This window comes from Shewanella sp. YLB-07 (assembly GCF_009377275.1).
Genome location: NZ_VOQB01000005.1, coordinates 1 through 461,373 on the forward strand (window position 1 = coordinate 1; position 461,373 = coordinate 461,373).

401 protein-coding genes, 1 other RNA gene, 5 pseudogenes and 4 riboswitches (1 of these 411 only partly in view) are annotated in these 461,373 nt (G+C 44.4%); of the genes and pseudogenes, 154 read left to right on the top strand and 253 right to left on the bottom strand.

Going from position 1 to position 461,373, the window contains the following annotated elements; translation table 11 throughout:
* The 14 genes from FS373_RS32570 to rpoE all read right to left on the bottom strand — a co-directional run.
* Positions 1 to 2,719: calcium-binding protein (locus tag FS373_RS32570; protein ID WP_322619492.1), on the bottom strand; the 2,719-nt coding region annotated here is incomplete at its 3' end.
* Positions 2,720 to 2,758: 39 nt separating this feature from the next.
* On the bottom strand, positions 2,759 to 4,168 hold the full coding sequence (locus FS373_RS11940; protein WP_152829530.1) for an HlyD family type I secretion periplasmic adaptor subunit: 1,410 nt from the start codon (positions 4,166 to 4,168) through the stop codon (positions 2,759 to 2,761).
* Positions 4,165 to 6,474, bottom strand: coding sequence for a type I secretion system permease/ATPase (locus FS373_RS11945; RefSeq protein ID WP_152829531.1), 2,310 nt, complete (start codon positions 6,472 to 6,474; stop codon positions 4,165 to 4,167). The genes FS373_RS11940 and FS373_RS11945 overlap by 4 nt, the downstream gene beginning before the upstream one ends.
* A gap of 710 nt (positions 6,475 to 7,184) precedes the next feature.
* On the bottom strand, positions 7,185 to 7,583 hold the full coding sequence (acpS, locus tag FS373_RS11950) for a holo-ACP synthase (protein WP_152829532.1): 399 nt from the start codon (positions 7,581 to 7,583) through the stop codon (positions 7,185 to 7,187).
* 89 nt (positions 7,584 to 7,672) lie between these two features.
* Entirely contained in the window at positions 7,673 to 8,410 is a 738-nt protein-coding gene (pdxJ, locus tag FS373_RS11955; RefSeq protein WP_152829533.1) for a pyridoxine 5'-phosphate synthase, read from the bottom strand.
* A gap of 499 nt (positions 8,411 to 8,909) precedes the next feature.
* Positions 8,910 to 9,602, bottom strand: coding sequence for a DNA repair protein RecO (gene recO, locus FS373_RS11960; RefSeq protein WP_152829534.1), 693 nt, complete (start codon positions 9,600 to 9,602; stop codon positions 8,910 to 8,912).
* Positions 9,603 to 9,764: 162 nt separating this feature from the next.
* The gene (gene era, locus FS373_RS11965) at positions 9,765 to 10,772 is read right to left on the bottom strand and encodes a GTPase Era (protein ID WP_144047721.1); all 1,008 of its coding nucleotides are present in this window, start codon (positions 10,770 to 10,772) and stop codon (positions 9,765 to 9,767) included.
* A complete protein-coding gene (gene rnc / locus FS373_RS11970) occupies positions 10,769 to 11,446 on the bottom strand; it encodes a ribonuclease III (protein WP_144047722.1) in 678 nt (225 codons plus the stop codon). Before rnc ends, era begins: the two co-directional genes overlap by 4 nt.
* Position 11,447: 1 nt before the next feature.
* Complete coding sequence (lepB, locus tag FS373_RS11975; protein WP_144047723.1) at positions 11,448 to 12,365, bottom strand: signal peptidase I; 918 nt, start codon at positions 12,363 to 12,365, stop codon at positions 11,448 to 11,450.
* 156 nt (positions 12,366 to 12,521) lie between these two features.
* A complete protein-coding gene (gene lepA / locus FS373_RS11980; RefSeq protein ID WP_144047724.1) occupies positions 12,522 to 14,312 on the bottom strand; it encodes a translation elongation factor 4 in 1,791 nt (596 codons plus the stop codon).
* 167 nt (positions 14,313 to 14,479) lie between these two features.
* Complete coding sequence (locus FS373_RS11985; RefSeq protein WP_144047725.1) at positions 14,480 to 14,935, bottom strand: SoxR reducing system RseC family protein; 456 nt, start codon at positions 14,933 to 14,935, stop codon at positions 14,480 to 14,482.
* Between the two features lie 52 nt (positions 14,936 to 14,987).
* On the bottom strand, positions 14,988 to 15,920 hold the full coding sequence (locus FS373_RS11990; RefSeq protein ID WP_152829535.1) for a MucB/RseB C-terminal domain-containing protein: 933 nt from the start codon (positions 15,918 to 15,920) through the stop codon (positions 14,988 to 14,990).
* A gap of 31 nt (positions 15,921 to 15,951) precedes the next feature.
* Entirely contained in the window at positions 15,952 to 16,563 is a 612-nt protein-coding gene (locus tag FS373_RS11995) for a sigma-E factor negative regulatory protein (RefSeq protein ID WP_144047726.1), read from the bottom strand.
* Between the two features lie 50 nt (positions 16,564 to 16,613).
* Entirely contained in the window at positions 16,614 to 17,192 is a 579-nt protein-coding gene (gene rpoE, locus FS373_RS12000; RefSeq protein ID WP_144047727.1) for an RNA polymerase sigma factor RpoE, read from the bottom strand.
* Positions 17,193 to 17,392: 200 nt separating this feature from the next.
* Here rpoE and nadB point away from each other — a divergent pair, with 200 nt between their 5' ends.
* The gene (nadB, locus tag FS373_RS12005; protein WP_144047728.1) at positions 17,393 to 19,006 is read left to right on the top strand and encodes an L-aspartate oxidase; all 1,614 of its coding nucleotides are present in this window, start codon (positions 17,393 to 17,395) and stop codon (positions 19,004 to 19,006) included.
* Here the strand turns inward: nadB and FS373_RS12010 are convergent.
* From FS373_RS12010 to rppH, 9 genes are all read right to left on the bottom strand, one after another.
* On the bottom strand, positions 19,003 to 19,470 hold the full coding sequence (locus tag FS373_RS12010) for a protein YgfX (RefSeq protein ID WP_229380975.1): 468 nt from the start codon (positions 19,468 to 19,470) through the stop codon (positions 19,003 to 19,005). The genes nadB and FS373_RS12010 overlap by 4 nt on opposite strands.
* Entirely contained in the window at positions 19,451 to 19,690 is a 240-nt protein-coding gene (locus FS373_RS12015) for a succinate dehydrogenase assembly factor 2 (protein WP_144049078.1), read from the bottom strand. The genes FS373_RS12010 and FS373_RS12015 overlap by 20 nt, the downstream gene beginning before the upstream one ends.
* Positions 19,691 to 19,863: 173 nt before the next feature.
* Complete coding sequence (gene nhaR / locus FS373_RS12020; RefSeq protein WP_144047729.1) at positions 19,864 to 20,775, bottom strand: transcriptional activator NhaR; 912 nt, start codon at positions 20,773 to 20,775, stop codon at positions 19,864 to 19,866.
* 52 nt (positions 20,776 to 20,827) lie between these two features.
* Positions 20,828 to 21,211: a hypothetical protein gene (locus FS373_RS12025; protein ID WP_144047730.1), complete on the bottom strand. Its 384-nt coding sequence runs from the start codon at positions 21,209 to 21,211 to the stop codon at positions 20,828 to 20,830.
* A gap of 28 nt (positions 21,212 to 21,239) precedes the next feature.
* Positions 21,240 to 22,421, bottom strand: coding sequence for a Na+/H+ antiporter NhaA (gene nhaA, locus FS373_RS12030; protein WP_144047731.1), 1,182 nt, complete (start codon positions 22,419 to 22,421; stop codon positions 21,240 to 21,242).
* A gap of 324 nt (positions 22,422 to 22,745) precedes the next feature.
* Entirely contained in the window at positions 22,746 to 23,597 is an 852-nt protein-coding gene (locus tag FS373_RS12035; protein ID WP_144047732.1) for a thymidylate synthase, read from the bottom strand.
* A gap of 108 nt (positions 23,598 to 23,705) precedes the next feature.
* Positions 23,706 to 24,509: a sulfite exporter TauE/SafE family protein gene (locus FS373_RS12040; RefSeq protein ID WP_144047733.1), complete on the bottom strand. Its 804-nt coding sequence runs from the start codon at positions 24,507 to 24,509 to the stop codon at positions 23,706 to 23,708.
* Complete coding sequence (gene ptsP, locus FS373_RS12045) at positions 24,509 to 26,734, bottom strand: phosphoenolpyruvate--protein phosphotransferase (protein WP_144047734.1); 2,226 nt, start codon at positions 26,732 to 26,734, stop codon at positions 24,509 to 24,511. The genes FS373_RS12040 and ptsP overlap by 1 nt, the downstream gene beginning before the upstream one ends.
* A gap of 76 nt (positions 26,735 to 26,810) precedes the next feature.
* A complete protein-coding gene (rppH, locus tag FS373_RS12050; RefSeq protein WP_144047735.1) occupies positions 26,811 to 27,347 on the bottom strand; it encodes an RNA pyrophosphohydrolase in 537 nt (178 codons plus the stop codon).
* 702 nt (positions 27,348 to 28,049) lie between these two features.
* Between rppH and mutH the strand changes: the two genes are divergently transcribed.
* Entirely contained in the window at positions 28,050 to 28,724 is a 675-nt protein-coding gene (gene mutH, locus FS373_RS12055; protein ID WP_152829536.1) for a DNA mismatch repair endonuclease MutH, read from the top strand.
* A 122-nt stretch (positions 28,725 to 28,846) separates the two neighbouring features.
* Positions 28,847 to 29,926, top strand: a complete 1,080-nt coding sequence (locus tag FS373_RS12060) for an adenylate/guanylate cyclase domain-containing protein (RefSeq protein WP_144047737.1) — start codon at positions 28,847 to 28,849, stop codon at positions 29,924 to 29,926.
* Positions 29,927 to 29,977: 51 nt separating this feature from the next.
* Here FS373_RS12060 and oxyR read toward each other — a convergent pair whose 3' ends face one another.
* The gene (gene oxyR, locus FS373_RS12065) at positions 29,978 to 30,889 is read right to left on the bottom strand and encodes a hydrogen peroxide-inducible genes transcriptional activator OxyR (RefSeq protein WP_144047738.1); all 912 of its coding nucleotides are present in this window, start codon (positions 30,887 to 30,889) and stop codon (positions 29,978 to 29,980) included.
* A gap of 141 nt (positions 30,890 to 31,030) precedes the next feature.
* Here oxyR and FS373_RS12070 point away from each other — a divergent pair, with 141 nt between their 5' ends.
* Positions 31,031 to 31,330, top strand: a complete 300-nt coding sequence (locus FS373_RS12070; protein ID WP_322619503.1) for a GGDEF domain-containing protein — start codon at positions 31,031 to 31,033, stop codon at positions 31,328 to 31,330.
* A gap of 141 nt (positions 31,331 to 31,471) precedes the next feature.
* Here FS373_RS12070 and FS373_RS12075 read toward each other — a convergent pair whose 3' ends face one another.
* Positions 31,472 to 31,837, bottom strand: a complete 366-nt coding sequence (locus FS373_RS12075) for an Hpt domain-containing protein (RefSeq protein WP_005502146.1) — start codon at positions 31,835 to 31,837, stop codon at positions 31,472 to 31,474.
* Positions 31,838 to 32,010: 173 nt separating this feature from the next.
* Positions 32,011 to 32,937 (bottom strand): TIGR01212 family radical SAM protein, encoded by a 927-nt coding sequence (locus FS373_RS12080; RefSeq protein WP_144047740.1) that lies wholly within the window; start codon positions 32,935 to 32,937, stop codon positions 32,011 to 32,013.
* 528 nt (positions 32,938 to 33,465) lie between these two features.
* Here FS373_RS12080 and gltB point away from each other — a divergent pair.
* The 8 genes and pseudogenes from gltB to FS373_RS31965 all read left to right on the top strand — a co-directional run.
* On the top strand, positions 33,466 to 37,914 hold the full coding sequence (gene gltB / locus FS373_RS12085; protein ID WP_152829538.1) for a glutamate synthase large subunit: 4,449 nt from the start codon (positions 33,466 to 33,468) through the stop codon (positions 37,912 to 37,914).
* Positions 37,915 to 38,005: 91 nt separating this feature from the next.
* Positions 38,006 to 39,412: an FAD-dependent oxidoreductase gene (locus FS373_RS12090; RefSeq protein WP_152829539.1), complete on the top strand. Its 1,407-nt coding sequence runs from the start codon at positions 38,006 to 38,008 to the stop codon at positions 39,410 to 39,412.
* Positions 39,413 to 39,661: 249 nt separating this feature from the next.
* Positions 39,662 to 40,354 (top strand): 5'-methylthioadenosine/S-adenosylhomocysteine nucleosidase, encoded by a 693-nt coding sequence (gene mtnN, locus FS373_RS12095; protein WP_144047742.1) that lies wholly within the window; start codon positions 39,662 to 39,664, stop codon positions 40,352 to 40,354.
* 67 nt (positions 40,355 to 40,421) lie between these two features.
* Positions 40,422 to 41,405 (top strand): cobalamin biosynthesis protein CobD/CbiB, encoded by a 984-nt coding sequence (locus FS373_RS12100; RefSeq protein WP_144047743.1) that lies wholly within the window; start codon positions 40,422 to 40,424, stop codon positions 41,403 to 41,405.
* A gap of 96 nt (positions 41,406 to 41,501) precedes the next feature.
* Complete coding sequence (locus tag FS373_RS12105; protein ID WP_144049080.1) at positions 41,502 to 41,879, top strand: DUF2721 domain-containing protein; 378 nt, start codon at positions 41,502 to 41,504, stop codon at positions 41,877 to 41,879.
* On the top strand, positions 41,876 to 42,505 hold the full coding sequence (locus tag FS373_RS12110; RefSeq protein WP_144047744.1) for a trimeric intracellular cation channel family protein: 630 nt from the start codon (positions 41,876 to 41,878) through the stop codon (positions 42,503 to 42,505). The genes FS373_RS12105 and FS373_RS12110 overlap by 4 nt, the downstream gene beginning before the upstream one ends.
* Positions 42,506 to 42,507: 2 nt before the next feature.
* Positions 42,508 to 42,990 (top strand): nuclear transport factor 2 family protein, encoded by a 483-nt coding sequence (locus FS373_RS12115; protein WP_144047745.1) that lies wholly within the window; start codon positions 42,508 to 42,510, stop codon positions 42,988 to 42,990.
* Positions 42,991 to 43,346: 356 nt separating this feature from the next.
* A pseudogene (locus tag FS373_RS31965) lies at positions 43,347 to 43,538 on the top strand (IS5/IS1182 family transposase); the annotation flags it as partial.
* A 361-nt stretch (positions 43,539 to 43,899) separates the two neighbouring features.
* Here FS373_RS31965 and FS373_RS12125 read toward each other — a convergent pair.
* Positions 43,900 to 44,313 (bottom strand): hypothetical protein, encoded by a 414-nt coding sequence (locus FS373_RS12125; protein WP_077752769.1) that lies wholly within the window; start codon positions 44,311 to 44,313, stop codon positions 43,900 to 43,902.
* 1,742 nt (positions 44,314 to 46,055) lie between these two features.
* Here FS373_RS12125 and FS373_RS12130 point away from each other — a divergent pair.
* Positions 46,056 to 47,558: a hypothetical protein gene (locus FS373_RS12130; RefSeq protein WP_144047746.1), complete on the top strand. Its 1,503-nt coding sequence runs from the start codon at positions 46,056 to 46,058 to the stop codon at positions 47,556 to 47,558.
* 363 nt (positions 47,559 to 47,921) lie between these two features.
* Here FS373_RS12130 and FS373_RS12135 read toward each other — a convergent pair whose 3' ends face one another.
* The 3 genes from FS373_RS12135 to FS373_RS32445 all read right to left on the bottom strand — a co-directional run bounded on the left by FS373_RS12135 (position 47,922) and on the right by FS373_RS32445 (position 48,927).
* Entirely contained in the window at positions 47,922 to 48,212 is a 291-nt protein-coding gene (locus FS373_RS12135) for a putative quinol monooxygenase (protein WP_227992732.1), read from the bottom strand.
* A 164-nt stretch (positions 48,213 to 48,376) separates the two neighbouring features.
* Positions 48,377 to 48,658, bottom strand: coding sequence for an isochorismatase family protein (locus tag FS373_RS32440; RefSeq protein WP_322619493.1), 282 nt, complete (start codon positions 48,656 to 48,658; stop codon positions 48,377 to 48,379).
* A 2-nt stretch (positions 48,659 to 48,660) separates the two neighbouring features.
* Complete coding sequence (locus FS373_RS32445; RefSeq protein ID WP_265575328.1) at positions 48,661 to 48,927, bottom strand: isochorismatase family protein; 267 nt, start codon at positions 48,925 to 48,927, stop codon at positions 48,661 to 48,663.
* A 422-nt stretch (positions 48,928 to 49,349) separates the two neighbouring features.
* Here FS373_RS32445 and FS373_RS31970 point away from each other — a divergent pair, with 422 nt between their 5' ends.
* Positions 49,350 to 49,508 (top strand): helix-turn-helix domain-containing protein, encoded by a 159-nt coding sequence (locus tag FS373_RS31970; protein WP_237158108.1) that lies wholly within the window; start codon positions 49,350 to 49,352, stop codon positions 49,506 to 49,508.
* Positions 49,509 to 50,374: 866 nt separating this feature from the next.
* Here the strand turns inward: FS373_RS31970 and FS373_RS12150 are convergent.
* The 3 genes from FS373_RS12150 to FS373_RS12160 form a co-directional block, all read right to left on the bottom strand.
* The gene (locus FS373_RS12150; protein ID WP_152829541.1) at positions 50,375 to 51,559 is read right to left on the bottom strand and encodes a hypothetical protein; all 1,185 of its coding nucleotides are present in this window, start codon (positions 51,557 to 51,559) and stop codon (positions 50,375 to 50,377) included.
* A gap of 21 nt (positions 51,560 to 51,580) precedes the next feature.
* Positions 51,581 to 52,735 carry a hypothetical protein gene (locus FS373_RS12155; protein WP_152829542.1) on the bottom strand — a complete coding sequence of 385 codons (1,155 nt, stop codon included), beginning with the start codon at positions 52,733 to 52,735 and terminating at the stop codon, positions 51,581 to 51,583.
* Positions 52,736 to 52,806: 71 nt separating this feature from the next.
* Complete coding sequence (locus FS373_RS12160; protein WP_152829543.1) at positions 52,807 to 53,730, bottom strand: hypothetical protein; 924 nt, start codon at positions 53,728 to 53,730, stop codon at positions 52,807 to 52,809.
* A gap of 1,525 nt (positions 53,731 to 55,255) precedes the next feature.
* Between FS373_RS12160 and FS373_RS12165 the strand changes: the two genes are divergently transcribed.
* The 3 genes from FS373_RS12165 to FS373_RS12175 all read left to right on the top strand — a co-directional run bounded on the left by FS373_RS12165 (position 55,256) and on the right by FS373_RS12175 (position 59,407).
* On the top strand, positions 55,256 to 55,990 hold the full coding sequence (locus FS373_RS12165) for a winged helix-turn-helix domain-containing protein (protein ID WP_185976881.1): 735 nt from the start codon (positions 55,256 to 55,258) through the stop codon (positions 55,988 to 55,990).
* Complete coding sequence (locus tag FS373_RS12170) at positions 55,987 to 56,475, top strand: hypothetical protein (protein WP_144047751.1); 489 nt, start codon at positions 55,987 to 55,989, stop codon at positions 56,473 to 56,475. Before FS373_RS12165 ends, FS373_RS12170 begins: the two co-directional genes overlap by 4 nt.
* Positions 56,476 to 57,964: 1,489 nt before the next feature.
* Positions 57,965 to 59,407, top strand: coding sequence for a hypothetical protein (locus tag FS373_RS12175; RefSeq protein ID WP_152829544.1), 1,443 nt, complete (start codon positions 57,965 to 57,967; stop codon positions 59,405 to 59,407).
* 574 nt (positions 59,408 to 59,981) lie between these two features.
* Here FS373_RS12175 and FS373_RS12180 read toward each other — a convergent pair.
* The 32 genes from FS373_RS12180 to sctI all read right to left on the bottom strand — a co-directional run bounded on the left by FS373_RS12180 (position 59,982) and on the right by sctI (position 85,906).
* A complete protein-coding gene (locus tag FS373_RS12180; protein ID WP_077752777.1) occupies positions 59,982 to 60,356 on the bottom strand; it encodes a hypothetical protein in 375 nt (124 codons plus the stop codon).
* 49 nt (positions 60,357 to 60,405) lie between these two features.
* Positions 60,406 to 60,639 carry a flagellar biosynthetic protein FliQ gene (locus tag FS373_RS12185; RefSeq protein WP_077752778.1) on the bottom strand — a complete coding sequence of 78 codons (234 nt, stop codon included), beginning with the start codon at positions 60,637 to 60,639 and terminating at the stop codon, positions 60,406 to 60,408.
* A complete protein-coding gene (locus FS373_RS12190) occupies positions 60,626 to 62,329 on the bottom strand; it encodes a hypothetical protein (protein ID WP_152829545.1) in 1,704 nt (567 codons plus the stop codon). The genes FS373_RS12185 and FS373_RS12190 overlap by 14 nt, the downstream gene beginning before the upstream one ends.
* Positions 62,319 to 62,717, bottom strand: a complete 399-nt coding sequence (locus FS373_RS12195; RefSeq protein WP_194165848.1) for a hypothetical protein — start codon at positions 62,715 to 62,717, stop codon at positions 62,319 to 62,321. Before FS373_RS12195 ends, FS373_RS12190 begins: the two co-directional genes overlap by 11 nt.
* Positions 62,671 to 63,933: a type III secretion system ATPase VscN2 gene (vscN2, locus tag FS373_RS12200; RefSeq protein WP_152829547.1), complete on the bottom strand. Its 1,263-nt coding sequence runs from the start codon at positions 63,931 to 63,933 to the stop codon at positions 62,671 to 62,673. Before vscN2 ends, FS373_RS12195 begins: the two co-directional genes overlap by 47 nt.
* 2 nt (positions 63,934 to 63,935) lie before the next feature.
* A complete protein-coding gene (locus tag FS373_RS12205; RefSeq protein WP_152829548.1) occupies positions 63,936 to 65,402 on the bottom strand; it encodes a secretin N-terminal domain-containing protein in 1,467 nt (488 codons plus the stop codon).
* The gene (locus tag FS373_RS12210) at positions 65,392 to 65,682 is read right to left on the bottom strand and encodes a hypothetical protein (RefSeq protein WP_152829549.1); all 291 of its coding nucleotides are present in this window, start codon (positions 65,680 to 65,682) and stop codon (positions 65,392 to 65,394) included. The genes FS373_RS12205 and FS373_RS12210 overlap by 11 nt, the downstream gene beginning before the upstream one ends.
* Positions 65,675 to 66,358: a type III secretion system apparatus protein VscT2 gene (locus FS373_RS12215; RefSeq protein ID WP_152829550.1), complete on the bottom strand. Its 684-nt coding sequence runs from the start codon at positions 66,356 to 66,358 to the stop codon at positions 65,675 to 65,677. The genes FS373_RS12210 and FS373_RS12215 overlap by 8 nt, the downstream gene beginning before the upstream one ends.
* Before the next feature lies 1 nt (position 66,359).
* Positions 66,360 to 67,055, bottom strand: coding sequence for an EscR/YscR/HrcR family type III secretion system export apparatus protein (locus tag FS373_RS12220; RefSeq protein ID WP_077752786.1), 696 nt, complete (start codon positions 67,053 to 67,055; stop codon positions 66,360 to 66,362).
* 60 nt (positions 67,056 to 67,115) lie between these two features.
* Positions 67,116 to 67,391 (bottom strand): hypothetical protein, encoded by a 276-nt coding sequence (locus FS373_RS12225; RefSeq protein WP_077752787.1) that lies wholly within the window; start codon positions 67,389 to 67,391, stop codon positions 67,116 to 67,118.
* Between the two features lie 668 nt (positions 67,392 to 68,059).
* A complete protein-coding gene (locus tag FS373_RS12230; protein WP_077752788.1) occupies positions 68,060 to 68,590 on the bottom strand; it encodes a winged helix-turn-helix domain-containing protein in 531 nt (176 codons plus the stop codon).
* 294 nt (positions 68,591 to 68,884) lie between these two features.
* The gene (locus FS373_RS12235; protein ID WP_077752789.1) at positions 68,885 to 69,097 is read right to left on the bottom strand and encodes a FliM/FliN family flagellar motor switch protein; all 213 of its coding nucleotides are present in this window, start codon (positions 69,095 to 69,097) and stop codon (positions 68,885 to 68,887) included.
* 3 nt (positions 69,098 to 69,100) lie between these two features.
* Entirely contained in the window at positions 69,101 to 69,748 is a 648-nt protein-coding gene (locus FS373_RS12240) for a hypothetical protein (RefSeq protein ID WP_144047757.1), read from the bottom strand.
* A 14-nt stretch (positions 69,749 to 69,762) separates the two neighbouring features.
* Positions 69,763 to 70,767, bottom strand: a complete 1,005-nt coding sequence (locus FS373_RS12245) for a hypothetical protein (RefSeq protein ID WP_144047758.1) — start codon at positions 70,765 to 70,767, stop codon at positions 69,763 to 69,765.
* Positions 70,754 to 71,149: a hypothetical protein gene (locus FS373_RS12250; protein ID WP_227992735.1), complete on the bottom strand. Its 396-nt coding sequence runs from the start codon at positions 71,147 to 71,149 to the stop codon at positions 70,754 to 70,756. The genes FS373_RS12245 and FS373_RS12250 overlap by 14 nt, the downstream gene beginning before the upstream one ends.
* A complete protein-coding gene (locus FS373_RS12255) occupies positions 71,139 to 71,897 on the bottom strand; it encodes an OmpA family protein (protein WP_227992737.1) in 759 nt (252 codons plus the stop codon). The genes FS373_RS12250 and FS373_RS12255 overlap by 11 nt, the downstream gene beginning before the upstream one ends.
* On the bottom strand, positions 71,881 to 72,927 hold the full coding sequence (locus FS373_RS12260; protein ID WP_077752792.1) for an EscU/YscU/HrcU family type III secretion system export apparatus switch protein: 1,047 nt from the start codon (positions 72,925 to 72,927) through the stop codon (positions 71,881 to 71,883). Before FS373_RS12260 ends, FS373_RS12255 begins: the two co-directional genes overlap by 17 nt.
* Before the next feature lie 4 nt (positions 72,928 to 72,931).
* Positions 72,932 to 74,815: an FHIPEP family type III secretion protein gene (locus tag FS373_RS12265; protein WP_152829551.1), complete on the bottom strand. Its 1,884-nt coding sequence runs from the start codon at positions 74,813 to 74,815 to the stop codon at positions 72,932 to 72,934.
* On the bottom strand, positions 74,812 to 75,336 hold the full coding sequence (locus FS373_RS12270) for a hypothetical protein (protein ID WP_322619494.1): 525 nt from the start codon (positions 75,334 to 75,336) through the stop codon (positions 74,812 to 74,814). The genes FS373_RS12265 and FS373_RS12270 overlap by 4 nt, the downstream gene beginning before the upstream one ends.
* A 206-nt stretch (positions 75,337 to 75,542) precedes the next feature.
* Positions 75,543 to 77,750, bottom strand: coding sequence for a hypothetical protein (locus FS373_RS12275; protein ID WP_152829552.1), 2,208 nt, complete (start codon positions 77,748 to 77,750; stop codon positions 75,543 to 75,545).
* Position 77,751: 1 nt separating this feature from the next.
* Complete coding sequence (locus FS373_RS12280; RefSeq protein ID WP_144047759.1) at positions 77,752 to 78,051, bottom strand: hypothetical protein; 300 nt, start codon at positions 78,049 to 78,051, stop codon at positions 77,752 to 77,754.
* A complete protein-coding gene (locus FS373_RS12285) occupies positions 78,052 to 78,621 on the bottom strand; it encodes a hypothetical protein (protein ID WP_144047760.1) in 570 nt (189 codons plus the stop codon). It abuts the gene before it with no gap.
* Positions 78,622 to 78,628: 7 nt separating this feature from the next.
* Positions 78,629 to 79,048, bottom strand: a complete 420-nt coding sequence (locus FS373_RS12290) for a hypothetical protein (protein WP_144047761.1) — start codon at positions 79,046 to 79,048, stop codon at positions 78,629 to 78,631.
* A complete protein-coding gene (locus FS373_RS12295) occupies positions 79,035 to 79,535 on the bottom strand; it encodes a hypothetical protein (RefSeq protein ID WP_229380981.1) in 501 nt (166 codons plus the stop codon). Before FS373_RS12295 ends, FS373_RS12290 begins: the two co-directional genes overlap by 14 nt.
* Positions 79,536 to 79,628: 93 nt before the next feature.
* Positions 79,629 to 80,435: a type III secretion system protein gene (locus tag FS373_RS12300; protein WP_152829553.1), complete on the bottom strand. Its 807-nt coding sequence runs from the start codon at positions 80,433 to 80,435 to the stop codon at positions 79,629 to 79,631.
* A 14-nt stretch (positions 80,436 to 80,449) separates the two neighbouring features.
* The gene (locus FS373_RS12305) at positions 80,450 to 81,487 is read right to left on the bottom strand and encodes a VspD (RefSeq protein WP_322619495.1); all 1,038 of its coding nucleotides are present in this window, start codon (positions 81,485 to 81,487) and stop codon (positions 80,450 to 80,452) included.
* Positions 81,488 to 81,641: 154 nt separating this feature from the next.
* Positions 81,642 to 82,814 carry a hypothetical protein gene (locus FS373_RS12310; protein WP_185976882.1) on the bottom strand — a complete coding sequence of 391 codons (1,173 nt, stop codon included), beginning with the start codon at positions 82,812 to 82,814 and terminating at the stop codon, positions 81,642 to 81,644.
* A 20-nt stretch (positions 82,815 to 82,834) separates the two neighbouring features.
* Entirely contained in the window at positions 82,835 to 84,028 is a 1,194-nt protein-coding gene (locus tag FS373_RS12315) for a hypothetical protein (RefSeq protein WP_077752801.1), read from the bottom strand.
* Positions 84,029 to 84,118: 90 nt separating this feature from the next.
* Positions 84,119 to 84,604 carry a tetratricopeptide repeat protein gene (locus FS373_RS12320; RefSeq protein ID WP_077752802.1) on the bottom strand — a complete coding sequence of 162 codons (486 nt, stop codon included), beginning with the start codon at positions 84,602 to 84,604 and terminating at the stop codon, positions 84,119 to 84,121.
* Positions 84,605 to 84,634: 30 nt separating this feature from the next.
* Positions 84,635 to 85,126: a regulator gene (locus FS373_RS12325; RefSeq protein WP_077752803.1), complete on the bottom strand. Its 492-nt coding sequence runs from the start codon at positions 85,124 to 85,126 to the stop codon at positions 84,635 to 84,637.
* Positions 85,113 to 85,658, bottom strand: a complete 546-nt coding sequence (locus FS373_RS12330; protein WP_077752804.1) for a type III secretion protein — start codon at positions 85,656 to 85,658, stop codon at positions 85,113 to 85,115. The genes FS373_RS12325 and FS373_RS12330 overlap by 14 nt, the downstream gene beginning before the upstream one ends.
* Positions 85,658 to 85,906, bottom strand: coding sequence for a type III secretion system inner rod subunit SctI (sctI, locus tag FS373_RS12335; RefSeq protein WP_077752805.1), 249 nt, complete (start codon positions 85,904 to 85,906; stop codon positions 85,658 to 85,660). Before sctI ends, FS373_RS12330 begins: the two co-directional genes overlap by 1 nt.
* A gap of 595 nt (positions 85,907 to 86,501) precedes the next feature.
* Between sctI and FS373_RS12340 the strand changes: the two genes are divergently transcribed.
* Positions 86,502 to 88,136: a peptide MFS transporter gene (locus tag FS373_RS12340; protein WP_152829554.1), complete on the top strand. Its 1,635-nt coding sequence runs from the start codon at positions 86,502 to 86,504 to the stop codon at positions 88,134 to 88,136.
* Between the two features lie 308 nt (positions 88,137 to 88,444).
* Complete coding sequence (locus FS373_RS12345; protein WP_152829555.1) at positions 88,445 to 90,550, top strand: pre-peptidase C-terminal domain-containing protein; 2,106 nt, start codon at positions 88,445 to 88,447, stop codon at positions 90,548 to 90,550.
* Positions 90,551 to 90,656: 106 nt separating this feature from the next.
* Here FS373_RS12345 and tyrS read toward each other — a convergent pair whose 3' ends face one another.
* On the bottom strand, positions 90,657 to 91,853 hold the full coding sequence (gene tyrS / locus FS373_RS12350; protein ID WP_144047766.1) for a tyrosine--tRNA ligase: 1,197 nt from the start codon (positions 91,851 to 91,853) through the stop codon (positions 90,657 to 90,659).
* A gap of 136 nt (positions 91,854 to 91,989) precedes the next feature.
* Between tyrS and FS373_RS12355 the strand changes: the two genes are divergently transcribed.
* The 6 genes and pseudogenes from FS373_RS12355 (at position 91,990) to FS373_RS12380 (ending at position 97,298) form a co-directional block, all read left to right on the top strand.
* Entirely contained in the window at positions 91,990 to 93,420 is a 1,431-nt protein-coding gene (locus FS373_RS12355; RefSeq protein WP_152829556.1) for a peptidoglycan DD-metalloendopeptidase family protein, read from the top strand.
* Positions 93,421 to 93,507: 87 nt separating this feature from the next.
* Positions 93,508 to 94,629, top strand: a complete 1,122-nt coding sequence (locus FS373_RS12360) for an anhydro-N-acetylmuramic acid kinase (RefSeq protein ID WP_144047768.1) — start codon at positions 93,508 to 93,510, stop codon at positions 94,627 to 94,629.
* Positions 94,616 to 95,138: pseudogene (locus tag FS373_RS12365) on the top strand (alpha/beta hydrolase family protein); the annotation flags it as partial. The gene FS373_RS12360 and the pseudogene FS373_RS12365, both read left to right, overlap by 14 nt.
* 361 nt (positions 95,139 to 95,499) lie before the next feature.
* Positions 95,500 to 96,198, top strand: a complete 699-nt coding sequence (gene aqpZ / locus FS373_RS12370) for an aquaporin Z (RefSeq protein ID WP_144047769.1) — start codon at positions 95,500 to 95,502, stop codon at positions 96,196 to 96,198.
* 172 nt (positions 96,199 to 96,370) lie between these two features.
* On the top strand, positions 96,371 to 96,742 hold the full coding sequence (locus FS373_RS12375) for a DUF2750 domain-containing protein (protein ID WP_144047770.1): 372 nt from the start codon (positions 96,371 to 96,373) through the stop codon (positions 96,740 to 96,742).
* Positions 96,743 to 96,839: 97 nt separating this feature from the next.
* Entirely contained in the window at positions 96,840 to 97,298 is a 459-nt protein-coding gene (locus FS373_RS12380) for a hypothetical protein (RefSeq protein ID WP_407695673.1), read from the top strand.
* A 106-nt stretch (positions 97,299 to 97,404) separates the two neighbouring features.
* On the opposite strand, the gene erpA is transcribed toward FS373_RS12380, so the two are convergent.
* Both erpA and FS373_RS12390 read right to left on the bottom strand, forming a co-directional pair.
* On the bottom strand, positions 97,405 to 97,776 hold the full coding sequence (erpA, locus tag FS373_RS12385; RefSeq protein ID WP_144047771.1) for an iron-sulfur cluster insertion protein ErpA: 372 nt from the start codon (positions 97,774 to 97,776) through the stop codon (positions 97,405 to 97,407).
* 116 nt (positions 97,777 to 97,892) lie between these two features.
* Complete coding sequence (locus tag FS373_RS12390; protein WP_152829558.1) at positions 97,893 to 98,654, bottom strand: DUF6776 family protein; 762 nt, start codon at positions 98,652 to 98,654, stop codon at positions 97,893 to 97,895.
* A gap of 99 nt (positions 98,655 to 98,753) precedes the next feature.
* On the opposite strand from FS373_RS12390, the gene FS373_RS12395 reads away from it, so the two are divergent.
* Both FS373_RS12395 and FS373_RS12400 read left to right on the top strand, forming a co-directional pair.
* Positions 98,754 to 100,463: a chloride channel protein gene (locus tag FS373_RS12395; RefSeq protein ID WP_322619504.1), complete on the top strand. Its 1,710-nt coding sequence runs from the start codon at positions 98,754 to 98,756 to the stop codon at positions 100,461 to 100,463.
* A 221-nt stretch (positions 100,464 to 100,684) separates the two neighbouring features.
* On the top strand, positions 100,685 to 101,506 hold the full coding sequence (locus FS373_RS12400) for a substrate-binding periplasmic protein (RefSeq protein WP_227992741.1): 822 nt from the start codon (positions 100,685 to 100,687) through the stop codon (positions 101,504 to 101,506).
* Between the two features lie 119 nt (positions 101,507 to 101,625).
* On the opposite strand, the gene FS373_RS12405 is transcribed toward FS373_RS12400, so the two are convergent.
* Positions 101,626 to 102,363 carry a TerC family protein gene (locus FS373_RS12405; protein ID WP_152829559.1) on the bottom strand — a complete coding sequence of 246 codons (738 nt, stop codon included), beginning with the start codon at positions 102,361 to 102,363 and terminating at the stop codon, positions 101,626 to 101,628.
* A gap of 188 nt (positions 102,364 to 102,551) precedes the next feature.
* On the opposite strand from FS373_RS12405, the gene FS373_RS12410 reads away from it, so the two are divergent.
* The 7 genes and pseudogenes from FS373_RS12410 (at position 102,552) to hemL (ending at position 107,829) form a co-directional block, all read left to right on the top strand.
* Positions 102,552 to 103,208, top strand: coding sequence for a DedA family protein (locus FS373_RS12410; RefSeq protein ID WP_144047775.1), 657 nt, complete (start codon positions 102,552 to 102,554; stop codon positions 103,206 to 103,208).
* A gap of 299 nt (positions 103,209 to 103,507) precedes the next feature.
* Complete coding sequence (locus tag FS373_RS31975; protein ID WP_221937437.1) at positions 103,508 to 103,846, top strand: c-type cytochrome; 339 nt, start codon at positions 103,508 to 103,510, stop codon at positions 103,844 to 103,846.
* Positions 103,847 to 103,848: 2 nt separating this feature from the next.
* Positions 103,849 to 105,075: a sulfite oxidase gene (locus FS373_RS12420; protein WP_152829560.1), complete on the top strand. Its 1,227-nt coding sequence runs from the start codon at positions 103,849 to 103,851 to the stop codon at positions 105,073 to 105,075.
* Complete coding sequence (locus FS373_RS12425) at positions 105,075 to 105,452, top strand: cytochrome C (protein WP_144047777.1); 378 nt, start codon at positions 105,075 to 105,077, stop codon at positions 105,450 to 105,452. The genes FS373_RS12420 and FS373_RS12425 overlap by 1 nt, the downstream gene beginning before the upstream one ends.
* Positions 105,453 to 105,456: 4 nt before the next feature.
* Complete coding sequence (locus tag FS373_RS12430; protein ID WP_144047778.1) at positions 105,457 to 105,864, top strand: c-type cytochrome; 408 nt, start codon at positions 105,457 to 105,459, stop codon at positions 105,862 to 105,864.
* A gap of 411 nt (positions 105,865 to 106,275) precedes the next feature.
* A pseudogene (locus FS373_RS32735) lies at positions 106,276 to 106,444 on the top strand (aspartate carbamoyltransferase); the annotation flags it as partial.
* A 98-nt stretch (positions 106,445 to 106,542) separates the two neighbouring features.
* The gene (gene hemL / locus FS373_RS12440; protein ID WP_144047779.1) at positions 106,543 to 107,829 is read left to right on the top strand and encodes a glutamate-1-semialdehyde 2,1-aminomutase; all 1,287 of its coding nucleotides are present in this window, start codon (positions 106,543 to 106,545) and stop codon (positions 107,827 to 107,829) included.
* 223 nt (positions 107,830 to 108,052) lie between these two features.
* On the opposite strand, the gene FS373_RS12445 is transcribed toward hemL, so the two are convergent.
* Positions 108,053 to 108,253 (bottom strand): hypothetical protein, encoded by a 201-nt coding sequence (locus FS373_RS12445; RefSeq protein WP_144047780.1) that lies wholly within the window; start codon positions 108,251 to 108,253, stop codon positions 108,053 to 108,055.
* Between the two features lie 555 nt (positions 108,254 to 108,808).
* Between FS373_RS12445 and nhaD the strand changes: the two genes are divergently transcribed.
* The gene (gene nhaD / locus FS373_RS12450) at positions 108,809 to 110,056 is read left to right on the top strand and encodes a sodium:proton antiporter NhaD (protein ID WP_144047781.1); all 1,248 of its coding nucleotides are present in this window, start codon (positions 108,809 to 108,811) and stop codon (positions 110,054 to 110,056) included.
* A 99-nt stretch (positions 110,057 to 110,155) separates the two neighbouring features.
* Here the strand turns inward: nhaD and FS373_RS12455 are convergent, their stop codons facing one another.
* Together FS373_RS12455 and FS373_RS12460 are read right to left on the bottom strand one after the other, a co-directional pair.
* Positions 110,156 to 111,148 carry a general secretion pathway protein GspB gene (locus tag FS373_RS12455; protein WP_152829561.1) on the bottom strand — a complete coding sequence of 331 codons (993 nt, stop codon included), beginning with the start codon at positions 111,146 to 111,148 and terminating at the stop codon, positions 110,156 to 110,158.
* Positions 111,148 to 112,776: an ExeA family protein gene (locus FS373_RS12460; protein ID WP_144047783.1), complete on the bottom strand. Its 1,629-nt coding sequence runs from the start codon at positions 112,774 to 112,776 to the stop codon at positions 111,148 to 111,150. Before FS373_RS12460 ends, FS373_RS12455 begins: the two co-directional genes overlap by 1 nt.
* Before the next feature lie 210 nt (positions 112,777 to 112,986).
* On the opposite strand from FS373_RS12460, the gene FS373_RS12465 reads away from it, so the two are divergent.
* Together FS373_RS12465 and FS373_RS12470 are read left to right on the top strand one after the other, a co-directional pair.
* Entirely contained in the window at positions 112,987 to 114,228 is a 1,242-nt protein-coding gene (locus tag FS373_RS12465) for a multifunctional CCA addition/repair protein (RefSeq protein ID WP_144047784.1), read from the top strand.
* Positions 114,229 to 114,448: 220 nt separating this feature from the next.
* Positions 114,449 to 114,715: an Lpp/OprI family alanine-zipper lipoprotein gene (locus tag FS373_RS12470; protein ID WP_112352032.1), complete on the top strand. Its 267-nt coding sequence runs from the start codon at positions 114,449 to 114,451 to the stop codon at positions 114,713 to 114,715.
* Between the two features lie 280 nt (positions 114,716 to 114,995).
* Here the strand turns inward: FS373_RS12470 and FS373_RS12475 are convergent, their stop codons facing one another.
* The 5 genes from FS373_RS12475 to folB all read right to left on the bottom strand — a co-directional run bounded on the left by FS373_RS12475 (position 114,996) and on the right by folB (position 118,860).
* A complete protein-coding gene (locus tag FS373_RS12475) occupies positions 114,996 to 115,898 on the bottom strand; it encodes a L,D-transpeptidase family protein (protein WP_144047785.1) in 903 nt (300 codons plus the stop codon).
* Positions 115,899 to 116,102: 204 nt separating this feature from the next.
* Entirely contained in the window at positions 116,103 to 117,041 is a 939-nt protein-coding gene (locus tag FS373_RS12480; protein ID WP_144047786.1) for a putative RNA methyltransferase, read from the bottom strand.
* A 62-nt stretch (positions 117,042 to 117,103) separates the two neighbouring features.
* Positions 117,104 to 117,904, bottom strand: a complete 801-nt coding sequence (locus FS373_RS12485) for an undecaprenyl-diphosphate phosphatase (protein ID WP_144047787.1) — start codon at positions 117,902 to 117,904, stop codon at positions 117,104 to 117,106.
* A gap of 71 nt (positions 117,905 to 117,975) precedes the next feature.
* A complete protein-coding gene (gene folK, locus FS373_RS12490; protein ID WP_144047788.1) occupies positions 117,976 to 118,506 on the bottom strand; it encodes a 2-amino-4-hydroxy-6-hydroxymethyldihydropteridine diphosphokinase in 531 nt (176 codons plus the stop codon).
* Positions 118,507 to 118,860 carry a dihydroneopterin aldolase gene (gene folB, locus FS373_RS12495; protein ID WP_144047789.1) on the bottom strand — a complete coding sequence of 118 codons (354 nt, stop codon included), beginning with the start codon at positions 118,858 to 118,860 and terminating at the stop codon, positions 118,507 to 118,509.
* Between the two features lie 283 nt (positions 118,861 to 119,143).
* On the opposite strand from folB, the gene plsY reads away from it, so the two are divergent.
* Positions 119,144 to 119,758 carry a glycerol-3-phosphate 1-O-acyltransferase PlsY gene (plsY, locus tag FS373_RS12500; RefSeq protein WP_144047790.1) on the top strand — a complete coding sequence of 205 codons (615 nt, stop codon included), beginning with the start codon at positions 119,144 to 119,146 and terminating at the stop codon, positions 119,756 to 119,758.
* Positions 119,759 to 119,962: 204 nt separating this feature from the next.
* On the opposite strand, the gene FS373_RS12505 is transcribed toward plsY, so the two are convergent.
* On the bottom strand, positions 119,963 to 121,975 hold the full coding sequence (locus FS373_RS12505; protein ID WP_152829562.1) for a TonB-dependent receptor: 2,013 nt from the start codon (positions 121,973 to 121,975) through the stop codon (positions 119,963 to 119,965).
* A gap of 111 nt (positions 121,976 to 122,086) precedes the next feature.
* Positions 122,087 to 122,305: riboswitch (cobalamin riboswitch) on the bottom strand.
* A gap of 458 nt (positions 122,306 to 122,763) precedes the next feature.
* Here FS373_RS12505 and FS373_RS12510 point away from each other — a divergent pair.
* Together FS373_RS12510 and FS373_RS12515 are read left to right on the top strand one after the other, a co-directional pair.
* On the top strand, positions 122,764 to 123,219 hold the full coding sequence (locus FS373_RS12510) for a BlaI/MecI/CopY family transcriptional regulator (protein WP_144047792.1): 456 nt from the start codon (positions 122,764 to 122,766) through the stop codon (positions 123,217 to 123,219).
* Positions 123,212 to 124,480 (top strand): M56 family metallopeptidase, encoded by a 1,269-nt coding sequence (locus tag FS373_RS12515; protein WP_152829563.1) that lies wholly within the window; start codon positions 123,212 to 123,214, stop codon positions 124,478 to 124,480. Before FS373_RS12510 ends, FS373_RS12515 begins: the two co-directional genes overlap by 8 nt.
* A gap of 223 nt (positions 124,481 to 124,703) precedes the next feature.
* Here FS373_RS12515 and FS373_RS12520 read toward each other — a convergent pair whose 3' ends face one another.
* On the bottom strand, positions 124,704 to 125,051 hold the full coding sequence (locus tag FS373_RS12520) for a DUF805 domain-containing protein (RefSeq protein ID WP_144047794.1): 348 nt from the start codon (positions 125,049 to 125,051) through the stop codon (positions 124,704 to 124,706).
* 613 nt (positions 125,052 to 125,664) lie between these two features.
* On the opposite strand from FS373_RS12520, the gene azu reads away from it, so the two are divergent.
* Positions 125,665 to 126,081, top strand: a complete 417-nt coding sequence (gene azu / locus FS373_RS12525; protein ID WP_416221763.1) for an azurin — start codon at positions 125,665 to 125,667, stop codon at positions 126,079 to 126,081.
* Positions 126,082 to 126,220: 139 nt separating this feature from the next.
* Here the strand turns inward: azu and FS373_RS12530 are convergent, their stop codons facing one another.
* Positions 126,221 to 127,594 (bottom strand): metal-dependent hydrolase family protein, encoded by a 1,374-nt coding sequence (locus FS373_RS12530; RefSeq protein ID WP_152829565.1) that lies wholly within the window; start codon positions 127,592 to 127,594, stop codon positions 126,221 to 126,223.
* Between the two features lie 279 nt (positions 127,595 to 127,873).
* Between FS373_RS12530 and FS373_RS12535 the strand changes: the two genes are divergently transcribed.
* The 9 genes from FS373_RS12535 to FS373_RS12575 all read left to right on the top strand — a co-directional run bounded on the left by FS373_RS12535 (position 127,874) and on the right by FS373_RS12575 (position 138,099).
* Positions 127,874 to 129,790, top strand: coding sequence for a hypothetical protein (locus tag FS373_RS12535; RefSeq protein WP_152829566.1), 1,917 nt, complete (start codon positions 127,874 to 127,876; stop codon positions 129,788 to 129,790).
* 75 nt (positions 129,791 to 129,865) lie between these two features.
* A complete protein-coding gene (locus tag FS373_RS12540; RefSeq protein ID WP_152829567.1) occupies positions 129,866 to 130,384 on the top strand; it encodes a GNAT family N-acetyltransferase in 519 nt (172 codons plus the stop codon).
* Between the two features lie 177 nt (positions 130,385 to 130,561).
* Entirely contained in the window at positions 130,562 to 131,368 is an 807-nt protein-coding gene (locus tag FS373_RS12545; RefSeq protein ID WP_152829568.1) for an SAM-dependent methyltransferase, read from the top strand.
* A gap of 141 nt (positions 131,369 to 131,509) precedes the next feature.
* Positions 131,510 to 131,779, top strand: coding sequence for a hypothetical protein (locus tag FS373_RS12550; RefSeq protein WP_152829569.1), 270 nt, complete (start codon positions 131,510 to 131,512; stop codon positions 131,777 to 131,779).
* A gap of 166 nt (positions 131,780 to 131,945) precedes the next feature.
* Positions 131,946 to 132,206, top strand: coding sequence for a hypothetical protein (locus FS373_RS12555; protein WP_152829570.1), 261 nt, complete (start codon positions 131,946 to 131,948; stop codon positions 132,204 to 132,206).
* A 26-nt stretch (positions 132,207 to 132,232) separates the two neighbouring features.
* Positions 132,233 to 134,038 carry a GGDEF domain-containing protein gene (locus FS373_RS12560; protein WP_152829571.1) on the top strand — a complete coding sequence of 602 codons (1,806 nt, stop codon included), beginning with the start codon at positions 132,233 to 132,235 and terminating at the stop codon, positions 134,036 to 134,038.
* A 110-nt stretch (positions 134,039 to 134,148) separates the two neighbouring features.
* A complete protein-coding gene (locus FS373_RS12565; RefSeq protein ID WP_152829572.1) occupies positions 134,149 to 135,900 on the top strand; it encodes a bifunctional aldolase/short-chain dehydrogenase in 1,752 nt (583 codons plus the stop codon).
* Positions 135,901 to 136,002: 102 nt separating this feature from the next.
* The gene (lsrK, locus tag FS373_RS12570; protein WP_152829573.1) at positions 136,003 to 137,613 is read left to right on the top strand and encodes an autoinducer-2 kinase; all 1,611 of its coding nucleotides are present in this window, start codon (positions 136,003 to 136,005) and stop codon (positions 137,611 to 137,613) included.
* A gap of 111 nt (positions 137,614 to 137,724) precedes the next feature.
* Positions 137,725 to 138,099: a cupin domain-containing protein gene (locus FS373_RS12575; protein ID WP_152829574.1), complete on the top strand. Its 375-nt coding sequence runs from the start codon at positions 137,725 to 137,727 to the stop codon at positions 138,097 to 138,099.
* A 54-nt stretch (positions 138,100 to 138,153) separates the two neighbouring features.
* Here FS373_RS12575 and FS373_RS12580 read toward each other — a convergent pair whose 3' ends face one another.
* Both FS373_RS12580 and FS373_RS12585 read right to left on the bottom strand, forming a co-directional pair.
* Positions 138,154 to 138,690: an NADPH-dependent FMN reductase gene (locus tag FS373_RS12580; RefSeq protein ID WP_152829575.1), complete on the bottom strand. Its 537-nt coding sequence runs from the start codon at positions 138,688 to 138,690 to the stop codon at positions 138,154 to 138,156.
* Between the two features lie 144 nt (positions 138,691 to 138,834).
* Positions 138,835 to 140,115, bottom strand: a complete 1,281-nt coding sequence (locus tag FS373_RS12585; RefSeq protein WP_152829576.1) for a multidrug effflux MFS transporter — start codon at positions 140,113 to 140,115, stop codon at positions 138,835 to 138,837.
* A 180-nt stretch (positions 140,116 to 140,295) separates the two neighbouring features.
* On the opposite strand from FS373_RS12585, the gene FS373_RS12590 reads away from it, so the two are divergent.
* The gene (locus FS373_RS12590; RefSeq protein ID WP_144047808.1) at positions 140,296 to 141,198 is read left to right on the top strand and encodes a LysR family transcriptional regulator; all 903 of its coding nucleotides are present in this window, start codon (positions 140,296 to 140,298) and stop codon (positions 141,196 to 141,198) included.
* A 143-nt stretch (positions 141,199 to 141,341) separates the two neighbouring features.
* The gene (locus FS373_RS12595; RefSeq protein WP_152829577.1) at positions 141,342 to 143,519 is read left to right on the top strand and encodes a cation:dicarboxylate symporter family transporter; all 2,178 of its coding nucleotides are present in this window, start codon (positions 141,342 to 141,344) and stop codon (positions 143,517 to 143,519) included.
* Here FS373_RS12595 and FS373_RS12600 read toward each other — a convergent pair.
* The 21 genes from FS373_RS12600 to FS373_RS12695 form a co-directional block, all read right to left on the bottom strand.
* Positions 143,491 to 143,733 carry a hypothetical protein gene (locus FS373_RS12600; protein WP_152829578.1) on the bottom strand — a complete coding sequence of 81 codons (243 nt, stop codon included), beginning with the start codon at positions 143,731 to 143,733 and terminating at the stop codon, positions 143,491 to 143,493. The two genes, FS373_RS12595 and FS373_RS12600, sit on opposite strands and share 29 nt — an antisense overlap.
* A 276-nt stretch (positions 143,734 to 144,009) precedes the next feature.
* Positions 144,010 to 144,876, bottom strand: a complete 867-nt coding sequence (locus FS373_RS12605; RefSeq protein WP_152829579.1) for a hypothetical protein — start codon at positions 144,874 to 144,876, stop codon at positions 144,010 to 144,012.
* 294 nt (positions 144,877 to 145,170) lie between these two features.
* Positions 145,171 to 146,103, bottom strand: a complete 933-nt coding sequence (locus tag FS373_RS12610) for a hypothetical protein (RefSeq protein ID WP_152829580.1) — start codon at positions 146,101 to 146,103, stop codon at positions 145,171 to 145,173.
* A 37-nt stretch (positions 146,104 to 146,140) separates the two neighbouring features.
* Complete coding sequence (locus FS373_RS12615) at positions 146,141 to 146,728, bottom strand: DUF4157 domain-containing protein (protein WP_227992743.1); 588 nt, start codon at positions 146,726 to 146,728, stop codon at positions 146,141 to 146,143.
* 94 nt (positions 146,729 to 146,822) lie between these two features.
* Positions 146,823 to 149,471 carry a hypothetical protein gene (locus FS373_RS12620; RefSeq protein ID WP_152829581.1) on the bottom strand — a complete coding sequence of 883 codons (2,649 nt, stop codon included), beginning with the start codon at positions 149,469 to 149,471 and terminating at the stop codon, positions 146,823 to 146,825.
* Positions 149,471 to 150,874 (bottom strand): ATP-binding protein, encoded by a 1,404-nt coding sequence (locus FS373_RS12625; protein ID WP_152829582.1) that lies wholly within the window; start codon positions 150,872 to 150,874, stop codon positions 149,471 to 149,473. The genes FS373_RS12620 and FS373_RS12625 overlap by 1 nt, the downstream gene beginning before the upstream one ends.
* Positions 150,875 to 150,915: 41 nt before the next feature.
* A complete protein-coding gene (locus FS373_RS12630; RefSeq protein ID WP_152829583.1) occupies positions 150,916 to 155,838 on the bottom strand; it encodes a contractile injection system tape measure protein in 4,923 nt (1,640 codons plus the stop codon).
* Between the two features lie 4 nt (positions 155,839 to 155,842).
* Positions 155,843 to 158,350, bottom strand: a complete 2,508-nt coding sequence (locus FS373_RS12635; RefSeq protein WP_152829584.1) for a hypothetical protein — start codon at positions 158,348 to 158,350, stop codon at positions 155,843 to 155,845.
* Entirely contained in the window at positions 158,340 to 159,215 is an 876-nt protein-coding gene (locus FS373_RS12640) for a hypothetical protein (protein WP_144047818.1), read from the bottom strand. The genes FS373_RS12635 and FS373_RS12640 overlap by 11 nt, the downstream gene beginning before the upstream one ends.
* On the bottom strand, positions 159,208 to 163,317 hold the full coding sequence (locus FS373_RS32575) for a baseplate J/gp47 family protein (RefSeq protein WP_152829585.1): 4,110 nt from the start codon (positions 163,315 to 163,317) through the stop codon (positions 159,208 to 159,210). Before FS373_RS32575 ends, FS373_RS12640 begins: the two co-directional genes overlap by 8 nt.
* A gap of 17 nt (positions 163,318 to 163,334) precedes the next feature.
* Positions 163,335 to 163,754 carry a GPW/gp25 family protein gene (locus FS373_RS12650; protein ID WP_221937440.1) on the bottom strand — a complete coding sequence of 140 codons (420 nt, stop codon included), beginning with the start codon at positions 163,752 to 163,754 and terminating at the stop codon, positions 163,335 to 163,337.
* 16 nt (positions 163,755 to 163,770) lie between these two features.
* On the bottom strand, positions 163,771 to 164,070 hold the full coding sequence (locus tag FS373_RS12655; RefSeq protein WP_077754478.1) for a PAAR domain-containing protein: 300 nt from the start codon (positions 164,068 to 164,070) through the stop codon (positions 163,771 to 163,773).
* Between the two features lie 10 nt (positions 164,071 to 164,080).
* Complete coding sequence (gene vgrG / locus FS373_RS12660) at positions 164,081 to 165,871, bottom strand: type VI secretion system tip protein VgrG (protein ID WP_144047820.1); 1,791 nt, start codon at positions 165,869 to 165,871, stop codon at positions 164,081 to 164,083.
* A gap of 24 nt (positions 165,872 to 165,895) precedes the next feature.
* Entirely contained in the window at positions 165,896 to 166,537 is a 642-nt protein-coding gene (locus tag FS373_RS12665; protein ID WP_152829586.1) for a peptidoglycan-binding protein, read from the bottom strand.
* 8 nt (positions 166,538 to 166,545) lie between these two features.
* Positions 166,546 to 166,716 (bottom strand): DUF5908 family protein, encoded by a 171-nt coding sequence (locus FS373_RS31485; RefSeq protein ID WP_185976884.1) that lies wholly within the window; start codon positions 166,714 to 166,716, stop codon positions 166,546 to 166,548.
* A gap of 3 nt (positions 166,717 to 166,719) precedes the next feature.
* A complete protein-coding gene (locus FS373_RS12670; RefSeq protein ID WP_144047822.1) occupies positions 166,720 to 167,193 on the bottom strand; it encodes a phage tail protein in 474 nt (157 codons plus the stop codon).
* A gap of 79 nt (positions 167,194 to 167,272) precedes the next feature.
* The gene (locus FS373_RS12675; protein ID WP_144047823.1) at positions 167,273 to 167,746 is read right to left on the bottom strand and encodes a phage tail protein; all 474 of its coding nucleotides are present in this window, start codon (positions 167,744 to 167,746) and stop codon (positions 167,273 to 167,275) included.
* Between the two features lie 48 nt (positions 167,747 to 167,794).
* Positions 167,795 to 169,348, bottom strand: a complete 1,554-nt coding sequence (locus FS373_RS12680) for a phage tail sheath family protein (protein ID WP_152829587.1) — start codon at positions 169,346 to 169,348, stop codon at positions 167,795 to 167,797.
* Positions 169,349 to 169,365: 17 nt separating this feature from the next.
* Positions 169,366 to 170,250 carry a hypothetical protein gene (locus tag FS373_RS12685; protein ID WP_152829588.1) on the bottom strand — a complete coding sequence of 295 codons (885 nt, stop codon included), beginning with the start codon at positions 170,248 to 170,250 and terminating at the stop codon, positions 169,366 to 169,368.
* The gene (locus tag FS373_RS12690) at positions 170,247 to 170,816 is read right to left on the bottom strand and encodes a DUF4255 domain-containing protein (RefSeq protein WP_227992744.1); all 570 of its coding nucleotides are present in this window, start codon (positions 170,814 to 170,816) and stop codon (positions 170,247 to 170,249) included. Before FS373_RS12690 ends, FS373_RS12685 begins: the two co-directional genes overlap by 4 nt.
* A gap of 543 nt (positions 170,817 to 171,359) precedes the next feature.
* Positions 171,360 to 172,154: a CLCA_X family protein gene (locus FS373_RS12695; RefSeq protein ID WP_322619496.1), complete on the bottom strand. Its 795-nt coding sequence runs from the start codon at positions 172,152 to 172,154 to the stop codon at positions 171,360 to 171,362.
* Between the two features lie 208 nt (positions 172,155 to 172,362).
* Between FS373_RS12695 and FS373_RS31490 the strand changes: the two genes are divergently transcribed.
* Positions 172,363 to 172,536: a hypothetical protein gene (locus FS373_RS31490; protein ID WP_185976885.1), complete on the top strand. Its 174-nt coding sequence runs from the start codon at positions 172,363 to 172,365 to the stop codon at positions 172,534 to 172,536.
* Between the two features lie 17 nt (positions 172,537 to 172,553).
* Here the strand turns inward: FS373_RS31490 and FS373_RS12700 are convergent, their stop codons facing one another.
* Positions 172,554 to 173,567, bottom strand: coding sequence for an AraC family transcriptional regulator (locus FS373_RS12700; RefSeq protein WP_152829589.1), 1,014 nt, complete (start codon positions 173,565 to 173,567; stop codon positions 172,554 to 172,556).
* Between the two features lie 163 nt (positions 173,568 to 173,730).
* Between FS373_RS12700 and FS373_RS12705 the strand changes: the two genes are divergently transcribed.
* The 3 genes from FS373_RS12705 to pyrC all read left to right on the top strand — a co-directional run bounded on the left by FS373_RS12705 (position 173,731) and on the right by pyrC (position 178,285).
* Positions 173,731 to 175,470, top strand: coding sequence for an N-acyl-D-amino-acid deacylase family protein (locus FS373_RS12705; protein ID WP_144047828.1), 1,740 nt, complete (start codon positions 173,731 to 173,733; stop codon positions 175,468 to 175,470).
* Positions 175,471 to 175,495: 25 nt separating this feature from the next.
* Positions 175,496 to 177,076, top strand: a complete 1,581-nt coding sequence (locus tag FS373_RS12710; protein ID WP_144047829.1) for an arylsulfatase — start codon at positions 175,496 to 175,498, stop codon at positions 177,074 to 177,076.
* A 174-nt stretch (positions 177,077 to 177,250) separates the two neighbouring features.
* On the top strand, positions 177,251 to 178,285 hold the full coding sequence (gene pyrC / locus FS373_RS12715) for a dihydroorotase (protein WP_144047830.1): 1,035 nt from the start codon (positions 177,251 to 177,253) through the stop codon (positions 178,283 to 178,285).
* A gap of 212 nt (positions 178,286 to 178,497) precedes the next feature.
* On the opposite strand, the gene FS373_RS12720 is transcribed toward pyrC, so the two are convergent.
* From FS373_RS12720 to FS373_RS12750, 7 genes are all read right to left on the bottom strand, one after another.
* Positions 178,498 to 179,739 carry a sensor domain-containing diguanylate cyclase gene (locus tag FS373_RS12720; protein WP_144047831.1) on the bottom strand — a complete coding sequence of 414 codons (1,242 nt, stop codon included), beginning with the start codon at positions 179,737 to 179,739 and terminating at the stop codon, positions 178,498 to 178,500.
* Positions 179,740 to 180,141: 402 nt separating this feature from the next.
* Positions 180,142 to 181,119, bottom strand: a complete 978-nt coding sequence (locus FS373_RS12725) for a transposase (protein ID WP_152829590.1) — start codon at positions 181,117 to 181,119, stop codon at positions 180,142 to 180,144.
* 601 nt (positions 181,120 to 181,720) lie between these two features.
* Positions 181,721 to 182,086, bottom strand: coding sequence for a DP-EP family protein (locus FS373_RS12730; RefSeq protein WP_144047832.1), 366 nt, complete (start codon positions 182,084 to 182,086; stop codon positions 181,721 to 181,723).
* Positions 182,083 to 185,367: a winged helix-turn-helix domain-containing protein gene (locus FS373_RS12735; protein WP_152829591.1), complete on the bottom strand. Its 3,285-nt coding sequence runs from the start codon at positions 185,365 to 185,367 to the stop codon at positions 182,083 to 182,085. Before FS373_RS12735 ends, FS373_RS12730 begins: the two co-directional genes overlap by 4 nt.
* A 420-nt stretch (positions 185,368 to 185,787) precedes the next feature.
* Positions 185,788 to 186,921, bottom strand: a complete 1,134-nt coding sequence (locus FS373_RS12740) for a permease (RefSeq protein ID WP_152829592.1) — start codon at positions 186,919 to 186,921, stop codon at positions 185,788 to 185,790.
* 305 nt (positions 186,922 to 187,226) lie between these two features.
* On the bottom strand, positions 187,227 to 187,553 hold the full coding sequence (locus FS373_RS12745) for an ArsR/SmtB family transcription factor (protein WP_144049088.1): 327 nt from the start codon (positions 187,551 to 187,553) through the stop codon (positions 187,227 to 187,229).
* A 632-nt stretch (positions 187,554 to 188,185) separates the two neighbouring features.
* A complete protein-coding gene (locus FS373_RS12750; RefSeq protein WP_144047835.1) occupies positions 188,186 to 188,722 on the bottom strand; it encodes a sigma-70 family RNA polymerase sigma factor in 537 nt (178 codons plus the stop codon).
* A 329-nt stretch (positions 188,723 to 189,051) separates the two neighbouring features.
* On the opposite strand from FS373_RS12750, the gene FS373_RS12755 reads away from it, so the two are divergent.
* A complete protein-coding gene (locus FS373_RS12755; RefSeq protein ID WP_144047836.1) occupies positions 189,052 to 189,330 on the top strand; it encodes a peptidylprolyl isomerase in 279 nt (92 codons plus the stop codon).
* A gap of 645 nt (positions 189,331 to 189,975) precedes the next feature.
* Here FS373_RS12755 and FS373_RS12775 read toward each other — a convergent pair.
* The 8 genes from FS373_RS12775 to FS373_RS12810 all read right to left on the bottom strand — a co-directional run bounded on the left by FS373_RS12775 (position 189,976) and on the right by FS373_RS12810 (position 199,637).
* Entirely contained in the window at positions 189,976 to 190,797 is an 822-nt protein-coding gene (locus FS373_RS12775) for an alpha/beta fold hydrolase (protein WP_152829593.1), read from the bottom strand.
* 48 nt (positions 190,798 to 190,845) lie between these two features.
* Positions 190,846 to 191,859 (bottom strand): DUF2817 domain-containing protein, encoded by a 1,014-nt coding sequence (locus FS373_RS12780; RefSeq protein ID WP_144047840.1) that lies wholly within the window; start codon positions 191,857 to 191,859, stop codon positions 190,846 to 190,848.
* 166 nt (positions 191,860 to 192,025) lie between these two features.
* The gene (locus tag FS373_RS12785) at positions 192,026 to 193,510 is read right to left on the bottom strand and encodes a carbon starvation protein A (RefSeq protein WP_144047841.1); all 1,485 of its coding nucleotides are present in this window, start codon (positions 193,508 to 193,510) and stop codon (positions 192,026 to 192,028) included.
* 250 nt (positions 193,511 to 193,760) lie between these two features.
* A complete protein-coding gene (locus FS373_RS12790; RefSeq protein ID WP_144047842.1) occupies positions 193,761 to 194,630 on the bottom strand; it encodes a M48 family metalloprotease in 870 nt (289 codons plus the stop codon).
* The gene (locus FS373_RS12795) at positions 194,627 to 195,250 is read right to left on the bottom strand and encodes a hypothetical protein (protein WP_152829594.1); all 624 of its coding nucleotides are present in this window, start codon (positions 195,248 to 195,250) and stop codon (positions 194,627 to 194,629) included. The genes FS373_RS12790 and FS373_RS12795 overlap by 4 nt, the downstream gene beginning before the upstream one ends.
* A complete protein-coding gene (locus tag FS373_RS12800) occupies positions 195,250 to 197,118 on the bottom strand; it encodes an adenylate/guanylate cyclase domain-containing protein (RefSeq protein ID WP_152829595.1) in 1,869 nt (622 codons plus the stop codon). Before FS373_RS12800 ends, FS373_RS12795 begins: the two co-directional genes overlap by 1 nt.
* Before the next feature lie 16 nt (positions 197,119 to 197,134).
* Positions 197,135 to 198,751: an HD domain-containing phosphohydrolase gene (locus FS373_RS12805; RefSeq protein WP_144047845.1), complete on the bottom strand. Its 1,617-nt coding sequence runs from the start codon at positions 198,749 to 198,751 to the stop codon at positions 197,135 to 197,137.
* A 328-nt stretch (positions 198,752 to 199,079) separates the two neighbouring features.
* On the bottom strand, positions 199,080 to 199,637 hold the full coding sequence (locus tag FS373_RS12810; protein WP_144047846.1) for a hypothetical protein: 558 nt from the start codon (positions 199,635 to 199,637) through the stop codon (positions 199,080 to 199,082).
* Positions 199,638 to 199,814: 177 nt separating this feature from the next.
* On the opposite strand from FS373_RS12810, the gene FS373_RS12815 reads away from it, so the two are divergent.
* Together FS373_RS12815 and FS373_RS12820 are read left to right on the top strand one after the other, a co-directional pair.
* On the top strand, positions 199,815 to 200,474 hold the full coding sequence (locus FS373_RS12815) for a glutathione S-transferase family protein (protein ID WP_144047847.1): 660 nt from the start codon (positions 199,815 to 199,817) through the stop codon (positions 200,472 to 200,474).
* A gap of 225 nt (positions 200,475 to 200,699) precedes the next feature.
* Positions 200,700 to 201,248, top strand: coding sequence for an acyloxyacyl hydrolase (locus FS373_RS12820; RefSeq protein ID WP_144047848.1), 549 nt, complete (start codon positions 200,700 to 200,702; stop codon positions 201,246 to 201,248).
* A gap of 48 nt (positions 201,249 to 201,296) precedes the next feature.
* Here FS373_RS12820 and FS373_RS12825 read toward each other — a convergent pair whose 3' ends face one another.
* The 6 genes from FS373_RS12825 to FS373_RS12845 all read right to left on the bottom strand — a co-directional run bounded on the left by FS373_RS12825 (position 201,297) and on the right by FS373_RS12845 (position 206,244).
* Positions 201,297 to 201,983, bottom strand: a complete 687-nt coding sequence (locus FS373_RS12825) for an energy-coupling factor ABC transporter permease (protein ID WP_185976886.1) — start codon at positions 201,981 to 201,983, stop codon at positions 201,297 to 201,299.
* 419 nt (positions 201,984 to 202,402) lie between these two features.
* Entirely contained in the window at positions 202,403 to 202,906 is a 504-nt protein-coding gene (locus FS373_RS12830) for a VF530 family DNA-binding protein (RefSeq protein ID WP_144047849.1), read from the bottom strand.
* Positions 202,907 to 203,402: 496 nt separating this feature from the next.
* The gene (locus FS373_RS12835; RefSeq protein ID WP_144047850.1) at positions 203,403 to 204,032 is read right to left on the bottom strand and encodes a LysE family translocator; all 630 of its coding nucleotides are present in this window, start codon (positions 204,030 to 204,032) and stop codon (positions 203,403 to 203,405) included.
* 111 nt (positions 204,033 to 204,143) lie between these two features.
* On the bottom strand, positions 204,144 to 204,314 hold the full coding sequence (locus tag FS373_RS31495) for a hypothetical protein (RefSeq protein WP_194165849.1): 171 nt from the start codon (positions 204,312 to 204,314) through the stop codon (positions 204,144 to 204,146).
* 904 nt (positions 204,315 to 205,218) lie between these two features.
* Entirely contained in the window at positions 205,219 to 205,875 is a 657-nt protein-coding gene (locus FS373_RS12840) for an NAD(P)H-dependent oxidoreductase (RefSeq protein WP_144047851.1), read from the bottom strand.
* 78 nt (positions 205,876 to 205,953) lie between these two features.
* Positions 205,954 to 206,244 carry a putative quinol monooxygenase gene (locus FS373_RS12845; RefSeq protein ID WP_144047852.1) on the bottom strand — a complete coding sequence of 97 codons (291 nt, stop codon included), beginning with the start codon at positions 206,242 to 206,244 and terminating at the stop codon, positions 205,954 to 205,956.
* Between the two features lie 321 nt (positions 206,245 to 206,565).
* On the opposite strand from FS373_RS12845, the gene FS373_RS12850 reads away from it, so the two are divergent.
* Together FS373_RS12850 and yghU are read left to right on the top strand one after the other, a co-directional pair.
* The gene (locus FS373_RS12850; protein WP_144047853.1) at positions 206,566 to 208,638 is read left to right on the top strand and encodes a M13 family metallopeptidase; all 2,073 of its coding nucleotides are present in this window, start codon (positions 206,566 to 206,568) and stop codon (positions 208,636 to 208,638) included.
* 208 nt (positions 208,639 to 208,846) lie between these two features.
* Positions 208,847 to 209,704 (top strand): glutathione-dependent disulfide-bond oxidoreductase, encoded by an 858-nt coding sequence (gene yghU, locus FS373_RS12855; RefSeq protein WP_144047854.1) that lies wholly within the window; start codon positions 208,847 to 208,849, stop codon positions 209,702 to 209,704.
* Between the two features lie 102 nt (positions 209,705 to 209,806).
* Here yghU and FS373_RS12860 read toward each other — a convergent pair whose 3' ends face one another.
* A complete protein-coding gene (locus FS373_RS12860) occupies positions 209,807 to 210,055 on the bottom strand; it encodes a hypothetical protein (protein ID WP_144047855.1) in 249 nt (82 codons plus the stop codon).
* Positions 210,056 to 210,207: 152 nt separating this feature from the next.
* Positions 210,208 to 211,233 carry a phospholipase A gene (locus FS373_RS12865; protein WP_407695611.1) on the bottom strand — a complete coding sequence of 342 codons (1,026 nt, stop codon included), beginning with the start codon at positions 211,231 to 211,233 and terminating at the stop codon, positions 210,208 to 210,210.
* Between the two features lie 285 nt (positions 211,234 to 211,518).
* Here FS373_RS12865 and FS373_RS12870 point away from each other — a divergent pair, with 285 nt between their 5' ends.
* On the top strand, positions 211,519 to 212,847 hold the full coding sequence (locus tag FS373_RS12870) for an aspartate aminotransferase family protein (protein ID WP_144047857.1): 1,329 nt from the start codon (positions 211,519 to 211,521) through the stop codon (positions 212,845 to 212,847).
* Positions 212,848 to 212,941: 94 nt separating this feature from the next.
* Here FS373_RS12870 and FS373_RS12875 read toward each other — a convergent pair whose 3' ends face one another.
* The 9 genes from FS373_RS12875 to FS373_RS12915 all read right to left on the bottom strand — a co-directional run bounded on the left by FS373_RS12875 (position 212,942) and on the right by FS373_RS12915 (position 222,276).
* Positions 212,942 to 213,601: a glutathione S-transferase family protein gene (locus FS373_RS12875; RefSeq protein WP_144047858.1), complete on the bottom strand. Its 660-nt coding sequence runs from the start codon at positions 213,599 to 213,601 to the stop codon at positions 212,942 to 212,944.
* A gap of 107 nt (positions 213,602 to 213,708) precedes the next feature.
* A complete protein-coding gene (locus FS373_RS12880) occupies positions 213,709 to 214,407 on the bottom strand; it encodes a glutathione S-transferase (RefSeq protein ID WP_144047859.1) in 699 nt (232 codons plus the stop codon).
* 205 nt (positions 214,408 to 214,612) lie between these two features.
* Entirely contained in the window at positions 214,613 to 215,551 is a 939-nt protein-coding gene (locus FS373_RS12885; protein WP_144047860.1) for a Dyp-type peroxidase, read from the bottom strand.
* A 134-nt stretch (positions 215,552 to 215,685) separates the two neighbouring features.
* Positions 215,686 to 216,714, bottom strand: a complete 1,029-nt coding sequence (locus FS373_RS12890) for an ABC transporter ATP-binding protein (RefSeq protein WP_144047861.1) — start codon at positions 216,712 to 216,714, stop codon at positions 215,686 to 215,688.
* A gap of 42 nt (positions 216,715 to 216,756) precedes the next feature.
* Positions 216,757 to 218,388, bottom strand: a complete 1,632-nt coding sequence (locus FS373_RS12895; RefSeq protein WP_144047862.1) for an ABC transporter permease — start codon at positions 218,386 to 218,388, stop codon at positions 216,757 to 216,759.
* Between the two features lie 497 nt (positions 218,389 to 218,885).
* On the bottom strand, positions 218,886 to 219,893 hold the full coding sequence (locus tag FS373_RS12900) for an extracellular solute-binding protein (RefSeq protein WP_152829596.1): 1,008 nt from the start codon (positions 219,891 to 219,893) through the stop codon (positions 218,886 to 218,888).
* 270 nt (positions 219,894 to 220,163) lie between these two features.
* Positions 220,164 to 220,760: a glutathione S-transferase gene (locus FS373_RS12905; RefSeq protein ID WP_152829597.1), complete on the bottom strand. Its 597-nt coding sequence runs from the start codon at positions 220,758 to 220,760 to the stop codon at positions 220,164 to 220,166.
* 49 nt (positions 220,761 to 220,809) lie between these two features.
* Positions 220,810 to 221,559 carry a ferredoxin--NADP reductase gene (locus FS373_RS12910; RefSeq protein ID WP_144047865.1) on the bottom strand — a complete coding sequence of 250 codons (750 nt, stop codon included), beginning with the start codon at positions 221,557 to 221,559 and terminating at the stop codon, positions 220,810 to 220,812.
* A gap of 129 nt (positions 221,560 to 221,688) precedes the next feature.
* Positions 221,689 to 222,276 (bottom strand): DUF5610 domain-containing protein, encoded by a 588-nt coding sequence (locus FS373_RS12915; RefSeq protein ID WP_144047866.1) that lies wholly within the window; start codon positions 222,274 to 222,276, stop codon positions 221,689 to 221,691.
* Positions 222,277 to 222,413: 137 nt separating this feature from the next.
* Between FS373_RS12915 and FS373_RS12920 the strand changes: the two genes are divergently transcribed.
* Both FS373_RS12920 and FS373_RS12925 read left to right on the top strand, forming a co-directional pair.
* Positions 222,414 to 222,944, top strand: coding sequence for a SixA phosphatase family protein (locus FS373_RS12920; protein ID WP_144047867.1), 531 nt, complete (start codon positions 222,414 to 222,416; stop codon positions 222,942 to 222,944).
* A gap of 162 nt (positions 222,945 to 223,106) precedes the next feature.
* The gene (locus tag FS373_RS12925; protein ID WP_144047868.1) at positions 223,107 to 223,310 is read left to right on the top strand and encodes a hypothetical protein; all 204 of its coding nucleotides are present in this window, start codon (positions 223,107 to 223,109) and stop codon (positions 223,308 to 223,310) included.
* Between the two features lie 51 nt (positions 223,311 to 223,361).
* Here the strand turns inward: FS373_RS12925 and FS373_RS12930 are convergent, their stop codons facing one another.
* Together FS373_RS12930 and FS373_RS12935 are read right to left on the bottom strand one after the other, a co-directional pair.
* On the bottom strand, positions 223,362 to 223,625 hold the full coding sequence (locus tag FS373_RS12930; RefSeq protein ID WP_144047869.1) for a hypothetical protein: 264 nt from the start codon (positions 223,623 to 223,625) through the stop codon (positions 223,362 to 223,364).
* Positions 223,626 to 223,791: 166 nt separating this feature from the next.
* A complete protein-coding gene (locus FS373_RS12935; RefSeq protein ID WP_144047870.1) occupies positions 223,792 to 225,561 on the bottom strand; it encodes an ABCB family ABC transporter ATP-binding protein/permease in 1,770 nt (589 codons plus the stop codon).
* Positions 225,562 to 225,977: 416 nt separating this feature from the next.
* On the opposite strand from FS373_RS12935, the gene FS373_RS12940 reads away from it, so the two are divergent.
* Positions 225,978 to 226,154 carry a hypothetical protein gene (locus FS373_RS12940; RefSeq protein WP_144047871.1) on the top strand — a complete coding sequence of 59 codons (177 nt, stop codon included), beginning with the start codon at positions 225,978 to 225,980 and terminating at the stop codon, positions 226,152 to 226,154.
* Positions 226,155 to 226,316: 162 nt separating this feature from the next.
* Here the strand turns inward: FS373_RS12940 and aroG are convergent, their stop codons facing one another.
* The gene (gene aroG / locus FS373_RS12945) at positions 226,317 to 227,372 is read right to left on the bottom strand and encodes a 3-deoxy-7-phosphoheptulonate synthase AroG (RefSeq protein WP_152829598.1); all 1,056 of its coding nucleotides are present in this window, start codon (positions 227,370 to 227,372) and stop codon (positions 226,317 to 226,319) included.
* Positions 227,373 to 227,999: 627 nt separating this feature from the next.
* Here aroG and FS373_RS12950 point away from each other — a divergent pair.
* On the top strand, positions 228,000 to 228,872 hold the full coding sequence (locus tag FS373_RS12950; protein ID WP_144047872.1) for a hypothetical protein: 873 nt from the start codon (positions 228,000 to 228,002) through the stop codon (positions 228,870 to 228,872).
* Positions 228,873 to 228,881: 9 nt separating this feature from the next.
* Positions 228,882 to 230,174 (top strand): DUF4785 domain-containing protein, encoded by a 1,293-nt coding sequence (locus tag FS373_RS12955; protein WP_152829599.1) that lies wholly within the window; start codon positions 228,882 to 228,884, stop codon positions 230,172 to 230,174.
* Positions 230,175 to 230,252: 78 nt separating this feature from the next.
* Here FS373_RS12955 and FS373_RS12960 read toward each other — a convergent pair whose 3' ends face one another.
* The 6 genes from FS373_RS12960 to lptF form a co-directional block, all read right to left on the bottom strand.
* Positions 230,253 to 231,413 (bottom strand): tetratricopeptide repeat protein, encoded by a 1,161-nt coding sequence (locus FS373_RS12960; protein ID WP_152829600.1) that lies wholly within the window; start codon positions 231,411 to 231,413, stop codon positions 230,253 to 230,255.
* A gap of 113 nt (positions 231,414 to 231,526) precedes the next feature.
* Positions 231,527 to 231,883 (bottom strand): hypothetical protein, encoded by a 357-nt coding sequence (locus tag FS373_RS12965; protein ID WP_144047874.1) that lies wholly within the window; start codon positions 231,881 to 231,883, stop codon positions 231,527 to 231,529.
* A 124-nt stretch (positions 231,884 to 232,007) separates the two neighbouring features.
* Positions 232,008 to 233,258, bottom strand: a complete 1,251-nt coding sequence (locus FS373_RS12970; protein WP_152829601.1) for an ammonium transporter — start codon at positions 233,256 to 233,258, stop codon at positions 232,008 to 232,010.
* Positions 233,259 to 233,270: 12 nt separating this feature from the next.
* Positions 233,271 to 233,609, bottom strand: coding sequence for a P-II family nitrogen regulator (locus FS373_RS12975; RefSeq protein WP_041419646.1), 339 nt, complete (start codon positions 233,607 to 233,609; stop codon positions 233,271 to 233,273).
* 444 nt (positions 233,610 to 234,053) lie between these two features.
* A complete protein-coding gene (lptG, locus tag FS373_RS12980) occupies positions 234,054 to 235,112 on the bottom strand; it encodes an LPS export ABC transporter permease LptG (protein ID WP_144047875.1) in 1,059 nt (352 codons plus the stop codon).
* Positions 235,109 to 236,221 (bottom strand): LPS export ABC transporter permease LptF, encoded by a 1,113-nt coding sequence (lptF, locus tag FS373_RS12985; RefSeq protein WP_144047876.1) that lies wholly within the window; start codon positions 236,219 to 236,221, stop codon positions 235,109 to 235,111. Before lptF ends, lptG begins: the two co-directional genes overlap by 4 nt.
* Before the next feature lie 222 nt (positions 236,222 to 236,443).
* Between lptF and pepA the strand changes: the two genes are divergently transcribed.
* The gene (gene pepA, locus FS373_RS12990) at positions 236,444 to 237,952 is read left to right on the top strand and encodes a leucyl aminopeptidase (RefSeq protein ID WP_144047877.1); all 1,509 of its coding nucleotides are present in this window, start codon (positions 236,444 to 236,446) and stop codon (positions 237,950 to 237,952) included.
* Between the two features lie 212 nt (positions 237,953 to 238,164).
* Here pepA and FS373_RS12995 read toward each other — a convergent pair whose 3' ends face one another.
* Entirely contained in the window at positions 238,165 to 239,157 is a 993-nt protein-coding gene (locus FS373_RS12995; RefSeq protein ID WP_144047878.1) for a zinc-binding dehydrogenase, read from the bottom strand.
* Positions 239,158 to 239,326: 169 nt separating this feature from the next.
* Here FS373_RS12995 and FS373_RS13000 point away from each other — a divergent pair, with 169 nt between their 5' ends.
* Entirely contained in the window at positions 239,327 to 240,223 is an 897-nt protein-coding gene (locus FS373_RS13000) for a LysR family transcriptional regulator (protein ID WP_144047879.1), read from the top strand.
* Positions 240,224 to 240,350: 127 nt separating this feature from the next.
* The gene (locus tag FS373_RS13005) at positions 240,351 to 240,992 is read left to right on the top strand and encodes a LysE family translocator (protein ID WP_152829602.1); all 642 of its coding nucleotides are present in this window, start codon (positions 240,351 to 240,353) and stop codon (positions 240,990 to 240,992) included.
* 41 nt (positions 240,993 to 241,033) lie between these two features.
* Here the strand turns inward: FS373_RS13005 and FS373_RS13010 are convergent, their stop codons facing one another.
* A complete protein-coding gene (locus tag FS373_RS13010) occupies positions 241,034 to 241,477 on the bottom strand; it encodes a VOC family protein (RefSeq protein WP_144047881.1) in 444 nt (147 codons plus the stop codon).
* 105 nt (positions 241,478 to 241,582) lie between these two features.
* Entirely contained in the window at positions 241,583 to 241,972 is a 390-nt protein-coding gene (locus FS373_RS13015) for a DCC1-like thiol-disulfide oxidoreductase family protein (protein WP_144047882.1), read from the bottom strand.
* Positions 241,973 to 242,256: 284 nt separating this feature from the next.
* On the opposite strand from FS373_RS13015, the gene FS373_RS13020 reads away from it, so the two are divergent.
* Complete coding sequence (locus FS373_RS13020; protein WP_077754540.1) at positions 242,257 to 242,460, top strand: hypothetical protein; 204 nt, start codon at positions 242,257 to 242,259, stop codon at positions 242,458 to 242,460.
* A 129-nt stretch (positions 242,461 to 242,589) separates the two neighbouring features.
* Here FS373_RS13020 and FS373_RS13025 read toward each other — a convergent pair whose 3' ends face one another.
* On the bottom strand, positions 242,590 to 243,195 hold the full coding sequence (locus FS373_RS13025; protein WP_152829603.1) for a short chain dehydrogenase: 606 nt from the start codon (positions 243,193 to 243,195) through the stop codon (positions 242,590 to 242,592).
* Positions 243,196 to 243,342: 147 nt separating this feature from the next.
* Between FS373_RS13025 and FS373_RS13030 the strand changes: the two genes are divergently transcribed.
* The 4 genes from FS373_RS13030 (at position 243,343) to FS373_RS13045 (ending at position 249,283) form a co-directional block, all read left to right on the top strand.
* Positions 243,343 to 244,239, top strand: a complete 897-nt coding sequence (locus FS373_RS13030) for a LysR family transcriptional regulator (protein ID WP_322619497.1) — start codon at positions 243,343 to 243,345, stop codon at positions 244,237 to 244,239.
* Positions 244,240 to 244,910: 671 nt separating this feature from the next.
* Positions 244,911 to 245,630 carry a substrate-binding periplasmic protein gene (locus FS373_RS13035; RefSeq protein ID WP_144047885.1) on the top strand — a complete coding sequence of 240 codons (720 nt, stop codon included), beginning with the start codon at positions 244,911 to 244,913 and terminating at the stop codon, positions 245,628 to 245,630.
* A 251-nt stretch (positions 245,631 to 245,881) separates the two neighbouring features.
* A complete protein-coding gene (locus FS373_RS13040; RefSeq protein WP_144047886.1) occupies positions 245,882 to 246,352 on the top strand; it encodes a DNA polymerase III subunit chi in 471 nt (156 codons plus the stop codon).
* Between the two features lie 15 nt (positions 246,353 to 246,367).
* Positions 246,368 to 249,283 carry a valine--tRNA ligase gene (locus FS373_RS13045; protein WP_152829605.1) on the top strand — a complete coding sequence of 972 codons (2,916 nt, stop codon included), beginning with the start codon at positions 246,368 to 246,370 and terminating at the stop codon, positions 249,281 to 249,283.
* A 172-nt stretch (positions 249,284 to 249,455) separates the two neighbouring features.
* Here the strand turns inward: FS373_RS13045 and amrS are convergent, their stop codons facing one another.
* Complete coding sequence (amrS, locus tag FS373_RS13050; protein WP_152829678.1) at positions 249,456 to 250,568, bottom strand: AmmeMemoRadiSam system radical SAM enzyme; 1,113 nt, start codon at positions 250,566 to 250,568, stop codon at positions 249,456 to 249,458.
* Positions 250,569 to 250,633: 65 nt separating this feature from the next.
* Here amrS and amrB point away from each other — a divergent pair, with 65 nt between their 5' ends.
* Positions 250,634 to 251,452: an AmmeMemoRadiSam system protein B gene (gene amrB, locus FS373_RS13055; protein ID WP_144047888.1), complete on the top strand. Its 819-nt coding sequence runs from the start codon at positions 250,634 to 250,636 to the stop codon at positions 251,450 to 251,452.
* Entirely contained in the window at positions 251,430 to 252,050 is a 621-nt protein-coding gene (gene amrA / locus FS373_RS13060; protein WP_144047889.1) for an AmmeMemoRadiSam system protein A, read from the top strand. Before amrB ends, amrA begins: the two co-directional genes overlap by 23 nt.
* 80 nt (positions 252,051 to 252,130) lie before the next feature.
* On the opposite strand, the gene FS373_RS13065 is transcribed toward amrA, so the two are convergent.
* Together FS373_RS13065 and FS373_RS13070 are read right to left on the bottom strand one after the other, a co-directional pair.
* On the bottom strand, positions 252,131 to 255,922 hold the full coding sequence (locus FS373_RS13065) for a methyl-accepting chemotaxis protein (protein ID WP_144047890.1): 3,792 nt from the start codon (positions 255,920 to 255,922) through the stop codon (positions 252,131 to 252,133).
* Between the two features lie 312 nt (positions 255,923 to 256,234).
* Positions 256,235 to 256,798 (bottom strand): GNAT family N-acetyltransferase, encoded by a 564-nt coding sequence (locus tag FS373_RS13070; protein ID WP_229380988.1) that lies wholly within the window; start codon positions 256,796 to 256,798, stop codon positions 256,235 to 256,237.
* Positions 256,799 to 257,097: 299 nt separating this feature from the next.
* Here FS373_RS13070 and FS373_RS13075 point away from each other — a divergent pair, with 299 nt between their 5' ends.
* Positions 257,098 to 258,630, top strand: coding sequence for an MFS transporter (locus tag FS373_RS13075; RefSeq protein ID WP_144047891.1), 1,533 nt, complete (start codon positions 257,098 to 257,100; stop codon positions 258,628 to 258,630).
* Positions 258,631 to 258,712: 82 nt separating this feature from the next.
* Here FS373_RS13075 and FS373_RS13080 read toward each other — a convergent pair whose 3' ends face one another.
* The 3 genes from FS373_RS13080 to FS373_RS13090 form a co-directional block, all read right to left on the bottom strand.
* Positions 258,713 to 259,285, bottom strand: a complete 573-nt coding sequence (locus FS373_RS13080; RefSeq protein ID WP_152829606.1) for an acetate uptake transporter — start codon at positions 259,283 to 259,285, stop codon at positions 258,713 to 258,715.
* A gap of 597 nt (positions 259,286 to 259,882) precedes the next feature.
* Positions 259,883 to 260,593: a pseudouridine synthase gene (locus tag FS373_RS13085; protein ID WP_144047893.1), complete on the bottom strand. Its 711-nt coding sequence runs from the start codon at positions 260,591 to 260,593 to the stop codon at positions 259,883 to 259,885.
* A 10-nt stretch (positions 260,594 to 260,603) separates the two neighbouring features.
* Positions 260,604 to 261,245 (bottom strand): helix-turn-helix transcriptional regulator, encoded by a 642-nt coding sequence (locus FS373_RS13090; protein WP_144047894.1) that lies wholly within the window; start codon positions 261,243 to 261,245, stop codon positions 260,604 to 260,606.
* A gap of 141 nt (positions 261,246 to 261,386) precedes the next feature.
* Here FS373_RS13090 and FS373_RS13095 point away from each other — a divergent pair, with 141 nt between their 5' ends.
* Together FS373_RS13095 and FS373_RS13100 are read left to right on the top strand one after the other, a co-directional pair.
* On the top strand, positions 261,387 to 262,007 hold the full coding sequence (locus FS373_RS13095) for an NAD(P)H-dependent oxidoreductase (protein WP_152829607.1): 621 nt from the start codon (positions 261,387 to 261,389) through the stop codon (positions 262,005 to 262,007).
* A gap of 61 nt (positions 262,008 to 262,068) precedes the next feature.
* Entirely contained in the window at positions 262,069 to 262,494 is a 426-nt protein-coding gene (locus FS373_RS13100; protein WP_144047895.1) for a VOC family protein, read from the top strand.
* A 105-nt stretch (positions 262,495 to 262,599) separates the two neighbouring features.
* On the opposite strand, the gene FS373_RS13105 is transcribed toward FS373_RS13100, so the two are convergent.
* The 3 genes from FS373_RS13105 to FS373_RS13115 all read right to left on the bottom strand — a co-directional run bounded on the left by FS373_RS13105 (position 262,600) and on the right by FS373_RS13115 (position 263,833).
* Positions 262,600 to 262,848, bottom strand: a complete 249-nt coding sequence (locus FS373_RS13105; protein WP_144047896.1) for a hypothetical protein — start codon at positions 262,846 to 262,848, stop codon at positions 262,600 to 262,602.
* A 152-nt stretch (positions 262,849 to 263,000) separates the two neighbouring features.
* Complete coding sequence (locus FS373_RS13110; RefSeq protein WP_144047897.1) at positions 263,001 to 263,336, bottom strand: DUF1971 domain-containing protein; 336 nt, start codon at positions 263,334 to 263,336, stop codon at positions 263,001 to 263,003.
* Between the two features lie 194 nt (positions 263,337 to 263,530).
* Positions 263,531 to 263,833 carry a DUF1971 domain-containing protein gene (locus tag FS373_RS13115; RefSeq protein ID WP_144047898.1) on the bottom strand — a complete coding sequence of 101 codons (303 nt, stop codon included), beginning with the start codon at positions 263,831 to 263,833 and terminating at the stop codon, positions 263,531 to 263,533.
* A 140-nt stretch (positions 263,834 to 263,973) separates the two neighbouring features.
* Between FS373_RS13115 and FS373_RS13120 the strand changes: the two genes are divergently transcribed.
* Entirely contained in the window at positions 263,974 to 264,444 is a 471-nt protein-coding gene (locus FS373_RS13120) for a YcxB family protein (RefSeq protein WP_144047899.1), read from the top strand.
* Positions 264,445 to 264,474: 30 nt separating this feature from the next.
* Here the strand turns inward: FS373_RS13120 and FS373_RS13125 are convergent, their stop codons facing one another.
* Entirely contained in the window at positions 264,475 to 264,774 is a 300-nt protein-coding gene (locus FS373_RS13125) for a hypothetical protein (RefSeq protein WP_144047900.1), read from the bottom strand.
* Positions 264,775 to 265,431: 657 nt separating this feature from the next.
* Here FS373_RS13125 and FS373_RS13130 point away from each other — a divergent pair.
* The 3 genes from FS373_RS13130 to FS373_RS13140 all read left to right on the top strand — a co-directional run bounded on the left by FS373_RS13130 (position 265,432) and on the right by FS373_RS13140 (position 269,368).
* A complete protein-coding gene (locus tag FS373_RS13130) occupies positions 265,432 to 267,747 on the top strand; it encodes a PAS domain-containing hybrid sensor histidine kinase/response regulator (RefSeq protein ID WP_227992746.1) in 2,316 nt (771 codons plus the stop codon).
* A gap of 69 nt (positions 267,748 to 267,816) precedes the next feature.
* Entirely contained in the window at positions 267,817 to 268,164 is a 348-nt protein-coding gene (locus FS373_RS13135) for an Hpt domain-containing protein (RefSeq protein ID WP_144047901.1), read from the top strand.
* Positions 268,154 to 269,368, top strand: coding sequence for a response regulator (locus FS373_RS13140; protein WP_144047902.1), 1,215 nt, complete (start codon positions 268,154 to 268,156; stop codon positions 269,366 to 269,368). Before FS373_RS13135 ends, FS373_RS13140 begins: the two co-directional genes overlap by 11 nt.
* 104 nt (positions 269,369 to 269,472) lie before the next feature.
* On the opposite strand, the gene FS373_RS13145 is transcribed toward FS373_RS13140, so the two are convergent.
* The 3 genes from FS373_RS13145 to FS373_RS13155 form a co-directional block, all read right to left on the bottom strand.
* Positions 269,473 to 270,576 (bottom strand): ACP S-malonyltransferase, encoded by a 1,104-nt coding sequence (locus FS373_RS13145; RefSeq protein ID WP_152829609.1) that lies wholly within the window; start codon positions 270,574 to 270,576, stop codon positions 269,473 to 269,475.
* 1 nt (position 270,577) lies between these two features.
* Positions 270,578 to 272,821 carry a dehydrogenase E1 component subunit alpha/beta gene (locus FS373_RS13150; RefSeq protein ID WP_144047904.1) on the bottom strand — a complete coding sequence of 748 codons (2,244 nt, stop codon included), beginning with the start codon at positions 272,819 to 272,821 and terminating at the stop codon, positions 270,578 to 270,580.
* Positions 272,822 to 272,893: 72 nt separating this feature from the next.
* Positions 272,894 to 274,069, bottom strand: coding sequence for an acyl-CoA dehydrogenase (locus FS373_RS13155; RefSeq protein WP_152829610.1), 1,176 nt, complete (start codon positions 274,067 to 274,069; stop codon positions 272,894 to 272,896).
* Positions 274,070 to 274,234: 165 nt separating this feature from the next.
* Here FS373_RS13155 and FS373_RS13160 point away from each other — a divergent pair, with 165 nt between their 5' ends.
* From FS373_RS13160 to FS373_RS13180, 5 genes are all read left to right on the top strand, one after another.
* Positions 274,235 to 275,074 carry a LysR family transcriptional regulator gene (locus FS373_RS13160; protein ID WP_144047906.1) on the top strand — a complete coding sequence of 280 codons (840 nt, stop codon included), beginning with the start codon at positions 274,235 to 274,237 and terminating at the stop codon, positions 275,072 to 275,074.
* A gap of 221 nt (positions 275,075 to 275,295) precedes the next feature.
* The gene (locus FS373_RS13165) at positions 275,296 to 276,177 is read left to right on the top strand and encodes a MipA/OmpV family protein (RefSeq protein WP_144047907.1); all 882 of its coding nucleotides are present in this window, start codon (positions 275,296 to 275,298) and stop codon (positions 276,175 to 276,177) included.
* 5 nt (positions 276,178 to 276,182) lie between these two features.
* Positions 276,183 to 276,614 (top strand): DUF3019 domain-containing protein, encoded by a 432-nt coding sequence (locus FS373_RS13170; RefSeq protein ID WP_144047908.1) that lies wholly within the window; start codon positions 276,183 to 276,185, stop codon positions 276,612 to 276,614.
* The gene (locus tag FS373_RS13175; protein ID WP_077754570.1) at positions 276,614 to 277,327 is read left to right on the top strand and encodes a response regulator; all 714 of its coding nucleotides are present in this window, start codon (positions 276,614 to 276,616) and stop codon (positions 277,325 to 277,327) included. The genes FS373_RS13170 and FS373_RS13175 overlap by 1 nt, the downstream gene beginning before the upstream one ends.
* Before the next feature lie 39 nt (positions 277,328 to 277,366).
* Entirely contained in the window at positions 277,367 to 278,647 is a 1,281-nt protein-coding gene (locus FS373_RS13180; RefSeq protein ID WP_152829611.1) for an ATP-binding protein, read from the top strand.
* Between the two features lie 10 nt (positions 278,648 to 278,657).
* Here the strand turns inward: FS373_RS13180 and FS373_RS13185 are convergent, their stop codons facing one another.
* Complete coding sequence (locus FS373_RS13185; protein ID WP_144049092.1) at positions 278,658 to 278,969, bottom strand: DUF1289 domain-containing protein; 312 nt, start codon at positions 278,967 to 278,969, stop codon at positions 278,658 to 278,660.
* A gap of 170 nt (positions 278,970 to 279,139) precedes the next feature.
* Between FS373_RS13185 and FS373_RS13190 the strand changes: the two genes are divergently transcribed.
* A complete protein-coding gene (locus tag FS373_RS13190) occupies positions 279,140 to 279,679 on the top strand; it encodes a DUF4136 domain-containing protein (protein ID WP_152829612.1) in 540 nt (179 codons plus the stop codon).
* A 240-nt stretch (positions 279,680 to 279,919) separates the two neighbouring features.
* On the opposite strand, the gene FS373_RS13195 is transcribed toward FS373_RS13190, so the two are convergent.
* The 8 genes from FS373_RS13195 to FS373_RS13230 form a co-directional block, all read right to left on the bottom strand.
* Positions 279,920 to 281,389, bottom strand: coding sequence for an AAA family ATPase (locus tag FS373_RS13195; protein WP_144047911.1), 1,470 nt, complete (start codon positions 281,387 to 281,389; stop codon positions 279,920 to 279,922).
* Between the two features lie 108 nt (positions 281,390 to 281,497).
* Positions 281,498 to 282,634 (bottom strand): HlyD family secretion protein, encoded by a 1,137-nt coding sequence (locus FS373_RS13200; RefSeq protein ID WP_144047912.1) that lies wholly within the window; start codon positions 282,632 to 282,634, stop codon positions 281,498 to 281,500.
* A gap of 1 nt (position 282,635) precedes the next feature.
* A complete protein-coding gene (locus FS373_RS13205) occupies positions 282,636 to 283,028 on the bottom strand; it encodes a DUF3302 domain-containing protein (RefSeq protein WP_144047913.1) in 393 nt (130 codons plus the stop codon).
* Positions 283,029 to 283,338: 310 nt separating this feature from the next.
* The gene (locus FS373_RS13210; protein ID WP_144049093.1) at positions 283,339 to 284,310 is read right to left on the bottom strand and encodes a D-2-hydroxyacid dehydrogenase; all 972 of its coding nucleotides are present in this window, start codon (positions 284,308 to 284,310) and stop codon (positions 283,339 to 283,341) included.
* 38 nt (positions 284,311 to 284,348) lie between these two features.
* A complete protein-coding gene (locus FS373_RS13215; protein ID WP_144047914.1) occupies positions 284,349 to 284,978 on the bottom strand; it encodes an outer membrane beta-barrel protein in 630 nt (209 codons plus the stop codon).
* 61 nt (positions 284,979 to 285,039) lie between these two features.
* A complete protein-coding gene (djlA, locus tag FS373_RS13220) occupies positions 285,040 to 285,819 on the bottom strand; it encodes a co-chaperone DjlA (protein ID WP_144047915.1) in 780 nt (259 codons plus the stop codon).
* Between the two features lie 65 nt (positions 285,820 to 285,884).
* Positions 285,885 to 286,571 carry an N-acetylmuramate alpha-1-phosphate uridylyltransferase MurU gene (murU, locus tag FS373_RS13225; RefSeq protein ID WP_152829613.1) on the bottom strand — a complete coding sequence of 229 codons (687 nt, stop codon included), beginning with the start codon at positions 286,569 to 286,571 and terminating at the stop codon, positions 285,885 to 285,887.
* Complete coding sequence (locus FS373_RS13230; RefSeq protein WP_322619498.1) at positions 286,568 to 287,587, bottom strand: aminoglycoside phosphotransferase family protein; 1,020 nt, start codon at positions 287,585 to 287,587, stop codon at positions 286,568 to 286,570. Before FS373_RS13230 ends, murU begins: the two co-directional genes overlap by 4 nt.
* A 153-nt stretch (positions 287,588 to 287,740) precedes the next feature.
* Here FS373_RS13230 and lptD point away from each other — a divergent pair, with 153 nt between their 5' ends.
* The 7 genes from lptD to FS373_RS13265 all read left to right on the top strand — a co-directional run bounded on the left by lptD (position 287,741) and on the right by FS373_RS13265 (position 296,802).
* Complete coding sequence (lptD, locus tag FS373_RS13235) at positions 287,741 to 290,065, top strand: LPS assembly protein LptD (RefSeq protein ID WP_144047917.1); 2,325 nt, start codon at positions 287,741 to 287,743, stop codon at positions 290,063 to 290,065.
* A gap of 124 nt (positions 290,066 to 290,189) precedes the next feature.
* Positions 290,190 to 291,494 carry a peptidylprolyl isomerase SurA gene (gene surA, locus FS373_RS13240; RefSeq protein WP_152829615.1) on the top strand — a complete coding sequence of 435 codons (1,305 nt, stop codon included), beginning with the start codon at positions 290,190 to 290,192 and terminating at the stop codon, positions 291,492 to 291,494.
* Positions 291,495 to 291,499: 5 nt separating this feature from the next.
* On the top strand, positions 291,500 to 292,486 hold the full coding sequence (gene pdxA / locus FS373_RS13245; protein WP_144047918.1) for a 4-hydroxythreonine-4-phosphate dehydrogenase PdxA: 987 nt from the start codon (positions 291,500 to 291,502) through the stop codon (positions 292,484 to 292,486).
* 11 nt (positions 292,487 to 292,497) lie between these two features.
* Positions 292,498 to 293,316 carry a 16S rRNA (adenine(1518)-N(6)/adenine(1519)-N(6))-dimethyltransferase RsmA gene (gene rsmA, locus FS373_RS13250; RefSeq protein ID WP_144047919.1) on the top strand — a complete coding sequence of 273 codons (819 nt, stop codon included), beginning with the start codon at positions 292,498 to 292,500 and terminating at the stop codon, positions 293,314 to 293,316.
* Between the two features lie 97 nt (positions 293,317 to 293,413).
* A complete protein-coding gene (gene apaG / locus FS373_RS13255; RefSeq protein ID WP_144047920.1) occupies positions 293,414 to 293,794 on the top strand; it encodes a Co2+/Mg2+ efflux protein ApaG in 381 nt (126 codons plus the stop codon).
* A 19-nt stretch (positions 293,795 to 293,813) separates the two neighbouring features.
* The gene (locus tag FS373_RS13260) at positions 293,814 to 294,638 is read left to right on the top strand and encodes a symmetrical bis(5'-nucleosyl)-tetraphosphatase (protein ID WP_144047921.1); all 825 of its coding nucleotides are present in this window, start codon (positions 293,814 to 293,816) and stop codon (positions 294,636 to 294,638) included.
* 136 nt (positions 294,639 to 294,774) lie between these two features.
* Positions 294,775 to 296,802 (top strand): methyl-accepting chemotaxis protein, encoded by a 2,028-nt coding sequence (locus FS373_RS13265; protein WP_144047922.1) that lies wholly within the window; start codon positions 294,775 to 294,777, stop codon positions 296,800 to 296,802.
* Positions 296,803 to 297,233: 431 nt separating this feature from the next.
* Here FS373_RS13265 and FS373_RS13270 read toward each other — a convergent pair whose 3' ends face one another.
* The 7 genes from FS373_RS13270 to rplU form a co-directional block, all read right to left on the bottom strand.
* Positions 297,234 to 297,623 carry a DUF3718 domain-containing protein gene (locus tag FS373_RS13270; RefSeq protein ID WP_144047923.1) on the bottom strand — a complete coding sequence of 130 codons (390 nt, stop codon included), beginning with the start codon at positions 297,621 to 297,623 and terminating at the stop codon, positions 297,234 to 297,236.
* 101 nt (positions 297,624 to 297,724) lie between these two features.
* Positions 297,725 to 298,207 (bottom strand): type 3 dihydrofolate reductase, encoded by a 483-nt coding sequence (folA, locus tag FS373_RS13275; RefSeq protein ID WP_144047924.1) that lies wholly within the window; start codon positions 298,205 to 298,207, stop codon positions 297,725 to 297,727.
* A gap of 32 nt (positions 298,208 to 298,239) precedes the next feature.
* Positions 298,240 to 298,719: a threonine/serine exporter family protein gene (locus FS373_RS13280; protein ID WP_152829616.1), complete on the bottom strand. Its 480-nt coding sequence runs from the start codon at positions 298,717 to 298,719 to the stop codon at positions 298,240 to 298,242.
* Positions 298,719 to 299,480, bottom strand: a complete 762-nt coding sequence (locus FS373_RS13285; protein ID WP_144047925.1) for a threonine/serine ThrE exporter family protein — start codon at positions 299,478 to 299,480, stop codon at positions 298,719 to 298,721. Before FS373_RS13285 ends, FS373_RS13280 begins: the two co-directional genes overlap by 1 nt.
* A 62-nt stretch (positions 299,481 to 299,542) precedes the next feature.
* Positions 299,543 to 300,706: an Obg family GTPase CgtA gene (cgtA, locus tag FS373_RS13290; RefSeq protein ID WP_144047926.1), complete on the bottom strand. Its 1,164-nt coding sequence runs from the start codon at positions 300,704 to 300,706 to the stop codon at positions 299,543 to 299,545.
* A gap of 138 nt (positions 300,707 to 300,844) precedes the next feature.
* Positions 300,845 to 301,099, bottom strand: a complete 255-nt coding sequence (gene rpmA, locus FS373_RS13295) for a 50S ribosomal protein L27 (RefSeq protein ID WP_077752966.1) — start codon at positions 301,097 to 301,099, stop codon at positions 300,845 to 300,847.
* Between the two features lie 15 nt (positions 301,100 to 301,114).
* On the bottom strand, positions 301,115 to 301,426 hold the full coding sequence (rplU, locus tag FS373_RS13300) for a 50S ribosomal protein L21 (RefSeq protein ID WP_005497144.1): 312 nt from the start codon (positions 301,424 to 301,426) through the stop codon (positions 301,115 to 301,117).
* Between the two features lie 276 nt (positions 301,427 to 301,702).
* Between rplU and ispB the strand changes: the two genes are divergently transcribed.
* Positions 301,703 to 302,674 carry an octaprenyl diphosphate synthase gene (gene ispB, locus FS373_RS13305; protein WP_144047927.1) on the top strand — a complete coding sequence of 324 codons (972 nt, stop codon included), beginning with the start codon at positions 301,703 to 301,705 and terminating at the stop codon, positions 302,672 to 302,674.
* A 178-nt stretch (positions 302,675 to 302,852) separates the two neighbouring features.
* Here the strand turns inward: ispB and mdh are convergent, their stop codons facing one another.
* Complete coding sequence (gene mdh / locus FS373_RS13310; RefSeq protein ID WP_152829617.1) at positions 302,853 to 303,788, bottom strand: malate dehydrogenase; 936 nt, start codon at positions 303,786 to 303,788, stop codon at positions 302,853 to 302,855.
* Between the two features lie 359 nt (positions 303,789 to 304,147).
* Here mdh and argR point away from each other — a divergent pair, with 359 nt between their 5' ends.
* The 3 genes from argR to FS373_RS13325 all read left to right on the top strand — a co-directional run bounded on the left by argR (position 304,148) and on the right by FS373_RS13325 (position 307,543).
* Entirely contained in the window at positions 304,148 to 304,618 is a 471-nt protein-coding gene (gene argR, locus FS373_RS13315) for a transcriptional regulator ArgR (RefSeq protein WP_144047929.1), read from the top strand.
* A 295-nt stretch (positions 304,619 to 304,913) separates the two neighbouring features.
* Positions 304,914 to 305,381, top strand: coding sequence for a cupin domain-containing protein (locus FS373_RS13320; protein ID WP_227992748.1), 468 nt, complete (start codon positions 304,914 to 304,916; stop codon positions 305,379 to 305,381).
* Between the two features lie 488 nt (positions 305,382 to 305,869).
* Positions 305,870 to 307,543 carry a methyl-accepting chemotaxis protein gene (locus FS373_RS13325; protein WP_152829618.1) on the top strand — a complete coding sequence of 558 codons (1,674 nt, stop codon included), beginning with the start codon at positions 305,870 to 305,872 and terminating at the stop codon, positions 307,541 to 307,543.
* Between the two features lie 278 nt (positions 307,544 to 307,821).
* On the opposite strand, the gene FS373_RS13330 is transcribed toward FS373_RS13325, so the two are convergent.
* Positions 307,822 to 308,661 (bottom strand): DUF4382 domain-containing protein, encoded by an 840-nt coding sequence (locus tag FS373_RS13330; RefSeq protein ID WP_227992750.1) that lies wholly within the window; start codon positions 308,659 to 308,661, stop codon positions 307,822 to 307,824.
* A gap of 609 nt (positions 308,662 to 309,270) precedes the next feature.
* Here FS373_RS13330 and FS373_RS13335 point away from each other — a divergent pair.
* On the top strand, positions 309,271 to 309,483 hold the full coding sequence (locus FS373_RS13335) for a cold-shock protein (RefSeq protein WP_005497134.1): 213 nt from the start codon (positions 309,271 to 309,273) through the stop codon (positions 309,481 to 309,483).
* Between the two features lie 932 nt (positions 309,484 to 310,415).
* On the opposite strand, the gene FS373_RS13345 is transcribed toward FS373_RS13335, so the two are convergent.
* Positions 310,416 to 311,372, bottom strand: a complete 957-nt coding sequence (locus FS373_RS13345; protein ID WP_152829619.1) for a hypothetical protein — start codon at positions 311,370 to 311,372, stop codon at positions 310,416 to 310,418.
* A gap of 325 nt (positions 311,373 to 311,697) precedes the next feature.
* On the opposite strand from FS373_RS13345, the gene FS373_RS13350 reads away from it, so the two are divergent.
* Positions 311,698 to 311,961 (top strand): hypothetical protein, encoded by a 264-nt coding sequence (locus tag FS373_RS13350; RefSeq protein WP_144047931.1) that lies wholly within the window; start codon positions 311,698 to 311,700, stop codon positions 311,959 to 311,961.
* 89 nt (positions 311,962 to 312,050) lie between these two features.
* On the opposite strand, the gene FS373_RS13355 is transcribed toward FS373_RS13350, so the two are convergent.
* From FS373_RS13355 to FS373_RS13380, 6 genes are all read right to left on the bottom strand, one after another.
* Positions 312,051 to 312,932 (bottom strand): DMT family transporter, encoded by an 882-nt coding sequence (locus FS373_RS13355; RefSeq protein ID WP_227992751.1) that lies wholly within the window; start codon positions 312,930 to 312,932, stop codon positions 312,051 to 312,053.
* A gap of 212 nt (positions 312,933 to 313,144) precedes the next feature.
* The gene (locus FS373_RS13360; protein ID WP_144047932.1) at positions 313,145 to 313,375 is read right to left on the bottom strand and encodes a hypothetical protein; all 231 of its coding nucleotides are present in this window, start codon (positions 313,373 to 313,375) and stop codon (positions 313,145 to 313,147) included.
* A 160-nt stretch (positions 313,376 to 313,535) separates the two neighbouring features.
* Positions 313,536 to 313,925 (bottom strand): ribosome recycling factor family protein, encoded by a 390-nt coding sequence (locus FS373_RS13365; RefSeq protein ID WP_144047933.1) that lies wholly within the window; start codon positions 313,923 to 313,925, stop codon positions 313,536 to 313,538.
* Positions 313,926 to 314,169: 244 nt separating this feature from the next.
* Positions 314,170 to 314,961: a TerC family protein gene (locus FS373_RS13370; protein ID WP_144047934.1), complete on the bottom strand. Its 792-nt coding sequence runs from the start codon at positions 314,959 to 314,961 to the stop codon at positions 314,170 to 314,172.
* A gap of 403 nt (positions 314,962 to 315,364) precedes the next feature.
* Positions 315,365 to 316,450: a DUF3083 family protein gene (locus tag FS373_RS13375; protein WP_144047935.1), complete on the bottom strand. Its 1,086-nt coding sequence runs from the start codon at positions 316,448 to 316,450 to the stop codon at positions 315,365 to 315,367.
* 248 nt (positions 316,451 to 316,698) lie between these two features.
* A complete protein-coding gene (locus FS373_RS13380; RefSeq protein WP_144047936.1) occupies positions 316,699 to 317,547 on the bottom strand; it encodes an HDOD domain-containing protein in 849 nt (282 codons plus the stop codon).
* A 266-nt stretch (positions 317,548 to 317,813) separates the two neighbouring features.
* Between FS373_RS13380 and FS373_RS13385 the strand changes: the two genes are divergently transcribed.
* Positions 317,814 to 319,853, top strand: a complete 2,040-nt coding sequence (locus tag FS373_RS13385; protein WP_152829620.1) for an alpha/beta fold hydrolase — start codon at positions 317,814 to 317,816, stop codon at positions 319,851 to 319,853.
* A gap of 448 nt (positions 319,854 to 320,301) precedes the next feature.
* Positions 320,302 to 321,540 carry a RidA family protein gene (locus FS373_RS13390; protein WP_144047938.1) on the top strand — a complete coding sequence of 413 codons (1,239 nt, stop codon included), beginning with the start codon at positions 320,302 to 320,304 and terminating at the stop codon, positions 321,538 to 321,540.
* 374 nt (positions 321,541 to 321,914) lie between these two features.
* Here FS373_RS13390 and FS373_RS13395 read toward each other — a convergent pair whose 3' ends face one another.
* Positions 321,915 to 322,163, bottom strand: coding sequence for a DUF3297 family protein (locus FS373_RS13395; RefSeq protein ID WP_144049098.1), 249 nt, complete (start codon positions 322,161 to 322,163; stop codon positions 321,915 to 321,917).
* Positions 322,164 to 322,591: 428 nt separating this feature from the next.
* Here FS373_RS13395 and FS373_RS13400 point away from each other — a divergent pair, with 428 nt between their 5' ends.
* Complete coding sequence (locus tag FS373_RS13400; protein WP_144047939.1) at positions 322,592 to 323,029, top strand: dCMP deaminase family protein; 438 nt, start codon at positions 322,592 to 322,594, stop codon at positions 323,027 to 323,029.
* A gap of 235 nt (positions 323,030 to 323,264) precedes the next feature.
* Here the strand turns inward: FS373_RS13400 and FS373_RS13405 are convergent, their stop codons facing one another.
* Positions 323,265 to 324,548, bottom strand: a complete 1,284-nt coding sequence (locus FS373_RS13405; protein WP_144047940.1) for an anthrax toxin-like adenylyl cyclase domain-containing protein — start codon at positions 324,546 to 324,548, stop codon at positions 323,265 to 323,267.
* Between the two features lie 390 nt (positions 324,549 to 324,938).
* A pseudogene (locus FS373_RS31985) lies at positions 324,939 to 325,042 on the bottom strand (transposase); the annotation flags it as partial.
* Here FS373_RS31985 and FS373_RS31990 point away from each other — a divergent pair.
* Positions 325,033 to 325,314, top strand: a pseudogene (locus FS373_RS31990) (alpha-amylase family glycosyl hydrolase); the annotation flags it as partial. The pseudogenes FS373_RS31985 and FS373_RS31990 sit on opposite strands and share 10 nt — an antisense overlap.
* Positions 325,315 to 325,401: 87 nt before the next feature.
* Here FS373_RS31990 and FS373_RS13420 read toward each other — a convergent pair.
* Together FS373_RS13420 and FS373_RS13425 are read right to left on the bottom strand one after the other, a co-directional pair.
* Complete coding sequence (locus tag FS373_RS13420; RefSeq protein ID WP_152829621.1) at positions 325,402 to 325,827, bottom strand: hypothetical protein; 426 nt, start codon at positions 325,825 to 325,827, stop codon at positions 325,402 to 325,404.
* Positions 325,828 to 326,050: 223 nt separating this feature from the next.
* Positions 326,051 to 326,929 (bottom strand): LysR family transcriptional regulator, encoded by an 879-nt coding sequence (locus tag FS373_RS13425; protein ID WP_144047942.1) that lies wholly within the window; start codon positions 326,927 to 326,929, stop codon positions 326,051 to 326,053.
* A 94-nt stretch (positions 326,930 to 327,023) separates the two neighbouring features.
* On the opposite strand from FS373_RS13425, the gene FS373_RS13430 reads away from it, so the two are divergent.
* Complete coding sequence (locus tag FS373_RS13430; protein ID WP_144047943.1) at positions 327,024 to 327,482, top strand: PACE efflux transporter; 459 nt, start codon at positions 327,024 to 327,026, stop codon at positions 327,480 to 327,482.
* A gap of 730 nt (positions 327,483 to 328,212) precedes the next feature.
* Here FS373_RS13430 and gcvP read toward each other — a convergent pair.
* The 6 genes from gcvP to FS373_RS13460 all read right to left on the bottom strand — a co-directional run bounded on the left by gcvP (position 328,213) and on the right by FS373_RS13460 (position 336,595).
* On the bottom strand, positions 328,213 to 331,101 hold the full coding sequence (gene gcvP, locus FS373_RS13435) for an aminomethyl-transferring glycine dehydrogenase (protein WP_152829622.1): 2,889 nt from the start codon (positions 331,099 to 331,101) through the stop codon (positions 328,213 to 328,215).
* A gap of 261 nt (positions 331,102 to 331,362) precedes the next feature.
* Positions 331,363 to 331,752 carry a glycine cleavage system protein GcvH gene (gcvH, locus tag FS373_RS13440; RefSeq protein WP_144047945.1) on the bottom strand — a complete coding sequence of 130 codons (390 nt, stop codon included), beginning with the start codon at positions 331,750 to 331,752 and terminating at the stop codon, positions 331,363 to 331,365.
* A gap of 37 nt (positions 331,753 to 331,789) precedes the next feature.
* Positions 331,790 to 332,884: a glycine cleavage system aminomethyltransferase GcvT gene (gene gcvT, locus FS373_RS13445; protein WP_152829623.1), complete on the bottom strand. Its 1,095-nt coding sequence runs from the start codon at positions 332,882 to 332,884 to the stop codon at positions 331,790 to 331,792.
* A 446-nt stretch (positions 332,885 to 333,330) separates the two neighbouring features.
* Positions 333,331 to 334,536 carry an FAD-dependent oxidoreductase gene (locus FS373_RS13450; protein WP_185977089.1) on the bottom strand — a complete coding sequence of 402 codons (1,206 nt, stop codon included), beginning with the start codon at positions 334,534 to 334,536 and terminating at the stop codon, positions 333,331 to 333,333.
* 123 nt (positions 334,537 to 334,659) lie between these two features.
* Complete coding sequence (ubiH, locus tag FS373_RS13455; protein ID WP_227992753.1) at positions 334,660 to 335,946, bottom strand: 2-octaprenyl-6-methoxyphenyl hydroxylase; 1,287 nt, start codon at positions 335,944 to 335,946, stop codon at positions 334,660 to 334,662.
* A 73-nt stretch (positions 335,947 to 336,019) separates the two neighbouring features.
* On the bottom strand, positions 336,020 to 336,595 hold the full coding sequence (locus FS373_RS13460) for a UPF0149 family protein (RefSeq protein ID WP_144047948.1): 576 nt from the start codon (positions 336,593 to 336,595) through the stop codon (positions 336,020 to 336,022).
* A 271-nt stretch (positions 336,596 to 336,866) separates the two neighbouring features.
* Between FS373_RS13460 and FS373_RS13465 the strand changes: the two genes are divergently transcribed.
* Both FS373_RS13465 and ssrS read left to right on the top strand, forming a co-directional pair.
* The gene (locus tag FS373_RS13465; protein WP_144047949.1) at positions 336,867 to 337,175 is read left to right on the top strand and encodes a cell division protein ZapA; all 309 of its coding nucleotides are present in this window, start codon (positions 336,867 to 336,869) and stop codon (positions 337,173 to 337,175) included.
* A gap of 158 nt (positions 337,176 to 337,333) precedes the next feature.
* Positions 337,334 to 337,514, top strand: a non-coding RNA gene (gene ssrS / locus FS373_RS13470) — 6S RNA.
* A gap of 800 nt (positions 337,515 to 338,314) precedes the next feature.
* On the opposite strand, the gene FS373_RS13475 is transcribed toward ssrS, so the two are convergent.
* The 3 genes from FS373_RS13475 to FS373_RS13485 all read right to left on the bottom strand — a co-directional run bounded on the left by FS373_RS13475 (position 338,315) and on the right by FS373_RS13485 (position 340,215).
* Complete coding sequence (locus FS373_RS13475) at positions 338,315 to 339,025, bottom strand: hypothetical protein (RefSeq protein WP_152829624.1); 711 nt, start codon at positions 339,023 to 339,025, stop codon at positions 338,315 to 338,317.
* On the bottom strand, positions 339,010 to 339,546 hold the full coding sequence (locus FS373_RS13480) for an RNA polymerase sigma factor (RefSeq protein ID WP_152829625.1): 537 nt from the start codon (positions 339,544 to 339,546) through the stop codon (positions 339,010 to 339,012). Before FS373_RS13480 ends, FS373_RS13475 begins: the two co-directional genes overlap by 16 nt.
* 72 nt (positions 339,547 to 339,618) lie before the next feature.
* Complete coding sequence (locus FS373_RS13485) at positions 339,619 to 340,215, bottom strand: YceI family protein (protein ID WP_152829626.1); 597 nt, start codon at positions 340,213 to 340,215, stop codon at positions 339,619 to 339,621.
* A gap of 178 nt (positions 340,216 to 340,393) precedes the next feature.
* Between FS373_RS13485 and FS373_RS13490 the strand changes: the two genes are divergently transcribed.
* Entirely contained in the window at positions 340,394 to 341,035 is a 642-nt protein-coding gene (locus FS373_RS13490) for a 5-formyltetrahydrofolate cyclo-ligase (RefSeq protein WP_407695612.1), read from the top strand.
* 16 nt (positions 341,036 to 341,051) lie between these two features.
* Here the strand turns inward: FS373_RS13490 and FS373_RS13495 are convergent, their stop codons facing one another.
* Entirely contained in the window at positions 341,052 to 341,873 is an 822-nt protein-coding gene (locus tag FS373_RS13495) for a substrate-binding periplasmic protein (RefSeq protein WP_144047954.1), read from the bottom strand.
* 286 nt (positions 341,874 to 342,159) lie between these two features.
* On the opposite strand from FS373_RS13495, the gene FS373_RS13500 reads away from it, so the two are divergent.
* On the top strand, positions 342,160 to 342,651 hold the full coding sequence (locus tag FS373_RS13500; protein WP_144047955.1) for a copper resistance protein NlpE: 492 nt from the start codon (positions 342,160 to 342,162) through the stop codon (positions 342,649 to 342,651).
* A gap of 111 nt (positions 342,652 to 342,762) precedes the next feature.
* Here the strand turns inward: FS373_RS13500 and FS373_RS13505 are convergent, their stop codons facing one another.
* Complete coding sequence (locus FS373_RS13505; protein WP_144047956.1) at positions 342,763 to 345,567, bottom strand: M9 family metallopeptidase; 2,805 nt, start codon at positions 345,565 to 345,567, stop codon at positions 342,763 to 342,765.
* A 359-nt stretch (positions 345,568 to 345,926) separates the two neighbouring features.
* A complete protein-coding gene (gene ung / locus FS373_RS13510; protein WP_144047957.1) occupies positions 345,927 to 346,595 on the bottom strand; it encodes a uracil-DNA glycosylase in 669 nt (222 codons plus the stop codon).
* A gap of 135 nt (positions 346,596 to 346,730) precedes the next feature.
* On the opposite strand from ung, the gene FS373_RS13515 reads away from it, so the two are divergent.
* The 3 genes from FS373_RS13515 (at position 346,731) to FS373_RS13525 (ending at position 348,517) form a co-directional block, all read left to right on the top strand.
* On the top strand, positions 346,731 to 347,309 hold the full coding sequence (locus FS373_RS13515) for a pilus assembly FimT family protein (protein ID WP_152829627.1): 579 nt from the start codon (positions 346,731 to 346,733) through the stop codon (positions 347,307 to 347,309).
* A gap of 105 nt (positions 347,310 to 347,414) precedes the next feature.
* Positions 347,415 to 347,939: a prepilin-type N-terminal cleavage/methylation domain-containing protein gene (locus FS373_RS13520; protein ID WP_144047959.1), complete on the top strand. Its 525-nt coding sequence runs from the start codon at positions 347,415 to 347,417 to the stop codon at positions 347,937 to 347,939.
* 242 nt (positions 347,940 to 348,181) lie between these two features.
* Entirely contained in the window at positions 348,182 to 348,517 is a 336-nt protein-coding gene (locus FS373_RS13525; protein WP_144047960.1) for a DUF3144 domain-containing protein, read from the top strand.
* Between the two features lie 52 nt (positions 348,518 to 348,569).
* Here FS373_RS13525 and FS373_RS13530 read toward each other — a convergent pair whose 3' ends face one another.
* Together FS373_RS13530 and FS373_RS13535 are read right to left on the bottom strand one after the other, a co-directional pair.
* The gene (locus tag FS373_RS13530) at positions 348,570 to 349,184 is read right to left on the bottom strand and encodes a LysE family translocator (protein WP_144047961.1); all 615 of its coding nucleotides are present in this window, start codon (positions 349,182 to 349,184) and stop codon (positions 348,570 to 348,572) included.
* A 247-nt stretch (positions 349,185 to 349,431) separates the two neighbouring features.
* Positions 349,432 to 351,933: a TonB-dependent receptor plug domain-containing protein gene (locus FS373_RS13535; protein WP_416221761.1), complete on the bottom strand. Its 2,502-nt coding sequence runs from the start codon at positions 351,931 to 351,933 to the stop codon at positions 349,432 to 349,434.
* Between the two features lie 467 nt (positions 351,934 to 352,400).
* On the opposite strand from FS373_RS13535, the gene FS373_RS13540 reads away from it, so the two are divergent.
* The 3 genes from FS373_RS13540 (at position 352,401) to FS373_RS13550 (ending at position 357,505) form a co-directional block, all read left to right on the top strand.
* Positions 352,401 to 353,870, top strand: a complete 1,470-nt coding sequence (locus FS373_RS13540) for a sigma-54 interaction domain-containing protein (RefSeq protein ID WP_152829629.1) — start codon at positions 352,401 to 352,403, stop codon at positions 353,868 to 353,870.
* Positions 353,871 to 354,141: 271 nt separating this feature from the next.
* Positions 354,142 to 355,626: a cytochrome c oxidase accessory protein CcoG gene (gene ccoG / locus FS373_RS13545; RefSeq protein ID WP_407695675.1), complete on the top strand. Its 1,485-nt coding sequence runs from the start codon at positions 354,142 to 354,144 to the stop codon at positions 355,624 to 355,626.
* 280 nt (positions 355,627 to 355,906) lie between these two features.
* Positions 355,907 to 357,505: an AMP-binding protein gene (locus FS373_RS13550; protein ID WP_144047964.1), complete on the top strand. Its 1,599-nt coding sequence runs from the start codon at positions 355,907 to 355,909 to the stop codon at positions 357,503 to 357,505.
* Positions 357,506 to 357,553: 48 nt separating this feature from the next.
* Here the strand turns inward: FS373_RS13550 and FS373_RS13555 are convergent, their stop codons facing one another.
* Positions 357,554 to 358,621, bottom strand: coding sequence for an alpha/beta hydrolase (locus FS373_RS13555; RefSeq protein WP_227992755.1), 1,068 nt, complete (start codon positions 358,619 to 358,621; stop codon positions 357,554 to 357,556).
* Positions 358,622 to 358,956: 335 nt separating this feature from the next.
* On the opposite strand from FS373_RS13555, the gene FS373_RS13560 reads away from it, so the two are divergent.
* Positions 358,957 to 359,202, top strand: coding sequence for a hypothetical protein (locus FS373_RS13560; RefSeq protein WP_227992757.1), 246 nt, complete (start codon positions 358,957 to 358,959; stop codon positions 359,200 to 359,202).
* Between the two features lie 469 nt (positions 359,203 to 359,671).
* On the opposite strand, the gene FS373_RS13565 is transcribed toward FS373_RS13560, so the two are convergent.
* Positions 359,672 to 360,688 carry an IS110 family transposase gene (locus tag FS373_RS13565; protein ID WP_152829683.1) on the bottom strand — a complete coding sequence of 339 codons (1,017 nt, stop codon included), beginning with the start codon at positions 360,686 to 360,688 and terminating at the stop codon, positions 359,672 to 359,674.
* Positions 360,689 to 360,889: 201 nt separating this feature from the next.
* The gene (locus tag FS373_RS13570; protein ID WP_144047966.1) at positions 360,890 to 361,321 is read right to left on the bottom strand and encodes a DUF2000 domain-containing protein; all 432 of its coding nucleotides are present in this window, start codon (positions 361,319 to 361,321) and stop codon (positions 360,890 to 360,892) included.
* Between the two features lie 124 nt (positions 361,322 to 361,445).
* Here FS373_RS13570 and FS373_RS13575 point away from each other — a divergent pair, with 124 nt between their 5' ends.
* Positions 361,446 to 361,889 carry an Lrp/AsnC family transcriptional regulator gene (locus tag FS373_RS13575; protein WP_144047967.1) on the top strand — a complete coding sequence of 148 codons (444 nt, stop codon included), beginning with the start codon at positions 361,446 to 361,448 and terminating at the stop codon, positions 361,887 to 361,889.
* Positions 361,890 to 362,323: 434 nt separating this feature from the next.
* Here the strand turns inward: FS373_RS13575 and FS373_RS13580 are convergent, their stop codons facing one another.
* From FS373_RS13580 to FS373_RS13595, 4 genes are all read right to left on the bottom strand, one after another.
* A complete protein-coding gene (locus tag FS373_RS13580) occupies positions 362,324 to 364,222 on the bottom strand; it encodes an ABC transporter transmembrane domain-containing protein (RefSeq protein ID WP_152829630.1) in 1,899 nt (632 codons plus the stop codon).
* A gap of 183 nt (positions 364,223 to 364,405) precedes the next feature.
* On the bottom strand, positions 364,406 to 365,005 hold the full coding sequence (gene hutZ / locus FS373_RS13585; RefSeq protein ID WP_152829631.1) for a heme utilization protein HutZ: 600 nt from the start codon (positions 365,003 to 365,005) through the stop codon (positions 364,406 to 364,408).
* A gap of 90 nt (positions 365,006 to 365,095) precedes the next feature.
* A complete protein-coding gene (gene hutX, locus FS373_RS13590) occupies positions 365,096 to 365,569 on the bottom strand; it encodes a heme utilization cystosolic carrier protein HutX (RefSeq protein WP_227992776.1) in 474 nt (157 codons plus the stop codon).
* 318 nt (positions 365,570 to 365,887) lie between these two features.
* Positions 365,888 to 367,918 (bottom strand): TonB-dependent hemoglobin/transferrin/lactoferrin family receptor, encoded by a 2,031-nt coding sequence (locus FS373_RS13595; protein WP_144047970.1) that lies wholly within the window; start codon positions 367,916 to 367,918, stop codon positions 365,888 to 365,890.
* Positions 367,919 to 368,240: 322 nt separating this feature from the next.
* On the opposite strand from FS373_RS13595, the gene FS373_RS13600 reads away from it, so the two are divergent.
* The 6 genes from FS373_RS13600 (at position 368,241) to FS373_RS13625 (ending at position 373,137) form a co-directional block, all read left to right on the top strand.
* Entirely contained in the window at positions 368,241 to 369,011 is a 771-nt protein-coding gene (locus tag FS373_RS13600) for an energy transducer TonB (protein ID WP_144047971.1), read from the top strand.
* Positions 369,012 to 369,115: 104 nt separating this feature from the next.
* Positions 369,116 to 369,898 carry a MotA/TolQ/ExbB proton channel family protein gene (locus FS373_RS13605; RefSeq protein WP_144047972.1) on the top strand — a complete coding sequence of 261 codons (783 nt, stop codon included), beginning with the start codon at positions 369,116 to 369,118 and terminating at the stop codon, positions 369,896 to 369,898.
* The gene (locus FS373_RS13610) at positions 369,895 to 370,311 is read left to right on the top strand and encodes an ExbD/TolR family protein (RefSeq protein ID WP_144047973.1); all 417 of its coding nucleotides are present in this window, start codon (positions 369,895 to 369,897) and stop codon (positions 370,309 to 370,311) included. Before FS373_RS13605 ends, FS373_RS13610 begins: the two co-directional genes overlap by 4 nt.
* 52 nt (positions 370,312 to 370,363) lie before the next feature.
* A complete protein-coding gene (locus tag FS373_RS13615; RefSeq protein ID WP_152829632.1) occupies positions 370,364 to 371,317 on the top strand; it encodes a heme/hemin ABC transporter substrate-binding protein in 954 nt (317 codons plus the stop codon).
* A gap of 27 nt (positions 371,318 to 371,344) precedes the next feature.
* Positions 371,345 to 372,361: a FecCD family ABC transporter permease gene (locus FS373_RS13620; RefSeq protein ID WP_152829633.1), complete on the top strand. Its 1,017-nt coding sequence runs from the start codon at positions 371,345 to 371,347 to the stop codon at positions 372,359 to 372,361.
* Between the two features lie 11 nt (positions 372,362 to 372,372).
* Positions 372,373 to 373,137 (top strand): heme ABC transporter ATP-binding protein, encoded by a 765-nt coding sequence (locus tag FS373_RS13625; RefSeq protein ID WP_152829634.1) that lies wholly within the window; start codon positions 372,373 to 372,375, stop codon positions 373,135 to 373,137.
* A 93-nt stretch (positions 373,138 to 373,230) separates the two neighbouring features.
* Here the strand turns inward: FS373_RS13625 and FS373_RS31995 are convergent, their stop codons facing one another.
* The gene (locus tag FS373_RS31995) at positions 373,231 to 373,446 is read right to left on the bottom strand and encodes a hypothetical protein (RefSeq protein WP_227992759.1); all 216 of its coding nucleotides are present in this window, start codon (positions 373,444 to 373,446) and stop codon (positions 373,231 to 373,233) included.
* Between the two features lie 3 nt (positions 373,447 to 373,449).
* On the opposite strand from FS373_RS31995, the gene hutW reads away from it, so the two are divergent.
* Both hutW and FS373_RS13635 read left to right on the top strand, forming a co-directional pair.
* The gene (gene hutW / locus FS373_RS13630) at positions 373,450 to 374,691 is read left to right on the top strand and encodes a heme anaerobic degradation radical SAM methyltransferase ChuW/HutW (protein WP_227992778.1); all 1,242 of its coding nucleotides are present in this window, start codon (positions 373,450 to 373,452) and stop codon (positions 374,689 to 374,691) included.
* A 46-nt stretch (positions 374,692 to 374,737) separates the two neighbouring features.
* A complete protein-coding gene (locus FS373_RS13635) occupies positions 374,738 to 375,070 on the top strand; it encodes a DUF2956 domain-containing protein (protein WP_144047976.1) in 333 nt (110 codons plus the stop codon).
* 50 nt (positions 375,071 to 375,120) lie between these two features.
* Here the strand turns inward: FS373_RS13635 and FS373_RS13640 are convergent, their stop codons facing one another.
* The 4 genes from FS373_RS13640 to nagB all read right to left on the bottom strand — a co-directional run bounded on the left by FS373_RS13640 (position 375,121) and on the right by nagB (position 378,692).
* On the bottom strand, positions 375,121 to 376,014 hold the full coding sequence (locus FS373_RS13640; protein WP_322619499.1) for an ion transporter: 894 nt from the start codon (positions 376,012 to 376,014) through the stop codon (positions 375,121 to 375,123).
* A 310-nt stretch (positions 376,015 to 376,324) separates the two neighbouring features.
* Positions 376,325 to 377,005, bottom strand: coding sequence for a nitroreductase family protein (locus tag FS373_RS13645; protein ID WP_144047978.1), 681 nt, complete (start codon positions 377,003 to 377,005; stop codon positions 376,325 to 376,327).
* Positions 377,006 to 377,120: 115 nt separating this feature from the next.
* The gene (locus FS373_RS13650) at positions 377,121 to 377,708 is read right to left on the bottom strand and encodes an SRPBCC family protein (protein ID WP_144047979.1); all 588 of its coding nucleotides are present in this window, start codon (positions 377,706 to 377,708) and stop codon (positions 377,121 to 377,123) included.
* 192 nt (positions 377,709 to 377,900) lie between these two features.
* On the bottom strand, positions 377,901 to 378,692 hold the full coding sequence (gene nagB / locus FS373_RS13655) for a glucosamine-6-phosphate deaminase (protein ID WP_152829635.1): 792 nt from the start codon (positions 378,690 to 378,692) through the stop codon (positions 377,901 to 377,903).
* 300 nt (positions 378,693 to 378,992) lie between these two features.
* Between nagB and FS373_RS13660 the strand changes: the two genes are divergently transcribed.
* Positions 378,993 to 379,625 carry a pseudouridine synthase gene (locus FS373_RS13660; protein WP_152829636.1) on the top strand — a complete coding sequence of 211 codons (633 nt, stop codon included), beginning with the start codon at positions 378,993 to 378,995 and terminating at the stop codon, positions 379,623 to 379,625.
* 39 nt (positions 379,626 to 379,664) lie between these two features.
* Here the strand turns inward: FS373_RS13660 and amt are convergent, their stop codons facing one another.
* The 5 genes from amt to prfB form a co-directional block, all read right to left on the bottom strand.
* Positions 379,665 to 381,842, bottom strand: coding sequence for an ammonium transporter (gene amt, locus FS373_RS13665; RefSeq protein ID WP_144047982.1), 2,178 nt, complete (start codon positions 381,840 to 381,842; stop codon positions 379,665 to 379,667).
* Positions 381,843 to 382,029: 187 nt separating this feature from the next.
* Entirely contained in the window at positions 382,030 to 382,659 is a 630-nt protein-coding gene (locus FS373_RS13670) for an SGNH/GDSL hydrolase family protein (RefSeq protein ID WP_144047983.1), read from the bottom strand.
* Positions 382,660 to 384,861, bottom strand: a complete 2,202-nt coding sequence (locus tag FS373_RS13675) for an EAL domain-containing protein (protein WP_407695614.1) — start codon at positions 384,859 to 384,861, stop codon at positions 382,660 to 382,662. It lies immediately after the preceding gene.
* Positions 384,862 to 385,753: 892 nt separating this feature from the next.
* Positions 385,754 to 387,262 (bottom strand): lysine--tRNA ligase, encoded by a 1,509-nt coding sequence (gene lysS, locus FS373_RS13680; protein WP_144047985.1) that lies wholly within the window; start codon positions 387,260 to 387,262, stop codon positions 385,754 to 385,756.
* Between the two features lie 105 nt (positions 387,263 to 387,367).
* A protein-coding gene (gene prfB, locus FS373_RS13685) for a peptide chain release factor 2 (protein ID WP_185976889.1) occupies positions 387,368 to 388,466 on the bottom strand; the annotation gives its coding sequence in 2 pieces (ribosomal slippage) (positions 387,368 to 388,390 and positions 388,392 to 388,466; 1,098 coding nt in all).
* A gap of 276 nt (positions 388,467 to 388,742) precedes the next feature.
* On the opposite strand from prfB, the gene FS373_RS13690 reads away from it, so the two are divergent.
* The gene (locus FS373_RS13690; RefSeq protein ID WP_144047987.1) at positions 388,743 to 389,726 is read left to right on the top strand and encodes an ion channel; all 984 of its coding nucleotides are present in this window, start codon (positions 388,743 to 388,745) and stop codon (positions 389,724 to 389,726) included.
* A gap of 103 nt (positions 389,727 to 389,829) precedes the next feature.
* Here FS373_RS13690 and chrA read toward each other — a convergent pair whose 3' ends face one another.
* The 3 genes from chrA to FS373_RS13705 all read right to left on the bottom strand — a co-directional run bounded on the left by chrA (position 389,830) and on the right by FS373_RS13705 (position 392,837).
* Positions 389,830 to 390,999 (bottom strand): chromate efflux transporter, encoded by a 1,170-nt coding sequence (gene chrA / locus FS373_RS13695; protein ID WP_144047988.1) that lies wholly within the window; start codon positions 390,997 to 390,999, stop codon positions 389,830 to 389,832.
* Between the two features lie 112 nt (positions 391,000 to 391,111).
* Positions 391,112 to 392,287 (bottom strand): glycerol-3-phosphate dehydrogenase/oxidase, encoded by a 1,176-nt coding sequence (locus FS373_RS13700; RefSeq protein ID WP_144047989.1) that lies wholly within the window; start codon positions 392,285 to 392,287, stop codon positions 391,112 to 391,114.
* Between the two features lie 100 nt (positions 392,288 to 392,387).
* Positions 392,388 to 392,837 (bottom strand): MarR family winged helix-turn-helix transcriptional regulator, encoded by a 450-nt coding sequence (locus FS373_RS13705; protein ID WP_152829637.1) that lies wholly within the window; start codon positions 392,835 to 392,837, stop codon positions 392,388 to 392,390.
* Between the two features lie 391 nt (positions 392,838 to 393,228).
* On the opposite strand from FS373_RS13705, the gene FS373_RS13710 reads away from it, so the two are divergent.
* From FS373_RS13710 to FS373_RS13720, 3 genes are all read left to right on the top strand, one after another.
* Complete coding sequence (locus FS373_RS13710) at positions 393,229 to 393,735, top strand: OmpA family protein (protein ID WP_144047990.1); 507 nt, start codon at positions 393,229 to 393,231, stop codon at positions 393,733 to 393,735.
* A 628-nt stretch (positions 393,736 to 394,363) separates the two neighbouring features.
* Positions 394,364 to 395,770: a cytochrome C biosynthesis protein gene (locus FS373_RS13715; RefSeq protein ID WP_144047991.1), complete on the top strand. Its 1,407-nt coding sequence runs from the start codon at positions 394,364 to 394,366 to the stop codon at positions 395,768 to 395,770.
* Positions 395,771 to 395,901: 131 nt separating this feature from the next.
* The gene (locus FS373_RS13720; RefSeq protein WP_144047992.1) at positions 395,902 to 396,087 is read left to right on the top strand and encodes a cytoplasmic protein; all 186 of its coding nucleotides are present in this window, start codon (positions 395,902 to 395,904) and stop codon (positions 396,085 to 396,087) included.
* A 129-nt stretch (positions 396,088 to 396,216) separates the two neighbouring features.
* Here the strand turns inward: FS373_RS13720 and FS373_RS13725 are convergent, their stop codons facing one another.
* The 9 genes from FS373_RS13725 to FS373_RS13765 all read right to left on the bottom strand — a co-directional run bounded on the left by FS373_RS13725 (position 396,217) and on the right by FS373_RS13765 (position 406,155).
* Positions 396,217 to 397,836 (bottom strand): methyl-accepting chemotaxis protein, encoded by a 1,620-nt coding sequence (locus tag FS373_RS13725; RefSeq protein WP_144047993.1) that lies wholly within the window; start codon positions 397,834 to 397,836, stop codon positions 396,217 to 396,219.
* 65 nt (positions 397,837 to 397,901) lie between these two features.
* Positions 397,902 to 398,312, bottom strand: a complete 411-nt coding sequence (locus FS373_RS13730) for a phosphate ABC transporter substrate-binding protein (RefSeq protein ID WP_144047994.1) — start codon at positions 398,310 to 398,312, stop codon at positions 397,902 to 397,904.
* Between the two features lie 10 nt (positions 398,313 to 398,322).
* Positions 398,323 to 399,399 (bottom strand): porin, encoded by a 1,077-nt coding sequence (locus FS373_RS13735; protein ID WP_144047995.1) that lies wholly within the window; start codon positions 399,397 to 399,399, stop codon positions 398,323 to 398,325.
* Positions 399,400 to 399,619: 220 nt separating this feature from the next.
* Positions 399,620 to 400,747 carry a GGDEF domain-containing protein gene (locus FS373_RS13740; protein ID WP_227992760.1) on the bottom strand — a complete coding sequence of 376 codons (1,128 nt, stop codon included), beginning with the start codon at positions 400,745 to 400,747 and terminating at the stop codon, positions 399,620 to 399,622.
* A gap of 153 nt (positions 400,748 to 400,900) precedes the next feature.
* The gene (gene ahpF, locus FS373_RS13745) at positions 400,901 to 402,478 is read right to left on the bottom strand and encodes an alkyl hydroperoxide reductase subunit F (protein ID WP_144047996.1); all 1,578 of its coding nucleotides are present in this window, start codon (positions 402,476 to 402,478) and stop codon (positions 400,901 to 400,903) included.
* Between the two features lie 183 nt (positions 402,479 to 402,661).
* The gene (gene ahpC, locus FS373_RS13750; RefSeq protein WP_144047997.1) at positions 402,662 to 403,231 is read right to left on the bottom strand and encodes an alkyl hydroperoxide reductase subunit C; all 570 of its coding nucleotides are present in this window, start codon (positions 403,229 to 403,231) and stop codon (positions 402,662 to 402,664) included.
* A gap of 192 nt (positions 403,232 to 403,423) precedes the next feature.
* Positions 403,424 to 404,167 carry a spermidine synthase gene (locus FS373_RS13755; RefSeq protein ID WP_144047998.1) on the bottom strand — a complete coding sequence of 248 codons (744 nt, stop codon included), beginning with the start codon at positions 404,165 to 404,167 and terminating at the stop codon, positions 403,424 to 403,426.
* A gap of 160 nt (positions 404,168 to 404,327) precedes the next feature.
* Positions 404,328 to 405,065, bottom strand: coding sequence for a dienelactone hydrolase family protein (locus FS373_RS13760; protein WP_144047999.1), 738 nt, complete (start codon positions 405,063 to 405,065; stop codon positions 404,328 to 404,330).
* A 100-nt stretch (positions 405,066 to 405,165) separates the two neighbouring features.
* Positions 405,166 to 406,155 carry a 2-hydroxyacid dehydrogenase gene (locus tag FS373_RS13765; protein WP_152829638.1) on the bottom strand — a complete coding sequence of 330 codons (990 nt, stop codon included), beginning with the start codon at positions 406,153 to 406,155 and terminating at the stop codon, positions 405,166 to 405,168.
* 207 nt (positions 406,156 to 406,362) lie between these two features.
* Between FS373_RS13765 and FS373_RS13770 the strand changes: the two genes are divergently transcribed.
* From FS373_RS13770 to FS373_RS13780, 3 genes are all read left to right on the top strand, one after another.
* On the top strand, positions 406,363 to 406,773 hold the full coding sequence (locus FS373_RS13770) for a hypothetical protein (protein ID WP_144048001.1): 411 nt from the start codon (positions 406,363 to 406,365) through the stop codon (positions 406,771 to 406,773).
* Positions 406,748 to 407,305, top strand: a complete 558-nt coding sequence (locus FS373_RS13775) for a class I SAM-dependent methyltransferase (RefSeq protein ID WP_144048002.1) — start codon at positions 406,748 to 406,750, stop codon at positions 407,303 to 407,305. The genes FS373_RS13770 and FS373_RS13775 overlap by 26 nt, the downstream gene beginning before the upstream one ends.
* A gap of 145 nt (positions 407,306 to 407,450) precedes the next feature.
* Entirely contained in the window at positions 407,451 to 407,756 is a 306-nt protein-coding gene (locus tag FS373_RS13780) for a hypothetical protein (RefSeq protein ID WP_144048003.1), read from the top strand.
* A 288-nt stretch (positions 407,757 to 408,044) separates the two neighbouring features.
* Here FS373_RS13780 and FS373_RS13785 read toward each other — a convergent pair whose 3' ends face one another.
* Together FS373_RS13785 and FS373_RS13790 are read right to left on the bottom strand one after the other, a co-directional pair.
* Complete coding sequence (locus FS373_RS13785) at positions 408,045 to 408,320, bottom strand: hypothetical protein (RefSeq protein ID WP_144048004.1); 276 nt, start codon at positions 408,318 to 408,320, stop codon at positions 408,045 to 408,047.
* A gap of 313 nt (positions 408,321 to 408,633) precedes the next feature.
* Positions 408,634 to 410,829 (bottom strand): winged helix-turn-helix domain-containing protein, encoded by a 2,196-nt coding sequence (locus tag FS373_RS13790; protein WP_152829639.1) that lies wholly within the window; start codon positions 410,827 to 410,829, stop codon positions 408,634 to 408,636.
* Between the two features lie 208 nt (positions 410,830 to 411,037).
* Here FS373_RS13790 and rluA point away from each other — a divergent pair, with 208 nt between their 5' ends.
* Both rluA and asnC read left to right on the top strand, forming a co-directional pair.
* Positions 411,038 to 411,715 (top strand): bifunctional tRNA pseudouridine(32) synthase/23S rRNA pseudouridine(746) synthase RluA, encoded by a 678-nt coding sequence (rluA, locus tag FS373_RS13795; RefSeq protein ID WP_144048005.1) that lies wholly within the window; start codon positions 411,038 to 411,040, stop codon positions 411,713 to 411,715.
* Positions 411,716 to 411,946: 231 nt separating this feature from the next.
* Complete coding sequence (asnC, locus tag FS373_RS13800) at positions 411,947 to 412,408, top strand: transcriptional regulator AsnC (protein ID WP_077754866.1); 462 nt, start codon at positions 411,947 to 411,949, stop codon at positions 412,406 to 412,408.
* Between the two features lie 172 nt (positions 412,409 to 412,580).
* Here asnC and FS373_RS13805 read toward each other — a convergent pair whose 3' ends face one another.
* From FS373_RS13805 to FS373_RS13820, 4 genes are all read right to left on the bottom strand, one after another.
* Positions 412,581 to 416,378, bottom strand: a complete 3,798-nt coding sequence (locus FS373_RS13805; RefSeq protein ID WP_322619500.1) for a S8 family serine peptidase — start codon at positions 416,376 to 416,378, stop codon at positions 412,581 to 412,583.
* A 432-nt stretch (positions 416,379 to 416,810) separates the two neighbouring features.
* Positions 416,811 to 417,920 (bottom strand): succinylglutamate desuccinylase/aspartoacylase family protein, encoded by a 1,110-nt coding sequence (locus FS373_RS13810; RefSeq protein ID WP_152829640.1) that lies wholly within the window; start codon positions 417,918 to 417,920, stop codon positions 416,811 to 416,813.
* A gap of 57 nt (positions 417,921 to 417,977) precedes the next feature.
* Positions 417,978 to 419,327 (bottom strand): lysine-sensitive aspartokinase 3, encoded by a 1,350-nt coding sequence (gene lysC / locus FS373_RS13815; RefSeq protein WP_152829641.1) that lies wholly within the window; start codon positions 419,325 to 419,327, stop codon positions 417,978 to 417,980.
* 147 nt (positions 419,328 to 419,474) lie between these two features.
* A riboswitch (Lysine riboswitch) is annotated at positions 419,475 to 419,649 on the bottom strand.
* Between the two features lie 244 nt (positions 419,650 to 419,893).
* Complete coding sequence (locus FS373_RS13820; RefSeq protein ID WP_144048007.1) at positions 419,894 to 420,337, bottom strand: DUF3293 domain-containing protein; 444 nt, start codon at positions 420,335 to 420,337, stop codon at positions 419,894 to 419,896.
* Positions 420,338 to 420,913: 576 nt separating this feature from the next.
* On the opposite strand from FS373_RS13820, the gene arcA reads away from it, so the two are divergent.
* The gene (gene arcA, locus FS373_RS13825; protein WP_144048008.1) at positions 420,914 to 421,633 is read left to right on the top strand and encodes a two-component system response regulator ArcA; all 720 of its coding nucleotides are present in this window, start codon (positions 420,914 to 420,916) and stop codon (positions 421,631 to 421,633) included.
* A 322-nt stretch (positions 421,634 to 421,955) separates the two neighbouring features.
* On the opposite strand, the gene FS373_RS13830 is transcribed toward arcA, so the two are convergent.
* A complete protein-coding gene (locus tag FS373_RS13830; RefSeq protein ID WP_416221764.1) occupies positions 421,956 to 424,208 on the bottom strand; it encodes a DPP IV N-terminal domain-containing protein in 2,253 nt (750 codons plus the stop codon).
* Positions 424,209 to 424,475: 267 nt separating this feature from the next.
* On the opposite strand from FS373_RS13830, the gene FS373_RS13835 reads away from it, so the two are divergent.
* Positions 424,476 to 425,465, top strand: a complete 990-nt coding sequence (locus FS373_RS13835) for a class 1 fructose-bisphosphatase (RefSeq protein ID WP_144048009.1) — start codon at positions 424,476 to 424,478, stop codon at positions 425,463 to 425,465.
* Positions 425,466 to 425,668: 203 nt separating this feature from the next.
* On the opposite strand, the gene FS373_RS13840 is transcribed toward FS373_RS13835, so the two are convergent.
* Positions 425,669 to 427,459 (bottom strand): flavocytochrome c, encoded by a 1,791-nt coding sequence (locus tag FS373_RS13840; protein WP_144048010.1) that lies wholly within the window; start codon positions 427,457 to 427,459, stop codon positions 425,669 to 425,671.
* Positions 427,460 to 427,907: 448 nt separating this feature from the next.
* Here FS373_RS13840 and FS373_RS13845 point away from each other — a divergent pair, with 448 nt between their 5' ends.
* Both FS373_RS13845 and FS373_RS13850 read left to right on the top strand, forming a co-directional pair.
* On the top strand, positions 427,908 to 429,914 hold the full coding sequence (locus FS373_RS13845) for an ATP-binding protein (RefSeq protein ID WP_152829643.1): 2,007 nt from the start codon (positions 427,908 to 427,910) through the stop codon (positions 429,912 to 429,914).
* The gene (locus FS373_RS13850) at positions 429,911 to 431,293 is read left to right on the top strand and encodes a sigma-54 dependent transcriptional regulator (protein ID WP_322619501.1); all 1,383 of its coding nucleotides are present in this window, start codon (positions 429,911 to 429,913) and stop codon (positions 431,291 to 431,293) included. Before FS373_RS13845 ends, FS373_RS13850 begins: the two co-directional genes overlap by 4 nt.
* A gap of 50 nt (positions 431,294 to 431,343) precedes the next feature.
* Here the strand turns inward: FS373_RS13850 and FS373_RS13855 are convergent, their stop codons facing one another.
* On the bottom strand, positions 431,344 to 431,610 hold the full coding sequence (locus tag FS373_RS13855) for a hypothetical protein (RefSeq protein WP_144048013.1): 267 nt from the start codon (positions 431,608 to 431,610) through the stop codon (positions 431,344 to 431,346).
* Positions 431,611 to 431,831: 221 nt separating this feature from the next.
* On the opposite strand from FS373_RS13855, the gene FS373_RS13860 reads away from it, so the two are divergent.
* Positions 431,832 to 432,599 (top strand): substrate-binding periplasmic protein, encoded by a 768-nt coding sequence (locus FS373_RS13860; RefSeq protein WP_227992762.1) that lies wholly within the window; start codon positions 431,832 to 431,834, stop codon positions 432,597 to 432,599.
* Positions 432,600 to 432,688: 89 nt separating this feature from the next.
* Here the strand turns inward: FS373_RS13860 and FS373_RS13865 are convergent, their stop codons facing one another.
* The 7 genes from FS373_RS13865 to FS373_RS13895 form a co-directional block, all read right to left on the bottom strand.
* On the bottom strand, positions 432,689 to 433,972 hold the full coding sequence (locus FS373_RS13865) for a dicarboxylate/amino acid:cation symporter (RefSeq protein WP_152829644.1): 1,284 nt from the start codon (positions 433,970 to 433,972) through the stop codon (positions 432,689 to 432,691).
* Between the two features lie 466 nt (positions 433,973 to 434,438).
* Positions 434,439 to 435,314, bottom strand: a complete 876-nt coding sequence (locus FS373_RS13870) for a hypothetical protein (protein WP_152829645.1) — start codon at positions 435,312 to 435,314, stop codon at positions 434,439 to 434,441.
* Complete coding sequence (locus FS373_RS13875; protein ID WP_144048015.1) at positions 435,302 to 436,522, bottom strand: phosphoenolpyruvate carboxylase; 1,221 nt, start codon at positions 436,520 to 436,522, stop codon at positions 435,302 to 435,304. The genes FS373_RS13870 and FS373_RS13875 overlap by 13 nt, the downstream gene beginning before the upstream one ends.
* 1 nt (position 436,523) lies before the next feature.
* A complete protein-coding gene (locus FS373_RS13880) occupies positions 436,524 to 437,177 on the bottom strand; it encodes a hypothetical protein (protein WP_144048016.1) in 654 nt (217 codons plus the stop codon).
* Positions 437,177 to 440,851 carry an ATP-binding protein gene (locus tag FS373_RS13885; RefSeq protein ID WP_152829646.1) on the bottom strand — a complete coding sequence of 1,225 codons (3,675 nt, stop codon included), beginning with the start codon at positions 440,849 to 440,851 and terminating at the stop codon, positions 437,177 to 437,179. Before FS373_RS13885 ends, FS373_RS13880 begins: the two co-directional genes overlap by 1 nt.
* 676 nt (positions 440,852 to 441,527) lie before the next feature.
* Positions 441,528 to 442,877 (bottom strand): alanine/glycine:cation symporter family protein, encoded by a 1,350-nt coding sequence (locus FS373_RS13890; protein ID WP_152829647.1) that lies wholly within the window; start codon positions 442,875 to 442,877, stop codon positions 441,528 to 441,530.
* A 146-nt stretch (positions 442,878 to 443,023) separates the two neighbouring features.
* Positions 443,024 to 443,155: riboswitch (glycine riboswitch) on the bottom strand.
* A gap of 8 nt (positions 443,156 to 443,163) precedes the next feature.
* Positions 443,164 to 443,272: riboswitch (glycine riboswitch) on the bottom strand.
* 243 nt (positions 443,273 to 443,515) lie between these two features.
* Entirely contained in the window at positions 443,516 to 444,226 is a 711-nt protein-coding gene (locus FS373_RS13895) for a DUF3581 domain-containing protein (protein ID WP_144048019.1), read from the bottom strand.
* A gap of 294 nt (positions 444,227 to 444,520) precedes the next feature.
* Between FS373_RS13895 and FS373_RS13900 the strand changes: the two genes are divergently transcribed.
* The 4 genes from FS373_RS13900 (at position 444,521) to FS373_RS13915 (ending at position 449,788) form a co-directional block, all read left to right on the top strand.
* On the top strand, positions 444,521 to 446,719 hold the full coding sequence (locus FS373_RS13900; RefSeq protein ID WP_144048020.1) for a TonB-dependent receptor family protein: 2,199 nt from the start codon (positions 444,521 to 444,523) through the stop codon (positions 446,717 to 446,719).
* Between the two features lie 358 nt (positions 446,720 to 447,077).
* Complete coding sequence (locus tag FS373_RS13905) at positions 447,078 to 448,247, top strand: porin (protein WP_185977090.1); 1,170 nt, start codon at positions 447,078 to 447,080, stop codon at positions 448,245 to 448,247.
* 121 nt (positions 448,248 to 448,368) lie between these two features.
* A complete protein-coding gene (locus FS373_RS13910; protein ID WP_144048022.1) occupies positions 448,369 to 448,899 on the top strand; it encodes an FMN-binding protein in 531 nt (176 codons plus the stop codon).
* A 61-nt stretch (positions 448,900 to 448,960) separates the two neighbouring features.
* Entirely contained in the window at positions 448,961 to 449,788 is an 828-nt protein-coding gene (locus FS373_RS13915; RefSeq protein ID WP_144048023.1) for a PepSY-associated TM helix domain-containing protein, read from the top strand.
* Between the two features lie 124 nt (positions 449,789 to 449,912).
* Here FS373_RS13915 and FS373_RS13920 read toward each other — a convergent pair whose 3' ends face one another.
* Positions 449,913 to 451,121: a porin gene (locus FS373_RS13920; protein ID WP_152829648.1), complete on the bottom strand. Its 1,209-nt coding sequence runs from the start codon at positions 451,119 to 451,121 to the stop codon at positions 449,913 to 449,915.
* 319 nt (positions 451,122 to 451,440) lie between these two features.
* On the opposite strand from FS373_RS13920, the gene FS373_RS13925 reads away from it, so the two are divergent.
* From FS373_RS13925 to FS373_RS13955, 7 genes are all read left to right on the top strand, one after another.
* The gene (locus FS373_RS13925; RefSeq protein WP_144048025.1) at positions 451,441 to 451,959 is read left to right on the top strand and encodes an Hcp family type VI secretion system effector; all 519 of its coding nucleotides are present in this window, start codon (positions 451,441 to 451,443) and stop codon (positions 451,957 to 451,959) included.
* Between the two features lie 206 nt (positions 451,960 to 452,165).
* Positions 452,166 to 454,208, top strand: coding sequence for a type VI secretion system Vgr family protein (locus tag FS373_RS13930; RefSeq protein ID WP_152829649.1), 2,043 nt, complete (start codon positions 452,166 to 452,168; stop codon positions 454,206 to 454,208).
* Positions 454,208 to 455,008, top strand: a complete 801-nt coding sequence (locus FS373_RS13935) for a DUF4123 domain-containing protein (protein ID WP_152829650.1) — start codon at positions 454,208 to 454,210, stop codon at positions 455,006 to 455,008. The genes FS373_RS13930 and FS373_RS13935 overlap by 1 nt, the downstream gene beginning before the upstream one ends.
* On the top strand, positions 455,005 to 457,035 hold the full coding sequence (locus tag FS373_RS13940; RefSeq protein ID WP_194165850.1) for a T6SS phospholipase effector Tle1-like catalytic domain-containing protein: 2,031 nt from the start codon (positions 455,005 to 455,007) through the stop codon (positions 457,033 to 457,035). The genes FS373_RS13935 and FS373_RS13940 overlap by 4 nt, the downstream gene beginning before the upstream one ends.
* On the top strand, positions 457,035 to 458,225 hold the full coding sequence (locus tag FS373_RS13945; protein WP_152829652.1) for a DUF2931 family protein: 1,191 nt from the start codon (positions 457,035 to 457,037) through the stop codon (positions 458,223 to 458,225). Before FS373_RS13940 ends, FS373_RS13945 begins: the two co-directional genes overlap by 1 nt.
* A 39-nt stretch (positions 458,226 to 458,264) precedes the next feature.
* Positions 458,265 to 459,404: a DUF2931 family protein gene (locus tag FS373_RS13950; protein ID WP_152829653.1), complete on the top strand. Its 1,140-nt coding sequence runs from the start codon at positions 458,265 to 458,267 to the stop codon at positions 459,402 to 459,404.
* A 39-nt stretch (positions 459,405 to 459,443) separates the two neighbouring features.
* Positions 459,444 to 460,586 (top strand): DUF2931 family protein, encoded by a 1,143-nt coding sequence (locus FS373_RS13955; RefSeq protein ID WP_152829654.1) that lies wholly within the window; start codon positions 459,444 to 459,446, stop codon positions 460,584 to 460,586.
* Positions 460,587 to 460,706: 120 nt separating this feature from the next.
* Here the strand turns inward: FS373_RS13955 and mrcB are convergent, their stop codons facing one another.
* A protein-coding gene (gene mrcB, locus FS373_RS13960; RefSeq protein ID WP_144048031.1) for a penicillin-binding protein 1B crosses the window boundary here: on the bottom strand, positions 460,707 to 461,373 show its end. 1,676 nt of this gene lie beyond the right edge of the window; 667 of the gene's 2,343 nt are visible here — the last part of the coding sequence; its start codon lies beyond the right edge, outside the window — the gene reads right to left on this strand; the stop codon is at positions 460,707 to 460,709.

The window sequence follows — 461,373 nt, forward strand, 5'->3', positions numbered from 1 at the left end:
TCGATGAAGAGATGTCACCCACGTCGGTTATCTGGTCATGACCATCGCCTAAGTCATAATGGTAAGTGTCCTGACTGTAAGAGCCACTGATGATGTCATCACCCAGTCCACCGCGGAAGCTGTTGCTATAACTGCGAGTACTTGATGACGCTGAATTCAGCTTGAGAACATCATCGCCTTCGCCACCGTCAAGTAGGTTATTACTCATGTAGTAGCCAACTAAGGTATCTTTACCTTCATTGCCAAACAGTGAATCACTACCATGGCTAGCATAAAGATAATCATTACCTCTGCCGCCTTCTAACAGATCATTACCGTTACCACCATAAAGATTATCATCACCATCTTTACCCAAAATAATGAGATCGGTATCGGATCCTGTTACAGCTCTTATGGTATCAGAGCTATCACTACCAATTGCCACCTGAGTGTTTGCTTCGAGGGTTATCGTCTCTTGTGACTCGGTAAGCTCTTGGACAAACTCACTTGGAAAGAAATCAGCAATGTTAGTATCAGGTGCAAGCTGAGGTAAAATCTCATTGAATAACTGAGACATAAATGCCCCCTGACTCCAATCACTTTGACTTATATAAGTCTCATAAAAGTCTAATGCACTCATAGCATCTGCCACGCCAGTTACAGGATCGGCTTCTATCAACTTAATCAGCTCAGCTTCCCAAGCCGTCATATCATAAGACAGGCCATCGACATCAAATACGATTTCTATAGAGTCAGAAATATGCGCTAAACGAGTTGAGAACATCAGTGAATTAAAGATATTAGCTCGGAGGTTTTCATAAGCTGTTGCTATTGGCTCCTGAACCCTTGGACCCAATACAACAGACCAACCAGATTGTCCTACAAGACCAATATCACTAATCGCACTGATAAATTGACCTGAAAACATTTCAACAACATAAAGCATTCTGGATAACCGATCATGCGAATATGGGCTATCAATATTAGTTGACTCATATGCAACTTCATTAAAACCATTTTTTAATAGATAGTTAGCAGCTTCAGAGAAGTATGTATGGCTAAATTGATAACCATTATCCGTATACGCAAGGGCTTTTAATTGCGCGTGATACTCTTCAGGAATATAGTCTGGAATAGAGAAGGATCTAAACGTAACAGAACCATCACCATTATTATTAACTCCGCGGCTTTCAAACTCTTGAAGTAATAATCTTTCCCCTGCTGTGAAAAGATTTATATTCCCTTCAGAACCAGCCCACTCGGCTAGCAGTTTATCGATCAAAGTATCCTGTTCAGCTCTTGATGTGGCTTGAGAAAACTGATTATAAATGGCTAACAAGTCGGCATTTTGAGTGGCAGCTTCTCGGAGATCACGTACATAACCTGAGCCTTTAAAATCGACGACTCCCTGAGCCTCTTCGCTTATTGCAATGGCATCAAATTCACGGTGAAACCCATTGACGGCAAAATCTAGGGTGCCAAAGCTGTGAGCATTCCCCTCTGAGTCTGTGTATTCAGAGGTAAAGCTGATTAGATTGTCCTCTTGGATTTGATTGACATACTCAGCATCATTTAGGTTAATAGAGGCTATATCTAGTTCAGAAAGTGTTTTCATTTCTGACGCTTGGCTTATGCCATCTTGGTTAGCGTCTTGCCAAATTTTTAATTGACTGTATACGGCATCATTACTGTCGATAATGCCATCGCCATTACTGTCTAAATCTCGTAATGCAGCAAACCCATTATACGCCTTTTCACCATTGGCTAAGTCGGTATTATCCCCAAAGAGCTCTTTACCGGAATCAATCGTACCGTTGCCATTGATATCTAATACCAATAAACCATCATCGGCACCGACCCAACCTGTACCTTGCTTAATGCCGTCACCATCATGATCGAAGATGATCCCCGCATCAGATGATACCGTCTCGATTCCATCGCCATCGAGATCGAATACTAGGGGATCACGACGAACCATAGATTGTTCAATTGCATTAGCATCGAGCTGTAGATCGGAATCAATTTTGAGATCGGCCGCTGCATTTAATCGATCGAGCCATTCTTGATGGGACATACCACCGGGGATAGTGCCATTGATCATTCCATCGAGATACAGACCTCGGCTAGCCAGAAGCTGGGCTGCATTACCGAGTGAGGTATCACCAAATATTCCAGAATGTTCTAACCAAGCATTAGGGTCTAGACTGCCTAAACCAACTTCACCTTCTGCTATAGGAATATCACCTAATGGTGTTTCTAAGACTAAAGAGGTGACACCTGTTAATTTCCCGTTTTCTCCAACAGAAATACCAGCGGTTAGTTTTGCGTTAGCAATACCTATACCGGCAGTTAAGCTAGCCGAAAAATCCATCCCTGTTACACCAGTACTTGAGTTTCCTTTTAGCTTGGCATCCATACCAGCGCCAAGGAATTTACTTCCTGGTGTTTTTACTGACAAGTCGAATGAATAATCTCCAGTCTTGGAGTCATAGTTATATTGGATGCCTCCAGCAAGAGGGATTGAAACGCCATACTCACCATCGTAATAGGAAATTTGACCATTGCCATAGTCAACAGCTACTGTACCAGCCTCGTCACCAACGAATGTTACAGTTGCTGTATTGCCGTTTGAATCAGTAACTTTAATAGAACCGTCTGATGATGCTTCTATTTGCTCACCTTGCTCATTTTCCCAGTGAACAGTATTATCATTCACAACTTCAGGGTATGGATAACTCATAAAACATCCTTATTATATTGCTTGGCATAAAGCCAAAATTTAACGTTCCCTAATACTCTCTTGCCTATACCTAAGTAACGGCGCCATAAAGAACTCGATAATTCGTCGCTTGCCCGTTTGCACCTCAGCGGTCACCGCCATACCGGGCATCAGCTTTATTTCTTTGCCATCAACCATTATGGTGCTCTGCTTCATCTTGAGGCGCATACCATAGATTAAGCCGCGCTGCTCATCGACGGTGGCGTCATCTGATACCGAGATCACTTCACCATCGATAATCCCGTATTTAGTAAAGGGGAAGGTATGAATTTTTATCTCGACTAGCATCTGCTCGCGTACGAAACCAATGTCTTTATTCTCTAAGAACACTTCGACATCGAGTTGCACTTCATCTGGTACGATTAACATGAGCTGCTGCGCTTCGGTAACCACGCCACCCACAGTCCCTATGCTTAACTCCTGCACTTGGCCTGACACCGGCGCATATAAAACCTGTTTACTATTACGATCGACCGCCTTGGCCAACTCCTCTTTCAGCGAGGCTATTTGTTGTTGGATCTGCGGTATTTTGGTCAACTCGGTGACCGATGTCTGCGCCTTTAAAGTATTAAGTTGCTGTCTGACTTCCGATTCTGATGCTTGTAATTGCTTAAGTCTCTGACGCTCGGCGGCTAAGTCGTGAGTGTATTGAATGCGCTCTTGCTCGAGTGCTAAATAATCATTTTCTGAAGCATAATTTTGACTGTGCAAGCCCTTCATGGTGTTGGCACGCTTAGTGATAATAGGCAATATTTGTTCGAGCTTAGCTATCACCTCATTACTGGCAGCTTGCTCTGCTTGTTTTTGCAAAAGATTACTCTGCAGCATCTGCCATTGGGCGCGAAATTGCAGCCATTGCTGCCACAGAAGCCGCTTATGTAGATCGAGTTCGACTTGAGACGCATTAGGCACATGGGGGAAGGCCAGTGAAGCTAAAGCTATACTGGTGTCATTGACATCTTGCGTTAGCATGACTAACAAGGCTTGGCTACCCGCGAGGCTCAGACGAGCACTGTGCAGTTCACCACTTAGGCGCTTCTCATCGGCGGTTGTTAAGGTGCTGTCAAGCTCGATTAATGGCTGACCTTTGTGCACATATTGGCCTTCACGTACTAAGATGTTTTTCACTACCGATTTTTCTAAAGGCTGGATTAACTTCACTTTAGAACTTGGGATAATTTTACCTTCAGCCGAGGCGACAATATTGACCTCACCTAAACAGGCCCAAATAATTGCAATAACCAGAAGAACAAGCAAACTCCAGCCTAACTTACGCGCTAGAGGGTTTGGTGGTGTTTCTTGAATTTCAAGCGCTGCTGGCAGAAACGCGGCTAAGTCTCGACTAGTATTGCCATCGCCCAACTTGTCACGGTTTTTCCATGCATCTTTTAGTATTCCCCAGGCACTCATACCTTCTCCTCAGTGCTATGCTGAGCAGCAGAAGGGCTCGATGTGTTGACCCTGTTATTTTTAGATGCTGTTCTTACCTGCCTAGCTTGGGAATAGTTAGCTTGATTAGATTCTACGGGATGTAGGTTAGGCGTGTAACTTTGATAGCTGTGCAACTTGGCATAATAACCATTGTGAGCAATTAAGCTGTCATGATTGCCCTGTTCTACAATACGCCCCTTATCCATAACGATAATACGATTACACTGACGAACAGTAGTTAATCTGTGGGCGATAATAAACACGGTACGCCCCTTACAAATCCGCGCCATATTATCTTGCACTAAGCGTTCAGACTCATAATCCAGTGCACTGGTCGCTTCATCAAAAATTAAGATCCTGGGATTACCGATAAGTGCACGGGCAATAGCCAATCTTTGCCTCTGCCCCCCTGATAGATTACTGCCTTGCTCGCCAACAATATTGTCATACCCTTCCGGCAGTTCAACAATAAACTCATGTGCACCCGCCATTTTGGCCGCAGCAACCACACGCTCCATAGAAATTGAAGGATCAGTTAAGGCAATATTCTCCCGTATCGTACGGTTAAACAGAAAATTCTCCTGTAATACCACACCAATCTGTTTACGAAGCCAAGCTGTGTCTATCATAGAAAGGTCTACACCATCCACAAGCACTCTTCCAGATTCTGGAATATAGAGTCGCTGCACCAGCTTAGTAATGGTACTTTTCCCTGAACCTGAACGCCCGACAATACCTATCACCTCACCTGGACGAGTCTGAAGATTTATCTCATTGAGAATAACCGGACCATCTGGTCGATAGCGAAAACGAACATGTTCAAAAGTAATGGCACCTTGCAATGAAGGTAGACGCGATCGGTTAGGGTTAAATCCAGGTTCCTTTGGTGTATTCAAGATATCTCCCAAACGCTCGATAGATATTCCTGCCTGCTGAAAGTCTTGCCAAAGCTGCACAAGTTTGAGAATGGGACCACTGACACGCCCCGCAAGCATATTAAATGCAACCAGCTGACCTACGCTTATTTGGCCATCAATGACTAAATGCGCCCCCACCCAAATAATACCTAAGGTGACCAATTTATTAATAAGGCCCGCTATTTGCCCGGCGACATTACCAAGGTTCTGGCTTCGAAAAGAAGCGTGCACATAACTGGATAAGTGATCTTCTAATTTACGTCGCATCTGGGGTTCAACCGCCATCGACTTAACAGTACCAATACCGGTTATAGCCTCGGTCAAAAAAGCGGTATTGGCAGCGCCATGCTTAAATTTCTCATCGAGACGACGTCGTAAAATCGGGGTGATAAATACAGATAGCAGAATATAGAAAGGAATACTGCCCATCACTATCCAGGTCAACGTCGGGCTGTAGTACCACATCACACCTAAGAAAACGAAGACGAACAGAAGATCTATCACTAACGTAAGAGCCGTCCCCGTTATGAAGTTACGTATGGTATCCAGTTCTCTGACTCTAGCCACATTCTGACCGACTTGCCTGGACTCAAAATATGATAAAGGGAGATTCAACAGATGCTGAAAAAGGCGGGAACCTAGCTCAACATCAATCCTATTAGTCGTATGACTGAAAGTGTAATTACGTATTCCTCCTAATATGGCCTCAAATACAACCACCACAAAAAAACCTACCGCAAGCACATCTAGAGTGGTAAAACCGCGATGTACTAGTACCTTATCCATGACCACCTGAAAGAAGAGTGGAATGACTAGGGCAAATATTTGTAAAAAGAAAGATGCGATCAACACTTCGCCAAACAATTTACGGTACTTAACTAATGAGGGAATAAACCAAGATATATCAAATTTTTGCTGCAGGCTCTCACCAAAGCCTTGACGTCTGACCAATGCAATAAGTTCACCCGACCAACGCTGCTTTAACTCATCAACGGATATAGATTGAGGTGCGCCCTGAGTAAGGTCATGGATCAAGATATTATCTTGTTTCGCCTTAGACTGGTTAGCGTCTTGTTGCCCATCAATGGGGTCTGCTGACTCTAAAAGATTATCTGATGACAACCTGGCGATTATAAAGTAACCACCTTGCTTATCTTTAGCTATAGCAGGCAAGACACCGTTTTTAAGCTCTGAGATAGATAAAGTCAGCTGCTTAGCTTTTAGTGTCAGCGCTTTCGCCGCCAACAATATTTCAGTATCAGAAAATAAAGTGCCCGATATACCGAACTCATGAGATAGCTGCTCAGGCTCGGCTGGCAACTGATGAAATCGCGCGATCGCGACAAGTGAATGAAGACCAGAATCCATGTCTATACTGCTTAATCCTTTAAATCATTTTGAAAATGATACTTATAGAAAATAATGGTCACTAAAACCATTTCTCTAACAACAAGAAACAAAATAACAATACTTTTGTACTACGTCAACAAACCACGCAACACATGTTTCTTAATGGCACTATAAAGACTAAAAATAACATTACCCCAACAACTGATAGTAAAGTGATACAGATCTCAACCTCGATGTTCCTCGAAAACAAGTCACCCGAAAGAATTAAAAATAAAGAAGTAGCAATAAAGTACACCTCAATATTGCGAATAAGGACAAGTTTTTGAGGACTAGAAGAATAAACCTATGAAGTGGAGTTACCTTAATCTAGAGAATAAATCTAAGAGGTAAATAATCAGGTGCAAGTAAGTTCGAGAACTTCGGTTTCAGGGCGAAGTATCACTCAGTGAAATATGGCATAGTCATGAGCCTATGAACGAGAAGCATGGAAGCTGAACTGGCTGTTGTATATGGACATATTTGCCGAACTCGTCGTTATACATGGACGTTGTTTGAAATCGCAGAGCACCCAAGGATGACTCTTATGAAATCAAGAACCCGCGTGCTGAGAGATTACTTGCACATTGGCTCACTGCAGGTGATAGATAACAATGAAGGTACGACCTTTAATCAACTACCAAGTAACAGTAAAAAGAATTGAAATAGTCTTATTCCTAAGACTCAACTCTTTATGACTCAAGGATTACTGTTGCAGTAGCGTAGTGCTTTTCATCGGCAATAGAGATATGCCCTCTTGTGCCACCAAGCAGCGCGAGCCTTTCAGCCGCGCCGCCGCTGAAACTCACCAGTGGTGCGCCATTGGCATCATTGCTAATTTCGATATGCTGAAACGAGACGCCGCGACCTATGCCGGTGCCTAAGGCTTTGGCGGCAGCTTCTTTGGCGGCGAAACGCTTCGCCAGATAACGTCCGGGCATAGATGAGGCGATAAATATCGCCATTTCGGATTCGGTAAGCACGCGTTTGGCTAAACGGCACTGAGCCAGGCCATCAAGATCACCAACGGCAGGCACTTTTTTCTCGATACGTTCAATCTCGGCGATATCGGTACCTAGACCAACAATCATATATATCCTTAAAGCTAAGAAGTAGCGAGTTCCTAGTTACCAGGAGTTTGAACCTAGGACCTAGGAACTCGTATCTAGAACCTAATGACTTATTCGCCTCTGCGACCTTCGTTCATCAGTTGCTTCATGTCTCTTACCGCTTTATCTAACCCATCGATGACGGCGCGGGCTATGATGGCGTGACCTATGTTCAGCTCATACAGCTCAGGGATCGCGGCGATTGGCTTAACGTTGTGATAGTGAAGTCCATGGCCTGCATTGACGATTAAGCCCTTTGAGTGGGCGTAGGTTGCCATCTCCTTGATGCGTGCAAGCTCTTTAGCCTCTTCAACTTCGTTTTCGGCATCGGCGTAGCAACCTGTGTGGATCTCAATCAGAGGTGCCTTCACGGCAACGGCAGCATCGATTTGAGCCTTATCGGCATCGATAAATAGCGAGACCTTAACCCCAACATCATCCAGGCGTTGTATTGCAGCAGCAATCTTGCCCATCTGACCCGCAACATCGAGTCCGCCTTCGGTGGTGAGCTCTTCACGTTTCTCGGGAACGAGACACACGTATGTCGGTTTGACTTCACAGGCGATATCGAGCATTTCATCGGTGACCGCCATCTCGAAATTCATCCGAGTATTGAGCGTCTTCGCCAGCAGGTAGATGTCTCTGTCAATGATATGACGTCGGTCTTCTCGCAGGTGCACGGTAATGCCTTCGGCGCCGGCATGCTCAGCTACTGCTGCGGCATGAACGGGATCGGGATACGAGGTCCCACGGGCCTGACGTAGAGTAGCAATGTGATCGATATTAACGCCAAGTAAGATGCGGCTCATTGAGTATCCTCTGAAAAATAGGGTAAGTTTGCGGCGGCTTACGCGTCGTCAAACGGATTGGAGTATTGTACTCAGGTTATATGGAAAGGTGAAACGGCAAAATACTTGTAATACCATTCCATATAAGTATCTGGTCAGTTCAGAGACTCTCAGTTTTTTCAATTCAAGGCGCATTGATGAGGAAATGGTTATTCCCTTTTAAGTCAATGCAACACAGAAGTGGAAACACTGAGAGCCTCACGCAGTGCGGGTTTCAAAGCCCTTTATGCTACGTTGAATGTTTTCGATATAGAATAACTAATTAGCTTCAAACACCCGCCTTGCCTACAGTGCTTTGAACTCCCGCTGAATGTTCAGATACTTACTCGGAATGGTATAACAACAAATAGTATTAATAAATACCATCTTAAGATTCAAGATAATAAGGGATTTAACTGATTTTCGTTTTCACAATTTGAAAATTAAGCGGTTTTAGTGGCTTTGATTTAAGTCGCTCAAACTACTTAGTCAGCGGGGATGTCATTTTATATCTAAATAGTGCCCTGGACTTAAGTGGCTTATCACCCAAACAAGCTGCCAACATCAAACGCATCAGGTATTTGGCTTGTCTTAGATGTGAAGCCTCTAATCTATGTTCATCCAATGCCAGTAACATCTCGCCGCTGTAGTGTGATGTCTTGGGACCTAAGGCATTGACGAAGCCTTCGTCAGGCAATAAACGATAATAGTAATCAGGCTCTATGGGATCTTGGGAAAGGTCGGTTCTGAGCGTCGGCATAAGCCCTAACTCTTTGAGCAGACTTAATTCAAAATATCGTAACTGGCTCTCACAGAAACCTGCCGCCATGGACATTAAGGTCTTGTGGTAGGTAAAAAACAGCGACTCGGCGCCATGATCGACGGCGATGCAGCGGACCAATAATTCATTGAGATAAAAACCGGCAAAACTGACGTCGCCCGAGAGAGGAATGGCCGGACTCCCCGCCTCTACACTGTTCATATTTCTCAGCGATGTGCGGCCGGATAGTTGAAAAACCAGAGGTTGAAAAGGTTGCAGTATGCTTTTAATGGAGGTCTTGCCGCTGCCTAGGCGAGCGACGCAGTCGACTCGTCCATGACCATCGACCAGCATATTGACTAACACACTGGAGTCTTTGAAGGGACGCGTATGGAGCACGTAGCCGCGCTCCATTAATCTATACCTAAGCTGTTACTCATCACTAGCATTCCAACATAAACGACACTCGTTTAACTGTGATCATGATTCAGAGCTCAACTTATCATTTATAGATAAAATACAACGAAGCTGCTGCAATAAAGCTGGCAGCTTCGCCAAGTGAATGGGTCAAATTTATTAATCTTCGCCATAGCCTAAGCTGCGAAGTGCACGCTCATCATCGGCCCAACCTGACTTAACCTTAACCCACATCTCGAGGAAGACCTTGTTATCGAACATGACTTCCATATCCACACGCGCGGCGGAGCTGATCTTCTTGATACGATCGCCCTTGTTGCCTATGACCATGCGCTTCTGGGTCTCACGCTCAACCAGCACAAGGGCATTGATCTGATAGACACCGTTTTCCATCATCTTAAACTGCTCGATCTCAACGGTACAGTCGTATGGCAGCTCATCACCCAAGAAACGCATCAGCTTCTCGCGGACAATTTCTGACGCCATAAACTTCTGTGATCTGTCGGTGACATAGTCTTCCGGGAAAAAATGCGCCGATTCGGGTAGAGACTCGATAGACATGTCTAAGATACGCTGTACGTTGGTGCCCTTAGTCGCCGAGATAGGTAAGATCTCATCGAAAGGAAACTTCTTCGATAACGCCTCAAGATAAGGGAATAACTCCTCTTTGTTCTTGATGTTATCGACCTTGTTTACCGCAAGTACCGTTTTACGACCGTCATCACGGCTCTGTAGCTTACGCAAAACCAAGTCATCATCTTCGGTCCAGGTCATGCCATCGACAACGAAGACAACCAAACTGACTTCGGCTAATGAGCTCGCTGCGGCGCGGTTCATCAAACGGTTGATGGCGCGCTTCTCTTCCATATGCAGACCCGGCGTGTCGATAAACACGACTTGGCGCTCGTCTACAGTATGGATCCCCATGATGCGATGGCGTGTAGTCTGCGGCTTCTTCGAGGTGATACTGATCTTCTGACCCAGTAGCTTATTCAGCAGAGTCGATTTACCGACATTCGGGCGGCCAACGATGGCGACCATGCCACAATAGGTGACATCGTATTTTGCTGCAGATGAAGGGTTATTCATCTGTGCTAACAGGTCGTCTAAATTAGGCTCGTTACTTGAAGCCGCTTCATTGGCTGCAGGCGCTTTCTTCTTACTCATTTTTTAATTAACTCCAAAACCTGTGCAGCGGCAATCTGCTCAGCTTTTCTTCGGGAACTCGCAACCCCAACAAGGGATTTCTTCAACTCTTCTACATAACACTCGACCGTAAAGGTCTGTGCATGGGCCTCACCTTTGATGTCTGTCACTTTATAAACAGGCAGAGGCTTCTTAAAACCTTGTAACAACTCTTGTAACAAGGTCTTTGGATCTTTCTGATTGATAGGCTCTATGATTGCCAAACGAGACTCATACCAGCTCAGGACTCGAGCACGGCAGGTCTCCAAATCGGCATCCAGATAGATAGCGCCTATGATGGCCTCTACCCCATCGGCAATGATCGACTCGCGTCTGAAGCCACCGCTTTTCAATTCACCCGGGCCTAACTTGAGATAGTCCCCAAGTTTGAACTCGAAACCAATTTCCGCCAGCATCTTACCGCACACTAAGGTGGCCCGCATGCGACTAAGGTCACCTTCGGTCACCTTAGGAAATTGGTGATATAAGGCATCTGATATAATAATAGACAAGATCGAATCACCCAGAAATTCCAGGCGTTCATTATGCTTGCTAGAAGCACTTCTATGGGTCAGAGCCTGATCCAAATGCGCTTGCTGGTTAAATTGATAGCCTAACGTCCGACACAGACGCGGGATATTTTTAATCGGTTCCATCTTAAGTAATTCCACCTACGCGATTGAAACGGACACCTGTTGGGATCCATGCCGGTAAGAAGTCGGCCTTAGTTCTGTCAAACTCGAAGCTTATCCAGATGGCAACGGCTTTTCCGACCAGATTCTCTTCGGGAACGAAGCCCCAGAAGCGGCTGTCGGTACTGTTATCTCGGTTGTCGCCCATCATGAAGTAATGACCTTCAGGCACAATAAACTCACCCACAGGTAACTTACCTTCACGGTAATAATAGCCGATAGGATCCGGGCGCTGAGGGTTGATCAAGATGTCATGGCTCACTTCACCTAGCTTCTCGGTGTAACGACTCAGTGGTACACCATTTTGTGAAAATTCACCTTGGTTAACCCCGGCGCGAGCCACTTGCTTAAGCTCAGGGCAAGTTATCTCGCCATCAGCACACGCTGGCTGAATATAGACTTGCTTGTTACGGTAGACAATCCTGTCACCAGGCAAACCAACAACACGCTTGATGTAATCGATGCGTGGATTTTCGGGATACTTAAACACGGCAACATCACCACGCTCAGGCTTACCTGTTTCGACTAACTGACTGCGCCAAACAGGGTCTTTCAAACCATAGCTAAACTTTTCCACCAGGATGAAATCACCAACCAGCAAGGTAGGCATCATGGACCCCGATGGGATCTGAAAAGGCTCATAGATAAATGAACGTAAAATGAGTACGAATGCGATCACCGGGAAGATAGAACGAGACGTTTCGACAAACGCCGACTCACGGGTGATTTTTTCAGCATTTTCCTCACTGATATCCGCGTCAACGGCCTGGGCCATAGCGAGTCTCTCTCGACGCTTAGGCGCGAGTAACAGAGCATCAGCCATCCACACCAGACCACTACACAAGGTCACCAATACCAAAATGAGGGAAAAATAAGCTGCCATACTTTATGAACTCCTGCTTGCAAACAAAAATACTATTATCACTGCGAGTCTAATCAGAATAGTCGACTGTGATGCATAGGTCAGTTATACGTGAGTAACGAAAGCGCCGCAAACTGCGGCGCTAGATATTGCTCACTATTAACAATTCTTAACGATTTAGTCGTTGAGCTTAAGCACTGCCAGGAAGGCTTCCTGCGGTACTTCCACATTGCCCACCTGCTTCATGCGCTTCTTACCCTCTTTCTGCTTCTGCAGTAGCTTCTTCTTACGCGAGACATCGCCGCCATAACACTTGGCGGTCACATCTTTACGCATGGCCTTAATCGAAGAGCGTGCAATGACTTGAGTCCCCACTGCGGCCTGAACGGCGATATCGAACATCTGTCTGGGAATAAGCTCTTTCATCTTATTCACCAGGGCCAGACCTTTATGACGAATGAGCCCCTTATGGATGATCATTGCCAAGGCATCGACTCTGTCACCATTGATGAGGATGTCGAGACGTACCATGTCGGCAGGCTCGAAGCGAGTAAAGTTATACTCCAGAGACGCATAACCACGACTGGTGGATTTAAGGCGATCGAAGAAGTCCATCACCACTTCAGCCATCGGCATGTCATAGGTGATCGCGACCTGATTGCCGTGATAGACCATATTAGTCTGCATACCACGCTTCTCGACACACAAGGTGATGACGTTACCCAGATACTCTTTCGGTACCAAGATATTCGTCTCGACGATGGGCTCTCGCATCTCGGTAATATTATTGATTGCCGGCAGATCAGATGGATTATCAACATAAATGGTCTCACCATCTGTCTTGATGATTTCATACACAACGGTTGGCGCCGTGGTGATCAGATCCAGATTATACTCACGCTCCAGACGTTCCTGAATGATCTCCATGTGTAGCAGGCCTAGGAAACCGATACGGAAACCGAAACCCAGAGCCGATGAGGTCTCAGGCTCGAAGAACAAGGATGCATCGTTGAGGCTAAGCTTGTTTAGCGCATCACGGAAACTCTCGTAATCGTCGGTAGAGATAGGGAATACACCGGCATAAACCTGAGGTTTAACCTTCTTAAAACCGCTTAATGGCTCGGTAGCGCCATTTTTAGCATGAGTTAAAGTATCACCTACGGGCGCGCCGTGGATCTCCTTAATACCTGCGATAACGTAGCCCACTTCACCGGTTCTAATTTCTTTGGTATCGGTCTGCTTAGGAGTAAAGATACCCACTCTATCAGCAGTGTGATTCACGCCAGTAGACATGACCTTAAATTTGTCACCCTTCTTGAGCACACCATGCTTGACTCGAACCAGGGAGACGACACCCAGATAGCTATCGAACCAGGAATCTATGATCAAGGCCTGCAATGGCCCCTCTTCATTTCCTTCAGGAGGAGGAACTTGCGCTACGATGACTTCGAGTACGTCCTCGATACCTATACCTGTCTTTGCTGAACAGCGCACCGCATCGGCCGCTTCGATGCCGACTATGTCTTCGATCTCTTCAGCAACACGCTCAGGATCGGCCTGAGGCAGATCGATCTTGTTCAGAACAGGTACGACCTCCATATCCATCTCGAGCGCCGTGTAACAGTTCGCCAGAGTCTGAGCCTCTACACCTTGTCCGGCATCAACAACCAGCAAAGCACCTTCACAGGCCGCTAGAGAACGGGAGACTTCATAGGAGAAATCCACGTGACCCGGCGTATCGATGAAGTTTAACTGATAGGTCTCACCGTCTTTGGCCGTATAATTTAGCGTAACACTCTGAGCCTTGATGGTAATACCACGCTCGCGCTCAATATCCATCGAGTCCAATACTTGGGACGCCATCTCACGATCTGAAAGACCACCACAAAACTGAATTAAGCGGTCTGAGAGTGTTGATTTGCCATGATCAATATGGGCAATAATCGAAAAGTTTCTAATGTGCTTCATGATGCGAAATGACTGACTCAAAGTTGGAATTATCTAAAAGTGCGGAATTGTACCCGATCGGCTCCCCAATACCAATCTAAACCGCTCTTCATCGTCATCAAGACAGTGAAAAACAGGGGGGAGTAAACCGAATACCCATGAGTATATAATACCAATTGGTATTGGTATTATAGTGTATGGCCCAAATGGGCAAGGATGACAGGTTGACTGGTATGCTCCATCTTCTTTGCCGCTCTTCTGGCATATAGCCAAGCTAGGAAGGCGCCCATAAGTGCAACTGGAATCACTTGCAGATCACTGACTTCCACCTCAAATTGAGACAAGATAAGCGTCGCTAGGCCTGCACCCAGAAAGAGTCCAAGCAAGGGAAGCAAGTAGATGAGGGCCGCCGCCTTAAGAATCACACTCTCGGGCAAACCTAACCTGAGAAGTTGCCCCGGTTCATATTGATTGTCAGACGGGATAGAGAATACTTGCACCTTAGGGGAGAAGGCAGACGCCACGGCTGAGGTACCACAAGAGTCACTGTTATCACAATGGCTACAGGCATTTTTAACTTGAACCTCTACGGTTACCCAGCCTTTATCGTCACACTGTATGACTTTCGCCATCTCTTCCATCATAGAAGAATACCCTTAGAAAAATAAAACAAGTATCCATGCCGTTGGCGCATCATTATTGAATACTGATGCTCTTAGCGACGCGAGTTAAGGTTTCTGTCGGGACCTTACCAACCGCCACGACTTCGAAATTACCGACGACTTCCGTCGCCAATGATAGGCCGTTTCTAGTCACTAGCTCTTCGGGCATCTTAGTGTCCCCGGCGCGAGCGACATAAACAGAGATGTTAGCCATACCATCACTGAGCGCAATATACTCTACCGCCTCATGACTGCCCATGAGTCTATGGCTGTCTTTAACCAAAATTTCAAAACCCTCAGGTAACCAGTTAAATGTCCAGTTATCACCGGCATCACGTTTAGACTGGGAGGCTACTGCAGGCCACTCCTGTTTATAAGCTTCGGTTAAGATAGCAGGAGCTTCATCTAATACTAATAATTCGACCACTAAAATCTGCTCGAGTAACTGCTTATCTTGAGTCAACATGTCATAGCGCAGAGGAAGGTAAGACTCCATATCCAACCAGACTTGATAACCGTAGCGAAAATCATCGTTAGGAATGATGCGCACCAACTGGCCAGGGCGGCCCGCTAAACGACTACGCCCCCCCAAGACGAATTGGTAACCAGATTCCAGTTTAGAGATATCTGCTGCAAATGCCGGTGGTAGTATCCCCTGAATGCGACTAGCACTTACGCTATAGGCAGGTTGATCATGCTCGATAAAAGTCACTGTATTACCAACTCTTACCGCATTTTTGGGTGGGCCGTTGAGGTGTTCTAGAAAGGCGACTTCTTGATCTTCAATCTTGCCATGAATATAGACTAAAGGACGAATGTGATCCGCTTGTAGCTGGATCAGAGACATCTTGAATTCTTGTTCCCGTAAGGCTTGACTCATATTTTCGAGCCAAGCCTTAGCGGACATATCTTCCTGTGCATACACAGGGAAATTAAAAACTAACAGGGCCAACAAAATAAGACGCAAGCTAACTCCTTAACGTATATAGCTTAGAAAACTATTGATCCGCAGAGTTCGAATCAAGTTTGCCATTGTCATCTATTTTAGTGCCATTATTCAATCTTTGTTGCAACATATGATCTTGAATATAGGCATTGATGCGTTGACGTTGCTCCATCACCTGGACGTTAGAGAAGCTTTGGCTCGCTTGTACCGGTCCTGTTTGTAGGCTCACAGGAGTCACGCTACCAACCAGTGGACGAGTATTAAGCACAGGTAACGGCGATATATCTATGGCGCTCTGTTGACTGTAATTTTGTACTCCGACGACTGCCACTAAGGCGACACTGGCTGCGATGGCATATTGGCCAAACTGCTTAAACATAGGGAGCACATTCGCGAATCCGCCTATGGCAAGTTCTGGCTTTTTGCTATCGACGCGCTGCACCGGAGCTATAATTGTTGGCTCTTTATCGATAGCATCTGCAATACTGGCACTGAGATCTAAGTTAATTGACTTAGGCAGCTCACCACGCATAGCGTCGCCTATCATATGATAATCACGCCACTGCTGATGCGAACCCTCATCGGCTGACAATTCAGCCAATGCATGCTCGTCGGTTTCTCCATCGACGGCAGCGGATACCCATTCCTGACCTAATTTATCCATTTATCACCTGTATTAGTACTCACATGAATACTTGTATTAGTAAAAGGCTACTATTCTTCCAGCAAAGGCTGAAGTTTTTTATCGATCGCTTCCCGGGCTCTGAAGATGCGAGACCTTACTGTGCCTACGGGGCAATCCATAACATTCGCTATCTCCTCGTAGCTCATACCATCGAGCTCTCGTAATGAGATAGCCATTTTTAATTCTTCTGGTAATGAGTCTAGCGCATCGAAAACCACTTTTTGAATATCATCGGCCATTAATAGACGTTCAGGAGAAGCAAACTCCTTTAACGCATCACTACCATCGTAATATTCGGCTTCCTCTGCATCGACATCATTTGCAGGAGCGCGTCGCCCCTGAGCAACCAGATGGTTCTTGGCGGTATTTACCGCAATTCGGTACAACCAGGTATAAAAAGCACTTTCGCCTCGAAAGTTTGGTAATGCTCGATAAGCTTTAATAAATGCTTCCTGAGCAACATCGGCAACGTCGGCCTGATTTCGCACATAACGTGCAATCAGGTTCATTACCTTGTTCTGATACTTGAGTACCAAGAGATTAAATGCATTTTTATCACCCTGCTGAACACGCTCAACTAGTTGTTGATCACTTATTTGTCCACTCATTCGAGCCGACTACTCCTAAATCTAAAATGCTGATTTCTCAGTCGCTCGAATCATATGCACATATGTAGACTAACGAACTTCGAAAAAGTTCTAAAAAAATAACATCGAAATGAATTTATTTTCAGTTAACTAACAATCTTTCCAAAAAAGCCCGCTTGGTTTACCATAGCTAAACCTCACAGAACTTACCATGATACCTGATGAAACAAGTAGTTGAACACCAATCTGACGTTTTGGTTATCGGCAGCGGCGCTGCAGGTTTAACATTAGCACTGCATCTTGCTGAAAAATCGAAAGTTATCTTACTCTCAAAAGGTCCACTGAGTGAAGGTTCGACCTACTATGCCCAAGGTGGCATAGCGTCAGTCTTCGATAAAGATGACACCATAGAGTCCCATGTGGCCGATACTTTGGTCGCCGGCGCCGGGCTTTGCGATGAAGCCGTCGTTAAATTTACCGCCGAAAACGCCAAGGGCGCAATGGAGTGGTTAATCGAATGCGGTGTGGCTTTCGATAAGGAAGAAACCAGTGACGGTGATACGGCTAATGCCCCCTATCACTTAACTCGTGAAGGCGGACACAGTCACAGACGTATACTGCATGCGGCCGACGCCACGGGAAAAGAGGTCCAGGTCACGCTACAGGACAGGGCCAAGTCCCATCCCAATATCCAGGTATTAGAACGTTACAACGCCATCGATCTCATCACTTCTCGCAAATTAAACTTATCGGGGAACCGAGTCTTAGGGGCTTATGTTTGGAATAGAGATGTCGAGCAAGTTGAGACCATCAAGGCTAGATTTGTCGCCCTGGCAACTGGTGGAAGCTCTAAAGTTTATCAATATACCTCAAACCCTGACATAGCTTCGGGTGACGGTATTGCCATGGCCTGGCGCGCTGGTTGCAGAATTGCCAACATGGAATTCAACCAGTTTCACCCTACTTGTCTTTATCATGCCGATGCCAGAAACTTTCTACTTACAGAGGCACTACGAGGTGAGGGCGCCTATCTTAGACGCCCAGATGGCACACGTTTTATGCCAGATTTTGACGAACGTGCCGAGCTAGCACCAAGAGACATAGTCGCACGAGCCATAGACTTTGAGATGAAGAGGCTAGGATCAGATTGTGTGTATTTAGATATCACCCATAAGCCGGCAGATTTTGTCATTAAGCACTTTCCAACGATCCATAAGCGTTGCTTGGAATTTGGTATCGATATCACCACAGACCCGATCCCGGTCGTACCTGCCGCCCACTATACCTGTGGCGGCGTGATGACAGACCTTCGCGGACAAACCGACCTTAACGGCTTATATGCCATCGGCGAAGTCGCATACACGGGCCTGCATGGTGCCAACCGTCTAGCCAGTAACTCCTTGCTCGAATGCTTAGTCTTCGCCAGGGCCGCCGGTGAAGATATTGAAGGGCAACTGCATAATATACCTATGCCGGGAACATTGCCTGCATGGGATGAAAGTAAGGTATCGAACTCGGATGAGGAAGTTGTCATCGCCCATAACTGGCATGAACTGCGTCTATTCATGTGGGATTACGTCGGCATCGTTCGCTCAGACAAACGCTTAGAGAGAGCCCGCCGTCGCTGCGCCATGCTGCAGCAAGAGATCCAGGAATATTACAGCAACTTCAGAGTGAGTAATAATCTATTGGAACTGAGAAACTTAGTGCAAGTCGCTGAGCTTATCATACGCTGCGCCATGGAGAGAAAAGAGAGCGTCGGTCTTCACTACAACATAGATCATCCAGAGCAATCTGATAATCCAATTCCAACCATAATTCAGCCTGATAGCTAGCTTCTGCGATCCGTGAGAAGCAGACGACACAAGTGCCGATAACTTGTGTCGTCTAACATATCCGCCCAAATGATCACTAAACGCCTGTGCCCAACATTCATATCTTGGGTGTGGACATAAAAAAAGATCACTAATGGTGTGACGATGGGACTCATGACTAAGGTGAATTTTTCCGTCGCGATTTCATCCACAGCAGCGAGATGATTCCTGCACGAAAAAGCTATCTGACCTTCGCCGTCACGACTCAAGCTAAATCGACAGTGCCAATATGTTAATAGCCAGAACTGATAAGAAAAAAACACTAGAGTAAAGCCGGCTGCGCAGTATTTAATGATCAGGTAGATAAGATTATCTAAAGAAGGCCAGGCGAGAAATGAGCATAAGCAAACACTCGCCAGGACGACCAACGCGAGACGCTGGTCGAAGGATGAAGCTAGTCTGAAGCTAAGCCGCTGGTCTGCCACGGACAAGTACGACCATTTCGGCCAACTCAGGATCGGGACACTGTTCATGACCCATAAACCAGGCAAATAACTCAGGGTCTTCGCCTTCGAGAAGTCTGACAAAAATCCCTTTGTTTTTAACCGATAACTGCTCGTAATAGCGCTCGACAAAAGGTTGGAAAATAACGTCCAATTCAAGCATCCCCCGTCGGCATGCCCATCTCACTCTCGATATTTTCATTGGTTCAGACACGCATCTTGCTCCTAGATCTCGTTATGGGGCTAGTGTAACCTTAGTTGTGGCTTGAGTCGATGAAATCACCCGCTGCCACTCGGATATAAAATAGGTGCGTCTATCCCACATCGATATCCCATAAATCAGATAGAACCAGTTTGCTAAAGTTCAACCTCATGCTATAACAAGTGCTGAACTTGGGCGTCCCGGCCTTCAAACAGATCGGTGAAATCCGTTTCTAACAGGCGTTTCACCGCCGGATGTTGGATCATACGCTCGGCAAACATCACATGATATACCTCTTTGATGTCGGTGGTTTCACCTAACAGATGCATATCATGGGACAAGATATCTTGTTTGTAGATAGAAGGAGCCACGAAGATCCCCTGCTTGAAATATCCGAAGGCCTTCATCATGGCCGCGTCATCGAACTCGCCAAGAATATTGACGTTGAGTCCATTTTCATCGAACCAGTGGTGCAGTTGTTGGCCGAGGGAAGTTCGCTTCCCAGGAATGAGTAACTTACCTTGCTCTAAACACTCGGGAAACGGCTTGTCATACTTCTCAGCGGAGAAGAAAGCTATGCCACACTCGCCTAATTTCTTAGATAAGATCTCAGGATATTTAAGCGACTCACCTGCACAATCAGATAAGATCATATCCAGCTTATGCTCTCTTAAGCGTGTCATCAGGCTTTCGTGTGTCGCCTCGAAGCAGGCCAGATGCATGGAGCCATCACTGGGTACAACAGAGAGTAAGACTCTACTCGCCAAGGCTTTAGATAAGGCATCTGCAATGCCCACCTCAAACAGAATATTCTCATCTTTTTGGTAGTTGAGTAGATCCAGCATCTCATAGCTAAGACTAAACATCTTATCGGCATAACGAAATACCAATTCTCCAAGCTCGGTAGGCTCGAGGGAGCGACCGACTCGTTTAAATAGACTCCCCTTAAAACGTGTTTCCAGAACCCTTATCTGCCCCGTCACAGTTTGCGGCGCGAGGCACAAAGCCTCGGCAGCCTTAGCTACCGAACCCTTTTTATGTACCATCCAAAAATAGTAGAGATGGTTATAGTTCAGATGTGACATATATCATCTAACCCGAAGTCGGACCCGTTAATAGTGATTACTCCAAATATACTTACTTGAGTCTCTGACAATCCATCAGGCTATACATCACGGTCTTCAGTGACTCGACATTCTGAATCGTTCCGGCGGAGAAGGCTTCTGCTAGTCCATTGACTAACACATGTCTATCCGGAATACGGCTCTCACAATAAGTACGGTTAGCCTCTTGAAAGCGTTTACCGCTTCTATATTTGAGTGCCCTGGACTCGTAGCTATCAGTTTCAAGACGCGCCCCGGTTGCATTAGGCTTATACATCATGGCGCCATCGACGACGCCTTCGAGATAGTGCTGACATGTAACACTCGCGATATCCTGGTTACAGGCCTGTAATTGCTCGGCCTGAGCTGTAGCTGCGAAACCTAGACTAAGTACAGATGCTAGAAAGATGACTCTCATAATGTGTTCTCCATAACCAATTATCTTATTATTTAGCGTTATTCGCTGCTGTTTTGGGTAACACTTTATCTAACCAGAAATAACCTATGACAGCAGACAGCAGTGACCCGACTAAGATGCCCAACCTGGCAAAATCACCATAAGCGGCCCCCTCTCCTACAAATGCCAGAGATGAGATAAACATAGACATGGTAAAACCGATACCACACATCACGGCAACTGGGGCAATATGTCTCCAGCCCATACCTTCAGGAAGAACAGCCCATTTAAGCTTTACCGCAATATAGCTGAAAAACAGGACACCCAGAGGCTTACCTAACAGCAGGCCTAAGGCAATACCTACTGGCACCGGAGAAAATAGCGCATCTAAACTCATCCCACCTAAATTTACACCCGCATTGGCGAAGGCAAAGATTGGCAAGATGATGAAGGTACTCCAAGGGTGTAGGCTATGCTCCAGACTCTCGGATGGAGAGCTGCCATCTTTCGCCCTGAGCGGGATACAGAAAGCGATGATCACACCCGCCAGTGTCGCGTGTACACCTGACTTTAGTACGGCTATCCAGAGGATCATACCCAGGACTCCATATGGGCCTAAAGCTGTGACCCCTCGTTGATTTAAACCGATTAAACCTAATATCGCGATAGCAGCAACCACCAAACTCACCATAGACAAGTCAGTGCTATAGAAGAGTGCAATAATCACCACAACACCCAGGTCATCGATAATCGCTAACGCGAGTAGGAAAACTTTCAACGCCACAGGGACTCGGCTGCCTAATAGCGCCATGATCCCCAATGCAAAAGCGATATCTGTCGCGGCAGGAATCGCCCAACCGGCTTGAGTGATAGGGTCGCCATAGTTAAATAGCAGATAAACACCGGCTGGAAAGGCCATACCACCAATAGCGGCGAACGTTGGCAGAGATGCCTGCGCCCTGCTCGAGAGGGCCCCTTCGAGCAACTCGCGTTTGACTTCTAAGCCAATCAACATGAAGAAGATCGCCATCAAGCCATCATTAATCCAATGTATCAGCGTCTTATCAATATCCAGGCTACCGACTCTGATCTGCATCTCGGTATCTAAAAAACCTTGATATATACCAGACAGAGGCGAGTTTGCCATCAGCATGGCCAGCAAAACCGCTACCATGAGCAGGATCCCACCCGCCGATTCTTGGCTTAAAAAATTCTTTATCGCCTTTTCCATAATACGCTCCAATAAAACTTAATGACTTGAGTGTAGCCGAATACATTTACATTGAATATTCGCTTCCATCTGCTATATACATCGGAAATTCCGAGCTTTCGAGTGTAACCAGTGAATGACTAGTTATCAAGAGTGCAATTAATCGGCGTTAAAAAATACACAAGAGAAACAATGTAGTGATGCTAATGACATCTGCATCAGCGCAAGAATATGCTGAGGATTTATGCATAGAAAACGTATAACGAGTACAGAACAGAGGATGAATCTACACTCGTTAACTCTGAAAATTCAGTGAATTAAGACTAAATTAAGCCAAGCGGCCTATTACACTGAGAAAGGGTACTTGATGGCATCATGGTGTTGATAATTTGATACTTCGAAGTCATCCATGGTCACCCAGGTCTCAAGATCTTCGAGGGATTTGATGTCTGGATTGATAGACAAGGAAGCTGGCCCGAAGGGCTCTCTTTTCAACTGTACATCGCGCATCAGATCCAATTGATCTTCATAAATGTGAGCATTGACAATTTTATGGTAAGCCTGGCCCGGTTTTTTACCGGTAATTTGCGCAATTAATACCAGAAGAGTGAACACCTGAACCTGATTAAAATTCAATCCCAGAGGCACATCACAAGAACGCTGAAAACTATTGAGATATAATGTGTCCCCTAACAGGGAAAAATTATGGGTGTGCATACACGGGCGTAAACAACCCATATGAAATTCACCAGGATTATAGAAACTGAGGATCTCTCCGCGATCATCGACCCCTTTCTTGAGGTTATCGACAATTTTCTTCAGCTGATCTATGCTGCCACCATCAGGTTTACTCCACGCCCTTCCCTGAACGCCATATACACGACCCATGTCATCCTCTCCTTTACGATGAGGATTATTCAACCAGGCCAAGTTCTCATTGGCATTAGCATCCCAGGTCTTAGCACCCAGTTTACGAAAGTCGGCAGCATTATCAAAGCCACGAATATACCCCAGCATCTCGGCGATCGCCGCTTTCCAAAAACTTTTACGGGTAGTAATTAAAGGGAACTCATTCTTCTCTACGTTATAAACAAGATCGGCATTGATGACAGTGAGACACCTTTTACCGGTACGTTCATTTTCGATCCAGGTGCCTTCATCGATGATCCGATTACAAAGTTCTAAATATTGTTTCATTGCGATTGACCTTAATCTGGCACACTAAAAAATTTATTATCGGTACTAAACACCCCGATAAAACACCCCACGACTTGTGAGTATTACTCGGTGATATCTAAGCTAAACTCAAACTATTGCTAGCTTCAATCCGACCACGACTAGCAGGAGCGCAAAAATCCTCCTCAATATCTTAGTCGGCCAGATGCTCGCCGCTTTCACACCTAAGGGAGCGATCAAGACTGATATCATCACGATACCTAATAGGGCTGGCAGATACACATAACCTAAGGTCCACTCCGGCAAACCCGACACGTTCCAGCCCGAAAGTACGTAACTGACACTGCCAAAGAGCGCGATAAACACCCCGGATGCGGAGGAGAAGCCTATGGCATTTCTCATCTGTAATCCACACCAACTCAGGAAGGGGATAAGTAAAACCCCACCGCCGATCCCCATCAATGCCGCGATAATAGCAATAACGGCCGATACAGCAAATAATATCGGCATCGAAGGCATCTGTTTGTCAACAAGGCTCACTCGATAGGGAAAAATCATCTGAGCAGCCATACAGATCACAAACACGGCGAAACTTGTCTGCAATAGATTGGCGCTAAGGTAACTTGAAATAAAGCCTGCGCTTAAGGAGCCCAAAATGAGTCCAGGCAATACAGACTTAAGCAGAGGCCAGGGAATATTACCTTGCTTGTGATGAGCGAGAGCCGAAGACATGGAGGTTAAGATAATGGCGGCTAAGGAGGTCGCGATGGCAACATGGGGAAGAACGGCCCCATCGAAACCAACCGATGGCAACAGATACAGGAGTACAGGAACGGCAACTATGCCACCACCTATGCCTAACAAACCCGCCATGAAACCTATCACACCACCAAGAAGCAGACAGCTTAAGAAAAGCAACAATAGACTATCCATTAGTTAAGGATGGCGCCAAGCTCTCTGGACTCAAAGTACTCTCTCACCAACTCCCTCACCTCTTGACCACTACTCAGCGTCAAAGCCATCTCGAGTAACTCGCTCAGATCGGAATGAGACACACGGCGCAGCAGATAGTTAATCCGAGCCAGGCTGCCCTGATTCATACTCAGCTGATCATAACCCATAGCCACCAGCAGTATGACTCCGATAGGCTCACCCGCCAGTTCACCGCAAACACTCACAGGAAGATGGTACTGCCAACAATCGAATCTGGCCCGCTTCAGAGCCCTGAGGATCCCCGGGTGATAACAATCATAGAGAGTGCTCACCCTAGGGTTATTTCTATCTACAGCCAACATATATTGAGTCAGGTCGTTAGAGCCAACAGAGACAAAATCAACCCTTCTGGCCACTTCAGCCAGTTGATACAATAAGGCAGGAACTTCAATCATGATGCCGATTTTAGGTCTAAAAATATCTTTGCCCAGATCACTTTTTAACTCAAAGTACGCCTGTTCCAGATAAGTGATAGCCTGATCTATTTCATCTAAACTACTGACCATGGGCAAGAGAATATGTAACTGGTCACTATCGGCTCCCGCTTGAATCATGGCTCTGAGTTGTACTAAGAAAAGCTCGGGATGATCCAAAGATAATCTTATTCCCCGCCAGCCCAAAAATGGGTTTTCCTCATTGATAGGAAAATAGGCTAACGGCTTATCTCCGCCAACATCGAGTGTCCTCATCACGACAGGCTTACCGCATGCGATTTCAAGCACCTGACGATATACTTTCACCTGCTCGGATTCACTGGGAAACCTTTGGTGCAACATAAACGGAATTTCGGTTCTGTATAAACCGACGCCGTCAGATCCTTCTGCAATCTCAGACTCTAAGCTGCTCAGTAGACCCGCATTTAGATAGAGATGTATTCGTTTACCATCTATGGTTTCAGCTGGCAGGTTTAATTCTTGAGCATATCTGTTCTGTAAAGCTTTTTCAGCCGAGATCAGATTTCTGTATTCGGCGATAAGAGCGGGGGCTGGTGAAACCAGTAGTTGTCCTCGGTTAGCATTGATGATCAATAACTTCTTATCGATACCTGCGGTGAGTACCCCTTCTACGCCTATGATGGCAGGGACCCCTAATGCACGAGCTAAAATCGCGGCATGGGAATTAACACCGCCCTGCTCTGTCACTATGCCGACCAACTTGTGACGCGGGAACTCGGCTAACATGGTCGCATCGGCTTCTTTAGTGACTAATATCACCGGCACATCGGGCTCGAAACCCATTCTTTCAGGCTCAATAAGCAGACGTAGTACCCGTAGACCAAGATCACGAATATCTCCGGCTCGCTCCTTAAGATAGAGATCTTTCATTTGGGTAAACTCTTCTATATAACGCAAAGAGACCCGACTCACAGCGGAAACGGCGCTCCAGCCCTCTCCTACCTCCTTGATATATTCGCCACCCAGACTGGCGTTATCGAGCAGTAACTGCAAAGCCGAAAATATAGAGACAACTTCATGATCTTCTTCTTGCTCGAAGCGCTGAGACAAGGATGAAAGCGTGTCTTTACACGCTTCTATGGCAATGTTCAAACGAACCACTTCAGCCTTGCTGTCGGTCACTTTTACTTCAGGCTGGGCTAATTCTATCTGACCGCCTATGACCAAAGCATGTGCTATAGCAATGCCGTTTGCTGCAGAAGTTCCCGTAAAGTGCAATAGGTCTGGTGCTTCGGCTTTCTTTCGCAGGTTTCTTATCGCCATAGCGAGCTGAGCCGCCAATGTCATTAAGAACGCTTCTTCCCCCTCACTGAACAGACGGGTATCGGCTTGCTGAACCACCAAAACACCTAAAATTCGTTTCTGATAGATGATAGGGGCTGCGAGGAATGCCCGAAAGCTTGCCTCCTCGGCTTCTTCAAACTGCTTAAATCTAGGATGCTGCTGTGCATCGGCTAGATTAATCGGCTCTTCTCGCTCGGCAACCAGGCCAACCAAACCTTCTGAGAGTGACATTTTCACTTGGCCTACAGCACTTTGCAATAAGCCATCTGTTGCAGAGAGCACCAGTTGCTCATCCTCTAACAGATATATAGAACAGCACTGAGTTGTCATCGCGGTTTTAGTACGAGAAACGAGCATATCTAAAGCTGAGTGGAGATCTTGCGCCGCTGCCACCGCTTGTGTGATATCTCTTAGCATCTTAAGCAATTAGTCACTCCCTATTACACAACTCAATTATTTTCTATTCTATTTAAGGCTTAAGGCCAGATTGTTTATACAAGCGTTAACGCCGCCTGTTTCTTCTTTTATTACTGTGATTATTACCGTAATGAGATTCTCGCGATTGAAACGGCAGTGCCGTCGGCGCAAATTCCTTCATCGCTTTTCTATATACATCCCGCTTAAAGGACACGACTTGCCTAACGGGGTACCAGTAACTCACCCAACGCCAGTCATCGAACTCGGGGTGACCACAAGCATTGAGATTGATTGCACTCTCACCACTTTTCAACTGGAGTAAAAACCACTTTTGTTTCTGCCCAATGCAGACAGGTTTGCTATCTTGTCGAATCAAACGTTTAGGTAATCTGTAACGCAACCAGGAGCGAGTCGACGTTAAAATCTGAACATGTTCAGGTTTTAACCCCACTTCTTCATAAAGCTCTCTATACATCGCCTCTTCAGGAGTTTCACCTTCATCAACTCCCCCTTGAGGAAATTGCCAGGAATGTTGGCCAAACCTTCTGGCCCACATTACCTGCCCAAAGCGATTACAGATAATGATGCCCACATTTGCGCGAAAGCCGTCACTATCAATCACATGGACTCCGTATTTTACAATTTCAATCTCACGATTGTTTCACAAAGCCGAGGCTGCGGCAAATGACATGTAGCAGATTAACTTTGGATAAAAAAGCTAAATAACCACTTTTATCAACAGAAACCGATAACCAATAGCAATGATATCCACAAATTCTGTGGATATCTCTGTTCTTAACTTATATATAGGCCTTAAACAGTCAAAAAAAAAGCAGGTTGAAATGTGTATTACCATTTAACCAAAAGGCAATTTAAACAAAACTATCAATCACTTAAACACAAAAAAATCTAACCAACTCTATACAAGCCCCTTAACGGTCTATTTTTTAACCATAGTAGGTTTTTGAATAACTCATAGGAACATTTTATTAGTTTATTCACAGGCCATGGTAAAAGTCGGCTCATTATGGAGAAAAATAGATGAATTTATTGTTTGGCAAGCAGTATTCTCCGACTTGGTTGACTAAAAAATTGAGTTATCCAATGAATCTGTGGATAAGTATGTTGGAAAAGTAGGGGCAAGAATAATGTAATCTTCAAATTGATTGACTACGTCGGTCAACACGGGGAAATATATCATTTTTTTTAGTGACTTAAGTGAAGGTGGTGAACAATAGTTATTAACACCTCCCAATTGGTACATTTAATGACCAGATATTTAAACTAACTGGTATTATCTAATATCTTAGGTAAAATCCTTTAAATGAAAACAACGCCTCCTTCCCCCCAAACTATAGAAGAACTGATGCAACGAGCCAACAGCATGGCTGGCCTGACTCTAGGCCAAGTTGCCGATTCTCACGGATTCACGACTCCAACCGATCTTAAAAGAGATAAGGGCTGGGTGGGTCAGCTGATCGAATATGAACTCGGGGCACTTGCAGGTTCAAGACCGGAGCAGGATTTTCTGCATCTAGGTGTAGAGTTAAAAACGATCCCCATCGATGACAAGGGTAAACCGATAGAGACCACTTATGTGACTGTTGCCCCCTTGGTCGGTATACAAGGCCTGACTTGGGAAAAAAGTATTGTCTATCATAAGTTGCAGACAGTGCTCTGGGTTCCCGTACAAGGAAGCCGTAACATTCCGGTAGCCCAAAGACAGATAGGTACTCCCATTTTATGGTCTCCAACACCAGATGAACTCGCCCTGCTGAAGCAAGATTGGGAAGAGATAATGGAGTTCATTGCCATGGGACAGGTACAACAGCTCACCGCCAGACATGGCGAAGTACTACAACTTAGGCCAAAGGGAGCAAATAGTCGCTCAGTAACCCAGAGTATCGGTAAAGACGGGTCAAAGAGATTGACCAACCCTAGAGGCTTTTATCTTAAAATTCCCTTCACACAATCGATCCTTTCGCGTTTTTTTAACTGAATATCAACCGATATCATCTTCATTTGACCAAGATCACAAATACTACTGGAAATCATAGGGTCATTTTCTATAGACTAGCGCCTCCTGAACCAATAGACCTACGTTAGGAACATTCAAATACCGTGAGAGCACGTATACAAGCAAAAAAACTTATTTTTGCGATTTCCGCCTGGGGAATAGCCATGGCGGCCTTTGTGTTTTTCAGGTATGCCCAAGCTCCGGACCTTCCTCAATGGGCGATAGGAACTGCAGATCTCGCCACACTCGCTATTTATATGGGGATCATATTCGGTAGCCTACATTGGATGTCGAACCTGATTGCCGACTTCAGTGCAATCAACAGACTGCCATACATATTCTCTGTTATTTTTAAAGGCCTGTTCCTGCTGCTTGGTGCGACGACACTTGCTTATATGACCCAATTTTTGAACATGTGGGCCATAGAAAACCATATGTCGACATTGAGGCAGATGTTGACTGCACATATTCTTTACAGCCCATCGTTCCAAGCGTTAATCGTCTATCTCGTTGTCGTCAGAGTCAGTTTAGCCTTTATCGAACAGATGGCACTTCTGGTCGGCCCCAGAGTATTGCTTAATATTGGCCTGGGTAAATACCATAAACCCAGATATGAACAGAGATTATTTCTTTATTTAGACATGGTTGCCTCAACGACTCATGCCGAGTCTTTAGGTGACTATCGTTTTAGCCGCTTGATTCAAGATAGCTTTAGCTTACTTTCTGACACAGTAGTTAACAATGAAGCCGAGATTTACCGATATATGGGCGATGCAGTCCTGATCCATTGGCCCTTAGAATACGGAGTTCAGAAAGACCGTAGCTTTAATATCTACTATGAATTCAGCCAGCAGCTTAAATGGCAACGACAATATTTTGAAGAGCAATATGGATTCGTGCCTAAATTTAAGGCTGCGGCTCATTGTGGTCAGGTTGTGGCTGCTGTGGTTGGCGTACAGAAGCAAGAGATAAGTTTCTTCAGTGATGTATTAAATACTCTGGCCAGACTACAAGATCAATGTAATCCTTTAGGGCAAAGAATGTTGATATCGGGCTCTCTCGCGTCCCGAGTAGATATGGATTCCAGCCAATATGAGATTAACAGCTTAGGACCCATCAAACTCAAAGGTAAACAGCACTCTACAGAAGTATTCAGCGTCGTACCTAAATCCGATAAAGCTTAAGGATAAACAAGAGTAGCGCCATCAAGCAATCCTGCCAGATGGCGATATAGTTTAGTTATCTTTCTGTTCTAATATATTTTGAATCGCCAAGCCCAAGGTTCTAAAGGTTAATATTCGACTCGATGTCTGACGCCAAACCAGACCAATCTCTCTGTATGGGGCTTCACCCGGAGGCTGCATCACTCTCAATTCAGTATCATTTAATATCCCGGCATCGATTGCCATCTGAGGCAGAAAAGTCGTTCCAAGCTTACTGTTCACCATCTGCACTAAGGTATGCAGACTCGTTGCGGCGAACGGATTGACCTTAGCACTATTAGCAAGCTCACAGGCGCTCACGGCATGACCGGTAATACAGTGCTCAGCCTGTAGCAAAAAAATGCTTTGATCGGGCAGAGATTCATAATCCAGGGGTTCATGTATGACATCCGTCAGCTCCTCGTGAACAACAAGCTTAAACGGGTCTATCCCCACCTTCATACTATGAAAACCACTGGTATCCACAGGTAGAGCCAGCAGTAACAGGTCTAACTCGCCCTTTCCCAAGGCATCCAATAAACGCTCTGTGGTATCCTCTTTCAAGAATAACGTTAAATCAGCATAGGTACTCTGGCAATGCTTAACCACCTTACTCAACAAGAAGGGCGCTATGGTTGGAATACACCCGAGTCGGATATCTCCGGTCATAGGCTCGCCCTGGTGTTTCACAAGTTCTACCAGATCGTCCACATCGGTCAGTAATTTCCTCGAACGCTGAACGACTTCCTCTCCAATGGCTGTGAAGATAAATGACTTATGATCACGCTCAATCAACTGATGACCGAGTTGTTCTTCTAAATTTTGAATACCACTCGAAAGCGTTGATTGGCTGACATGACACACCTTCGCAGCTCTATTGAAATTCTGTTCTTGATGCAAATTAACCAAATAGAATAGGTTTTTCAAACTGGGTAAATGTTTCATAAAATCGATTACCAACAACAATATTTATCCAAAAATTCAATTTAACTTTACCACATAGGCCAAGTAAAGCGACTAAGCTTCACCTCTAATATGTGAACAAAATCTACTTAACCCATTAAAAATTGGCCAATATGTGATGCCATCTGTCGATATGGTGGTGAAGAGTTCGTTATCTTAATGCCTAATACCCATATACAGGGAGCGGCACATGTTGCCCATCAGCTCAGCATAGCCATAAGCAGCAAGCCCATTCTAACGCCCAGGGGCAATATAGGTGTCACCATAAGCCAAGGTGTAGCCAGCGTTTCGCACCAGACAGATTTTGAAGAAACGAAGCTATTGAGCTTAGCGGATAAAGCCCTGTATCGAGCTAAAAGCTTAGGTCGTGATAGATTTGAACTCGCAACATTGAAGCCTTGCATCGTTAAAGAGCAAGCCTGAATACACTCAATAACTCATCAAGAGCCTTGTGTAGTTTGAACTGAACAAATAAAAAGCCCCGATGACCCAAGCTGTATCTTGGGTCATCGGGGCTTTCTTTACCCCATGCTTTAGCAAGAGGTAGGAATTCTTATTTAATAATTAAGCTTTAGATTCTAAGTATTGCTTAAGCTCGGCCAAATCTTGGCTAGCATGATCGACGATGGCTTGTAACCAGACATCATGTTCAGTAGCCCAGGCAGCCTCTTCGCCGTGCTGGAGTAACTGAGCAAATTGCTGTATTCGCTTTAGACCGACAGAACCCGCAGCCCCTTTAAATTTATGAGCTTCAGAGCATAATGTATCTTTATCTTGCGCTTCTTTGGCATTAACCAGGTTGCCCACATACTCTGGCATTAGTTGCTCAAATAACACGACACTTTTCAATAAGGTACCTGCACCGATAGCGCTACAGTATTGTTCTAGTGTATTAAGATCCAAAATTGATTCTATTTCAGCTGTTGCCATCTTCAGGCACCTCTCAAAAATTTTGACTATATTAAAGACTATTTACCACATAATACCCGCTATAATTGCTGGTGCAACTAATTGAGTGATATGTCAGTAAAAACTGATACTTTTTAACCATTCATTAACTGTTTATTAATTGAATCTGTTATTTAACTGCAATATCTTTGGCTCTAGAACGAGTTTATCTTAAAATTCAAATAACTCCCTTGCTCTCCCTTGGCTTTCAAATCATTCACAATCGCGACCAAGCCATCCCAACGAAATGCACACCAGTCAGGGGCTAATAACATGGGTTTCTTAGCGTAAGCAGTAACACGGTGAAATATAATATTTTTGGGTGTATACCGGATCAATTCTCCGACACTATAGGCATATTTTTCCATGGTTAGCAGTGACATGCGATCATTTCGCCATGCTTTGGCCATAGTACTGCCTTCGACAATATGTAGAGGGTGTAATTTAAGGCCATCGACGCCGGCACTGAGCACTGCTTCGAGAGAAGATAAGTAGTCTTGATGACTTTCACCGGGTAGCCCAAGAATAAGGTGGGTGCAAACTTTAAGCCCTTTTGCCCTGGCTCTTAGTACGGTATCGCGGTAGTCATTATATGTGTGCCCTCTGTTGATCCGCTTAAGGGTCTTATCATTCGCCGACTGCAAACCGAGTTCGAGCCAGACCTCTATTCCTTGGTTTTGATAACCCAGGAGTAAATCTATGACTTCATCAGACACGCAATCTGGTCGAGTACCTACGCAAAGCCCCACAATATCGGGATCCCTGATGGCTTCATCATACTTAGCTTTCAGGACTCGATACTCATCATATGTACTGGTATAAGCTTGAAAGTAAGCGATATATTTCGAAGCTTTCCCCCTAGCCCTTTCACGGCCTAGCTTGAGTTGCTCCTGTATGGAGAGCTCAGTGCCATGTTCAAAGCTAAAAGAAGCCACATTACAATAGGTACATCCGCCTTTGCCTAAGGTGCCATCCCGATTAGGGCAAGTAAATTTCGCATCTATGGTTAATTTTTTAAGCTTTTCACCATATTGCTTCTTGCAAGCAACACCAAAGGTATTGACGTAATGATCCAGTCCCACTCTTTACTCTAATTATCTAGGAAAACAATCACAATATTTTAATCCATCCTCCCATCGCAAACATCGCGTTATATCAAACTCTTGACAGTCGAAAGTTTTACTCTCAGGCGTTCAATTCGGCTCAGATTAATGAGATCCAGATCAAAACCAGGCTAAACAGTGTTACTTAAATCACTAGCCATGCATAAATAATCACACGTAAGATTCAAGAATAATTCATTGCAGATGCAAAAAAAATCACTTTTAATAAAATAATATGTGAACTTCAGTTTGTTACCACTTAGTAAATTAACATTCAACACAAAGCTAAAATTCTTTTTATTCATAACGTTATACAGCAACTTTAACAGTTAACGTAAACGTAAACGCATTATTAAACCTGTATCTAACAGGCGTTAACAACCATATTTTATGCAATAATTTGGTTTGACCTTTGCACTATCAAGGGTTAATTTGAATGGTTCGGGTGCATATATATAACAAGAATTTCCCCGAGTAGTATTTTAGTTATAGTTTATGGAGTCGTGTATGAGCTTATATCACCCCAGTTTTGAGCGAGACAATTGTGGTTTTGGCCTAATAGCCCAAATGGACGGTGAACCCAGCCACCGAATAGTAAGAACAGCAATCCAGGGGTTGGATCGCATGAAACACCGTGGTGGTGTTGCATCTGACGGTCGTACTGGTGATGGCTGTGGGTTACTCATGCAAATGCCCGTTAAGTTTTTTGAAGCCGTTGCCGCAGAAAATGATTGGCATCTGAGCCGTAAATTTGCGGTAGGCATGTTCTTCCTCAATCAAGATGACAAATTAGCCCAGCAAGCCCAACAGCTTCTTGAGCGCGAGCTAGAAAAAGAAACCTTAAGTGTTGCCGGTTGGAGAAAAGTCCCCGTCAACCCTGAGGTGTTAGGGCCTATCGGTAAGACGAGTCAGCCACAAATTTACCAGGCATTGATTAACTCTCCCATTGGTTGGCGGGAGAAGGATTTAGAACGTCGTCTTTATATGGCCAGACGCCGCCTAGAGCAGCAACTGACTCACGATGATGAATTTTATGTTGCCAGCCTCTCCGGTCAAGTTATCGTCTATAAAGGCTTGATGATGCCCGCGGATCTACCCGAATTTTATCTCGACTTAGCCGATATCCGCCTCCAAAGCTCTATCTGTCTATTCCACCAGAGATTTTCCACTAATACTTCACCTAAATGGCCGTTGGCTCAGCCTTTTAGATACCTGGCCCATAACGGTGAAATCAATACCATAACCTGTAACCGTCAATGGGCACGTGCACGTGCCTACAAGTTCAATGCGCCTCTCTTACCTGATCTTCAGCAAGCGGCCCCTTTCGTCAATGAAACGGGATCAGACTCATCTTCCCTGGATAACATGCTCGAAATGTTACTCGCTGGCGGTATGGACCTATATAGAGCCATGCGCCTGTTGATCCCACCAGCATGGCAAAGTAACCCTGAAATGGATGAAGAGCTCAAAGCCTTCTACGACTTCAATTCCATGCATATGGAGCCTTGGGATGGTCCAGCAGGGATAGTGATGACAAACGGCAGACATGTGGCCTGTGCGGTCGATCGCAATGGCCTGCGTCCATCACGCTATGTGATAACCAAAGATAGAATACTCACTCTGGCCTCCGAGGTCGGAATATGGGACTACGCTCCAGACGAAGTCGTCGAAAAAGGTCGAGTCGGCCCTGGCGAGCTACTGGTGCTAGATACACTTAATGGTCAGCTGTATTCTTCATTCGAGATAGATAACGACCTTAAACGTCGCCACCCATACAAAGAATGGATGGCTAAAAACAGTCGGACCCTAACGCCTGCCGAAGATTTGCCCAATGAGGCACAGGGAGTGAGTGAGTTTAGCGATGATCAACTGCTGCAATACCACAAGCAATTTGGCTATTCTCGGGAAGAGTTGCAAGATGTCATCTGGGTACTCGCACAGAAAGGAGAAGAGGCCACGGGTTCTATGGGTGACGATACGCCAATGGCCGTGCTGTCGAAGAAATCTCGTACTATATACGACTATTTCAGACAAAAATTCGCCCAAGTTACTAACCCTCCGATCGATCCATTGAGAGAAAAGCACGTGATGTCTCTCACCACATGCGTCGGCAGGGAGCAGAACTTATTTAATGAGACCACGGGGCATGCCTATCGTGTCATGTTTAACTCACCAGTTTTACTTTACAGTGATTTCAATCAGCTCATGGCCTTGGACTCTATGTATTATCGTGCCAACACCATAGATCTAAACTATGACTTGAGTGAAGGATTAGAGAAAGCCATCACTCGAGTCTGTGACGAATCCGAGAGACTGGCCAGAACAGGGACCACTCTACTCATCTTATCCGACAGAGCCACCGACAAGTCTAAACAGGTTATTCCAGCTGCCATGGCCGTAGGAGCCATACAGTATGTACTCGTCAACAAGAGTCTACGTTGTGACACCAATATCGTGGTTGAAACAGCGACGACGAGAGACCCGCATCATTTTGCCGTGCTGCTCGGATTCGGTGCCACAGCCATCTACCCCTATCTGGCCTATGAATCTATCTGCGCACTAGCGAAGAAGAGCGATATTGCCGACACACGTAGATTGATGCTCAATTTCCGCCAGGGTATCGATAAAGGTCTGAGAAAGATCATGTCGAAAATGGGCATCAGCACAGTGGCTTCATACCGTTGTAGTCAACAATTTGAGGCCATAGGCCTGGCAAGCGATGTTGTTAACCTCTGTTTCAATGGGGTGATTAGCCGTATCGAAGGGGCCAGCTTTGACCTACTTGAGCAAGATCAGGTCAAGCTTCATAAAGTTGCTTTCCAGGCACACCAACCACTCAGCCAAGGTGGATTATTGAAGTATGTCGAAGGGGGCGAGTATCACAGCTTCAACCCGGATGTAGTCAACACGCTTCAGGCTTGCTTGAAAGACAAAGATTACCCCACTTATAAGCGCTTCACTGAGCTAGTAGACAAGCGTCCGGTAGCGACACTGAGAGATCTCATCGAAGTTAAGGGAGAGCTGCCAGCGGTGGCATTAGACAGTGTCGAGTCGGCCACTAACTTATATACAAGATTTGACAGTGCGGCCATGAGCATTGGCGCACTCAGCCCTGAGGCACACGAAGCGCTCGCCGTAGCGATGAATCGACTCGGCGGTCGTTCTAACTCGGGTGAAGGCGGAGAAGATCCACGCCGCTTCAACACCGAAGGTAACTCCAAGATCAAGCAAATAGCGTCGGGGCGCTTCGGTGTCACCGCCCATTATTTGGTTAATGCCGAAGTGTTACAGATCAAGGTAGCCCAAGGGGCAAAACCCGGTGAAGGCGGTCAGCTACCCGGTGATAAGGTGAGTGTTGAGATCGCGGGTCTGCGTAATGCCAAACCCGGAGTGACATTAATATCGCCACCACCGCATCATGATATTTACTCGATTGAAGACTTAGCCCAGCTAATTTTCGATCTTAAACAGATTAATCCTACGGCGCTGATCTCGGTTAAGTTGGTTTCAGAGCCTGGTGTTGGCACCATAGCCACTGGCGTGGCCAAGGCTTACGCCGATATGATCACCATCTCAGGTTACGATGGCGGTACCGGTGCCAGCCCAATAACCTCAGTTAAATATGCGGGCAGCCCGTGGGAACTAGGACTTGCCGAAGTGCATCAGTCTCTGGTGAAGAACGGCTTGCGTCATAAGATCCGCCTTCAGGTCGATGGGGGCTTAAAGTCGGGCAGAGACGTCATCAAGGCAGCCTTATTAGGAGCGGAAAGCTTCGGTTTCGGTACTGTGCCTATGATAGCCCTGGGATGTAAATACCTGCGTATTTGTCACCTCAACAATTGTGCAACAGGCATAGCAACCCAGAATAAGCAACTCAGAAACGAGCATTATCATGGCCTTCCCGAGCGTGTGATGACCTATTTTGAGTTCGTTGCCAGAGAAATTCGCGAAGAGATGGCGGCCTTAGGCGTCACCGAGTTTGAACAACTCGTGGGTCGTAGCGACTGGTTATATGCACTGAGCGGTGACACTCCTAAGCAAAATGGTCTCGACTTAAGCGCCATCTTGTACACACCTGAGGTCCCTGAGGGCAGCGCTGTTACCTGGAAAGAGCTCAACCCGACCTCAGATATCGGTAAGCTAAACCAAGAGATCTTAGCCAAATGCAAAGACGCCGTTGAGCAAGGCGAGTCAATATCCGCTCGCTTCGAGATTGGCAATATCGACCGCTCCGTTGGTGCTGCATTGTCGGGATTCGTGGCCACTACTGTGGGTAAAGAGGGAACAAAATCCCCCATTAACCTGCAGTTTCATGGCAGCGCGGGTCAGAGCTTCGGTGTTTGGAACAGCCCGGGCATAGAGTTAACTATCTGTGGTGATGCCAACGACTATGTCGGTAAAGGCATGTCAGGCGGTAAGATCACCATACATCCCCCTCTGGGTAGCAACTTCCAGAGCGAGCGCTCATCTATCATAGGTAACACTTGTCTCTATGGCGCTTCTGGCGGCAAGTTATTTGCGTCTGGAATTGCAGGGGAACGTTTCGCGGTCAGAAACTCAGGAGCACTTGCAGTCGTTGAAGGTCTGGGCGATAACGGTTGTGAATATATGACTGGCGGAATTGTCCTGGTATTGGGTAAAACAGGGGTTAACTTTGGCGCCGGAATGACTGGTGGTTTCGCCTATGTATTCGACCGTTTTGGCCGTTTTAACCGAAGAGTGAATACCGAGTCGGTCGATACTCAAAAACTCGACTCACCCATACATCAGCAGCATCTGAAGGGGCTAATTGAAGAACACCTGGCAGAAACGGGCAGTGAACACGCGAAAATGCTGTTGAATGATTTCGAAAATTGGCTCGACTGCTTCGTGTTAGTCAAACCTAAGAATGTCCTTGTCTCGGATCTATTGAGACTCGAGCAGCAACAACCTGAACTAAAAGTGATCGCGGGGTAAATAATAAGATGAACAATAACTTTAAATTTATCGTGATTATGCATGAGAAAACAGAATTAGACGTTGAAGGTACAGCGGGGGAAATAACGCTATGAGCAATGATTTTCAATTTATCGAAGTCGATCGTATCGATCCGGTAAAGCACCCTGTAAAGAAGCGTGCCACTCAATTTATTGAGATTTATCAGCCGTTCGCTCAGAGCCAGGTAAAAGAGCAATCGGACCGTTGTCTCGATTGTGGTAACCCTTATTGTGAATGGAAATGTCCGCTGCACAACTATATCCCAAACTGGCTGAAACTGGCTAAAGAGGGACGCATAATGGAAGCGGCAGATCTGGTGCATGAGACTAATACCTTGCCTGAGATTTGTGGTCGAGTCTGCCCACAGGACAGATTATGTGAGGGCGCCTGTACGCTCAACGAAGAGTTTGGCGCCGTGACTATCGGCAACGTAGAAAAGTACATCACAGATACCGCAATCGGACAGGGCTGGCGCCCCGACTTGAGTAAAGTCGTGGCCAGAAAAGAGCGAGTCGCCATTGTCGGAGCCGGACCGGCAGGACTTGGCTGCGCCGACATTCTCGCCCGTAACGGTGTTCAAGCTGTAGTATTCGACAAGAACCCTGAGATTGGCGGCCTGCTCACCTATGGTATCCCGGCATTTAAGCTGGATAAAGCTGTGATGGCGACTCGCCGCACAGTAATGCAAGGCATGGGGATCGAATTCAAACTGGGTGTAACCATAGGCAAGGACCTGCCATTCGACGACTTAATCAATGACTATGACGCCGTATTTATAGGTATGGGAACCTACACAGCCATGAAGGCGGGTTTGCCCGGTGAAGATGCCCAAGGCGTTCATCAGGCGCTGCCTTACCTGATCGGCAATACCCATCACATCATGGGTACCCAAGATACCGAGTCACCTTACCTGAGCCTCGAAGGCAAGAGGGTCGTGGTACTAGGCGGTGGCGACACCGCCATGGATTGTGTCCGCACCGCTATTCGTCAGGGGGCCAAAGAGGTCACTTGTGCCTATCGCCGTGATGAAGCCAACATGCCGGGTTCTCGCCGCGAGGTGCAAAATGCTAAAGAGGAAGGCGTCAACTTCCTCTTCAACAGACAGCCTGTATCTATCGAAACCCAAGATGGACAAGTGATCGGCATCACCTGCGCTGAAACCCAGATGGGTGCAGCCGATGCCAGTGGACGCCGCCGCGCCAAGGTGATGGAGGGCAGTGAAGCCTTACTCGAAGCCGATGCCATCATCATCGCCTTTGGTTTCCAACCCAGTCCTGCTAGCTGGCTCAAAGATCATAATGTTGACCTTGACCAGTGGGGACGCGTAGTGGCACCGAAAGCTGCCGATAATCCATTCCAAACGACAAACCCTAAGGTGTTCGCCGGTGGTGATATGGTGCGCGGTTCAGACTTAGTCGTGACAGCGATCGCCGAAGGGCGAGATGCGGCACTGGGTATTCTCAATACCTTTGAGTGATGACAAACAATATAGGTCAATGATCTGATCCTTATTGGTTTTATGCCGATAGGGATCAGAAACGCTTTACTTGTGATTTGCACATCGATTGATGTGCTTTTTTTTGCCCATCAAAAAGTAATTCCGGTTAACAAGTTATGTTATATTGGCGCCATCAAATTCGGCTTAATACATTTACGGTTACTCAATGAAAATCGGTATTAGTTAGCCTCCATCAAATTTTGCTTAACACATATTTAAGGTTACTCAATGAAAATCGGTATTATCGGCGCTATGGAGCCAGAAGTTGTTCATCTTATCGCTGCTATGTCGTCTACAGAATCACAGACGATCGCGGGCATCGAGTTCATCGCAGGTACACTAGATGGTACCGAGGTGATAGTCACCCGCTCCGGCATAGGAAAAGTCGCCGCCAGTATTGCCACAACCTTACTTATCGAAAAATATGCTCCCGATGCCGTGATCAATACTGGCTCAGCCGGTGGTTTCGTCGATGAACTGGCTATCGGTGATATTGTTATCTCCACAGAAGTCAGACACCATGATGTCGATGTCACCGCATTTGGCTATGAGATAGGCCAGATGGCCAGCCAACCCGCCGCTTTTGTTGCCGATGAGAAATTAATAATCGCCGCTAACAAGGCGGTTGCCAGTCTTGACGATGTAAAAGCCATCCAAGGTTTAATCTGTACTGGTGACAGCTTCATCTGCGATCCTGAGCGTACTAAGACCATGCTCAGCCATTTTCCGACCATGGCAGCTTGCGAAATGGAAGGTGCTGCTATAGCTCAAGTCTGCCACCAGTTTAAGGTGCCTTTTGTCGTCATTCGCTCACTGTCAGATAATGCCAATAATGACTCTCCGGTAGATTTTGACGCTTATTTAGTTAAAGCCGGCCACCAGTCAGCTTTAATGGTGATGGCTTTACTTAAACACTTATAAATACTACTGTTTATTACTAATGTTTTTTAGAGTTTAGTCATTACAAAAATCTAGCAAGGTCATTATCATGGTTCCAGAGTTTGCCCAGCAGCTGCTCAACGACAGTGTGTTTTATCAAGGAACCATGATCCTTCTTGTCAGCTTATTACTCTCCCGCCTAGCGTCACTGCCTAGAGAGTTTCAGCCCATAGTCTGGTTCGGCTTGCTTGCTAAAGAGTTGGCCAAAAAAGTGGCCCACAGTAACCGGTCACCCTCTCAACAAATCATAGCTGGTTCTATGGCGGCGATACTATTGATATTGCCTTTCTGGGCCATCATCTACTTCTTGTTACAACTCGCCGCTTTCCCCTGGTTTTTCGAATTTATCATTCTATATCTCTGCTTAAATGATGATAATTTTAAACAGGTCGCTGGCGAGGTGAGGCAAGCATTGAGTAGAGAAGATAAACCCCTCGCCAGACAGCTGCTCTCTCTGTGGTTATATCGGGATACAAAACAATTAAGCAGTGTTGGCATAAGCAAGGCGACCATAGAAAAATTGGTCACAACACCGGTTTACGGCACAGTTTCAACGATTTTATTTTTTAGTCTCGGTGGTGCACCTCTGGTACTCGCCACTCGAATGATAAAGAAACTTGAACTATGCTGGCCGGCGATTAACCCTAAATTTAAGCATTTTGGTCAACCGATTAACCTGCTGAGCGCCGCCTTATTTATCGTCCCTAGCTGGCTGTGGAATTTCACACTGGCGATTCAAGGTGGTCCTAAAAGCATACTTTTGCTTTTTAAGCCCTTATCTAATAAAGGCCCCCTCTATAACGGCATTAACACCTGTGCAATAGCCGCATCCGTACTCAAAGTTGAGCTGGGTGGGCCGATGAAATTTAACAATCACCGCGTCGAAGTCACCAAGCTGATTTATGGCCCTAAGCCTGATAGCCAGGCTATCTCAGCAGCGATAAAACTAGCCAGCACAGGCTATACACTTTGGCTCAGTTTTCTTATCCTGATCCCACTCATCTGGGCGGCACTACGCTATTTACAGACTTAGGGGGCTCTTCAGTCTAGACATATGCTTCTCCATAGGTATCATTCTCATTATCGGCTCAACACACTTCGACATAGGCTATAAGATTTGTTCGACAATATTCATGTATCTTTAACGACTCCCGCTTTGCTATTCCCGGCAATTTCCTTGTTGCTGCTGGCCTACACCAATCGATTCTTTGCCCTAGCGGCCCTGATCAGAAGCCTGAGCAGTGACGGCAAGCCAGTTCATAGTGAGCAGTTAAGAAACTTACGTCGGCGCATCAGTATCATCAGGCGCATGCAAGAGGCCGGAGTCATGAGTTTCGCCCTGTGTGTGCTCTGCATGATCTTCATCTATGTTGGACTCAATAAAACCGGCTCTTTTATCTTCGGCTCTAGTTTACTCTTACTACTTTATTCACTGCTGCTCTCAGTGATTGAGATCCGCATCTCTGTCGATGCCCTCAACCTTCACCTGAAAGAGATGGACGAATGATTGAGTGGATCTACTTCTTCGATCTCTGTGGCACCGCCGTTTTTGCCCTTTCGGGGGCGCTAGCCGCGGGGCGACACCGCATGGACCCTTTCGGAGTCATAGTACTCGCTTCGGTAACCGCCGTCGGTGGCGGTAGCATTCGGGATGCCCTTCTGGGAACGACTCCGGTATTTTGGATCCGTGATCCCAATTATATCGTCGTCATCTTGATCACTGTGCTATTGACCTTGATTCTAGTGCGAAGACCTAAGAAGGTCCCCCAACATACGTTGCCCATAGCCGATGCTCTGGGATTGGCTCTGTTTACCGTTATTGGCGCAGAGAAAGCACTGAGTCTCGAGCTAGGTGGCATGATAGCCGTAGTCATGGGCTTGATAACTGGCGTGGGAGGAGGCATGATTCGAGACTTATTATGCCGTCAGGTCCCCATGATATTGAGAACCGAGATCTATGCTACCGCATCTATCTTAGGTGGGATATGTTACAGCGTCAGCATCCACTTAGGTGTGGAGAATATGCATGCGATGCTAGTCTCCATGACTGTGGCGCTTTGCATCAGACTCGCTGCCATTAAATGGCACCTGTCTCTGCCCGCATTCGATTTGAAGAAAAACTTAAAGAATTAATTATGATGATCTCACGCTCTCTTTGCCTTGTTTTTGCTTTTATCTGCTTACCTTCGGTGGCCAACACCGGAGAGATGCCACTCGAACAGCAGCTAGCGGTGAAGTATATTCAGGCCGTCACAGATCACGATTACAAGGCATTAAATGCCTTCTATGACAGAGATAGCGTCTTCAAAGACAGAACCGCAAGCAAGACCTATACAGGCCGTAGGCACATCATTAGCTTTCTGAGACGTGCCCATCAGGGCGTACTCGAATACGGCTTTAATATCGAACATATGTTTAACTCAGGCTCCTTGGTTGTGATGATAGGCAGCTACCACTATAAGGGACCTGGTGCTCAGTTTGGTAAACCCGGTAAGATTATTGACTTGGCAATCCCAGGGGTCACGACAATTAAACTCGATATGGATAATCACAGGGTCGAGGAACACCAAGATCTGATGGATTATCAAACTATGGCCGATCAACTAGCGGTTCAATAGATTAAACGGCCATATGCCTTAGTCTTAGCTTTAGCCCTATTAAGTTCTGTTCTGCACAGTTTGGTTTTTCTTTCCCTTCATCCGTATTCCCCATCATTGAGATCCCCTTTCATCCCATCAGTGAACGTGTTTCAGATCGACATTTACCGGACTCCCCCGGTTCAGGTGGCCTTGTTAGGGGGATTTAATGCATTTTAAGGAAACCAGTCTGGGACGAAGTACAAAAGGTTCATAATAGAAAGCCACTCCGGGATAAAGAAGTTGTTTATAGCAATGAGATGACAATAATGGATAAGGTCATCATCACGGACACTAAATAGAAACTTAAGGATATACCACTAACCTCACTAAGCTAGAGCTGCATAAGCAAACGGAACAAGACCGTAAATATCAAATATCGCTCACCGAGTCGTGACTCAGTGGCACATGGGGAATGGAAAACTAGGAAGCATGGTAAAGAAAAGCGTCATATCTGGCGTAAGTTACACCTCGTAGTAGATGCGAATACGCATGAAGTCGTAGCAGGTGTAAAGGCAATAAACAAAGTCATAAGACTAGGAATGCCAGTTAAGAAACAGACTACCTAGTTAGCTCACATCCTTGGTGTTGCTGCATCTATAGTGAGGGGTTGAGCAACAACGTCCTTAAATAGTACTCAGTACAAAGACTGTCCCCTTGAGAAGCTCGGCAATACTCTTTAAACATGAACTTTATTACATACCAGACCATGCAGGTTGGCTCCATATGGTTGAAATTAACGACATGAGAATGATGACGAAAAAAAGAGAGAGCCAATCAGACTCTCTACTAGTTAACACTTGTGTGATCCGGAATATGGAATATGGAGATATCTTAAATCATTAATTCCAAGGTAAAACTTCGCACCACTATTAAAAAAGGGGATTATTCTTATCCTTTGTCAGTCTTAATTTTAGTGGAGTTTGCTTTGTGTGAGGCAGACCAATATCTAGCCTTAAATTTATCTTCTAGGATTAAATAGTTAGTTTGTTTTATTGGTTTCCCCAGGCATTTATCAGAATTCCTGATTTCTACTTCTTGAAATATTTCACCCATTTTTTCAGATAGTTCCTTCAACTTGATGCACTTGGATTCAGACATGTTTACATCTTTATTTTTTAGATTTTTTATCTCTCCCTGTAATTTTGTAAAATTTTTAAAAGTCTGAATAAGTTGATCGCCAGACATATATTTAGGGACTTGCCTTACAGATTTAATTGATTTATTCAACTTGTTAATTTGTTTATTTGTAACATGGCTTTCATCTTTTCTCTGATTAAGAATACTTCTTATATTAAAATTCATATAGTTAAAACCTAAGGTTAAGTTACATTATAAACAGGGGGAATTATGACTTCCCCCAATTACATACAGAACGAGCAATAAATAACGCTATCAGCCTGTTAAAAACGGCTTGTTTAAGAGAATAGTAAATAGAATGCTTGTTACCTAAAACTATTAGAAATATATTCTCGAACTCCCCTTATTTTAGGAAGGATCTCTGTATTTAAATGGCTCCGTTCTGCATTCATTCTGTTTTAAGCTTATATTATCACGCACTTAGCATTACGACGTCACGTGATTAATGCTGAAAACTCCTGTAAAGTTGGGTATGAAAGGAGTTTGAATTCTAGAAGTCTACCCTGCCCCGATTAGCTCACAGCTAGGTGAAACCACTAGTCAAAACTTGAATAATAAAAGATAAAGTTTTATTTAAGCACGCAATCAACATATATATGACCCTTTTGAATTAACATGATTTATTCTTATATTTATTTCATGTGTTTACGGGAGGAACATATCAATATACCTATCCCATGTATAAAAATATTTTTACTGTCGTATACCTAATTTCAACATTCACTTCAATGTGGCTTTCTCAGATAGATAGTTCAGACTCATAATTGGTATGATGATGCATTCAACTCATTCGACAGCCAGTAAAGGTTAACTATCCGCGACCCTATGAGTTCACTTAATAATACATACTTAGCAGTTTTTTATGTACGCCACAGTTTAACTTATACACTAAACAAGCCACCCGACCAGAACAAAGATGATGGAATATAACCCGCATTAGATTTGGAAACGGAAATTTAACGGGTCAAGGTTGAAAACCTACTACATTATAATAACTTACATATACAAAAAATAATGAGTGCTGCTGAACTATAAAACAGAGATGCTAGTTATTAAAACTAATTTTAATGTTTTGACTGAGAAACTATTAAAGGAAGGAAGTAATTAATTAATCTATATACCTTATGATATCCAAGATGACACTATTTACAACAAATCTCCTTTGAGAGGCTTGAGCGGTATGTGGTGAAATTTACTGGCCCCCCCCTTCGGAGAGCAGAGTTTGAAAACAGGCATGACTTTTCAGAGTTACTGTGAATGGGTTTAGAAACGGTTTAATCAATTGAAGCAAGATGCGACTTTTCATAGACTCAAGCACGCTAAAACTGTTCTGCACTCTGGATAAAACACTGTAATGATTGCAAATGAGTAACCTAAAAATGCATGCTTAATACCTTTCCTCCCCACTAGAATAAGAGATAGAGTCATAATGAACAACTAACCTAAAAGTCAGTTGACACAAGGGTTAAATGATTCATCAGAATACTCATGACTTGAGAAGCTCGATTGTTCATTATTCAAGCTCTGCTATATAATTGGCAGTAGACTAAAAATACTCTAGTAGAGTATCTAATTACTACATATTAACCAATGTGTTATCCATCAAACTAGCTCTCCCGCATTCCTTAACCGAATAACCAGGTTTTAGGGCTTGAGTCCAACGAAGAGAATAACGGAATGGCTAAGTTTGGCAGTTTTTTTCAGGATTAGTCTCGTGACGCTGATTGTTGGAAGTGGGATATTTCTCGATTATTGATTTCACCATCCATAATCAAGTTACTCAGATTGATTGGATCAGAATATAAATTCAAAAAAAGTACAAAGTATTCATTTAATTAAATAGTTTTCTCTTACTTATAATAACTTCCAACCAAAAACAGATATAACAGTTAAAAGGAATAATCTATATGCTTACTATTTATAAAAGTGACAATCAGTTGGATAGTATTTCTATCTCACAAGCAGATGAGTCCAAAACCATCAGCTCAGCTAAAGGCATATCCATCGATGAAGCGAAACAACAAGCTTTAACAAGTGCCCGAATGTTCGAAGCCGGCACTAGTATGAATATTTTAAATAAACCAGGTTCTGCAGGCTTAGTTATTGACAAGTATGCAAAAACACTGGAAAAAACTATTGAAAACATTGATAAAAAAGGAGACCAACATAAAGTCGTCTTTAATAATAAAGAGATGACAATTAAAGAGTTATTCCATAAGCAGTTTGGCCAGATGAGTAGTGACTCAGACCAGATTGGACGTCAGTCAAAAACTTCAGATAAACCATTGATTGAATGGCTAACTAAAGAGTTAAAAACACCAATTGGTGAGTTAAATCACTCAGGAATGCTAACAAAAATAAAATCACTGAGTGTCTTTGGCACAACAGTTTGGCAGCTAATGACCCCGCCAGAAGGTAACCGGCCAACAAAATCCAGCGATCCAATAGAAAATAAAGCGAAAAACGCTGCGGATTTTAGTGCAAATCGCGATAAAAATATCAAGGCTCTTAATTCAGTACTGAGGGGAGTGTGTTCAGATGTTGCTCCTCTGTATAAAGAATTTACTCAAAAAACACGTACAAAAGCGTTTGATGATCCTCTTACCCGTGCACGTTCAGAGCGCATGCCCATGGTAGAAGACGAAAAAGGTCAACTAAAACCAGTAGAAGGTAAATATGAAGATGCCGCAAAATATGGTTTGGGCTTTGGTCAGGTCGTTCAACGAGTTCATGATAAGAACTCATTAGAACAAAAAAAATTGTCTGCGGCTCTGAATGACAATAAAAACATCAATGGAATTCCTCGTGAAAATGCTCCTATTCAGGATCTGAATCGACCTTATATGATGTCAGAAGACGAAATAAAGTCTATTCCTCAAGGCTACAAAGATCTAGGAATTGAACAAGGCATCAAAGCCCACGAGCTCAATCACGGTACAGGTGTTAACCGCTGGCAACCTTATGGGGTATATGCACTTGAGAGTACACAACAAGGTCTCCCTTTTGCTGGCGCTCAATCTGGGGGAACATGTGATATTTTGCTTGCTGCAACGGTACTTTCCGGTAACTCTCTGTATAGTAACCCTAAAGAAGTCATGCCATTAACTTTGGGAGCAGCAGCATTCATGAATTATGGTGGATATCATACTTTCAACGAAGTATTACCGATCGGAGAAGCGATGAGCAGTGGAAAGCCATTTGTTCCATCAAACAGAACCGAACGCAATAAAACTGAACTTTATGACCGTGTTCAGTCTCATGCTAGAAAGTACCTTCCTCCTATAACAGAACAGAATATTTCATCTTACAAGCAAGTACATACTGGAACTATTAACGAATTAAAACAGCAACATAAATCTTTGTCATTCGATTTATCAGATTTCGGTAATACTACCTTTTACAATAAATAATAAAGAAAACTATTCGAGGTTCCTACTTGGACCTCTACATGATGCTCACGTTAGTTATCGGTCTCTCAATGGAGGAACCATAAGTGTATCGTTCTACTAAATCGAAGGCTTAAGTTTCTGGGTCGACTTTACCCAAATAAATTAGTTATTATCTATGCTAATAAGGATAGCCGCAGCCTACCCTTATTAGCTATACCTTCGCGTTGAACAGCCATAACGTAATTTAAGCTATGGCAGTCTGGAAGTGATTTTATTTACTGGCAATAAATACTTACTAGAATGAGAACCATCAGATTCCACTGAAAATTTGGCTGAGGAAAAGGAGTGAACTAAGATGTGTGTTCATCAATACATCAACTTAGGTTAAATATCTTCAAGTGCTTCATAGGTTACAATATTAGGAGCCTGAATAAGGAAGCTGAGCAGGAGGGAGAATTCACCTGTATTTTCCCTCCAATTAAGATAATGGCCTAAATCACTTTCATGCTGCCAGTAAGTAACAATGATGAACTTATTGTCAGATAAACGTGAAAATTCAGTGCCTTTATTACCAGGAAAATCTCTTGTTCCTGGTAGAATACTTTTAAAAAAAGAAACAAGCTTTTCAGACATTCCTTCCTTTGATTGAATTTCAAATATTGTCATTTTAGTCATTGTGTGTTTTCCACATATTAATAGGAGATAAAGATCATTAATCGTTAATAACTAGTTACTTTTAAACTATTCCCAAGTGTTCTACGAATAATGGAAGTGACTAAACTCAGAAAAATAACCTCTCTCAAGTTTAAAAAATCACGTGGTAAAATATATCTAACCAACTAAGCCGAGTGATTTTCAGTACTACCCACATTACAACAACCAAATTGTGAGGCGGTCATAAACGCATGATTAACAGGTACTGTCACCCCATTAAATTCAAGCTCTAGCGTGGAGCAAGCATCATCCTCAACATGGTAATAACCCAAATCCATAACAGCCTGAGTCACCGCATCAATGCACATATGGCTCATGACACCAACTATAACCAGTTTTTCAACATTAAGTGCCTTCAAAAAAAAGTGTAATTCAGTACTACGAAAACTGTTTATTTGCAGCTTCAACCTTACAGTTCCCCATTTATTGGGGCAACGCTATAATGAGCTTTTTCCACTTCAGATCCTAATAGGAAAAAAGGAGCATCATTTAAAACGAACTCATGACGCACATGAATAACGGGCAATCCTTGTTGACGAAATGCAGTTAGTAAAGTGGCAGCTTTCCATGCTGCGGCTTCTGTACCTGATAAAGCCCACTGAGCATCTTGGTATGTAGAATAATCATCATTTTGAAAGTCAATTAATAACAAGGCTATATTAACTATAATAATCATTCTTGTATTGTTTCAGTGTTTCGTTGAAGTAACGATACAAGATACAAATTAATGACTCCCCTAATGTGCTAAAGAGTGTAATTTTAAAATTAAAAGAACTTTTTACTATAAAATAATCATCGATAGTCAGCTTGAGAAGCGCTTTGTTGTTACAATTGTTCAGCCTGATAGTCAGTTAGCTTGTGTTAGTCAAAGTGACATTATTCTTCCCAACTTTGATGGTTGTTATTACCTTTCGCCTCAACCGGAATCATTACAGTTTCTCAATAATTCCCATCGGATGGGCTCAATATTAATCTCTACCTATACAGGTACATTTGAACTTCCTAAAGTAAGTTTACTAGAGAATCGAGCAGTGACGACACATACAAGCCAATTATAATCAGTCCCTGAATGTGTCGATGCTAGCAGCTTTAGCAGGCATGAGCGAACGAACGTTTCTCCGTCAATTTACCAATACCACAACCTTGAAACCTATACACTATATTAAAAAGATTAGGGTACAAAAAGCATGTAGATTATTAGAATCAACCACACAGCGTGTTGAGAAAGCCGCACTAACATTGGCTATGATGACGTGAGCAACCTAAAAAATCACTTGATAATATCAAATTAATTTAAAGCTAGATTTGTTTGGTCACGTTATTAGCCCTACCAGAAACGTTTAAATATGGCACGGTTAACCTTGTGTGTTATGCCAAGAAAAGTACAATATATATTGCATACTTAATGGGTATGTAACCCCTAAATTTTAGTAGTGAATGGAATTATTAGCCTTATGCCAGTAATGCAGTTTTAACTTATCTATCAAGTTTAATGGGGCTCTCCTATACTCCAAATGAGGTGATACTCGACGAACTCAGATAAACATATTACTCATTTAATATCTGCAGTATTAAACCTATGTTCAGTAGACTGCAATCTCTTGACTACAGATAGACCTTTTCACTTAAACATATTAAATCCCAACTTCGTAAACAGCCTGTTAGATGAGTTGTTTATTGTTGACCTATTGTTCATCCTAGCGGAGAAAGCTAGCTGTTTATCATTTTATAAAATATAATTGAATAAGGTGATATTGATAATTTTAGTCTATTTGTAGATAGCATTAATAGAAGATGGATAGAAAGTGACAGCGAATTCTTGAATATAGACAACATGATTTCAAACACTCCACGTTAACTCTTTAATTATTAATGCTCATACTTATCATGATAAACTCGCTACTGAACCTATCGTGAGAGTAATGAGATGCGTCTGTATTTAAAGTTGTGAAATGCCCCTTCACCCAGTGCATAATGAAAAAGCCAGCAACAGTTAGCGGCTGACCTTTATAAAAATCATCAACGTATTACAGGACATGGCAGATTAAGAGTATTTCAAACCATGATGTGATTACTTCAACCACAGGCTCGGTCTGCATCAATGCCTTCACAGCCAACTTCGTTTAGCGCCCTGTTATCGGGAGACTGAATTTTTCACGGACCTCAATAGTCGGTGCATAGCTGCCTGGCATTCCTTTAATGAGGTGCAATGCGTCTTTTTTGGGTAACGTAAACAGACCTTCATTTCTGGAAAGTATAAGACTGTTTATATTTTCGTCGTTCCTCAGGTGCTCAATAACCTCATTAAGTCCAAATGCTCTAGACTCATTCAGTGGATGGTCACCTTTATTGACCCAAATATGTAGATGCAAGGTAGCGGTTGAGGGAGCAACCGGAAAGTGAAAAAATAGATCAACATTGTCTTTTTCAGCTGAAACACCATAAGTGTCAGACAAGTGCCCAATAATATCAGACTTTAGTTTTTCCAACATCTTTAGATCTTTTGGCTCCAAATCAAGTATGGATGTCAGGGATTTCACAGTCCATTTGGACTCAGCTTTCCTTTGATTTAGCTCTTCCCCCTGGGTTACTGACGGTTTTCCTATTGGATGATCATCGGTTATTTCTTGAATTAAACTCAGTGGGAGTGCAGGATGAACAGCCCAAGCAGTCAGCTGGACGCCTTCTCGTCTATCGGCCAAATCTTTGTGGTGTCCATTGGTATAGGTCTCTGACATGTAGGGGATATTAGGGTAAATGAGGAATCCATTACCTTGGTTCAATGACCCAGAGTAGTGGAATACATCCGGTTGCTTCTTATACAGAGAGGTATACACATTATCGAGAGATTCGGCGCTATCTCCACGTAACAGATTAACCAAAAACTCAGTGGTATTTTCATCTTTATAGGTCGCTTGAAGTTGCTTTAGGTTTTCCATTGACAGAGTCACCTGAGCCAGATCGTTAGTCTGATATTTTTTCAAGCCTCTTGGGTTTAACCAGCGAAAAGCCCCATATTCATCTACGCCTACTTTAGATATATAAGCACCATGACTTAACTCAAGTGTGCCTGATTTATCTTTCTTTACAAACACATTGTATTTGTCTTGATTTAAATGACTCAGCGTATTTCGATTGTCATCAATCCCATAAGCATCTAATGTCCGACGGAGCTGAGAATGGCCGTTTTTCTCCAAGTCAGTGTGAATATTACGCACTTTACACACATCAATGCTTTGATTGAGGTTGGGGGTAGCACCGACCGTCATGGTCGAAGATGCGCGCTGTAACGTTTGAATGGTATTCATAACATATTTCCCATCAGTAGTTTAAAGTGGAAGAGTTAGCGAGTTATGAACAACCCCTTTAAAAGGAATGCCAACGATATCCTTAATGGAATCCGAGGTGGGTAAAAAGAATGATCCCTCGTTTCGATTGAGTACCAATTCATTGATATCTTTGCCCTGTTGAAGATGTTCAATTATGGTGTCTAAATCGAAAGACCTTGGCTCATTCAACGGGTGATCGCCTTTGTTAACCCAAGTATGTAGGTGGAGGGTGGCGGTTTTTTCTGCAACCGGAAAGTGAAAGAACATTCGTATATTGTCATTTTCATTTGTATGATAAACGTCCTGAAGATGTTGCAATGTCCCCTCCCTCAACTTTTCCAACTGTGGCAAATGTGCTAGTTTCAAGCTCAGAATACTGGTTAGAGAATCCATTTTTGTTTTTTCATCAATTGCTTTTTGTGGTGTTGGCAGGTTCACTTCAAGCCGCTCCAGATCCGGTTGATTGTGTTGACCACCCAAAAAGTCCGACTGTATACCAGGATGAATCGCGTAGGTACACAGGATGATCCCCTCTTTACTGTCTTTGAGCTTTTCGGGAGAATCGATATAGGTTTCCAACAAGGCATCACTGCTATACGGGGAGTTGGGGCGAATAAGATACCCATGCTGCGCTTGGTTAACTGGTGGAATAAACTTAGCTAGTTGAGGTTTCTTACTATAAAGAACTGTATCTCGGCATTCCTCTCCATTAAGGATCTGGATAAGAAAGTCCGGTAATGGCTTTTCTGAATAGGTACGGCTAAGCTGGGTTAATTCAGCTTGATTGCGAAAAGTAACGACAGCGACTTTTTCAGTTTGATATTTAGTGAGACCTTTAGGGTTCAACCATTTAAAACTGCCATAGATATCTTCTCCTTTTTTAGAGATATAGGCACCATGACTTAAATCTGCAGTGCCTGATTTATCTTTCTTAACAAACACATTGTATTTTTCTCGATTTAAATGACTCAGTGTATTTCGATTGTCATCAATCCCATAAGAATCCAATGTCCGACGGAACTGAGAATGTCTGCTTTTCTCCAAATCGGTGTGAATATTACGCACTTTACTCACATTAATGCTTTGATTTAGGTCTGGGATAGCACCGACCGTCATGGTAGAAATTGAACACTGTAATGTTTGTATGGAGTTCATATAATTTAACCTTTAAAAATTTTACTGGATTTATTTGACTTAGAACGACTTTCCCCCGATAAGTGGGATAGCTATCGAGTGTATTGACGAATTAATCCATCGATTTTGTCCCTAGCGATATGTTTAGCGTGTATCTCGAGCTGGCTAATATCCACTCCTTTCGCCACAGTTCGTTCTAGAAAATGTTCAAGTTGCGGGAGCTGAGGCATATAGTGCCCTGAATCTAGGTGAAAGGATTTAGCTTTGCCCAGCTTAATTTTAATCATGCCCGCCGATAAAACCGGCTTGCCATCTGTCGTGGAGGTGTGTTGCCATTTTCCTTTTTCGTACGGGTGAACAAAGATATTTCCGTCACGGTGGATGACAATAGCAGCGTGGCCGCTCATCCCTTCCTTTCCTTGAAACTGTGTTGTATCTAACAAGGTACCTCCTTGCTTCCATTCTCCCTGTGAAATATCAATACGGTAGTTAAGTGACTGATTGGGATCCAAATAGTTAATATAATCAAGTTTCTGACTCAGCGGGTGTTTTACTCCACCTTCAAGAATGTCTATTTCAACATCTGGATTCAACTCAATCCACTGGAATAGCCCAAACTTGGTGTTACCGTCCGCCTGCCATGCGCCTAATGCACCGGACTTCAAATCAAAGCCGTTCAACGAAACTCGATCACGATGGTCCGAATCTTTAATTTCCAGCCAATATTTCGGGTGAGCAGCCACTTCTCCATTACTCTTTTTAGGCATTAACCCAGTTACAAATTCAGCCACTTGGCGGAACTTAGCCACGCCGTGATGGGATTGCAATCTATCGTTAACACACGTAGGTGATCGTCGTGATGAGTCAAGTCCAGTAAGTTTTTTTGTATTTAGATCTACATTGATAACCGATTTGACCTGAAGCACATGGTTAGTTTGCTGTAACTCGGAAGCTAATTGTGTCACTGGTGTTGGAACCAACAATTGAAAAACTTTATTATTCGCAGCTGAAAACATATCGATTTAAACCTCTTAAATAATTTGACTCTTCATTATTAGTGCCTCAATACACCCTCATTTTCACCAGAATTTTCATGAAATGTCCTGTTGATTTCCGAGTTAATGTTTTAATCGCTTTTAAATAACTCGGTTTTAGGTTTAATAATAATTAGTTGTTGGTGAGATTATTTGGTATAAGCAGGCTATCACTGGTACCTTCGTTATTATTAAGCTACATAGATCTCAACGAAAGCTTGGTCTAGCGATTACCCGTTCCCCTTGTTCGATCAGCAGATGGAGCCGACATAAACATTAAAGGCTGTGGATTTACTATTAGCAAGCAGTTGATAATATTGTTCAATTAATGATTCTGACTTAAGTAAGACTCACCATGAAAAAGTAACTTTGGCATTTTTGATAAAGCAATGAACCGTGGCGTAATGCCGCGGCATTAATACTGTCAGCATTCGCCTTTGATTACCTGAATATATGCTGTTTATGATTATAGGACTCAATCGAAACCGAGCTTCACATCCTTATCACCATAGAAACTCTAGCGTATTCCAGTCCAGAAATGGTTAAAGGGAGCAATCTGATGAGAAGAAGCATTGTATTGCGTGTCTTTAGTAGAGTCATCGTCTCTCCGTAACAACTCGATATTATCCAAATTATCGACAAGATAAGGTGACACAGAAATGCATCAGCTAGCTCCGAACATGCCAACAACATGCTAAACGACAGTCGACTCAAGGAAAATTAGCGAGGGTTCAGACAAGATTTCAGATTATTTCACTCGCCAACATCAATTTTGCCAGGAAAACCTCATCACTATGCTTTTATTTTAAGCTTCCTCTGGACTGTAGCATATGAAGAAATAACTTAATTTATGAACACTCCTCATTATTAGTGGTCACCTGATAAGTAAATCATTCAGCACATTTAAAGCCTCCCAGCGCAACAAAAAGTTGCTCTATACTCCCTCAACTTAACTAGATCACACTTATTAGCGTTTCTCTCCGCATTCAATAAGCGTGATTTAATATTAACGACTTCCACATGGTCATATGGAAATAAGCTTAATGCTTCATTAAATTCAGCTCTTAGTGAGCTTGCCTTGGGACAGAAATCATATATGTAACTCATAACTTATTTACTTTCTTTTAAATTAACTAGAAACTGAAAAAAACACTCTAGACAGCATATCCCTGAGTATTGATGAAGGGTTCTCAACGGTTCAAATATTAACCATTCGCATTGAAAATGAATAATCAAAGCAAATTAATAATGTTTTTAGACTGAACCATAGCAGGACTAGCACAGTCCAGCCTCCTCTACGTGTCAGTTAAGTGTTTTGGCTAAATAATAAGGAAGGTTTGTATTTTGTTAAATCACCAACAAAAGCACAACAAAAGGGTGTCTGACGGCTAGCAGGCTGAATGTTGTATTGTATTGTATTGTGTTGTGTTCTATTGCCATAGATGCTTAAATTAATGCCTTAAGGCCATTGGTGATTAGCACTTGGTAAATGTTTGGAGGAATATTTTTGAAAATTAGTACGGTAAATGGCCGCACAGTACTTTTCGATGAGCAAGCAATTTTAATGGGAGAACATAAGACAAAGCTAGGCAGTGGGGACTGGCAAGTATTAGACTTACTTCTGAAAAAACATGGTGAAGTGATCTCACGAGAAGAGCTGATATCCCATGCCTGGAAAGGGAGAGTAGTAACAGAAGCAAGCCTAACGCAATCAATTTTTAATATCCGATTAGCTCTCGGAGATGACGGGAAAAAACAAACTGTTTTAAAAACCATTGCCAAAATAGGCTATATAATCCCTGCAGAAGTTATCCTATATTCAGAATCCAAACTCACTAGTCACTCTCGACAATGGAAGAATCCTATTGCAGTGGTAATTTTAATTGCTTGTTTCTTTTTTGGTATAGCCTTAGAGAGACCTGTATTCGAAAGTGAATACTTTCTAAACAATCTAAAGAAGACAAGAGTTCAGAATACTCTCACTGTCACTTCTAAAACTGGAAATATCAACATAAACTTTTTAAATGGTTTTTCAAGCGAGCAATTGGAAATACCTAAAAACCTTGAATTGATAGCAGGATCTACTCCAGATGTATACATTTCAGCAGGTAAAACTTATTACACCTTTATATTTGATGATATTGAGAAAGCACCTATAAGCATAGGCATTAATAGAACTATAGGTTTAACCCCCGCTTTTACTCAAGCTATCAATCTATATATAGAGGAGCTGAACAGTTGAGATTTTATATCCTTTTCCTAGTAGGTGCATTAATTTCTACACTTTGTGGTTTTTTCGTCAGTAAAATGTTTATCTCTGAGACAATATTATATGAAGGAGGTTACCACCTTTTTCACCTGAATAAAAAAGGGGTTAAAATACATGAACAGGGAAAGATAGTGGTTCGAGTAGACCATATACAAATTAGAGGAGTTGAACTTTATCCGAATGGTTCAAACTTTTACAGCTTCAAGTTTGGCTTAAAAGGGTTAAGAAGACATTTTTCAAATTCGATATCATTAGAAGATTTTACTTGTCAGAGAGCCCCTCAAGGAACTATTCCTCCCAGTGTATTCCTTAAAAATGAGTACTTTTTATCTGACTATGCTTTTACACAAAGTCGTAGTAGATTAGAATTATTTACCACTAATCAAGGAAATTACTACCTAGATCATGATAGAGATGGATTAGTTTGGATTATTAGTGAAGAAGGGTTCTATGAATGAGAAACTATTTAAAGATATTACTTAATATATAATACCAACATAAATTTAAAGTAATAACTCAAATAAAAATACGACACTAAAATTAAAATAATTACCTTGGTGCAATACCGAACCTAAATTGAAAATAATCACTTCAGTATAATGCTGGCCTTACTCCCGGTAATTTTTATTGATTAAATAAGGCGTATAGTCTTAGTATTGCTGTAAACATCATCATGTAAGCCCTTCTTATCTGGCTTACAAATTCAGCCACTTTGAGTTTGATGAAATATTTTTAAACATAATTATCATGACACAGACTAAACATGCCTATATACCGACCTTCAAAAATACCTCTTAAGAGGTATTTGATCGAATAGTATGGGGGACATACAATCCTAACTTTCATCTCAATATAGTTTGGACCAATAAGATTATTGCCATCAATATGTCTGACTATCCCATCATCAAACGTTAGGTTACTGGTTTAATAGCGTGTACAAAAAACCGTGTTTATGCAAAACTTTAGCTCACTTATCAAGGTATTAAATACTGAAATTCTAGCTAATTCCCCCTCTTGAATAAGAGAAGCAACTTCCTTCCCCCATTCTAGCTATTATCGTTGTCGGATTAACATTACGCCTTACAAATGGAGTCATAGTCTTTCGAAGTGCGCTCAACAAGCTCATTGTAACGTCCTTGGTTAATCTCGATATCTAATTCATGAATATACTAGTTCAACACATTCTCTATCCTTGTGTACAAGTTGTTTAAATAAGCCCTTCTCTCCTTTTAAAAGTTATCAGGAATTCGACCAAGAACTGGCCTTCTTTATTATAAATAGTAGCTTCGGCATGCCTTTGAATTTATCCACGTTTTAAAACCAATTAAATACTCGACTTGAGCATTTTTTCGTTGCTTATACGCTTTAAAGGTATCTCTGATTACCTTAGTCGCACCTTGTCTTTTCCTTGCTGCGTAAGCTCTAGTAGCTTAGTAGCTGAAGTATTCAACACCTCAACTGGTTTTGCAGCCAAAGCTCGGCTTGACTATTGTATTTACGGATAAGTTCTATGACTTTTCAATAATTACCAATGCTTAATATTGGGAAATAAATTTTAATTTAGATAGCCTCATTATCAACCCACCAAAGATTGAACATCACATGATAACTTACGAAATATCCGGGAAAACCCTCCAATCAAAAGTTTCTTAATTATATGACTTGATAAATATCAAGACATCTTTTCGAACCAAAAAAGAAAACATTAAAAACAATCATACGCATATAAACTTACGCCAAGGAAATAATATGAAACTTTGTGATTATTAGCTTTAAGATTGCTAACCCACCCTTGTTCCCTCAAAAAAAATACCCACATAGCAATTTATTTTTATAAAAAATATATATTAAACATCACATTCAGTGAAATTATTTCCAATGAATTCTCGTGACCCTTGGAAGGGTTTTATTTATAGTCGCAATAATATTTTTACAAGGAACAAAAGTATGCGTCCCATTAGCCCGTTAACCCAACAAGCCATTGCTTCATCGGCAATAATAAAGCCAAACACTAATTTCACTGTTCGTAAAATCACAAGCAAGTCTTTTGACTTTGTTAAAAAATTCGAGTTTTTCAACACTCCACCTCAAAATAAATCACAAATAACAAAGCAAACACAACAGCGGTTAAGTAAACTGACACTAAATCCACCACCGCTAAGCAAAGCACTGGTGACAGCACAGCTCCCAACAGAAAAGCAAGCGACATCAAGCAGAGAAAACCTACCGGCAGAGACTATAAAGCCCATGCCTCTTAAGAAGATTGAAATAAAACAAACACAAGAGCAGTCAAGTAAACAGACATTAACTCCACCTCCCCCACCAATGCCACCAATGCCACCAATGCCACCAATGCCAAGTAAAGCACAGGTGATTATACCGCTCCCAACAGAAAAACAGTCGACATCAAGCAGAGAGAACTTACTGCAAGAGATTATAAATCACAAGGCCCTGAAGAAAATTGAAACAAAACAAACACCGCAGCCTAAAACTTCACAGTCAGCGCCTTTCGATGGCAAGCTAAAACAAAGCAGTCAATCAAAACAGTCAGTAGCCCAAGATTCCTCTGCTAAGCTACTAACACCACAAACACACAAGATTAAGCAAGAAAATACCGCCTTATCTTTCAAGCCTGAGCTTATCTTGTCAGAAACCTTGCATCAGGAGTTTTTTTCACTCCCCCGGGAGCAACAAAGTGCCTTAGCAAACCAGCTTAGTAAGGGAGTTGTCGCGGGTATGACAATCGACTGGCCCAAAGCCGCTAAAAACACACGATCCAATATATCAGACAAAGGACAGGAACATATTCAAGCGTTTGTTAATGAGATAAAACGTTATCCTGTGTTGTTCATTCCACTAGAGGCAAACTCTAAATATATACCAACCAATGCAGCAGAAGAAATAAAATGGAGTGGCAACAGTACTCAAACATCAGCAACCACAACCCAGCCTCTATCGTTCACGGATGCAATAAAAAGATTACAACTTCAATCACCAAGAACCACATTAACTTCTGATTCTGGCGATAAAAATAGCCCTTTAGAAATAATGACGAAAGCCAGTAAAATAGCAAATAATGGTATAACTCCAGAACTAAAAGTCGAGATCATCGGCGATCAGTACCGATCATCGCTTCTTAAATCATTTAACGCTTTTCCATTTGTCGAACACATGACAAAAAGCATGGATAATAATGCTGTATTAGCCTTGGAAAAGAGCTTTAAAGCTCACATTAACTGCGCAAATGCACTGCAAACAAGCATCAATACATTCATCATCAAACACATGCACAACCAGTTTGGAGATTTTACTTACACTGGAAACCAAACGATAATCAAAGAACAACAAACCACAATCGAAAAACTTAAGGCCCAATTAGCACTAAGATAACATTTAACATAGAGCTTATTGCGGATTTAGCCATATTAAAAATTTGTACGAGCGCTACGTAGAGTAAAGAATAAGATTAGAATCTTGACTTTTCCTAATGTAAGCGCTCAAAAAAGGGTTCATAATCTCTTGTAAGCAGCAGGTTGCCAGCATGATTTAAATTTTTAACGCTTTTATGAACAGTTTAATGCTACCAGGAAATAACAACTGAGTTGATGATACCGTTGGTTGGTCGGCCCGCCACCTTGGATATTATGAGTTCAACTAATTTATGGTTGCAGCTATGAACATCATAATCACGAGATAAATGGTGAAATATCCTGATCACATTCAGGCTATGAATATCAAAATATGATTATGATATTCATAGGAACACTAGCGAACCTATTTATTTAAATTGGATTAACTTTAGTTATCGCATAATATACTTAGAATAAAAATGGGGAACAACAATAGTGAAGATGTGATTTTATAGATATTTAAAAATTCGATAATTAATTATTTATCCTCCCACATCGTGAGAATAACAAGAGCCCAATTATGTAGTCAGACTCTATTAACATTTAGTCGTTTGTTAACTTTTTATATAGGAAACCATATTATTGAACAGTATAAGTTTATCAGCAAGTTTTCGCTCCACATCGGTTACATCAGCCGAAAACTCCGTCAAAAATATCAACTTCTCCTTTTTTATACTAAAAAAAACCTCATCGTCAGACATAAGGCTTTCTATTATTTTAGGTGATTTATTTCTGAGCATACGTTGATCACACAATGGAATTTCAATAAATGTTTGCAGCGCCCCTTTTTGAAGGTATACAAAAATTTCTTCTCCTCCTTTTAATTCAATAGCAATAGGTTCATCCCCCTCTATACGCGACAGTAAGCTGGGTGATATATTAAAATTATCCACGAGTGTTTTATAAACAATTTCTCTAAGCTTTTTCATGATGGTATCCATTTTAAAAATACAACAATTGTGAGTAAACGTCTGGTCGTTAAAGTTGCCAAAATAATAAGTGGAATTGGTCATATATCCCTCCACCGACTTGTGTAAGTAATACAATAAAGACCACTAATTTAGCTGCCATAGGTAAGCCAGGATCTTGAACACTGAATACTGTTTGCAGTAGACCGACAATAACTCCCGTGACAACAAAGCTCAGAGAAAAAATAATAATAGCGTCCTTAACTATCTCTAAACACGCCGCAGTAACGTCAATGACGGTCATAATGCTCCTCGAGAAAATCAGTCACTTCATGACCGACAAATTGGAAAAAGAAGTACTTATTACGAAAATAAACACGGTAAGTATTCACCTCTGCATACTGAGTAAAAAACTCAGGAGCTAATTGGTAATGGAACATCTGAGAGGACAATACCGGCTGAACAACCGTTGACACATTAATCGTGGCAATCCGAGTGAGCTTAACTCCTTCTAACCCCAAGCGTTCCATTTTAATTCCTGATGCAGGGGTCGCTTCTCCGAAACCAACAATACTTGTCATTAATGGAGCTTCCCCTTTTGAAGTCGAAGAAGCAGGAATTAACGTTTTTCCCTCGGATAAAACATCAGTCCCTATCGAAACAGACGATGATGTCATTTCAGATACAGGTGAAGCATAAACTACCTTTTTCTGAAAATTAACCAATTGGTCGGCACTCGATTGATTCATGTTCGTCGAAACTAAATTTTCTGGTTTACTAGAAATACCACTCTTTATTTCTGCTCCTTGCGGCTGTGAAACACTGGAACTCAACATATTCTCTGAAGCCGGTGGCACTTTGGCACTCGGCTCTGGCGTCATCACAGACGAGCGCGAATTACCCGCTATTGCAACAAGATGATTCATTTTTACATTACCTGAAGCAGCAGCTTGCTGATCATAAACGTTATTCAATGAAGTCTGTGGCACTTTGGCACTCGGCTCTGGCGTCATCACAGACGAGTGCGAATTACCCGCTATTGCAGCAAGTTGATTCATTTTTTCGTTACCTGAAATAGCAGCTTGCCGATCGTGAACATTATTCACCGAAGTCGATTGCACTTTGATACCCGCCCCAGGCATCATCACTGACGAGTGCGAATTACCCGCTATTGCAGCAAGATGATTCATTTTTACATCATCTGAAACAGCAGCTTGCCGATCGCAAACATTATTCATTGAAGTCGATTGCACTTTGGTACTCGGCCCAGACATCATCACAGATGAGTGCGAATTACCCGCTATTGCAGCAAGTTGATTCATTTTTTCGTTACCTGAAATAGCAGCTTGCCGATCGTGAACATTATTCACCGAAGTCGATTGCACTTTGATATCCGACTCTGGCATCATCACAGACGAGCGCAAATTACCCGCTATTGCAGCAAGTTGATTCATTTTTACGTCACCTGAAATAGCTGCTTGCCGATCGCAAACACTATCCAATAAGATTGGTGGCACCCTAACACTTAACTCAGGCCTCCCCATCAATGAAGAGAGCGATTTACTCGCTATTGAAGCAAGGTGATTCATTTTGGCATCGACTGAAACAGGGCTGTCAGCATTCTGTTTTATCCTACCATTGTCTAACAAAGCTGATGGCTGCTTAGCATTAAGCGCAGGCCCATCAACACACAGTTCAACTAAAGCAATTGATGCAGATTTATTTTTATTACTAGATATACTGTTTAATAATTCATGCTGAAGAGGGGGAGAATAGATTGTAATCGAAACAAGATATTCACCCCCCTCCTTATGGTCTGCTTCATCATTTTCAGTAGCCTTTTTTATACCTTCGTACGTTGAAGATGCATTATGAGAAGAAGGCTTGCGTTCGGGCATGTTCAACAGCTGTTCAAACTCACTTTCATTATTGCTAGCACTATATTTCTTAGTAATGGAAGCTGGTTTTTCTAATTTTATCATCTTATTGTTCATCTCTTAGCTGCTCTTGAATCTCGCCTAATGCGTCTTTTCTCTTTTCCAGCCTTCGTTTTTCGACTACAACTTGTTCAATCTCAAGTTCCAGTTCATCTGCATTTTGCCGAGCAACAGACACATCGAAGAACAAGGATTCTATACATGATTTCACACTCTCTCTGCGTTGAAATAGTCGAGATAGGCCGTTAAATTCATCCTTAACCACTAGACTTTTTAACCTTTGCTGTTCATGGGTTATCAATTCCCACTTTTCATCAATTGAATCGATTAGTCCTTGAAACCTATGTTTTAATTTTACTAATTCACGTTGTTTCTTTCCGATTCTAATATCAATTATTTCAATAAGCTGATGAAATTCCAGCCATTTTTTGGAGGGTTTCTTCATATTCAACCCCATCGTATCCTTGTTTCAGAAATTCCATAATATGCGGATACAGCTCTATCGCTTCATCGGTTGCGAGATCATTGCCTTTCTCATACTCCCCAACTCGAATTAAAAGTTCTACGTTAAAATAACGATAAACCATATCTTTAAACTTTTCTGACATGATAACATATTGATAATCTTGAACTTTACTTTGAAGTCGGCTTTTACTTTTGAGTACATCGATAGCTGGATATCGTCCAGTAGATGCTATAGTCGTTGCATACACTAGGTGACCATCTATTAGTGATTTAACTTCATGTGCAATTGGATCCTCATCTATCTCTTTTTCAATCAAGACAGTGAAAATCCCCGTCACGGAACCATGGATAGAGTTTCCACAATTTTCAACAAGGCGTGAGAGCGCCAAAGAAACGCCGATAGGAATACCGCCATGAATAGGGGTGCCATCTAACATGGCTTGGGCACGGGCAAAACGAGTCAATGAGTCGAAATAAAGGACTACTTTTTTCCCTTGATCCATAAAATGCCTGGCAATTGATACCGCCACCAGACCTGACCTCACCTTCTCGAGCGGGTTCGCCTCGGAAGTGGAAACAATAGTGATAGACTTTTGAATAACTTCAGGGCCTATTTCCCCCTCAAGAAACTCAACCACTTCTCGAGCGCGCTCTCCAATCATGGCAAAAATCACTACATCCGCATCCATGTTATTAGCCATAATAGACACGGTAGTGGTTTTCCCTGCTCCCGCAGGAGCAAACAACCCTAGGCGTTGACCGACACCAATAGTGAATAATCCGTCAATTATTTTGAGTTTAGTAGGAAATACAGTGTCAATTGGTGCACGAATATTTAGAGGAATCGGCTTCTCAATGATGGGCAAATCAAGGTACTCACCATCCAAACTAAGGTAGTCATCACCATATAGTGACTCTCCATAGCAATTGATCACTTTTCCTACGATGGCAGTTTCATTCAGTGGAAAGCAGAATCGCTTGGATGTAATTTCGACTTTACTGCCTCGCTGAATCGCACCTGGTTGTAAGAGCTTTATTTCCACTCTTAAACCAGTTATTTTCATCACCTCACCACGAATACGCTCATTAGTGACAGAACTAATAAAACATTCCTGTCCCACAAAGGTATTCACGTTGACATGACAAATAACCGTATCTTGATAAGATTCTTTAACCTTAAAAAAATTCTTGAGCATGCCTAAATAACCTTAAAAGACACAGAGATATAGCGCTTGTATTTACGCTTGATTTCTTTCTTACTCTTAAACAATTCTCCTAACCATGGAATACTCGATAGAATAGGCACACCACTTTCTGTAATCTCAGTCACTGTATTATCAAATCCACCGAGAATAACTGTCTGGTTAGGATCAATATAAACTTCTGATGCCAAAGATTGTGAGTTAACCTTCGGGGCCTGAGTCGTACCGGCGTCATCGGTATCGTCACCATCAAGAGACTCTTCTATATAGCTAAATTTTGCTTGTACTTTACCCGATGGTAGAAGACGTCCCGTCACATATAAGCCATTTTCAGCTTCAATAGTCTGAGTTGAAACCTGTTTATCAGAAATAAGTACAATAGTCGCGGTTTCTTTTTTTCCAAAGTGGCCTTGCTGATTTTCTAACACCAGTAAGTTGGTCTCATACACTCCCCTCGCCATATTATTGGTATACAAGGCTTGGAAGTTTTTGACAAAATCTACCGTATCAGTAAATGGAGGAACGACGATATCGTAAATTCCACGACTGCCGTTAAGCCAGGAACTATTAACACCTAATGCTTCAGTACGCTCTACAGAAACATCATAAACATGAAGAGAAAAAAGTAATTGTTTACGTTTAATATCGATCAAAGTGGCGATATGTTTTGCTAACTTAACCTCTTCTGGAGTACCGCGTATAAGCAGCGCATTACTCCCTGGCAACGATTGAACTTTGGAGGTTAACTCATCCTCCTCAAGCTGCTGCTTATCACTTTGACTGAGCTTAAGCTTATAGGCACGCTTCACCATTTCACCGTCGCTAATATTTTCAAACTGACCAATTCTTTCTATTGCAGACGATATTAAAGATTGAGCCCCCGGAAAGGTCACATTGCCATCATAGGTACTAATGTCACGATCGATAACAGATAAATAATGAAACTCTATTCTCGCCAACTCCAAATTATTTCCATTTTCTAAAAATTCATTTTTGTCGATCATATTCGAATAGCTAACTGCATCATTGACGAATTGTCGGGTACCAGAAAATAAAATTGAGTTACCACGTGAAACTAATTTAATTTTCGTCGTATCGTCAGTTCTAAAAGTACTTTTTAATTCTTTAATAAGACTGGCAGATGAGATGTTGCGTGGTTGAAATGCATAATTTATGTACGCTTGCCCAGTGTGCACAGTAAGAGAACCGCCATAAACATACCAGTCAAAGTCGTAGACCTCTGACAATTGAGCTAACAAATCCAAGCCCTCGCCGGACAACGTTTGGGTGATAGCTTGTTTGGCAGGCTTTTCCTCAAGCTCATCGACCAATTTAACTTGCATATCTTTTGCAATAGCCCCCAATGCGCCTCTCAGATCGATATCAGATTGTTTAATAAATACCTTTGCCTGACATGTAAAAGTGGTACACAAAAACAATAATAACCAGATGCTAGGCTTCATCAAGAATGTCCTCCATACGTTCTTGATTTGCCTTCATCTGCCTTATGCTTTCATTGATGATGGTTTGTTCAACAATCATTTCTACTATCTCATCCTCCGTTACATCAGTAGTAGCTTTGGAACCGTTAATCTGAATTGGGTTATCGGTCATATTTCTATTCAATTGTACTTTGCTCGCAGCAGTTTTTAGTTCGGACTCAAAGTCTTTAGCCTCTTTTTCAGAAGATAAATTGACCTGCTGGCTACTAAACACTGAATTGGTAAAATTAACGTTATTCATATCCTGCCTTTTTCATTAGTTGTGTGAACACATAGAATTGATCTTGTAAAAACCATAAATTGAGAATAATGATCACAGCAATAGCTTTAATATCCGCTGTTGTGCTAACGGATAAAGAAGCCTTTTTAAAGAAAAGATCTACATATCCACAACAGATCGTAATGCACAGCATTAAAATAATGTATTTCCCCGTGACCATAGCCATCATTACTAAACTGTCCGTGATGTAAAAATACAAGGTGTCAAAACCCACATTACTGACTTGGTCTACATTCTCCAGAATCACCGATAGTAGCGGTCTAAACACAACGCCTGAATCCACGGCATACATTAAAAAAACCAAAGAGCTAATCTTAGATAAGGCTTCTGATTCATCGGTAAAACGTTTATCCTGCACAGACTGTTCGTTAAGCAACAAAAGCTGCTGTATGACACTACCAACCATACCGCTGAGCCAATAAGGCACCGATGAAAACATAGCAAAGATAATGACGCTTAATACCCATATGAGTGTGGGTACTTCACCTAAATCACTTAGTTCAAGTCCAATTGCAAGAGCAATAGCGATGGCAAGTGATGTAGAATTATCCAAATATAGACGTGTTGGATTATAAATTTTTAAGAATAAAAACAATCCTGCAAATAGCAGCCAATTAGGGAAAAGAAGCGAGTCCATATCACTGCAGTGCCTTAAATAAAATAGTCCAACTATCAGAGAAATAAAACACAGCGAGTTTTACAGGTGTAGATATTACAGTCGGCGATAACATGGTCATACCAACACCACTCAGAATCACGGCGATTAAAAAATCTATACTGACAAATATCATGTACAACTTAAGACCAAACTCAAACCCTTGATATAAATCTAAGATCAGATTACCTAGAAAAAATTTTAACGTATCATTATCAGAGTCAAAATTAATCGGTATATCCATAATGCTAGTTAATTCATCAGTTTTACGTTCCGCCCGAGCCAATAATTCAGGGAAGAATTCAAACACATTACTGATCAAATAATACATCGTAATATTTTCTGATTTTCTTTCTAGCAACATAGGCGGCATCTGCATATCGCCTAGTACACCAGATGTTTCCACCGTCTCGCTGAAATAGGGTTTTATTCGCTCTAACCCCGGTTTTATATCCGGCCAAATACTATTAAGTGCCATTAAGGCAGCCAGCAAATTAACAACTATTGTGGGTGGAATTTGCTGCGTACCTACCGCATTTTTAATTATGTTAAGTACAATATTGTACTTAACATAGCCGGAAAAACAGATGAAAAAGACCGTTGATAACAAGACCAGAGTCAAGAGCAGTATTAAATTAGCTCCTGAAAATGCGTTATCCGGGTTCAATAGTTGCAACATCAATGACACTCTCTATAAACAGCTTCATAAGGAGATTAATTAAAACCTCCTTAACAAAAATTATATATTTCGAGCTGCCGCAGAAATTGAGTCTTTAATCGATTTTAAAGTCGACGTTGACGTTTGAGCAGTAATACTTTGATCCGCCATTAACTGTTGTAATGAGAGAGAATCTGATGCACTTAAAATAAGAGTACCATCTTTATTTGGGATGAAATTACCATCAGCATCCGTTGAACCAGTGTGGTCTGTGATAAAGGTGCTGACAGCGTCATCCGCATTATTGACTAATCCACCAAAAACCCCACTAATGTAACCTGTAGATAATTCAGACATTTAAAGCTCCTTTCTTGTATTTATAGACATTTAGAACCACAAATATAATGAGATGGCTTACAGGGAACCAGTGAAAAATTATGATAAAATACGATAAGATACAAAGGGTTACAATTACCCTGATAGTGTTTACACTATGTTGCAAAGGTTGCGTAACAGCATCGAAATCTAATCAGAATGATGATAAATAAATAAAAAGAGGTTAAAAACAATACAGCTACATTTAATAATATTTATCATCAGACCAATACACTAATATCCCAACCACAAAGCCAAATAAAATCTTAAAACCACGCCATACCAGGCCTTTTAAAAGAAAATACCTAAGTAAGAGAGCTGTAACAGCATGCCAAAGGAAGTGGTAATAGATAAAAGAGAGAAATGGAATCGACACTAACAGGCGTCGAACGAAGATCCATAATTAACACTGAAGGTATTACTTCGTGGTAACCAATATATTCTTTATCTGCATAATGTCTGAGGGGGTCCATCCCCTCTATTTTTTGCGGCCAATGTTCAATAAGTAACAGAACTTATACGCCTTGATAAGTGACGCTAAATCTTGCGTGAGCGGCTAAATTCGTAAAGTGAAATAATCTAATACATCTTCTAAATTGGATGTAGGTCACAGATAGAAAAACTCAGATATGATTAACTAGATAAGATTTTTAACGTAAAATCATAGTAACTCCAGTAGTTAACATGGCTGCGAACAAAGCAGAGAAAAAGCACAATAAAATCATAACCATGAGTTCAGTACGCTGTATTCCAACGGTGTGTATAGAAGGTGGTGCTTGCATGGGAGTATTGAAATGTAACTTGTTACTCTTCATCACATTTTTTACTTCAAGCACAAGAGGCTCTTCCGCTATAGAAATACCGGTAAGCCCTTCATCAAGTATTAACATATAGCCTTCTTTAGGGATCGTTTTGATCTCACAAGCCAAACTGTCGAACTGAGCAAGTGATCGACGCAAGTTTGAAATCGCTTTAGTTAAGGAAGTTTCATTGACAAACACTTTACCCCACACCTTGTCATTGATTTCATCTTTACTGATCACTCGGTTTTCTTTGTCGCATAGCAATTTAAGTATTGCTGCCTCTCGCCCACCGATGTTAATGATTTGTTTACCCGCACTAATTTGCCTTTTAAGCACATCGAAAATCATCTGGTTTCCTAATGCGTAATTTCTTGTCATATCTTATTCCCTAAAGTTATTACTTATATTCCTCAAACCGAATAATGAAGTTTTTTTCAGTAAAAGTAATATTAAAGTCGTAAAAACAATCTAAAAAAGAATATTTTTCAGTCAAAGCAATATTAAAGTCATAAAAATAATCTAAAAAAGAATATTTTTCAGTCAAAGTAATATTAAAGTCGTAAAAATAATCTAAAATATCAAATGGTAGAAACTACAAACCACGCCAAGCGTACAAATGATTCACATGACCACCAAAAACACAAGTTAACAACAATCATATCTGCGCATTCACTATTCAAGTGTATTAACTTGATCGATGGAAACATAAAACTGCTCATCCACTTTGACTAGAATCCCGGTAGCAATCAACTCATTACCGCTTTTAAGTAAAACTTCAGATTGAACGAAATCGTTGACAGGTTTAAGTTGACTATGTTGCAGTCGATTAAGCTCATCCAAGGTCATAGTGCAGTTAGCAATAACAACATCTATCGCAATACGCATCAATTACCCTCCTTGAGAAATCGAGATAATAGAACGACGAACATCACGGATCTCTTCTTGGGCCGAGGTGATTTCAGTCATCACGTTTTTAAACTCTTGTTGTTCTGTATCCAAATCCACCTGGATCGTGTCGCAATAAGCTGTCATGGTCGCATTCATTGATTGAAGCTGATCATAAGTAACATTCTGGCTCATACCACCAGAACCAACAATCTCTTTAATGCCTTCGCTATTACCAAGCTGCTGCTTAATTATTACATCTATTTCCAATAAATAATCACTGGCCTTGCCTCCATTCAATGAAGTTATTTTGTTATCGCCAGGCTTAGTGTTTGGCAGTCTGTCACTCATTATCAACCCCCAAAGTCTGTTAATTTCTGCAATTGCCTCAGATTTTTTAGAAATAGCATCAGCCTTAGTCTCAGCAAGTTTTGTTTGATCGGTAATATATTTGGATAAGATACTATCAATCAGCGCAAGAGGGTCCCTGCTTCCTGATGAAAACAAATATAATGAAGTTGTATCTGTACCCTGTGATTTTATAGCTTTGGCTGCGATAGGACTTTGGCTTAACGCTTGATCTAGCATCTTTGTCTCTGCTCCCTGTATGGGCATAAAAGCAGGCATTGGTGTTACTTGAATTTCTGACATTAGAATTGTTCCTGTTATGGTTGAATAAAAAAAACTCGGAGTTTATCACCGTCTTTAAAAATGGCTTTATCACGTGAAATAGATTGAATCAATCCTAGACCTGGCACGCTACTTCCAACCCAATATCGATATTTATCGTCATACAAATAACGTCCAGCTCCCGACGAGTAGAAAATCGAATATGGGAAATTGGCACTGTCTATCACTTGGGAACTATCGTTTCGCGCTGCAATATGCGCGATGACGTCCTTCAGGCCGTTCTCTTTTAGTAAAAACACCGCTTTGGCCCTATTATTAACAAACCAGGTATTATCAAGCTTAATAAACGACAATCCATTCTCACCAAAAACGGCCATGACTCTGTTATCAGATTCAAATGTTTCAACTTGAATTTGATCACGTCCAGATTTTTCTATCACCTTTATCGGAACAGTTTTTTTTGAGTAACTTGACACGACTTCCACCACCAATTGGGTGAGAGCTTGAAAATTCGTCTTATCCACAACTTCAGCATTGACCTGCCAAGCCTGAGGCAAAAGATTAAGTACAGATGAGTCTAATACTTTAATTTTGCCATTTTTAATATAACTGCCATTAAGCTGGGTAAAGTATTCCGCAATCTGAGTTTGTTGATTAACTTTAAATGCTATAAACATCCCTACGCCTAAACCAATATTAAGTATTAAGGTAAATAGAATGACTGCACGATATTTTTTAGCACTATAGCTCATCAATTTAGGAGCACGATTGCCTTCGAGGTAGACAAAAAAAGCAACACCTCGTAGGCGATAGACATGCCCCTGCCTAAGTTTCTTCGATTTATCTCCCTTTTTAACCCCTTTTATTACAATGTCAGTTCCGTCATTTGAAAGCTCCCAATGCGTATTGGCAGGGACTGTCTCTGGAATACAAAGCGTGTCAGGCTTATCACTTTCACTAGCTCCGGTAATCACTAATTTGGGTTCTATAGGCAAGGTAACTCCATGTAAATGCCCATCAACAAACTCAATTAGCCACATGTAAGCTCAGCTCTTGTTTCAATGTTTTCGCAATATCCAGAGTGTTACTTAAAGTTTTTAATAACGCCTGCGGGTGTTCCGGCAGAGGTATACCACGAACAAAGAAATATTCTTCTGACTGAAACTGGGCAATATAACCATCAGAACTAAGTGAAAAATCAGCATTTATTCTTAGCGCTACTTCCGATTGAAATGGCCCCCCTCCCATCGAGATCATGATTAAAATGGAGTCATTGAGTCCCACGCGAACACCATCCTCAATACGACAACTCATCTCATCGAAATCACAAAGGAGCGCATGGTTTTCATCTAACAATAGCGACGAACCTTGTACTAACTGAGTAAACTCCATCATCAACAGAGTAAATTTTTTATTTTTCATCGTAATTAAACTTTATCTCAATAATAAATCGGCGCTGCGATATCCGCTGAGTAGCTGTTGGCAATCCATTTTCAACACTGCCTCGTAACATAATGGGGGTATCTCCCATACCTTCCGTTTGTAAATAGTATTTAACGCTATTGGCTCGTGCATTAGCCAAACGACGATTACTGGAATAAGAGCCTGACGAATCAGCAACACCATAAACCCGTAGGCTTTCCACTGGCTGACCCCGTAGCTCCTCAATCATGCGAATTAAGATATTCTTTCCTTCTGGTGTGAGCACAGATTCATTGACCAAAAATAAACTCTGAAACACCAAACGTACATGATCCTGATTAGTGTGGTGGATCAAGACTCCAGAATCTGATTTCCACAGCTCTGCGGAAAATGCCTTTTCTGTCGTCGCACTGACTAAATTTGAGTGGAGCCAATAGTCACCTTGGCAACTTTTTACTTCGTTAAAAGCGTAGGTGTTAATATTCGCAAGATAGTACTTACTTGATATAGCCGGTACAGCTACTTCAATACACGCATTCTGATGTGGCGAACCATCAACATATTCAGGCTCCCTTTTCACCCAATAACGCACATGGTCAATATCATCGATATTGGTGAAAAGTAAATTATATATATCCTGCTTCCATTCATGATCCCAAACTATTGAGTCCTCTCGGACATCCTGAGCACAAGAAACTAGTCCCATAAACACTCCTACAATCAGCCCTGCTTTAAACAGTCTTTGCATCTTTATGCCTATTCAATTCCAATAGAATAAATGCGATATCACGATAAAATGCTTTAGGTATAAAGTCTTCTCCTGTTCGCATGCTCTTATAAAACGCCCTTGCAAGTCCCTTATGCTCCAAAATCGGAATATTAAGCCCCTCCAATCTTCGTCGCTCTTCCAGTGCAAGTGATTCCGTACTAATCTGTAACACCACAGGGACTTTATCTATCAAACGGTCATAACAAATTGGCACCAAAATATGCGTCGGATTCGCAATCGCAAAGGTTGGACTACGTCCTTTTGTTATAGGAGTGTCCATGACCTCACGCATTTGCCGCTTTCGCTCCGACTTCATTTCCGGTGAACCTTCGGTTTCTTTCATCTCATTTTTCATTTCCGTAAATGTCATTCTATTTTTGCGGTTAAAGTGATAACGCTCAACCATCAAATCTATACATCCAAGACTGACTCCGTACACAAAAAAAAGCATTGAAACCAGCCCGATATATAACATTAAGTTGTAAATGAAATAGGAGGTGTTATTGACTTGCGCCAAGGTATTTAACTCGCTCCCCCCGACATCCGATACATACTTCAAGAGAAACAATAAAAAGATTAGTTCGAGGACCTTACGCAAAGAGCGGGATATAGCCTCAATCCCAAAAATATTTTTAGCCCCCGTCACTGGGCTTATTTTTTCCATTTTAAGGCCCAAAGACTCAGTACTGAATACAGTTTTATTAATCAAGACCCAACTGATAGCCGCCATAATGAGCTTAACCATAAACAAGATGAAGATCCCCCAAGCAATAACCGAATAAAGAATCCCAAAACCAGTTGATATATCGGCATATAACATCACCTCTAACCAATCATTGGCCGATTGAAACACCAGATAAATTGCACCGATAAATACCACTGTAAATACCACTAATTCCATCGTAGGCTCGGCCAATTCAGTTTTAGGAAACTGACCCTTTTTCATTAAATCTTTGAGCTTCTTCTCTGTCGGTGGATACTTTTTAGGTTCAGTAGATTCATTTGACATAGTATTACATCACAACCTGCAGTGGCTCAGAGCTAACGACACAGCTCGGTTCAGCTATATCACCATGGCTACAAACAGAAATCGTCGACACCACTTGCTGAAAGAATGATTTAACAGAATTAATTTCAGTATCATTCACCACTAGAGTTGGCTTACAGCCGTACTGAGTCGTCATACGTATAATTTCCTTACGCAATGAAGATTGCAACTCAATCAAACGATCCAAATCCTCATTTTCCCCCATCACAAAAGTTTCGATACACTCCGTTAATTCAGGGGTGAGCAGTGCAACATAAATTTGTCCATCGCAGTTCATCAATCGTGATGTGATCTCGTAGCGAGCTTGGTTCCTGATGCGATTCAGCCAGTTTTTAGGTTCGTTATCTATTCGAGACCAATAGATCAGAGCCTCAAAGAATGTCACTCTATCAAGATAAAACTCTCTGGCACGTATCATCTCTTTAATGACATCATGTACACGATTCAAACCGAGCGCAGCATCTATCTCGTTCTTCATTACTTCACTTTGGCTCGCAAGTCCGTCAATAATATTGCTGGTGTATTGGAGGTTATACTTTTCAATAAGGCACTTATTTAAAAAGTATTCCACTATTGTGGCAATACTTTGAGTCGACGCATCACTAATAAAGACTTCGTCTCCTAGTACTTCGATCAATTCTAAAGAGCTTTCCTGAGAAAAGGAGTAGATGCAAATACCTGAGATATACACTTCAATGTCACACTCCAGATCCCTCTCTATGATTATTGAAGGCGTCCCTAACGCTTGGCCCCAAAGTGTTTGCTCAATACGATGAAGACTAGTATCAACTAAGGTTTGATGCTGAGGCTCTCGTAACACCATTTTCAAGGACTCATAAAGGCCACTTCCTGCAGCCACTGTACTCGTCACTTTCTTTGGCTGGCCGTGTATTCGCCAAAGTAGACATGCTATCAGTGCACACATAAGAAACAGAATCACGCACACAAACAATAGGCTAGGACGGGCTAAACCGAGTACGAATATAAAACAACCAATAACCAAGAGGCTTTTCCAAAAGCTGCTAACCTGCTTTGCCATCTGTCCCATAAATGAGCCAGAATCCTCCTCTCCTTTGATGCGTGTTAAGTAAACGCCACAAGCGATTGAAAGCAGTAAACTTGGTATTTGTGATACCAAACCATCGCCTATTGTCAGTACGGAAAAACGATTAATACTCTCAGATAAAGTGAGATCAAACTGATTGACCCCAACATAAATACCGCCAAAAAGATTTACTAAACTAATTAAAATACCGGCTATAGAGTCGCCTTTTACAAACTTCATCGCCCCATCGAGTGAACCAAAAAGTTTATTCTCGGTATTGAGGTCTGCACGCATTTTCTGTGCCTGATCACCTGTTATCAAACCGCTTTTCAGATCGCCATCTATACTCATTTGCTTGCCAGGCAAGGCGTCAAGAGAAAATCGAGCGCCCACTTCCGCTACCCTTTCACCACCTTTTGTCACAACTAAAAACTGAACAATAGTGATGATAATGAAGATCAACAAGCCTGAAATAAGATTGCCACCCATCACGAACTCACCCACAGTCTCAATGACGTCACCAACATCCTCGTTAGCAATGATATTTCGCGTTGTAGCAATAGAAAGTAATAATCGGAACGTCGTCAACAGCAAGACTACCGTTGGCAAGAATGTCACCTTAAGGGGCTGATCATTCTCTAACATGATAACTAAAAGCAACACCGAGCTAGTAAAGCTCATTAATATAAAAATATCAATTAGCCCCCCTGGTAGAGTGAATAGAATAATCGTTGGCAGCATAAGTGCGATGATGATACTGCTAGGATTAAACATGAACAGATTACGACGAAAATACTTAATCATATGCTGTCCAAACTACGACCTAGCTCTTCGACGATAGATAGAGTATCTATGCTGACCAGGTTATCCTCACTTTCAATCGTTAGCACGACTCCCCCATTTTCAAACACTTGCTCAACAGACAAAGTGTTATCTTCGTCATCTATTGCTTTATGGAGTAAATCGATAAGATGACCTATCACTGCCTCATTTAAGCTAAGTGAGGGTAGGCGTGATTTGACCTTAGTAGCTATCGTACTTTTCAACTCATCTTTTAACGTATTTAAGCTATGGTATTGCGCTGCAACAAGTTCAGTGAGCTGTTGATTTGCCTTTTCAAACCAAAGAGCCTGATTGACCATTAATTTATCTTCCATCTCATTATGCAAATCAGCCACATGAAGGTTGAGCGCTTGCTCCTTCTCTTCAATAAGATGCACAACTTGTTCTTCAACTAGCTGTTGATATTGCTCAACCCTCTCTTCCAAAGCCGAAAGCAAGGATTTAGCCTCGGTGTAAATGAGGACATCAGACTTCTTTATCACATTTGAATGCCGCTCTTTCTTAAATAGAATCTGTGGGATAGTTCTCTGGTCTGAATTAATTTCTATGTACAAGGCATACCTCATTCTGGTTTCGAAATAATCATACTCAATCTTGAAACGGCACAACAAAAGAAAAAAAAAGACTAAACCTGAACTCTTATGATTTAGTCTTTTTTCAATGATTTATGAATCTTTTACTGAATGGCTTACTGACTGGATGATGAAGAAAAAGATAGTGAAACCAAGTTATCTATTTTTACTGGAGGGACGTACATTATTAAACTTCCATTATCCCTTGCTAGTTTGTTTAAATGACTATTAGTTTTGAAATCCAATCCTGCCATTTCCTTATAATTTGGCAGGCGATGTTTAGGTATAATCTGGAGACGTTCCTTTACCCTCTCCCTGACATTATTCATTGGACCAACCAAGTAATTCTGACCACGCATGCTCACCGCCCCTTGGCTCAATAGCACCTTCGTATTCAAACTTTGCAGATACGCGTTAAGATCGTTTTTCCGCCACTCCTTAAATTCAAACGAATCTGTTTCTCCTCTAAGCCATTCTGGTATAGGTCGCCATGAGCCCATAAATGTTCCTGCTTCGGGACGATCTAGGAACTTAGGTACTTTATACTGAATATGCCCACCATTCTTCCCTATAAACCTAGACCCTATTTTATCCAAGTCAACTTTATTCTTCCCTTCAGCGAGCCCACTATCAGATGTTATGTCATTTTTAGTAGTATTGTCTGGCGTCACCTTCCTCTGCTCACCAGTCTGTACCTGTCTAGTCGCCCCCCTATTGCCGACATTAGTTTGTCCGCCCATATGCGTAGTCATACTGCCAATATTATATCTTAGCCCTTGACTGTAATTACTCCCCATTTGTGCCCCATTAGTCAGGCTAACGGGAGCAGGTATCGGCCCACCCCGTTTTATGTCAGTCTGAATCTTGGCAGCTTGAGTCTCAGTCGGAGCAACTGTTGCTACAGTATCAGTATCAATCTGACTGCCGATGGCCTGCTCCGTATTGCTGCCTTTTCTCTTGTGAGTACTGTCAAGGTTATATCTTGGCCCGGGACTGTAATTACTGCCTGTTTGTGCACCATTAGTCAGGCTAACAGATGCAGGTATCGGCACTTTCCATTTTTTCCCAGTATAAACTTTAATTGCTTGGGTCTCTGTCGGAACACCTGTTACTACTGTATCAGTCTCAACCTGATTACCGATGGCCTGCTCCGTATTGCTGACTTTTCTCTTGTGAGTACTGTCAAGGTTATATCTTGGCCCGGGACTGTAATTACTGCCCGCTTGTGCGCCATTAGTCAGGCTAACAGATACAGGTATCGGCACTTTCCATTTTTTTCCAGTATAAACTTTAGCTGCTTGGGTCTCTGTCGGAACACCTGTTGCTACAGTATCAGTCACACCCTTGGCAGCTTGCCTCTCTGTCGAGATCAAAGCATAAGCAGTGACACCATCTCTTCCAACGATATCCACCATTTGTACATCAGCGGTCCCCCCTCCTTCACGAAGAAAATGAGACAAACCGGCTAAGTTAGGATCGGAAGAGTTTTGATGCTTTAACCTCAGATCCTCCAATCGCTTTTCACTGACATGTGGCAACGTCTTATCAACCTTCACCTGATTTATATCGGTAAAAGAGTTACTCGCACGATCAATCAATGAAACATTGGTTGTTTGCGTCCCTTCATCAGCCCTCGACTCAGCTGGAGTATTCACCATGTCCTCTGTTTCAGAGTTCGCGAGTCCGCCACCTTGATCGTCTAGAAAGATATACCAACTGTTATAATTGTTGGTATTAAAACAATGATTAAATGTATTTCCTCTCCCCCCTACATCAGTCACATCAGTCACATCTTCCGATTCATGTGTTGGTTCAGTCGGCGCAGGTGCATTAAATAAATGTTTGGGTGGCAAAACTGGCTTATCTTCATGTTTAGGTGACTCTGACTCTGATTTTTTCTTTTCTTTATCCCCTACAACAAACTCAGAGCCTCCATACATAGTTATCGCTGATGCATTGCCATACATGATTACAAATACTGTAGGTAATAAGCTAAGCCCACCAGTAAAAGGGGCTAATACGGCACCAAGAGTAACCGCTCCGGCAATAGACGCTAAGTGAACCTTTGCCTTCTTATCGTTGCTTACTCTATTGGATTTTTTACTGCTTTTTTTACTCTGTCTTGATTCAGTTCCTCCTGTTCCTAAGATAGTCGGAACAGAGGTTATCCCATCCGGAGATTGTGGTTCTACAGCTCCTAATATTGGAGTAGTTGCCTCCAACAAAGAAGCTGACCGAGTCAGCTTGCCTCGGGGAGTTTCATTACCTAAACTCGATTGGCTGGGGAGGGAGACACTTCGAGTTAATCCAGGAGTAGATACCATATTAAAACCTCATATTTTCAAATAAATTAATGGCGAAGTGCCTAACTTCATCTTCTAAATAGTCTTGCTCTACAATAGTGAACGTGAGAAATCCATCGACGCGAATAAACATGCCTTTTGTCATAATTTCAAACTGTAAAATCATCTCTATTACCGTTTCTAAATTGCCGAGGTGGACTAGCTGAAAAAAAGGCACAATAGGAAGTAACAGATGATCCGGGTAGTCTCTGAAAATAACCTTTTCGTTTTGTTCAAGCCGTTGCAGAAATCGTTCAACACCATCTAATGATATGGGCTTCATCTACTTTGGAAAAACCAAAACAAGTTCATCTGCACTCAAGCCTCTTATTTCATCAAGGCTAAGCATGGTTTCGAAGGGGGTAATAGTCGATGTCAATGCCAAGGTTTGCGGCAATAAAGTTGAACGAGCCTGTAAACTATCGAAATCAATTTCTAATGTCTCCATTTTCAAAAAGGCCGCTACACTAATCCCTCCCATAAGGATCTGGCAGGCTATCAACAAAGGTTGATCCTGTTTGTTCATATCAAGGTGCTGCTTTAACTCAACGCCATACTGACCCAACGCTTGAGTTATCACATATGAAAGGTAATCATGATCAAGGTGCTTTATTTTCAAACCTAACAATCTTTCAGCTTCAGCCAAGGGAACATAAACTTCAGCTTCAACCCCCAAATGACTTAAACTTAACTGGATGAAATCTTGCTGCCGACTTGACCTGTATTGCACAGCCCCCATTTCGATAGAAATAACCTGATTATTAAAATACTGCCCGGCCAATCCATTGATAATCAGCTTCATTTCCTCGCTAATCTCATATCTTGGAATAAAGATAATGCTCTGTTTATTCATGGTTCCCTCATCGATTTCTAGATAAAAGTGCTAATACATCTCTACTCATCTGAAAATCTACATCATCAATCCAATCCTGTACCCCGGCTGGCGTCTGACAAACAAAATCATAGAGCTGTTGATAAGCATCTTTCGAAGTCACAGCTTCGAAATCAGCACTTTGTACTAGCGTCAAAATAAAGGTGATTTTATGAAATTGGCTATCCAATATGCCTTCCACCACGATCGCCTTAACCGTTGCCTCAGAATAATCTCGTAACATAGAAAACCAATCAATGACGGCTTGCTTGTCGACATAAATTTCTACATCAGACAATCGGTTCCAGCTAAGGCGTTCCGATTTTGCTTTCAATAATTGATAAGGATCCAGTGATTGCCCCTGCAAATGACAATGAGCAATGCGACTCGATCGGTTATTTGTGGCCATTGTTATCTAACTCTTGTTCATCTGACTTTCGTTTAGCTGACTTTCGCTTATCGTAACGACGGCATAACACCAAAATTGACAACAAGCCATCCAGATTATGCTCGTAAGCAAGAAGCTGTTGCACTGTCTGACTATCGACATTCATATCCTCTGTCAACTGAAACTCATCAATGTGTTTTTTAAGTAATTTTCGCAATGCCCTAGGGTATAGATGCTCACAAACTCTGGCCGCGTTCAGGATCCAACGTTGAGCATCATTCAATGACTCTATGTCGAGTAAGCTGTCAGAAAAACCTTGCCAATTACGCAATGCCTTGAGTTGATAGCTGTTTAGCTGTTTAGCAAATTGACCTTGCTGCTGAAAAGTTAAAGGCTTACGTTCAACACGAAACAGACGAGGATACTTTTTGGCTCGCTTATCCGGTTGACTTACCTCTTTGACACGACGAGGCTTAAAATCCTCACGAGTTTGCTGACCCCGCGTCACCTCCGACACTCTTTCTGTACGTTGTGGTATAGCCAAGGATATAGGTCGCAGCATCGTCAATCAGAGCGAGATAAGCTCGCTCTGCCCTTAGTTTTATCGGTTAGTTACCAGACTAGCTCTTGCCACAGCATCAAGGATCTCATTCAACTTCACACCTTCAGCAGTCAGATCTTGAATGTATTGATCAAGCTGTGCATCGAACTTCTCTTTCAAGTCTTTGCTGGCTTGCAACTCTTCTTGCCCTTTCACCTGTTCAGCATTTTGAATCTCATTAGCATTGCCAACCATACCATCGGCCATTCCACCCATCTGAGTGACAGAGTTATATTTAGCGGTACGCTGCTGCTGGAGACTTGCAGTGTATTTATTGAGTTCTTTCGACGTTAAATCAGACACTTTTGGAGACTTATCAAGGTTAGTGATTTTGCCTGATTCTAGATCAGTCACTTTTAATAACTTAACCCCTCCAGTATCTGCCGCCCCATTACCCGACATTTTAGATAAATGTTTATCTGTCAGAGTCTTAGTTTGTCCAATACGCACGGTAGCTCCCGTGGTCATCGCCATATTAACCACAGATGACGCTAAGGAAATACCAAAACGCAACTTGGCATCATTAGATTTATCCTGTGCTAGCATAGTAGCAAGAGCCGATGTGGCAACGGCTTCACCAATACGGTTTTTCATGACTTGAGCACGAATCTCCCTAGACGACGCGATAATTTGCGACAAGAGCGCAAGCAAATCACTCATTGATACAGTACCTTTATTGACCTCCGTCAATGAACTATCATAGGAGTTCCATGTTTTCTTATCTGCTGGATTAGACTGAGAAAATGAGGCAGTCTCTTCAGTCATTATCGATTGAGATGACTGTGCATTTATTGAAATTGAGTTCATAAATTTACTTCCTCTTACATATTGATTGATATAATCTTGTCGTTAAATTCACGCTGGTCACTATTAACTTTAAATAGTGATTCAAAAGCATGACTCACTGCCCGCAACGCTTGACTAAGCATCATCAATATTTGTTGGATTCGAGTAGCTAACTCTTCTTGTTCCGCTTGCGCAATTTCAAGATCTTTGGTGATATCTGCAGACTTAATCCCGTAGCCACTACTCACAACAGAAGTCAAATTTGAGCCAACTGAGCTTGCCTGACCGATTTGAGCTGTCAGCTTTTCGCCACCGACAGCAAAGGATTTTAGTTTATCGAGTAATGGCTCAATGAACTTCATGATCTTATTGACCGTATTTTGAATTTTGGTCGATAATGTGGTAAATGATTTGAATGTATTAAGGGCATCAACAGCTTTATCAACCAAATTAGCCACTTTAGCAGCACCACTTGCCGCAGCTTTACTGGCACTTGCCAGGAAGTTCCCTGGATTAAAACTGACCACCATACCGATAATGCCGATGGCAATCTCCAACCCCATAGACACATATCCTCGAATTTCTTCTGAAACACCGGCAGCTTGCAGAATCTTATCGACGATTTTAGGGAGCACAATCGCAGCAATCATAACGCCTATCATCACTGCAGCCATCACAGGGTTAAACGGTGCCATTACTATCGCAGCAAGAAAGCCAAATGCCATGGCAATCTTGCCCCAAATCCCCTGACTTTTTTGGGCTTGTTTCTGCTCTTCGATTTGCGCCATTCGTTCATTAAGCGAATCAATTTGTGTGTTTTTTTGGAGTTCAATCAGCGTTTTTTTAGCTTCAGAGTTCTCTTTTCCTGTACCTGAAAATGCGCTTGCCGCCAATTTCATACTCTCTTGCACCATACGCCAGAGCTGACTGTTGGACACTCCTACCGCACTACCAGGTAGCGGTTGATTCGGCTTGGGCTGTTGTTCAGCTTGGGCTTCATTACTTTGACGCAGAACGCTCAGGCTCGGGTCTTCGGCTGTGCTGACAATGCTTGGCACAGTAATGGCACTCATGAATGTACTCATCTTAATTTCCTTTCATGTGATAATACTGGGAATTGGTGCACTCATATTATTGATACACCATAACTCTCGCGACGCGAGCGGCATGGCCCCCAGCGTTACCATGCCCTTCTATTTTGTCCCGAGATCTTAAATCTGGGGCTATTTAGATGTTGCGGGCTATGGCCATCTGTTCATCACGACTGATTTGAATCCAGTACTTAAGAGTTTGCTGAATCATCTTTACCTGATCGCCAATACGATTAACTTCCTTTATGTCATCGTCAGTCAGTTCACGTGGTGGAAAATCGGTATACATATTTTTAAAGTAAGCTGCATCCAACCCGGTACCAAACCAATCAATCACAGTGTGACCATTTTGAGTGACTTCACGCCAACCTTCATTATCCGCTTCACCATCATTTTTAAATAAAAAGTCCATCGCATCTGTATAGTCAGTACCCGGAGTATTATTGATGATGTAGGCATCTAATTCACCCACTGACGCCGTTAAAAACATCTCGATGGTATCTTGTGTAACGTCTGGATACTGGTCCAAATACGCGGCCATCAATGCCATACGTAACATAGGAGATAGGCCTGCACTGTTTGGATAATTAGCATCACCAACAAAACCACCTTGCTTATCGAAATTATTCCTATATTGCTGTTCCAGGGACGCTGGTGCCCCTTGTTCAACTTTCATATAAGTTAAAATGTCATGACATAGGCTCCCATCTGGTGCACTCGCTAACATAAAATTGAAAATGTCAGCTGTCTCATTTGCAAACTGAGTTCCGTCCCAACCTTCATGATACCCATGTGAGCCAGATCCTGTGCTTTCCAAATAATGCATCATCTTAGCTTCCATACCAGGAGGTAGATCTGCGTATTCCGAGGAGTGTGAGATGTAATCCATGATTGCTAATTGAAATAAGTCCTCTAGTTCACTACCACTGACTCCATCTTTAATGAAACCATCAAACATCACCCGCATAGCGCTCTCGAACATAGGCAAGCCACCATTAGTCCAACCTTGAATAACCTCTAATTGCTTACCATAGGCTTCGATACTTCCAGCCAAAGCTAACGCTATTGCACTCTCAGCATTTTGGCTAACCATAGCCATTACCACTTGCTTTTGTTGCGCCGCAACCATAAGCAAGGTGCTAACATCTACTGGCTCGGCTTCAAACGTGGCAAGAGGTTTATCTGCCTTAGCGAGCATCAAACCCGCTTTATTTGTGGCAATTTGCTCCGCTGACTTTATGTCTGATTTGTCTAAACCAGACTGGACTTGCCACAGGGGCTGAGCTATCGAAACTCCAGACATACTCATAGCAACACTCCTTCAAATAATTATATATTTCTAGCGATGGCCATTTGTTCATCACGACAGATTTGAATCCAATATTTAAGGGTCTGCTGAAGCATCTTCACCTGATCGCCTATTCGATTTACTTCTTTTAATTCTTCATCAGTCAGTGCTCGTTGGGGGAAGTTGGTATAAAGGCTAACAAGATCATTAATATTAATGCCATCTCCCTTCCAATCCACTTGACTTGTATGCCCCCCAGGATAGTTATACCCCTCCTGTAACTGCCAATTGGTTGAATCACAAAACCACGATAATGTTGTCAACGGTCCCAATGAGCCCGGGCCAAAGGTTTTATTGATGTAATTATCTATATCGGCAACGGATCCATTCAGAATAAGTTCAACCTCTTCCTGAGTCATAGTCGAATGTTGACTCAGAGATTCACTCAGAATAAAGAGGCGCAGCATAGGGCTAAAATCACTGGCACCACTATCCCACCATCCATAATCTTGATAGTAATTATTTTCAATTTGTCCACACAGTTCATTAGCACCACCAGCCGCTTCTAGACCATCCATGGCTTGATCGAGTAATGACCCTTCCGGAATATTGCCGTTCGACAAGATACCCTCATATAATTTACGAGTAACATCGGCTAACTCCTTTGGAGTATCATAATTGGCTTCATGTAAGCCATGACTGCCACTTCCCGTACTCTCCAAAATATGGCTAATATCTTCCTTATTCTTTTCATACCAATCCGTAAGACCATATTTCTCGGGATTTATCATGACCTCTAGTAAAGCGATCTGGAATACATCCTCTAGCTCTTCAGGCTGTATTCCCCCTTCTTCGAGATCTGCCAGCATCAGCCACAATGCAGACTCAAACATAGCAACACCACCATTTGTCCATCCCTGTATCACTTCAAGTTGTTTACCATAAGCTTCGATACTTCCAGCCAAAGCTAATGCTATTGCACTCTCAGAGTTTTGGCTGACCATGGCTGCTACTAACTGCTTTTGATGTGTAGCAATAGCGGCAAGCACCTGAGTTGGTTCCGTATCATTTGGAGTAAATGGAAGAATCTGAGCTAAATTGACCTCTTCTTTAGTGGCTAATTCAATAAGCTTATTACTCTCCTCAAATTTAGCCTTTCCAACCTCTAATTGATTTGAACTCCCCTTTTCCACATTATCTACACCTGCTAATGACCATGAGTGAACTGGTATCATTTGTTGAACCTCTAATTAAAGTAAATACCATTCTAATAACAGCCACAGTACTGAAACAAACTTTTAACTTGTTGAGTTGCATTCCACTTATTATAAATATGGATGTAACTGTTTTTTAAGGTAGTCATACCGGTCCAAATAAAAACCGTTTAAATTATTTTCTTTGACGATTATTAATGTGACACTTGCCTGTGTATATTCTTTCAATTTATAATGACAAAGTGAAATATTAAGAATGGTCTCATCCAAATCATTAGTTGGAAATGTTTTCAGTATATTCAATATTTCCAATGCTTTTTTAAACTGGCCTTTCTCTAAAAGAATCGCCGCCAGACTACCTGGCCCTCGATGATCATATGGATTCAAGCCAATATAGGCAGAGAATATAATTTCAGCTTCCTTAAATTGGAAGTTATTGTAGAAGCTCACACCTAATTCATAAATTGATTTTATTTGAGTTATTGTGATTTTCTTTGACTTACGCATCATCGCAATATCTTGCTCGATCACAGTACCCTTAAGCAGTTCAAAAAAATCCTCACAAGCCTCACCGGGTTTTATAGCTTTTTTTTTCATGTTTCCTCAATCCAAGTTAAGTCGAAAATGTTACCCCACGTTAAGATTTATATTGGCACCCTTGGTCACTTGCGAAATTAATCCCCCCAACCGGGCAGGAAATCGCACAACCAGCGCAGAGTCAGGCAGTGACACACCGAGTCTCATAGACCAGATAATGGCGTGACGTGGATTGTGTTCCGCCAGTAACATAAGTCCTAACTGTTCTAAACATATAGATCTAGTACGATTAGAATCCAGACCAATTCCCAGAGTGTTAGACCAAAGATATAGCCTCTGTTCAAGACTCTTCTTGCTCAATAGCCAAGACCTATCACTGGCGTAATATTTTAATGTTTGATACATAACAATATTGCCTAAAATACTCGCAGCATTAGAAATATCAGACCGTCTTGGTGTAAACCAAATTTTCACCTCTCTCTCAGTCAAAGATGTAAGAACTCGATATTCATCTTCACTGAGTCGACGTTTTACCAACAAATAATGTAGATAGGTTTGGTACAACTTTTTATATTTCTTCATTTCCGATATTCTGAAAAAAATAACTTACAGTTAATGTATCTAAGTCTGAAACCAGTCCATTCAAAAAACGCTCAATATTCAATTTATTTCTCGGTTCAATTTCATCGAAGCTCAAAATAAGTACTGACACTCGCTTAGTTTTATCCCCAGTAACAACCACACTCGTACGCAATACGTTGGGAATAACACTCAACTTATTGTATATGACTCGACTTTCAAGTAAGTTCCCCTTTACCATTTCTAACTTACTTAAACTGGCAAATTTAGACTCTAAAAGATCATTTAGATCTTCTCGTTCAAAATAAAAATTAAATTTGGTTAGTACCTGCCTCGCCTTTACTAAGTTCTCTTTACTGACAGAGACAAGATAATGCTCTTTAGTAACAGATAATGTTGCGGAAACCTGATATCGACCAAGTAAAACAATAACCTTATTGGCAAAATCAGCAGATTCGAAACTTGCCACCTCTAAATTACCTTGATCATTACATCCACAAAGCATAAAAAGCACTATCCAGAACAGTCTCTTCATTACTGCGCCTTCATAACATCATTAATTGCCGTAGCAGACTTAGAGGCTATTTTTGTGACTGTCTCTTGGTACATGCTGTAATGAAATACAGATTGCTGTAAGGCCAGAGTGTCTTGTAAAGAAATAGTGTTTCCACCTTCATTTATCTTCTGTAAATCATCCATGATTTCTTGAAACCCCTCACCTATGTTGTTGTAGGTATCTTCAAGCACTGAGGGCTGAATTGCTTGCACGTTAAGATCTGCCATTACTTAAGCTGTTCTCTAAGCTATTAAAAGTTCCGTGGCGATATTAGGACAGTCAACATCGGCAAGCAAATGGATAAACTTGAATCATTGTGAAAACTTACGAAATGAAAAGTTAAAAGTTAATTTCAATAACTTAATGTGACATTGCAATTTAATTCCGAGGGTAGACAATTGATTTCACTTAACATTATTTCAGACTTTTTGGAGATTTTGTTATTTCAGATTATCGAAATCAACCTGCATATTCGCGCGCCAGTTTTACATTAATTTCTATAATAGCGCTCACTAAAACAAGTACTTTTCCTCGTTAATTCAGGTATTGCATGTTTACTTCTGGTTGGCGCAGCGGTATCCCCTTACTTTCGATGTTCAATTCACTCAACTGCAATTTATTCAAGCCATGCTGAGCGGTTCAGGTCTAATCGATTTGAATACCTTGATTGTGGATTATACAAGCGTCAATCGGGGTGAGCAGATAATACAATGTCATCCCTACTTCACTTACTTCACTTACTTCACTTCAGTTAAAAATACTAATCCCCTCTATGTACTAGTATTTATACCAAGCAAATATCAAAGCTTGTGAGGTAAGTTCATGAACCCAGCTCAAAATTCGCCAACCGAAGAACAGGGATTCAATGATGATTTCTTAGGCCACCCTAAGGGGCTATATGTCTGCTTCGCTACCGAGATGTGGGAGCGATTCTCCTTCTACGGCATGAAGTATCTACTGCTGCTTTATCTGACTAAATATCATCTGTTCTCCGACGGTGCCGGACTCGAAGTATTAGGCTCCTATGCGGGCCTGGTCTATTCACTGCCTGTCATAGGTGGCCTGTTGGCCGATAGATACTTAGGTATGCGCAAGGCGGTTATCTTTGGCGGGATTCTCCTGTGCATGGGGCACTTTTTGATGGCGGTAGAAGGACACCAAGCAATGCAGTATTCGGCGGGTAGCCAACTACTGGCCGATATCACCCTCAATGATGGTAGCGTGATACTCGCTGGCACAGTGCTATCCGAAACTATCCAGATACGGGATCTAGCAGCCCTCAATGTCTTTTATCTGGCTCTGGCATTGATCGTCGTGGGTGTCGGCTTCCTCAAGCCAAATATCTCTACCATAGTCGGTCAGCTCTATGATAAAGACGACCCTCGTCGAGAATCCGGCTTCACCATCTTTTATATGGGGATTAATATCGGCGCCTTCGCTGCGACGATAATCTGTGTCTATCTGGGGGAAACCTTCGGCTGGGGATACGGTTTCGGCGCTGCCGGAGTCGGTATGTTGATAGGCTTATTTACCTTCCTCAAGGGACAGAAATACCTCAGAGGCTTGGCAGAGCCGGACAATCCACAGCGCCTTAGTGAAAAGGTGCTAGGCATGCTAAGCCGAGAGCACCTCATCTATCTTGCCGCCCTCCTCAGCTTGTCGATGTTCTGGTTGATAATTCAACATGAGCCAGTGGTCTTCGCCGCCCAACAAATATTACTACTGGTTTCTGGCGTCGGCCTGATTGGCTATGCAGTCTTAAGAGGCACCAAGGAGGAAATGCACCAGATGGTTGTCTTGATGGTGCTTATCGGCTCAACCATTGTATTTTGGGCCTTGTTTGAACAAGCGGCAGGCTCCATGACTCTGTACGCCGATCGCGTGGTAGACAGAAACCTGGGGGGCATAGAGATAGCCGCGGGGCAATTTGGTTCCCTCAATGCAGGCTTTATAATGCTGCTGGCACTCCCCTTCGCCGCATTATGGGTTTGGCTGGATAAACATAAGTTAAACCCCAATATTCCGGTCAAATTTGGCCTGGGTATCATTCAGGCTGGCTTGGGCTTTGGCGCCCTTGTCATAGGTGCTTCGTATCCTAACGAGGCCGGACAAATCAGCCTCTGGTGGCTGGTGCTGGCATACCTGCTCCATACCACAGGTGAGCTTTGCCTATCACCAGTAGGCCTGTCGGCCGTGACTAAACTGGCCATCCATCGAGTCGTCGGTCTGTCTATGGGGGTCTGGTTTCTGGCCACCGCTCTATCAGAAACCGTCGCCATGCGATTAGGCCAACTGGCCGCCATAGACACCTCCGATCCCCAAAGCATGGACATAAGTCAGGCCGCCGCCATATACACTCAGCTATTCGAGTTCTTAATGTGGACAGGCATAGGCTTTGGGGTATTTATGCTACTCATCTCTCCTATTTTGAAGAAATACATGCATGGGGTTCGCTAATCAGCACACAAGCTCTACCGTCTCCCAAAACAGTCGCTGTGATCCCGCTTATGTGAAAGTTTTATTTCACCAATCGAGTAACATAAGAATAATAACTTAATATTCAATAAGTTATTATTACGCCATGGATATCACTCTACAATGACCCAATTCAATACTTAAGTGGCGGCTTACAAGTTTAGATCTGTGTACTAGAATTTTCTACGACCAACACAATACAGGGGACGTTTTAGTCTGGCTATCCTGACTCCGACAATAGGAGTTTTCAAAAGGTAGCCTATTAATATGAAATATAAGGAAATATATTCATGTTTAAATATATATTAGTCGTACTCGCCGCAAGTCTATGTGTCACAACTCAAGTCGACGCCAAATCACAACAAACCAAGCTAACCCCGATTACCATTGCAGATACAGTCACAAAAAACATTTCACTCAGCCCCAACATAAATTCACTCACAACAGAAAATCCCCCTAACGAGATCCGTATCAAACGAAGCGGTGCGGCCTTTATCAAGGTTCATTTCAGTTTCTTCAGCCTGCCAACGGGGGCCTATGTGACAGTGAGTACCCCAGATGGGCAGGAAAGCTATCGCTACGATGGACTGGCACATAAAAGCGCTACCTTCGACAGAAATAAAGGAGAGAATGGCCTCAATCAATTCTCAGCCATGTCGGTATTTGGTGATACCGCCATCATCACCTTAGTCATGCCAGCGGACCAGATATGGGAGTCACATCACGGTATCAAAATTGACAGCTTCAATGCCGGTCATAGTGAAACTTATGAAGGTCAGAACCAATCCGGATCTCTCATCAATGTCATCACTCCTCAGTCCAGTTGTGGCGTCAATGAACGTCGTGACGTGGCCTGTTGGCAGTCTACTCACTCGGTAGAGTATGAACGCAGTCGACCAGTTGCCAGACTATTAATGGCCGGCAGTGGACTGTGTACCGGCTGGCGTGTAGGTAACGACAATCATATGTTTACCAACAACCATTGTCTCTCAACCCAAGGAAAGCTAGAAAATACCGAGATATGGTTTAACTATCAGCGCAGTAACTGTGGCGGATCGAGTAATGTCACCACCATCAAGATCACGGGACGGGAGCTACTCCAGACCGACTATGATCTGGATTATTCCCTATTTACGGTTAATAACTTTGCCGATATTACCCAATTTGGCAACTTTGGCCTTGAACCTAGGGCTCCTAGTCTCGGAGAGACTATCTACATCGCCCAACACGGTGCCGGAAACCCAAAAGAGCTGGCTATAGAAAGTGATCAAAATGCAGGCGGCCTATGCCAGATAGATTTGGCCAGCGCCAATGGCCGGGCAGCGGGTTCCGATACTGGTTATTTCTGTGACACTACCGGTGGCTCGTCGGGTTCCCCCGTCATCGCCCGTAGCTCCAACAAAGTCATCGCATTACACCACTTCGGCGGCTGTGAGAATCAGGGTGTACGTATTGACAAGATATGGCCTCAGGTGTCGGCTCACTTCGGAGATGTGGTACCCGATGGTGATGCCGGACCGACTCAGAATCAGCCTCCCGTGGCACAAATTGACGCCACTTGCAGCGGTTTAAGTTGCAACCTGGATGGTCTAGGCTCCAGCGACGATAATGATGCCATCGTCGACTACTCTTGGGACATGGGCGACGGGACTCTACTGAACGGAGTATCGGTTCAGCACCATTATGCCGCTACAGGCAGCTATACCCTAACACTCACAGTCACCGACGACCAAGGCCTTAACCACACCAGGAGTCAGCAGCTAACCGTCACTGATAGTGGCACAGGTAATGAATTATATTCGGATACTCCCGTCTCAAACCTAACGGCAAAAAAAGATGAGGAACTAAGCTACTTCATCAGCACAGGTGAGAATAACCGGGAGATCCTGATTAGTATCACTGGCGGCACAGGTGATGCTGATCTCTATGTGAAGTCAGGGGCAGAGCCGGGCAGAAATGATTATGATTGCCGTCCCTATATCGGCGGCAATAATGAACAATGTCGAATTTTGATGGGAACTCCGGGCAAGGTCTATGTAAAATTGATTGCCTTCAGTGATTTTTCCGATGTGGAACTGCTAGCCACTATTAAGGCGAATATTCCCGATGATTTCCCCCGTACAAACCTCAGTGCTGACAAGGAAAACTGGCTGCGTTTTAGTTACACTGTCCCTCAAGGTGTGACCCAGCTAGTGATCAACTCTACAGGCGGTACCGGTGATGCTGATCTCTATGTCAAGAAAGGGGCGGCACCATCACAGACCGACTATGACTGTCGTCCATATCAATCGGCCAATGACGAATCCTGCTCACTCACCGTCAGCCAAGGTGAGCAGCTACATATCGGCTTACGAGCCTACCAGAGCTTTTCCGGAGTCAGCTTAGATATTAACTAAATCTGGAATAGTCAGTAGCCAAGATCGAAAAAAGGTTTCCGACTAAGCCGGAAACCTTTTTAATTATATGGCGTTAACTAAAGATAAGCCGTCAGTTATTAAGACACTAAACTAAGGTTACCTTGGCGAACTTACGTTTACCCACCTGGAAGACACCGCTCGTACCGGCAGTTAACTGCAGGCGTGTGTCTTCAATCTTTACGCCGTCTATCTTGGCCGCGCCCTGCTTGATCATACGTATGGCGTCCGAGGTTGACTTGACGAAGCCTAACTCCTTGAGCAAGTTGGCGATGGCGATACCTTCACCCACACTCAGCTCAATCTCTTCGATATCATCCGGGATAGCCCCCTTCTGAAAACGATTGATGAACTCCTGATGAGCAGCTTCGGCAGCGGCTTCATCATGGAAACGTGCGATGATCTCTTTCGCTAAGGCTATCTTGATATCACGAGGATTTGCCCCAGCTTCGATATCGGCCTTGAACTGTTCAATCTCGCCAAGAGGACGGAACGACAACAGCTCGAAGTAACGCCACATAAGCACATCAGAAATAGACATGATCTTACCAAACATCTCACCAGCAGGCTCGCTCACACCGATATAGTTATGAGCAGACTTGGACATCTTCTTTACGCCATCCAGGCCTTCAAGAAGTGGCATCATGATAACGGTCTGAGGCTTTTGCCCCTCAGATTTCTGTAATTCGCGTCCCATCAACAAGTTAAACTTCTGATCGGTACCGCCCAGTTCGACGTCGGCTTCCAAGGCTACCGAGTCATAACCCTGTAGCAGAGGATACATAAACTCATGAATGGCTATCGACTGACCCGAAGCATAACGCTTCTTAAAGTCATCACGCTCCATCATACGAGCAACCGTTTGCTTAGAAGCGAGACGGATCATACCTGCCGCGCCCAATGGCTCTAACCAGGTCGAGTTAAACTCGATGCGCGTCTTAGCTGGGTCTAAAATCTTATAGACTTGCTGCTTATAGGTTTCTGCGTTAGCGAGTACTTGCTCGCGAGTCAGTGGAGGACGAGTGCTGTTCTTACCACTGGGATCGCCTACCATGCCGGTGAAATCACCGATCAAGAAGATCACTTCGTGACCTAACTCCTGAAAAGTACGCATCTTATTTAAGATCACTGTGTGACCAAGATGAATATCCGGCGCGGTTGGATCGGCTCCAAGCTTAATACGTAAGGGACGTCCCTCTTTTAATTTTTCCAGCAGATCCGCCTCGAGTAATATCTCATCGGTACCGCGTTTAATCTCTGCAAATGCTTGGTCTAAATCAGCCATCTCGCCAACTACTCCTAGGAGCTCATTCAAAAATAAAGAGCCATGTTACTTGTTAGCCAGCACAATTGAAAGTGTGTACACTAAGGGGATCACTATAAGCAAAAAAATTGCGACTGAGCTCAACAGGAAATGTTCGATGGGAAAGGTTATAACACTGTTAAAATTACTGCCAAAAGTGCATCAAATACTCTTGTGTCTCTTAGTGTTAGTGACCTTAATCATAGTTATTTTACCTTCTGGTGATACCGATGAATCTAAGGATGCCAACTCGCGGCTTTCCGGCACGATTGAGCTGGGCAATGGCGATGCTAATGTCAGCTCAAATGTCAGTGCAGATAAGTTAGTCCAACTTAAGACACCTTTGTCTTTTCGCACACCAACGCCACCATCAAACCTTCAGCAACATCTTGCAGACTCAAATACCACCAGCTCGCCTCAACCTGAGAGCTCCATCGACGAATTAAACAGTCAACAGGCCCAAAAGAAACACGTTAAGAATTTCAGAGTAGAGAGTGGTGATACCTTAGCGGCCCTATTTAATCGCGCCGGATTAAGCTCGCGGGATGTCTATGAGATAACCCAACTGCCAAAAGCTAAGAAAAACTTACTGAGGATCATGCCGGGTGAAGATATCATCATAGTGAAAGATGATGCCGGTGAACTTTTACAGCTGAGTTACCATATCAACCCCATATCAACTCTCATCATAGATAGAGATGACAAGGGCTATTTTGAACATATATCGAAGAAGAAAGTTGAGAGTCGCAATAAATTTTCCAGCGCGACCATTAACAATAACTTCTGGAATGCCGGCGTGAACGCAGGGCTAACCCCAAACCAGATCATGCAGCTAGCGACAATTTTCGGTTGGGATATCGATTTTGCCCTGGACATCAGACGGGGAGATAACTTTGCCATCATCTTCGAAGAGGAATATGCCGATGGTGAATTTCTCAGGAATGGTAATATCTTGGCCGCAGAATTTAGTAATCAGGGCGATCGCTACACCGCAGTTCGCTACACGGATGGCAACTATTACTCGGAAGATGGGCGTAGTATGCGCAAGGCCTTCCTGCGCTCCCCTGTCGATTTCAAATATGTGAGTTCAAGCTTCAACCCTAGGCGCTTACATCCGGTCACAGGTCAAGTCAGAGCCCATAGAGGAGTTGATTATGTGGCCGCGGTAGGAACACCCATTAAAGCCGCGGGTAAGGGACGAGTCATTAAGTCAGCCTACAACCAATACAATGGTAACTACGTCTTTATCAAACATAACGACACCTATACCACTAAATATTTGCACCTTAAGAAGCGTAAGGTAAGACAGGGAGAGACGGTTAAACAGGGACAGATCATCGGCACCCTTGGTTCTACGGGACGTGTCACAGGTGCGCATTTGCACTATGAATTTATCGTCAATGGCTCACACAGAAACCCTAGAACGGTCAAGCTTCCGAAATCATTGCCCATCGCCAAGTCAGAAAAGTCTAAATTTTTGGCTCTAAGTAAGCAGATCATGGCTAAACTTCAACAGGACAAGCAGATCCAGCTAGCCTCAACACAATAAGCTTAACGCGTTTACAAAGCCCCCTTAGCCTAGCCCCGGAAATGACTGATACTTCCGGTTTCTTGTTCAAAAAATGGAAATATAACAATGAGCAGAGACTTCTATATTGGCTTGATGTCGGGTACCAGCATGGATGGTGTCGATGCAGTCTTGGTCGACTTTAGCAAGCAACAGCCAAGACTTGTAGCAAAGCATAGTGAAGCCATTCCAAAACATACCTTAAATGGTTTACAGCGCCTCTGCCTCCCCGGCAATGACGAAATAAATCTGCTAGGACAACTCGATCGTAGCGTTGGACAGTTATTCGGTGTGGCCGTCAACGCCCTACTCGCCAAGGCTGGTATTGCAAAAGAACGAGTGATCGCCATTGGCAGTCATGGCCAAACCGTCAGACATATGCCCAATCTCGATATGGGATTCACCCTGCAAATCGGCGATCCCAACACCATAGCGATATCTACCGGTATCGATGTTATCGCCGATTTCAGGCGTAAAGACATCGCCTTAGGTGGGCAAGGGGCTCCCTTAGTGCCAGCCTTTCATCAAGAGATATTTGCTACAACAGACACGCCGAGGATCATTCTCAACATAGGCGGCATCTCCAACATCACTTTCCTTCCCTCAAACAAATCTTCTACTGACCGTCAGGTCATAGGCTTCGATACCGGACCGGGAAATACCTTGATAGATGCCTGGTGCCAACAGGCGTTACAACAAGCCTACGACAAGGACGGTGCCTGGGCTGCCAGTGGAACCACTGATGAGAAGCTGCTCAAGCATCTGCTGTCTCACTCATACTTCTCTCAGGGCTTCCCCAAAAGCACTGGACGCGAGCTGTTCAACCAAGCCTGGCTTGAGCAGCAGACTGCGGCGTTTGGTTACCTTAATGAAGCAGATATCCAGTCGACTCTGCTCGATGTAACCTGCCATAGCATAGCCAATGACACCTTGGCATTATCTGACAGTGGAGAGCTATTTGTCTGCGGTGGCGGCGCGTTTAACGGTGAGATGATGCGGCGTCTGACTAAGCTATTGCCTAAGTATAAATTGAGCACCACATCTGAGCTGGGTATAGATCCACAGTGGGTCGAGGGTATTGCCTTCGCCTGGCTAGCCATGCGTCATCATCTTAGATTGCCGGGTAACTTACCCGCGGTAACCGGCGCGAGTCGAGAAGCCGTGTTAGGCTCTCTATTTCCGGCAGCGTAAAACTAATCCCGCGGCCACGGCCATAGACACTTTAGTCGATATGGGTATCGCCGATAGAGAGCGAATAGCAATAGGCGGTCATTCCTATGGTGCATTTATGGTGGCGAATCTGCTAGCCCATTCAGATCTTTTCGCCGCTGGTATAGCTAGGAGCGGCGCCTATAACCGCAGCTTAACACCGTTTGGCTTCCAATATGAAAAAGAAACTTCTGGGAAGCACCAAGCCTGTATCAGCAGATATCTCCGTTTACCCATGCCGATAAAATTGATGAGCCTCTACTTATCATGCATGGAGAGATGGACTCCAACTCAGGTACTTACCCAATGCAATCCGCCAGGCTATTTAAAGCGATTAGGGGCTTAGGGGACTAGTGACCTTCCCCTATGAGAGCCACAGTTATAAGGCAAAAGAGTCTATCTTACACATGCTGTGGGAGCAGGAGCAATGGCTGGATAAACATGTGAGCCATAAGCCCAGTGCACCGGACATAGCGGTTAGCTTTCATTGATCTATGCCCCCCAGAGAAACCTTAAGCGGACAGCGTGAAAAAGCGTTGTCTGCTTAGTTGAACAGTTTTTAACTCCCCAAAGTACTGGGTATCAATATGATCCCATACCGGAAGCCCAGAGTAAAACATTAAGGAAACTGTGATTTTAATTCATTTAAGCTTTAATGTGAGACGTTTGATGCTACATAAGTTGTAAACACAAAAAATTTCACTGTCTCATTGATTTATCAAGGCGTAGAGTAGAGTCGAACTCATTTTGCTCTACTCTTGTTAGCCGATCTTTTGGCTAAAGGTGCGTATAACTTGGCTAAAAGGCTTTAGCTAACAAAGAATATGAGCGGTAAAACACAAGGAACTGTTAATGAACATGTCTCAAAAAATGGCGGCCGAATTTATCGGTACTCTTTGGCTGGTACTCGGTGGTTGTGGTAGCGCAGTTATAGCTGCTGGCTTCCCCGATGTTGGCATAGGGCTATTAGGTGTCTCTTTCGCCTTCGGTCTCACTGTGCTAACCATGGCATTCGCCATAGGTCATATATCCGGTTGCCATCTGAATCCTGCGGTTTCGTTCGGTCTATGGGCTGGCGGACGCTTCCCGGCAAAAGATTTAGCCCCCTACATTATCGCTCAAGTTGCAGGTGGTATCGCTGGTGCGGGGATTTTATTCCTAATCGCATCCGGAAATGCCGACTTTAGCTTAGCCGATGGCTTCGCATCGAATGGCTACGGTGAGCACTCACCGGGTGGTTACACCATGACTTCAGCCTTAGTAACAGAAGTGGTCATGACCCTCTTCTTCCTATTGATCATCTTAGGAGCAACCGATGCCAGAGCCCCACAAGGCTTCGCCCCAATAGCCATAGGACTTGGGTTAACCCTCATCCACTTGATCAGTATTCCTGTCACAAACACCTCAGTGAACCCGGCCCGTAGTACAGGACCCGCGCTATTTGTTGGTGATTGGGCGATATCTCAACTTTGGTTGTTCTGGGTTGCCCCTATCGCAGGCGCGATCATAGCTGGCTTTATCTATAAGTTTTTCAACGCAAAAGAAAGCTAACTACAATTTATCGGTGCGCCGTACTCGACTCGTTCAAGTCGGTGCACTTTTTCATTTGCCATTCTTTTCTCCCACAGATAAAAATCTACTCTATATCCTCCCTTCGAAATGATATGATCGCCCGATAAACGCGTGCTACCACGTTGCGTAAACCCAAAAAATGAGAGATACCATGAGTAAAAGTGCCAAAGATGCAAGCCAGATGACTCCAGAAGCTCGCTACGACTACTTTGTTGAGCAAGTAAAATCTGAAAAGACACTATGGACTCTTCAAGATGATGACGGCTGCGTAATGCTAACTACAGAAGAGGAAGATTGTATTCCTCTGTGGCCTAGCGAAGAGGCGGCTAAATCTTGGGCTGTCGATGATTGGGAAAGCTGTATTCCACTCGCAATCCCGGTATCTGAATGGTTGGAACGTTGGGTTCCGGGCATGCAGGATGATGATCTGTTGGTTGCTGTATACCCGGTGCAAGAAGACCTAGGTGTCGTTATTCCTCCCTATGAGTTAGAGCAGCGTCTAACGCCAAAGCAGCGTCACTAATTTAGACCTTGCTAACAGGAGATTCAGCTTGAAAAATAAGACCTCAGATCCTTCAATCGATAATTGCGACGACTTAAATGAAGCCACAAATCGTGAAATTGAGAACAATGAAGCTCTCCAAACCCAGGCTAATTCAGCTGCTAAACCTGTAGTGAAACAGCCTCTACCGAAAAGGCTTGCCGCCCTATGCGCTTTCTTTGCGATCGCCTCAATTAGCGGTCTCATAGCAAAACAAGGCGAACTGTTTTGCATACTAACCATAATCATGGTGATTGCCATACTTGGGCGCCAGCGAACGGCTATGTACTTCCTGCAAGGTTATACGGTACTCCAACTTGCTCTCGTCAGTATGTTGCCTGTCTACCTGTATGATCCAGAAAATTTACTTGTCGGAAATCCTTCGACTTTTAAGCTAGGTGAACTACAAGCAAAAGTACCCGACTTCGTCATCTTCGGCATCATCATTGTGCTTGCTATCGTTCAAGTCTGGGTAGCTTTTACCCCTAAGGTAAAAGCCTATTTCAATACCAAGATAAGCATGAACATCATGAGTTAAGGTTCTAGGTTCTAGGTTCTAGGTTCTAGGTTCTAAAGAAAACAAAAAGCCAGTTGCAATGCAACTGGCTTTTTTAAAATCATTTTCTCTCTATATAGCTAAGTGCTTATACTGAGAAGCTAGCTCCACAACCACAGGTTGTCGTCGCATTAGGGTTCTTCACGAAGAAGCGTGAACCTTCAAGGCCTGAGGTGTAATCGACTTCACCACCAACCAGATACTGTAAGCTCATAGGATCGACGACTAACTGGACTCCCTGCTTCTCGACGGTGAAATCACCTTCGTTAACCTTCTCATCGAAGGTGAAGCCGTACTGAAAACCAGAACATCCACCACCCGTAACGTAGACACGTAGCTTCAATGCATCATTTTCTTCTTCATCCAGAAGCGTTTTTACCTTTGAGGCAGCCGCATCGGTAAATCGGATAGGCAAAGCATCATCAGCTTCAGTCGCTTGCTCGGCAGTTTGTTCAGTCATGAGTACCTCTAGATCTAATTACTGTGCGGGATTATCTAATACCTGACCAATTTGTTCAAGTAATACCCCGCCGTATTTTTTTTACTGTGATTTGATAATAACACTGGCTCAGTCGTTCATTGAACTGGTTTCACGATTTTATCTGTCACAGCATGATTATTCTCAGGCATCAGGTCAAGGGCAGAAAACTCCATTTCAGCTTGGGATCCTTTAGTCCAACGACTCGACGGGACTATGACCTTAGCTATGATTCTGGACAATTTAAAACCCTCTGGTAAAGTGACCTCAGTCTCCAACACCTGAAAATATCGAAACCTAAAACTCAAACTCATGTCACCAGTGAGTGTAGCCAGGCTAAGTTTGGCAACTTTTCCATCCTGAACCCCCACAAATGAAAATTCGGCTCTCCCCTTCAGAGACTGCTTACGCTTCTGCAGTTGAGTTAGGATGAGCTTGAGTCGATATTGGTTCGGCAGCAGATTAGGGGGAAACTCTAATCCGTGAATGGCTACGCCATCGGCAATACTCTCTGGTGCCATGATACTGCGATAGAATGCCAGCTCCCTAAGCAAGTCTTTCTCTTTACCATGTTGCTCTGCAAACAAGTCCTGCATCTTAGCGTTAGTTTCTCTAGATAAAGCCAGTTCCAGATTCCTAGCCGCTAAGCTTTGAGCCTGAATATTCAGCTGCTTAGTCAATTTACCTAACTGTTCTGTGTTATTCTCTAGCACGGGTCGGTTATGGTCAGACCATAAATTATAACTGAGCGCCCCCAAGACAAAGGCAAGCAATACCAGTAGCAGTAAATAAACACTCGATGGTCGAACTTTTCGCTCTAACACTTGAATACGATCGAGCCAACGCTGATAATTTGCCATTCAATAACAACCTCTTTATATAACTAGTGTATAAAATAATCTCACCTCCAAAATGATGGTAGGCAATGGAAACTCAGGAAGGATCCGGTGCAAAACAGAATTAAAAACAGAATTAAAAACAGCTACACGCGATGCCAGATATACCTGAGAACAAATCTGCAAGACAAACTATCTCAGGCTAAGCTCAGTCTGCAACTGTGTATGTTATCCCTGTTATTTGCCTTAATCGCCTCTGGCGTGATCATTCTGTTTCGACTACTTCTACTCTGGTTGAATAACTATACCCAAACCAGCGAACTCGATTTTACTGAGATAGTGGACGACTGGCGAGTGCTTTTGCCCATATTGGGCGCACTTTTAATCTGGCTAGTGGCTCGAATGGGGTCAAAACGCTATAGACGCATGGGTATCGCCTATGTTCTTCACAGAGTGAAGCTTCACTATGGTAAGGTCCCTCTGCAATCGGCCCCAGGTCAATTTTTTCAGGCGCTATTCGCTCTTGCCACTAACTTCTCCGTCGGCCGGGAAGGTCCAGCCATACATCTGGGGGCTGTCAGTGCCAGTTTCCTGGCCAGAAAGTTTAACCTACCCGACAACAGTGTCCGTATCATGTGTTCAGGGGGGATTGCCGCAGGTATAGCCGCAACCTTCAACGCGCCTCTGGCCGGTGTATTTTTCGTATTCGAGGTCATATTACGGGAATATAAGCTACATTACTTCTTTCCAATCATAATATCGGCCATCTGCGGCGCGGTATCGAGCCAGCTGGTTTTCGGTAATATTCATGAATATGAACAAATTGGAGTCATTCGCATTCCACTGTCCCAATACCCTATCCTAGCCATCTCGGGAGTGATCATAGGTTGTGTTGCAGCCCTGTTTAACTACTCACTGTTAAAAGTCACCGCCAAGGGACAAAACTGGCCCTTGATTTATCGTCTGCTCTTGGCGGGTATCGTCACCACTCTAGTCGGTGTATTCTTACCGGAAGCCTTAGGCAGTGGCGATCTAGCCATCGAGAGGGCTATCAGTGAACACCCAGGATTGCTCTTTCTCATTGCACTACTTATAGGTAAAATCATTGCCACCATCGCCGCTCTCGGCCTAGGTATTCCTGGTGGCATAATAGGCCCGCTATTTGGTATAGGTGCTCTGCTCGGTTCTATCCTGGCTATCATAAGTGCCGCGGCTTTCCCTTCTATAGCCCCCTATATCGGCCTCTATACCATAATAGGCATGACGGCCATGATGGGAGTCTGCCTCGGCGCTCCTTTGGCGGCACTGATTGCACTGCTCGAATTAACCAACAACGCCTCGATGATCTTGCCAGCCATGTTTGTCAGTATCCCGGCATTCCTGGTCGCTCATCAAGGATTTAACTCTAAATCCTTGCTTTATAAACAACTTGAGATCATGGGCCTTGATTACAAGGTATCACCAGTCAAGCAAGGACTGATGAAAACCGGCGTTCGAGCCTTGATGGATAGACGCTTAGTTATCGTCAAGGATAACGAGGAGTTATTGCTAGAAGTATTAAAACGAGCAGAGGGGCGCTCTGTGCTTGTGAGAGATAACTTGGGTGATATTCAGATGTTACAACTTGAACTGCAAGCGACTGATGACGTCAGCACATTGACCCGTCACCCTATACAGGGACTCCCGGATACAGCGACTCTCAACGAAGCCTACCAAATTCTATCTGGTGAACGCCGCGGTGAGGTCTACATCTATCAAGATAACAAAGACAATGTCATCGGCGTAATAAGCTGGGCCGCGCTTCAAAAAGAGATAAGTTCAGGGCAAGTATAATGAGCATCTAGCCACGACTACTCACGTAAGCTAACAAGATAAGCATCAGAAAAAGACTTCAAGCAGAAAATAATTCATTCGTCATCTTTTACAATCTGACTTAACTTTAAAGCTTCAACTAGGGATTATTGTTGTAATGAATTAATCATTGAACAGTTTAACTCAATTACTTCCCAAAAAATGACTCATAATAAGAGTAAATAAACCTGAGATAGCATGACTTGAAACAAGCAGATAGAAATCCCCCCCAAGGCTTTACCCACGGCTGCATTAGGTGGATATCCCTCTGCAGTTTGCTTTTCTTTGCCAGCTTCACACTCACTCCAGCCCATGGAGAGCCAGTCCCTCCCTCTTCGCCAATCATAGAAATACGTACAATCGACATTTTACCCTATGGCATTAAAACCCAAATCAATACAGCTTCATCTGCATATCTCTCCAGCGGGATCTATTACGATATTGCCAACCTGCTGGCTGAAGAATCAGGCTATCTGCCTCACAATGAAATTTATCCCTATGCCAGAATAATGCTTGAGCTTAAATCCGGACAAACAGATATGACCATCATGTTCAAATACAAAGAACTTGATGAGTTTGTTACTTACATAGCACCACTACCCAGTTTAAAAAATGTCGTGATTGGCCTCAAAGGCACAAATTTTACTTCATTCGATAGTCTGAAAGGCAAAAAGATCGCCTATTTAAGAGGGGCTAAATTTAGTGACGACATAGACAAGGACCCGGATATTATTCGTTTTAAGACATCTGATTTTGTTCAGGCCGTAAAAATGTTGATAGCAGGACATGTGGAAGCAGTAATAGGCCCGATGGATCCTATTCTTAGTGCAGCCCTGCAGCTTAATCGAGATGAAAATCTTTTCGGCGAGCCTTTCCTAGTATCGGAAAGAACGCCTTGGGTACAGATCTCAAATAAGAGTTTAGAAAAAATATCAGCCCTCAAGTTAAAGTCTCATTTTAAACAGATAATGAACAGAGGCGAACTAACCAAATTACGCCAGAAATATTTAGGCAATGCTCAGTAGAATCTGTGTACCCTTCGACAAGTACTCGGCTCACATGGTTTTATTATATTTCCCTCTCAAATTTACCACCTAAACCTGGCTTACAAACAAAAAAACAATCATCTGTTAACTATCACTTTTTACATGCTCTTCAGTTTTAACAGGGACTTCTCCTGTCGTTTCGATTTGACTCTTAAGTTGAGTAGCTCGACGATAACGGAGAAACCCATGGCGAAATAGATATATCCCTTGGGAATATGCAAACCGAGCCCTTCGGCCAGCAAGGTGAAACCAATCAAGGTTAGAAAAGTTAACGCCAACATCTTGACCGTAGGATGTCGCTCCACAAAATCCCCAACGCCTTTGGCCGCAAACATCATCACACCTACGGCAAGTACGATCGCCAATATCATCACTTCCACATCATCGGCCATGCCGACGGCGGTGATCACCGAGTCCAGTGAAAACACCAGATCAAGAATAGCAATCTGAATCAAGACAAACAGGAAACTACTGACCTTAGGTTCTGGGTCTGCTTCGGCTTGCCCCTCAAAACAGGCATGGATCTCCGAGGTGCTCTTATAGATCAGAAACAATCCCCCAAAGAGTAAGATCATGTCCCTGCCCGAGACCGAATACCCCATCACGGTAAAAAAAGGCTGGGTTAACTTCATCACCCAAGCGATGCTAAGCAGCAATAATATGCGGGTGAGCATCGCCAGCCCTAGGCCCAGCACACGCCCTTGCTCTCTCTGATGCTCGGGCAGACGAGCGACCAAGATGGAGATAAAAATAACATTATCGATACCGAGGACGATCTCCATGGAAGTCAGCGTCAACAGAGCCAGCCAAACATTGAGATCTAACAAGAGTTCCATATAAGACACCTAAGTAAACAAGCCTAGTATCACCAGTGTATGAGTGTGTTTATGAATTAGAAATTAACGCCAGATGTAACTTTCTTTATGAATGTAATAATTCCACAAGCCCGGAGAATAGCTAAGGTATAGTCAATTTTAGGAGTGAGAATTGGCTCCTCTACGCTATTTTTGAGGAACACCCATACATGCTGGACTCTTTTACCCATGTGCTCATTGCTTTATGGCATCAGGACTTCACCGTACTGCAGAACCCGGACAGTGCCGCCATGATCTACCTGTGCATAGTCATGTTGATCTGGCTAGAGAGCGCCTTTTTACCAGCCGCTCCCCTGCCCTGTGACAGTGTGGTGATATTATCCGGCAGCTTGGCTGCAGCAGGCATAATCAGCTTACCTTTAACTTGGCTATTGCTGATTATCGCCGCAGCCACTGGTAGTTCCATGGCCTTTATGCAAGGACGATGGCTGCATAAGTTGCCTAAGATACAAGGCTGGATCGACGCAGTACCCAGTGAACAGCTACAAACCGCGGATAAACTTCTGACTCGCCACGGACTACTGGCATTATTCAGCGCTCGCTTTATTCCCGTAGTACGTTCGCTTTTACCCTTGATGATGGGGTTACGCATAAAAAAATCAGCCCACTTTCAATACTATACCTGGTTGAGTGCCTGCGTTTGGAGCGGTTTACTACTGGGTCTCGGCTACTCAATGTCGCTATTACCCCAAAACATATCAAAAATGATCACCATGGGTCTGATTGTAGCGCCAGTGCTCACCCTGGGAGTTGCTATAACTGGCTTGTTAACCAAGTATTTTCTGAAAAGAACGAAACACGTATAACTTGCCAGCCCCGGAGGCCTCCGCGCCTCTGGCTCACCGATAACAGTGTCTAAATTAGCTTATCCCTCCTCCAGCCCCTAAACAAACAAAACAAACTAACACATTGGTTTAACTTGTTTTTCATGGTTTTTTATAACTTTTTACATGCCATTTCTTACTTTTAGCAGTAACTTCCCAACTCACTACACAGGCTTACAACAAAGTTTATTTAAAAACCTTGATCTCAATCAAGTAAGTTTAAACTTTTACTGTAAGTGAAAGTGAAAAACTGTGCCCCCAACTTTCATTTAAGGAAAATTATGGGTGTAAACATCGGTAACAAACGAAAGATATTGAGCAATGTCAGACTCTTAATAGCCATACCACTCACCTTAGCCTTAGTCAGTCCAACAGCCTTTGCCGATAAAGACGCTAGGCTTCTGTCTATGTGTCAGGCATGTCATGGCAGCGATGGCAGCAACGAGTTTAGTTCGATCCCGAACCTCAAATGGCAAAACCAGCAATACATGGTGCAGCAATTACAACAATTTAAAAGTGGCCAGCGCCAAGACAAAACGATGAGCAAGGTGGCAAAACTGCTTTCAACTGAGCAGATGGAATCCATGGCAAGCTATTTCAGCAAGGGTGAGGAAAAATAATAATGACTATCGATAGACGTAAATTTTTAAAAGGCGCAGTCGCGACTTCTGTCACCGCAATGCTGCCACTTAACTGGGCATTTGCTCAAAACCGCCCAGCTGGAATGGCTCCCCTCGACGTTTCTGCCGTTACCTGGAAAAATGTCGATGATCTTCCAAAGCATTTTAAAGTCCTTAACAGCAGTCCACTGAATGCCTTCCCACCAGAGCATCTGCTTGCCCCAGCCAAGACTCCAGCAGATATTGCCTTTATCCGCTGGAATGGACTGATGCCAGACTTTAACAGCATAGATCCTGATACTTGGGAGTTTACCGTAGACGGTGAATCAATTGAGACACCTAAGACCTATACCATAGCCGAGCTAAAGAAGAAATTTAAGACCCATACTCAGCAGCTGGTCCTAGAGTGTGGTGGTAATAGCCGTGAAAACTTCTATCCCAATGCAAAAGGTAATCAGTGGAGCAATACGGCAGTTTTCTGCGCCGAATGGACCGGTGTGCTAGTCAAAGATGTACTGGCCGATTGTGGCGTTAAGAGTAATGCTGTCTACACTGCGCATTATGGCGCGGATAAGCATATCAGTGGCAAAGGTGCTGCGATTTCCCGCGGTGTTCCTATTGAAGCGGCAATGAATGAAAATGCCATGATAGCTTGGGGCATGAATGGTGCAGATATTCCATTTATGCACGGCTATCCGCTGCGAATAGTCTTCGGTGGACGACCTGGCTCGGTATCACAAAAGTGTGCAATAGGCATGGGAGTTCGCGACCGTGTTCACGACGGTAAAAAAATGGGGGCTCCAGCCTACCAAGTACCAAAGAATCCTGTAGCACCTGGCGAGAAAGTCGATAATAAAGACTATAAAATCATCGAAGAGATGATAGTAAAATCCCTTATCACGGCACCACAAACCGGTGGCGAACAGAGCTTAGGCAAATCATTGGAAGTCAGTGGTCACGCCTGGGCCGGTACCCGTGATGTGTCCAATGTCGAGGTCAGTTATGATTATGGCACGACTTGGCAAACCGCTTCACTGACTAAGCCTGTGAATCCTATGGCTTGGCAGCAGTGGAAAATAAACCTAAAACTGCCACAGACTGGTTATTACGAGATCTGGGCCCGTGCTACCGACACTAAGGGTGACACTCAGCCCATGGTGCAACCTCAATGGAACCCTAAGGGCTATCTATTTAATGGCTGCCATAGAGTCGCTATAAGGGTCGTATAATGAAAAAACGACTCATAGCAGCCAGCATAGTGATAACGGGGATGATGTTCCCGGTCACTGCAGCCGAAAAATATCCGGTCGATGAGGTGACAGGCTTAGTCATGGCACCAGGTTGGGAAATAGTAAAAGCTCAGTGCAATGCCTGTCACACCAGTCTTATTATTCCTCAAAACCCGGGAAACCGAGAGGTGTGGCGGGATACCATTCAATGGATGATAGATACCCAAGGTTTATGGGATCTCAATGATACCTGGGAGCCTGTATTGGATTACCTCTCCACCTATTATGACGAGAAAGCTATCGATATGCGCACCTTCAGGCGTAAACCTTTGGAAGAAGACCTGATGCCTCCGATGCCATCTAAGCAGGAGCGCTAATGCTATGACAATGATGAAAAATTCAATATTGCTATTAGCTGGTCTACTTTCAACCGGTGTGACTTTAGCTAAGACGCACCAAAACAATGATGCATTCAATGCCACTTTAGCCGTGTCAGAGCTTAAGCTTGATACCAAAGTGCTTGAGCATGAAGCAGACTTCAGCAAGGGAGAAGCGCTAGCGAACCAGCGCTGTATCGCCTGTCATGGTGAAACCATGCTAAAAATGATGCCTACATATCCAAGCTTAAAGGGACAAAAATCCGCTTATTTGTTTAAACAACTTATGGAATTTAAGCGTGGGGTTCGTAATAACCCTTTGATGCAGGCTCAAGCAGGGTTGCTGTCTGAAACAGAGATGAAAGATGTGGCTTATTATTATTCGCAACAAGCCCCACTAAATATAAAGTAATACGCTTAAAGTAAATTAGCTCAAAGAAAGAAGTGAGATTAACGGTACCTATCCACAAGCCGCCGTAAGTCTTTTTGCTGTCCAGCCCTAGCTGGGCAGCCTTTTTCTTTAGCCTAATCCTTTTAGAGCACTCTTCATACTTACCTCCAAACTTGCCAGTAAACCATCTAACGATATTTAACTGACATGGGGTTTCTGGTATAGTGCCGCCTGAGCCACCCTAGATAACTTTAGGGCTCTCGACTCGGTCTACACTTGTCGAACCTCCCCCCAGAAATTGGAAATAAAGGCTGATGACTCAGTTTCAAGAATCTCACATTTTCTCGGTAAACCAGCTCGATTTGGACGCCGTTCAACAGGTATTCGATGTTGCTTCCCACATGATCTCTTACGCATTAAGACAGCAACGCACTTCTGTGCATGTATAAAAATGTCAGCTTCACACTTGTCTCCCCAAAGAGCCCTCTATGCTTGACTATGTGATCAGTGATCATTGATCATTGAAAATGCCGAGCATAAGATCACAATAACAGATCAACTTGAGGGCAATTTAGACCGGGCTGATATACTCTATCGGACACTCGGCGTTGATTCGCAGCTGGAAAATATGAGTGTCCAGTAAATTGGTATTCACGAAAAGCCGATTTTTAATCTGGCGACTGACTTTAAGGATTGATAATGACCCGTTCCGAAACGCTATTTGAACAGGCTAAAAAAACTATTCCCGGTGGCGTTAACTCGCCAGTACGTGCTTTCAATGGCGTAGGTGGCTCGCCACTCTTCATCGAGAAAGCCGATGGCGCCTATATTTATGATGCCGACGGTAAGGCATATATCGATTATGTCGGTTCTTGGGGCCCGATGATCTTAGGTCATAACCACCCTAAGATCCGTCAAGCCGTTTTAGATGCGGTTGAAAATGGCCTATCTTTCGGTGCCCCGACTGAGCTTGAAGTCAAAATGGCGGAGAAGGTCATCGAGATGGTGCCTTCCATCGAGCAGATACGCATGGTGAGCTCAGGCACTGAAGCCACCATGAGTGCAATTCGTCTGGCTCGTGGATTCACTAATCGTGACAAGATCCTTAAGTTCGAAGGCTGCTACCACGGCCACGCCGACTGCTTACTGGTTAAAGCCGGATCTGGTGCTCTGACTCTGGGTCAGCCAAGCTCTCCTGGGATCCCAGAAGATTTCGCTAAGCACACACTGACAGCTAGCTATAATGAGCTTGATTCTGTCAAGGCACTGTTCGAGCAATATCCAGAAGATATCTCTTGTATCATTCTCGAGCCTGTTGCTGGCAACATGAACTGTATCCCACCAGTAAAAGGCTTCTTAGAAGGCCTGCGTACTATCTGTGATCAGTACGGCGCCTTACTTGTTATCGATGAGGTAATGACAGGTTTCCGTGTATCTAAGGGCGGCGCTCAAGGCCACTACGGCATTACACCAGATCTCACGACTCTTGGTAAAGTGATCGGTGGCGGTATGCCAGTTGGCGCATTCGGTGGGCGTAAAGACGTGATGCAGTTTATCGCACCTACGGGTCCGGTATATCAGGCGGGCACACTATCGGGTAACCCCATTGCCATGTCGGCAGGCCTTGCTCAATTGGACGCACTCTGTGAAGACGGCGTCTACGAAGAGCTCGCCGCTAAAACTAAGCGCATCGCAGAGGGCTTCAAAGCTGCGGCGAACAAGCACGGCATCCCTATGTCCATCAACTATGTGGGTGGCATGTTCGGTTTATTCTTTACCGAAGAAGAGAAGGTCACAACATTCGCTCAAGTCACTAAGTGTGATGCAGACAAGTTCCCTATCTTCTATCACGGCATGTTAGATGAAGGTGTTTACTTAGCACCAAGTGCTTATGAAGCAGGCTTCCTGTCGATGGCTCATAGCGAGAAAGAGATAGTAGCAACACTAGCAGCTGCCGATCGTGTATTTGCTAAGATGGCTAAGTAAACTAGCTAACTAACAGCAAACATAAACATAAACATAAACATAAAAGGATGCTGAGCATCCTTTTATATTGCCTGCTCTTTGTTGCCAAAAGCCAGCTTCCCCTATCTATAACACACAGTGAGAAAGAGATAGTGGCGACACTGACAGCTGCCGATCGTGTATTTGCTAAGATGGCTAAGTCGACTCCCTAACGGGATACTAAGGCAATAGTGAATATTTAAGACTAAAAACCATCTCGGTTTCTCTTTGAGCCCCACGTCGAGCGCAGGATAAGCAGAGCGATAACGCCTTGAATAAGCAGCAGGCTATTATCCATGGCAATAGAAGGGTTGCTCACAATGCCTAAACTAACTAGCTGTTTAGCACAAATCACAAACCAAAATAAGGAGCCTAACAACAACACGGCTCGAAATAGAAACTTCATACGCCCCCCAACAAAACACTTCAGCTCTAGATTTTATCTGCATTCAGGAATTAAAGCCTAAAATGCTAGACCTAGTCGCTATAATGAGCACAATATACTGTTTACTTATTGCGCAGTCAATTATTTGACCTCGCCATAAAAATGACGAGCGTACTAATTTTTCAATTAACTCCGTTGGATATTAAATCCATAACCATAAGCCATTGCATCCAACGCTTTTTCTTGGTTACAAACACAATCTAATGATGAAAAATATATTTCACACTTTTCTCAACTTGCTGACCTTTCTCAAATGTTCGCATCAGATGAACAGGATTTAATAAATTAAAAACCAAGGTCAAATTTCGGCTTAACTAGCCCTATTCAAGCTTTAATCCAGTAAGCAAGATGATCTGCAGCACAAAAACACTGGAAAACAGACCCAGTTAACACTTGTGTTATTAACATCTGTGTGGCTTAATCCGCCCGATCAACACACGAAGCTTAATTAAACCTTAATTCTGGATATTGCTTGCCCACACCAGGCAACAATAAATCTTCTGTAGGAACTGATGTATGCTCAACATATTCCTGATATCCCTCGCTGTTTTAGCCTTATTAAGTATCATTTTCGAAGAGGTCACTCACCTCAATAAAACCAAGACAACCCTATTCTTCGGGTGTATCTCATGGGTTGTACTATTTATTTCTGCCGGAGATCCTAGCCATGAGAAACTCGTCGAAGCAGAACTAAACGAAAACCTACTCGAGATAGCAAGCCTCTGGCTGTTCCTCATGTCCACCATGACATTCGTGGCTTATCTCAACGCGAAAGGCATGATTCAGATACTGGTACAGAAGATTTTCCCCCAACGAGTATCCGTTCGTTTACTCATGATACAAGTCGCTTTCTTCTCTCTGGTACTGTCCGCTATCTGTGACAATGTCACCGCGACTCTGGTCTCACTGGGGTTATTAACGACCTTTAAGCTCGATAGTCAGATGCGCCGACGCATGGCGGTGTTAATTATCTTCGCCGTCAACTCGGGAGGAGTTTCCTTGATCACAGGTGATGTCACTACCTTGATGATCTTTCTCGGTGGCCACGTACAAATGTCTGAACTCATGATGCTCTTTATACCAGCATCGGTCAGTGTGATGCTGTTAGCCCTTCTGTTTTCCCTCAAGGCTGAAGGCTATGTCAGCACCACACCGATAACCAGGAGTTATCAAAGAGTCGATGTAATTATTGCCATGATATTCTTCTCCACCATAGTGGCGACCATGGCACTGAATGTCCTGTTTGGCGTACCGCCGGTGCTGACCTTCTTAACCGGTTTATCTATCATGTTCCTTGTCGGTCACACCTCGCGCACCAATAAAGAGGAGCTACAGATCCTCGAATATATCAGGCAAGTTGAGTATGATACCTTACTATTTTTCCTGGGTATCTTGCTGTTAGTTGGCATGCTTAAGGAGATTGGTACCTTAGATCTACTCACTCAGGTCTACGCTCAGTTTGATCCAAACATTTCGAATTTTGTCACAGGCATAGGCTCTGCGTTACTCGATAACGTGCCGCTAACCGCCGCGCTGTTAAAAGCCGAACCGGTACTCAACACCCCTGAATGGCTGGGATTAACATACTCGGTAGGTGTGGGTGGCTCACTGCTCGTCATAGGCTCGGCTGCAGGCATCATAGCCATGAGTAAGGTTAAAGAACTCACCTTCGTCAGCTACCTCAGGTACGTACCTGCGCTGCTATTGTGCTATAGCGTGGGTTACGCGTTAACCTTATTTCTATCATATAAATTTTTCGGCTAAGCTAGCTTAGCTGACAAGATAAAAAGAGGGCGCCGATTGGCGCCCTCTTTTTATCTTAATTATCTGAATCACATCGACTTGGTTCCTAGTCCCTAGATTCTATATCGCCGGTACCTTAAACTTTGTGCCTTGTATCGATAACACCACGTCACTGGGTCTAATTTCAACGATCTCTAACTTACCGCCTATCTTATCGCCTTCCTGCAACTCAGCCCCATCGACATTGAGCCAACGATTATCAGAATTGGTGGAATATACATGGGCGTTGATATTAAATTCCGGCACCTGCAACTGGAGTCCGGCTGGTAGCTGACCATACTTTGGCAGGGTATCGGATTTTGTAGCTGGTATAGGATCGAGTTCACGCGAAGTCATGGGCGCCGCAAGAGAATTTTTTACTTCAACCGCTTTTAGCGCAGCCTCAAAGGCGGCCAATAAATTATTTTCATCTTGATAGTTTTTCGGCGTAGCAGAACCCGTTTCCAATCCAACCTCAGATGCGGCTTGATTGACTTCGAACTTCAGAGCCGCAAGCATATCTTGGCCCTTCTGATTAGCATTAGCCCCCAGCATGATCGGCTCACCAGCTAGACTATTAGTTGAAGTTGAAGTTGAAGTTGAAGTTGAAGCTGGCTCAACATATTGTGATGCCTGTGACTTAAGCCTATTATCAACATATCCACTAGGCTCTGCCGAGTGCGTTTGCTGCGACCTATTATCAAGATAACCCTCAGCTCTGGGTCGCTCGGTCGCTACTGGCAAGGCCACCTTTCCTGCAAGTCTAACACTCTGCTCATTTTCTAATGAAACTAGTTGAGAAGATGTGGCTGGCATTTCTTTAGGCTCTTGCAGAAGTGGCTGTGCCAATTTAGGCTCAGATACTTGACTGGAATCACCGACAAGATAGCTCTGGCCTAACCAGGCTATGATGATCAGGAGTATGACAATCAATCCCCCAAAGAGGACGGTTAAATTTCTCAGGCTGTTACCAGAGAAATTATCATACTGAGCCCTAGGCGTTAATACGGGATCTATACGAACATCCAGCTCTTGGCTTTTAGCGCGTGTCACCGCATCAAGTAGAATGGACATTAGTAGCTCCTTCTCGCTTCGACTAACCTGGGTCCTTCGGCGCTAAGATAGAGGTTAAGCTGAACTAATGTCTGACTCCCGGCAATGGCATCTGCTCTAAGGCCATGCTCACGTTGGAAGCGCATCAACTTATCTTCTAATTTCGCATCGAAACCATCGACTAATCTTGGTGCCGTATGATCAATTTTGGCTAAACTGTTTTCAAGCCATTGGATTTGCTCTGAGTTTGAGCCTTGTCCTATCTCTCTTGGCTGGCTAATTGGTGCTTGCCACAAGATCTCAAACGTACCGCTAAAATGACGCGTAAACCAGTCTCTGTCGACCCAAAGTTGCTGTTCATTCAGTTGTAATAACAGCTGTTCACCATGACGTGAAACCACAGTGCCATAGAAAGCCTGTTGTTGACTATCAATGAGATAAACAACAGCAGGGAAGTTAAGCCGAATTAATGAGTTCCAATTCCCCTGCTGCTGGAAACAGGAAAGGCCCTGCTGCTCAGCCGATTGGCAGGCAGACAGGCCGATATATGGCACTCGGTCCCAGAGGCCTAAGATGCTGGCATAGGCAGTATCTATGTCTCTACTTTGTGCAATAGCGCCATTGAGTACCCTTTGATTAGAACTGGAAACCCGGTCCTTATTTTCCTGCTGCGAAGATTGTGGAACTAGACTGCTGCCCGCTGAAGTTACTACTGAATTTACAACTGAATTTGATGCTGAATTACCAGGCAAAAGGTTCCCCCATAACATAACCCCTAAAACACAACTAAGCGCCAGTACCGACCCTACAGCTATCGGCAAGAGATAACTTCGCTGTTTGATATCCTGGCCGAACACTTCAGTTGCTGCCGAACTCACCATTTTCTGATCGATAGGCACCTTAGACTGGGCATAGCTCGCCATTAATGCACGCTCACAAAGCAAGTTAATCAATCTTGGGATCCCGCCACTGTATTTATGTAGCGCCTTGATCGACCTTGGATTAAATAAGGGCTCATGACGCCCTGCCACCTTAAGTCTATGCTGCACATAAAGGCCCACCTCCTCGAGCGTAAGCGGAAGTAGATGATAGCGGGCGGTAATTCTCTGAGCCAGCTGACGAAGCTCTTGCCTTCTCAGTAACTGTTGTAACTCAGGTTGACCGATTAAAATAACCTGCAAGAGTTTCTTGGTATCTGTTTCCAGATTGGTCAACAGACGTAACTGCTCTAGCACTTCCGCCCTGAGATGCTGAGCCTCATCTATGATCAGGACTGTATTTCTGCCTTTCTCATGATTACCCAGCAAGAACTGACTCAGAAGATCCGTGAGCTGCTTTAAACTAGGGTCTTTGTCATACACGATACTGAGCTCATCACAGAGGGTGGCCAATAGCTCCTGCTCTGTCAGTGATGGGTTTAGAATAAATGCGGTATCGGTATTTTCAGGGAGTTGATTAAGCAGGCAGCGCGATACTGTCGTCTTACCTGTACCCACTTCACCGGTTAATAATACAAAGCCACCGGTTTCACCCAACCCATAGGTCAAATGAGCCAAAGCCTCACGGTGTCTATCACTAAGGAATAGATAATGGGGATTAGGTGCGATAGAGAAAGGGTTATCGCTTAAGCCAAAAAACGCCTTGTACATACTGAAATCAATCCTTAACCTGTACTTATCGGTTATAAAATACAAAAAACAGTTCAAACTAAAGCTAACCGTTCACCTTGTCAAAAAATGCTGAACAAAAAGCGATAAAAGATCATAAAATTAAGCGTCGAAGCGGCACTGAATCAAATAGACTAATACATGTTAAGATCTGTCTCATCTGGTCCATACATGAAAACTGTGATTTAAATTGTGAAAATTTACCTCGTTGGCGGCGCTGTCCGCGATAGCTTACTCAAGCTACCGGTCAAAGATAGAGATTATCTGGTAGTAGGTGCAACACAAGAGCAGATGTTAGCCAAAGGCTTTCATCGTGTAGGCAAGGATTTTCCGGTGTTTTTACACCCGGAGACTCAGCAAGAATACGCCTTAGCCAGAACTGAGAGAAAAACGGGCTCAGGCTACGGAGGCTTCACCTGTCACGCCAGCCCAGATGTGACCCTAGAGCAAGATCTACTCCGACGGGATCTCACCGTCAATGCTATAGCCCAAGATGATGATGGTAAACTCTATGATCCCTATGGCGGTGTAGACGACCTAAACAACAAGGTACTAAGACATGTCTCCGATGCCTTCATCGAAGATCCTTTAAGAGTACTCAGAGTCGCCAGGTTCGCCGCAAGATTTCATGCCCAAGGTTTCGTCATTGCCGATGAAACCCTCACTATGATGGCCAACATAAGTCAAAGCGGTGAATTAGAAGCCCTAACCGCAGAAAGAGTATTTCAGGAACTAGACAAGGCCCTGAGTACTGACAATCCACATATATTTATCCATGTACTCGAGCAATGTGGCGCTCTTAAGATCCTCTTTCCCGAGATACATGCCCTGTTCGGTGTGCCTCAACCTGCAAAGTGGCACCCTGAGATAGATACAGGCATACATACCCTCATGGTGCTCGAGCAAGCCGCTAAGCTCACGAAAGATAATTCAGTGCGATTTGCCGCCCTGGTGCATGATTTAGGTAAAGCTCTGAGCCCCAAGGAACACTTACCTAAGCACCATGGCCACGGACAGAAAGGCTTAGCGCCAATCAAGGCTCTATGCGCGCGAATAAAGGCCCCCAACGACTACCGGGATTTAGCACTGCTAGTCAGCGACCTTCATCAAAATATTCACAATATTGACCAGTTACGCCCCGAGACACTGATTAAACTCTTCGATAAGGCCGATCTGTGGCGTAAACCTCAACGTCTCGAGCAGATAGCCCTAGCCTGTGAAGCTGATGCTAAGGGGAGACTCGGGTTAGAAAATGAAGCTTACCCCCAAGCCAGCTACTTTAAGCACGCCTTCGAAACTGCGAATTCTGTTGCGGTAAAACCTATTATTGACGCTGGTTTTAAAGGGGCAGAGATAAAACAGCAATTACAAATAAAGCGTATCGAAATTGTCTCAGAAGTGAAAAATAACTTTAATAAAAATGCTGCACAATAGCCTTTAGTGAAGACGACTTTGTCTCTAAATTGTTAAAATGCGACACGAAGCGCTCACTATTTAGGCGCTCAACTTGCATTTAGCAGTAAATTAGTTAAGGTATTCAGGCCTTAGGGTGAAAAATCGTAGCAATATACATCAGCTATGACATAATCTACTGGTTGCAGTTGTATGTTACGGCTGTTCCATATCTATCAAACCTATTTAAAGGGATTTCCCAATGAACAAAAAAGTACTGATGATTGCTGGTGTAGCAATGACTGCCCTACTAGGTGGCTGTGCAAACACTACTGCTCTAGAAGAAAGCATTTCTAACCTAGGTAACAAGGTTGATCAACTGTCTTCTGAAGTTAGCTCTCTGAAGTCTGAGCAAGGTGCTCTTTCTGCAGACGTTAAAGATGCAAAAGCGGCTGCTATGGATGCACAAGCTGAAGCTAAGCGCGCTAACGATCGCATCGACAACGTTGCTTCTTCTTACAAGAAGTAATTTGTCTGTATCGGCAACACATATGTGTTGCCGATATGTTCTCCCCTTCCAAACTAAATCTCCCCCAAACAAGTTCAAATAGCTGTAAGCACCATTAAACTGAAATCAGTAAGATAAAGTGCATTCCAGTCACTCTTAACTTAGAACTCAAACATTTCATTCTTCAAGCTTCTACAATTTCCGCCCACAAAAAAACGCCCACTGGGGACGCCCTCTTCACACGGTTCTGCTCATGTTCTAGCTAATTCGCTTTCCTAGTCACTAGCTCCTAGTGCCTTCTCTAGAGCGTTATATTCACAGGTAAACCATTCTGAGTCAGTAACGCATCGTTAGCCTTGAAACTGTCTATATCGTCCTGGCTGATGAACTTGACGATGTTAGCGTTCATAGTCACGACTTTCTCTTGTTGCATATCTAACTCAGATTTAGACAGGGCAGAATGTACTTCTATGATATGGCGACCATCGGGCTCGGTAGAAATCTTGACTGTCTGATTAATCACCCGGACAGGATCGCCATACTTGGTCTGATTAAATAGCCACTCGATATCATCTGGGTTGAGACGCACGCAACCTGAGCTGACGCGCATGCCGATACCAAAATCTTTGTTTGTCCCGTGGATCAGGTAACTGCCATCACCATAAGACAGCTGCATGGCATAATTACCCAATGGGTTATCCGGCCCAGCTTGTACTATGGCTGGTAGAACTTCGCCGCGTTCCAGATGGTCCTTACGAATACTGGCCGGAGGCGTCCAACTTGGATTAGGAATTCTGGCCTTAATCTTAGTGACCATCTCAGGAGTTTCACGACCTATGCGACCTATCCCAACAGGAAATACGTGGACTTGTTTACCATTTTTAGGAAAGTAGTAGAGTCTCAATTCCGGTAGGTTGAGCACGATACCTTTTCTTGGTACATCCGGTAACAACATCTGAGTTGGGATGATGAGCTTAGTACCCGGTGTAGGTAAAAATGGGTCCACGCCTGGATTTGACTCCATCAGCTCCAGAATGCCGACGTTGTACTGTTTGGAAATCGTCTGGAAAAAATCCCCCTTCTGTACCACATGCTCCTGAAGCTCACCGATGAGACGACTGCCCTTTTCTGGCAGGTCATACACGTTGGCCATACTAATGCCTGGAATTACACTTAAGATGAACAACAGCAATATTCTCATCATAGGTATCTCTATTTCCTTTTGTCTCTACTATCAAATCGAATGTGACGACTGCTAACACCCATCAATATAAGGACCAGCAGATAACTCAAACACTAACATCCAGCTTAAATATTAACCTCTACTGCCACTAAATCCTAGCCCTATCGGTAACAAAACTGGGATAAAACAAAACCATTCAACCGAGGTTAATTTGCGGCGCTAACGTTATATTTTCTTCGACAGGCTAACAATAAAATCGATCTCTAATCCTTCGAAGTTACCTAAGGCGATCTTCTTACGCACTTTATCATTGGCCCGCCACGCATAAGGCGTCATTTCCAGTAACGTCAAGGCTTGCTCACCGTCAGCATCTAGCTTGAATGTTACTCTCTGAGTCTCTAATAATTCAAGCCCACTTACTTGACCCGATTGCACCGCCTTCTCTTTCATATCTGGGTAGATATACCCCTTCAACTGCCATAGGTGCCTTGGGGCAGGAGAGACCTGCAATAGATAACCAGCTTGTTTGAGGACCCGTAGCGGTTCTTTTCCCTTGAGTTGCTTATCAACTAACGTCACTAAATCGAAGCTAGCATCTGCGAAAGGAAGTGCTCTTAGGCTACTAACAATCAAGGTACTTTTTTCTTCTGGTTCAGTATCACTACTAGAGTCACTATTTAAATCCTTACCCGAGTCACTGGCAGGATCAGAGCCAGTAGCAGTATGAGAGTCAGACTCGGCGTCGATCTTCGCCGCCGAAAAGAGTGCATTCTCGGCTTCATTGATCCCATGCTGCACTAGAGTTAATCTGGCTTGCTGCAAGGACTCACAGAGGGCCGACTTTATCGCCCTGAGGTAGTAGCCTTCGCCACAATCATAATCCAGATGCTGAATTTCCCCTTCAGACGCCATATGCACGAGTTCAGGTTTAAGCATCTCTGTTATCGTCTCGACGAGAGGAGAGAATACACCGGACTCGAGTAAGAAACGCTTACCCCGCATCACCTGCCTAGAGTCTAGCTTAGGCTTTTTAGCCAGGCTAAATATCCAGTATCCTTTATCACTTTTATCGAAATGATGCTTATTGCTACAGTGTAAACCTTGGGATTCCAGATGGATCAGCAGCGGCTGATTACACACAGGGCATAGATAAATACTTTTCATAATGTCTCTTTAACAATGAAGATGTGAGTTCCTGTAGCCCAGCAAGTCACAGCTTGTAATAATTAGGCGAATATAAATACGCACAAGAGTGCGCCCAGCGCCAGACGATAGACGACAAAGGGGGTCATTCCAATTCGGCTGACCAGCTTTAAAAATACATGAATACAGGCATAAGCGGCGAGGAAAGAAACGATAATGCCCAGAGTTAAGGCCTGATAATCTATCGCCTCACCACTGGATATCAGATCTTTAGTCACCAGAATTGCCGCCCCTAAACTGATAGGTACCGACATCAGGAATGAAAATCGCGCCGCGGCCTCACGCCCAAGACCCAGCATCAAAGCCGCCGTAATAGTCGCACCGGAGCGGGATGTGCCAGGGATCAGCGCCATGGCCTGAGCCACACCTATTATCAACGCCTTCTTCCAACCCACTTGAAACTCAGTCAGCCCCTTGTTGGTCATTCTATCGGCCCACCACAGCAGGAGTCCAAATACGATAGTGGTCGTCGCCACCACCTCGATATTTCGCAAATGAGTGGAAATAAAATCTTTAGCGGCGAAGCCGACTATGACCGCCGGTATGGTCGCGAGTATGATCCACCAGGCCAGCTTACTCTCATCATTGTGCTTACCCTTGAACATGCTGCCGCCCCAGGCAATAAACATGGACCACAACTCACGCCTGAAATAGATGATTACGGCGCACAATGACCCCGTATTGACGGCGACATCGAAGGACAAACCTTGATCTTCCCAGCCAAGAAGTTGTGCAGGTAAGATAAGGTGGGCCGAGCTTGAGATAGGTAAAAATTCGGTCAAGCCCTGAATTAAGGCTAATACTATGACCTGAAATGTGTCCATGCATGTTTCCTGTTAAATGAATCTACACTTAGTACTTAAATGTGTACTTAGGTGAGAGCCAAGATTTGTACTTAGAGTGAATTAAGAGTTGAGGCTTCATCCGCCAAAGCCGGAGCCCAGACAAATGGGATAGGCCAAAGTCTTTGCTGATTTTTATCGTATTCATCCCACAAGGTTTGATAACTAATATTCACCGAAGGATGGGTCAAATCAGGGGCAAGCTCAGCCATAGGCCAGAGAACGAAGGCATTGGTTAAGATTTCAGCCCTTGGCAGTTCAACAGGATCGAGCGTGACCTTGTCGCCATAGAGCAGAAGATCCAGATCCAATGTTCTGGGGGCAAACTTTTTAGCCCCCACCAGACGGCCATTGTCTTGCTCGATCTTCTTAAACAGCGATACTAGTTCACCTATACTCAAATCAGTATCGACGCCAACGACCATATTTAAAAAGTTACAGCCTTTAAAGCCAACCGCTTCACTTTCATACACCGAGGAGAGTAAGAGTTTGCCAAAGTGATAGCTTAGGTCACTTAACCCTGACTTAAGGTAGCGCTCAGGCTCAATATTACTGCCCAGGCTGATATAAACACGAGATAACATCTAACAATAACCTCGCTCAATCTCGACACCGACAGCTGCAACACTTGGCACGGCTCCAGGTTTCATCACAGTCACTTTTACCCAAGGCACATCAAATTCATCCATTAAACAGGTCGCGATCATCTCGGCTACTGTTTCGATGAGTTCAATTGGCTTTTCGGTTATCAAGGCCGTTAATCGCTTCGATACCGTTTCATAACACAAGGCATACTGATAATCATCGGTATCCGCGGCGGGCTTGTTATCCCAAGCCATATCCAGATCGATCAACAAGTTCTGATGAATCTTCTTTTCCCACTCATAGATCCCGATAACAGTTTCTATTTTTAACTGTCGTATTAATACTCTGTCCATGCTCTCTCCAAAACCAGACTCGCTCCTCATCGATGAGGGCGCATTAAGCCGCTCGGCCTAAGAGGTCTGATAAGCGTTAACGGATAAAAAAGATATAATGCCAATCTTATCTATTAATTTGCTAAATGCCTCTTTCTAACGGTACAAATCCCAAGTAGGATAAGGCCCTGTAAAAGGATTTTACCTCTCAGGCAAAGCAGATAAAATAGAAAGTTGTGATTATGGCTTAGCACTGATAAATATTGTGGCGCGATGATACCTTAAGACGGATAAGGAAACCAATTTGACCATAACAGTACTCACTCTGGTAATGATATTGACCGCCTACTTGGCTGGCTCAATTTCCAGCGCCGTGCTCGTTTGTCAAATGCGTGGGCTTCCCGACCCAAGAACACAAGGCTCAGGCAATCCTGGGGCGACCAATGTCCTGCGCATAGGTGGGGCCAGCTCCGCGGCTATGGTGTTATTCTTTGACATGTTAAAAGGTGCCCTGCCCGCCTATCTCGCCTTCCGCATAGGGGTCGAACCGGTCTCTCTAGGCCTGATTGCTATTGCCGCCTGTGTTGGCCATATTTTCCCTATCTTCTTTAAATTTAAAGGTGGAAAAGGAGTCGCGACGGCATTCGGCGCTATGGCTCCCATTGGTCATGACTTAGCACTCTCTCTGATAGGCACCTGGATTGTCATGGTATTAATCAGCCGATACTCCTCACTCGCCGCGATTATCACAGCCTTGCTCGCCCCCGCCTATACTTGGTATCTGGATGACAGGTTTATCATCCCGGTTTCTATGCTCTCGGCATTGATAGTCATCAGACACAAAGACAATATTCGCAGACTATTAAAAGGTGAAGAATCTAAGGTGTCCCGAAAGAAAAGAGATAAGTCGAAGGAATAAAGCCTAAGTTCGATATGACCCCGATAAAGTGGACTCGGGGTTTAAAGTCTTGGACTTCCCCGAGTCTAGAGTTCAGGGCCAGTCCAATACGAAGAATGAGGGGCAAGTAATCAGCAACGCACAATGGTCCGTTGCTGATTATTTCAGACTCTTGATGCTAGAGCTTTGATACTAGGAAGTCGCTCCTAGAAACGAACACCAACTTTAGAATCTATAACTCCCAGTTAGGCGTAGTGCGCGGCCTGTACCGGCATAATAACCGTTGCCCCAGCTGCTGTAATAACCTGAGCTGACATACTGTTCATCGAACAAGTTATCGACGCGAAAGCTGGCAAGCCAAGCATCCTTGGTGTAGTTAACCGCCAGGTTAGTCAGCCAGTATGCATCTAACTTATCACCAGCATTACTATTATCGCCTTCCATAAAACGCTCACCGGTATAAACCACTTCGGTAAATACCTGCCAGTTTTGATTGGCATCGATACTGAAGTAACCACGACCCGTGTGCTCTGCAACCCAGGAAAGTTGCTTACCTTCATTGAGACCTTCGGTAAATTCAGCGTCGATATAGTTATACTCGGCGCCCAATTGTACCTTATCGGTCAGCTGCCAATCCCAATCGGCACTCACACCGTAACGCCGTGACGCATCGGCGTTGACGTTAGCACCAGGAAAACCACCACCAATAGGGGTCTCAGCACTCGAGTCAAATACGATCTCATCTTCAAGATCTAAGCGATAAGCACTCAAACGTAATGTGTGCGACTTAGGTGTCCAGTCCCAACCCGCTTCGTATGAACGGCCCGTCTGCGGGTTAAGACCTATCACGCCAGGAGAGGTATAAGCTTGCTCATCGACCTTAGCGAAACGGAAGTTATCATCGGCGCGTAGATAGAATCTATGAGACGAGGTTGGACGATAATTCAGACCTAACTCGAAGGCATGGGCATCTTGATCTAATTCTATTCCTTCTGGGTACACAGAACCATCAACAAGATCATCCTTCGCTTCAGAGTAACGGCCACCCACGACATAGCTAAGACTAGTGGTTAATGGAACACTGGCTTGAACATAGGCACTGGCAACCTTTTGAACGTTACTACGACCACGGCTAAATTCTGACTCACCTCGACTCAAATCGATACCGGTGACGATACTCAAGTCGCCCTTTTCGGTGGCAATATGAGCAACAGCTTTAGGCGTAAATTCAAGAAATGAGCGCTTGTTGGTGCCAGGCTTTCCCCAGCTAATACTCTTAACTTTACTGTCGGTATAGTTGATATCGGCGCCCAGAGACCAGGCATCGTTTAATTGATGTTGGTAACCACTGCGGATAGCCGTTGTCATCTCATGTTGATAGTCATCTGGATTGGATGGATTTGCTTGAGTCGGATCGTCTTCAATCTGATCCAGAGTTAATGATCCCGCCATTTCACGATCGTTATCGTAGTAACTGGTCTCGATGAAAAAGTTATCCGATTCAGTTTGATATTGCAGGCGACCTAAAACAGATGATGTCTTATTGGCGTTATGATCACGATAGTTATCACCTTGGTTATAACTCGCAGCCGCATAGTAGCGCCAGGTATCGTTAATCGCACCAGACACATCGGCCTTGCCTTCATACGTGTTGAAACTGCCGCCAGACAGCTGAATACTTCCACCTGTTCCCGTCGGAGCCCTAGTAATGATGTTAATCACACCACCAACCGCCTGATCGCCGTAAAGCACACCAGCGCTGCCAGATAAGATCTCGACGCGCTCAATTTGATTGAGTGGGATCGCATTGATGCTAGGCGCCGCAATATCGATATTATTAAGACGGCGACCATCGACTAAGATCAGTGTATTGTTCGCAGCTTGGCCAGCAGAGAAGCCACGCATCGAAAAAACCGCGCCTGAGTTTGAATCTGAAATTTGAATGCCGCTCTGACCACGTAACACTTCGGTTAGCGTGGTCGCGCCGCTCATCTCTATCTGAGCAGAATCGATAATATTCACGTTGGCCGCGATATTCAGAGGGGTGTTTTCGCTACGGCCAATCACAGTGATCACTTCATCGACACTGTTTGCCTGGCTTTCACCAGTATTAGCAGCTTCGGCCGCCATAGCGCTCGATGAGACAACAGACAGAGTCAATACACTACTGATTAGAATGGCTATTGTTGAAAGTTTGTTTGGCTCATTATATGACTTTTTATATGAGAGTGTACCCATTTTACCTTTAACTCCTAAAAGGAAAACGGGGCAAAGATGTCACGACATAATTAGGCCGTTCAGCTTTATGCTGTTGACCGAAAGCCGCATCTTGAGATCTGCCCGCCGAAATCTCAAAATCATCTAATGGGCCGGTCTCCGGACTTAGGCTCTGCGATGACACTTTAAAAAGCAACACTGCGCGAGTTCAGGCTTTTTACGCTGCCATTTCTTCACAAATAAGCGCACCTGACTCTTACCTTTTACCGTTGCGGGGGCAGTGTCAGATTCTCACTGACTTCCCGATTATCCTTCACCTTAATTGTCGAAATTCATAGCAATCCGCTATGTTTCAACACGTTAAATAGGTTTAGGCACCACAAAAGATTGACTAAAACATTGTTAATTCGTTCCAAGAACGCACTCAGTTTTGTACCAAGTATTAGTACCCTGTTTAGCACCGAGTGACGAACCGCCGCATTATAGACGTCTATACGTATAAATGTCTAACTTTTGAATGACATTCTGCTTACCTAAAAGTCTAATTTTATTCTCTTTGGCTGTTACTCCGGCAAATTTTTAATAAAACGATTTGTTCAAAAAGAATGCAAGCGTCTGATTGGCAATCAAAAGAAATCTAACTAACACCCACATAAAACAAATTCACAACATTTATATCAATTATCAAACAAAATGACTTGCCAAATTGGATTACAAGTGTAATCTTAAACTTGTCGATTACAGCTGTAATCCATAACATGCATTCAACAGAAAGTAATCAGTACACACTTTGACAATGGGATCAGCCGATGAAAGAGATCAGTAATTCAGAACTTGCCGTACTCAATATCCTATGGGAGTCGTCACCGATAAGCTCAAATGAAGTGGTGAAAAAATTGGCAGATTCTAATGAATGGCACGAAAAAACAGTCAAAACCCTATTAAACCGCTTAGTAAAAAAACAGGCGATCGGGTTTCAAAAAAAGGGCCGAGGCTATCTCTACTCGCCCCTAATCAATCAAAGTGAATATCAAATTAAAGAGAGTCAGTCTTTCGTAGAGAGAATGTTCTCGGGTCGTATCGCCCCCCTAGTTGCGGGCTTTGCCAAAGAAAATAAACTCAGCGCAGAAGATGTTGCAGAATTGAAAACGCTGATCGACAACTGGCAAGAAGAGGACTCGAAAAAAGACAGCTTGAACAAGGGTGAGTTAAGCAGCGACTGTCAAACAACCGATACTAAAACAAAGGAGCCTAATCATGATTAACTGGCTCACACAACAAAGCATACTCATAAGCTTAGTCTGCGCCTTCATCCTACTTTTTCATAAGCCACTGCTTAAACAGCTAGGGGCTCACCACATGTACAGTTTATGGCTGGCTATCCCACTAATGTTATTAGGCTCTGTGGTACTGCAATTTCTGCCTAACTTGCTGGCAGAATCTAAGCTAGCAAGTTTTGAGCATTACAGAGTGCTGGCGTCACTCGCCGTTAAAAACAGTGAAAGCCTAATCCCGGCCCCTTTAGTCGCAGGTTTATGGTTGTCTGGTATTGCCGTGATGACGGCACTGTTACTACTGCAACAACGCTATTTAAATAAATTGTTGAGCAAGAGTACACCTTATGCTCACCCCCAGAGCGGCGAACTTAACATCAACGCGCTGATGTTGACCGACGCTTTACCCATATTACAGAGTCCAGAGATCACTTCTCCCATGTTAACAGGCGTGATTAAGCCGACGATCATAGTGCCATCAGACTTTCATAAACTGACAGTAAAGCAGCAAAAAGCCGTATTGGAACACGAACTGTTTCACCATGAACGCGGAGACATCATCATTAACCTACTGGCCTATGGTCTGCTCGCCATCTTCTGGTTCAATCCGCTTTGCTGGCTAGCCTACCGCCGTTTTCGTGACGATCAAGAACTCGCCTGTGATGCTCAAATCACCTCATTGATGAATACCGATGAAAAAATTGCCTATAGCCATGCGTTATTGGCTTACTCTCAGCACGCTCAAATGGGCATGCTGCATACCCACTATGGAAATAAAAACATCTTAAAGGAAAGGATCATGCAAATGAAAAAACAACATGGAAAGAGCACTTTAACCATAATAGCAATGACACTAGGCTTAGGATTAGCAAGCTTGATACTCAATCAACAAGTTCAGGCAGGGGATCATCAAACCTCGTCGAAAGAATCGACCAAGCTAGCTAAGAGCCAAGCACATAGTATTCATCCACTGACCCGTGTCGAGCCTAAATACCCAAAAGAAGCTGCTGAAGCGAATCAAAATGGTTATGTTCAGCTCAAGTTCGATATCAGCAAGTCAGGCATGGTGTCTAACGTTAAAGTGATTAAGTCATCTCCCAAAGGTGTATTCGACAAGTCGGCAGTAAAAGCCTTAAAACAGTGGGTATATAAAAAGTCTAAGAAAGGGGCTAAAGGTTCTAAAGTTCAGCTGGATTTTGTTATCGATGAACCAGCAGCAAATGTTGAGCGTATTAAAGTCACCGCAAATTAATAAGAGCCGTTATTAAGAGCAACAAATCAACTTACTCGAGGCCATTCTGCTTAGGCTGATGGGTAAGATTTTGGAAAGGGGCCGCGCAGCTCTTTTTCTGTATCTGGAGAAAACCGACGAGAAAGGAGAAGTTTTAAAGCGTAAGTTATAAGAGGTAAATAGCCTTGAGCGAGAAGCGATAAGTTGAACAAGGAGGCCTAAGCCCCCATGCATTAACAATTTTTTAAGCTTCTACAGCCTTTGGATTCGCACCGTATTCATTTTCGCCTATGCTGTCTTGCACATAGAAGACCAACAAAACGATAGCACCAATAAGTGGTATTAAACCGATGAGCTGCCACCAGCCAGAACGTCCGGTATCATGTAGGCGACGAGTTGATATGGCTATCGTCGGTATCAACAAACCTAATGCCAACACAGTTGAAAATATCATAGTGCCTAACGTGACATCTATAACCGCCGCGATGGCATAGAAAATGAAATAAAACAGCATATACATCCAAAATGATTTACGACGATCTCGACCTGTAAAGTCTGCATATTTCTTTAATGCACCAATAAAATATTCCATATCTTTCCTTGTATTTGAATCCATCTTTACATTTAGTGTTTAAAACACTAACAACCATAAGACATTTTTTATTAAAAAGATGCCACCAAGCACAAATTTACCCTCTATTCGTCTGCTATCTGTTTTCTATGTTCTTCCAGCTCTTTATGAAACGTGTAAATAATCAGCATCCACTCTATCGACGAGTCGTTGCTCAACATACTTATGTGTGAACTATCAACGACCGATACGCTGAAATTCACGAGGGAACTGCCGAATATTTAGCTACGGGAAAACAGTGATAAAAGGGAGTTTAGTGGTGATTGAAGAGTAATTCGTTTCATATTTCCTCCATGCAATTGTAAATTCCTAAAACTAATCCTCTCACAAAATAACCATACAAGTCATTAATATATATGAAATTAGCCTTATTCAGATTAAAAAACATGACTGTGATGTCACTAATGACCCATAATACAAAACCAATAACAATTCTCATTAACATTAATTTTCATTAAGATAGCCCGGTGTTAAATACACTAATAATCAAAAAGGATTTCAAATGAAAATCTCAATACATCGTCTTAAGACGATAAGCGCAGTGGGTTTACTCGGTTTCAGTGCACTATTCGGTATGTCGTCTAGTGCTATGGCCCATGCCAATGAATGTGAATTAACCATCAGCGCTAACGACGCGATGCAATTCGACACTAAAGAGCTAAGCGTTCCGGCAAGCTGTAAAGAGGTCACACTGACACTGACTCATTCAGGTCAGTTACCAAAAGCTGCCATGGGCCACAACTGGGTGCTAACCAAGGCTGCAGATATGCAAGCGGTAGCCAACGACGGCATGGGTGCTGGCGTAGATAAAAACTATGTTAAAGACGGCGACACTCGTGTTATCGCTCATACAGATGTAGTTGGCGGCGGTAGTTCAAGCAGCATCACCTTCAGCACCGAAGGCATGAGTGCTTCTGAAGCCTACAAATTCTTCTGCTCATTCCCAGGCCACTGGGCAATCATGCAGGGCAGCTTTATTATCAAAGCTTAAGCTGTAAGTCTGTAAGCTGTAAGTCTGTATTAGCCCTCCGCTTTTACTTATCACTTACAGCTTACGACTCTTCTTATTAACTGCCTGCAATCTCTGTTATTAACTCCAAAAGCTCATTTCAACAAACCGCTGAAGGTTCTTACTGATTCTTATAAACCTTGCCGCCTTTCATCACAAAACCCACATCTAATAAGGCTTCAATCTCTTTCAGCGGGCTAGTATCTGTCGCGATAATATCGGCGTAGTTACCCACTTCCAATGTGCCTAACTTGTCTGACATTCCAATCAAGTCCGCGCCGTTGACCGTGGCTGATTTTAAAATATCTGCATTACTCATACCCGCCTGATGCATTAATACTGCTTCACGGGCATTAGTACCATGTTGAGACACACCGCTGTCGGTACCATAGGCTATCTTAACCCCGGCTTTATACACGGCCTTGAAGTTATCTGTCATATCCACGCCGACACGTCTGGCTTTAGCCTTAATCGCATCAGACATAAAGTCAGAGGTTTTGGCCATCTGCACTACGGTATAGCCAGCAAGTAAGGTCGGCACTAGATAGGCACCATTTTTCTTTAATAGCTTGATGCTTTCTTTATCGGCGTAACTGCCATGTTCGATACTGTCGACTCCGGCACGTAGTGCCGCGTTAATCCCTTCGGTAGCATGAGCGTGACTGGCGACCTTACGGCCCAGTCCATGAGCGGTATCGACAATCTCTTTCAGCTCATCGTCGGCCATCTGCTGACCCGTGCCCGTATTAGTATCCGACAACACGCCGCCGGTAGAGGTGATTTTAATCACATCGGCACCAAACTTAATCGCCCGGCGAGTCGCCCTGCGGCAATCATAGGGACCATCACAAATGGTCTTAGAGGTGAACTTATCCAGTAAATCCGGGCTCATGCCGTCTACATCACCATGACCACCGGTAACCGATACCCCGCCCGATGCGATAATACGCGGACCATCCACCCAACCTTTAGCGATGCCATCACGCAGAGCGTAAATTTGCTCTGGTTTAGCGCCTAAATCCCGCACTGTGGTAAAACCTGCCAAAAGCGTTAACTTGGCAAAGTAAGCACTGCGTATCGCCACATCGGCATCAGACATACGCAAATTTTCAGTATCATTCTTAGGCCCAAGCTCACCTTGAAGATGCACATGCATATCCATCAAGCCTGGCATCACGAAGCGGTTTTTAAGATCGATGTAATCAACGTCAGTACCAAAAGACTTAGGGTCCAGATAACCGCTCTTCACCTGACTTATATTGCCGCCCTCATCAATCACTAATGTCTGCTCGGTTAACGGTTTTTTACCAGGGATACTAAGTAACTCCCCCGCATGGATCACCGTAAAAGATGCGGCTAATAATGGAGTAGTCACCAAAGACGATGCAGTAGCGATAGCAAGCCCTGTGGTCCGAAATAGCGCCTGAATGAAACTGACACTTTTAGCTGTTTTTACTGTGTTAGCCGTCGGCTTGATGTTGTTTTTATTCGTCATCGTTCTCTCCCTGAATATGAATCGCTTTCGCTGTATTAGAATAATTAATTTTTTTAGTGTGATTAAACTGCCAAAAATTATCGCTAACTACCAGCGGATAAAACGAATGAGCATCCAGATTTTATGTAGGAGCTGCTTTAGCTGCGAAGATTTATTGGTTTTAACCATCATGTTGGCATAGAAAACCATTGCCAATTAGCGACTTATGCTATAAAGATAATGAGAGTCGAGCCTGAACTCACCTCAAAAAATAATAATAACAAGAAGCAAGGAAGCCCAATGAGCGCCAGTTCATCTACAGAGACAGTCGATTCCACAAACCCAAAAGCCGACACATCAAATTCAATAGCTAATGCTGAAATCGAACAAGACGCTAAAATCGATCAAGGCACTCAAACCAAGCAAGAACCGGTTCAGCCGCGTACCCTCAAAGTGCCGATAACTAATGTATACGCCATGGGGGGCTACTGTGCTCAGCTACGCATCGGCGCGAATAAAGAGCCCGTGAACCTCATTCTCGATACTGGCAGCAGCACCTTAGTGGTCAGTAGCAGTGACTATGTGGAGGAAGATGATTCTGCCCTGATCGCCACCAGCTTTGCTCAAGAGGTACTCTATGGCGCTGGCGGTTGGGACGGCCCTGTCATACATACCCTAGTGGGTATTCGTGAAGATGCCATAGACTACGATTTAAGTAATGGCTATCAACTAGAATCACTAACCTCATCAAACCAGCCTATCGTGCTCGACAAGTGTCCAATAGCCATCGTCTCCTCGATCGCACAGGAAGGCACCTTCCTCGATGCCGACGGTATTCTAGGATTGGCTTACCATCAACTGAACAAGAGTTACGACCTCAAGGGCTATTTTGAGCAATACAATATCACCCCCGCCCTCACCTACCCTTGGCCCTTCGATGATGAAATAAGCATCTGCGAAACCGACTATCAACCAAATGTCCAAACAGCCCTGAGCGGTTCTGATGAAACAGCCCTGAGCGGCACGTGTAAAGAATCAGCCTTGAGCACCTCTAATAATGAAACCCTGAGCGGTTCTTGTAAAGAGCACTTTACCAGCCAGGATCTACGTAAGTTCAAGAAGTTCCTCAAGCAGCAGCCGACCCAAGATGTCGTGCCCTACTTTACCAATCTAACTCAGCATGGACTCACCGCTAACAAATTTGCCTTCTATAGTCGCCGCTCCAGTATTCATGTCGCCAGCTCTGCTTTTGAAGATAAAACGAGTGCTAACAGTGACAATCAGAAGGATAAAACAGGGCACAAAAACAAGTTCAAGCAGCTGGCCCAAGACCCACTCAATCAAGGTTGGTTAATCTTAGGAGGAGGCGAAGAACACACCGAGTTATACGAAGGTGAGTTTCAAACCATCTCAGTAGTAGAAGACAAGTATTACAACGTAAACCTCATCTCCATCCAGGTTGGCGACCAACCCGAGATAGACAGCCAACTCACCGACCAGCTTGAACAGGAACAAGAGAACAGCCTTGAGCGTTCTTTAAATGAAGATAGCCCTGAGCTAGCTGAAGGCGCAGACAGCGGAAACAATGAGCACAGCCCTGGGCGTAATAAAGAGCTTGCGCTCCTCGCCGCCATCGGTCTAAGCAAGGAGACGCGTGGCCGCAGCAACGCCATTGTCGATACGGGCGTATCGGGTATCGTGTTTACCAAATATCTCTACAAGGCCATGATCGAAAGCTTCACCGCTATCAACCCCAAGTTTGCCGAGTTAATCGCGCCATTTAAAGAGATAGCCCATCAATATCAGGGCATAGACCAAAGCCAAATCACCCTCAGCGAATGGCCCACACTCACCCTCAGCTTCCTCGGCGAAGCGCACCACACAGATGTAACAGCCTCTTCGAAAGAGTCAGCCCTGAGCGGCACGAGTAAAGAGAGCGCCTCCGGCGGCTCAGATGAAACAGCCCTGAGCGGCTCCAGTTTAGAGAAAAGCGCCTGCGGCGGCTCATTATTAAAGGTCCACATTACCATCAAGCCCGAGCACTACTGGCAGATAAACACCCCAAGCGAAGGCAAGGCCTGCTTTAAGATCCTCTCGCAGCTCCCCGGTTGGCCCAACCAATCTCTGTTAGGTTTGCCGCTGATGAATGATTATTACCTCATCTTCGACCGCTCCGCCCATGAGACTGGCGTGATCCGCTTTGCCAAGCGCAAATAGAAGCTGTTGCGAGTTACGAGTTACGAGTTACGAGTTACGAACAAGATAGAAGAACAAAAAAGAAAGGGAATAAAAATGCACAAGTTTGAAACTGAGCGCTTATCAATGCGACTTCTCGATGAACAAGATAAGTCCCTATATTGCCAGATCTATTCAGATGAAAAAATGATGAGACGTATCGGCAAGGCTATGACGTATGAAAACGCCGAAAAGAGCTTTCATATTGCTTTGAGAAAAAATCGAGTAGAACAGTCACCATTTATCACTTGGGTTATTTGCAATAAGCAGACTGGTGAAGCGCTTGGTATTCAAGGCCTAATGCAGCAAAAGCAAAGTCCACTTTATGCTGATGTGGGCATTATGCTACTGCGGATATCACACGGTAAACAGATCCCTGAAGAGGCCGTAACCGGGCTTTTAGCCTATGGATTTTCAAACCTGAACTACCTACGTGTTTATGCTAATTATTCTAATAAAAACTATGCAACTGAACGTGTAACTAAGAAAATGGGGTTTATTCCAGAAGAAAATAACGCTACTGACAGCAGTTCATGCTATTTAACAGAAAAAATTCTGAAGTCAGAAATCTCTTAGGAAAGCCGAGTAGATTGATAAATAAAGAGATTACCAACCATTTACAATTCCAAAACAATTCAATAACTGTTATCTTCGTGAATAATCGCTCGGGCCCATTTAAAACTCAATTTACTTTTTCTTAAGTTCATAAATAAGCCAGACAATGTCCAATAAAAATAAAAGAAAGGACTCAAGATGCCAGGTAGTTTAGCTTGTGTAGGTATAGGGATGACATTAGGGGCACATATCTGCCCGCTCGCTAAGAGCTATATCGAGCAAGCCGATGTGGTCTTCTCCGGTGTATCCAACGGTATAGTCGAACTATGGCTGCAAGAGATGCACAGCGATGTTCGCTCCCTTCAAGTGTATTACAAAGAAGGTAAGTCACGTCATATCACCTACCGTGAAATGGTCGACGCCATCTTAACCGAAGTTCGCGCAGGCAAGAAAGTGGTAGGTGCATTTTATGGTCATCCAGGGGTTTTCGCCCACGCACCACACAAATCCATAGAGCTAGCCAAGGATGAAGGCTTCGATGCCGTCATGGTCCCAGGCATTTCGGCAGAAGATTGTTTGATCGCCGATCTGGCTATCGATCCCGGAAAATTCGGTTGTCAGCAATTTGAAGCCAGCCAATTTATGTTTTATAAGCGCCGCTTCGATCCTTCCTGTTACTTAGTGCTATGGCAAATAGGCCTGGCAGGCGATAAGAGTATGGCCAAGTTTGCCACCGGCGCGGCTCACAGACAGGTATTGATAGAGATTCTTTCAACTGAGTATCCCCTAGAGCATCAAGTGATCTTATATGAAGCAGCAGTACTGCCCATAGACACTATCCGTAAGCAAACACTCACACTCGCAGAACTGGCCGATGCCGACATCTACATGCATACAACCTTAGTCATTCCACCAAGCCAGAAGATGCAGCCCAACCAAGCCGTATTGAATAGATTGGCAGAGATAGAGAAAGAGATTGAGTTAGAAGCTGAAAGGGAGCTGTAAATAGCCCTGAGCACTAAGTTATAAGTGGTAAGTAGAGAAAGATCAAAAGCAGTACAAACTCCGCTTTTACTTAAAACTTAAAACTTAAAACTTAAAACTTCCATTAAATGGACTTTAATCAAAACAACAAGAAACACTCTTATGAAAGAAGCAAAAACGTCAAACATCATTCAGCTGCTAGCGCGTATGGGACAGGATGCCAGCTTACAGACTCCCGCCGAATTTGAGCAGGTCATTAGAGAGTCAGAATTGAGCAACGAACTCAAGCAGAGCTTAATCAATAAATATGCGATCTCGTTAGAGAAGCAGTTGGATGTGTGTCCGGACGTGGTCTGCATCATGGTTGCCCATGATGAAGAAGACGAAGACAGCACAGGTATCGAAAGCAGCCCATTAAGCATAGTAGCTTAACAGCCTTGAGCATTTAAAGGGCACTGAATTGTAGGACCGCCTTTAGCCGGGAGAGATGGAACGAACAAGTCATCGCGGCTAAAGCGGCTCCTACATAAGAGCTTGTAGCTTGAAACTAAAAATTATTTAAAAACAACAAAAAAGCATAACTTTGAGGAAACAGAAGATGTCGAACATTATTCAACTGCTAGAGCGTATGGGACAAGATTCAGAATTGCAGTCTAATGACTTCAAAAATATAATTACAGAATCAGAGCTTAATCATGATTTAAAAACTGCTCTTTTAAACAAGGACAAAAGTTCACTTGAAGAGCTACTGAGAGTTGACCCTGAAATTGTTTGCGCGATGATTCCTGCAGAGGATGAAGAACCTCCACATAAAGAAGAGCCCGGTACTAATGAAGAACCTAAAAATACTGACAGCTAAATTGATTTCGTTAAGAATTATACATAATGTATAAACTTATATTCGCTTTATTTCTAGTCACTATCATCGTGCCTTGCTCTGCGGATGATGGTGACTTGAGTGAGTTGCTTTCAAAGGCTGATGAACACAGAAGCAGCAACCCAAACGAATTTAATCGACTAGTCAAACTGATACAAAATAATCAAAAATTACTGAGCTCAAATCAAAATGATTACTTTAACTATTTACTTGCTTATAAAGCATCATTTACTGGTGATTTCAAAAAAGCACTTATTCTTCATAAAGGAATTTTGAAATCAAAAAGTAGTAACCTCTTAAAATTCAGGGCAAACCTATCAATAGTTAATATCTATGCAATCGCTAAAAATTGGACTGAAGGACTAGCACACCTATCGAAAAGCTTTGAGCAGATTAATGGCATTGAATCATCAGAGCATAGACAACATGCGCACCTTGTCGCTGCACTATTCTACAATCAACTTGGTCAATATGAACTTGGCTTACGGTACGCCAATAAGCTTGATGACTTAGTTAGTGAAGGCCGAAATGCTTGTCTGGCAAAACAGCTAGCAATCGAGAGTAAATTGAAACTCGGCCTTCTAGATGAAACTAGCTCAGATATTCAAGAAGGCATCAATTTATGTGAAAAAAGCAATGAAAAACTGATGACTGCAATCATTTACACTCACGTTGCAAATTTACTCCTTGAACAATCTAAATATAAAGAGGTTGTAGAGCTTTTCAATTCAAAAATATCCACTGTAGAAATAATAAATTACGCACCGCTCTCGGCAAAGTTCTACTCTCTACTATCAGAAGCATTGCTAGGTGAAAAAAACATCCTAGAATCTGAAAGTTACGCCATTAAAACAGTCAATAAGTCACAAAAAATTGGTGGGAATGAACCAACAGTAAAAGCCTACAAGATTCTCTACCAGATCGCCGAATCCCGTGGCGATCATAAGCTGGCGCTTGAGTATCATAAGAAATTTGCCGAAGCCGACCGGGCTTATCTGGATGATATCAAAACTAAGCACTTAGCCTTCCAGCTTGCTGAGCATCAGACCACAGAACATAAGAGCCGGATTGAACTGTTAGACAAACAGAACAACTTGCTAACCATTGAGCAGAAGCTATCTGCGATCAAAGCGGAAAACAACCGACTGTTTATCGCCATGTTGATTGCGATTATCACCTTGCTGGTGTTCTGGGCCTATAAGTCCTGGATGACACAGAAACGCCTGAAACAGTTGGCCGAATATGATGCGCTAACAGGTATTTTAAACCGAGGTCACTTTACACAAGTCGCACAGAGCGCCCTTAAGTACTGTGCCAATACCGATATGTACCTGAGCTGCATTCTGTTTGATTTAGATAAGTTCAAGAATATTAACGATAGCTATGGTCATGCCTGTGGTGATTGGGTATTGAAGAGGGTCGCCGAGGTATGTCAGGCCCAAGGACGTAAAAATGATATCTTTGCCCGTCTCGGCGGTGAAGAGTTTTGTGTGGTACTACCAAGTTGCGATCTACTGACCGCGACTAAGCTTGCCGAAGAATATCGCAAAGTAATCGAGCGAATCGATTCAGCAGATTCAGGATTCGACTTTACTATTAGCGCCAGCTTTGGCGTGACCGATACCCTACGTTCGGGACATGCATTAGAGAAGCTCATCGCCGATGCCGACGAAGCTATGTATGAATCGAAACATAATGGCCGTAACCGGATCACAGTTTATTCGGTGCCAGACAAAGATGCTGACTCTGACGAAAATACAGCTGCTAATTCAGACGGCGCTCAAGCTGACCTGCCTTTGTTCACGGGGAGCTAAAGACTTAGAGAAGTTTCAAGCTATAAGTGCTAAGTTTTAAACTAGTTATTTAGCGTGTAGTCTCTAGATTCTAGGTTCTGGAAACTTCCCTAAAAATAAAAGGAATTTCTATGCAAAGCTTGTGGCATGCCCAAACAGCCAGTCAATTCGTTACCCCTCTCGAATTGAGAGTCTATACCTCACGTCTGTTAGGCCAAGAGCCATCATTAGTGCTACACGGCGGCGGCAACACCTCAGTAAAGACTCAAATCGAAAACCTATTCGGTGAGACCGAGGAAATCCTCTTTGTAAAAGGCAGCGGCTGGGATTTAGAGACCATAGAAGCGGCGGGTTTCGCTCCGGTAAAGATGGACGTGTTATTGAAGATGGCGCAGCTTTCCGAGCTGACCGACAGCGACATGGTTAAGTATCAGCGCGCCGCCATGATAGATCCCAATGCGCCTAATCCCTCGGTTGAAGCCATACTGCACGCCATTATCCCTTTCGCCTTTGTGGACCATACCCACACCGACGCAGTAGTGACTCTGACTAACACTTCAAGCGGTGAAGCCTTTATAGAGCAGTTGTATGGCAAGCGGGTCTTAGTGATCCCCTATGTGATGCCAGGCTTTGCGCTGGCTAAACTGGTTTATGAGATGACTCAGGACATCGACTGGCAGTCGATAGAAGGGTTAGTGCTAATAAACCACGGCCTGTTTACCTTTAGCGACGATGCCAAGACGGCTTACGAGACCACCATTAAACTGGTGACGGAAGCTGAAAATTTTATCGAAGCGAATCTGTGCATCAATGCCGAAGAGCGGGAAGATGCGGATGAAAAGAGCCTTGAGTATCCTGATGAGAACATCAATATTGATCTGGTTGAGCTCGCCAAGATCCGCAAGTTAGTGTCGGCGCAAAAAGGCGCAGCGCATCTGGCTCTGCTAAATAGCAGCAAAGGCTCATGTCATATTGCCTCACACCCAGAACTTAAAAGCATCGCCAGCCGCGGTCCGCTTACGCCGGACCATGTCATTCGCACTAAACGTATTCCCGCTATTTTACATGACGATTTCGAAGCCGACCTCAGCGATTATGCCCAAGACTATATTGAATATTTTGACCGCTATCAGAGCGGTCAAACCATGCTTAACTACGCACCTAACTATGCTATCTGGCAGGGTAAAGCCGCCATTTCTTTCGGCAAGACAGTCAACCAGGCCTTGGTCGTCGAAGATATCACCAGCCATACCTTCGATGCGATATTAACCGCCGAAGCCCTTGGTGGTTATCAGGCTCTTAGCCCGGCAGATATCTTCGCAGTGGAATACTGGGAGCTTGAACAGGCCAAGCTGAAAAAAGGCGCGAGCTCAAATGACAAACCTTTGTTGGGCAAAGTTGCCATGGTAACCACCGCCGCCACACAAGTTGGTCAAGCGGTTGTGGCCCATATGGAAGCGCTGGGCGCTAACATAGTAGAGCTTGGTGAACACCTTGAATTTGATACCTTAGATAAGTGCCAGGAAGCGGCCGAAACCGCCATCATAGATTTTGGCGGCTTAGACATAGTTATCTGCCTTGGGGATGACCCATCTAACCTAATGTTACTCAAAGCCTGTGAAGCCTTTTTAGAGCATGGCATTAGCCCAAGGGTATTGTGCGTTAACCAAGGTTCCCTACCTGTCATGAGCAATAACATCATCAAGGTGCTATACCTGAACTGCTCCGCAAGCCCGACGTTAGCCTCACTGAATGGCTCAAAAATATTAGTACAAAAAACCAATGGCGAGCACCTGCAAGCCGGCGTATTCAACCTGCTCAGCGCGATAACCATGATGTTGTCGAATGAATATGTGCCCCACGAAGAGGGCGTGACGGTTTAACCCTTGTAGGACTGGCTTTAGCCGGGAGGGATGGAACAAACCAGGATTCGCAGCTAAAGCAGCTCCTACATAAAAGTTCAAACGCAGCATAAGGAAATGAACATGGAAAACTATCTGTTAGCCATAGATGCGGGAACGGGCAGCGGCCGTGCCGTGCTGTTTGATTTGCATGGACGCCAAATTTCCGTGGGGCAAGAGGAGTGGCAGCACTTAGCCGAACCAGGGGTGGATAACTCCATGGGCTTCGATTTCGATAATGACTGGCCATTGCTGTGTCGCTGTATCAAGCAAGCCATCCAAAACGCCAATATCTCCTCCCAGCAGATCATCGCCATTTCCGCGACGAGTATGCGTGAAGGCATAGTGGTATTTGATAAAGATGGCCAGGAGATTTGGGCCGTCGCCAATGTCGATGCCAGAGCCTCTAAGCAAGTGATGGCACTGAAAGAATCCTCACCGGATATCGAATACCGTGATTATCAACAGTCCGGGCAAACCTTCGCCCTCGGCGCCCTACCCCGTTTGCTATGGCTAAAGGAACATCATCCCGAGCTGTATGACCAAGTCCATTCGGTTGCCATGCTCAGCGACTGGGTCTTAGCAAAACTAAGCGGCGTAATCGCAACCGACCCATCCAATGCGGGCACAACCGGGATATTCTCCCTGGCCACACGTAACTGGGTGCCAGAGATGGCCAAGGAAGTCGGCCTTAACCCCGAGATATTTCCCCCGGTGGTTGAGACTGGCACCAAGATAGGTGAAGTCACCGCACAAGCCGCCAGTGAATCAGGCCTGAATACAGGCACAGCTGTGGTGATGGGGGGCGGGGATGTCCAGCTTGGCGCTGCCGGTCTCGGAGTCGTCAACCTAGGCGATATAGCGGTGCTGGGCGGCAGTTTCTGGCAGCAGGTGGTGAACATAGACGCCAAGATGCCGCCACCAGAAGATATGTCCATTAGGGTCAATCCCCATGTGATCACCGGACTCTCTCAAGCCGAGGGGATCACGTTTTTTAGCGGCCTAGTGATGCACTGGTTTGTGGATGCCTTCTGTCATTTAGAGAAACAACTAGCTCAAGAGCGTGGCATAAATGTCTATGCCTATATGGAAGAGCTGGCCCAGCAAGTGCCTGTGGGCAGCTATGATATCTTGCCGATATTCTCCGATGCAATGCATTACGATCACTGGTATCACGCCGCCCCTTCGTTTATCAATTTGTCACTGGATGCAGGCAAAAGCAACCCCGCTTGTCTATTTCGTAGCTTGCAGGAGAATGCCTGCATTGTCTCGGCTATTAACCTCGAAAATATCCAAGCGTTTAGTAAACCCAATACCTATACAGCAGGCTCAGCCGCTGTTAGCAAGCCAAGCGAAGCAGAACAGGTGATAGTGTTTGCAGGCGGTGCCAGTAAAGGCTTTCTATGGCCGCAGATCCTCGCCGATGTCACCGGCAAGAAAGTCAAAATACCTAAAGTAAAAGAGGCCACATCTCTGGGCTGTGCCATGGCTGCGGGGGTCGGTGTGGGCATCTACACCAGCATCAAACAGGCCGCCGACTCGATTGTAATCTGGGAAAAAGAATACCAGCCCAACATGGACAACTATGTGAAGTATCAAGCGTTAAAAGAGAAGTGGATTCAGGTGTATGAACAGCAATTAAAACTGGTCGATAAAGGCCTGACAAACTCAATGTGGCAAGCACCGGGATTATAAAACTTGTAGGACTGGCTTTAGCCGGGAGAGATGAAACAAACAAAACATCGCAGCTAAAGCAGCTCCTACATACGGGCTCGTAGCCAAGAACTAACAACATTAGGAACCGCTATGTACTTAACCAATGAATCAGAGCATGACTATCGCTTCGGCGAGTATGGGCCTAAATACCTGACCAATGGCCCGAGAGTTCACTTCGGCATTGTGGTGATAACTCCAGGTGAAGCTCATCCTTGCCATAAGCATAAGACTCAGGAAGAATCATTCTTTGTACTCGAGGGTGAATGTGCCGTTTATGTGGATGGTGAACGTGTGCTGATCAAACAAGGCGACTATCTGCGCTGTGAGCCCGGTGAGTCTCATCTATTCAGAAATGAGAGTGATAAAGACTTTAGATCTGTCTTCGTCAAAGCGCCCTATAGCGCCGAGAAAGACAGCGTCTACATCGACTGGCAACCAGGCCAGCCCTTCTTAAAGGAAGAGTGAAAGAAGAATAAAAAAGGCCCTAAGTTCTAGGGCCTTGTTTCTAGGAACTAAGAACTAGGCACTCGCTTGATGTAACTTAAATACTGCTTCTTTTAGCGCCTGCTTGAGCTCATCATTTTTAAGCTCGCCCTTTTCCATGTCGAAATTATCGAAGAAGCTAGGGATAGAAAGACTCGCCTTCACATCGGCAGAAAAATAGGGTGCAGAACCTGCGGCTGCTGCTAATACGGATTTAGCGCCACCAGGTCCGGGAGAAGTCGCTAGCAATACCATTGGCTTATTCTGAAACACCTTCATATCTATACGTGACGTCCAATCGAACAGGTTCTTATAAGCTGCGGTGTATGAGCCGTTATGCTCGGCAAATGAGATGATGATGCCATCGGCTTCGCCAAGTTTGGCAAAGAACTTCTGCGCCAGCTCAGGCTGACCTAGTTCCTCTTCCCTGTCTTGGCTAAAAATAGGCATCTCATAATCATTGATATCGAGTATCTCAACGTCAGCACCTTCCACTAGTGAGGCGGCGTAAGTAGCGAGTTGCTTGTTGATGGATTTAGAGCTGTTGCTGGCTGCGAATGCTAATATTTTCATAATAATTCCTCTTCAACTTTTAATTTAGTAAAAACGCTCAGAGCTGCTTTTTAGAGCCGCTCAAGGCTGTCTTGATTTAGTAAAACCGCTTAAGGCTGTTTTTAGAACCGCTCAGGGCTGACTTTCTTCACAAGCCGAACGGGGCTATAGTGACCTGCAAGGCTCTGTGGCATTGGTTTGGGTCGATAATTCTGAATCTTCGCTACAAGAACGCGTATATAAATATGTGCTGCACATGGCTGCACCAGCGCAGGCTAGCCCCATAAAAGACAGTAATACTGCCGGGGAGTGCGCATGGGACAAGCTGATCCCACCGCTAAAAACCGCACCTAAGGCAAACTGACAGAGTCCAAACACTCCCGAAATTGCCCCACCTTGAGTCGGATAAAATGACATAGCCGCTGAAATCGCATTAGCCGAAATCATTCCGAGCAAGATGTTGAACATAAATACGCTGATAACGATTGCTGTTAACGGGGCTTGCATCTGCGCTAATACAAAGAATAGGAAACTCAATGGTCCTAGAAACAAACCGGCAATAATGGCTTTCTTGTTGGGTGTGACCTTAGCGAATACCTTAGCACTTAACAGGCTGCCAGATATCATAGCCAGGGCATTTAAACCTAATAAATAGCTGTAATTTTCAGCACTAACCTTAAAGAAATCAATATAAACGAAGGCAGATCCGGCGACGAACGAGAACAGCGCCGCAAAACCAAAACCACCAAGAAAGATAAAGGCAATCGGCAATGGCTGTTTAAATATGGCAATAAAGTCAGCGAATGATGAACTTGCTACTTGTTCAGCCTCTTCGTTTTCCGCACTCTTGCTCTGTGCTTTGCCATTCTGTGCTTTGCTATTCACAGCTTCAAGCTTTTCGCTGTGGGTAAATAAGCTCAACACAAAGGCGAAAACTCCCACACCGGCGAGGACATAAAAGATCTCTTCCCAGCTGCCATGCTTAAGTATTTGGCCGCCTATCATAGGTGCGACTAACGGTGCGATAACCACAGTCGCCATCACATAAGTGATAATCTGCGAGCCTTTTTGAATATCGAATTTTTGCTGGATCATAGCAAAACATACCACTGAGCTTGCTCCGCCAATCGCCTGAAACATGCGGGCCAGATAAAGCCCATCAGCAGTTTCAACCATAGGCACAGCCAAACTTGAAAGAGTAAATATCACTAAACCCGACAGCAACAAGTTCAATTTATTGAAACGGTCGGCGAGCAAACCAAACACAGGTTGAGCCAATGCAAAGGCTAGCAGAAATACCGCCACCGACATCTCCATATCGTTGATAGAAACCGACAGTGAGCTAGCCATCGAAGGTAATGCTGGCAGATACATATCGATTGCTAAAGGAGATAACCCAAATAGCAGACCTGTGACTAGAATATAGAGTTTGACGTTGTGCTGCATAGCATCTCCTTATTGCCTATTTGCTTAGCAGAACTCAAAAGTTCCAAACCTAGCCTCAGACACGAATCACAATGGTTTGTCACAAGCCTTAATTGCAAAGCTTGTTACATTCAATAGTGATAAGTGTATATTGATAGTTATTCGGGATTAATAACCTTAATTGATAAAGACTATTTCCATATGACTATGAATAAGCTTTTTGATGGTGTCATGGTATTCACTCAGGTAGTGAAAACTGGTGGTTTTTCGGCGGCAGCCGAGCTGATGGGACACTCAACGTCTTATATCAGTAAGGAAGTTAATAAGCTCGAAGAGCGGCTTGGCGTGCGTTTACTCAATCGCACCACGCGCTCCATAGGTCTGACACCAGAAGGAAAGGCTTACTATCAAGAGTGTCAGCAGTTAGTCGCCGATGCAGAACAAGCGGTGAACATGCTGACTCTGCACGAGCTTGCACCTAAAGGCATCCTAAGACTTAGCACCCCGGTCGGATTTGGCAATAACTACCTGCAGCCCATCTTAGCTGAATATATGCGCCTCTATCCCAATGTCTCCTTAGATCTTGACCTCAATGATCGTAAAGTTGACGTAGTCGCAGAAGGTTACGATCTTGCCATACGTGCCTCGTTGCAGCTTGAGGAATCAAGCCTCATCTGCCGTAAGATATTTAGCTGTAAAGGTTATATTGTCGCCAGCCCTGGATATCTATCTAAACATGGTCGTCCCCACCACCCACAAGAATTAAGCCGTCATAACTGCTTCTGTTATAGCAATCATAAATCACCGAACAAATGGCAATTTAATGATAAAGAGGGCAAAGCTTATTCCGTAGAGGTTAGGCAAAAATTAGTCTGTAACAGCGCCGAAATGGAGTTAGCCCTGGTTTTAGATGACCTGGGGATCTGCCGATTACCTATGTTCTATATGGAAGAAGAAATAAAGTCAGGAAAACTTGAGATCCTGTTTGAAGACCTCCCCGCCCCTGAAATTGATGTGTTTGTGGTGTATCCGAGTCGTAAACATCTTTCACCTAAAGTGAGGGCATTTATCGATTTAACTGTCGAGCAACTCTCGCAAAAGTAGTCACTCATTTACAAGAAACTTCAATCGAACACATGTTAGAATATTGAGCTAATTCTCTGTGTTAATGTTAACTTTTCATTCTGTTACGCTCAAATTTTCAACAAATTGAAATCAACGAGCTTATCTGGCAGTTTTGTATATGGATGTCATTCGTGGTTAAAAAAATAGTTTCTATGACTAGCTCAACTCAGATGTTGATCGCTATGTTCCTTGGCTTCGGTGTGGGGCTTTTTTTCGGTGAATCAGTAGGCTGGCTCAGCACCATAGGTAATGCGGTTATCTTGCTGATGCAGATGACGGTTTTGCCCTATATTTTAGTCTCCTTAATCGGTGGTATTGGCAAGCTACAAAAGAGCACGGCGACACTCATATTTAGCCGGGCCGGCATGATAATGCTACTGCTCTGGCTGCTGGCACTGGCGGTAATAGCCATGATGCCGCTGTCATTTCCCTTTGTTGAGTCGGCTTCGTTCTTTAGCATCAGCAGCATAGAGCCCGCCGCAGCCATAGACTATTTCAAGCTGTATATTCCCTCTAACCCATTCGAATCTATGGCAGCGGGCTATGTCCCCGCCATGGTGGTATTCAGTATCGCCATGGGCTTAGCCCTTATCGGTATGGAGGGAGAGCATAAGCAGCAAATATTAACCTTTATGCACACCACCAGCGAGATTTTCTCTCGCATCACCCGCGGCCTGATAAAGATATTGCCTATCGGTATTTTTGCCATGTCGGCCTCAGCGGCAGGCACCATGGGAGTGGATGAGTTTGCCAGTATGCAGGTCTATCTCATCAGCTACTTCGTACTCTGTCTCTTACTGACCTTCTGGATCTTGCCCTGGATTGTCGCCTCACTGACGCCGATTACCTTTCATCAAGCCTTGAGTATCAGTAAGGCCAGCCTGATCACCGCTTTCGCTACCGGTAATATCTTCATCGTGATCCCTGTGATTATCGAAGAATGTAAGCAGATCATGAAGCAGCATGACAAGCTCACCGAAGATGGTGCCACCTTGATTGAGATTTTAGTGCCTATCGCCTTTACCTTCCCTAACATAGGTAAGTTAACGGTGATTCTGTTTGTATTCTTCGCAGGCTGGTTTAATGGTACGCCGGTAGATTTAAGTGCTATTCCATCTCTGTCTATCAGTGGCCTGTTATCTCTGTTTGGCAGTGTCTATGTGGCTATTCCTTTCATGTTAGATCTGGTACATCTGCCATCAGATCTGTTCCAGCTGTTCGTGATGTCAGGCTTTATTACCGGAAAATTTAACTCCATTGCCGCGGTAATGAATCTATTTGTGCTGACCATTTTAACCGCAGCCCTGTTCCACAAATGCCTCAAACTCAGCCCCCCTAGGCTTATCAAGATGGGTGTAGGCATAGGTATTGGTATCCTACTAACCATAGTAAGCTTGCGCATCGGCATGGGCATGTTTATTCATAGCCCGGAGATCACCAGCGGTGTCATCGCCAACATGCAGGTCGCCGATAAGGTGCCGACTAAGGTAAAAAGACAGTTCCCGGAACTCGGCAAGACGCCAACTTCTCCGATAGCGAACCTAGAGGCAATTCGGGCCAGAGGAGCACTCAAGGTCGGTTACATCCCCAGTAACGTGCCCTTCAGCTACTACAATAATGCCGGTCAGTTAGTGGGCTTCGACAGCGCTATGGCGTCAAAACTTGCCGAAGACTTAAGTGTTGAAATTGAGTTTATCCCCTTCAAAAAAGACAAGTTAGCAGAATCGTTAAAAGCAGGTTTCTTCGATATCGCCATGTCGGGACTCGCCATGGATATCGCGCAAATGGACAAGCTAAGTTATGCCGAGCCGGTACTCGAACTAAACTTAGCCATCGCCACACGCGATCATATGGTGAACAAGTTTAAGAGCAATGAAGACATTTTAGAGATGAAAAATATCACCATAGCCTATGTCGAACATGGCGACATTATCGAAGAGGCGAAGAAGAGGTATCCGAATCTCACCTTCGTAAAAATCTCTGGTTATAAGAACTTCTTTAGACAAAAAAAGCCCAAATATGACGCCGTAGTGATCAGTGCTCAGGCTGGCTCCGCCTGGACCTTGTTCTTCCCGGGTTACGGTATCGCTATTCCTGAAACCACCTCACGGTATCCGGTGGCTTATGCGGTGGCTCAGAGTAACCAATCGCTACTGAATTACGTTAATAACTGGCAGAAACTGCGTAAGGTCGATGGTCATCAAGACAGGATTTACAACTATTGGATGCTGGGCCAAGGCGCTACAGAAGTTAAACCTCGCTGGTCTATCATCAGAGATGTGCTGCACTGGGTGGATTGATAAAACAATTCGATAATCGTGGTGCCAGATTGCTCCGATTCAGCATCGAGCTCGTATAGGTTCGATATTGAGTCTTAAATTTAAGGCTAGTGAGCGGCGTATTGGGGTTAGCAAGTTCTCTGGCAAGCTCAGCATTAGACTTACCTTCGTAATCGGCAGCTAGCGACTGACAACTAAAAAGCGAAAGCACAATGGCGGAAATGGTGAACTTCATGGGACTGCTGCTCCTTGTCAGCACCAGAGCATTTCAATATCTGGTAACTTTTATTATTATTTTCATATACATTACATGAAAACAACATCCCCCTTGAAGTGACCATTAACTTTCAGCCTTTAGGTCTAAGATTATTTTGATTTTCAGTGGCGAATACAGCCATGCATATGCTTTAACTAATAGAAACAAGGTGAGGGTCGGGTAGATCAAACTGGCTGCTATGACCATTCCAATAAGGCTAATAAGCATTTTCATGATGTACAGTTTTGTCACTGGCTACTTTTTATCAATGGCAGCAAGTATATCTATATACTCTTTTATTTCTCCCCAGTTCAAGAATATAAATTCATTAACCTGAGCTTCTCTCCATACTTTGTTGTCAGATTTAGCCTCCCGACTTAACCCCGTTTCCATATCCGCCTTATAAGCTTCGAAATATGCCAACAGTTTGTTATACATAAAACCACCGACTTCAAAACCTTTCTCATTGTAGCCTCCTGCTAGTAAAGCATCAGTCTGAGATACAGAGCTGCCAGCCTTTTGCATCTGTTTTGTTGCAATGGCTTGGGTCAAGTGAGCCCTCAATTCACTAATGATCTTGGGGTACCAATCACTACTTGAGCCTCTAACCTTTCCTTTCAGTTTTCCACCTGGTTTTAAATCATCCAATGCATGCTGCATTTCATGTGCTAAAGCTATTACCTTTTTCCCCTTCACTCCTTTCGCAATATCTGGAGAATATTTATCTACAGAACCAACTTTGATTATGCCTTGCTCATGTTCTTCAGCGTAATTATATGATGCAGAGCCACTGGCAGGCTCAGCCCCAGTGACCAAAACTTTAGCATCGAGTTCTGAAACTTTATGACAGATCACATCAAATACTGCTGGCTTCATTGATTTATCTAGCTTACTTGGCGATAAATATTCAGCGCTCTTATCAAAGCCTAACTTCCTTTGGACAATACCTCCATTAAGTTGAGCTGTTGCTGTTGCCCTATCACTGCTATTTTTTTGCAAGCCAGTTTTAGGTCGATTATCCATAAAACCAAACCTTTGCTTCCCATTATGTTTCTTCTGAGCAACTGATTTAGCAACCGACCGACTTTTATTCTCTTTTGGCTTCTCTACTTGTTCGTACATATCTCAAATCCTTTTAAGTTAGTTTTACCGATCGCTACAAGGATGTAGCTTATTAGAGTAATGCAGGAGCAATTACCGATCGCTACAAGGATGTAGTTTATAACAGGTCATTTAGAGAACTATGACCTTAACAATGAGGCTAAAAAGCGTTTTAATGATTTTTAGGTTTTGTTATGGGATTGTAACTTCCACGTGATCATAACAATGTAAGAATTGACCACTTTATGAAGATGTTTGCTACGAATTTTACGTCAATAACTTTGGATATTAAAATCCGATGTCAGACAATTAAACTTAATTATATGTAGAATTATGAACAGAAAAGCCTCCCTCCTTTTCATCTCCACTCCAGCCATACTGTGTTTTAACGCTTCCTCTTTCTGTTGATTTTTCATCTTTTAAATATTTGTATTTAGATGAAACTTTTACTCCTTTAGAGATTAAAGGAATTATTTCATTTCTAACAAATGCATTTATCCTACTCTTGCATCCATCACAGGCTCCATTTGTACTGACAAAAACCAGTTCTATAGAATGTTTAGCTTCTTTAATTTTGTTGAAGTCTATTTTGGGCTTTAGCATGTTAAAAACAGTTGCTTCGGAGTCATTTACAGAAATTTCTATTTCACTCTTTTTTACTCCGCCATCAGTAGCCCGGCCATACTTATTCTTTTTTCGGCCAGGCGATAACCCACTTTTTTGAGCTTTTATGGTATTGCACAACTTGCCATCAATATACAACATAGCATTTGCCCAATTTGCTGATTTCCCCAGCTTTGTTATTTCACCTAATTGACTCTGGTTAACAATGTCATTTATAACACGAATTGTTTCCTGAACATTCGGATCTGAAGCCCTATCAATGAGTAATTCTGTAATTCTTTTCAAATGCTGAGAAGACTGATGTTCTAATACAAGCGATCTCTTTTCTAAAGGAAGTTCGAGCAGACGACTAATGTGCTTAAGATTATAAGGCTTACGTTGCGTTATGTGAGAATTAACTCCACCACTTGAGATTCGTTGTGTACTTACTTGTTTTTTATTGGCTGGATTGTTTTGCTTTGAAGAAATATCTTCAATCACCTCTCGTTGATATCTTTGTACAACACTATCAGGTCGATTATCCACAAACCCAAAACCTTGCTTCACCTTATTTTTCTTCTGAGTACCAGAATTAGCAACTGCTCGATTTTTATTCTCTTTTGGTTTCTCTACTTGTTCATACATATCTCAATCCTTTTTAAATTAGGTCATCTCTTACCTCTTACCCACCACGAAGTGCTTTATCCCCCATCACAGTGGCTTCATTCTCCAGACTGCTGCTGTCATTCACTGGCATACCAGCTACCGACGTCGTCGGTTTCACCCGTCCCTGTGCCTGTTGTACGACGTGTCCAAGTTCATGGGGCAGATGTTTCTCTTGACCACTGCCGACATGGATATCACTGCCTTGGGCAAAAGCATGAGCTTGCACTGCAGCAGGTTGGGGCGAGTTGTAGTGCACTTTCACATGATTGAGGCTCATGCCAGATAAGTTTTCCATGCCCGATTTAAGATTATCGGGTAAGCCAGTATTATTCTTGGCTTGCAGCGTCGTCTCAGCATTTTTTACAGGGCTGCTGGCATTACGATTTGCATTGATAGGATGGGAGGCTGTTACCGATTTATGTTGGGATAACTCCTCCTCATCAAGCGCGGCTTTCAGCTGCTTTATTTGATGACTAGTGTCGCGGTTATCCTGCATAGTCAGCCGAGTTTTTGCTTGTAAAGTCCGATTATTATCAACTTGCTGATGGGACACTTTTTTAGCTTGTGCAGTTTGCTCCTGCTCTATCTCTTGCTTTACTGACATAAAAACTCCCTCTCTTAATCATTCGGTTTACAGGTAATCTAGCTACCTATTGCATTAAGACGGCCTTACCTATGACTCAATACACTTAATATAACTATGGCAAGTTGCTACGATTATTTTTCTCTCTCTGCCTAATAACATTTGCCGCGAAGACGATTAATACAAAAATAAAAATAAACAGCTGCTGCTGCTCCTTCCAATAGGGATCACAGCTAAACACCAACATGATGAACATTGCACTGGCTAACATAAATAATAGGAAGTACCAGCGACTAAACAGTTGTCTTAACCTAAATGCCCAGATAGACGCTACCGCGTAAATAAGCACTAATCCGATAAGACAATAAATAACCACTCGCAATTGCCATCGTAATGGACAAAGGGTGTTACACACTTTTGTGGCAAGCGTTACCGCAGGAACCAGCGCTGAGAACTCAACCTCTTCAGAGACAAAGTAAGTGCTGTTGATCAATTCAGACACCTCAGATGAGAGTGGGTAAGACCAAAATGCAGCGCCTAAATAGCTCCATTTACTGTAATTTAAAACTTGCTCTAGCTCCTGAAACTTATCGTCGACATTAATCAACGGGATCGTTTTATTGAATATTTTTCCTGCTATATCAGAGTATTGCTTATCACCTAACTGAGTTCTTAGCTCTTTCAACAAGCTGACTTTATAGGTTGTCGAGCTTGAAACCTGCTCATTGCTATTAACTGAACCAGACTCTGCCACTAGCTCGCTTACCCCTTTATTATCAATAGCTTGCTCATTAATAGATTGCTGCTCACTTATGGCTAAGGAGTCGAAATTCATGATAAACAGATTGATATAAGGCTCAATACGATTAAGATTATCAATCGTGTAAAAGCTAGAACTGTTATCGATGAGGTCGTAGGCTGGCACCAATATGTTGAGATAGTAAGGATCTTCAATCCCTGCCATATCTGTCTTTTCAGATAGATATAACTGCTGCTTTAACTTTTTAATAAAGCGGATAAACATCTCAAAATCGGCCACGGTTTTAAGTGACCTCAGGTCTAGATTCAAGGTTACACCGTCAGCCATGGTTCTTTTGGGACTTGTCCCTAAACTCATGATGGGTTTAAACTTATTAATGGCATAACCCCTTAACGGAGTTTTCACCGTCGTGACAATCTGGTCGATAAGATCATCATTAAAAAGTATCGATACCTCCTCCCCTGATGACTGTAATTGACCATTTGAAAACACCAGATCAACCTTCACTCTATGGTTATGAGCATTCACAATAAACTGCGAATTGGGCTTATCGGCTTGCCAATTTGGCGGAGTCGTCACCTTGTTACCCTGAATCGATGCCGAAAAGTAGGCTAGGCGTGTCAACTTGCTGTAATCGATAGTCAGCTCATTTTCTTGCCAGTATTGATAGAACCCGTAATAGAAACGGGTATTGAGCCCCTCTAATGCGATATTGTCTGCACAACCACAGCCAGGTGTAGCATTCCATTGCAGTGGGTTGTTGACCTCAGTTGGCACTTTCCCCTGCTTTTTAGCGACTTGATAGAGGTCGCTAAGCCCTTGGCTTTTGAGCTGTGTACTGGCTGAATTTGCTAGTAAAAGATCCTTTAACGCAACTTGAAACAGATAAAGGTTGGCAAAGCTTTGATCAGCCAGCGGCGTCAGTAACTTAAGCTGGTCAGACGAAAGGCTAACAATTGAGTAGCGCTGATAAAGCTGGGTAATGGCTTCACTGTTCACGGCATAGCTAGCAGGTTTCACAAGCTGCTTAGTTGTAACGCTAGCAGGCTGCACCGACGACTCAGCAGAACTTTTATCCGCAGCTTTAGTTTCAACTTGGTTTTCTACAGACTTAGTATCTGTAGACTTAGTGTCTGTTGCACTATCTTTTGTTTTAGTCACTTTATACTGGGCTGGAGTAACGGTGACTAACAGAGCTAATTCACTCTCCATAGTGTCACTACCTAGATCGCCAATTAAACTCGTTAAGATAGGAGTTAGTACTGCACCTATATCACTGTCAGTCTTAAAGGTTTTTGTGGTCGCGGCCTGTAATAGGCCCCCCTGCTCACTCCAAGAGGTTAAGGTTTCAATATCATTACTATCCAATAGATAATAATTGTCCTCAATCTTTACCGGTGGAGTGTAGTAACTAGGATCGGCTACAACTTGTTCCTGCTCCTGTAGATAATATTTATCGAAAATGCTGTGCAACTGAATCGGTGTACCGTAGCAAGCTGGCAAGCCAGAACAGGTCGGCTCACTGATAAGTTTGAGTTTGATCTGCTGTGAGAGCCATAACTGAAACTCATCACTGGCTAACGCTTGCCGCCATAACGGGTAATTATCGGTGAGCTGCGCCACAGTCACTAACGAACTTAGCATGTTAGCGACAAAGTCACTGTTACTACTCTCCTTGCTGGCTTGATTAAACTCATCACAGAAATATCCAAGCCACTTATCGGTTATTCGCCCGACTTTACCGTCAGAGAGTAGTTCGCCTGGGCTCTTAAAATCAGCTTGGTAGGAGGCATTATCTTTATAGATAACCGCTAAGTTACTCTGCACCAGATCGCCGAATATTCTGCTTTTTAATATAGGGTCATGTTTCGTTTTATCTATCTGCGACTGACATAATTGACTCGACGGTGAAGCCTGACTCAGCCCACAGAACAGCAGTGAAATCATGACTAGAGGGAGCAAGCGTAATCCATTAAGCCTATAAAGAAAGCGACCAATATTCATCAAATTGTCCTTCCCTCTTTGCGTAACTCCTTGGCAATACCTATGCAAAGATCGTGGTGATCGATTTTTTCATAGCCAGACTGAACTGCCGAAATCGCTGCATAACGGATCACATTGGCTATCGCACCTCCTGCAAGTTCATGCTTTTCTGCTATATCACGTAATGAATCGGTCTCCCCCTCAGGATAGTGTCCATTAAGCATATTGAGCCATAGCTGATAACGTTGTTCAGCATCTGGCATAGGAAAATAAATCAGTGATTGAAAACGCCTTGAAAAGGCATCATCAATATTCGCTCTCAGGTTAGTTGCCAGAATCACAATGCCGGGAAAATCTTCAATACGTTGCAGCAAATATGCTATCTCTTGATTAGCATGACGCTCATTGGCGCCTCCCGACTGAGTTCTCGATCCAAACAGGGCGTCCGCTTCATCGAAAAATAGGATCCAACGCTTATTGCATGCTTGATCAAACAAGTTTGCCAAATTTTTCTCTGTTTCCCCAATATATTTAGAGACCATAGAAGAGAGATCGATACGATATACATCCAAGCCCAATTCGGCGCCTATCAAGGTTGCCGTCAGTGTTTTACCTGTACCTGGAGGTCCATAAAACAAACTACGATAGCCAGGCTTTAATGATTTAGATAACCCCCACTCATCTAAGATCTGAGCTGAATGTTTAATCCAAGTTCTGATCTTGTCTATCTCCGACATGACTTCATGCGCTAATACCAGATCGCTCCAATCTAGCTCACTGGTGATCAATTTAGCTGGAAACTGATTGGAGTAATCGAGTTTCTCCGTCACCCCTGTGGTGAACAGGTTTAGATACTCGACCTGTATTGAGAAAGCACTACTAAAGAATGGCTCCCCTTCGCTAGGGGTGTTAAGGCTGAGCACATTTTGAGTTAGAAATGGATGTGGTACTTCGAACAGGGCAGCTATGTTGAACCGACTAGTCAAATCCTCGCCAGAAACTACAAATGCGGCGGTCTCACAGGTAGGGAGAAAACCGCTGTGGGTTTGCCCCTGCTTGCCGCCAAACTCGGTATAAGCACGATCAAAATTACTGTTACGGATAAAAAACGTATCGAACAGCTGCGGCTTGATATGGGGGATCATTGCCATAACCAGCACCAGACGCTCTTCCATTGTTGTTAGATGTTTCTTAACCCATAGCGCATAGTGAGAATGATCAAAACAAAGTTCTGGGATCAATACTTGCTCAATACTCGTTAGCTCACTCTCTTGCTGAAAATAGAGTTTAACTCTTAAATCCAGCACCTGAGAAAACCAATCCAGTTCTCGCTGTAAAGTCGCCGCATTGGCCTCGATGTGACTCGAGGTGCTTAAGGCTTGATCTTCAACTTCACTGGTCGTCACAACCTGTAATCCTTTCATCCTTTCATCCTTTTCATTACACTCAGGTTTTAGCAATGAACTCATCGCCATTCAACATGTAACACTCGTTCCATCCAGGGAAACTTGATCACCGAAAAACTCCATGGCAAGCTATCAAGTAACATGTCAAACGCATTAGTTTGGATCTGTAATTTCCACGCCTCTTTCTCTCGATAAAGCACGCCATCTCGCTGTAAAAATGTCTCTCTTAATCCCTCTGGTGTCGTTTGACCTAGTGTTTTCCAGTTATCGATGATCCCGACCAGTAAACCATCTGCGGTCTCTTTCTCTTGATCTGACAGCTCAATGCTATAACGAAGTGGTTTCGCTGTTTTTATGCCACACAGCAGCTTGTTAAGCGTCAACTGATACTCCCCGGCTTCACTCTGGCCTGTGACCATATACTGCAATAACTGTGCGCCACGCTCTTGTGCTTGTTCATCAATAAACTGACCCGACTCGGTATAAGCTAACATGCTAAAAAGTCTAGATATGTATGGCGAAGCAAGCACTACACCCGCATTCGCAATATGAATTTCATCGCCTTCGGTCTCTAAATCTTCTGCTGTGTTTTGTGCTGATAATCCATAGATAAGGCGCTCTAATTCTACTAAGGTGAGCTGTTTTTGCGTCTTATCGGATAAAGGTTTACTTTGATTTTTATTGGTTACCACTCGCTGGTTTGGCTTTGAGACAGAGCTTTTTTTAGTATTCTGAAATTCAATTATCTTGATGCATTGCTTTATCTGAGCGGGAGCTAAATTGGTACTGGATGCAGCTTTAAGCTCTCTAACAATCTGCGTAAAAAACAGTTCTCTTGAACTAAACCGATTGTTAGCACTAAAAATGACCGAAACAGAAGCCCTACTGTCATACAGCATGGTGAGGTAGGCAGTCACAACATCACTAAAATTAACCTGACGATGATGCAGTAAATAATCAATAATAAACAAGCACTGAGGTAGCGGGTCAAGGGTCGCTGCTCTAATGCTGCCGCTGACTAGGGCCAATAGGTCGATAATCTTCTGCAATGAGAGATATCGCGTTGAAAACAGTAGGATCAGCAGCTCATGACACTCAGTAGCGGGACGATGCTTGAACACCAGCTTAGCCACCTCGTTTGAAGAGAGGTAGTTAAGCAGTAGAATTTTCAAAGTTGCCGCATCTGAGGTCATCAAGGCTTTCAGGCAAGGATAAAAACGAGATAACAAAATTGCAGAGATATGGTGCGAATTGGCTTGCGATAACTTTACCAATAGCGACTCAAATTCAGTGCTCAAAACCTCTATAGCTTGTTCAGCTATCACGGATTTACCTGCCTCGAGGTTAACGAGTTTAGGGGGTGATTGGTGAGAGGCTATTACTGACGGCTTCATTCTAGCCGGACCTCTCTCGGCCTGATTAGACACGGCCCGTTTAGTCCCGGTCTGATTAGAAATAGCAGCCACTTTATCTGCTGTCGGCTGGGGTATGACACTCTTGGCCACATGCTTGGTATTAGATGCAAGCCCTACCCGCTCTTTGGTATTTCGACTCGAATAACAGGGAACGTCATTCACCAGTAAAACATCATTAGCGAGTGCCACAGGCAGATGATGTGACCGCTCAGATTGCTGGGTTAACGTGTAACTGAAACGATAAATTTGATTAAAGCCAACTGAGAGACCAATGTGCTGCCGCAGTTCAGAAAGGAGCATATTCACGCTCGTCACAGGCAGGATTTGTCTCAAGCTATCGAATAACTCGTCAAGGTGAATATCAGCCAAAGCACGCCAAATATGCTGCCACTGAAATGAGCCGAACATCACCCGTTTTAACCAACTCAATGCTGCGACGGGCTCCTGTTGAAATAACTCCGCCAGCCAATATATAACTTGCTGAAGTTTCACTTTCAGCTCATGTTCTGGCATCTGTTTAGCGTGATTAACAGCAAAGAAAATATGCTGGCTGACAAGCGTTAAACCCGCAGAGATCCTTTGATAATGCTCCAACTGCTGTAGCTGAGATTCAGCGCTTAGCGCATCAACATCGAGATAACTGTCGATTTCAATATTGCTACTCACTTGTTTATATCGCTGCTGAATACCCGCTCTTGAGTCATTGTCCTTTAAGATTAATTTGAGTTGCCGTGTCACGAGTTCAGAGAGATATCCGCCAACGCCATTAATCTGATGCTCCAGCTCAATGGCCTGCAACAATGCAGTTAGCGTACAGTTTCTAAATTCTGCTACACGGGAGAAAACCCGCATAATGAGTTGCTCAGAAAGCTCAGAAATTTCAGTTCCTGAAGCGGCTTCTTCTTTTATTGAGTGTCCTATCGATTGCCAGATCTCACGCCAAATATGTCGTTGCAGTTGTTTTGAGAATGTCATCACTCGTCGCAGTGACATTGAGCTTATAAGCGGTTGTAAAGATGGGATGCCCCCATTCCCATCGAATGCCTTGAATGTATTGAGCGAAGGCAGCCCAACACACAAAATAGAGTGGGAGTTAACCAAAGAACCAAGCCATTGCTGGCTCGTCGGGTATAACAACTGCAGCAGTGCAGTTAGTGTTGACCTAGGCAATGCTAACAGGTAGCGATCGATTGCATCTTGCGCGCGAGTCATTAAGCCTTGAGGTGACGTATAACGATTAGCTGGTTTCAAAAAGTAATGCAAGACACGGATCACGAATGCGCGATCACTATTATCTAAATCTTTAATGACCTGTTCTATGCGAGTTGCGTCCCCAGCGGTTAGGGCCAGTATAAACTGACGATACTGCTGACGGGTTTTGTCTGTGATGTTAACCGGCGCTTGAGCAAGCTCTACAGACGATGAAGAGGACTCTGTTTGTTTTAGGTTAATTACAGGTTCCAGTAATAATTCAGCTAATAACAGTAGCAGCTGCTTTTGCATCTCGGAAGGCGCTTCTAACGAGTAAAAAGCACTGGCAAGATGATGAACAAACTCTTGATGGTCTAGGTTGTTATGCGCAGCTATTTTGTGAGTGATATAGCCCAAATAACTTAAATTATTAAAGTTGGAGCCCCTTTCAACCAGTAAGTAACTAAAGGTGAATTCCCAAAGTTGCTTAGTTAATTCCCGTTGCTCTATTGGCTTAGCCATCTCTACTTTTTTTAACTGCAAGGGAGTTTGCTCTATTAGAGGCTGGATAAATTGCCGTTCTTTAGGTGCCAGCAGTCCAAGCGTGTCTCTGAGCATGGCAAGGGTAAAATGAGTCACGATTGCAGTCACACAGATGGGTTGATGGCCGTAGAGATACAAACTGGTGATCAGCGCATCAGGATAAGCAGACACATAATGGCTCCAATGCAACTTAAGCCGATCGTAACGCCCTAAATTCAAAGCGGTCGCGATATCTTCAAGTGCGATTTGTTCCGCAGTAAGCTTAACCTCATGACTTGCAACTTTTAGCTTTTCATCAAGATTATGATCTGCCAACTCACCCTGTAATTGACTCAACAGAACATGCATATTGCGCTTAAGCGCAGACTCCATTGGAAGTGACTCAAGAGTTTGAAGCAATAATTGATGCAGTTGCATCTGGCTGATATTGTGATGAGATGCATTTTGACGGAGCATGCTCTGCAGGTAGGATTTACGATTAAACTGACTACCTCGCTCAACCAGCAAGTAGGTTAACGTAAACAACCAAAATTGCTGCTTACTCTGACTGTCGCTCAGTGTTTTAACAGATGCTGATGACATATCCACAGCACGCTCTTTAACTGGCTTGAACAATAAAGAGATCCTGCGGATAAAGTCGCTTTCTGTAGGCTCAATTAACTCCAATAGCTGCTGCCACATCGACTCACTTAAGGCTTTCGATAAACGATATCGAACCTCGGCCTGTTGACCTAGATGTATAACTAGTTTGAGAAATTCTGTGCGGTATTCCCCTACCGCTAAGTGCCATACTGATTGAAGTTGATCAATATCGCCACTGAGAATAGCCTTGATAAGAAGTGCAGAAACGAGCAAGGTTCGACTGCTCTTGTCCTGCTGTTTTTGATAATTAGTATCGTTAAATTGTGCAGAAAACTCAGGTTTAAGCTCATCAGAAAGATAGCGTTGACCAATATCCACTAATGCTGGAAACCATTCATTGATGGGCTCTACAGCATCCGCAGACTGCCTGGTACTTCCCGTCAATAGTGCTTTAAACAATGCGCGAATAAAAAATAACTTCTCATTATTCGTTGCCGAATTTAATAAGGCTCCGTTAGCATAAAGTCGTTTTTCTAATGCAGAACTTGCGGCATCATCGCCATAGTTGAACATTAATTTGAATAGATAACGTACCTGTTTTATTCGCGATGGTTGAGCAAGCTTTAAAATCAACTCGATACTCTTTTCAATCGATAATTGCAAAACCAAGCGACTGAGTAAGCTGTCTAAATAGGGAGAACGATTCAACAGAGTCGTGAGCGGCTTAATATTTTTAAATAATGTAACCACTAGCCAATCTTGCCACCCCTGTGATGTGAGTTTCCCCGTCGCAAACGGACTACTCCAAGGTAGTTGACCACGATTCAAAAAATAGCATAATTGCTGCCAATCGCTCTCTTCTGAGCTCAACTTACGAAAACTAATCTCCTTAATGATGCCGTCTGGCTGCTCACTCGACGTGACCACTGCCAAACCAGAACTGCTGCTATTGAGCTCCATCATTTTTTCTGACAATGCGGCAACTAACTTGGTTTCAAGTTGGCTAAGATAATCACGGCCATCAAGCTCGCCAAGATCAATCTCCAACCTATCGATACAGATCTCCCAACCTTGTTGATGTTGCTCAAACACACGATCTATGGCGGGAAGCAAAGTATGTAGTACATAAGTATGTGCTTGCTGCTGAAATCCATCGGCCATCGATTGTTCATCAAAAGACAGATCCAGCACCGCAGTTTCGATTCGGTGCTTCTTGGCGAGATGTGACATAGCTATTTGAGTGTTATCCATGGCATCATTCCGATCCATTGTCACGATAAGCCTGCAGTAAATTCAATAACGCCTCGGCACTACGCTGACACTCGTCAGTTGGCTGATAGGCGTCTCGCCTTAACTCTAACCACAGCATATAATACTGCTCAAACTCACAAAGCTGACCAAAATCAAGCCAAAAACACTCAGCATAGATATGGGCAGGACATTGTTGTTGCACAACATTCAGTGCTCGTTGGCGATAACCAAGATCGGCACAACGCGCAGTAAAGCCTGGGAAGATAATCGAGATTTGACATGAAATAGAATCTTCTTGTGATTCACACTTATCTGCCGCACTCATTGTCATTGGTCGCAATAATAGGTGCTCAACCACATAGACGCCCTCGCAGCTCCGATTCAGGTAGGCCAAATGCTCGCACAGGATATTAGCCAAGCGGTTCACCTTGTTGGTATTACTACTTGTGCCAATAAAGATAGGTTGAACCGAATCTTGCAGTTGCTCTGCGGTTAAGTCTCTACGTTTTTGCTCCGTTAGATAGAGATCGTAGACAGACGTGCGATCTCTTTTTATCAATTTATAGTTGTTAATATCGACGCCTTTTTTAAAAAAAGATTCGCCGATCACGCCTTGCTGCAAAGGTTGCAATTGCAACGCCATCTTGGAGACTTTGTGTCTATCGACCGCCTCTTCAGTCTTAATTAGAGGAATCGACAGCAGTTGCTTCTCCATCGCATCATTGAGAATGACCTGATTGTGTAATGGATAATTTACCCGTTCAAACTCACTATCACTGACAATTTCTAATGGCTCGCGCTTCACTAGGCTTGTGTAGGGCCATCGATTGATTGGCATACCTAAGTGGTAGCTTAATCTATGTTGAAAACCACCGATATTACTGTCAAATGTACGATAGCAGCGGTAATCAAATGCCCCACCTCTATCACGTCCCATTGCCACCACATCATTGAGATAGTGATACTTGCTCTCTAAAACCTGCGCTTCTAAGGCATTAGGGCTGTCATAAAAATTAAACTGTCTCAAAATAGATTGATCTAACTCTTCACCATAAAGGGCAAGTAGATAATCCAGTACCCGTCCCTTTCTATCGTGAAAATGGTCAAACTCAGCCAAAATAGCATCAAATTTTTGTTGTTCTTTCGCTGGATAAATATATTCAATGCCATGAAATTCATGTGAGTCCAAGGTGTAAAACTGATAGCTGGAATTGCAACTTTGATCAATAGAAAACAGCGACTTAATACTGCCAATATTCTTTGAAAAGTTTGCCATCAACTGCTCAAACACCAACAGATAGCCACGTAGCTGATTCGCATTGGCTTTATCTTTTATAGCGGAAAACGCGCCAATACCATTGGCGCTCAAATTGTAACTACTAGGGAAATGTTGCTGGATGGATTGATAGTCTTGTGTTTGACGAAAATGTCCACGCGTCACTTGATATAGGCTGCTAATTTCTTGACGAGTATGACGCATCGAATATTGCTTAAACTGGCTATGCTCAAGATGCGTTGTAAACGTTTCAAAGTGCACATTGATCGATTGATGGTGCTGCTTTAAATTCACTCGCAGCTCTTCTTCAACACCAGGCATCTGTAACCAGGTTTTGTCTCTTATCACCTGTGCTATCGACTGCTCCGCTGGCGCACTATCCCCAACATCGACTAATGCAAGCTGATCTATAACCTCAATCTCTTCGATACTCCTCAATTCTGAGTAGAGTGATGCTAATGTCCTTTGTGCCTGATTTCCATCAAGAGTATCGAGCCGATATCGACCATGTAATGCAATGGGTCCGGTTAAGATCTGCTCAAGACTTCGACCCGCATTGAGTTGTTCTTCATAACTTTCAATCTTAAGTTCACCCATGACCCAGCGATGGCAAACTGAATAGATCTGCGCCAATACATACTCTGCATCGCAATGATCCACCAAGTGAATATCAGCGATGAGCTGATAGCCCTTGTCATTGACGATCTCTATCTTGGCAACATCTTCCGCCAAGTTTCTATTTTTACTATAAATATGTGAGGCTTTATCAATGATTTTATTGGCCAAAGAGGGACGAGACAGACATTTCTGCTGCATCAAAGGTGTCAGCTGTAGTTCGATATTGTAAAGGCCTATGTAACCTGAGCTAACGGGGCTAATCCACACCCTATCAACCTCATCAATCGAATCTAAAAGCAACTGCTGATAATCTTCAATAGTGCATGCTCTAGCGGGTAACACCTGTTCGGGTAACGCTAACGCTAACTGCTTATAATTGAGCGAACCATCGACTTGAGCCAACAGGTCTTCAGCAGAAAAATCGGTTTGATAATTGAGTTCTGTTAGTCCATAACAGAGCTGTTCAAGAATCGTCACTCCAGGATCATGTGCGTTATAATCAGTCCAGATCTCTCCTGAATACTCTTGTGCATACTCGATCGCTTCATGTCTCAAGCTATAAAAACTTAAGGGATCTTTGTTGGCGACATGCCTAGGAATACTTGCACTACTGCTCATGGCTCACCTCAGTTTGGGCTTCATGGCTATCTTGCATATATTCGTCAGCCCACAGCTTGGTGATGTGAAAACATATATTCACCCCTTCCCCGTAATCTGTGTTTGACTTCATCTGCAGATAATAAGGGCGATAGGCCGAACTGCCCTCTTCACTTTGTGGTGCATTAACCCAACGTATTGCCAGCTTATCCGCCGAAGATGAGTAGTAGGCATGTTGGCACTTAATCGGCTTTTTAAAGGTAAACCAATTAAATAGATCGAACCATAATCGAGAGGGGTTGCAGGTGTTCATCGCAATAGCCCGTAACATGGCATAGCGGCCAGTACGTTTAATCCCCACACCAGCCATCACTTCAAAAGCCTGTACTCCCTCTAATGTCGGAGTAATATTGTGCCATTGTCCATCAGCCTTTACTGTCCCCGGCCCATCTTGTTCCTCAAACGCATTGCCAAGTCTGCCAGATGCGTTAATCATGCCGTTGACATCTAAAGCATGCATAGGTTTATCTTGATTGATACCAAGCCGGCTATGGGGTGATATGCAAAGTGTACTAGGAACTGGCTTACTCGAGACTTGTCCACTCGCTAGCATCTGTTTCTCAGGGGCTTTAAACAGTAAACTATCTATCTCCTGATCGAATTTAATACTCCACAACACTTGCTCTGGTTCACTGTCACGGTAAAAGCTTAAAAGGTTGGCATTCTCCTCTAATGATGAGATTTTAAAACCTTCATTAACCGATTTATCAAACCCCTCTTCTAAGGTGTTTAAACATGAATCAATCAAGTCTGAGAAATGCTCAGTTTGAGGTAGCGCACCTTTTCTGAAGTAGTTTTTAAGGGTGCTCCTGTTACGTTTAGCCATCTTGTTGAGTTCCTTCTACACACTGTTCAGTGCCCTCTTCACCACCGATAATGAAGTTTCCCCCCACTTCTAATTCATTAATCCCTGTTTGTTTGGCTTTATGATCGATCTCTTCACTTATCAACTCGATGACTTGGTGGCCATAAGGCATCAGCAGGCACCAAGGCGAGCTAGGGGCTATATCTGTATTACTGTCTCGGTCTTCAATAGCATCTGCTGTTACGCTATCGGTCAGCTGAAAATAGGGCAGTGACTGCTGTGTCCGCTTGATAATGTGTAAAGCTGACACCTCAGTGACAAATTTAATATAACTAAGCTGGCGTATATAAGAGTCAATATCTTGGGTTATTAGCTGCCAACCAAAGCCACTATTATTGGCCGACTCACCCCAAGGGCAGAGAAAATCACAAATATCTTTGTTTAACTGTGTGATCATCTGGCCTGCATGCATACCCGGTACAAACTTAACTGCGCAGCGTACTTGCACACTCTCGTATACTGGCTCCCTGACATCTATTTTGACAAATTGGGACGCATGTAATGAGATAAATGTCTGTACCCGGTTAAGCAGGTTTTGACTGATATTAAAGTCATCACATAACTGGTGCTGACAGCCTATGACCTTGGGCCGGACGATTATTAAAACATGTCCGGGCTGCTTACCCTGTTTGTTAAAAATGCAGTTTGAAATGCATTTAACTCGATCAATTTCAGCAAACTCTTGCAGAATTAAATGCTCATAATCCCAGCAAGTCACCGCCCGATTCTTATGCCTAAGACGTTCGCTGACTCGCTGCTTAAACTCACGATCGTTCTCTTGATCCTTACCATCAAAATGAGTCCTAGCTTGTGTCACCTTCTCGAGTCCTGCCACCGGATGCAGCGTTTTCCATTTAGCAAGGCCTTGCTGAGCAATGCTCTGCAGCTCCCCTGAAAGCTGTCGTGTTGCTTTACCCGCATGTGTTGTTATCGATAAACAACGTCCATAGCTAGACAGTGACTGGTTTGCGCTTGCTCTTAGCCAAAACAAACCTTTGGGCATCACACTGTTTTCAACATTTATCCCTTCAGGCAAAACAAATGTCATGATCCCTGAAGTCGTTAAGCCAAATGTCGTGTCAGACAGTATTTGTCGTTTTGAGAAAGGTAACCAATTGTTATTAATCAGATAAAACCACTGAACATCGCTTTCCTCATCACTTGAATTAAGGCTGGCCTTTTCATCGAAATGAAAGAATAGAGTCAATATTCCAGTCAGTGTTAATGACTCAATACCAATAAACAAATTGCCGTCAAAAGCATATCGAGGAAACAAGTACTTAAGTTCAAGATCCTTATGTTTAGTGATGGGGTAGATTTGCTGGAAGCCAAAGGGGTGAATATGGGTCACACTATGCTGAGGAAGATTCTTTTTCTGATTTTGCGGATGAAGATGTATCACAGTATTAGCACGATAATTAACAGATAAGCGACTCAACGAGGGAGTATAGGGCAGGTTTGGTAATGGTTTGGGCTTTTTACTATGGGCATTGGCAACGAGAATATTAGTCAACAAGGTTGAATATTGTTGATGCCCGAAAGCAATATCGGGCTCAGAAAGCTGAAGCTTAATAAAGCCATTTCTACTTTTAAGATTATAGTCGAATGCTTGCTTTTTAAGATTCGCTCCAACGGGTTTAAACGCATTAGCAACATCCGATCTAATCACTTTAAAACTTTTTAACCTATTGGTTTCGGTGTTTTCATCAAAAAGTGTGATCGATTGCTGCGGATTAACTTTCAGCCAGCTACCATCTCTTAAGACCTCTAATTCCCCTTTAAACGTATCATTACAAAATGGGAAATCATAACCAGCATAGTAAGTTTTAAAACCATCGAGTTCAGAAGGTAAGTCACTCCAGTTAAGATTGATCTCCAACTCAACAATTTGCTTTTGTGCCATCTCTTCACTGCCTAAAACCAGATAGCTATATCGTGATGGCTGTGCACCAAAGGGAACAAATGTTTTCGCAGGATCTACCCTCCCATGATTGTTATAGGCCACCAGGTCAGTGATCCCTTTTACATCAACATCGATGTCGATAGCGCTTAAGATAAGACCGCGAAAAATAGAATAGGGAAAGAAGGTTGCCAGTGGCTTAATGCCGAACTGAATCATCCCCTCATCACAATGCCATTGATTGCCGTGAACCTCAGCGTTAATTGGGGTTATAGGGGGTAAGTCTGGTGTTAAGGTAATAATAAATTGAAAACCATATGCACCATGTTCATCACCATCCACCTTTTTACTCAGAGGTTGAATGCGATAGTTTTTAGACTGCAACCACCCCTCTTCAGTAGAAAGCTTAATATCAAACATCTTCTCATACAGTTCATAAAAAGTGCGTAGCTGATCTTGACTCAACAAGCGTAATAACCTTTTAAGCCCTGAGGTTTCAGTAAACTCTTGTGATTTAATGCTTATCTGTTGAATATCAGCTTTACTCAACCAAGCATTTCGTTGATGTCGCCCTATTCTATTAAGGGTATGCCGACTAAATAATCGCCCTAATAGTCGGTAAAAAAGTGCTTCATTTGGGGCCTCGACAAGCAGTGATAATAAGTAGTTTTTATGGATTAAACTCTGTTGTTCCTCGGCACAGAGAAACATCTCCACTTGCTGTCCTTCTGATAGGTTTATAAGCAAGTTGTCAGCCGTGTTTTCACCGTCGTATAAACTGGGCTCAGCCTCGAGTAAATGGGTAAAAATAGCCAAGATGCAATCTCGTTTTTCAGCATCTGAGTCGGCGGTATTTAACAGGTAAAGCGCGTGAGATGGAATGGGATGAGGTTCTGCCAATGCTATAGTTAAACTTAACTCTCTATGCCCCTCCCGTAAATTTAACACCGGCGCTGAGACGGCAAAACCTAACGCGGCTAGCGATGCACTCTTGCCACCAAATCGCCCATTAGCACCAAAAGTCGTAAAGTCACAATTCGCGTTATCTTCAAGCTTGAGTTGGTTTTGAGTCACCTGAGTCACATAGTGCAACTCGCTTTCAGGAGAAATAAGTGGGTCACGATGTAGATAAAGGTTGAATACAGACTTAACTTGAGCATCGCTAAGCGAGAGGTCATCATCTAAGTGGAAAATAACATCTTGCTGATTACTGTCTTTACCGTAGCTAAACTCTGTCCCCTTTCTGATCTGTACTGCCCGTCTAAGCCCTTTTGTCGGAGTAAACAGTAAATATGCTGATTCGGGCGAACTCGGGGCTGGCTCAAATTTTAATATCTTTCGATAATAGAGATCCAAATGTCGCATCGTAAAACGATTTAACTTTTGTTGGCTATGACGATATATCTTCAAAAACGCCATAAACAAACCCATCGATGGATCATGATCCGAACGATTCTCTAGCGCTAAGGTATAGACTCCGATCCCCATCTGTAGATACCGAACCACATTAATGACGTTAGAAAAGTTTTGTTGTAACAGCGGGAGCAGCTGGTTGGTGTCCATCCGAGCACTATTTGGCTGCCATTGAGAAACAATGTCTCCCCATATGGGATCAAACAGTCTTATCTTTTGCTCTGCCATCTGTTGTTGTTCTGGCGTTAAAAACGCTACAACCCCTTGCAACTGCTGTAAACATGGCTGTAATTTCTTATCTACTGCTGAAGATATCTTGAGGCAAAACTCAAAAGCGGCTTCACTGTCTGACAGCTTTAACTGCTGGTACCAGAGATTAATGTTTGAAAGCGAGGTTAGAATCGTGATGACAGCGGCTTGTGGGTCCTGTTTTAAATCCTCTTCAAACTCTATAGATATTCGATCACAATCCATGTTTTTCAACATGGCCATCATTGCCAACTCACTGGCACAAAACATGGGTTCCCATGTGCCCGCTTTATTATTTTGGTGATCATAAAAATGCAACTGAGAAGCCAGTTGTTTAGCAAACACTAACAGGGTTTCAAACGACATTTCGTCAACATTAAAATGCCCGGCAACCAGAGCATCAGGCAAGCGTAATGCCTGTTTGCTTTCAAGCAATAACCGCGTCATTTCATTCTCCATAATGAGTGACCAAACGACACTGAAGAAGATGATTTTTGCCACATTGCATCCTAGCAGATTTACAGATCAACTAAGGTTCCCTCCAAAATATAGAATGGATACACCATATTACGCCTTGCATTAGTCGTGATCACAGTGAAATTCAAGTCGATATCAAGGCGCCCTTCCATAGCATTGTCAGTACCTATTTCAATCAGCTCGACATTAATTCTGGGCTCAAAATAAAGCAGTGAACGGCTTATTAAGTGCATTAGCTTAGCGATTGTGGCCTGATTAATTTCCTCGAAAACCATTTTTTTGATACCACAGCCAAACAAAGGGTCCATCACTCGCTCTCCCGGTGAGGTAGACAAAATGATGTGTATGCTTTGTTCAATATCTTCTTCAGCAGAAACCATCTCAACCGATCTTTCTGCTGCCATAAACTGAGGTGGAAAGCACCATCCAGTGCCTAAAAATGATCGTTCTATGCTCATCATTACTCTCCCTTGCTCGCTATCCACCAATCATTACCGTCAATGCCCCCAGAACAATACTGCCTCCATGCACTGTGGTATCTCCCATTCTGGCAGCAGGTTTGCCACTGATCATCACAGTTGCCGACCCTTTTGCCACTGTGTCTGGCGGACCCACACACACACAGCTATCACCAACTACACTTGCGGGCAGTTTTTGTATCAATACCGTTGGGACGCCCGGCCCAATAACCGGACCACCGACATGAGGGATCGGCGGCAGTCCAGGTGTCACCATAGGGCAAACATGCATATCAGTGATCCTTGCTGCAGGTGGCATCTATGACTCCTTAATTAATCATCACCATGGCGCCTTTGATTGTGGTCTGCCCAGAAGCAGACAACTCTGCAGACGCACTCCCCTTTGCCACAAACCCAACTTGAGCGGTTTGGTTAATGTTTAAACCCGCCAGTTTTAAATCTGCATTTGAACTTAAGCTCATCTCTCCTACCGCGCTTAATGTCATCTTGCCCTTAGCAGTTATGTTGATATCTTTAGGGCTGTCTAACGTGATACCGCTGCTATTCAGCTCAAGCTTATTACTGTTCTGATCTTCTAGGACGATCGACTTGTCTTTATCACTGATCACCACCTTATTCTCACCTGGTGTGATGATAGTGATCACCTTATCTTCTTCATTAAACTCAATTTTCAGCTTACTCTTGGTGATGATAGCCTTAATGTTGTTTTCAGCAGTCAGATCGTAAGCAGGCTTTCGCTTGCTGCTATATAAGCTGCCTAATATCACAGGTTCACTGGGATTATTGTTGAAATAACCCAGCACCACTTCATCACCAATTTCCGGGATGAAAAAATTACCAATATCTTCAGATGCATAAAAGGTTGCGAGCCGCGCCCACACGCCTTCTGTAGATGCTTGCAATACTGGCACTTGCACCTGTATTCGATTTTGACCACTTGGATCACCGTCTAATTTCATTACCACACCAATCTGAAGTCCTTCAACAGCCGGTAATAATCCACTTGCGGGCGGTGCTGATATGTCCCGATGCTCACTAGACCAATGTGGCGACATACCAAATTCAATGTCTGTTAACCACTGTCCATCAACCAATTCATGGTGAACGCGGCTAACGTAGACCAGGCCGTTAAAACGACTCCCCACTCCCGCAATCTCAATCAAACTGCCGATTTTGGCTGTTGCACTGCCTTGAAACTTCATTGTTCCCTGAATGCGTGCAAGTGCTGACTTTATCTGCTGACCTTTGGCCCAAGCTTTTAAGGATGCAGAATCTAAAGTGTTAGAGGTTTGTAGACGGAAATTATCAATAGAAAGAGTGGCTGCGAGATCGCTACTGGATAGATCCCCCTGCTTATTTAAAGTTTGTGCCTCAACCTTCTCCTGCTGGACCTTTTGTGTGGCGGGATCCCAGCACACACCGCTAACTGAACTGAGCTGATATCTAGCATCGAGATCGGCCGAAAAATCAATAAGATCTTCTCCATAAGTTACCGTTAACTCACCAGTCCCTGTCACTTGGGGCTCACCGATGGTCAGCTTTCCAGCATCGACACAGATGACATAACCATTGGCTTCCGCCCTTGAGAGTACAAAGTCCCAGTCGGTACAATTAAATTGCACAAGTTCATTATATTGTGATGATGTAGCACTGACTGACTTCTCAAGCCCAGAGTAGTTACCGATAATCTCTTCGATGATCTGACTATCGGTTTTGCTCGTGTAATTTTCGCTGGTGCGTGCAATGGTCATGGCCACACACTTATCTTTGCACTCGATCACCAATGACGAGTCATTATTCATGCCAATAGAGATACCCATTCCAATCACTAAGCCACTAAAGATCAGGGTTTCACTGCTGGCATATCCCGCCTTTATTTCAATGCTGGTTCCAGGTTTAAAACAAGACTCAGTACTCAGTGGAAAATCTTTGCCTGGCATATCTCCATCGCTAACGATAATACGTGCCGAAGGAACTCGGTTCACTTCAGATATCACCTCTATCATCAACACATTAACGCTATCTTTTAACGCTGTTCCGTCAGCGGTAATACTGTATTTGATCACGCCATCGCTGTTGCTTAAAGGAGATGCTGCCATATACCTATGCCCCGTCGATTACAGTTAATTTAATGGAGGAAATAATAATTTAGTCCCAGGCTTGATGACCCTAAAGCTGTCTAAATTGTTGAACCTTGCAACTTGCATATAATAGGAGCCATCTTCATAGACTTGCTGACATAGCAAAGGCAGAGTGTCACCCGATTTAAATTCAATCACATGAGTCAAATCCGGAGAGGAGCGTTTTGACTGTAATGCCTCCTCTTTATTGGTCATAAAACCTGAAAATGCCAGGCTTACCTTTGCTCTTAGCGGTGTTCCATCCGGCTTAAAAAGTACATATTCCACTTTAAAACTGGTTAGGCGACACACGAAATAAAGGGTGCCCCAGATAACATTCACCACGTTGGGTTCATGCTTATTGCCTATGTAGTCATAGACAATTTTCTTAAGATCACTGACCTGCTTACTGACATCGATAGCCTTTGTGGTTTTAATTACCCCTGTGCCGTCAATAATCGTTGTAAAATCAATAGACTCAACATCATATCCAGCAAACTTTGTTTCACTAGCAGAAGTGCCTAACGCCTTGTTTTTATTATCATCATACTTAATGGTGTAATTATGATTAAAGTTTGAAGGATTCAACATCACCTCAAACTTGGTCGATCCATCTTCGGTCTCAATAGTGAGTTTTTTAGCCATGGTTCTCCCTAACGCTCGCGAGTTTCACTACGATTACGTTTGATCATCCCCAAACAACTTTTTAGCAATTGTTCTTTCTGCTGACGTAAATCAGATTCATCAACCAGCTCCAGCTGGTCACTTTTATCGCTGCTGACCACATGTGACTTAATCACTAGCTGCTTAACTTCTACTGACATAAATTACATCACCCTATTTGAATACTGATAACACAACTCAATCTCTTCAATTGCCACCTCATTCTTAGTCGAATGAAAACTGTCAACCTTCCAATTTACTGGGTAGGCTTGAAAGAAGTTCCAACTACGGATCACAGTGCCCTTTTCTCCTAAGAGATGAACCGATAGATCCTTAGGTTCGAGAGCTTGCTTAAAATCACCATCAAAAAATGTTTTACACCACTTAATCAAGAAGGAGTCCAGCTTAGTCAGACCTCGCTTCAGCGTTAAGTTACTGTGCTTTACCGATTTGGGTAGGTGATAAACAAAGCGATTTTCGCCCCCTTCTACATAATCCTCAGTCTCAATTTGAGAGCCTATACCGCCAATCTCCTGAAATGAGGTATCAGAGCCATTTTTAGCACCGTGAAATGCGACCTTAAAGTAGAACGCAGGTACAGGCCAAATGGCACTGTCTTGCTTTGAGCCATCAGACATAGCCTTCTCCTCATTACCTATTTTCAAAACGACCAGCACTCCATATCGATTTATTGATCGGGTGCTGGTTCAATCATGCTTACTTATTCGCTATTGCTAGCCCTTCATGAGCAAGCTCGATGGTTTCAACAGCAACTTCATTACCATCTGACTTAAGGTCTGTACCTGTGATCTTTGTTGGCCAAGCATTTGAAAGGGTCCAGACCATAGTCGGAGAACCTGTTTCATCTAATAGACTGATAGTTACAGCCGTACGTGCAACTGTGTTCATCTTGATCTTTGCGTACCAGTCATAGAATTTATTATCTTTAGCAAAAACCCCCTTCTTGAGAGTGACATTGCTTGACTTGACTATTCCCGGCATCTTGATGGTTGAAAAAACCTTATTATCACCAGCACGATACTCAATCACCTGGGCTTCAACATCTAGCCCGGATACCTCTTGAAAAGATGAAACCATCCCTTCACCTGCTCCACCTGCCCACTTAACTTCAAAATAAAACTTGGACATTGGCCATACATTGGCCGACTGTTTTGAACCGTCATCTGACATTGCGTTCTCCTTAACCTTTCATCTTTAATTGGAAGCTATTTACGGCGATTATGACTTCTGCATCTGTTGCTGGAAGGTGATTTCAATAAATTCAGCAGGGCGAGTCACGGCCACTAACACAGTGATTCTGAGTATCCCCTCTAAAATATCTTCACTCGTCATGGTACTTCCTAATCCAACACTGACATTGAACGCGTCGGCAGGAGATGCACCAGCCAAGCCTCCTCGCTTCCAAATGCCAGTTAGAAAGTTAGTGATCATGCTATCCATGGTGACCCATGTGTTGGCCGTATTGGGCTCAAATACATACGCTTTAGAAGCGAGACGAATCGACTCTTCCAGCATGATTAGCGTTCTTCTCACACTGACATAGCGCCAATCTAGGCTATTTCCATCTAAGGTTCTGGCGCCCCAAACTAAGGTGCCTTCACCAGTAAATGTGCGTATCGCATTGATAGATTTGCCTTGGGTGGTAACGTTGAGGTCTTCTTGCTCATCGTGGGAAATGTTCACTGCGGGGGAAATCACCGCGTTGAGACTGACATTAGCAGGGGCTTTCCATACACCACGTGCGTTATCGACCATGGTGTATATCCCCGCCATCGCAGATGAGGGAGGAAGCAGGTTCAATTTACCTTTGATATCTAACAGAATGTTGCCATACATCAGGCTCATTGATATCAGCGTTTTATGCAGCAGATTCTTTTGTGCATCTCCATCAACGCTAGCAATGGTATCGACCTCTGCTAGCATCTGATCTCTCTTTGCCGCTCTTAATTTATTACCTGGCGTGGCAAGATCATCATCACTCAATCCATCAAGGTCGGTAAAACCTGTAGCAACTTCTTGTTTTAACAGCTCTGTCAGTACATCAATGTTTGAAATATTTGCATAGCTGAGGTCACTATCCTGAACGATAGTGGTATTTAACCAAGGGTAGTAAGCGGCTGAATAATCAAGGTAGTTGATGCCTAATTTAGAGCGGAAGTTATCGATACAATCACCATCTGGATCTTGTCTATCTTTAAAGCCATTCCATACATCTAAGATAGTGACACGATTTCTCATGACTCCGCCGCAGTGGGCTAAAGCGGCTTGCTGAACACTTATGCAGTCATCTTCAGCTAACAACATCGCCTCAGGAATCACCACCATAGTGGGTTCCTGCTCCTTAATTAAAGGAGTTATACCAGCCGATAGTTTAGCGGCCTCAACATCATTATTGTACTTACCAACAGAGACGATATAACAAGGTCCACCACCATTTTGAAAAAACAACATCATGCTGAAATAGAGCAAATATTTAGTGTTAGATTGATCCGCGGTATACTCTTTTCCACCGATAATAAATGCCGCGTCTTCGGTTGAATCTTCTGCTTTTTCTGCGATCTCGAATTCTGGTATCGGTGCATCGCCATAATAACTGCGAAATTCGGCCATAGAAGTGATTCTCCACGGCTTGTTTAGTAAGCTTTTCCCACCATTTTCCGCCTTTTCGGTATAACCGATGAAGGCTGGCACAGCAGTGGCAACCTCAACCACCGAGTTTGGAAATGCATTTTTCTCAACAATATACACACCAGGTGTTTTCATCACGCCCATAATCTATTCCTTTAAAGTTAAAAATTGACAAAAATTTCAGAAACTTGCGTCAACTTAGTGTCTACAACCTCTTGGTACCCATGGTTAAAATGAGCCACTGGTAACCGCTTGATTAATACTCGGTGCCCATTGGTTCGCTTATCGATAAGTTGGAAATAACATTCACTAAATTCTTTTAATTTTATTTCTGCATTACTTCTAAACACAGTAATATTACGGCCATCACTCAACAGTTCATTGCTGATAAAGTTAAATTCTATGCCTTTATCCCGGTCACTAATCTCTAAGCTATTTTTTATATTATTGCCATGTAATCTATACTCCCAAAAAGAGCTTTTATTATTTATAGCAGCAAAGAAAACAACAAAACCTGAAGAGTCAACATCGTCAGCAGTGAGTGAATTTAACTCCTGTTCATTAAGTTTTATAGAGATGAACATAAATGCTTGAGAAGAAAAGCCTAGTGCTTCAAGTTCAAAATAAGCAGTAATTTTATCCTTTGAATAATAATCAGCATCGGATATCCAGTCCGAGCTATGCAGCTGATATTTATCAATACCATTAACCACATTATCACCTTGGTTCGGATCATGTTTCAGCCACAATAACCCTTTATCTTTCAATAAGGGGATAGAAGAGTAAGTACTCAAATAAGGAGTGCTACTCGTTATATAAAAATCAAATATTAAACCTTCATCTTCAATATAAAGTAGTAGTATGGGAATCTTTTCTGAATCACATAACACCAATAAACCACCTAAACATGGTTTAAATATGATGCCACTATTTTTAGCTTGAGCAAGAGTGGCTCGGCTTGGCTCTACATTAATGTCATTACAGAATCCTGACTGAAAAAAATCATGATGTATGACCACGGAAAACAGCACTCGAAACCCAGTCACAGTGGCTCACTCTCTGATTTTACAGATACGTTTACCGATGACGTCTTAGATACTCTGGAAATGACCGCCTTATTATCAATCGTTATCATTCTGACTTTATACAGAATTGAAGGTAAATATTTAGCCCCAAACATCCCCCACATGTTACTTAAGTCATGATTTTTAACATTTTCGATATCGAGAACGATTTTATCTATGTTTCTATCAAGGTCAGGCGAATTTTGATGATTAAACACAGGCTGTTGTTGAAAGTAGCCGACAACACTCGAGATGAATTTCAACGATTCATTGTAATTAGCGCCACTAAAATTGGCACAAACCATCAAGTATAAATTGAGATGTACTGGTTGATGCTGCGTAAAGTCACTGCCTACACCTGACGACATATAGTGAGTTTTTGCGGCCGTTTCACGCTCGATATTGGTCAAGAAAATAACCACACGGTTATTTACATTGGCAGATATTGCACCGTCATGGTCAACAAGATTAGACACAACGACTACATCTTCGACTAACTCAAACTTATTTTTAAGAAACTGATTTAACTTTAAAGATATATGATTCATGACAGAAAGTATCATTTCACTCCCCTAACCCTATAGCATAAACACAACCACAAGTTCTAATTTCAATAAATACTTTCGCCACAAAAAATAAATACACACAGTAATTATAAAGCTACGATAAGTGGCAAACGCAGAATAAAAAACTAGCACAAACACGTTTAAAAACAACATAGTCTATAAGTTTATCGACAAAATCATTTTTCCATCACCTTCCCATCATTAATTTGTAGACTTTATTACCACTCAATATAACCTTAAGACTTACACACCCTCCTGCTGTAAGTATTAACAGCGTAAAAAATGTGGTGATACCCGTTACATTAGGAACTAATAACGACAAAAATCATCGCCCCCCTTACCGATGTCGAACGCATAGGGTTTTTATTTAATATTTTTTACAATGAGATATGAAACTTTATAAAGGGAACATGATATGAGTCTTTAGGAGGAGTCTGAAGTGATTGAAGCAAACCAACTTAAGTATGATACGGACATTAATGTTCAAGCCTCGAATCTAAGAATTTTCCAACACTAACAACATTTTTATTTTTTCGTCAATGCTATTCCCAACGGTTCAAAATAGGCGATTAACGCATTGAAGATCTGCTGTCGATGCTCAAGATCTGGATAGCCACCAGCCGTTGCAAGTTGCGACTTCAAGGTCTCATAGACTAAATAAGGGTTACTGATCTCCGGATAGGACTCGATACAGGCTTCAAATGCCCGCGCCATCAACTCGGTGGGGGTAGATAAATACAGCCGCCCATATTGGTTATCTAACGCTACTGCTCGGTCGATATACTCATGACTGTCCAGGCCGTCATGGCTCAAAAAAGTCGTCGCAAATACCCGCTCGAGTCGTTGATTTAACGGATGCTTTATCGATGTGACATCGGCCAACCAACAACTGCTGGCGAAAGAGGCACCACGAGCACCTCTGTTGTTGGAAGGGAGCTTAAATGCTTTAGAGGCGATGTAATGATCATATGCATGCCAAAACTCATGGGCTAACGCCCCTGCTCCTGCATTTTTAGCCAGAGCCAGTTCACGACCCGCTGGCATATAATGAGCCTGGACGCCCTGCTGACCACCGCTGCCGAAGGCAAGGTTAAGTGTTTGCCTGAGCCCGATAGCAATCGGAGGCAGTTTCAATATAAAAGCCAAATCGGCTAAGGAGTCGAAGATAAGGTTAGCCGCCTTGTGCTTCTCCTCTTCCTCGACCCAGCTGCCTATACGTATATGATTCAGGCCGAAGGTCTCTTTGATATCGTGAAAGCTCACCTGTTCGTCGAAACGATAATCAGGGCCGACTCGCTTGTATGTTTTACGCTTTAGCACTCACTATTCCACTCGCTGCAATTAGCCACATTATACCTTATTAGTTTAAACCTCATATCAATTGATATGAGTGCTGCATTCTTTTTAGGTACGGCGTTCAGTAAACGTTCAGCCCCTGTAAGCTATTCTACCCATGAATTTTAAGACACTGATAATTAAGGTAGATACAGCGATGAGACTGGTAATTTTGTGGGCGGCAATACTTGTAATGAGCACAGTAATCGTAGCACTATCTGGGACTATTCACTGGCCTATGATGGGTACGATGTTTATGGCAATGACCATTGGATTAGTCATCATGGTCAACCTGGGAAAACTCGCCGATAAACACTTTGTCAGTTTCTGTTCCGGACTCGTCGGTAAGGCTAGAGCCGACTCTTAGCTTTTAGCTCTGAATCATTAAAGCTTCTCATTACTCGCCTTGCGCCACTGCAACGGCGAGCTTTTCATGGTATTTCTAAACGACTTAGAAAACGCACTGACATCAGCAAAACCAAGCACCTCAGACAACAAGGTGATGTCGATATTACTGGACTCAAGATGCCAACATGCGGTGCTAATGCGCACATCAATAAGCACCTGCTTAAATGTCAGTCCCCTATCCTTTAACCTTCTCTGCAGGGTGCGCTTATTCATGTTTAACAGCAAGGCGATATCCTCGATATTAGACTCTCTTATCCCCATGGTCTGTAATATCAAAGTTTTGACTTTTCTCTCGATATCATCGCCAAACTGATCGATAAGTGACTTGAGATACATCTCAATCAGATGTTTATCCTCTTGAGAGATAAGTTGGATATCTTGCGATAGATAGGCGCTATCTAAGATTAGCCGATCATTTTCCTGATTAAAAACCACCTGGCACTCGAAGTATTTCCGGTAAACCGCATTGTCTGAGATAGGCGCGTGAGCAAACTCCAATCGCTCAACCTTAGTCTGGCTGCCGATAAGCGCCTTAATCAGGCGTAAGCAGACACCGAAGGACAACTCCTTATATTGCTTAGCATGGCTTATGTCTTGAAAGACCTGATAGCGCTCTATCAGTGCGGTCTGATTAATCTCCCTGACCATCCAATATTCACCATGGCTGTGCACCGCCATGTATCTTTGAGCATTGGCCAATGCCTCCCTTACCGTTTGACTGCTCAGCATCAGCATGCCCACAGGGCCTAACACTTCGACGCCCTGCATAGCGGCCAACCTCAAACCGAAATCCTTACAGTCGAGTTGCTCGGCGGCTAGCTCGAGTAAGTTGATCATGCCAGCGAAGGCGATCAGAGTATCTGGATTGCTAAAATCATCTCTAGTTAAGCCACACCGAGACAAGAGGTCTGAGCTGTCGCCTCCCAGCTCAGAAACCAGAGCATCGAAGCCGGACAAGGAGCCACTGCGGATCAGATAGTGTTGTTTCATAACTGGCTTTCTCTATTCAAAGTATCTACTCAAAGGATCGGCTCAAAATGTCGGTGGTTAAATAGTGACTAATTTGTCACCAAATGACAAGAATGAAATTTAGACAAGCCTTAACCTAATTGAATCGATTCGATAACAATAATTAATAACATCGGAGTTACGCATGTCAGCATACGATACGATTATCAAGGGTGGCCGATATTTTGATGGAACCGGCGCATCATCTTCTATTCAAAATATCGCAATCAAACAAGGCAAGATAGCCCTAGTCTCTAGCTCGCCAATAGACGAGACAGGTTGTGAGCACATCATAGATGCCCGTGAAAAATGGGTTATGCCAGGTTTCATCGATACCCACACCCATTATGATGCCGAGCTGATCGTCAGCCCCAGCCTCTCGGAGTCGGTTCGTCACGGCGTGACCACAGTCTTGGTGGGTAGCTGCTCATTGAGCATGATCTGCAGCGAATATGAAGACGCCTCCGATATATTCACCCGAGTCGAAACCGTGCCCCGTGAGAAGGTCCTGCCAATTCTCAAGAAGCACAAGACCTGGAATACACCTAAGCAATGGGTCGAATACATCAAGACCCATCCCCTGGGACCGAACGTCGTCAGCATGCTGGGCCACAGCGACATGCGCGTAGGCGTGATGGGCTTGAGCCGCTCCACAGATATTCGCGTCGTCCCCACCGAAGCCGAGATGATAAAGATGGAAAGCCTGCTGCAGGAATCTTTAGAGATAGGTTTTCTCGGTCTATCCACCATGTGCTTAAAGTGGGACAAGCTAGATGGCAACCGCGAGTGGTCCAAGAGCCTGCCCAGCACCTATTCGAAATGGAAAGAGGTCTCCCGCCTCAACAAATTAGTGCGCAAGTACGACCGAGTGCATCAAGGCGCACCTAATGCCGCCGCCATCTTGCAAATAAATCAGTACATGCGTGAGTGTGTGGGTATCTTCCAAAAGCGCCTCAAGACCACCTTAATCAGCCGCATGGATCTCAAGGGCAGCGTCTATCTGAGCAAGATCACTAACCTGGCCGCCCGCGTCACCAACTTCTTCAACGGCGATTTTCGCTGGCAGGTTCTACCCACCCCGTTCACCGTGTATGCCGACGGCATAGATGTAGTGTTTTTCGAGGAGTTCGGTGCCGGCGAGCTAGCGCTGGATCTGAAAGATAAGATAGAGCGTAACAAGCTGCTGCAAGATGAGACATATCGCCGTGATTTCAGAAAGTTTTATGGTGAGAAACTCAGCCCAAGAGTGTGGCAGAGAGACTTCGGTGATGCCATTATCCTCGCCTGCCCCGACGAGTCCATCGTAGGTAAAAACTTCGCCGAAGTGGCTAAGCACAGAAGCATACATGTGGTGGATCTCTTCCTGGATCTGGTGGTGCAATACGGCACCGACCTGCGCTGGTACACCACAGTCGCCAACCACAGAAAGCACGTGCTGAAGAAGATGGTCAAAGATAAAAAATCCCTTATCACCTTCAGCGATGCCGGGGCGCATATTCGTAATATGGCCTTCTATAACTTGCCACTTCGCATGCTCAAGCTCGTGAGCGAGTCCATAGACGAAGGCGATGCCATGATGACGATGGAGAAAGCCGTCTGGCGTATGACAGGGGATCAGGCTGAGTGGTTCAGCATAGATGCGGGCAGGATCCAGCAAGGGGATCGCGCCGATGTCGTCATCATCAACCCTGAAGAGTTTAAGCAAAACCTCGAGCAAGTCAGCTGGGCTGAGATGGAAAACTTCGATCTGCAACGTCTGGTCAACCGCAATCCAGGTCTAGTTGAGCAGGTATTTATCAACGGCAAGCTTGCCTTCGAGAATGACGAAATAGTCCCAGAACTAGGCAAGAAAATGGGCTACGGCACCTATATACCGGCCCATTAGCAATCGACTTTAAATGGACATAATAATGATAAAAATAATCAACAGACTCTTAGCTAGCCTAGCCCTGCTCAACTGCGGACTCGTGTTCGCGGCCGAGCAGCCCAACATAGTCGTTATCTTCGGTGACGATATCGGCTATGGCAATATCTCCGCCTACAACAACGGCATGCTGGGCTACCAGACACCAAATATCGACAGCATAGCCAATGAGGGCGCCCTACTGACCTCTTACTATGCCGAGCAGTCCTGCACCGCCGGGCGCTCGGTGTTTATCACAGGGCAGATGCCGGTACGAACCGGCCTGAGTAAGGTCGGTCTTCCCGGCGCTCCACAAGGCATTCAGCCCCAAGACATCACCATGGCTCAGGCCCTGAAAGATCTCGGCTATGCCACCGGCCAATTTGGTAAGAACCATCTGGGAGACAGAGATACCATGTTGCCAACAGAGCATGGCTTCGATGAGTTTCTCGGCAACCTCTATCATCTTAACGCCGAGGAGGAGCCCGAGAATCCGGATTACCCCAAGAGTGCGGCTTTTAAACAGCGCTTCGGTCCCAGAGGTGTCATCAAGTCCACCGCCGATACCAGCCATGAGAGCTCTGGGCTGCTGTCATCTAAACAAGGGGCACGCGTCGAAGACACTGGCGCCTTGACCAGTAAGCGCATGGAGACCATAGACGATGAAACCTTAGACGCTGCCAATGATTTTATGACGCGAAAAGTCGCCGAAGACAAACCCTTCTTCCTCTGGTACAACACCACCCGCATGCACAACTATACCCATGTGAGTAAGGAGCATTCCGGCGTCACAGGATTAGGCGATTATGCCGACGGCATGGTGGAACATGATAATCACATAGGAAACCTACTGGATAAGCTTAAGCAGCTGGATATCGATGACAATACTATCGTCATCTACACCACAGATAATGGCCCGATGAATGCCACCTGGCCCGACGCGGCCACCAGCCCTTTTCGCGGCGAGAAAGCCACTGCATGGGAAGGCGGATTCCGGGTACCCGCGCTGATAAAATGGCCTGACCATATAAAGCCTGGCTCTAAGTTCAACGGCATCATCTCGTCGGCTGACTGGTTTCCCACATTAGTCAGTATCGCGGGTAACAATAAGATCAAAAAAGAGCTATTAACCGGATATAAATCCAGTAATGGCAAGAGTTATCGCAACCATCTGGATGGTTATAATCAGGTGGATTATCTGACGAAACAATCAGATAAGAGTGCCCGTAATTCATTCTTCTATTGGTCTGATGACGGCGAGTTGCTGGCGATGCGCGACGGTCGTTGGAAGTTTCATTTCAAAATACAGGAGAACAAGGGCATAGCGGTGTGGACCCAGGCACAAACGACGCTGCGGGTGCCTAAATTGTTCGACTTGGCGGTCGATCCCTATGAGAAAGGCGACCAGGGCTTTGGTTATGATAACTGGTGGTACAAGCGCGCCTTTCTGGTGATACCGGCACAAATAAAGGTGAAACAGATGATGGCCAGCTTCAAAGATTTTCCACCTCGTCAGGTCGTCGGCAGCTTTACCGTAGATATCGACATGGAAGACATCCTCAAGGTATCCAAGCAAGGGAAGCAGTAGTTAAGCAAGCTCATAAGCCTAAGCGAAAACAAGCAGTGGTCCGCAGTCGCCCGATTGCGCCACTGTTTGTTTCAAGTCGAGCGCATCTCAACTGTAAATAACGGTCAAAATATGGCATAATATTGCGCAGAAAAAAGCTAGTAAATGCTTGTCGTAACGCTTAGGAACCCCATAATGACGCAGATCACCCTACTTACTCCCGATGATTGGCACCTTCACTTCCGTGATGGTGATATGTTGCAAGAAACTGTCCCGGCTACCGCCAGACTTTTCCAACGTGCTATCGTCATGCCAAACCTGCTACCACCGGTAACAGATGCCAAGATGGTCAATGCCTACCGTGAGCGCATTTTGGCGGCGCGTCCACAAGGTTCAAGCTTCGAACCTCTGATGACACTTTTCCTGACTAACGACACCACTAAGCAAGACATCATAGATGCAAAAGCGGCTGGCGTTGTGGCGGCTAAGCTGTACCCAGCAGGCGCGACCACTAACTCAGATGCTGCGGTAAAGGCACTCGATAGCCTCTTCCCTATCTTCGAAAAAATGGCTGAAATTGGCATGTTGCTGCTGGTTCACGGTGAAGTAACCGAATCACATATCGATATCTTCGACCGTGAAGCGATATTTATCGAGCGTAACCTGACTCGCATCGTCGATGCTTTCCCAAGCCTTAAAGTGGTGTTCGAGCATATCACCACTAAAGAAGCCGCCGAGTTTGTTGCAAGCGCCTCTGACTATGTAGCCGCAACCATCACGCCACAGCACTTACTGCTAAACCGTAACGACCTGTTAGTCGGCGGCATACGCCCACATAACTTCTGTCTGCCTGTGCTTAAGCGCAACATTCATCAACAAGCATTGCGCGCAGCAGTGGCTACTGGTTCTAGCAAATTTTTCTTAGGCACAGATTCTGCGCCACACGAGAAGCATCGCAAAGAATCGGCTTGTGGTTGCGCCGGTTGTTACAGCGCCTGGAGTGCACTCGAGCTTTACGCTCAGGTATTTGATGACCTAGGCGTTATTGACAAACTTGAAGGTTTTGCCAGTACTCACGGCCCGGACTTCTACGGTCTACCGAGAAACACCAGCACAGTAACACTGGTAAAAGAGACCTGGACGGTACCGAGCGAGATAATCCTACCAAATGGCAACCCAATCGTGCCTTTCTTCGCTGGCGAAGAAGTGAATTGGAAAGTGAAGGGATAAAGCAGTCCTGAGCTAGCTAAAAAGTTGCGAGTTCAAGATAGGGCTAAAAAAGCTACGAGCAGCGAGTTAAAGCTCGTAGCCTTCCTTACTTCTCGTGATTCCAGCCAACAAGTATGCCGGAATGACAGAAAGAAGCTGGATTCCGGCCAACAAGCACGCCGGAATGACAGAAATAACTCGAGCCTCGTACCTTCTAACCCCCCAACCTTCCTTCAACAACTTAAGTTAATTCTATTCCTGCCATCGGCTTTGGCGCGGTAAAGTGCTGTGTCTGCTGCGCATAACAGGGCTGTGCCTGTTCTGAACTGACCATCGACTTCAGCTGCGATTCCCTGACTCACACTCACTGTGACACTATCATCTAGGCCTAAGTCAGTATATTTAAGGCTATTGATTTCTAACTGAATATACTCGGCCATCGACTGAGCTTGCTTGGCATCAAAACCTGGAAGAATTAGCGCAAACTCCTCGCCGCCATATCTTGCTGCGACACATTCATCCGATGGCAGTGAGTGAGCAATCACATTAGCTATCCTCTGCAGGCAGTGATCCCCCTGAATATGGCCATACTTGTCGTTGAACAGCTTGAAATGATCGATATCTATGATCACCACGCTGATAGGTTTGGCTGATGTTGTGCAAGCTTGCCACTGAGATCGCAAGGAAGCATCGAATACTCTTCGGTTCGCCAGTTTGGTCAGGCAATCTGTCGATGCCCATTGATAGAGCTGTTGGTATTCGGATTTATGCTTGGTCAGGTCTCGTATCACTATGGCAAAAATCGGCGAACTCAATGATAAATAACTGATTGAGAACTCCACATCCAAACTACCACCTTCCGCTAATATCAGCGATGCTTCAATAGGCGCGTGTTCAAGCTGACACTGGCTGACAAGTTGCTCTTCCAACATCTGCTGATAGCGTGTCTTTTGCGGTTCTCTTAAATACTCTTGCCAGGTTTTACCAATAATGTTCTCAGGCTCCCCAAGCCTATCACTCGCCCCCAGCTTTCCACCAGATAGCAGTTCAATAGCCTTAGCGTTAATCATCTGAATTGTGCCACTGGCATCAACCACCAACACGGCTTCCATCAACTGCTGAACTAATAAATTGAGTACGCTGCGATAACAATCATCAAATAAAATATCATCGTCTGGAATACTGAAAGGTGTCGCTGCTATTTGTGTAGCTATAGGTGTTGGTGTAGATGCAGGTTCTGGTTCTGGCATAAGTGCAGATTCTGGCGCCGAAGCCTTAACAGCAGTTCGCATCGCAGCCAATGAAAACTCATCCAGAGGCATAGTCAATTGCTGAGCCATCTCGGCATTTTCCCTTTGAGTATTTAACCTAGCCTTTCTCATCATCGCGTGAAACTCATCAGCCGGAGATAAGCCTTTCTCCGCACACGATACTTGCCTATTGTCTTCATAGGGCTTGGGAGGGAGTGTTAACATTAGAGTATCCTTAACAGAATTTACTAACCTGACGCTTCAAATGCGTCTAACTGCTGAATACTCTACCTAATTAATGTGTTTAGAACCTTTCGGTAACCTTCTACTTTAATGCGTTGTTTTACAACAAAGTTCACCACATCCCCAAGAGCTTTTTTTAGCCGTCCCCAGGAAGATACAAGCGCCTCCCTTAATAGAGCCACCCATAATAAATCAACAATTAATCTAGTTAGTTAATAATTTTCGTCGTTCGATTGATGAATAAATTCAGAGCCAGATTTTCGATACATTCTTATAGCTAAAATGCAGATTAATGCTCGTTCTACATGGAAATGATGAATTTTAGGCAGGACTAGATAGCCAAGGAGTTGGTTGCTCGGTTTGATGATATCAAAAGATTAACTATCAGCTTACCTGAAGGTACTGACAACAATGTGAGAAATGTCGTCGCCGTTTTTCAAGGTGGTCACAATAGCTGGTGAGCTCTTGCAGTGTACCCACTGGACCATGAAATAGTTTCCCAAAGTCAGTAGTGATTTTTATCCAGTTATCACTAGAAATATTTAGCCTAGTTAAGACCTTAGAAGTATTTTCAGAAATAGCACCTCGTTTATCATCACGAATTATCCTGCCAGTTTCATCGACTAATTCAAGATAGTCTTTGAGTAAAAAGTAAACGCCTTTAGGCTGGTTTAGACGCTCATTTCCAATAAAAGGCAGCAGTTTGTCAGGTTGCTTGCCCTTTAAAGCAGCTTTTACACGCAATTTAAGACTGGTGTAGTCTGAGTCTTCCGGCGTTTTAGCCATTTTGGCTCGAATAGGATTAAGATCAACATAGGCCATACAGGCTAAAACAGCGGTTTCATCAAGCAAAGCCTGACTTTTAAAGCGTCCCTCCCAAAACCTCCCAGTACACTTATCTTCTTTGTTAGCCATTCGTGCGATAGGCTCATTGAGGCAGCGCATAAACCAAGATATATCACTTAAACGACTGCGATATAGGGCTATTGAATGCTTTAAGCTATTAATTTCAAAACTTTCAACCACTTCACCTTTAGCAAACTTTTGAGTAATTTCTGTCCCATTGAATATTTGATGCCAATGCTCAACGACGTCTCTGTCTGTCCAGTTATTAGACTCATAAATATCAACACTAAGAACAAGGTGCAGGTGATTAGACATCACTGCATAGGCTGCTACATCGATTGCAAACACACTGGCTAATGTCAGCAGTTGTGATTCAACCCAATCACGCCTGTGATCATAGTTTTTTCCAGTAAACTTATCATCGCCCATCAACATGGCGCGCCGACAAACACGCGAGCAGCAGTGATACCAGGATGTGTCTTCAATACTGACTTGAGTTCTTCTTGGACGAGGCATAACAGTCCTCCTACTTTAACCAATAACTAAAGCTTAGTAGGAGAGCAAATGTTTAGCCATTTCGAATGGGTGGCTCTATTTATTCGGTTAGCTTACAACTTAGTTTTATCGAAGCTAACTTTTTGAACACCTGTATAAGCAAATTCGATGCTATTGATAAACGCTGGCAGGTCATCACCCAACATATCCAGCGCCGATGGCTGGCTCAATATGGTTTGTAAGTCTTCAGCAGATTTGATTGGTGCAAATGCAGCATCAATTTGCTGTTACGTCGCAGCTGGGCAGCTTGTGTTAAAAGTGGCGCGCTGATGAGTAGCAGGCTGGCTAAAAACGCATACGAAAGTTTTTCGGAGGATTTCACAGTAGTTCCTTTTTAAGTGATTGATTAATTCCTTTTGCCATAACCTAAAGGTTAACGCCGTAGCGCGTCAACAAGCTAAACATATAATTTACAAATAATTCAAACCACCATAACAGCTTAAAACTGCAACAGTAACGACTACGAAAAGTGAAATTAGAAGAGCTTAATGCAAAGAATCTGATACAGGGTCAGAATAAGCTCTTCCCTGAAGGAAGAGCTTATTTATACTTTAATAAAACTTTATGATGTAGGTCTATTTTTAACTTGTGGGTCTTGGCTTTTAAATACTTCGCCATCACTATTGGTAAGTAACAAACACATACCTATGTCACCTTCATTTTTATTAGAATCTTTTACCGATAACTGATAACCAGCATCTTTTACTTTAAAAGACGTTATATCGCTAACAATACTGCCCGGGCTTTGATCGTTATAGGGAAACACCACACCGGCAAGGACTAATCCTAAGCTTTGTTCTCTATTCAACAAGTAGTAAATTTTACTATCTGACGCGGTAACTGTGACCGTTTCAGGATTAAAATGAAACACTGGATTAGTTGGTGTACCACTAACCGTAACATCAACAGTTAATTTTTTATTTGTCATTTTTTCACATCCTTTGTTATTGAAAGTTGTTGAACAATACCTTGCTCGGTTAATAAGGCTGTTAGCTGGGCATTAGAAATTAATTTACCTTGACAGCGTAAACTATCAGCGTAGGGAGCGATAAATTTGGGATCTTTATCTAACTTCTGGAATTGACTTAGTTGCCGACTAGCTAGTCTGCAACTGCTCGCCATTTGTCTTGTGTCGCCCATTAGCTGATACAGTTTGGCTTCTGCTAAATATGTCATTGCCTGCAACCATTCTATTTCACTGTTATTTATGTCTTGGGTTATTAGCTCATTGTTTAGTTGTTTGGCTTGTTGTAAGTAACGTTTTCCTTGTGATATCTGTTGACGGTCAAAATAATACTCAGCTAGTATTCGTTTGTATTTAGCGCGGAGTATTCTCGAATACTGATCATCAGTAAACATTTTTGAAGATGTTGAAAGCTCTGAAATAATTTGTTCAGTTGTTATGCTGAATTCTACTTCCTCTATTGATGCCATTTGTAAAAGGTGTAGCTTTAAGAAGAACAAATGTTGATGCCAAATCTGATTATTAGTATCTGTAGTAATTAATGCTGTAAACAGTTGGTGAGCTTTTAAGGCACTATCCGTGGCTAGTTGCATTTGACCTTTATACTTATATTGACTCGATATACTGTGATAACTCAACGCCAAGTTCTCAGCTAAATTCGCATTGGCTTGCAGTGCTTCATCTAGATTTTCTATATCAGCCTGAATAGCTTTATGCCTTTCAATACTAAGGTTAATATGTCCTTGGGATAAAGCAGCACTAGCTAGCCATGAATGGGTATCGGCAATATCTGCCAATAGCATCATGTCTTTCGGTGAAGAATTAGCCGCAAGCAACTTAAGCTGCAAAGATTCATTGAAATAGCCTTCGGCTTCATTAAATTGATGCAATTTCATCGACAATGAACCAATGGAGTTTGTTGCATAGGACAGTTCAATCAAAGCTTCAGGATCTGTCGGTGCCAACTGATACATAGTTTGGCTGTAACTCAGATACAGTTTATACCAAGGCCGTACCGCGGCCCAATCCCCCCTGTCATAATCAAGTTGACCTAGCCAAAAGGCATTCGCTCCTGCGGTTTTTAGTAACTCGAGGTTCTCTGGCTGTTCCGTTAACAAGGTTTCGAGTTTAGTTTTAGCCGCCAGCAAACCTGCGTTAGCTTCTTCTAGCTTGCCGCGAGAATAGGCTACTTCACCGATGGCTTCTAATGTTTGGGCGTGTTGAAAACGGGCTTCGAAACTGTAATTACTGGCATCATGGGTATTCGATTCGTCGCTGAAATATTCCAGCGCCTTGTTACTGATGCCATCGAGTAGATCCATACGGCCGATGCCGCGCAGCTTGTCGGCAAAATCCCCTACCATAAATCCAAGCAGGTTCTCTGCGGCGAGGCGCTTGTCTAATGCCCGCTGCTCGGCCTCGATACTGCGAAAGCTCATCAACACAGATAGCATGGTGAGGGCAACAAGTACTCCCGAAGTCAGTCGGCGACGCCAAAGACGAGCATTGACACGCTTTACCGATGCCGAAATAAGCGCCTGCTCTGCGGGTTCCAAAGTAAATAGTGGATTATGTGAAAGGAGTATTGCTTCCTGTAGCGGCTTACCTTTTGAAAGCAGGTAAGCCTGGGTTTTCGACTCGGTTAACCAGCGGCGAGCCTGATTGAGTAAGCGACTCTTAATGCCTAAGCTTTCGCTGTGGGCTTCTATCCATTTGGTCGCTCTGGGCCAACGTCTGAGCAGGGCTTCGTGGGCGATACTGAAACAGGCTTCATCATTTTGCAGGTGGGAGACAAATAGACGGTTATCCACCATGGCTTTAACCAGGTTTGTTTCAGCTTCCGAGCTTAGCTGTGACCAGCGCGCCGTGCGGCTGGTAATGGATATATCATCCTCTTTAAGTGTGACTAACAGTGACAAAATCTTAGGCACCGCCGCTGTTTCAGCCTCTGTCAGACTAGTGAGTACCTCTTCGGCATTTTTACCAATAGCACCCTCTAGCCCGCCTAAACTTTGATACTCAGAGACTAACAACTGGTCTGTGTCATCTCTGTTTAGATAAAGTGCCTGCAAGGTATATTGCAGCATAGGCAAGGCATCGGGGTTGGACGCGGCATCGGCGCAGAGCATCTCATCGAGCGGCACTGCGGTTTCACCGTCTAGCTGCCAGGTTAAATTTGCCGCTACGGCAGGCAAGCGGATCATCTGCAGTAGTTCCTGGCGAGTAGGTGGAGACAAATCGAAATGTGCCCCCCGGGACTTACCTGACATCAGGTTAGGGTATTGCACTAGGTCTGGGTAAAAATCGTTACGGCAAGCAGATAAAATAAGAATATGACCGGACTGTGCCAGGAACTCGATAACATCGAAAAATTCTTGTCTCTGCTCATCGCTAAACTGAGGCGAGGACAGTAAAACTTCTAACCGGTCAATAAACAGGGCAAAAAATGCATGCTGAGACTTATGACCTTTTAACGCCGACTTGCAGCACTGAATCGCCTTTTCTGGGGCTTCAGTGAGCGTATTTGCCAGTTGTTCAGCACTGTAACCATCGAATACAGGTTTATCCTGATACTCCCAATCCAGCATGGCGCTAGCCAGATCCACTAATGGCGGATTATCGACCACATCGGCCAAGTCGATATAACTATACGAGATCACCTCAATGCCATTGTATCCCTTGGAGGACATCAAGTTAGGCATCACGCCGGCATTGATTAAGGAGGTTTTACCACTGCCACTGGGGCCTAATATCAAACAGAAGGCGCGGCCATATTTAACTTGCAGGGTGATACGGTTAAGCAAGGTTGAAACTTGCTCACTGCGACCGAAGAACACATCGGCATGGTCGGCGCTATAAGCTTGTAAACCCGGAAATGGCGAACCAGACTGCCATTGTTGCGACTGCGCCGCTTCTGAGTGACCTTTAGGGAAACTTATCTTGGCTAAGGTGCGATAGCCACGCTTACGAATGGTTTCGATATATTGGGGTGAGGTAGCGCTATCGCCCAGGGCGCGACGCAGTTGATTGATGACCTTATGTAAGGGATTGTCACCCATAAACATATCGGGCCAACAATGGCTGACTATCTCTTCGGTGCTGACCACATCACCATCACGTTCACATAAGAGTGACAGCACATCCATCGCCTTAGGCTCAAGTTGTTTAACTTGGCTACCTAAGCGCAGGGAGTTGGAGCCGGGCTCAACCTGCCAGTCACCAAAGTAAAATGTGCTAAAACTCATTCTTCTTTCTTCCAATCAAGAGAACATAAGCTAACTTATTTCTGTGAGCCTTGTTCGCTTGTTCACACTGTTATAGCAGAACAGCAGTATTCAGTGTCGGCTCTCGGCAGTCAGAATCAAAATAACAAAAAATTTACATTAGTGCATAACTTATCAGGACGGGAGAAAAATGCTACTTTTTTACTACGACTTTAGGTGTGTATTGTTTTAAGAATCAAAAATTAAGCGGATATAAAGATTGTGTCGATTGCATAGCTCTTGAGGCGGTACTAGGCAATCACATCAAGTTTAAGAAAAGAGAGAAAGTCTTAGACCCGTTAAAGCAGGTCTAAGACTTTGTATTAATTGTTACCACGAATGCTTGTGACTAGGGCTTGTGGCTAGGGGCTCTTTCTAAGCCCTATTGCCGCAACAAGCAACTTAAGCAAAGATAAAGCTGTAGAGGTAACCTGCGCTAATCGCCATGCCCAATATCACAGCCAGAAAGGCGGCAATCATCTCGTTCTTGAATATCGACTTAAGCAGAATCACTTCGGTCAAACTCGCGCCAGCACTACCGATAATCAATGCCATCACAGAGCCTAGAGCCATGCCTTTCTGCACCAATGCGGCGCTTAAAGGGATCACAGCTTCGGCGCGAATATAGAGCGGAATACCGATAATCGCAGCGACAGGAATCGCGTACCACATGCCCTCACCCGCATACTTAGCAATCAGTTCAGTCGGGATAAAACCATAGATGAAAGAACCTAGTGTGATACCCAGTAGCAAGTAAGGCAGTACCTGCTTAAAGTCCTTCCAGGTCGAGCGCCAGATCCGCATCCAACGACTCTCTGCTTTTGCTATTTGTCCTGCACTTTCTGTATTTCCGGCATTAGCACTTTCAGTTCCACATGATGAACTCGTGCCACATGAAGAGACCACACTTGCCGCCTCACTTATTGTAGCCGCTCCGCAACCACTGGCTTCCATGGCTAATACAGGAGCCGATTGAGCTGCTACTCCGCAAGCTTTCACAGGCTCAACAGCAGACTGTTTCTCGGCAGCACTGTTTTTAGAGTCGCCGCAGGATGTGCCACAGCTTGATGCTTCTGCCGCTTCATAGGCTTCGGGTCGCACATAACGTTCAAAACCTAATTTTTCCAACACAAAACCTGCCGTAACAGCAACCACTAGCGCCACAGTAAAGTAGAACACAGCCACTTTAATGCCGAAGGTCACTACAAACAGGCCGATAATAATCGGGTTTAACAGTGGGCTCGAGAAGAGGAACACCATCATGGGGCCAAAACCCGCTCTGGCTCTAAGCAGCCCCTTCAAAAACGGGATGGTCGAGCATGAGCAGAATGGTGTGATAGCGCCCAAGAGTGCGGCAATCACGTAGCCTTTACCGTTACGTGAACTCAATATCGATTGGATCTTCTCAGGGGTAATAAACTCCTGCAGTACACCAACCAAGTAACTGATCACCAGAAACAGGATAATTAGTTCGGTTGCCAAGAAGGCGAACATGTTTGCGGCCTCTCGGGCCATGGCTAAAATTTCAGGACTCATAATAATTTCCACAATACTTAAAATATGAAATCGTTTTGAAATTTTCGAAGTTATCGACACTCATGTTCAGCATCTGCTTTGAAAAAAACATTTCGAAGAATATAGAAATAATATACTTATAGAAAACCATGTCAACTATATTTCTAGAATATTCGAAATAAATTTATGAATACCGGATTTTAGAAGTGAAACCTAGCGCTAATCAAGCACTAACGCTGAACCAAAAAATATGATGCTTATGGCTTTTGAATCGACGCTTGTTGACTAGGCTGTTTTTTGGCCAGTTACTTTTGAGTAGACAGCTTTTAGGTAGACGGCTCTTGAGTCGAAAGCTGAGGCGCACACTCTTCTTCGATGCAACATTCATCCTGCAAAAAACCGATAACGCCTTCGAGCTTAGTGAATTCAGCAACACAGAATAACGTCCGCCCTTCCCGCCTTTGTGACAGTAAGCCTGCAGAAACCAAACTGGAAATATGATGGGAGAGTGTTGAGCCAGGGATCTGCAGCTGTTCCTGCAAGCTACCTACTGCTACGCCTTGAAATCCGGCACGCACCACACGCTTAAAAATGGTTAAGCGCGTTGTATGGCCTAACTCTTTAAGTGCCTTGGCAACGACTTCGATATCCATCATGTTTCTACTCTCCCAAACCTAACCGAATTTAAATCAAACTACAATATTTCGATTTTAGCAGAAATATCAATTACAAAACAAGACTAGCGCTAATAGTGACTGATATGAAAAAGCCCACTTATTTCAAAGCGGGCTTTATTGAATTTAACGGCTAGCCTTCGCTACTAGCAACAAGTCGCCTTGGAAGAGTCATCCTTACAGCAAGCGTCATCTTTGTGGCTAGTACAATGGCAGGTGCAGTCATCCGAATCACAACTTTCACATACGCAGGTACATTTGCACTCATCGGACTTACTGGTACAGTTGCACTTTCCGTCACCACAGGCCTCATCTGGCTTACAGTTACAGTTACTGTTACTAGTGCAGGTACAATCACACTGACTATCAGCACAACACTGAGCATCAGAAGTGCTACAGCAAGTATTTTCAGTTTCATTCGCCGAGATACAACAAGGTTGAGTTTTATCGCTCATACATTCTCCGGGTAAAATAGTCGGTGCAAAAGGCACCTTTTATGACTCATATACCTGAAAAGACGAATACCCTAAAAAAAGGATGCAAGAAATTTTAACTATTTAAGAGAAAATTATAAAACTTAGATACTGCCCATCATGCTACTAGCACTGAGACTAGCACTTACCGCAGCGATTTTTAGGCGGAAGAAAGTCATCAACTTTCCCTTTAGCGTTGACCACTGGAGCACAACAGCTAACTAAGCTAGTAGCCAAGAGCTCCCTCCCTCTTAAAACACGGGATTTGACTGCAGACAGACTCAAATTAAGTCGTTCGGCTACGGCCTTTTGCTTCATTCCTTCAATATCGCTGAGCAGGAGCACATCTCGATACCTCTCATCTAACGCCATCACCATAGGTTTCATACAGACACTCATTTCTGAAAATGCACTTTCTTCCTTTGAATCAGCAACAAGATCTTGAGGCAATTCATCATTAGGACGGCGGGTTCGGTAATAATCTATGATGGTATTTTTAGTGACTTGATAGAGCCATGCAATGGGGGAGTCTGGCGCATCGTTCTGCTGCAATAATTTAACGAAAACCGCACTAAGAATATCTTGCGCATCCTCTTTATGACTGACTTTCCGGCCGATAAATGCCAGTAACTCACTCTGGTATTGCGAAAATGCTTTCGCCGCAACTTGCTGCATAAAAACTCCTAACGACAACTGAGGCTCAGTGCTTAGACGAACGAGACTCTTAGTTTAAACTAACGACAATTTTAAGTTAGACGAACGATAATTGAAAAGGATGCAAATCTTTTATAAAAAGTTTTTTATAAAAGCCCTAAAAAAACACTAATCATCACTAACCTTCTTAAAGTTAACCCGTTTACGAATTGAGCCTACTATCTTGAGCATACCTTCTTGAACATAGCTGCTTGAAAATACCCATGTCGTCACGAAAACGTGGGTTCTTGCTGCCAGACTCAGTATAATCAGCATTATAACGTTAATGTAATGACAAAGTTGAGAACGAGATGGCAAGAACCGCTGCTGCACTGCACATATTAGTCAAACATAAAGAGCAAGCCGAAGACATTATCAAGCAATTGAAAAAAGGCGTTAAATTCGATGTGTTAGCCAAGAAACACTCGTCTTGTCCATCGGGCAAGAAAGGCGGTAGTTTAGGCGAATTCAAGAAAGGTCAGATGGTGCCGCCATTCGATAAGGCCTGTTTTACCGGTGAGATTTTAACGCCTCAATTAGTCAAAACCAAGTTCGGCTGGCATGTGATTAAGGTTTTATACCGAACTTAATGAAACTAGGTAAACAGATAAAGGTCAGATGGATTTATACCTGCCATTCGTTAAGGCCTGTTTTACCGGTGAGCTTATAACGCCTCAATTAGTCAAAACCCTCTTAATGAAGAGATGGAGCTGGCATGTGATTAAGGTTTTATACCGAACTTAATGAAACTAGGTAAACAGATAAAGGTCAGATGGATTTATACCTGCCATTCGTTAAGGCCTGTTTTACCGGTGAGCTTATAACGCCTCAATTAGTCAAAACCCTCTTAATGAAGAGATGGAGCTGGCATGTGATTAAGGTTTTATACCGAACTTAATGAAACTAGGTAAACAGATAAAGGTCAGATGGATTTATACCTGCCATTCGTTAAGGCCTGTTTTACCGGTGAGCTTATAACGCCTCAATTAGTCAAAACCCTCTTAATGAAGAGATGGGGCTGGCATGTGATTAAAGTTTTATACCGAACTTAAAAGAGAGAAGGTCGCTGCGCGACTGCGAGAACGACCTTAGGTCTGCGAGTCAGTGACTTTGTCACCACGAGTACGGCCTCCGAGAACAAGCTTTGCTCTTTCCTCGCAGCCAACGTGTTGGCGTTCTCGAAGGGAACTTGTTCCCGTTCTCGCAACTCGAACTCAAAGCGTAGCGCTCTGCCTTTATCTCGCCAGCTCCAATAGCAAGCGCAATAAAGGCTCTGGCTTATCTAAGCTGGCATCATGACCGCAATCATCCAGGTAAATAGCTTTGCTCTGATAAAAATGGGCTAAAGCTTCACCACAACTGGGGTGAGCCAGCCTGTCTCGATTGGCTACTATTACATTCACAGGGACACTCTCAGGACCATTTACCAGACTATTTACAGGAGCATTCGCAGGGAGAGAGTCAATAACAGGGGCATCAAACGAGGCACATGCGACTAACTGCCTCAAGCCATTGAATAGAGAAGTATGACCTTGTTGTCGATAATGACTCCAGTCTTGTATCAACTTAATATCATCGCCCCTGCATTCACTGGTGAGCTGGATAACTGTCGCCTCGAGTAAGCTGACACCTGGAAGTTCTCCGTTGAGCCAGCGTCTGCCTGTCCCCCAGGCTGATTTGACCAAAGAGCTTAGCTGAAAACGGCGGTACCAAGGCGATAGATTGGCGGCACTACTGTTGATAAACACCACTCGTTGCACTCGGTTTGGTTTATGTTTTGCCATTTCCAGCGCCAACATACCGCCCATAGAAAGCCCTACCAGACAGACAGGCTCGAGCACTTCCCTTGTCGCCCCCTCGCTTAACACCTCATCAATCTGCGCCCAGACATAGTCGGCATAGGCTGAGATACTCAAGGGACTGTTAATCTCAACCAAGGTACCATTGCCTGGCAAGTCTGGCGTGATAACCCGGACTCCGGCCGCCGCGAGCCGTTGAGCAAATCCATACCAGTGACGGCGGTCTCGCATCAAGCCCCTGAGTAGTACGAATGTCATGGACCTCCCCTATAAAAAAATCTGATAAGCCGTTTACATCAAACAGCTTTACTTAAACCAGAAACGTTCTGCATCGTGGGTCAGCAGCGCAAGTTGTGCTGGCGATACCCGCTCCAATACTTGCCCATAGGCCGAGTCCAAAAGAAATTGCATCAAGATAAAATGACGGCGCAATATCCTCTGGTGTCTGTGGGGCTTCTGCGGATTGAAGTACCCCGAGAAGCTCAATACCTGCCGGGGATTCTTTCGCAGCCAGGCCCAGGAGCCCATCTCTAATGTTAGGGGAATAAAGGGAGCCGTTCCTTTGTTATTCACCACTAAATAGTCCCAGATATCGCCATGGGTGCGATAAAAATGACTCTGAGGCGCGAGCCGATAGTGACCATGATGGGAATAACCCGTCTCAAATAGCCGCTTAAGATGATAGATATACCCCATGCCTTCGAATGGCTTAGCGGTATGGGCGTAGGGAAACCAGATATGATCATTCAGGCCAAAACCCGAGTGAGCATCGAGGCAGAGCAAGCTGGTACTCTCGAGCTGCAAGTGCTTCACATACTTTACCAAAGCTGAGGTCTCCGCCTCCATCTCACCCGAGCCTCGATACCAGGGCAGCTTCTGGGACAGGGTTTGCCCACCCAGCATAAAAGTCACCTTGCCACTCGCCTCTATGGGAGCATTGCGCATCAAGTCGACGTTATTGCCGTTGCCGCGACTGCCGCGCAGAAATCCCACCGGATTAACCACAGGCACAAAGGCTAAACGTATCTCTTTGAGCAAGGCTTGCAGGTGAGTATCCCAAGGTAAACGATTGAGTAGACTGGCGAGAAAAGCCAACACCACCTGAGCGCCGATCCGCTCGACGCCGTGTACCCCGCCGACAAATAGCACTGTAGGGCAAGGTTTGTCTTGCTGACCCAGTTCAATGGCCGTAATGGCAAGGGGCTCACCACGATAGCTAAGATCGGCCAAAGATTGATGACGAAAGCTATCTTGATGTTGCGCCACCAGGCGTTTGAGGGTATCTATCTCGAAAGCATGTTCGAATGAAAACTTTGCCATTAGTCAGTTAAGTGGTGACAGATGATGAAACCAGACTAGCCATAGAATGAGACAAGAGGATGACAAATCCCCGCTTTCGCTATCCCTGCGATCACGGATACATGCCTCCAGGTACAAAAAGGGCGGCACACAGTGCCGCCCTAGTTCTTCAAATTAAACCGTTAAATCAAGACCCGGTCTCAGCCTCTGATTTTACAGGCTTACACTTCTGGTGCACTAAGATGAGTGCAATCAGAGATACGGCGCCTACGGCGATACCCGCAGGCTGACTGAACGACTGAGGTAAGCCCAGTCCTATGCCAGCGGTCATAATGTAAGACACGGTCACACTGGTTCCACCAATCGCAGGCAGGCTCACTATCCAATGGAAAGCGCCTCTGTCGAATAGGTACTTAGTGGCTAGCCAGAGCACACTGGTCGACAGCAGCATGTTCGAGAAGGCAAAGTAGCGCCAGATAAGCGTGAAATCAATCTTAGTCATAAAGTAGGCAATGACCAGAATAGGCACGGCAACCAAGAGACGATTACGAATGTTTTGAGGGATTCTGAAGGCATCGATTATGGTCAATCGCAGAGATCTAAACGCCGTATCCCCGGAAGTGATCGGGAAAACTGCCACAGCGATAATAGCCATTATGCCACCAGCAACACCAAGGTAAGTGGTCGCTACTTGGTTAACCACCATTCCCGGACCGCCTAGATCCAGTATTGATTTAAGCTCCACGTAACCGCCCGGAAACGCTGCGATACCCGCCAGCGCCCATACACAAGCAACAATGCCTTCACACATCATGGCGCCATAGTAGACTGGACGGACATATTTTTCATTGGTCAGACAGCGGGCCATTATCGGCGCCTGAGTCGAGTGGAAACCACTGATAGCACCACAAGTAATGGTCACAAATAGCAACGGCCAAACCGGCAATCCATCAGGATTAGGTTCCAAGAGATCATTGTTATAATGGCTATGATCGAAGTAGGCGAAGATGTCTCCCACCTCAGGTAGCTGAGGGGCACTAATCAATAACGCCACACCGATAGACACAGTCATGACTATCATCAAGAGACCAAATATCGGGTAAAGCTTAGTGATGATCTTATCGATAGGCAGCATGGTTGCCAGGAAATAATAGGCCAGAATAACCAATACCCAGAAGGTGTTGTTCGCGAGAATAGTCCCCTTGAAGTAATCTAAGTTACTCAATAATCCCGCGGGGCTCATGATGAACACCACGCCGACGAAGAACAGCAACATGGCGGTAAAGATAAGCATCACGCCTTTAGCGTACACATTGAAATAGCGTCCGGCTATTTCGGGAAGACTCTTACCATCCTCTTTGATACTGAGCACACCGGAGAAATAATCATGGACCGCGCCGCCTATGATGTTACCTAAAACGATCCACACCAGAGCAATTGGACCATAAATGGCACCTAAGATGGGGCCGAAAATCGGGCCGACACCGGCAATATTGAGAAACTGAATTAAGAAGGCTTTCACCGGATGAACTTCGACATAGTCGACTCCATCGGCAAAGCGAGTTTGTGGGGTCTTCGCATTCTTGTCGATTCCCGCCTGACGTTCTACAAACGGACTGTAGAACTTATAAGCGAGTACCAACAAGGTAATGCAGATAATGAATATAAGCATTTTTTATCATCCATACTTTTATAGGGTACATTTACGGTTACGAGTGTCTGCCAGTTGAGACATCAGGTCAAGTAACAATATGTTATACCAAGGTCTAACTTGATCAGGCTCAAAGCTTGATGTAGCGGGGGTTGGAGGACTCGGACAGAAAATTGGAGAGGCCCATTAATTGGTATGAACCTCAGTCCTTTAGCTTACATTATTTATATCTACTTGCTGCCTTTATACTAGCTTATCGTCCTACATTTCCTTATTGCGTCAGCGAAGATATGTTGGCAAGGGCACGATTAAATCTGCTTTCTACGGCCGGAGATTTGTCGAACTGCTCGAATCCCCTAGCCATAACGCCATCTAACCGAGAGAGTCGGTCATCCAGTGACGGGTGGGTCTTAAACATCATGGCCATGCCTGCATCGTCTGGATTTATCATCTGCAACGAGTGCAGCACGGCGGGTAAACCATAAGGATCATAGCCGGCTCTCGCCGCCAATACCACGCCCATGGCATCGGATTCAAACTCATCTTCCTTATCTAAGCCTCGAATATATATCTCGGTGCCAGCGGTAACGAGTTTAAGGGACTGAGTATCTTCCTCTTTGGCCGTTAACACCACACTGGTGATATCTGTCAATGCGCTCATGCCACTGGCTTTCTTCAACGCATTCAGATGATGTCGGCGCAGCACATGAGATATCTCATGACCGAGCACACCCGCTAATTCGGCCTCATTGTTGAGTCTAAGCAACAAACCTTTAGTGATCACCACATAGCCACCGGGAGCGGCGAAAGCATTGATACTCATGTCATCCATTACGGCAAAGCTCCAGGGTAAATTAGGCCGCTCCGAATGCATGCTCACCCAGCGACCGACTTTATTGACATAGCTCTGTACCTCTTGGTCAGGCAACAAGGGAGCCACGCCGAGCAAGTTAGTCACTATCTCTTGACCCAAAATAATCTCGCCGGTTTCATCAAGCTCGGTCAATGCATCTGAGGTATGACCTATGGCGGAAAGACTTTTACCAATGTCGATATTATTAATCACTAAGCCCTGAGTCGAGCAGGCACTACAAATGACAGAAGCCATAAGCAATATGAAAGTTAACCTTGATGTTCTCATGACTTACCTCCAACAAGGTTATCGGAAATGGTCTCGGCGCTAACAGCTAAATCTTTCGCTGAACCTTCTACTGAAGCCGTCACATAATCTCGCTGCTGTTCATTGAGATTCTCCTCTCTGGCAAAAGATTGCGCATCCGTTCCCGATACAGCGAAAGACTGCATGGTCTTAAATGCGTAGGGGTTAGGACTCGGTTCGGAAAACTTATTCTCGTCGAGCCCACGAGAGGCCGTGGTGACAGTGCTGCCACTGCTTCCCGTGGTCACTAGATTAAATACCTGCTTGGTACCGGCAAACGAGTCCGATGTCTGCAGCGACTGTAGGTCATAACGCACACTGAACATCTTCACCCAGCCAGTGAGTGCTTCGGCCTGAATTTCCAACCAACTGGACTTCCTTGACAGCACATCGACAGAGAGTGCCTCGGCCAACATCTTAAGCGTGGCGGCATCGCTAAAAGGTTTAGCTTTTAGCTCAGTATCACGCACTAAGCTGGCTTTATCCCGACTCGTTATCTCTTGGCTAGCCAGCTTTTGACTGAAGGTGACGCTGGTCATCGCCATCAAGGGCAATACCAGCCAGAATGATATTCGTTTTTGCTTCATTAAAGATCGTTTCATTAAACTCTCTCCCTATTTACAGGGCCTTCCAAATCAGAAATATTTACAGCCTCTGTTGGTGCAAACAGCTCGACATCTTTTGCCCGGCCTTTAACTTTATAAAAGCCGAATGGTTCGAAGTCAAAACGCTCGCCACAAAGTGTCTTAGTGTCACTCGACACCAAGATTCTAGAGACCCCCTTGGTCAATCCTTCGATCCTACTGGCCAAATTAACCGTATCGCCAATGGCGGTATATTCCTTACGTTGATCTGAGCCAATAAGGCCGACAACAGCCGGGCCTGAGTGTATGCCAATGCCAACATCGAAATCGGCATCCTGTTCACCCAACTCTTGTTTAAACTGCTGTAGCACCTCAGCCATTTCAAGGGCTGCTTTAACGGCGTTAACCGCATGTTGATGATCATCTAACGGTGCCCCCCAAAATGCCATGATGCAGTCGCCGATGAACTTGTCCAATGAGCCTCCATGTTTGAAAACGACCGCCACTTGCAAGGTAAAGTAACGGTTCAATAGACTCACCACCTCCTGGGGCGAACGATTCTCAGACAAGCTGGTAAAGCCACGAATATCGGAGAAAAGTACCGAGATCTCCCGACTCTCTCCCTCACGACTCAGCCCCTCACTGGACACCAGTTCTTTCACTACCAAAGGATTAACGAAGCGACTGAAAAGCCTGATCGCCTTCATTCTTGATTGACGCTCAATCAGATACTCTCGTAGCGCCAAAGAGAAGTAATACAACCACACCAACACCAGCGGCGTGAGCAAATGCAGCAAGAGTAACTGACTCAAAAATAGATAGCTGACGAGTAAGCCCAATACACTCGCCCCCAGCAGTGATACCCCCACTGAGATGGCATTGATTCTAAGCAAGAAGCAGACATACACAGAGACAATCGAGCCCAGAGAGATAAGCAGATAACTCCACATTGGAAGAAGAGTCATATAGCGCCCATTTTTCAGGTTATCTATGGCGGTGGCGAGAATGTCTAAGCCGGAATACAGGCTATCTATGGGCGTAACCCGAATATCATGCAGCGCTGAGGCGTCGGCGCCTATGATGACAATTTTCCCCGCTAACTCGGTTGGATCTCGCAGCGGTGTCTCTCGGTTAAAATCATCATAGAGATCGGCATAGGAAAATCGTCGATAGGGATTCTTAGCGCCGCCCCATGACAGAACGATATGCTCAACTTCAGGTACTTGATAGCCGAGTGCACTCACCACCTTTGCCGGAAGCGAAGGCATCAACCAACCGTAAAGATTCTGATAAACATCATACTTGCGCCCCACGCCATCGATGTCGTTGAGAAAGTTAACTGTGCCCAGACGCCAATACTGAGTGGCTACCGCAAGAGGAGGCATGAGGGCGGCTCTCGCATTGGGTAGTGAAAACTCAGTTTTAATCAATCCAAGCTTATCGGCAATCTGTGACAATTTGGGGCCGTTTTTATCTTGCTCAGAGGATAGCCTTATCAGGGGGAAGAAGATGTTTTCCTTACCCGCTAATGCCTGATTGAACATGGCATCACTTTCGACTCGATAGAGATCCCGTTCGACGAAAGAGAGATCGAATACTATGGCCTCAGGACCTTGCTTACTGATCCCCTCTATCATTTCACCATGCACAGAGCGTGGCCAGAACCAGCTGCCAACCTTATCTTCCATACGAGCCAGACTGGCATCATCGATATTGACTATCACGACATCGGGATCTGGCTGCGTACTCCTCGCATGTATCTTGACTAAAAAATCCGAGAGTCCGAACTCCAATGGGCGTAGCGTCTGCAACCAGCTCATCTCGATACAAACCAAGAGCAAGACAAAAACTGTGAACACATTGAGGAAGTTACCGCTCTGCTTCATCACTCTCACTTATTACCTAAGTTAAGTAACCAGGGATCTTAGATTCATCCACCTCATCAACCTGCACACCATCCATATATTCATTGGCATATTGCAGATACACTTTTTTATCCACAAAAATACGGAACAAGTCCGGGTCTATATGGCCATTGAGGCTAAACTTGCCGAGAATAAATAAGGACTCAGATAAAGTTTTCCCTGTCTTATAGGGCCTGTCCTTCGCCGTTAAGGCTTCAAAGATATCGGCTATTGCCATGATTCTCGCCTGTACCGACATGTCCTCGCCGCGCAGGCCTCTAGGGTAACCTTTACCGTCCATGCGCTCATGATGTCCGCCAGCATATTCTGGAATATCCTGTAGGTGTGTTGGCCAAGGCAGAGCTTCCAACATGCGTATGGTGACCGAAATATGGTTATTGATAATTTTACGCTCATCTCCCGTCAGGGTGCCGCCGCGGATCTGCAGGTTTTCGACCTCATCTTCTGTCAGCAAAGCCTGTGTTCCCCCCTTATAATCGACCCAAGTCCCACAGGCTATCGACATGACACGCTCAAGATCTTCATCTTTCATGCGCTCACAACCTATGTTGGCATGAGCTAAAAAATCGCGATCACTTCTCAGAGACTCCAGCTCATGGTGTAACTCCTGAGTGAGTTGTGATGACATACTGTCTTGGGCAAGCCGCTTTAAATAGCGGATCTCGGCATCACGTCCCATAATTTCGAAACGCGCATCGATCAAGTCAATACGATCGAAGATGGTCTGTAATTTGGTCGCTTTTTCGATGACATGCACAGGGGTGGTGATCTTGCCGCAGTCATGCAACATTCCCGCTAACCAGAGCTCGTACCTTTCATTTTCTGACATGGAAAAATCTTTCAGCGGCCCCTCCTCCATGTTTTGTACGGCATCGGCCAACATCATGGTTAACTTAGGGACTTGCTGACAATGCCTGCCTGTATTGGCGGATTTTTCATCTATGCCTATGTTGATTAAATTCACCAGAGACTCGAGAAGCTCTTCTAGCTGTAAGATGAGTTCCTGATTGGTAATAGCGATAGCGGCCTGAGAAGATAGCGCCTCAATAAACAGTTGATCCGTTGTTGAAAATGCTTGAATTTGGCCGGAGGGATCAGCCATCGAGTTGACCAACTGCAGCACACCAACCAATTCTGAATTATGATCCAGCATGGGGACGGCCAACAGAGACTGGCAATGATAATCATAAACTTCATCGAATCTGCGCATCCCAGAGAAGTTAAAGATTGGCGTATCATAAACATGCTCAATATTAACCGATTCTTTGCGATTGGCGGCATAGGCAACAACGGCCTCCAAATTCGGTTCACCATTGTCGAGAGACAGGGGAATCGACCTCATCTTATCCGATTTCTCCCGACTGCCGCCAAAGTGCAGATCCAAAGAGGCATTAATAAGGATATCGAATTCAAGAAATTTTTTATCCGAACTGACACGATACAAGGTACCGCCATCGGCATTGGTGATCGTTCGCGCCGTATGTAAAATTCTCTCCAACAAGAACTTAATATTCTTGATGTCGTTGAGCGCGATACTTAAAGTCGTAAGATGTTGTAACCTTTCTTCAATTTGTTTATTACTAAGTTCAGACATGTTGAAAACCACATAAAATAAGAGACTCGGAAGTAAAACCTGACCCTATATCAACGCACTTTTCTTATTCCCCACCTTACTCATATAGTCGCAAAGCCAGTCGCAGTCAAACTCCTGGGCCCTGGAAACCAATGAAATGAGCACTCTATTGTTAGCCAATATGTTAAGTAGGAATAATCAGGGGAAATGAATAAAAAAACGGATAGAAAAATGAATGATAAAGTGAAGAGCTAAGCTTCAAAGTCCAGAGGAAAAGAGGCTTAGCTTACACTCAAAACAGAGAATTGAATCTCACAAGCAGCAGGGAGATGAGATGACCCGCTACGGATTATAAAACCAGATGACCAGCATTAACCAGTTGCGCCTTTAGCGCTTCATTAGACTTTTCTAGCATGGTGTTATCGGCTTGCATATCGTCTAATTCGGCTTGAAGGCTTAAGAGCTTGCTTATTGTTGCGTTTTTCTCTTTTATCACCTTCTCTTCTCTCTCTTTAGAAGTCGCCAACTTAGTTTTAAGTTCACTGATCATGGTCATCAGTCTTTTTATATCTTCAGTTTTAGCTAAGCCTTGATCGCTACCGGCATAAGTCTCTGTCGATTTACCCTCTTCCATCAAGTCATCGGCTTTTTGCTTCAGAAAATGATAGCCAATCCTCACTCCGAAGAAGAGGCAAGTGAGAAAGAACACCAGAATATAATGATTACCGGCAACGGAGGCTAGCGCCGCATTGCCTCTTGCCAAAAAGTCGCCGTTGCTAGTGAAGAAAGTAGTGATTAATTGGTTGTGCCAGAATAGCCAGATCAAGACATAGGTGAGCAAGAATCTAGGAGCTATTTTTTGATTCTCATTAAAAACCAACACTGATTTTATTATTTTGGTAGACATAAAAATTCCTTTTTTTGAATAATGCCAGCTTTAAACATCCCTTTCAAGAAGACTTAATTAACAATTACTTGCAAGACGTTACTTAGCTCAATTTTAAATCAATGGACATAAAAATAGCCAAAATAAGCACAAGCTCATATAGTATGAAATCTAGATAAAATACCAAAAGGAAATGGCATGCAACTCTATATCGGCAATAAAAATTACTCTAGTTGGTCACTACGAGCTTGGTTGATGGCGGCTAAATCCGGTGTAGATTTCGAAGAAGTCATGCTAAAACTCGATACTCCCAGCTTCTATCAACAACTAAAGGGGATATCACCGACTTTAAGAGTGCCAACCTTAGTTGATGGCGATATCACAGTTTGGGACTCATTAGCCATCTGTGAATATCTCAATGATACTTATCTGGCGGGTGAGGCATGGCCCAGTGAGCCTAAGCAAAAAGCCAAGGCTCGTTCGATAGCCAATGAGATGCATTCTGGCTTTAACGCCCTACGTAATGAGCTACCGATGAATATCCGTGCCACACGCTGTCTTCAGCTTAGTGACGCGGCAAAAAAAGACCTTAAACGTATCGATGAAATTTGGTCACAACAGATGCATGAATATGATACAGCCGATACCGGTGGCTGGTTATTCGGTACCTGGTCAATCGCCGACATGATGTTCGCCCCGGTAGTCATGCGTTTTCGTACCTATGGCATCATAGTCTCTGACGCCTCACGCCGATATATGGCCCATGTTGCAGAGTGCCCGACAATGCAGCGCTGGATAGCCGACGCCTTAAAAGAAACTGATATTGTCGATGCCGACGAAGCGGGCGTTGAGCTTTGACTTATACCTATTTAAACAAATAAACTAAACGATGAATGAGGCCATACATCGGCCTCATTGTTAAGCATAAATAACCAAGGTTAGCCCGTAGCCAATCAACCCCATTAGCAAGATTCCAAACCGCTTCCCTTCAAATACGCCCAATCTGAGCTAATCTTAACTAGCAGTTTCATCAAGCTTAAAAATGAAATAAGTAACCACTGATTCATCATAGGTCACTGATTTATGAATAAAACCTTCCGCGCGTTATGTGTTTTTATTTTCTTAGTACTTTTATCAGCTAACAGCTTATCAGACTCAGGTATTACCTATACCCAAGGTGAAATCAATCCTAGGTGGGATGGCTGGCAAGAATCACACTCGGGCACGGCTTATCGCCTCGCATATGTCCACAATTTTGAGATGGATGATAACTTTTTAACCAAACACAATATCGACTTTAATCTGGAATTTGCCTACCATCACTGGCAAGACTTTCTTTATTCAGATAAGAACGGTGGCTCGGTCACTCCCATACTCAAATACCAGCTCCATTTCGACCAGCTCACTCTTTTCTTGGAAGCTGGCATAGGTGTCACTTACATCAACAGCCAATTTTATGCAGACAGAGACATGGGCTCTAAATGGCAATTCGAAGACAAGTTAGGTGTCGGCGTCATCTTGTTCAAACATCACCAAATTGGCTTTTCTTTTATCCATTACTCCAATGCTAACTTCTCCAATACCAACGATGGTCTAAACGCCATCGGCTTTAACTATGGCTACTTCTGGTAAGCATCAGTTATTGAAGCAGTGGCTAATAAATTATTAGTCATTGAAACATTAGTCTTTAAAATAGGTCTTGTCCGAGTAGTCATAGAGCCATTGCGGGCGATAGACCACCAGCAAGGTGACAGACATACCGTTGAGTAAAGCCTCAGGGAAACCAAGCAAGGGGATCAGTAAGAGGTAGTTATCACTGAGAAAGGCCCAGTCATAGTCAGTGGTCAACCAGAGCCAAGTCGCCCAAGATATGATATGAAACACGATTGACAAGAAAGCATTGATGAATGCGCCGCAGAAGATGTAAACCAGAAAGTGATGGGGCAGATATTTAAATATCTGGCTATAAACCGTAAAACATAAGAACAGAGGCAAAGCGATAGCAAGCAGGCCATATATGCCAAATTCGAACGGTTGCTTAAATATGAAGGTAGAAAAAAATAACACAGGTAATATCGCAATCACAGTCGCCATACGCCAGCCATACATCAACATCAGCACCACAAGCCCGAGAAAATGCACATGTATACCTTGAACTAGGCTGGCATTAATCAGCCATAAACTATTAAGCGCAATTGCGGCGATCAATACCTGGGTTTGCTTCTGTTTATCTTTTACCAGGACTTTGAATTCATCTGTGGGCCAGATTAGCCAAAGCCAAAATAGTAGCCCAGCTATCGACAATAATTGCCCCTGGCTATAACTCCAGTCAATCTCGCTAATTCGTTGTATCAAAAAGTCCTTCATTGACACGCCCATCCTTAATTCCTATAGGTATAAGAAGTCAATTATCTAGCGGCGTAGAGTTAACTCACTGCTAGCTAATGCAAATATATGCTATCTGAGTTTTTATACCTATAAATATTAAATCAATGTTTGAAAGCTAAACGCTCGATTCAGCTCATATTCAACTCATTTTGTTATTATTCAGCCTGATATTGTCTTTAGTGAGCAGGTGTGAGTAACGAATGGAAACATTTTTAGTGGTTTTTTTGATGATGTATTTCGGCGAGCACAAGCTCAACAAGGAAGAGATCATGCTCGAACCTGAAGCGGCGCAGATTGAACAAGTTCAAGCTGCCAATTGAGATAGATCTAACACCTCACCCAACAAGCAGCAGCGATGACTCTAGTGAGTCATCATTTCGATCATGACTAACCTTAGGTTACTTACCCCAAGGATTAGAAGAGTCTTGAGAAGGTGCTGGTCTATCCGTTTTAGACCGCCTATTTTGCGCGTAACCATCTTGAGCCTTTGGCTTATCCTTGCCATAGCGAGGACGCCCTTGCCCCTCGTTACGCTTCATATCCTCATAATCAGCAGTCGCTTTGGCTCGCATCTCGGCAATAAGCTCGATAGTTAACTCTTCAGGCTTACGGGGCACGATACCATCGGCAAAACCACGCTCACGTGGCTTAAGCTCGAATTGTGCAGAGCTTCCCTTTGGCATACGCTTGAAGCGATAAAGATAGAAACTCTCTACCCGCTCCCTCGCCCACTCAGTCTTCTTAAGAAACTTAAGGCATGCCGCCATATTAGGATTAATATTGAAACACTCTAAACGCAGGGAGGCGTATAAAATCTTCCAATCGTAAAACGCCACCAACTCGGTGAGCATAGTTTCTAAGCCTAAGCCATGTAATGGGTTGTTCTGTTGCTGTTCAATCATGGGTATCCAACTTACGCAATTTGGGTGTCTAGGCTCTAACTACTCACTCAGAGCGGCCGATATTGATATCAAGAGCCATTCAATAGCCTAATAATAACAAGAAACTCAGTCAAACACGTATAACTAATACCAATTCCATTAAATTTATGATCAATTCAGGGCTTTAAATTCAAGGCGCATTGTTGCGGAAATGGTTATTCCCTTTTGAGGCAATGCAACGCAGAAGTGGAAGTCCTGAGAAGCTCACGTAGTACGGCTGATGTTTAAAGCAAAGGGAAAAACACTTTATGCTGCGTAAGTGGCTCTCGATATACGACTGCATGGATGCTGGAGGTAGAGCAACGCAGGAGCTTGTTGCCGAGAATAACTATTAGCTTCAATCCACTTACTTGCCTACAGCGTTTTTAATTCCCGCTGAATGATCACTTACTTAATGGAACTGGTATAAATGGCTTTCTTGCCATTACTTTGTTGTCATTAGGACATTCTTCGCACTTTATTTGCTGATCGCCAGATATGAACCCGCTGCGATCATGATGCTGCCGGCACCTTGATTGAGTCGCTTATGGGCAAGTGGTGTCTTTAAGGTTTTAGCCAATTTAGCCGCACCAAATGCAATGAGCATCAGACCACTAATCAAGGCTGAACATGAAAGCACTGAAACAAGCACTATATCTTGAGTCTTCAACACAGTGAGATCGATGAACGTTGGCAAGAAAGAGATATAGAACAGAATCACTTTAGGATTAGAGGTTGAAATTAAAAAGCCCTGCACGAAACTCGCCATTGAACGACTCTCTTTCAACTCCTTTGCTTGGCTACTAACCTCGTCGCTAAGCTGTGGCAAAGCTTTAAACATTTTATAGCCTAAATAGATTAAGTAAGCTGCACCGAGATAGCGAATAACAACAAAGACTTCAGACCAATTCTCGGCTATAGTCGCAAGGCCGAAACAGGCAAAAATAAGGTAGATGAGATCGCTTGAGACCATACCGGCAGCAAGGGATATGCATTTTTTGGGGCCCTGTACCATAGCTCGAGCCAATATAGCAAACACGCCAGGACCAGGGGTAATGCCAAAAATAAACATAGCGATAAAAAATGTAATCGCACTCTCTAGGGACATCAGTTTACGCCTTATTTTAAAACATTTTAACTTTCCGAAACCCAGCTATACATGAAATATAACCATAGCCGACTTCAATAAACGCCATACTATAATGCTCGAAAAACCACGTCACAAGTACTTTATAGCGAAAATTAACTTTCTTGGGGTCTGAATATATAAAACCTCGATATCAAGCTCATCGACCAGCTCACCGGCAATGTCTTTGATAATGCCTTCAACCAATTGATTCGTCTCCATAACGGTATATTGCTCGGCATTATGGGCGCCAAAACTCGCCACTAAAACGCTGTTTCAGCCCATAAATACAAGCTCGATAACATAAGCCAGAGACAAATGAATAAACTGCTTGGTTTAATAAAACAGAACTTAGTTCGTTTCTTACCTAGAGCAGACATATCTCTAAGTACGGTCAACACAGGCTAATACGTCAATGTTCCCAAATATTTCTACCTTTTCTTATCCGCACATTAGCAGTCTGCTATTGGTTTTTTACTCCTACTCCCCCCCCTTACATACGCTTACCCAAAACAAGCTAAAACTCCTAGATAATAGAGCACGAGTGGTCAAGAAAGTCTGATGCCATAGCACATTGCAGCGACAAGAAGCCCCCATCAGTTAAGGATATATTCGCCACTGTTGATTTTCGGTCTTGCTTCAATAGCTAGGTCCAACTTGGGAAAGGTGAGAACTTTTACTGCTCCACTATGTCAGAGAAAGATAAGCGAACGAAGCAGGCTCTAAACACTGATTGTTCAAATTCGATACCTTTAATTAAAAATTTCGTGAAGAGAGTCGTACAGAACGATACCTAATTCCAAGACATGAAATAATGCCCATGAACATAACATTACGCAGAGTACTTATTACACTCTTATTGGCCTCAATCGGCTACCTAGTTACCCATGTTCCCCCCTTTTCGCGGAGCACTCTCACTGAGGGTCTAGAAGCCAAAGAGTCGGTTACCACTGAGAGTACATTCGGATAGGAATACACGAACAGATACGTACAATATGTACGCTATCAAGCGCAATCTATCCTTTTAAAAGGTAGAGCACATATTTAATAGGTTTGGTATAAGTAGCCTACAGGTTAATATTTCAGGGACTATTTATTTCAAGGGCTATTTATTTAAAGAGATAGTAAGTGGGCTCATCATTGAATCCCACTTGCAGTGCTGGCTTAACTAGAGAACCTGTATAACCTCTTCCATGGCTAAGCGAGACTTAGGTATGCTTGCATTATAGTCTTCTTGAGAGTGTTTATAGCCAATAGCCAGCGCCACCTCACTCACATAGCCACCAAGTTCATCTTTAAATATTTCACTAACCAACTCGCTATCGATACCTTCCATGCTTGTCGAGTCTATGCCTAAACGTGCTAACACATGTAAGGTGTTACCTAAGGCCAGATACGTCTGGGACTTAGTCCAGGCGGCGTTATTACCATTTTCATCTGTGTTTAATTCGGCAAAAGCAAAACCGCCGAAGGCTTGATCTCTGTCCTGAGGCTTAGTGCGTCCATCCTCAATACCTTTGTCGACAACCTTAGCGTAATCTTCACGGGTATAGCTTGGGTTATGAGCAAACAAGATAATATGTGAAGCCGATTTGATGTGTGGCTGATTAAATTGAAACTTATTGGCAAAAGTATCATGCATGCGCTGCTTGGCTTCATCGCTTTCAATCACGATAAACTTCCAAGGCTGTGAGTTGATTGAAGATGCCGATAATCGCATCGCTTCATATATCACTTCGAGATCAGCTGGTGAGACCCGTTTAGTAGAGTCATATTTTTTAGTCGTGTAACGACTTTCTAAATCAGCAATAATTGGGTTCGTCATAATTGTCTCTACATTTTTGGAGCAACCTTTTAAACGCTCACTCAAGGTAATAAGGCCGCTATAAATCGATGGGCAGAATTAGGCTATTTTTGTCATTTCGTTAACAGTAAACTTATCGACACAAGCTTCAGTTGCCGCCATGTAATCGGCTAGATGCTGGTTGCCCATATGCATTTGCCATAATTCTCGTGAAGCCCAATTCTCATAAAAGGTAAAATGCGTTGGGTTTTCGTTATCTTGATGAAGGACATAATCGATACATCCCTCCTCTGCACGAGTGATATCAATAAGCTTCAATAATTCAGCTTTAACTAATTCAACTTTTTCTGCTTTGGCGATGATGTTAGCCACAATGGTGAGCTGAGCCATATTCTTTCCTCGAGTTTGAGTTTAGGTTTAACTTGTTGGAAGCAATAATAAGCTCACCTTACCAAGATATAAACCGGGCAATCATTGAATCATTATCAATTATTTGTTGTTAATGAGCTGTCGTTTTTACACATTTAACCAGAGTACAGCATCTTAGCCTAACAAGCCTTTCAAGTACTTGAGTATGCGTCACATCACCTTCAAAAAACTTTTTATGTTAACCAAACTTTACTAACAATTCTCACATTGACATTTTCTGTCAATTCTAGAATATGGGATGGTTTTTACAGCAACTCTCCTTGCAAGGAAGAATATAAAAAAATGAAAAAATCCTTAATCGCTATCGCATTAGCCGGCACTTTTTTAGCTGGCTGTGGCACATCAGACGTTAATAACAAAGAAGCCAAAACCCAAGTCAGCACTGCAACCACCGCCAAAGCCGAGCTAGGTAGCTTCGGCGTAGATTTAGCTGCCCGCAACCAAACGGTAAAACCCGGCGATGACTTCTTTATGTATGCCAGCGGCACTTGGTATGACAACTACATCATGCCTGCCGATAAGACCCGCTACGGCGCATTTACTGGCTTGGCCGAACGCAGTGAGAAGCAGGTTAAAGAGATCATCGATGATATCGTCAGCCGCAGTAACCTAAACGATGAAGAGCAGTTGATTGCCGATTTTTATCAGGCATATATGGATACAGATACCATCAACAAACTAGGGCTCAGTCCAATCCAGGCCACCTTAGATCAAATCGCAGAAATCGAGTCTACCGATGACTTAACTAAAGTCTTTGGTCATGCCTGGCTCACCGGCGCAACATCACCGATTTCTGGAGGCATGTGGTTTAACCGCTTAGATCCAAACCAGTATGAGATGTCTATCGGTGCCGGTGGATTAGGTCTACCCGATCGCTCTTATTACCTTGAAGATAGCGAGCGCTTCGTCAACATACGCAGCGCCTATGTTGAGCATATTGCTCAGATGCTAGCCTTTGCTGACGTAACAGACGGTAAAGCAAAGGCCGAAGCTATCTTAGCTCTTGAGACTAAGATAGCCCAAGGCCAATGGCCAAGAGAGAAACGTCGTAACCGCGATCTGACCCTAAATCAGGTCAAACGCGCCGACTTGGCCAAGCAATATCCAGGCTTTAATTGGGATATCTACTTTGATGAAAAGGGCTATCAGGTCCCTCAGCTCAATATCTCCCAACCTGAGCCTGTTAATGCCATGATTGAATTGGTCAATCATGAGTCACTAAAGGTATGGCAAGACTACCTGACCTTCCACACCATCAGTAATAATTCAGAACTTTTATCTGAAGATATCAATGCAGCTAACTTTGCCTTTTACGGTAAAACCCTAAAAGGACAAGAAGAGCCTCGTCCTCGCTGGAAACGCGCTGTAGCAGAGATGTCTGGCACTCAGTCACTTGGCTTTGCCATAGGTAAGGTCTATGTGGCTCGCTACTTCCCAGAATCATCAAAGCAGCAAATGGCTGAGCTGGTAGAAAACTTACGTACCGCCTTAGGTCAACGTATCGATGGCCTGGACTGGATGGGCGATGAAACTAAGGTCAATGCTCACGCTAAGCTTGCTGCCTTCACTCCTAAAATTGGTTATCCGGATGTGTGGCAGGAGTTCGATGGCCTGACACTGACCGACAAGGACCTGGTGGGTAACGTTCATCACTTACGCCAGTTCTTTAACGCCCAAAGTGTTGCCAAAGAGCTTAAGAGAACCGATCGTAATCGTTGGGGCATGACACCCCAGCGCGTTAACGCCTACTACAACAGCTCGTTTAACGAGATAGTGTTTCCGGCGGCTATCTTGCAACCTCCATTCTTCGATCCCAATGCCGATCCAGCCGTCAACTATGGTGGTATTGGCGCGGTTATCGGTCACGAAATGGGTCACGGCTTCGATGATCAGGGTTCAAAGTCTGATGCTAACGGTATTCAGCGTAACTGGTGGACAGATGAAGACCGCGCCGCCTTCGATGCCAAAGCCGATCAACTCGCCGCTCAATACAGCAAATACGAGCCTATCCCGGATAACTTCGTCAATGGCCGTAACAGCCTAGGCGAAAATATAGGTGACGTGGGCGGTTTAGCCATGGCTTATCATGCCTACAAGCTCAGCCTCAATGGCAAAGAAGCCCCTGTGATAGACGGTATTACCGGCGATCAACGCTTCTTTCTTGCCTGGGCTCAGGTATGGAAAGAAAAACGTACTGAACAAAGCATGCTCAACCAACTTCGTGGTGGCACTCACGCACCGGGTCGTTACCGTGCCCAGGCACCACGTAACCATGATGCCTGGTACAAGGCCTTCGACGTAAAACCGGGTGATGCACTTTATCTAGCAGAAGAAGATCGTGTGCGTATCTGGTAATGATTTCGAGCCAGGCCGTTTTAAGTCATAAGCGGTAAGTTATCAGTCTCAAGTAAAAAAATACCAGTCAGATCTCTGGCTGGTATTTTTTATTCCTTATAAGACAATCCAACAACAAAGTGTTATATCGAATTAATGGTTTTGAGGTTTTAAATAGAGAAATAGCCCCGATATCTATACTCATATAGTTAAACAGATAGGAAACAGTATGACTAACGAATATACGCCAGCGAAAGTTTGGACCATGGATAATGAAAACGGCGGCCAATGGGCCAGCATCAATCGTCCCGATTCAGGTGCCAGACATGAGCAAGTATTGCCTGTAGGTAAACAGCCAATACAGCTGCACTCATTGGCAACGCCTAACGGACAAAAAGTCACCATAATGCTGGAAGAGTTACTCGCTAAAGGGGTATCAGAAGCCGAGTACGATGCCTATCTGATTAATATCGGTGAAGGCGAGCAGTTCTCCTCAGGCTTTGTCGATATCAATCCCAATTCTAAGATCCCGGCACTCACAGATAACTCAACAACTGAGTCAATAAGAGTGTTTGAATCTGGCAATATTTTGTTGTACCTCGCCGAAAAGTTTGGTTATTTTTTACCGAAAGATATCGCTGCACGCACCGAGGTGATGAATTGGCTTTTCTGGCTACAAGGCTCTGCACCTTATCTCGGTGGTGGTTTTGGCCATTTCTATGCCTACGCCCCAGAAAAATTTGAATATCCCATCAACCGCTTCGCGATGGAAACCAAACGTCAACTAGACGTACTCGATAAGCAGCTGGCAAACAATGAGTTTATCGGCGGTGACACCTACAGTATTGCAGATATAGCTATTTGGTCTTGGTACGGTAATTTAGTACTGGGTAAAATCTATGAGGCCGCTGAGTTTCTTGATGTGGCGAGCTACACCCACCTGCAACGCTGGGCAAAACAGATAGACAAACGCAGCGCGGTACAACGCGGAAAAATCGTCAACCGTACTTGGGGCGAGGAGTGGGAGCAGCTGCATGAACGTCATAGCGCATCAGACATAGATGCGGTGCTAAAGAAACAGCCTTAACATCTGGCTGTCGACATAATACCAATTCCATTAAATTTATGACGCTGAATGATCACTGACTTAATGGAACTGGTATAAGATTCCTATGGTATTAAGCAGAGCTTAATGCTTGGCTTTTACCCCGTTACGAACCATCTCTTTGCCCGTATCGAAGACTTCTTGGGTGATCCAGCGGGCATGAAGCAGTTTGTTATTGTCATCGAATACGGCGACGAAGTGGCGACCATCGGCATTATTGGTTGCCATACCGACACCGGCAACACCTTCTAGCCCCATACCACCTTTTTCTACCGACAATAAAAAGCGTTCTAGCTCTGCTAAGTTATCGATGACATCAAGTTCGTTATTCATCTGTTTAATACTCTTAATTCTGTATGCAACTGCACTCTGTATATAACGGCTAGTGTACGATTACTAGCAGTGCAGCTAGGCTTCAATATGTGGCATATTTTACCATAGTAAAGGATTGAAACTCACAGTTTAGAGAATTATCAAACCAGAATTTAAAACATATTATTAAGTGCGATACCTAAACCAAAGCGAGTTTGGCTGTGATTATAATCAATCAGGCTATCACCATAACCGTTGAAGAAGGTCACATAGCCTTTCAACTTGCCATACAATGGGGTTGTGAGATTAACCTGCACCGCACCATTACTGGTTGAAAAATTCTGACGTAATTTTACACTCAACTCATAATCGCCGAAATCGTAACCCATGCCGTATTCAGCATGCCCCATATAATCGGCAATATCTGGGTTATCATCGCCACCGGGTTCTAGCGGGTCAGTTTTAGCATCCTCAGGCAAGCGATACCAAGGTCTGACGAACCAGACCCAATTCTCTTTCTCAAAAATCAATTCAGCGAAAACCCGATTCCATGAACGGGATAGTGGTACCGAGCGGCCATTCGATTGGTGCTCTATACCAAGCATGAGACCAGTATTGCTCTCATAAGGGTGCCAATCTAACGGCATCACATAGAACAACTCAGGATTGTAATTAGTTTCTCTGAATGGACTGGAAATATCGTCGGCATATACCTGCCACCAAGCCTCGATGGTGAATGCACCATAGATTCTATCCCCTTCTACAAATAAAGAATTGTAAGTCAGAGGAAATTTAAGGCTCAATTGAAATTTTGACTCAATATTCTTTAGCCCATCATTAAAGGGTTGATCGCTGCTGTATGCGACAGGGTTAATCTCGTTAGTGGTGTAAACCGGTAAGATGTAATTCATTCTATGGGGCGTGAGCACAAACTCTGACTGTTCACTCTGTCTTTCTTGAATAATTCGCTTAGTGAGTGCACCAGCTTTAGTTTCTTTACCGAATAAAGTAATGGTGTCATCACGGGCTATAGATGTTTGTGCCTCACAAATCCCCCTAATCTCACCGAGCGTCATTTCATCGGTGCCGATTTCCACCTGTTTAGCGATACAGTCACTCATTGGCGAGGCTTGAACCTGACTAATGGTGCCTAGTAATAGAGAAGCTATACCTAAAGACTTGTAATTTAAACGTGCCAAAATAAATTCCATATCATTGTTGATGACTGCACTGAATTAATGCGCTGTCCACTGGGAAAGGGCTTCAAAATCGCCTTATTTCATTCTAGAAATAAGGCGTTAAGAGATAATAAAAACGCTATTGCCACAGTGTACATAGTAAATTAAGTTGCAATATATTCCAACAAATCAACAAAGATTTAACCTTACACCAGCTAAATTAAATCCGATCCCGTTATCGATATAGCAAAGCTCTATCTCGCCCTGTATCATACGCGGCAGACTTTTAAGATGAAGACCGACAAGATGAGTAATCCCAACAAGCCAGTCACCAATGCGCTGCTAAAGCAGGCCCACAACAACATGCCCATGGGTGTGGCCGATAGCTACCGTTACTGGGGTGAAGAAAACACCGTATTCGTTAAGAGCAGCCTGGGCTGCACCATTACCGATGCAGACGACCAAGAGTTTATCGATTTCCGCCTCGCTTACGGGCCTATTATCTTGGGCTATCGCGATAGCAGAGTCGATCAAGAAGTGGTTGCTGCCATCACAGAGCGCGGCACCATTTCAGGCTTCTCAACCGATCTTGATTCTCAGGTGGTCGAGCTGATTAAGCTGATGTGTCCGAACATTGAAAAGATGCGTTTTGCCAACTCAGGCACCGAAGCTGTGATTGGTGCGGTACGTACCGCCCGCGGTTTTACTGGCCGCAATAAGATTGTGGTGGTTGAAGGCGGTTTTCATGGTCTATACGACGAGATGATGTGGAAATCTGATGTCGATAATTGGGACAGCGAAACCCAAGCGGCGCCAAAGATTGCCGCTTTTGGTGGCGGTATTCCTGAAGCGAGTCGCGAGCACCTGGAAACAGTCCCTCTTAATGATTTTGCAGCCATTGATGACGTCTTTGCTCGTGTCGGCGATGACATTGCGGCCATAGTGATAGAGCCGATTCTAGGCAATTGTGGCAGCATCGCCTCGACCCAAGAATACATGCAAAAATTGCGTGATATCTGTGATGCCAATGGCACCTTGCTTATCATGGATGAAGTTAAAACGGGTTTCCGCGTGGCTAAAGGTGGCGCACAGGAACTCTATGGCATTCACGCCGATCTAACCACATACGCTAAGGCCATGGGCAATGGCTATCCGGTAGCCGCCTTCGGTGGTCGCAAGGAAGTCATGGACGTGATTGGCTTCGGCAAAAATGGCGTTACTCACGGTGGCACCTATACCGCTAACATGATCGCCCTAAGCGCCGCCAAAGCAACGCTGACGATTTTGAATGAAACCGATGCCTACGAGACCATCAATAAAGCCGGCGCCGATATCCAACAGGTGTTGTCACGAGTATTTACTAAACACGGTATCGAGCATAAGTTTGCCGGCCCAGATGCCATGTTCGGCATTCACTTCGGCAGTCAGGTACCCCATAACTATCGTGACTGGAAGAAGACTGACAGCGAGCTGTATACCGAGTTTGCCCATAACTTGATTAAAAGCGGCATCATGCTTGAGCCTGATTCCCGCGAGCCTTGGTTTATCTGTGAATCTCATAAGGACATAGATCTGGCCAAGCTCGAAGAGATTGCCGATGCTGCCATGGCGAAGGCCATAGCCGATCGCAAGTAAGGCTTAGCTTAAATACCCACAGCAAGCTCAAGGGTGCGATCCATGGTTAAATATGGCCGCACCTTTTGTTACTCTAATATCCCACCAGCCCCTTTTAACTAGTAAGACTCGCTTTATTGCTCTTTGCCAGATAACTAGTCGACAGATAGAAATCATTAAACACTTGCTCAAAATCACCTGAGACAGAATGCTTTACAATATCCAGAGATAACAGGGACATTTGCCACTTTTTAACGAGTGGGTAGTTCTCTAAGAAATCGAAATCAATCCTCTCCTCGACTAATTTCGCACGATACAAGATAGGTAACCAGGCAATATCGACGCGGCTTATCTCTTCGCCCATAAAGTAGCAGTGCTTACCGAGTTGCCGCTCCATATTCGCAATGGCTTTTTCAAATACGGCAAGATGAGTCTCGAACTCAGATTGAGTTTCACTTCTCATGGTGCTGCACTGTGGCACGTAGTTTTTAGACCCGTAATTTGCCCAAGCTTCTATTAAGGCCGCTTCCTCTTTAGTCTTGGCCTGATAAATCCCGCCATGAAGCGACTCCAGATAACTCACTATCGCATCGGCATCAAACAAGACTTCTCCAGACTCGGTGATTAACACTGGCGCTTTGCCATTTGGAGAGATATCGAACAAACAATTGTCAAAGTCAGCATATTCAACTTCATAAGGCAGCTTAGTCGCTTCAAGCATTGCGGTTACGTACTGAAAAAAAGGGCAAACCTTAAAACTAATGACTTTAATCATAATCAAATCCTAGGGGATGAATCCCCTCAAAGTTACCTGGGAAGTATTGAATAAAAGGGAAGTAGAGAATGTGATGACTCTAGCTAGCTAATCTCAGCTCGCGCTAGTTAACCGCAACAAGCACTAGAGCCACAAATTCCAGCCTGCTGCACATTTTGTCCCTCACCTAAGTAGGTATTAGTGAGGTAAAAATTCTTAAATAGCGGCTCAAAGTCTTCCGAAACTGTATTTCCCATGGCTAGGCTAGATAACACATTCTGTTGCCAAGCCTGAGACTTGGTCAAACCACAGAGAAAGTCATAATTAGTGTATTTTTTAACTATCGCAGCACGATGCAACAATGGCACCCAGGCAATATCGACATTACTTAGCTCATCAGACTTAAAGAACTTAGTCTTGCCGGAAAGCTGGGCCTCAACCTTAGCAAAGGCCGCAACCAACTTTTCTGAACGCTTGATAAAGATCTCTTTATCCTTGCTACTCATGGTGCCGCATTGAACCAGATAGTGTTTAGACCCTAAGTAACTCCAAGCTCTATCTTGAGCCCGCTGCTCATTGCTCACCCCTTCCTCCAAAGGACCATACTCATCTTCGATATATCCAATGATTGCATCAGACTCAAACAACGCGGTGCCAGACTCAGTTATCATCACAGGCACCTGACCATTTGGTGCCAAGTCTAAGAACCACTGTGGCTTATCTTTGAGGTTGATATATTCAATCTCGAATGGGATCTTCTTGGCTTCTAATGCAGCGGTGACACGCTGAACAAAAGGACAAATTTTAAAGCTAATTAGTTTGATCATATTTTTATCTCTCGTCTTTACAGAATGGATTGTATCTACATTGAATAAGACGAGAGTAATTCGAAAAGGATGGAAATATTTTAACGTTTTTCTTGGCAGCTTTTTACAAGGATAAAAAATGCCACTAAGTTTAACTTAGCGGCATTCAAACTGAGAGTGGATTTTTTCGATTAAAATTCTTTCGATTCAGCTAAATCGGTGGCCGTTAAATCCCAGCCTTAGTTTGCATAAAATCCAATGATGGTGCGAAGAATGAAGAGCCGGTCAGCGCCTGAGTGAAATGCAGAAGGTGATCATGATTTCCATTGCCATCACCGTGAACCATGCTCTCAAGCATCTTCTCAAAGTTATTCGAGTTACGACAGTTTGAGATAAACATCAAACCTTGCTCTTTAACCGACCCATAAGGCATGCTTTGCCTGAGGATCTCCATTGACTTACCATCACTGTCTTTTAGATTGACGCGCTTGATATGACTGGTGAGCGGCTTATCTGCTGATTCATATTCGATATTATCTTGTTTGGTTCTACCGATAATATCTTCCTGCTTTTTCTGTGGCAGACGATTCCATTTACTCAGGTTATGAGCAAACTTCTGTACATGAATATAACTGCCCGATTTAAAAGCTGCATCTTCATCACCGATCAGGGCGACCTCCTGACGACTACGTCCCTTAGGGTTTTCTGTCCCATCGACGAAACCGGTAAGATCTCGGTTGTCCATGAAACGAAAGCCTCGTTCTTCATCGACCAAGTCGACTAAACCTTCGAACATCTGCGAGATTTCATTCGCCACCAGATGCAAGATATCGAAACGATCACAGCGAACATGAACGAAGAGATCGTACTCGAGAGCCGGTGCATCCCGATTATCGGCATTCATGGCAGGAAACGGCTTGAGTTGAGCCGGACGGGCAGAAGGATACAAACTATCCCAATAGTTGGCGCCCACAGCCAGAAAACCGTTGAATGCACTATCGGCATATTGATCGGTCAACTCATAAATATATTGAGCCACATTAGCAATACAAGGACGCAGATCTGTCTCTACCCCCTCATTGGCATTAAACATCAAATATATACTGTGCAAATTTCCTTCCGCACACACACCTAACTGTTCACGAGGCATAACCTGATTATCCATCTCTCAATTACCTTCAGCACTATTTCAATTTCGGCATTATTATCCATAACTTTAGATAATAATGACATTAACTAACGCACATTTAATCACTTTGACGAAAACAATTAAGTTAACACAGTAGGCATCTGGGATCTTCAGAATACGACTAAAGAGTGAGCCTGGGCCTGAAGATGTACTTTCTGACCGGGCATAAGCTGACTGAGCTGACTCTTCACCTCATAGAAATGTTGCGACACCTGAACCTGATAATGACAAATGTTACCCAGGAAGCGACGCTCTATGATCACTCCAAGGCCTTGCTCATCGGCGGTGATTTCCAGTTGCTGGGGCCTGATAAGGATCTCACCTCGATAGCTTACTGGATGCGATAGCCGTGTGGTACTGGTGAGTAAGCCAATAGGTGTATCGACGACAAAATCATCTTTAACCGATGCGGGAATATAATTGCCACTACCTAAAAAGTCCGCGACATATCTATCCTTGGGCGCCGTGTATAGCTCCTCTGCCGTGCCATACTGGACGATATACCCCTCCTTGAACAGAGCAAGTTTGTCGGCGAACACGAAGGCTTCGTCTTTGCTATGTGTGACAAACACGGCGCTGACATTCCTCAGTTTCAGAATATTGCGGATCTCTAACATCATCTCACCGCGTACCTTGGCATCGATATTAGAGAAAGGCTCATCTAGCAGTAATAGCTCAGGCTCATAAGCCAAGGCTCTGGCGATCGAGACTCTTTGTTGTTGGCCGCCTGAGAGTTCATGGGGATAACGCTTAGCAAGCCCTTCGAGCTTGACGAGTTCGAGCATCTCATCCAGTCTGGCTAATCTTTCAGCCTTATCTAAATCTTTAACCCCGAACAGAATATTATCGGCAACGTTAAGATGCGGGAAGAGTGCATAATCCTGGAAAATCATCCCAACGCCTCTTTGTTCACTCGGGGTAAACACATGAGGTCCAGTCAAGATTTCGCCATTAATGCTGATTTCACCTTGGCTCACGGCTTGTAACCCGGCGATAGCCCTAAGCAAGGTCGTCTTACCACAACCACTGGGACCCAGAAGCGCAGCTATCTCCCCTTTTTCCAGGGTTAAATCTAACCCTTTCAACACCTGCTGACCTTGATAGTCACTGTGCACGCCTCGAATACTTAATGTCGACATTTTTTCCTTGCTCCGGCAAATAAAACCCAAAAGGATTAATCGTTAGTTTTCTTGCTCTAAAGAGCGATTTAAATAAATAAGCGGCACCAGGCCAACCAGCACAATCACAATCGCGGCGAGTGCACCATGCTCGAGTTGCTCATCGGAGACGAACTGAAATACATAAGTAGCTAAGTTTTCGAAACCCACGGGACGTAATAATAAGGCCACGGGTAACTCCTTCATACACTCGATAAACACCAGCAATAACCCAGCGAAGATCCCCTTTCTCAGTAATGGAATGTGTACTCGCCACAGCAAGGCTTTAGGCTTAAGCCCCATAGTGATAGCCGCCATGTCCAGTGAAGGTGAGATTCGTTTATAACTATTCTCAACACTGCCGATGGCGATGGCCGAAAAACGAATGCAGAAGGCAAAGATAATAATAAATACACTACCGGTAAAGACTAGTCCAGGTCCTGCTTGACCAAAATATTCATAGAGATCATTGACGGCAAAATCCAGCATGGTGAAGGGCACCAGAATACCGATAGCCAACACGGTCCCGGGAAGTGCATACCCAGTCGAGGCGAGCCGAGAGGGCAAGATATCTGAGGCTCTAGGGCTAATTCTTCGAATGAATATCAAGAATACGCCGATAAATACCGCGATAACACTGACAATCGCGGCGATATAAAGACTGTTGAAACTATACAGCCAAAACGCTGCATTCCAACTTTCATCGAAATAATCCCAGGCATATTGCAACAAAATAACAAACGGCAGCAGGAATGAAAACAAGAGTAAGAGGCTACAATAGGCTGTGGCCAAGCCGGAATTTACGCCCTTAAGCTTAGATACAGAGTTTTCATTGGGGCCAGATTGCTTCTGAAATAATTGCTGCTTTCTTCGTGCAAACCGCTCGAAGCCTATCATGGAAAAGACCACTAATAGCATGATAGCAGACAGCTTGGCTGCAGCCGATAAGCTGCCATAGCCAAGCCAGGTATCGTAAACTGCCGTCGTTAGTGTAGGCACTGCGAAATAACTCACAGTAGCAAAATCCGCCGCAGTCTCCATCGCCACCAACGATGCACCGACCGCCAAGGCAGGCCTTGCCATAGGCAGACTCAGGCGCCAAAAGCTCTGCCAGGGACCACAGCCCATGACTCTTGAAGCATGTTGCAGACTAGATGATTGCTCCATAAAGGCCGTTCTGGCGAGGAGATAAATATAGGGAAATAGCACCAGGGCAAGCACCACTGAGGCGCCCCCTAAGCTTCTTACCTCAGGGAAGTAATAATCGCTCGGAGATTGCCAGTCAAACCAGAGACGCAGCATCTTTTGCACAGGTCCGGCATAATCCAATAGATCCGTATAGACATACGCCACCACATAAGCAGGCATAGCTAAGGGAAGTAACAGTGCCCACTGAAACATTTTCCGCCCGGGGAATTGACACTTAGCCACCAGCCAGGCGGCGGGCGTCGCAATCAGCAATGCACAGATACAGACACCGAGCATAAGTAAAATAGTATTACTGATATAAGTAGGCAGCACGGTATTAAAAAGATGGCTAAACACATCCTCATCGGGAACGAAGGCCTGAGCTATGATAGCCAACAGTGGCAGTATGATTATCGCCGCGATGAGATAGCCGACGAGAGACCAAGTTCTGGATAAACCTAAAATCATTGATGGGTCCACTTTATTTGACGGGGTATTATACCAACCTCATTAAATATCTGTTCAGTTCAGAGCCACTCAGGCTTTTCAATTCAAGGCGCATTGATGTAGAAATGGTTATTCCCTTTTAAATCAGTGCAACACAGAAGTGGAACGCCTGAGAGGCTCACGTAGTGCGGCCGATGTTTAAAGCAAAGGGCAAAGCCCTTTATGCTGCGTTACATGTTCTCGATATACGACTGAATGAATTCAGAAGGTAGAGCAACGCAGGAGCTTGTTGCCGAGAATAACTATTAGCTTCAAAATCCGCCTTGCCTACAGCGCTTTGAACTCCCGCTGAAAGGACACATATTAAATAGGGTTGGTATTATCCCCGACCAACCTAAATCTAAGCTTAAATGAGAAGAATTATAATACCGATTAGTATCACTGACTAAATATGTTAGCCATGACTCAAACAAAAATAGCCTTCAATTGAAGGCTATTTCATATTCAAGCATATTTTTTTATAGATCGAACTTAACCTCATCCAATAATCTGACTGCCGCATTGTGGTACTCGGCAAGCTTAAATATAGGCAGCTCATCGGCCTTAAACTCACCCCATGAGGCCACTAAGTCAGACGGCTTAACATCGGCTTTCACCGGGTACTCCATATTGATCTCGGCGTAGTTCTTCTGAGCGGCAGTACCCGATAGGTACTCCATCAATTTAATCGCATTATCTTTATGCTTAGAATACTTAGCCAGCGCCATCCCGGACACATTGATATGTGAACCTCGATTATCTTGATTGGGGAAGTTAATCTCTACCGCTTCGGCCCAAGGCACCTGCTTAGGGTCCTGAAGCATCTTGCCTAGATAATAACTATTGCCTATGGCGATATCACACATGCCCTCTTTTACCGCTTTAACTTGAGCACGGTCATTGCCTTGAGGTTTACGGGCCAGATTTGCCTTCCATCCCTCGAGCCAAGTCTTAGCTTCTGCTTCACCATGATGCGCAATCATAGAGGCCACAAGCGAGATATTGTAAGGATGCTTACCACTGCGGGTACAGATTTTGCCTTTGTACTTAGGATCGGCAAGATCTTCATAATCTATGTCTAATTTACCCAATCTATCTTTCGATGAGTAAATGTTACGGACTCTCATGGTCAAGGCGTACCAATTATCTTCCCGGGAGCGATACTTAGCAGGAATGTTCGCCTTCAGCAGCTCGCTATCCACTGGGATAACCAGATCTTTGTCGACAAGTTCCATCAAACGAGAGAAATCAGAAGTCAGTACGATGTCGGCAGGAGATAAACGGCCTTCACGCATCATGCGCTCAGCTATCCCTTTCTTGGAGAAAACCACATCCACGTCGATACCGGTTTCTTTAGTGAAGTTAGCTAAGATAGGCTCAACCAGAAATGCCTGACGGTATGAGTAAACCGTCAACGTCTCAGCCGCATTAGCTGCCGAAGCGAAACAAACCAAGCCTAAAATGGCCATACTTTTTGCTATTTTCATCTAAAAATCTCCCTCTACAACACGCCGATGTGAAATACTATAATGATAATTATTATCAATCGCAGTAAGGGTAATGAATCCTGACACTTTCGGCAAGTCATATAAGGGATAATGTCTCTTAAATGAGATATTTATCAACTTATTATACCTGTTCCCCATAAGCTTAAAATTAGCTTAATCCAAGATGAATGCTAGTAAGGGAAGTAAGATAAGCCCTGAGAGTTCTGGTTTAAACCCAGTATGGAGACTGAAGACTGGTACCGATTGGTATTACTTAGGTCGAGTCGCCTTCATTGCCGGAAGACGCTCAAAATCTGATAACCAGATGGCTAAAGCAGGTGCCACCTTTCTCCATTCCAGCTCCCCATGTCTAAAATCCAAGTACTCTAATAAACATGCCAGACAAACTTGTTGTATGGTTAGCTCAGGACTCATGGCTAAACCAGTCTGATCAATATGCCGCAGACCTCGAAGCAGAGCTTGTTCGAAGCGCCCAGTCCAAAATGGTGAGCATTTGCCCTCCTCTTCCCTCATCTGCTCTTGTCTCAAGGCGACGGCACTATCTAACAAGCCTTTAATCAAGGAAAAATGACTCTCACCTATCCAGTTATGCTCTCGAATACCGAACAATAAGCCTTCACCGAACTCGCTGTCTAAGTAACGTAAAATGACCTCACTATCGAACAGAGGCGATCCATCATTGAGTTGTAAGCAAGGGATCTTTCCCAACGGGTTGATTTCGAGTAAGTCTTCACCATTATCCAATGGATTGGTCATGACCTCATCAATCCCAGTAATGCTTAAGTGTCGAATAACCAGCCTCACGCAACGAGAATAAGGTGAAGCATCTGAATAGAAGAGTTTCATTTGATTTCCATGTCTTGTGTTTAGATATGCACTAAAATAAGCGGGTCTATCACCAATATTTCTCTACCGTTATCTGGCCCGGCGCACGTCTCAGGTTCTTGGCCAAGCCCATATCGAGCAAGATTTTATTGGTATCAGATATCATATCCGGGTTACCGCAAAGCATGACTTGTGAATCCTGTGCCGTGATCTCGACTCCGACAAGTTTCTGTATCTCTCCGCTTTGAATCCCAATCGAGATACGAGTCTGTATTGCTTCGGGCAAGTCTTCCCGTGTAACGGAAAATACCAGTTTGAATTGATTAGGATAGCGTCGCTCAAGCTGTAACAGCTGCTCCTTGTAAGCCAGATCTTCCGCTAACCGTACTCCATAAACTAAGACCACAGTTTCAAACCTATTCCAAGGCTCATCCGTTTCCAGCATAGAGATAAAGGGGCCTACAGCCGTACCCGTTGCTAATAACCACAACTGCTTGCCTTCAAAAGAGGTGTTGGGGATCTCCTCTAAGGTCATAAAACCAGAGGCTTTAGGTGAGACATCGAGTTTATCACCCACCTTGAGTTGCTGCAGATTAGGAGAAAGTTGGCCGTCTTCGACCGAAACAGCCAATACCTCTATGATGTCACCGCCTGGCGAGTTAACAATTGAGTAGGCCCTGCCCACACGTTTATCACCCATAACCTGACTAAGTTTGATAAATTGACCGGCGATAAAAGGCTGAACATCGGCTCTTATCTTCAATGAAAACAGTTTATCATTCCAATCGACGCGTCCGACGACTTCACCTTCAATCCACATGCATAGCTCCAGCTACAAATTCAACTAATTGATCTTTAGCATAAAGCTTAACGCTTATCTAATGAATTAAAGATAATATCGCGATCTATTGAATCATCGGGTTAAACGACCGGGCTCACACATTATCGCTTAAGCGTCTTCAGTTTCATCAAGCTGGTTAAAACTGTCTCTGAATTCCTGCAGCCCTTCTTGCACTAATGAATAGGTCTGATCTACGCCATCGGCGATATCACCTTCGAGCACTTGCAGCCCCTTTAAGATCTCCCTGGCCTCACCAAATCCCTTATCGATGGCGCCACCAATGATCTCCATAAAAGAGTCAAGCTGCTCATCGAATCCCATATTAGCATTTTGTCCCTGATGTAGGCTGAAGAACTGAGTCGCAAAACTCACGATTCTTTCTGCCGTAGCTTCAGGTGAAGTATCGATACCATTAGCGTAGGCAGTTTGCAGAGCATTTTCCCCCATGGTAGGAGCTAGCTCTTCATTTATGGCTTCTATTGCCGCGCGATACAGTAATATCATAGGCTCATCACTGGAACTAAGATTCACCTCTTGCTGCGCCGAAATAATCGCCGTATTCATCAAGTGTTTACTGGTTGCAAAAGCCGTTTCTTTACGCGCAATATCTGATACATTTTTACCGTGATTATCTGTCGAGTCAGATTTATCGCGGGCGACTCGCGACACTTCTGTCCCATGGGTGTTGATTTCCATAACTGCCTCTCAAGATGATATCTCTACCTAACCATTATCGGCTATTTTCCGACCAGCTTTAGCATTAATCCATCCTATTGCTGTTTTATTGTTATACATTTCGCTAATGTAACTGCAAACCTTCAATAAATAACATCATGATGAGATTAATATACGTAATTTTGGCCCTCAGCCTGACACTATCCCTTAGCGCCAATGCCACAGAGGTCCATAACCAAGACCGATTAGAAGTGCGTAAAACCTTAGTGCTAATCAGGCATGCGGAAAAATCGGCCGGCGAAGATAAAGACCCAAGCCTTAGCCAGGCTGGAAAAATAAGAGCTGAGCGACTAGTCAATAAACTGAAACACTACCGATTTAGTCAATTACTCGCCTCACCCTTCAAACGGACTCAGGAAACCTTACTCCCCATAAGTGAATCCTTAGGTATTCCAATCAAAGTGATTGATGTGAAATCCGGACTAGAGGCCCATATAATCGCGACGGTTAACACCATCGAGGCACAAGCTGGCGATGTGCTCATTGCCGGACACTCTAACACCATACCTATGATAATTTCAGCTTTAGGCGGGCCCAAAATTGATGACTTAGATGAGAATCAATACTCGAATATCTATGAGCTTAAGATATACAGTTCAGGAGAAGTTGAGTTTACACGGCTAGAATAGCGTCGAAATCAGTGGGAAGAAAACGATAGAGGGTTAGCTATAAGTATAATTGCTCTATTTCGCGATGAATATAATAATCTACACTGGATATTTATCGATTCTTACTGCAGAATCTCTGCTTTCTAGAATGACCGACAACAGAAAACCACAGGGAGAGCTAAGTTGAACTCAGAATATGAGAGCCAAAAACCATCGACCAAGAAACGTGCTCTGAACTGCAATAACTGTGATCGTCTGACCGTAATCGAAGGGGAGTCTGTATGTTTTCGTCAGGGAGAGATTATCAGTCTGAGTCTATTTGATCCATTAACTAAAGCTAACCAAAACTTGCCTCATATTGCTTGTGATGGCTGGAAAGCGGGTTAAACTGGCACGCTCTCCAATTATCTGAATCGACAATAAAAAGCATCGAGTAAGTTAGCCCACCATCATTCCCGCATAATCATTGGCAGAAAATTTAGTCTCTCTAATCAAGCCATGAACCTCCATACTAGGATTCAATTTAGCAAGACTAAGACCACGAGTCGTGACTCTCATTCCTGATGTCAGCTCAAGGTAGAGACTCAACAACTCATCTTGTTCCAGGCCACGCTTCTTAAGCGTCGCCATTATCGCTAACCAATCGGTATCAACGAAACTGTCTTGACCTTCAATGTTTACCTGTAAAGGAATATTCTTCATAGTTATCATCTCACCGTATTTTTTCCAGTTTATAGGGTAATTATACAAACTGAACCTGAACTAATGCTGAACTATTAACCAATCATATGCATTTATATTAACTAATATTGAATATTCTACAGCATTGTTCCGTCAGTCTGTAGATTTATATTCACTAGGTATAACATCAGTTTTGAATGTTCCATAACTTAGCATATAAACCATCATTGGCTAAAAGTGACTCATGGTTACCCGTTTCGACAAATTGTCCTTGGCTCAACACCAAGATTTGATCCGCATCGACAACGGTAGAGAGTCTATGGGCAATAACTAAGCTGGTATGCCCTTTAGCCACCTCTTTCAGTGCATTTAATATGGCCTGTTCCGATTGGCTATCTAATGAAGACGTCGCTTCATCAAACACCAAAAGAGGCGAGCCCTTTAAAATAGCCCTGGCGATAGCGACCCTCTGTTTCTCCCCGCCTGATAACTTCAAGCCCCTCTCTCCCACTGGGGTATTCCAGCCTTCGGGCAAGGTCTCAATGAAATGAGACAGATGCGCCATGTTAATGACCTGCTGAATCTCCTCATCGCTGGCATCGGGACGTCCGTAGCGAATATTTTCTAGCAAAGAGTCATTAAACAACACTGTATCTTGTGGGACTATGGCGATAGCCTGACGAAGTGCATCTTGAGTCAAGTTATTGATATTGACGCCATCTAAGCTAATACAGCCTTTTTCAACATCATAGAAACGAAAAAGCAGTTTAACGATAGTAGACTTACCCGCCCCACTATCCCCTACGATAGCGACTTTCTGTCCGGGCAAAATGGTAAAATTTACATCTTTCAGAATTTGACGAGTATTATAGCTGAAGCTAACAGACTCGAACTTCAACTCTCCAGCTCCCAGACAGACCTCTTTGGCACCTTCTTTATCCTGAATCAGAGGAACCCGTTTCAACAGGCCGAACATCCTCTCAATATTGGCTAAGGCGCCGCGAATTTCCCGATACACGAACCCTAAGAAATTGAGCGGGATGAAAAGTTGCATCATAAAGGCATTAACCAACACGAAATCACCTATGGTCATCACGCCTTGCACCACATTATAGGCGGCGAGTGCCAACATCATAGTCATTGCCACCGAAATAATCAGCGCTTGACCCACATTGAGGGCAAACAGTGACAGACGGTTTTTCCGTTTTGCATGCTCCCACTCTTCTAACGCTTCATCGTAACGTCTCGCCTCATAGGCTTCATTATTAAAATACTTAACCGTTTCATAATTCAGCAGGCTATCGATGGCACGGGTATTAGAGTGTGAATCCGCCTTAGCGGCTTCTCGCACGTACTCGGTACGCCATTCAGTTGCAAGTACAGAAAACAGTCCATAAGCCAAGACAGAACCTAAGGTGATTGCCGCAAAGGCGATACCATAATTATAAAAAAAGATGCCGACGACTAAGGCTATTTCTAATATCGTAGGCACGATATTAAACACCATAAAGCGCATCAGAAAGTTGATGCCGCTGGTACCTCTTTCTATATCCCGGGACAAACCTCCGGTTCTTCGCTCCAGATGAAATTCTAAGTCGAGACGGTGGAGATGTTCGAAAACATTGAGTCCCAGCCTTCTGATGGCCCGCTCGGTCACACGGCCAAACAAGGTATCTCTGACCTCTGAAATCAAGGTATTAAGTAACCTGAGTCCGCCATAGGCAACGACCAAGGCAATAGGCACACTAAGCAATTGCTCGGGTGATGCAGCACTTAAGCCGTCCACCAGAGACTTTAATATGAAGGGGAGAGAGACGCTGGCGACTTTTGCGATAATCAAACATAATAAGGCCAGAATCACCCTTTGTTTAAACTCTAACAGGTAGGGCCAAATCAGCTTCAACACATGGATATTCAATTTATCTATGGGTCCATCGAAATAAAGAGAGGGTCGCATTTATTATCAATCCTAATACAAGTTGAGCATCCCAGGAGGCAAAGACTAGTCGCCGACCAGTAAAGACCCTATGTTTAACCATACAAATGATAGTTTAAAGCATAAGCCGCTAGGGTTTGTTCACTTTTAAATATAAACATCACCTGTGCTTCCCTAGTGTAACGTCTATTTTCTGAGTTATTCAGCCAACTAAACCTTTAATCGGTAGACACCTCGTCACCACCAAGTGGCACTTTAGGCTTACAAATCGTCATTTCCAATAGTACAAAGGAACTACTTAAAGCAATTATTTTTGCAAAATCGTTAAAACGTAGCGTTTATTGTTAAATACAATAAAATAATTTGATACTCTTTTTTAACGCAGACCAAGTAAGGGAAACGACCAGCCCTTATACGCGATTTTAAAGGAAGCAAACATGCTGGATTCACCTAAAGTTCAATATCCGCCGTTGCCACTCATCCAGACCTGGATATGGATGATGACCCAATCCGGAGACTCAGACATTCAACAGAAAGGCCAAAATAATCTTATCGCTTCATTCGGAAGCTTAGCGAAAGCCAATGAATATCTGGTCAATCATAACCAAGGTTAATCCATTCATTCTAGGTTAAGATGAAATTTTTCACTTCCTACTGAACACACAAATCCCCTCTTTCGCTATCCCTGCGATCACGGATAAATACTTCCATGGACAAAAAAGGAGACCTAGGTCTCCTTTTTTGTCTCTATCTTAATCTCTAGTTACAATAAGCGATCAAGCCGAGCGACGGGCAATAATGCTCTGATTAAGTGTCTCTAAAATTGACTCAGTATCATCCCAGCCGATGCAGGCATCGGTAATACTCTGGCCATAACACAGGGGTTGGCCTTCAATATAATCTTGACGGCCTTCGATGAGGTTACTCTCGATCATGACACCAAATATCCCATGATTACCTTTAGAGACTTGAGCAGCCACATCATCTCCTACCAGCATTTGGCGCTTAAACTGCTTGGAGCTATTGGCATGGCTGAAATCGATCATGATATTAATGTCTAACCCGGCCTTCTCAAGTTGCCCACTGATGGTACTCACATGCTCCTTGCTGTAATTTGGTTCCTTACCACCCCGTAGGATGATATGGCAGTCCGAATTACCTTTGGTCTCGACGATAGCCGAGTGACCGAACTTAGTCACAGATAAGAAGTGATGAGGCGCACTCGCAGCACCTATGGCGTCAATGGCAACCTTAATAGTGCCATCGGTACCATTCTTAAAACCTACCGGAGAGGACAGACCCGAAGCCAATTCACGATGTACTTGCGACTCTGTGGTTCTCGCGCCAATCGCTCCCCAACACATAAGATCGGCAACATATTGGGGGGTGATCATATCGAGAAACTCACCCGCCGTAGGTATGCCAAGATCGTTGAGATCCAGCAATAATTTACGCGCGGTTCTCAGCCCATCGTTTAGCCTGAAGCTATTGTCCATATATGGATCGTTAATCAGTCCCTTCCAACCCACTGTGGTGCGGGGCTTTTCGAAATAGACTCGCATAACAATCTCTAACTGATCTTTGTATTGCTCACGCAACTTTACTAAACGCTCACCATACTCTAGCGCAGCTTGAGGATCATGGATTGAACATGGACCAATGACAACCAATAGACGGTCATCATTTTTCTTCAAGATCTGATGGATGTTTTCGCGTGCGTTAAAAACGGTAGCCGATGCATTCTCAGTCGCCGGAAATCGCTCAAATATTGCGATTGGTGGCAGTAATTCTTTGATCTTGTTAATTCGAACGTCATCATTTTTGTAATACATGGTAATAAACTCACTCCGGCTATCGTTAAAACAGACTTCTCTCAATTGCGCTACTAAGTTCAATTTATCCAGTATTGTCCCGTAATGCAACAAGATATAGCCATGAACAAGAAATAATAACCAACCGATTGTTATATAAAGATAAAAAATGATCGCGATTTCAATTAAAGAAGAGGATACCCGGCATAAACAATGAGTTAATTAAAATAAACCCATGATTTTTATTGTATTTAAGAATCATTCAAGGGCAAACAAACATATCTCTGAGCTAACTTAGTGAAAACTAAGCTATAGGTTGAAATGTGTTGAATTAGAAAATCAGATTAGCTGGCTAATTCAACCTTAGGTTTACTCAATCTGGACAAATTTGGCAATAACTACGGCTAAGACCCATTTCGCTATTCATTGAAATAATTTCAAACACCTATCAGTTAAATATACCTAGCCAAGCTGTTTAATAGCTAACGTCCAGAAAACGTTTAAAACAAAATACCTTAGCAGTCATATTAACTGGTACTAATGTACTGCCACTTCTGCTTGATTGTTCAATTATCAGCCACTAGGTTAACCAAAGAAGTCGGACATAAGACCTCATACCTGAGTAACATACTAAAAAGAGATAACCCAATGAAAAACTATTACAAGCTAATACTCTTGGGCCTGTTTATATCCAGCCCATTAATATTCAGTCCATTCAGCTATGGCGCCAGCGGCATAGTGTTTATCCATGGCACTGGTGATCAAACCGATGCCGCAAATGATTATTGGTCCCGGGAGTTTATCGACTCCGTCAGACAAGGTATGCCCGAACCCGCTAACTATCAAGTAATCAACTGTAATTTCGATCAATACATGTGGGATGAAGCCGCCGCCGGTTGTTTGGCGAACCAGCTGCACACATTTATTCAGAATAAGAATATCGATGATCTACTCATGGTCACCCATTCCAATGGTGGCAATATTGTCAGATGGATATTATCTAATCCCACCTGGGATGGCCGCTACATAGACATTATCAATGCCACCAGCCGAGTCATAGCCCTGGCTCCCTCTAGTGGCGGCACTCCATTAGCAGATGCGGTGAATCAAGGCAGTGTCTTTGAAACAACCTTAGGCTGGCTATTAGGTTATGGCAGTGACGCGGTCAAGCAACAACAAGTCAGTTGGATGAGCTACTACAACAGCACCTGGCTTAACGGGACTCAGAATCGTCCGAGTCTGGGGAAGCCATTTGAAGTCGTGGTGGGCTCGGATGTAGATTCGGCGATCTGGGACGGTGACAGCTACTGTGCAGGCTACCAATATCAAGTCGCGCTCGAAACCACACAGAACTGGTTAGATGATTGCTCCGACGGATTCTTAGAGTGCAGTTCTCAGAGTGCTGCCGGCACTGTTTGGTTTACCGATAAACAAAAAACGGCAGGAAGAGAACCCTTGAGTCACCAACAAAGCAGACGAGCTTGTTTCAATCTCGACAGCTTGATCCGCAACCATATATAGGAGTCAAACATGAAAATTTTCCCATTTATGCTGGTGACATTATCGATAACGCCCCTTCTGACAGCCTGTCAGGATGAAACCGCTACATCGGCTCCCGATACTCAAGCTCAGAGCTTCACACAGACATCATTGTCCTTGCCTCAACAGGGAGACTTTAGTGTCACAGACGTCACAGAGCCTCAACTGCCACCGATTAACAGCAGCAGAGAATCCTTAAGCTTTATCAGTGTGCCATCTAAGACATTGAGCATAAGCCCACCACCTAGTTCACATTCAAGCAGCAGTGATGAATATTGGACCACAGTCACAGGCGCCGAGTTAAATCGTGGCGTGAGTCTATCCATCAGTCAAGCCTCCAGCGTTATTCGCATCTCACCCAGAGCGGACACGAGTTCAGGCTCCTTGATGCATAGCCAGGCCATCTCTCCCGATAGGATCCAACTGATTAATCTGAATAACAAACCGGGTGCCAGTAAGTCTTCATCCAATATTCATTCTCTGGCGGATCCCCAAGCCTTAGCAACAGCCGGTCTCACAGATGATTCCAGCGCCCTGACCATGTCTTCCAGCGCTAAGCCAGGAAAATATCAACTTAAGGTATCTGAACACTTAGCCCCTAAGTCCAGTTATCTGGTGAATGTGAAAGAGAAACACTCACCCTATCAACTCATGCTCACCAGTAAATTCAGGGTATCGAGTCAAGCCCGGAGCCTGGATTTTAATGTTTCACTGACTAATAGCGATCACTCACTCAAGCCCACGGCGAGCTTAAAGCACTCAGATGGTAGTTATCAGACTCTCAAGCTTGTGTCTAATAATGGCCAGTGGCAGGCACAACTACCCGACACCTTAGCCATGCCGAGCAGTAATCGAGGGTTGAGTGAGATTCAAATTGACACGCAGACTCTTGTTAACGGCATCGAGGTCATCAGAACCGTGAAAACAGCCTTCAAACAATTCGTGCCTTCGGCCAAGATCCAGCAACAAGTGAACACTCGCTGGCGAGAAGGTGTCCCCATTAGCATCTCCTTTAGCTTAGATATCGCCGAGGAGGGTCGCTTCGCCCTGTCTGGTTACCTGACAGGAAGCGATGCCTCAGGCCAAGATAAAACGATTTTAAAAACCGAGTCGGCAAACTGGCTTACCTTAGATAATTCAGCAATGCTACTGAAATTAGATCCGCTATTAATCCAGGAGTCCGGGTTGAGCGCTCCCTTCAAATTAATGGGCTTGGAGCTTAAAGATCAGGGACAGATGGCCAGGTTGAGTTATCAGCAAGAGGCCCTGATACTCGAACAATAATGACTGTGGGTAACACATTCGCTCTATAAACAGAGAAAGCACTCAAAAGAGTGCTTTCTCTGTTTATAGACGCCGACATTAGTGGCTTCTCATCGCGTGTAACTTAGCTTGATACCTGACCTTATTATTCTCATCTCGAGTAAGGCTCAAGGCTTTCTCCATATTCTTCTTCGCCAGACGTTCATCCCCTGTGGCCCAATAAGCCCGGGACAGACCAAAGTAAAATTCGTGACGATAATCTGCCTTATCTACCGCCCTCTTATACCAGAGTAATGCATCTTGATATTCTCTCTCGAAATACGCTTGCTGCGCCATATCATAGTAATAATAAGGATTGGCTATTCGATCTAACTCGAGGACTTTATGAATTTTTGCCCACTCATCTAACCTGTCTTGGGAACCCAATAAGATGGCATAATTATATAAGGCATTCATATTGTGATCACTGATACTTAATGCCAGTTTGTACAAGATTTCCGCTTGCTGTTCTAAGCCTTTATAACGATAAAGTACCGCTAAGGTGTTCAAGGCTGGGACATAATCGCCTTGCTGTTGCAGGCCTAACTTTAACAGGCCATAGGCTCTGTCATAATCACCAAGCACCAACGACTCAGCCGCAACATTATTATAAAACATAGCAAGCACGGTCTGCTTATCCACTCTTATCTTGTTATACGCCCTCACCGCTCTCTCAGGCAGAAAATCTATCTGTATCGCCCTTTTTGACACAAATATCCTATCAGAGCGGGTTCTGGGGATTAAACGTAAATTAACATGGCCGTTGATCAGATAAAAATTGCCCTGTTTGTCCCACACTGGTGGCACTTCAATGTCCTGGAACTCTACATCCACTCCGACAACATCGGCTAATGCCGCCGTGAGTAACACCAGAGACATGCAATTTCCGGCGCGATCGCCATAGGTTTGTGCCGCAGTTCGCGTCCTATAGTCTCGATACTCGAACCCACCATTTTCGGCATCGATATAATTGGCTAACCACTCATGGGGCAAGATGTCGTTATTACTTAATGTTGTGGCCCGCCTAAATTGCCTGTACACCTCACTCTTCGCCGAGTCGGGAAGGCGTAACAGGCTTTCGGCGGGGGGTAATCCAGTGACCATATCGAAGTGTTCATCATAGAAATATTGGCTGATATTACTGATGTGTTTCGGCTCAGGGCTAGCAGTGCAGGCCTGGAGGAGCAGTAGTACAATAATTGCGGACGGGATTTTCACCATAGGTCTCAAGCCTTAAGTTTCGATATCCTTGGTGTAGCTTACGTCATGATGAAAAAACACGCAGAAAATAAAAGTTACAAAAAGTTAACAAGTCCGTTGTTTTAGCAGCAAGATCACTTGATAACAGGGTCAGCCTGATCGCCAACCGCATCCACCTGAATATAGACATCCCGATTCTGATACTGATAAGGCCGATAAAATAAGCCATGGCAGGAATAATAGGCGTAGGGTCTAGCCAGTAAGATACATCCTGTGGGAAGGGCTTGTAAGATCTGGATCTGTTGCTGCATTCTGAGGGCTTCTTGCCATTGATGATCCCGTAAAACCTGATCTCTCACGGCAAAGGCATCAAATGGCTCGCTGGACTTGCGGACCACGACTTGTCCGGCATAGCTTAGCGCCGACAAGCATAGTACGCCTAAGGTGAAGAAAGCTAAACTCGTCTTACCAAGCGTCTTGAAAAATCTCATCTCTGGCTGCCCCGTTCATGTTTAAAGCACATAGGTCTTCTCTTCATGATACAAAAAAACAGGGCATAATGCCCTGTTTGATTGGTGAATAGCTGCGCCTTACAAGTATAAGCTCTTGCCTATTTTAACGAGCACTCTTGACTGACACGAACTCAGGGTAGGCATCTATGCCACAATCTGCTGCATCCATCCCCTTATACTCGTCCTCTTCGGTAACACGGATCCCCATGGTCAACTTAAGCACATACCAGACTACAAAAGAGGCTGAGAATACCCAGGCAAAGATAACGCCAGCCCCATAGAGTTGACCTAAGACAGTCGCATCGGCGTTAGACAGCGGCACGAACATCAGACCGAAGAAACCCGCCACACCGTGAACCGAAATAGCACCCACGGGATCATCAATCTTAAGCCTGTCTAACGCCACAATGGAGAAAATGACCAGACCACCGGCAATCAGGCCTATCACGGCCGCAAAGGAAATTGAAGGTGATAAGGGATCGGCAGTAATAGCCACGAGTCCAGCTAATGCGCCATTGAGTATCATGGTCAGATCTGCCTTTCCCCACACCATCTTACAGACGACGAGTGCCGACACTGCGCCAAATGCCGCCGCAGAATTGGTATTAAGGAAAATTTTAGCCACCGCGGTTGCGTTTTCTGTATCGGATAACAGTAACTGTGAGCCACCGTTAAAGCCAAACCATCCCATCCACAGTATAAACATACCCAGAGTCGCCATAGGTAAGTTTGACCCCGGGATTGGGTTGATTTGGCCATTTGGCCCATATTTCCCCTTACGGGCACCCAACAAAAGAACGCCGGCAATCGCTGCAGCCGCACCAGCCATATGAACGATACCACTGCCGGCGAAATCGACAAATCCAGCCTCAGACAGGAAGCCACCGCCCCAGGTCCAATAACCCTCAACTGGATAAATAAAGGCTGTCATTACGACAGAGAAAGCTAAGAAAGCCCATAGTTTCATGCGCTCGGCAACCGCACCGGAAACGATGGACATAGCGGTAGCGACAAACACCACCTGAAAGAAGAAATCAGACTCGAGTGCATGATCTGCATCATCGGCTTGACTGCCAATAAATGTACCGATAGAAGGTAACCAGCCACCTTCACCGTTATCGACATACATGATGTTATATCCCACGATCAGATACATCACGCAGGCAATCGAATACAGACACACATTCTTGGTGAGAATTTCTGTGGTGTTTTTGGAGCGTACGAGTCCGGCCTCCAGCATGGCAAAACCGGCCGCCATCCACATGACTAACGCACCAGAAATCAAGAAATAAAAGGTATCCAGAGCGAACCTTAATTCAGAAACTGTCACCCCTAATTTGGCTAAATCTTCCATCACGCTTCTCCCTTATAATGCTTCGCTATCGGTCTCGCCCGTACGGATACGGATAACCTGTTCTAGGTCGGTGACAAAAATTTTGCCATCTCCAATCTTGCCGGTACGGGCAGCATTGGTAATCGATTCAATTAACAACTCAAGATTCTCGGCCTTGGTCGCAATGTCTAATTTAACCTTAGGGAGGAAGTCCACCTGATACTCGGCGCCTCGATACAGCTCGGTATGCCCTTTTTGACGACCGAAACCTTTAACTTCAGTAACTGTCATCCCCTCTATACCCACACCAGCAATTGCTTCGCGGACATCGTCCAATTTGAACGGTTTAATGATAGCGCTGACCAGTTTCATTCTGACCTCCAAGGTATTTTGGTTATTTATTTCTAATTTTAACTATTCAATCATCAGGCCAAGTCAACAAACCATTAACTTTTAATGAGTTAATAAAATCCAGGCAAATACCATCGAATACAAATGCACCAAACGAGTGCGAATATTCGGACCTCGCACAAATATAGCGCACGCAAATACTTGGGCTTGTCATGGCTATAGCCAACCTGTAACGGGAGTTAAATTGAATGAGCCCCAAAGGCAATAGAGCAATAGAGAATTAGCTGATTAGCTGACTAAGATACGGATGTCATAGGGGGAGTTTTTGATTTTAGAATGTGGATTTTGAAATAGAGGTTTTACGCAGTTTTTTTTAATTACACCTTACCGTTTACATAAGGTGTCATGTTTTTAGGGGGCCATCTCTTATGGCTAACAACTTATAGCTTAAGACTATTCTGGTATTTATTTTCTAATAAAATAAATCGCTACGCTACTGAATATCACTGCCGGCATCACGGCGCCGAGGAAGGCAGGCAAGCCATAGACCAGAGTCAGAGGTCCGAAGATTTCACTGCTGATATAGAAGGTAAAACCGGCAATAACCCCCAACAACACCCGAGCGCCCATGGTCACGGTTCTCAAGGGACCAAACACGAATGAGAGCGCCACCAACATCATCACAGCAACGGTGACGGGCTGCATAACTTTACGCCACAACGCCAACTCATAACGGCCAGAATCTTGATTGTTCAACTTAAGATAGTCCAAGTAGCCCATCAAACCTTGAATAGAGAGTGATTCGGGCTTGACCGAGACGACACTCAACTTATCTGGTGTCAGTGTCGAATCCCAGCGATACAGGGTCAGGTCGGTCAGTGTCACCTTGTCCTTGGTCAAATCTGTTTGCCTGACATCGATAAGACGCCAGTGATCATTTGAGTATACGCCGCGCTCGGCATGTATTGTCTTCACTAAGGTCAAGGTGCTATCAAACTCATACAAGGTAATATTGCGCAGGCTGTTAATATTTTCCACTTCGCCGATATTGACGAACAGATCACCATCTTTTGCCCAGATCCCACGACTCGATTTGATCAGACTGCCACCGGATACCTTGAATGCTTGCAGTTCATTAGCGCGCCTTTCCGCCGCCGGCGCTCCCCACTCACCGAGCACCATAATCATCAGCATGAGTGGCACGGCAGTCTTCATTGCCGACAGGGTGATTTGAAAGCGAGACAAGCCAGAAGACTGCATCACCACGAGTTCCGACCCCGACGCCAGCATACCCATACCGATCAAAGCGCCGAGTAATACCGCCATAGGGAAGAACATCTCGATATCACGAGGAATAAGAAACAGCACATAGATGCCTGCATCTAGCATGGTATAGCTACCACGACCTACGACACGAAGTTGATCCACCCATTTTATAATGCCAGACAGACCGGTGAGAATAAGCAGACACAGGGCCGAGCTGCTGACTAAAGTTCTGGCGATATATAAATCTAATATTTTCACGCACTGACCCTCTTGCGCTTAAATATCCCGCTCAGTTTAACACCGGAAGGACGCTCTTTGCCTAAGAGCAGTATCCCCATGAAGAGGGCGGATGCATGTATCCACCACATCCCCAGATACTCAGGTATCACGCCGTCTTCCAGCGCTTTACGCCCAGCAATCATCAGACCAAAATACCCCAGATAGAGTAGAATTGCCGGGAACATCTTGGCGAACTTGCCCTGACGCACATTAACCCTGGCCATAGGCACGGCAATAAGGGTCATTAAGGGGATAGCTAAAGGAATGGCCAGACGCCAATGAAATTCAGCCGTTGCCGCGGGTCCCTCTATATCCATCAGCTCTTTAATAGGCATGGCGGAGAGCTTACGACGGCGTTCATCGACCGGTTGCTCCTTGATCTGCATCTGGTAGCTGCCGAACTCGATGATCTGAAAATCCACTTGCTTAGGCGTCGCTTGGTATTGCACACCGTCACTCAGTTGCAAGCGCTGACCACCAGTCTCATCCTCGATGACCTTACCACCTTCGGCAACGACGATATTACTGATACCTGATTCATCATCTGGGTCTGGTAGTTGTGCTACGAACACCTTTTTCAGCTCGTTATTGCGACCAATTCGTTCGACAAAAAGCACGGCTCTGCCATTGGGACTGGTTTGAAAACGTCCCTGAGTGATGGCTGCCAGCCCCGCTTCTGACTGAGCATGCTCGAGTACCTGATTCTGCTTCTCTTCGGCCCAAGGTGTCACATAAATCGACAGCATACCGGTAAAAATCATATTGCCTACGGCCAACAACAGGGTCACTCGAGTGATGTACCACTCACTCACTCCCACGCCGTGAAGAATAACCATTTCACTGTCGGCATACATTCGGCCATGAGCCATTAAAATACCGAGAAATAAACTCAGCGGTATCACCAAAACTGCCAGATAAGGTAAATTAAGACCCAATAATGTCATGACTAACGAAGCAGGAAATTCTCCGTCAGATGCATCTGCGAGTACACGAACAAAATGTTGGCTTATAAAAATAGCTAAAAGTACTGTAAGAACGGCTATTTGTGCCTTGAAAACTTCTCTAATCAAATATCTAAATACAATCACAGGCTGGATCCGGTCCCTAAACTTATAATTATGCTGGTATCAGGTTAACTTTCATGTAGACTGTCTACTTTTGGTAGTTTTGTAACCAGCCATTAACTAAATATGGTATGAAAACACCTAAAAAAATAAACTTTGATGTACCAAATTTAGGCCCGTTTTGGGGCACAAGCAGACATTATCTAATAAATAATAAAATTTGTCTTTAAGAATCTAGGAGAGCTCATGGAGTTTAGCGTTAAGAGCGGTAGTCCGGAAAAACAGCGTTCAGCCTGTATAGTGGTTGGCGTATATGAACCAAGGCGCCTATCGGGTATTGCTGAGCAGCTTGATAAAATTAGTGAGGGCTACATTAGCAACTTACTTCGTCGTGGGGATCTCGAAGGCAAGCCAGGGCAGATGCTTCTTTTACATCATGTGCCTAATGTTCTCAGTGAACGTGTGCTTTTGGTTGGCTGTGGTAAAGAACGCGAGCTCGATGAGCGTCAATACAAGCAGATCATCAACAAAACCATCACTACGCTTAACGAAACTGGTTCAATGGAAGCCGTTTGCTTCCTAACTGAACTGCACGTGAAGGGCCGTGATACTTACTGGAAAGTTCGTGAAGCCGTTGAAACTACACAGAACAGCCTATACAACTTCGATGTATTGAAGACCAATAAGGGTGAGACTCGCCGTCCGCTACGTAAGCTAGTCTTCAATGTACCTACACGCCGTGAACTGGCCGTGGGTGAGCGCGCAATCGAACACGGTATGGCCGTGTCAGCCGGTATGCATCTTTGTCGTGATGTTGCCAACATGCCGCCTAACATCTGTAATCCAGCCTATCTAGCATCACAAGCTCGCCAAATGGGTGAAGTCTGTGAAGAGCTAACTGTGACCACCTTAGGTGAAGAGCAAATGGCCAAGTTGGGCATGAACTCGTACCTTGCAGTGGGCCGTGGCAGTGTCAACGAATCCATCATGACTGTGATGGAGTACAAGGGCGCAGTCGACAGCACTCAGAAGCCGATTGTTCTTATTGGTAAAGGTCTGACATTCGACTCTGGTGGTATTTCACTTAAGCCTGGCGAAGCCATGGATGAAATGAAGTACGACATGGGCGGAGCCGCCGGTGTTATCGGTGCAATGAAAGCCCTTTGTGACCTGAATCTTAAAATCAATGTGATCGGTATTCTTGCTGGCTGTGAAAACATGCCATCGAGCAATGCTTACCGCCCAGGTGATATCCTCACCACTATGTCGGGACAAACTGTCGAAGTGTTAAACACAGATGCAGAAGGTCGCCTGGTATTGTGTGATGTATTGACCTACGTTGAGCGCTTCGACCCTGAGCTAGTTGTCGATACTGCAACTCTGACGGGTGCCTGTGTTATCGCACTGGGTAAACACGCTTCGGGTCTTTTCTCTGGTCATAATCCACTGGCACACGAGCTATTAAATGCTGGTGAGCAGAGTGGCGATCGCGCATGGCGCTTACCATTATGGGATGTGTATCAAGAGCATCTTGAAAGCCCATTTGCCGATATGACTAACCTTGGTGGTCGTCCCGCTGGTGCCATCACGGCAGCTTGCTTCCTGTCTCGCTTCACCAAGAAGTACAACTGGGCACACTTAGATGTTGCCGGTACCGCTTGGAACAGTGGCGCGAACAAGGGCTCTACCGGACGTCCGGTACCGCTATTGACTCAGTTCCTGATCAACCGAGCGGGTGTTCCTCAAGGGGAATAACACACATTTGAAAAGTTAAGCCGAAAGGGCGAAGAATTATCTCTTCGCCCTTTTTATTTGGCTCTGTCCCGCCCTGATATAGGGAGATGAGTATAAATCCTCAGCTCCCTGTTTCACTCGTTTTATATCTGTTCGGATTCTTGTAGCCTATGATCTAGACTAAATCGACCCGATCCTAATACCCAAAGAAAAAGGAAGCCCAAGACCGTTGATTAGTTCGAATTAGTCTTCACTACAATTTTCCCGATTGCTTTATTTTCGTCCATTAAGGTATGGGCTTGGCGAATATCATCGAAATCGAAGACCTCCGATGTGATATTGGGCATACTCCCCTGTGCCACTTGCTCAGCGATCCAATTCAATGGTGATGCATTCAGAGGCAGAGCCTCGCTCCCCAACATACCACTCTGGAAGAAACTCAGTTTTATCGAGCTGGGTAAATCACTCATCAAACCAAAGCTCTCAATTACAGGTGCGCCTCCCAGTAAACCCACAACTGTCACTTCTCCCCAGGGCCTCAATGCCTTCATGGTATCGATGACGGTCGATGCCCCAACCACTTCTAAGGCCTTATCCACTCCCTTAGGATAAAGAGTCCGCACAGCTGCTGAAACCTCTCCATCATCGATCAGCACATGATCTGCCCCCAGTGATTTCAGACGTTCGACATTGCTCTCCTGCCTCGTGGTCGCTATCACGCTCAAGCCTCGCGCCTTGGCATAGGTTAATCCGGCAAGCCCAAGAGAAGATGTCGCCCCACGTATAAGCAAGGTTTCACCCGTTCGTATATTCAAAGTTCTATCCAGCGCTCCCCATACTGTTAAATAGGCTTGTGGCAACGCCGCCAGTAACACAAAGTCCACATCACTATTGATGACTTGCACATTGCTTTTATTCACTGTGATGATTTCGGCATACCCACCGTGGCGGGCAAACATCATTCCGCCCATGGCAGTTACCACCTTATCACCTATTCTGAAGGTATTACTTGGGTCCTCCAACACCACTCCAGCGGCCTCGATACCTGGAGAAAATTCTGGGTTGATGGTGCCAAATGCTCCGTTACGATAATAGGTTTCCGCCTTATTCAATCCAAATGCTTTCACTCGTATTTTAACTTCACCTTGGGCAGTCACGGGCTCACTCATCTCACGAATTTCTAGTACTTCTGGACCACCGGCTTGCGTTGCTATAATTGCTTTCATAAAGCATTTCCTATGGAGTTAATGTTTGTTGATAGGACAACTATAACGAGTCGATTAACCTAAAATTAGAGACCATTTCATGAATTACTTTTCCATTTATAGTGGTAATCTAGAAACCATCATCCGATTAACCTTATTTCACAGCTAAATATCAAGGTGCTAATCAGTCATGGATCTCAACTCATTGAACATTTTCGTACATGTGGTTCAGCAAGGCAGCTTCTCAGGGGCCTCAAGGGCAATGAATATTCCAGTTGCAACGATCAGCCGTCGAGTCAGTGAGCTCGAGGCACAATTGCAGCAAAGTCTACTCGTTCGCACGACGCGAAAATTGACCTTGACCCCATCAGGTAAAGTTCTTTATCAAAGAGCCTGCGTGGGGCTAGATGAAATTTTTGCAGCTAAACAAGCCATGAATGAGCAACAGGAAGAATACAAAGGAAAGCTGAGGATCTCGATTCCTCCGGCGCTCTACGTACTAGATGACATGTTTCATGCCTTCAATGAAGCCTATCCCGACATACAGCTAGAAGTGTTCAGTTCAGTGAAGAAAGTCGATTTTATCGAAGATGATATCGATATTCTTATCAGGATTGGTAAGCTTAATTATGAGTCCGCAATAGCCAGGCATTTGGGACAATTTAGGCATGTAATTGTCAGTAGCCAAAAGTTTATCAATCGCTACGGTATGCCTAAGCATCCATCAGAATTGGCTACTCTTCCTATTGCTGCCTGGATATCTCGAGACAGTGAAGTGATATGGCAACTGGGCGAGCACTGTCAGTCGATTAAGCCTAAGTTTTTGTCCAATGATTATGCCCATATTCTTTCATCCATCCGCACGGGCAACATGCTGGGTGAGCTCCCCCCTATGCTGGCAAATTCTTTGATCGATTCCGGGGAGCTGGTAGAGGTGTTGACCGACTTTCCCTTGCCTCTTATCGATCTACACTTACTCTACCCAAGCCGTAAACACCTATCTCGCCTAAGCAAGGCCTTCATCGATGACTTTATCGCGTTTTGTCAACAACACAGCCATGACGGAACTCTGTTTAACCGTATCTAGGGACGATTGCTCCTTCGAGCTTTAATTTTGTACAAATTTGAAAAAATATATACACACACTAAAAATACAGGTAAAAGATGCAAACCTAATATGGGTTAAATTTAGATGAGCAATTCAAGGAGTACATATGGAATTAAGCACAATCTTAATGTTTGTCATTGCATCTCTATCCATCAATCTGATCCCCGGGCCTGATGTGGTGTACATAGTATCTAATACCATGAAGGGTAAATTAAAATCGGGGATTGCGGCATCTCTAGGGCTAGGTGCTGGCTATTTGGTACATACTTTAGCCGCGGTATTTGGCTTATCGGCGCTAATACTAAGCTCTGCCTTCCTGTTCAGTGTGGTTAAGTACTTAGGCGCGGCCTATCTGCTATATTTGGGAATCACCTCGCTAATAAACTGTTACAAAGGTCAATCTAAACTGGTTGCCAATGATGACACTAAGTCTCGAGTTACGAGTGTTAGAAATGTGTTTACACAAGGGGTTGTCGTTAGCGTACTAAACCCTAAAGTGGCCATGTTTTACTTGGCTTTCTTACCACAATTTATTGATATATCTTCTCAATCAGCCACTAAAGAGTTGATGATTTTAGGGCTATTGTTCAGCGCTCTGGCTACAGGCTGTAATTTAGTCTATTCCTTCTTAGGCAGCATACTATTTAGTAGCCCAAAAGCTGCAAAGTATTCCAGAGGTATAGAGGGAGGCTCAGGTCTTATACTCGTGGGTTTAAGTGCAAAAATTGCCTTGAGTGAAAGTCAGTAAATTTATGCACAAGATGTGAGAGTGGCCTCATGGAGCGACTCTCACTTGATGAGTTCTGGGGCTCCGGGCCCCAGTGGCTGACCATAGCTGAACTCGATAAAGTTACCGTCGGGATCTCTGACGCCACAATAATATCCCGCAGGGTATTTATCGTTCCGTACCCCCCAAACCAAAATCCCCTCTTCCTCGGCGCGTTTGGCCACCCTATCCACGGCTTCTTTACTCTCCAGAGCAAAACCTAAGTGGGAAAAGTCGTTCATCTGCTGTTTATGGCCACATCCTCCGGGAAGCACCACAATAATAAACTGCGATTCCTGTCCCGGCTCACAAAGCCAAACAATACGCTTTTCTCCGCTTGGCCGTTCATGGCTATTACCGCAGGGGCGTTCATGAATGACACTCATGCCAGCGTAAGAAGAGTAAAAGTCGACACAGGCTTCAAGGTCCATGACGTGTAAAGCAATATGGGTCAGTGCAATCGCCATCTATAATCTCCCTTCGCAATTAAGCCGCCGGTAAGCGCTTATACGATAAAGCTCAATAACATTCATGACATGCAATCAGACATAATGGACCAGTGTAATCGCCATCTATAACCTTCCTTCACATTTAAGTCGCCTGTAGACAGCCTTGTGATATAGGTTTGATAATAGCGGACGCACTAACTTTAGCCCCATCAACCAAGCCAATGGTTTCAGTATCGGCACCCGTTGCATCAAGACTATGTAGGCATCAAGCTCAGATACGACTCTAGGCTTCTTTACATTTTCGCATTCACCAATGATCACATGTAGTTCGGTTAGCGCCTTGAACGGTTCAATCCCCCAAGCCTTTAACTTCTCGTCCTGATCTGTAATATCGAACCAGTTGACCCCATCGGCATGGCCTCCCGCGATACGTGAATAATTATCTCTATCCTTGATGCATCGGGGACAGGCACCATCGTAGAGGACATATAAATTTGGCTGACTTGGGTTCATATATTGAGTTTAGTCGATATATATCGCCCACTTTTCAGTGAAAATACTTAGGGTAAAAGTGATCAGAATGTCCTATCTTTAAATTCTGGCTTTATAAAGGATTCAACCTAGAGCCAGCTCGGCTGTAATCAAGACCTATCAATATCGAACCTTCATTATTAATCCTTATGTTATGCCTTCTCAAGGTTAAAAGGTTCATTGCTCCACTTCGATATCTTCAAGATTGTTATGCATTCATTTACTGTGACAAGGCCCTTGATAAAAGGGTGAATAGGAGAAGTCTTATGGAAAAACTGAGAAAAGGTCCAATGACCATTGAGTTAGGCGGCAAGAAATACCCCGAATGGGTGGAAAACTCAGAAGGCTACTGGGACTTCCACCGCGCTTTTACCAACAACAGATATACTGAATCACCCAACAGCCAAGTAGGACAAGATGAATGTGTCCTCTCTGAAGCCGGGATATATCGATTAAGGATAATCCATTGACCTTTCTTTATATAAGAAGCTCTAGCTTGGAATGAAAGGACCTAACCAAGTACATAATGAAAAAGCCAGTAGCGTTTAGCTACTGGCTTTTAGAAAAATCATCAATATTTTAGCATGTGACACTTATCACTAAGCATCCACAAAAATAACTTCACCGGTTAGGAATCCATCAACAGAACGTTCGAATGCTTTGCCCACTCGCTTTCCTGAGACTGACTCAAATCCTGGCATCATCTCGCCATAAACATCCCAAGCCTCTTCAAGTACCGTAGGGTTAACGACATTGATTCGGGTACTTCTTGGCATTTCAAGCGCCACACATTTTACAAAAGTGTCAATCGCACCACTTGTTGTCGCATCTGCAATGGCGTATGGAATAGGTTTAACATTCAAAATGCCGCTGATTAAGGTAAATGAGCCCCCATCTGCAATGTACTTCTGACCAATACGAACTAGATTAATTTGCCCCATCATTTTACTCATGACCGTTGTCATCCATTGCACTTCTGTCATCTCGGTAAAATTGGCATACTCACAAAAACCAACCGTATTAACCACTGCATCGAAGTGCCCCACTTTCTCATAGAGTGCTTCAATAGATTGTTCATCGGTAATATCAACAAGGTGATCGACATCCCCTGAGCGACCAGCCGTAATAACCTTGTGATTCCCGAGCCCTGTTAGTGCTGCCTGACCCATTTTACCTAGTGCACCAATTAAAATTACTGTCTTCATTTTTATCTCCAATCGTTGAATTAACTTGATGCAAGAAGCTTAACAACCGCAATGAACAAATAGAAACAAACATTTTTTGTTAGTGATACAAGATTTTTTGGTTATGTGTTAGGTTGAAGTAAGAGCTTGTTATTAGAGAGAGTCGTTGTGAGTAAGCTAGATCGATTAGACATAAAACAGTTGAGGGTTTTTCAAGCCTTAATACGCGAAGAAAATGCTTCTAAAGCAGCTCATCAACTGGGTTTGACTCAGCAAGCGGTAAGCGAGCATCTGAAAAAACTACGAGATGTGTTTGATGACAGATTGTTTGTTAGAAAAACCAATGGATTTGTGCCTACCCCATTCGCTAAAGAGTTATCGATAGGTGTCGATAAACTGCTGCTTGATTTCAGGTTGCTGTTGTCACCGAACACCTTCTCCCCCGAAAAGGCCAGTGGCACTTTTGTTATTTCAGCTACCGACTATGCACAACAAATAGTATTACCAGCATTGATTGCTAAACTAAGAAAACAATCGCCGAATTTGAAATTGATCGTCAGAGATTTTGAAATCGATAAGCTGCATGAACTGATGGTGAGCGGTAAAGTGAACTTGGCAATCGCATGCCCTGATCACATTCCAGACAGCTACCCCATGGTTAAACTATTTGAAGAGCACCATGTCTGTGTGGCATCTGCGAGTTCAACTATTTCACAAAAGATGTCACAAACGACGCCAACTTTAGCTGAAATCGCAAGTTACCCAACGATTATCGCTTCGCCATCACGGCCAAATTTTAAAGGCTCAATTGATGATTGGTTTTCGCAATTTGGCTTAAAGAGAAATATTGTCGTGTCAGCTCCCTGCTTCTCTATTGTGCCTATGTATCTTGAAACAACCGACTCCATCGCCTTTTTACCTTCCAGGGCCATCAAAGGCCTGGATATCGTGACCATTCCTTTAGAGCAATCACCTGATAGTTTCGATGTTATTGCGGCTTGGCACCCTCGCTACAATGATGATCCACTGCAAAAATGGGTTATTTCCTTACTTGAGCTTGAGTAACCTAGGTGTTTTCAGAATGAAAAATAGGTTCCCTACGGATGAAGGCTGGTTACATTTTCTCTATGGATCGTTGGTAGTTGGTTTGAAGATCTTACCTTCATAGCGACTTACCGACTGCCCGGCGAGGCATATGCACTATTTACTTTGACAAGGGTCTGCAAGACTCTGTGAAGCCATCCATAGCCGCTCTGCGGTTTCCAACAACTTAGTGTTTAACGGCCAGTTCGGCATCCACACCTCTCGTTCGAAGAGTACTACTAGGTGATACCTCACCCTGAAACCTAAGCTCGCAGCCGCATCTACACCGAGTTATTCACAAGCAGAGTTATCTTGCTAGTCGACTTCATAGTAACGGGGTCATAACTTCGAATACAGATTAATTAGCTAGGCCCCCCTTGCCCGCACCTTGCCACCAATCAAGCACTTTCCAAAAAATCCAAGCCGTTAGGTTTGAAAAAGTTTTACTCTGACTCAATTTTCAGCCCCAATTTGTAACTACTTTTGACCAGCCCACAAACCTAGAAACTGAGCCGCGTAAGGAGTCATTACAGCTAAGTGTTAGAACAAACCCATTCGAATTATTTATTATATTGTTCCTCCAGCATGTACTAGGCTTCAGTATACACTGACCCTATTTTCTACAAAAAAATTATTGTAGCTAAGTGATTCCCATGAAAAAAAATATTCAATCCCTACTTATTTTTTTCTTATTTTTCACAGGTGTTAGTGTCGCTGCAGATGAAACCTATTTGATTGGAACATTTCCAATCCCATTAATGGTAGAAGATAAAGACAACGGGATATTTATTGAGTTAACTAAAGAAATTGCTAAGCGTAGTAAAATAAAAATCACTATAAAAGTATTACCACCTAAAAGAATCACCACCTATTTCGCTGAAAATATACTCCATGGCTTTTTTCCAGCTCTGGATGTCATGGTTACCCATAAAATATCCAAATCAGAATCAATTTATATCAAAAAAGATTTTGGTTTTACTAAACAGGGTCAACCTCTGGTCAAATCGATTACTGACCTTACCGGGAAGCATATTGGAATGACTCTCGGATACCCATATTCAAAAGAAATAACTGCAAATTTATCCTTCACCACTAGTACTGCCCCAAGTGATATTAATAACATAATAATGCTAGATGCAGGCCATATTGATGTTTTTGTCGTTGAAGAAAAATCTGGGCTCAAAGCAATAGAACAAAGCGGCAAGAACAATATTAGTTACGACTCTGAACAACCATTGTCCCGCCAAAATGTCTATTACGCATTTCAATCAGATAAAACGGGCCAACGACTAGCCTTACTCTTCTCAAAAGCCCTGGTTGAAATGAAAAACGACGGCACATTTGAAAATATAATGTCCAAAGTGGATGAATAACCATTTAACTCAAAACTTAATCCCGCTCAAAGTTGTTGCCAGACCACTAGCGGCTTCACTTTGTCGTTACTGCACATCCGCTGCATAAGGATATGGTGCTGTATTGATATGATAGAAGTTAAAATCGACAAAAAAGAAGCTGAACACTAGCCTCCACTCTGGTTTAAAGCATAGGTTTTGGTGTAAAATCCCTTGCTTCGACAGTAAATCAAGCCTATTCACTAAAACTGAAAGCCAAGACTAAGCCTACTATGCCAAATGCCCTATTTTACGTGATGCCTGATGAGGCCAATAGCCCCACCGAGGCGACGCAGCAGGTACACAGATTAGCCTGTGAACTTGCACAGAATGCATACGTTAATCAGCAACTAGTTTATGTCCATACTCAGGATAGAGAACAGGCTTATGCTGTCGATGAATTGTTATGGCAATTTGAGCCAAATTCTTTTGTGCCCCATAACCTCAAAGGTGAAGGCCCGGTCACAGGTGCGCCTGTGGAAATCGGTTTCGACACCTTAGGGCCCAATAAAAATCGTCATCTTCTGATTAATCTTGCAGACCAAGTACCCTCATTTGCGGTAAACTTTGGCCAGATTATCGATTTCGTTGCCAATGATGCTGGGCATAAGACGATCGCACGCGATCGTTACCGTCAGTATAAGAGCCTTGGAGTGACATTGAGCACTCAGGACTTAGCGAAACAACCACTTAATTTTGTTTGAGAAAAACTAGCTCCCATGGAAAAAACATATAACCCGCAGTCTATAGAACAGTCTCTTTACCAAAGCTGGGAAGAGAAAGGTTACTTCAAGCCACATGGCGACGAGTCCAAAGGCAACTATTGCATCATGATCCCGCCACCAAATGTGACGGGTAGTCTGCATATGGGTCACGCCTTCCAAGATACCATTATGGATACTCTGACTCGTTATCAGCGTATGAAGGGTAAAAACACCCTTTGGCAGGTAGGTACAGATCATGCGGGTATTGCGACTCAGATGCTGGTTGAGCGTAAATTGGCAGCCGAAGAAGGCAAGACACGTCACGATCTTGGCCGCGATAAGTTTATCGACAAGATCTGGGACTGGAAGAAAGAGTCCGGTGGTACCATCACTAAGCAGCTACGTCGCCTCGGCGCTTCAGTGGATTGGGATCGCGAGCGTTTCACCATGGACGAAGGCATGTCTGAAGCGGTACAAGAGGTCTTTGTCCGTCTTTATGAAGATGACCTCATCTACCGTGGTAAGCGCCTGGTTAACTGGGATCCGGCTCTTCACACGGCGATCTCAGATCTCGAAGTAGAGAATAAAGAGAAACAAGGCAGCATGTGGCATTTCCGCTACCCGCTGGCCGATGGCGCATTGACTGCCGATGGCAAAGACTATTTAGAAGTGGCGACGACTCGTCCCGAAACCATGCTAGGTGATAGCGCGGTTGCGGTTCATCCCGATGATGAGCGTTATGCATCCTTGATCGGCAAGTTTATCCTGCTGCCAATCGTTAACCGTCTTATTCCTATCGTTGCCGATGATTATGTCGACATCGAATTCGGTACAGGTTGTGTGAAGATAACTCCAGCTCACGACTTTAACGATTACGAAGTCGGTAAGCGTCATAACCTACCTATGTACAACATCTTAACTTTCGATGCGGCTATCCGTAGCTCAGCCGAAGTGGTTAACACAGATGGCACCAGCAATACCGAATTAGATAACAGCCTGCCCGAGCGTTATGCAGGTCTGGATCGTTTCAAGGCACGAACTGCCATCATCGCAGAATTCGACACCCTTGGACTACTGGGTAAGATAGATCCGCACGGACTGAAAGTGCCTTATGGCGATCGCTCCGGCGTAGTTATCGAGCCACTACTTACCGATCAATGGTATGTCTCTGTTGCCCCTATGGCGAAAACTGCCATGGAAGCGGTCGATAATGGCGACATCAAGTTCGTGCCGCAGCAGTACGAGAACATGTACAACTCTTGGATGCGCGATATTAACGATTGGTGTATCTCACGCCAACTTTGGTGGGGACACAGAATCCCGGCCTGGTACGACGAAGCGGGTAAGGTCTATGTTGGCCGCGACGAAGCCGAAGTACGTGCTAAGCATAAGCTTGACGACTCGGTCGTGTTACGCCAAGACAACGATGTACTCGATACCTGGTTTAGCTCGGCACTTTGGACCTTCTCGACCCTTGGCTGGCCGAAGAACACCGAAGAGCTTAAAGCTTTCCACCCAACCGATGTATTAGTCACTGGCTTCGACATCATCTTCTTCTGGGTTGCCCGCATGATCATGATGACCATGCACTTCATCAAAGATGAAAACGGCAAGCCACAGGTTCCCTTTAAGACCGTTTACGTGACCGGACTCATTCGTGACGAAGTCGGTAATAAGATGTCTAAGTCTAAGGGCAACGTACTTGACCCGTTAGATATGATCGACGGTATCGACCTCGAGTCACTGGTGACCAAGCGTACCGCTAACTTGATGCAGCCAAAACTTGCTGCAAAAATCGAGAAGAGCACACGTAAAGAATTTGCCGATGGCATTGAAGCACACGGTACCGACGCCCTGCGTTTCACTCTAGCATCTATGGCATCCACAGGCCGTGATATCAGCTGGGACATGAAACGTCTCGACGGTTACCGCAGCTTCTGTAACAAGATTTGGAACGCCTCACGCTATGTGTTAATGAACACAGAAGTGCAGTCAGAAGATCAAGACAGCAATGTCGCAGGCGAGCCATTAGATTGCGGTCAGATTCTAACTGACGGCAAGCCGGGCGAAATGGAGCAGTCTCTTGCAGATCGCTGGATCATAGGCCTGTTTAACCAGACAGTTAAAGCCTATGACGAGCACATGGAGAACTACCGTTTCGACCTTGCGGCAAATACCATCTATGAGTTCACCTGGAACCAGTTCTGTGACTGGTATTTAGAACTGACAAAACCTGTGATGCAAAGTGGCACCGAGGCTCAGAAGCGTGGCACTCGCCATACTCTAGTGACGGTGCTAGAGGCGATGCAACGTCTGATGCACCCTATAATGCCTTATATCACAGAGACTATCTGGAAGCGCGTACAGCCTCTGGCTGGCGTTACCGGCGATACTCTGATGTTGGCGCAGTTCCCTGAATATCAAGCCAATAAAGTTGATGCTCAGGCGATGGAAGACCTCGAGTGGGTTAAGCAGGTCATCACTGCGGTACGTAACATCCGCGCCGAGCTGAACATTGCCCCGTCTAAGCCGCTTAACGCCCTATTACGCGGTGTTAGCGAGCAAGATAAGGCTCGTCTGGAAGAGAACCAAACCTTCTTCAAGACCTTGGCTAAGCTTGAGTCTATGACTATCCTCAGCGACGACGAGACTGCACCTATGTCTACCACTCAGTTGATTGGTGATATGGAGCTGCTTATCCCTATGGCGGGTCTTATCGATGTAGCTAAAGAAGTCGCGCGTATCGACAAGCTGCTCGAGAAGGCTGCCGGTGAGTTTAAGCGCATCGAAGGTAAGCTCTCTAACCAAGGTTTCGTGGCTAAAGCCCCTGCAGTCGTGATTGAGAAAGAACGTGCTAAGCAAGTCGGATATCAACGTGATATCGAAAAGCTAACCGAGCAGAAAGCAGAGTTGGCTAAGCTAGAAGGTTAAAGGAAGTGTCGAGTTCCTAGGAGCGAGAAACTAGGAACAAGCACTTTTGACTAACACTAAAAAGGGCTGTCATCGTGACAGCCCTTTTTAGTGCCTAAGGTTTAAGTTCCTAAGATCTAATTCCTCGAGCCTCTTAACTCGCAGCTAAAGCAGCTCCTACAGAAAGCAGAGCTTATCCTATCGAAATCGGGATCCTATTTCTGCCAAAATGCTCACAGGGCCCATCGAAACGTCCCGGTATTTGTGTACCACAATATTGGCACTTGCCGCTATGATTTAGATGATATTCGCCTAACTCATACCAGTCGCGATTGATGACTAGTTTATGACATGACGGGCAGTAACTGCTGCCTCCATCTGTGTCATGAATATTACCGGTATAGACATAGTTGAGCCCCTGAGCCAGGGCAATTTCTCTGGCCCGCATCAGTGTCGATGCTAGCGTTCTGGGCTTGTCTAACATATGAAAGTCGGGATGAAAGGCGCTGAAATGCAGTGGAACATCATAACCTAAATTATCGGCTATCCATTTGGTTTGTTGCTCCAGCTCTTTGACTGAGTCGTTTTCATCGGGGATCAAGAGTGTGGTTATCTCAAACCAGACTTGAGTCTCATGCTTAAGGTAGAGCAAGGTATCGAGCACATCGCTGAGATTTCCGCTGCAAATTTTGTGATAAAAGTCTTGAGTAAAACCTTTTAGATCCACATTGGCGGCGTCCATATAGCGATAAAACTCGACCCTGGGCTCGGGGCAGATATAGCCTGCTGTAACGGCCACCGAGTTGATCCCCTGCTCATGACAGGCCTGAGCCACATCAATGGCATATTCGAGGAAGATAACCGGATCGTTATAGGTGAAGGCGATGCTCCTGCAGCCCATGCGCTTGGCCGTTGCCGCCAATGATTCCGGACTGGCTTTCGAGCCTAAAGTATCGAACTCACGTGACTTACTGATGTCCCAATTCTGACAGAACTTACAGCAAAGATTGCAGCCTGCGGTGCCAAAGGAAAGTACAGAGCTACCGGGATAAAAATGATTCAGAGGTTTCTTCTCGATGGGATCGATACAGAAGCCACTGGAGCGACCATAGCTAGTAAGCTTTATCTCATTATCTATATTCTGGCGCACGAAACAGACCCCACGCTTGCCCTCACGCAGCTGACAATGTCTGGGACATAAATCGCATTGCACCCTACCGTCGTCCAGTTGGTGCCAGTACTTAGTGTCTACCGTACTCGCTTCTACCGCATTAGTTTCACCTGTATTTGTACTCGATTTAGACATCATCAGCATATGTCCGCCTTGGCCTATACTTAAAGCCTAGTTTAAAAAGACTGGCCAGGTAACAGATGCTAAGTTCTATCCGCCCTCCCGCCGTCGCAGGACTGTTTTATCCGGCAGATCCTATTGTGCTATCCGCTGAGCTATCCAGCTATATGAGTCACGCGTCACTTCATAAAATTCAACATTCGACACCTAAAATGATACCTAAGGCGATAATCGTGCCCCATGCGGGTTATATCTATTCAGGGCTCGTGGCAGCCCATGGTTTCTCCTGCATTAGTGCCATCACAGACAAAATTAAGCGTGTGGTTTTACTCGGTCCCGCCCATACCCTTTATCTGCAAGGCTGCGCCATCCCCGAAAGCACCCATTTCTCCACGCCTCTGGGCAACTTGCCCATAGACAGTTCTGGCGCTGAAAAATTGGCTGCATATGATGCCGTGACTATCTCCAATATCCCGCATAAAAATGAACACAGTCTGGAGGTCGAGCTACCCTTCCTACAGCATTGCCTGGATGAATTTACACTCCTCCCCATCCTAGTAGGTGACATAGCCCCTGAACTGATGGCCGAACTATTGGAATTAGTCTGGGGTGGAGACGAAACCTTAATTGTCGTCAGCTCAGATCTAAGCCACTTTCATCCCTATGATGAAGCTAAGCAATTAGACCGGGAAACCTGCCAGAAAATCCTAGCCAATAACAGTGACATATCTTCCGAGCAAGCCTGCGGAGGCCGTTCACTTAATGCGCTTTCTCTCCAGATTATGCGTCATAACCTCAACATAACTCAGCTGAGTTATCAAAACTCGGGTGACTGTGCGACAAGCGATGCGAGTGATAAGAGTCGGGTGGTCGGCTATGCCAGCTTTGCCATCAGTTAACCTCACCGAACCCGAGAAACGTCAGTTGTTAGCACTGGCGCGTAGCACCTTAGTCGATTCATTTGGCTCAGACCCAGCAGCCAAGCTCCCTCTAACTTCACACCATAAACTCCCCACTTCACACAGTAAACTCCCCGATGAAGCAGTTATCGAGTTAAAGCTAGGCTGTTTCGTTACCCTGACACTCGATGGTGAATTAAAAGGCTGTATGGGCTGCATAGAAGGTGAGCGAACTCTGGCTAACAGCATCCCGGATCTTGCCACCAGCAGTGCCTTCTACGATAGTCGCTTCTCACCTCTGCGGCAGCCTCAGTTAAGTCGAGTCTCGATAGAGATATCTCTGCTCTCACCTCTTACCCCCTTAAACGTCAGAAGTCAGGCTCAGCTTGAGGAATACTTAGCTCAGGATCACTATGGTGTAGTGCTTAAAGAAGATGGATTAAGAGCCGTGTTTCTTCCTCAGGTCTGGGAGCACTTTTCTGGCCCCAAAACTTTTATCGATGCCCTGAAAGTGAAGGGTGGCTGGCCCGAAAATTATTGGTCAGACAAGATAGAAGTTGAGCTATTTAAGGTTATCCACTTCAGCGAAAACAGATAAAACCAGCTCATACCTGATTGTTTGCTAAAAAATGAATTCCAGGACCTAAAGCCTAGGCACTCGTTTATGAGTGCCTAAAATTAAACTGCCTTTAACATTCCTGGAGACTGAGTCTGAAATTTCTGAATCAAATTGAGCAGACTCATAGCTTGCTGTTTGACATCTCCTACATTCTGATTCAAGTTCTCTAACATAGCCGCGCTCTGCTGGATTGTACTGTCGACATTTTCCATCGCCTCAGAAATATATACCACCTGACTCTGCTGCTCTTTCATTGCTAATGTCACTTCATCGACATTATTTTTCACCCCTTCACTCGAGACCGTAATCTCTTTAAGAAGCAGTCCTGATTCAGTCACCAGTTCGGCGCCGGTATTGACCTTTTCTACTGAGTCATTGATGAGATGAGATATCTCTTTGGCAGCGTTAGCACTGCGCTGGGCCAGAACTCTGACTTCTGCGGCGACAACGGCGAAACCTCTGCCTTGCTCTCCAGCTCTAGCTGCCTCGACCGCTGCATTGAGCGCGAGTAAGTTAGTCTGAAATGCAATCTCATCGATAACACCTATGATGTTTGACATCTTACCGCTGGACTGAGAGATCCCATTCATCGCCAAAATCACGTTATCGACCACACGTTCACCTTCGATGGCGTATTTATGGGCTTGCAAGGACATGTTTGCCGACTGATGAGCCTTATCTAAGGTGTTACTAATGGATGCCTGCATCTGAGACATGGCACTGGCGATGCTCTCCACGCTGGCAACTTGCTCGTCTATTTGTTGATTCAGGCCGAATGTCTCATCTGAAGCTTCCTGAGTCTTGTGATTGACCACATTAGCTGCGATGCGGATCTCATCGATCATAGCAACAAGATTATCGACAGTCCGGTTGATACTCAGCTTCAAAGCAGCATATTCGCCCTCTACTGCCATGCTAAAGGATTCGGATAAGTTACCTTGCGCAACTGCTTCCATTACCTCTTTCGACTCATTGAGTGTGGCTTCTATTGCTTCGCAGGTTTGATTAACAGCACCAGAGAGTTGATTGAAATCACCAAAGGTTTGAATGGTAACCCTTTGATCAAGCCGACCATGTGCTAATGACTCCATGACTTGAGAGATTGCCTTCACTACCTGGTCGCATGAGTTTGCCGCCGCATTAACCCCCAATTTTAGATCTAATAGCTGTCCCTTGGCATCGACTGTCACTTGCTCGTCAAACTCACCTTCGGCTACTTTCTTCATCACCTGAATAATATTATTAATCACATCGTTAGTGCCTGATGCTGCCAGATTAATACTCTGTTTGAGCTTAGCTAAGTCACCTTTAGCATCAACAGAGACCCGATGACTAAAATCCCCTTGGGCGAGTGATTCCATCACTTGAATAATTTCACGAACAATATCATCTGTGATCTTAGAGGCCGCATTGACGCTGTCTTTTATCTGAGCAAGTTGCCCCTTAGCATCACACTCTACTTGCTTGCCATAGACACCTTGCTGAATTTGCTGCATCACGGAACCGATCTCAGATATCACAGTTTGAGTATTCATGATGTTTTGGTTGATGGCCTTTTTGAAAGTAGTCAGTTCACCAGCCGTGTTAACCAAGACTCTGACACTATAGTCTCCGCCTTCTAGTCTCTGCATGACACTGGTCGCATCCTTGATAAATGATGCCATTGACTCTGCAGTCTCATTGACCGTCATTTTCAAGATATTTAGTTGTCCCAGTGCAGACACTTGCACCACTTGAGAGAAGTCTCCTTGTTGAATTGAGTGCATCACAGCACCAATGTCATCGATAACCAACTCGGTATTTTCAATATTTTGATTGATTGCTTGCTTGAAGGTTGCCAGCTCTCCAGCAACATCAACATCAACTCTGACACTATAATTACCAGCCTCCAGTTGCTGCATCACAGATGTCGCATCTTTAATAAAGCTAGCCATCCCCTCCGCTGTCTGATTAATGGTTAGTTTTAAGGTGTGTAATTGCCCTTGTGCAGGCACATTGACATATTGAGTAAAATCTCCCTGCTGAATAGCCTGCATCACTTGACCAATATCATTAATGACCAGTTCGGTATTTTGGATGTTCTGGTTGATCACTTGTTTAAAAGTATCTAACTCACCCTTGGCATTAACAGAGACTCTGACACTATAATCCCCAGCCTCAACGCCTTGCATCACGTCAACGGCATCCTCAATAAACATGGCGGTACTCTGAGCTGTAGTATTGACCGTAGTTTTAAGCTCGAGTAACTGTCCTTGAGCATTCACTTCTACTCTTTGGGTAAAGTCTCCGACCTCTATCGCCTTCATCACTCGACCGATATCGTCAATAGACTCAGTAATCGCTGTGGCCGAATCATTGATTGTGCACTTAAGATCATCGAGATCTCCCGTCATATCAGTCTTGACCCTATGTTTGAAATTACCCTTTGCTAACTCTTCGACTGTGCCATTGATGTCCTGCAAGGCCGAATCGAGAGAACTAAGCATCTCATTAAGCGCTTTGGCCGCCTGGCCGGTTTCATCTGTACTATTGACCTTAGTGCGCATTGAGAATCGCCACTGAGACTTTAAATCAAGGATAAAAGCAGACAAGTCCTGTATGGGTGATGCGATGGAGCGGCCGAATTTTATGGCAATTAACACAGTCAGTATCAGTAACCCCAGCATCATCACGATAAATAACAATCTCAGAGAGGAGATGGCGGCATAAGCTTCACCTTTGCTTTGCTCCACCACCAAAGCCCATCGGCTCCCCATCACAATTAAGGGAGCATAAGCCGCAACGACTCGATGCCCCGAATAATTTTGGCTCTCAATAAAACCAGACTCATTGTTCAAGGCGTTAGTAACTTGAGGAGTACTGACTGAAATATTACTGCGGGAATTAAAAGACTCTTTAACTGAATATTTAGGATCGAAGAAGCTATCGGAGCGCATCTTCTTATCACTGCCCACCAGATAAGACTCACCCGTTTCACCTAGCCCAAAAGTCGAACTCATCACCTGAGAGACCTGATCTAGGGGCAGCTGGAAAATCAATACACCTAAAAGATGCTCACCTTCAAAAATAGGACTGGCAATAAAACTGGCAGCGGCTTCGTAGGATGGCGTATAGGGAGCATAATCGATAAATATCGACTCTCTCTTACGCACAGCTTCGTGGTAAGCCTCAGATAAACCGCTTGTTTTATAGGGACCATACTCTAGGCTCGTCGCGTAGTCCAACTCCTTGTAGACAGAGTAGACCACCTCATGACTCTTGGCATCGATAAGAAAAATATCGTAATAACCAAACTCAGAAACATAACTGCTGAAATCTTGATGATACTGATTATGAGTACGGTCATAGAGGGTAGAGTCACCGTTATCAATCAATTTGTCTTTTTCCCCCAGAGGATAAGGGTTCAAACTTATATAGCTAGTTTGCAATGCTATAGCTACATCTGAAAGCGATGATACTAAGGCTGTATCATCAATTTGGTCTCTGGTATCAGCTAAGTATTTCGCACCAAACTCGTTCCGATAATACTGCTTTAATGTACTGGTATCGACCACTCGATGCTCATCCAGGTAGCTATGATAGCCTTTAGAGAAACCACTGAGCGCATTGCGAGCCATGCCGCTACGACTCAGGTTTTCTAATTGTGACTGAGCGGTAGTGAAATATTGACTAATAATACTCGTCTTCAACTCAGCCACCGCAGTTAGCGCCGAGGATTTATCATTTGATAGGGCCTGAGAACTATTAAAAAGTGCGATCGAAGCGATAATAATCGCGGGAACGAGTCCGACAATAGAGAGAACTAAGCTTAACTTTCTCGCAAGTGGCATATTATTAAAATAATGGCTCATGTCCTGCCTCCTTTCATGACACAGATAGTCGAAAGCCCCATACCTATTGGGGCTTGTCGTTTTGACAAATATCCGATTAACTATAGTTCAAGAGGAAAGAAGATAAATGTAAATCAGCAAAATCTGACTTGAAATTGGCATGGGCTTGTTTATCTAGAGGTTAAAACCGTTTAAATATCAGCTAACTGTAGCCGCTATTTTATTTAAAACGATGAACTAAAATCGTCAATTGGATTGACTCGTTATCAATAAGCCCCTAGCTAACAAATAATCACTAGACATTCTGTTATGCATATGAAAAAACAGGATAAATTATAGTTTTAGACTCATATTGGTATATGAATAGGAACTGCCATCTATCCTAAACATATCCTCAATTTCACCATTCTTGATGAAACCGGTTTTGTTATAGAGCGAAATAGCTGGCAAATTGTTAGACATGACCCAGAGGTCAATCCATTGCAGATCCGTTTCTGTTTTAGCCCATTGCTCTACGGTTTTAATCAATTGTTTACCTACGCCTGTTCGTCTGGCATCGCTATGGACGCCCATGCCCAACAGGGCTCTATGAGCTGTGTGAGGCTCAACTAGGGGTCTGAGATCGATATGGCCGCAGATCCGATCTTGCGCATCGGTTGCTATCCAAAGTTTCCTCCAGGTTTCATCGCCGAAAGTACGTGTTATCCCATCTGAGAACCTCTGTTTCATCTGCTCAGACATAGCAGAAAGTTCACGTGACATTGGCTGAAACAGAGGAATATCACCTTGGCCATTTTCCGCAATCTGCTCACTTAGATAGTCAAAAAATAGACTCAACTCACTCTCTTGTATGAGTCTTATCTCTTTGGTCATTCTTCGTGTCTTATCAAGTATCACGCTCAAGCTCCTTACACTAAATAATTGCCAGAAAAAATCTAAGCCATATCGCAAAATAGCACATAAGGTCAACAAGACCCCACACCTTAAAAAACCAGTGATACCGCTGTTTCGTGAAGTTTACTCGATTGGTTTTGGTGTTTTGCAGTAAATTAGGTACAGTGTCGACTGCTATCACAAGCGAACAACCTAAAAACAGTCAAGATGTGCGTTTAAAACATAAAAATCAACATAGACACATCATTAGTAGCAAGCAGGCTTATTAACAAACTAATAATTATAATATTTGAAGGAAGAAGATGAGCAATTCCAAAGATGCTTATGCAGACAATGATCTGCGGGAAGTGAAGCAGCTAGGCATGTGGGCCTCCATAGCCAGCTTAAGTTATATTTTCTGGATAGTCGGCGGCATGGAGCTCGTTGAACGTATTGCCTACTATGGTGTTAAGGCCAGTGCGGGTCTTTATGCAAAAGCACCTGTCTCTGAAGGCGGCCTAGGGATCAGCCTCAGCGACTATGGTGTGATTATCGGAATTTGGGCAATGATGCAGACCTTTGTCCCGGTATTTACCGGCGGCATTTCAGACCGAGTCGGCTACAAGGAAACCATTTTTGCATCAACCATAATCAAAATTTGCGGTTATTTAGTGATGGCCTTCTTCCCCAGTTTCTATGGTTTCCTCTTCGGCGCCATATTACTCGCCGCTGGTACCGGGATATTTAAACCTGGGATCCAGGGGACATTGGTCCTTTCGACGGGGAGGCAGAACACCTCTATGGCTTGGGGTATATTCTATCAGGTGGTGAATATTGGCGGCTTCTTAGGCCCCTTGGTAGCCGTGCATATGCGTCAGCTATCCTGGGATAATGTGTTCTACGCCTGTGCAGCCATAATCTCATTTAACTTCCTTTTCTTGCTTGCCTATAAAGAGCCGGGCAAAGAGGCACGCTTAGAGCGTAACCGTAAGATTAAATCGGGTGAAATCCATCAGGTCGCGCTCTGGAGAGATGCCCTCCACGAACTGAAGAAACCTATCGTCATCTACTACATGTTGGTATTTGCGGGGTTCTGGTTCCTATTTAACTCACTGTTTGATGTTCTGCCAATCCATATTGCCGAGTGGGTCGATACCAGCGTTATCGTGACCTCATTATTTGGCCCGGAAGGGACATCAAACGGGATCTTACAATTCTGGCTGGGACTGGATAACACCGGGACTAAGGTCATGCCAGAAGGCATGCTCAACCTTAATGCCGGCATGATAATGACCACCTGTTTCCTGGTTGCCGCCCTTACGGCTAAATATCGTATCACCACGGCAATGCTGGCTGGTTGTTTGCTGAGTATCTTGGCTTTCGTCGTGATTGGCGCCACTAACGCGGCCTGGATGATGGTATTGGCCATCGTCATGTTCTCGTTTGGTGAGATGATGATTAGCCCGAAGAAGAATGAGTTTATGGGTAACATAGCCCCGGAAGGCAAGAAAGCCATGTATCTGGGCTTTGTGATGCTGCCCCAAGGCATAGGCTGGACACTCGAAGGTTTCTTCGGTCCTAAACTCTATGAGATGTATGCATCGAAGGAGATCTTCTCATTAGACCTGCTCAAAGAGCGCGGAATGAGTGCCAGTGATGTGAGTGCGATCCCACAGGGTGAAGCTTTTACTACACTCGTGGCCTACACAGGAGAGCCAGCTCAAGAGCTAACGACTCTACTCTACAATACCCACAATATAGGCATGGCCTGGTATATCATTGCCGCCATTGGCACCATTTCCGCCGTGGGTATCTTCCTGTATGGCAAGTGGTTATTGAAGCTACAGAGAAGTTAAGAAGCTAAGAGGCCTAACTGATTGACAGAAAAGGGGCTAGCGCCCCTTTTTATTTTTACTTCTTACTGCTAAAAATAGCAATCTATGAAGATTTCTTGATCTCACCTACAGGAAAAATAGTACGACCGTACTCGGCGTTGAGTACCTGAGCCATTGCAAAATAGATGGCACTAGCACCACAGAAGATCCCTTCTATGCCAGCTATGGTCCCAATTAACTCACTGCCGGTAAAATCTCTTGCAGCTAACAAGCCGAACAAGATAGTGAGCGATCCAAATACCACTTGCTTAGCCCTGGGGTAACGCAGTGAACCCACAAACATGAAAGCGGTAAAGACGCCCCAAAGTAGCAGATACCAAGCCATAAATTCGGCAGGACTAGGCTCTGCCAGGCCAAGCTTGGGCATAATCAAGAGGCCGACTAACGTTAGCCAGAACATACCATAGGAGGTAAAAGCCGTAGTACCGAAAGTATCACCACGCTTGAAACACATCATCCCTGCGATAACCTGAGCGATACCACCATAGAAAATACCCATGGCCAAGATCATAGAATCGATCGGGAAGAAGCCAGCGTTATGGATATTTAATAGGATGGTGGTCATACCGAAACCCATCAGGCCTAAAGGTGCTGGGTTAGCAAGTTTTGTCGACATCGAGTTCCCCTAAGGAGTATTCCAACAATTATGATGCCAACAAAAAAGTTGTCATCATAAATGAAATTTAATTTGAATTTGAATTTGCGCGGCGCATCTTAGAGGATGGAATAGTGCATATCAAACAGGAGCAATCGGTGATCAGGCTAAGAGTCACTTTGAATAGACTCGGTTCAATTAACGAGCAGAATAATTTATAACCTTTAATTTTCAAAACGATATGATGAGGTTGAATTCAGAAGTGCTCAAGAAGGGATTTCATCTGATTAATGACTAACCCTTTTAATTTCAAGTCGATAGCATATTTCATCTAGATAAGCACAAGCCCTTAAACCGAACCCGAGAGATCTCAATCACAAAAACCAAGCAATAGCGACATGACTCACACTTACAAGGTATTTAAGTAATTGATGAACTAGTTCATTTGCTTGTATAACCAGCTTTAAGTGATCTACGCCCCAAATAAAAAAAGAGTGTGATCAGGTCTTCAAAAGCAGCAATCACTTTCCCTATCTATGCAAAAAAGACCAAAACAATAAATATAGCGTAAACGAGCAGCATTAAACGAGGAGTCTTCAGGTTCTGAAACTGATCCGTCTAGCCAAATATACCATTAACTTCTGCGGCGGTAAGATCCCGGCTCGCTCCCTCGTTTAAGTAGGCATCTAATGTCAGTTCTCCAACCGAGCAGCGATGTAGCCCGATGACAGGATTACGAAAACGACCAAACATACGCTTAATCTGATGATATTTACCTTCGGTCAAGGTCACTTCTGCAACATACTCACCGATAATCTCAAGCTTGGCCGCCTGAGTCGTTATATCTTCAAATTCAAAGTAAAACCCCTTGGCGAAGGCATGAATATACTCTTCAGAGAGTGGGTTTTGCAGTGTCACTCGGTAACGTTTCTCAACTTTACACTCTGGAGACATCAAGTTTCTGGACCAGCGACCATCATTGGTCAAAAGCACTAACCCTGAGGTATTCAAGTCTAACCGACCTACGATATGCAACTCAGATTTAGCAGGATGCTCTAACAAGTCGATCACTGTCTTGTGTTTAACATCCTTGGTCGCACTCACCACCCCCACAGGTTTATTGAGCATTACATAACTGGGGGTATTATTCTTAAGCACTCTGTCATCGAGTGACACATGGGAAAATTCATCCACCAGCTGCTGTATGTCTTTGGCCACTATGCCATCGACTCTGACCCTATTCTGCGCGAGCATCAAGCGTATATCTTTACGCTTGATCTTAAGCTCACTGCTGAGGAACCTGTCTAATCTGGCGCGTTTGGATTCCATTTCCTTTTGCCTATTGAGTCGAAGCGTTAACTGCAGGTAGAGGAGTCACTCTATAGGCGCAGCGCCTAGCTCCCTCGATGATATGCTCTTCACGGCTGACGGTAGCCTCATCGCTTAATATCGTTTGAAACAAGTTAAGCTCAGAGCGGCAGAAATTAAGACATTTGCTGGCAGCGGCGCAGATTGGACAATGATTTTCCATTAACCAATAACATGACTCGTCTTCGACTATGCTAGCCATATATCCTTCACGGCTTCTCAGCTCGGCTAAGGCATTAAGTTTATCGATAAGACTGGTTTTGTCTAACATGCTCTGTTGATAGAGTGCCAGTGAGGCTTGCTCTCTATGTGTTATTAACTTCTCCAGTCCGCTATCACCAAATACGGTAATAACGGAGTCTATCAACTGAACCGAGAGCTCTTCATGGCGATCGGAGAAGTGGCTATTACTCTTAGAAGTCAGGGACCAAAATCGAGTCGGACGACCACGAGCCGCCTTCTTATCTTCAAAGATCACATCGCCATCATCTTCTAAACCTTGCATATGCTGACGCACACCCATGGTTGTCAGAGATAATTCACTGGCTAAAACCTTAGCAGTGAGGGGACCTTGAGTCTTGAGCAGTTGAATGATTTTTTCGCTGGTTTTCATGATGCCTCTCTACACCTTTCTTCACCCTTACATTATTACCCATCCAGACATTAAGTAAACATTTTTATTTACTTTAGCCTTTACAAACTTATGTAAAGCATTTACATTACAAAACACTTAATAAGGTAAAAGGTTTATTAAATGAAGTTACTCATCGTCAGTGGTAGCCAAAGAATGGATTCACAAACTGCTAAAGTCGCAACTTATTTAGCTAAACATTCTGTTGAATTTGAAGAGGTGAGCCATATAGAGCTTTGCCATTACGACCTACCTTTTTGGGACGGTGAGCAGGAGAGTAAGTATGCCGAGGCTAGCCCTTGGACCATGATAAGTCACAAGGTCAGAAAAGCCGACGCGCTAATTTTGATCACTCCAGAATGGGGGGGAATGGCCTCACCCCTACTCAAAAATTTCCTGCTTATGTGTGACAACCAAGACACGGCCCATAAACCGGCACTGTTAGTCTCTGTGGTCAGCGGAATAAGCGGCGCCTACCCCATTGCAGAACTAAGAATGAATGCACTTAAAAATAACAAATTAGTGGCCCTACCCGATCACTTAATCATTCGTAATGTCACTGAAGTTCTCAATCATTCACATGAAGGCGTATTAGAAGAAGACCAGCGAGAAAAAGATCTTAGGCAACGTATAGATTACAGCTTGCATATGCTGCACCAGTATAGCCAAGCCTTAACTACAATCAGACATAGACACAGGCATGAGCCATACCCCAAACAGCAGGAATACTGCTACGGCATGTAAATACCGGCACTAGAAACTAGGTAAACCATCAAATAATAAAATGAAAAATGAGGAGTAAGTTATGCTACATCTGGAACATTTAAACTTAGTCGTTGAAGATATCCCAACGACACTCAACTTCTATCGAGCAGCTTTTCCCCACTGGTCAGTACGTGGCGGCGGAGAAGGTACATGGCACGGGAAACCCAGGAACTGGGTACATTTTGGCGACGATTATCAATATCTCACCTTCAATGATGATGGTGTTAGTCAAAACCGAGACCTCACAGGTCATCAGGTCGGCTTGGCTCATTTTGCTTTCGTTACCGATAATATCGATGCCGTGATTGCACGTTTAGCTCAAGCGGGCTTCCTCGCTGACAAAGATGGCGCCGTCGATGAATTTAGAAGAAACGTCTATTACCTAGATCCAAACGGTTATGAAGTCGAATTCGTGCAGTACCTGAGTGATATCCCGACACAAAGAAATCGATATGATGAAACTTAATAGCAGGAACTAGGAACTAGGAACTAGATAATATGGCCATATCAGATTGAAAAAGATACGGCCCAATCTTAGGTAATGTGACAGAAGAGGTCTGTAGCAAACACATCACTTTAACCAGATAACTAATGCTAGCAAGACTAAATAGAAGAAGAAACCTGAGATATAAGCCGAGAAAAAATCATTTCTCGCTAACCTTTTTTCACTGCTAAACACACCTGGAGCGAAAAGAGGCTTCTGAATTCGCCCAAACGACACGACTCTTAACACCACGGCACCAGTCGTGTATAAAATGAAAGAAAGTAAAAAATCCCAGAAAAACCAGAAGAACAGTTCGGCTATGCTACCCATTAACATATCTTCTCCTTAATCTATTATCGACGAATATTCACTGTACCCGCCCTCACTGTAAATGTCATGTTAAGATTTGTTAACTGTAGGTATCCTCAGAATATCCCCTTAATTTGAGACACTCGACAGAAGGACTAATTCAGCCTATAGACTCCATATTAAGCCCGTTCCGATTGATTTTCTTTCACTATCGATGAGTCCTTCTGAGCAAAAAAGTAGACCCTAAATGAGGTGTCATCTGTAAGAAATTCCACCTTGTGCCAATACTCTGGAGGAGATACGGCAACGCCTCCGGTAGGAATAATCAGAGTCTGCTCTATTTCACCTCGACGCTCAGTAAAACCATAAAACTTTAACTCGCCGCTAATAACATTGATCTGTCCATAAACACCGGCTTTAGTATTATGCAAATGAAGAAACATTTTAGGGACATTATTGATAGTGAAGACTTGTGTTGATTTGTAATTAACATAATCACTTGGAATTTGAGCCATAGAACACCTCTGGTTTAGCACTGACTTATACCGATTGGTATTAGCTAATTGATAGTTGATGTTCAGACAATCTACATCAACTTCAGGCTATTAACCATGAGGATAATAAGCAAAAAATGAAAAATACAATAAATAGCGTATCTTCAATGCAGATTCGCTAGACCTATAAATTTTTAGACATAAACAAGGAGTTATTATAACTTGGGGTTAGCATAGAAGGTCACTTCAAATTGAGTCTCTTCCGTCAAAGGTTCAATTTTATGCCAGTAGTTAGGATGAGATATCGCCGTTTCATCGGCCTTAACCAAAACCTCTTTTTCTGCTTGTAAATGTTGACCTTGATAACCGTAAAACTTGACCTCTCCCTGTAAAACATGGATCTGTTCGTAGATCCCTGTCTTCGTAAAATGAGGCTGTGAAAGTGTTTCAGGGATAGTTCCTCTTGTAAAAACACCGATCGACTTGTAACTCTTATAACCTTTAGGTACACATGACATGTTACACCTCACCAGAAAAGAGCTTCATAACACTAATTACATTAAGTCTAGCTGCATATATTGGTATCACCACAGATAGGCCAAGAGATTTGAGCTGAGATGCGTTAAACTCTGGCTAAATTTGATAATAGCTTAGTCTCATGACCTCCCCTTTCAGCTACACGACCCAATACAGTCTCGATAAGGCTCATTTTAGTGAATGCTTCGATGAATCTGTCACAATTGACACCACGTGGCGTGCCTACACTAAAGCAATAGGCTTCTTTTTCGTCGGTGTAGCCTTATTGCTTACAGGCATGAATGCCTATGCTTCTTGGTTTGTTATCGGACTAGGAGCATTGGAATGGGGAAATGTGAAGTTTAAAAAAACTTGGTGGCTCTGGCGACAGATGATGAGTAAAGCAGCCGGAAATGAAGTGATGCTAACCTTAGATGAACAAGGGATCAGCAGCTACTCCTTCTATGTTAAGAGTCAGATATTGTGGAGTGATGTCTCTGAGATAATAACCACAGACAGGGGCTTTCTCATTAAACATCTAGGTGGCACCAGCTATGTCTCTAAACAAGTACTCAATGAAACCGCGCTAGCCTTTATAGACCGTAAAGTTTAGATATAACATCAAAAATAGCATTTAACGATTTTATCCATCTTTAACGTTTGCCATGATAAACGCATCCACATATTCTCCATCTCTAAAGGCGTAATCTCTGGCTTCTCCCTCTATGATGAAGCCATTACGCTTATAGAGTGCGACAGCCACCAGGCTGTGAAAGTTTTCCGGAAGCTCACTGAGCCGCTTTTGCCAACGTAGCAAAGAGGGAAAAGGATGCAGTAAGGTTCCGCTATAACATGAAGGCTGAGAATAGATATTCTTAATCGCTACTATGTCCTCAATATCACTATGACGAATTTCAATGATGTTACTTTCTCGTATATCCACCGTGGCCCCTTCAACTTTTATCTAGCCATACCTTTCTATTCCCTCTAACTTACACTGTTAATGGAACATTTAAATACGTTATTAACCTCTCTCTCTGAAAATGAATACCTAAAGATAAAATTAAAATCCTCATTTACTCAGTAAGGCGAAAATATCTAAAAGTGCTACGCTTATTCTATGGATAAAGTGCCGCTAAAGAGTACAAAGGATATGTACCAACAATCCCCCTTAAACCTTATTCCCTTTCCGATTCTTGTTTGTAATAAACTGGGGGGGATTACGGGCACAAATCGATGTTTTAGGGATACTTTTAAGGCGCCATCAAATAACTTCAATCAAATGATGGCCCACACACTCTTTAGTTTTTTTGATATCGGCCTTACCTCCTGCCAGCCCCTTTTTTTAGAACACCTCAATTACAGAGATAGCTTTCTTTCTTATCTGGTGATTAATACCAAAAAATTCAGTGTTAGCGTTAATATTAGCCTCAATCCAGACAATCCTAGAGAATACTGGCTATTAGTTAGTCCATGCTGCGAGTCTCAACTACAAACCAGTTTAATAAAAAACAAATTACACAGATTAAATCACGCAATAAAGGGAGCTGATATAGGGACCTGGGAATATACTCCTGAAACGAATTCAAGTTACTTCTCATTGAAACTAAAAGAAATTATAGGAATAAAACCTGATACGCAACTTAGCTGGCAACAATTTAAGGCGCTGGTCATAAATAAAGACAAGGCTAACTTTGAACTCCTAACTAAACAAGAATGTAAACCCGGTACTCGTCTCAGCTTTGAATTTCGTATCTATAAAGCAGGTAAACCCTGCTGGTTCAAACTTAATAGCGAAGCATTCTTATCCGACGGAGAAAAGTTCACCATTACAGGCTCTTTAATTGATTGCACCGAAGAAAAAGAGAATATACTTGCATTAAGAGATGCTATCGAGTCTAAGAACTTAGCCCTAGAAGCTGGCAATATTGGCAACTGGCGGGCAGAGCTAGATGAAAATCAACAGTGGGCATGGGACTGGGACTTAAGAGCTAACGACATGTTTGCCCTACAACCTTCAGATATAGGCCATCTTCAAAAATGGGTTGATAGGCTGCACCCTGAAGATTCCGATGCAGTGCTAGAAGCAGTACAACACTCTTTAAAAACGGGAGAGAGCTTTAATAAACAATACCGCACCATATTACCCTCCGGCGAAATAAAACATATATTAGGAAAAGGCAAAGTGGGTCGGGATAAGGTGAATAGAATATCTCGTATTGATGGGATCTGCATCGATCAATCTCCCATATTCAAGGCTCAGGAAGAGTTACAAGAGATCAATGATGAACTCGAAGCCAGAGTCAACTTACGCACCTTAGAGCTACAACAGGCAAAAGAAAGAGCCGAACAAGCTAACCAAACTAAGAGTGAGTTTCTTTCCATGATGAGTCATGAACTCAGAACCCCCATGAATGCCGTCATAGGCTCCTTAGATCTTTTAACTCTCTCTAAGCAAAGCCCTGAGTCCACAGATTTAATTGAAACAGCAGCCACATCGGCCAATAGTTTAGTCACTATCTTAAATGACATTCTTGATATCACTAAAATTGAGTCTGGTAAGTTGCAACTCGAAGCGCGAGATTATTCAATCGCCGATACCATAGATAATGTCGTAAAAATATTTCAGCCAGTAGCAATCAAGAAAGGCGTTGTTCTTAATGTTGAAGAAGATCCATCTATTCCCCGATTTGTAGAAGGGGACGCACTTAGGGTTCGACAAGTGCTATTTAACTTACTCGGTAATGCCATAAAATTCACCTCGAGTCTCGATGGTAAAGGGGGGGTGGTCAATTTAAAAGCCGAAGTTGTTGAACACAATAATACGGTATACCAAATTGCCTTTACCATTACTGATAATGGTATAGGCATAGATAAAGAGACTCAAAAAAAGCTGTTTACGCCATTCACTCAAGCTCAGCGTTCTACCACCCGTAAATATGGAGGAACCGGGTTAGGTTTAGCCATTTGTGGAAAGTTGATTAACTTGATGAGCGGACAAATTGAACTGTCTAGTACACTTGGCGAAGGCTCATCTTTCAGAGTTCAACTTCCCTTCTGGCACTCTAAAAAAACAGATGAAAAATTTCAATTAGCAAGCTCTAAGATTGCACTCATTCAGCTTTGTGGTCACTTAGAGCAGCGCTCTGATAATATAAGAAAACACTTAATCGCTGAAAAAAGTCGAGTGGCTCACTACGATATTGCAGATATTAATTTAGCAATCGCTGATAATGATGCTGTACTATTACTATGCTGTAATTTAGATGCTTACCAACAAACCCTCCTCGATATATACCAAGACCATAGACTCGCTTCAAACTTGATCATAGGTGTGCTTTCTTCACAAATAAGTCAAACCAGAAGACTCATGCCACAAAGTTTATTGGTATCAATCGATCCTATGACTCGTAGCCAGTTAGTCGCATCAATTAAAAAAGTCATAGATCAAGAAATATGCTTATCACTCGATGAAATTAAAACCAATAACTTAATGACGAGCATCAAGCAATCCACCAATAAAAATAAATGTGCAGACATCTTAGTCGTGGAGGATAACCCTTTGAATCAAAAGCTTATAGCTAAACAACTAGCCACTTTAGGTTACCAGTGTGATCTGGCAAACGATGGACTGCATGGCATAGAAAAGTGGCGTTCCATCGACTACAAAATCATTCTTACCGATTGTCATATGCCTAACCTAGACGGCTACAACATGACAAAGAAAATCAGATTGATTGAGCTGCAAGAGCAAAGACAAGCCATTCCAATCGTCGCGATCACTGGAGCCGCCATGAGTGGGGATGCAGAGCATTGCTACTCTACTGGCATGAATGACTTCGTAAGTAAGCCAATGATATTAAAGGATTTAAAGGCTGTAATGAATAAATGGTACATAGCAAATAACCGAGAATGAAATAAACGATGAAGCTGAATGTTCTCTAAACAAGACTTTAAGCATTGAAAAATATAAGGAAGGTTAACGATGAACGAAGGGACTCGTCATATCTTAAATAGAAATATCATGATTGATCTCATTGGAGATGAACCTGATCTCATTAAACAATTTGAAATCGATTTTTTAAATCAAGCCAAAGTCTCATTACAAAAAATGGCCGATATGTATAACACGAATCAATTGCATGAAATTAAAGAAGAAGCCCACTTTCTTAAAACATCGGCAAAAGCCGTTGGTGCCGAACAAATATCCCATCTGCTACAGGCATTAGAAATATCGGGTTCAGAACACAATAAACCAGAATGCAGAGAACTGATTTTAAAAACTAAAGTGGCACTACAACAAATATATGGAGTGATAACCAATGACCAATAAAGCCAGGCTAGCCTGTCGGCAGCCTAAGGTGATCATGATTTATGAAAATGAAGATGACATTCTTGGGGCCGCGAGTATCATCGCCGATCAAGTTGATGAATATAGAACCGTTATGCTTAATAGCGAAATCGGCGACAAAATACAGATCATAAAGCCTTCGGTCATCTTGTTCGCTCTCGCCAACGTTCAGCGTAGCATTGAACTCTATACTAAGCTCATCAATGATCTGCATTTAAATTACCCTCACTACGGTATTCTCTTGTGTAAGAATCGAGAATCAGGAGCCGCATTCAGGTGTTGTATCAAGGGGTTGTTCGATAACTATTTTGTTTACCAGCCTTTGTACGAAAAGTTTCGACTAAAAATGATAGTCCATAATGGATTACGAATCAGTCAATCTGCAGAACAATATAAGGGATTTAATGAAGAACAGTTTGAGTCTATCGATGATGAGTTAACAGCATTGATCGATGCAGGTGGAGAGTGCAAACAATCACTACTCGACTCAATATCCAAATGTAAGCAGCAGATGAAAGAGAGTGAAGAGAGTCTCATCGAAGAGATTGAACGCGCAAAAACATCCTCCAAAGCACTCATAGATAAAATAAATAAAACTCATATTGAACCTCTACTTGCAGAACTGGAAAGTAACATAAAAGTAGGCTTAAATAGCATGCTTCAGCAGATACTTGCGAAGCAGCTCGGACTCAAAGAACTAGAAAATAGATCTTTTGAGATGGGCACTAAAAAGGCTCCAGATCCACAAGTCGTCTCAGAAGTGCTATCGACAGAAAACAGTGGCACCGATGAAGCCATAAATATAGTCAGTAACGCTAGTGTATCGAAGCGCATCTTAGTCGTGGAAGACAACCAAATCTACCGAGATATGTTGGTGAAAGTGTTAGCCAAAGAAGCATATCAAGTCGACGCAGTTGCCGATGGTTTGAGTGCGCTAAAAAAAATAAGAAGTAATCAGTACTCACTCATTCTAATGGATCTTTTTATGCCTAATTTAGATGGTATTAATACCACAAAGCAGATTAAGACCATCAATGGCGGAGAAGAAATCCCTGTTATTGCACTGACTGGAAACAAGAATAAAGAACTCATAAAAAAGTGGGCGGAGCAGGGATTGCAAGGCTATATTCTCAAACCTTCTTCTAAGCAAGAAATTTTGGAAGCCGTCAGTCGAACGGCAATCTAAACCTATAAACATAGGATATAGCCCATCGAGCCAATAATGTATGCTTCCGATGGGCTAAGTTCACTTATTTAAGCGTATGTATGGTTCCGATGGCCTAAGTTCACCTATTTAATCTTACATAAACTTCGCTGTTCTTCATTGCCCATAGCTAGCATTTGCGGTGATATTTGCTGAGCTGCAGAAAACTTACCTTTACTCGTCCAGTCAAACCAGTTGATATCGATTAACGCTTGCGCAGTAGGCCCACCTAAAGTGTTACCCGGGCCAAGCACGATAATCTTATCAGGGGCAAATTCTTTCACCGCCACCTGCACAGCCTTGGAAAAATCATAGGGCTTAGTGACCTGTTCCCCTAAGGTGTACTCCCTCAGCTTCGAACAATCTGCGCCATAGGGAGTCCAAATTCTGCCTTCTCCATCGATCAGGGGAATCTGGGGCTTAGAAAACAGAAACTCCCCCAAAGAAGCGAAGCCTTTCTCTGACACTTGCTCTAACAAGGGAGAATGGAAAGCACCATGATTGTATAAACGCATAGGATAGCGTTCATCCACCTGGGGCAGCATCTCCTCGGCTCGTTTCAGCCCGGCTTCATTTCCCGCAAGCACCCGATAGCCTCCCAGGTAGATAGAGGTAAAAAGTTCACATCCCTCTTCAGCACAGATGGTCTCGATTGTCCTGTCGATAAGGGAAGATATTTCACTGTCGCGTCTCCACTGAGCATCTACCTCGGGATAGATGAGTTGGCCACCAATGAGGCCATCTTGCATCATTGACCCCATGGTATTGATCACATCGATGGCGGCATCGGCATCCAGAGCACCTGCGCAGGCCATGGCAATATACCAGCCCATGGAGTTACCGGTTACCGCAACTACCTCAAAGCGCTCGGTATCGATATCCATAAAGTCACATACAGAGCAGGCATAAATAAGGGCAGAGGCATTTTCTCCAGGCGTATGTTGTTTAAAGGAGTATTTAGCCGCGCCATCAATTTTAGCTATCCCCGTCTGTTTTAGCTCCTCTCGGTATTGATCTATAGCTGCAATAAACGCCTGCTTATCGGAATGAAAACGTTGCAGATATCCCAGTTCATCCTTGTTATAGCAACCCCGGCCAGGGGCAACGACGACGACTCTCTCTCTTGGTTTATTAATCACTTGGTCGGCCTGATCGTTTGCTGCCACTTGCTTTTCCATATTGATAGTCATGTTACAAGGCCTCTTTAAGCAACTGATGATTAAGCTCTCTACCAATCAAGGCCAGAGCCGCCTCGACTATGGTATCTCTGCTAGGTAGGGGTAAAGTTGCCGCATCAGCCAGTGGGATAAAGCAATCTTCGGCAGTCAATCTGGCCAGTGGTGGGCATTCATTGCCGAGTGCTTCATGGAAACCTGAGATTAACGCCTCACTGATGGAACCCGTTTTTCTACATTCATCGACAATCAAAATGTGATGACACCCTTTGGCACTGTCGATAATAGCCTCAATATTCAGCGGCGCCAGCCAACGAATGTCGAGTACACGCACCTTAAGACCCGTTGCCGCTAACAACTTCTCCGCCTGACGACTCAGGTAGTAACCGTTGGCATAGCTGATGATACATAGGTCTCTCCCCTCACCATACTGAGCGATCTCACCTAACCCAAGTGGCTCAGTCTCTTGTTCCGGCAGATAGCGGCTGGACCAGAGGCCGTCATCTTTATTGTGCAGATCTTTGGTCATATACAGGGCGATAGGTTCGAGGAAGATCACCACCCTCTGCTCTTCTCGGGCTAAGCGAACGCACTCCCTCAGCATCTCGACCGCATCGTGGCCATTTGACGGACAGGCGATGATGAGTCCGGGGATATCCCTGAACACGGCGAAGGAGTTGTCGTTATGAAAATGCCCACCGAAGCCTTTCTGATAAGCCAGGCCCGCGATGCGGATCACCATAGGATTGGTAAATTGGCCATCGGAGAAGAAAGGCAAGGTCGCCGCCTCGCCTCTTATCTGATCTTCGGCATTGTGTACATAGGCCAAAAATTGGATCTCTGGGATTGGCAAGATACCGTTATGAGCCATGCCGATGGCGAGACCCAAGATAGAGGTTTCATCCAACAAGGTATTGATCACTCGATTAGGACTGAAGCGCTCAACCAGACGTGAAGTTACATGGTACACACCGCCTTTCTTACCCACATCCTCGCCGCACACCACAATATTGCTGTACCTGGCCATCAACTCTGTCAACGCCAAGTTGATCATCTTACCCATGTGCAATGGCTTAATTAGGGATTGTTTATCCGCCTTCAATAAGGTGCTTCTGCGCTCCAGGTCCAAGTAAGCTACAGGTTCTAGCCTACGTTTTGGCGGCACAATCGCCGCCATAGCCTGAGTCACGTCTCTGAGTTTTGGCTTTGTCACGACGATACGAGAAATGGCCTGAATACGCGCCTTGAGGCTGAGATAGAGAGAGACTATCTGCTCGCTATTCATCACTCCCGCTTCAATGAGTTGCTGAGCCGTGACCAATAAGGGATCTTGAGATTCATTATCGAAGATCTGCTGTTTCTTCATATAAGCTATCTCGGCATCACTGCCTGCATGGCCCATCAAGCGAACGGTGCGAACATGCAAAAATACAGGTTTTCGATGCATACGAGCAAAGTCAGCCGCCGCCTTACTGACCTTATAACAGTCGAGAATGTCCCTACCGTCACAAGAAAAATACTTAAGTCCAGGTCTCTGACTGAAGTTAGCCGAGATCCAGCCCTTGGGAGTCGGTGTGGATATGCCGATACCATTGTCTTCACAGATAAACACCAGGGGCATAGGCACTTGTTGGTACGCGGCCCAACAAGCCGAATTTATCGCACTCAGGGCACTGGCATGATTGGCCGAAGCATCGCCGAAGTTACACAAGACTACGCTGTCTGTAGGCATGTTCGATGCCAATGACAGTCGCTCTGTTAACGGAATGCTCAAGGCTGCTCCAACGGCTTTAGGAAGGTGAGAGGCAATGGTCGAAGTCTGCGGCGGGATATTAAGGCGTTTGCTGCCAAGCACCTTATGACGGCCACCCGAGGTCGGATCGTCACTGGATGCTGCAAATGACAGCAAGATATCGTATAACAAGGTCTCACCCGGGACCTGTCTACCCCGCTCCAGCATGAAGGCACAGCTGCGGTAATGCAGAAACGCCATATCTGTGGGTTTAAAAGCCAGTCCATAGGCGGCATTTCCCTCATGCCCTGAGCTGCCTATGGTATAGAACCCCTGATTGCGGCCCTTCATTTTCCTCGATTCGAGATCCAATAAGCGGCTCTTAAGCTGAGACTCGAACATGCCGATGAAATCACTGTCGGCTAAACCTAATTTGTGGTGGTCCCAACCTTCGCCGATATCGCTAAACTCCTGCTTTTGTACTCGCTCGAGGAAACGACGATCCAATACCTGGGCTCTATCTTCCATAATACTTACCTATGATGATACCAATTCCAATACTAGAGACAAAAAAGGAGCCTTAGGCTCCTTTTTTGCTACTTATCCAAATGCCTGAATGCCGGTCTGCGCTCGACCTAAGATAAGTGCATGTATGTCGTGAGTGCCCTCATAGGTATTCACCGCCTCCAGATTCATGACATGGCGTATGACATGAAACTCATCTGATATACCATTACCACCGTGCATATCCCGAGACATACGGGCGATATCTAACGCCTTGCCACAGGAATTGCGCTTTATCAGCGAGATAGCCTCTACAGGTAAGGCATCTTGATCCATCAGACGTCCCGCCTGTAAGCAGGTAAATAAGCCTAAGGTGATCTCGGTCTGCATATCCGCTAATTTCTTCTGGATCAACTGATTTGCCGCCAAAGGGCGGTTAAACTGGATCCTGTCCAAGGTGTATTGGCGTGCAGCATGCCAACAGAACTCAGCGGCGCCAAGTGCGCCCCAAGCGATACCGTAACGAGCCTTGTTCAGGCAACCGAAGGGGCCCTTCAACCCCTCGACATTGGGTAATAACGCAGACTCAGGTACCTCGACATTATCCATCACAATTTCGCCTGTGATGGAAGCTCTAAGGGAGAACTTGCCTTCAATCTTAGGCGCACTCAAGCCCTTCATGCCTTTTTCCAGGATGAAGCCACGGATTTTTCCTTCGAGCTTACCCCAGACAATAAACACATCGGCAATGGGTGAGTTAGTGATCCACATCTTGGCACCATTGAGGCGATAGCCGCCATCGATACGCTCGGCGCGAGTCTTCATTCCACCGGGATCTGAGCCAACATCGGGCTCAGTCAAACCGAAACAACCAATCCACTCCCCTTTAGCCAATTTAGGCAAGTACTTGAGCCTCTGCTCTTCACTACCGTAAGCATAGATGGGGTGCATGACTAAGGAGGACTGCACACTCATGGCTGAACGATAGCCACTGTCGACGCGCTCAATCTCACGAGCCACCAGGCCATAACTGACATAATTGACATTGGAACAGGCATATTTTTCAGGCAAGGTGGCTCCCAGTAAGCCGAGTTCGCCTAACTCATTCATGATCTCCCGATCGAAGTGCTCATTTCGGTTGGCCATCAACACCCTGGACATGAGTTTGTCCTGAGCATAATCGTGAACACTGTCGCGGATCATGCGCTCCTCTTCCGAGAGTAAGGCGTTAAACTGCAGGGGATCGGTCCAATCGAAATGCACTCTTGCCATGATATTGTCCTTTGATTTGTTACTGATTGTTGAAAATAGAGAATTAAGGGTATACAAAATAACCATTTCCTAATTTTCTTAGCATAGGCATAATTAGCCATTAGGAGAAATATTCTTTTTCTTTATCATCTATAGGCAATGCCTATACCTGACCTAGAGGTTAACTTGAATCTAAGATCGCTCAGATATTTTGTCGCTGTGGTAGAGAGAGGCAGCATTAGCGGTGCCGCCAAAGAGTGTTTTATCGCTCAGCCCTCCATCTCAGCCGCAATATCGCAATTGGAGACTCGGCTAGATACTCAACTATTCCATCGTCATGGAAAAGGTGTCAGTCCGACAGACTCGGGGCTTAGGCTTTATCCTCTGGCGCAGAAACTGCTCAATGAATCTCAGGCCATCGAATCTCTGTTCAAACAACCTCAAGAGCAGACTCCCTTTAGACTCGGATTGATTCGCTCCTTAGGAGTCCATAGGATGAGTGGGTTGCTGAAAGATTTTACCAACGCCTGTGCCGATATGGAGCTCACTCTGGTAGAAGCCAATGAAGATGCCGAAGCGAGGATCATTACCACCAGCGATCTGACCAGAAGGGAAGATTTTTATCCTATTTGGCATGATGACTATCTACTGGCCATTCCTTCCTCATTCAGTTTGAGTTTACAAACACAAATAAGCCTACAGGATTTAGATCAACAAGCCTTTATTCACCGAGCTCCCTGTGAGGCACTGTCGAGTCTGCAACAATTGATGGATCTGGAAGGTATACAAGTACAGGTAAGAGCGAGAATTCAGACCGTCGAATACGCGGTTGGCTTAGTCGCAGCTGGTCTGGGTATCGCCTTAGTGCCAGCTCTCCCCGCTTTGCTTGAACAGAGAAATATTACCTTTAGACCACTTCAGGATATTGAGCTTAAGAGAACTGTTGGGTTAGCCCTACCTAGAGATACCAGCTTAAATGAGCAACAAGTTCAATTACTCCAAGTATGCAAACAACCCAGGCATTAAGCGAGAAAGTGGCTAGAAACAATACAAAGAAAAAACATGGCAGCAACCCTAAGCCACCGTACAACTCACAATGAAAAACATAAGGCATACCTGAGAGAAACAATAGCACCCAGACTGTATCACTTTGCATCAAATGAAGTGAAAAAACCCCCTAAAACTACCACAGGTGATACTCTGTTACTCAATATGTTAATTCTGTGATGAGTATATAAACGAGCAAGATGAAAAACCTAACTATGCTCCTGCTAACCTGTATTTTCTTTCCTATTTCTGCATGGGCCGATACGGTCGACTCCTGCGGAAGCGAATATGAATGTATCGAAATAGGCAGATGGGATATAGGCCTGGCACTCGGTTATGGCTCACGCAGTAATCCTCTTAAAGATTATGACGATATACCTATCTACTTAGTGCCGACCTTCGCTTATTACGGCGATTCTTGGTATTTCGACAATGGTAATATTGGCTATACATTAGTCGAAGATGAAAAATACACCATAAATCTAACCACCAGTTTCAGTGCAGACAGCGCCTTTTTCCATCGCTGGGATCCCGCTAACATATTTCTTACAGGGAGCAATAAATTCGAGCCAAGTGCTTTTTCTACCAAGACTCAAGTAACAGTTATGGGAGAAGAGCAAAGCGTCCCCACTGCCGATGAACTCGAGACTCGCCATTTTACCTATCTTGGTGGGGTTGAAGCCTATATATACACTCGCATAGGGATACTCAACCTGTCCCTGGCCCACGATCTGCTCAATGTTCACCAAGGCACAGAAGCCAAATTAAAGTGGCTTTACAACCTTTCGATAGATGAGTGGAAATTTGAATTGGCTCTAGTACTCGATTGGAAAAGTGAAGATGTCGTTGACTACTATTACGGTATCAGGCCCTCTGAAAGTGCTCACTGGAGTGAACATTACAAGGCGAAATCGGCCATCAATACAGGCATAGAATTGACCAGCCATTATGTATTAACGAAACATTGGGAGCTGCTTTTTCTGGCAAGGTACACTCAAATCGCCGATGAAATTGTTGCGAGTCCCCTGCTGAATGAAGATTATACCAGTACCTTTTTTGTCGGCACTGCCTATAGGTTTTAATACACGTGTTGAATCAGGTATTAGTGTCATTATTTAGATTGTTACCCATTGGAATTTTTACTCTCTCACTGCTGAGTGGCTCTGTCGTTGCCGCAGATGAGGATGAAGAACTAGGTTCCATACTCAAACTTTCCCCTGAGTTTTGCATCACATCTGCAGATGAAAATGTATGCGAGCTTACCTTAGTGCTAGAGTGGGAAAATGAATTTTTTAGACCCATCTGTATCTTGTCTGACTACAAAGAGATGGCAAAGTGGTGTGCCGAGTCAGCGGAAACTCATTCATTAACATTAACCATCAGTGCAACTGACGATATTCAATTTGTGATGATTGATAAAGAAACACACCAAACACTAGCTGGAGTCAAACTCAAAGTCACACCGGCCGCAGAGCCAAAAGTGCGACGACGCTACCGCAACCCATGGAGTTTATTCTAATGACCGACCCCCAATCTACCCATAGAGTATTACTGGTAGAGGATGATATTCGTCTTGCCAATTTGATTGTGGATTATTTAAAGTCGCATGGAATGCATGTTGAAGTCGAACGCCGAGGAGATACTGTATTAACTCGGTTGATCAACTATAAGCCCGATATCATCTTGCTAGATATCATGCTGCCAGGAATGGACGGCCTAACCCTGTGTGAGAAACTACCCGATTACTTTGCCGGTCCTATCTTACTGATGAGCGCACTTGGCTCTAATGAAGATCAGATCAAAGGCTTAGAGCTTGGCGCCGATGATTACGTGGTTAAACCTGTGGATCCGGCTCTGCTTATCGCTAGGATTAACAATCTACTACGTCGTACCGCTAAGCCACCAAAAGTGGAGTCTCACTGTTTAAGTTTTGGTAAACTCAGCATAGATCCTCATACGCAAGCGATTCGCTTGGGCGATATTGAGGTCGACTTGACTAGCCATGAATTCGAACTTTTATGGCTACTGGCCTCTCAAGCCGGGCAAGTATTGAGCCGCCAATATATCTATCAATACCTACTCAATATCGATTTCGATGGTAAAGACAGAAAAATTGACGTGCGTATCTCTCGCTTGAGAAAGAAATTAGGGGATAATATTGAAACACCATTCAGGATCAAGACAGTTTGGGGCCAAGGTTATCTGTTTGCACCAGAAGCTTGGACTAGCTAAGTCTCGACTAGCCGACAGTTAATTTTACGGAACTAAAAGTTGAAGCGACTTTTTATCAGCCTCTACCTATTGGTAAGCCTTAGCTTCTTAGGGATAGGCTGGACACTCGACAGTATTTGGCAGAACAGTGTCGAAGACAGTGGTGCAATGGATGCACCACTGGTTGCATTTGCTCAGCTGCTGGCAAAAATTCCACAGCAAGACCGCGAAAGATATCTGGAACAACTCGATCACAACTCCGAATATCCACTCAAATTAGTCGATGCCAGTCAGATCGCTCTATCGCCAGAGAGCGAGTTAACTTCTGAGCACTTACTCATCACATCCCAAGGTGATCATCACGAACTCCACTTCATTAAAGTCGGCCAACAGGTATTGATCGCTGGCCCCATTGAGATCGATCCCAGAGCTCGCCTAAGAGGCTTGTTTACGCTATTTTTCTATCTATCTTTAGCCTTTGTCGCCTTGATATGGGTCTGGCCCCTGTCGAGAGATCTCAAGACCCTAAAGAGTGCGACTCGTGAATTTGGCCAAGCTAAATGGGATACTCAAATAGAACTTTCGCCTCGCTCTCAGGTATTGCCTCTAGCGATCACGTTTAACGAAATGTCACAACAGATCAGCACACTGATCGAAAATCAAAAGCACTTATCCAATGCCGTCTCCCATGAGATCCGTACGCCTCTGGCCAGACTTAAATTTGCTTTAGCGCTAATGCCACAATATTGCCAACCCAACTCAGATCCAGCACGCAGAGAAGAATTTCTCGATGAAATGCAGCAAGATGTCAAAGAGATGGAGAACTTACTTGAAGAGCTATTAACCTATGCAAGCCTAGAGCCTCAAGGTCGCAATGTTCAATTTGAACATTGCGACCTTGAGGCTCTAACCGAGCACACTGTCGAAAAACTGTCTTCAAGCGTCAGTGCGCCAATCACATTAAAAAAATCTGATAAGCCTGCCTTCATCATGGGTGATCCCCTTTTGGTAGAGAGAGCCATACAAAACTTAATCACCAACGCACAACGATTTGGCCGTCAATCAATTAAGGTCGAAATTGAGCAGAGTGAACGACAAGTGTCTCTATCAATCACAGACGATGGTCAAGGGATCCCAATTGAAGATCAAGGTAAGATATTTGAACCTTTCTACCGCAGCCAATCGGTTCAGAATGGTAATAAAGGCCACGGCTTAGGATTAGCGATAATCAAACGTATCATGGACAGACATGAGGGTAAGGTGACACTCGAAAGCACTGCAGGACACACCTGTTTTACCTTGTACTGGCCAGAAATTAAGTCAACAAGAACAGCTAAATAGAGAATGCGACTCAATCTAATGAAAAATCATCGAGAGCTAAGTTAAGTTCAGCGTCTTCATGAGTCCCAAAGTCTAAAACGGGATTAATTTGAGCCTGCTCTTGAGTGAGATGAGCTTTTCTAGCTTTGAGAATAACAAGCTTTCTACGGCGTATTCTCTGTTTACACAGACGGATCACATCAGTTTTCTTGGTATTAGAAAACTCAAGCCAATTAAAGCGCTCATCTCTGCTACGTAAACAGCCTTTGCAGTAGCCTCTGGCATCGGTTTGACACACACCGATACATGGGCTGGAGATCTCAAAAAACTCTAGTTGTTCCATCATTACACTTATCGGCGGATCACCTGTTTAAAAGAGTATTAGTTTAAACATAACTTATTTACCCTAAACTGGCTAATTTTCACACTAGCCAAGATTAAGCTTGAATAAAATACCTTGCTTATAGAGCCGGTTAGTCTCAAATTGGAAGAAATGTTTTTAGGAGCAACAAAATGAAGATCCCAGCCCTCATCCCCCTGCTCATTTCATGCTTAATGCTTAGTGCCTGTACCAGCAAGCCTAAGAGTGACTATGATACCGAATATGATTTTAGCCAGCTCAACAGCTTCGAAACCGTCTCTCCCTCCCAAAATGATGACCCACTAAGCTCATCGCGCATCGAGGACTCGATCGCTGCAGCACTAAGCAACCAAGGGTTTGTGATGGTTCAACAGCAAGCTGACTTTAACGTCACTTACTCCTTCAAAGTAGAAGATAAGCCAAAGAAGTCCGGTCTATCCATAGGCTTAGGAACAGGCACTTGGGGCAGTGGTGGTGGCGTGAGTGTCGGAACCAGTGTGGGCGTCCCTATTGGCAGTGATACAGCTCAAATCCAGACCATACAGATAGATATAATCAACCCGAAAACCAACAAATTGATCTGGCGCGGCACAGATAAATTTAACATCGATGCAGGCGGTGAGAAGAAAATCGAAGAAACTAAGAAAACCGTCGCCAAAATCTTATCTCAATTCCCACCTCACACAAAATGACCCGTGGCGAGCATGACTCGAATACAGGTATTTGAGCTAACTCGCCTGAACCGGATAACTGTTTTTATCCGGAGATAAAATCAGCAAGTAACTAATGAGCATTCGCAGGTTCTGCTTGTCGGTATCCAGCACAGACAACTTTAAGTGAGCTTCCTTAAAACCGGAGGGATACCCATATCCAGGTACGACACCTATCCTAGTTCAAGAAATAATCATGCCCTTATTCAAAGTAGAAGTGTACTACCTGTGAGCATTCACGGTTCGGCCCGAAGCCCAATCTCTTAATGCCTGCAGCTTCTCACGCATTACCACAGACAATGGCCGGGTCTTCATTAACTCCTGGATCAAGAGTGCCTGATCGACCTCTCTCTCGGTCGCTTTGCCACTATAGATTGCCGAAATAACGGCCTGTTCGATCTCTGCACCGGAAAAACCTAGGCTCGTTTTAGATAACTGAGCCAGATCTAAACGGCTAACATCCAATCCACGGCGCTTAGCATGGATAAGAAAGATGGCCTGACGTACTTCATCATCGGGTAGGTCGACGAAGAAGATCTCATCCATACGCCCCTTGCGCATCAACTCGGGAGGCAATGCCGAAATATCATTAGCGGTTGCCACCAGGAAGACATCAGACTTTCTCTCCGCCATCCAGGTCAAGATAGTACCCAATATCCGTTTTGAGGTGCCATCGTCGCTACTGCCACTGCTCAACCCTTTCTCAATCTCATCTATCCACAGCACACAGGGAGACATCAAATCCGCAAGCTCCAAGGCATTACGCAGGTTCTTTTCCGTTTCACCTATGTACTTGTTATAAAGGGCCGACATATCCATCCTAAGCAAGGGCCTTTGCCACATTCCTGCCACAGCCTTTGCCGCCAGGCTCTTGCCACTTCCCTGTACGCCGAGTAATAGAATACCCTTAGGTTGATCCTCTAAGGAGCGGGTTTGAGCCGATGGTATCCGCTGCTTGAGCCAGTTCTTAAGATTATGCAAGCCAGCAACCTGAGAGAAATCACTGGTGTCATATTCAAACTGCAGCACACCTTCCATATCGAGTAATTTGAACTTGCCACGATTCACCATATCCACATCCGAATGAGTAATCGCACCGTCATCGACTATGGCCTTATGGGCCAATCGCTTTGCATCATCGAAGGTGAGGCCGCGCAGATTACTCGCCAGCAGCTCAACCGCCGAATCATCGACCGTTAGCATCATGCCTTCACTTTTTACCTGTTCCACCTGTTCATAGATCAGGTTTTGTAATTGCTCAGTGTTAGGCAATGAGAGCCTGAAATGTGCGCAATACCTTTGGATCTCAGGTGGGATCTCGAAAGCATGACTGACTAAGACGATAGTATGCTTAAGTGATTCATACTCGAGTGCTATCTCCTTGAGTAAACGCACATTTTTTGGCGCGTTATCGACGAAGGGGTGGAAATCACACAAGACGTAGATGCCTTGCTGTGGCGTGGATTTTATCTGACCTAAAATATCGGCAGGCTCGCTGTTGAATTTCTGTGTCCCCATGGCGCGATCGACTCGGGTCAAACCTTGAGTAATGCTCCAGGTAAACAATGGCTGATAGAGGACTGCCGATACCCTTTTAAGCAGCTCGATGACCCGATATTCCTCATAGGTTTCGATGATCACTATCGGAGTATTAGATCTCAATACCCCAGTAAGATCCCTGATATCTTGCATCCTAACTCCTTCTAACTAAAACATTATTTATCTACAAAAAGCAGTGAATAAAAAAGGGACACTCGGTCCCTTTAATCATCCACTTTAGCTCACATTAAATTTTTTGGTTTAATGGAACACATAGTTCAGCCATCCCTGCATTCTCAATAACACCTTACGCATAATAGCCACATGGGAGAAGTGATCAGTATAGATAGCCGCTTGTCCCGAAACACCTGCGGGGAATCTATCTCTTATCTCATGATCATCAAGCTCTATCAAGACGATAACACGGCCACGCTGCATCAGGTGACGCGAAGAGATGAGTGCGCCGGATGATTGAATCTCACCTTCTGCCATTGCGGGTAAGATCTTAGCAACCTTGCCCTTAAATACCTGCCCGGGAGCACCATCTAAAATCACCTCGGCCTCATCCCCTTCTTTCAGTCTCAAGAGTGAATTTTGCCAAAAAGCACCAGCAAACATTTTCTGCTCATCGGGAATAAAGCTTATCAAGGGGCGTAGCGGCATGGGCACGGCAACAATACCGGGGCGTAAAGCCATCTGAGTCACTATGCCATCGGTTGGCGCCCTGACGACGGTCATATCGAGATCGAACTGAGCTTTCTCCAACTCACCCTGAATACCTGCAACCTTAGTATTGACCCCATCTATATTAGATTCGAAGGCGAGGCGCACTCTCAGTTCATCGGCTCTGACTGCCGTTAGCTGAGCTTCAGAAGAGAGATAGAGCTGACGCTTATTATCCAGCTCAAGTTCGGTAAATGGCGAGTTTACACCGCCCCGCTTCTTCCCTTTGGCATAACGATCGTAGGCCGACTTAGTCCTATCTTTATCGGCAACGGCGCGTGTAACGCTGGCCGTTGCCGCTTTCCAGGCAGCCTCTAGTTGCGGCACTTCCTGCTCAGCGGCAAGTAATGCGGCACGTTTCTGCTTAACGATAGCGGCAAAAGGAGTCGGATCGAGTCTAAATAACACCTCGCCCTTCTTTATCGGAGTATTGGGTTTTACTTCAACACTGATGACGACACCTTTAACCGCCGGGTTAATTGGGGTTGTGACGAAGTATTCTTTCGCAAAAGGTGTGTAAGGATGGTTATAGTTCATCAAGAGCACGAGCGCACCAACGATGAAGACACCACCAAGAATAGCCGTTGGCACAGTCCACTTATTGAGTGGGATTTTAAAAATCTTAAATATCGCGATACAGATAGCGGTATAGGTAAGAATAAGTAACAGATCCATCTTATGCCTCCTTGCCATTCGTTGAAGCCGCTACAACAGCTTGTTCATTAGGCTTAGTTGAGCCTTGTTCTATGGACAGAAGTCGAATCTCTAATTGAGCAACTGTCTTATTAAGCTGTTTCACTTCATCTTCCAATGCCAGCTCTCGCTGCACCACATTGTTAAAGCCCCAGCCTCTGTCTTCTCGATACAAGGTTGCCCAAATCCATAAGAATGGCCAAATTGCATGCAAGGTAAACAAGCTCACCCAGCCGGCGATATGCAACGCATCTTGTTGCGGATGGTTACGCTCTTTGGCAATCTCGTAGGGAATATCATGAATGACTATGATTCCGTAGAATATGAATATAGCGACGAAGAAAATCACGCCCAATGCAAAGTAATCTAGAAACACGACTCTCTCCTTATACCTAAATATTATCCAGTATCCTCAACATTTAGGTCGTCATTATCATTAGTTAATACACGGTTGCGCAGAAAAAACATTCTCTCAACATTTTGTTATCAATACCAGCAATTTTGAACTCGAACACAGCAATGCAGATAATACCAAATGAGAAATATGAGTAAGAAGTAACAAGTGAGGAGATAAATTAGGCAATGAATAAATACTGATTCACAGCCTAAGAGAAGTGATATTTAATGAGGTGGGCATTATAAGAAAGGTAGGCCCTCGTTTTAGCGACAAAATATTAGGAATGGTATTAATTGACCTGATTGTCAAACTTTCCATCAGGCTTACTGGCTTCGGATAGGAAACACTCCAGGTTTCGACTCGCGATATTGAGTAAGTTTTGTCTGGCCTCCAGCGTCGCCCATGAGTTATGGGGGCTGATGCTGATATTCTTAGCGCTGAGCAGTGGATTCGTTTTCTCGGGTGGCTCGGTCGATAGCACATCGATGCCGGCAGCCGCTATTTCGCCATCGGCCAAGGCTTGCTTTAAAGCAGCCTCATCGATTAACCCACCTCTAGCGGTATTGATTAATATAGCGCTAGAGCGCATCTGCTTAAGGCTTCTGCTGTTAATGACCTTATCGCTAGCCTCGGTTAACGGGCAGTGTAGTGAGAGGATATCGACCTTGGAGATCAGCGGCTCCAATCCACTCCACTCTATGCCGGCAGGAAGAGCAGTTAGCTGGCTGCGGGTGTTAACCATGACCTTCATGCCAAACGCCAGGGCGATATTGGCAACCCGCTGACCTATGGCGCCATAACCCATCAAGCCGATAGTCTTGCCTTTTAGAGACTGTAATGGAGACAGGGTGAAACAAAAATCATCACAATCTGACCAGACACCATTAACTACCGCCTCATGATGAAGAGCAATTCTCTGGGTATGATGCAAAATATGGGCGAACACCATCTGAGCGACCGCATCCGGGCCATAAGCGGGTACGTTAGTGACCACTACGCCTTGATTTTTTGCAGCATGTAGATCGACAACATTGGTCCCAGTTGCCAGAACGCCTATGTACCTCAGTTTAGGTAATAGAGTCAGCGTATTCTTATCGATTATGGTCTTGTTGGTGAATAAGACCTCTGCATCCTTTGCCCGGGAAAATATTTGCTCGGGCTCGGTTCTGTCATAGCAGGTCAAGTCACCGAATTGCTCGATCGCTTGCCAGCTTAGATCACCAGGATTTAAGGTATAGGCATCCAGTACAACTATCTTCATCATCACTCCCTCACTCTATTCTTGACACCAAACGTCGGTTAGAAGGTTAACTTAACTCCTGCATTGACTTGCCCTTGCCACATGATATCGGCATTGATATTCCATATGCACTGACCGCCATTACAAAAAAGTGCGTTATCACTGCTGATGAAAGTAGCATAGCCTCTGGCATCGGCAAACAGTGAAACAGTAGAAGTCACTTCATACTCAAGCCCGGCACCAAACCCCATGGAGAAACGTGATTCATTGGAATAATCGCCACTGGGGCGCATATTAGTCACGCCCACACTCGCGGTAACATAAGGCTTAAAATGACCATTAGGAAAGAATAGCGATCCACCTATATGAAAGTAATCGACAGTCAGATCTATGACTGAATCCGGACTAAAGTTACCGCCGCTTCGAAGATCTGTACTCTGACTGCTATAGAGAAAATAGATATTACCGGGATCTTTTGTGGTAACCCCGAACATCACACCATAATTAGCCGATTCAGCAATTTTGACTTTCCCCTGCTCATTAGTATCAGTCTGAGTCACATCGAACTCGCTGGCTGCAAAGCTGTAACCAGCAAAAGGGGCCACAAAAACTTCGGCCGATGCGGATGCCGCAGACAAGGCACCGGTGCTAATCCAAGCCGTGAGCAGTAACTGAGTATACTTTTTCATATCCCTTCCCTTTTGTGGTTGTTTTCTTATCACACCATAAGCCGAGTTAACGCAAGCAAGACTAACGCATGCCTCTGTCTGACTTAACCCGATCGTACGCGAGTTGTATATCTTGCGCCTTACGATTGGCCAGTTCCATCATCTCTTCAGGAAGTCCTTTAGCGACTAGCTTGTCTGGGTGATGCTCGTTCATCAGCTTACGATAAGCACGTTTGACCTCTTGGTCCGATGATGATTCGGCCATGCCCAGGAGGTCATAAGCATCTTCGATACTCGTCTGACTGCCATTGCCTCCTTTATGGAAGTTAAACTCGGCTTGCCAACGCTTAAGCAACTCATCTAACTGGCTTCGGCTATAGCCTAGCTCCTGGGCTATAGTCAGTAAGATCGCGTGTTCATTGGGGTCGAGCTCACCGTCGGACAGAGCAGTCTGGATCTGAATTTCCAGAAACATCTGCAATAACTCTTTACGCCCCATGGAGATAATTCTAAAGGTTTTTAAACAAGCCTTGATATCGAAATCACTGGCTTTACCTTCGCTAAATGCCCTCTGAGCCTCTTGCCTTGCCTCACCTTTGAGCTGCATCTGATCCATCAACATAGTCGCGATACGAATATCGTTTTCAGTCACCTGACCCGATGCTTTCGCTACATGCCCCATCACAGCAAATGTCGTATTAAAGAAAAGTGTCTGCCTATTGGCACCTTTGCCTATGATGCCACTCAACTGAGCGCTCTTTTTATCAAATAAATGGCCTAACCAGAGACCAATCAGGCCTCCAATGATTCGACCAAACATAAAACCTATGGCGAAACCAAAAAACTTACCCCAAATACGCATCTAAAAAACCTTAGCTATCAAAAATTAAGTTATCACAGTGACAAATATCAAATACAAGAATCACACTAGTTTGCTTGTAATCGACGCTCCAGAGCCTCGAGTCGTTCTATTGTGCCCACATCACACCAATAGCCAGAGTAATGACTACCAGATACCAAAGCAGATGACATCTTCTCCCGCAATAACGGTGCTAATGGGAAGCCTGCTTCGGGGGAGTTATCGAATAGCGAAGGATGGTACAGACCCAGTCCAGAAAAAGTCAACGCCATCTCTCCAGCGGTTCTATGCGCAGCAACCAAGCCATGATACAGAGGAAAGTCACCCTGGGGATGCTGACTCGGATTATCCACTAACCAGAGGTGAGCCAATTTTCCGGCATTGATCTGCACCAGAGCAGCCTCAATATCTTGAGGAAGATCATCCATATACACATCGCCGTTTATCACCAAGAATGCTTCGTCGCCAAGCAGAGGCAGTGCACGCTTAATGCCTCCGCCAGTCTCTAATGCACTCTTCTCCGCACTATAGTGCAATCGAATGCCCCAGCGACTGCCATCACCAAGCTGCTCGACTAGCTTCTCCCCCAGCCAGGCATGGTTGATCACTATCTCATCGATCCCCACTGCAGCGAGTCGCTCTATATGATAGACAATCAGAGGTTTGCCACAGACACGCACCAAGGGCTTAGGCAGAGAATCGGTTAGCGGCCTCAGCCTCTCGCCTCGCCCAGCCGCAAGTATCATCGCCTTCATTGTTTGTCCTCAAATGCGGGCACTAAGGTAGTAGCCACCCAAGCGCTAAAGTCCTCTAGCTCAGGGTAACGTGCCGAGATGTCACCGATATAGGTCAGTGTCATAGGAATGTCTGCCATATAGGCAGGCTTGCCATCTCTATAGTTCAAGCGGGCAAAGATACCTGCCGCCTTAATATGCCTCTGTATCCCCATCAGGTCGAACCATCTACGGTACGTCTCTAAGGTTATCGAACTGTCAACTAGACCGGCTTGTTGCTGACTAACATAGTGCTTTTTCATCAAGCCCTCTACCAGCGCATCGGGCCAACGAATATAGCAATCCCGCAATAGTGACACAGCATCGTATGTCACCGGGCCTATGACGGCATCTTGAAAATCAATCACACTCAGCTGCTCAATGCCAAACTCATCGGCAGTGAGCATCAAATTGCGGCTGTGATAATCTCTATGCATACCCACTTTTGGCTGCTCTTCGGCATTTGCCACTAACAAATCAAAGGCCTGCTCGAGCATCTTTCGGGTATCTGTATCAATAACTAACTTCAGATGATGTTTTATCAACCAATCGGTAAAAATATCTAACTCTCTGTGAACGAAGTCTGAATCATACAGGGGTAAGCCCACTTCAGCGTTTTCCTTGAAAGCAGCAAACTTGTCTAAAAGCATTAATGCACGAGAGTAATATGCTGCGACGCTCTCATCGTTTAGCCGTGAAATAAGCTGAACATCCCCCAAGTCACTCAAGAGTAAAAAACCATCTTCAACATTTGATTCAATAACTTGCGGGACATTAACACCAAGATCACCATAGGCTTTGGCTAACTTTATAAATGGAGTCACAGGGATAAGTTCTGGTGGCGAATCCATTATTATGTAACTCTTCTCATCATGAAACACCCTAAAGTAGCGTCTAAAACTCGCATCTCCAGAGATAAGAGATGGGTGTAATTGAGTAGCAAAAACTTGGTTTAGCCATGTATTTAACTGAAGAAATCTAAGATCTGACAAGGGCACCTCATGGCTCTTACGTAAAAATTGCTTTATTATAAAGCAAAATGGAATTAGCTAAAAAGCTCATTGTTGATATTTAGCTGAGTTGCCTGGTAAAAGTGCAACTTTTCTCACCAATATTTGTCCAGACTAAGAAATCATAATAAACGACTTAAGATGCATATCCGATATTTTTTGGCATTAAGCCTACTTCCCCAATTAGTCTTGGCTGAAGAAACCACCTCCGAGCCCGATGCCAGCATACAATGCTTGGTAGAGCCTCCTGTGCCTAGAATGGCCAACTTAGATCCCGACGCCTCTGAATTAGCGCTTCAAGAGATACGCATACTCTCAGATCGCTCGGAAGCTCAGATGGGCAAGCAAGCCAAATTTAATGGCAACGTCTCATTCAGCCAAGGCGGCCGCCATATAGCAGCAGATGAGGCCATACTCGATCAAGAGAGTGAGCGCCTGGATGCTAATGGAAATTTAGTCTTTCAGGATCAGATGTTCACCATCACAGCTGATTCACTTGTGGCTCAGATGCGAGATAATAGTGCCACCCTTACCGGTGCCCAGTACTGGCTTCATGGTCAACAGATCCACGGTGATGCTGAAAAACTTGAAATAACGCCCGATAACAACTTACACCTCACCAAGACAAATTTCACTACCTGTCCTCCGGGAGACTCTTCCTGGTTGCTCGAAGCCGAAAGAATCAAGATCGACAGTACAGAAGAGTGGGGGGAGCTTTGGGATGCCAAGCTAAAAATTGGCGGTATACCTATACTCTATATCCCTTACATGACGATCCCGGTATCGGATAAACGTAAATCCGGTTTTCTTTTCCCGCAATTCAGCACCAGCACCACCAATGGTGTCGAGGTTGCGACGCCCTATTATTGGAACATAGCCCCCGAATACGATCTGACCTTTACACCTCATTACATGTCGGCTCGAGGCTTATTTCTAAAGACTGACTTCAGATATTTAGCCGGTGAATCACAGCAAGGCCAGATCAACGTCGAATACTTGGGCAACGATAACATGATGAGCAACAACGCAGATCGTTATCTCTATCATTGGCAGCACAAGGGCGCAATCAACGAAAATTGGCGAGTATTAGCCAATTTCACCCAAGTTTCCGATAACAACTATTTCAACGACATGAACTCGGATGTCCAATCTGCAACCGATAACCAGCTATCACGCATAGGTGAGATCAGCTATTTTGAAAAAAATTGGGACTTTAGCGCCAGAGTACAGGACATCAAGGTGTTGGGAGAAGATGAGATCCCGTATCAGGTCATGCCACAATTGAACTTTAACTACCGTGCACCGTCACTCTGGAATGGCTTAGATTTTGATTTGATGAGTGAAATTACCAATTTCAAACATCAAGAAAATGAATTCTCCACCGCGACTCGTCTCCATATAGAACCGAGCATTTCATTGCCGATCCAGGGACCAGCGGGCTCATTAACCAGTGAAGTCAAACTATTACAGACCTATTATTGGCAGGATGACCAAGGTAACCCCAAAAACGAGGAGTTAGACGATCAAGTCAGCCGTACCTTGCCTCAGGTTCGTATCCATGGCCAGGTTAACTTCGAGCGTTTTACAGACTACTTCAATGAAAATTATCGCCAAACCTTAGAGCCACAGTTTCAATACCTCTACGTGGGTTATGAAGATCAATCTAATATCGGTATCTATGATACAGCCCAACTGCAGGAGGATTATTACGGCCTGTTTAGAGAGAGACGTTTCTCTGGGCTCGATAGAATCGCCGATGCGAACCAGATGACCTTAGGATTAACCACTCGTTTGTTTGACGAACATAATGTGGAGAAATTTAAGTTTAGTCTGGGACAAATATTCTATTTTCAAGATAGCCGCGTCGGGATCAATGAACCCGGAATGTCGACTCAAACCTTCACTCAGGAAAATACTTCTAACTCTGTTCTAGCGGCAGAATTGAGTACTCAAATCTACAAAGACTGGTATATGAGTGGAGCAATTCAGTATGATACTAAGCAGAGTGAAAACAAGAAGAGTGAAGTCACTTTAGATTTTCGTCCCGGGGCGAACAAGCTACTGCAACTGAGTTATCGCTATGTGCCCGACCTGCTCAACACCAACACCAATGAGTCTGTCGACATATCTCAGGCTGGCATGCGAGGTGCCTGGCCTGTGAGTGATAATCTCTATTTGGTTGGAAACTGGTATTATGATCTCAATGAGAGCCGCAACGTTGAGACATACGCTGGCTTCCAATACGAATCATGTTGCTGGGCCATACGTTTAAGTTATCATTACCGAATCAAGACCAATTATGAAGATGACTTTAACCCAATAGTGGATGACAGAGAGCTATTTGAAAAAGGAATTTACCTTAACTTCGTGATAAAGGGACTAGGTGGTTCCGGCCCATTGGGTGTGACTGATATGCTAGATGATGGGTTGTTTAACTATAGAAAACCTTTATACCTTAAAAACTAGTTAAACAATTAATTGATATTGTTATGAACCATGAGAAAGACTTATAGTCCAATCATGAAATAGATTTTCCAGTCAGCACTAATTTACGCTGCAGCTGATATTAATATGCCAAGGATTTTTGTGGATGAAACCCTGTAAACATTTGATTATTGCGATTCTTACCTTGGCCATGAGCCACATGGCTCAAGCCGAAAACACGACATTAGACCGGGTATCGGTGCAGATAAATGAAGGCATCATTCTGGAGAGTGAAGTCACCAACATGCTGGCAACTGTTAAGGCTAATGCCACAGCAGCGGGTCAATCTCTGCCTTCGGATCAAGCTTTAAGAACCCAAGTTATCGAGCGTTTAATCATGACGCGCCTGCAGATGCAGATGGCCGATAGAATAGGCCTTCATATCGGTGACCTACAGTTAGATCAAACCATAGGTAATATCGCCAAGGAGCAGAAGCTCACCGTCGAGCAGATGAGACAAAAAATTAGCAGCGAAGGCATGAGTTGGGGTCAATATCGTGAGCAATTAAGGGAAGAGATCACCTTAGGTGAAATTCAGCGCATTCAAGTACAGCGCCGCATTCAGGTGTCACCACAAGAGATCAACAACCTGGTTAGCATGATTGAAGAACAGGGGTTGAAACAGATTGAGTTCCAAATAGGCCATATCTTGATTGAGATACCCAATAATCCCACTAGTGAGCAACTGGAAAAAGCGAGTAACCGTGCCAATAAAGTATTGGGTCGTGTTAAAGATGGTGGAGATTTTCGCAGTACGGCTATCGCGGCTTCCGCTGGCCCCAAAGCCCTCGAGGGGGGTATCTGGGACTATATGAACATCAACGAGATGCCGACTCTTTTCGCTGAAGTGTTATCCGATGCCAAGAAAGGCGATATAATAGGTCCGATCAGAAGTGGAGCAGGCTTCCATATCATCAAGGTGATGGACGCTCGAGGCCTACAAACCAAAGAAGTTGATGAGGTACGCTCTCGCCACATTTTAGTTAAGCCTTCACCTATTCTTTCAGAAGAGCGGGCTAAGGCCATGCTAGATAAATTTGTGAAGCAGATCCGCGCAGGTGATGCCGACTTTGGAGCTCTTGCTCGCCAATATTCAGAAGATCCGGGTTCTGGGACCAAAGGCGGTGAACTCGGTTGGGCCGATCCAACGAGTTATGTTCCGGCATTTTCTCAGACGCTGAAAGAACTTAAGGTCAATGAGATCAGTGAGCCTTTCCGCTCTAGCCATGGCTGGCACATAGTCCAGTTAGAAGAACGTCGCAGAACAGATGCGACGAATAAATTTAATACCAATAAAGCACATCAACTTATCTTCCGTCGTAAATTTAACGAAGAGCTACAGACTTGGTTAGACGAGATGAGAGCAGAAGCTTATATCGAAGTTTTTGAAGCTGATTTCAATAGAGGTTAAACGTATTGACGACTAAACGTATTGCCATAACTGCGGGTGAACCCGCAGGTATCGGTCCAGATTTAGTTATTCAACTAGCTCAGCAGGCTTGGCCTGCTGAGCTAGTTGTTTGTGCTGATCCTGATTTATTAACATCGAGAGCCAAGAATCTCGGCCTGCCACTTCAACTTCGGCCCTATCAGCCAAACCAAGCGCCTAAGGCGCAGGAAGTCGGCAGCTTGACTATCGCCCCATTCTCTCTGGCTGTTGCCAGTGTATGCGGTAAACTCGATGAACAAAATAGCACTTATGTCGTCGACACATTACGCTATGCCGGTGAGAAAAATATGAATGGCGAGTTCGACGCCGTGGTGACGGGTCCAGTGCATAAAGGGATCATTAACCAGGCTGGGATCCCATTCAGCGGTCATACCGAGTTTTTTGCTAATCAAGCAAATTGCCAGGATGTGGTCATGATGTTATCGGCTCCAGGATTGCATGTGGCACTCGTGACTACGCATATCCCTTTGGCCTATGTGTCTAAAGCGATCACTCGTGACCGCCTACATCAGATAATAAAAATATTGCATACAGATCTCATCGATAAGTTTGCAATAGAGCAACCCAAAATATATGTATGTGGACTCAACCCCCATGCAGGAGAAGATGGTCATCTGGGCCGTGAAGAACTCGATACCATTATCCCGGCACTCGAAGAGTTACGTGAACTTGGCATGAGTATCGTAGGTCCACTGCCGGCTGACACCATTTTCCAACCTAAGTATCTCGAAGATGCTGATGTGATACTCGCCATGTATCACGATCAAGGCCTTCCAGTACTTAAATCACAGGGGTTTGGTAGTTCGGTCAACATTACCTTAGGACTCCCCTACATTCGTACCTCCGTCGACCATGGCACAGCGCTAGATCTCGCCGGAACGGGTACTGCAGACATTGGAAGCTTCGTCTGCGCACTAAACAAAGCCATAGATTTGGCAGTAAAAGCTGGATAATAGAATAGCAGATGAGTAATAGAGTACATTTAGGCCATACCGCCAGAAAACGTTTCGGACAGAATTTCCTGACTGATCATAATGTCATAAACCGTATTGTTGGCGCTATCGCACCGGACAATGATCATGTCATGGTCGAAATTGGCCCGGGTCTAGGCGCACTTACAGAGCCGGTTGCCAGTTCCATAGATAAGTTGACTGTGGTTGAGCTAGATAAAGATCTGGTTGCAAGGCTACAAGAGCACCCGACTCTGAAACATAAATTAGAAATCCATCAGGGGGATGCCCTAAATTTTGATTTCAGCCAACTGATAGAAGAAGGCAAAGAACTTAAAGTTTTCGGCAACTTGCCTTATAACATCTCTACTCCCTTGATGTTTCATCTGTTCGAATTTGCCGAACACATCAAGAACATGCATTTTATGCTACAAAAAGAGGTCGTATTAAGGCTGTCTGCCACTCCCGGAACTAAGGCCTATGGTCGCTTGACCGTTATGGCTCAGTATCATTGCCAGGTTATGCCGGTACTCGAAGTACCACCTGGGTGTTTTACACCAGCGCCTAAGGTAGATTCTGCAGTCGTGCGATTAGTCCCTTACAAACAGAAACCTTGGCCATGTAAAAATGTCGAATTTCTTAGACATATGACGACTACGGCTTTCAACATGCGTCGCAAGACCTTACGTAATAACTTAAAGCATATGATTTCTGATGAAGAGTTTCTGAGTCTCAACATAGATTCATCATTGAGACCCGAACAGATCTCAGTTGAGCAATATGTTGCTATGGCGAACATGCTCTTAGAGAAGAAGGCTGATGAGCAAACTTAGTTCATTCTCTCGGACTCTTGATTGTGAATGAACACAAGAATACATAGAAATAGAATCGGAGGGCTTGCCCTCCTTTCTTTTGTCATAAAGGTAACTTATGTCTGAGCTCGGGTCGACCATCAAGGTTGAAGTAATAACTGAATATATTGAAGAACAGTCATCTCCCAAAGAAGAGAGATACCTTTTTAGATATACCATCACCATCATCAACCTAGGACAAGCTGCGGTCACATTAGAAAGTCGCCATTGGCGTATAACCGATGCTAATGACCATAAGAGTGAAGTTCAAGGCGCTGGTGTAGTCGGTGAAACCCCGAGAATAGAACCTGACACCGCATACCAATATACCAGTGGCACGGTTCTGGAAACACCGCTAGGAGTCATGCAAGGCACCTACACTATGGTGACCGATGACGGTGAACAATTCCAAGCTACAATTCATCCATTTAGATTATCCGTTCCAGGGTTACTTCACTAATTTAAAGGCGCTGTACTAGATGGCTAACTACTTTGTCGGCGATATTCAGGGGTGTTTTGAAGAGCTAGAGCTAGTGCTTGCCAAAGTTGATTTCAACCCTTCCAGAGATGTGCTGTGGGCCGTCGGCGATCTCATTGCCAGAGGCCCGGGTTCACTTCCCACCCTAAGATACTTCAAGCAGCTTGATGGTTCGGCTAAGGTAGTATTGGGCAACCATGATCTCCACCTTATGGCGGTGTCGGCAAAAATTAAACGTGTAAACCCTAAAGACCAGCTGGGAGCACTCCTGGAAGCGGCCGATTTAGGCTCATTGATTGGTTGGCTAAGGTTACAACCTCTGGTGCAGGAGCTTCCCGAGCATAATATCGTGATGACTCATGCGGGCGTCCCTCCCCAATGGGATATTCAGACCCTAAGAAGCCAGGCTCAACGCGTCAGTAATGCCTTAACAGCCCAAGATTATATTCCATCTTTGATCGCAAAAATGTACACCAAAGAAGCTAATATTTGGGATACTAACGCCTCAGAATTACAAGGGAACATATATTGTATCAATGCCTTGACTCGCATGCGTTTTCTACACCTTGACGGTGGGCTGGATTTCGATTGTAAGTTATCTCCGAGCGATTGCCTCGATCCCAGCCTGACACCTTGGTTTAACTGTGATGGGTTAACCAAGAAAACACACACCTTAGTCTTTGGTCATTGGGCCACTGTGATGGGTAAAGTGGAAAGTGCTAACATTTATGCTCTGGATACCGGCTGTTGCTGGGGGGAGCATCTGACGTTATGGCATATGGAGTCAGATCAAAAAATTACCCAAAATAAGTTAAAAAAGAGTTAAACTAGCCCATAAGTTGGCCGATATAACAAGAGTGGAAACACTTACCTTCTGCCAACCCTTGAATTTTAAAGAGCTTTTTACTAGGGAAAAGTAACTTAATTGTTACAATAAAATATAATAATAATCGGAGAACCCTATGAAAATGAATGTCGCTACCCGAGTCATCGGCGGGTTTAGTATCGTTACCTTACTGTTAGTTGGATTAGGCACAGCCTCACTATTGACTAATAGTAAATTGAAAACCAGCACCCAAGTTTTACAAGAGGTCAGCATTCCGGCACTGGAATCTAGCGGTAGTCTCTTACATAGCATTGCTCAACAAGAGAAACAGATCTTAGTTGCATATCATACTAAGCAATCCCAAGCTCTTCCCCAAATATCCAATCAATTCTCGGCATTAGATGAAGAGTTTAGTTCCGAATTAGCTCAACTATCCAGAATTGTCGGCCAACAAGATCGCGCAGACTTTTCGGGTACGATTTCAAATTTACGCCAAAGTTATCAAAACTTCATTTCCAATGGCGAAAAAATGATTAAGACCCGTGAGAACTCCTTAGTGACTCAGGAAAAGCTAATCATTAAGTTAGAAGATCTGGAAGTTGCGGCTGATGACACAGCTTCATTGCTGCTCGATCTCATCGATCTTGAGATGAGCGAAGATCCTACTGAACAAGAGATTGCAGCCACTGCGGGCAATATAGATAACAGCTTCAGCGGCATAGTCAGCACTAGCTACGATCTGATTAATAGTGAAACTAAGCAAGAGCACCAAACCATCTCCAAAGAACTGGATTACATCGTCAGTGAGGCCAGAAGCAAACTCGAATATGTCACCCGTCACTGGGAGGGCGTTATCGACGACACTCTGTTAAACGACATCAATGAAGAAGCGAGTAAAGTATTTAACTTGCTCGAAGGCAGTGGCTCTATACAAGCCATGAAGGGACGCCAGCTTAATTTCCATGCTTCTGCAGCTCAGATGTTAGCTCAAGTAGAAAAAGATGCTCAAGGCGTCAATGAGAGCATGAAGGGCTTAACCGATAAAGTTGAATCCGTCTCGAGTAGCGTGAGCCAGAGTGCTATCGATGATATCGATGCAGCGAGCTTAAACACCTTAATACTGATCATCTTCGCGATAGTCGTTGCCATCGTTATCAGTATCGCAGTGATCACACCTTTAAAACGCTCACTGGATAAAGTCAACAACGCACTCAAGATTTTAGCTTCCGGTGATCTGACTCACAAATTAGATGATTCGGGCCATGATGAGTTTGCCGAACTATCTCGCAACTGTAATCGCCTGGTGGATAGCTTAAGAGACCTTATCCAAGGGATACTGGACCGCTCGAATCAACTTGCAGCCGCAGCAGAAGAAACCTCAGCAATTACGGCCCAAACCACCGCGGGAATCCAGGAGCAGAAGAGCCAAGTAGATCAAGTTGCCACGGCGACGACTCAGTTGAGCTCGAGTGCTGAGCAGGTCAATAGAAGCGCCGATGATGCCCTAATTCAAATTAAGCAAGCCGATGACGAAGCGCAACATATGCGCGCCATTGCCGACGAGAATAAAGAGACTATCTTGGCTTTGGCCGATGATGTCGCCAAAGCGGGCGTTGTCATCAATAAGTTGCATTCCGATAGTGCTTCTATTGGTTCGATTCTCGATGTGATTCGTGGCATCGCCGAGCAGACCAACCTATTAGCACTCAATGCCGCCATTGAGGCTGCGCGTGCAGGTGAGCAGGGACGAGGCTTTGCCGTCGTTGCCGATGAAGTACGCAGCCTGGCATCGAGAACGCAGGACTCGACCCAAGAGATCCAGCAAATGATTCAAGTCCTGCAAGAAGGCGCTCAAGAAGCTGTTGCCGTAATGGAGCAGGGACGCACTCAGGCAAACTCCTGTGTAGAGAAAACTGAGCAGGCTAACATGGCATTAGAAAGTATCAGTGAAGCCGTTCACAAGGCACATGACTCAGGTACTCATATTGCCAATGCAGCACAAGAGCAGAACTTAGTCAGCCAACAGGTGTCAGAGAAACTCGAACATATCGCCGCCATCTCGGAAGAGACGTCGACGGGGGCCGAACAGACGGCTCAATCCAGTCATCAAGTGGCTCAACTGGCCGAAGAACTGCAAGCATCGGTAAGAGAGTTCAAAGTTTAGGGTTTAGGGTTGAGGGGCTAGAACAGTCGGATCCCACGACCAAGTCATCAAGTGGCTCAACTGGCTGAAGAACTGCAAGCATCGGTAAGAGAGTTCAAAGTTTAGGGCTTAGGGTTTAGGGGCTAGAACAGTCGGGTCCCACGACCAAGTCATCAAGTGGCTCAACTGGCCGAAGAACTGCAAGCATCGGTAAGAGAGTTCAAAGTTTAGGATTTAAAGGCTAGAACAGTCGGGGCTAGAACAGCCGGGCGACTATAACCAAGTCATCAAGTGGCTCAGCTTGCCGAAGAACTGCAAGCATCGGTAAGAGACTTTAAAGTCTAAAAGCTAGTTCCTAGATTCTAGATTCTAGGTTCTAGGTTCTAGAACTAAAAAAATGCCGGATACTTGAGTATCCGGCATTTTTGTAGAAGCTTTATAATGAAAACGGATTAACCGCCTGAAGCTCTCTCTTTTATCGCTGCCGTGATGGCACTAGCACCGTGGCCATTAGCCTCGGCCCAATCTGTAATTGTCTTACCATCCGCTTCGGCAGCCGTAAGATCTGATACAGAAAGGCGTTTAGCGATAAAAGTGCCCACTTTATCCGAACCACTGTTCATTGCAGTTCGCAGTAAACTGCTTCCATCACATGTCACACCCGAATAGATATTACGCAGCTTTACGCGATTTTCTTTTAACTTTTTGCGTAAACGGTTCTTATCATTTGTTTGGACATAATTACAGATATTCGCAGCAAGTTGATCTGAATTGGCTTGTACTGGCATAGAAAATGCTGATGCGGCGATAATTGCAGCAATGCTTGTAGGTAACAGACGCATCTGATACTCCCTCTTATTATTTATTTTTATACTGTAGAGCATCAAACAATCAAAATTTTATATGCCCCACCCTAAACCTGAAACATAACGCTGACGGTAATTTAACATTTTTTTACCAAGTTGATAAAGCTATATTCTAAACCTTTATCATTTATTGATGTTTCTTGGCTGATCCGCTCCCAGGAACCATCATCCCATCGGGGAAAATGAGTATCACCATCGACATCTAGATTGATCTCTGTGAGATAGAGTTTATCGGCTTGGCTTAAAAGAGAGGCATAAAGCTGTCCACCACCTATCACCACCAGTTCTTCACATCCTCCAGCCGCTGCAACTGCGCTTTCAAACGAGGTCACACAGGTCACTCCTGCTATGCTCAATCCTTCTTGACGGCTAATGACTATATTTAGCCTTCCAGGAAGCGCGCGACCTATGGATTCATAGGTCTTACGCCCCATGACAATTGGCTTACCTAAGGTTATGGCCTTGAAGTGCTTGAGGTCTTCAGGAAGGTGCCAAGGCATCTTATTATCTTTTCCAATGACACGATTATTAGCCATCGCAGCTATCATGGCGATTTTCATATATCTCTCCAGGGATCTGTGACCCAATAAAATTAAATGATGGGTCGACTTCTAAAGTAGAGCAAACCAGGCATGGCTAAGCCTACCGATAAGGCACCAAGAATAAACACAGTTTTTAAGCCATTACTGATCACCTGAGATGTGAGTTCTGGACTGATCTCAGATTGTGCCGTCAGCTGAACCAGAGCGATAACGGTATTGAACGCATAGGTTCCAGGTATCATAGGAATAATCGCTGCGACCGCGTACATGAGAGGCGGTGCCTGATGACGTTTGGCAAAGCCTATCGTGATAAGTCCCACAAGACCCGCTGCCGCAAATGTCGCCCACTCTATGGGCAAACCGATATGAAGTAATAAGGTTCTGCTACTGTGGCCTATAGCTCCCGCTAACGCACAATAGGGAAGGAATCGTTTGGGGACATTAAATACCATGGCGAAACCTATAGCTGGTATCGCCGAAAACAGCGCATCATTAAGCAAAGACAAAACGAGTTCAATGATTTGTTCCATCAGAGAAATAACCCACCGAGTTGCATCGCCATCGTGATACCTATCACTGACGAGACGGTCAATAGTGTCGCGTGCCCCCATCTTGAAATACCGACATTAAGATGACCCTTAACCATATCGGAAATCGAATTGATCATGGGAAATCCTGGTACTAACATAAGCACACTCGCAGCCATTGGCAGTTTTGGGGTTTCAGTAAAGGGGATTTGATAGCCAAGCTGGGCAATTAACGTTATTACGAAAGCCGTTACGGCAAAGTTTATCAATAAATTGTAATGATGTTTAGCAATAGAAAGCCTGACAAACATGCCCACCGAAGACGCACAAAATGTCAGTATCGATGCGGCAAGATCACCACCGAACAGATGACAGAAGCTTGCGCATGACAAGCCAATCATAGGCACTAGGTAACGTTTGGGGTAGGTTCGAGGCTGAATACGGGAAACCCGTTTCCTGACTTCATTAAGGCCATATATGCCTTTCTCAGTGAGTAAACAGATTCTCTGCAGTTCACAGATAATGGTCATATTAATACCATGCTCACGGGTGCGTCGCGTGGTAGTGATACAGCGACCATGGACTAGGCTGGTTAATACTAGGGAGTTTGAAGAGATCGATATTTCGACACTGGCGAGACCCAATGCATAGCCCAAGCGCTGACTGATCTCTTCAACCAGTTCAGAATCAGCGCCATAGGCTAGTAGAAGTTGAGCAACCCGGACAACTTGCCGGGTTATTTCATTTTGAGTATCTGCGTACACATCAATCCCGAAGAATATAAACTCAAAATAGTGCTCCGATTTACACTAAAAGCAGTAAAGACTTACCTTTGATAGATCACTTTGACATCGTAATCGTCGTCATCGAAATCGTCATCTAAGTCATCACTAACGAAGTTTTCATTTAGCTCATCACTATCTTTGTGATAGTTATCCCACTTAAATTCAACTTCTTGATCTTTATCGACCACCTCTTCTGCAGGAAGGGCGTCAATGAAATCGATAAGCTTGAGGCTTAAAGCTTCTGTACCTTCACGATTATAAGCCGAGATGGTGAAGACTTCACCCTCCCACTTAAGCTCTTTCACTATGTGGGCAACACGTTCTTTTAGCTCTTCTTCAAGCAGCAGATCTATCTTATTGATCACCAACCATCTAGGCTTGCCGGCAAGCTCAGGAGAGTGCTTCTCGAGTTCACCAACAATTGCACGCGCCGACTCAACAGGGTCGCTGCCATCGATAGGCTCAATGTCAATAAGGTGAAGCAGCACACGACAACGTTCTAAGTGTTTCAAGAAACGAACACCAAGTCCGGCACCATCGGCAGCACCTTCGATCAGACCAGGAATATCGGCAATCACGAAACTCTGACCATGTCTGGGATTAACAACCCCTAAGTTAGGCACAAGCGTGGTAAACGGATAGTCGGCCACCTTAGGTCTAGCTTTGGAGACAGAACGAATAAAGGTCGACTTACCCGCATTAGGCATGCCTAACAGACCCACATCGGCTAACAACATAAGCTCAAGTTTAAGACTACGTACTTCGCCTGGTGTGCCCAAAGTTTTCTGCCTTGGCGCTCGGTTAGTACTACTCTTGAAGCGAGTATTACCCAGACCGTGAAAACCACCTTTGGCAACTAACATTTTCTTGCCGTGAGCAGTCAGATCACCGAGAGACTCTTGAGTCTCTTCATCGATAGCTCGAGTTCCAACAGGTACTTTAAGCACCAAGTCTTCACCACCATGACCAGTACAATCACGTCCACGACCATTTTTTCCACGCTCAGCGCGATGAAAGCGCTCAAACTGGAAATCGATTAATGTGTTGAAGCTTTCATCTGCTTGCAGATAAACATCACCACCATCACCACCATCGCCGCCATCTGGGCCACCATCGGGTACATATTTTTCGCGTCTGAAACTAACGCAACCACTACCACCATCACCAGCTTCAACTCTGATCACAGCTTCATCGACAAACTTCATATCTACTCCTGGCACCACAGATTAAACGAATTATACTCGTTTCTGCTTGGGGTCGCCAAAACAATTCTTAAATATCTAAAACAATAAAGCCCCACCAAAGGCGGGGCTTTCATAAGCAATCTTAGCCGAAGCTAAAGATTAGCCTTCGATGCTAATGAACTTACGGCTCTTAGGACCTTTAACTTCGAACTTAACTTTACCGTCAGTCAAAGCGAATAGAGTATGGTCACGACCAATACCTACGTTAACACCAGCGTGGAATTTAGTACCACGTTGACGAACGATGATGTTACCAGCAAGAACTGATTCACCACCAAAACGCTTTACACCAAGACGTTTACTTTCTGAATCGCGGCCGTTACGAGTAGAACCGCCAGCTTTTTTATGTGCCATGAGTTAGACTCCTAATTAAGCGTTGATAGCTGTAATTTTAACTTCGGTGAACCACTGACGGTGGCCCATTTTTTTGTCGTGATGCTTACGACGACGGAACTTAACGATAGTAACTTTATCGTGACGACCGTGGCTGATAACTTCAGCAACAACCTTTCCACCTTCGACTAAAGGTGCACCAATGTGTACAGTCTCACCGTCGGCAACCAAAAGAACTTGGTCAAATTCAACAGTATCGCCTGTAGCGACTTCTAATTTTTCTAGACGTAATGTATGGCCTTCAGCAACACGATGCTGCTTACCACCACTTTGAAAAACAGCGTACATAGCTATTTTACTCCGGTATTCTAACACGCCTGCTCAATTTGTTGAGACGGGGGTGTTATAAAAGCTTTAATGACAATGGTGGCGGATTTTACGCTAAGAAGCGTAAGCTGACAAGCCCTAATCACTAAAGAATAAAAAAAGATCGGAATTACCCACACAATTTACCTCAAGTGCTGTCTTATGGCGCTTTTTTAGGTAGAATCCCATGATTATAACATTAAGCATTAATTTTGGGTCGGCAGATACTTTTCGACCCCACGAAACCAGAGCCTATTTATGGATTTGAACGCCATCCGTCAGTTAGCTGATAGCGACATGCAAGACGTCAACAAGCTTATATATGCACAACTGGAATCTGATGTTGCCCTGATCAATCAGTTAGGCTTCTACATTATTAATGGTGGCGGTAAACGCATGCGTCCATTACTCTCCATTTTGGCAGCTCGTGCGATTGACTACCAAGGAGAGGCTCATCTTAAGCTAGCCGCTATCATTGAGTTTATTCATACCGCATCGCTTCTACATGATGATGTAGTAGACGAGTCCATGCTACGTAGAGGAAGAGAGACGGCCAATGCCCTGTTTGGTAACAGTGCCAGCGTGTTAGTCGGTGACTTCCTTTACACTCGCTCATTCCAGATGATGACTGAATTAGGCAGCATGAAGGTATTAGAGATGCTTGCCGACGCAACCAACGTACTGGCTGAAGGGGAAGTGCTGCAGTTAATGAACTGTAACGATCCTGACACCAGTGAAGCAAGCTATATGCGGGTTATCTATTGTAAGACTGCCAAACTGTTTGAAGCCGCGACTCGACTCGCTGGCGTGCTGGCAGACAGCCCTATAGAAATACAGACTGCACTGGCGAATTACGGTAAGTACTTAGGCACCGCATTCCAGTTAACCGATGATCTACTCGACTATACGGCCGATACCGAAGAGTTAGGTAAGAACATAGGCGATGACCTTGCAGAGGGAAAACCTACCCTACCGCTTATTTATGCGATAGCTAATGGTACCGAGAAAGAACAAGCATTAATTCGTAAGGCCGTCGAACTCGGTGATGGAACTCAGAACATCGAAGAGATCCTCACAGCCCTAAAAAACTGTGGTGCATTGGAATATACCTTAAATAGAGCCTTAGAAGAGTCTGATAAGGCCATAGAAGCGTTAGCTTGCATTCCTGATAGCAATTACAAGCAAGCCCTCATCTCTCTGGCTAAAATTGCGGTTGAGAGAAGCCACTAGAATCGATTAGCGGGAAGTTATCTTTAATACGATAGGCCCTAGTGCAGTTTGATATAAGATTCTGTTTACTATAGAACACGGTTTTAGACAATCAGAACCTGAATCATCTTAGCTAAAATGAGCGATCAAAAAAGGAGCCCTAGAGCTCCTTTTTTATTAGGTTTAACGCCAAATAAGCTTACTTAACAAATTCGACACCTAAAGTGATATCTGCTTTTAATGTATCTAGCATAGCATCGCGAGCATTAGCTTCGAACTCACTCACGTCACCGTAAGCCAGTACTTTTTCTACGCCGTTCTTACCCAATAGAATTGGCTGAGCGAAGAATGCTGCATGCTCACTGCCACCATCGACATAGGCACACTCAACAACATTCTCTTCACCCTGAAGACCACGAACCAAAGATAGACCGAAGCGACATGCAGCCTGGCCCATAGAGAGTGTCGCGCTGCCGCCACCGGCTTTAGCTTCAACCACTTCGGTACCCGCATTCTGGATACGAGTCGTCATTGCGGCAACTTCTTCATCTGTAAAGCTTACGCCTTCTACCTGAGACAGTAGTGGAAGAATCGTCACACCACTGTGGCCACCGATAACACTTACTTTAACATCGGCAACGTCTAGTCCTTTCGCTTCGGCGATAAAGGTCTCAGAACGAATAACGTCCAGTGTAGTTATACCGAATAAACGATTCTTGTCATAAACACCGGCAGCTTTTAACACCTCAGCGGCGATGGCGACTGTCGTGTTGACTGGGTTAGTGATAATACCAATCAAGGCTTTTGGACAAGTTACGGCACATTTCTCCATCAGGTTTCTTACGATACCTGCGTTGATGTTAAACAGATCTGAACGATCCATGCCCGGCTTACGTGCAACACCAGCAGAAATAAGCACCACATCGGCACCTTCCAGTGCAGCAGATGGATCTTGACCGGCAAAGCCTTTAACTTCGACTGCTGTCGGGATATGGCTTAAATCGACCGCAACACCAGGTGTTACAGGAGCAATATCATAAAGGGATAGTTTTGAACCGGCTGGCAATTGCGTTTTTAGTAATAAGGCAAGAGCCTGGCCAATACCACCAGCGGCACCAAGTACAGCAACTTTCATAGTTATCTCCGTCAATTCTTGGATATTTGTGATATAGATCTATCTTTCCAGATGGCGCAACATTACTGGAATAATGAATAAATTTCAATTATCCCTTAGTCTTGATTAGATTTAATTTCTAATTGCCATCAAGAAAACGTCTAAAATGGTGAGCTATACAGGCATTAACCTGCACGATCCGAGCTAAACCGATCGACTTCCGCTCTACAGCTTAGCCCAACTCCGGCTATATTATACTAGATAATAAATCTCCCCCTTGATAACTTGCATTTTTATTCAATTTACTCGGGTATTTGTTGACAAAAAAGCCTGAAATATTCAAAATAGAGAAGATTTTTGAATAAAAGAACACAAAAACTATGCAAGCAAATAAAAATCAAGACGAACTTGTTAAGACCTTTAAGTCGATTTTGAAAGAGGAGCGTTTTGGCTCCCAAAGTGAAATTGTTATCGCCCTTCAAGCCGAAGGCTACAGCAACATCAATCAGTCGAAAGTCTCCAGAATGCTGAGCAAGTTTGGTGCGGTGCGAACCCGAAATGCCAAGCAGGAGATGGTCTACTGCTTACCCGCTGAACTGGGTGTTCCCACAGCCGGGAGCCCGCTAAAGAACCTGGTACTGGATGTTGATCATAACCAAGCCATGATAGTCGTCAGAACAAGTCCCGGAGCGGCCCAGCTAATTGCACGCTTGCTGGACTCTATAGGTAAGCCAGAGGGCATTTTGGGCACCATTGCCGGCGATGATACCATCTTCATTACACCAGCTGATATAGACGAGATAAGCAGGACCTTGAATACGGTTAAATCTCTGTTTAACTACACGGATTAAGCAAGTTCCCGAAGGAAAATGTGAGATTCCAGGCCTCGGAAGACCATGAATTCCATCATAGAAAAAGAGACGCTTATGGCGTCTCTTTTCATTTCATTATTAAAAATAAACACACCCCGTGCACAACTAACTCACCCTCCCCCAGATTGACAGATCCCTCAATGCTCGAATACCTGTCTTTTGCTCACAGTAAATATAATTAACCGCAGAAGATATTCAATATATTGAATCACACTTTAATTCGTGCGAGAGTTAGTCAGACTATAGTAGAGTGGCAGCTTCGGGCTAAGGATGTATGATGACAATAAATAAAATAATTAAAGTCGATGATGTTTGTTGGGAGTCCTGGCAACATTCAGAACAATATACCAGCCAACAGAAACATATCGGCGATGCTGCAGGATGCGAAAAAATAGGTGTGACCATGGAGCGCCTCGCCCCAGGGAAATTATCAACCGTAGCTCACTATCACACCAAGGAAGAGGAGCACCTTTACGCCTTAGAAGGCGAAGCCACTTTGCTCATAGATGGCGAGCCTCATCCCTTTAAAAAAGGCGACTATATCTGCTTCAATGCCGATACAGCCATAGCTCACACCCTCAGAAATGATTCAGACAAGGAGTTTGTATTTCTGGTCATAGGCAACCGGGATAAGCACGACGTGGTGGTCTATCCGGAAAATAACAAGGTCTTGGTCCGGGCAGTCGATGAGATCTATGCCAAACGTCCAACCAATTACTGGGATGCAGATACCCAAGAGTGATCGGGTTCATCCACACTATAAAAAACACATCTAAGAGTTTAATGCCGATCACTTAATGTGTTTCGGTTTTAAACCTCTGTCACCTTTGGCTCTGGTGACTATCCCCCTAAGTGCTCAACCCCGGAATTTAAACAAGACACCACAGGCAAACTTGCCTTGGCCATGGCCGAGATCCGCTTGTCGACGAACTGCAGTATTACAGCCCCCAAACATAAAGAAAATCAGCACGCTTGAGTCATACCTTTCGCAGCAGTCTTAATTGCACTATCCCACTCTCAAGTTGATTAACAGTAAATATGGTTTCCTAGCCCCAACGAAAATTGAGTATCAAATTCACACCTTCAGCAGGGTCAATAAGTGAGCTTTATTTAGTATGTGTCTATACTCAAGGAAAAATAGTCCAAGCCTATCTTGGTTTAACACCGACTCTCACAGGCTAACAGGTACAAGCGAGCTACCTCGGCCACATCATATAAAAGGATATTGTCATGCTCAATCTATCCCTCAAGGCAAGATTGCTTGGCAATACTGCCATAGTTATTGGCCTGTTAATTCTCAGCTCCGGCTACGCAATCTACAGCATGAACCAGATAGGCAGAGAATTAGAGAGTGTGGCCGAAATAGATATTCCGCTCACGCAGAAGCTCGCCGCCATCACCACCCATCAGCTTGAACAGGCTATTCAATTCGAACGAAGCCTGCATTTCGGCACCACTATGAAGCAGGAGCCAGATAACCGAGGGCATTTTAACACGGCAATTCATCATTTCGATGCCATCACACCTAAAATAGAAGCCGAAATCCTCGAAGCCGAGGCCATGGCGAGCACGGCCATGGAAGGAGCAACACCGGCCGTTTACACCGAGTTTAAGTCGGTGCTCACGGCGTTAAAGCAAATTGAGGTCGAGCACAAAGGTTTTGTCGAACATGTGCATCAGGTATTTGTACTACTACAGACGGGCAAGCTACATGAAGCAGAGATAATGGCCCAAAAAGTTGAACACGAAGAAGATCAACTCGATGAGGAACTGGAAACATTATTACATGAACTGGGTAGGTTTACCGAAGCCAGCGCCCGACATGCTGAGGACTATGAACACCAGGCTATCTGGGTGTTAAGCTTACTGGCTGGCGCCAGTATTATCATAGGTCTAATAACCAGTTGGATCACTACCAACATGGTCATTAACGGGATCAAGCAAGCAACCAATATGGCAGAGGGAGACATCAACCACCAAATTGAAGTCACCAGCAAGGATGAAATAGGAGAGCTGTTAACAGCCATGAATGAGATGCGCCTTCGTCTGGTCAATATGATCAATCACATTTCAGATACTACGGCACAGCTTTCGGCCGCATCGGAGCAGCTCGCCGATGTCTCTCAACAAACCAGTCGAGTTATCAATGAGCAACGCAAAGAGACCGAGATCGTCGCCACCGCCATGAATCAATTAACCGTGACATCTCAAGAGGTCGCCTCGAATCTGGCTCATACGGCCGACTCCACCACCGAGGCCAATAAGCAGACCAATGATGGTGCTCAGATCGTGCAACAGGCTGTGATACAGATAGATGAGTTAGCTAAACAGATAGATCTTTCGGTGCAGGCAATTGCAGAGGTCGATCAACAGAGTTCAGCCATCACCACAGTTCTGGATGTGATCAAGGGTATTGCCGAGCAGACTAATTTACTGGCATTAAATGCCGCTATCGAGGCCGCTCGGGCTGGAGAGCAAGGACGAGGTTTTGCCGTTGTGGCCGACGAAGTACGCACCTTGGCCGGTCGAACTCAGCAATCTACCCAAGAAATCAATGCCATAATAGATAAACTTCAAACAGGATCGAGTAAAGCTGTAGCAGTCATGGAGCAAAGCCGTGAGCAGTCTCAGGCAGCGGTGGAATACTCCACCCGCTCGGGGGTCGCACTGACCAAGATAGCCGAGGCCATAGACTCCATTCACCAAATGAATGTTCAAATAGCCTCTGCCGCCGATGAGCAGAGTGCGGTTTCTCAGGATGTAGATCAGAATATTACCAAGATCCACACTATGTCTATCGAGTTAGCTACAGGCGCCGAAAAACATTCCCAAGCGGGTCTAAGCTTATCGAAGATGAGTGGCGAACTAGAAGAGATGGTGAAGCAGTTTCAACAGGGACGCTGAACAGTGTGCAGTTAGGCGCTAGTGCATCATGGCCCAAACGACAGCCTTTTGTAAAACAGATTCAAGGAGCCATAATAGTTCAGCTATATAGAGCTTATCGTTATGTCCCTCCAATCCCTCCGCCATGATGTCCGCCATTACCGTTACCACACACGTGAACATTTTCGTGTCCTCCGGCACTAGCAGATTCGACACTGATAGAGCCAGCGTCCTTAAACATTTGAAAATCACCACTGCTGAAGTTATCAGATATAGGGTCATCAACATGGCCTAAGCAGCTATAGCCAATTCGGTAATCTCCTTCTGGCAGCTAGCCCATTGAAAAACCAATTACCATCACTGTCTTGCATCATACGAGTAACCGCTAACGGAGCTGTCATGTTATCTGGTGGGGTTGCCCCCATATCTGCCATATCTGCCATATGTTCCAAACGGGTGACATTATTTAGATATAGGTAAGCTAAATGGCTGAATTGGCCGCCGATAGGTGCTTCATCTGCATGAGCCGCTTCACAATCAGCAATCCACTGAGCGTCGATCTCTCCAAGCAGATGTCCCATATAACGGTTGTCTACCGACCACATGCCGTCATGATGAAGCTGATACTCACCTTGCTCATGTGAGAGGCCACGATATAGATCGATCTCTAACGTCATAGAGTGATGTTGACCAGCGACAATTTCAAAGTCTTCGACAGGTAAGTGACCATAGGTAATATGTAAACCATGGCGACCTTGGCCGTTTTCCACATAGCAACCTGGGTTACCGTCACCCTCAACGACATTGATATGAACATCCTGGTAGTGCCCCTCTGGTAATTCAATATCTGAAACGACCATGTGGCTGTTTGCCCCCTGATAGTCAAGAAGGTTGAATGTCATTCCCCCTAAGTCGTACCTATGAACATCACCAGACGAGCCAGTCATAACAAGTTCACTCATTACCATGACAACATGAGAAATCCCAGCCATTGGAGAGTCAGAAACAGCTAACGAAAACTGACCATTAGATGATTCAGGGACGGGCTCAAGTGATGAGGCAGTATCAAGATTGTCATCTCCACATGCCGTAATCAACAGCGATGCAAATAAGAGTATTGCAGTTTTGTATGCTTTCATAGGGTCCCCACCATCCATCGCGCTTTCCCTAATAACACTGCTATATAGGTACCATCGATCATAAGGGTCGTCCAAGTTCAAAACAAACAATATGAAAAGTAGACCGAGATCACAGGTTGAACATAAAAACAACGGTTTCATTAAACTTGTGGCTAAGCGTAAACTAGCTCATAAGCAAATAGTGACCGATATCGAATATGAGTGGCACAGCCTCGATATTGCATAAAGAACAAATTAAACAGTAAGAAATTGATTTAAATCAATATTATAATTAATCGATCTTTTCTCATTCTTTGTGATGAGAATATATTCTAAAACTCACCCCATCATTTAGATGCAATCTTGGCCAGCACTGCTAATTACTTTTTCGGTACTCCAAATGAAAAAATTAAAAATAACTCTGTACAATTTTTGATTATAAGGTAGTATTTGCCTCGCTCAGCTGTTTAGAGTTATTAGTGATAAAATAAGTAAAAAGTTAACCTTAGATTTCTTCGTTATTGTTGTTATCCTCAGTTTCCCTTATCTTCATCGTCACATTCAATAATTCAATTTCAGCACATCGCATACTGCGATATTTTTTATGAATTTAACTATAAGGGACACATCATGTCTAATTCAACAACTGGTCTAGTAAAATGGTTTAACGAAGAGAAAGGTTTTGGTTTCATTACTCAAGACAATGGCGGCGCTGACGTATTCGTTCACTTCCGTTCAATCACTTCTGACGGCTTCAAGACTTTAGCTGAAGGCCAGAAAGTATCTTTCGAAGTAGAGCAAGGTCAAAAAGGCCTTCAAGCAGCTAACGTAGTTGCGCTTTAACTTTGTAAGTTGACGTAAATGGTTTTATGACCATTTACGTCATATTTAAAGCAATTTTCAATTCTATTTTAATACAAGTTTATACCGTATCTGCGAAAACATTAACATTCCAATCATCTGCTTCTTTGTATATGTCGTTACGTTTATCATTCAGTTCGTTACATAACTATAAATATTTAAAGCTTAAGGCTAATTTTAAGTTTGTACTTCTAGTGCATTGATCCTGCTTATAAAAAAGCAAGCCAAAAAATATCATGCGCAGTAGCTCAGACACGATTTAGGTATCAATATTGGTTCAACACCAAGCAAGCCAGCGGCTCCCTCCCCAATAAACAAAAAGGTAATCAATGACAGTAAACTTCAATATTTTTAAAGGTAAAATATCTTGGAACGCACTAATCCATCAGTTAAATAGTGATGTATTACTACGTCATATTTTAATGAAAGGTAATATAGACAACAGAAATATAGACTTGTCCTATTGTGATGAAACCTGCCAGGGTAAGATCATTAATAGTGAAAATCAGCTTATCGGTAACTTTTGGATTTCCTTCTAGCACCATGAATCTGTTTTATTGAAAACGATTCACGCCTGTGAACAGCTATCACTTCGATTAACCGACCAGACTAACAGTTCCGCCCACATTATGAGTGTTAGAACCAATCGAGAGCAGTGGCTATCACAGTATCTCAATCCGAATCACTGCGATAGCTTCTATGCTGTTAGACCTTAGGTGATAAACCTACTGTATTTAATTTTATATTTTTAATTAATGTCCTAGGTAATCCGTCTAGGTAAAATCATCTGTGGATGGCATAATCATTTACGCTACAGTTATCTCGCCATAGTGATTAAACTATGACACTTTAAACACGCTTTATGCTGCCTTTCAGTACGAGAAAAATAACAATGCCATCCATTTAGTTTCAATTTAAATATCTTTCATTAATTCGATAATTCCATCCTTGATATCACCATCGATATGACTCAAGAACTCATCAACTTTTATCTTCTCCTGTTCTTTAATAAAGTCTAAATCGGCTTTGAAAGGCGTGCCATCAAAGTACTTAGCTTCTGTGCCCGCTCCATCGGGGGAGCCATGGTCCGCATCTATGGATTCGCGCCACCTCTGTGCATGAGTTCGCCATTCTTCGGTATTAACTAACTCAGGCTGGGTAAACCAGACATTCCAGGTCAGCACATTACCGAGTTGTAACATGTTACCGGCTCCCAAGTTAAACACATCCATGATCAAGCTATTGAACGCATCGACAACCGGATATCCGGTCTTTATATTAGAGCCAATTTGCACTCCCAGACTTCCAACAGACCAGGCTTGTGGGTGCTTGGCAAAATCCGGAATATCAAAACCAGTACTTTCACCCTTCATTAGAGGAAAAACCGGCTGTTCATGCTCATCGACCTTGTGGGTGTAAACAACTATCGCCTTAGATTTATCAGAGGGAAAGGGCTGCTTACTCTTTTCAAAGTGGTCCCATAACAACTTAACGATTGGGTTTTGCATCGCACTGGGACTAAACCAGATCTTGCCTACAACACTCAAATCGGCTGCTAGCTCCCGATTTGTCTCATCGACCCAGCCTCTTTGTCCAGTAACCGTGACTTCGACATTCAAAGTGCCTAGAGATGGTGAGCTGATACCTTGCTGAGGACAGATGATAGAGTAAACTCTTCCTGCATCCGTATAACCCAATCTGGAAATATCGGGAGCGAACATTTGAAAACAGCGCTTAGGATCGGCAGCGCCCTTGTCTGTCTCCCAACTAAATTCAGGCCATTGTACTGCTTGCTGACGCTGAAGAAGATCGATATTTGCCATGTTATCTAGCATAGGCAATGAAGTGAGATTAGGTGTTGGCGAAGCCACCCTGCCATCCAGCTACGCCGTCAGTATATTTTTTTAATTCCATTTAATGTTCCTTCCTTTGTGAATGATTAACCTATCAGATTAGTTCACGGATAAGTATTACACTTAATGACGAAAAAGCATTTAATAAAAAATTAAATAAAATTTCAAAGCATTATTAACTTATAAAGCCCCTTCTCATTGTTCGTCACTTATTATTCACACACACTATTGACAACGCTGTCATTCAACGGGTAAGTTAATTGGCGCTAGAGGATAATGGAGTACCTTTAGGAGTAACTATTTATAAAAACTATAGAGCTCGGTAATTTAAAGGAATAACAAAATGAAAACATCAACATTAATCGCAGCAAGCATTTTGTGCGCATCGACACTAGTTGCAGGTGTTGCAACAGCCAGTGATTGGTGGCGCACTGTATCTGTAACGGCATCCCAAGGTGTGCCTGCAGACCATAATCAAGTCTGCGCTAATGCCTCTAATCAACTTAGAGCACAATATTCAGATATAACTGCTATCAAAACCAGAATCAGCTTTGATCAGTATTCAGGAACCCTTTACTGCACGGCGACAGGCCAAACCCAGCAGTAATACTAACGATAGAGTCAGTAGGTTAAATATAAAATAGGCGCCATCAACTGAGTGCTGACGCCTTATAAACCTAAAATGATGTACTTTTGTCACTTCGCCATTAAAGCATATCGCCTGGAGAGCTTAATATAGAGAAACAGTGACAGGAAAATCACACTGCCACCCAGCGCCTTTTGTAATTCCAGCGTCTCATCCAACATAGTGACACTCAGCATCATGGTCCATATTGGCTCTAAAATCATGATTAAAGCTGCAGTTTCCATCTTTACAGAATATTGCCCCATAGTTTGTAGCAAATAACGTATTGAAGTCGCCAAAATAGTAGAAATAACAAACCAGAATATTAAGTTACTACTAAATTCAAAAGCATAATCTTGAGTAAAGCCAACATAACCTACACCCACAATACCTACCGTAAATAGCTGCAAGCATATTGAAACTAACGGAGTGATTTGGTTGCTAATTTTCTTATTCAGCACAAAGTGAATAGAAAGAAGTACCGCTGCAAGCAGAAAATAGAGTTGGCTGGTATCGACTTGCCAGCCATTGCCTAACGTCAGCAACATCATCCCCATCATACTTACAGGTAAGGCTAACCAAAATGCTTTGTTCGGTTTTACTTGGAAAAGCATCCATGAGGTCACTGGGGCAATGATCATAGCTAAGCTCATGATAAACGCCCCTTCAGACAGGCTGCTGCTAATGGACACGGCATAGACCCAAACTTGCAATGCAAGCCCAAGAAAGACACCGACACCACAGGCCAAGAGAACCTGCTTAAGTCTTAACTTCACGACATGCTTATAGCAGAACGGTAGTAAAACCAGACTGGCAAGCAGGAACCTTATCGCAATAAACGCCTCACCAGGCATCTCCAAAACCACTAACTTAGACGCAATCCAACCTAGTGCAGCCAGTAAGGTGGCTATAAATAGGTACAACTCTGCACGCATCAACGACTCTCTTCTCATTGTTTCAGCTTATAATCACACTGCAGGGTGAACCTCCCAGCATGCATCAAGCGAAATAATACAGACTCAGATCAGGCTCAAGTTCTGTACTGAAAAACAAAAAGCAACCACACGCGATTGCGAGGTCGCTCTCTCTAATATCGAGCCGATCTTAGCCTACCTTTGCTGGTATAACTACAGGCAGGTTCACAATAAAAACTAGAATTGATTTACTACTGATGCTTTTCAGTTTCCCCTGTAACCAGAATAAAGGTCAGGTACATTTTGGTTGGTAAAGACAACGCCATGCCGAAGGCCACACACATAGCACTAATCATGATGCCTGTTACGCCCATAGTTTCGATCATCTCGTTGAAATTATGCAAGTATATTCCAAGCAAAATTAAACAAATACCAACAGTGATACTGCTTTTTAGGATTAAAATCAGCTTATCATCTGTCACTATTGACCCACCATTATCAGCACCATGTTCGACTAATATATTGAACCAATCAGCCTTATTTCGCTTTGATTAAGATCAAAAGAAGAGTCGCAGCTAAATGGGAACTAGCCCGCTAACGAGCGTGGGTGGCAACGTTAAGTTATAAAGTTGAAGTATGGAATTACCAAGAGTCGGCATGGAAGCGTGCTGTTCTGGCTTCAGCCGTGGTGCAATCGGTTATGTGTATCAATTCTGCCAAGGTGATGTTGGGGTTGAAAGTAATCATACGAGCGAGCTTTGTCTCTAAAGGTTCTAGCTTGTCTGTATGATCAAGTAAAGCTGTTTCAATCTTTTGAATAAGATAACGAAAACCACCACCATTTTCCGTTTTCAATCCTGCTGAATACGATTGAATCTTGATAGCTTCACCAGAGACAGCCCAATTTCTAGAACGACGCACACGCTTAAGCTCGCAGTGATATTGCAATGCAATGTCTTTGGCTTGTTTAACTTCTTCCCTTCCTATTCGATGAATAAGGGAGGGAAGTGAGATGAGGATGTCTTCATTCATAGGTGCACTTTGTTCATGGTTTATTTGAGGAGGTTAACTTTGAGCCAAAACATTCTCACACCATAGAGTGGAGCACGACTTAAGCAATTGACTAATATCAAGCTTACATACTATTATCACACTCTTTCTGACGAAAAGTCCCCCCTAATTTCACTGTGATGATACTGCTACCTGTTAATGTTTAAGTAATGACAATAAAAAGGAGTGGTCTTAACCACTCCTTCTACAATAGCATCGCCTGTAATTAGGCTTCTATTATATTATTCACATTCATAGCTTTACGTTTAAACCTAGCCTTAAGCTTGCTCTTAATCAGCAATGGCTTTCTCTGCTTCTTCTTTAATAGAACATGGCAAAGCTCAGTGATTAAACCAAATGCCATCGCAAAATAGACATAACCTTTATTAACATGCAAACCAAAACCTTCCACTATCAAGAGCCCACCTAATAACACCAAGAACAGTAATGCCAAGGTTTTAAGGCCTGGATAAACTAAAATCAGCTGAGTGATCTTACCGGCAATCAAAACCATCACTACCGCAGAAGATAAGATGGCCGCAACCATAATAGGCACTTCACTTGTTAGCCCCACAGCAGTGATCACTGAATCCATCGAAAACACCGCATCAACTGCGATAATCTGCAATAAAATGACGACTAAGCCTGTTTTAGCATAATTAGATTGATTCACTTCAGTATGACTAATTAACCAAGACCAAAGCTCCTTTAAGCTTTTGAGTAGTAAAAATAGACCACCAAATATCAGAATTAAATCGCTACCGGTAAAAGCCATGTCAGCAATTGAAAATAGCGGCTTAGTGAGTGTCATTATCCAGGAAATTGAGAAAACCAGGCCGATACGAGAAATAACGGCTAAAGAGATACCTAAGTTTCGCGCCAACTTGCGCTTTTCGTGCGGTAGGCGCTCACAAAGCACCGAAATAAATACCAGATTATCGACGCCTAAGACTATTTCCAACGCAAATAATGTTGCAAATATAATCCAAGTTTCAGGCAATAAGAAGAGTTCTAACATTATGATTTAAGCTCCATGTAAAGACAGCTTAATAACAGTGTCAGTCGACTTCGTGGGTCATCCATTTTAATTTTAAAACCTATAAGTAATTGATGTGCTGAAATTAGAACATCAATATTCGCACCTGACAATAGAGCAAATCCATTCAGTTATACGCTTTATAGCATCTTATACACAAATCGCAGCTCACGACCCAAGAAACCAAACAAATAAACTTTATTTACAATAAGATACAGCATCATTAAATTTAGATAACTAGCAGATTAACTTACGTTTAGGATAAGTTTACATATAAATTTATACATTTAAGACAAGAAAAAATAGTAGCGTAGCAATACACTTCCAATAACATGGATGGTACCGTTAATCACTCTTCTTAACGGTACCACCCATGATATGAGTGTTAATTGACTAACTGTTCAGGGGTTTGATAGCTAATATGTTGATGGAACCGCACAATGAGTTCTTCGCGTGATTTATCTAAGCCTAATTCAGACGTAAGGCTCTTTAACGCATCTTCAACTCGATTCAAATAACGGCCAAGACCGCCATCCTTACAGTCTTTTACTCCTGCGGCTATAGTAAAACTCACCGTTTCGACTAAGTGGTTACCGTCCCAATGACGAATAAATTGTTGCTCTTCTAAATTGGGGTCAAAGCCGAGCATTTGTACTTCGTCTGTACCCTCAACTTGATCGTATTTACTGTTGCGTACAAGTGGTGTTAGCCCATTCGCCACCATAGCAATCCGCTTAAGTTGTTTGGCTGATGTAGCTTGGATAAATGCATCCTCTAGCTTCTGATACAGTGGCGTAAAGTCATTGGTATGTTCTGACAATATCGCTTGTTTGAGCTTACGACTGAGAGGTAGTTTTACCGTAACATAGCATAATGAACCATGTCCTTCTGGGAGCGGACATTTTCTTGCTTTATATCTGTCACTGATTGTTCTTAGTTTGTATCCATAACTCTCTTTGTTGCCTTTAGCTTTGGCGAACAGATCATAAGAAAGATGTTGATGATCACGGATTTTGATTGTGAGATCTTTTTCTGGCAATTGAGGCATCAGTTTCGCGAGGAAAGACTGCACTTTTATATGAAAATTAGCTGAGTTAATGCGAATGTCTTCACCCGTCGCTAAGAATACAATCCTTATTTTGCGTGCTCGGTAATCATCCTTACTATGGAGACTTTGCGCTACATGATACTCAGGATTATAGAAAAATATGATCTGTTCTGCAGTTGGGAAGCAATACGCTTCAGTGTGAAAACGCACTACGGGTAACTTATCGTTAGTGATCACATGCACGTTATATAACTCTTCTTGCTCGGCAAGATTGAAAATAGCCTGACTAAACGTCTGATAACACGTGTTGTGATCGGGGTAATGGGCCAACAACGCATCCGTTACTTTGATTTCTGCAGTGATGTATTGATTACTTCTAACGTCCTTGGGGATGTACACTTTTTGCTGATGGCTAAGGGACATATATATTCCTTGTGATAAGTGAACCATGTGCAGCTTGGTGCTAATGCTAGCAATAAGCTGTTACGAAAATTTGTTAAGAGAGCCCTGCGATAAAACATGCTTTTACCAGCTGCAATATTATATCCTTCGATTATGATTTGTTTATTAAAATCAATATGCAAAAAAATCAAGTTAATAAACAAGCCCCTCTTAAAATTATAAGTACACTTATATCATGAATTAGAAAATACTTAACTAGGTCTCGATTTTTATCTCATACGTCCTTGTATTGGAAAAGTAGCTAAAAGCTCCATTGCTTGCAAATTACAATACTCAAGAGATTGATTTATTTCATCTAAGCTAATATCCAGATCATCCAAAACAAGCTGGTTGATTAACGCCTCCTTGGTATATACCCCAGGTTCGGCATTAATTACCGCTAAACGCGAAGCCATATAAAGCAATTTGCTATTGGCAGCGAGTGGGGCAAGCTCTACGCGATTGAACTCTGCAATGGGCTGTATGATGGTGTCCGGTAAGTTCCACAGCTTTAACAACTCGGTGGTGCAATCGGCGAAGGTAAAACCAAATAACTCTCTCTGACGAAGCCAAGGTGTTTCATCGCTATCATAGCCCTCACAATATCTGACTCTATCTGGCTCACTGTGGACAATGGCTAACATCCCCAAATTATGAAATAGCCCGGACAAAAAGATGCTGTCAGTATTGAGGATTTGCTTATTTTTTGAAAAGTACTGGCAAATCAAGGCGCAATCTACGCTTATCTCCCAAAATTTATCCATATCTGCGACTTTAGGATCAATGCTAGAAAATGCCGCGGTAACACCATAAGCATTCACCAGCTTTTTTACCTCCCCTATACCAAGTAAGACTAATGCTTTAGAAAGGTTGTCTATCTTTCTTGGCATACTGAACATAGCACTATTGGCTATTTTTAAAATCGATGCGGCAATAGCTGGCTCATAGGCAATGGCACCTGCCAACTCCTCCATGCTACAACTATCACTCGATAACATTCGGTTCAATGTCATATAAACATCAGATAGCACACATAATTCTTGCGCTTGCTTGGCGTAATCAAGAGGTGACTTTGACATTAGATTCAACTGGTACGGATAGGGTAGTACTAATAATAGTTAACGAGTTGATTTGTTCAATGCCAGTAACATAATTGGCACCATTAAATTTATCTTTAATTGTCACTTGTCGCTTCCTACATATAAGGCCTTACATACGCTTACCCTAAACACGTTTCAAATACCCGATAATCGCTTATCAACACACGGATTATCACAGCACTTAGAAATAATTTATGAAACTGTGAAAACCATAACTCTTTAATTTAAAACAAAGGAAGCTAGCAATGATAAAGGTTAAATACCCCCTTATTGCATCGACAATAATTGCTACTAGTATGCTAAGTGCTTGTGGAGGTTCAAGTTCGAAAACAGAGGCTAATAATGGAAATGGTGTTACCGAGGCCGTTAACACTTATAAGTCGATTGAATGTAAGGACATGCTATCGGCTAGCCAGTTAACACTCTTAACGACTGGCTCTAGCTGCGGCTATCTTAGCGTACCGGAAAAGCATGCAATATATGGTCAACCTGCGTCAGAAAAAAAGATTGAAATAGCCGTGATAAAACTGGCCTCAATCTCATCAGATAAAAAAGCCGATCCGATTGTTTATTTGCAAGGAGGTCCTGGGGGGAATGCCAGCGCGAGTATTGGTCAGGTGATTGAAAGTAACACCTTCATCAAAGACAGAGATGTTTACTTAGTAGACCAGCGCGGTACCGGCTATTCAAAACCCGCATTATTTTGTACTGAGTACAATGGTGAAGCTGGTACGCCTGCGCAAGTACAAGCGTGTAAAGCGAGGCTTGAAAAGTCAGGCGTGGATTTAAATGCTTACCATAGCGTGCATAATGCTTTGGACTTTATTCAGTTAAGAGAAGCCTTACAAATACCAGAGTGGAATGTGTATGGCATCTCTTATGGAACTCGCCTTGCAACAACCATAATGCGAGAAAATAGCGAAGGCATTCGCAGTGTTATTTTAGATGGTATGTTCCCGATAGAAGTGAACGGCATGTCTGACACACCGTGGGCAACCTATGAATCCTTGAATCAGATAGTCAAAAATTGTGCTAACACTGATACTTGCCCTGCTGATGATTTTAAAGACGCTATCGAAGACATTATTGCCCGTATGCATAATGAGGGCATGGTGGCTGAGAGCCGAGTATTCATCCAGAACTTACTCGAACTGGCCACAGAGCCGGTAATCATTAACTATCTAATGGCTGTTAATGAAGATATCAGTAAATATTCATCAGCTTTTGAAAGATTAATAACCGAACAAGATAATGAACAAGCTGACAATGAAGAAGCTGCCAATGATGAAACTTTCGGTGCAGAAGATATGCTTTATAACGCCATGGGGTTATCGACTGTTTGTGCTGAGGAATATCCATTTCTTAATATCACAGCTTTGACCGGTGCTAATAGTCAGGGCTGGTCAGCGAGCACACAACTAGCGGTAAATGGCATGTTCCATATGGGCTTCGATAAAGCGTCTTGCCAAGTGTGGAATGTTACCCCAGCGAATGATATCGAAACTAAGGCGATTACTAGCAACCTGCCAGTATTAATACTCAATGGCCAAAATGATACACAAACACCAGCAGCCTGGGGCGCCCTGGTCGCTAAGAATATGCCCAATGCACAGAACATGACTAACCCCCAAGGTGGCCACGGCCAGTTGTTTGCTGGTTTTAGCTGTTTTGATACCCTAGCAGATGAGTTTTTAGCTAAGCCAAATCAGGCTGTTGATGCCAGCTGTGTCTCAGCCATCCCCGAAGTAAGCTATGAAGGAGGTGATGAGGAAGAGTCGGCTAACTTTAGTTTTAAAAACAATGATACCAGTTCAGATACCGTTTATATGAATGGCGTTATCGGCTCAGATACCTTAGATGTGATGCAGACATTGTTAAACAAGTACCCGCAAATCAAAACAATAGTGATGCAAAATGTCCCTGGTTCTATGGATGATGACACCAACTTATTGGCTTCAATGGAGATTAGAAATCGTGGTATAGCCACACATATACCCGCTGATGGCATGGTGGCATCGGGCGGTACCGATATGTTTTTAGCAGGTGTAAAACGCACTATCGAACCGGGCGCTAAGCTTGGCGTACATTCTTGGGGGGATGACAGTGGCAAAGAAGCATTGGATTACCCTCGCGATAATCAAGCACATACTCTGTATCTGGATTACTATAAAGCGATAGGGATAAATACAGAGTTTTACTGGTATACCTTAGAAGCTGCAACAGCCAAAAATATACACTGGATGACAGCGCAAGAAATTGCTCTGTATGGAGTACTAACAGAGTAATCATTAAGGCTCATTTATTCATAGCTATACAAACATAATGTATAAATGAGCCTTGCTATTTAACAAGAAAACAGACAGAGACACAATATTAAACCAAGCCATATCCCCCCATGATATTTCATCAATTCCCGCACTTATTAATGACGCAAAGGCATCCTCAAAAACAATCCTTTAGATTTAAATGAATCTCACTCTACCCCACTTGTTTCCGTGGATAATTAACCGAACAATTAAAAGATAACTAATAAGATGTTTAGCCGGACAATTAATTCAATGATGACGATCAATTCTATTAATTCGCTATTCCTAATAAAATGAGATCTTGATACTTATCACATTCACCCTAAATAATATCACTTATCATTACGCCACTTTAATCATTATTTAAAACAAGATCGATTAAAGATAAATACGTATTTATGTACTATATAAAAGGATAAATGTAGATATGAGTGGCAATATTATAAAGATTTCAAGAAACACGGGAGATGCACCAGAAAGTTCTGTGTCCACACAAACTGTAGCTTTTTCTCATTACAATAATATTTCAGCTCAATTACCTCTAGCCCCTAAAACGGGTAAAATCGTAGCTGGCGGTGTAAAAGAGCAGACAAAGCAGTGCTTAGAAAATATTAAAGCAATTGTAGAAAGTACCGACCATGTTATGGACGATGTTGTTAAAATCACTATATTCCTTAAGAATATCTCAGATATTAACGCTGTAGACGAAGTTTATACAACATTCTTCCAAAGCTATGTTCCTACACGGACAACTGTCGCAGTTGCGGCTTTACCTATGGATGATGCTTTGGTACAAATTGAAGCGATTATTTCAAACGGTGAAGGGACAGCGCCACAAGATCCTTGCGATCTCATAAAAGTTGCAAGAAACACGAAAAATGCACCAGAAAGTTCTGTATCTACACAAACTGTAGCTTTTTCTCATTACAATAATATTTCAGGTCAATTACCTATCGATCCAAAAACAGGTGAAATGGTAGCTGGAGGTGTAAAAGAGCAGACTGAACAGTGCTTAAACAACATTAAAGCAATTTTAGAAAGTATCGACCACGTTATGGACGATGTAGTTAAAACAACTATATTCCTTAAAAACATCTCGGATATTGAAGTTATAAACGAAGTTTGTGCAAAATTTTTCCCAGGCTATGTTCCTGCTAGGACAGCTGTTAACGTTTCAGCTTTACCTATGGATGCTTTGGTGCAAATTGATACAGTCGTGTCACACGGAGATGGTACACCCCCACAACTTCCTGAAGACACCCGACTACTCGTCATAGAAGCAAGCAATACTGAAAATGCACCAAAAGTTCCATACTCACACACCGTAGCTTTTTCTCACTACAATCATATTTCAGGTCAGTTACCTTTGGACCCAAAAACGAGTGAAATGGTAGCTGGTGGTGTAAAAGAGCAGGCTGGACAATGCCTAAAAAATATCAAGGCAATTGTGGAAAGTGTCGATCACGTTATGGACGATGTAGTCAAAATAAATATCCAACTTAAAAGTATCGCAGATATTGATGCTGTAAACGAAGTTTACACCACCTTCTTCAAAAGCGATCTTCCTGCAAGAACAACAGTTGGCGTTTCAGCTATCCCTATGGATGCTTTGGTACAAATTGATGCCGTTGTTTCTAACTGTGAAGGTACACCTCCACAAGCATAACAGGCATTCAATTGCAGCTGAGCAGTTCTTCAATTGCTATAAGCTGAATTCAGCCTATAAAGATTGGGCAGCTTTTTATTATTTGATAGTTTAAATAACGATCAAATGATAAAAATCTGACCCTTTTTTGCCCTTCAGTTTAAAAATAGCTAGCACGTTGATTCCCCCTCTTACCGACCAAGAATTTAAGACCTATGACGTCTTCAAAGGTCCCGAATTCATGATCTAAGTGCACCATATCAAACCATCTAAATACTTCTGCAGATGCTTGGTCACACATAAACATTAACAGAAACTTCAGGATGACAGTCACTTCAATGAGTTAGCAATAATGGTGCACTTGCATGTTGAACGCGGGGAGCTATCAGTTCGTCTTAACGATAGAACACTTCAACCTTGCCTTTTATCGTCATCAAAAGTGGTTGGCCGCGACGGTCCAACGCTTTGTGCGACGGGACTTTTACCCAAGCTTCACTGATGCAATATTCCTCGACATCAAAACGCTCTTTGCCGTTGAGTATAATACCTATCTCGTGCTCAAAAATTGCTGCCACATGATGTGGGCTGCGGGGATTGCCGGAAAGGCGATCTGGTAAGGCTGGTTGCGATGTAGTGTCGTTCATGGTCTGGCCTAAATGGTAGTGAATAAAGCGTACGCCATTGTAGGCAATACAGGCTTTATGCTCAAGAGCCGCAGTAATAAATGTTAGTGACGCCCCCCTCTTCTCTAGACAATAGCTAGATATTTTATAACCACCCAATGTTAAATCCCCCAGCTCGAATCACTGAAATTCCAGCCCTGACCTTACTAATTCAACATGATTTACACCTCATGAGCTCTTGGCATCTAGTTAATGCCTCTAGATGTCTAACTATCGGCTCAAATGTCGAGGAAGAGAATTAAGACACTCATGTTTATTCTCAAACGCTTTAGTCTGAGCCGTTTAACTAAGTCGAGTTGGTGAGAGGTTGATTTATCACTGTTCTCAATAGAGAATAGCACTTAGTTAGACTGGTTTATTCAGTAGCATAGAATTGGAGTTCTTATTAGATGATGACAAAATGGGCAACACGTTTTCTACAGATGGCAGAGCTCGTTGCATCTTGGAGTAAAGATCCCTCCACTCAAGTTGGGGCGGTGATCACCGAAGATAACCGTATTGTCTCTTTAGGGTTCAACGGCTACCCTCACGGGATCTCCGATAGTGCCGAAACCGATAACCGTGAGATGAAGCTCCTAAAGACCCTACACGCAGAAGAGAATGCCATTCTCTATGCTAAGCGTGATCTCAGCGGCTGCGAGATCTGGGTTACCCATTTCCCCTGCCCTAACTGCGCCGCAAAGATAATCCAAACGGGTTTAAGTACAGTGCATAGTCCACAACCAAGCAAAGACTTCCTGTCTCGCTGGGGAGAGAAGATTAAAATAAGCCAAGATATGCTCGACCAAGCCGGCGTTAAAGTCGATTGGATGCAGGTAGAGCCATAAAAAGCCCTCAGCGTCTTAAAAAGCTCCGTTTAAACCACGGAGCGCTTCGCCAAGGAACTGTTAACCAAGCCATCTATTGTTAAATTCTCCAACTCCGAAGTGCTAAAATTCCAGCCCCAACCTCACTAACTCAGCATGATTTACACCTCATGATCTCCTTGTATGTAGTGAATGCCTCTGGATGCCTAAATATCGGCTCAAACATCGAGAGACAAGCAGCAAGCCTCTGTTATTCTTAAATCCGAATTTTTGCCTCAAATAATTCTCTGGCATGATCAAATGAGGGCCGTGAGGGAATGTCTCCCCAATTAGGATTACTAGTGAAGTGATAGCCATTATCTTTAATGCACCGAATAAAATCTGAAAACTCTTTCCTATTCTGGATAACGGATACTTCTTTGAATTCTATCTTATTCTTACCAGAATTAAATTCGAGTGGTTTAGGAAGGTAAAATGTCGCCGGGAAGTTGTCTCGTATATCCGACACTGGACTGCCAGCATCATCGCTATGATGAAACATCTCCAGATGCTCACCACGATTGAGCTGTATATTGAGTTCATCGATAAGATCTCTCCCCCTTAGAGATACATTCCCCATCACCTTGTCTTCCCTTGCAAAAAACTGCTCTTCGGTATCTGATTTAGATTGCTCTAGACGTATCTGTCTCTCTGCTTTATCGATAAATCCTTTCACTATTGAGGTATCACCACTGTGTGAGCTTGGCTTTGAATTAGGCCCTACTTCACTCTTAGTGTCTCCTTGTAATAGTGGTTTCCCGAATACTACGGCGGTATTGGGACGGGCGTCTAAACCTGACTGGCCATGCTCTTCAATGATGGGGCTGGTTAAAAAAAGATCGTAATCAGCTGTCAGAGGCTTTTGAGATATAGAGTGGGATAATACTTGAATCGGCTTATCCTTGTACTCTTCATATATCGTGTACAATCCATCTTTCCCTTGTTTGGCGTCAAATCGATACTCCTTCCCACTCGGCCCCTTAGAAGTGATGATTATACTCTCCTGGTCGACATTTTTTTCTATCAAGCCAAGATCAAAAGTCAGTTCATCGATTCTTTCTTTACTAATCCTCAAGTCCGACACCAAATAGTCCATGCCCTTCCCTTTCTGGACGTCGGCATTAAGCTTGCTGATATCTTCCTGTGAACGGTTCTCTCTCTTGCTTAGCTGCTGGTTTTCACATATGAAGCCTGCTTGTGGGCCCCAATTGGCACTCTTGCCTTTTACCAGAAAGCCTTTTGTGGGGTGAGACTCATCTATTAATTGGCGAACCATAGCTTCAACGGGTCTTATGCCAAAGATAATGTTCTTGTCCGTGGCGACTGATTGCATTTTTATAGCGTGATCAACAGGTATTCCTACGTTGTTATTTTTAAACAGCGTTTCTATATCTGTTTTAGATAATGGTTCGGGTGTGGTTGATTTTGGCTTGATCTCTTTGTCTGAGGTATTGCTTATCAAGATTTGTGGGGATGAATTGACTGAATGATTATTTATCATATCTACTCCTTGGTATTAATGCTGAGGCTGGTAGGTGAGTGCTAGCAAGGCGTCAGGGGATCTCTGCTCAATCTGTAGGGGGTGTCGGTTCCAGGATGACAATATACTTATTTATTAACAAAAAGTTGGAGTGTATTTAATTGCATAGGATGACTTCCTTTAATTAACTTGCACTCATGATATTTTTTTATACTTTAGCTGTGCTTTAATTTTCGTTTTAAATTTGTAATTTTTAGTCTTAAATCGATTTTTTCACAAACTGCCCATAAGCTTCTGGTGTGTAGTGAATGCCTCTGGATGCCTAAATATCGGTTCAAACGTCGAAAAACAAGCAGCAAAAATACCGAACTTTAGTTCGGTTAAGTATTTGAAGTAAAAATAGGTCTGTAACTAGGCGATATCAAGCCATCGATGACAGTTAGCGCCCCCTTGCCTGCGCTTTCGGTCTAAGCTAAGTGTTCACAGTAGGCATCTAACTCTTGAAGGGTTCCCATTTCATTTCTGTGATTATCTACAACTTATCGATTGGACAGGAAGAGCTATTAGGCCAGACAAAAAAGGGGCCATAGACTCAAGCCGTCCGAAATTACTTGATGAACTTGGTATCTCACCCGATGCTTGGATAACCTCTGCAAAAGAGTTTCGTCGACAATACAGTGGTATTAGCGGCCGCTGGGATGCTATGTGTGAATTCAAAAAGCAGCATCACTGCGGAAAATGGTGCAAAGGTAAAGCTTGTAGTAATGCACTTCCCCCCTCACCTTAGGCTTACGCATACCTAAACACCGCCGCTGCCTTCAACAATTCCCGTAGGAAGGTGAATATGGCATCCATAATAAATGGGTCAACTTCTCTACGACAAAGCCAACAACCCATGCTCTACCCCAATAGCATTAGCTACTGCTGTCAATCTGTCCTTTATCGCCTGTTCAATACCAACGCCGCCCTGAGCCAAATCATCAACCGCAATAAAAGCAATAGTCGTCAGGCAGCTGCTTTCATAATGATAAGCATAACCCGATTCTACCACCCAGCTCTCTACACTCACTTCTGTGATTTGTTGTATTTTTTCTTCCAATGACCTGACTAAGGTAAAATCAAAAGAGAGGATAAGATCTTCATTACCATACCAATCCGCTTTTAGCGCCTGAAAATTGATCCACATCTCCAGCTTGGTCAACAGCGGCTTAAGCGAATTCGAAAATTGGCCATCGGCCACTATCGTAATGGGAAGTCCTTGCTGCAACTCTTCTATTGTTTGTTCTTTTTCTGTTGGCATAGGTAATGGCTCATTGAGCACTCTAGTGCTAATAGTAGTGATAACTCAGATGGTAACTCTGCTGATAACTTTAGATTTTGCTATCTAACGATCCCAGATGCAACCACAACAAAGACCAGTGAAGTCAGAGTAAACTCATTCATCGCAGCTGTCAGCCAAAAGGACCGGACAGCCATATATTATGTACCCATAGCACTAGCATACGCGATAATCCAAAAATGCATTACTCCTCTAACAGATCTGTGACAGCATCGGCCAGCCACATTAGCGCTGGACCCCGAGCCTTTTGTTTTGCCATCACGCGATCAATCGGTACTCGCCATGGCTTATGGTCAAAGCTTAAGTTCATTAGCACCATGTCACCCTGACGCTCATATTGCTTCGCCATATGGTTGGGAATATAGCCCCAGCCTAGCCCCTCTTTTACCATATGATTAACGGCATTGAAGCTATTGCCCCACCAGATATGTGAAGATATGCTCGGAAAATGCGGTAGGGGCTGATCTTCTAGACCACGGATCAAAAGTTGACGATGTGGGATTAAATCTGCGGCAGTGACGATATCGACACTGGCCAGAGGATGCATTGGGCTCACAACACCATTGAACGGCAAACTCCCTACATAGCACAGATCCACCTCTTGCGGAAAACCACTATTAGCAAACATCAGTCCTAAGTCCGCTCGTCCACTATGCACCAAGGCTAATACATCCGGCGTTGCAACGGCATAAAGCTCTAAGATGGTTGCAGGGAACTGTGATGCAAAGGTATTTAGCATACTCGTTAGCATGGGAAATAATGCGTCGTCCACCGCTATTTTTATCTGTGTTTCATGGGATAAGTTAAATGCGCCAGCAACAGAGTCAAGCTCGCGGGTTTGTTGCAAGATAGCTTGCGCAAACGGCAACAGTCTTTCACCTTGTGGGGTTAATGAAGGTTTGCGTGTAGTACGATCAAACAAGGTGGTGTCGAGATCGATTTCAAGATTGGCAATTCCCTGACTGACTGCCGACTGCACCTTTCCTAACTGACGAGCACATGCCGAAAATGAGCCAGATTGTGCCGCTTCAACGAACATTCTCAGCTGTTCTAGATTATACATATCACTTTTCCTGATAGTAACTAACTATCTTCTTGCTTATTTAATGATGATTATAGCAACCAAGAACGACTGAACAACACAGAAGAGATCTATCATGAAAACAAAAGAACGTATTATTCACAGCGTACTATTTGAAGCTATTGCCTTAGTATTCGTCATCACCGCCGCCACACTATTTACCGACGCAGGGGCAAAATCGGCGACAGGTTTGGCTGTCGGCCTGTCTTTAATTGCCATGTGCTGGAATTATATTTATAACCTAGGTTTTGACCGTCTCTATGGAACTAACCGCATTGAACGTTCCATTAAAATGCGTTTAGGCCATGGGCTTGGTTTTGAGTTGGGCATGATTTTTGCGACATTACCCTTGATGATGTGGATACTGCAGCTAGATTTCTGGACAGTATTTATCATGGACATCGGCGTGGTCATTTTCTTCTTGATCTACGCGATTGTCTACAACTGGTGTTATGACGTGATCCGTGCACGCCTGTTTAGTCACAAAGCAGAGAACGACAGGGTTAATGAGAGCTCAGCCCCATCAATAAATTAGCTAACGGCGATAAAACCTGCTTTTAAACCTCAAGTGTAGACTCTGCTATGACCTTCGAAAACAAGGATGTTTCGCAGAAAAAACATGGCCAACTTTGTTCCATACAAAATTTGGCATTTCCTCCCTCCTTGGAGGTCAGATGTACTCGCGCGTGTCATAGAAGTGTCTGCACATCGCCCACCGCAGGTGTTAGGTAGCAAGAAGGCTTAACTTACTAATTTATTACCCAGTAACAAAAAAACCTAAAGCTGGTCAATAACGTTCCATACATGATTCGACATTCCCTCCGTCCGTGGAGATCAGATTCCGGCCAACAAGCATGCCGGAAAGACTGTAATATCTAGCCGGAATGACGAATTAAAAACACAAATTCCACTCCATCGCTTTCCCTGCGACCGGGGATAAATAGTCCCATGTACAAATCCCCTCATTCACCATCCATGGCGACCGCGGATAAGTACTTCCATGTACAAAAAAGCGAACCACAAAGGGTTCGCTTTAATCACTTCGCGGCTGAAGCCGCTCCTACATCAAATGAAGCCAACGACTCCAGAATTACGTCGCTGGCGAAACTCTTAGTAACAGAAGTATTATCAAGCCCAAGCAGCCAAATGACGTAACTGCCGACGATAAGACAAGGAAGCCGATGGTTTTCGCCGCGGAGTTGACTGGTGTCAATGAGCAGCGAAAACCGGAGGCTGAAGCCGTATTATCTAGGCCAAGTAGTCATTTATTCATAGTCAGCGATTGGTACACAAGCACAGAAAAGATTTCTGTCACCAAACACGTCATCGATACGGTTAACCGTAGGCCAGAACTTGTTTAACTTAACTGCTGCTGTCGGGAACACGGCCACTTCACGGCTATATGGACGTGAGTCAAACTCAGGGTCCATGATATCAGCCAATGTATGCGGTGCATTGCTCAGCGGGTTGTTGTCTACAGGCCACTCGCCAGACTCAACTCGAGCTGCTTCGCCGCGAATAGAGATCATAGCTTCGATGAATCTATCCAGCTCAACCTTAGACTCAGATTCAGTCGGCTCAATCATAAGCGTGCCCGCAACCGGGAAGCTCATGGTTGGCGCGTGGAAACCGTAATCGTTAAGGCGCTTGGCGATATCCATCTCAGTGACGCCAGACGCCTCTTTAAGCGGACGTAAATCGATGATGCATTCGTGAGCTACGCGGTCGTTACGACCAGTGTAAAGCACTGGATAATGCTCAGACAGCTTCTTCATCATGTAGTTAGCGTTAAGCAGTGCCATCTGAGTCGATTGTCTCAGGCCTTGCTTACCGAGTAACTTGATGTACATCCAAGTGATAGGCAGAATTCCTGCGCTACCGTATGGCGCCGCTGATACTGCGCCGTTGTTATCAGACTCGAGACCGTGCTTAACCACAGCATGACCAGACAAGAATGGCGCCAGATGTTTCTTAACACCGATAGGGCCCATACCCGGTCCGCCGCCGCCGTGTGGAATAGCGAAGGTCTTGTGCAGGTTAAGGTGAGATACATCGGCACCGATTGAACCTGGCGATGTTAGACCCACTTGAGCGTTCATGTTGGCGCCATCGAGGTAAACCTGACCGCCGTATTGATGAATCACTTCACAGATCTCGCCAATCGTCTCTTCGTACACGCCGTGAGTCGATGGGTAGGTAACCATGATACAAGACAGGTTATCGGCAACTTCAGCCGCTTTCGCCTTGAGGTCTTCCATGTCTATGTTGCCGTCTTTATCACAGGCGGTAACCACTATTTTCATGCCAGCAAGCTGAGCAGAAGCCGGGTTAGTACCGTGTGCAGATTGAGGAATTAGACAGATATTTCTGTGTGCATCGCCGCGAGACTCGTGGTATTGCTTAATCGCAAGCAGACCGGCGTACTCGCCCTGTGCACCTGAGTTAGGCTGTAGTGATACCGTGTCGTAGCCTGTGATGTCCACTAACCAGTCAGAAAGCTCGTTTACAAGCTGTGCGTAACCTTGCGCCTGATCTTGTGGGCAGAATGGGTGCATGTTACCGAACTCAGGCCAAGTGATAGGCATCATCTCGGTGGCTGCGTTAAGCTTCATGGTACATGAGCCCAATGAGATCATTGAGTGGTTAAGGGCTAGATCCTTGTTCTCGAGACGCTTGATGTAACGCATCATCTCGGTTTCGCTGTGATAGCGATTGAATGTCGGGTGAGTCAGAATCGCATCTTCACGGATAAGCGCTGCCGGTACCGATGTGCTGCCATTGGCAAGGATGTCGCTATCGAGCGCGGCAACGTCCAGACCATGACCTTCGCCAAGTAGGATGTCGAACAGCTGAGCCACGTCTTCACGAGTGGTGGTCTCGGCTAAGCTGACACCTAAGAGGCCGTCACTATCTATGCGTAGGTTAACGCCTTGGGCTTCAGAGCGCGTCTTGATAGCCGCGGCGTCTAAGCCTTTAATCGATAATGTATCGAACCAGGTATTGTTAACCAGAGTTACGCCCTTGGCAGTAAGGCCTGTGGCAAGAATATCGGTCAGACGATGAATACGCTCGGCGATAGTCTTAAGACCTTGTGGGCCGTGGAATACTGCGTAGAAAGACGCCATGTTCGCTAGCAATACCTGAGCGGTACAGATGTTTGAGTTAGCTTTTTCGCGGCGGATATGTTGCTCACGAGTCTGCATCGCCATACGTAGGGCGCGGTTACCGCGAGTATCTTGTGATACACCGATAATACGGCCTGGCAGTGAACGCTTGTATGCGTCACGAGTGACGAAGAAGGCAGCGTGTGGACCACCGAATCCCATAGGGACACCGAAACGCTGTGAGTTACCCAATACCACGTCGGCGCCCATAGAGCCCGGCGATTTAAGCATAACCAGAGACATGATGTCGGCGGCAACAGCAACCACGGCCTTCTTAGCGTGTAGTGCTTCGAATAGCTCGGTGAAATCTGTGATTTGACCATAACGGTTGGTGTACTGGAACAAGGCACCGAAGATGTCGTGGTTAGCGGCATCAGCTGCCGGGCCCACTATAATGTCGAAACCGAAACACTCGGCGCGAGTCTTGATCACATCCAGCGTCTGGGGGAACACGTCATCGGCAACGAAGAAGATGTTGGCTTTCTTGGCTTTCGATACACGCTTAGCCAGTGCCATGGCTTCGGCCGCTGCAGTCGCTTCATCCAGTAGTGATGAAGACGCTAAGTCCAGACCGGTAAGGTCCATAGACAGCTGCTGGAAGTTAAGGATAGCTTCTAAACGACCCTGAGCGATCTCTGGCTGGTATGGCGTGTAGGCCGTGTACCAACCTGGATTTTCGAGCACGTTACGCTGGATAACACTAGGAACTTGAGTACCGTAGTATCCCATGCCTATGTAGCTCTTATAGACCTTGTTCTTATCTGCAATAGCGCGGATATAGGCCATGCCTTCGGCTTCGCTGACGTGATCGCCAACGGCTAAGTCACGATTAAGACGAATCGACTCAGGCACTATCTGCGCGGTGAGATCTTCTAAAGATTCTGCACCGACAAAATTCAGCATCTCTTGCTGCTGTGCGCTATCCGGGCCGATATGACGGCTGAGGAAGAGATCGTGCTGCTCAAGCTTAGTAAGCGTTTCAGTGGTCATGATAACCTGATTCCATATTTGCCAGTATCCGCCTGTAGGGGGGCTAAGGTACCGGTCTAATTGTATTGTTTAATAATAGAGTGGTTTTTAATAGCTAAAGAACTTCAAGCTTTGGCTTGCTTACAGCTTCAGGCTCTTGCTGTTTTGCCAAAGAGTCACGAAAGTCACTTAGCTATAAATTAATCTCGGTAATAGGTGAAAACCGATATAACGAACAAAGCCTCATTTTTTAAGAAATGAGGCTTTGTTTTCGACTAGGTTTTACTCTTCGTCGATAACTGCTTGATAGCCTTCGGCATCAAGCAAGTTTTCAATGTCTGCTGTATCAGAAGGCATCACGCGGAAGAACCAACCGTCACCAAATGCATCGCTGTTTACCAGCTCAGGAGAATCTTCAAGGGCTTCGTTAATTGCCAGTACTTCACCTGAGATTGGTGCATAGATGTCAGAAGCAGCCTTTACAGATTCAGCAACGGCACAATCTTCACCAGCAGTTACTGTATCGCCAACGTCTGGAAGCTCAACGAATACCATATCACCCAAAAGCTCCTGGGCGTGCTCACTGATACCAACGGTATAGCTACCGTCTTCTTCTTTACGGATCCACTCGTGTGAAGAAGCGTATTTCAATTCAGTCGGGATATTGCTCATTGTTCTTGATCCTTATTTCTATTGTTCTAATTCTGTATTAAAAGGCTTGTTTACCATTGCGCACAAACGAAGGTTTGATCACTTTAACAGCGATGCGCTTCTTACGCATTTCGACTTCAGCAGTGTCACCAATACTTCTTGGGACGCGCGCCATGGCAATAGAATAGCCTAATGTTGGCGAAAATGTACCACTGGTAATAGTGCCTTGCTGTTCATTACCATCGCTATCGCTGAAGAAGATAGACATACCCGGACGGATAACACCTTTGGCTTCCATAATAAGGCCAACCATCTTCTCGGTACCGGCAGCCTTGATTGCTGCCAGAGCTTCACGACCGTTGAAATTACGATCTTCCGGCTCCCAAGCGATAGTCCAGCCCATGTTAGCCGCTAACGGGTTAACCGTTTCGTCCATATCCAGGCCGTAGAGGTTCATGCCAGCTTCGAGACGTAGCGTGTCACGTGCACCTAGGCCACAAGGCTTAACGCCTGCTTCGAGCAGTGCCTGCCACAATGTTTCGGCTTCATCTTCTGGCACTATGATTTCGTAACCAGTTTCACCGGTGTAACCGGTAGTGGCGATAAACAGTGAGCCAGACTGCACACCGAAGAAAGGCTTCATGCCTTCAACCGCTGCATTTTGATCCGCATTGAATACACTAGCGGCTTTGGCTTTAGCGTTAGGTCCCTGAACGGCGATCATCGCCAGTTCTGGACGCTCGGTGATCACCACGTCGAAGCCTTTGACTTCTTGTGCAATCCAAGCCAGATCTTTTTCACGGGTCGCAGAGTTAACCACGATGCGATAGTGAGTATCGGTAAGATAATAGGTGATGAGGTCGTCGATCACACCAGCGTTATGATCTAGCATGCCGCCGTAAAGCGCCTTACCAGGTACTTTAAGCTTAGCGACATCGTTCGCTAATAATTTACGCAGGAAAGCACAGGCGTCTGTGCCAGTCACATCGACAACTGTCATGTGAGACACATCGAACATGCCAGCGTCTTGACGAACCGCATGATGTTCTTCGATTTGAGAACCATAGTTCAGTGGCATATCCCAACCGTGGAAATCTACCATCTTAGCGTCTGATTCTAAGTGCTTGTTAAAGAGTACAGTTTTATTAGCCATTATTATCTCGTTATTATGCCCTTTTCGGGTCTAACCTGGCGTAACTACACAGCTATCTGTTCGGCTTAGCTTCTGCATAAGAAGAAATACAGAACAGAAACACCTAGCGTAGGGTACATACGGCCAAAGTGTGTCTGCAAACATATTACTCCTGTCACTATTTACTGTTTAAATAGTCGGTCGTAATACGTGCATCAATTGCGTTAGATAAAATTGCAGCGATGAGTTTCCTTTAAGAAACAAAATCTCATCGGTACTAAAATGCGGCGAAATTATACCTCGCAACACCGTTTTGTATACAAAAGAATTTTCTAATCCGAATCCTTTTGCCATTACTTTTTCTCATGTTGAACATGTTGTTTTTTAACACATAAGTATTGCTTACACACCCATCGAGGATAACCCACTGAAATGCTAGACTTAATAGTCTTAGTTGACTCAAGTGTCTAGTCTTGTTTACATAGCTTTGGCAGGCTGTTTTTGTTACCCATGGCCTGCTGTATAAACAGTGTTTTCACAGGAGAAAGGTTATCGACTAAATTTAAGCCAAAATCCCGTAATACTTTCTTAACAGGATTGCTACCTTCGAATAAACGCTTGAAACCTTCCATCGCGGCAATCATCTCCAGCGCATCGGCCTTACGCCAGCGTTCAAGCGCACGTAAGTTACTGTAATCACCAATATCTTTACCGTCTAACTTGAGCTCGGTTATGGTCTCGATAACCGCCGCCGCGTCTAAGAAGCCAAGGTTGACTCCCTGCCCCGCTAGCGGGTGTATGGTGTGCGCTGCGTCGCCGGCCAGTAACATGCGATGGCGGGCAAAGTGACGGGCGTAACGCATACGCAAGGGGAACGCCTGGGGCTCACACTCGAGCTGACACATGCCCATGCGGCCATCGAACTCGGCGGTGAGGGTGCGTTCAAACTCCTGCTTGCTCGCAGCCAATAACTGCTGGGCCTTGGCCGGTGGCACCGACCAGACGATGGAACATAAATTATTTTCATACAGGGGCAAGAAGGCCAAGGGGCCATCTTTAAGAAACACCTGACGGGCGGTATCTTGGTGTGGGATTTCGGTGCGAATGCTGGCCACCACAGCATGATGGCCATAATCCCAAAAAGTCATGGGGATCTTACACTGCTCACGCACCCAAGAATTGGCACCATCGGCGCCGATAACTAAGGCGGCGCTGATGTTATCGCCATTGTCTAAGGTCAACCAGGCTTCACGTTCACCGAAAGCAATTTTATCGAGTCTATGGTTCTCAAGATAGGTTATCTCGTCGAACTCCGCCGCCCGCTTAGACAGGGCGAAACGTATGTTGTCATTTTCGATGATGCTGCCGAGATACTCTTCACTGAGAGAATGAGCGTCGAAACCTATCTTGCCCAGGCTGTCCTTGTCCCAGACTTCCATCTTCTGGTAGGGGCTGACGCGCTCATCATCCAGATAACTCCAGGCACCTAAGTTTTGCAGTAAGCGCTGACTCGCCTTATTGATTGCGCTGACTCTGAGTTTGGCTACGCCCGAGACGGCTTGTGCCTCTCCCGCGTCGATAACCACCACGCGCAGTTCATCCATCGCCAGTCCGATAGCGGTTGCTAATCCCACCATACCGCCGCCGATAATTGCTACATCATAGGTTTGCATTGCACTTGAGTTTGTGTGCATCTCACTTCCTTCACTTAAGATCTAGAGCGTTATATGTCAATGTGTTTGAATCTTTTAAATAGCCCTTCCCTTAGAGCAAGAGCCATCTTTTATAAAAGCCTTCTAGCTTACCGACTTCCAGCCCATAGCGGTTCTGGCTACCGGCGTTTTTAATGGCGGCAACCAAGATAGTAACCTTAAGCCCAGGCTACGCCCGACAACCAGAGGCCAGTGATCATTAGAAAAGCCGCGCACCAAAAATTCGATATTGGTCATGGTACTGTTGCGGTCTTTTTCGCGACTCTTAAGATAAGCGTGGGTCAACTTGGCTGAGCCAAGATCCGCCGTCTCTTCGCTCGAGCCTTCATCGAGTAAGCGCTGCTTAATCACGTCAAGCAAGCAGACCAAGTCCCGCAGGCCTAAGTTAAAGCCCTGACCGGCAATGGGGTGCAGAGTCTGCGCCGCGTTACCGATAAACACGGTTCTGTGATAGATGGGTCTGGGCATGTGTGACATTAACAAGGGGTAGGAGAAACGCTCACCCACTTGGGTAAATCGTCCGGCGCGAAAACCAAAGGCCTGCTGCAACTCAGCTAAGAACTCGTCTTGGGGAGCCGACTGTAAACGCTTAGCTTCACTGGGGGGAAGTGCCCACACCAAGGACACCCGCGGATTCCCCTTGAGCGGCGCCATAGGTAACACGGCTAAGGGACCGGTATTGGTGAAGCGCTCGAAGGCCCAATTATCGTGGAGCTTATCGGTCTCGACGTTAGCGACTAGCGCTACCTGTTCGAAGTCTACCTGTTCTATATCTAAATTGAAGGCTTGCCTGACTTTGGAGTTTACTCCGTCGGCGGCCACCAGCAAGGCCGTTTTGATCTGAGTGCCATCATTGAGCGTGAGCAGCTGGCAATCGGTTTGCGCCTCTACATTGGCCAGTGTTCCGGGGCAATGGAGCTGGATATCACTGGCTTCGAGCTGCTTAAACAGCACTTGACCTACCCGCTCGAGCTCCACAACCTGACCCAAGTTCTGCAGATGAAAGTCTTCGGCGTTGAGCTCTGTCATGCCAAAGTGTCCGCGGTCTGAGATATGTATGTTCTCAATGGGCGTGCCAAGATGGGCAAGCTTAGACCAGAGTCCCAGACGTTTAAGCTCGAAAATAGAGCCGTGGGCGATGGCGATGGAGCGCGCATCGAAACCTGGGTGTTCACTCCCTGGCTTGTGTGCCTCTATAAGGGCTATCTTGAGGGGCCTGTTTAACTCCTCACTCAACTTTTTTAAGCCTAGGGCTAAGGTAGCACCGGCCATAGCGCCGCCAACAATGGCGACATCGACCAGTGTAGCGTCCTGAATTTGCGGCGCATGGGAGTTTGTTGTATTGCTGTTTGTTTCTATATCAGCTGTCATCGGTCTTCTCTAATTTGCCGTAACCTATATGAGTCACGGCAAGTCTAGATACAATAATGAGATAGGGACGAGTTTAATGGAATACGTTGACTTCTTTTTGATTTGGATCAGTCAAATCTGGGCCAAACTCAGAATAGCAGAGCAGCGCCGCCATCTTGGCAAACTCCATCAGCTCCATATAGGCCGATTCTGACTCTTCATCTTCGGCCACATCGAACTCGACCAGGGCAATATCCGCCAGATCTTTGATGACTTCTTGTAAGTCGGCGGAAGCCTTATCGATCTTAGGCTGCACCATGGCAATACCGGTTAAGAAACTTTGTACCCATAGCGACAGGGCTTCGACGCGCTTAGTAAGAGGCTCTTCCTCTTCCGGCAACATGGGCGAGAAGCCAAATTCGATATCCGAGACTCTGGTCAAGGTGTCTTGATAAAGCTCTTCGATCAGCAAGTGGAGCGGATCTGGCAGAGGATGACCATCATTCATCAGCTCAAGCAGAGGTTTACACCAGGTATCTTTCGACAGCTCAACACCACCACAAATAATCCCCACTAAGGCACCATGAACTTCTACCGGTGTCTGGCCAATTTCGGCTGCATCTAAGGCTGCTAATAAATTATCTATACGTAGAGAAGGAGGGGTTGCCATAACTGTTTCCACAGGCTGAAAATACTCAGTCCATGCTAGCAGAAGTGGGACGCTCGGCCAAATTAAACAAGTTTGTTTAGATATGGCTTATGTTGCTGGGCCTAGTACCCTCCTTCCAAAAATCCAACTAAATGTTTATAAATTGCCCAAGTCTGTCTATCTAAACAACATTTAATCTAATATGGCTCACCTTAGCGCTTACTCATGTTGCACTTTGCGATTTAGACCGATATAGTCCGATCAAGAGCCAATAATCAGGACCCATCGCCACATGAGCAGCCATGCTATTGAAATTAGCTTGCTAGGCCGTACATACTCCATCGCTTGCCCGAAAGGACAAGAGAAAGCATTGCAGCACGTGGCGCAGCAGCTCGAAATGCAGTTGATTTCGCTTAAAACACGGACTAACAGTCTGAGTCGCGAAGAGATAGCCATCATGGCTGCATTAAATACTGGTTATGAATTGCTGGAAGAACAGCAAAAAAATCAAGATTATAATAAGCAGATGGATGAAAAAATCGGTCTGCTGCAGGCAACTTTAGAGAACGCACTCGTTGAGCGTTCGGTAAAAGAAGATTAAACTGTACGAAGATCGTACGATACATGTTCAAACGAGTCTTTTTACTATCACTTGTTAGCCAGTACTCGCTAGTCAGAATTAGTCAGTACCCAGATTTAAATCCGAAAGGCTTCTCATCGCAATAGCAGATGAAAGTAAGTGTTTCAGATAACCAGTTTTGCTCCCTGGTATACGCGTCAGTCGGCAATGTCCCTGTGCCGATATTTACATACCCAGGATGAATGCTTTGATGACATTGAGCAAGCTCGGCTCGTACCGAGAAGCCTTAGGAGTTAATCATTTTTCCGCCTTGAACCTACGGTTCAAGGGCTACGCCGGCAACGGTATTTTGGGGAGCAATTTAATAAAGAAGATTCTAGGAACTAGGATCTAGCTACGAGTCGCGAGATTCGAGCAACAAGAAACCACAACTCAAGGGTTGTGGTTTTTTTGTGCCTAAAGATGATGAATACCTGCAAATCCATCCAGACCTCTTCTCTCATAACAAACCTATGGTTCAAGGGACTCTTTATAAAAATCATGGCGGCAAGGGTATTTTGGGGAGCAATTTAATAAAGAAGGTTCTAGGACCTAGCTACGAGTCGCGAGATTCGAGCAATAAAAAAACCATCACTGAAAAGTGATGGCTTCTTGTGTCTGAGTCTCCCGTCATTCCGGCATGCTTGTGGCCGGAATCTAGCTTATAGCGGGCAGGTACGAGACAAGGTTAGCTTCTAATTGTAGGACCGGCTTTAGCCGGGATAGATAGAAGCTGTAAAATCGCAGCTAAAGCAGCTCCTACATAAAGACGAGATTAACGATCCCAATACCAATCGGTATAATTCCTGGTTCTAAACCCCTGTACTTGAATAAGAGCAAGCCTCACCGGCACACTGGATCCGTCTTATATGAGCAACAGATTCGTCACTACCTATCTAGTAGTGGCTAATCTGTGTCTGGGTGTCCCGTCATTCCGGTATGTTTCTTAGCTGGTATCTAACCTCCATGAAAGGAGGAAATGTCGAATCATGTATGGGCATAATCGACCAGCTTATAATTAGAAGGCTCAAGACAGGGCTAAGAAGGCTATAAGATAGAAAGGTTATAAACCCTCAAGCATTCCAGCTTCTTTGGATCTTCAAGCTGTACAAACGGTTTTATTAGCTACTCCACTGCGCCAAAGAAAGACAGCGGCCTTGCAAAATAATCCCCCCGCTATTATCAGCAATCAACTCCATCCAGACGGCACCTTGAATGAACTGCCACTGCGAAGCTGTGAGCACAAACTCTTGCGTGTCTTTTACTTGAATTTGCCCCATGGACAATTTATGTCCCTTGTTATCGGTGATCCACAAACTAGCAACCTCCTCTAATTGAGACCAAGGTTGGGTAAGATGTAAGGTCATCATCCACGGAGCATCTCCCGCATCAGTCGCCCTATGAACAGCCACAGCCAAACTGGCTTGGGTATTATCAGCATTTAAAATTCCTACGTAACTGATTGGCACATATTCTGATTCAACGTTTTCCAAATCCTGCAACTGCACTCCAACCGACAGCATTAAGGAGAAAGCAAGCGCGCCAGTCCCAGCCCTCCAAAAGTTGATTTTTTGCCACCAACGAACTGTTTGCCAACCTAATCTTTCCTGAATCTTCCCCCAGAGTTCAAACTTAGGTTTATTCGGCAACAGATCCATATGTAACGCCTGAAACTCAGCCTCCACCTGAAGAAGTCGAGCTTCAAAGTCAGGGAGCTGTTGGAGTAAGTTTCTCATTCTTTTACGCGCTCGGTAACTCATCAAACCACTGACATAACTATTGATTAGCTGTTTTTGCAGTTCTGTATCGTAATACCTTAACGGGATACACATTTTTGCATAAACTCCATTCCGCGCCTTAACCAGGATTTAATAGTTCCTAATGGATGCTCTAAGATCCTCACTAACTCCCGCTGCTCATAACCATAGCAATAGCTCAATATAAACGCCTGACGTTGATCACTCTTCAGTTGAGACAAGCATGTATCAAGTTTCCTTTTACTATGCTGACTCAATAACGTCTCCCCTACCTCCTCTACCTCAAGCTCTATCTCTAATTCTGTAAGTTTTTGAGTACGACGTAGGGATAAACGACGAAGATGATCCAGAGCCAGATGACGTGCTATTGTGTAACTCCATGTATAAGCACCACTTTTATTAATATCATATCTAGATGCTTGATTCCAGATACGAACAAAAGTCTCCTGAAGGAGGTCTTCAGTTAACTGATAATCATGTATTAGCTGCATCAAAACAGGAAAAATACGCGGAGAAAGGCTAAAGTACAAACGCTGAAATGCCTCTTTATCCCCCATCGCCGTTCGTGCTAATAGGATCTCATCTGTCTCACTCAATGAAATATACTCAATGTTAATTGTTTTTAGAAGATCAATTAGATGAAGCCTATACCGCTTTCATCAGACCCATTAACTCTCAATAAACTTTCCATAGAAAGTTATTGGAACTTGTTGATTAATTGAGGCTAAGCCCATTACTTCAATCAACTTCTCAATACCTATATTTAAACCCAGTTGCTTAACATCGAGCAAAATAGGTGAAATGCTGGAAACATAAATCGAGCCACCAAGGTCTTTAACTAATTGTAGATCAGCCTCTAAAGGGATCTCCTTACCGTGTGCTTTTAATACCAAAGCTAGCTTAATTCGTAAAGGCGCACCAACTGCCAAAGCAGTTAAATTTACTTTAGCTATCTTTCCGGAAATCTCAGCATCTTGAAATTTAGACACCTCAAAAACCCAGTCTCGTAGACGCTGATCCCGAATTGAAATTTGAGTATTAACACTCCCCAGCTTAACCTTTAGCTCCAACTCTCCATCATCTGAAACGGTACCGGATAAGGTTTGGAAGCTCGATATCTCGGTAATACTTTGCTTATTCATCAGCACCTTAGTCGATAAGAATTTCAGTTCTGCCGACGAAGGAGCTAATGACCACTGGGCCGAAGCGTTCATGGAGGTAAATGAGACGATAGACAATAGTAGGAGTGGAAGAATTGATTTCATAAATAGCTCTTTTAATTAATAACTACTACTTATACGCATGAGAGTTCTCAGTGGATGCAGAGATATAAAATATTTTATCTCGCCTATTATCGTTCAAGAAAAAAGCATTAAGACTGCTTATCCAACTCCGCTCATAATGGTAAGCTATTTATACCACTCGACTCTAAATGCGACCGCTTTGAATCAATCTCCTACCAACAACAAATTGCTGAACCTATCTAGTCTCCCCCAAGATAAACTAAATCGCAAAGAGATCAGAGCTAACATACGCGCTGCAAGACGTAGTTTGTCCCCGGATCAGCAGTCAAGCCTAGGTAAACAAGCTTGCACACTTATGCTCGCTAAACTTAAATTTCTTAGGGTCAAGCATCTGGCTATTTATCTCACAAATGACGGTGAACTGGATACTCGAGTCCTAATCGAAGCCTTGTGGAAGCTAGATATTCAGGTCTATCTACCACGGCTGCATCCATTCAGTAAAGGCAATCTAGTCTTTCTCGCTTACACACCCTCGACACCTCTGGTGCAGAACTCACTAAAAATCTGGGAGCCTAAACTGGATATCACTCAAATGATCTTACCGCATCGATTAGATGTGGTGGTGACGCCTCTGGTAGCCTTCGATTTAACGGGTAATCGTATGGGCATGGGCGGCGGTTTTTACGACCGGACCTTAGCTAACTGGACGACTCGAGGAAAGCCCTTTCCTATCGGTTTTGCTCATGATTGCCAGCAAGTCGAAAGCCTACCCTGTGAACACTGGGATGTGCCTCTGCCTATGCTGGTGACACCAACACGTGTATTGCTTTTTGATTCTTGATTCTTGAGCCTAGATACTAGTTCCTAGGAACTTCTTTTAACTCTTGTTGCAACTCCTGCAGCCAGTATGCGTTAGCCTCGAAGCCGTGTTGTTTCAAGATACGCTGAACACTACCGTCGAGTTTCATCTCATTTAATCCCTGATTGAAACGCACAATAAGGTCCTTGTGATCCCCTCGTGTTTTAGAGATGCCAAAGTGAAATAGCTCGATACTCAATGGATCTCCTATCACCTCAAATGCATGATCATACTCTTTCGGTCCTTCAGTCATCAGATACTCGGCGACCTCTTGGCTGATCAGCACCAGATCCGTTCGCCCAAGCAATAACTTCTTCAGGTTTTCACCATCAGAGCTACCCTCCTCCGTTTTTAAGCCCGCCTCCATAAAGGCCTGAGGATTAGCATAACCGCGGCCGACTCCTATGGTGAAGTCTGACAGGTCACTCAGTTGGGTATAGCTAATGTCGTGCTGTACTCGCTTATACAACACGACATTTACCGACAACATAGGCTCAGAATATTCAACCCAAGTGACTCTGGACTCCCTATACCAGATGCCGATAATACCATCAGCATAGCCCCCTTTAGTCAGTAGAACGGCGCGCGAAAATGGAAAAAAATCATGAGTAAAAGCCAAATTTGCCCGCTGGAGTGCCTCGCGGGTCAGATGGGAAACAACACCAAATTCAGGGGATAATTTCGAATAAAAAGGCGGATATTCATTGGAGACTATTTTCAATTTATCGGGCTTGGCTTCAAGCGGAATAGCAATGACGCAGGCCAAGAGAATAAGCACGCTCAAGAGGAAAGTGCTGGCTATGCAGAACATTTTTGCCATCTCACCCCTCCTTAAAGATGTTCTCAGGTAAAAGTATAGCTAACTATTTTTTAAAACTTATGCACTCACTTTTCTACATTGATGTACTAAGTCTGGCGAGTCTATGTTACCAACATAAACGAGTCGTGATTAGCTGGCAACAGGCCATTTACCCTTTGTTTATTTGAGGGTTCAGCTAAAAAGAGCTAGCTCACATAATAATGGCAAAGCCTAATGCAAGCAGCTAATTTGGCGGATTATTATGCTAACCTTGGCGGCTGCACTTTTTCAAAGACTCATAAGGATTATGATGAAACTACAAATCATCGCCGTATCTCTACTCGCTCTTACCCTTAGCGCTTGCTCAGAGCAAGAAATCCCAACACAAGATAAAGCTCAGCAAACTAAGGAAGCTTTACCACTAGGTGATACTAGCCGAACTTCATTGGACTGGAACGGTACCTATTCAGGTGTGACCCCTTGCGCCAGTTGCTCAGGTATAGACACGACTCTCACTCTGAAGCTGGATAATACCTATGTGTTAGAGACTCGCTATCTAGGCGACGAGAATGAAGCTAAAAAAGTATTTACCGAAGCTGGTTCATTCGAGTGGAACAGCGAAGGCAACAAGATTAGCCTGATGGGCGATGCCAGTAGAAAAGATGACCCCAAGCAATATCGGGTAGGTGAAAACCAGCTGTTCATGCTGGATATGCAAGGCAATCGCATCACAGGTTCATTAGCCGAACTCTATCGTTTAGCTAAGCAAGGCTCACATTCAGAACAGCAGCAAGATTAAGCTTTAGAGCCGAAATACTCAGCATAAAAAAATGGAGCCAAATGGCTCCATTTTTTTATGATTTAGACTCATTGCCTTATGTTACTTTTAAGCATGAATCTCGCTTAACCTTTAGTCTTTAATCTTTGCCTTCAGTCTTATCTTGCTAAAGTCACCATCTCTGGCTTTAAGCATGACGTAGTAGAAGTCTTCGCCTTCAGGCTGCTTGATGATCACTCGCTCACGGCCCAGATCTTTGGTATCGGCAAAGTCATACTCTTGAGTCGTTGGAATCGCCCCAAAACGTATATACATATCCGCTTCACCTTTACCGCGAGACATGATGAATTTAACCTTCTTCATATCACCGGGGACAAAAATCTTGAAGTAGAGTGCATCATCGCTGGCAAGTTGCTTAACGCGAACGCCTGACTGCAACTCAGTAACCTCGATAGGCTCTACCGGGTCAACAGGATCGGTTTCCACATTAAACTCGGCGAGCAAGTTCAAGCCATCGAAAGCATCCATACTATCGAGTGTCACATAATAGTAATCGCCGCCAACGACCTCAGTGACTAGCACTGACTCGTCATTACCCGCATTTTCTGATGCCTGATCATAATCACTGCTAGTCGCCCAAGCGCTGGCCTTAACATACAGGTTCGCATCACCAGTTCCTGCCGTAGAGCTGAACTGTATATTCTCGGTTCCTTCTGGTACCCAGATGTAGTAGTAAGCCGTACCGCCGGAAACGCCTATCTTAGCCACGCCATCGACTAGATTAGCGTTCGCCGGATCACAAGCTTCATCAGTACACTCCTCAGGAGGACAAGAGTTGGTTTCTTCACAGGGCTCTACCGGGCAAGTATTGGTTTCTTCACATGGAACTGGCGGACAGGTATTTGTCTCCTCACAGGGTGGTGGCAGACACTCATCACCTTCACAGCCCGCTAACGGCTCATCATTACTGGTAACCGTCGACAACCAGGTATTCCACTCGGCATCATAATGAGTGCCAATCTGATTATCGATATAACCAAGCCAGCCATTGGCGTCACCACCACGGGCTAATACCAATAGTTGATCCACATCGTCTCTGTGGTTTTCAAACAAGAAGCGCACACCTAAGTAACCCCAACGATAAACACGCTCGCTACCGCTGTCATAAGTGTTGGACAAGATCTCACTGAGTGAGAAACTCTGACTACGGCCAATCTCGACGGCTTCATCGTAGCGATTCTGATGGGAGATATACTCGGCTAAACCTTCCGACCACCACACAGACTTACCCGTGTCGATATCGAAATAATTAAAGGCGCCATACTGGTTAAAGCGGCCATCCAGATAGTGAACATACTCATGGCGTAGATTCCATACCAGAATCTCATCTGTCCAGGTCGCTTCGTGGGCGATAAATCTCGCCTGATTATCCACATCCGATGGCGTACCTTCTAAGTACATACCACCGTTATCGGTACCTATGCCGAAGATGATGCCGGCATACTGGTTGTAGTCATCGTAGCTGTCGAAGATATTAACTTCTAAGTTAGTGTTGTTATCATCGGCAACTGGTTGATGAGCGGTAGCGAGCACTTGATGGAACAGGACTTCTTCGCCGCCCATGAGATCACATGAGGCTTGAAGCTCTTCGTTCGTTAACTGCTGCGCACGAATATCGATGGTGTCACTACATGAATAGTTTATCGAAAGAATGGTCGCCTCTAGCTCATCGGCCCAGCCACAAATCCCAAATTGATCACACTCACCCGGGTTATACCAATCTAAGTAACCTGCGGCGTCAGCCCACTCACTGGACATACGCTCGAAGTTATTCATGTATTCGACAACGCCTTCATTGAGACGAGTCTTTAGGGCATCGGAAAGTCCCCAATACTCCTGATACTCATAGAAGCGGCCAAACTCATGGAAGGCATCGGTCGACTCATAACTATAATCTGAGTTATAGATATATTCAGAAGTCGCGATCTTAAGTAAGCCGTTAATCAGAGCGGTATGATCTTCTGCAGCACCCGTATAAGTCGCATCCCAGCTGCCGTAATAAAGCGTAGTCAGTGCCTTTGTTAGTGCGTATCTATGGTCGGCATTGGCAAGATGCTCAGGGCTAAAAGCTTCAAGATAGTTAGTGATGGCCTCAGCGCCTTCGTAATAGCTGCCTGAGCTATCCCAGGCGATAAAGAACTCGGCGAGTGTATTGCCCTGAGACGATGAGGTATCGGCAAAGTTAGGGTTCTTGGTGTACTCAACTAATAAGTCACGAACCGCATGCCTGGCCGTATCATCGCCATAGGTCAGATCGTCATTGTAGTATTCGATATAAAAGGCGCCGCGAAGAAAGTAGAACAAGTTCAGCATCTCTGAGCCTGTAGTGCTGTCGTAGCTAGCCGCCATCGCCTTGGCAAGGTTTGCTACTTCGGCAACATTTGTCGCCTGATAAGCGGCCACTGCTGTCGCATCATTTTCGCGATAGAGATCTGAGATACAGTTAAAGTCGGTAGTACGAACAAAATCAAACAGGTCTTGGCCTGTTAAAGAGGCGAACTCAGCGTATTCAACACATGCCGCTGCAGCTGGACCTTGGTTGCCTTCGGGGCCGACCATACCGGTTGCACCTTGAATTGCACTCTTGCTCGTATTGCCTTGTTTAATCTGACTCAGGCTCATAGAAAGGAATGAGCCTGGTGTCTTTCCTGGCTGGCTTGCACTCGGCTTGTTAGCCGTTTTCGCACTAGCACTTAGAGCATGTGTACCTAAAACACCAGCGCTTAAATCACTGGCATTGAAGCTATTAGCACTTAAGCTAGTAGCTGCGACGGTCGAAGTGAGCCCTTCGACTGGCAAGTCTTGCTGCTGAGCGCTGGCATACGCTGGCGCTATTGCTAACGAGCAAGCCAATATAATGAGGTTCTTCTTGAACATGTGTCTCTCCAATTTGTGTTAGCCGACAGCAAACTGGCTAAACATCTGACATAAAATTTTATGTATTAACAAGTTAACTAATTTGTTTGTTGTAATTTAAGAGCCTTCATTCTGCTTGCCTAGTACCGGCTTGTACTAAAAGCAGCGCCGCTGAATAAGCCCTTGTTATAAACTTGTTACGATACAGTTATATTTTATACAATATACAAGATCAAGTTAATTTTGCTCATATACAATTTATTTCAACAGGAAAACTGGTATAAAAGCCTGTTTTTACAGACTAAGAGACTAGTAGGAAAGTAGTAAATTAGAGGAAGGGAGAGCCTAGTTCCTAGGTGCTAGAACCTAGGAACTCGTATTTATACCTGCCAATCGATCGGCTTGGTGCCGAGTGATACTAGCAACGCATTGGTTTTGGAGAAATGTTGGCAGCCGAAAAAGCCACGGTATGCTGATAGTGGTGAAGGATGTGGGCCAGATAGAATATGGTGATGCAGTGATGTGATCACCTTGCCCTTCTTGATCGCATGGGCTCCCCAGAGAATGAATACGATGGGCGTATCTTGCTCGTTTAACAGCTTGAGCGCATTGGTGGTAAAAGTTTCCCAACCCGATTTGGCATGTGAGTGCGCCTTGCCCTGTTCGACGGTCAATACTGTGTTGAGCATCAATACTCCTTGTTCGGCCCAACTGGAGAGATGCCCATGATCGGGTGTTGTAAAACCAGCAATATCAGTCACCAGTTCCTTATACATGTTAACCAGAGAAGGCGGGGATTTCACCCCATGCTTAACTGAAAAACACAGGCCGTGGGCTTGGTTCGGTCCGTGGTAAGGGTCTTGCCCAATAATAACCACTCTCACCTTGTCTAAAGGTGTCTTCTCGAACGCGGTGAACACTTCTTCCTGAGAGGGAAATATGGCCTTAACAGTATTACGTTCACCCAGAACAAACTCTTGAAGTTCCTGGTAATACGCTAAGCGCCTCTCGGCTTCAATAAAGGTGTTCCAATTGGAGTGTACAGTCATAGTTTCCTCATCACAGTAGTGCGTATGCTACTCAATAGCGCCCTTCCACTTTAAGGGTCAGTCTTAAGTTGCAATTCAAGATAGATAAAAGTGTTACAATAAGAATATCGAACAAGATACGGTTTATATTAAAAGATGCACCTCTTCCCCCACAAGATCCGTACCAGATCTCCCTCACTCAATAACAAAGCCGCAGGTTTTACCTTAATTGAGCTCGTGGTGGTGATCATCATACTCGGAATACTCGCTGTGGTCGCCCTGCCTAAGTTTCTCAATCTCTCTGTAGATGCCCATGTATCTACGGTAAAGGGAACTGGTGGCGCATTTAAATCGGGAATTAATCTGGCAAGAAGTGTATGGGCCGTACGGGTAGGCTCTGGCCCCGCCGATGACCTGCCCACCTTCGGCGACGCTGAGTCGGGAGAGATGGATTTTAACGATAATGGGTGGCCGGCGCAGCATTGGGGGACAGCAGACTCTGAGGGTGACTCACCTAAACTCGATAACACAGATGACTGTATCTCAGTTTGGGTGACTATTTTTGCAGGCGATCAACCCAGTGTTTCAAATGACATCAGTAATGAAACTGATTATGTGGCGACCTATAATTTTGATAACTCATGCACCTATACGTATTCAGCCAATACCAATCTCAGCATTACCTATGACTCACTAGACGGCAGCGTAGTTATCGATTCGGATCCACAAAGCTAGAAGTCAAAGAAAGCTTCGAGCAAAAAAGAGCTGAGAAAATTGCGAGTCACTGCTCGTAGCTAAAAATAAACTCAGTCAAATAAATAAACAGGACTAGTAAACACAATGAAAAGAGTTGCAGGCTTTACTCTGATCGAACTTGTCGTGGTGATCATCATCCTGGCTATTTTGGCTGTCATTGCACTGCCGAAATTTATCAATATCAAGCAAGATGCTCAAGTCTCCACAGTTCGAGCCACTGGCGGCGCCTTTTCTGCGGGAATTAAACTGGCCAATCTTAAATGGGCTTCCAAGGGGCATTCTGGTCCCGTGGATAACTTACAAGTTTACGATAACGGGCAAGCTGGACAACTCGATATCAATCTCTGGGGCTGGCCCGCACAAAACTACCCACCATTCGAAGCTAGCCCGAGATTGAATAACACCAATGATTGCATGTCTGTCTGGCGCACCGTACTGCAAGATGCACCCAGTGTTTCGACCTCAAACGATGTAGCCGATTCGGATTATCGTGCCACCTATATTGCACCGGATCAATGTCAGCTCTTCTTCAATGAGTTACCGACTCTGTCTATCTATTACGACTCTCGTGATGGCACAGTCATTACAGATTCAGATCCAACAACTTAGGAAGGCTTAGGACTAAGAAAGAGCTGTAGGACCGGCTTTTTAACTAGGAGAGCTGGCACCAATAAAACATCGCAGCTAAAGCAGCTCCTACATAAAAGCATTTAGCTGATCCTGACCCAGATCTCATATAGATGATAAGAGAGCTTTATTAATGGCTAATTTACGTTAGTATTCGGCCACTAAAATTACGATTTTATGCTTATTAAATTCATATTAACTTCTTATTCGAGAGTGAGAGCACCATGTCAGAAGCAAAAAAAGAGACCACAATCTTTCAATTAGCCGATCAATTCATTGCCCTTGCCAACGAGATAAACACTGCAGAACAAGATGTAAGTAAGGTTGGTACCGCATTACGTTTCGCAGCGTCTCGCTTCAATGCGTTCGAAGCGGCATTAAAATCAGCCGATTTAGCAGCAGAAAAAGCCAATGCTATCGAGTGGTTCACTAAAGAATATAAAGAGATGCTCAACGATAACCTGGATGATCATATTAACAATCCTCCACTTTCTAAGGAGCAAGAGCCTAAAGCACAAGCGCCGGCTAAAGATGATGCTGTGCAGATATTTACTAAATAAGAAGTGCCTAGTTCCTAGAACCTAGGAACTAATCCCTTTCAAGTAGAAAAACCTAAATCGTCACTAGCACCCGCACGGCTAATAGGATTAGTACGACTCCCGATAGCTTATCTATCAGTGCCGCCTTCTCTCTGAGCTTGGGCAGCACTGACTTATGGGAAATCACCATGGCGATAATCGTATACCAGAGGCCGTCGATAATTAGCGGCGTAAATACGATCAATGACTTGCCCCACAGGCTATCGGCAGCCATAACGAATTGACTGAATAACGCCAGAAAGAAGAGTAAAATTTTGGGGTTAAACAAGGAGATAGCCAGGCCATCTCTGGCGGCCGTGAATGAATCGGTCGATTTCCCCGCCGCGAGTTTATCTGACATCCCCCCCTTGGAACGCAGTGCCTGAACACCCATCCAGGCAAGATATAATGCGCCTGTGATGGCAATACCGTTAAACACCATGGGCGCTTTCTTAAGCACAACCGCCAGACCTAACAGGGTCACCAAGGCATAAACACCTATGCCGATAGAGTGAGCCCAGGCGCAGATAATGCCCTTGCCTCTGCCGCCACCTAAGGTGTGCCTGACCACCATGGCCAGACTCGGGCCCGGCGACATGGCGCCTAAACAACAAATGGCCACTAAACTCAGCCAAGCAGTAAAACTCATATCACTTCCTATTACTTTATTATCTGTGCCCGCGGATACCGTTAATGGCTTCCACAAACACTACACTAATGAGCAGTAAACCAACTTACTGATACCAATTGCTATTAGATTACTCAGTGGCTGCAAAAATTCAATGACCAACACCTCTTTCTACGCTCTCCCTTGAAGAGAAGCAAGCATAAAAAATGGCTGCAAAGCAGCCATTTTATCAAACGTTTATTAATACCTATCGGTATAAGATCGAATATTAGAAGGTGTAGTTAACACGTCCATAGTAGAAGCCACCATTAAAACCATAAGGTGAAGTCACAGGATATGCAGCACCCGCCTCTCCGGCCCATGGATTATCGTCCGGGTAAGTATCTAAGATATTCTGTGCACCGAGTGCCAGGCTCCAATTTTCATTCACATCGTAACCAAGCTCAACATCGAAGGTCACAGCCGAGCTCACATCGATGGGCAGATCACCATTTGAATCTAAGTGATCTTCCCAATAAGCACCGTAATAGTTCATACGAACCAGAGAGCGGAATTCATCGGTCAAATCTTGATTCCAGGTCAAGGTACCCTTGTGATGCGGCAAGGCTTCCTCCAAAGATTTAACCTTAGACTCACCTATGTTCTCTGGATTGTAAGAATCGACCTTAGTCTCAGTCCAGTTATAGGCCAGTGAGAAACTCGACCCTTCGAACCACTCAGGCGTGTAGTTAGCAACCAGATCCACACCTTGAGTCGTGGTATCAAAATCATTGGTAAAGTAACGCACCGCCGAGAAGCTACCCGCATCTAAGATGCCTTGTTCAACCAGATCTTGCTTATCCTGATCTGTCAGTTCAATGGGTGAAGTCTGAGAAATACGGTCTTCCAAAGTAATGTGGTAGTAATCCACAGTTAAGAAGAAATCACCCGCCGTTAACACACCACCGACTGACAAATTCACCGAGGTTTCAGGCTCTAACGGCTTACCACCTTTCTGTACTGAAATAGGATTAGTCGGCGGCAGAGTCGCCTGATCTTGCAATCCGTTAGGACCAAAGGCTGTAGTCACGTTACGCACATTGTTCTGACCCACAGTCGGCGCACGAAAACCCGTACTCGCCGCGCCGCGAAGGGAGAAATACTCAGTCGCATTCCAGATGGCGCTCAACTTACCATTGGTCGTGCCTCCAAAATCATCATAATTCTCATAACGAATAGCCGCAGTCATCAAGAAATCATCGGTTAACTCTTTCTCAACATCGGCGTAGATACCGATATTACTACGAGTCCAAGATCCGGCATCTTCCGGTTTAAAACCCGGGAAACCGTTGGAGCCGATACCAAAGCCCTGAGCCGCCAGAGGACCAATTTCAAATGATGGCACATCGCCGTTATAGATCTCGAACGTCTCGCGGCGATACTCGGCGCCCCATGCGAAACTCCAGGTATCGACTTCGAAGTAAGTAAAGTCCAGGCTTGCGCCCGTTTCCTGTTGCACGTATTTACCCGGTGAGAAACTGGTCGGCGTATCCGGCCCCAATGAGGCATTGACTGTGTTCTTAATATAGAAATCAGCGGTATTTTCACCATAGGAGAAGGTCCCGTCATAGCCTATGCCATTTTTAAGCTCACCGCGCAGACCCGCCACCAGAGACGAGTCTTCTACGACACCGCCAAAATTAGGCGTGAAGCCACCGGGGAACATCTCCTGAAAAGACCAACACTGATCTTGGGTCATTGCCGCTTCATGAGTGGTACAGTTACCCGACATATCACCGGTAAGATCGCCGATTAATGGGTTGCCATCACCGTCAGCATACACACCTTCACGAGTTTCCGGATTACGAAAATAGAAACCGCCTTCGACATCACGGCGAGCCCAGTTACCGAACATATAGGCATGCTGATCGTCGTTGAGATCTAACCCCATATTAAAGAAGAACTTAAAGTCTTCCTTAGTTTCTGGAGCCCCCCAAATTTGAGCAGGATTGGCGACAGCAGTGTTACCTGCGGCAATCAAGGCCGCGGCATCATCACGCTGTACGCTGCGGGAAGTCGCATCAGCCTCTTTATATTCGAAGCTTAGGTTAACGAAGCCATCATCGGTCAATGGCAGGCCTATATTACCGGCTATCATAGGTGTGGAACCGTCGCCTTCGTAATACTGACCATAACGGGCCTCAATTGAGCCCCCTTCAGACGCATCTTTTAGCTGAAAGTTGATCACACCTGCAATAGCATCCGAGCCATATTGCGCCGCAGCGCCATCTCTTAAGACTTCGATTTGTTTGAGTGCGATGGCTGGGATAACAGAGATATCAGGTCCCTGTGCACCATCTGAGATGCCCGCCCCCTGAAATGCGATCACAGATGCACGGTGACGACGTTTGCCGTTAACCAGTACTAGTGTGTGATCCGGAGCTAGGCCGCGCATGTTGGCAGGACGAACTAAGGTCGAGGCATCGCTGATTGGCTGTACACCGACATTATAGGAAGGAACGACCTTACTCAGCAGGTCATTCATGTCGGTTGCGCCATTCTTGGTTAACTCATCACCATCTATGATATCGATAGGTACCGGAGACTCACCAACAGAACGCGGTGCAGCTCTTGAGCCAACGACAGCCATCCTTTCTACATTTTCTACTTTTACTAATATATCTTGATCCTCTGCTGCTAAAGCTTGTGTGCTGGCAAAGGACCCCGCTAGCGCTATCGAGATAGCTAAGCTCAGTGAGCTTATCCCGAATTTATTATTACTCATGGTCATTATTCTCATTTAATTATTATATTTTCACTGTGAGTCCTTACTTCATATCTCAATAGAAATATCACTCAAATATGAAGTGAAAAAGACATCCACAGTCAGAAACGATAATCATCCCCACTACTTTTCTATAACAAATGAGAAACAATTTCCATTGTTAATTTATTAAAATATAAAGTTGATTTTAATACTTATGCAAAAAAACCGTAGATTAAACGTTATTATCCGCACCTAACTGAATAAAAAATCTAACCTTAATTTTTGGTCTGAATTTAAAACAATAAAAATAGAAACAATTAATCAACAATCCACGCTTAATTCAACCTAGGGCTAGAGCCGAAAATTTTTCCAGATAAAGAATAATACCAATCGGTATAAACCTTCCACATAGCCATCATCATGCTAATTGTTCTATAATGAGACTGGCGATATATCGCGCATTTTAATTTTTATAATACAATGGTTTAAATATGACTAAATATGGCGATGAAATATCCAGTTCTACTCAGCTCAGTATCGATAGTCATGCGGATTTCTTACCGGAAAATAAACTCCTGCTCAATGCGGTGGGGGAAGGCATCTACGGATTCGATCTTAAGGGTAATGCCGTGTTCATTAACCCTGCCGCCGAGAGAATGACCGGCTGGATGAATGTGGAATTATTGGGACGTAATATTCATGACTGCCATCACCATAGTCATGCCGATGGCAGTCACTACCCCCAAGAAGATTGCCCTATTTACAATACCTTACATGATGGTATTGCCCGAGAGACGAGTCAGGATGTGTTCTGGCGAAAAGACGGCAGCAGCTTTCCGGTTCACTACACCTCTACCCCTGTCTATAAAGATGGCGAGCTCGTCGGTGTGGTCGCGATATTTCGTGATATTAGTATTCAGAAGCAAACCGAAGACTCTTTGAGGCAAGCCTTAGAGCAAGTTCAGGCCCTATCGGAGAAACTCACCAATGAGAATCACTATCTGCTAGCCGAGCTGGCCGACAGAACCGGAGATGTGGGTATATCCGGAGAGAGCCAGATCATTCAACAAATGATCCGGCAGATAAAACTGGTCGCCAATACCAAGAGTACCGTACTTATCTGTGGTGAAAACGGCACGGGTAAGGAGCTGGTAGCACGCAACCTGCATAGACTCAGTGATCGCAGCGATAAGCCCATGGTGAGTGTTAATTGCGCCGCATTTTCAACGTCACTGCTTGAGAGTGAGCTGTTTGGTCATGAGAAGGGGGCTTTCACTGGTGCCACCAGCCGTCGCAAGGGCCGTTTCGAACTCGCGAATAATGGCACCCTGTTTCTCGATGAAGTCGCCGAATTGAGTCTGGAGGCTCAGTCTAAGTTACTCAGAGTCATACAAGAGCATGAATTTGAGCGGGTCGGCAGCAGTACAAGCATCAAGGTCGACATCAGGCTGGTCGCAGCCACACACCATGATCTACTCAAGCGTGTTGAGTCAGGCTTATTCAGGATGGATCTCTATTATCGTCTCAATGTCTTTCCCATCAAGGTCCCCCCTCTTAGAGAGCGCCCGGACGACATTCCCCAGTTAATCAGCGATATTGTCACGGACTTGAATAGAAAACTCGGCAAAAAAATCAAAGGCGTCAGTAAGCAAGGTCTCAAAAACCTGCTGGCCTACTCCTGGCCGGGTAATGTCAGGGAGTTACAGAACGTACTCGAGCGATTCAGTATTCTGAGCCATAGTCCCATACTTCAGATCCCCAAGATAAACACCCAAGAGCCCGAAAATCTTGTCAAATATGGCAAAACCTTAGATCAAGTCGAAGCCGAGCATATCAGACAGACACTGCAACAGCTTAACTGGCGCATCTCCGGCCCCAAAGGCGCAGCGGCCATACTGGGCTTGCCACCGAGTACCTTGAGATCCCGCATGAAAAAACTCATGATAATACGTGCGGTATAGAATTAACTCACTCAGCCCCCCGAGTACACTAAGATCTTGTATGAAAAGAAACTAAACATAATACGTGCGGTATAGAACTAGCTCAAAAAATAAACCGCCATTTTACACGATATATCACGATAACGTGATATATCGTGACCCACAAATTAACCTAAGAATTTAAACAACTAATTATCAACTAGTTAAACGCGTCTAATTCTGGCCTTACTCTTGCTTTAGCTGAAGTACTTTATGTGAGAGTAAGTTGTCGGAACCAAACATGAAAAACAAGATCCATTCATCATCTATAAACCCTATATCTCTAAAGGCTGGGGCCGAAGTACAAATATCTCCTGCTGTGGATAACACCAGTCAAACTATTGCTATAAAACAGATCCCATCCATATCGAAACCAGTAAATAGTAAGATCCATATCAGGGAACAGAAAGGATATTTCCAACGACTGAGAACCAGCCTAAATAGCCTGCTTATCGCCGCATTCTTTCTGCTGCCCTTGATTCAATACCAAGGCCGACAAGCCGTCTTATTCGATCTCAATGAACAACAGTTTTATTTTTTCGGTACCACACTCTGGCCACAGGACTTTACCCTTCTGGCCTGGATATTTATCACGGCGGCATTTCTGTTGTTTTTTATCACCGCCTTTCTTGGGCGAGTCTGGTGTGGATACCTCTGCCCACAAACCGCCTGGACATTCATCTATGTCTGGATAGAGAACCGTATCGAGGGCGGTCACAATAAGCGCCGAGTGCTGGATAAAAGTCGATGGAATCGAGACAAGATAATCAAACGCACCAGCAAACATCTTCTTTGGGGGCTGATAGCCCTGCTGACAGGCTGTGGTTTTATCGCTTACTTTGTTCCGGCCACCAGCGTCTACCCACAAATATTCAGCTTCAGTGCCAGCCCTATGCTCGCTGCCTGGGTATGGTTTTTTGCTATCTGTACCTACATCAATGCCGCTTGGATGCGAGAGATGGTATGCCTGCACTTATGCCCCTATGCCAGATTTCAATCTGCCATGTTTGACGCCAATACGATCACAGTAGCCTATGACCCCAATCGTGGAGAGTCCCGTGGACCAAGAAAGCGCAAACAAGCCACCGAGCTGGGTGACTGTGTCGACTGTAACTTGTGTGTCGATGTGTGTCCCACAGGAATAGACATACGTAACGGCCTCCAATACGAATGCATCAACTGCGGCGCCTGTATCGATGCCTGTGATCAGACCATGGACAAATTTGGCTATGCACGCAATCTCATCGGCTATCGCAGCGAGAATCATCTGAGGGGCCAGAACAACAAGCCTCTGACTTCACTTAAGTTCTTAGGCTACGGTATCGCTGCCATGGTGATGCTCTCGGTGGTTTTTTTGGATATTTACCTGAAGAAAGATATTCAGCTCAACGTGATAAGAGACAGGCAGAGCCTCTACCGTGAGACTCTGGATGATAAAATTGAAAACAGTTACACCCTCAAGGTACGTAACAAGACCCAAAGTGAGAAACACTATCGTTTGTCTCTGTCAGGTGACAGGTCCTACAGTCTGCAGCGAAGCGTAGAGCTCAAGGTCAAGGCGGGTGAACAACTTACCTATCCTCTCACTGTGTATAGCCAGACTAGCCAAGTCATAGACCAGGGCACACCTGATGCGCGTCAGATGAGCTCTGGAATGACCAGAATAGTATTTCAACTCATAGATACCCAAGATCCCAGCAACCAGATATCTCAGGACTCTAATTTCTTCACCCCATAAAAACCAACCAAACCCCAACTTAAACACAACAAATCACCCGCTAGCCGAATTGGCTGGCGGGTATTATCCCGTCTAGATCCTACGTCAGCAAACCACACTAGAGCTACAACTCTAAATTTAACATACTGTTAGGCTAAGTTAGAAATGTGACCGGTTTCACGTTTTTTGTTGACCTGATGCCATTTTTAGCACTAATCTAAACGCCTGTTTGATTTTTGAAGCTGCCGGGGTTAGCCAATCATACCCACCAGCATTCGCTTAATTCATAAGGGCTCAACCTATGGCATACGATTCAGATTCAACACTCGACCTCACTCAATACCCATCACTCATAGAGCTGATAGAAACGGCGAGTGAGAAATATGCAGATAAAACGGCTTATGCCTGTTTAGGCCATCACGCAAGTTTCAGTGAAATTGAACGTGACTCTCGCTATTTTGCCGCCTACCTGCAGAGTATTTCGGGTCTTAAGCCCGGTGATCGTATTGCCATACAGCTGCCCAACATTATCCAATATGTTATCGCCGCTTACGGTGCCATTCGCGCTGGCATGGTGTTAGTAAACACTAACCCCTTGTATACCGAGCGCGAGCTGACCCATCAATATAATGATTCAGGCGCTAAGGTGTTAGTGGTGCTGTCGGATCTACTGCCAAGCCTGGTGAATGTGGTTGCCAACACAGGAATAGACACGGTAATTTCGACCCATGCGGCGGATCTACTGGCACCTCAGGCCCAACCGCAAGTCTCATATACGGCCCATAAATTCTTAGATGTTCTGGCCCAGGGCGAGAGCCTGCCATTCGAGCGATTCAGCACCAATTTAGACACCTTAGCCGCTCTGCAATACACAGGAGGCACTACAGGCCTGTCGAAGGGTGCCATGCTCAGCCACAGCAATCTCATCGCCAATGCCATGCAGATTAAGTCACGCTTAAGCGATAAACTCGTGGAAGGCGAAGAGATATTTGTCGCCCCGCTTCCCGTCTATCATATCTACGCCTTCATGATAAACCTGGTGCTCTATTTCGAGCGCGGCTGTTGTTCGGTATTGGTGCCTAACCCCAGAGATATCGCCTCTCTTATCAAGACACTCTCAGACTATAAATTTACCGGTTTCGCCGGGCTCAACACCCTGTTTGTCGGCCTATGTCATCAACCCGAATTTAAGGCGTTAGATTTTAGTCACCTCAAGGTCACCATCTCGGGTGGCACCGCCCTAACCCAAGCCGCTGCTGGCATGTGGAAAGAGACAACGAACTGCACCATATCCGAAGGTTACGGCCTATCTGAAACGTCTCCCGTTGTCTCACTCAATGCACCGGGCCTCGAACAACTGGGGACTATCGGTAAACCAGTCATAGGCACTAAGGTCAAGATTCTCGATAATGATGATAATGAAGTACCTCAGGGCGAGACTGGCGAACTGGCAGTGAAGGGCCCTCAGGTGATGAGTGGCTACTGGAACAAGCCAGAGGAAACCGCCCAGGTGATGACAGATGACGGTTACTTTAAGACTGGCGACATAGCCCTTGCCACCCCAGATGGTCTGCACAAGATAGTCGACCGTAAGAAAGATATGATTATCGTGTCAGGTTTCAACGTCTACCCGAACGAAGTGGAAGATGTACTAGCCAACCATGAAGCTGTGCTCGAATGTGCCGTCATAGGCGTAGCCGATGAGCGAGCCGGCGAAGCGGTAAAAGCCGTGATTGTACTGGCGGATCAACACAGTGACCCAGAAGCCGCAAAAGCCGCCATCATCTCCTACTGCAAAGAGCAATTAACCGCCTATAAGGTACCTAAACAGATAGTGTTTATGTCTGCCCTACCAAAGTCGACGGTAGGTAAGATTTTAAGAAGAGAGTTAAGGAAGTAAGCAGCATAGGTTCGAGTTCCTAGGTTCTAGAACCTAGGAACGAGGAACTCAAATCCCTTCTAGCCACTGCTTGATAACCGGCCTGACATCCGGGTTAACCACTATGCCCATATGACTCAACCCGGGTAATAGCTTCACCTCAGCTTTATCATTATCCGGCAATGTGCTCGAGATAAGCGCTTGGTATTTATCGGCGAACATGGTTTCGTCAGCACTCCCTGCCAACAAGAGTAGTGGCTGAGTGATCGCACCGAGATCTTTTGTATAATCCCGCGGTGAAAATGAGGCATTGAGCCGATAAGAATAAGCCAGTGTCTCTGTGCCGTTGCGAACGGCTGCGGGCATATTGAACTCGATGCTGGTGAGATAATCTAAACGATGAATGCCAATATTATTGAGCATACTCAAGCCTATGATCCTGGCGGTATAAGGCTTGGCCCAGCCACCGGCATTTGGCCTGGTCGTCGGGGCATTGTAGAAGATGAAAGGTGCCAGCAGCAGGTAGGCATCGGCCTGATTTCCGTACTCGCCTCCGGCGAAGCGTATGGCTAAGCCGCCGCCGGAAGAATGCCCCCCCATGATAATTGAACTCTTCTTAACATCTTTTAATTCAGCATCTTGTTTCAGCTGGCCAATCAGATCCGCCAGATCATCTTCGAACTGACCTATGTAATCGATATCCCCTCGCCTCACGGGACTCACGCCATGGCCCCGCAGATCCGGCGTCACCACCTGTGCCTGCCCCTGCTCGCTGATATATTTAGCCAGAGGGAAAAACTGCTGACTGTGCCAACCAGAGCCATGAAGCAGAATCAGCACCTTGTTGGAATCGCTGGGATAATAGCGATAATCCAGAGACGTACCATCACGGGCGGTATATGCCTCGAGTTCAGGCATGTCGCTATAGTCGAGCTTCATCTCGGAAAAATCGATACCTTGGTCCACAATATCCCCTTGCTCTATCGAGCCAGCTTTACTCATAACAGTCCCATTCACACCAGCCGTATCTTCGGCAGCATCGGGCCCACCAAAGTAGACAAGCCCGAAGGCTATACCCAAGTAGATGAGAATAGAGATACTCACCGAAATAAAAATCCGTTTTAATATTTTCGACATAATTTTTTATCTTTGAATTAACTGAAATTAAGAGTGACTGTATACAGATACATAATGTCGCCATAGCCTGACAAGTTCAATCACAAGTTTGGTTCGCTTCAAATGAAGCTTAATGACATTTTTTGGTTTAGCTTCTCCCCGTGGTCCTCTGTGTTCTCCGTGGTGAATAGCCTTTGTTATCCTCAAAGGTATGACAGTCCAATCTTTTCTTATGCCTGTGGCATAATGGCATTCAGTAGGTAACAGATAACTAGATAACTAGATAACTAGATAACTAGATAACTAGATAACTAGATAACAGAGTAGTGATAATGTACAACCAGCAAGAAAGCTACATGACTAAAGAAACATTAATTGAAACTGTCGAGAATCAGATCGTCGACGGTGAACCAAAAAAGGTAAAAGAAACCTTGATGCGTTTAGTCATGACAGGAACACCGCGTGAAGAAGCGATTCAATGGATAGCCTGCGCGCTGGCTGTCGAAATCTTCGATGTCATGAAACATGAAGCCTCTTTTAACGCAAAGCGTTATGACCAACATTTGGATGAATTACCTAATATGGACTGGTTAGACGATTAACAAAGTTAGCTAGCCTTCGAATGAAGGCTTATTACATTTTCAATTCGTATATTTGGTGTCAGGTAGGTTGTTGAAGGTCGTACCTTCTTGATAACCTACCGCTTCCCAGCGGGGTATGTGCAGATACTTCTGCGAGACGCCGCGAGTAGTCCCTGTAGGCTCTGCCAAAACATCCTTGTTTTGGAAGCTCGCAGCCTATATGGACCCATCCCGTTTGCAAGACATTTGATATCAATTTTGAGAAGAGTTCATTGCACCCATATATTCGGCCTATTTATGAGGTTAACCTCTGGCCCTGATGGATATGTGCCCTCTACTTTCCTGATCATCTACACGGCTTCTTTAGAGCCCTTGCGGCTGTTAGGTTTTAAGTAGAGCAGTCTGACTGTCTCATCATCAAATCAAGTGTCATAGCAACTTGCTGGTATGTTTTACGCTAACTCGTTTCGTCTTACTCTAGGACTAACTGCTACGCAAATGTCCTATATTCATCTTCCCTAGCGGCGATAGCCCAGGTTATTCTTGCAAGCTTGTTAGCCACTGCAACACAGGCCTTATTAAACCCCTTTCTTTCTGCCAAAGCGTATGCCCAGCGGCTCAACCTATCTTGTTTGCCCCCGCAGTGCTGCAAGACCGCTCTTGCTCCATGTATAAACAAAGTTCGTAAATAGGCATTGCCTCTTTTGCTTATCCCTAGCAGGTTATCTTTGCCGCCACTGCTATGTTGTCTTGGCACTAAGCCACACCAAGCTGAGAAGTGCCTGCCATTGGAGAAGTCTTTTCCTTCCCCTACCGCTGCGTAAAAAGCTGTCGAAGTGACAGGACCAATACCTGGAGATGTCTCTATACGCAAGCAAACAGGGTTTGTATTTCTCTCTTCTACTATCTGCGTATCACAGCTTTTTAGGCGTTTCTCGATGTCGGTAAACTCTTCATGCAACTGATTGAATATGTATCGTCCTTTCACTGTCAGTTCATTGTTCTCATCAGATAAAATGTCAGGAAAAGCTGTCCTAAAGGCCGCTGTGCTTTTTGCTATTACGATGCCGTATTCTGCCAGCATGCCTCTAACCTGGTTGACTAAGGCGGTAGACTGTTTGTTTAGACGTTCCCTCATTCGGTGAAGCATCTGTACATCCTGCTGCTCGACAGGCTTTGGCTGTACGAAGCGCATATTTGGTCTTTGAGCTGCCTCTGCTGTTGTAAGCGCATCGTTATAATCATTTTTATTACCAGGCCTGTATGGAATGACGTATTGAGGGGCTATCAATTTGACTTCATGGCCTACCTTTTGAAACTCTCTAGCCCAGTAATTCGCTCCACCACAAGCCTCCATGACAACAAGGCTAGGTTCTACTTGTGCAAAAAAATGAATTAAATCTTTACGCTTAATCATCTTCTTTTTGACAAGTTTTCCTGCTTTATTCACGCCAACAAAATGGAAAACAGACTTTGCGATATCTAAACCAATTGTAGTAATCTTCATGGTGGACCCGTCCTCTTTCTGATGAGTTGTAGCAACTTCATCGTGGCCCATTGTGAGGCCGATTAAAAGGGGATGGGTCCATTCCATTATCTACACTGGGTTATTCAAAATAAGGTTATTTATTTAACCTTATCTGTACACAATTTTGAATAATGAGACCTACCTAATTCGCTACGCCCCCTTTGTTGCTTGCTGGAAGCGTTAGCTGTACAAGCTAAATTTCTTTGTCACCTCTCGAATTACTTCTGTTTCGCCAAACAGGCATATCCCTAAGTAATTCAGTTCTAATTCTGGCGTTTCCTTTGTCATGAACAGCTGCGCTATTGACCCCCCTTCAATCATGGTATGGGTAAAAACTGTGAATTTAATTCCTCGGGCAATAGATTCTTCTCTCACCTTTCTAATTTTATTTGAGTTGTCTGCTTTCAAAACGATAAATGGGAAATGAGACACGCTACTGTGTAGATTGCTGTCCTGATCTGTATAGTCAATATAAACCGCGTCATCAGACGTCAGCAAATTTGATAAGCCAACGCTAATGTGACCAAGTACATTGACTGTACGCCCGGCATCCATTTTTTTATTCAGAATAGCCACAAATCGTTTTTTCGTTTCATCTGGTAGATTATTCATTGATTGACCTTTATTAGCTAGAGCATGGCTCATGTGATTGTTTAATATACTATATATAGCTTTACACGAAATGAGCTTGCGTATATCGTTGATGAACGAGCTAATTACACAATAAAAGTGATGTGTGGATAGATATAACGAAAGAATCTTGCAAGAGTTGACTGCGAATGGAAGGATCACAAATGCTGAACTGGCACAAAAGATAGGCCTGTCTGCATCCGCTTGCTTACGCCGTGTTCAAGAATTAGAAAGTAAAGAGATCATTAAAGGCTATCGTGTAGTACTTAATTACAAAGCGCTTGGTCGCGGCTTTGTCACATACGTTACAGTTGGACTTTCTACGCATACAAGTGAAGCACAGAAAAGTTTCGAAGATGCCATTTCTCTATCACACGAAGTCGTGGAGTGTCATAACGTGACAGGCGGATTTGAATACTTATTACGTGTAGAAACTACAGATTTAAAAAGCTACAAAGCATTTCATTCTAATACCCTTGGGATGCTTCCTCACGTTGCCATGATTACAACTCATGTGGTTATGGAGTCTACTAAGGATGAACGAGCATAATCAGACAAAGAGCAGCTCAACGCTCAGTTCATTACTAACCAATAAAGCTCAAATCGAAGAAGCAACTTTCTCGAAACCAGAACAGGTGTGAACGCGGCTGTGACCTTCGGTTTCAGGGTGAGGTATCACGAAGTGATACTCTCCGAACGAGAGGCTGGGATGCCGAACTGGCCGTTAAACATGGACGTTGTTTGATGTCGCAGAGGCTATAGGGACCCTTTTCGTCAATAGAGAAGGCGCCGTGTCGCAGAAGTGTTTACACTTAAGGTCGTTCATTCACATCCATGTGATCACGACATTAGTACATCCTGTACAGCACCCACGGCAGGTGATAGATACCATTGAAGCCATGCTTACCAAATAACAAGCAAACACCAAACCAGTCCAATGAACCCACTCTGAAAAGATACTTGCTACTTGTTAGCAGGCAAGTTTTAAGTTTCTGTGATCAGTTGCAAACTAGCAAACTCGCGATAAAGCTCACTGCTCTGCATCAATTCTTGATGGGTGCCGCTCGCCACTAACAGGCCTCTTTCCATCACCAGAATACGATCGGCATTGAGCACGGTCGCTAATCTATGGGCGATGATCAGTGTGGTCTTACCCACCATTAAGCTGTCCAGCGCCTGTTTAACCTTGTGCTCACTGATGGCATCGAGCGCACTGGTGGCTTCATCGAGTAAGAGTATCGGCCTGTCGGCCAATATAGCCCTGGCGATGGCTATTCTCTGTTTCTGACCGCCGGATAACCTCACTCCACGCTCACCCAAATAAGTGTGGTAACCATCCCTAAACTCAGAGATAAACTCATGGGCGCGAGCGGCCTCACAGGCTTTAAAGACCTCCTCCTCGCTAGCTTCTAACCTACCGTAACGCACGTTTTCTAGCACACTGGTAGCGAAGATAACCGACTCCTGCGGCACCAGTGCATACTGTTGGCGTAATGTCTGAGGCTTAAGCTGCGCGATATCGATACCATCTAGCTCTATGGTGCCTGCGTTTAAACAGTAAAAACGTTGTAACAGCTCAAACAAGGTGCTCTTGCCCGCACCACTGGCACCGACCAGGGCGACCCTCTCACCCGGATGGATATGAATATCCAGGCCTCTGATCACCTCTTCATCGATAGATGGGGCTGACTTGCCAGAAACCTCTGTCTTCTCTGTTTGCTTAAGTTGAGAATCCTGAATATCTTGATAACTGAAACGCACACCTGTGAGCTTGAGGTCACCTTCGACCTTTGCCGGCAGTTCGGCCGGATTATCGACGGTGGGAATATCTATGGGGGCCTCGACAAGCTCGATCAAACGCTCGGAAGCACCGGCGGCCCTCTGTATATCACCTATCACTTCACTGATGGTGGCTACAGAACCTGCAACCATCACGGCATAGAACATAAATGCCGATAACTCACCGCCCGTCATGCCACCGGACATCACATCATGAGCACCGACCCAAGTCACTAAGGCGATGGCAAAAATACTGAGAAACATCACCAGGGCGATGAGAATCGAGCGATACCAGATACGGCCCCTTGCCGCATCCATGACGGCTTCAACCCTGTTGCTGAACAAGGCTCTGTCCTGATCCTCATGGGAATAGGCTTGCACCGTGTGGATCTCGTGTAACGTCTCATCGACATAGGCACCCAGATCGCCAACTCTATCCTGGCTCTTGCGGGATAACTCTCTGACCTTACGGCCAAAGAAGAAAATAGGAACCAATACCAGAGGTACGGCTAACAAGACCAAGCCCGTCATCTTGATGCTGGTGATCCCCATCATCACGATGCCACCAATCACAGTCACGCTGGCACGCAGCGCCATGGAGAGGCTGGACCCCACGACAGACTGAAGCAGCGTCGAATCTGCGGTAAAACGAGAGATCACCTCCCCCGTGCGCAGCTTGGCATAGAAGCCCGGCGACAACTTGAGCAGATGGTCATACACTTTTAGACGAATATCGGCGCTGACCCGCTCGCCAAGCCAGGTCATCAGATAGAAGCGGCAGAAGATGGCTGAACTGCTCAAGGCTGTAATACCGATCACCAGCATGATGATCTCGTTGAGACGATTGCCATTTTCCTGTAAGAAGCCTTCGTCCACCATAAGGCGAACACCTTGGCCTAAAGACAACCATGCCAGAGAGCCGATAAACAAGAAGACGATGGCCGCGATAACTCTAGCCTTATAGGGTTTGAGAAAGCTGGCGATCCAGGGCAGCACCGACTTTCGGTGAACTTGGGGCTTGGGACTCTTTGACGCCGAGGCTGATGTAACCGATTTGTTCGTATCAGTATTTATGGTTGAGGCTGAAGAAGCATCTTGACTCAAGGGGCATCCTTAATGGAGAAGTAGTCTTAATGGAGAAGCAATAACGAAAGATTAACGTCTTTTGTTGACTTAATAAAAGAGAGAATAACAAAACCCGCGTTAAAACGCGGGCTTTGTTTGTATCAGGAGGTTTTAGTCTAGCTCGAGCTTGCTAATTTTTTCACCTTAGCCATTTACTATGCGCTAGGCTGGCTCGGCAATCTCAGCTTCGACTTTTGGCGCGCCGCCATGATGGCCGTCGCGCTTCCAGTCCACATCCAGCAGTTCAGAACCCGTCAGGCTAAATGCCTGGCCGAAGCCTTTCACATAGAGGCCATGATGAGGTGTCAGCTTAAACAGGTTAAAATCTTTCAATACCGACAGATTGTCTATCATCTCACCGAAACGAGCCGACAGGGCCGCAACCCCTTTGGTAAAAACCTCAGTCTCTCTGTCTACGATACTCGCATGGGCATCGAAGGTCAGACGTTTACGGGCGAAGATGGTTTTCGCTTCCGACTCATCTTCAACCAGCATGACTGATACTTCTGATGACTCTTTCAGGTTAGTGCCATGTCTCGCAAGCTCGCTGACTAAGATATAGAAGCCATCATCGGCGAGTGCGAATGGAGCATAACTGGCATTTGGCACACCCGCTGCGCTTTTAGTTGCCAGCTGTAATGAACTGCGACTCGCCTTAAACTCTTCGATTTCTGGCAGTAATTTTTCGCGTAATCTCTGCTCTTTGTCTGCTGATACTTTCTCTTGTACTGCTGTTTGTTCTGATACTTTTTGCTCTGACATAATGATTATCTCTACACTCAAATAGGGGGAAAAGGCTTAGCGGTTTAATTTATTACGCCTGAAACTTTCAACTCAGGCGGCAAACACTTACTACGCCTGACTCTGTTCTTTTAATTGTTTAAATCGACTGACCTGCTCAGGGATCAGTACTCGCTTCTTGTCTCTGCCCAGATAAATCTTGAATACCACTTCGCCCTTGGCGCCGAAGAAGTTGATCGCATGACTCTCCTGACCTCTGAACGGTCGGCTAAGTAAGGCTATAGCACTGATATCATCCAGCTTAAGGTGACCATGCAGACCATCGCCCTTAGTGATCAGATTGTAGTAACCGTGGGCATACTTTCCTTTAGGAAATGAGCCTTTAAACTCGAAGATACTGCCCGAAACCGAGATTATCGTGGTCATCGGCCCCCAAGTCGGCAGCTCTTCCAATAAACTGTCTTTTTCACTCAATGACAAAAGGGCAAACTGCCCCTCGGGAAGCTGAGATACAACTTCTAATTCCGTGACTGCAAGCTCGGCTGCGATTTGACCTGCCATCAATTCGGGTCTGTCGTTAAGCATGGAGCGGATTGCGAGTTTTATCTCGTCGGTAAGTTTCTCTTCGATTACTTTTTCCATTGGGCTTCCCATCAATAAATGTGTTCTCTTAGTTTCGGATGCTTAGGCTAGAATGCTAAAGCGTATCCGAAGTGCGCTTTTAACCGGCTCAAAGAGGAATGTGTCGAACGAGGTCACTTACTCAAGCACTTTAGCTCGAGTACTTAGTAGACCCCCGACACGCTTCCCCTATGAGCTGCAAACGTTTAAATCCATTTAAAAATAGTCTGTTACCTTTTACTGCTAGCGATAACTGCTAGTTATTTTTATAAGCTATCAAAATTAGAAATTGTATCTGGCCGACAGCTTGAAGTTACGCCCCTGCTCATACAAGTTCTGCCACGCTTGGCGATACTCTTCATCACCAATATTTTCAATGGCGAAATCGACACGTAAGCCCTCTAATGTGCCCATGGCTGGTTCCCATGCCACATACACATCCCAAAGTTTGTAGTCTTCATACTGAGCTGTATACGAGTCAGGCTTCTGATTTTGCTCTGCCACATAGGTGATACGGGTACCGAACTTAACATCCCCTTCCATCACAGATTGAGACAGATCGGCAACCAACTTCTTAGCCGGAATGTTAGTCAGATACTCGCCGCTGTTTTTGTTCTTACCTTCTGTCTGACCATAGTTGAGCGTTAAGCGGGTCTGCTCATAGCGATAACGGGTACTGAACTCGAAACCTGTCAGCTTGGCTTCATCAACGTTGTCCCAAGAGGTTGTCATCTTAGGAGAACCATTCTCAAACGTTATGTCCGATACGTACTGTTCGATGAAGTCATCCACATCGTTACGGAACACGTTCAAGGTAATAGCTAACTCATCGTCACCCGCCAAGTTACTGAAACGCATGTCCGCCTTAATCTCTTTATTTTTTGCGCTTTCCGCTTTCAGATCTGGATTAGGCTCGAAGGTGTTACACACAAAGCCAGGAATACAGAAGTGGGTACCGGTCGAATACATTTCCTCTATGCTTGGCGCTCTAAAGGCTTCATCGTATCTGGCACTCAGAGTCAGCCAGTCGGTGGTTTTCCAAACGAGACCCAGCGAAGGCGATAATGCATTATCGTCTGATGACTCACCTAAGTTGTTACTCTCATTTTCGAAGGTGTCGTAACGCGCCGCGACTTCTAATGCTAAAGTCTCGGTAAGCCCTATATCAGCCTTAGCGAAAGCGCCCCAAACTGTGGTCTTGCCATCGATATCATCGGGGCGTTCCCCCGTTTGCTCCGGGTCATCACGTACTGTCTTGATCTTGTCCTGATAGCCATCGATGCCGTATGTCAAGGTTGTGCCGCCGAAAATAGAGCTGTTATTAACACTAAAACCTAAGGTTTCATATTCGGTGCTATCCACCTGACCCATTGTGACCCTGTCTTCATCGTAATCTGTGCCGTTCCAGTAAAGTGTGGAATGGAGATCCAGATAGGCATTCTGAGTTGGATTCAGGCTGTAAGCCAAGGTAAGGTTTTTGTCTTCTGTCTTACGTTTAATCAGAGGCACTGAATTGCCTACCTCTTCAGCAGGATTACTCGGTACCAACTCATCGGTATTGGAGAAACGTCCTGATAATTGCAGGCGCTGACCTTCGCTTGGCTCCCAGCCAAATTTCATCAAGCCACTGGTTCTCTCGGAGCCACTGTTCTCCAGAGTTTGGTCGTTACCTATCTTGATATTATTGCTGTCGTTGTAGCTGCCGTTGATCAACCAATCAAATTTATCGGCGACACCGTAAATCGCACCACTGGTCTTAATTTTATCACCGTTAGTCTCGAAGCCTTGCTTAAGGTAACCACCGAAGGTCTCTCCCTCATCAAGCATATCTCTTGCCGACTTAGTATTCTGTGCCACTACACCGCCAATCGCGCCACTTCCCCACAGACTGCTCGCAGGTCCACGTATCACCTCAACAGATTTAAGCAGTTCCGGATCCATAAAGTAAGTACCACGGTGACCTGAGGTGGTGTTTTGACGCGCACCATCTATGGTCTGTAGCACACGTTGGCCGCTCATGCCACGGATCTCAACACCTTGAGATGAGGCACGAGGGCCATTCGAGACATTAATGTTGGCTTCGTTTTTCAGCGCTTGGGCAACAGATGCTGGTTGTCGCTCCTGCAGCTCCTCTTCATCAATAACGGCAACACTTCGGCTGGTTTCCGATGCCTTTTCACTGATACGGGTAGCGGTAACCAACACTTCGTCAAACTCAGCCACAGACTCTGTTTGTTGAGCAAAAGTCTTAGCTGATATGGCCGTAGAACTCAGTGCTATCGCCATAGCTATCACTAACGGCTTCTTTGTCATCGATCATTTCCTCGGGTCTTATTATTAATCTGTTTACAGCCAGAATCACCAACAAGATCAAAATAGCGATCGTTAGCTGATTAAAGTTTCAACAGGTTCAATGGGTATTTTTGGCACTCTACATGAGTAAAAGACTTAGATCAAATAGAAATCATTATCATTTGCGATCTCATTAGTGTTCGTATATCTTATATAGGCAATATGGATTTACGTTAAGAACTCAGGATTTAAAACCTATTACAAACAGCTGGTTACACACTGCTAACAGGATAGCAACGGAGCAAGGCTCATTGCCCCTTAGAGAAAGAGAAGCGTAAAGACAATGACACCTAAACGATATTTAGCATTCGGCTGTATCACCCTATTAATCCAGGGTGGGCTTATTGCTGCTCAAGATATGATCCCGGTTAATGTCGAAAAGTTCCAAATGAACTCGGGCAGTGCCATGGGCCAAGCTCAGGCGATCAATCTGTCGATCGCGATGCGATCCAGCGTCGAAGCGAAGAAAACACCTCAGAAAGAGCTCGAGCCTAAGCAAGAGATAGTGAAAGTTCAAAAGCCAGCCCCCATTGCAGAGCCCATCGAGACACCTACTGCTGTCGCTAAAGCAGTGGCTAAACCGATAATTAAACCAAGCACCCAGGCAAAGCCAACCAAACTTGCCAAAACAGAGCCTAAGCAGCAGGTTGAAGAGCTTATTCAACAACCGATTAAAGATGCTGACAAGGAGCCGATGCTCACAGCATCAGCCGATGTCCTTGTACAGTCGCAGAATCAAGCCGAAGTAACGGCCAAGCAAGGCGTCAGTCAAGAAGCCATAACGCTGAGTAGACCAACATTTTCATCTCCACCAGCCCAACCTAGATACCCTAAGCTTGCCCGTAAGCGAGGCTTCGAGGGCACGGCAATGATAGAGGTGATGTTTAATCATATTGGCGAGCAACTGTCACTCACGCTCATTAATAGCTCAGGGTTTTCATTACTCGACAGGGCGGCAATCACAGCGGTTGAACAGTGGCAATTTTCTCCGCCTTCACCACAAACGGCCTTCGCTTACACAGTCAAAGTGCCGGTCAAGTTTGCCCTTAATTAGCGTTTAATTTTCCCTGAGAACAAGATGAGTACAACACCTACAAGCCATTAGACCCGTTGAGTGACAGGTTTTTATCAATGAGTTTTCAACAATAAGGACCCCAGATGTCTGTTAATTTGTTTACCTCTCTGAGCGAGCAACTCGGCCCCCTCACCTGGCCCATGTTCATCTGTGCCTTTATCGCTTTGATGATCATCTTAGAGCGACTCGCGCTGGTGATATTCGAGTTGCCTAAACGCGATACCTGGTTAAGAGGCCTGCGCAAACAGAGCAGAACGTCTGATCCGGAGCAAGTCAAAGCCTTGATAGCTCAATTAAGCACGGGACGAAGCATGCTGTCTAAAGGCACGCACCTGCTGCTAACCCATGCAGAACAAAATCGAACCATGCGAGAGGAGATCATCAATCTCTGGTTAACTAAGCAGAAACAAGTATTGCGATCTGGCCTCAAGGTGTTGCAAGTGATCGGCATTATCACCCCGCTATTAGGCCTATTGGGAACTGTACTTGGCCTAATCGAGATGTTTAATCAACTCGGCGCTTCCGATGGTCCTGTGACTCCTTCCCAGTTGGCATCAGGCTTAGGTCTGGCGATGAATACCACAGCAGCAGGTCTCATCATAGCCGTCCCTGCCATCACTATGGCCCATCTGTTTGGTATATGGGCGGATCAGCGCTGCAGCAAAATTGCCTATGTCCTCAATCAGATCAACTTATGGCTCGAAGGATTGGAGCAGGCCATGACCTTAGGCTGTGATCCACAAGCCAGCGCCTTTTGCACTCAGGCCAATAACGCCCGAGCCAGTAATACTCAGTCGAAAAAATCTCAAGCCACTAATTCTCTGACTAATGAAACCCAGACTGATGAAGCTCAGGTGGGAATATGATTGGTCTGGAGCAAGATGATGCCAGCTCAAGCATACCTGGGCTAGACCTGACGCCTTTGATCGACATCATCTTCATCGTCTTAGTGTTTCTCTTGCTGACCGCTAATACCCAACTACTGAGTCTAGCCATCGAAGTCCCGACGGAATCGACATCTGAGTTGCAGGCGCTATCTCAGGATAAGCACCTCACCATCAATGTGATGGCTTCACAGCCTTTTTGGGCTCTGGATGGCGAGGAATATCAGGATTTCGAACAATTTGAACAGGCCTTCGTCAGCAGCTTTAAGGACAAACCAGACGCCAAAGTAATTATTGCAGCCGATAAAGAGGCACAAGTTCAGCCCTTGATGACCTTACTTGCGCTCATGCAGAGGCAGCAGATCAGCAATACTCAGATACTGATGGAACCATAGACATTTATTGATACAAGAATAATTAACCATTAGCCTATTTTCGGAGCCACATATGTTCAACCCATCACACGTTTTTAATAGACAAGTTAGCTCGAAGTGCCTGCTGTTATCTGCCAGCCTGTTACTGACATTCAATGTATCAGCCCATGAAGGCGTTCATGCCGATGTAGACACACAAGAAGCGCGTCTTGTGAGTGCGGGCGCTGGGGTGACCGAGTTGGTGCTGGCACTGGAGGCCGGTGACGAGTTAGTGGCGGTGGACTCCACCAGCATACTGCCTCCATCGATGACAAAAATAGACAAGTTGGGCTATCACAGAATGCTGTCTGCAGAAGGTATTTTAGCCTTAACCCCGACGCTGGTTCTGGGCACCGATGCCATGGGCCCGGAAACGACCTTGGAGGTACTCAGAAGCGCCGATGTCGAAGTCATCCAATTACCTACTGCTAACGATCGTCCTCAACTGCTAAGCAATATTGATACGATGGGCAAGCTACTGGGCCGTCAAGCTCAAGCCAAACAGTTGAAGCTAAAGCTTCAAGCCTCTTTAGATGGTATAGCGGCAAAGAAGAAGCAAGTTGGCAGCGCTGAAAAGGCACCTAAAATCTTGTTTATGTTATTGCAAGCCGACAGGCCAGCACGGGTCGGCGGTGAGGGCACTGCAGCCGATATCATCATCAAGCTAGCCGGCGGCAACAACATTGCCGACTTCTCCGGTTACAAGAGCCTGTCTCAGGAGGGCATTTTATCCCTGCAACCGGATCTTATCCTGATCTCTAATCGCTCACACGATCAAGCCGAAACATCAATGAGTGATGCGGACAAGGCTGCTAGCGACGCCGCAAAAGTGCTTAACGCCATGCCACTGCTTGCCCACACTCCAGCAGGGCAAAACAACAAAATACGGTCAATCAAACCCCAAGCCTTGTTAGGCGGGTTAGGCCTGAGTGCCATCGAAGCGGCCGATAAACTCGCAAGCGATCTGATTGAAATTAATCGATATTAGCCACATACCCATACCTTGGATAACTTTATGAATAGCCAACGTTGGCTTTGGCCTGGGCTTATCGCCTTGCTGGTCATCACCAGTTTATTGTCGATAAGCACGGGACCGCTGAATATCAGCCCGTCTACCAGTCTCAGCGCGGTGATCTCCTGGGCGACTCATTATGAAGTCTCCGATGTCGCTCCCCATGAGCAACTGGTGATCAACAATGTCCGCCTGCCAAGGACGCTTCTGGCCATGGCCGTAGGCGCAATTTTGGCACAATGTGGCGCCGTGATGCAGGGACTATTTCGTAATCCCTTGGCCGATCCCGGCATCATAGGTGTCTCTTCCGGCGCCGCTCTAGGTGCGGCAATATGCATAGTCATGTTTCCGGCGGCTGCCCAATATTGGATAGCCTTCAGTGCCTTCCTCGCAGGGTTAATCACCACCTTGCTTGTGTACCGCTTAGCCAGCAGTCCGACAGGAACCTCTGTGGTGTTACTGCTGCTTTCCGGCGTTGCGGTCGCAGCCTTAGCGGGGGCCGGGATAGGTGTGCTGACTTACATGGCCAACGATATGGCCCTGAGAGATCTCACCCTGTGGCAGATGGGCTCTATTGCCGGTGCTCAATGGCAATATGTCATTCTCGCCTTAGTCGCTCTGGTGTTGCTCAGCTGGCACTTCAATCGCAGCGCCAGGGCACTCAATGCGCTACTGCTTGGGGAGTCTGAAGCCCGTCACTTGGGTATAGACGTAGATAAGCTTAAATTTAAACTCATCATACTCTGTGCGTTAGGTGTTGGGATCTCAGTGGCAGCAACCGGCATCATAGGTTTTATCGGCTTGGTTATTCCCCATCTGGTTCGTATTCTCATCGGCCCTGACCACAAACAACTATTGCCACTGAGCGCCCTGCTAGGTGCGGTAATATTGGCTCTGGCCGACATAGGCGCCCGCTCTCTGGTCGCGCCATCTGAGTTACCCGTTGGCTTAGTGACGGCGCTGCTTGGTGCCCCATTCTTTATCTTCCTGCTGTTAAAACAGCGGTCGAAATTTCTATAGGTGACTGGCATATGATTGAAATTAAACATCTGTCGGTCCGCATAGATAATAAGCCGGTATTGACTGACATTAACCTCACCATCACAGCTGGTAAGGTAACCGCCCTGCTTGGCCCCAATGGTGCGGGTAAGTCGACACTGCTCAAGAGCCTCTGTCAGGAAACGGAAATCGATGCCGGTAAGATTTTACTCGATAATCGGCCGATACATGAATGGGATAGAATAGAGTTGGCCAAGACGCTGGCCGTTCTGCCCCAGCACGCCAGCCTCACCTTCCCCTTCAAGGTGAGTGAGGTCGTCGCCATGGGGTTATATCCCTTGAGTGTTAGCCGCAGCCAGGGAGCAGAAATTGTAGATCAACAGTTACACAGGCTAGATCTGCTGTCACTTAAACATCGCAGTTACCCAACCCTGTCCGGCGGAGAGAAACAGCGAGTGCAACTTGCAAGAGTATTGACCCAGCTACAGCAGGCGAGTCGTCCACCTATCTTACTCCTGGATGAGCCCACTTCGGCACTGGATCTCGCTCAGCAACACAGGGTGTTAGCCTTAGCCAAAGCCTTGGCTCACGAGCAAAACTATGTCGTCATTGTGGTGCTGCACGATCTCAACCAAGCGTCACGCTATGCCGACAACTTAGTGGTTTTGGAGCAAGGACAGATTGTCAGCCAAGGGCCTCCCAGAGTGGCTCTGTCCCCCGAGACTATCCGTCAGGTGTGGAAATACGACCCTCTCGTCGTCAAGGCGCCGGACAGTGATATCCCCCTGCTTTTTTAACGCTTATCTAGGTATTTACTGCCTGGCAGTCATCGACTCTGCCAGGCAATCTTTACAATTCACTTCATCATATTTTGATCGAAAGCAACAAACCTAAACATGATAGTGATTATCATTATCAACAAGTAATCCTTGTCGAGTCGCTCTCAGCGAATGTCCAGTGAATAACATCCATAACTCTCTAAACAATGACGTAAACAGCCCTGTTTTAACCCCCTCGATGACTGGGATATCCAGTCCCGCCCCCCTTAAATTTGCCTTCACAGTCAAGAGTGCCCCCCATGCGGGGCGGGGCGAGGTGGGAGTCATCCGCTGAATTTAACTCCACAGCAATGGCAAACCTGGTGGACAAGCCCGACATCGGCAACACAACGAGCCTTATATATACACCTTCCCTTCTGCCGCAAACGCTGCAGCTTCTGTAATTTCTTCGAAAATGGCTCCAACCCGGCCCGCATTAGCCACTATGTCGATGAACTATCTAAACAACTTTATATCGCCTCTAAAACCCCATTCGTCCAAAGCGGTACATTCGATACCGTCTATGTGGGAGGTGGCACGCCGACGGACATGCAAGCCAGCGAAATAGCCATCATAGGCAAGACTATTCAAACCTTTCCCTTGGCTAAAGACGCTGAAATCACCTTGGAGGGACGCATCAATGGCTTCACCCATGCTAAGTTCGATGCGGCACTATCCTCAGGCTTTAACCGCTTCTCCTTCGGAGTACAGAGCTTCGACACTCAGGTTCGACTCGCCGCTGGCCGCTTCGATAACAGAGAAACCCTGATCGAGCGCTTACAAGAATTAAGCGAGCACCCGAGTGCCTCGATCGTTGCCGATCTTATTTTTGGCCTACCGGGTCAAACCATGGAGATATGGCAACAAGATCTGCAAGATGTCATCCAATCCGGCGTCCACGGAGTGGATCTCTATCAGCTTATCGGGCTACAGGGCACAAAGTTGAGTCATCAGGCCGAAAAGAAGGCAACGAGCAAACAAAAGAAGCAAACACTCGCCCCCGCCGTCGACAGCCAGACTCGTGCAAGTATGTACGCCGCAGGAGCCAGCCTATTAGAATCCTCAAACTGGCAACGCCTGTCCAGTTGCCATTGGCGCCGAGATAACCGGGAACGTAGCATCTATAACTCCTTAGCTAAGAGTGGCATAGAGATTCTTCCCTTTGGCGCTGGCGCAGGGGGAAATATGCATGGTCACGGCATGATGAATGCTCGTGACCTGTCACAGTGGCACCAAGCTCAGTCGCAAGCTACAGACACGCTGCCGTCGCAAGTACCAGGCATGGTGATGTCACCTAACCCGTCGGCCGCTCTGGATAGCCAGTTTAAAGCTGGATTAGACAGTGGAGTGCTGGCCTTATCTGACTTTGATACTGAACTGGTCAGTCACTTAATGCCCCTTTTTTCCGCCTGGCAAACGAATGGCCTGGTCAAGCTTAGCGGCAAAATCATGACCCAAACTCTGGCGGGACGCTTCTGGAATGTGAATCTGCAAACAGGCCTGTTTGCCTACCTGAAACAGAATCCCTTCTAGTCATGTGATATAGTCGCAGCCAATAAAAAATCTTGAGATTCTATAGATGGCTGCGGCGAAAAATGTCTCCGACGAAACAAAAAATGAAGCGATGAAGGTGGCTAAAGCCACTCAAAAGCCAGGACAAACCAAAGAGCGGACTAAACTGATTGCCGCAGGTATTGAGAAAGGTATCGCCGAATATAAGAAGCAACACAAAAACAAGGCCCGCGACCGAGATAGAGCCCGCAAGCAAGATATCAAGGCCAAGGCTAAAACCGCTCCGACAACAGAGAGTGAGACTTCTGAAGTAACAGCTCAGTCCAATGTACACTTGCTACCTTGGGGCTTGCTCGTTATCAGCTGGATTGGATTTATTGGTTTCAGCTTGATGAAGTAGAAAGTCATTAGTTCCTAAAACCTAGGTTCTAGGAACTGAAACCTTAAGCTTTAACCCACCTTCTGCGTCATTTGAGTACTTTGTGCCCCTTGCACACTATTCATCAACATGCCTTTAAGCTCGGAAATCTGAGCCTTCAGCTCCGCTACATCGGCTGCACTGGCAGGTTTGTCATCATTCGTTGATTCAACCAATGGCGCGAGTTTCTTAACCTCTTCGGCTTCTTCTTCGGCCCGCATAGCAGCAGTTTCCTGAGTCATAACATCCAAAACCGCGCCTACCATCATGTTGAGAAACACGAAAGCTGTCAGGAAGATAAAACTCAGATAATAGATCCAGCTGAGCGGATAGACAGCCATGGTTTCATACATCACAGAGGTCCAGGATTCGAAGGTCGATACTCTAAATAAGGTCAACATAGCGACCGAGACATCGCCCCAGAGGAAGTCATTGATATGAGCGAATAGCATGCTGCCGATGGCACCATAGATATAGAAAATGACAAACATCAGCAGTGCGATATAGCCCATACGGGGAATCGCTTTGAATAACGCATTCACCAGCATGCGAAGCTCGGGGATCATGGACACCAGTCGCAACACCCTGAAGATCCGTAGCAAACGGGCGATGAGAATTCCAGCTCCCCCAGCAGGGATCAGGCTGCCTATCACGATCAAGGTATCGAAAATATTCCAGCCATTACTGAAAAACTTCTTTGGTCCATCGCTGGCAAGGAAACGTATGACAATTTCGACGGCGAAGAAGACGGTAATACCCACATCGAGCGCAAGCAAGCTCTTCTCCATCCAAGATGGTAGATGATAAGTGTGCGCGCCTATAGAAAGCGCTGAGACTATGATGACGAAAATTACAAAGCCCTGAAACGCTTTACTGTTATCGATAAGTTTAAGTTTGCTCTGTAAAACAGACACATTCGCCAGCACGGCTTTCTCCTATAAATATGCTCAGATTCTAGCTACTCGCTATATTGAGTAGTCAGATGTAATAGTTACTTGATAAAATAACTAACAGTGCGGTTCTAAAATGTGGATTAACACTCGAGTGTTCTGGGGAACAAGGAATAAGGGGGAGTTTAGCCACAGTCGCAGCCGACGGAGTATAACAGCACAAGCTTAAGCATTTATTAATGAGTCGCTAACATTGGAAATACGAAAAAATCGCTAATCGCATTGAAAAAGGACACTTGAGGTGCCCTTTGTCGAAGCCTGATCCTAACTAGAGCTAGAAGCTAAATTAGTTAAATGTAGCTATCTCTGCTAACGCCTTCTTCTTGGTAGCATGCTCGGGAATCGTCGCATCTTGGTCTGGATAGCCCACGACGATAAGCATATAGGGACGGTCCACATCGTTATCCCGGCCACACACCTTACTCAAGAAAGACATGGGTTTAGGGGTATGTGTCAATGTGCCCAATCCTGCATGGTGTAACGCATGTAATAGGAAACCTGTGGCTATGCCGACCGATTCGTGAACATAATAATTGATCTTACTGCCATCATTATCTATGCCACCACGCTTCTGCGAAAATACAGCAATAAGCCAGGGAGCACGCTCAAGATAAGACTTGTTGGCATCGGTACCTAATGGTTTCAGTGCATCGAGCCACTCCTCGCCCGCTCGTCCTTCATAGAAAGAACGTTCCAGTGCCTCTGCTTCATGGCGGATCTGCGCCTTCACTTCAGGGTCGCTGATGGCGACAAAATGCCAAGGCTGATGATTTGCGCCACTGGGCGCCGTTGCAGCGGCTCGAATACACTGCTCGATAATAGCTTGGGGCACGGCTCGGTCTGAAAATTGGCGAATGCTATGACGCCTCTTGACCTCCTGGTAATTACTCTGTGCTCGTTCGAGCATCTCCTCTTCGCTGTACTCGATAAAGTCAGTCAGGGGCAGATGGTCTTCAGTCTGTTTCATAGCTTCAATAAACTCCTTGTTTTTATTCTTTGTCTAACCTAGCAAACCAGACAGAAAACACCAGTGACAGCAAATGCTAAAATAGAAGTACACTCGATCAAAGCTAGCCGGAAGCCTAATCAAGAGACTCAATAACGTCTGTATTTATCGTCTTCTCAGGTATAGTCTTATCCGATTCAAGTAATAGTTTAAGCTTGTCCAATCCCTGACTGAGGTCATTCTCAATCAGTGTTTCAAAATCGATAAATAGGAACATCAGATTCATTGGGTAGCTCATGTGTCCACGAAATCCCCAGCTCACCTTAGTTTTATCACTACCAAGCGCTTCTGTGGTCATGTATGCAGGTTCGGTGGCTTCGAAGGGGGAGATAAATCTCAGTTCAAAATCGACTCGCTTACCTTCATCAATCTTAATGATCTCCTGCTCACCTACACCCACCTCTTCGTTATTACTCTTCCATGCCGAGACAAAACCCACAGTGCCATCGACACCTTTATAGGTTTTCTCCATTGTTGGATCCATTTGCGCCCAGACACTGAAATTATCCTGATTTTTAAGATGCTTCACATAGTCAAAGACTTCGGCGACTGGCCTGTCTATGGTGACACTGGTGATCACCGAATAATCTTTCTGAACAAATAGTGCCAAGACGAAAGGAATCGCTATGATGACAGCGACTAGAATAGTCATTTTCCGCAGCATGATGTTCTCCTTAACCAGCTGACTTAAAAGTTAATACTAATCGTTATAACATACAACTTGCTTACTACTTGTTCAAAGCCAGCTGTAATCCCTTAAAAGTATGGCTCAGAACTTGGTAGCGAGTAATATGAAACGATTAAAGACAGCTTAGCTGTCCTTAATCGTGTGCGGGATGAGTACAAGATTGGCTGCTTACTTGGCTAGCCGCGCCAATAACTTTTGATTTTCAGCTTCAATATGCTTATAAAAGTCGCGATCTGACAGCTTAGAGGCTGCCGCTTCATCAATCACAAGCACTGCATTCTTGTGTAACTGTAATGCCGATGCCGGGCATGCAGCAGTCAACGCGCCCTCCACCGTCGCGAGGATCGCCTCGGCCTTGCTCTCGCCAGTAGCCAGTAGCACGACTTTTCTTGCATCTAGGATAGTGCCAATGCCCATGGTGATCGACAGATGAGGCTGATATTCACCTTCTGCGAAGAAGCGGGCATTATCGTCGATAGTCGCCTTAGTTAAGGTCTTAACTCTAGTGCGTGACATCAAACCAGATGAAGGTTCGTTAAAACCAATATGACCGTTTCGGCCTATGCCTAAAAGTTGGATATCTATGCCTCCGGCGGCCTCAATCAGCTGCTCATAACCGACGCAAGCTTCTATAGGGTTTTCGGCATCACCCGGCGGTACATGAGTCTGAGCCTTATCGATATCTAGATGATCGAACAACTGCTGGTTCATAAAGTGTCGATAACTCTGAGGGTGAGTGCCTTCTAAGCCAAGATATTCATCCAGATTAAAGGTGGTCACATCTTTAAATGAGATCTGTTGCTCTTTATTGGCTCTGATCAAGCTCTGATATAGAGAGACAGGTGTAGAGCCAGTAGCAAGGCCTAACACTGAGTCCGCTTTACTTTGCAGCTGCTTGATAAAGATATTAGCGCCATATTCGGCAACTTCAGCACTGTTTTTTAAGATGACTATTTGCATGATGTTCGACTCACTTTGACTTAGAGCTAAGCTCAAGACTATGAAATAATTGGTTTGTAGCCAGTTAAATTAACATTAAGTATAGATGCCGCCGCCAAACCACTTTACTTACTCAATGTGGCTCACTCGTCTTATTTATACTCTTACCTGGCAATTTTAACATTACTATAACGCCGAATGACAACGCTGTCATTTATTATTGTAAGAGGAATATTATCAGCAACATCCACTAGACTACTCATCATCAGGGCTTAAAGGATATAATGACACATCTCTTTGACCCATTTATGACACTCACCAATGCCTGATACCTCTTCTCAAGCTGACTCCACCTCATCCTCTAACTCAGACCAAAGTGAGCCCCATCGCCACTACAAGATATTTAAGCCACATGGATTTCTGAGTCAATTTGTCCCCGAAACCAGAAAGAGCAAGAAGTTGCTCGGTGACCTGGCCCACTTCCCTGCAGGGATCATGGCGATTGGGCGTTTAGATCATGACTCAGAAGGCCTCTTGTTACTGACAACCGATGGCATGGTCAGTCATCGAGTCCGCAGTAAGAAGGTGGAGAAGGAATACTATGTCCAGATCGACGGTAATATTCATGATGAGACGATAATCCGTCTTCGGCAGGGAGTCGAGATAGGCATCAAGGGGGAAAAGTACCTCACGCTCCCTTGCAAGGTTTTCAAGCTAGATGGAGAGCCTGAACTTCCGAGTAATGGCAGAAAAATAAGAGACCCTAGGCATGGTCCCATGAGTTGGATATCTATCACCATCAGCGAAGGCAAGAACCGCCAAATTCGTAAGATGACCGCAGCCGCAGGCTTTCCTACCATGAGGCTAGTTCGAGTACGTATTGGCAATATCAAACTAGATGACATGCAGCCAAGAGAAGTCATTGAGCTGACTGAAATCACCAGAGTTTTATAGCTACCTAGTTCTGCATCTTGACTCTTTCTAGGGCTAGATCTAGGCTTCTTCAAGCTTGACGGGGAACTTGATAGTGAACTCAGCCCCCTCACCCCGCTCACTACGACAGGTGATAGTGCCACCTAAGGTCTGAGTCACCAGATTAAAGACGATATGCAGTCCGAGTCCACTGCCGCCTTTACCTCGCTTAGTGGTGTAAAATGGTTCAAAAATTCGCTGTAAGCTATCTGCATCAATCCCTTGGCCATTGTCCCGATAAACCAACTCAACATCTCCAGCTGTTAATTTCGCCTCGATGTGAACTTCACCTATGTTTCCTTGCTCAAATCCATGATGCAGGCTATTCATTAAAAAACAGGTTAAGATCTGTGCTAAAGCTCCGGGATGACTGAAAATAACTATCCCTTCGGGGCAAGAAACCTCAATACTGTGTTGATTAGTTCGAAACTTAGGTTGAAGACTAAAGAGTACTTCATCGATATATTCCCTCAAGTCAAACTCACGGCACTTATCTGATGATTGATCCACCGCAACCATCTTGAAGCTTTTAATTAACTCGGTAGCCCGAGTTAAATTGATCAATATGATACCTGTGCCCTCGTTCGCTCCCTGGAGAAATTTCTCTACATCTTCGGTCGTCAGGTCTCCCGCCTTATACTGAGACTCTAAGATCCTAAGCTCTCTTTCCAAATAAGACGTTGCGGTCACACTGACGCCCAGTGGGGTATTGATCTCATGAGCGATCCCTGCCACGAGTCCCCCTAGAGATGCCATTTTCTCAGACTCAACCAGTTGGGTCTGAGCCCGCTGTAATTCTCTAAACGAGGCCATCAACTCGGCATTAGCTTTATTGGTATTCTCCATTTCACTGTGGGCCACCGCGAGTACCCGGTTATATTCTCTGGCTATCTGGCCGACTTCGGTATGGGGCTCTTCATGGACACTCATGCCGAAGTTACTTTCGTTTTTCTGCTTCTCCATCGCGTGAAGTAGATCCAATACTTCGGTGTTGGCATTATGCTCTGAGGTATTAAGCCCTCTTATCTCATCCTCGGCTTTGACCCTTAAGGGGATGAACCTTTGGATCAAGGTTAAAAAAAGGTAGGTAGGGACAAATGCCCAAATAAAACAAACGAGTATGCCCAGGAGTTGAACACCGACTTGGCCAGTGAAACTCAAGCCAGTGTCGAGTACCTCGGCACTACCAAATAGCGCAACACATAAAGTTCCCCATGCGCCGCAGACACCATGAACCGGAGCCGCTTTCACCACGTCATCTATCTTAAAATGTTCCAAAACCTTAGTGCTAGCAAGATAAATAGCACCACCAGATAAACCTATCAACACAGCCTGTTGAGGTGACACGGCATTACAACTGGCTGTGATGCTCACTAAGCCGGCTAATGCCCCATTGAGCACATGAGGCACATCGGGTTTCTGGCGCTTATACCAGGTAAGCAAGAGTACAGAGATGGCGCCAAAGCTTGCGGCCAAATTAGTGTTTAGGATAATCATGGGAATTGTGTCATCAAACTTGAGGCTACTCCCGCCGTTGAAGCCAAACCAACCGAACCAGAGAATGATGGTGCCTACCGTTGCCATGGGGATGTTATGCCCCTGAATAGGAGTACTAGCTTCACAAAACCTGCCGATGCGCGGGCCTATCACCATCACAGCCGCTAAGGAGGCCCAACCGCCGATAGAGTGCACCACACTCGAACCGGCAAAATCGACAAAGCCTAATTGATTGAGCCAACCTAAGTTGAGTCCCTCAAAATTTCCATTCCACGCCCATCGGCCAAAAATCGGATATAGCACACCTGAGACGAAAAAGGCCATAATCAGATAGCCGGAAAAGGTCGTGCGCTCGGCGACTGCTCCCGACATGATTGTCGAAGCTGTGCCGCAAAAAACCAGCTGGAATACGAAGAAGGCGAGTAATTTAGGTGAATCGGTAATCGCAATAAAGAAGTAATCAAGATTGAACATGTGTCCGGCACTGCTATACATGATGCCAAAACCAGCGATCCAAAAAACGCCAGAGGTCAAACAAAAATCACAGAAGTTTTTTACCGCGACATTGATACTATTCTTAGACCGAACCGATCCCGCTTCCAAAAAACAGAATCCAGCTTGCATAAACAACACGCTACCTGTGGCAATCAATATCCACATGATATTTTGCAGTTCTACTATTTTTGCCAGTTCAACGTCCAATATTATGCCTTAACACTCAAACCCCAATGCTAGTGACAGTAATTATAGCTTAATCAATAGCGCTCAAAGTCGAGGCTTACTTGAAGACATTATATGGGAAAATATGGAGATAATGATGGAGATAATGATGGAGCACTTGGACACAAAACTGTAGCCTCAGCTAATTAAGAGAGCCAAGAAAAGGACATCAATGGGCAAAAATGCTGCATACCTTGTCACTTAATACTGCAGCGAAATCCTGATGCTGCTGCGCAATCCAATGCAATCCATCGGCATCGCTTGTTTCAACAATCTCACTCGCGTCCAGAAACAAGATACCTAGCTCATCCGCGACCTTCTTATACTCTGTAGCCAATTGCAGAGACTTATCTCTGGCACCAGCAAAAACCTGGATATCTTCTTCGGGGAGATTAGCCACATGAGGCGGTGCAATGAGCAGTAGTTGAGTATTAGCATTCTCAATATATTCGCAATTGAGTACCATCTCACAGAGTCCTTTCACACTTAGGGCAATAGCCGATGACGTAAGCTTAAATTGAGACTTAAGATCATTAGTACCTAGCATGATCACAATAAGGTCCAATGGTCTATGGCACTCAAGCAGCATAGGGAAGTAACGAGCAGCATTTCTAAAGTCGCGCCCTGGTTCATCAACCCCTGATGTTCGCCCGTTTAGCCCTTCCTCAATGACGCGATATTGACTGCCAAGCCTCTTTTGAAGCGCACCTGTCCACCTAACATCATAGGGATAACGCTTACATACTACAGGTTCATAACCCCAAGTATTTGAATCACCGAAACACAATATGTTTTTCATCTAGTAGTGTACTCTATCTATTAAAAAGTCATTTAGGGCTTCGGGTAACATGGGTTTACTATAAAGGTATCCTTGTGCTTCATGGCATCCATTATCTCTTAAAAATGCCGCTTGGGCTTCATTCTCGACCCCCTCGGCTATCACCTTAAGGTTCAAAGCTTGCCCTAAAGCGATCACAGCTTTCGCTATCGCGCTATTGTTTAGATCTAGAGGAAGATCCTTAACAAATGACTGATCTAATTTCAGTTTATGTATAGGCAATTTTTTTAAGTAACTTAACGATGAATAGCCGGTGCCAAAGTCATCTATTGAGAGTTCAATCCCCATCTCACCTAATCGTTGCAAGTCACGTATCACAACCTCAGGGTCTGACATCATAAAGCTCTCTGTCACTTCAAGCTCTAATGCACTCGCTGGCAAACCAGTCTCTTCTAGCACCAACTTAACCTCATCAACAAAAGACGTTCGCTGTAATTGTTGGCCCGCTACATTAACCGCAATGCGACCGAATGTTTTTCCTTGAGAGATCCATTTAACGCCTTGCTGACACGCCTCTTTCAATACCCATGAACCTATCTCATTAATTAAGCCAATTTTCTCTGCGATTGGAATAAACTTATCAGGAGAGACATTGCCAAGTACGGGGTCGCACCAACGCAATAATGCTTCAAAGCCAGTCGTTTGCATGGTCACAAAATCAAGCTTAGGTTGATAAACCAGATGAAAATTTTGCTTGTCTAACGCATCATGTAAAGCGCTCTGTAACTTCAAATGCTCGATAGACTCTTTGGTTAAAGATTCTGTATAAAAAGCGTAGCTATTACGACCATCCTGTTTAGCTCTATGCTTTGCAGAGTCTGCATTTCTCAGCAAGGTATAACTGTCCTTGCCATCATGAGGGTACACCGACACTCCCATGCTAGCAGTCAGTCTTATCGGCTCCTTGTCATCAATAAAAAATGGTTGCTCAAATGCCTTTCTGAGTTTGCTCAAGGCTAATGTCAGCTCTTCATTTCCCTCTACCTGTGGTAGTAAAACAACAAACTCATCGCCACCTATTCGAGCCAAGGTGTCTTCAGATCCTTTCTGGCGAGTTAAACGGCCTGCTAACTCCACTAAAATTTTATCGCCAGCCAGATGACCAAAGCTATCATTGATATGTTTGAATAGATCAACATCGATAAATACCGTCGCCAATTGTCCCTGTTGAACTTCTGCGTGGCGAATGTCCTGTTCAATCAGTGAGATCAACGCCATCCTATTGGGTAGCTTAGTTAAAGGATCGTGGTAGGCCTGATGTGCAAGCTCAGCTTCACTTCTCTTTTGAAGCGTGATATCAGCAAACACGGCGACAAAGTAACGCACTTCACCGTCCTCACCAAATACCGAACTGACGGTTAGCATTTGCGGAAATACCGCGCCATTTTTACGCCTGTTCCATATCTCACCATGCCACTTGCCTTTATGGATTAATCCACTCCATAACTCGGCAAAGAAAGCGTTATCATGGCGCCCCGAGCTAAACATACGAGGATTCTTTCCCACAACTTCCTCTTTTGAGTAGCCCGTGATTTCAGAAAAAGCCCCATAAGTCTCAATAATTTCACCTTTTCTATCGGTGATCATCACACCTTCAACAGAGTTTTCAAATACCCTTCCAGTTAATTCTAATTCTTCCTGGACCGCTTTATGCTGAGAGATATTTCTGGAAACACCAATGACACCTAAAAGTTCACCGCCTTCCGCCACCAGTGGTACTTTAGACGTTTCTAACCAATATTTATCAACATCTTCATCTTGTCCCTTGCATTCCCCTGTTACTATCTGGATGCCTTTATCAACGGCATCAAAATCAGCTTGAATAAATTCGCTGGCTAAATCGGCAATGAAAAGTTCTTCATCAGTTTTGCTGATAATTTCTTCGCGAGTTTTCCCCCATGCCCTCTCAACACTTTGGTTACACACCATGTAACGACCAGATGTATCTTTTATCCAAATATGCTCTTTTAAACTGTCTATAAAAAGTTGCAGATTTACATTTTCTAATGACGTTATTGGTCCACGTTCTAGTTTATTTTTTTGTTGATGCTCACGATAAATTTCGCTTAATTCCAGCTCAATATTTTTAATACATAATGTGATTAAAGACTCAAACTTGACCAGTTCAACATCTCTATTTTCAGAGTTTTTGAGTGGATTCATCTCTGTTTTTTCAGACTCAATACATAAAGATAAGCAACCAAACAGTGCCCTTGATGGCCACTTTATAATATGAGAATAATTGGCTAAATCTGAAATGCAGTTTTCATCTAAAACCTGATGATTACCGAGAGAAGCAGAACTTAATTGGGGACAGTATTGCTCCGAAGCGTTTATGACCCTTAGTACGACATCACATTGAGCATAGCTCGAAAGTAAATCGACAGAATTTTGCCAATTTTGCCAATACTTCAATGAAATAGGGATATCTATCATAGTGCCATAAACTCAAACATTAGCTTACTCCGCCTATACATCTAACAAGGTTACCTTTAATCATCATTTTACAACCTACCGCTTAAGCTATAAAAATCAGAGAAAAACTTCAATCAATAATTAAAATGATATTAAAAATAGTGTATCTGTCGATATATAAATGTACCAGCCACAGGAACATCTTAAACATTGATTATATTCTGCTAGTCGACTAACCCAGGGATTAATCACGCATAGGGATATTAAAATTATGATGCTAGTAACGTAAACGGAATCATCCCTGCAGCTTGATATCATCGAGCCTATATTATACCAATCAGTATGAACAAGTGGTCTACTCTGAGTGATTTTTGGCAGGGAACAAGATTGCGTCACAGATTGATATGAGCTGGGCGTAGGTGCTTATCCGGCTTTAATCATAAAAAAAGCAGCTGAGTATTTAGCTCAGCTGCCTTTATCACTTTTTTGACTTTCTTGATGAAAGTTTAGCCTTGATCTTGAGGACGTATAATCGAGAACAAAATCACGTCACGGATTGATATGGGCTGGGTATTGGCAAGCAACACCCAAGTCAAGTCAAGTCAATCCAAAGCCAAGTTTAACGTTTCTAGTTCAAATTTTAGCCTTGAGCTTGAGGACGCATAGCAGGGAACAAGATCACGTCACGGATCGTATGCGTGTTGGTAAACAACATCACCAAACGATCGATGCCGATACCTTGACCGGCCGTAGGCGGTAAGCCGTGCTCGAGAGCCCTGATATAATCTGCATCATAGAACATGGCTTCGTCATCACCAGCATCTTTCGCGGCAACCTGGGCCTTGAAACGCTGATCTTGATCTTCAGCATCGTTAAGCTCAGAGAAGCCGTTAGCGACTTCACGGCCGCCGATGAAGAATTCGAAACGGTCGGTGATGAAATGGTTTTCATCGTTACGACGTGCCAATGGCGAGATATCCGCTGGATAACCTGTGATAAAGGTAGGCTGCATCAACTGAGGCTCAGCTGTTTCACCGAAGATCTCTTCGAGTAGCTGACCACAGGTCCAGAACTTCTCGATTGTCATGCCAATACTCTTAGCCAAATTACGCATAAACTCGACGTCTTTAACCTCTTCATAGGTCATAGACTGAATAGTCTCATTGTCAGGATTGTACTTCTTAATAGCATCTAACATGCTAAGACGCGCATATGGACCGCCAAAGTCAACCGTGTGCTCCCCGTATGGAAGCTTTGGAGAGCCGCAAAGCTCGGTGGCGATAGAGTTGAGCATCTCTTCGGTCAAGTCCATCAGATCTTTATAATCAGCATAGGCCATATAGAATTCCATCATAGTGAATTCAGGGTTATGGCGAGGAGATAGACCTTCGTTACGGAAGTTACGGTTGATCTCGAACACACGCTCGAAGCCACCGACAACCAGACGCTTAAGATAAAGCTCAGGAGCCACACGTAGATACATCTCGATATCCAGTGCGTTGTGATGAGTGATAAACGGACGCGCCGTAGCACCACCTGGGATGGTGTGCATCATAGGCGTTTCAACTTCCATGAACTCTTTCTTGATCATGAAGTTACGAATAGCAGCAACCACCTTAGAGCGCATGATAAAGGCATTACGAGACTCTTCGTTAACGATAAGATCGACATAACGCTGGCGATAACGTGTCTCTTGATCCGTCAGGCCATGAAACTTCTCAGGAAGTGGACGCAGCGCCTTAGTCAGCAGCTGATACTCTTCCATGTTCACATAGAGATCGCCCTTGCCAGACAAGTGCAACTGACCAGTAACACCGATAATGTCACCGATATCTAAGCCCTGGAATGTGGCTTTAAGATCTTTCTGAACGTCTTTACCCGCGTATGCCTGGATGCGACCGCTGACGTCCTGGATAACCAGGAATGGACCACGCTTGGCCATGACACGACCTGCGATCGAGCGCTGAATGGCCATACCTTCCAAGTCTTCCTTGGTGTATTGACCATATTCAGCCTGAATGTCTGCCGCTTTATGTTTACGATCGAAGTTGTTTGGGTGACCATTTGCAGGGCAGTTAGCGCGTATGTGCTCAAGCTTGGCACGACGCTCTGCAATTAACTTGTTTTCGTCTTGTACTTGTTCAGTCATCTTCTTCTCTCGTAAATGTTACAGATCACACGTTAAAATAAATTAGTTCAATCGGTTCAGTTCTACTGAGCCGATACACATAAAGTGGGTAAAAATTTGTAAGTATTACAAACCAGATTTAAGGCTGGCTTCGATAAACATGTCGAGTCCGCCATCTAAGACGGTCTGGGTATTTCGACTCTCAACCCCGGTGCGCAGATCTTTAATACGCGCATCATCGAGCACGTATGAGCGGATCTGACTGCCCCAACCGATATCAGACTTGGCATCTTCCGCCGCCTGCTTCTCTTGATTTTGTTTGAGCATCTCAAGCTCAAACAACTTAGCCTTCAGCTGTTTCATCGCTGCATCACGGTTCTTATGCTGAGATCTATCATTCTGACACTGCACCACAGTATTGGTCGGCAGATGAGTAATACGGATCGCAGATTCAGTCTTGTTGATGTGCTGACCACCAGCACCGGAAGCGCGATAAGTATCGATACGCAGATCCGATGGATTAATATCAATCTCGATGGAATCATCTATTTCAGGATAGACAAATACCGAACAGAAAGAGGTATGGCGCTTACCCGATGAATCGAAAGGTGATTTACGTACCAGACGATGAACACCAGTTTCGGTTCTCAGGGAACCAAATGCATACTCACCGTTAAACTTAATAGTTGCGCCTTTAATACCGGCAACATCACCCGCAGTCACTTCGATAAGTTCAGGTTTATAATCGTGTGCCTCGCCCCAACGCAGATACATACGTAGCACCATATTGGCCCAATCCTGAGCCTCGGTTCCACCAGATCCAGACTGGATATCCAGATAACTATTGGCGATATCATGGGGACCCGAGAACATGCGGCGAAACTCAAGGTCTTCAAGGCGTTTCTCTAACGCATCGAGCTCGGCACTTGCATCATTAAAGGTCTCTTCATCACCCTCTTCGATAGCGAGTTCAAGCAGGCCTTCGACATCTTCGAGACCCGTATCCATATCGTCGATGGTCTTAACGATTAATTCTAATGCTGCACGCTCTTTACCTAAGGCTTGGGCATTATCCGGGTCATTCCAAACATCGCTACTCTCTAACTCTCGGCTAACTTCTTCCAGACGCTCTTTCTTAACATCGTAGTCAAAGAAACCCCCGAAGGCTAAGGGTACGTTCTGCAAGATCTTTGATTTTAAATTTTACCGGATTTACTTCAAACATATCTCTTCAACTCAAAATAGATTAGGCAGTAACTGCGAACCCGTTATTTTAACTTAATCGAAAGAATACCACTAGTGGTTCGAAGAGATGAATTGCGCTTATTTCGAGCTTAATACGCTTAGGTTTGAAGACTAAGTCTTTCAACCGTCAGCTAAACACCCAGGAATTAAAACCAGAATTGCAGAAAAATGGAAAACTTACCTAAACTGATGACGTATCAAATATTTAATGTCTCCGCTTCACACAAAGCAGAAGTCTCCTGTCTATACTTGCATCATGACCGATAAAACCCCAACATGTTGCTACCACGAAGATGAAGGTTACTCCTGCTCAGAACCAGCACAGCCTTCAGGATTGTGTTACTGGCATGATCCTAAAATCATCAAAGATAAACCTGAAGACATAGCCAATCTAGAGCAATTTGCTCGCAGTGGTGGCATGCTCAGAGGAATATGCCTCAAACGTGCCAAGCTCCATGGCATCGATCTGGTTCGTCACCATCAAAAGACTGGCTTCGATATGACCAATGCCGAACTCTACCGTGCCGATCTGCAAGAGGCTCATCTATTCAATCTAAACCTGCACAATGCCAGCCTGATGAAGGCGGATCTGAGGGAGTCCAACGTACACTGCGCCAATTTAGTCGGCACTAACCTGCTTGGTATCAAGTGGAATGGTGCCAAGATTGAGAACATCTCAATTGGCAAGAAAATAAAACAAGAGAAGCTCGCATTAGAAGCGGTCAAAGTTGGCGAAAAGGAGATGGCCAGAGATTACTTCGAACAAGCCGAAGAGATCTACCGAGACCTGAGAAAAGCCGCCGAACGTGAGGGTTTATTTGCTATGTCGGGTGAGTATATCCGTAAAGAGCTCACCATGCGCCGTCATCAGATGCCCAAACATAGCTTCAAACGCTTCGTCTCTAAGACAATCGATATCTTTTGCGGCTACGGAGAGGCACCAATGCGCGTTATCGGCTTCTCTATGGGACTGATCTTAGTCTGCGCCATCTTGTACCTTTTCACCGGTCTGAGTTACGACAGTCATGTGCACGTGTTCAACACGGACAACGACTTCATCACCAACCTATTTCTATTTTTTAACTGTATCTATTATTCGGTGGTGACCTTTACTACCTTAGGTTATGGCGACTTTACCCCCATAGGTTTTTCAAAAGCCATTGCGGCAATAGAAGCCTTCACCGGCAGTTTCACCATAGCCCTGTTCGTGGTGGTGTTTGTAAAAAAGATGACTCGGTAAGCAAGGAATCTAGGAATCTAGGAAAAGATAATCAGCAAATGATGTCAAATATAAAGAGGGAATGACTTTCCCCCCCCCTACTATTTAGCTAATCCTATTTTAGCTAGATAACGAGCAGTTTAACCAATACCCCTGCCGATGCGAAGCTCACCACCAAGAATAAAATATTCGGCTTAAACAGCTTCAAACAACCAAAGCCTAAGAGTACCAATGCCATGTCCAGAGGCACTTTCACCGCACTGGTAAACACCGGCATATAGAGCGCCGAAACCAGAAAACCAACCACACATGCATTGATACCAGCTAAGGCTCCGACAACCTTAGGACGAGCACTCAGGGCTGCCCAAGTCTTCAATGCCACTAACATCAATAGGAAGCCAGGAAGAAAGATCGCAAGGGTTGCCACTAAGGCCCCAACTAAAGGCGATTGACTCCAAAGCTCGGCACCTAAGAAAGCAGCCAAAGCGAACATGGGGCCAGGGACCGCTTGCGCTAAAGCATAACCGGTAATGAATCTATCGCTGGTCATGGCATCACCGACTATGGTCTCCAATAACGGCAACACCACATGACCGCCCCCAAATACCAGGCTACCGGTCTGGAAAAACTGACCAAAGATTTGACCCAACTGAGCATCCATCTTTATTAACGCCAGGGAAGCGATGAACAAAATGGCAAAGACGGCTAACCAGGCATAACCCAGAGTAATAGGTTTAGTTTCTGCCTGGGTAAGCTCATCACTAGCGTCATTGGGAGCAAGATATTTAACCCCCACCAGAGCTGCCACCAACAAGATCAGCACCTGAGTCAGCAGAGATCCATATAAAATCAATAGGACACTAGAGATTAACATCAGAACTTTAGCCACATGTTTGCGACAAAACTGGTTGAACATGATCCACACAGCATCGGCAACCACGACCACGGCGAGTAATTTCAGACCATATATGGCCCCCTGAAACAGGCCATTATCCAACCATTGAGCACTGGTCACCGCCAGTAGAAAGAGTAAACAAAATGAGGGCAGAGTGAAGCCGACAAAGGCGGCTATGCCACCGAGTAAACCGCCTCTGTGATAGCCTATGGCAAAACCTACCTGACTCGAACCCGGCCCAGGCATAAACTGGCTCAATGCAACCAGACTCGCGTAATGTTTATCATCGAGCCATTTCAGATCGCTAACAAAAGTCTGCCTGAAATAGCCAATATGCGCGGCGGGACCACCGAAACTGACGAGTCCCAAGGAGAGAAAACGAACAAAAATATGCCACATAGAGTAATTGACTAGGTAATGGAATAATAATTATCGGCAATTATATGACACCAATATGACACTAACATGACACCGATAGTTGAAAATGTTTTTCAACTATCGGTGTCATGGCTCATAAGATAGGCATAGTATCTAAATCTGCGAGGGCGACTCGTTTTCCCAACCTAGACTCCATCCAGCGAACCACTTCTTTAGAAGTTGTTCTGAAGGTCGTTAATTTACCACCATAGAGCGTCATCAGCCTGGGGTGAGTAACACTGGTTTTGAGTAATATCTCTCTGGGGCGATCGAATGAACTGCCATTGAGCTTAGGCAGTACTCTTACCCCGCAAAAAGTGTCTGTGATTAAGCCTTCCAGCTGTTCAACGCTCCCCTGAGCCGGGAAGTAATGTTTATATATCCCAAGCAGGTAATAGATCTCTTCTCGCGTAGACTCAGGTTTGCCATCTAGCTCTTCCAGAATTTTTTCTGTGGTCCCGAGTAAGGTTTTGCCTTTCCAGGGCATCACAAACACCACCCTATTATCGAAGCAAGATTCCAGATACAAGATCCCATCGGGCGCAGGAATGTCCAATAGGAGATGAGAGCCTTGTACCAAGTCGACACTCTCTTTAGCCATGGGAGGGACCAAGCTATCTATCACATCGTTGACCCAAGGACCAGCAGCATTGATGACACAAGATGTTCTTTGTACCACGAGAGCATCCTGATAAAGGTAACTCACTTCACAGTAGTCTGGCTTATGGACCATCGCGCCACACTCAGCATGGCTGAGGACTTGCGCCCCAAGGTCTTGGGCACTTCTCATCACAGCTTGGGTCAGCGCTTTATCATCGGTCTGGGCGTCCCAATACCTGAACACGGCTTTTAGTCCCTGCAGCTTTAACCCGGTAATTTTCGACCACTCCACCGCAGGCAAGCTGGTGAAACGCCCTAGAGGATCGAATTCGCTCAGTACTGAGTATGCCGTTAACCCGGCACGTATCGCCCATTGGCTGCGCTGGCTCGTGTCATAGACAGGGATGTAGAAAGGCACGGCTTTCACTAGATGGGGCGCTAAACGAAGCAAGGCTCGGCGCTCAGATAAGGAGTTTCTAACCAGAGATATCTGTCCGGTCTCTAAGTAACGTAGACCACCATGAATGAGTTTGCTTGAGTTTGCGGAGGTTTGCCCACCGATAGCACCTTTCTCGAGTAGTAAGACGCTGTAACCTGCTGCCGATGCACATTGCGCAATGCCAGCCCCATTGATCCCACCTCCTATGATGACCACATCTATTGTATCCATGGTTTTCTCTATTCACTCGAATAAAACCAAGATAGCACAATTATTTAACCAAAGTTTAGACCTGACTTCCCTATAAATTTTCCTATAAATGAGACTCGCTTCACTTGGCAGAACTGAGTAATTGGTAAGCTTGATCACATAGGCGTTTTAATTCAGTAAATACTTGCGGATCCCCCCCAAGTTTACAGCGCATCTGATCGGGGATTTTTGCAGCCTGCGCCTCTAATTTCTTCCCTGATTGAGTAATATGTAGCACTCTAACTCTCTCATCTTGCTCACTGCGACCACGGCTGACCAATCCTTTCACCTCCAAACGCTTAAGCAGAGGTGTCAAGGTGCCCGAATCCAGATGCAGTTTCTCCCCTAAGGTTTTCACACTGATGCCTTGGTGCTGCCACAATACCAACATGGCTAAATACTGGGGATAAGTCAGGTCCAGTTCATTCAATAACGGGCGATATGCTCTCACCATGGCGTTGGTGGCACTATATAGGGAAAAACAAACTTGATTATCGAGCGAGAGAGGATTGATATCTTTTACGTTAGGCATGTTAGCAAAACCACAGTGTTATATTGTGCACAATATACTTACATATGAAAAATAAATCGACTTTTTTCATAAAAAGAACCGAAACAGGGCAAAAATATACGACCAAGACTGTAAATTTTAATTTTTTTTTCATGCTGAGTATTCTTGACTATTCATGTCAAAAATATGTCTTTAAACCAGTATGCTAGGAGCGGCAAGGCTTTCGGCGCCTGTCTGTATAATGGCACTTTAGATCTGTGTTTGAAAAACAGCTCTTTTAAAAAAACCTCAAGATTCAATGGATTGATTTTTATCCTGCATTGGCATAGATTTGCACCTAAAATTATCTATCTAGACCGTAAATCTTGTTGTCACAGAAGGCCAACAGGGCATTGCTTCGAAGGAGTTATAAATGAAAGCAATCATATCTATCATCTGTTTACTGTTTGCAGGAAGCGCTATAGCAGAGTGTAAACAATATATACACCTCACTGAAATCCCCTATGCTAAAAACAGCTCTTACTTCCCCAGTAAGTATGCCAAGCAGTTGGATGAATTAATTGAAAGTACATCAAGTAAACCGGGCTATTTACTACTCGAGTTTCAGATATTAAAACATCAAGCCAGCGATGATAACCGCAAGTACAATATGTGGCTGGCAAATCGACGTATAGATAGAATAAAACAATACCTGACCAATTCACATTACCCGGCACCTGTCATCAGCCGTATCTTAACCGCCAGTAACGAAGATCTCAGAGATGTCAGTATAACTTGGTGTCATGATGCTCAATCGAATTCTGCCGCAGCCCTTGCTATAGCGGCTCAAAAAGATACCAGCTTGCTGTCCATAAACTCAGAAGATGATGCTTCAAACACTAGTGATCCTCATGAAGGGACTATCTCTGGTTCTCGCTAGAATTTAAGGGTTACTATCCAGTTACCTTGATGAACTGACTTCTCGAACAAACTGAGTAAATGAAATTAATGAGCTAATTTCAAGATCAAATCAACGAATAAGCCATAGCGGTGCTAAGGCTTATATCATCTAGCAAATACCAATAAAGCACTAAGCGATGTAATACCATTCCATATAAGTATCTGGTCAGTTCAGAGGCTCTCAGTTTTTTCAATTCAAGGCACATTGATGAGGAAATGGTTATTCCCTTTTAAGTCAATGTAACACAGAAGTGGAAACACTGAGAGCCTCACGCAGTGCGGGTTTCAAAGCCCTTTATGCTACGTTGAATGTTCTCGATATAGAATAACTATTAGCTTCAAACATTCGCCTTGCCTACAGTGCTTTGAACTCCCGCTGAATGATCAGATACTTACTCGGAATGGTATAAATTCCCACTTATGGTCTCCCTGTGACCATAGGTTTAAACCTTATATAGCGAATCGGCCTCAGTTCCCATTTTCTTATGATTCGAGATTTCTGTTGCAAGTCTTGCATGCGAATGTATCCCCCCAAAAAAAGATAAGTAAGATATTTATTGTGATACCAGTATCAGCGATAACATCTAGCACATCCCACAGGAGGGTACATGGCTAAAGCATTATTCGTACTTATGATTTTCTGCCTCGGCTCATTTTCAACGTTAGCGAACACATCAATAACACCACAAGAGAGCAGTCAAGATTCGAGCTGGCATTACGTTAATCAAGATGGCGAGCTAAAGATTAAACTCTATTTCTTCTGGTCCAAGACATGCCCTCACTGCGCAGAAGCCCACCCTTTCATAGATTCACTGCCTAAACGTTATCCTTGGATCGATCTTGAAACCCACCTAGTGTCAGATCCTGACACCATGGATATTTGGCAAGGTATTGCTAATAAGACTCAAGTTGCAGCTCGCTCAGTTCCCTATATCGCGGCTTGCGATCTGGCAACCGTTGGCTATAGCAGTGAAGCTGTCACAGGTAAGTATCTACTCGATAACTTGAAAGCTTGCTACCGCAGCTTAGGTGGCACAGTTATCGATAACGATCCGCTCCAAGCTACAGATGAGCAGGGGCATTCGTCTCTCTTTGGTACATGCAGCGATACCAGCGAAAATCCGGGAAATGAAGGAACTTGCGATTTAGCTTCTACTGGTGAAGTTGCGAAACAAAGCCAGGTTCAACCCATAGAGCTCCCTTTAATAGGAGTCGTAGCACCTGAAAAGCTCTCCCTACCTCTACTAACCATAGTACTTGCGGGTGTCGACGCCTTTAATCCCTGTGCATTCTTTGTTTTACTCTTCCTGCTATCAATCATGGTAAATGCTAAGAGTAAAACACGCATGCTGATCGTTGGCGGTATATTTGTCTTCTTCTCTGGCTTTATCTACTTCCTGTTTATGATAGCTTGGCTCAATATCTTTACGCTTCTTGGCGCAGGCAGTGATGGTAGTTTGATCATCTTAGGCGCGGGTATTCTAGCGCTCATTGCAGGAGTCATTAATATCAAGGATTACTTCTTCACCAAGGGGGAAGTGACACTGTCCATGTCGGCTAAAAACCGCACAGGCTTAATAAAACGTATGGGGAAATTGACTAATGCCAGCTCTATGGCTGCGATGATTGGCGGTACCGTTATCCTAGCGATTGTAGCTAACGCCTATGAGTTGCTCTGTACCGCAGGCTTCCCGATGATCTATACCAGTGTACTTTCTATGCATGATCTATCTGACTTAGAGCGCTATCTGTATCTCGTGTTCTATAACCTGGTCTATGTTATTCCTTTGGCCATTATTGTCATCGTCTTTAGTGCCACAATGGGGAAACGTAAACTCACAGAGAAAGAGGGTCAGACACTTAAGTTGATGTCCGGAATTATGATGATAGGTATGGGCACTATGCTAGCTATAGATCCCGTTTCACTGCAGAGTCCCCTTGTCGCTATCATGCTGATTGCAAGCTCTATTCTATTGAGCTTTGCCATAACCATGGCGCGCAAGTCTTTAAAGTAAATGAATTGGCCGTTATGTAAGCGGCCAACACTCAAGGTTTTATCTGAAATTAGTCAAAAATAATGCTCAATATTTGGTTAGTCGAGCCGATAGTTCTTTATTAGTAACTAAAACAAAGACGAGGCATATCGATGGCAATTTCTTTAGGTACGACGAATCTAGAACCGCAATTAAGTAGCGGCGGCATGATAGTTAAAGTGGCTCAACTCGCGAAGGAACAGCAAGAAGCTGAAGGAGAAATTGCACTTCAATTGATTGAGGCAACTAATCCTGCTCCTGTAGGCAATAGTGGCCAAAATATCAATGTTAAGGCTTAATACCATTTGAGCCAAGGCTTCGGCTTTTAGACTGGAATATTGAAACGGAACGCCCTCATATCGGCAATCGATATCGAGGGTTTTCTTTATTTATACCAATTGGTATTAAAAACAAGCTAACTAGCCCGCTTATAACTTGAATTGAGAAGTGGCATTCTTAAGGTCATCGGCAAACCCAGACATACCTACGGACACATCTCTTGCCTCAGATAGAATACTCAAAGTCTGCTCAAAAGATGCATTCATATCCACCACATTATCAACCACTTGAGAGGCCACCGCTGACTGTTGGTCTGTCGCTGCGGCTATCTGTGTATTCATGCCATTGATACTCACTATCTGTTGCTGAATAGAGTTCAACGCCTGACCGGTATTTTGCGCATTTTTCTCATTTTCACTGGACTTACTCAATGCGGTCCCCATGGTACTAACCGATGATTCGGCAGCCGATTTTAAGCGAGACAAGACTTCGCGGATCTCTTTGGTTGCATCGGCTGTTTTCGACGCTAACGCCCGAACTTCATCGGCAACAACAGCAAAACCACGCCCCTGCTCTCCAGCCCTTGCGGCCTCGATGGCGGCATTGAGTGCTAATAGATTCGTCTGCTCTGCGATAGAAGTGATCACATTGAGAATGGAGTTAACACTTTCGGTATCTTTGGCCAGTTCATTAATTGCCGTAGATGCCAGCTCTATCTCACTGTTCAACTCCTGTGAGATATCTATGGTTCTTTGCACTACAGCCATCCCCTCTGTGGCCTCTCGCTCCGCAATTTGTGCGGCTTCGGCGGCTTGATTAGCGCTATGGGAAATATCGGTAACAGAATGCTTCATCTCCTCCATAGATTGCTGCACAGTCTCGGCATCACGACTCTGTTTCTGAGTCGCACTCGAGGCTATTTCCATCTGACTCTCCAGGGAGTGTGCACTATTGAGCAAGGGGTCTGTCACATTCACCACCCGCTGAATTGATTCAGCCAGCAGCCTCAAGAAACGGTTGAAATTAGCCGATACCTGACCTAATTCATCATCACCCATGACGTCGAGTTGATGGGAAAGGTCTCCCTTACCATCGGCGAGTTCGGCCAAAGATGCCGCGACACTCTTAGCTGAGAGGCTGATAGCCCGAGCGATGGCTATAGTCACGATGGCCATGATAATCAACAAGGCTATGCCTATGGAGAGGGTTAACCACAAACTTTGCTCAGAGCGATCCCTAGCCTCCTTGATTGTGTCTTTAAACTCGATAACCTTATCTTGCTGATACCCCTGAACCAGAGCCAATGAGTCATCATACGCCTTGGTTTTTTCTTGAATAATCTGACCAATCTTACCCATATCAATCGTGCCTTCGAGCATGCCTTTAGCCAGATCTAAGGTGATCCGATTAAATATCTCAATTACCTTATTGAGAGATCTAAGCCTCTTCTCATGCGGCTTATCCAGAGCGATTAGACGAGTAATATTTTCTTCGAGGGAAACGTACATCTCACTGGCACTGGCAAGTAAATCTTCATCGGCAAATGAAACTGATTGAGTGTAGAGTTCATCGAGACGTTGAATGAAAATGACATTTTCATTCGCAAGCTGAACACGCTGGTAAACTTTGTCTTCCATAAACGAGAGCGTGGCGCGATTCTTATTGATAGAGACGATACTTATCCCTAATGTCACAGCAAAAATAATTACAGATAAGACAAAGATCGCACCGATCTTCTTAAAAATTGACACATTATTAAACCATTTCATTCGCTACCCCATATCGGATCGAGGAAGCCCTCGATCCTAGGTTGCTATCAATCAAAGTAAACAGATTAAAATTCAGCAACCACCTTCACTGAATCATTAACCTTACTACTATCAATATAGCCAATAATATTAGGGTTAGATGAAACCAATTTTATCACTTCATCATCGGTTGCAAACTCTTTCGGTGGAGTACCTTTACCGGTAAACACTTTTTTAGACCAATAAGACTTCAATTGACTCGATGATTTACCTAACACATTGGAGTCAAAATCACCTCGGCTCGCTTGTCCTTCTTCCAAGTTAATAGGAACTGCTTGAGCTCCTCCCGGAAACCTCTTAGTCTTACCCAGATATAGATTTGAAATACTTTTCTTATCTAAGGAATCACTATTGTTCGGATGGACTATCACAGCGATACCCGCTAAAGCTTGTAACGAGAACAAACTCAATAGGATTGAGCAAAATAATTTTTTCATCTTCTCTCTCCTAGAATACGAGGTCTACACCAAAACTGAATGATTCTGAATCACCAGCAACTTTCAGGCCAGGACCACCATTATCTTTCACTTCATCATATTGAACTTTAAATGCTGCTGAAGGGTGGAAATCCCAGCGGACACCGACAGAAGTCGTATTGTGTACTTCCCCTCCTTCTCCGTCATCAAAGTCCGAATAACTCGCATAAGGCAAGAAATCACCAAACCTATAACCGAAGGTCACCATATAAGTGTCAAGATCAGTACCAGAAAGATCTAAGCGATTAATTTCAGTCAATAACATCCAATTTTCATATTCAACATTTACTGAAAGACCATAGAACTTCCCTTTACGCTCAGTACTTCCATCCCACATTTGTTGCTCTCCACCAATATATCGCTCATTGGTATACTGCATATGAGTCAGACGTATATCTAACCAGTCGTAATTAAGCTGAACCACTAACCCGCCGATATCTTTCCAAATTTCACGAGTCGCCTCACCAAAGAAAAACTCTGACAACAGCTTATTTGGCTCATCATCTTCACTACCGTAATAGAGTTGACCAGACATAGTCCAATCACCTATTAAGTAGTTATACAAAGCACTCAAACCGGTATAATTAAAAATTTGCCACGTGTAGTTATCAGCTGGTGGACGAACCCATGGATAGGCATAACCGACATCGAAGAAATCACTATAATAATATAATGGAAGCCTCTTTTTACCACCTTGAACAGTCCAATTATCATTGAGTTCATAGGAGATGTAAGCCCATTCAAAATCAACATCGAAATCATTAGCTCCACGAGAAACTAACTGAGCCGTTGCAGATAAACCATCCAGTAAGTCTGCTGAAAATTGCAAACCGAAAAGACTATCAGGTTCAAAACTAATTTCCTCTTCATAGGCTCCAACAAGAGGGTAATCGGCTAGAAATGTGGGAGGGAGATCAAATTCATCAACCCCAGTACCATCAATCACTTTCCCCCCTACAATTGAAGCAAAACCAGAGATACGAACTTCTGCTAGCGCTGGAGAAGCAAGTAGCAGAACACCAAGACTGACTGCTAGTTTATGTTTCATAAAAAAACCTTTAAGTTAGGCATATCCGCTTTAAGACTAGAACAGATGCCTTAGCCTGCAACTTATTTGCAACATTTTAGGGAACCAAACTAGAAAGGTATTGTCTAAGAATGCCCATATGGATTGAGCTAAAGACAGTTAATCTATTGAATTATAGACGATATAAAAAAAACACCTGAAGTGATTAAATTTTAAGTTGAATTAACTTTTCATATTGAATTCATACTGCTTTGAAACAATCTCTGCCACTTTTCTTTGCCAGGTAAAGTTGCTTATCGGCCTCAGCGACTAACTCATCTGGCTGCATCCCCTCTTGCCACTGGCACACTCCCTGAGAAACGGTTATGTATTCACTTATATCTGAATCTGGATGAGGAATCTTTACCGCAGATAAGGCGGTTCTCAGTTTTTCCGCAATACGACAGGCACCACTTTTATCGGTATCCGGAAGTAACATAACAAACTCTTCGCCGCCATAACGAGCCGCTAGATCTCTTGGGCGGTTAGCAACATCAGTGAGCACTTTAGCTAAGGCAACTAAGCAATCATCACCAACTTGATGACCTAAACTATCATTTAGTTTTTTAAAATAATCGACATCAATTAAGAGCATACAAAGTGGGTGATTATTTCGTTCTGACGCCCTAATCTCTTGAGATAAAATCTCATCAAAATGACGGCGATTACTGATATTTGTCAACCCATCGATTAACGCCATTCGCCTGAAATGCTTTAACAAATATTGCTTCTCGATATCTCTGACTACCGCAGTCTTAAACCAAGTGTAAAGTATCTTCTGACCCGTAATTACGATGGCAAAAAAACAAATAAACTTAGTTAATGGAAAAAAGTAATTATCTGGGATCTCTGTTACCCGCAGAAAAAAACTCAATAACATTAAAGGCAGCACCCCCATTAACATTATTTTTCTATCGACAAATAATGCAATAGCAAAAGTAAATACCAGTACATCTACGATTGATTCGACGCCAGCCAGAGCCGCATTGCCTGCAAAGATCTCTTCTGAACTATCAAAAATCATCCAAATCAAAAATAACCAACTGAACTCTAAAGAACAGAGATAGGTTAATAATGCATTGTTGGATATTTCATCGGTTGAATAAATTCGTATCACTACTGCTGCCAGCAAAATAGTGAGAAAAACAGGCATCATGTATAAGACGATATTCGATGCGAGCAATACTTTAGAAGTTTGCAAGGCAATGTTTGCTAGCATAGCAATCAAAATAAAAATAGACATCGACGCCGCCCACCTCCCCCCATTAATGAGATAAAGGTGACACTCTTTTTTTAGTTGCGTTTCCGATGAGGGCATCTTTAAATCCATGTAGAAACCTTGCCTTGTTTAAAATTGGGCTCAGTTATAAGCTTACAACTTTTCCACTTACAAGCTTTAAAAATAAGATTATAAATGGACATAAAAAAACAGCCAACGATTAACGTTGACTGCTTTCATTTAAACTAAGTGTAAATTAAAGAATTAGGCGGCATTCGCTTGCTCGGGTGCACTATGTCGAATCAAGTAATCGAAGGCCCCTAATGATGCTGTAGCGCCACTGCCCATGGCGATGATGATCTGCTTATAAGGAGTATTAGTCACATCCCCCGCTGCAAATATGCCAGGTATAGATGTTTGACCACGCTCATCTACAATTATTTCGCCTCTCGGTGTTAGATCTACCACACCTTTAAGCCATTCGGTGTTAGGAATTAAACCTATCTGAACAAAGATACCAGCCAGCTCTATACTGTGCTGCTCATCCGTGGCTCTATCTGTGTAGTTAAGTCCGTTAACTCGTGACCCATCACCAAGAACCTCAGTCGTCATGGCTTGAGTAATTATGGTGATATTGTCCATAGATGCAGCCTTTCTCTGCAGCACATCGTCAGCTCTAAGCTTAATATCAAATTCCAGCACAGTCACATGCTCAACAATATTAGCTAAATCAATTGCCGCTTCGATACCCGAATTACCACCACCTATGACAGCAACTCGCTTTCCTTTAAACAAGGGACCATCACAGTGTGGACAGTAAGCCACACCTTTACCACGATACGCTTGCTCGCCGGGAACATTCATTTCACGCCATCTCGCGCCAGTGGCGAGCAGCAAGGTTTGGCTTTTTAGTGTTGCACCATTTTCAAGGGTTAATTCGTGATAAGGGTTTGGCCCTTGGCTTGGTGTCAACTTAACGCCAAGTTGATTGTCCATCACATCAACGTCGTACTCACGTACATGGGACTCAAGGTTAGTAACCAGCTTGGGCCCTTCGGTCGCCTTGACTGAGATAAAATTCTCAATAGCCAGGGTTTCAGCCACTTGGCCACCAAACTTATCGGCAACGACGCCGGTATTGAGGCCTTTTCTCGCCGAGTAAATAGCGGCAGATGCACCAGCAGGGCCGCCGCCAACCACCAACATGTCGAACACGTCTTTCTGAGCTAATTGCTCGGCCTGACGACTCGCCGCACCTGTGTCTAACTTATTTAAGATCTCAGCTAAACTGATGCGTCCCTGGGAGAAGAGTTCTCCATTAAGGTACACGGAAGGAACCGCCAGAATGTCTCGATCAAACACTTCTGTCTGGAACAGCGCACCGTCTATCATCACGTTGGTGATTTTGGGATTGACTGCAGCCATCATATTCAATGCCTGAACCACATCGGGACAATTTTGACAGCTTAGAGAAACATAAGTCTCGAAATGATATTCGCCTGGTAGCGCTTTGATCTGCGCGATAACAGCATCATCTAGCTTCAGTGGGTGCCCGCCAGTATGCAACAATGCCAATACTAACGAGGTAAATTCATGACCCATGGGCAAACCAGCGAACGTAATGCTTGTATCAGTTTCTGCACTTGTCACTTTCATCGATGGCATACGCTCACCTTGAACTTCTAACACTGAGACTAATTCAGATAAACTATCGATATCTTGCGCCAATGACTTAAGTTCGAGTGCCTTAGGGCTATCATCTGCAGACACGACAAGTTCAACTGGACGCTTGAGGTTTTGCAGATAGGTTTTCAGTTGATTTTTAAGATTCGTATCCAGCATGATGACTCCTAGAAAAATAGAATAAGTTTTATAAATAATTGGTTTATAAAAATTGAGAGTTTGCTAACCCGAACCTGAAAGGGGGCGGCTCGAACCAACAAAAAATAAAATTCGGCTTAAGCGAGCTTTCACTTAAGTCCAGCTAGCCTAGAGAAAAATCTAGACCAGCGGATTTAAGTCAGTTTAGATTTTACCGACTAAGTCTAGAGATGGTGCAAGCGTATCGGCACCAGGCTGCCATGCAGCTGGACATACTTCACCGTCGTGAGTCGCTACATATTGAGCGGCTTGAATCTTACGAACCAGCTCAGCAGCGCTACGGCCTATTCCCAGGTCATGAACTTCGCTAACCTTGATTTGACCTTCAGGGTTGATAACGAATGTGCCACGTAGTGCCAGGCCATCTTCTTCAATCATCACACCAAAGTTACGTGTGATGGCGCCAGTTGGGTCACCGATCATCGGGTACTGGATCTTGTTGATAGTATCTGAAGTATCGTGCCATGCTTTGTGAGTGAAGTGAGTATCGGTAGATACTGAGTAGATTTCAACGCCCATCTCTTGCAGCTTAGCGTAATGGTCTGCCATGTCGCCAAGCTCAGTTGGACAGACGAAAGTGAAATCGGCTGGGTAAAAGAATACTACTGACCACTTGCCCAATAGGTCTTTCTCAGTAACGGGTACAAACTCACCCTTATGGAAAGCGGTTGCAGAGAAAGGCTTGATTTCAGTGTTGATGATAGATTGGTTCATTGAATGCTCCGTAAATGGTAATAAAATCTTTGTCCTGACGTTCAAATGAATCATCAGTTCGTTTTCGATGTGAAGATATTAACCAAGCAGACAAATTAAATATAACGGATAAAAACTATCATCCTAATCGCTTTTTAAGAACTATGGACTTATGAGCAGATAACAAGAGCAAACCCTACGACTCCATTAGGTCTATTCCCACAAGGCAAATCGTGTCAGGGAACGCCCTAGGGTAAAGTCGAGCTGTTGCGACAAGGAGTGAGCCTTGGACTTTAAACCGGCGCTTGTAATTTCTCGCTTTATTTTTCCGGCGAACACCACCCAGTTACCGCCTCCGGTCAAGCAAGCCCTAACCTCGCTAAAATGTTGTTGCAGATGACTCAATAGCACTCGATTTTGGCTATGCTCCTTCCAGCAGTTCAATACCAGATAGCCATCGGCTTTAATCAAGGCCGCGGCATTGGCAATAAAGGTCTCAGATAACTGATTCTCATCGACACCGTCTGCACCATAGATATCGGCAAAAATAACATCAGCCTTTTTATGATCGCCTTGCTCGAGAAACAAGTTGGCATCTTGATGGATAATCGACAGTTTTTTACCAATCGGCAGTTGAAAGTAACGTCTAGCTAACTCAATGACTTGAGCTCTTAGCTCAACCGCAGTGACTTTAATGCCGGTATCGTACCTACGCAGTGCATGGATCAGTCCACCACCGCCCAGACCTAAGATGATGACTCGTTTGGGCTTTATAAAGAGCAGAACTAACAGCATGGCTTGGATATAGGTATGCTGAGGAATATGTGGCTCAGACTTGAGTAACTTACTCTGCTCATCATTATCGCCGAATGAAAGTACTCGCATATATTTATCATCTAAGACAATGAGTGGACCGATCTCGTCTTGGCTTTCGTGGAGAACATGTTCGTCTTGCATCTATTTATGATTTGGAGGGGAATTGGCCGAGCATTATACGAATAGCGGGTCATGAAAGGAAATCTTAAAAGCTCCAAGTCAAGCCGGCACTTCGCCCATATACAGGAGATGAAGTGCCCGTTAACGCTTTTTTGAGATAATAAGGGAGACGTGAAGTAGATTACCTTAATAAACAATGAAAGAAGTCGACTGCTTGACCATACATCTGCATCGCAAGCGCCGGGTCGTGTCTATCTGCACCATCGCGCATGAAGGCGTGTTCGGCATTGACTTCTAACCAGGTGAAATTTCGCTCTGTCTCTTCCAGTTTAGCGTAGATCAACTTGCGTCCTTCGCCGGATACATGGGGGTCTTGTTTGCCCCACACCATAACCATCTCACCTTGAATGTCTTGAGTGCGGCTCAGAGAGTCATTTCCAGGCTTACAAGGAAGCGTGTTGGAGTGAATATCTGTAGCATAGAGGCAGAATGCGGCCGAGACATCAGGGTTAAGTGCGGCGCGGTAGGCCAAATGTCCACCGATACAAACCCCCATACTTCCAACCTGACTGGTACAGAATTCCTGGCTTCTGGCAAAGGTAACCAGAGCATCGACATCTGAATCATGAGCCTCAAGCGGCTTAGCAAACTTGTCTTCATTACCTTTATCTTTACCGGCATCATCATAAGCCAGCACAGTACCGATAGGATTCAACTCATGAAAGACCTCAGGCACCAATACCACGAAGCCATGACCAGCCAAGATAGCCGCGGCCCTTGCTATGGGAGCCGTTTGCTGAAAAATTTCTGAATAAAAAATAATAGTAGCAAACACCCCTTCCGCTTTCGGGCGATAAAGGTAAGTCCGCATCAAACCTGTACTGGTTGGAATATCATGAACTTCTTGTTTTACCATCATGGTGTTAGTTTCCTTTTACTATCATTGGCAAAACTTATCGGCCAATAAACATGTTTCATATGACATTAATGCTATTGAAGCTTAAAATTATTATCCGGGCTTAAAATAGCTCGTTGGGGCAATGCTTGCCATCGAGTAACCGGCGAACATTGGTGAGACTGGTCAATGCGATAGCGCCGAGGGCTTCAGCGGTTAAGAAAGCCTGATGCCCGGTAAAGATGACATTGTGACAAGCCGATAGTCTCCTGAAAATATCGTCCTGAATGATCTCATTCGACTTATCTTCAAAAAATAGCTCTTTCTCATTTTCATATACATCTAAGCCTAACGCACCAAGCTGTCCCGTTTTTAATGCCTCCATAGCATCTAAGGCATCGAGTAAACCACCTCGACTAGTATTGATCACCATGACCCCCGTTTTCATCTTATTGAAGCTAGATTTAGATAATAGATGATGGTTATCATTCGTGAGAGGACAATGCAGTGTGATGATGTCACAGACAGGGTACATCTCATCGAGGGACACATAGTCGACACCGAGATCCTGCACAGACTGATTTGGGTAAGGGTCATAAGCGATAACCGTACAGCCAAACCCCAGCAAGATTTTAATTGTCGCTAAACCTATCTTACCTGTGCCTATCACACCGACAGTGCAGCCATTCATGTTGAAGCCAACCAAGCCCTCTAAGGAGAAATTGGCATCTCGGGTGCGTTGATAAGCCTTATGCACCTTACGGTTCAACGTCAGCATCAAGGCTATGGTGTGTTCGGCCACTGACTCGGGAGAATAAGCTGGTACATTAACGACTTTGAGCCCCAATCTTTCTGCCGCGACCAAATCCACATTATTAAAGCCAGCACAACGCATGGCGATTATCTTAGTGCCATTTTTAGCCAGCTCGACTAGCACCTCCTCACAGAGAGAATCATTTACAAAAGCGCAGATAGCTTCGAAACCATGGGCCAACTTAACTGACTTCATACATAGCCGATAATCAAAATACTCGATGGATGCACCAAATGCCTGGTTAGTACGATCGAAGTGTTCCATGTCATAGTGCTTGGCACTAAAAAATCCTATCTTCATTCCATTCGCCTACAAATATTCAGTCATGAAAGTTTACCTCTTGTTTTCACATTAAGGTACATCTGGTTTAATTAAGCTGTGTAAGTTATTTAACTATGCCCCCACATGCAGGCAAGGAATTTTAAAATTAGCCCCATATTGCTTCACAGCCTGTCATTTCCTGATAAACTAGTAGCTCTTCAACACCTAGCCAGTATCCGCTCTCATATGAAAAATACTAAGTTATCTGAAAGGCAATTTTGGTTGCAAAGACTTGGAAAAACCTCACTTAGAGCGATACACATTTTGGGGATAACAGGAGCCGGTGGTGGTATTTTGTTGGGCGTGGCCCAAGAAGAGTGGCTCGTCTATTGGTGCATGGCCATGACAACTGGCTCACTGCTCATGTTATGGGAAATAGTCAGAGATTGGCGCTGGCTAATCCAGTTGAAAGGCGTACTAACCTTAGTAAAATTAGGGTTATTGACCCTTTTCATTCCTTTCGCCAGCTACAAGCCTGAGCTGTTAATCACAGTGTTACTACTCTCTGTTGTCGTCTCACATGGCCCGGCAAGCTTAAGGCACTTTTCAATAATTCATGGGCGAAGAATCGATGCAAGAAAAGAAGTTAAAGGTTGAATTTTCCTCTAGGCTAATCACCGAAAACCAAGAGTTAAACCTGCTAGATAAGAGTGAGGTCTTAGATCTCGCCTGTGGTAGTGGCCGTAATGGGCTCTGGTTTGCCGATAAAGGCCATAGAGTCACCTTTATTGACAAGTCATTGGCTAATCTCTGTATGCCTTCAGAGCCTCAGGCAGATTCGATGCCAACAGAGCACACCTATCTGGCATGGGACCTGGAAGATGGTTCGGCGCCAGAGCTAGCGCAAAACAAATATGACCTAGTCTTAGTTTTCAACTATTTACATAGGCCTCTTTTTCCACAGATTGCAGCCACAGTAAAACCTGGCGGCTTGATCGTTTATGAAACCTTCATCGATAAACAGGCTGAAATAGGACGACCGAGAAACCCAAAGTTCCTGTTGAAATCCAATGAACTCAAAAATGAATTTGAAAAATGGACTCTTCTGCATTATTTTGAGGGAGAAGTCATGAGTGATTTGAACCTCAGTTACAAGGCACAATTGATCGCCCGCAAGCCTAGTTGCTAATCTAGAATAAAGTTAAGCTAAAATTAAAGTAAGACATTAGTTAAAAGCTAGAATTGAAATTAAACCATTAAATATGGCTAGAAAAGAACAGCAAGAAGAATAAACAGCCAGTAAAGCAGGCTCAATATTACAAGGAAGGCAGACTATGGTACTAAATTCAGAACAGTCTCGGCATATCGCCCCACCCATGCTTACCGGACTCATGGTCTTATGGGCTCTCTTAAGCCGACTCCTTTTCAGCGACACCCATTTTTCACTCAGTCACGCCGTCAGCTTCTACCCCGTCTTACTATTATTTCCAGTGGTTGTGATACTTCACGGACACTTGATATGGCAGGCTCGCGGAATGGAGCGACTAGATCAAGCCGTCTACGCCTTGATTCACTCACTACTCTCATTCGTGGTTTGGACTTTTTCGTTAATGCACGTCAACGGCAACAGCTTCTCATAAGGGAATTGTCTTAAAGTTAAACTATTTAGCTTGATTTGACTCTGTTGTGCTCTTTGTAAATAGCCCCTTTATAAAAATGACAAAAAAAAGGTGTAATCAAAATGAAAACACCTATGTCTAAAAGGGGAGATGACTATATTTTTATCTACTTATTGTCCAGGCTTGCAAACATACGTAGTTAGGCTCAGTAGCATGCAAATGGATATACGCTAATAAAAATATATTTATATTACATCTAATTCGACAAATTTCACTTCAAATCTAATCAAACAAAATAGTATATATTTTTTACAACTGGATACCACTGCAAGGAAATGGTTCACAACCTGACATAGGAGAAATAACAATTGAACCGGAATCAAGACCTGACTTTTCATTAAGTAAACTACGTTGGTATTCTTGCATTCTCTCTTGTTCTTTTTTTATTTCAATTTGTTTATCTTTTAAATTGTCGCTATCCGAACCCGGTGTAGCAAAAACAGAAAAGCAAACTAAAAACAAGGAGCATGCCTTAGCCGCATTAGACAGGTTAGATAACAATTTATCTTCTTTTAAATTTTTCATTTTCAACCCTTAATTAAGAATATTTAATAACAATTACTTATAATTTTACTTATAATTTGCAGATTAACCCAGAACAATAAAAGACTAATAATAACCATAGTACAATTACTAATAATGATAGGCATTTGATATGGACCAGATATCAAAAAACATATTAAAAATATTAACTGTGGTAAAACCCAGGGTAAAGTTTTTGTAAAACAGTCTTTTAACAATTTACTGGGTTAACCTGCACTAACAAAATTACAGCCTCACAATAATCAAGTCATAATAATAAAGTGATGAAAACATGATTAACCTAAAAAACAATGGGTTACAGGTCGACCTTACTAAAGACAATCTTAACAATATCGACATTAGATTGCTCTGAAGCGACTAAGAAAACATTCCCATGCTCATCTACAGAGATAGAATTACCAATAATATTATTATTATCCAACTTTACAGTTTGTTTACTATAATCAACTAGGTTTATTCGTTCGATATAGTTAACACCTTCAACATAAACTAAATTGTACAGGTAATTTTTAACTATCATCCAAGACATGTTTGTCCTTACGGTAAAGTCATCAATCAGTAACTTTTCTTCCCCCCCTTCTAATACCCACAAACCTTGGCTGTGCCGAGTAAAATAAAACCTTCCCGTAGAAGAATAGCGTCCAAATTCTCCTCCATCGGCTAATGTTCGTATTGACTTTCCCGTTAGTACATCTATTAAATCTATGGATGATTTACCAAGCATGTCGACTGATGCAACAAAATGCGCTTTATCTACCCCCCAAGATACATTGTAAACCTCAACATTCTCATCCACATCTATGTATTCTAGAACTTGAGTTTGTATATTATAAGTAAATGGTTTATTCCCCTGACGCCCTAATAAAAACTCACTATCAAATGAAAAACTAATATCTCTAATAAATTGAATATCTTCGAATGCATCTAATTGAACTTCACTGCCACTTTCAGATTTAAACCAAAGTTTAGCCATTCCAGTTCTATCAGATTCAAACACCATTTTTTTGCCATCAGGACTTATTACCCCCCTAATATTTGAACTATTGGATGAAATAAAGACACTTTTATCTTTAGTTACTGCGAAGACACCATTGGTAGATTCGTCTGCATCAAAGGGGGTTTTAAAACGCAAAATTTCTGTTTTAACAAATGTTCCTAGTACAGCAACAACATCACCAGAAGAGTTTGAAACAGGTGACATGATAGGTTGCATTATATTTGTAAATTGCTCATGGCTGCTTTTGTCTATGTTATAACTCGCAAGGTTCCCATCATTTGTTTTATAAATAATAGAACCACTATCACCGGACCAGCCTACTGAGTGTAAAAGAGAATCGACTTTAAATAGATCTATCCAGCTACCAGTATTCAAAGAGAGCAACATAATCTGACTTTGATACCATCTTACATTCCTTATTACCGCCAAATCATTCCCATTTGGAGACAAACTTATAGAGTAATCCCCTCGTCCTATGGGGTAGGGCAGGCTCAATTGTTTTTTATTAAGCCCAGATAAACTCACTGAGAAAACCATTTTTTGACTCAGGTAATCTAACTGATGGCTCTCATCAATATAAAATATACCATTACCATTTATTTTCCATTCGATACTTGTTGATTGCATTTGATTTTTACAATCAATAATTTTTTCCCTATTGCCAAACATCCCATCAATAATATCAACTCTGTTGATTTGACACTCACCTGACTTATTAAACGATAAATACGCAAGTTGGGAGCCATCAGGGCTAAATGATGAGTAACCTTGGCTATCAAAAGGGTCGTTAAGATAGTTGACTTCACCATTGTCAATTCTCATTAGCCCCAACCGCCAGTACTTTTCCCCATACTCTCTTTGAGAAAAAGCCAATAACTTTCCATCATCAGACAAGTCCGGATTAAATTCTTGACCATCGAAATAGGTTAACCGTTTCAGCTTTACATCATGAAAAATAGATCTAGTTTGCTGAGGCAATGATAGATACTTAAAGGCAAGCCAAGTAGAGACAACTATCAAGCCTGATAACAAGAGTACAAATTTTCCTGAATGCGTATACAAGAAAGAAAAAACGTTTTTCTTTAGTGAGTTAGCATCGGCACCTTCCCTTACACCAATGAGACTTCCAGCTACAACCTCTTCAGTAAACTTCTCTTTTCTAGAAATAGCTTTAACTAAAGTAACTTCAGAAATCAGCACATAACCCACTTTGGGCAATGTCTTAATAAAGCTAGGAGACTTTGCATTATCACCAAGTTGATTGCGCAACAAACCTATAATGCGATTTATAGCATTATCTGAAACCTCTCCCCCTGACCACACCTCTTCTAATAACATCTCCCTACTAACAGGCTCATCAGCATGCTTAATGAGACACAGCAATACCTGCATCGCTCTAAGCTCTACTTTGAGTAAAATTCCATCTTTTAAAATCGTACATTGGCTAGGGTCTATTAACCTGTCAGCCAAGCGATATCTAGGTTGAGTTATCATTAAGTACCAGTTAATTAATCAATGATTTGAAAGAGGTTTATATTAGAAAACATTGAAATTAGAGCAATATACACTGATGAAATCAATAGTGCTCAAATATAATTACGGTTGTTAAACTGAAGGAAAGTTTGACTAAGATAACATTTACCTTGCTTCTGCTATCATGTAGAAGGTATCTTTGCCTCGAATTCATGTTTTGGCTGTTTAAATGTCCGATTTTATTTACTGCCCACCTACTGATCCCTGGCTCGACATCATCTATCAAGATAAAGATATTTTGGTCGTAAATAAACCTTCAGGACTCCTTTCTGTACCAGGTCGAGCGCCTGAACATAGAGATAGCGTCTATAGTCGTGTCTTAGACGAGCACCCCAATGCCCAAATAGTTCACAGATTAGACATGGCGACATCGGGTGTGATCGTTGTCGCACTTAGGAGAAATGCTGAAAAAGAGTTAAAGAGGCAGTTCAGAGAACGAGAAACCAAGAAGACATATTATGCACGAGTTGCGGGGTATATAAAGGAACAGAAAGGCAGTGTAGGTCTGCCCTTAATCTGTGACTGGCCCAACCGACCTAAACAAAAAGTAGATCATGAAATTGGCAAGCCATCTTTAACTCATTTTGAAGTAATCAGCTACGCTAGACACTCAACTTTAGTCAAATTAACCCCAATAACGGGTCGTTCTCATCAATTGAGAGTACATATGATGGCCATAGGCCACCCTATACTCGGTGATAACTTCTATGCTGATCCTTTAGCTAAGCGCTTAGCAAGTCGCTTACTACTGCACGCACAAGAGCTCACTATCAAACAGCCATATTCAAGTAAAGAGCTTACTTTTAACTGCGAAGTACCTTTTATGACTGCTGAAAATAACCAGTAGAGGTTTAAGGTTTAAGCAGCGAATACGGGGGCCTCCCCCCTATCTTATGAGTTTCACATCACATACTTCTCTTACAGTGGCATATGACAACCAGACTTACTTTTTATCCATTGTCACTCGTTACCAACCTCTATATTTACTGATTTGATATCAACCACACCTTATTAATAGAATTTCATCATAATTAAAGGTAAGTTATTCATCATTAGTTATTACTTTAAGAATTTCATTATGGAAACATCATTTCAACGAGACCAACTCGATAATCAAATTTTATCTGCATTGATGAAAGAAGCTAGAACGCCATTTGCAGAGCTGGCTAAACGTTTCAACGTCAGCGCAGGTACCATTCACGTTCGCGTCGAAAAGATGAAACAAGCAGGGATCATCACAGGCGCCCAGATAACTGTAAATCCTAAAGCTCTTGGCTACGATGTCTGCTGCTTTATTGGTATCAACTTAAAGAGTGCTGGTGATTACCCCGCTGCGATATCTAAGTTAAACGAACTAGAAGAGGTGGTAGAAGCCTATTACACCACAGGAAATTACAGCGTTTTTGTAAAGGTTATGTGCCAATCCATCGACGGATTACAGCATGTGCTCATTAATCGCATTCAATCCATAGATGAAATTCAATCAACCGAAACATTAATTAGCTTACAAAATCCCATCACAAGGGCTGTTAAACCATAAAGTAATAGCCTTGATCTTCTTCAATTACTGATGTCATTCGTATTCTAGGATTCAACACTGACAATACTTAATCATGTCTCAGATAAGTCATCAAAGTTTCGGCACTTTTAAGGGAATGCACTCAAAACAAAAAAGGCTAACTTTCGTTAGCCTTTTTATTTCTAGGAAAAAATTATGACTTTATTTTACGACGAACCCAAGCTAAGGGAAGCAAGAGTAGAGTCATCCATCCCATTGTGCCTCCATCACCTCGTTTTGGCGTGTCAGTAATCGAGATAGCAGCAGAAGTTGTATTAGTATTTTCATTGCTGTCCGTTACGGTCAGTTCAAATGATAATATAACCCCCTGACTATCAACTTCTGGAGAGTTAAACATAAAGGATTTAGATGACTCATCAAACTCCACAGGTAATCCACCAGTTTGAATCCAACGATATGTTAGTTCATCTCCGTTTCCATCATATGAAGCAGAAGCATCTAGAGTAATACTTTGAGTATCTGTAACCCTACTAGGAGCATCAATAACAGCAACTGGCGCAACTTCCATTACACCAAATTTAACGGTTTCTTCAACCAGATCACCATCCAGTTCATTAGACAGTTTAACCGCATAAGCATCACCAGCCTTAGTCGGAATGAAATCAAAACCAACTGATAAACTCTCACCAGAAGAAGCAGCCTGAGTTACAGTCCAAGCAATCGTATTTCCTTCCTGGACACCATCATTAGAAATATTTTCAACTTTATGACCCGCTGAAATTTGGGCTGTGAAAGAATACTCTTTGTCCTTATCAGTGAAGTTTGGCTCAACATCAAAGCTAATTCGAGTAGACTCACCTGCAACCATAGCTTCTGAAAGATTAGTGATATGTGTTACATCATTCTTACGAGTAATACTGTAAGGCAGTTGCATCAAGAAACTCTTATCATCGGTTTCCAAAGCAAGAATACCCGTAGAGCTAACCTTAGTATCCCAATTAAAAGTTAAACTAAACTCTCCTTCTGCTTCATCGACAGATACCGATACATCAGAACTCAGTGACTCTTCATTAAAGATGACCGAAGTAACAGCAACAGTTACATTATCTGAACCATCAGGAGCGGATGCTTTGTAACCATCGACAACCACATAGTAATCACCTGCAGGTAAATCAGTAAATGCTACAGACTCATTTGAGTCAGGACCAGCACTACTGCCTATTTTTACATATGATGCATCTAAAATCCGAAGGTCAACATCAGGTGCGGTTTCAGAAGAAATAGAGAAAATGATATTTGCTGCATTCTTATCGAGTGAAACAGCTGTAAAGTCGTAACCATCTTCAGGTACAGATAACACTTTTGGATTAATCAAATCAGTAGACTTGTCGTAAACACCAGCTGTGATATTTGAAAGCTCACTCGATACAAACCCACTATATGTAACACTGCCTTCCGCACGACCTGCTGTAATAAATATATTTTCAGGTAAGTTGTGACCACTTGCTTTAACAGCTACAGGTAACTTAGCTTCGGGAATCCCTTCAGCTTCCAGCTTAATGTTAGCAAAGTTCCAGCCTTCGCTAGCAGAAGAAATATTGGCAGTTACAGTCAACTCTATAGAGTCTCCCGCTTCTAATTCAAACGCTTCAGGGGTTACAGTCAATACTAAACCATCAGTTACACCTAATGTACTAGCAGTCCAAGAGCCATCTTTTGTCGCTTTAACGGTACGTGTCCAAGTACACTTATCAACACACTTAGCATTTGCCATAGTTGGTAAGTTTATCTCAGAAGGTTGTCCACCTAGGCTAGGATCAGCTTTAACATAGCCTACGTAAGTCTCATCCATCACTAAGCCGGCTTTGGCAGCAGCCTCAACATCGGCATAACCAGACCCCATATCGAAGAAATCAGATGGTGTAGTACCATCATCTTTAAAGGTCTCTTGATTTGCAGTCATCATCAAAGCAGATTGCACTTCAGCTGGAGTCCACTCAGGGTGAACGCTAGCTAGTAATGTTAGAGCACCAGCTATATGTGGACTCGCCATAGATGTCCCGCTTAAAAACCCAAAATCACTTGGATCTGGGCTCTCTTTGAAACTATCAGACTGACTATTGGCATAAGCTGCGAAAATACTCACACCAGGAGCTGCAATCGATGGTGCAATTACATCAGGAACAGATTTGTTGGGGCCACGTGATGTAAATTCTGCCGCAATACGAGCCAATTTGTCATCTTGAACCACTTCAGTTCCAGTGATATTAGCCGTGTGACTTTCACCACTTGCCAGCCAAGTACGTAGCTCATCCCCTTTATCTGCATCGATATGAATTGCTGGTAGTACATGGGCATCGGCAACGACACTTGTCGCTCCACCCTGTACATTAGCAAGCGCTAACGCAGAAGCTCCGCCAGCGAGGACATGACGACCCTTATCTACACGTGCAATTGCACCTCGATCACATACAACTATTGTGTTTTCTGCAAATGTGTCTGATGGAAATGGCTGTAAACACTGAGCAGGATCGTTATCAGGATCATTAGTATTTACAAAATCACCAGCATATACAATAGAGCCAGAGAAAGCTCCAGTCATTGCTTTACCCGCAAGATCTTTAGGTACAGCAGTATCACCACCAGTGAAACCACCTACTGTTTTTTCTGAAAAATCTCGATCATGAGTATAGGCAGCAACAGTAGTTAGCCAGGGAGCATCACCTGGTGAACCAACAGTCTCAGGCCCTGGGCCGGAGTTACCAGCGGAAGTAGCAACATGGATCCCCGCTTTACGAGCAGATAAAAATGCTAGAGCATCTGCATCGTTCCAAGGATTACTGGAACCGCCACCAATAGAATAGTTTAGAGCATCAACACCGTTTTCAATTGCATGCTCAACCGCCAGAACTGTTAATGAAGGTAAACATCCAGCGAAACCGACTTCATCATCTTCACCCGGAAGACATACTTGGTATGAAACAATATTTGCGTGTGGTGCGACACCCGACATTGATTCAAATAAAACGCCAGTTTCTCCACCGTCAACATTTAGTACGCCGGTATTAATTAAGACATTACCGGCAGTGGTACCAGCAGTGTGGGATCCATGCCCATTATGATCTTCGCCATTTGCAGGAACATCAATATCATAATCTAAATAGCCATCTGTTACTGCAGGCCAGCTATGTACACCAATTAACTTGTCATTACAAAGTTCAGGGAAATCACCCGCACAATCTCCTGAATACACCCCCTGACCCCAAGGATTAGTGTGATCGTATTCATCACCACCAACATCAGCAAATGAAGGATGATCGGTATTGATACCGGTATCTATGATACCAACCACCATTCCTTCACCTTTACTTTCGGTGCCAGTCGCTTCCCCACTCCACACTGATGGAGCCTTGATGATTGCTGGACCAGAATCAGTCATAGGCTTACGTAAAACTTCTCTCTGAACGTGAGCAATGCCAGCTACACCAGCCAGCTTAGCTGCTTGAGATTGAGTCATTTCGATAACCATGCCATTGTAGGCTAAAGTCGTTCTCTGCTTTACATTCAGCTCGCCTAATAGTGCAGTTCCTTTCCTTATTACACTATCTTGACGTGAAGTAATGAATGAGCGGTATGACTTAACATTCTTACTATTTACGTCTAGTTTTCTACTTTTACCTTTTACCACATCAGAAGAAGTAGCGTGATAACCCTCTATTCCACCTTGATAAAGCGCGACAGGACTTTCAATTAAGCGAACAAAATATCTATATGTACCGTCGCCTAAGTTTGCCTCAGGAGTAAATACCGCATTGTTTCTAACCACTTGATTATTTGAATATGACTTAGAATCAACTACAGAAATTAGAGCTCGAGCTTCTGCAGGTTTAGACAATGTAACGCTGTAATTATTTTCAGAATGCGTAATGCTAGCATTTGCAGACATGGCGAGTAGCGCAGTAGATACTGCAATTGCGATTTTGGTTTTCACTTATCAATTCCTTAATACTTTATAGTATTTTTGTTTTATCCAACTTTGTTGTAGCCCCCCTTTAATAGAATAAAGGTTGAGTAAAATGGCAATCCTTAGCACATTTGACCGAGACTTACGATTTTTTAACACATAACAAACAAAGCGGCAAACAAAGAATCGATACCAAGCAAACATTTAAACATTCGCCCTCATATTATCGTACATAAAATGTTACAAACGGGCTTTAATTATACTAAATAGTCCAATTATCGGGTTGAAAACGAATTTTAAATAACTTATACGAATTAACAACCCAAGTAGTTAACATAGAAGGAGCAACCTAGATCCAGTCACGCAACAAGTGGGAGGCGGATAATGAGCAAGCAAGGAGCAAGTTGAACTCAATATACAAACAGATGGGAAACGTATTACAAAAAGAAACTGACCTGCCTAAGAAATCTCAAACACCTTGGTCATCACCTTATAAAGCTCAGTGCCTTGATAAACCGATGCCGAGGCAAAGTGCAGGATAGGTACACAATCTTTATTTATACTGAGTGGGGTTATGGTCTTATCGGTTCCATAAAGGTCGAGTCTCAGAATATTCGCTAATGGTTCTCCCTGTTTCAAAGGCTCACCGATTTCAGCCAGATACTCGACCATGCCGCCGAGAGGCGAATGATACTTCTTATAGTCTTGCAGATAACAGGCATATCTTTTCATCCTAGCAGGAACAATCTTCTGTTCGATGACGCCACGCTCACTCAGATAAGCCAAGATACCTTTAGCATCGACTAGGGCATCTTCGAGATTTATCTTCTCTTGAGAACCAAGCTCTAAGGTAAAGGCTGAGACTGGTACCTTCAAATCCCTCCCCGCTAATTTCATATGCTCGGTGAGCTGCCACCAGGGGCAGAAGATAGATTCATCCATGGCGCCACCAAAATCATTGGGAATGAACAAGGTATAAGGGATGGAGAAGAAAGATGCCGCCTTAGCATCGTATTCAGGACAATAGAGATGTTTACAAGACTTAGGCCCAGTATGGAGATCTAACACAATATCAGCTTGATGCGCCATCACTTGCAAATTGACCGCCTGCTGGTGTCCGGTAGTGATGCCCCATTCGCTGTTTAAGCGTTGATAACAGGCTTCAATCAACATGGCCCTGTATTGAGCGATCAAGTCAGCATCACTAAGAGCATCATGAGCCTTATACCAAGCTGCCACATCCACTTTATGATCTAGGTATTCTCTATTCCAATTCACACCTGTGATAGGATCGAAACGGCCCAGGGTGAACTCGCCACTTTTTTGATTAATCCCCAGCGGGTTGGCCAGAGGCACGAGTGTGATGTCGCCACATATGCTGTATTGCTCCAGCAATTTCATCAGCTGATAGATAACCGCATTGCCCTGCACCTCGGCGCCATGTACATTCGCCTGAATATAGACGCTAGGCCCCGTAGCGCTTTCGCACTCATAGCTAAATATGGGTATGGTGAGATCTTGGCCTGTGGCCAATTCACCTATCTTCAATGATGATTGGGTAAAACTCATATTCAATCCTTCACATCCTAGCCTCTCGATTCTAAAACCGAGAGCTTAAGACTTTTATCACTCAAACAAATTCTGGTGCAGCGCCCTGACCACCTGCGCAGCTTCCGACTCGGCGACTAAAACACACAAGTTGTGCGGGCTAGCACCCTGGCAAATCATACGCACGTTATGGGGTTCCAGCACTTCAAAAACACGGCGGCATACACCCGGAGTGGAAGCGATCTTATTGCCAACTATGGCTACCAGCGCCAGGCCTTCTTCGACTCGAACTCGGCAATGTTGCGATAACTCTTGCAACAGAGACTCACTGAGTAGGCCATTTCCAGCAGAGTCGGATCCCGTCTTATCTAAGGTCAGTGATACATTTACCTCAGAGGTTGTGATCAAGTCGACACTGATCTTATGTCTGGCTAAAGTTGCAAAAGTTTCGGCCAGAAAACCTTGGGCGTGGAGCATCTGCAGGCTATGCAGATTGAGTAATGTTTGATCCCGGCGAACAGTAACCGCTCGATAAACCGGAGCATCTTCAACTTGGTGGCGGATCCAGGTGCCACCTCGCTCTGGCTCTCGGCTAGAACCGACAAAGACTTGAATTTTTTGTCTGACAGCAGGAAGAATGGTGGCAGGATGAAGCACCTTAGCACCAAATGTTGCCATCTCGGCGGCTTCATTGAAGCTAATCTCCGCAATAGGGCTGGCTTTAGGTGCGATGCGAGGGTCAGTGGTATAAATGCCGGCCACATCGGTCCAGATCTCAACGGCGGTCGCTTTCAAGGCCTCGGCTAACAAGGCGGCAGAGTAATCACTCCCCCCACGGCCCAGAGTCGTCGTAGCTCCAGCATCATCGGCGCCAATAAAGCCCTGAGTCACTATGCGCTGCGATGATAACAGTGGAGCTAAATACTCTGCTGCTAACAGAGATATTGTCTCTATTTGTGGTTCGGCTCTACCAAAATGACTATCAGTGCGCATCACCTGACGCACATCGAATGCACTGGCCGCCTCCCCTTTCTCCCTTAGCACTGCGGCAAACAAAGCCGATGAACATTGCTCACCTTGAGCAAGCAGCTCATCTATCCTTGCCTTATTTCTATTTTTACTCAACTCTTCACTCAAAACAGAGATACGACTCAACACGGTATCTAGTCTTGCGGCAACCTCTTGTGGGCTACCAAGGGAATCTAAGATTTGATATTGAATGTGGGCTATCTGTTTAATGAGCTGCATTCTTCGCTCTTCACCTATCTGCTCTTGGGTCAGCTCCACCAGCAAGTTGGTGACACCACTCGAAGCACTTACCACCACAACACGGGTATTAGGATTAGCGAGAATTATATCGGCACAGCGACTCATGGCGGCATAATCGGCCACAGAGGTACCGCCAAATTTTGCGACAATAAGTGACATTACACAGCCTCCGCAGAATGCAGACACAGATAAGATTCATTTGAAAATAGATAAGGATATAAAACAAACATGATTACACTCCGAACTGACTTCGTTCGAAGAGCCTGGTGCAAAGATTACGCACCCCAGAGACGGGAAACAGCGATCACCACCAGAAGCTCTCCACCAATAAACAGGTGACAATCTAAGGGATTCAACCCTTTCGACCGACATAGAGTAATTCCAAATACTCGATATCTCGGCGCTAATCTCCCTCATAAGTCATCTGCAGAGTTTGGACTCTTTAGACTTACTACCTAGTTAACGCTCCTCTTCTGTACCTCACGCTCAGTCGACATTAATCAAAAAGAGAACAAGGAAAGAGAAAATTATCAAATTTTGGCTGACCAAGCAATGGAAAACCTCAACTATTGCTGAAAAAATTAGCAAATCTATGCTTATAGAATAGAGATGTATGAAATTTGAGAGTAGAAAGCTAAGTCATCTCGAACGAGATCGAACAGACAATATGACTTTAACAACTCAATTTATTCGACAATCACAGGGAAGTTAGTTCTCGATTTAAGCTAATAATCCAAATCTGGCAGCTCACTCACTAAGCTAACCCGCTTAGAGAAGTCGCCGATGATGAGCTCTTTTTGATGCTCAGTTTGAGAGAACAGACAGGGAACTAAGGCTAACTGGTTATTATCAACGAAATAGATAGCATTTTGCTTAAATTTCAATCCCAGATGCGCCGCGCTGAGCTTATCGATAGCGACTGCCCAGCTTTTTTCCATATGAGTGCGATCACGAGAAGCCCCCACAACGGCACGATAGGGTCTGTTAAATTTCTCTATCGCGAGCAGTAGTTGCCTATCTAAGAGTCGATTTTGACAAGAGGTGAGGATCTGACCCTTAGGGTTATGGGCCGTGATAATTGCAAAAGATAACTGAGAAGATAACGTTTGGGTAAACAGAAATTCAGTTTCTTGATAGTACTGCCACAATCGCTTATTTGACTCTATCATCTTGACCATATCCCTCAATTTGATTGAAATTATTATAGCAAATTTAGTATATCTTCATAGAGGCGTGATGTAGATCACTAAAAGTAATTTTTCAAGACACTTAAATATCAATAGGTTAACAATAAAAGTGTGACACAGATCAAATCCACAAGGAAATTTGTTAACATTTCATTTGTTAACAATTGCCTAAAACGAGTACAATAGATCCAGTCGGTTGGTTCTGCATCATTTATTAGTATGATGCATTTGGTTAAAAGTGGAACTGGCATAGAACTTAAAGCCAACCAGATTTCTGTATAAAATGCGACCAGTGCTTAGTTTCGCATTTAAACTTCATAAATATTTATTAATGTAGGGAACTAACCCTACTATTGTTTATCGAAGTGAATACAGTTCGCGTTCCCATTTATTGAGATACGCATACTTTACTAATCAAAGAAGTGTGTTGCTGTTTCAGCCAATTTGAAAGCACCTATCGTAGATCAGTAAGCGTCAGCATGACAAGATCGAGCGTATTTAGCACTGATAACACACGCTCATGGTTAGAATAGATTTGAACACATTAGGTAAATTAATATGCAAAACCCGCACATTCTGATTGTTGAAGATGAAGCCGTTACCCGTAACACGCTAAGAAGTATTTTTGAAGCTGAAGGATATGTGGTAACTGAAGCCAATGATGGCGCAGAGATGCATAAAGCCATGCAGGAAAATAAGATCAACTTGGTTGTTATGGATATCAACCTTCCTGGCAAAAACGGTCTTCTGTTAGCACGTGAACTTCGTGAAATAAACAATATCGGTCTAATCTTCCTAACGGGCCGAGATAATGAAGTTGACAAAATATTAGGGCTTGAAATTGGTGCAGATGATTACATCACTAAGCCATTCAACCCACGTGAACTGACTATTCGTGCTCGCAACCTATTGACTCGCGTCAATAGCACAGGTGCAGAAGCCGAAGATAAGAACAGTGTTGAGTTCTACCGTTTCAACGGTTGGAGCCTTGAAATCAACAGCCGTTCTTTGGTTAGCCCACAAGGTGAACCATACAAGCTGCCACGTAGTGAATTCCGCGCTATGCTGCACTTTGTTGAGAACCCAGGTAAGATCCTTAGCCGTGCCGACCTTCTAATGAAGATGACAGGCCGCGAGCTTAAGCCACATGACCGTACCGTTGACGTAACGATTCGTCGTATCCGTAAGCATTTCGAAAGCTTGCCAGATACGCCAGAAATCATCGCCACGATTCACGGTGAAGGTTATCGTTTCTGCGGTAACTTAGAAGAAGCATAAAGCTAACGCTTTATACTTGTTCAATAAAAACCAGCCCAAGGGCTGGTTTTTTTATATATGGACTTCCTATAACTGAAAAGTTATCCCCGCTGGCCACGGACGACCAAAGAGGGGGGGTTATGTCTGGAACAGAGCGGTAAGCTGTAAGTTCCAAGACAGGGCTAAGAAAGCTTCGAGTTTTAAGCTATAAGGCCCAAGACAGAGCTAAGAAAGCTGTAAGCCTCGATACAGCGCTGGAATCCTTCAAGCCTCAGCTCTTACTTACCACTTACCGCTCTTAGATTCTAGCTCGAGCCTTATTTCGACTCTGTATTTCAACGCTTTATTTTAATTCTCTCTCAAGAAAATCGGCCAGTGAGCGATACAAATGCGTTCTCACTTTTTCGCCGCGCATCGAGTGCTTTGACCCCGGATAGTCTATCATCTGAAATAGCTTACCCTCATCCTGTAACGCCTTATACACTTTGGTACTGTTCTCAAAAAGTACATTGTCATCGGCCATGCCGTGATACATCAGCAAGCCAGATTGATAGCCTTTCACATATGGCAGTACACTGCTGGCCTCATAGCCTTCGGCATTCTGTTGCGGATGGCCCAGATAACGCTCGGTGTAATGGGTGTCATATAGGGCCCAGTCAGTCACTGGTGCACCTGAGATGGCAGCCTTAAAGTAATCCGGCGCCTTAAACAAACCCATCAAGGCCATATAGCCACCGTAGCTATGGCCGTACAAGGCTATGTTATCACCATCAACAAAGGGAAGTGTACGCAGGTAATCGACGCCAGCTTTCTGGTCGTTAACTTCCGCTTCGCCTAAGTGCTGATAAATCACATGCTCAAATTGAGTCCCTCGGTGCGCCGAACCTCGGTTATCGAGTTGGAACACGATATAACCTTGCTGGAGTAAATACTGAGTGAAGTAATCGTGCTCGCTCCAACTGTTGACAACTAACTGGGCATGGGGGCCACCGTAAACTCGAACAACCACAGGATACTGCTTGTCGGCGCTAAAATTAGTCGGTTTAAACAGACGATATTGCAGCGCTTGGCCATCTTCTGCTTTAGCCTGACCAAACTCAGGTAACTGCCACAATCCGAAGAAGGGATAGAGAGGGTGACTCTTATTCACCTCGTTCTCTTCTACCCAAGCGAGTTGCTGACCCTTATCACCATGTAGGCTAATCTGCGGCGGTTGTGACAAGCTGCTAAAATAGTCCAGATAAACGGCTTCATTCTCGGCAAACACTGGAGAGTGCATACCGCTTCGCTGACTGATATTCTCGACGTCGCCACCGTTTAAAGGCACGCGATAAAGATGTTTTTCGGTAACCAGAGTTTTACGGCCGGTAAAGTAGATCCATCCCGTTTTCTCATCCACCAGCTCGACTTCATCGACGGTCCAGTCTCCCGATGTCAGCTGCTTTTTCACCTTGCCATCCAGTCCTATCAGATACAGGTGATTGAAACCATCACGCTCCGAGGCCCAAATGAAGCTCTCTTGCTGCTTTAAGAAATGCAGATCATTATTTAGATTCACCCAGGCATCACTGCGCTCTTCGACTAAAACCCTAGATTTATCGATCTGAGCAAGGGATACCACTCTGAGATCTAAGGTTTGCTGATCTCGGCTCTGCCATTGATAGGATAATCGCTTACTATCCGGCAACCAGTTAACTCTGGGCAAATAAATATCTTGCTCTTTACCAAGATCGACCCAGCTTTTCTTCTGGTCGGCGAGTGTCACCACGACTAATTTAATCGTGACATTATTCTTACCCGCATAGGGATATCTTTGCTCGGTTAACTTGATACCATCAGCATAGATCTCATTACGAGTCACCAACTCAACGCCAGACTCATCGATACGGGTATAGGCAATGGCCGACTCATCCGGTGACCACCAATAGCCAGTCATGCGGTCCATCTCTTCTTGCGCGACGAACTCGGCCATGGCATTTTTTATCGCCCCGCCACCATCAGTACTCATGGCGGTTAGCTTGCTGGTTTTCAGCTCTAACACGAACAGATTTTGATCTCGTACAAAAGAGACATAATTTCCCTTAGGAGATAAACGAGCATCGGTGACAAAGCCTTCACCCGTAGGTAGCAAGTTTACTTCGGCATCATCAACCGAGAAATAGTAAAGCACGCCAGAGGCTGGAATGAGCATGGCCTGGCTATCATCAGACCAGAAATACTCCATGATCCCCTGACCATATATGCGTTGGCGCTCTCGCCTTGCCTTCTCTTCATCAGAAAGCTCACCTATGGTGAGCTTATCCGCATCGAGTAGTATCGACTGCTTACCACTGGCTACATCCATCTGCCACAAGTCATAAAAATACTGATCGTCTTTACGTCCCGCAAGATAGGTCACTCTTTTACCGTCGGGTGAAAGCTTAAGCCCCCTGGGACTAGTGCCTGCCAATGCGGGGGAAGCGTATAATCTTTCGATACTCAGAAGCGTAGCGCCTCCCTCGAGTGAGTGCTCTTTTTCTGCATTAGTCGTACTAGTGACTGTCGAGCAAGCTGTATTTGATAAAATCATAGGCACCGCCAATAGCACTGAGGTCATCCATTTTATTGTCATTATTATGTCCTGGATCTAAATGTAATTACCGCATGCCGACTAATGAGATTGGTATCATTAACAAACGACATAAATATCGCTGACATTGTGCACTAAAGTCAGCAAAAACTGAAACACACTGCCCAAGTTATAATTTGCCGCTATCCTACGCTGAAAAAAAGTTCAATCTCAGGTATGATCGCGCCAAATAAGAACACTCACATTAGACCCGATCTCAAACTCGAGCTCAGCTCGACTTGTATAGGAAATAACATGCAGACTTTGGCCCAAAACCTGACATCACAAGGCATCAATGCCTCTTTGACTCAGCTTATTCACACCTTAGCGAACACCTCTAAAGAGATCAGTCATGCCGTCCGTCACGGAGCTCTTGCCGGCGTACTCGGCACCACAGAGCAGGAAAATGTTCAGGGTGAAACCCAAAAGAAGCTAGATGTGATTACTAACGATATGCTCAAAGATGCGCTGGATAAAGACGATACAGTCCGTGGCCTGGCATCAGAAGAGGAAGACTTTATCGTCGAGGTAGGCGCTAAGGGTGACTACCTGGTCTGTTTCGATCCATTGGATGGCTCATCGAATATCGACATTAACTCATTAGTGGGTACTATCTTCTCGATTCTACCCGCCCCTAAAGGCGAACTAACAGAAAAAAGCTTCTTGCAAGCGGGTCGCAAGCAAGTCGCTGCGGGTTATGTCTTATATGGTCCTTCGACTATGTTGGCTCTCACCACAGGTAAAGGTGTGCAGTTATTTACCTTAAACCCGGAAACTAACGAATACCTGTTAACGACAGAAGCCATGTCTATCAGTAAAGACACGGCTGAGTTTGCCATCAACATGTCTAACCAGCGTTTCTGGGAAGCTCCAATGCAAACCTATATTGCCGATCTCTTGCTTGGCACCATAGGTCCGAGAGAGAAAGCCTTCAACATGCGCTGGATAGCTGCCATGGTCGGCGATGTGCATCGTGTACTGTCACGCGGTGGCATCTTCACTTACCCTACCGACAACAAGAACCCTGAGAAGCCATACAAGCTTAGATTGATGTATGAAGCAAACCCTATGGCATTCTTAGTCGAGCAAGCGGGCGGCAAGGCCTCTACCGGCTATGAAACCATCATGGATATCGAGCCAGGTGAAATTCACCAGCGCGTAGCCGTTATCTTAGGCTCAGCTAACGAAGTCGATACTTGCCTTGAGTATCATGAAGTCGATTACAGTGAAGAGCCAGAGGTTTAAGAAAAGGTTCTAGCAACATATTAAAAGTCGCTTTAGCGGCTTTTTTTATGAGCTTTTTATATAAGATTGGGTTTATTTCGCTAAAGGTGAGATAAAAAATACCACTACCTTATCGGGTAGCGGTATTTGGGTGACGGGAAAACTGTGGGGTCTAATCAGTTTGCCCCTTGCTAAAATACAAGCTCATATAAAGAGTCTTAGAGCTATTTCTTTTTAGAATAGCTAGCCGCCTCTTCGCCGGCGAGTCTACCGAAGGTGATTATATCTGAGATAGCATTGCCCCCTAAGCGGTTAGCACCATGTACGCCACCAGTCACTTCACCAGCACCATATAACCCAGGAATGACTTGCTTCTTGGCATCTAAGATCTCCGCCTTAGTATCTATCTTCACGCCGCCCATAGTGTGGTGAACGCCAGGAGTCACTTCGATAGCATAATAGTTACCTTCGTTCAGTGCGCGAGGTAAGTTAGGGCGCTCAAAATCAGTGTCCTTACCACTCGTCACTAAACTGTTGTAACGCGCGACGGTTTCGGTTAATGCTTTACCATCAATATTCTCCAACTTGCCTAGCTTCACCAGCGAGTCAGCAGACGGTACAACACCAAGACCGATATACTTATCGATCTTCTTCAGAGACTTACGCACTGAGTCATCGAAAATCAAGAAGGCTGTCTTGCCTGTCTGCTCTAAGATTGCTGCAGCCGCTTTATCACGGGTAGTGATCTCATTGACGAAGCGCTTACCTTCACGGTTAACTAAGATAGCACCGTTACCACGCACCGCTTCGGTGACCATCACACCACCTTTAACGGACAAGGTTGGGTGAGCCTGGATGTATTGTAGATCTTGCATTGCAGCGCCTGCATTAGCCGCGACATCGATACCATCACCTGTAGCACCAGGTTGATTAGTCGATACGAATCCTTTTAACTTAGGATCTAGCTTAGACACGCGCTCGTTATTCTTAGCAAATCCACCCGTTGCCAGGATAACTGCGTCGGCTTTAATCCAGTAGTAGCCCTTGTACATACCTTTAACCAGCAGGCCTTTCACCTTACCGGAATTATCTTTAAGAATTTCGATACCACGGGTGTTCATGCGCATGTCAATATCACGCTTAACCGCATTATCATAGAGCACTTGGATCACATGTGCTCCCACGCCCGCGCCGCCAGTAGGCCGGTGAGTACGGTTAACCGATGCGCCTCCCATGCGACCCACATCGCTCAAGTCGGCACCCATAGCCGTCATCCAATCTACTGAGCCTTTAGAGTGAGAAACCAACACATCGACCAGAGCCGGGTCGTTAAGATTTCGCCCCCCTTTCATGGTGTCTTTAGTCATTAACTCAAGGCTATCTTCGATACCTTTGGCTTTTTGTTGATCCGTCCATGCGGCATTCATACCACCAGCAGCCAGCTTAGCGTTACCACCAATCACAGGTTCTTTCTCAATGAGGATAACCGATGCCCCCTTGTCATGGGCCGATACAGAAGCTGAGAAGCCCGCACCACCAGAGCCAACTACGACCACATTGACTGTGTCCTGTGGCGCCATGGCTAATGCCGTTTCACGCTCAGACTTATCTTTAGCAAGCTCGGCAATGCTTGGCTCGTGACGCTCCCACTTACCCGCATATGGCATATCGAAATCGAAGCTGTGACAAGAGTCACAATAGACCATTGATTGTTCATGAGCACTGTGACAGGTCGTACAGGATGTTTCACCAGGAAAGTGGGAGTCATGTGCATTATAGTGCTCATGCTTAGTCTCTTGAGCAACTTCGTCCATGGCACCATGACAAGATACGCACTGGGCGTTCTCGTAGCTCAGGTTATCGTTAGATAGCTCGCCATCCGGAGTATGGCAGCTTTCACACTCTTGGTTTTCACCATGAAAATCGGCAAGCGTATCCGCAGCCATAGTATTAGCGGCAAAACCCGCAGTGCCCAGTAAGGTGGCCAGGCAAATTGCACTTTTCAGCTTTTTCATCATATCTCCTCACTGTTAAACCTAGCAATCTTCGTTGCCCTGGCTAACAGCTCATATCTATAGTTTCTGAAATCAACAAGTATTGAATTCAGATATCATTAACTCACTAATTCATGTCAATTTTCTGCCTTTGACTACTGGCTATCAAGCAAAACTCTTACTGGGTAAACAGAAATATAATCCGCTTCACAGGGTCATATTGACGCCATGCAAGGATGCATAAATTCACAGCCTGTTATGCAATTTTGCATGAGAGATAGAGGCAGAGATCACACATTATTGATGAAGGCGGTAATAGGCTAAATCAGACCCCGAACAAGTGACCAAAGTTAGCAACAAATGTCTGGAATCGAGGCTAATGACACAGTTCCAACAAAGCTTCTCATGCTAATCTCAGCCCATGAAATACCTATGCCCTATAACAGGCCTACTTTACCTACTATGCTCCATGTTTAGCACTGCCGTTGAGGCTTGGCAGACAGATGAGAATATCATTTTTGGTGTCCACTCTAAGACGGCGCCATTGGAGTGGCGCAACAACGGCGTCGATCAGGGATTTCATTTAGAATTAATGAGTCGCATCGGCCAGATGACAGGTAAACGCATTGTTGTCAGGCGCAAGACATTTCAACAACTGCTAGCAGATGTTCATGACGACACCAGTCCCATCGATGTGATTGCGGTCGTGAGCCCTATCACCATAGACAGGCAACTCAGTCAATCCGATCCCATCTACGCCACTCATGCCAAGGCTTACACACTACAGGGAAAAGCCTTTGTCCACGGCTGGCACGATCTTATAGGCAAACGTGTGGCGATAAAGAAGGGGGCATTCGTCGATGTGTACCTCTCAGGGCAAGCGCAGGAGTTTCAGCGAGTCGATGTCGATCTCTACGAAACCGGTTTTCAGCAGTTAATCTCAGGAGATGTCGATGTGGTGCTGGCGGAGAACTTCGTTGCCAGACGCTTGCAACCTCTCTACCCATCCATAAGAAGTTCGAGTGATCCCTTGATCTATGGCGCATTTAATTTTGTCAGCAACCATAAAAATGCCCGGCTCATGGCCGAGATAAACGATGCATTGAGGCAGCTTAAACTGTCCGGGGAATACGATCGTTTAGTGAATAAGTGGTTTGGCACAGGCCGCGAGAAGGTCGACTTGTCCAATACTCAGCAAAGAATGTTCTGGCTCGCCATCTTAGTCAGCGTCATCTCGGCATTAGGCATGTTGCTTACCGGCTACATCAGTCGCAGCCTACATAAAAGGACCCTAGCCCTCAACCTTGAGCTGGCTCAACGAAAGCGCGCTGAACATCAGATATCCAGCCTTTCTAAACAGTTTCAATCGGTACTCGATGGCATCCCACACGGCGTCACCTTATTTAATCGTGAAGGTAAGCGCCTTTGGAGTAACGATAATAACAACGAATTGTTGACCAGTTCAGAGCTCCACTTTACTCATGGCGACACTTTCCAGCTCAACAGCACCTTAGTCCAAGTGTTGGATAACCAAACATCATTGATAGCCGATATGGCCTATCGCACTCAATTTTGGCAGATACAGATCCACCCCATAGGAAATGATCAAGCCGTCATCCTCTTGGAGGAGGCTACCGAGCAGCATAACCTCAGACAAGCCAATGATGAGGCCAGCCGACTCGCCTCATTGGGAGAGTTATCTGCCGGGATCGCACACGAGATCAACAACCCAACGGGGATCATCATCCACTCCATTGCCTTTTTTAATCATGCCCTCAAAGATCTACAACAAGCTACGGATGCTTATCAAAAACAGAATCCATTCTGGTTAATTGCAGGCCTAGAGCCAAATCGCGCCATGACGGAACTACAACTCAGTAGCTTGAGCATAGAGGAAGGGGCTAAGCGAATAAGTCGTATCGTTAACGATCTCAAACGCTATGCCTTACCGACAATCACCACAGAGCATCAGTTATTAGACCTAAACCAAGTGGTCAAGGTTTCCCTGAGATTAACGGCTAATCAGACCAAGATATTCAGGCTCAGCACTCAGTTAAATGAGCCCGCACCTATGATCATGGGTGATGCTCAGCAGCTACATCAGGTATTAATCAACTTGATCCAAAATGCCTGTCACGCATGTAAACCAGCCACTGGAGATGACTCCGACAGTGACACCATCTCCATTGAAACCAGCACATCGGAAGATGGGGTCAGCTTAACCATCAGGGATACGGGGACAGGCATGGACAGCACCACGCTGCAGCGCATCACAGAGCCATTTTTTACCACTCGACGATCCTGTGGCGGCAGCGGATTGGGCCTGTCTGTTTGTAGCCGCATTATCAAGGAGCATATGGCGGAGATGCAGTTCAGTTCTCGCCTCGGCCAGGGAACCTGTATCAAAATTCAATTTTTATCCGTATCTGATTCAATCAAGACACTCAAATTACTCTCATTGGAGCAAGACACGTGAAGTTAGCAAGAAATATCCTCTTGGTCGATGATGAACCTTCCTGGCTCAGAAGCTTAGCCATCACACTCAATCGCCTTGTTCCCGAAGCCCAAATAGATACCTGCGTCGACAGTCGACAAGTGGATAACAGGCTGTCGCTCAATGATTATGCCCTGGTGCTCCTCGATTTAACCATGCCCTTTCACTCGGGTGAAAACCTATTGGAAATGATCCGCTGTAAGTCCCCTAAGACTCGGGTGATCATAGTAACAGGGGTCAATGAGGTCGATACTGCCGTTCGTTGTATTAAAAATGGAGCCTATGACTATTTTATCAAAACAGATAATGTCGACGACCTTGCCCGCACCGTACGTAGGGCATTAGAAGTCGTCGGGCTCGAACGTAACTATCTGATGATAAAAGAGCGCTTTCTCAGCCGTACCTTAGCTCAGCCCCAAGCATTCAATAACATTCTCACCTGCGAACCTGCACTGCTGGATCAATTCAGTTATCTCGAAGCCGTTGCCATGAGCCCTGAGCCCATTCTTATTTGTGGTGAAAGCGGCACAGGCAAAGATGAATTTGCTAAATCCTGCCATCAGCTCACCTGCCCCGATGAACCCTTTATTAATATCACACTTGCAGGAGTAAACTATGATGCCTTTGAGCTGCAATTATTTGGAAAAATCACCAGCTATGCAGATGGTCAGGTCAGTGCTCAGGCTGGAGCCCTGCACCATGTCCACACAGGCTTACTCTATCTCAATGAGATTGGCGACCTCCCCTTAGAGGCTCAGGCAAAGCTGGTCGATGTCATCGAACACAAACAATACTATCCGGTGGGAAGTGACCGCCCCTACCCGGTCAATTGTAAGATAATCGCCTCGACTCAACATGATCTGCTCGCCCTCAATCGAGAAGGGAAATTTCGCAGTGACCTGCTTTACAGGCTAACAACTCATAAGATAAAACTGCCACCATTGAGGGAACGTAAACTCGACCTGTCTATGCTGATCAACCACTTCATCAACTTAGCAGCAAATGAAATGGGATTAGAGTCGCCACAGCAGCCGAGAAATTTAGCCAGCCAATTAGCAGATTATGAATTCCCCGGAAACCTGCATGAACTTAAGGGCATGGTATTTGACGGAGTCAGCCGCAGTGACGGTATACAGCTTAATATTACCTCCTTTATGGAGGCGATGAACGAGCGAAATAACGGTGTCATTAAACCGCAAGATTCAATCAGTTTCCCAAAAGAGTTACCGACATTAGCAGAAATGAGTCAAGCCTTAATAGACGAAGCCATGAGCCGCACCGCCAACAACCAGACTGCCGCGGCCCGAATGTTGGGTATTAGCCAAAGCGCATTGAGCAGGCGAATGACGAAAGAAAGATGATTTTTAATGCACAATCATCAAATACTGGTCCTCAGATCGAATATACAGGCCTATAAACAAGGTGTATCGGCGTCGTCACTCGATAATGCCCTGCTAAGTGCCCCGGCAAGTATGCTGAAAAAGCCGACACTGGTATCTTGAGTTCGTTTATTACTATCAGCCTGTATATCACGCGCCCCAGGACTACTTAGGCCCTGTTCACGCTGTCGCTCGTTTTCCGCAGCCCCAGAAACAAAATCGCAGCTGGCATGAGATAAATCATTGGAAGAGCATGCGGAAATTAACAATACACAGAGAATAAAAACAGTAAGTTTCATCGGTCATCCTAACCTTATTTATTAACTCAGTAGTAATTAAGGTAACAGGGAGTGCGCCAAAAATTACAGCTCATCCACAGGGTGTGACAAATTGATACGAGCTAGATAACAAAATCGAACTTAGATTAATACAAGATAATAATCCATCTCTAAAAAAGCTGTAAATCTAATAGCGATAGACTTGCTACACTTAACGAAGAACTTTATTAACTGACGCAGTTATGAAATTTTGGATGTCAGCCTGCCTATATTGTTTTTTTTCTCAAATGGCTTTTGCCGAGCATACCGTAGATCTAGCAAAGCTTGAGTATCTCACCGAGTCATACCCTCCCTATAACTATATAGAAGACGGTGAATTCAAGGGCATTGCAATCGACCTTCTCAATGCTGCTCTATTGCAGGCAAGTCACAAGCCTCAAGATCTCAACATCCGTCTTTTTCCTTGGCCAAGAGCCTATAAGATGATACTCAAAGGCTCGAACCGTGTACTGTTTTCAACTACAAGAACCCAAGAACGGGAGCCACTTTTTCAATGGGCAGGGCCAATAACAAGCACAAAAATAGTCTTAATCGCGTTAACTGAAGAGCAGATAAACATTCAATCCATAGAGCAGCTTGCACAATATTCCATTGGCACGATAAAAGATGATATTGGTGAGCAGTTACTACTTTCCAGTGGCTTTCCACTCAGTCAGATCAGACAAGCTCATAGTGCAGAGTCTTTAGTTAGAATGCTGAGTAAGGGCCGAATACAACTTTGGGCCTACGAAGAAAACGTCGCTCGTTGGTATATCGCAAATTCAAGCTTACCCAATAATCGGTTTACATCTGTTTTTACCCTTAAGGAAAGCGAGCTCTTCTATGCTTTTAGCAAAGACACAGATCCTAAACTCGTCGCAAGCTTCCAAGATGCAATCGACAAGCTTAAACGCCCTCAGGTTGAAGGTAGTCAGAGTCGCTATGACAAGATCTTGTCTCAATACCAATGAAGCACGAAAATCAGCCCAATAAAAAAGCCCATAGACCTGCTTTACTAGCTAGGTCTATGGGCTTTCTTAAATTATTTAAGTTATATCGATTAAACCTGCTTAGTCTCTTGTAACTGAGACTCAGAAGCCGAGGCGGCTTGCTTGACGGTTTCATAACCCTGCTCGGTCGCATCGACTATGGTTAATACTGCAGCATCACCGACGACGTTACACGAAGTCAGCACCATATCGATTAAACGGTCTAACGCGGCAACGATGGCAAAAGCCTCGACTGGTAAGCCCATCTGATGAATTAGCACACCTATCATCACCATACCGCCGCCAGGGACGCCGCCAGCACCAACAGAGAGAAGAAAGATACTGAATAACAGCGCAGGTAGCTGCTCCATCGCAATTGGTGCACCAAAAGCATTCGCCACGAAGAAGATTGCTATGGTTATATAAATAGACACGCCCCCCATGTTCATGGTGGCTCCGAGCGGCACACCAAACCCTGCGATGGAAGATTTAACACCTAGCTTCTCAGTCAAGGTGCGCATGGTCACAGGTATCGTTGCATTTGAACTCGCCGTAGAGAGTGAAAACAAGATCTGCTCACGCGTCTTAGTGCGAAACTCTTTAGCCGAGACCGAAGTGAATGCACCAACGGCCATAGGGTAAACCACGAAAATCCACAACAATAACAAGCCTAAGATGACAACCAGATACTCGACGACACTGAGAAAAATCTCCGCCTCTAAGGTTGCACCTAGCTTCAGCATCAGGGCGAAAACACCGATTGGAGCCAGCTGCATCACGACAGTGATCAGCTTCATCATCAGCTTATTACCTTCCTGGAACCCTTGAACCAATAAGGGAGCTGCATTGCCTAAAGACTTGAGTACGCCGCCCACAAGTAAGGCCATGAATATCACTTGTAACATGTTACCCGAACTAAACGCAGCAACCGGGTTACTAGGCACAATATTAACGATTAGCTCAACCAGATTTGGCAATTCGGTGGCTGTGATTGTCGCGCCAGTGCCGCCGGACATGTCGACACCTAAACCTGGCTGAATCAATAGTGCCACGGCTAAAGCCGCAAAAATAGCCACTAAGGTGTTGATAATATAGAAGCCGAATGTCTTACCACCCAGACGACCGAAGCTTTTCAGGTCGTTTAGTTCGAGAACGCCACATACTATGCTGACGAACACCAAAGGAACGACCAGCATCATGATCATGCTGACGAACATGGTTCCCACGCCAGAAGATATCTCGACCACAGTGCCGGAGAAGAAACTCACATCCCCAAGAAGATATTGAATTATTGAACCGAAAATTAATCCGGAAAACAGACCAATAAAGATCCGTGATGAAAGTGATTTAGTCATATACCTGCCTTCGATTCAGCATATCTTTTATGTATGCTTTTATTAATTTGCACCTATGTCGATGCTTATATTTTGGGGTTCTATCCCACTTGTGGGGACAGATAGTGAATCATGCTGGATACAATTTCAACCATATTCGAGCAAGGTAATAAAGTTACAAAAAAGCAACTCTAGATATAGTTACCATGATGACTTACACATAAAGAAAAACAAACCACATACGCGAATCCAAAAACTTACATTACCACCAAACAGTTAACACAAAACAAAACGCTACAGCGACAAGGGCAGTTCATTGGACCGCATACAAGTGTAAAGATAGAATACTTGACCTGTAAATGAGCATAAAGCAAACAGTTAAACTAAACAGGTGTAAAGTTAAAGATGATTATTATAAGTATCGGTCAAAATAAAAGCAGTTAAAGCTACTGCAGTGACGACTAATATTCGATAGTTATATTTTAAGTTAGCTAGTAGAAGGCTTGTACTTAGAGGTCCTGTTGTGCATTATCAAAGGAAGTTTAAAAGCAAGTAGATGTTGCTGTTTAATGCTGATTTTTTGTTGGATGATAAACTGCTGAATCACTTGCCAATCATCCTGATGCTGTTGCATATATTTGACTTGCTGATGCTGCATATCAAAATCTTCGCTTGAGCTAGATGACTTTATGATCAATGAAAGTTCTTGAATATCAGGGGCTAAAATCTGGGTGACATTAGGTGTTGTTAGCGCAATTTGGATCCCTGCGGGATCGACATCGACAAACGCAACGACCTCAATCCTATTGGGTAATCGCTGCAGCAAGCCTTTAACGCCTTTGGCTAAGGAGTTATGGCCACGGTACACCACTAGAGCGTGTTTTAGTGCGGCTTCAACTGAGAAGCCATCCCAACAGTCAAATACATCAAGGTTCTCCACTATGACGATATGAGTCATAGTTTGAGCTTGTGACTCTAGTAACTTGGTTATTTCACCCAACGGGACTCTAAGCGAACACTCAGCACTTATTCCAGTGTAGAAAGGTTGAGGCTTGATCAGCACATACTGTTCATCTGGAGTGATCGTCGCCAACTTTTCAAAGCGACTATGTTGTGCGACTTCTGCGCGAGTCCCTTCAAAAGAGGTCGTCAGCAGTTCCCCACCAAAGTAAGCTGCTGACATCTCATTAAGCTGATGCAGTTGCGCTTTGCTAAACAGTAAACTCCGTGCTGATTCATCCAGGCTGCCGACTTCAAGCTCAGAAAAAATCTTTTGCCAATTTGGGTTATAAGGCACCTTAGCGCTGCGCTTTCTCAGCGCATTGCTAATTAAATTAACATGAATTTTAGTTAAGCGAGCCACAGCTCAACATCTCGAATAACAAAGTTACCGCTGTACACAGGATCAGGCTCACCTATCGCTTCGAGTTCGAAATATTGTCTATGCTCTTCTGGTAGTCCTTCATAACCGCAAATGACCTGATACAGCCAACTTTCCCGATCCCATTCCAGTGCTTGCTCATCTAAATACTCGAGTGCTGATTGGCTCTTGCCAGAATCAATCACAGCACAAAAATACTCATCAACGGCGAGCTTGAGTGGGTTATCGGGAATATCGAAGTCTTCGGCTTGGCTTAGCGACAGTGTTATATCTTGTTCAACGTGGGTTAGCCCAGCATGAAGCCTGTCGATACGCTTAATGCTCGATACGATGTCAAACAGCTCAGGTTCATATAAGGTGCTATGTACGTCGACAGATGCGGGAGCAAGCAGGGCCTCGGCACAGTTAAACAACACGGGTAATTGCTTATGGCTAACATGATCGGCTGGGCTATAGTCAGGATGAAGGTCGGTATAGAGCAACCAGCCTTTAAGCAGGCGTGTGCGGCCACGAATTTGACGGAACCGGCCTAACAGCTCAAGCAAGCGCCCCTGCACCACGCTTAATTCCTGAGTACAATCGCTCAAGGTTTCCTGTAGTGTTGTAACCAAGAGTTTTCTTAGCTCACGAATATCACCGGCAATCTCACCCAACTCACTAAATTGGAACATCTCCAATCCATTGAGTAACTCAGTCACCTGACTCTGTGCTAATTCATTCTCGCGAATTTTGGCATTAATCGTTCCGACATAACCAAATTCGTTGTTAATACGACTCCAGAGCACACGAATCGAATATCGTAGTCCGTCTGCAAAACTATACACATGCTCGCTTAAATCAGCGAGATAAGCCTCGGAGGCTGCATAATCAATATTATGACGCGCCTCTTTATAATGCGCGGCTAAGGTTTTAATACTGGCCAATGAGCTACCCACATTCGAGTCGATTTGGCGATTACGCTCATCGCTCAATGCCTCTTCAAGCAGTGCACGTACCGAACGCTTTAGCCTTAACTCTTGCTCAGCTTCCGGACGCCATAAAATATCACTTTTACGCAGTTTCTCTATGGCTGCAGCATTGGTCTCATCTTCCGATACAGAGCCTGATAAATAAACATCCATCACCAGCTCTGCATGCCTGCCAAGCTGTTTGAGTAATTTAACCCCAGCCTGATGTAAGTTATTACTCATATTAAACCAGATCCCTCTGGGTTGCGGTTTCGGCTTGTGCCTCTAAGCTCAAACCTTCGGTTTCATCGATAAAACGAATAACTTCGTAGAGATAATCGAGCTTACCGGTGGCGATAAAGATCTGCTTTTCAACATTAGGTTTAATTAAGTAACCCAGCTCCACTAAACGCTTAAAGACCAGTTTAATCTGTGCATCAACATTACTACTGCTTGATCCAAAGAGTCGGTAATGACTTATTTTGGCCAGTTGCTCACGAAAAGCTGGAGTGTCTTCAATACGGGTCTGCAACTCAGTGAGTCGCACTGCGATACCTTCAGACAAAGGGGCGTCTTGGCCGCTGCCCTCTTGCACTAAAACCAGCCACTCCACCAGCGGAATAAGCGCATTACAAATATCTTTAAACTGAGACGAGATCACCTTACGTTCGTTGTCACCCAACTGCTGATAACCACAGAAGAAGACTTCGCCCTCACCCGCCGATCCGATAGTGCGATTAATCTGATTCAAATAAGTCTCGACTCGCTCACGGGTATCGGGATTTTTCAAAGCTCGCCAACCATCTTCATCTGTGGTGTGGCAGATAAACTGACCTTTTAATAAACGCTCAATTAGCGCACTCGTACCCACTAACGTGGTTTCGGTTACTTGACTCATTACACCGCCTCCTGAGTAAGTCGCTTGCTAAGTTTTTCGGCGATAGGATTAATTTGTGGTTTAACAACCTGCAATTTTTTAGTCTGCTTATTAATGATATAGCGATTGGCAAACAAGCTAAGTACCTCAGACTCGGGATTAGGGAAGGCGCCCAACACAGAAATATTGTTGTTTTCGCAGGCATCGAATATCTTCTTCACATTACTGTGGTGTAAGGTCCCAAGTTCATCTATGGGCCAATGTATAGTGACATCAGCACGTCCGCGTAATAGGCGTGTGAAGGCCAACAGGAACTTACACAGAATAAGGTAAGCCATACCGTGGCTTGAGGATTCATTTAACTGTCTATCGGTACGGATAATAAGGTCACTATTACCCTCTTTTAAGCGCAGTTCAATTTCAAGCAGTTTTGATATACCACCAGATAACGCGGCGCGACCTATGATGTCGATAGCACGACGCATACTGTTAGTGTAATCCTCACCCGGAAGCTCACTAAAGCCATCAGCCTTCCACTGACGGAACGCTTTGACAAATGCTTCTAGCTCAGGCCAAAATTCAAGTTCACTAATACGCGAGCGGATCTTAACGGCAGACTCAGAAACACCATCGAGGAACAACTCCTCGCCAACCTCTCGGGTGATGCGTGCACTTTGGGTGGCAATACGGCGATCTATGTCGGCAAGCACATCATAGTAAGCAGTCAAGTCAACGCCGAAGATACGGCCTTGCTCTCTCAGTGCCATCATAGATTGCGGCACCATCACATTGAGCAATTGTTCCAGTTGCGGGACCAGTTTGCGGTAGTCGAGGATCTTAATACCTTTGTCATTAACAAAGCTCGACTCTTCCCGTGCACGCTCCCAGGTCTCTGACAGACTCGATCCAGACTTACTGGCAATAACAGAATCAAAATGCTCCACATATTGCTTCACAGATCCTAGTAATGAGTCACGCTTTAACAGCTGATCTTCGCCTTGACGTAAGCGCTCACTCAATCCCCCTTGGGCATCTTCATTATTGGCAGGAAGCTTTAGCTCTGTGAGTTTGCGCATCACACTTCGCAGCTTAGTTAAATTCTCAGAGGCTTCAACTTGCACGGCATCAGAGGATTTACGCTTAGCATCGAGCTCGCTACGCTGTGCCTTAACCTCATTTGATTTAGATTTAAGTTGCTGCTCTAATGCTAATGTGGCTTGCTTAACCGTACTCAGATCTGTTTGCAGCTTAGGCTTGCGCTTTAGCCAAGTATGTTGATACCAATCATCATAACGCAACACTTCGCTACGACGCTGCTCTGATTTACTGATATTAGCTTCAAGTGTGCGAATTTCGGTTTTAAGTGCAACGATTGTAGCTTCATCAATCCCACGAGATTTGAGTTCATTTTTATACCACAGCTCACACGCTTTTTGTTCACTCTTAGCATGGTCTCGCCTATTTTGAATATTGGCTTTAATCTGGCCTAATTGGTTATCAAGCGCACCAACGACCTCTTGCCAGTAGGCATTTTTCTCCATGCGCGCTTCCAACGCTTGCTCTTTTTGTGCTTCCAGCCACTCTTGCTGTTGTTGCTTTAACTGTTTTAACTCATTATCAAGTCGTGCTAACTGCTTTTGTGAAACCGACTTCCGCTCGTTCAAGGCAAGCTGAATCTTCTCCTGCTCTGCACGTTTATCATCAAATAAACGACGCAGATCATCGCGGCTATTTTTATAGGCTGTACGAGAGAAAGTAAGCTCTCTGGCCATAATATCTAGTTCAGCATTGACCGCAACCAGGTGCCCTTCGGCTTCAGTTTGTAGCTCTTTAGCACTGACGAGCAACTCTTCGGCGTTGGCATGCTTGATCCGTAGCTCTTGCTCAGACGCTGCATACTCTGGTGAATCGATCGCTTTGAGATCTAACGCTATACCGTAAAGTGCTTCGAGGTTTTCCCCTGAAATAACGGGGTGCAGATCACTGCGATGCAGCAATTCTGAATTGATCACCTTGCCGAGGGTATTTTCCCAACCATTAGCTTCTTTGCGTAAAAACTCCAACAAGGTGTGTGACTGAGGGAACAGTATATGATGCAGCTCTTCGAGCTCACTTTGACGTTCAGTGACACGAATACCAGTTACTCGTAGGCTTTCATTGGCTTGATCGCGTTTGGCGCGAAGCTTGCGATCTTCAGTAGTAAAACGATCCACCTTGGCATTACACGCTTCTTGCTCTTCATCTGCACGGGTAATTCGCTCATCGAAAATAGCTAGCGCCAGCTTTTCCTCTTCCAAGTAAGTTACGCTATCCACCCGCACTTTTAGCTCTGCAGCTGACAGCTTAAGTTGATACCCTTGCTCACTGAATGTAGACTGCCCTTTGTCAGTGGCCTCACGCCATTGACTCTCTAACGAAGCTAACTCAGCTCGGCCTTGTTCACGCTGTTTATCACGAGACTCCCTTAAACTGTCCTGCTCTTGATGCAAGTTTTCCAACTCTCGGTTAAGCCCTTCACCAATCTTGCTACGGCGAGCGTTATAAGCCGCCTCAATATCTTGGTGCTTTTCGGTTTGTAATTTATGTCGTTCAGATAAATTTTCTAGTGTGCCACGCCAGCTTGGTAGCTGCTCGAGATCCAACTTAGCTCGTTCGATTTCAGCATCTTGAAAAGAGGCATGTTGATCTTCTATCGAGTCCAGTTCATATTCGCACTTAGCAACATCACCCTTTGCAGCCGACAAGTCTAAGTTGAGCTCATCACGCTGCTCTTTCCAATGGTCATCTAGCTCTCTTAACTTTGCATTTAGCGCTTTAGACAAGTCTTGGTGATGCTCTTGCCTTTCAATTTCATCGGTTTCATCTTTGCTGTAACCACGACGTAAACTGGCGAGCCGCTGCTCAGTACTGAGCAGTTGGTCGAACTCTTGCTCTAATTTTTCAAATTCTGGTCGAATAAGCTCAAAGCCCTGAATAAGTTGGCTCTCTTTGATCCAAGATTCAACTTGCTGTGGATTAATGCGCGAACTAGGCGGGTTAACACCATCTTCTTCCAAAATAGCGGCGATCATCGATTTGATCGTCTCCATCTTGCCCTCTTTCGAATGTACTGCTTTGGCGAGTTTCTCAATATGACGCAGGGAATACTCTGATTCACACAAGGAGAACTGACGCGCATAATTGCGTAGCTCAGTGCGATTACTCCCCGTGCTCAACAAGGCTCTATCGTTTTGGATAATAGCCCTAAACTCACGCGTGTTGAGCAAGTTGGTCACAGCAACGCCTGCCCGCTTCATCTCACGGCCAAGTTCAGCCATGGTGAAGCATTGAATATTATCGCCATGCTTTGTCTTAATATAATCATCAAGCTCAAAACCTTTACCGATAAATCGATAATTAACCCCTTTACCATCGCCAGCCGATGCCAATACAGCTTGGTTAAGCTGACCATCGGCACGCTTATATTCATAGATGATAAAGCTAGAGTCATGGGGCAGATACCAACGCTCAAAACTGTCTCGTGTAGAAGGCACGACGCGACTCGGATACTCACCATAAAATACGGGCACTAAACGCTGTAATGTGGTCTTGCCAGAGGCGTTAGTACCACAAATATTGGTGTGTCCATCGAGGGCGAGTTCAACTACGCCAGGTAGGTGTGTATTAATCAGCACAATTCGATTCAAGCTTGACATCTTTTTCCTTATCCAAACATTGCCGCTATTGACGGCAACAGATCACCACAAAGCCGATTTATATGGGATATAAACAGGCTAATCTAATCTATTCAGTTTCAATTTTGAGAGTCTAAAATAAAGCAAACTGACATGCTTGGCAATCGGGGAGTCCCCCGCAAACAGCTGCAGTATTTAGAAGCGGGATCATACGCTAATTTGTATCAAAAAAATGCTTAAGTAAAGCGCAATTAATTTTGAATAACGGATAGGGCTACGCCCAGATAAAGCTATGATGTTGCTACGCCATAAGTACCAAGACGATATTGAAGCTATGATGTCGACTCCGTCTGAAAATCAAAGACGATGCCAACAAGTTGGCGATTAAAAGCGAGATCCTGAAACGAGTTCAGGATGAATAGCAAAGACGACGGGCTTCACCGTAGGAGGGGCTTTAGCCCCGAGGTTCAATCCATCGACTATACTCCCGGCTAAAGCCGGTTCTACAAAGAAGCATCACCTCAGCCTCAACTAGCGCAGCGTCATCTCACCCCACCAGCGAAGCATCATCTCACCCTACCAGCGCAGCATCATCTCGGCCCTACCAGCGCAGCATCATCTCAGCCCTACCAGCGCAGCATCATCTCAGCCCTACCAGCGTAGCGTCGTCTTAGCCACACGGCCAAATCAGCCTCAACTAGACTACTAGCGCCCTAGTATCTCGCTTAGCAAAATAACTCATGGTCTCACCATAGACGACATGCCTAAGCCCAATGATGGCTATCAAATTAGGTAGCGCCATTAATCCGTTGACGGTATCGGCAAGAAGCCAGATAAGATCCAGCTTGATAAAGGCACCAACGGCAATCAGAAATAGAAATAACCCCTGATAGAGTCTAAGTCCTCTGTCGCCCACGAGGTAATACCAGCAACGCTCGCCATAGTAGTGCCAACCCAAGATGGTGGTAAATGCAAAACAAACCAAGGCAATGGTAACGACATATTGACCGGCAATGGGAGAGTTTCCCGCCATAAAGGCCGCGCTGGTCATAGCCGCCCCCGCCGCATCACCGCTCCAGACGCCTGTGATTATCAACACTAAACCCGTCATAGTACAGATGATAATGGTATCGAAGAAGGTGCCGGTCATACTCACTAGCCCCTGCTCCACAGGTTCATCTGTTTTAGCCGCCGCTGCGGCGATAGGCGCGCTACCGAGTCCGGCTTCATTAGAGAATACCCCACGGGCAATACCAATTTTCAGCGCTTGCGCTACAGTAGCCCCCAGAAAGCCGCCTGCGGCAGAGATAGGAGTAAAGGCCGAGGTAATCACCAGATCAAATGCCGGTAGGATCTGATCACTAAAACTAAACAAAATCCCCAAACAAGCAATGATATAAGCTAGCGCCATGCTAGGAACTAACCTTTTAGCCACATTGGCAATACGAGTCACGCCACCGAATGTCACAGCAGCCACCAACAAGGTTAATACAAGGGCTGTCACCCAAGTAGGTACATCGAAGGCGATGGTCATGGCATCACTAATGGCGTTAACTTGGGCGAATGTACCTATGCCAAAAAAAGCTACTGCTACACCGAAGATAGCGAAAACTTTTGCCATCCAGCTAAGTCCTAAACCGCGCTCAATGTAGTACATAGGGCCGCCAGCAATCCGACCTCTTGCATCTGTAGTGCGGTATTTAACAGCGAGCATACATTCGGCATACTTGGTTGCCATTCCGAAAAATGCCGCTAACCACATCCAAAACAGAGCTCCCGGACCACCAATTTTAATCGCGGTGGCGACACCAACAATATTCCCAGTACCAATAGTGGCTGATAACGCGGTACAGAGCGCTGCGAAGGAGGAGAGATCTCCTTTTCCGCTGGCAGGTTTAAACAGAAGCTTCAAGGCAAGAGGCAGATAGAGCACCTGGATAAGTCTCAGTCTGATGGTGAGGTATAAACCTGTACCGACTAATAAACACAAAGTAATAGGCCCCCAAACCAGGGCATTAATTTCAACTAGAAGTGATTCAAAATTCATTGCTATTCTCGATTATTAAACAACAAATTAATAAACGGAAGTGAACAAGAAATGGCTGTAACGCGCCGCAGCCGGACGCAACACTGATAATAGATTAGCATGTGCTAATTAACTATCATAGAGACAAACGACAGGGCTATGCAGTCATCCTCTCCTCTGTCCTTTTGCCTGAGCGTTTCGCGTCTAAGTGGGTAGATAACTTAGGCACTTTCGCCTTCGGCGCCGCATGATAACCTTATAAAATAAAAGCTATTTGCGATCTCTCCAGAGGCTCGTCCAGTAACAGTCCACGCCAATCGTAATTGGCACCTGAAAGAGTGGTTCAGTCATTTTTCAATAAACTAAACTTGCCTCGTCGGTGTGGGGGCTATTCCCCACTCTCCTGCTACCTTCATCCGAACGGATTGCCAAAATAGAGATTGATATTATCTGCTATTTTAGCGGTGGCACAGCATGCATTAATGAGATAAAGCAGACAAGTAGCCAGATCACACTTTTATCATCCACAAGTTGAACGTAGATTTCTTGACCAACCGAGAAGATGTGATGATTTATTGAATATAAGGTGCGAATACTGGATACCCGCACTCTAAAATAATGACTAGCAAAGTTATACTTAGATTAGCTATAACTAAAAATTAAGCTTGCTCGAACTCAGTACGATAGCTTTCGTAATTGCCGACCATGCCTTTGACTAACTCGGCATCATAGGGACGTAAACCGCTCATCACTAATGTCTTAATGCCGGTTCCTACAAGTTTATCACCACTATGCAGCTCAAACTTAAGGGTCACATCTCCTCGTTTACCGTCAATCTTAAGCGCTTGTTCAACCAATGACAGAGTCACTTGTTCGAAATCCAAGGTAGTCAAATCGAAAGACATGCTCTCATAGATCACTAAAGGGCGGGCCGGATTAATCATCACCTGATGCTGTTCCATCATGGGCACTAAAACATGGGTGAAGTTGTGACCAGAGAAAGCAACATAACTGCGAATAAATGACTCTATCTGAGTCTGACAATGTCTCACATCTCCCAGGCGTTCGACTTTCAGATACAACTTGTCCTTGTCATCACGGATCTCAAGTTGCTGCTCGGCAGTTTCGGGAAATTGCAGCTCAACGCCTGCTCCGACCATGCCGGCAAAGTTAAACGTCATTTTCTGACTCAAGCCATACTCACCTAACACCAATGAAAAAAGAAGATCCCCCGGCACACAGAAACGCTTGGCCCCTACGCTGTGGATAGGGTTAAAGTCCTGAGCCACGCCTTTTGCGAAATCACTGGCCTGCTCGGCAAGCACTGTAATGGTTTGATTTTCTTTTTTAAAATAAGGTGTTAAGAACATATTCACTCTATAAATCTGTTGAGATACAAAATAGCAGCACATATTATATCAGATCCGATAAAACACTCACCCGATGACTTAAATTAACTCAAAACCAACTCAAACACTCTCCCCAAGTTTAGTCTCTGTTTAACCCTTGTTTATCTTTAGTTAACAAGTGTAAACACAACCCAACTTAAGTTAATTTTAATACGCAGGCATTAAAATGCGCGAAGAAATGAGAATAACTCCCACTAAGATTACTAATATCAGTTAATCGGTGGTTTTTTTTCTGTATTGCGCAATGGAGTATTTATGCCGCAGCCTAAAACCTTGTCTTTGAGCCTAATTTCGACCGCTCTACTTACCGCCCTATCCGCTCCGGCTTTTGCACAAGAAGCCAAAGAAATTGCAACAATCGCGCCTATCGAGCAGATCAGTATCTTCGGTAAGAAGAACCCACTCAATACCGTACCGGGTAGCGCTCATCTCATCGATGAGGCCGAATTAGATGCCTTCAAGTATTCAGACATCATGCGTACACTCGCCAGCATACCGGGCGTGTATATACAGGAGGAAGACGGCTACGGTCTGAGACCCAATATAGGTATGCGCGGCACGGGGCAGAACCGCACCGAGAAGATCACCATAATGGAAGATGGGGTCCTAGCAGCTCCAGCGCCATACGCATCACCCGCCGCTTACTACTTCCCAACTTCTGGCAGAATGGAATCTATCGAGATCCTTAAAGGCAGCTCGACAGTTAAATACGGACCGCGTACCACAGGTGGAGTGATCAACCTTATTTCACGTCAGATCCCCGAAGAAGAGCTAGCCGGCAAGCTGGATGTGGCGGCTGGCCAGGATGGTTTCGGTAAGCTTCATGCCTATGCAGGCGGCCAAGGTGAACGTGTCGGCGGTGTGATAGACATCTATCGCTATCAGGCCGATGGCTTCAGAGATATCAATGGTGTCGGTGGCGATACCGGATTTAAGAAAAATGATGCCATGGCTAAGATAAGCATTCACTCGGCTGAAGATGCAAAATTTGACCAGGTGTTGGAAGTAAAGCTTAAGTATTCAGATGAAACCTCAAATGAGACCTATATGGGGCTCACAGATGAAGATTTTGCGGCTAATCCATATAGCCGCTACTCGGCATCACAAAAAGATGTGATGGAGACAGAACACACACAGATCCAGATTAACCACATCATAGACTTTAGCGATAACCTGACCTTAGGCACTACGGTTTACCATAACGACTTTAAGCGTAACTGGTATAAGACCAGTAAGATCGATGGAAAGAGCATCAGCGGTGACGGCACTCAAATTGCGGCAGATTTCGATAAAAACCCAACATCCGACGGTCTTGATGTCGACGTCAAAGCCAATAACCGAGCCTACATCTCCCAGGGGATTCAAACTGAGCTTAACTGGTACTTAGGCAATCACGATCTGTCTTTCGGCGCCCGTTACCACGAAGACGAGATGGATAGATACCAGTGGGTGGATACCTATTTTATGGGTTCCGATCAGGTCATGGTTATGACTGAAGCTGGCGTACCAGGTACAGATTCCAACCGCGTAGATAGCGCCGAAGCCTTAGCCCTATATGTTCAAGACAAGATCCAACTCGGAGACTTCAACATCACAGCCGGCGTTCGCTACGAAGATGTCACAACCAGACGCATCGACTGGGGCAAGACAAATCCAGGCCGTGATGGCGAGCCAGATACAGATATCAGTAACAGCTTTTCGGCCTGGTTGCCGTCACTTTCTGCTACTTACCAGATCAACAGCGAATGGCTAGTCTTAGCCGGCGTGCAGAAAGGCTTTGCACCTGCCGCTCCGGGTAACGCCGAACGCCAGGAAGAGGAAAGCTGGAATTATGAGGCTGGTGCACGTTATAACGCCGGTGCATTAACTTCTGAAGCCATCTTCTTCTACAGTGATTACAGCAACATGCACGGAGACTGCTCAGCTTCGAAAGGCTGTGATGATGACAGTATTGGCAATCAATACAACGGCGGTGAAGTCGATGTTAAAGGGCTCGAGTTTAGCTTGGCCTATAACTTCAACAACGAAGGTGACATTAATTTCCCGGTGAAACTCGCCTACACTTACACCAGTGCCGAATTTGCTAACAGCTTCGAATCGGATTTCGATCCATGGGGCAGAGTCGAGGAAGGCTACAAACTGCCTTACCTACCCGAAAATATGTTATTTGCATCGGCAGGCGTCAAAGCCGACAGCTGGGAGCTAACATTGGCGGCACGTTATACCGATGAGGTAAGAACCGTGGCGGGTCAAGGCGAGATAGCTCAAGAAAATCTTATCGAAGCCAAAACCATAGTCGACCTATCGGGACGTTATTTCATCTCTGACGCACAAGAGGTGTACCTAACCGCAGAAAACCTATTTGACACTGAGTATGTGACCACCAAGATCCACGGTTCAAACTTTGCGGGTAAGCCGATGACTGTCACAGTGGGTTACTCTTACAAATTTTAATCTAGATAGATAAGGCCATATCCAGCTGGTTTATATGGTTATACCTTAGATATTATTCTTATATGTGAATTTAGAGTGTCAATAACACCGATTTACCACTAAAGACGAATAAAATTTACACTTTAAAAAAGGTGAGCCATTGGCTCACCTTTTTTATTTCTTTTTCTTGCCATCATACTAATTTAAAAGAAAATATACCCTCCAGTAAGTTTTAACCCCTCATCTACACTATTTACTATTTCTTTACGTTTGTTGATCTTTATCAAAAACCAAATGATAATAGTTTGCATTATTGAAATCAGTTACATAGAATCGCCCCAAATTTAATAACCCTTTAATAACAACAGGGAAGAGAATGATGAAGAAGACCATAATTGCTAGCGCTTTGTTTGGCATTTTAGCCTCTCAGACTGCATTTGCATCTGATGAGACTCAAGAGCTACGTAAAGTCATTGAGCAACAACAGAAAGTACTGAAAGATCTTGAAAGACGCCTAGATGCAACCGAGCAGCGCGTCGAGAAGACAGCCGACGTAGTAGAAGCGACAGCAGAGTCAAAGAGTGCCACAACACTTGGTGGTTATGGTGAACTTCACTACAACAACATCACAGATAACCAGTCAGGCAAAGATAAGAAAGCGATAGACTTCCACCGTTTCGTGCTATTCGTCGGCCATGAGTTCAGCGAAAGCACACGTTTCTTCTCTGAATTAGAAGTTGAGCACTCAATTTCGGGTGAAGGCAAGAAAGGTGAAGTTGAGCTGGAGCAGGCTTACATTGAGCATGATTTCAACCAAATGCTAACCGGTAAAGCGGGTTTATTCCTGATGCCAGTGGGTATCATCAACGAGACTCACGAGCCACCAGCATTCTACGGTGTTGAGCGTAACCCAGTTGAAAAAAATATTCTTCCTGCAACTTGGTGGGAAGCCGGTGCTGCCCTTAATGTTAAAGCAGCTCCAGGTCTTGCATTCGACGGTGCTATCACTTCAGGTCTATATGTTGATGAGACATATAGCATTCGCGGCGGACGTCAAAAAGTATCTAAGGCAAAAGCTGATGATCTGGCTTACACTGCACGCGTAAAATACACTGCGGTTCCAGGTCTAGAGCTTGCAGCTACCGCTCAGTACCAGTCAGATTTAACTCAGGGCGCTGGCGGTGTTGATACTGCTTCTGCAGTCATGCTTACTGCACACGCTATCTACAGCATTCAAGATTTTACAGTTAAAGCCCTTTATGCTCAGTGGGATATCGATGGCAAAGAAGCTGAAGCCTTAGGTCGTGACGATCAGAATGGTTGGTACATTGAACCAGCTTACCGCTTCAACGAAAGCTTCGGTATCTTCGCGCGTTACAACGAGTATGACAACAATGCCGGTAACAACGACGACACTAAGATCACTCAGACTAATGTCGGCGTGAACTACTGGTTACACGAAAACGTCGTGTTCAAGGCTGACTACGAGAAAGTTGGCGGCGCTAAAGATTCTGACGGCTTCAACCTAGGTGTAGGTTACCAGTTCTAAATAGTAGAACCAAGACAAGCACTCATTAGTCAATGAGCGCAATTATGAGTGCCCTTTATCGGGCACTCATCTATATTTTAACTAGTTTTAGTCATTTCCTTCTCTCGCATCCGAGTCTAATATGAAGTTAACCTCTCTTTGCCTCTTAGCTTTCTCATTCATTGTTAGCTTATCCTTCAGTCAATCCGCTCAAGCTCGCGGCGTTTATCAGGAACCAGATGACTTCATCAGCCAGGCCTTCAACGCCCCTACCCCCAAGGCAAAAGTCTTCTGGATAGACGATGAGGCACAGGATGTTATCGAAGAGATCCTGTCACATAGATTCAAGAAGATGCGCTTAAGGTATTGGCAACAAGAGTCTGAAACTGTTTGGATTTTAGAAGAGATAGGTAAAGAATCCCCCATCACCGTGGGTATTCATATTAAAGATCAGGCAATCGCCCAAACTAAGGTACTGGTTTACAGAGAGAGCCGAGGCGATGAAGTCAGGCATGATTTCTTTACTGATCAATTTAAATCCGCCAAACTAAAGGACGATTTAAAATTAAATCAGCACATAGATGGCATCACTGGTGCGACTCTGTCAGTCAGAGCCTTGACTAAACTGTCTCGCATCGCATTATGGTTAGATGCCCACGTCACCAAAAGTTAAGCTAAAAGTTTGGCTGTGATGCAGGAGGCTGGGCCAACGACAAACGATTAAGACAATAAGAATGACTCAAAAGCATCACAGTAATCGAAACAATAGTCAAAAACAGAAAAGCCACACCAAAAGGCTAGGAAAAAAGTTAGCCAAACAACTTCGCCCCTGGCATAGACGATTAGGCATTTTCTGTGCCCTGTTCATCATGCTAATGGCCATTACCGGCGTTGTTATCAACCATAGCAATCATCTATCCATAGATTCAGCTCCCGTGCAACAAGCCTGGCTATTGGACTATTATGGTATCACCCCACCAAACAAGCTTGTTATCTATCAGGCCCTGCCCCTCAGTCTTGCCAGCTCTGACAACTTAGTCTGGATACAACATCGGCTAGCCGTCGAAGCCGACTCACCCATTAAAGGCATGATAACTGTAGGCAAGATGATACTCGCCGTCGATTCGAATAATCTCTACATGGTGTCACAGGATGGCGAGCTTATGGAAAAACAAGATGCCTCCATGGGCTTACCCAGAGGCATAGAAGCCATAGGTTTCGATGGCCAAATTTGGCTAAAGACGCAAGGTGGCTACTTTATGGCAGATGATGACCTTATCGAATGGACCAAGGCCATGCCATTTGCACCAATCCTCTGGTCACAGGCCCTGGATACGCCAGCCGCTCAAGCTGAATCGGATACTATCTCTTTACTGGCCCGCTCGAGTCACCTCACCTGGGAACGTGTGATATTAGACATTCATAGCGGACGCTTCTTCGGCTCATTCGGCCCCTGGTTTATGGACCTGGTGGCACTCTCGTTGATCGTCATGGCGATATCGGGAATATATTTATGGGTACAAGGAAGGCCAAAAAAGAAGGCTCGAGTTTCTAGGTACTAGCGCCTAATTACTCGCACTTCTGAGACATTTTCCACATAAAAAATGCCGAAAATGTTCCCAACATTTTCGGCATATTTATATGCTTACAATCGCTTACTAGCTTGTCGATTCACAAGGTCAGTGTTTAAAGCGTGTATCTGATACCTACGGCTACGCCATCATCTTCCGAGATAGACATTTTCGCCTCTTGCTCCTTGTCTGCACTGGTAAAATCACTAAAATCTTTACGGGCTTCTACATACAGCACTGTGTTCACATCCCAAACGTAGTGCAAGCCAGCAACGACGAACTGACGCTTAAACACATCTTTAGGATCTGCACTATTTGGCTGAATAACGTAATCGCTACCCGCATCTAAGATGTTATAGGAGATAAATGGGCGTAGGCCATTATCAAACTTATATGAGAACAGAGATTCGATACCATAAGAGTCTTTAATTAGACGGCCTAGGTTATCGGTATCGTGATTTTCATTCTTGTTGAAGTTTGCGGCTGCATAGAAGCCCTGGTTATCGAAGCCTCCCCAGGTGGCGCCGACACCATAAATAAGATCGGTTGCAGTGATCATTTCACCGGTATTAAAAGCCACTTCAAACTCACCACGGTTAACACCAGCGGTTAACGTGAGCTTATCTGTAGCCAGATATGTGATAGCACCACCGTAAGTGTAATCATAATGAACCTCTTGTGACTCTTCATTAGCCTTCCAACGTTCTTCACAATCAGTGCTAAGGCCTTGTGTTGCCTCACAGGTATAAAAAATATCGTGTTTTAACTGAGCTTGAAGTGCGAAACTCACATCATCGAAACTATTACGGTATTGAACCACCTTATCACCGCGGCCTGTACCATTTATCGCACCATCGGCCTTATTATAGGTATAGACACCCGCCGCGTTACCGTCCCATACGAAACCATAGTTAGTGTTATAAACAACGTCGTACCAGGCGCCCCACTGTTTACCTATGCTTAAAGTACCGTACGTATCATGGCCAATACCGACATAACCAAGACGGTTATTTAAAAAGTCTCCGCTCTTAGACTCGAAGTTACTTTCACTGCTATAAACAATCTCACTGTTACCAAATGGGTTAACACCCCACTCCAGCTTAGTAAACGCTTTCCAACCATCACTCATTTCACGAGTGAAACCAAAGTTAATCCGTGACGCGCCGTTAACGACTTCTGTAGCGCCTTGAGTATTGATGACACGTGCGTCAATGAATCCACCAATCTCCACTGCGTTCTTGTCATCTTTATAAATTTCGATTGCCGCTACTGACGGGGCAAAAATAGCGGCCGATAACGCCGTTGCTAGTAAAGTTTTTCTCATGTAACGCCTAACCTTAGTGGTTTATTCCTCTATGGTTACAGAGATTAACAAAAGATCACCAATCACTCAAAGGTGTTTACCAGCTAAATACATGCCTCCTTCGTTTACCAGATAAGACTTAACATAAAAGCTGGGCCACTTATTGCCCGCTGGGCAAGATCTTGCTCAGCGCTGGGCCATATATTGCCCAGATAAAATATCATTTCCTATCTATGCTTTTTAATTCAATAGGTTACTTTATTGGCATAGTGTTTGCTCTTTATCAGGCCGTGGCCACAACAAATGAACTTAAAAATAATTTTTAACTTAAGGAATAACCATGCCAACTCCATGTTATATCTCCATCAAGGGTCAGACCCAAGGGCACATTACTGCAGGAGCTTTCACTGCCGATTCAGTCGGTGACATTTTCGTTGAAGGCCACGAAGATGAGATGCTGGTTCAGGAATTCGACCACATAGTCACAGTCCCGACAGATCCACAGTCGGGCCAGCCTTCGGGTCAACGCATTCACAAACCGTTCAAGTTTACCGTCGCCCTGAATAAAGCGGTGCCTCTGATGTATAACTCTCTGGCTTCGGGTGAAAAGATCTCAGAAGTTGAGCTTAAATGGTACCGCACCTCAGTGGAAGGCAAGCAAGAGCACTTCTTCAGCACTAAGCTTGAAGGTGCCACCATCATAGACATCCAATGCCATATGCCCCATTGCCAAGACAATGCGAAGTCTGATTTCACTCAGCTGCTAACCGTTTCTATGGCCTATCGCAAGATTGATTGGGACCATGTTACCGCCGGAACATCCGGTGCCGATGATTGGCGCAAACCGATCGAGGCTTAAGCCTTAGCTTAATACTAAGAATTTGCCTACAGACCTTCACCCTATGCCTGTAGGCAGATATGTCCTGTGCTTTTTTACTCCTTTTTAATGGCGCAAGGCAAAGATTTACCTGCTAATCAGTTTAACCCACAGGTAAATACGCTTCCCTCCCAGAACTGGTCCTTTTGGGAGGGGAGCACCCATCAAATTGCATATAGGATATTGCGATGTCACCAGTGGAAAATGGATTATGTTATCGGTTTAGCGCCGAAGGTGTGAGTGATGACAGTTTTAATGTATTGGCATTTGACTTTATTGAGGGCTTATCCTCACCATTCGAGGTTAAGTTAACCCTACTGAGTCGACTGGATAACCTTAGCCCAGTGTCGATTGTCGACCAGAATGGCTTATTAAGCTGGTATCAAGATGGCGAACTGAAACGTCAGGTTCACGGCATCGTCAGTCAGTTCAGTAAAGCCAACACTGGCCATCATCATACCCAATATCACATTACTCTAGTGCCAGCCCTATCCAGATTAACGCTGCGACAAAACAGCCGTATCTTCCAACAGAAAAGCGTGCTTGAAATTATTGCCACTGTGCTCACCGAGATGGGTATCAAGGATTACGCGTTCAGTTGTGAGGCCAGATTTGAGTCTGAAGTGCGAGAATATTGCGTCCAATACCGAGAAAACGATTTCAACTTTATCTCACGTTTAGCTGCTGAAGTGGGCCTATTCTATTATTTTCAGCACAGTGAAAAAGCGCATACCTTAGTCTTCAGCGACAATACAGATAAACAGTCAAAATTAGATACACCATTTCCCTACAACGCCACCAGTGGCGGCGCAACGGATGCTCCCTTTATCGGCTCATTTAGCTATCGCCACCAAATAAGACCCGCAAGTGTCACGCTCAAAGACAACAGCTTCAAGAAGCCTCAATACAGCTTTCTACAGACCAGCACAGGAAAATCACTGGAGTACCAGCGGCCCGATTATGAACACTTCGACTATCCCGGTCGTTATAAGGACGATGAAACAGGTATTCCCATTACGAGAGTGCGCCAAGAATACCTACGCCGTGATGCGCAGTTAGCTACAGGGCGCAGTAACATAATGCAGAGCATCAGTGGCTGCAAATTTGACTTAATGGGTCATAACGATACCGCACTCAATTGCGACTGGCTTTTCGTCACGGTTCAACATAGAGGCGAGCAAGGTGCTGCGGCGGAAGAGGCAAACACCCAGAGCGTCACCACATATAACAACGAATTTACCGTCATTCCAGGCAACGCACCATGGCAGGCGACACCTAAGTCTAAACCTCTGGTCACAGGTCCCCAGAGTGCGACTGTGGTTGGCCCCAAAGATGAAGAAATCTTCTGTGATGAATTTGGCCGGGTAAAAGTGCAGTTTCCCTGGGACAGATACGGTTTTAGCGATGACAAGTCCAGCTGTTGGGTACGTGTCAGCCAAGGTTGGTGCGGTGGACAATATGGCATGGTGGCCATCCCCAGAATAGGTCATGAAGTCATCATCAGTTTCTTAGAGGGCGACCCCGATCAGCCTATTATCACAGGCCGTACCTTTCATAGTATCAATCAGGTGCCTTACCCCCTGCCTGCAAACAAAACCCGCACCGTACTCAAAACCCAAACCCATAAGGGAGAAGGCAGTAACGAGTTGCGCTTCGAAGATGAAGCTGACAGGCAAGAAATATACCTCCATGCCCAGAAGGACATGAACACTCTGGTTGAAAATGACCTAAGCCAACATATCAAACACGATTCCCATCTGGATATAGAGAACGAGCGCTTTACCCGTATCAAGAATAATGACCACCTAACCGTCTCGGCAGACAGTCTCACTTTAGTGAAACAAGATGCCTGTGTGAATGTTGAAGGTAAGCAAAACAGCAAAGTCGGTAAAAAATCGATATTGGAAGTCGGCACCGAAGTTCATCTGAAAGCCGGCACGAAAATCGTTATCGAGGCCGGTGCCGAGTTGACGCTTAAAGCCGGTGGCAGTTTCCTCAAAATCGACCCTGCAGGCGTCCACTTGGTCGGCGCAGCCATTAATCTCAATTCAGGTGGCGGCGCGAACGCAGGAAGCGGTTATAGCGGCCAGTTGGCTGCCCTGCCTGGTAATGTCGAAGCCGCAGTCTTGCCGCCTCCCATGGGGAAGGTTGATTTAAGCGCATTACTTGTTGCCGATACTTTTTCTGCTCCCATGGTAAAAGTGTGCCCTCTATTAGGGGCTGATAAATAGTGTTAAAACAGTGGATTGAAAGTCAGCAACAAGCGGTTTATCTTTTGGTTGACCTGTTATCACAACCTGAATTACTGCCGCTATTTTGTCGACTAGGTGGTGAGGACGCGCAGCCTTTGTTTCAACAGGCGGAGTTTGAAGAGCATAAAGAGAAAGGTCCCTGGTTATTACCCTTGTCACAATTGATAAAAAAAGATCCGGATATTCTGACAGAATATCCTTCATTAACAGGTGCTTGGTTAAGCAGCTCACATAGCCCCGAAGCAATATCCAAACATTTACAAAGTTTATTACTGGCTGTTTATGAAGGCGAGGCGGTACTTTTCCGCTATTACGATATCAATGTATTGGCGCCTTTTCTCTCCTCGTTGACACCTGTTAAACAAGAGGAGTTTATGGGGCCAATTCATCACCTTGCCATGGAGCATGACCAGCATTGGCTGAACTTTAGCAATAATCAAATCAGGGCATATGATGCATCCCGCGATGTCCCTTGGTGGTATCTCAGCCCCGAGCAATTAGCTTCCCAAAGTAATCTACCTAGGCATGTATATACCATCGAACGTCAACTATGGCAGCAGTTGCATCCGTTAATGTGCATGCAACCTATGAGAAAAGAGATCATTGAATCTGCAATCATCTCGGCAAAACAAGAGAACATGGATGAGTTCGATATCCCTATGTGGGCTGCTGCCCAGCTAGGGAAAAGTGTGAATTACTCACCCGAAGGGATAGTACTGGGTATGAAATTAAATCAGCAAGAGAGTCTGACTCTAGCAAGATGGATGAAAAGTGTATGAGTAATCAACATTGTATCGCTTGTGAACAGTCAGACCACTGGATTGAAATTGATATTCGCGATGAGAATAATCATCCTTTTCAAGGCATTAAGGCATTCATCACGGACAGTGGCGGCAATAGCCAAGAGGTAACCCTCACAGGTCGACCACAGCTGCTGAACAATCTCGCTCCAGGTATTGTCACCATTACACTAGACACAGAACCTTGGCTGACTGAATCCATGACTAGGAAGCCACGACTCGAAAGCGAAGATAATCAGGTTGTGAGTTATTCAGAGCAAAAAAATGGCTTCAGTGATACGCCAAAAAACTACTTACATTTAACCAGCGGCGATCTTGTTACCGAGCCACCCAAAACACCACTTCCAGAGCGCCATCAAGCAAGTAAAGGTGACAGCGGTGAATATGAACTCTTTACCAACAAATCTTATGTGTTGGAGGTAAAGGCGTTTAATTGGCTTACCGTGCGCATGGGACTGTTCTTTGATGGCACGGGTAATAATACCGCCAATGCCCTGTGGGGCCGTGAGCAACGAGAGCAACACGTAAATAAGTGGATGCAAAAATGCGGCGCCAATAGCCCTGAAGCGTTGCAGGCCATGCGTGATGCTTGCGAAGCTCCAGATAACAGCGTTGAGGTCGAAGGCAGCGCAACTAACGGACTCACCAATATCCAGAAGTTAAGAGATCTCTATATCGATAGAAGCTACCCAGAAGACTCTTTATATCAAATTGGCCTCTATGTTCATGGTATTGGTACCTCTCTTGAAGCTCCAACCAGTCAAGGGATTGATGGTGACAGTGCAGTTGGCAGCGGCATGGGGCGGGGCGAGACAGGAGTTGAATCACGAGTCGAATTTGGTTATACCGAAATTATTGATAACTTTAAATTCAGTCATTGGCCAAACATACAAAGCGATTATGACGGCATAGGCAAATTCGAATTCGATACTTTCGGCTTCAGCCGTGGTGCCGCCGCCGCTCGCCACTGTGTCAACCAGATATTATTGGAAGAGGATAACCCAGTAGCTAAGTACATCGAAGAAACGCTATCCGATATCAGGCTACATCCACATTTCGACTGGCAAGATAACCAGTACTGCTACATCAACTTTGTCGGTATTTTCGATACCGTTGCAGCAATCATCACCGGCCTTGATGGTTTCGATGGGGCTCACGATGATGACAATGGATCCGTTAAGCTTTATCTGGACCCCAAACGTGTCGGTAAAGTGGTGCATTTAACCGCGCATCCCCAAGATGAATTTCGCTATAACTTCTCACTCAATCGCCTCAATAATGCCTCCAGTAACCCAAGCAGTGATTTTGTTGAAATCACGTTACCAGGTGTACACTCCGATATCGGCGGCGGTTATCCTTCACGGCATTTCTTTTCTGGAAAATTACAAAAGTACGATCCCTTTTTCACCGATTCTAAGTTAGTGGCAATAGAGCGCAGCAGTTACCGTAGCAAATGGGGAACCACTACTGAAGAAGCGATGAAAAAGACAAAAGCCTATGAGAGAATACAGCAAGAAAAGCAGCGATTAATAAATAATAATTGGTGTCAGGAGCAAGACTTAAGCATTACACATCGCACCTATCGAGGTCAGCGAGGCAGAGAGCCGAGTATCATCATTAATTTGATTATGTCTCGTATAGTCGAAGGCGACTTATCTCGGTTAGCACTAAGGTTAATGGCGGGGTTAGCTGAATTTAAAGGAGTAAAACTTGATACTAAAAAAGAAAGCGTTTGGACTGATGATGATAATTATGTTATCACCGACTTTAATGACAATTACCAAGTACTAGATCAATCTTTTGCTAATATCAGTCAGCAAGTACTGGAGCAAGCTAAGCAAGGTAAAGTGCTGCCCTTGTTACTCGATGATAAATTTCATCGAGCCTTAAGGCCTCATTTTATTCACCATAGTTCAGGTTTTGAAATCTTAGGGGGCTTGATTACGCCCAATGTCCCCAATGAGAATTTTGTGCGCACTTCATACTCTTGTAAGCAAGGAGCATAATGATACTAGTAGATAGAAATAGGATGATTCCATATTTTTTTAGGATCAAGAAATTAAAGCAAGTTGTTATGGTACTGCTATCACTATTTTTTTTCCAAGCATGCGCTGGAGGAGAAGCCAATATTGATTTAAAAGACGGCTCTACTTGGCGCATTTATGCCACAGCCCCATTTTATTATGATGTTTATGTAGAGCAAGTGAATACATATAACGACAATTTAGGTTGGGCAACATCTCATACTAGGCTCAATCGCTCTTATGATTCTCGGGCAGAGAGAATTAAGGAAGCTAAATTCTCACACTGGACATTTGACCCTTTTAGTTTGGAGCTATACGGCAATTATGTGAATAGCGCACAAACTATTTCCCCAAAAGTGAATGCGCCTGAGCAAGTATTTATTGCTTGGCTGTCGTTAGCTGAGGGGAAATATTATCAGCTGGACTATTTTTTAAGTCCGGAGTTGCGGCAAACAATGCTGCATAATCTGTTATATAAAGACAAAGATGGCCTCGGCTGCGGCAGTATTTTGTTGTTCGGTTTTATTCCAGGGGGTGAAGCAAATGTTTGGCTGGGCGCTTGCGGGAAATACACTTTTATTGAGCGAGTCAAAGCACTGATGGGCCCTTTTGATGAGAGTTACTTTGGTAAAGGACATCAAAGCCGTTTATATCCAGGATTAATCCGTCGCCAAAAAGAAAGAGCAGAGGCAGATGGCGTCACCCTTTTTCCTATTCCTCCTGAGCGCTTAGAGCATATGCGTAATAGTAATACTGCGCCCGGTTCCCCAGTATTATTAACTAAAAAGTCACCAGTTCCAAAACTCACACATTGCTGGGCTGAAAAACCCTATAACCTCAAAGTTAAACTTGAGATAGGATCGCCGCAACATCAGCTATCAAGGCGTATTTGGAATAATGCCTATGACTTCGCGGTAAAAGTCCGTTACCTCGATACAGGTATTCATCTAGCCTGGCAAGAAGCCGAAGAGAAAGGATTCAATGACCAGCAAAGAGAATTATGGGTGCTTGCCAGATTGAGTGCTCAAGGCCAAGTAGCAGCGACTCAGATTGCAAAGGGACTCGAACTCAATTCGGCTGAAGTGAAGCAAGTACAAAGCTGGGCCGATGATTTTTGTCGCGCAGATAGTAAATTATCTAGTTCGAGTCAGAATGAAACTCATTTTGAATAAAGCATCTTGAATAAAGTCATCTCGAATCAAGCAATAAATATGTCTGTTAGAAAGGTATGCATGCTGGTTACCCTGACAGTTATCTTTTTACTGAGCGCCTGCAAGAGCATCCCTAAGGAACTTACTCTTGATGAAGGCGCTGTTTGGAGTATCGGGATCACCGCTCCTCTGTATTACGGAGTCAGGATTGAAAATATTTGGGGGATCAATGACAGTCAGGATTGGACCAGTATTCTTCTTCCTCCCAATACCCATATCAGTGACTTGGACCAAGATAGAAAGTCCACACAAGCTGCTGGCTATGAATGGGACCCCTACATGCTTTCTCCAACTGTTTTTTATGCTAATGCACAGCAACCAGCACGAAAAATAACTCCCCCAGAGGAGATATTTATTGCCTGGTTGTCACTGGCGGAGGGTAAGTTTTATCGGCTAAATTATCGTCTTAGTGATGAATTACAGCAGCAAATGCTGAGTCTTAACACTAAGACCATACCCGAACAGACTAGTTTCTGTGGAAGTAAGTTGATATTCGGACTTATTCCTGGTGGTGAAGTCAGCGTTTGGTTATCCAGTTACTGTGAATCTGAATACCGTTTCATAGATCGTGTTAAGACTTCTGGTCCGTTCGGTGTTCCCTTTGATCTTGCATATGAAGAGTTCTTTAAAGGGGCGGTTCAGCGTTATGACGAAAAAATGGCTGCTCAAAACGTACAGCTATTTCCTATCCCAGAAGATAAGCTGGCCTTGATGCGTAACTCCAATGCCAAGCAAAAAAAATTGCCTCCCAAGCCTACACCTGCTCCAAAACTCACACATTGCTGGGCTGAAAAACCCTACAACCTCAAAGTGAAGCTTGAAATAGGCTCGCCGCAACATCAGTTATCAAGGCGTATTTGGAATAATGCCTATGACTTCGCGGTAAAAGTACGTTACCTAGATACGGGTATTCACTTAGCCTGGCAAGAAGCTGAAGAAAAAGGGTTCGATGCTCAGCAAAGACAGTTATGGGTGCTTGCCAGATTGAGTGCTCAAGGCCAAGTAGCAGCGACTCAGATTACAAAAGGGCTCGAACTCAGTTCTGCTGAAGTGAAACAAGTACAAACCTGGGCCGATGATTTTTGCCGCGCAGATAGCAAATTATCTAGTTCGAGTCAGAATGAAACTCATTTTGAATAACGCATCTTGAATAAAGTCATCTCGAATCAAGCAATAACTATGTCTATTAGAAAGGTATGCTTGCTGGTTACTCTGACTGTTATCTTTTTGCTGAGCGCCTGCAAGAGTGTTCCTAGGGAGCTTACACGTGATGAAGGTATGCCTTGGAGTGTCGGGATCACCGCTCCTCTGTATTATGGAGTCGAAGTTGAACATATCTGGGGGATCAACGACAGTCAAGACTGGACCAGTATTCTTATTCCTCCCAATACTTACCGAGTTAATTTTGAAGAAAGGAAACAAAGAGCTATATCAAGGGGAGCGAAATGGGATCCCTACATCCTTTCACCTAGAGTTTTTAATGCCACTGCACAGCAACCAGCATGGAAAGTCACACCGCCAGAGGAGCTATTCGTTGCCTGGTTGTCACTGGCGGAGGGCAAGTTTTACCGGTTAAATTACCGTCTGAGTGATGAGCTTCAGAAAAAAATGTTAAGGCTGAAAAACGCCCCCAAACCAGGAGAGGGAGGTGAATGTGGAAATAAGTTGATATTCGGACTTATTCCAGGCGGTGAAGTTAGCGTTTGGCTTTGGAGTTACTGTGATCTAGAGTATAGCTTCGTAGAGTATGTTCAGGCTTCTGGACCATTCGATTACGCATTTTATCCCGACAGAAATACCGAATATTATGCTTCCTTGACAAAAAGGCTTCGCGAAAAAGTGACTGCTCAAAACGTACAGCTATTTCCTATCCCAGAAGATAAGCTGGCCTTGATGCGTAACTCCAATGCCAAACAAAAAAAATTGCCTCCCAAGCCTACACCAGCTCCAAAACTCACACATTGCTGGGCTGAAAAACCCTATAACCTCAAAGTGAAGCTTGAAATAGGATCGCCGCAACATCAGCTATCAAGGCGTATTTGGAATAATGCCTATGACTTCGCGGTAAAAGTCCGTTACCTCGATACAGGTATTCATCTAGCCTGGCAAGAAGCCGAAGAGAAAGGATTCAATGACCAGCAAAGAGAATTATGGGTTCTTGCCAGATTGAGTGCTCAAGGACAAGTGCCTGCGACTCAGATTGCAAAGGGGCTCGAACTCAATTCGGTTGAAGTGAAGCAAGTACAGACCTGGGCCGATGATTTTTGTCGCGCAGATAGTAAATTATTGAGTTCGAGTCAGAATGAAACTAACCTCGAATGAAGCCAACTCCAATCAAAGAAGATACTTAAAGGGCTTGTGATTCAACAAGCCCTTCTCATGACTATTCGCTAGCAACTAGCTAGGATTCACTAGCCCACTAGCGACTCTTCACTAACGGCACTAACCACCTGTGAATTTCTGCCACCAGGATAATGGCTCGCCACAGTTTTTCGCCGGATGATAACTACCACTCAAGGCTGGCAACGCTATGGTGTTTTCACAACCCGCTTCCATCGCTTTACCGGTTAAACGATCGAAGTGGCCATTAACCACGCCATTGATGGGGGTGCGCCTTAGGCTGATAGGAGGACGATTGTTGAGGAAGTCTTGGTAGACGGCCATGGCGCCGCTACTGCCGTAGAGCCCGGTCTTACCATTATCGTCGCGGCCAACCCAGATTGCGGCGACGTTACGTTCATCGAAACCGGCAAACCAAGAGTCACGGGAGTCGTTACTGGTGCCAGTCTTACCCGCAAGGCTAATGCCAGGGAACGCCTTACCTAAACGAGTCGCAGTGCCAGATTGAACCACTTGAGTCATGGCATATTGCACCAAGAAATCTGTTGCAGGGTCTATCGCCTGACTCTGAGGAATACGTGATACAGGCAGTGGATTATTGTCCTTGTCTAACACGGCCGTGATAGACGATAGTCGACGATAGCGTCCGTTATCGGCAATGGTTTGATAGACCTGAGCCACCATCAAGGGTGAGCCACTAACCGCTCCCAGCAGCATAGAAGGATACTCAGAGATTTTCTCCCTCCAGCCCGCCTTGTCTAAAGTCGTG

Bases quoted from the DNA above. Each gene is read 5' to 3' on its own strand.
- FS373_RS11940 (WP_152829530.1), bottom strand. From the start codon at position 4,168: ATGAGTGCCTGGGGAATACTAAAAGATGCATGGAAAAACCGTGACAAG.
- FS373_RS11945 (WP_152829531.1), bottom strand. From the start codon at position 6,474: ATGGATTCTGGTCTTCATTCACTTGTCGCGATCGCGCGATTTCATCAG.
- acpS (WP_152829532.1), bottom strand. From the start codon at position 7,583: ATGATTGTTGGTCTAGGTACCGATATCGCCGAGATTGAACGTATCGAG.
- pdxJ (WP_152829533.1), bottom strand. From the start codon at position 8,410: ATGAGCCGCATCTTACTTGGCGTTAATATCGATCACATTGCTACTCTA.
- recO (WP_152829534.1), bottom strand. From the start codon at position 9,602: ATGGAGCGCGGCTACGTGCTCCATACGCGTCCCTTCAAAGACTCCAGT.
- era (WP_144047721.1), bottom strand. From the start codon at position 10,772: ATGAGTAAGAAGAAAGCGCCTGCAGCCAATGAAGCGGCTTCAAGTAAC.
- rnc (WP_144047722.1), bottom strand. From the start codon at position 11,446: ATGGAACCGATTAAAAATATCCCGCGTCTGTGTCGGACGTTAGGCTAT.
- lepB (WP_144047723.1), bottom strand. From the start codon at position 12,365: ATGGCAGCTTATTTTTCCCTCATTTTGGTATTGGTGACCTTGTGTAGT.
- lepA (WP_144047724.1), bottom strand. From the start codon at position 14,312: ATGAAGCACATTAGAAACTTTTCGATTATTGCCCATATTGATCATGGC.
- FS373_RS11985 (WP_144047725.1), bottom strand. From the start codon at position 14,935: ATGATGGAAGAGATGGCGAAAGTCATACAGTGTGACGATAAAGGCTGG.
- FS373_RS11995 (WP_144047726.1), bottom strand. From the start codon at position 16,563: ATGGATAAATTAGGTCAGGAATGGGTATCCGCTGCCGTCGATGGAGAA.
- rpoE (WP_144047727.1), bottom strand. From the start codon at position 17,192: ATGAGTGGACAAATAAGTGATCAACAACTAGTTGAGCGTGTTCAGCAG.
- nadB (WP_144047728.1), top strand. From the start codon at position 17,393: ATGAAACAAGTAGTTGAACACCAATCTGACGTTTTGGTTATCGGCAGC.
- FS373_RS12015 (WP_144049078.1), bottom strand. From the start codon at position 19,690: ATGAAAATATCGAGAGTGAGATGGGCATGCCGACGGGGGATGCTTGAA.
- nhaR (WP_144047729.1), bottom strand. From the start codon at position 20,775: ATGTCACATCTGAACTATAACCATCTCTACTATTTTTGGATGGTACAT.
- FS373_RS12025 (WP_144047730.1), bottom strand. From the start codon at position 21,211: ATGAGAGTCATCTTTCTAGCATCTGTACTTAGTCTAGGTTTCGCAGCT.
- nhaA (WP_144047731.1), bottom strand. From the start codon at position 22,421: ATGGAAAAGGCGATAAAGAATTTTTTAAGCCAAGAATCGGCGGGTGGG.
- FS373_RS12035 (WP_144047732.1), bottom strand. From the start codon at position 23,597: ATGAAACAATATTTAGAACTTTGTAATCGGATCATCGATGAAGGCACC.
- FS373_RS12040 (WP_144047733.1), bottom strand. From the start codon at position 24,509: ATGGATAGTCTATTGTTGCTTTTCTTAAGCTGTCTGCTTCTTGGTGGT.
- mutH (WP_152829536.1), top strand. From the start codon at position 28,050: ATGAAAACAACGCCTCCTTCCCCCCAAACTATAGAAGAACTGATGCAA.
- oxyR (WP_144047738.1), bottom strand. From the start codon at position 30,889: ATGAAACATTTACCCAGTTTGAAAAACCTATTCTATTTGGTTAATTTG.
- FS373_RS12075 (WP_005502146.1), bottom strand. From the start codon at position 31,837: ATGGCAACAGCTGAAATAGAATCAATTTTGGATCTTAATACACTAGAA.
- gltB (WP_152829538.1), top strand. From the start codon at position 33,466: ATGAGCTTATATCACCCCAGTTTTGAGCGAGACAATTGTGGTTTTGGC.
- FS373_RS12090 (WP_152829539.1), top strand. From the start codon at position 38,006: ATGAGCAATGATTTTCAATTTATCGAAGTCGATCGTATCGATCCGGTA.
- mtnN (WP_144047742.1), top strand. From the start codon at position 39,662: ATGAAAATCGGTATTATCGGCGCTATGGAGCCAGAAGTTGTTCATCTT.
- FS373_RS12100 (WP_144047743.1), top strand. From the start codon at position 40,422: ATGGTTCCAGAGTTTGCCCAGCAGCTGCTCAACGACAGTGTGTTTTAT.
- FS373_RS12110 (WP_144047744.1), top strand. From the start codon at position 41,876: ATGATTGAGTGGATCTACTTCTTCGATCTCTGTGGCACCGCCGTTTTT.
- FS373_RS12115 (WP_144047745.1), top strand. From the start codon at position 42,508: ATGATGATCTCACGCTCTCTTTGCCTTGTTTTTGCTTTTATCTGCTTA.
- FS373_RS12125 (WP_077752769.1), bottom strand. From the start codon at position 44,313: ATGAATTTTAATATAAGAAGTATTCTTAATCAGAGAAAAGATGAAAGC.
- FS373_RS12130 (WP_144047746.1), top strand. From the start codon at position 46,056: ATGCTTACTATTTATAAAAGTGACAATCAGTTGGATAGTATTTCTATC.
- FS373_RS12135 (WP_227992732.1), bottom strand. From the start codon at position 48,212: ATGACTAAAATGACAATATTTGAAATTCAATCAAAGGAAGGAATGTCT.
- FS373_RS32445 (WP_265575328.1), bottom strand. From the start codon at position 48,927: ATGATTATTATAGTTAATATAGCCTTGTTATTAATTGACTTTCAAAAT.
- FS373_RS31970 (WP_237158108.1), top strand. From the start codon at position 49,350: ATGAGCGAACGAACGTTTCTCCGTCAATTTACCAATACCACAACCTTG.
- FS373_RS12150 (WP_152829541.1), bottom strand. From the start codon at position 51,559: ATGAATACCATTCAAACGTTACAGCGCGCATCTTCGACCATGACGGTC.
- FS373_RS12155 (WP_152829542.1), bottom strand. From the start codon at position 52,735: ATGAACTCCATACAAACATTACAGTGTTCAATTTCTACCATGACGGTC.
- FS373_RS12160 (WP_152829543.1), bottom strand. From the start codon at position 53,730: ATGTTTTCAGCTGCGAATAATAAAGTTTTTCAATTGTTGGTTCCAACA.
- FS373_RS12175 (WP_152829544.1), top strand. From the start codon at position 57,965: ATGCGTCCCATTAGCCCGTTAACCCAACAAGCCATTGCTTCATCGGCA.
- FS373_RS12180 (WP_077752777.1), bottom strand. From the start codon at position 60,356: ATGAAAAAGCTTAGAGAAATTGTTTATAAAACACTCGTGGATAATTTT.
- FS373_RS12185 (WP_077752778.1), bottom strand. From the start codon at position 60,639: ATGACCGTCATTGACGTTACTGCGGCGTGTTTAGAGATAGTTAAGGAC.
- FS373_RS12190 (WP_152829545.1), bottom strand. From the start codon at position 62,329: ATGAACAATAAGATGATAAAATTAGAAAAACCAGCTTCCATTACTAAG.
- FS373_RS12195 (WP_194165848.1), bottom strand. From the start codon at position 62,717: ATGAAGAAACCCTCCAAAAAATGGCTGGAATTTCATCAGCTTATTGAA.
- vscN2 (WP_152829547.1), bottom strand. From the start codon at position 63,933: ATGCTCAAGAATTTTTTTAAGGTTAAAGAATCTTATCAAGATACGGTT.
- FS373_RS12205 (WP_152829548.1), bottom strand. From the start codon at position 65,402: ATGAAGCCTAGCATCTGGTTATTATTGTTTTTGTGTACCACTTTTACA.
- FS373_RS12210 (WP_152829549.1), bottom strand. From the start codon at position 65,682: ATGAATAACGTTAATTTTACCAATTCAGTGTTTAGTAGCCAGCAGGTC.
- FS373_RS12215 (WP_152829550.1), bottom strand. From the start codon at position 66,358: ATGGACTCGCTTCTTTTCCCTAATTGGCTGCTATTTGCAGGATTGTTT.
- FS373_RS12220 (WP_077752786.1), bottom strand. From the start codon at position 67,055: ATGTTGCAACTATTGAACCCGGATAACGCATTTTCAGGAGCTAATTTA.
- FS373_RS12225 (WP_077752787.1), bottom strand. From the start codon at position 67,391: ATGTCTGAATTATCTACAGGTTACATTAGTGGGGTTTTTGGTGGATTA.
- FS373_RS12230 (WP_077752788.1), bottom strand. From the start codon at position 68,590: ATGACAAGAAATTACGCATTAGGAAACCAGATGATTTTCGATGTGCTT.
- FS373_RS12235 (WP_077752789.1), bottom strand. From the start codon at position 69,097: ATGCGTATTGCGATAGATGTTGTTATTGCTAACTGCACTATGACCTTG.
- FS373_RS12240 (WP_144047757.1), bottom strand. From the start codon at position 69,748: ATGTCAGAAATTCAAGTAACACCAATGCCTGCTTTTATGCCCATACAG.
- FS373_RS12245 (WP_144047758.1), bottom strand. From the start codon at position 70,767: ATGTGGCTAATTGAGTTTGTTGATGGGCATTTACATGGAGTTACCTTG.
- FS373_RS12250 (WP_227992735.1), bottom strand. From the start codon at position 71,149: ATGAAAAATAAAAAATTTACTCTGTTGATGATGGAGTTTACTCAGTTA.
- FS373_RS12255 (WP_227992737.1), bottom strand. From the start codon at position 71,897: ATGCAAAGACTGTTTAAAGCAGGGCTGATTGTAGGAGTGTTTATGGGA.
- FS373_RS12260 (WP_077752792.1), bottom strand. From the start codon at position 72,927: ATGTCAAATGAATCTACTGAACCTAAAAAGTATCCACCGACAGAGAAG.
- FS373_RS12265 (WP_152829551.1), bottom strand. From the start codon at position 74,815: ATGATTAAGTATTTTCGTCGTAATCTGTTCATGTTTAATCCTAGCAGT.
- FS373_RS12275 (WP_152829552.1), bottom strand. From the start codon at position 77,750: ATGGTATCTACTCCTGGATTAACTCGAAGTGTCTCCCTCCCCAGCCAA.
- FS373_RS12280 (WP_144047759.1), bottom strand. From the start codon at position 78,051: ATGAAGCCCATATCATTAGATGGTGTTGAACGATTTCTGCAACGGCTT.
- FS373_RS12285 (WP_144047760.1), bottom strand. From the start codon at position 78,621: ATGAATAAACAGAGCATTATCTTTATTCCAAGATATGAGATTAGCGAG.
- FS373_RS12290 (WP_144047761.1), bottom strand. From the start codon at position 79,048: ATGGCCACAAATAACCGATCGAGTCGCATTGCTCATTGTCATTTGCAG.
- FS373_RS12300 (WP_152829553.1), bottom strand. From the start codon at position 80,435: ATGAACTCAATTTCAATAAATGCACAGTCATCTCAATCGATAATGACT.
- FS373_RS12305 (WP_322619495.1), bottom strand. From the start codon at position 81,487: ATGAGTGCCATTACTGTGCCAAGCATTGTCAGCACAGCCGAAGACCCG.
- FS373_RS12310 (WP_185976882.1), bottom strand. From the start codon at position 82,814: ATGAGTATGTCTGGAGTTTCGATAGCTCAGCCCCTGTGGCAAGTCCAG.
- FS373_RS12315 (WP_077752801.1), bottom strand. From the start codon at position 84,028: ATGATACCAGTTCACTCATGGTCATTAGCAGGTGTAGATAATGTGGAA.
- FS373_RS12320 (WP_077752802.1), bottom strand. From the start codon at position 84,604: ATGAAAAAAAAAGCTATAAAACCCGGTGAGGCTTGTGAGGATTTTTTT.
- FS373_RS12325 (WP_077752803.1), bottom strand. From the start codon at position 85,126: ATGAAGAAATATAAAAAGTTGTACCAAACCTATCTACATTATTTGTTG.
- FS373_RS12330 (WP_077752804.1), bottom strand. From the start codon at position 85,658: ATGAAGAGACTGTTCTGGATAGTGCTTTTTATGCTTTGTGGATGTAAT.
- sctI (WP_077752805.1), bottom strand. From the start codon at position 85,906: ATGGCAGATCTTAACGTGCAAGCAATTCAGCCCTCAGTGCTTGAAGAT.
- FS373_RS12340 (WP_152829554.1), top strand. From the start codon at position 86,502: ATGAACCCAGCTCAAAATTCGCCAACCGAAGAACAGGGATTCAATGAT.
- FS373_RS12345 (WP_152829555.1), top strand. From the start codon at position 88,445: ATGTTTAAATATATATTAGTCGTACTCGCCGCAAGTCTATGTGTCACA.
- tyrS (WP_144047766.1), bottom strand. From the start codon at position 91,853: ATGGCTGATTTAGACCAAGCATTTGCAGAGATTAAACGCGGTACCGAT.
- FS373_RS12355 (WP_152829556.1), top strand. From the start codon at position 91,990: ATGGGAAAGGTTATAACACTGTTAAAATTACTGCCAAAAGTGCATCAA.
- FS373_RS12360 (WP_144047768.1), top strand. From the start codon at position 93,508: ATGAGCAGAGACTTCTATATTGGCTTGATGTCGGGTACCAGCATGGAT.
- aqpZ (WP_144047769.1), top strand. From the start codon at position 95,500: ATGAACATGTCTCAAAAAATGGCGGCCGAATTTATCGGTACTCTTTGG.
- FS373_RS12375 (WP_144047770.1), top strand. From the start codon at position 96,371: ATGAGTAAAAGTGCCAAAGATGCAAGCCAGATGACTCCAGAAGCTCGC.
- erpA (WP_144047771.1), bottom strand. From the start codon at position 97,776: ATGACTGAACAAACTGCCGAGCAAGCGACTGAAGCTGATGATGCTTTG.
- FS373_RS12390 (WP_152829558.1), bottom strand. From the start codon at position 98,654: ATGGCAAATTATCAGCGTTGGCTCGATCGTATTCAAGTGTTAGAGCGA.
- FS373_RS12405 (WP_152829559.1), bottom strand. From the start codon at position 102,363: ATGGAACTCTTGTTAGATCTCAATGTTTGGCTGGCTCTGTTGACGCTG.
- FS373_RS12410 (WP_144047775.1), top strand. From the start codon at position 102,552: ATGCTGGACTCTTTTACCCATGTGCTCATTGCTTTATGGCATCAGGAC.
- FS373_RS31975 (WP_221937437.1), top strand. From the start codon at position 103,508: ATGGGTGTAAACATCGGTAACAAACGAAAGATATTGAGCAATGTCAGA.
- FS373_RS12420 (WP_152829560.1), top strand. From the start codon at position 103,849: ATGACTATCGATAGACGTAAATTTTTAAAAGGCGCAGTCGCGACTTCT.
- FS373_RS12425 (WP_144047777.1), top strand. From the start codon at position 105,075: ATGAAAAAACGACTCATAGCAGCCAGCATAGTGATAACGGGGATGATG.
- FS373_RS12430 (WP_144047778.1), top strand. From the start codon at position 105,457: ATGACAATGATGAAAAATTCAATATTGCTATTAGCTGGTCTACTTTCA.
- hemL (WP_144047779.1), top strand. From the start codon at position 106,543: ATGACCCGTTCCGAAACGCTATTTGAACAGGCTAAAAAAACTATTCCC.
- FS373_RS12445 (WP_144047780.1), bottom strand. From the start codon at position 108,253: ATGAAGTTTCTATTTCGAGCCGTGTTGTTGTTAGGCTCCTTATTTTGG.
- nhaD (WP_144047781.1), top strand. From the start codon at position 108,809: ATGCTCAACATATTCCTGATATCCCTCGCTGTTTTAGCCTTATTAAGT.
- FS373_RS12455 (WP_152829561.1), bottom strand. From the start codon at position 111,148: ATGTCCATTCTACTTGATGCGGTGACACGCGCTAAAAGCCAAGAGCTG.
- FS373_RS12460 (WP_144047783.1), bottom strand. From the start codon at position 112,776: ATGTACAAGGCGTTTTTTGGCTTAAGCGATAACCCTTTCTCTATCGCA.
- FS373_RS12470 (WP_112352032.1), top strand. From the start codon at position 114,449: ATGAACAAAAAAGTACTGATGATTGCTGGTGTAGCAATGACTGCCCTA.
- FS373_RS12475 (WP_144047785.1), bottom strand. From the start codon at position 115,898: ATGATGAGAATATTGCTGTTGTTCATCTTAAGTGTAATTCCAGGCATT.
- FS373_RS12480 (WP_144047786.1), bottom strand. From the start codon at position 117,041: ATGAAAAGTATTTATCTATGCCCTGTGTGTAATCAGCCGCTGCTGATC.
- FS373_RS12485 (WP_144047787.1), bottom strand. From the start codon at position 117,904: ATGGACACATTTCAGGTCATAGTATTAGCCTTAATTCAGGGCTTGACC.
- folK (WP_144047788.1), bottom strand. From the start codon at position 118,506: ATGTTATCTCGTGTTTATATCAGCCTGGGCAGTAATATTGAGCCTGAG.
- folB (WP_144047789.1), bottom strand. From the start codon at position 118,860: ATGGACAGAGTATTAATACGACAGTTAAAAATAGAAACTGTTATCGGG.
- FS373_RS12505 (WP_152829562.1), bottom strand. From the start codon at position 121,975: ATGGGTACACTCTCATATAAAAAGTCATATAATGAGCCAAACAAACTT.
- FS373_RS12510 (WP_144047792.1), top strand. From the start codon at position 122,764: ATGAAAGAGATCAGTAATTCAGAACTTGCCGTACTCAATATCCTATGG.
- FS373_RS12515 (WP_152829563.1), top strand. From the start codon at position 123,212: ATGATTAACTGGCTCACACAACAAAGCATACTCATAAGCTTAGTCTGC.
- FS373_RS12520 (WP_144047794.1), bottom strand. From the start codon at position 125,051: ATGGAATATTTTATTGGTGCATTAAAGAAATATGCAGACTTTACAGGT.
- azu (WP_416221763.1), top strand. From the start codon at position 125,665: ATGTCGTCTAGTGCTATGGCCCATGCCAATGAATGTGAATTAACCATC.
- FS373_RS12530 (WP_152829565.1), bottom strand. From the start codon at position 127,594: ATGACGAATAAAAACAACATCAAGCCGACGGCTAACACAGTAAAAACA.
- FS373_RS12535 (WP_152829566.1), top strand. From the start codon at position 127,874: ATGAGCGCCAGTTCATCTACAGAGACAGTCGATTCCACAAACCCAAAA.
- FS373_RS12540 (WP_152829567.1), top strand. From the start codon at position 129,866: ATGCACAAGTTTGAAACTGAGCGCTTATCAATGCGACTTCTCGATGAA.
- FS373_RS12545 (WP_152829568.1), top strand. From the start codon at position 130,562: ATGCCAGGTAGTTTAGCTTGTGTAGGTATAGGGATGACATTAGGGGCA.
- FS373_RS12550 (WP_152829569.1), top strand. From the start codon at position 131,510: ATGAAAGAAGCAAAAACGTCAAACATCATTCAGCTGCTAGCGCGTATG.
- FS373_RS12555 (WP_152829570.1), top strand. From the start codon at position 131,946: ATGTCGAACATTATTCAACTGCTAGAGCGTATGGGACAAGATTCAGAA.
- FS373_RS12560 (WP_152829571.1), top strand. From the start codon at position 132,233: ATGTATAAACTTATATTCGCTTTATTTCTAGTCACTATCATCGTGCCT.
- FS373_RS12565 (WP_152829572.1), top strand. From the start codon at position 134,149: ATGCAAAGCTTGTGGCATGCCCAAACAGCCAGTCAATTCGTTACCCCT.
- lsrK (WP_152829573.1), top strand. From the start codon at position 136,003: ATGGAAAACTATCTGTTAGCCATAGATGCGGGAACGGGCAGCGGCCGT.
- FS373_RS12575 (WP_152829574.1), top strand. From the start codon at position 137,725: ATGTACTTAACCAATGAATCAGAGCATGACTATCGCTTCGGCGAGTAT.
- FS373_RS12580 (WP_152829575.1), bottom strand. From the start codon at position 138,690: ATGAAAATATTAGCATTCGCAGCCAGCAACAGCTCTAAATCCATCAAC.
- FS373_RS12585 (WP_152829576.1), bottom strand. From the start codon at position 140,115: ATGCAGCACAACGTCAAACTCTATATTCTAGTCACAGGTCTGCTATTT.
- FS373_RS12590 (WP_144047808.1), top strand. From the start codon at position 140,296: ATGACTATGAATAAGCTTTTTGATGGTGTCATGGTATTCACTCAGGTA.
- FS373_RS12595 (WP_152829577.1), top strand. From the start codon at position 141,342: ATGTCATTCGTGGTTAAAAAAATAGTTTCTATGACTAGCTCAACTCAG.
- FS373_RS12600 (WP_152829578.1), bottom strand. From the start codon at position 143,733: ATGAAGTTCACCATTTCCGCCATTGTGCTTTCGCTTTTTAGTTGTCAG.
- FS373_RS12605 (WP_152829579.1), bottom strand. From the start codon at position 144,876: ATGTACGAACAAGTAGAGAAGCCAAAAGAGAATAAAAGTCGGTCGGTT.
- FS373_RS12610 (WP_152829580.1), bottom strand. From the start codon at position 146,103: ATGTATGAACAAGTAGAGAAACCAAAAGAGAATAAAAATCGAGCAGTT.
- FS373_RS12615 (WP_227992743.1), bottom strand. From the start codon at position 146,728: ATGTCAGTAAAGCAAGAGATAGAGCAGGAGCAAACTGCACAAGCTAAA.
- FS373_RS12620 (WP_152829581.1), bottom strand. From the start codon at position 149,471: ATGAATATTGGTCGCTTTCTTTATAGGCTTAATGGATTACGCTTGCTC.
- FS373_RS12625 (WP_152829582.1), bottom strand. From the start codon at position 150,874: ATGAAAGGATTACAGGTTGTGACGACCAGTGAAGTTGAAGATCAAGCC.
- FS373_RS12630 (WP_152829583.1), bottom strand. From the start codon at position 155,838: ATGGATAACACTCAAATAGCTATGTCACATCTCGCCAAGAAGCACCGA.
- FS373_RS12635 (WP_152829584.1), bottom strand. From the start codon at position 158,350: ATGAGCAGTAGTGCAAGTATTCCTAGGCATGTCGCCAACAAAGATCCC.
- FS373_RS12640 (WP_144047818.1), bottom strand. From the start codon at position 159,215: ATGGCTAAACGTAACAGGAGCACCCTTAAAAACTACTTCAGAAAAGGT.
- FS373_RS12650 (WP_221937440.1), bottom strand. From the start codon at position 163,754: ATGATGAGCATAGAACGATCATTTTTAGGCACTGGATGGTGCTTTCCA.
- FS373_RS12655 (WP_077754478.1), bottom strand. From the start codon at position 164,070: ATGCCACCTGCAGCAAGGATCACTGATATGCATGTTTGCCCTATGGTG.
- vgrG (WP_144047820.1), bottom strand. From the start codon at position 165,871: ATGGCAGCATCTCCTTTAAGCAACAGCGATGGCGTGATCAAATACAGT.
- FS373_RS12665 (WP_152829586.1), bottom strand. From the start codon at position 166,537: ATGGCTAAAAAACTCACTATTGAGACCGAAGATGGATCGACCAAGTTT.
- FS373_RS31485 (WP_185976884.1), bottom strand. From the start codon at position 166,716: ATGTCAGTAGAAGTTAAGCAGCTAGTGATTAAGTCACATGTGGTCAGC.
- FS373_RS12670 (WP_144047822.1), bottom strand. From the start codon at position 167,193: ATGTCTGATGGCTCAAAGCAAGACAGTGCCATTTGGCCTGTACCTGCG.
- FS373_RS12675 (WP_144047823.1), bottom strand. From the start codon at position 167,746: ATGTCAGATGACGGTTCAAAACAGTCGGCCAATGTATGGCCAATGTCC.
- FS373_RS12680 (WP_152829587.1), bottom strand. From the start codon at position 169,348: ATGGGCGTGATGAAAACACCTGGTGTGTATATTGTTGAGAAAAATGCA.
- FS373_RS12690 (WP_227992744.1), bottom strand. From the start codon at position 170,816: ATGAATCATATATCTTTAAAGTTAAATCAGTTTCTTAAAAATAAGTTT.
- FS373_RS31490 (WP_185976885.1), top strand. From the start codon at position 172,363: ATGAGCACAGTAATCGTAGCACTATCTGGGACTATTCACTGGCCTATG.
- FS373_RS12700 (WP_152829589.1), bottom strand. From the start codon at position 173,567: ATGAAACAACACTATCTGATCCGCAGTGGCTCCTTGTCCGGCTTCGAT.
- FS373_RS12705 (WP_144047828.1), top strand. From the start codon at position 173,731: ATGTCAGCATACGATACGATTATCAAGGGTGGCCGATATTTTGATGGA.
- FS373_RS12710 (WP_144047829.1), top strand. From the start codon at position 175,496: ATGATAAAAATAATCAACAGACTCTTAGCTAGCCTAGCCCTGCTCAAC.
- pyrC (WP_144047830.1), top strand. From the start codon at position 177,251: ATGACGCAGATCACCCTACTTACTCCCGATGATTGGCACCTTCACTTC.
- FS373_RS12720 (WP_144047831.1), bottom strand. From the start codon at position 179,739: ATGTTAACACTCCCTCCCAAGCCCTATGAAGACAATAGGCAAGTATCG.
- FS373_RS12725 (WP_152829590.1), bottom strand. From the start codon at position 181,119: ATGCCTCGTCCAAGAAGAACTCAAGTCAGTATTGAAGACACATCCTGG.
- FS373_RS12730 (WP_144047832.1), bottom strand. From the start codon at position 182,086: ATGACAAATAAAAAATTAACTGTTGATGTTACGGTTAGTGGTACACCA.
- FS373_RS12735 (WP_152829591.1), bottom strand. From the start codon at position 185,367: ATGAGTTTTAGCACATTTTACTTTGGTGACTGGCAGGTTGAGCCCGGC.
- FS373_RS12740 (WP_152829592.1), bottom strand. From the start codon at position 186,921: ATGAGTCCTGAAATTTTAGCCATGGCCCGAGAGGCCGCAAACATGTTC.
- FS373_RS12745 (WP_144049088.1), bottom strand. From the start codon at position 187,553: ATGGATATCGAAGTCGTTGCCAAGGCACTTAAAGAGTTAGGCCATACA.
- FS373_RS12750 (WP_144047835.1), bottom strand. From the start codon at position 188,722: ATGCAGCAAGTTGCGGCGAAAGCATTTTCGCAATACCAGAGTGAGTTA.
- FS373_RS12755 (WP_144047836.1), top strand. From the start codon at position 189,052: ATGGCAAGAACCGCTGCTGCACTGCACATATTAGTCAAACATAAAGAG.
- FS373_RS12775 (WP_152829593.1), bottom strand. From the start codon at position 190,797: ATGACATTCGTACTACTCAGGGGCTTGATGCGAGACCGCCGTCACTGG.
- FS373_RS12780 (WP_144047840.1), bottom strand. From the start codon at position 191,859: ATGGCAAAGTTTTCATTCGAACATGCTTTCGAGATAGATACCCTCAAA.
- FS373_RS12785 (WP_144047841.1), bottom strand. From the start codon at position 193,510: ATGCTTATATTCATTATCTGCATTACCTTGTTGGTACTCGCTTATAAG.
- FS373_RS12790 (WP_144047842.1), bottom strand. From the start codon at position 194,630: ATGAGAACATCAAGGTTAACTTTCATATTGCTTATGGCTTCTGTCATT.
- FS373_RS12795 (WP_152829594.1), bottom strand. From the start codon at position 195,250: ATGAAACGATCTTTAATGAAGCAAAAACGAATATCATTCTGGCTGGTA.
- FS373_RS12800 (WP_152829595.1), bottom strand. From the start codon at position 197,118: ATGAAGCAGAGCGGTAACTTCCTCAATGTGTTCACAGTTTTTGTCTTG.
- FS373_RS12805 (WP_144047845.1), bottom strand. From the start codon at position 198,751: ATGTCTGAACTTAGTAATAAACAAATTGAAGAAAGGTTACAACATCTT.
- FS373_RS12810 (WP_144047846.1), bottom strand. From the start codon at position 199,637: ATGTCTACCAAAATAATAAAATCAGTGTTGGTTTTTAATGAGAATCAA.
- FS373_RS12815 (WP_144047847.1), top strand. From the start codon at position 199,815: ATGCAACTCTATATCGGCAATAAAAATTACTCTAGTTGGTCACTACGA.
- FS373_RS12820 (WP_144047848.1), top strand. From the start codon at position 200,700: ATGAATAAAACCTTCCGCGCGTTATGTGTTTTTATTTTCTTAGTACTT.
- FS373_RS12825 (WP_185976886.1), bottom strand. From the start codon at position 201,983: ATGAAGGACTTTTTGATACAACGAATTAGCGAGATTGACTGGAGTTAT.
- FS373_RS12830 (WP_144047849.1), bottom strand. From the start codon at position 202,906: ATGATTGAACAGCAACAGAACAACCCATTACATGGCTTAGGCTTAGAA.
- FS373_RS12835 (WP_144047850.1), bottom strand. From the start codon at position 204,032: ATGTCCCTAGAGAGTGCGATTACATTTTTTATCGCTATGTTTATTTTT.
- FS373_RS12840 (WP_144047851.1), bottom strand. From the start codon at position 205,875: ATGACGAACCCAATTATTGCTGATTTAGAAAGTCGTTACACGACTAAA.
- FS373_RS12845 (WP_144047852.1), bottom strand. From the start codon at position 206,244: ATGGCTCAGCTCACCATTGTGGCTAACATCATCGCCAAAGCAGAAAAA.
- FS373_RS12850 (WP_144047853.1), top strand. From the start codon at position 206,566: ATGAAAAAATCCTTAATCGCTATCGCATTAGCCGGCACTTTTTTAGCT.
- yghU (WP_144047854.1), top strand. From the start codon at position 208,847: ATGACTAACGAATATACGCCAGCGAAAGTTTGGACCATGGATAATGAA.
- FS373_RS12860 (WP_144047855.1), bottom strand. From the start codon at position 210,055: ATGAATAACGAACTTGATGTCATCGATAACTTAGCAGAGCTAGAACGC.
- FS373_RS12870 (WP_144047857.1), top strand. From the start codon at position 211,519: ATGAGTAATCCCAACAAGCCAGTCACCAATGCGCTGCTAAAGCAGGCC.
- FS373_RS12875 (WP_144047858.1), bottom strand. From the start codon at position 213,601: ATGATTAAAGTCATTAGTTTTAAGGTTTGCCCTTTTTTTCAGTACGTA.
- FS373_RS12880 (WP_144047859.1), bottom strand. From the start codon at position 214,407: ATGATCAAACTAATTAGCTTTAAAATTTGTCCTTTTGTTCAGCGTGTC.
- FS373_RS12885 (WP_144047860.1), bottom strand. From the start codon at position 215,551: ATGGATAATCAGGTTATGCCTCGTGAACAGTTAGGTGTGTGTGCGGAA.
- FS373_RS12890 (WP_144047861.1), bottom strand. From the start codon at position 216,714: ATGTCGACATTAAGTATTCGAGGCGTGCACAGTGACTATCAAGGTCAG.
- FS373_RS12895 (WP_144047862.1), bottom strand. From the start codon at position 218,388: ATGATTTTAGGTTTATCCAGAACTTGGTCTCTCGTCGGCTATCTCATC.
- FS373_RS12900 (WP_152829596.1), bottom strand. From the start codon at position 219,893: ATGAAAATAGCAAAAAGTATGGCCATTTTAGGCTTGGTTTGTTTCGCT.
- FS373_RS12905 (WP_152829597.1), bottom strand. From the start codon at position 220,760: ATGAAACTCTTCTATTCAGATGCTTCACCTTATTCTCGTTGCGTGAGG.
- FS373_RS12910 (WP_144047865.1), bottom strand. From the start codon at position 221,559: ATGTGGATTGAAGGTGAAGTCGTCGGACGCGTCGATTGGAATGATAAA.
- FS373_RS12915 (WP_144047866.1), bottom strand. From the start codon at position 222,276: ATGGAAATCAACACCCATGGGACAGAAGTGTCGCGAGTCGCCCGCGAT.
- FS373_RS12920 (WP_144047867.1), top strand. From the start codon at position 222,414: ATGATGAGATTAATATACGTAATTTTGGCCCTCAGCCTGACACTATCC.
- FS373_RS12930 (WP_144047869.1), bottom strand. From the start codon at position 223,625: ATGAAGAATATTCCTTTACAGGTAAACATTGAAGGTCAAGACAGTTTC.
- FS373_RS12935 (WP_144047870.1), bottom strand. From the start codon at position 225,561: ATGCGACCCTCTCTTTATTTCGATGGACCCATAGATAAATTGAATATC.
- FS373_RS12940 (WP_144047871.1), top strand. From the start codon at position 225,978: ATGCTGGATTCACCTAAAGTTCAATATCCGCCGTTGCCACTCATCCAG.
- aroG (WP_152829598.1), bottom strand. From the start codon at position 227,372: ATGTATTACAAAAATGATGACGTTCGAATTAACAAGATCAAAGAATTA.
- FS373_RS12950 (WP_144047872.1), top strand. From the start codon at position 228,000: ATGAAAAACTATTACAAGCTAATACTCTTGGGCCTGTTTATATCCAGC.
- FS373_RS12955 (WP_152829599.1), top strand. From the start codon at position 228,882: ATGAAAATTTTCCCATTTATGCTGGTGACATTATCGATAACGCCCCTT.
- FS373_RS12960 (WP_152829600.1), bottom strand. From the start codon at position 231,413: ATGGTGAAAATCCCGTCCGCAATTATTGTACTACTGCTCCTCCAGGCC.
- FS373_RS12965 (WP_144047874.1), bottom strand. From the start codon at position 231,883: ATGAGATTTTTCAAGACGCTTGGTAAGACGAGTTTAGCTTTCTTCACC.
- FS373_RS12970 (WP_152829601.1), bottom strand. From the start codon at position 233,258: ATGGAAGATTTAGCCAAATTAGGGGTGACAGTTTCTGAATTAAGGTTC.
- FS373_RS12975 (WP_041419646.1), bottom strand. From the start codon at position 233,609: ATGAAACTGGTCAGCGCTATCATTAAACCGTTCAAATTGGACGATGTC.
- pepA (WP_144047877.1), top strand. From the start codon at position 236,444: ATGGAGTTTAGCGTTAAGAGCGGTAGTCCGGAAAAACAGCGTTCAGCC.
- FS373_RS12995 (WP_144047878.1), bottom strand. From the start codon at position 239,157: ATGAAAGCAATTATAGCAACGCAAGCCGGTGGTCCAGAAGTACTAGAA.
- FS373_RS13000 (WP_144047879.1), top strand. From the start codon at position 239,327: ATGGATCTCAACTCATTGAACATTTTCGTACATGTGGTTCAGCAAGGC.
- FS373_RS13005 (WP_152829602.1), top strand. From the start codon at position 240,351: ATGGAATTAAGCACAATCTTAATGTTTGTCATTGCATCTCTATCCATC.
- FS373_RS13010 (WP_144047881.1), bottom strand. From the start codon at position 241,477: ATGGCGATTGCACTGACCCATATTGCTTTACACGTCATGGACCTTGAA.
- FS373_RS13015 (WP_144047882.1), bottom strand. From the start codon at position 241,972: ATGAACCCAAGTCAGCCAAATTTATATGTCCTCTACGATGGTGCCTGT.
- FS373_RS13020 (WP_077754540.1), top strand. From the start codon at position 242,257: ATGGAAAAACTGAGAAAAGGTCCAATGACCATTGAGTTAGGCGGCAAG.
- FS373_RS13025 (WP_152829603.1), bottom strand. From the start codon at position 243,195: ATGAAGACAGTAATTTTAATTGGTGCACTAGGTAAAATGGGTCAGGCA.
- FS373_RS13035 (WP_144047885.1), top strand. From the start codon at position 244,911: ATGAAAAAAAATATTCAATCCCTACTTATTTTTTTCTTATTTTTCACA.
- FS373_RS13040 (WP_144047886.1), top strand. From the start codon at position 245,882: ATGCCAAATGCCCTATTTTACGTGATGCCTGATGAGGCCAATAGCCCC.
- FS373_RS13045 (WP_152829605.1), top strand. From the start codon at position 246,368: ATGGAAAAAACATATAACCCGCAGTCTATAGAACAGTCTCTTTACCAA.
- amrS (WP_152829678.1), bottom strand. From the start codon at position 250,568: ATGTCTAAATCGAGTACAAATACAGGTGAAACTAATGCGGTAGAAGCG.
- amrB (WP_144047888.1), top strand. From the start codon at position 250,634: ATGCTAAGTTCTATCCGCCCTCCCGCCGTCGCAGGACTGTTTTATCCG.
- amrA (WP_144047889.1), top strand. From the start codon at position 251,430: ATGCCAGCTTTGCCATCAGTTAACCTCACCGAACCCGAGAAACGTCAG.
- FS373_RS13065 (WP_144047890.1), bottom strand. From the start codon at position 255,922: ATGAGCCATTATTTTAATAATATGCCACTTGCGAGAAAGTTAAGCTTA.
- FS373_RS13075 (WP_144047891.1), top strand. From the start codon at position 257,098: ATGAGCAATTCCAAAGATGCTTATGCAGACAATGATCTGCGGGAAGTG.
- FS373_RS13080 (WP_152829606.1), bottom strand. From the start codon at position 259,285: ATGTCGACAAAACTTGCTAACCCAGCACCTTTAGGCCTGATGGGTTTC.
- FS373_RS13085 (WP_144047893.1), bottom strand. From the start codon at position 260,593: ATGGAATCCAAACGCGCCAGATTAGACAGGTTCCTCAGCAGTGAGCTT.
- FS373_RS13090 (WP_144047894.1), bottom strand. From the start codon at position 261,245: ATGAAAACCAGCGAAAAAATCATTCAACTGCTCAAGACTCAAGGTCCC.
- FS373_RS13095 (WP_152829607.1), top strand. From the start codon at position 261,387: ATGAAGTTACTCATCGTCAGTGGTAGCCAAAGAATGGATTCACAAACT.
- FS373_RS13100 (WP_144047895.1), top strand. From the start codon at position 262,069: ATGCTACATCTGGAACATTTAAACTTAGTCGTTGAAGATATCCCAACG.
- FS373_RS13105 (WP_144047896.1), bottom strand. From the start codon at position 262,848: ATGTTAATGGGTAGCATAGCCGAACTGTTCTTCTGGTTTTTCTGGGAT.
- FS373_RS13110 (WP_144047897.1), bottom strand. From the start codon at position 263,336: ATGGCTCAAATTCCAAGTGATTATGTTAATTACAAATCAACACAAGTC.
- FS373_RS13115 (WP_144047898.1), bottom strand. From the start codon at position 263,833: ATGTCATGTGTACCTAAAGGTTATAAGAGTTACAAGTCGATCGGTGTT.
- FS373_RS13120 (WP_144047899.1), top strand. From the start codon at position 263,974: ATGACCTCCCCTTTCAGCTACACGACCCAATACAGTCTCGATAAGGCT.
- FS373_RS13135 (WP_144047901.1), top strand. From the start codon at position 267,817: ATGAACGAAGGGACTCGTCATATCTTAAATAGAAATATCATGATTGAT.
- FS373_RS13140 (WP_144047902.1), top strand. From the start codon at position 268,154: ATGACCAATAAAGCCAGGCTAGCCTGTCGGCAGCCTAAGGTGATCATG.
- FS373_RS13145 (WP_152829609.1), bottom strand. From the start codon at position 270,576: ATGACTATCAATATGGAAAAGCAAGTGGCAGCAAACGATCAGGCCGAC.
- FS373_RS13150 (WP_144047904.1), bottom strand. From the start codon at position 272,821: ATGGAAGATAGAGCCCAGGTATTGGATCGTCGTTTCCTCGAGCGAGTA.
- FS373_RS13155 (WP_152829610.1), bottom strand. From the start codon at position 274,069: ATGGCAAGAGTGCATTTCGATTGGACCGATCCCCTGCAGTTTAACGCC.
- FS373_RS13165 (WP_144047907.1), top strand. From the start codon at position 275,296: ATGAAAAACCTAACTATGCTCCTGCTAACCTGTATTTTCTTTCCTATT.
- FS373_RS13175 (WP_077754570.1), top strand. From the start codon at position 276,614: ATGACCGACCCCCAATCTACCCATAGAGTATTACTGGTAGAGGATGAT.
- FS373_RS13185 (WP_144049092.1), bottom strand. From the start codon at position 278,969: ATGGAACAACTAGAGTTTTTTGAGATCTCCAGCCCATGTATCGGTGTG.
- FS373_RS13190 (WP_152829612.1), top strand. From the start codon at position 279,140: ATGAAGATCCCAGCCCTCATCCCCCTGCTCATTTCATGCTTAATGCTT.
- FS373_RS13195 (WP_144047911.1), bottom strand. From the start codon at position 281,389: ATGCAAGATATCAGGGATCTTACTGGGGTATTGAGATCTAATACTCCG.
- FS373_RS13200 (WP_144047912.1), bottom strand. From the start codon at position 282,634: ATGGATCTGTTACTTATTCTTACCTATACCGCTATCTGTATCGCGATA.
- FS373_RS13210 (WP_144049093.1), bottom strand. From the start codon at position 284,310: ATGAAGATAGTTGTACTGGATGCCTATACCTTAAATCCTGGTGATCTA.
- FS373_RS13215 (WP_144047914.1), bottom strand. From the start codon at position 284,978: ATGAAAAAGTATACTCAGTTACTGCTCACGGCTTGGATTAGCACCGGT.
- djlA (WP_144047915.1), bottom strand. From the start codon at position 285,819: ATGCGTATTTGGGGTAAGTTTTTTGGTTTCGCCATAGGTTTTATGTTT.
- murU (WP_152829613.1), bottom strand. From the start codon at position 286,571: ATGAAGGCGATGATACTTGCGGCTGGGCGAGGCGAGAGGCTGAGGCCG.
- lptD (WP_144047917.1), top strand. From the start codon at position 287,741: ATGCATATCCGATATTTTTTGGCATTAAGCCTACTTCCCCAATTAGTC.
- surA (WP_152829615.1), top strand. From the start codon at position 290,190: ATGAAACCCTGTAAACATTTGATTATTGCGATTCTTACCTTGGCCATG.
- rsmA (WP_144047919.1), top strand. From the start codon at position 292,498: ATGAGTAATAGAGTACATTTAGGCCATACCGCCAGAAAACGTTTCGGA.
- apaG (WP_144047920.1), top strand. From the start codon at position 293,414: ATGTCTGAGCTCGGGTCGACCATCAAGGTTGAAGTAATAACTGAATAT.
- FS373_RS13260 (WP_144047921.1), top strand. From the start codon at position 293,814: ATGGCTAACTACTTTGTCGGCGATATTCAGGGGTGTTTTGAAGAGCTA.
- FS373_RS13265 (WP_144047922.1), top strand. From the start codon at position 294,775: ATGAAAATGAATGTCGCTACCCGAGTCATCGGCGGGTTTAGTATCGTT.
- FS373_RS13270 (WP_144047923.1), bottom strand. From the start codon at position 297,623: ATGCGTCTGTTACCTACAAGCATTGCTGCAATTATCGCCGCATCAGCA.
- folA (WP_144047924.1), bottom strand. From the start codon at position 298,207: ATGAAAATCGCCATGATAGCTGCGATGGCTAATAATCGTGTCATTGGA.
- FS373_RS13280 (WP_152829616.1), bottom strand. From the start codon at position 298,719: ATGGAACAAATCATTGAACTCGTTTTGTCTTTGCTTAATGATGCGCTG.
- cgtA (WP_144047926.1), bottom strand. From the start codon at position 300,706: ATGAAGTTTGTCGATGAAGCTGTGATCAGAGTTGAAGCTGGTGATGGT.
- rpmA (WP_077752966.1), bottom strand. From the start codon at position 301,099: ATGGCACATAAAAAAGCTGGCGGTTCTACTCGTAACGGCCGCGATTCA.
- rplU (WP_005497144.1), bottom strand. From the start codon at position 301,426: ATGTACGCTGTTTTTCAAAGTGGTGGTAAGCAGCATCGTGTTGCTGAA.
- ispB (WP_144047927.1), top strand. From the start codon at position 301,703: ATGGATTTGAACGCCATCCGTCAGTTAGCTGATAGCGACATGCAAGAC.
- mdh (WP_152829617.1), bottom strand. From the start codon at position 303,788: ATGAAAGTTGCTGTACTTGGTGCCGCTGGTGGTATTGGCCAGGCTCTT.
- argR (WP_144047929.1), top strand. From the start codon at position 304,148: ATGCAAGCAAATAAAAATCAAGACGAACTTGTTAAGACCTTTAAGTCG.
- FS373_RS13320 (WP_227992748.1), top strand. From the start codon at position 304,914: ATGATGACAATAAATAAAATAATTAAAGTCGATGATGTTTGTTGGGAG.
- FS373_RS13325 (WP_152829618.1), top strand. From the start codon at position 305,870: ATGCTCAATCTATCCCTCAAGGCAAGATTGCTTGGCAATACTGCCATA.
- FS373_RS13330 (WP_227992750.1), bottom strand. From the start codon at position 308,661: ATGAAAGCATACAAAACTGCAATACTCTTATTTGCATCGCTGTTGATT.
- FS373_RS13335 (WP_005497134.1), top strand. From the start codon at position 309,271: ATGTCTAATTCAACAACTGGTCTAGTAAAATGGTTTAACGAAGAGAAA.
- FS373_RS13350 (WP_144047931.1), top strand. From the start codon at position 311,698: ATGAAAACATCAACATTAATCGCAGCAAGCATTTTGTGCGCATCGACA.
- FS373_RS13355 (WP_227992751.1), bottom strand. From the start codon at position 312,932: ATGAGAAGAGAGTCGTTGATGCGTGCAGAGTTGTACCTATTTATAGCC.
- FS373_RS13365 (WP_144047933.1), bottom strand. From the start codon at position 313,925: ATGAATGAAGACATCCTCATCTCACTTCCCTCCCTTATTCATCGAATA.
- FS373_RS13370 (WP_144047934.1), bottom strand. From the start codon at position 314,961: ATGTTAGAACTCTTCTTATTGCCTGAAACTTGGATTATATTTGCAACA.
- FS373_RS13375 (WP_144047935.1), bottom strand. From the start codon at position 316,450: ATGTCCCTTAGCCATCAGCAAAAAGTGTACATCCCCAAGGACGTTAGA.
- FS373_RS13380 (WP_144047936.1), bottom strand. From the start codon at position 317,547: ATGTCAAAGTCACCTCTTGATTACGCCAAGCAAGCGCAAGAATTATGT.
- FS373_RS13385 (WP_152829620.1), top strand. From the start codon at position 317,814: ATGATAAAGGTTAAATACCCCCTTATTGCATCGACAATAATTGCTACT.
- FS373_RS13390 (WP_144047938.1), top strand. From the start codon at position 320,302: ATGAGTGGCAATATTATAAAGATTTCAAGAAACACGGGAGATGCACCA.
- FS373_RS13395 (WP_144049098.1), bottom strand. From the start codon at position 322,163: ATGAACGACACTACATCGCAACCAGCCTTACCAGATCGCCTTTCCGGC.
- FS373_RS13400 (WP_144047939.1), top strand. From the start codon at position 322,592: ATGATGACAAAATGGGCAACACGTTTTCTACAGATGGCAGAGCTCGTT.
- FS373_RS13405 (WP_144047940.1), bottom strand. From the start codon at position 324,548: ATGATAAATAATCATTCAGTCAATTCATCCCCACAAATCTTGATAAGC.
- FS373_RS13420 (WP_152829621.1), bottom strand. From the start codon at position 325,827: ATGCCAACAGAAAAAGAACAAACAATAGAAGAGTTGCAGCAAGGACTT.
- FS373_RS13425 (WP_144047942.1), bottom strand. From the start codon at position 326,929: ATGTATAATCTAGAACAGCTGAGAATGTTCGTTGAAGCGGCACAATCT.
- FS373_RS13430 (WP_144047943.1), top strand. From the start codon at position 327,024: ATGAAAACAAAAGAACGTATTATTCACAGCGTACTATTTGAAGCTATT.
- gcvP (WP_152829622.1), bottom strand. From the start codon at position 331,101: ATGACCACTGAAACGCTTACTAAGCTTGAGCAGCACGATCTCTTCCTC.
- gcvH (WP_144047945.1), bottom strand. From the start codon at position 331,752: ATGAGCAATATCCCGACTGAATTGAAATACGCTTCTTCACACGAGTGG.
- gcvT (WP_152829623.1), bottom strand. From the start codon at position 332,884: ATGGCTAATAAAACTGTACTCTTTAACAAGCACTTAGAATCAGACGCT.
- FS373_RS13450 (WP_185977089.1), bottom strand. From the start codon at position 334,536: ATGCAAACCTATGATGTAGCAATTATCGGCGGCGGTATGGTGGGATTA.
- ubiH (WP_227992753.1), bottom strand. From the start codon at position 335,946: ATGACAGCTGATATAGAAACAAACAGCAATACAACAAACTCCCATGCG.
- FS373_RS13460 (WP_144047948.1), bottom strand. From the start codon at position 336,595: ATGGCAACCCCTCCTTCTCTACGTATAGATAATTTATTAGCAGCCTTA.
- FS373_RS13465 (WP_144047949.1), top strand. From the start codon at position 336,867: ATGAGCAGCCATGCTATTGAAATTAGCTTGCTAGGCCGTACATACTCC.
- FS373_RS13475 (WP_152829624.1), bottom strand. From the start codon at position 339,025: ATGTGTATCCCGTTAAGGTATTACGATACAGAACTGCAAAAACAGCTA.
- FS373_RS13485 (WP_152829626.1), bottom strand. From the start codon at position 340,215: ATGAAATCAATTCTTCCACTCCTACTATTGTCTATCGTCTCATTTACC.
- FS373_RS13495 (WP_144047954.1), bottom strand. From the start codon at position 341,873: ATGGCAAAAATGTTCTGCATAGCCAGCACTTTCCTCTTGAGCGTGCTT.
- FS373_RS13500 (WP_144047955.1), top strand. From the start codon at position 342,160: ATGATGAAACTACAAATCATCGCCGTATCTCTACTCGCTCTTACCCTT.
- FS373_RS13505 (WP_144047956.1), bottom strand. From the start codon at position 345,567: ATGTTCAAGAAGAACCTCATTATATTGGCTTGCTCGTTAGCAATAGCG.
- ung (WP_144047957.1), bottom strand. From the start codon at position 346,595: ATGACTGTACACTCCAATTGGAACACCTTTATTGAAGCCGAGAGGCGC.
- FS373_RS13515 (WP_152829627.1), top strand. From the start codon at position 346,731: ATGCACCTCTTCCCCCACAAGATCCGTACCAGATCTCCCTCACTCAAT.
- FS373_RS13520 (WP_144047959.1), top strand. From the start codon at position 347,415: ATGAAAAGAGTTGCAGGCTTTACTCTGATCGAACTTGTCGTGGTGATC.
- FS373_RS13525 (WP_144047960.1), top strand. From the start codon at position 348,182: ATGTCAGAAGCAAAAAAAGAGACCACAATCTTTCAATTAGCCGATCAA.
- FS373_RS13530 (WP_144047961.1), bottom strand. From the start codon at position 349,184: ATGAGTTTTACTGCTTGGCTGAGTTTAGTGGCCATTTGTTGTTTAGGC.
- FS373_RS13535 (WP_416221761.1), bottom strand. From the start codon at position 351,933: ATGACCATGAGTAATAATAAATTCGGGATAAGCTCACTGAGCTTAGCT.
- FS373_RS13540 (WP_152829629.1), top strand. From the start codon at position 352,401: ATGACTAAATATGGCGATGAAATATCCAGTTCTACTCAGCTCAGTATC.
- FS373_RS13550 (WP_144047964.1), top strand. From the start codon at position 355,907: ATGGCATACGATTCAGATTCAACACTCGACCTCACTCAATACCCATCA.
- FS373_RS13555 (WP_227992755.1), bottom strand. From the start codon at position 358,621: ATGTCGAAAATATTAAAACGGATTTTTATTTCGGTGAGTATCTCTATT.
- FS373_RS13560 (WP_227992757.1), top strand. From the start codon at position 358,957: ATGACTAAAGAAACATTAATTGAAACTGTCGAGAATCAGATCGTCGAC.
- FS373_RS13565 (WP_152829683.1), bottom strand. From the start codon at position 360,688: ATGAAGATTACTACAATTGGTTTAGATATCGCAAAGTCTGTTTTCCAT.
- FS373_RS13570 (WP_144047966.1), bottom strand. From the start codon at position 361,321: ATGAATAATCTACCAGATGAAACGAAAAAACGATTTGTGGCTATTCTG.
- hutZ (WP_152829631.1), bottom strand. From the start codon at position 365,005: ATGTCAGAGCAAAAAGTATCAGAACAAACAGCAGTACAAGAGAAAGTA.
- hutX (WP_227992776.1), bottom strand. From the start codon at position 365,569: ATGCTTAACGACAGACCCGAATTGATGGCAGGTCAAATCGCAGCCGAG.
- FS373_RS13595 (WP_144047970.1), bottom strand. From the start codon at position 367,918: ATGACAAAGAAGCCGTTAGTGATAGCTATGGCGATAGCACTGAGTTCT.
- FS373_RS13600 (WP_144047971.1), top strand. From the start codon at position 368,241: ATGACACCTAAACGATATTTAGCATTCGGCTGTATCACCCTATTAATC.
- FS373_RS13605 (WP_144047972.1), top strand. From the start codon at position 369,116: ATGTCTGTTAATTTGTTTACCTCTCTGAGCGAGCAACTCGGCCCCCTC.
- FS373_RS13610 (WP_144047973.1), top strand. From the start codon at position 369,895: ATGATTGGTCTGGAGCAAGATGATGCCAGCTCAAGCATACCTGGGCTA.
- FS373_RS13615 (WP_152829632.1), top strand. From the start codon at position 370,364: ATGTTCAACCCATCACACGTTTTTAATAGACAAGTTAGCTCGAAGTGC.
- FS373_RS13620 (WP_152829633.1), top strand. From the start codon at position 371,345: ATGAATAGCCAACGTTGGCTTTGGCCTGGGCTTATCGCCTTGCTGGTC.
- FS373_RS13625 (WP_152829634.1), top strand. From the start codon at position 372,373: ATGATTGAAATTAAACATCTGTCGGTCCGCATAGATAATAAGCCGGTA.
- FS373_RS31995 (WP_227992759.1), bottom strand. From the start codon at position 373,446: ATGACTCCCACCTCGCCCCGCCCCGCATGGGGGGCACTCTTGACTGTG.
- FS373_RS13635 (WP_144047976.1), top strand. From the start codon at position 374,738: ATGGCTGCGGCGAAAAATGTCTCCGACGAAACAAAAAATGAAGCGATG.
- FS373_RS13645 (WP_144047978.1), bottom strand. From the start codon at position 377,005: ATGAAACAGACTGAAGACCATCTGCCCCTGACTGACTTTATCGAGTAC.
- FS373_RS13650 (WP_144047979.1), bottom strand. From the start codon at position 377,708: ATGCTGCGGAAAATGACTATTCTAGTCGCTGTCATCATAGCGATTCCT.
- nagB (WP_152829635.1), bottom strand. From the start codon at position 378,692: ATGCAAATAGTCATCTTAAAAAACAGTGCTGAAGTTGCCGAATATGGC.
- FS373_RS13660 (WP_152829636.1), top strand. From the start codon at position 378,993: ATGCCTGATACCTCTTCTCAAGCTGACTCCACCTCATCCTCTAACTCA.
- FS373_RS13670 (WP_144047983.1), bottom strand. From the start codon at position 382,659: ATGAAAAACATATTGTGTTTCGGTGATTCAAATACTTGGGGTTATGAA.
- FS373_RS13675 (WP_407695614.1), bottom strand. From the start codon at position 384,861: ATGAATCCACTCAAAAACTCTGAAAATAGAGATGTTGAACTGGTCAAG.
- lysS (WP_144047985.1), bottom strand. From the start codon at position 387,262: ATGACTGAACAAGTACAAGACGAAAACAAGTTAATTGCAGAGCGTCGT.
- FS373_RS13690 (WP_144047987.1), top strand. From the start codon at position 388,743: ATGACCGATAAAACCCCAACATGTTGCTACCACGAAGATGAAGGTTAC.
- chrA (WP_144047988.1), bottom strand. From the start codon at position 390,999: ATGTGGCATATTTTTGTTCGTTTTCTCTCCTTGGGACTCGTCAGTTTC.
- FS373_RS13700 (WP_144047989.1), bottom strand. From the start codon at position 392,287: ATGGATACAATAGATGTGGTCATCATAGGAGGTGGGATCAATGGGGCT.
- FS373_RS13705 (WP_152829637.1), bottom strand. From the start codon at position 392,837: ATGCCTAACGTAAAAGATATCAATCCTCTCTCGCTCGATAATCAAGTT.
- FS373_RS13710 (WP_144047990.1), top strand. From the start codon at position 393,229: ATGAAAGCAATCATATCTATCATCTGTTTACTGTTTGCAGGAAGCGCT.
- FS373_RS13715 (WP_144047991.1), top strand. From the start codon at position 394,364: ATGGCTAAAGCATTATTCGTACTTATGATTTTCTGCCTCGGCTCATTT.
- FS373_RS13720 (WP_144047992.1), top strand. From the start codon at position 395,902: ATGGCAATTTCTTTAGGTACGACGAATCTAGAACCGCAATTAAGTAGC.
- FS373_RS13725 (WP_144047993.1), bottom strand. From the start codon at position 397,836: ATGAAATGGTTTAATAATGTGTCAATTTTTAAGAAGATCGGTGCGATC.
- FS373_RS13730 (WP_144047994.1), bottom strand. From the start codon at position 398,312: ATGAAAAAATTATTTTGCTCAATCCTATTGAGTTTGTTCTCGTTACAA.
- FS373_RS13735 (WP_144047995.1), bottom strand. From the start codon at position 399,399: ATGAAACATAAACTAGCAGTCAGTCTTGGTGTTCTGCTACTTGCTTCT.
- FS373_RS13740 (WP_227992760.1), bottom strand. From the start codon at position 400,747: ATGGATTTAAAGATGCCCTCATCGGAAACGCAACTAAAAAAAGAGTGT.
- ahpF (WP_144047996.1), bottom strand. From the start codon at position 402,478: ATGCTGGATACGAATCTTAAAAATCAACTGAAAACCTATCTGCAAAAC.
- ahpC (WP_144047997.1), bottom strand. From the start codon at position 403,231: ATGAACCAATCTATCATCAACACTGAAATCAAGCCTTTCTCTGCAACC.
- FS373_RS13755 (WP_144047998.1), bottom strand. From the start codon at position 404,167: ATGCAAGACGAACATGTTCTCCACGAAAGCCAAGACGAGATCGGTCCA.
- FS373_RS13760 (WP_144047999.1), bottom strand. From the start codon at position 405,065: ATGATGGTAAAACAAGAAGTTCATGATATTCCAACCAGTACAGGTTTG.
- FS373_RS13765 (WP_152829638.1), bottom strand. From the start codon at position 406,155: ATGAAGATAGGATTTTTTAGTGCCAAGCACTATGACATGGAACACTTC.
- FS373_RS13770 (WP_144048001.1), top strand. From the start codon at position 406,363: ATGAAAAATACTAAGTTATCTGAAAGGCAATTTTGGTTGCAAAGACTT.
- FS373_RS13775 (WP_144048002.1), top strand. From the start codon at position 406,748: ATGCAAGAAAAGAAGTTAAAGGTTGAATTTTCCTCTAGGCTAATCACC.
- FS373_RS13780 (WP_144048003.1), top strand. From the start codon at position 407,451: ATGGTACTAAATTCAGAACAGTCTCGGCATATCGCCCCACCCATGCTT.
- FS373_RS13785 (WP_144048004.1), bottom strand. From the start codon at position 408,320: ATGAAAAATTTAAAAGAAGATAAATTGTTATCTAACCTGTCTAATGCG.
- FS373_RS13790 (WP_152829639.1), bottom strand. From the start codon at position 410,829: ATGATAACTCAACCTAGATATCGCTTGGCTGACAGGTTAATAGACCCT.
- rluA (WP_144048005.1), top strand. From the start codon at position 411,038: ATGTCCGATTTTATTTACTGCCCACCTACTGATCCCTGGCTCGACATC.
- asnC (WP_077754866.1), top strand. From the start codon at position 411,947: ATGGAAACATCATTTCAACGAGACCAACTCGATAATCAAATTTTATCT.
- FS373_RS13810 (WP_152829640.1), bottom strand. From the start codon at position 417,920: ATGAGTTTTACCCAATCATCATTGAAGATAGGTGAATTGGCCACAGGC.
- lysC (WP_152829641.1), bottom strand. From the start codon at position 419,327: ATGTCACTTATTGTCGCAAAATTTGGCGGTACCTCTGTGGCCGATTAT.
- FS373_RS13820 (WP_144048007.1), bottom strand. From the start codon at position 420,337: ATGATAGAGTCAAATAAGCGATTGTGGCAGTACTATCAAGAAACTGAA.
- arcA (WP_144048008.1), top strand. From the start codon at position 420,914: ATGCAAAACCCGCACATTCTGATTGTTGAAGATGAAGCCGTTACCCGT.
- FS373_RS13830 (WP_416221764.1), bottom strand. From the start codon at position 424,208: ATGACCTCAGTGCTATTGGCGGTGCCTATGATTTTATCAAATACAGCT.
- FS373_RS13835 (WP_144048009.1), top strand. From the start codon at position 424,476: ATGCAGACTTTGGCCCAAAACCTGACATCACAAGGCATCAATGCCTCT.
- FS373_RS13840 (WP_144048010.1), bottom strand. From the start codon at position 427,459: ATGAAAAAGCTGAAAAGTGCAATTTGCCTGGCCACCTTACTGGGCACT.
- FS373_RS13845 (WP_152829643.1), top strand. From the start codon at position 427,908: ATGTTTAGCACTGCCGTTGAGGCTTGGCAGACAGATGAGAATATCATT.
- FS373_RS13855 (WP_144048013.1), bottom strand. From the start codon at position 431,610: ATGAAACTTACTGTTTTTATTCTCTGTGTATTGTTAATTTCCGCATGC.
- FS373_RS13860 (WP_227992762.1), top strand. From the start codon at position 431,832: ATGAAATTTTGGATGTCAGCCTGCCTATATTGTTTTTTTTCTCAAATG.
- FS373_RS13865 (WP_152829644.1), bottom strand. From the start codon at position 433,972: ATGACTAAATCACTTTCATCACGGATCTTTATTGGTCTGTTTTCCGGA.
- FS373_RS13875 (WP_144048015.1), bottom strand. From the start codon at position 436,522: ATGAGTAATAACTTACATCAGGCTGGGGTTAAATTACTCAAACAGCTT.
- FS373_RS13880 (WP_144048016.1), bottom strand. From the start codon at position 437,177: ATGAGTCAAGTAACCGAAACCACGTTAGTGGGTACGAGTGCGCTAATT.
- FS373_RS13885 (WP_152829646.1), bottom strand. From the start codon at position 440,851: ATGTCAAGCTTGAATCGAATTGTGCTGATTAATACACACCTACCTGGC.
- FS373_RS13890 (WP_152829647.1), bottom strand. From the start codon at position 442,877: ATGAATTTTGAATCACTTCTAGTTGAAATTAATGCCCTGGTTTGGGGG.
- FS373_RS13895 (WP_144048019.1), bottom strand. From the start codon at position 444,226: ATGTTCTTAACACCTTATTTTAAAAAAGAAAATCAAACCATTACAGTG.
- FS373_RS13900 (WP_144048020.1), top strand. From the start codon at position 444,521: ATGCCGCAGCCTAAAACCTTGTCTTTGAGCCTAATTTCGACCGCTCTA.
- FS373_RS13905 (WP_185977090.1), top strand. From the start codon at position 447,078: ATGAAGAAGACCATAATTGCTAGCGCTTTGTTTGGCATTTTAGCCTCT.
- FS373_RS13910 (WP_144048022.1), top strand. From the start codon at position 448,369: ATGAAGTTAACCTCTCTTTGCCTCTTAGCTTTCTCATTCATTGTTAGC.
- FS373_RS13915 (WP_144048023.1), top strand. From the start codon at position 448,961: ATGACTCAAAAGCATCACAGTAATCGAAACAATAGTCAAAAACAGAAA.
- FS373_RS13920 (WP_152829648.1), bottom strand. From the start codon at position 451,121: ATGAGAAAAACTTTACTAGCAACGGCGTTATCGGCCGCTATTTTTGCC.
- FS373_RS13925 (WP_144048025.1), top strand. From the start codon at position 451,441: ATGCCAACTCCATGTTATATCTCCATCAAGGGTCAGACCCAAGGGCAC.
- FS373_RS13930 (WP_152829649.1), top strand. From the start codon at position 452,166: ATGTCACCAGTGGAAAATGGATTATGTTATCGGTTTAGCGCCGAAGGT.
- FS373_RS13940 (WP_194165850.1), top strand. From the start codon at position 455,005: ATGAGTAATCAACATTGTATCGCTTGTGAACAGTCAGACCACTGGATT.
- FS373_RS13945 (WP_152829652.1), top strand. From the start codon at position 457,035: ATGATACTAGTAGATAGAAATAGGATGATTCCATATTTTTTTAGGATC.
- FS373_RS13950 (WP_152829653.1), top strand. From the start codon at position 458,265: ATGTCTGTTAGAAAGGTATGCATGCTGGTTACCCTGACAGTTATCTTT.
- FS373_RS13955 (WP_152829654.1), top strand. From the start codon at position 459,444: ATGTCTATTAGAAAGGTATGCTTGCTGGTTACTCTGACTGTTATCTTT.